The sequence below is a fragment of the Roseibium sp. Sym1 genome (assembly GCF_027359675.1).
Lineage (GTDB): Bacteria > Pseudomonadota > Alphaproteobacteria > Rhizobiales > Stappiaceae > Roseibium.
The window spans coordinates 5,422,026-5,883,398 of the sequence record NZ_CP114786.1 but is presented as its reverse complement, the minus strand read 5'-3'; the positions used below and the strand labels follow the sequence as shown (position 1 = coordinate 5,883,398).

419 protein-coding genes, 2 tRNA genes, 1 pseudogene and 1 riboswitch (1 of these 423 cut by a window edge) are annotated in these 461,373 nt (G+C 61.0%); of the genes and pseudogenes, 205 read left to right on the top strand and 217 right to left on the bottom strand.

What is annotated here, in order from left to right; genetic code table 11:
* Positions 1-339: 339 nt before the first annotated feature.
* Positions 340-1,260, bottom strand: coding sequence for an alpha/beta fold hydrolase (locus O6760_RS27270; RefSeq protein ID WP_269582797.1), 921 nt, complete (start codon positions 1,258-1,260; stop codon positions 340-342).
* Positions 1,261-1,534: 274 nt separating this feature from the next.
* Here O6760_RS27270 and dapA point away from each other — a divergent pair, with 274 nt between their 5' ends.
* Complete coding sequence (gene dapA / locus O6760_RS27265; protein ID WP_269582796.1) at positions 1,535-2,413, top strand: 4-hydroxy-tetrahydrodipicolinate synthase; 879 nt, start codon at positions 1,535-1,537, stop codon at positions 2,411-2,413.
* 49 nt (positions 2,414-2,462) lie between these two features.
* Complete coding sequence (gene smpB, locus O6760_RS27260) at positions 2,463-2,942, top strand: SsrA-binding protein SmpB (protein ID WP_269582795.1); 480 nt, start codon at positions 2,463-2,465, stop codon at positions 2,940-2,942.
* Between the two features lie 188 nt (positions 2,943-3,130).
* Here the strand turns inward: smpB and O6760_RS27255 are convergent, their stop codons facing one another.
* Both O6760_RS27255 and O6760_RS27250 read right to left on the bottom strand, forming a co-directional pair.
* A complete protein-coding gene (locus O6760_RS27255) occupies positions 3,131-3,499 on the bottom strand; it encodes an acyl-CoA thioesterase (protein WP_269582794.1) in 369 nt (122 codons plus the stop codon).
* 217 nt (positions 3,500-3,716) lie between these two features.
* Positions 3,717-4,124: a DUF2000 family protein gene (locus O6760_RS27250; protein WP_269582793.1), complete on the bottom strand. Its 408-nt coding sequence runs from the start codon at positions 4,122-4,124 to the stop codon at positions 3,717-3,719.
* A 109-nt stretch (positions 4,125-4,233) separates the two neighbouring features.
* On the opposite strand from O6760_RS27250, the gene O6760_RS27245 reads away from it, so the two are divergent.
* Positions 4,234-5,034: an AraC family transcriptional regulator gene (locus tag O6760_RS27245; protein WP_269582792.1), complete on the top strand. Its 801-nt coding sequence runs from the start codon at positions 4,234-4,236 to the stop codon at positions 5,032-5,034.
* 1 nt (position 5,035) lies between these two features.
* Here the strand turns inward: O6760_RS27245 and parC are convergent, their stop codons facing one another.
* The gene (parC, locus tag O6760_RS27240; protein ID WP_269582791.1) at positions 5,036-7,288 is read right to left on the bottom strand and encodes a DNA topoisomerase IV subunit A; all 2,253 of its coding nucleotides are present in this window, start codon (positions 7,286-7,288) and stop codon (positions 5,036-5,038) included.
* A gap of 225 nt (positions 7,289-7,513) precedes the next feature.
* Between parC and lepB (O6760_RS27235) the strand changes: the two genes are divergently transcribed.
* Positions 7,514-8,206, top strand: a complete 693-nt coding sequence (gene lepB, locus O6760_RS27235; protein ID WP_269582790.1) for a signal peptidase I — start codon at positions 7,514-7,516, stop codon at positions 8,204-8,206.
* Between the two features lie 27 nt (positions 8,207-8,233).
* On the opposite strand, the gene O6760_RS27230 is transcribed toward lepB (O6760_RS27235), so the two are convergent.
* The 15 genes from O6760_RS27230 to rpoZ form a co-directional block, all read right to left on the bottom strand.
* A complete protein-coding gene (locus O6760_RS27230; RefSeq protein WP_269582789.1) occupies positions 8,234-10,144 on the bottom strand; it encodes a tetratricopeptide repeat protein in 1,911 nt (636 codons plus the stop codon).
* A 56-nt stretch (positions 10,145-10,200) separates the two neighbouring features.
* Entirely contained in the window at positions 10,201-10,854 is a 654-nt protein-coding gene (locus O6760_RS27225; protein WP_269582788.1) for a DUF3540 domain-containing protein, read from the bottom strand.
* Positions 10,855-10,874: 20 nt separating this feature from the next.
* Complete coding sequence (locus tag O6760_RS27220) at positions 10,875-12,005, bottom strand: hypothetical protein (protein ID WP_269582787.1); 1,131 nt, start codon at positions 12,003-12,005, stop codon at positions 10,875-10,877.
* 106 nt (positions 12,006-12,111) lie between these two features.
* Positions 12,112-12,516: a PAAR-like domain-containing protein gene (locus O6760_RS27215; protein WP_269582786.1), complete on the bottom strand. Its 405-nt coding sequence runs from the start codon at positions 12,514-12,516 to the stop codon at positions 12,112-12,114.
* Positions 12,517-12,598: 82 nt separating this feature from the next.
* The gene (locus O6760_RS27210; protein WP_269582785.1) at positions 12,599-13,738 is read right to left on the bottom strand and encodes a pentapeptide repeat-containing protein; all 1,140 of its coding nucleotides are present in this window, start codon (positions 13,736-13,738) and stop codon (positions 12,599-12,601) included.
* A 29-nt stretch (positions 13,739-13,767) separates the two neighbouring features.
* A complete protein-coding gene (locus O6760_RS27205; RefSeq protein WP_269582784.1) occupies positions 13,768-17,016 on the bottom strand; it encodes a DUF2169 family type VI secretion system accessory protein in 3,249 nt (1,082 codons plus the stop codon).
* 493 nt (positions 17,017-17,509) lie between these two features.
* Positions 17,510-18,277, bottom strand: a complete 768-nt coding sequence (gene recO / locus O6760_RS27200) for a DNA repair protein RecO (protein WP_269582783.1) — start codon at positions 18,275-18,277, stop codon at positions 17,510-17,512.
* 59 nt (positions 18,278-18,336) lie between these two features.
* Positions 18,337-19,263: a GTPase Era gene (gene era, locus O6760_RS27195; RefSeq protein WP_269586364.1), complete on the bottom strand. Its 927-nt coding sequence runs from the start codon at positions 19,261-19,263 to the stop codon at positions 18,337-18,339.
* Positions 19,264-19,345: 82 nt separating this feature from the next.
* Entirely contained in the window at positions 19,346-20,053 is a 708-nt protein-coding gene (gene rnc / locus O6760_RS27190) for a ribonuclease III (RefSeq protein ID WP_269582782.1), read from the bottom strand.
* 42 nt (positions 20,054-20,095) lie between these two features.
* On the bottom strand, positions 20,096-20,854 hold the full coding sequence (gene lepB, locus O6760_RS27185; protein ID WP_269582781.1) for a signal peptidase I: 759 nt from the start codon (positions 20,852-20,854) through the stop codon (positions 20,096-20,098).
* A 99-nt stretch (positions 20,855-20,953) separates the two neighbouring features.
* A complete protein-coding gene (acpS, locus tag O6760_RS27180) occupies positions 20,954-21,394 on the bottom strand; it encodes a holo-ACP synthase (RefSeq protein WP_269582780.1) in 441 nt (146 codons plus the stop codon).
* Positions 21,395-21,451: 57 nt separating this feature from the next.
* Positions 21,452-22,054, bottom strand: a complete 603-nt coding sequence (locus O6760_RS27175; RefSeq protein ID WP_269582779.1) for a DUF2062 domain-containing protein — start codon at positions 22,052-22,054, stop codon at positions 21,452-21,454.
* Between the two features lie 30 nt (positions 22,055-22,084).
* Complete coding sequence (gene pyrE, locus O6760_RS27170) at positions 22,085-22,666, bottom strand: orotate phosphoribosyltransferase (protein WP_269582778.1); 582 nt, start codon at positions 22,664-22,666, stop codon at positions 22,085-22,087.
* A 32-nt stretch (positions 22,667-22,698) separates the two neighbouring features.
* Complete coding sequence (locus tag O6760_RS27165; RefSeq protein WP_269582777.1) at positions 22,699-24,936, bottom strand: RelA/SpoT family protein; 2,238 nt, start codon at positions 24,934-24,936, stop codon at positions 22,699-22,701.
* Between the two features lie 108 nt (positions 24,937-25,044).
* A complete protein-coding gene (gene rpoZ, locus O6760_RS27160) occupies positions 25,045-25,446 on the bottom strand; it encodes a DNA-directed RNA polymerase subunit omega (protein WP_269582776.1) in 402 nt (133 codons plus the stop codon).
* Between the two features lie 398 nt (positions 25,447-25,844).
* On the opposite strand from rpoZ, the gene O6760_RS27155 reads away from it, so the two are divergent.
* Both O6760_RS27155 and O6760_RS27150 read left to right on the top strand, forming a co-directional pair.
* The gene (locus O6760_RS27155) at positions 25,845-26,438 is read left to right on the top strand and encodes a LabA-like NYN domain-containing protein (protein WP_269582775.1); all 594 of its coding nucleotides are present in this window, start codon (positions 25,845-25,847) and stop codon (positions 26,436-26,438) included.
* Between the two features lie 11 nt (positions 26,439-26,449).
* Positions 26,450-27,109 (top strand): uracil-DNA glycosylase, encoded by a 660-nt coding sequence (locus O6760_RS27150; RefSeq protein WP_269582774.1) that lies wholly within the window; start codon positions 26,450-26,452, stop codon positions 27,107-27,109.
* 324 nt (positions 27,110-27,433) lie between these two features.
* Here O6760_RS27150 and O6760_RS27145 read toward each other — a convergent pair whose 3' ends face one another.
* The 3 genes from O6760_RS27145 to O6760_RS27135 all read right to left on the bottom strand — a co-directional run bounded on the left by O6760_RS27145 (position 27,434) and on the right by O6760_RS27135 (position 32,426).
* Positions 27,434-29,020: an SPOR domain-containing protein gene (locus O6760_RS27145; RefSeq protein ID WP_269582773.1), complete on the bottom strand. Its 1,587-nt coding sequence runs from the start codon at positions 29,018-29,020 to the stop codon at positions 27,434-27,436.
* A 578-nt stretch (positions 29,021-29,598) separates the two neighbouring features.
* A complete protein-coding gene (locus tag O6760_RS27140; protein ID WP_269582772.1) occupies positions 29,599-30,381 on the bottom strand; it encodes an arginyltransferase in 783 nt (260 codons plus the stop codon).
* A gap of 209 nt (positions 30,382-30,590) precedes the next feature.
* Positions 30,591-32,426, bottom strand: a complete 1,836-nt coding sequence (locus tag O6760_RS27135; protein ID WP_269582771.1) for an SLC13 family permease — start codon at positions 32,424-32,426, stop codon at positions 30,591-30,593.
* 173 nt (positions 32,427-32,599) lie between these two features.
* Here O6760_RS27135 and O6760_RS27130 point away from each other — a divergent pair, with 173 nt between their 5' ends.
* Complete coding sequence (locus O6760_RS27130; protein ID WP_269582770.1) at positions 32,600-33,130, top strand: hypothetical protein; 531 nt, start codon at positions 32,600-32,602, stop codon at positions 33,128-33,130.
* Between the two features lie 39 nt (positions 33,131-33,169).
* Here O6760_RS27130 and O6760_RS27125 read toward each other — a convergent pair whose 3' ends face one another.
* The gene (locus O6760_RS27125; protein ID WP_269582769.1) at positions 33,170-33,676 is read right to left on the bottom strand and encodes an RDD family protein; all 507 of its coding nucleotides are present in this window, start codon (positions 33,674-33,676) and stop codon (positions 33,170-33,172) included.
* 283 nt (positions 33,677-33,959) lie between these two features.
* Between O6760_RS27125 and O6760_RS27120 the strand changes: the two genes are divergently transcribed.
* Genes O6760_RS27120 through O6760_RS27110 form a run of 3 tightly spaced genes read left to right on the top strand, consistent with a single transcriptional unit; the run spans position 33,960 to position 35,954 of the window.
* The gene (locus O6760_RS27120; RefSeq protein WP_269582768.1) at positions 33,960-34,907 is read left to right on the top strand and encodes an ABC transporter substrate-binding protein; all 948 of its coding nucleotides are present in this window, start codon (positions 33,960-33,962) and stop codon (positions 34,905-34,907) included.
* Between the two features lie 17 nt (positions 34,908-34,924).
* Positions 34,925-35,596, top strand: a complete 672-nt coding sequence (locus O6760_RS27115) for a L,D-transpeptidase (protein WP_269582767.1) — start codon at positions 34,925-34,927, stop codon at positions 35,594-35,596.
* Positions 35,597-35,618: 22 nt separating this feature from the next.
* A complete protein-coding gene (locus tag O6760_RS27110; RefSeq protein ID WP_269582766.1) occupies positions 35,619-35,954 on the top strand; it encodes a hypothetical protein in 336 nt (111 codons plus the stop codon).
* Between the two features lie 30 nt (positions 35,955-35,984).
* Here the strand turns inward: O6760_RS27110 and O6760_RS27105 are convergent, their stop codons facing one another.
* Together O6760_RS27105 and hemB are read right to left on the bottom strand one after the other, a co-directional pair.
* A complete protein-coding gene (locus tag O6760_RS27105) occupies positions 35,985-37,235 on the bottom strand; it encodes a threonine ammonia-lyase (protein WP_269582765.1) in 1,251 nt (416 codons plus the stop codon).
* Complete coding sequence (gene hemB, locus O6760_RS27100; RefSeq protein ID WP_269586363.1) at positions 37,232-38,227, bottom strand: porphobilinogen synthase; 996 nt, start codon at positions 38,225-38,227, stop codon at positions 37,232-37,234. The genes O6760_RS27105 and hemB overlap by 4 nt, the downstream gene beginning before the upstream one ends.
* Positions 38,228-38,499: 272 nt before the next feature.
* On the opposite strand from hemB, the gene O6760_RS27095 reads away from it, so the two are divergent.
* The 16 genes from O6760_RS27095 (at position 38,500) to O6760_RS27020 (ending at position 54,436) form a co-directional block, all read left to right on the top strand.
* Positions 38,500-39,639, top strand: a complete 1,140-nt coding sequence (locus O6760_RS27095; RefSeq protein ID WP_269582764.1) for an isobutyryl-CoA dehydrogenase — start codon at positions 38,500-38,502, stop codon at positions 39,637-39,639.
* A gap of 56 nt (positions 39,640-39,695) precedes the next feature.
* Positions 39,696-40,733 (top strand): enoyl-CoA hydratase/isomerase family protein, encoded by a 1,038-nt coding sequence (locus O6760_RS27090; RefSeq protein WP_269582763.1) that lies wholly within the window; start codon positions 39,696-39,698, stop codon positions 40,731-40,733.
* A 24-nt stretch (positions 40,734-40,757) separates the two neighbouring features.
* Positions 40,758-41,177, top strand: a complete 420-nt coding sequence (locus O6760_RS27085; protein WP_269582762.1) for a DUF6163 family protein — start codon at positions 40,758-40,760, stop codon at positions 41,175-41,177.
* Between the two features lie 95 nt (positions 41,178-41,272).
* Positions 41,273-42,166: a 3-hydroxyisobutyrate dehydrogenase gene (gene mmsB, locus O6760_RS27080; protein ID WP_269582761.1), complete on the top strand. Its 894-nt coding sequence runs from the start codon at positions 41,273-41,275 to the stop codon at positions 42,164-42,166.
* A gap of 155 nt (positions 42,167-42,321) precedes the next feature.
* A complete protein-coding gene (gene ldtR, locus O6760_RS27075; protein ID WP_269582760.1) occupies positions 42,322-42,837 on the top strand; it encodes a transcriptional regulator LdtR in 516 nt (171 codons plus the stop codon).
* Between the two features lie 347 nt (positions 42,838-43,184).
* Positions 43,185-44,465, top strand: coding sequence for a L,D-transpeptidase family protein (locus tag O6760_RS27070; RefSeq protein WP_269582759.1), 1,281 nt, complete (start codon positions 43,185-43,187; stop codon positions 44,463-44,465).
* A gap of 114 nt (positions 44,466-44,579) precedes the next feature.
* Positions 44,580-44,807, top strand: coding sequence for a DUF6898 family protein (locus O6760_RS27065; protein WP_269582758.1), 228 nt, complete (start codon positions 44,580-44,582; stop codon positions 44,805-44,807).
* A 244-nt stretch (positions 44,808-45,051) separates the two neighbouring features.
* Positions 45,052-46,353, top strand: coding sequence for a serine hydroxymethyltransferase (gene glyA / locus O6760_RS27060; RefSeq protein WP_269586362.1), 1,302 nt, complete (start codon positions 45,052-45,054; stop codon positions 46,351-46,353).
* Positions 46,354-46,381: 28 nt separating this feature from the next.
* Positions 46,382-46,858 carry a transcriptional regulator NrdR gene (nrdR, locus tag O6760_RS27055; protein WP_269582757.1) on the top strand — a complete coding sequence of 159 codons (477 nt, stop codon included), beginning with the start codon at positions 46,382-46,384 and terminating at the stop codon, positions 46,856-46,858.
* A 14-nt stretch (positions 46,859-46,872) separates the two neighbouring features.
* Positions 46,873-47,997: a bifunctional diaminohydroxyphosphoribosylaminopyrimidine deaminase/5-amino-6-(5-phosphoribosylamino)uracil reductase RibD gene (gene ribD / locus O6760_RS27050; protein ID WP_269582756.1), complete on the top strand. Its 1,125-nt coding sequence runs from the start codon at positions 46,873-46,875 to the stop codon at positions 47,995-47,997.
* A gap of 1 nt (position 47,998) precedes the next feature.
* A complete protein-coding gene (locus tag O6760_RS27045) occupies positions 47,999-48,610 on the top strand; it encodes a riboflavin synthase (protein ID WP_269582755.1) in 612 nt (203 codons plus the stop codon).
* A gap of 153 nt (positions 48,611-48,763) precedes the next feature.
* Positions 48,764-49,213 carry a 6,7-dimethyl-8-ribityllumazine synthase gene (gene ribH, locus O6760_RS27040; RefSeq protein ID WP_269582754.1) on the top strand — a complete coding sequence of 150 codons (450 nt, stop codon included), beginning with the start codon at positions 48,764-48,766 and terminating at the stop codon, positions 49,211-49,213.
* A gap of 5 nt (positions 49,214-49,218) precedes the next feature.
* On the top strand, positions 49,219-49,740 hold the full coding sequence (gene nusB, locus O6760_RS27035) for a transcription antitermination factor NusB (protein ID WP_269582753.1): 522 nt from the start codon (positions 49,219-49,221) through the stop codon (positions 49,738-49,740).
* A 2-nt stretch (positions 49,741-49,742) separates the two neighbouring features.
* Positions 49,743-50,741 carry a thiamine-phosphate kinase gene (thiL, locus tag O6760_RS27030; protein ID WP_269582752.1) on the top strand — a complete coding sequence of 333 codons (999 nt, stop codon included), beginning with the start codon at positions 49,743-49,745 and terminating at the stop codon, positions 50,739-50,741.
* A gap of 117 nt (positions 50,742-50,858) precedes the next feature.
* The gene (locus tag O6760_RS27025) at positions 50,859-52,082 is read left to right on the top strand and encodes an MFS transporter (protein WP_269582751.1); all 1,224 of its coding nucleotides are present in this window, start codon (positions 50,859-50,861) and stop codon (positions 52,080-52,082) included.
* A 218-nt stretch (positions 52,083-52,300) separates the two neighbouring features.
* The gene (locus O6760_RS27020) at positions 52,301-54,436 is read left to right on the top strand and encodes a sodium-translocating pyrophosphatase (protein ID WP_269582750.1); all 2,136 of its coding nucleotides are present in this window, start codon (positions 52,301-52,303) and stop codon (positions 54,434-54,436) included.
* An 89-nt stretch (positions 54,437-54,525) separates the two neighbouring features.
* On the opposite strand, the gene O6760_RS27015 is transcribed toward O6760_RS27020, so the two are convergent.
* Complete coding sequence (locus O6760_RS27015) at positions 54,526-54,963, bottom strand: outer membrane protein assembly factor BamE (protein ID WP_269582749.1); 438 nt, start codon at positions 54,961-54,963, stop codon at positions 54,526-54,528.
* A 113-nt stretch (positions 54,964-55,076) separates the two neighbouring features.
* Here O6760_RS27015 and O6760_RS27010 point away from each other — a divergent pair, with 113 nt between their 5' ends.
* From O6760_RS27010 to O6760_RS26985, 6 genes are all read left to right on the top strand, one after another.
* Positions 55,077-55,625 (top strand): ubiquinol-cytochrome C chaperone family protein, encoded by a 549-nt coding sequence (locus O6760_RS27010; protein WP_269582748.1) that lies wholly within the window; start codon positions 55,077-55,079, stop codon positions 55,623-55,625.
* A 39-nt stretch (positions 55,626-55,664) separates the two neighbouring features.
* Entirely contained in the window at positions 55,665-56,240 is a 576-nt protein-coding gene (locus O6760_RS27005) for a YceD family protein (protein WP_269582747.1), read from the top strand.
* Positions 56,241-56,461: 221 nt separating this feature from the next.
* Entirely contained in the window at positions 56,462-57,526 is a 1,065-nt protein-coding gene (gene plsX / locus O6760_RS27000) for a phosphate acyltransferase PlsX (protein WP_269582746.1), read from the top strand.
* The gene (locus O6760_RS26995) at positions 57,523-58,500 is read left to right on the top strand and encodes a beta-ketoacyl-ACP synthase III (protein WP_269582745.1); all 978 of its coding nucleotides are present in this window, start codon (positions 57,523-57,525) and stop codon (positions 58,498-58,500) included. The genes plsX and O6760_RS26995 overlap by 4 nt, the downstream gene beginning before the upstream one ends.
* 144 nt (positions 58,501-58,644) lie before the next feature.
* On the top strand, positions 58,645-58,959 hold the full coding sequence (locus O6760_RS26990) for an integration host factor subunit alpha (protein WP_023003819.1): 315 nt from the start codon (positions 58,645-58,647) through the stop codon (positions 58,957-58,959).
* 9 nt (positions 58,960-58,968) lie between these two features.
* Complete coding sequence (locus O6760_RS26985; protein WP_269582744.1) at positions 58,969-59,571, top strand: MerR family transcriptional regulator; 603 nt, start codon at positions 58,969-58,971, stop codon at positions 59,569-59,571.
* Positions 59,572-59,783: 212 nt separating this feature from the next.
* Here the strand turns inward: O6760_RS26985 and O6760_RS26980 are convergent, their stop codons facing one another.
* Together O6760_RS26980 and O6760_RS26975 are read right to left on the bottom strand one after the other, a co-directional pair.
* Positions 59,784-60,983, bottom strand: a complete 1,200-nt coding sequence (locus O6760_RS26980) for a glycerophosphodiester phosphodiesterase family protein (RefSeq protein ID WP_269582743.1) — start codon at positions 60,981-60,983, stop codon at positions 59,784-59,786.
* 78 nt (positions 60,984-61,061) lie between these two features.
* On the bottom strand, positions 61,062-62,297 hold the full coding sequence (locus O6760_RS26975) for a cytochrome P450 (protein WP_269582742.1): 1,236 nt from the start codon (positions 62,295-62,297) through the stop codon (positions 61,062-61,064).
* 277 nt (positions 62,298-62,574) lie between these two features.
* Here O6760_RS26975 and O6760_RS26970 point away from each other — a divergent pair, with 277 nt between their 5' ends.
* Entirely contained in the window at positions 62,575-62,763 is a 189-nt protein-coding gene (locus tag O6760_RS26970) for a hypothetical protein (RefSeq protein ID WP_269582741.1), read from the top strand.
* 97 nt (positions 62,764-62,860) lie between these two features.
* On the opposite strand, the gene O6760_RS26965 is transcribed toward O6760_RS26970, so the two are convergent.
* A complete protein-coding gene (locus O6760_RS26965) occupies positions 62,861-64,720 on the bottom strand; it encodes an adenylate/guanylate cyclase domain-containing protein (RefSeq protein WP_269582740.1) in 1,860 nt (619 codons plus the stop codon).
* Between the two features lie 463 nt (positions 64,721-65,183).
* Between O6760_RS26965 and O6760_RS26960 the strand changes: the two genes are divergently transcribed.
* Entirely contained in the window at positions 65,184-65,762 is a 579-nt protein-coding gene (locus O6760_RS26960; RefSeq protein WP_269582739.1) for a hypothetical protein, read from the top strand.
* A gap of 90 nt (positions 65,763-65,852) precedes the next feature.
* Positions 65,853-67,031 (top strand): IS481 family transposase, encoded by a 1,179-nt coding sequence (locus O6760_RS26955; RefSeq protein ID WP_269582738.1) that lies wholly within the window; start codon positions 65,853-65,855, stop codon positions 67,029-67,031.
* Between the two features lie 56 nt (positions 67,032-67,087).
* Here O6760_RS26955 and O6760_RS26950 read toward each other — a convergent pair.
* The 5 genes from O6760_RS26950 to O6760_RS26930 form a co-directional block, all read right to left on the bottom strand.
* Positions 67,088-67,164 (bottom strand) — tRNA-Pro (locus O6760_RS26950).
* Between the two features lie 79 nt (positions 67,165-67,243).
* Positions 67,244-68,512 (bottom strand): O-antigen ligase family protein, encoded by a 1,269-nt coding sequence (locus O6760_RS26945; protein WP_269582737.1) that lies wholly within the window; start codon positions 68,510-68,512, stop codon positions 67,244-67,246.
* Positions 68,509-70,113 carry an undecaprenyl-phosphate glucose phosphotransferase gene (locus tag O6760_RS26940; protein ID WP_269582736.1) on the bottom strand — a complete coding sequence of 535 codons (1,605 nt, stop codon included), beginning with the start codon at positions 70,111-70,113 and terminating at the stop codon, positions 68,509-68,511. The genes O6760_RS26945 and O6760_RS26940 overlap by 4 nt, the downstream gene beginning before the upstream one ends.
* Positions 70,113-71,342, bottom strand: a complete 1,230-nt coding sequence (locus O6760_RS26935; RefSeq protein WP_269582735.1) for a glycosyltransferase family 4 protein — start codon at positions 71,340-71,342, stop codon at positions 70,113-70,115. The genes O6760_RS26940 and O6760_RS26935 overlap by 1 nt, the downstream gene beginning before the upstream one ends.
* Before the next feature lie 106 nt (positions 71,343-71,448).
* Positions 71,449-72,006: a polysaccharide biosynthesis/export family protein gene (locus O6760_RS26930; RefSeq protein ID WP_269582734.1), complete on the bottom strand. Its 558-nt coding sequence runs from the start codon at positions 72,004-72,006 to the stop codon at positions 71,449-71,451.
* 197 nt (positions 72,007-72,203) lie between these two features.
* On the opposite strand from O6760_RS26930, the gene O6760_RS26925 reads away from it, so the two are divergent.
* Positions 72,204-74,594: an exopolysaccharide transport family protein gene (locus O6760_RS26925; RefSeq protein ID WP_269582733.1), complete on the top strand. Its 2,391-nt coding sequence runs from the start codon at positions 72,204-72,206 to the stop codon at positions 74,592-74,594.
* A gap of 255 nt (positions 74,595-74,849) precedes the next feature.
* Here the strand turns inward: O6760_RS26925 and O6760_RS26920 are convergent, their stop codons facing one another.
* Positions 74,850-76,031, bottom strand: coding sequence for a GNAT family N-acetyltransferase (locus tag O6760_RS26920; RefSeq protein ID WP_269582732.1), 1,182 nt, complete (start codon positions 76,029-76,031; stop codon positions 74,850-74,852).
* 297 nt (positions 76,032-76,328) lie between these two features.
* On the opposite strand from O6760_RS26920, the gene O6760_RS26915 reads away from it, so the two are divergent.
* Complete coding sequence (locus O6760_RS26915; protein ID WP_269582731.1) at positions 76,329-77,324, top strand: polysaccharide deacetylase family protein; 996 nt, start codon at positions 76,329-76,331, stop codon at positions 77,322-77,324.
* On the opposite strand, the gene O6760_RS26910 is transcribed toward O6760_RS26915, so the two are convergent.
* The gene (locus tag O6760_RS26910; protein WP_269582730.1) at positions 77,284-77,499 is read right to left on the bottom strand and encodes a DUF2842 domain-containing protein; all 216 of its coding nucleotides are present in this window, start codon (positions 77,497-77,499) and stop codon (positions 77,284-77,286) included. The genes O6760_RS26915 and O6760_RS26910 overlap by 41 nt on opposite strands.
* Before the next feature lie 151 nt (positions 77,500-77,650).
* Between O6760_RS26910 and O6760_RS26905 the strand changes: the two are divergent.
* A pseudogene (locus tag O6760_RS26905) lies at positions 77,651-78,643 on the top strand (COX15/CtaA family protein); the annotation flags it as partial.
* 159 nt (positions 78,644-78,802) lie between these two features.
* Here the strand turns inward: O6760_RS26905 and O6760_RS26900 are convergent.
* The 4 genes from O6760_RS26900 to O6760_RS26885 all read right to left on the bottom strand — a co-directional run bounded on the left by O6760_RS26900 (position 78,803) and on the right by O6760_RS26885 (position 81,578).
* Entirely contained in the window at positions 78,803-80,083 is a 1,281-nt protein-coding gene (locus O6760_RS26900) for an O-acetylhomoserine aminocarboxypropyltransferase (protein WP_269582728.1), read from the bottom strand.
* A gap of 146 nt (positions 80,084-80,229) precedes the next feature.
* Positions 80,230-80,355 carry a hypothetical protein gene (locus O6760_RS26895; protein WP_269582727.1) on the bottom strand — a complete coding sequence of 42 codons (126 nt, stop codon included), beginning with the start codon at positions 80,353-80,355 and terminating at the stop codon, positions 80,230-80,232.
* A gap of 398 nt (positions 80,356-80,753) precedes the next feature.
* Positions 80,754-80,939 (bottom strand): hypothetical protein, encoded by a 186-nt coding sequence (locus O6760_RS26890; RefSeq protein ID WP_269582726.1) that lies wholly within the window; start codon positions 80,937-80,939, stop codon positions 80,754-80,756.
* Between the two features lie 108 nt (positions 80,940-81,047).
* A complete protein-coding gene (locus O6760_RS26885; protein WP_269582725.1) occupies positions 81,048-81,578 on the bottom strand; it encodes a CoA-binding protein in 531 nt (176 codons plus the stop codon).
* A 181-nt stretch (positions 81,579-81,759) separates the two neighbouring features.
* On the opposite strand from O6760_RS26885, the gene O6760_RS26880 reads away from it, so the two are divergent.
* Positions 81,760-82,632 carry an AraC family transcriptional regulator gene (locus O6760_RS26880; RefSeq protein ID WP_269582724.1) on the top strand — a complete coding sequence of 291 codons (873 nt, stop codon included), beginning with the start codon at positions 81,760-81,762 and terminating at the stop codon, positions 82,630-82,632.
* Positions 82,633-82,926: 294 nt separating this feature from the next.
* Here the strand turns inward: O6760_RS26880 and O6760_RS26875 are convergent, their stop codons facing one another.
* From O6760_RS26875 to O6760_RS26865, 3 genes are read right to left on the bottom strand one after another with little or no spacing between them, the layout of a single operon-like run.
* Entirely contained in the window at positions 82,927-83,370 is a 444-nt protein-coding gene (locus tag O6760_RS26875; protein WP_269582723.1) for a DUF3052 family protein, read from the bottom strand.
* 9 nt (positions 83,371-83,379) lie between these two features.
* A complete protein-coding gene (locus tag O6760_RS26870) occupies positions 83,380-83,685 on the bottom strand; it encodes a hypothetical protein (protein ID WP_269582722.1) in 306 nt (101 codons plus the stop codon).
* Positions 83,670-84,491 (bottom strand): enoyl-CoA hydratase, encoded by an 822-nt coding sequence (locus O6760_RS26865; protein ID WP_269582721.1) that lies wholly within the window; start codon positions 84,489-84,491, stop codon positions 83,670-83,672. Before O6760_RS26865 ends, O6760_RS26870 begins: the two co-directional genes overlap by 16 nt.
* Positions 84,492-84,715: 224 nt before the next feature.
* On the opposite strand from O6760_RS26865, the gene O6760_RS26860 reads away from it, so the two are divergent.
* Positions 84,716-85,480, top strand: a complete 765-nt coding sequence (locus O6760_RS26860; RefSeq protein WP_332306207.1) for a DUF1194 domain-containing protein — start codon at positions 84,716-84,718, stop codon at positions 85,478-85,480.
* A gap of 24 nt (positions 85,481-85,504) precedes the next feature.
* Here O6760_RS26860 and O6760_RS26855 read toward each other — a convergent pair whose 3' ends face one another.
* From O6760_RS26855 to O6760_RS26830, 6 genes are all read right to left on the bottom strand, one after another.
* Positions 85,505-87,538 (bottom strand): ASKHA domain-containing protein, encoded by a 2,034-nt coding sequence (locus O6760_RS26855; protein ID WP_269582719.1) that lies wholly within the window; start codon positions 87,536-87,538, stop codon positions 85,505-85,507.
* Positions 87,539-87,816: 278 nt separating this feature from the next.
* Positions 87,817-88,773: a methyltetrahydrofolate cobalamin methyltransferase gene (locus O6760_RS26850; protein ID WP_269582718.1), complete on the bottom strand. Its 957-nt coding sequence runs from the start codon at positions 88,771-88,773 to the stop codon at positions 87,817-87,819.
* Complete coding sequence (locus O6760_RS26845) at positions 88,774-89,667, bottom strand: methylenetetrahydrofolate reductase (RefSeq protein WP_269582717.1); 894 nt, start codon at positions 89,665-89,667, stop codon at positions 88,774-88,776.
* Positions 89,660-89,962 (bottom strand): virulence factor, encoded by a 303-nt coding sequence (locus O6760_RS26840; protein ID WP_269582716.1) that lies wholly within the window; start codon positions 89,960-89,962, stop codon positions 89,660-89,662. The genes O6760_RS26845 and O6760_RS26840 overlap by 8 nt, the downstream gene beginning before the upstream one ends.
* Positions 89,963-90,073: 111 nt before the next feature.
* Positions 90,074-90,721 carry a DUF1638 domain-containing protein gene (locus tag O6760_RS26835; protein ID WP_269582715.1) on the bottom strand — a complete coding sequence of 216 codons (648 nt, stop codon included), beginning with the start codon at positions 90,719-90,721 and terminating at the stop codon, positions 90,074-90,076.
* A gap of 27 nt (positions 90,722-90,748) precedes the next feature.
* Positions 90,749-91,453, bottom strand: a complete 705-nt coding sequence (locus O6760_RS26830; protein ID WP_269582714.1) for a corrinoid protein — start codon at positions 91,451-91,453, stop codon at positions 90,749-90,751.
* Positions 91,454-91,898: 445 nt separating this feature from the next.
* Between O6760_RS26830 and O6760_RS26825 the strand changes: the two genes are divergently transcribed.
* Both O6760_RS26825 and O6760_RS26820 read left to right on the top strand, forming a co-directional pair.
* Positions 91,899-93,989, top strand: coding sequence for a hypothetical protein (locus O6760_RS26825; protein ID WP_269582713.1), 2,091 nt, complete (start codon positions 91,899-91,901; stop codon positions 93,987-93,989).
* Positions 93,990-94,216: 227 nt separating this feature from the next.
* Positions 94,217-96,094, top strand: a complete 1,878-nt coding sequence (locus tag O6760_RS26820; RefSeq protein ID WP_269582712.1) for a hypothetical protein — start codon at positions 94,217-94,219, stop codon at positions 96,092-96,094.
* Positions 96,095-96,170: 76 nt separating this feature from the next.
* Here O6760_RS26820 and O6760_RS26815 read toward each other — a convergent pair whose 3' ends face one another.
* Positions 96,171-97,841 carry a formate--tetrahydrofolate ligase gene (locus O6760_RS26815; protein ID WP_269582711.1) on the bottom strand — a complete coding sequence of 557 codons (1,671 nt, stop codon included), beginning with the start codon at positions 97,839-97,841 and terminating at the stop codon, positions 96,171-96,173.
* A 145-nt stretch (positions 97,842-97,986) separates the two neighbouring features.
* Positions 97,987-98,355, bottom strand: a complete 369-nt coding sequence (locus O6760_RS26810) for a hypothetical protein (protein WP_269582710.1) — start codon at positions 98,353-98,355, stop codon at positions 97,987-97,989.
* Between the two features lie 127 nt (positions 98,356-98,482).
* On the opposite strand from O6760_RS26810, the gene O6760_RS26805 reads away from it, so the two are divergent.
* Complete coding sequence (locus O6760_RS26805) at positions 98,483-99,043, top strand: helix-turn-helix domain-containing protein (RefSeq protein WP_269582709.1); 561 nt, start codon at positions 98,483-98,485, stop codon at positions 99,041-99,043.
* Positions 99,044-99,091: 48 nt separating this feature from the next.
* Here the strand turns inward: O6760_RS26805 and O6760_RS26800 are convergent, their stop codons facing one another.
* Positions 99,092-99,499, bottom strand: a complete 408-nt coding sequence (locus tag O6760_RS26800; protein WP_269582708.1) for an Lrp/AsnC family transcriptional regulator — start codon at positions 99,497-99,499, stop codon at positions 99,092-99,094.
* 188 nt (positions 99,500-99,687) lie between these two features.
* Here O6760_RS26800 and O6760_RS26795 point away from each other — a divergent pair, with 188 nt between their 5' ends.
* The 4 genes from O6760_RS26795 (at position 99,688) to tdh (ending at position 103,687) form a co-directional block, all read left to right on the top strand.
* A complete protein-coding gene (locus O6760_RS26795) occupies positions 99,688-100,626 on the top strand; it encodes an aminotransferase class IV (RefSeq protein WP_269582707.1) in 939 nt (312 codons plus the stop codon).
* A gap of 21 nt (positions 100,627-100,647) precedes the next feature.
* Positions 100,648-101,172: a peptide deformylase gene (locus tag O6760_RS26790; RefSeq protein WP_269582706.1), complete on the top strand. Its 525-nt coding sequence runs from the start codon at positions 100,648-100,650 to the stop codon at positions 101,170-101,172.
* 290 nt (positions 101,173-101,462) lie between these two features.
* Complete coding sequence (locus tag O6760_RS26785; protein ID WP_269582705.1) at positions 101,463-102,650, top strand: glycine C-acetyltransferase; 1,188 nt, start codon at positions 101,463-101,465, stop codon at positions 102,648-102,650.
* A complete protein-coding gene (gene tdh, locus O6760_RS26780) occupies positions 102,647-103,687 on the top strand; it encodes an L-threonine 3-dehydrogenase (RefSeq protein ID WP_269582704.1) in 1,041 nt (346 codons plus the stop codon). Before O6760_RS26785 ends, tdh begins: the two co-directional genes overlap by 4 nt.
* 236 nt (positions 103,688-103,923) lie before the next feature.
* On the opposite strand, the gene O6760_RS26775 is transcribed toward tdh, so the two are convergent.
* Positions 103,924-104,127 carry a YgaP family membrane protein gene (locus O6760_RS26775; protein WP_269582703.1) on the bottom strand — a complete coding sequence of 68 codons (204 nt, stop codon included), beginning with the start codon at positions 104,125-104,127 and terminating at the stop codon, positions 103,924-103,926.
* Between the two features lie 288 nt (positions 104,128-104,415).
* Between O6760_RS26775 and O6760_RS26770 the strand changes: the two genes are divergently transcribed.
* The 3 genes from O6760_RS26770 (at position 104,416) to O6760_RS26760 (ending at position 107,859) form a co-directional block, all read left to right on the top strand.
* Positions 104,416-105,141, top strand: a complete 726-nt coding sequence (locus O6760_RS26770; RefSeq protein WP_269582702.1) for a hypothetical protein — start codon at positions 104,416-104,418, stop codon at positions 105,139-105,141.
* 196 nt (positions 105,142-105,337) lie between these two features.
* Positions 105,338-106,402 carry an NUDIX domain-containing protein gene (locus O6760_RS26765; RefSeq protein ID WP_269582701.1) on the top strand — a complete coding sequence of 355 codons (1,065 nt, stop codon included), beginning with the start codon at positions 105,338-105,340 and terminating at the stop codon, positions 106,400-106,402.
* Positions 106,403-106,452: 50 nt separating this feature from the next.
* Positions 106,453-107,859: a nicotinate phosphoribosyltransferase gene (locus O6760_RS26760; protein WP_269582700.1), complete on the top strand. Its 1,407-nt coding sequence runs from the start codon at positions 106,453-106,455 to the stop codon at positions 107,857-107,859.
* A gap of 30 nt (positions 107,860-107,889) precedes the next feature.
* On the opposite strand, the gene O6760_RS26755 is transcribed toward O6760_RS26760, so the two are convergent.
* Entirely contained in the window at positions 107,890-109,104 is a 1,215-nt protein-coding gene (locus O6760_RS26755) for a winged helix-turn-helix domain-containing protein (protein ID WP_269582699.1), read from the bottom strand.
* A gap of 226 nt (positions 109,105-109,330) precedes the next feature.
* Between O6760_RS26755 and O6760_RS26750 the strand changes: the two genes are divergently transcribed.
* Both O6760_RS26750 and O6760_RS26745 read left to right on the top strand, forming a co-directional pair.
* Positions 109,331-110,113 carry a substrate-binding periplasmic protein gene (locus tag O6760_RS26750; RefSeq protein WP_269582698.1) on the top strand — a complete coding sequence of 261 codons (783 nt, stop codon included), beginning with the start codon at positions 109,331-109,333 and terminating at the stop codon, positions 110,111-110,113.
* 30 nt (positions 110,114-110,143) lie between these two features.
* Positions 110,144-110,914, top strand: a complete 771-nt coding sequence (locus O6760_RS26745) for a sulfite exporter TauE/SafE family protein (protein WP_269582697.1) — start codon at positions 110,144-110,146, stop codon at positions 110,912-110,914.
* Positions 110,915-111,002: 88 nt separating this feature from the next.
* On the opposite strand, the gene O6760_RS26740 is transcribed toward O6760_RS26745, so the two are convergent.
* Both O6760_RS26740 and O6760_RS26735 read right to left on the bottom strand, forming a co-directional pair.
* Complete coding sequence (locus O6760_RS26740) at positions 111,003-112,037, bottom strand: GlxA family transcriptional regulator (RefSeq protein ID WP_269582696.1); 1,035 nt, start codon at positions 112,035-112,037, stop codon at positions 111,003-111,005.
* A gap of 117 nt (positions 112,038-112,154) precedes the next feature.
* Positions 112,155-112,574: a hypothetical protein gene (locus tag O6760_RS26735; protein ID WP_269582695.1), complete on the bottom strand. Its 420-nt coding sequence runs from the start codon at positions 112,572-112,574 to the stop codon at positions 112,155-112,157.
* Between the two features lie 140 nt (positions 112,575-112,714).
* Between O6760_RS26735 and O6760_RS26730 the strand changes: the two genes are divergently transcribed.
* The 5 genes from O6760_RS26730 (at position 112,715) to O6760_RS26710 (ending at position 118,318) form a co-directional block, all read left to right on the top strand.
* A complete protein-coding gene (locus O6760_RS26730) occupies positions 112,715-113,527 on the top strand; it encodes a ferredoxin--NADP reductase (RefSeq protein WP_269582694.1) in 813 nt (270 codons plus the stop codon).
* 254 nt (positions 113,528-113,781) lie between these two features.
* Positions 113,782-115,605: an N-acetylneuraminate synthase family protein gene (locus O6760_RS26725; protein ID WP_269582693.1), complete on the top strand. Its 1,824-nt coding sequence runs from the start codon at positions 113,782-113,784 to the stop codon at positions 115,603-115,605.
* Between the two features lie 50 nt (positions 115,606-115,655).
* Positions 115,656-116,693 carry a GDP-mannose 4,6-dehydratase gene (locus tag O6760_RS26720; protein ID WP_269582692.1) on the top strand — a complete coding sequence of 346 codons (1,038 nt, stop codon included), beginning with the start codon at positions 115,656-115,658 and terminating at the stop codon, positions 116,691-116,693.
* A 14-nt stretch (positions 116,694-116,707) separates the two neighbouring features.
* Positions 116,708-117,400: an acylneuraminate cytidylyltransferase family protein gene (locus O6760_RS26715; protein WP_269582691.1), complete on the top strand. Its 693-nt coding sequence runs from the start codon at positions 116,708-116,710 to the stop codon at positions 117,398-117,400.
* A 39-nt stretch (positions 117,401-117,439) separates the two neighbouring features.
* Complete coding sequence (locus O6760_RS26710; RefSeq protein WP_269582690.1) at positions 117,440-118,318, top strand: class I SAM-dependent methyltransferase; 879 nt, start codon at positions 117,440-117,442, stop codon at positions 118,316-118,318.
* Positions 118,319-118,323: 5 nt separating this feature from the next.
* Here the strand turns inward: O6760_RS26710 and O6760_RS26705 are convergent, their stop codons facing one another.
* The 3 genes from O6760_RS26705 to O6760_RS26695 all read right to left on the bottom strand — a co-directional run bounded on the left by O6760_RS26705 (position 118,324) and on the right by O6760_RS26695 (position 124,074).
* Positions 118,324-120,192 carry a tetratricopeptide repeat protein gene (locus tag O6760_RS26705; RefSeq protein ID WP_269582689.1) on the bottom strand — a complete coding sequence of 623 codons (1,869 nt, stop codon included), beginning with the start codon at positions 120,190-120,192 and terminating at the stop codon, positions 118,324-118,326.
* Between the two features lie 229 nt (positions 120,193-120,421).
* The gene (locus O6760_RS26700; RefSeq protein ID WP_269582688.1) at positions 120,422-123,409 is read right to left on the bottom strand and encodes a hypothetical protein; all 2,988 of its coding nucleotides are present in this window, start codon (positions 123,407-123,409) and stop codon (positions 120,422-120,424) included.
* Between the two features lie 590 nt (positions 123,410-123,999).
* Positions 124,000-124,074, bottom strand: a tRNA-Val gene (locus tag O6760_RS26695).
* A 144-nt stretch (positions 124,075-124,218) separates the two neighbouring features.
* On the opposite strand from O6760_RS26695, the gene O6760_RS26690 reads away from it, so the two are divergent.
* Entirely contained in the window at positions 124,219-126,180 is a 1,962-nt protein-coding gene (locus tag O6760_RS26690) for a DUF4139 domain-containing protein (RefSeq protein WP_269582687.1), read from the top strand.
* On the opposite strand, the gene gph is transcribed toward O6760_RS26690, so the two are convergent.
* The gene (gph, locus tag O6760_RS26685) at positions 126,167-126,832 is read right to left on the bottom strand and encodes a phosphoglycolate phosphatase (RefSeq protein WP_269582686.1); all 666 of its coding nucleotides are present in this window, start codon (positions 126,830-126,832) and stop codon (positions 126,167-126,169) included. The two genes, O6760_RS26690 and gph, sit on opposite strands and share 14 nt — an antisense overlap.
* A 341-nt stretch (positions 126,833-127,173) precedes the next feature.
* The gene (locus tag O6760_RS26680; RefSeq protein ID WP_269582685.1) at positions 127,174-128,946 is read right to left on the bottom strand and encodes a methyl-accepting chemotaxis protein; all 1,773 of its coding nucleotides are present in this window, start codon (positions 128,944-128,946) and stop codon (positions 127,174-127,176) included.
* A 223-nt stretch (positions 128,947-129,169) separates the two neighbouring features.
* Between O6760_RS26680 and rpiA the strand changes: the two genes are divergently transcribed.
* The 3 genes from rpiA (at position 129,170) to gor (ending at position 132,063) form a co-directional block, all read left to right on the top strand.
* Positions 129,170-129,862: a ribose-5-phosphate isomerase RpiA gene (rpiA, locus tag O6760_RS26675; protein ID WP_269582684.1), complete on the top strand. Its 693-nt coding sequence runs from the start codon at positions 129,170-129,172 to the stop codon at positions 129,860-129,862.
* A 52-nt stretch (positions 129,863-129,914) separates the two neighbouring features.
* A complete protein-coding gene (locus O6760_RS26670) occupies positions 129,915-130,430 on the top strand; it encodes a DUF2059 domain-containing protein (RefSeq protein ID WP_269582683.1) in 516 nt (171 codons plus the stop codon).
* A gap of 256 nt (positions 130,431-130,686) precedes the next feature.
* A complete protein-coding gene (gene gor / locus O6760_RS26665; RefSeq protein ID WP_269582682.1) occupies positions 130,687-132,063 on the top strand; it encodes a glutathione-disulfide reductase in 1,377 nt (458 codons plus the stop codon).
* Between the two features lie 2 nt (positions 132,064-132,065).
* Here gor and O6760_RS26660 read toward each other — a convergent pair whose 3' ends face one another.
* The 3 genes from O6760_RS26660 to O6760_RS26650 form a co-directional block, all read right to left on the bottom strand.
* Positions 132,066-133,580: a sensor domain-containing diguanylate cyclase gene (locus tag O6760_RS26660; protein ID WP_269582681.1), complete on the bottom strand. Its 1,515-nt coding sequence runs from the start codon at positions 133,578-133,580 to the stop codon at positions 132,066-132,068.
* Between the two features lie 198 nt (positions 133,581-133,778).
* A complete protein-coding gene (locus O6760_RS26655; RefSeq protein WP_269582680.1) occupies positions 133,779-135,308 on the bottom strand; it encodes a diguanylate cyclase domain-containing protein in 1,530 nt (509 codons plus the stop codon).
* Positions 135,309-135,419: 111 nt separating this feature from the next.
* Positions 135,420-136,607, bottom strand: coding sequence for an aminotransferase class V-fold PLP-dependent enzyme (locus O6760_RS26650; RefSeq protein WP_269582679.1), 1,188 nt, complete (start codon positions 136,605-136,607; stop codon positions 135,420-135,422).
* 54 nt (positions 136,608-136,661) lie between these two features.
* On the opposite strand from O6760_RS26650, the gene O6760_RS26645 reads away from it, so the two are divergent.
* The gene (locus O6760_RS26645) at positions 136,662-137,258 is read left to right on the top strand and encodes a gamma-glutamylcyclotransferase (protein WP_269582678.1); all 597 of its coding nucleotides are present in this window, start codon (positions 136,662-136,664) and stop codon (positions 137,256-137,258) included.
* Between the two features lie 91 nt (positions 137,259-137,349).
* Here O6760_RS26645 and O6760_RS26640 read toward each other — a convergent pair whose 3' ends face one another.
* Together O6760_RS26640 and O6760_RS26635 are read right to left on the bottom strand one after the other, a co-directional pair.
* Complete coding sequence (locus tag O6760_RS26640; RefSeq protein WP_269582677.1) at positions 137,350-137,703, bottom strand: hypothetical protein; 354 nt, start codon at positions 137,701-137,703, stop codon at positions 137,350-137,352.
* Positions 137,704-137,799: 96 nt separating this feature from the next.
* A complete protein-coding gene (locus O6760_RS26635) occupies positions 137,800-138,531 on the bottom strand; it encodes a VIT1/CCC1 transporter family protein (RefSeq protein ID WP_269582676.1) in 732 nt (243 codons plus the stop codon).
* Positions 138,532-138,823: 292 nt separating this feature from the next.
* On the opposite strand from O6760_RS26635, the gene O6760_RS26630 reads away from it, so the two are divergent.
* The 5 genes from O6760_RS26630 (at position 138,824) to gltX (ending at position 145,479) form a co-directional block, all read left to right on the top strand.
* The gene (locus tag O6760_RS26630) at positions 138,824-140,206 is read left to right on the top strand and encodes a class II 3-deoxy-7-phosphoheptulonate synthase (RefSeq protein ID WP_269582675.1); all 1,383 of its coding nucleotides are present in this window, start codon (positions 138,824-138,826) and stop codon (positions 140,204-140,206) included.
* A 166-nt stretch (positions 140,207-140,372) separates the two neighbouring features.
* Positions 140,373-140,906 carry a response regulator gene (locus tag O6760_RS26625; RefSeq protein WP_269582674.1) on the top strand — a complete coding sequence of 178 codons (534 nt, stop codon included), beginning with the start codon at positions 140,373-140,375 and terminating at the stop codon, positions 140,904-140,906.
* Positions 140,907-141,003: 97 nt separating this feature from the next.
* Complete coding sequence (locus O6760_RS26620; RefSeq protein WP_269582673.1) at positions 141,004-142,671, top strand: NAD+ synthase; 1,668 nt, start codon at positions 141,004-141,006, stop codon at positions 142,669-142,671.
* A 175-nt stretch (positions 142,672-142,846) separates the two neighbouring features.
* On the top strand, positions 142,847-144,061 hold the full coding sequence (locus tag O6760_RS26615) for an MFS transporter (protein WP_269582672.1): 1,215 nt from the start codon (positions 142,847-142,849) through the stop codon (positions 144,059-144,061).
* 56 nt (positions 144,062-144,117) lie between these two features.
* Positions 144,118-145,479, top strand: a complete 1,362-nt coding sequence (gene gltX / locus O6760_RS26610; protein ID WP_269582671.1) for a glutamate--tRNA ligase — start codon at positions 144,118-144,120, stop codon at positions 145,477-145,479.
* On the opposite strand, the gene O6760_RS26605 is transcribed toward gltX, so the two are convergent.
* Positions 145,442-146,788 carry a DUF2865 domain-containing protein gene (locus O6760_RS26605; RefSeq protein ID WP_269582670.1) on the bottom strand — a complete coding sequence of 449 codons (1,347 nt, stop codon included), beginning with the start codon at positions 146,786-146,788 and terminating at the stop codon, positions 145,442-145,444. The genes gltX and O6760_RS26605 overlap by 38 nt on opposite strands.
* A 137-nt stretch (positions 146,789-146,925) precedes the next feature.
* Positions 146,926-147,426: a MarR family winged helix-turn-helix transcriptional regulator gene (locus tag O6760_RS26600; RefSeq protein WP_269582669.1), complete on the bottom strand. Its 501-nt coding sequence runs from the start codon at positions 147,424-147,426 to the stop codon at positions 146,926-146,928.
* 368 nt (positions 147,427-147,794) lie between these two features.
* Between O6760_RS26600 and O6760_RS26595 the strand changes: the two genes are divergently transcribed.
* Together O6760_RS26595 and O6760_RS26590 are read left to right on the top strand one after the other, a co-directional pair.
* Positions 147,795-149,042, top strand: coding sequence for an MBL fold metallo-hydrolase (locus tag O6760_RS26595; protein ID WP_269582668.1), 1,248 nt, complete (start codon positions 147,795-147,797; stop codon positions 149,040-149,042).
* 159 nt (positions 149,043-149,201) lie between these two features.
* Positions 149,202-149,717 (top strand): CreA family protein, encoded by a 516-nt coding sequence (locus tag O6760_RS26590; RefSeq protein ID WP_269582667.1) that lies wholly within the window; start codon positions 149,202-149,204, stop codon positions 149,715-149,717.
* A 63-nt stretch (positions 149,718-149,780) separates the two neighbouring features.
* Here the strand turns inward: O6760_RS26590 and O6760_RS26585 are convergent, their stop codons facing one another.
* Positions 149,781-150,431: a glutathione S-transferase family protein gene (locus tag O6760_RS26585; protein ID WP_269582666.1), complete on the bottom strand. Its 651-nt coding sequence runs from the start codon at positions 150,429-150,431 to the stop codon at positions 149,781-149,783.
* Positions 150,428-150,712 carry a DUF4242 domain-containing protein gene (locus O6760_RS26580; RefSeq protein WP_269582665.1) on the bottom strand — a complete coding sequence of 95 codons (285 nt, stop codon included), beginning with the start codon at positions 150,710-150,712 and terminating at the stop codon, positions 150,428-150,430. The genes O6760_RS26585 and O6760_RS26580 overlap by 4 nt, the downstream gene beginning before the upstream one ends.
* Before the next feature lie 152 nt (positions 150,713-150,864).
* Between O6760_RS26580 and O6760_RS26575 the strand changes: the two genes are divergently transcribed.
* Positions 150,865-151,809: a LysR substrate-binding domain-containing protein gene (locus O6760_RS26575; RefSeq protein WP_269582664.1), complete on the top strand. Its 945-nt coding sequence runs from the start codon at positions 150,865-150,867 to the stop codon at positions 151,807-151,809.
* 13 nt (positions 151,810-151,822) lie between these two features.
* On the opposite strand, the gene O6760_RS26570 is transcribed toward O6760_RS26575, so the two are convergent.
* The 3 genes from O6760_RS26570 to O6760_RS26560 all read right to left on the bottom strand — a co-directional run bounded on the left by O6760_RS26570 (position 151,823) and on the right by O6760_RS26560 (position 154,232).
* Positions 151,823-152,113: an ArsR/SmtB family transcription factor gene (locus O6760_RS26570; RefSeq protein WP_269582663.1), complete on the bottom strand. Its 291-nt coding sequence runs from the start codon at positions 152,111-152,113 to the stop codon at positions 151,823-151,825.
* 121 nt (positions 152,114-152,234) lie between these two features.
* A complete protein-coding gene (locus O6760_RS26565) occupies positions 152,235-152,423 on the bottom strand; it encodes a sugar transporter (protein ID WP_269582662.1) in 189 nt (62 codons plus the stop codon).
* Between the two features lie 141 nt (positions 152,424-152,564).
* Entirely contained in the window at positions 152,565-154,232 is a 1,668-nt protein-coding gene (locus O6760_RS26560) for a L,D-transpeptidase family protein (protein WP_269582661.1), read from the bottom strand.
* A gap of 277 nt (positions 154,233-154,509) precedes the next feature.
* Between O6760_RS26560 and cysS the strand changes: the two genes are divergently transcribed.
* The 6 genes from cysS (at position 154,510) to rarD (ending at position 160,158) form a co-directional block, all read left to right on the top strand.
* A complete protein-coding gene (cysS, locus tag O6760_RS26555) occupies positions 154,510-155,925 on the top strand; it encodes a cysteine--tRNA ligase (RefSeq protein ID WP_269582660.1) in 1,416 nt (471 codons plus the stop codon).
* 80 nt (positions 155,926-156,005) lie between these two features.
* A complete protein-coding gene (locus tag O6760_RS33395; protein ID WP_332306206.1) occupies positions 156,006-156,590 on the top strand; it encodes an endonuclease domain-containing protein in 585 nt (194 codons plus the stop codon).
* Positions 156,590-157,090, top strand: coding sequence for a GFA family protein (locus tag O6760_RS26545; protein ID WP_269582659.1), 501 nt, complete (start codon positions 156,590-156,592; stop codon positions 157,088-157,090). The genes O6760_RS33395 and O6760_RS26545 overlap by 1 nt, the downstream gene beginning before the upstream one ends.
* On the top strand, positions 157,083-157,583 hold the full coding sequence (locus O6760_RS26540; protein WP_269582658.1) for a GFA family protein: 501 nt from the start codon (positions 157,083-157,085) through the stop codon (positions 157,581-157,583). Before O6760_RS26545 ends, O6760_RS26540 begins: the two co-directional genes overlap by 8 nt.
* A 29-nt stretch (positions 157,584-157,612) precedes the next feature.
* Positions 157,613-159,208, top strand: a complete 1,596-nt coding sequence (gene cimA, locus O6760_RS26535; protein ID WP_269582657.1) for a citramalate synthase — start codon at positions 157,613-157,615, stop codon at positions 159,206-159,208.
* 38 nt (positions 159,209-159,246) lie between these two features.
* Positions 159,247-160,158, top strand: a complete 912-nt coding sequence (rarD, locus tag O6760_RS26530; protein ID WP_269582656.1) for an EamA family transporter RarD — start codon at positions 159,247-159,249, stop codon at positions 160,156-160,158.
* 10 nt (positions 160,159-160,168) lie between these two features.
* Here the strand turns inward: rarD and O6760_RS26525 are convergent, their stop codons facing one another.
* Together O6760_RS26525 and O6760_RS26520 are read right to left on the bottom strand one after the other, a co-directional pair.
* Positions 160,169-161,422: a GGDEF domain-containing response regulator gene (locus tag O6760_RS26525; protein WP_269582655.1), complete on the bottom strand. Its 1,254-nt coding sequence runs from the start codon at positions 161,420-161,422 to the stop codon at positions 160,169-160,171.
* A gap of 126 nt (positions 161,423-161,548) precedes the next feature.
* Positions 161,549-162,187, bottom strand: coding sequence for a TIGR00730 family Rossman fold protein (locus tag O6760_RS26520; RefSeq protein ID WP_269582654.1), 639 nt, complete (start codon positions 162,185-162,187; stop codon positions 161,549-161,551).
* A gap of 262 nt (positions 162,188-162,449) precedes the next feature.
* On the opposite strand from O6760_RS26520, the gene O6760_RS26515 reads away from it, so the two are divergent.
* From O6760_RS26515 to O6760_RS26505, 3 genes are all read left to right on the top strand, one after another.
* On the top strand, positions 162,450-164,144 hold the full coding sequence (locus O6760_RS26515; protein WP_269582653.1) for a LysM peptidoglycan-binding domain-containing protein: 1,695 nt from the start codon (positions 162,450-162,452) through the stop codon (positions 164,142-164,144).
* 164 nt (positions 164,145-164,308) lie between these two features.
* Positions 164,309-164,701 (top strand): ArsR/SmtB family transcription factor, encoded by a 393-nt coding sequence (locus tag O6760_RS26510; protein WP_269582652.1) that lies wholly within the window; start codon positions 164,309-164,311, stop codon positions 164,699-164,701.
* A gap of 149 nt (positions 164,702-164,850) precedes the next feature.
* Entirely contained in the window at positions 164,851-166,698 is a 1,848-nt protein-coding gene (locus O6760_RS26505) for an ABCB family ABC transporter ATP-binding protein/permease (RefSeq protein ID WP_269586360.1), read from the top strand.
* A 23-nt stretch (positions 166,699-166,721) separates the two neighbouring features.
* On the opposite strand, the gene O6760_RS26500 is transcribed toward O6760_RS26505, so the two are convergent.
* Positions 166,722-166,913: a hypothetical protein gene (locus tag O6760_RS26500; RefSeq protein ID WP_269582651.1), complete on the bottom strand. Its 192-nt coding sequence runs from the start codon at positions 166,911-166,913 to the stop codon at positions 166,722-166,724.
* A gap of 97 nt (positions 166,914-167,010) precedes the next feature.
* Here O6760_RS26500 and O6760_RS26495 point away from each other — a divergent pair, with 97 nt between their 5' ends.
* From O6760_RS26495 to O6760_RS26475, 5 genes are all read left to right on the top strand, one after another.
* Positions 167,011-167,922: a LysR family transcriptional regulator gene (locus tag O6760_RS26495; protein WP_269582650.1), complete on the top strand. Its 912-nt coding sequence runs from the start codon at positions 167,011-167,013 to the stop codon at positions 167,920-167,922.
* 38 nt (positions 167,923-167,960) lie between these two features.
* A complete protein-coding gene (locus O6760_RS26490; RefSeq protein ID WP_269582649.1) occupies positions 167,961-168,881 on the top strand; it encodes a peptidoglycan-binding protein in 921 nt (306 codons plus the stop codon).
* A 312-nt stretch (positions 168,882-169,193) separates the two neighbouring features.
* Complete coding sequence (locus tag O6760_RS26485; RefSeq protein ID WP_269582648.1) at positions 169,194-169,898, top strand: phosphatidylserine decarboxylase; 705 nt, start codon at positions 169,194-169,196, stop codon at positions 169,896-169,898.
* A 67-nt stretch (positions 169,899-169,965) separates the two neighbouring features.
* Positions 169,966-170,778: a CDP-alcohol phosphatidyltransferase family protein gene (locus O6760_RS26480; RefSeq protein ID WP_442969940.1), complete on the top strand. Its 813-nt coding sequence runs from the start codon at positions 169,966-169,968 to the stop codon at positions 170,776-170,778.
* An 87-nt stretch (positions 170,779-170,865) separates the two neighbouring features.
* Complete coding sequence (locus tag O6760_RS26475) at positions 170,866-171,615, top strand: SDR family oxidoreductase (RefSeq protein ID WP_269582646.1); 750 nt, start codon at positions 170,866-170,868, stop codon at positions 171,613-171,615.
* Between the two features lie 174 nt (positions 171,616-171,789).
* Here the strand turns inward: O6760_RS26475 and O6760_RS26470 are convergent, their stop codons facing one another.
* The 4 genes from O6760_RS26470 to O6760_RS26455 form a co-directional block, all read right to left on the bottom strand.
* Positions 171,790-172,755: a helix-turn-helix domain-containing GNAT family N-acetyltransferase gene (locus tag O6760_RS26470; protein WP_269582645.1), complete on the bottom strand. Its 966-nt coding sequence runs from the start codon at positions 172,753-172,755 to the stop codon at positions 171,790-171,792.
* A 400-nt stretch (positions 172,756-173,155) separates the two neighbouring features.
* Entirely contained in the window at positions 173,156-176,725 is a 3,570-nt protein-coding gene (locus O6760_RS26465) for an efflux RND transporter permease subunit (RefSeq protein WP_269582644.1), read from the bottom strand.
* A complete protein-coding gene (locus O6760_RS26460; protein WP_269582643.1) occupies positions 176,722-177,825 on the bottom strand; it encodes an efflux RND transporter periplasmic adaptor subunit in 1,104 nt (367 codons plus the stop codon). Before O6760_RS26460 ends, O6760_RS26465 begins: the two co-directional genes overlap by 4 nt.
* Before the next feature lie 27 nt (positions 177,826-177,852).
* Positions 177,853-178,410: a PadR family transcriptional regulator gene (locus O6760_RS26455; RefSeq protein ID WP_269582642.1), complete on the bottom strand. Its 558-nt coding sequence runs from the start codon at positions 178,408-178,410 to the stop codon at positions 177,853-177,855.
* A gap of 298 nt (positions 178,411-178,708) precedes the next feature.
* Between O6760_RS26455 and O6760_RS26450 the strand changes: the two genes are divergently transcribed.
* Positions 178,709-179,083: a hypothetical protein gene (locus O6760_RS26450; protein ID WP_269582641.1), complete on the top strand. Its 375-nt coding sequence runs from the start codon at positions 178,709-178,711 to the stop codon at positions 179,081-179,083.
* Between the two features lie 34 nt (positions 179,084-179,117).
* Here the strand turns inward: O6760_RS26450 and O6760_RS26445 are convergent, their stop codons facing one another.
* Positions 179,118-179,267: a hypothetical protein gene (locus O6760_RS26445; RefSeq protein WP_269582640.1), complete on the bottom strand. Its 150-nt coding sequence runs from the start codon at positions 179,265-179,267 to the stop codon at positions 179,118-179,120.
* A gap of 389 nt (positions 179,268-179,656) precedes the next feature.
* Between O6760_RS26445 and O6760_RS26440 the strand changes: the two genes are divergently transcribed.
* Positions 179,657-179,983, top strand: a complete 327-nt coding sequence (locus tag O6760_RS26440; RefSeq protein ID WP_269582639.1) for a hypothetical protein — start codon at positions 179,657-179,659, stop codon at positions 179,981-179,983.
* A 9-nt stretch (positions 179,984-179,992) separates the two neighbouring features.
* Here O6760_RS26440 and pcaF read toward each other — a convergent pair whose 3' ends face one another.
* Together pcaF and O6760_RS26430 are read right to left on the bottom strand one after the other, a co-directional pair.
* The gene (gene pcaF / locus O6760_RS26435) at positions 179,993-181,198 is read right to left on the bottom strand and encodes a 3-oxoadipyl-CoA thiolase (protein ID WP_269582638.1); all 1,206 of its coding nucleotides are present in this window, start codon (positions 181,196-181,198) and stop codon (positions 179,993-179,995) included.
* Positions 181,199-181,335: 137 nt separating this feature from the next.
* On the bottom strand, positions 181,336-182,739 hold the full coding sequence (locus O6760_RS26430) for a mannose-1-phosphate guanylyltransferase/mannose-6-phosphate isomerase (protein WP_269582637.1): 1,404 nt from the start codon (positions 182,737-182,739) through the stop codon (positions 181,336-181,338).
* A 168-nt stretch (positions 182,740-182,907) separates the two neighbouring features.
* Between O6760_RS26430 and O6760_RS26425 the strand changes: the two genes are divergently transcribed.
* The 9 genes from O6760_RS26425 (at position 182,908) to O6760_RS26385 (ending at position 191,548) form a co-directional block, all read left to right on the top strand.
* Positions 182,908-183,762, top strand: coding sequence for an ATP-binding cassette domain-containing protein (locus tag O6760_RS26425; protein WP_269582636.1), 855 nt, complete (start codon positions 182,908-182,910; stop codon positions 183,760-183,762).
* Positions 183,752-184,579, top strand: coding sequence for a metal ABC transporter permease (locus tag O6760_RS26420; protein ID WP_269582635.1), 828 nt, complete (start codon positions 183,752-183,754; stop codon positions 184,577-184,579). Before O6760_RS26425 ends, O6760_RS26420 begins: the two co-directional genes overlap by 11 nt.
* Positions 184,576-184,980 (top strand): Fur family transcriptional regulator, encoded by a 405-nt coding sequence (locus O6760_RS26415; protein ID WP_269582634.1) that lies wholly within the window; start codon positions 184,576-184,578, stop codon positions 184,978-184,980. Before O6760_RS26420 ends, O6760_RS26415 begins: the two co-directional genes overlap by 4 nt.
* Before the next feature lie 132 nt (positions 184,981-185,112).
* Entirely contained in the window at positions 185,113-186,246 is a 1,134-nt protein-coding gene (locus O6760_RS26410; protein WP_269582633.1) for a Gfo/Idh/MocA family protein, read from the top strand.
* Between the two features lie 98 nt (positions 186,247-186,344).
* On the top strand, positions 186,345-186,926 hold the full coding sequence (locus O6760_RS26405; protein ID WP_269582632.1) for an NnrU family protein: 582 nt from the start codon (positions 186,345-186,347) through the stop codon (positions 186,924-186,926).
* A gap of 200 nt (positions 186,927-187,126) precedes the next feature.
* Positions 187,127-187,834 (top strand): tetratricopeptide repeat protein, encoded by a 708-nt coding sequence (locus O6760_RS26400; protein WP_269582631.1) that lies wholly within the window; start codon positions 187,127-187,129, stop codon positions 187,832-187,834.
* The gene (locus tag O6760_RS26395; RefSeq protein ID WP_269582630.1) at positions 187,831-189,183 is read left to right on the top strand and encodes an outer membrane protein assembly factor BamB family protein; all 1,353 of its coding nucleotides are present in this window, start codon (positions 187,831-187,833) and stop codon (positions 189,181-189,183) included. Before O6760_RS26400 ends, O6760_RS26395 begins: the two co-directional genes overlap by 4 nt.
* Before the next feature lie 48 nt (positions 189,184-189,231).
* Complete coding sequence (der, locus tag O6760_RS26390; protein WP_269582629.1) at positions 189,232-190,659, top strand: ribosome biogenesis GTPase Der; 1,428 nt, start codon at positions 189,232-189,234, stop codon at positions 190,657-190,659.
* 91 nt (positions 190,660-190,750) lie between these two features.
* Positions 190,751-191,548 (top strand): inositol monophosphatase family protein, encoded by a 798-nt coding sequence (locus O6760_RS26385; protein WP_269582628.1) that lies wholly within the window; start codon positions 190,751-190,753, stop codon positions 191,546-191,548.
* A 19-nt stretch (positions 191,549-191,567) separates the two neighbouring features.
* Here the strand turns inward: O6760_RS26385 and O6760_RS26380 are convergent, their stop codons facing one another.
* The 12 genes from O6760_RS26380 to rpsF all read right to left on the bottom strand — a co-directional run bounded on the left by O6760_RS26380 (position 191,568) and on the right by rpsF (position 202,153).
* Positions 191,568-191,939, bottom strand: a complete 372-nt coding sequence (locus tag O6760_RS26380) for a VOC family protein (protein WP_269586359.1) — start codon at positions 191,937-191,939, stop codon at positions 191,568-191,570.
* 41 nt (positions 191,940-191,980) lie between these two features.
* Positions 191,981-192,595, bottom strand: a complete 615-nt coding sequence (locus O6760_RS26375) for an HAD family hydrolase (RefSeq protein WP_269582627.1) — start codon at positions 192,593-192,595, stop codon at positions 191,981-191,983.
* Between the two features lie 63 nt (positions 192,596-192,658).
* Entirely contained in the window at positions 192,659-193,387 is a 729-nt protein-coding gene (locus O6760_RS26370) for an SDR family NAD(P)-dependent oxidoreductase (protein ID WP_269582626.1), read from the bottom strand.
* A gap of 77 nt (positions 193,388-193,464) precedes the next feature.
* Positions 193,465-194,937, bottom strand: a complete 1,473-nt coding sequence (purF, locus tag O6760_RS26365; protein WP_269582625.1) for an amidophosphoribosyltransferase — start codon at positions 194,935-194,937, stop codon at positions 193,465-193,467.
* 165 nt (positions 194,938-195,102) lie between these two features.
* Positions 195,103-195,714 (bottom strand): CvpA family protein, encoded by a 612-nt coding sequence (locus tag O6760_RS26360; RefSeq protein WP_269582624.1) that lies wholly within the window; start codon positions 195,712-195,714, stop codon positions 195,103-195,105.
* A 74-nt stretch (positions 195,715-195,788) separates the two neighbouring features.
* Entirely contained in the window at positions 195,789-197,183 is a 1,395-nt protein-coding gene (gene radA / locus O6760_RS26355; protein ID WP_269582623.1) for a DNA repair protein RadA, read from the bottom strand.
* Positions 197,184-197,208: 25 nt separating this feature from the next.
* Complete coding sequence (gene alr / locus O6760_RS26350; RefSeq protein WP_269582622.1) at positions 197,209-198,351, bottom strand: alanine racemase; 1,143 nt, start codon at positions 198,349-198,351, stop codon at positions 197,209-197,211.
* A gap of 155 nt (positions 198,352-198,506) precedes the next feature.
* A complete protein-coding gene (locus O6760_RS26345; RefSeq protein WP_269582621.1) occupies positions 198,507-198,758 on the bottom strand; it encodes a PilZ domain-containing protein in 252 nt (83 codons plus the stop codon).
* A gap of 169 nt (positions 198,759-198,927) precedes the next feature.
* Complete coding sequence (locus O6760_RS26340) at positions 198,928-200,412, bottom strand: replicative DNA helicase (protein ID WP_269582620.1); 1,485 nt, start codon at positions 200,410-200,412, stop codon at positions 198,928-198,930.
* A 365-nt stretch (positions 200,413-200,777) separates the two neighbouring features.
* Positions 200,778-201,377 carry a 50S ribosomal protein L9 gene (rplI, locus tag O6760_RS26335; RefSeq protein WP_269582619.1) on the bottom strand — a complete coding sequence of 200 codons (600 nt, stop codon included), beginning with the start codon at positions 201,375-201,377 and terminating at the stop codon, positions 200,778-200,780.
* A 110-nt stretch (positions 201,378-201,487) separates the two neighbouring features.
* Positions 201,488-201,736: a 30S ribosomal protein S18 gene (gene rpsR / locus O6760_RS26330; protein WP_094070278.1), complete on the bottom strand. Its 249-nt coding sequence runs from the start codon at positions 201,734-201,736 to the stop codon at positions 201,488-201,490.
* A 6-nt stretch (positions 201,737-201,742) separates the two neighbouring features.
* The gene (gene rpsF, locus O6760_RS26325) at positions 201,743-202,153 is read right to left on the bottom strand and encodes a 30S ribosomal protein S6 (protein ID WP_269582618.1); all 411 of its coding nucleotides are present in this window, start codon (positions 202,151-202,153) and stop codon (positions 201,743-201,745) included.
* A 534-nt stretch (positions 202,154-202,687) separates the two neighbouring features.
* Between rpsF and fabD the strand changes: the two genes are divergently transcribed.
* The 8 genes from fabD to O6760_RS26285 all read left to right on the top strand — a co-directional run bounded on the left by fabD (position 202,688) and on the right by O6760_RS26285 (position 210,084).
* A complete protein-coding gene (fabD, locus tag O6760_RS26320; protein WP_269582617.1) occupies positions 202,688-203,632 on the top strand; it encodes an ACP S-malonyltransferase in 945 nt (314 codons plus the stop codon).
* A 66-nt stretch (positions 203,633-203,698) separates the two neighbouring features.
* A complete protein-coding gene (gene fabG / locus O6760_RS26315) occupies positions 203,699-204,436 on the top strand; it encodes a 3-oxoacyl-[acyl-carrier-protein] reductase (RefSeq protein WP_269582616.1) in 738 nt (245 codons plus the stop codon).
* 241 nt (positions 204,437-204,677) lie between these two features.
* Positions 204,678-204,911 carry an acyl carrier protein gene (locus O6760_RS26310; protein ID WP_008194310.1) on the top strand — a complete coding sequence of 78 codons (234 nt, stop codon included), beginning with the start codon at positions 204,678-204,680 and terminating at the stop codon, positions 204,909-204,911.
* Between the two features lie 86 nt (positions 204,912-204,997).
* Entirely contained in the window at positions 204,998-206,263 is a 1,266-nt protein-coding gene (fabF, locus tag O6760_RS26305) for a beta-ketoacyl-ACP synthase II (RefSeq protein ID WP_269582615.1), read from the top strand.
* A 122-nt stretch (positions 206,264-206,385) separates the two neighbouring features.
* Entirely contained in the window at positions 206,386-207,516 is a 1,131-nt protein-coding gene (gene mltG, locus O6760_RS26300; protein WP_269582614.1) for an endolytic transglycosylase MltG, read from the top strand.
* A gap of 44 nt (positions 207,517-207,560) precedes the next feature.
* Positions 207,561-208,454, top strand: coding sequence for a YicC/YloC family endoribonuclease (locus tag O6760_RS26295; RefSeq protein WP_269582613.1), 894 nt, complete (start codon positions 207,561-207,563; stop codon positions 208,452-208,454).
* Between the two features lie 5 nt (positions 208,455-208,459).
* Positions 208,460-209,158, top strand: coding sequence for a guanylate kinase (gene gmk / locus O6760_RS26290; protein WP_269582612.1), 699 nt, complete (start codon positions 208,460-208,462; stop codon positions 209,156-209,158).
* A 476-nt stretch (positions 209,159-209,634) separates the two neighbouring features.
* On the top strand, positions 209,635-210,084 hold the full coding sequence (locus tag O6760_RS26285) for a hypothetical protein (protein WP_269582611.1): 450 nt from the start codon (positions 209,635-209,637) through the stop codon (positions 210,082-210,084).
* Positions 210,085-210,294: 210 nt separating this feature from the next.
* On the opposite strand, the gene O6760_RS26280 is transcribed toward O6760_RS26285, so the two are convergent.
* Positions 210,295-211,194 carry a LysR family transcriptional regulator gene (locus O6760_RS26280; protein WP_269582610.1) on the bottom strand — a complete coding sequence of 300 codons (900 nt, stop codon included), beginning with the start codon at positions 211,192-211,194 and terminating at the stop codon, positions 210,295-210,297.
* An 83-nt stretch (positions 211,195-211,277) separates the two neighbouring features.
* Here O6760_RS26280 and O6760_RS26275 point away from each other — a divergent pair, with 83 nt between their 5' ends.
* Positions 211,278-211,496, top strand: a complete 219-nt coding sequence (locus O6760_RS26275) for a hypothetical protein (protein WP_269582609.1) — start codon at positions 211,278-211,280, stop codon at positions 211,494-211,496.
* On the opposite strand, the gene rsmA is transcribed toward O6760_RS26275, so the two are convergent.
* From rsmA to lptF, 6 genes are all read right to left on the bottom strand, one after another.
* A complete protein-coding gene (gene rsmA / locus O6760_RS26270; RefSeq protein WP_269582608.1) occupies positions 211,474-212,325 on the bottom strand; it encodes a 16S rRNA (adenine(1518)-N(6)/adenine(1519)-N(6))-dimethyltransferase RsmA in 852 nt (283 codons plus the stop codon). The genes O6760_RS26275 and rsmA overlap by 23 nt on opposite strands.
* A gap of 9 nt (positions 212,326-212,334) precedes the next feature.
* Positions 212,335-213,354, bottom strand: a complete 1,020-nt coding sequence (gene pdxA / locus O6760_RS26265) for a 4-hydroxythreonine-4-phosphate dehydrogenase PdxA (RefSeq protein WP_269582607.1) — start codon at positions 213,352-213,354, stop codon at positions 212,335-212,337.
* Positions 213,355-213,359: 5 nt separating this feature from the next.
* The gene (locus O6760_RS26260) at positions 213,360-214,280 is read right to left on the bottom strand and encodes a SurA N-terminal domain-containing protein (protein ID WP_269582606.1); all 921 of its coding nucleotides are present in this window, start codon (positions 214,278-214,280) and stop codon (positions 213,360-213,362) included.
* Positions 214,281-214,426: 146 nt separating this feature from the next.
* Entirely contained in the window at positions 214,427-216,802 is a 2,376-nt protein-coding gene (locus O6760_RS26255) for an LPS-assembly protein LptD (RefSeq protein WP_269582605.1), read from the bottom strand.
* Positions 216,803-216,806: 4 nt separating this feature from the next.
* Positions 216,807-217,901: an LPS export ABC transporter permease LptG gene (gene lptG, locus O6760_RS26250; protein WP_269582604.1), complete on the bottom strand. Its 1,095-nt coding sequence runs from the start codon at positions 217,899-217,901 to the stop codon at positions 216,807-216,809.
* A complete protein-coding gene (gene lptF / locus O6760_RS26245; RefSeq protein WP_269582603.1) occupies positions 217,898-219,085 on the bottom strand; it encodes an LPS export ABC transporter permease LptF in 1,188 nt (395 codons plus the stop codon). Before lptF ends, lptG begins: the two co-directional genes overlap by 4 nt.
* A 248-nt stretch (positions 219,086-219,333) precedes the next feature.
* On the opposite strand from lptF, the gene O6760_RS26240 reads away from it, so the two are divergent.
* From O6760_RS26240 to O6760_RS26230, 3 genes are all read left to right on the top strand, one after another.
* Positions 219,334-220,830: a leucyl aminopeptidase gene (locus tag O6760_RS26240; RefSeq protein ID WP_269582602.1), complete on the top strand. Its 1,497-nt coding sequence runs from the start codon at positions 219,334-219,336 to the stop codon at positions 220,828-220,830.
* Between the two features lie 490 nt (positions 220,831-221,320).
* Positions 221,321-221,773, top strand: a complete 453-nt coding sequence (locus tag O6760_RS26235) for a DNA polymerase III subunit chi (protein WP_269582601.1) — start codon at positions 221,321-221,323, stop codon at positions 221,771-221,773.
* 27 nt (positions 221,774-221,800) lie between these two features.
* Positions 221,801-222,193 carry a rhodanese-like domain-containing protein gene (locus tag O6760_RS26230; RefSeq protein ID WP_269582600.1) on the top strand — a complete coding sequence of 131 codons (393 nt, stop codon included), beginning with the start codon at positions 221,801-221,803 and terminating at the stop codon, positions 222,191-222,193.
* Positions 222,194-222,218: 25 nt separating this feature from the next.
* On the opposite strand, the gene O6760_RS26225 is transcribed toward O6760_RS26230, so the two are convergent.
* The 4 genes from O6760_RS26225 to O6760_RS26210 all read right to left on the bottom strand — a co-directional run bounded on the left by O6760_RS26225 (position 222,219) and on the right by O6760_RS26210 (position 227,276).
* Positions 222,219-223,337, bottom strand: a complete 1,119-nt coding sequence (locus O6760_RS26225) for a hypothetical protein (RefSeq protein WP_269582599.1) — start codon at positions 223,335-223,337, stop codon at positions 222,219-222,221.
* 169 nt (positions 223,338-223,506) lie between these two features.
* Positions 223,507-224,205 carry an HAD family hydrolase gene (locus tag O6760_RS26220; protein ID WP_269582598.1) on the bottom strand — a complete coding sequence of 233 codons (699 nt, stop codon included), beginning with the start codon at positions 224,203-224,205 and terminating at the stop codon, positions 223,507-223,509.
* The gene (locus O6760_RS26215) at positions 224,205-226,091 is read right to left on the bottom strand and encodes an ABC-F family ATP-binding cassette domain-containing protein (protein ID WP_269582597.1); all 1,887 of its coding nucleotides are present in this window, start codon (positions 226,089-226,091) and stop codon (positions 224,205-224,207) included. The genes O6760_RS26220 and O6760_RS26215 overlap by 1 nt, the downstream gene beginning before the upstream one ends.
* Before the next feature lie 114 nt (positions 226,092-226,205).
* Positions 226,206-227,276, bottom strand: coding sequence for an alpha/beta hydrolase family protein (locus tag O6760_RS26210; RefSeq protein ID WP_269582596.1), 1,071 nt, complete (start codon positions 227,274-227,276; stop codon positions 226,206-226,208).
* A gap of 138 nt (positions 227,277-227,414) precedes the next feature.
* On the opposite strand from O6760_RS26210, the gene O6760_RS26205 reads away from it, so the two are divergent.
* Complete coding sequence (locus O6760_RS26205) at positions 227,415-228,437, top strand: helix-turn-helix transcriptional regulator (RefSeq protein WP_269582595.1); 1,023 nt, start codon at positions 227,415-227,417, stop codon at positions 228,435-228,437.
* Here O6760_RS26205 and O6760_RS26200 read toward each other — a convergent pair.
* The gene (locus tag O6760_RS26200; protein WP_269582594.1) at positions 228,422-229,303 is read right to left on the bottom strand and encodes a DUF4344 domain-containing metallopeptidase; all 882 of its coding nucleotides are present in this window, start codon (positions 229,301-229,303) and stop codon (positions 228,422-228,424) included. The genes O6760_RS26205 and O6760_RS26200 overlap by 16 nt on opposite strands.
* 235 nt (positions 229,304-229,538) lie before the next feature.
* On the opposite strand from O6760_RS26200, the gene ndk reads away from it, so the two are divergent.
* The 5 genes from ndk (at position 229,539) to O6760_RS26175 (ending at position 234,855) form a co-directional block, all read left to right on the top strand.
* Entirely contained in the window at positions 229,539-229,961 is a 423-nt protein-coding gene (gene ndk, locus O6760_RS26195) for a nucleoside-diphosphate kinase (RefSeq protein WP_248156624.1), read from the top strand.
* A gap of 174 nt (positions 229,962-230,135) precedes the next feature.
* The gene (locus O6760_RS26190; protein ID WP_269582593.1) at positions 230,136-231,263 is read left to right on the top strand and encodes a YHYH protein; all 1,128 of its coding nucleotides are present in this window, start codon (positions 230,136-230,138) and stop codon (positions 231,261-231,263) included.
* Positions 231,264-231,352: 89 nt separating this feature from the next.
* Entirely contained in the window at positions 231,353-231,802 is a 450-nt protein-coding gene (locus O6760_RS26185) for an EF-hand domain-containing protein (protein WP_269582592.1), read from the top strand.
* Between the two features lie 134 nt (positions 231,803-231,936).
* Entirely contained in the window at positions 231,937-234,033 is a 2,097-nt protein-coding gene (locus tag O6760_RS26180) for a molybdopterin-containing oxidoreductase family protein (RefSeq protein ID WP_269582591.1), read from the top strand.
* Between the two features lie 165 nt (positions 234,034-234,198).
* The gene (locus O6760_RS26175; protein ID WP_269582590.1) at positions 234,199-234,855 is read left to right on the top strand and encodes a hypothetical protein; all 657 of its coding nucleotides are present in this window, start codon (positions 234,199-234,201) and stop codon (positions 234,853-234,855) included.
* Between the two features lie 262 nt (positions 234,856-235,117).
* Here the strand turns inward: O6760_RS26175 and O6760_RS26170 are convergent, their stop codons facing one another.
* From O6760_RS26170 to O6760_RS26160, 3 genes are all read right to left on the bottom strand, one after another.
* Complete coding sequence (locus tag O6760_RS26170) at positions 235,118-235,528, bottom strand: DUF983 domain-containing protein (protein WP_269582589.1); 411 nt, start codon at positions 235,526-235,528, stop codon at positions 235,118-235,120.
* A 159-nt stretch (positions 235,529-235,687) separates the two neighbouring features.
* Positions 235,688-237,082, bottom strand: a complete 1,395-nt coding sequence (locus O6760_RS26165; protein ID WP_269582588.1) for an aminotransferase-like domain-containing protein — start codon at positions 237,080-237,082, stop codon at positions 235,688-235,690.
* Positions 237,083-237,362: 280 nt separating this feature from the next.
* Entirely contained in the window at positions 237,363-238,520 is a 1,158-nt protein-coding gene (locus O6760_RS26160; protein ID WP_269582587.1) for a WD40/YVTN/BNR-like repeat-containing protein, read from the bottom strand.
* 209 nt (positions 238,521-238,729) lie between these two features.
* Between O6760_RS26160 and O6760_RS26155 the strand changes: the two genes are divergently transcribed.
* Complete coding sequence (locus O6760_RS26155) at positions 238,730-239,422, top strand: GNAT family N-acetyltransferase (RefSeq protein WP_269582586.1); 693 nt, start codon at positions 238,730-238,732, stop codon at positions 239,420-239,422.
* Between the two features lie 162 nt (positions 239,423-239,584).
* Complete coding sequence (gene hdcA, locus O6760_RS26150) at positions 239,585-240,460, top strand: histidine decarboxylase, pyruvoyl type (RefSeq protein ID WP_269582585.1); 876 nt, start codon at positions 239,585-239,587, stop codon at positions 240,458-240,460.
* A gap of 150 nt (positions 240,461-240,610) precedes the next feature.
* Here hdcA and O6760_RS26145 read toward each other — a convergent pair whose 3' ends face one another.
* From O6760_RS26145 to O6760_RS26120, 6 genes are all read right to left on the bottom strand, one after another.
* Positions 240,611-241,021 (bottom strand): EF-hand domain-containing protein, encoded by a 411-nt coding sequence (locus O6760_RS26145; RefSeq protein ID WP_269582584.1) that lies wholly within the window; start codon positions 241,019-241,021, stop codon positions 240,611-240,613.
* 165 nt (positions 241,022-241,186) lie between these two features.
* Complete coding sequence (locus O6760_RS26140; RefSeq protein WP_269582583.1) at positions 241,187-241,849, bottom strand: aspartate/glutamate racemase family protein; 663 nt, start codon at positions 241,847-241,849, stop codon at positions 241,187-241,189.
* A gap of 7 nt (positions 241,850-241,856) precedes the next feature.
* The gene (locus O6760_RS26135) at positions 241,857-242,696 is read right to left on the bottom strand and encodes an ABC transporter permease (RefSeq protein WP_269582582.1); all 840 of its coding nucleotides are present in this window, start codon (positions 242,694-242,696) and stop codon (positions 241,857-241,859) included.
* A gap of 3 nt (positions 242,697-242,699) precedes the next feature.
* Complete coding sequence (locus O6760_RS26130) at positions 242,700-243,632, bottom strand: ABC transporter permease (protein WP_269582581.1); 933 nt, start codon at positions 243,630-243,632, stop codon at positions 242,700-242,702.
* A gap of 71 nt (positions 243,633-243,703) precedes the next feature.
* Positions 243,704-244,996 (bottom strand): ABC transporter substrate-binding protein, encoded by a 1,293-nt coding sequence (locus O6760_RS26125; protein ID WP_269582580.1) that lies wholly within the window; start codon positions 244,994-244,996, stop codon positions 243,704-243,706.
* A gap of 65 nt (positions 244,997-245,061) precedes the next feature.
* Entirely contained in the window at positions 245,062-246,054 is a 993-nt protein-coding gene (locus O6760_RS26120) for an ABC transporter ATP-binding protein (protein WP_269582579.1), read from the bottom strand.
* A gap of 256 nt (positions 246,055-246,310) precedes the next feature.
* Between O6760_RS26120 and O6760_RS26115 the strand changes: the two genes are divergently transcribed.
* Positions 246,311-247,045 carry a GntR family transcriptional regulator gene (locus O6760_RS26115; protein ID WP_269582578.1) on the top strand — a complete coding sequence of 245 codons (735 nt, stop codon included), beginning with the start codon at positions 246,311-246,313 and terminating at the stop codon, positions 247,043-247,045.
* Between the two features lie 34 nt (positions 247,046-247,079).
* Here the strand turns inward: O6760_RS26115 and O6760_RS26110 are convergent, their stop codons facing one another.
* Positions 247,080-247,607, bottom strand: a complete 528-nt coding sequence (locus tag O6760_RS26110; protein ID WP_269582577.1) for a helix-turn-helix transcriptional regulator — start codon at positions 247,605-247,607, stop codon at positions 247,080-247,082.
* 380 nt (positions 247,608-247,987) lie between these two features.
* Here O6760_RS26110 and O6760_RS26105 point away from each other — a divergent pair, with 380 nt between their 5' ends.
* On the top strand, positions 247,988-248,353 hold the full coding sequence (locus tag O6760_RS26105) for a hypothetical protein (RefSeq protein WP_269582576.1): 366 nt from the start codon (positions 247,988-247,990) through the stop codon (positions 248,351-248,353).
* A 152-nt stretch (positions 248,354-248,505) separates the two neighbouring features.
* On the opposite strand, the gene O6760_RS26100 is transcribed toward O6760_RS26105, so the two are convergent.
* The 5 genes from O6760_RS26100 to O6760_RS26080 form a co-directional block, all read right to left on the bottom strand.
* Positions 248,506-249,483 carry a DUF808 domain-containing protein gene (locus tag O6760_RS26100; RefSeq protein WP_269582575.1) on the bottom strand — a complete coding sequence of 326 codons (978 nt, stop codon included), beginning with the start codon at positions 249,481-249,483 and terminating at the stop codon, positions 248,506-248,508.
* A gap of 218 nt (positions 249,484-249,701) precedes the next feature.
* Positions 249,702-251,354 carry a Na/Pi cotransporter family protein gene (locus O6760_RS26095; protein WP_269582574.1) on the bottom strand — a complete coding sequence of 551 codons (1,653 nt, stop codon included), beginning with the start codon at positions 251,352-251,354 and terminating at the stop codon, positions 249,702-249,704.
* A gap of 71 nt (positions 251,355-251,425) precedes the next feature.
* A complete protein-coding gene (gene purN / locus O6760_RS26090; protein WP_269582573.1) occupies positions 251,426-252,073 on the bottom strand; it encodes a phosphoribosylglycinamide formyltransferase in 648 nt (215 codons plus the stop codon).
* Entirely contained in the window at positions 252,070-253,146 is a 1,077-nt protein-coding gene (gene purM, locus O6760_RS26085; RefSeq protein WP_269582572.1) for a phosphoribosylformylglycinamidine cyclo-ligase, read from the bottom strand. The genes purN and purM overlap by 4 nt, the downstream gene beginning before the upstream one ends.
* Before the next feature lie 191 nt (positions 253,147-253,337).
* Positions 253,338-253,751, bottom strand: coding sequence for an MAPEG family protein (locus O6760_RS26080; RefSeq protein WP_269582571.1), 414 nt, complete (start codon positions 253,749-253,751; stop codon positions 253,338-253,340).
* A 131-nt stretch (positions 253,752-253,882) separates the two neighbouring features.
* Here O6760_RS26080 and O6760_RS26075 point away from each other — a divergent pair, with 131 nt between their 5' ends.
* From O6760_RS26075 to O6760_RS26050, 6 genes are all read left to right on the top strand, one after another.
* Positions 253,883-254,761, top strand: a complete 879-nt coding sequence (locus O6760_RS26075) for a LysR family transcriptional regulator (protein WP_269582570.1) — start codon at positions 253,883-253,885, stop codon at positions 254,759-254,761.
* A gap of 52 nt (positions 254,762-254,813) precedes the next feature.
* Positions 254,814-255,911, top strand: a complete 1,098-nt coding sequence (locus tag O6760_RS26070; RefSeq protein WP_269582569.1) for an AI-2E family transporter — start codon at positions 254,814-254,816, stop codon at positions 255,909-255,911.
* Between the two features lie 4 nt (positions 255,912-255,915).
* Positions 255,916-256,596, top strand: a complete 681-nt coding sequence (locus tag O6760_RS26065) for a DnaA ATPase domain-containing protein (RefSeq protein ID WP_269582568.1) — start codon at positions 255,916-255,918, stop codon at positions 256,594-256,596.
* A gap of 131 nt (positions 256,597-256,727) precedes the next feature.
* Positions 256,728-258,953 (top strand): RNA degradosome polyphosphate kinase, encoded by a 2,226-nt coding sequence (locus O6760_RS26060; protein WP_442969833.1) that lies wholly within the window; start codon positions 256,728-256,730, stop codon positions 258,951-258,953.
* Between the two features lies 1 nt (position 258,954).
* The gene (locus O6760_RS26055) at positions 258,955-260,475 is read left to right on the top strand and encodes a Ppx/GppA phosphatase family protein (protein WP_269582567.1); all 1,521 of its coding nucleotides are present in this window, start codon (positions 258,955-258,957) and stop codon (positions 260,473-260,475) included.
* Between the two features lie 250 nt (positions 260,476-260,725).
* Complete coding sequence (locus O6760_RS26050; protein WP_269582566.1) at positions 260,726-261,907, top strand: IS4 family transposase; 1,182 nt, start codon at positions 260,726-260,728, stop codon at positions 261,905-261,907.
* A 256-nt stretch (positions 261,908-262,163) separates the two neighbouring features.
* On the opposite strand, the gene rnd is transcribed toward O6760_RS26050, so the two are convergent.
* Positions 262,164-263,351, bottom strand: a complete 1,188-nt coding sequence (gene rnd, locus O6760_RS26045; RefSeq protein ID WP_269582565.1) for a ribonuclease D — start codon at positions 263,349-263,351, stop codon at positions 262,164-262,166.
* A 143-nt stretch (positions 263,352-263,494) separates the two neighbouring features.
* On the opposite strand from rnd, the gene O6760_RS26040 reads away from it, so the two are divergent.
* The 3 genes from O6760_RS26040 (at position 263,495) to O6760_RS26030 (ending at position 267,971) form a co-directional block, all read left to right on the top strand.
* Positions 263,495-264,121 carry a ParA family protein gene (locus O6760_RS26040; protein ID WP_269582564.1) on the top strand — a complete coding sequence of 209 codons (627 nt, stop codon included), beginning with the start codon at positions 263,495-263,497 and terminating at the stop codon, positions 264,119-264,121.
* A 161-nt stretch (positions 264,122-264,282) separates the two neighbouring features.
* Positions 264,283-266,064, top strand: coding sequence for an aspartate--tRNA ligase (gene aspS, locus O6760_RS26035; protein ID WP_269582563.1), 1,782 nt, complete (start codon positions 264,283-264,285; stop codon positions 266,062-266,064).
* A 119-nt stretch (positions 266,065-266,183) separates the two neighbouring features.
* Entirely contained in the window at positions 266,184-267,971 is a 1,788-nt protein-coding gene (locus tag O6760_RS26030) for an ABC transporter ATP-binding protein (protein ID WP_269582562.1), read from the top strand.
* A 161-nt stretch (positions 267,972-268,132) separates the two neighbouring features.
* Here the strand turns inward: O6760_RS26030 and O6760_RS26025 are convergent, their stop codons facing one another.
* Both O6760_RS26025 and O6760_RS26020 read right to left on the bottom strand, forming a co-directional pair.
* Positions 268,133-269,308, bottom strand: a complete 1,176-nt coding sequence (locus O6760_RS26025; RefSeq protein WP_269582561.1) for a hypothetical protein — start codon at positions 269,306-269,308, stop codon at positions 268,133-268,135.
* Positions 269,309-269,480: 172 nt separating this feature from the next.
* A complete protein-coding gene (locus O6760_RS26020) occupies positions 269,481-270,380 on the bottom strand; it encodes a sugar kinase (RefSeq protein ID WP_269582560.1) in 900 nt (299 codons plus the stop codon).
* Between the two features lie 419 nt (positions 270,381-270,799).
* Here O6760_RS26020 and O6760_RS26015 point away from each other — a divergent pair, with 419 nt between their 5' ends.
* From O6760_RS26015 to O6760_RS26000, 4 genes are all read left to right on the top strand, one after another.
* Positions 270,800-272,443 (top strand): EAL domain-containing protein, encoded by a 1,644-nt coding sequence (locus tag O6760_RS26015; RefSeq protein ID WP_269582559.1) that lies wholly within the window; start codon positions 270,800-270,802, stop codon positions 272,441-272,443.
* A 156-nt stretch (positions 272,444-272,599) separates the two neighbouring features.
* Entirely contained in the window at positions 272,600-273,166 is a 567-nt protein-coding gene (locus O6760_RS26010) for a TetR/AcrR family transcriptional regulator (RefSeq protein ID WP_269582558.1), read from the top strand.
* Positions 273,167-273,179: 13 nt separating this feature from the next.
* A complete protein-coding gene (locus O6760_RS26005) occupies positions 273,180-274,274 on the top strand; it encodes an efflux RND transporter periplasmic adaptor subunit (protein ID WP_269582557.1) in 1,095 nt (364 codons plus the stop codon).
* A 32-nt stretch (positions 274,275-274,306) separates the two neighbouring features.
* Entirely contained in the window at positions 274,307-277,411 is a 3,105-nt protein-coding gene (locus O6760_RS26000; RefSeq protein WP_269582556.1) for an efflux RND transporter permease subunit, read from the top strand.
* A 178-nt stretch (positions 277,412-277,589) separates the two neighbouring features.
* On the opposite strand, the gene O6760_RS25995 is transcribed toward O6760_RS26000, so the two are convergent.
* Positions 277,590-277,793, bottom strand: coding sequence for a hypothetical protein (locus tag O6760_RS25995; RefSeq protein WP_269582555.1), 204 nt, complete (start codon positions 277,791-277,793; stop codon positions 277,590-277,592).
* Between the two features lie 32 nt (positions 277,794-277,825).
* Positions 277,826-278,011 carry a YdcH family protein gene (locus O6760_RS25990; protein WP_269582554.1) on the bottom strand — a complete coding sequence of 62 codons (186 nt, stop codon included), beginning with the start codon at positions 278,009-278,011 and terminating at the stop codon, positions 277,826-277,828.
* Positions 278,012-278,135: 124 nt separating this feature from the next.
* On the opposite strand from O6760_RS25990, the gene O6760_RS25985 reads away from it, so the two are divergent.
* From O6760_RS25985 to O6760_RS25975, 3 genes are all read left to right on the top strand, one after another.
* Complete coding sequence (locus O6760_RS25985) at positions 278,136-279,074, top strand: LysR substrate-binding domain-containing protein (RefSeq protein WP_269582553.1); 939 nt, start codon at positions 278,136-278,138, stop codon at positions 279,072-279,074.
* 114 nt (positions 279,075-279,188) lie between these two features.
* On the top strand, positions 279,189-279,509 hold the full coding sequence (locus O6760_RS25980) for an antibiotic biosynthesis monooxygenase family protein (RefSeq protein ID WP_269582552.1): 321 nt from the start codon (positions 279,189-279,191) through the stop codon (positions 279,507-279,509).
* 159 nt (positions 279,510-279,668) lie between these two features.
* The gene (locus O6760_RS25975; protein ID WP_269582551.1) at positions 279,669-280,520 is read left to right on the top strand and encodes a GNAT family N-acetyltransferase; all 852 of its coding nucleotides are present in this window, start codon (positions 279,669-279,671) and stop codon (positions 280,518-280,520) included.
* A gap of 26 nt (positions 280,521-280,546) precedes the next feature.
* Here the strand turns inward: O6760_RS25975 and O6760_RS25970 are convergent, their stop codons facing one another.
* From O6760_RS25970 to O6760_RS25960, 3 genes are all read right to left on the bottom strand, one after another.
* Positions 280,547-281,863 carry a GNAT family N-acetyltransferase gene (locus O6760_RS25970; RefSeq protein ID WP_269582550.1) on the bottom strand — a complete coding sequence of 439 codons (1,317 nt, stop codon included), beginning with the start codon at positions 281,861-281,863 and terminating at the stop codon, positions 280,547-280,549.
* 100 nt (positions 281,864-281,963) lie between these two features.
* Entirely contained in the window at positions 281,964-282,734 is a 771-nt protein-coding gene (locus O6760_RS25965) for a glycerophosphodiester phosphodiesterase family protein (protein ID WP_269582549.1), read from the bottom strand.
* Between the two features lie 59 nt (positions 282,735-282,793).
* Positions 282,794-283,261 carry a RidA family protein gene (locus O6760_RS25960; protein ID WP_269582548.1) on the bottom strand — a complete coding sequence of 156 codons (468 nt, stop codon included), beginning with the start codon at positions 283,259-283,261 and terminating at the stop codon, positions 282,794-282,796.
* A gap of 239 nt (positions 283,262-283,500) precedes the next feature.
* Here O6760_RS25960 and O6760_RS25955 point away from each other — a divergent pair, with 239 nt between their 5' ends.
* Complete coding sequence (locus O6760_RS25955; protein WP_269582547.1) at positions 283,501-284,379, top strand: cell envelope integrity EipB family protein; 879 nt, start codon at positions 283,501-283,503, stop codon at positions 284,377-284,379.
* Between the two features lie 46 nt (positions 284,380-284,425).
* Here O6760_RS25955 and O6760_RS25950 read toward each other — a convergent pair whose 3' ends face one another.
* Genes O6760_RS25950 through O6760_RS25940 form a run of 3 tightly spaced genes read right to left on the bottom strand, consistent with a single transcriptional unit; the run spans position 284,426 to position 286,711 of the window.
* Positions 284,426-285,739: a DNA polymerase IV gene (locus O6760_RS25950; protein WP_269582546.1), complete on the bottom strand. Its 1,314-nt coding sequence runs from the start codon at positions 285,737-285,739 to the stop codon at positions 284,426-284,428.
* 38 nt (positions 285,740-285,777) lie between these two features.
* Positions 285,778-286,443 (bottom strand): hypothetical protein, encoded by a 666-nt coding sequence (locus O6760_RS25945; protein ID WP_269582545.1) that lies wholly within the window; start codon positions 286,441-286,443, stop codon positions 285,778-285,780.
* A complete protein-coding gene (locus O6760_RS25940) occupies positions 286,436-286,711 on the bottom strand; it encodes a DUF3572 domain-containing protein (RefSeq protein WP_269582544.1) in 276 nt (91 codons plus the stop codon). Before O6760_RS25940 ends, O6760_RS25945 begins: the two co-directional genes overlap by 8 nt.
* 162 nt (positions 286,712-286,873) lie before the next feature.
* On the opposite strand from O6760_RS25940, the gene O6760_RS25935 reads away from it, so the two are divergent.
* Complete coding sequence (locus tag O6760_RS25935) at positions 286,874-287,245, top strand: response regulator (protein ID WP_248157606.1); 372 nt, start codon at positions 286,874-286,876, stop codon at positions 287,243-287,245.
* A gap of 557 nt (positions 287,246-287,802) precedes the next feature.
* On the opposite strand, the gene rpmG is transcribed toward O6760_RS25935, so the two are convergent.
* From rpmG to ruvX, 11 genes are all read right to left on the bottom strand, one after another.
* Positions 287,803-287,970, bottom strand: coding sequence for a 50S ribosomal protein L33 (gene rpmG / locus O6760_RS25930; RefSeq protein WP_269582543.1), 168 nt, complete (start codon positions 287,968-287,970; stop codon positions 287,803-287,805).
* Between the two features lie 190 nt (positions 287,971-288,160).
* The gene (locus tag O6760_RS25925) at positions 288,161-288,907 is read right to left on the bottom strand and encodes an NUDIX hydrolase (protein WP_269582542.1); all 747 of its coding nucleotides are present in this window, start codon (positions 288,905-288,907) and stop codon (positions 288,161-288,163) included.
* Complete coding sequence (locus tag O6760_RS25920; protein ID WP_269582541.1) at positions 288,904-289,368, bottom strand: DUF983 domain-containing protein; 465 nt, start codon at positions 289,366-289,368, stop codon at positions 288,904-288,906. The genes O6760_RS25925 and O6760_RS25920 overlap by 4 nt, the downstream gene beginning before the upstream one ends.
* Positions 289,365-291,617 carry a ribonuclease R gene (gene rnr, locus O6760_RS25915; RefSeq protein ID WP_269586357.1) on the bottom strand — a complete coding sequence of 751 codons (2,253 nt, stop codon included), beginning with the start codon at positions 291,615-291,617 and terminating at the stop codon, positions 289,365-289,367. Before rnr ends, O6760_RS25920 begins: the two co-directional genes overlap by 4 nt.
* 62 nt (positions 291,618-291,679) lie before the next feature.
* A complete protein-coding gene (gene topA, locus O6760_RS25910; protein WP_269582540.1) occupies positions 291,680-294,391 on the bottom strand; it encodes a type I DNA topoisomerase in 2,712 nt (903 codons plus the stop codon).
* A gap of 188 nt (positions 294,392-294,579) precedes the next feature.
* Positions 294,580-295,719: a DNA-processing protein DprA gene (dprA, locus tag O6760_RS25905; RefSeq protein WP_269582539.1), complete on the bottom strand. Its 1,140-nt coding sequence runs from the start codon at positions 295,717-295,719 to the stop codon at positions 294,580-294,582.
* Positions 295,716-296,378 carry a glycerol-3-phosphate 1-O-acyltransferase PlsY gene (gene plsY, locus O6760_RS25900; protein WP_269582538.1) on the bottom strand — a complete coding sequence of 221 codons (663 nt, stop codon included), beginning with the start codon at positions 296,376-296,378 and terminating at the stop codon, positions 295,716-295,718. Before plsY ends, dprA begins: the two co-directional genes overlap by 4 nt.
* A 139-nt stretch (positions 296,379-296,517) precedes the next feature.
* Entirely contained in the window at positions 296,518-297,819 is a 1,302-nt protein-coding gene (locus O6760_RS25895; protein WP_269582537.1) for a dihydroorotase, read from the bottom strand.
* 19 nt (positions 297,820-297,838) lie between these two features.
* Positions 297,839-298,795, bottom strand: a complete 957-nt coding sequence (locus tag O6760_RS25890) for an aspartate carbamoyltransferase catalytic subunit (protein WP_442969832.1) — start codon at positions 298,793-298,795, stop codon at positions 297,839-297,841.
* Positions 298,796-298,937: 142 nt separating this feature from the next.
* Entirely contained in the window at positions 298,938-299,864 is a 927-nt protein-coding gene (locus tag O6760_RS25885) for an AEC family transporter (RefSeq protein ID WP_269582535.1), read from the bottom strand.
* 75 nt (positions 299,865-299,939) lie between these two features.
* Positions 299,940-300,422 carry a Holliday junction resolvase RuvX gene (ruvX, locus tag O6760_RS25880; RefSeq protein ID WP_269582534.1) on the bottom strand — a complete coding sequence of 161 codons (483 nt, stop codon included), beginning with the start codon at positions 300,420-300,422 and terminating at the stop codon, positions 299,940-299,942.
* Positions 300,423-300,604: 182 nt separating this feature from the next.
* Here ruvX and O6760_RS25875 point away from each other — a divergent pair, with 182 nt between their 5' ends.
* The 3 genes from O6760_RS25875 (at position 300,605) to O6760_RS25865 (ending at position 303,736) form a co-directional block, all read left to right on the top strand.
* A complete protein-coding gene (locus O6760_RS25875; protein WP_269582533.1) occupies positions 300,605-301,309 on the top strand; it encodes a metal-dependent hydrolase in 705 nt (234 codons plus the stop codon).
* Between the two features lie 144 nt (positions 301,310-301,453).
* A complete protein-coding gene (gene mdlC / locus O6760_RS25870) occupies positions 301,454-303,058 on the top strand; it encodes a benzoylformate decarboxylase (protein ID WP_269582532.1) in 1,605 nt (534 codons plus the stop codon).
* A gap of 129 nt (positions 303,059-303,187) precedes the next feature.
* A complete protein-coding gene (locus O6760_RS25865; RefSeq protein ID WP_269582531.1) occupies positions 303,188-303,736 on the top strand; it encodes a cupin domain-containing protein in 549 nt (182 codons plus the stop codon).
* 91 nt (positions 303,737-303,827) lie between these two features.
* Here O6760_RS25865 and O6760_RS25860 read toward each other — a convergent pair whose 3' ends face one another.
* A complete protein-coding gene (locus O6760_RS25860; protein WP_269582530.1) occupies positions 303,828-304,592 on the bottom strand; it encodes a YdhR family protein in 765 nt (254 codons plus the stop codon).
* Positions 304,593-304,681: 89 nt separating this feature from the next.
* Between O6760_RS25860 and O6760_RS25855 the strand changes: the two genes are divergently transcribed.
* Positions 304,682-305,095, top strand: a complete 414-nt coding sequence (locus O6760_RS25855) for a winged helix-turn-helix transcriptional regulator (RefSeq protein WP_269582529.1) — start codon at positions 304,682-304,684, stop codon at positions 305,093-305,095.
* 186 nt (positions 305,096-305,281) lie between these two features.
* Here the strand turns inward: O6760_RS25855 and O6760_RS25850 are convergent, their stop codons facing one another.
* From O6760_RS25850 to O6760_RS25840, 3 genes are all read right to left on the bottom strand, one after another.
* The gene (locus tag O6760_RS25850) at positions 305,282-306,475 is read right to left on the bottom strand and encodes a lytic murein transglycosylase (protein ID WP_269582528.1); all 1,194 of its coding nucleotides are present in this window, start codon (positions 306,473-306,475) and stop codon (positions 305,282-305,284) included.
* Positions 306,476-306,622: 147 nt separating this feature from the next.
* Positions 306,623-307,099 carry a hypothetical protein gene (locus tag O6760_RS25845; protein WP_269582527.1) on the bottom strand — a complete coding sequence of 159 codons (477 nt, stop codon included), beginning with the start codon at positions 307,097-307,099 and terminating at the stop codon, positions 306,623-306,625.
* A gap of 110 nt (positions 307,100-307,209) precedes the next feature.
* Positions 307,210-308,382, bottom strand: a complete 1,173-nt coding sequence (locus O6760_RS25840) for an SH3 domain-containing protein (RefSeq protein ID WP_269582526.1) — start codon at positions 308,380-308,382, stop codon at positions 307,210-307,212.
* 296 nt (positions 308,383-308,678) lie between these two features.
* Here O6760_RS25840 and O6760_RS25835 point away from each other — a divergent pair, with 296 nt between their 5' ends.
* The 3 genes from O6760_RS25835 (at position 308,679) to O6760_RS25825 (ending at position 311,801) form a co-directional block, all read left to right on the top strand.
* The gene (locus O6760_RS25835; protein ID WP_269582525.1) at positions 308,679-309,890 is read left to right on the top strand and encodes an ABC transporter substrate-binding protein; all 1,212 of its coding nucleotides are present in this window, start codon (positions 308,679-308,681) and stop codon (positions 309,888-309,890) included.
* 94 nt (positions 309,891-309,984) lie between these two features.
* Positions 309,985-310,584, top strand: a complete 600-nt coding sequence (locus O6760_RS25830) for a TetR/AcrR family transcriptional regulator (protein WP_269582524.1) — start codon at positions 309,985-309,987, stop codon at positions 310,582-310,584.
* Between the two features lie 110 nt (positions 310,585-310,694).
* Entirely contained in the window at positions 310,695-311,801 is a 1,107-nt protein-coding gene (locus O6760_RS25825; RefSeq protein WP_269582523.1) for an alkene reductase, read from the top strand.
* Positions 311,802-311,894: 93 nt separating this feature from the next.
* On the opposite strand, the gene O6760_RS25820 is transcribed toward O6760_RS25825, so the two are convergent.
* On the bottom strand, positions 311,895-312,299 hold the full coding sequence (locus tag O6760_RS25820) for a DUF4345 domain-containing protein (protein ID WP_269582522.1): 405 nt from the start codon (positions 312,297-312,299) through the stop codon (positions 311,895-311,897).
* Positions 312,300-312,423: 124 nt separating this feature from the next.
* Here O6760_RS25820 and O6760_RS25815 point away from each other — a divergent pair, with 124 nt between their 5' ends.
* Positions 312,424-313,407: an AraC family transcriptional regulator gene (locus tag O6760_RS25815; RefSeq protein ID WP_269582521.1), complete on the top strand. Its 984-nt coding sequence runs from the start codon at positions 312,424-312,426 to the stop codon at positions 313,405-313,407.
* Between the two features lie 44 nt (positions 313,408-313,451).
* Here the strand turns inward: O6760_RS25815 and O6760_RS25810 are convergent, their stop codons facing one another.
* The gene (locus O6760_RS25810; protein ID WP_269582520.1) at positions 313,452-315,983 is read right to left on the bottom strand and encodes a hypothetical protein; all 2,532 of its coding nucleotides are present in this window, start codon (positions 315,981-315,983) and stop codon (positions 313,452-313,454) included.
* Positions 315,984-316,168: 185 nt separating this feature from the next.
* On the opposite strand from O6760_RS25810, the gene ilvD reads away from it, so the two are divergent.
* The 4 genes from ilvD to amt all read left to right on the top strand — a co-directional run bounded on the left by ilvD (position 316,169) and on the right by amt (position 323,162).
* Entirely contained in the window at positions 316,169-318,013 is a 1,845-nt protein-coding gene (gene ilvD / locus O6760_RS25805; protein WP_269582519.1) for a dihydroxy-acid dehydratase, read from the top strand.
* Between the two features lie 104 nt (positions 318,014-318,117).
* Positions 318,118-318,474, top strand: a complete 357-nt coding sequence (locus O6760_RS25800; protein ID WP_269582518.1) for a hypothetical protein — start codon at positions 318,118-318,120, stop codon at positions 318,472-318,474.
* A 76-nt stretch (positions 318,475-318,550) separates the two neighbouring features.
* Positions 318,551-319,642 (top strand): metal-dependent hydrolase, encoded by a 1,092-nt coding sequence (locus O6760_RS25795; protein WP_269582517.1) that lies wholly within the window; start codon positions 318,551-318,553, stop codon positions 319,640-319,642.
* Positions 319,643-319,964: 322 nt separating this feature from the next.
* Positions 319,965-323,162: an ammonium transporter gene (gene amt / locus O6760_RS25790; RefSeq protein ID WP_269582516.1), complete on the top strand. Its 3,198-nt coding sequence runs from the start codon at positions 319,965-319,967 to the stop codon at positions 323,160-323,162.
* A gap of 82 nt (positions 323,163-323,244) precedes the next feature.
* On the opposite strand, the gene O6760_RS25785 is transcribed toward amt, so the two are convergent.
* From O6760_RS25785 to O6760_RS25775, 3 genes are all read right to left on the bottom strand, one after another.
* The gene (locus O6760_RS25785; RefSeq protein WP_269582515.1) at positions 323,245-324,174 is read right to left on the bottom strand and encodes a hypothetical protein; all 930 of its coding nucleotides are present in this window, start codon (positions 324,172-324,174) and stop codon (positions 323,245-323,247) included.
* Positions 324,175-324,390: 216 nt separating this feature from the next.
* Positions 324,391-324,915: a TerB family tellurite resistance protein gene (locus O6760_RS25780; protein ID WP_269582514.1), complete on the bottom strand. Its 525-nt coding sequence runs from the start codon at positions 324,913-324,915 to the stop codon at positions 324,391-324,393.
* A gap of 66 nt (positions 324,916-324,981) precedes the next feature.
* Positions 324,982-327,168, bottom strand: a complete 2,187-nt coding sequence (locus tag O6760_RS25775) for an anthranilate synthase component I (RefSeq protein ID WP_269582513.1) — start codon at positions 327,166-327,168, stop codon at positions 324,982-324,984.
* Positions 327,169-327,513: 345 nt separating this feature from the next.
* Between O6760_RS25775 and O6760_RS25770 the strand changes: the two genes are divergently transcribed.
* The 3 genes from O6760_RS25770 (at position 327,514) to O6760_RS25760 (ending at position 331,139) form a co-directional block, all read left to right on the top strand.
* A complete protein-coding gene (locus O6760_RS25770) occupies positions 327,514-328,674 on the top strand; it encodes a hypothetical protein (protein WP_269582512.1) in 1,161 nt (386 codons plus the stop codon).
* A 59-nt stretch (positions 328,675-328,733) separates the two neighbouring features.
* On the top strand, positions 328,734-329,723 hold the full coding sequence (locus O6760_RS25765) for a phosphoribosyltransferase family protein (protein ID WP_269582511.1): 990 nt from the start codon (positions 328,734-328,736) through the stop codon (positions 329,721-329,723).
* A 313-nt stretch (positions 329,724-330,036) separates the two neighbouring features.
* Positions 330,037-331,139, top strand: a protein-coding gene (locus tag O6760_RS25760) for an IS3 family transposase (protein WP_269581172.1) whose coding sequence is annotated in 2 segments (ribosomal slippage) — positions 330,037-330,298 and positions 330,298-331,139 — 1,104 coding nt in all. Because the reading frame shifts where the segments join, the coding sequence is not laid out codon by codon here.
* Positions 331,140-331,458: 319 nt separating this feature from the next.
* Here O6760_RS25760 and O6760_RS25755 read toward each other — a convergent pair.
* Positions 331,459-332,253, bottom strand: a complete 795-nt coding sequence (locus tag O6760_RS25755; RefSeq protein ID WP_269582510.1) for a transporter substrate-binding domain-containing protein — start codon at positions 332,251-332,253, stop codon at positions 331,459-331,461.
* A gap of 291 nt (positions 332,254-332,544) precedes the next feature.
* Between O6760_RS25755 and sthA the strand changes: the two genes are divergently transcribed.
* Positions 332,545-333,945 carry a Si-specific NAD(P)(+) transhydrogenase gene (sthA, locus tag O6760_RS25750; RefSeq protein WP_269582509.1) on the top strand — a complete coding sequence of 467 codons (1,401 nt, stop codon included), beginning with the start codon at positions 332,545-332,547 and terminating at the stop codon, positions 333,943-333,945.
* 311 nt (positions 333,946-334,256) lie between these two features.
* On the top strand, positions 334,257-335,678 hold the full coding sequence (locus O6760_RS25745) for an 8-oxoguanine deaminase (RefSeq protein WP_269582508.1): 1,422 nt from the start codon (positions 334,257-334,259) through the stop codon (positions 335,676-335,678).
* A gap of 6 nt (positions 335,679-335,684) precedes the next feature.
* Here O6760_RS25745 and O6760_RS25740 read toward each other — a convergent pair whose 3' ends face one another.
* Together O6760_RS25740 and O6760_RS25735 are read right to left on the bottom strand one after the other, a co-directional pair.
* On the bottom strand, positions 335,685-336,875 hold the full coding sequence (locus O6760_RS25740) for a cytochrome P450 (protein WP_269582507.1): 1,191 nt from the start codon (positions 336,873-336,875) through the stop codon (positions 335,685-335,687).
* A 104-nt stretch (positions 336,876-336,979) separates the two neighbouring features.
* A complete protein-coding gene (locus O6760_RS25735; RefSeq protein ID WP_269582506.1) occupies positions 336,980-337,747 on the bottom strand; it encodes an FKBP-type peptidyl-prolyl cis-trans isomerase in 768 nt (255 codons plus the stop codon).
* 110 nt (positions 337,748-337,857) lie between these two features.
* Between O6760_RS25735 and O6760_RS25730 the strand changes: the two genes are divergently transcribed.
* Positions 337,858-338,868: a M23 family metallopeptidase gene (locus tag O6760_RS25730; protein ID WP_269582505.1), complete on the top strand. Its 1,011-nt coding sequence runs from the start codon at positions 337,858-337,860 to the stop codon at positions 338,866-338,868.
* Positions 338,869-338,950: 82 nt separating this feature from the next.
* Here the strand turns inward: O6760_RS25730 and tmpB are convergent, their stop codons facing one another.
* Together tmpB and tmpA are read right to left on the bottom strand one after the other, a co-directional pair.
* A complete protein-coding gene (gene tmpB / locus O6760_RS25725) occupies positions 338,951-339,547 on the bottom strand; it encodes a (R)-1-hydroxy-2-trimethylaminoethylphosphonate oxygenase (protein WP_269582504.1) in 597 nt (198 codons plus the stop codon).
* A complete protein-coding gene (gene tmpA / locus O6760_RS25720) occupies positions 339,544-340,686 on the bottom strand; it encodes a 2-trimethylaminoethylphosphonate dioxygenase (RefSeq protein WP_269582503.1) in 1,143 nt (380 codons plus the stop codon). The genes tmpB and tmpA overlap by 4 nt, the downstream gene beginning before the upstream one ends.
* Positions 340,687-340,782: 96 nt before the next feature.
* Between tmpA and O6760_RS25715 the strand changes: the two genes are divergently transcribed.
* A complete protein-coding gene (locus tag O6760_RS25715) occupies positions 340,783-341,661 on the top strand; it encodes a LysR family transcriptional regulator (RefSeq protein ID WP_269582502.1) in 879 nt (292 codons plus the stop codon).
* 32 nt (positions 341,662-341,693) lie between these two features.
* Here the strand turns inward: O6760_RS25715 and O6760_RS25710 are convergent, their stop codons facing one another.
* Positions 341,694-342,272 carry a MarR family winged helix-turn-helix transcriptional regulator gene (locus O6760_RS25710; RefSeq protein ID WP_269582501.1) on the bottom strand — a complete coding sequence of 193 codons (579 nt, stop codon included), beginning with the start codon at positions 342,270-342,272 and terminating at the stop codon, positions 341,694-341,696.
* Positions 342,273-342,606: 334 nt separating this feature from the next.
* Between O6760_RS25710 and O6760_RS25705 the strand changes: the two genes are divergently transcribed.
* Both O6760_RS25705 and O6760_RS25700 read left to right on the top strand, forming a co-directional pair.
* On the top strand, positions 342,607-343,509 hold the full coding sequence (locus tag O6760_RS25705) for a DMT family transporter (RefSeq protein ID WP_269582500.1): 903 nt from the start codon (positions 342,607-342,609) through the stop codon (positions 343,507-343,509).
* Positions 343,510-343,649: 140 nt separating this feature from the next.
* Positions 343,650-344,594 (top strand): class I SAM-dependent methyltransferase, encoded by a 945-nt coding sequence (locus O6760_RS25700; RefSeq protein ID WP_269582499.1) that lies wholly within the window; start codon positions 343,650-343,652, stop codon positions 344,592-344,594.
* Here O6760_RS25700 and O6760_RS25695 read toward each other — a convergent pair.
* Together O6760_RS25695 and O6760_RS25690 are read right to left on the bottom strand one after the other, a co-directional pair.
* Entirely contained in the window at positions 344,546-345,439 is an 894-nt protein-coding gene (locus tag O6760_RS25695) for an ROK family protein (protein ID WP_269582498.1), read from the bottom strand. The two genes, O6760_RS25700 and O6760_RS25695, sit on opposite strands and share 49 nt — an antisense overlap.
* Position 345,440: 1 nt before the next feature.
* Positions 345,441-346,148, bottom strand: a complete 708-nt coding sequence (locus O6760_RS25690; RefSeq protein WP_269582497.1) for a class II aldolase/adducin family protein — start codon at positions 346,146-346,148, stop codon at positions 345,441-345,443.
* Between the two features lie 160 nt (positions 346,149-346,308).
* Between O6760_RS25690 and O6760_RS25685 the strand changes: the two genes are divergently transcribed.
* Positions 346,309-347,280 carry a DUF6030 family protein gene (locus O6760_RS25685; protein ID WP_269582496.1) on the top strand — a complete coding sequence of 324 codons (972 nt, stop codon included), beginning with the start codon at positions 346,309-346,311 and terminating at the stop codon, positions 347,278-347,280.
* Here O6760_RS25685 and O6760_RS25680 read toward each other — a convergent pair.
* Complete coding sequence (locus O6760_RS25680; RefSeq protein ID WP_269582495.1) at positions 347,249-348,184, bottom strand: pirin family protein; 936 nt, start codon at positions 348,182-348,184, stop codon at positions 347,249-347,251. The genes O6760_RS25685 and O6760_RS25680 overlap by 32 nt on opposite strands.
* A gap of 152 nt (positions 348,185-348,336) precedes the next feature.
* On the opposite strand from O6760_RS25680, the gene O6760_RS25675 reads away from it, so the two are divergent.
* From O6760_RS25675 to O6760_RS25655, 5 genes are all read left to right on the top strand, one after another.
* Positions 348,337-348,867 (top strand): DNA topology modulation protein FlaR, encoded by a 531-nt coding sequence (locus tag O6760_RS25675; RefSeq protein WP_269582494.1) that lies wholly within the window; start codon positions 348,337-348,339, stop codon positions 348,865-348,867.
* Positions 348,868-348,894: 27 nt separating this feature from the next.
* A riboswitch (TPP riboswitch) is annotated at positions 348,895-349,015 on the top strand.
* 159 nt (positions 349,016-349,174) lie between these two features.
* Entirely contained in the window at positions 349,175-350,152 is a 978-nt protein-coding gene (gene thiO / locus O6760_RS25670; RefSeq protein ID WP_269582493.1) for a glycine oxidase ThiO, read from the top strand.
* Positions 350,136-350,333, top strand: a complete 198-nt coding sequence (gene thiS / locus O6760_RS25665; RefSeq protein ID WP_269582492.1) for a sulfur carrier protein ThiS — start codon at positions 350,136-350,138, stop codon at positions 350,331-350,333. Before thiO ends, thiS begins: the two co-directional genes overlap by 17 nt.
* 3 nt (positions 350,334-350,336) lie before the next feature.
* Positions 350,337-351,110, top strand: coding sequence for a thiazole synthase (locus O6760_RS25660; RefSeq protein WP_269582491.1), 774 nt, complete (start codon positions 350,337-350,339; stop codon positions 351,108-351,110).
* Positions 351,107-351,712, top strand: a complete 606-nt coding sequence (locus O6760_RS25655; RefSeq protein WP_269582490.1) for a thiamine phosphate synthase — start codon at positions 351,107-351,109, stop codon at positions 351,710-351,712. The genes O6760_RS25660 and O6760_RS25655 overlap by 4 nt, the downstream gene beginning before the upstream one ends.
* Before the next feature lie 481 nt (positions 351,713-352,193).
* Here O6760_RS25655 and O6760_RS25650 read toward each other — a convergent pair whose 3' ends face one another.
* Positions 352,194-353,075 carry a LysR family transcriptional regulator gene (locus O6760_RS25650; RefSeq protein WP_269582489.1) on the bottom strand — a complete coding sequence of 294 codons (882 nt, stop codon included), beginning with the start codon at positions 353,073-353,075 and terminating at the stop codon, positions 352,194-352,196.
* A gap of 311 nt (positions 353,076-353,386) precedes the next feature.
* Here O6760_RS25650 and O6760_RS25645 point away from each other — a divergent pair, with 311 nt between their 5' ends.
* Positions 353,387-354,886, top strand: a complete 1,500-nt coding sequence (locus O6760_RS25645) for a CoA-acylating methylmalonate-semialdehyde dehydrogenase (RefSeq protein WP_269582488.1) — start codon at positions 353,387-353,389, stop codon at positions 354,884-354,886.
* A gap of 89 nt (positions 354,887-354,975) precedes the next feature.
* Here O6760_RS25645 and O6760_RS25640 read toward each other — a convergent pair whose 3' ends face one another.
* Together O6760_RS25640 and O6760_RS25635 are read right to left on the bottom strand one after the other, a co-directional pair.
* Positions 354,976-355,311, bottom strand: a complete 336-nt coding sequence (locus tag O6760_RS25640) for a hypothetical protein (protein WP_269582487.1) — start codon at positions 355,309-355,311, stop codon at positions 354,976-354,978.
* A 120-nt stretch (positions 355,312-355,431) separates the two neighbouring features.
* Positions 355,432-355,749, bottom strand: coding sequence for a hypothetical protein (locus O6760_RS25635; RefSeq protein WP_269582486.1), 318 nt, complete (start codon positions 355,747-355,749; stop codon positions 355,432-355,434).
* 227 nt (positions 355,750-355,976) lie between these two features.
* On the opposite strand from O6760_RS25635, the gene cydD reads away from it, so the two are divergent.
* From cydD to cydX, 5 genes are all read left to right on the top strand, one after another.
* On the top strand, positions 355,977-357,764 hold the full coding sequence (gene cydD, locus O6760_RS25630; protein WP_269582485.1) for a thiol reductant ABC exporter subunit CydD: 1,788 nt from the start codon (positions 355,977-355,979) through the stop codon (positions 357,762-357,764).
* Complete coding sequence (cydC, locus tag O6760_RS25625) at positions 357,761-359,413, top strand: thiol reductant ABC exporter subunit CydC (protein WP_269582484.1); 1,653 nt, start codon at positions 357,761-357,763, stop codon at positions 359,411-359,413. Before cydD ends, cydC begins: the two co-directional genes overlap by 4 nt.
* Positions 359,414-359,823: 410 nt before the next feature.
* Positions 359,824-361,431 carry a cytochrome ubiquinol oxidase subunit I gene (locus tag O6760_RS25620; protein WP_269582483.1) on the top strand — a complete coding sequence of 536 codons (1,608 nt, stop codon included), beginning with the start codon at positions 359,824-359,826 and terminating at the stop codon, positions 361,429-361,431.
* A gap of 6 nt (positions 361,432-361,437) precedes the next feature.
* Positions 361,438-362,595 (top strand): cytochrome d ubiquinol oxidase subunit II, encoded by a 1,158-nt coding sequence (gene cydB / locus O6760_RS25615; protein ID WP_269582482.1) that lies wholly within the window; start codon positions 361,438-361,440, stop codon positions 362,593-362,595.
* Between the two features lie 12 nt (positions 362,596-362,607).
* Positions 362,608-362,727, top strand: a complete 120-nt coding sequence (cydX, locus tag O6760_RS25610) for a cytochrome bd-I oxidase subunit CydX (protein ID WP_269582481.1) — start codon at positions 362,608-362,610, stop codon at positions 362,725-362,727.
* A gap of 19 nt (positions 362,728-362,746) precedes the next feature.
* Here the strand turns inward: cydX and O6760_RS25605 are convergent, their stop codons facing one another.
* Complete coding sequence (locus O6760_RS25605; RefSeq protein WP_269582480.1) at positions 362,747-363,511, bottom strand: Vgb family protein; 765 nt, start codon at positions 363,509-363,511, stop codon at positions 362,747-362,749.
* A 208-nt stretch (positions 363,512-363,719) separates the two neighbouring features.
* Positions 363,720-364,193 (bottom strand): winged helix-turn-helix transcriptional regulator, encoded by a 474-nt coding sequence (locus O6760_RS25600; RefSeq protein WP_269582479.1) that lies wholly within the window; start codon positions 364,191-364,193, stop codon positions 363,720-363,722.
* Between the two features lie 103 nt (positions 364,194-364,296).
* Between O6760_RS25600 and O6760_RS25595 the strand changes: the two genes are divergently transcribed.
* Entirely contained in the window at positions 364,297-364,668 is a 372-nt protein-coding gene (locus O6760_RS25595; protein ID WP_269582478.1) for a VOC family protein, read from the top strand.
* A gap of 177 nt (positions 364,669-364,845) precedes the next feature.
* On the opposite strand, the gene O6760_RS25590 is transcribed toward O6760_RS25595, so the two are convergent.
* A complete protein-coding gene (locus O6760_RS25590) occupies positions 364,846-365,388 on the bottom strand; it encodes a peroxiredoxin (RefSeq protein ID WP_269582477.1) in 543 nt (180 codons plus the stop codon).
* Positions 365,389-365,657: 269 nt separating this feature from the next.
* On the opposite strand from O6760_RS25590, the gene O6760_RS25585 reads away from it, so the two are divergent.
* Genes O6760_RS25585 through O6760_RS25570 form a run of 4 tightly spaced genes read left to right on the top strand, consistent with a single transcriptional unit; the run spans position 365,658 to position 368,894 of the window.
* The gene (locus O6760_RS25585) at positions 365,658-365,783 is read left to right on the top strand and encodes a hypothetical protein (RefSeq protein WP_269582476.1); all 126 of its coding nucleotides are present in this window, start codon (positions 365,658-365,660) and stop codon (positions 365,781-365,783) included.
* Positions 365,783-366,256, top strand: a complete 474-nt coding sequence (locus O6760_RS25580) for a TRAP transporter small permease subunit (RefSeq protein ID WP_269582475.1) — start codon at positions 365,783-365,785, stop codon at positions 366,254-366,256. Before O6760_RS25585 ends, O6760_RS25580 begins: the two co-directional genes overlap by 1 nt.
* The gene (locus O6760_RS25575) at positions 366,253-367,809 is read left to right on the top strand and encodes a TRAP transporter large permease (RefSeq protein WP_269582474.1); all 1,557 of its coding nucleotides are present in this window, start codon (positions 366,253-366,255) and stop codon (positions 367,807-367,809) included. The genes O6760_RS25580 and O6760_RS25575 overlap by 4 nt, the downstream gene beginning before the upstream one ends.
* A 20-nt stretch (positions 367,810-367,829) precedes the next feature.
* On the top strand, positions 367,830-368,894 hold the full coding sequence (locus tag O6760_RS25570; RefSeq protein ID WP_269582473.1) for a TRAP transporter substrate-binding protein: 1,065 nt from the start codon (positions 367,830-367,832) through the stop codon (positions 368,892-368,894).
* 103 nt (positions 368,895-368,997) lie between these two features.
* On the opposite strand, the gene O6760_RS25565 is transcribed toward O6760_RS25570, so the two are convergent.
* Entirely contained in the window at positions 368,998-369,585 is a 588-nt protein-coding gene (locus O6760_RS25565) for a LuxR C-terminal-related transcriptional regulator (RefSeq protein WP_269582472.1), read from the bottom strand.
* 365 nt (positions 369,586-369,950) lie between these two features.
* Between O6760_RS25565 and O6760_RS25560 the strand changes: the two genes are divergently transcribed.
* The 4 genes from O6760_RS25560 to O6760_RS25545 all read left to right on the top strand — a co-directional run bounded on the left by O6760_RS25560 (position 369,951) and on the right by O6760_RS25545 (position 376,833).
* Positions 369,951-371,969, top strand: coding sequence for a sensor histidine kinase (locus O6760_RS25560; RefSeq protein ID WP_269582471.1), 2,019 nt, complete (start codon positions 369,951-369,953; stop codon positions 371,967-371,969).
* A gap of 157 nt (positions 371,970-372,126) precedes the next feature.
* Complete coding sequence (locus O6760_RS25555; protein ID WP_269582470.1) at positions 372,127-372,597, top strand: toxin-activating lysine-acyltransferase; 471 nt, start codon at positions 372,127-372,129, stop codon at positions 372,595-372,597.
* Between the two features lie 36 nt (positions 372,598-372,633).
* Positions 372,634-375,819, top strand: coding sequence for a calcium-binding protein (locus O6760_RS25550; RefSeq protein WP_269582469.1), 3,186 nt, complete (start codon positions 372,634-372,636; stop codon positions 375,817-375,819).
* A gap of 201 nt (positions 375,820-376,020) precedes the next feature.
* Complete coding sequence (locus O6760_RS25545) at positions 376,021-376,833, top strand: hypothetical protein (RefSeq protein WP_269582468.1); 813 nt, start codon at positions 376,021-376,023, stop codon at positions 376,831-376,833.
* Positions 376,834-377,454: 621 nt separating this feature from the next.
* Here the strand turns inward: O6760_RS25545 and O6760_RS25540 are convergent.
* The 5 genes from O6760_RS25540 to O6760_RS25520 all read right to left on the bottom strand — a co-directional run bounded on the left by O6760_RS25540 (position 377,455) and on the right by O6760_RS25520 (position 382,002).
* Positions 377,455-378,336, bottom strand: coding sequence for a DMT family transporter (locus O6760_RS25540; protein ID WP_269582467.1), 882 nt, complete (start codon positions 378,334-378,336; stop codon positions 377,455-377,457).
* A 136-nt stretch (positions 378,337-378,472) separates the two neighbouring features.
* Positions 378,473-379,201 (bottom strand): GntR family transcriptional regulator, encoded by a 729-nt coding sequence (locus O6760_RS25535; RefSeq protein ID WP_269582466.1) that lies wholly within the window; start codon positions 379,199-379,201, stop codon positions 378,473-378,475.
* A 35-nt stretch (positions 379,202-379,236) separates the two neighbouring features.
* On the bottom strand, positions 379,237-380,520 hold the full coding sequence (locus O6760_RS25530; protein WP_269582465.1) for a TRAP transporter large permease: 1,284 nt from the start codon (positions 380,518-380,520) through the stop codon (positions 379,237-379,239).
* Entirely contained in the window at positions 380,520-380,972 is a 453-nt protein-coding gene (locus O6760_RS25525) for a TRAP transporter small permease (RefSeq protein ID WP_269582464.1), read from the bottom strand. The genes O6760_RS25530 and O6760_RS25525 overlap by 1 nt, the downstream gene beginning before the upstream one ends.
* Positions 380,973-381,021: 49 nt before the next feature.
* Positions 381,022-382,002 carry a C4-dicarboxylate TRAP transporter substrate-binding protein gene (locus O6760_RS25520; protein ID WP_269582463.1) on the bottom strand — a complete coding sequence of 327 codons (981 nt, stop codon included), beginning with the start codon at positions 382,000-382,002 and terminating at the stop codon, positions 381,022-381,024.
* Positions 382,003-382,149: 147 nt separating this feature from the next.
* On the opposite strand from O6760_RS25520, the gene O6760_RS25515 reads away from it, so the two are divergent.
* Complete coding sequence (locus O6760_RS25515) at positions 382,150-383,028, top strand: SMP-30/gluconolactonase/LRE family protein (protein ID WP_269582462.1); 879 nt, start codon at positions 382,150-382,152, stop codon at positions 383,026-383,028.
* Positions 383,029-383,099: 71 nt separating this feature from the next.
* Here O6760_RS25515 and O6760_RS25510 read toward each other — a convergent pair whose 3' ends face one another.
* From O6760_RS25510 to O6760_RS25470, 9 genes are all read right to left on the bottom strand, one after another.
* Positions 383,100-383,924, bottom strand: a complete 825-nt coding sequence (locus tag O6760_RS25510) for a carbohydrate ABC transporter permease (protein ID WP_269582461.1) — start codon at positions 383,922-383,924, stop codon at positions 383,100-383,102.
* On the bottom strand, positions 383,921-384,805 hold the full coding sequence (locus O6760_RS25505; RefSeq protein WP_269582460.1) for a carbohydrate ABC transporter permease: 885 nt from the start codon (positions 384,803-384,805) through the stop codon (positions 383,921-383,923). Before O6760_RS25505 ends, O6760_RS25510 begins: the two co-directional genes overlap by 4 nt.
* Before the next feature lie 39 nt (positions 384,806-384,844).
* Entirely contained in the window at positions 384,845-386,122 is a 1,278-nt protein-coding gene (locus O6760_RS25500; RefSeq protein WP_269582459.1) for an extracellular solute-binding protein, read from the bottom strand.
* Between the two features lie 27 nt (positions 386,123-386,149).
* On the bottom strand, positions 386,150-387,235 hold the full coding sequence (locus O6760_RS25495; protein ID WP_269582458.1) for an ABC transporter ATP-binding protein: 1,086 nt from the start codon (positions 387,233-387,235) through the stop codon (positions 386,150-386,152).
* 42 nt (positions 387,236-387,277) lie between these two features.
* Complete coding sequence (arfA, locus tag O6760_RS25490; RefSeq protein WP_269582457.1) at positions 387,278-388,795, bottom strand: arabinosylfuranosidase ArfA; 1,518 nt, start codon at positions 388,793-388,795, stop codon at positions 387,278-387,280.
* 111 nt (positions 388,796-388,906) lie between these two features.
* Entirely contained in the window at positions 388,907-389,845 is a 939-nt protein-coding gene (locus O6760_RS25485; RefSeq protein WP_269582456.1) for a LysR family transcriptional regulator, read from the bottom strand.
* A gap of 286 nt (positions 389,846-390,131) precedes the next feature.
* Positions 390,132-392,222, bottom strand: a complete 2,091-nt coding sequence (locus O6760_RS25480) for a calcium-binding protein (RefSeq protein ID WP_269582455.1) — start codon at positions 392,220-392,222, stop codon at positions 390,132-390,134.
* A gap of 293 nt (positions 392,223-392,515) precedes the next feature.
* Positions 392,516-393,241 (bottom strand): response regulator, encoded by a 726-nt coding sequence (locus O6760_RS25475; RefSeq protein WP_269582454.1) that lies wholly within the window; start codon positions 393,239-393,241, stop codon positions 392,516-392,518.
* Positions 393,238-395,847, bottom strand: a complete 2,610-nt coding sequence (locus O6760_RS25470; RefSeq protein ID WP_269582453.1) for a PAS-domain containing protein — start codon at positions 395,845-395,847, stop codon at positions 393,238-393,240. The genes O6760_RS25475 and O6760_RS25470 overlap by 4 nt, the downstream gene beginning before the upstream one ends.
* A 312-nt stretch (positions 395,848-396,159) precedes the next feature.
* Between O6760_RS25470 and O6760_RS25465 the strand changes: the two genes are divergently transcribed.
* Both O6760_RS25465 and dusA read left to right on the top strand, forming a co-directional pair.
* The gene (locus O6760_RS25465) at positions 396,160-396,570 is read left to right on the top strand and encodes a globin domain-containing protein (protein WP_269582452.1); all 411 of its coding nucleotides are present in this window, start codon (positions 396,160-396,162) and stop codon (positions 396,568-396,570) included.
* Positions 396,571-396,827: 257 nt separating this feature from the next.
* The gene (dusA, locus tag O6760_RS25460; RefSeq protein ID WP_269586356.1) at positions 396,828-397,790 is read left to right on the top strand and encodes a tRNA dihydrouridine(20/20a) synthase DusA; all 963 of its coding nucleotides are present in this window, start codon (positions 396,828-396,830) and stop codon (positions 397,788-397,790) included.
* Between the two features lie 25 nt (positions 397,791-397,815).
* Here the strand turns inward: dusA and O6760_RS25455 are convergent, their stop codons facing one another.
* From O6760_RS25455 to cobS, 4 genes are all read right to left on the bottom strand, one after another.
* Positions 397,816-398,529 (bottom strand): retropepsin-like aspartic protease family protein, encoded by a 714-nt coding sequence (locus tag O6760_RS25455; RefSeq protein ID WP_269582451.1) that lies wholly within the window; start codon positions 398,527-398,529, stop codon positions 397,816-397,818.
* On the bottom strand, positions 398,526-398,708 hold the full coding sequence (locus O6760_RS25450) for a DUF1289 domain-containing protein (RefSeq protein ID WP_269582450.1): 183 nt from the start codon (positions 398,706-398,708) through the stop codon (positions 398,526-398,528). Before O6760_RS25450 ends, O6760_RS25455 begins: the two co-directional genes overlap by 4 nt.
* A 61-nt stretch (positions 398,709-398,769) precedes the next feature.
* Positions 398,770-399,906: an alpha/beta hydrolase gene (locus O6760_RS25445; RefSeq protein ID WP_269582449.1), complete on the bottom strand. Its 1,137-nt coding sequence runs from the start codon at positions 399,904-399,906 to the stop codon at positions 398,770-398,772.
* A gap of 94 nt (positions 399,907-400,000) precedes the next feature.
* On the bottom strand, positions 400,001-400,873 hold the full coding sequence (cobS, locus tag O6760_RS25440; RefSeq protein WP_269582448.1) for an adenosylcobinamide-GDP ribazoletransferase: 873 nt from the start codon (positions 400,871-400,873) through the stop codon (positions 400,001-400,003).
* Between the two features lie 106 nt (positions 400,874-400,979).
* Here cobS and cobT point away from each other — a divergent pair, with 106 nt between their 5' ends.
* Positions 400,980-402,005, top strand: a complete 1,026-nt coding sequence (gene cobT / locus O6760_RS25435) for a nicotinate-nucleotide--dimethylbenzimidazole phosphoribosyltransferase (RefSeq protein ID WP_269582447.1) — start codon at positions 400,980-400,982, stop codon at positions 402,003-402,005.
* Between the two features lie 29 nt (positions 402,006-402,034).
* Here the strand turns inward: cobT and O6760_RS25430 are convergent, their stop codons facing one another.
* Positions 402,035-403,591, bottom strand: a complete 1,557-nt coding sequence (locus O6760_RS25430) for a sensor histidine kinase (protein ID WP_269582446.1) — start codon at positions 403,589-403,591, stop codon at positions 402,035-402,037.
* A 140-nt stretch (positions 403,592-403,731) separates the two neighbouring features.
* Here O6760_RS25430 and O6760_RS25425 point away from each other — a divergent pair, with 140 nt between their 5' ends.
* Positions 403,732-404,358, top strand: a complete 627-nt coding sequence (locus O6760_RS25425; protein WP_269582445.1) for a uracil-DNA glycosylase family protein — start codon at positions 403,732-403,734, stop codon at positions 404,356-404,358.
* A gap of 168 nt (positions 404,359-404,526) precedes the next feature.
* Positions 404,527-405,015, top strand: a complete 489-nt coding sequence (locus O6760_RS25420; RefSeq protein ID WP_269586355.1) for an Lrp/AsnC family transcriptional regulator — start codon at positions 404,527-404,529, stop codon at positions 405,013-405,015.
* Positions 405,016-405,033: 18 nt separating this feature from the next.
* Here the strand turns inward: O6760_RS25420 and O6760_RS25415 are convergent, their stop codons facing one another.
* The gene (locus O6760_RS25415) at positions 405,034-405,660 is read right to left on the bottom strand and encodes a TetR/AcrR family transcriptional regulator (RefSeq protein ID WP_442969939.1); all 627 of its coding nucleotides are present in this window, start codon (positions 405,658-405,660) and stop codon (positions 405,034-405,036) included.
* 183 nt (positions 405,661-405,843) lie between these two features.
* Between O6760_RS25415 and O6760_RS25410 the strand changes: the two genes are divergently transcribed.
* From O6760_RS25410 to O6760_RS25395, 4 genes are all read left to right on the top strand, one after another.
* Positions 405,844-407,880, top strand: coding sequence for an NADH:flavin oxidoreductase (locus tag O6760_RS25410; protein WP_269582443.1), 2,037 nt, complete (start codon positions 405,844-405,846; stop codon positions 407,878-407,880).
* Between the two features lie 148 nt (positions 407,881-408,028).
* Positions 408,029-409,264, top strand: coding sequence for an aromatic ring-hydroxylating oxygenase subunit alpha (locus tag O6760_RS25405; protein WP_269582442.1), 1,236 nt, complete (start codon positions 408,029-408,031; stop codon positions 409,262-409,264).
* A gap of 4 nt (positions 409,265-409,268) precedes the next feature.
* Positions 409,269-410,342: a hybrid-cluster NAD(P)-dependent oxidoreductase gene (locus O6760_RS25400; protein ID WP_269582441.1), complete on the top strand. Its 1,074-nt coding sequence runs from the start codon at positions 409,269-409,271 to the stop codon at positions 410,340-410,342.
* 96 nt (positions 410,343-410,438) lie between these two features.
* A complete protein-coding gene (locus tag O6760_RS25395) occupies positions 410,439-410,939 on the top strand; it encodes a DUF302 domain-containing protein (protein WP_269582440.1) in 501 nt (166 codons plus the stop codon).
* A 14-nt stretch (positions 410,940-410,953) separates the two neighbouring features.
* Here the strand turns inward: O6760_RS25395 and O6760_RS25390 are convergent, their stop codons facing one another.
* From O6760_RS25390 to O6760_RS25380, 3 genes are all read right to left on the bottom strand, one after another.
* Positions 410,954-411,664, bottom strand: coding sequence for a DNA alkylation repair protein (locus O6760_RS25390; RefSeq protein WP_269582439.1), 711 nt, complete (start codon positions 411,662-411,664; stop codon positions 410,954-410,956).
* Between the two features lie 19 nt (positions 411,665-411,683).
* Positions 411,684-412,562, bottom strand: a complete 879-nt coding sequence (locus tag O6760_RS25385) for an NAD(P)-dependent oxidoreductase (RefSeq protein ID WP_269582438.1) — start codon at positions 412,560-412,562, stop codon at positions 411,684-411,686.
* 125 nt (positions 412,563-412,687) lie between these two features.
* Positions 412,688-412,840 (bottom strand): hypothetical protein, encoded by a 153-nt coding sequence (locus O6760_RS25380; protein WP_269582437.1) that lies wholly within the window; start codon positions 412,838-412,840, stop codon positions 412,688-412,690.
* 100 nt (positions 412,841-412,940) lie between these two features.
* Here O6760_RS25380 and O6760_RS25375 point away from each other — a divergent pair, with 100 nt between their 5' ends.
* A complete protein-coding gene (locus O6760_RS25375) occupies positions 412,941-413,846 on the top strand; it encodes a LysR substrate-binding domain-containing protein (protein WP_269582436.1) in 906 nt (301 codons plus the stop codon).
* Positions 413,847-413,849: 3 nt separating this feature from the next.
* On the opposite strand, the gene O6760_RS25370 is transcribed toward O6760_RS25375, so the two are convergent.
* From O6760_RS25370 to O6760_RS25350, 5 genes are all read right to left on the bottom strand, one after another.
* The gene (locus O6760_RS25370; RefSeq protein ID WP_269582435.1) at positions 413,850-415,016 is read right to left on the bottom strand and encodes a trans-sulfuration enzyme family protein; all 1,167 of its coding nucleotides are present in this window, start codon (positions 415,014-415,016) and stop codon (positions 413,850-413,852) included.
* A 51-nt stretch (positions 415,017-415,067) separates the two neighbouring features.
* Entirely contained in the window at positions 415,068-415,979 is a 912-nt protein-coding gene (locus tag O6760_RS25365) for an ABC transporter permease (RefSeq protein ID WP_269582434.1), read from the bottom strand.
* Positions 415,976-416,689 carry an ABC transporter permease gene (locus O6760_RS25360; protein WP_269582433.1) on the bottom strand — a complete coding sequence of 238 codons (714 nt, stop codon included), beginning with the start codon at positions 416,687-416,689 and terminating at the stop codon, positions 415,976-415,978. Before O6760_RS25360 ends, O6760_RS25365 begins: the two co-directional genes overlap by 4 nt.
* Before the next feature lie 133 nt (positions 416,690-416,822).
* Positions 416,823-417,599, bottom strand: coding sequence for an ABC transporter substrate-binding protein (locus O6760_RS25355; RefSeq protein ID WP_269582432.1), 777 nt, complete (start codon positions 417,597-417,599; stop codon positions 416,823-416,825).
* Positions 417,600-417,826: 227 nt separating this feature from the next.
* The gene (locus tag O6760_RS25350) at positions 417,827-418,234 is read right to left on the bottom strand and encodes a hypothetical protein (RefSeq protein WP_269582431.1); all 408 of its coding nucleotides are present in this window, start codon (positions 418,232-418,234) and stop codon (positions 417,827-417,829) included.
* 183 nt (positions 418,235-418,417) lie between these two features.
* Here O6760_RS25350 and O6760_RS25345 point away from each other — a divergent pair, with 183 nt between their 5' ends.
* The 3 genes from O6760_RS25345 to O6760_RS25335 all read left to right on the top strand — a co-directional run bounded on the left by O6760_RS25345 (position 418,418) and on the right by O6760_RS25335 (position 420,895).
* Complete coding sequence (locus O6760_RS25345; protein ID WP_269582430.1) at positions 418,418-419,065, top strand: glutathione S-transferase family protein; 648 nt, start codon at positions 418,418-418,420, stop codon at positions 419,063-419,065.
* Positions 419,066-419,363: 298 nt separating this feature from the next.
* The gene (locus tag O6760_RS25340) at positions 419,364-420,335 is read left to right on the top strand and encodes a calcium-binding protein (protein WP_269582429.1); all 972 of its coding nucleotides are present in this window, start codon (positions 419,364-419,366) and stop codon (positions 420,333-420,335) included.
* 86 nt (positions 420,336-420,421) lie between these two features.
* Positions 420,422-420,895 carry a glutathione S-transferase gene (locus tag O6760_RS25335; RefSeq protein ID WP_269582428.1) on the top strand — a complete coding sequence of 158 codons (474 nt, stop codon included), beginning with the start codon at positions 420,422-420,424 and terminating at the stop codon, positions 420,893-420,895.
* 25 nt (positions 420,896-420,920) lie between these two features.
* Here the strand turns inward: O6760_RS25335 and O6760_RS25330 are convergent, their stop codons facing one another.
* Positions 420,921-421,829, bottom strand: a complete 909-nt coding sequence (locus O6760_RS25330) for a LysR family transcriptional regulator (RefSeq protein WP_269582427.1) — start codon at positions 421,827-421,829, stop codon at positions 420,921-420,923.
* 178 nt (positions 421,830-422,007) lie between these two features.
* On the opposite strand from O6760_RS25330, the gene O6760_RS25325 reads away from it, so the two are divergent.
* Positions 422,008-423,003, top strand: a complete 996-nt coding sequence (locus O6760_RS25325) for an MBL fold metallo-hydrolase (RefSeq protein ID WP_269582426.1) — start codon at positions 422,008-422,010, stop codon at positions 423,001-423,003.
* Positions 423,004-423,042: 39 nt separating this feature from the next.
* Here O6760_RS25325 and O6760_RS25320 read toward each other — a convergent pair whose 3' ends face one another.
* From O6760_RS25320 to O6760_RS25295, 6 genes are all read right to left on the bottom strand, one after another.
* Entirely contained in the window at positions 423,043-424,320 is a 1,278-nt protein-coding gene (locus O6760_RS25320; protein ID WP_269582425.1) for a molybdopterin molybdotransferase MoeA, read from the bottom strand.
* Positions 424,317-424,838 carry a molybdopterin-guanine dinucleotide biosynthesis protein B gene (gene mobB / locus O6760_RS25315; protein ID WP_269582424.1) on the bottom strand — a complete coding sequence of 174 codons (522 nt, stop codon included), beginning with the start codon at positions 424,836-424,838 and terminating at the stop codon, positions 424,317-424,319. Before mobB ends, O6760_RS25320 begins: the two co-directional genes overlap by 4 nt.
* Entirely contained in the window at positions 424,835-425,488 is a 654-nt protein-coding gene (gene mobA / locus O6760_RS25310) for a molybdenum cofactor guanylyltransferase MobA (protein ID WP_269582423.1), read from the bottom strand. Before mobA ends, mobB begins: the two co-directional genes overlap by 4 nt.
* Positions 425,485-426,369, bottom strand: a complete 885-nt coding sequence (gene fdhD, locus O6760_RS25305) for a formate dehydrogenase accessory sulfurtransferase FdhD (protein ID WP_269582422.1) — start codon at positions 426,367-426,369, stop codon at positions 425,485-425,487. The genes mobA and fdhD overlap by 4 nt, the downstream gene beginning before the upstream one ends.
* 558 nt (positions 426,370-426,927) lie before the next feature.
* Positions 426,928-427,386, bottom strand: coding sequence for a BLUF domain-containing protein (locus O6760_RS25300; RefSeq protein ID WP_269582421.1), 459 nt, complete (start codon positions 427,384-427,386; stop codon positions 426,928-426,930).
* A gap of 284 nt (positions 427,387-427,670) precedes the next feature.
* A complete protein-coding gene (locus tag O6760_RS25295) occupies positions 427,671-428,351 on the bottom strand; it encodes an SDR family NAD(P)-dependent oxidoreductase (RefSeq protein ID WP_269582420.1) in 681 nt (226 codons plus the stop codon).
* Positions 428,352-428,733: 382 nt separating this feature from the next.
* On the opposite strand from O6760_RS25295, the gene O6760_RS25290 reads away from it, so the two are divergent.
* Both O6760_RS25290 and O6760_RS25285 read left to right on the top strand, forming a co-directional pair.
* Positions 428,734-429,876 carry an Mrp/NBP35 family ATP-binding protein gene (locus O6760_RS25290; RefSeq protein ID WP_269582419.1) on the top strand — a complete coding sequence of 381 codons (1,143 nt, stop codon included), beginning with the start codon at positions 428,734-428,736 and terminating at the stop codon, positions 429,874-429,876.
* 490 nt (positions 429,877-430,366) lie between these two features.
* On the top strand, positions 430,367-431,605 hold the full coding sequence (locus O6760_RS25285) for a multidrug effflux MFS transporter (RefSeq protein ID WP_269582418.1): 1,239 nt from the start codon (positions 430,367-430,369) through the stop codon (positions 431,603-431,605).
* 51 nt (positions 431,606-431,656) lie between these two features.
* Here O6760_RS25285 and moaA read toward each other — a convergent pair whose 3' ends face one another.
* From moaA to O6760_RS25270, 3 genes are all read right to left on the bottom strand, one after another.
* Complete coding sequence (gene moaA / locus O6760_RS25280) at positions 431,657-432,646, bottom strand: GTP 3',8-cyclase MoaA (protein WP_269586354.1); 990 nt, start codon at positions 432,644-432,646, stop codon at positions 431,657-431,659.
* Positions 432,647-432,868: 222 nt separating this feature from the next.
* A complete protein-coding gene (locus tag O6760_RS25275) occupies positions 432,869-433,324 on the bottom strand; it encodes a MarR family winged helix-turn-helix transcriptional regulator (RefSeq protein WP_269582417.1) in 456 nt (151 codons plus the stop codon).
* Positions 433,317-434,423: an Acg family FMN-binding oxidoreductase gene (locus O6760_RS25270; RefSeq protein WP_269582416.1), complete on the bottom strand. Its 1,107-nt coding sequence runs from the start codon at positions 434,421-434,423 to the stop codon at positions 433,317-433,319. Before O6760_RS25270 ends, O6760_RS25275 begins: the two co-directional genes overlap by 8 nt.
* Positions 434,424-434,592: 169 nt before the next feature.
* On the opposite strand from O6760_RS25270, the gene O6760_RS25265 reads away from it, so the two are divergent.
* From O6760_RS25265 to O6760_RS25240, 6 genes are all read left to right on the top strand, one after another.
* The gene (locus O6760_RS25265; protein ID WP_269582415.1) at positions 434,593-435,033 is read left to right on the top strand and encodes a cupin domain-containing protein; all 441 of its coding nucleotides are present in this window, start codon (positions 434,593-434,595) and stop codon (positions 435,031-435,033) included.
* Entirely contained in the window at positions 435,030-435,371 is a 342-nt protein-coding gene (locus O6760_RS25260; protein WP_269582414.1) for an ArsR/SmtB family transcription factor, read from the top strand. Before O6760_RS25265 ends, O6760_RS25260 begins: the two co-directional genes overlap by 4 nt.
* Positions 435,368-435,802, top strand: a complete 435-nt coding sequence (locus O6760_RS25255) for an SRPBCC family protein (RefSeq protein ID WP_269582413.1) — start codon at positions 435,368-435,370, stop codon at positions 435,800-435,802. The genes O6760_RS25260 and O6760_RS25255 overlap by 4 nt, the downstream gene beginning before the upstream one ends.
* Before the next feature lie 107 nt (positions 435,803-435,909).
* Positions 435,910-437,346, top strand: coding sequence for a cryptochrome/photolyase family protein (locus O6760_RS25250; RefSeq protein WP_269582412.1), 1,437 nt, complete (start codon positions 435,910-435,912; stop codon positions 437,344-437,346).
* A 75-nt stretch (positions 437,347-437,421) separates the two neighbouring features.
* Complete coding sequence (locus O6760_RS25245) at positions 437,422-437,790, top strand: DUF971 domain-containing protein (RefSeq protein WP_269582411.1); 369 nt, start codon at positions 437,422-437,424, stop codon at positions 437,788-437,790.
* Positions 437,791-437,992: 202 nt separating this feature from the next.
* A complete protein-coding gene (locus O6760_RS25240; RefSeq protein WP_269582410.1) occupies positions 437,993-438,715 on the top strand; it encodes a DNA helicase in 723 nt (240 codons plus the stop codon).
* A gap of 52 nt (positions 438,716-438,767) precedes the next feature.
* On the opposite strand, the gene O6760_RS25235 is transcribed toward O6760_RS25240, so the two are convergent.
* From O6760_RS25235 to O6760_RS25215, 5 genes are all read right to left on the bottom strand, one after another.
* Positions 438,768-439,361 (bottom strand): L,D-transpeptidase, encoded by a 594-nt coding sequence (locus O6760_RS25235; RefSeq protein ID WP_269582409.1) that lies wholly within the window; start codon positions 439,359-439,361, stop codon positions 438,768-438,770.
* A gap of 397 nt (positions 439,362-439,758) precedes the next feature.
* The gene (locus O6760_RS25230; RefSeq protein WP_269582408.1) at positions 439,759-441,396 is read right to left on the bottom strand and encodes a fumarate hydratase; all 1,638 of its coding nucleotides are present in this window, start codon (positions 441,394-441,396) and stop codon (positions 439,759-439,761) included.
* A 143-nt stretch (positions 441,397-441,539) separates the two neighbouring features.
* A complete protein-coding gene (locus tag O6760_RS25225; protein WP_269582407.1) occupies positions 441,540-442,097 on the bottom strand; it encodes a YceI family protein in 558 nt (185 codons plus the stop codon).
* A 24-nt stretch (positions 442,098-442,121) separates the two neighbouring features.
* On the bottom strand, positions 442,122-442,706 hold the full coding sequence (locus tag O6760_RS25220; protein WP_269582406.1) for a cytochrome b: 585 nt from the start codon (positions 442,704-442,706) through the stop codon (positions 442,122-442,124).
* Between the two features lie 51 nt (positions 442,707-442,757).
* Complete coding sequence (locus O6760_RS25215; RefSeq protein ID WP_269582405.1) at positions 442,758-443,342, bottom strand: YceI family protein; 585 nt, start codon at positions 443,340-443,342, stop codon at positions 442,758-442,760.
* Positions 443,343-443,765: 423 nt separating this feature from the next.
* Between O6760_RS25215 and O6760_RS25210 the strand changes: the two genes are divergently transcribed.
* The 4 genes from O6760_RS25210 (at position 443,766) to O6760_RS25195 (ending at position 450,224) form a co-directional block, all read left to right on the top strand.
* Entirely contained in the window at positions 443,766-444,485 is a 720-nt protein-coding gene (locus O6760_RS25210; protein ID WP_269582404.1) for a glycerophosphodiester phosphodiesterase, read from the top strand.
* Positions 444,486-445,162: 677 nt separating this feature from the next.
* Complete coding sequence (locus O6760_RS25205; RefSeq protein ID WP_269582403.1) at positions 445,163-445,939, top strand: FecR domain-containing protein; 777 nt, start codon at positions 445,163-445,165, stop codon at positions 445,937-445,939.
* Between the two features lie 357 nt (positions 445,940-446,296).
* Positions 446,297-447,358 (top strand): FecR family protein, encoded by a 1,062-nt coding sequence (locus tag O6760_RS25200; RefSeq protein WP_269582402.1) that lies wholly within the window; start codon positions 446,297-446,299, stop codon positions 447,356-447,358.
* A 223-nt stretch (positions 447,359-447,581) separates the two neighbouring features.
* Positions 447,582-450,224 carry an EAL domain-containing protein gene (locus tag O6760_RS25195; RefSeq protein WP_269582401.1) on the top strand — a complete coding sequence of 881 codons (2,643 nt, stop codon included), beginning with the start codon at positions 447,582-447,584 and terminating at the stop codon, positions 450,222-450,224.
* Positions 450,225-450,444: 220 nt separating this feature from the next.
* On the opposite strand, the gene O6760_RS25190 is transcribed toward O6760_RS25195, so the two are convergent.
* From O6760_RS25190 to O6760_RS25170, 5 genes are all read right to left on the bottom strand, one after another.
* Positions 450,445-450,798 (bottom strand): helix-turn-helix domain-containing protein, encoded by a 354-nt coding sequence (locus tag O6760_RS25190; RefSeq protein WP_269582400.1) that lies wholly within the window; start codon positions 450,796-450,798, stop codon positions 450,445-450,447.
* 484 nt (positions 450,799-451,282) lie between these two features.
* Positions 451,283-455,629 carry a translocation/assembly module TamB domain-containing protein gene (locus tag O6760_RS25185; protein ID WP_269582399.1) on the bottom strand — a complete coding sequence of 1,449 codons (4,347 nt, stop codon included), beginning with the start codon at positions 455,627-455,629 and terminating at the stop codon, positions 451,283-451,285.
* Between the two features lie 5 nt (positions 455,630-455,634).
* Positions 455,635-457,617: an autotransporter assembly complex protein TamA gene (locus O6760_RS25180; protein WP_332306205.1), complete on the bottom strand. Its 1,983-nt coding sequence runs from the start codon at positions 457,615-457,617 to the stop codon at positions 455,635-455,637.
* Between the two features lie 233 nt (positions 457,618-457,850).
* On the bottom strand, positions 457,851-458,762 hold the full coding sequence (gene folD, locus O6760_RS25175; protein ID WP_269582398.1) for a bifunctional methylenetetrahydrofolate dehydrogenase/methenyltetrahydrofolate cyclohydrolase FolD: 912 nt from the start codon (positions 458,760-458,762) through the stop codon (positions 457,851-457,853).
* A 126-nt stretch (positions 458,763-458,888) separates the two neighbouring features.
* Complete coding sequence (locus tag O6760_RS25170; protein ID WP_269582397.1) at positions 458,889-459,956, bottom strand: AGE family epimerase/isomerase; 1,068 nt, start codon at positions 459,954-459,956, stop codon at positions 458,889-458,891.
* Between the two features lie 353 nt (positions 459,957-460,309).
* Between O6760_RS25170 and O6760_RS25165 the strand changes: the two genes are divergently transcribed.
* On the top strand, positions 460,310-461,373 hold the 5' portion of the coding sequence (locus O6760_RS25165) for a polysaccharide biosynthesis/export family protein (RefSeq protein WP_269582396.1). Its footprint extends 67 nt past the window's final position; 1,064 of the gene's 1,131 nt are visible here — the first part of the coding sequence; its start codon is at positions 460,310-460,312; its stop codon lies beyond the right edge, outside the window.

Sequence of the window (461,373 nt, the reverse complement as noted above, 5' to 3'; positions counted from 1 at the left end):
CCTCACCTCGAGGTTTGATGGAAAACCCGGCGGAAACGCCGGGTTTTCTTTTGTCTGCAAGAACCGCAGGCCTAGGCCGTAGTGACCAATTAGCGATTGGCAGCGCCGCCCGAAAATCGGGTCCTTTCAAGGAGCATGGAGGACGGACATGCGGGGCATATTCGACGACATGCGACGCAGAAATGATCCGATTTTCGGACGGCCCCTTCGGGGTTGGTCCAGGATCGTTCCTGAAGGCGTTGGAAATGCTCGAAAGTGCACTGCACTTCCTTGCGCTTACCGCCTGTTCAGCAACGATCCCGACCCCAACGATGCCAGTCGTTAATGTGTCACTACGGCCTAGATCTTCTTCAGAAAACCGGCGATCGCCTCATGGGTTTCCGTGTCCCATAGAACAGGCGCATGCCCCTGACCGGGAATGGTTCTGACTGCCGCATTGGGATGTCCGTCGAGCATGCGCTTGCACGTATCCGGGCTGAGCAGGTCCGAATGCTCTCCGTGAAGTATCAGGACAGGACGGTCCGTGAGCTTGTCGTAAAGCGGCCAGAGGTCCGGTGCTGGTGCGGCGTCGTCGAGGCTGGCAAGCTGATGCGCCAGGGCCGGATCGTAATCCATGACAAACTGGCCATCGTGTTCCGAGGCAAGTTGGCCTGCCAGCTTCAGCCAGTCCCGGGCGCCGAATGCCGGAAACTGGCTGCCGATCGTGCGTTTCAGGTTGCCGGCGACGGCTTCCAGTGAAGCAGCCTTCATGTTGTGACCGAGCGTCGCGGCGATCCGGTGAATGGCGCGCATCTCGATATGTGGACCGACATCGTTGAAAATCACGGCTGCCATCCGGTCCGCCGGATACCGAAGACCCAGCACAAGCGCATGCAGCCCGCCCCGGGACGTGCCCAGAACGGCGAAACGGTCCAGTCCCAGCGTTTCGATGGCAGCGTCGATGTCCTTTTCCTCGACGGGCAGGGCGTAATTCCGCCAGTCGCTGTCCCAGTCGCTGTTGCCGCGACCGCGGTAATCCAGCGCAATGACACGATGTCCACTGGATTGAAGAAACCGTGCAACGTCATTGAAATCACGCGTGTTTCTCGATAGTCCAGGCAGGCACAAGACGGGGATTGGGTGTTCGGGTCGATCATTTGGTACGGGCCATTCGCGTCCGGCGAGCGTCAATCCATCTGGGCTTTTCCAGGTGAAATCGACTGCATTCGGCGCCGAACGCTGATTGGGCCGGTCCGGCGCTTCCTGGGGCGCAGATGTCATGGGGAACTCCTGAAACGATTTCATTGAATCATTGCTTCAAGGAAGATAGGGGTGTTCGCAACGCACTGACAACAGCAAGTTCCCTGCCGGTGCCGCTGGTTTGCAGCCCCGGATGTGGCAACCGGGTTGCGTCTCAAAGAAAAGTCGAAAAGCGCTGCTGTAAAGTCGTTGGAAGCATTGCCCAGCGTCCGGCAGATGAGTATGTTGCGCCTCCGTAAATCATCATCACGCTTTCGCTTTCTGAAAGCACCTGATCCACCAAGAGGAAACCGAGATGTTCAAAGGATCCATTCCAGCGCTGATCACCCCGTTCAAGGACGGTGCGCTCGATGAGAAACGGTTCCGGGACTTCGTGGATTGGCAGATCGCGGAAGGCTCTTCCGGACTGGTTCCGGTTGGCACGACGGGTGAGAGCCCGACACTGACCCACGCGGAACACAAGCGGGTGATCGAATTGTGCATCGAGGCGGCTTCGGGCCGCGTGCCGGTGATCGCCGGTGCCGGATCGAACAACACGATCGAGGCAATTGATTTCGCCCAGCACGCCGAAAAAGCGGGTGCGGATGCTCTGCTTGTTGTCACGCCCTATTACAACAAGCCGAACCAGGCGGGTTTGAAGGCCCATTTCAAGGCGGTCAACGACGCGGTCGGCATTCCGATCCTGATCTACAATATTCCGGGCCGGTCTATCATCGACATGACCCCGGAAACCATGGCGGAGCTTTTTGAGACCTGCGAGAACATCAAGGGTGTCAAGGATGCGACAGCCGACATGGCGAAGGCCAGCCGGCAGCGCCATTTGTGCGGTCCGGATTTCATTCAGCTTTCCGGCGAGGATATTTCCGCATTGGCCTTCAATGCCCATGGTGGCGTCGGCTGCATCTCCGTTACCGCGAATGTGGCACCGAGGCTGTGCGCGGAATTCCAGAGCGCAACCCAGGCAGGCGATTTCAGGAAGGCGCTCGATCTTCAGGACCGGTTGGCACCGCTTCATCGTGCGCTTTTCCTGGAACCCAGCCCGGGTGGAGCCAAGTATGCCCTGTCGCTGCTCGGCAAGATCGGCGAGGAGCTTCGCCTGCCGCTGGTGCCGATTTCCGAAGGGGCCCGCAGCGAAATTCGTTCAGCCATGGCCCATGCCGGACTGATCAACTGACAAGAACGTCTGGTGCGGGGCTGATGCCCCGGCATCAGAAAGGATGAAAATGGCGCCGAAAAAAGGGCATGTTCCAGGACGGACCATCATATCCGACAACCGGAAGGCCCGGTTCAATTACGAGATTGAGGATACGCTGGAGGCGGGGATCGAGCTGAAGGGCACGGAAGTGAAATCCCTGCGAAACGGCAAGGCGAATATTGCCGAATCCTATGCGGCCGAACACGGCGGCGAAATCTGGATCTACAACGTCTATATCCCGGAATACCTTCAGGCGAACCGGTTCAACCACGAACCGCGCCGGCCGCGCAAACTCCTTCTGCACAAACGCGAAATCGGCAAGCTTGCCGGTGCGGTGCAAAAGGAAGGCAAGACCATTGTTCCGCTCAAACTGTATTTCAATGACAAGGGGCGTGCGAAACTGGAACTTGCACTGGCACGCGGCAAGAAACTGCATGACAAGCGCGAGACCGAAAAGAAGCGTGACTGGCAACGCGAAAAGTCGCGGCTGATGAAGAACCTGGGTTAGGGCGACTGCCCGGGAAAGGTGTTCCGTGACATTTTCATGACTGTGGGGAACCTGTGCGCAACTTGCGCAAAGGTTGTGGAAACTCTGTGTGCAGTTTGTGGAAGAGGATGTCGGCCTTCAACCGCTTATCCTGTTCATGACCTGTTGGTGGAACGGGATAAGCCGATCGCCGGAACGGCTATGGGACGCTACGCCGTCAAGGTTTCCAACACCAGGCGTTTTGCTTCCGGTATCGGCAGGGGGCGCCGGTTGTTGCGGTCGACATACACATGCACGAAGCGCCCGTGAGCTGCTGTTTCGGACGCTTCGCCGGAAAACAGTCCGACACGGAAAACCACCGAGCTGGAGCCGAGTTTCTCGATCTTCAACCCGGCGGAAACAACGCCCGGGAACGTCAGTTCCGAAAAATAGTGACAGCCTGTTTCGACCACCAGGAATATTTCCCGGCTATGAACCGGATCGAGCAAGTTGTTGTCGACGTACCAGCTGTTGACGGCCGTGTCGAAGAAGCTCAGATATTGCACGTTGTTGACATGACCATAGATATCCACATCCATCCACCTGGTGGGGATTTGGATAAACGTCTTGAACTGGGACCGGTTTAAGGGAACCGGCCGCGTTGACTGTGGATTGTCTGTGAGATTCATGCAAAAGCCCTGAACACCCTTCACCCGATTGACTTGCTGACAGTGCCCGCGAATCCCCCCGTCAGTCGAGAGGAAATTCGTCAGACTTTTGCAGCAATGACAGAGGCAGTCATGTGGCTCCGGGAATTCATCGGTGCATTTTCGCGCCTTTGGAAATCTTGTCCGCGATCTTCTTGTCCGTGTGAACGGCGAGGCCGACGACTTTGGCGTTTTCCAGTGTGAACTTGGCAAAAACCTCCCTGTTGGCGCTGTCGTGGCCGGTGGTGAACATCTCCTCGATGTAAACGCTTGCCGGGACGCCACGCTGCAGGGTCCGCTGGTGGATCTTGGCAATCGTGTCGGCATCCGCGCTCAAGATGATGATCGGCTGCACGCTCATGGGGTGATAGACATGTCCGGCAGCATCGCGGTAATGCTCACCGATAAGGGCCGGTTTTGCAGCGGCGATGCCGGTGGCAAGAAAGGCGGTCACGTTCAGCTTTTGCCAGGCGGCAAGGTCTTCGCGGACAATTATGACGAATTTGGTTTCAAACATGAATGTCAACTCCACACGGGGATACCAGAAGGATTGGTGTGAGGAAGAAGTACCGTTGCCGGGGAGCCGTGGTCTTGAACGTTTGTGCAGTTCGCGGGAGGACGGCATCGTGATCTCGCCGGCCGAGGACGGCGTTGAACGTATCGAGGCGCGGTTTCAGGGCAATGGCTTCAGCCCGCACAGGCACGACACCTATGCCATCGGCCTGACGATGAATGGCGTGCAGACCTTCAGCTATCGTGGGGAGCAGCGCGCTTCCCTGCCCGGGCAGGTGATCGTGATCCATCCGGACGAAGTGCATGATGGCGGCGCGGGCACGGAGGAGGGATTGCGTTACCGCATGCTCTACGTGGCCCCGGAACAGATTTCAGATGTCCTGTCCGGCGTAGGCAGACCCGGATTGCCGTTTGTGCCGTCACCGGTCATCTCGGACAACCGCTTCCGGACCGAGCTGGCGGAGGCCCTGACGGACATTGATCGTGAATTGGGCACGCTCAAGCGGGACTGCCTGATTGCCGATCTGGCGGATTGTCTATGGGGGCATTCCGACCATCAAGGGCCTTCCGGGACCGCCTTGAGCTGGCCGGACCTGAAACGCTGCGCGGAATTCCTGAAGGAAAATTGCACCGACAGTGTGCGCATGGAACAACTGGAAGGTCTGGCGCAGATGGACAGGTTCACCCTGTCGCGGCAATTCCGGGCCGTGTTCGGAACCAGTCCGCACCGTTACCTCGTGATGCGCCGGCTGGGCCGGGCGAAGGCGGAGCTCGGGGCCGGCGCCCCGCTGGTGGAGGCGGCCGTGGCCAGCGGGTTCGCCGACCAGAGCCACATGACCCGACACTTCAAAAGGGCCTTCGGCATGACACCGGGACAGTGGCGGCACCTGAGCGCCGCCAGTGCAACTCAATGATTTAGAGTTTGTTCGGTCCGAACTTGTTCGAGCGCGGGAAACCGGTGGGCGGCAGGCGGCCCGCGTTACCACGTTCGCCGCGCCAGTCTGCCAGCTCCTCGAGCGATCGCGTGTAGCTGCGCCCGGAACTGTCGGTCCAGGTGAGGCCGTCCTCGCCCTTGAAGACGCGGATGTCGGAAATGAGGCCGTCGCGGTAGCGTTGCAGCCGGACACCCCGGCCACGCCCCATTTGCGGGATCTGCGACAGCGGGAACACCAGCAGCTTGCGGTTTTCCCCGATGATGGCGACCTGGTCCCCCGTGGCCTCGACACAGATCGAAGCTTCGGCAGGCATGGTCAGGTTGAGCACCTGCTTGCCCTTGCGCGTATTGGCAATGACGTCGTCTTCGTTGACGACGAAACCGCGCGCCTCTGTGCTGGCCAGAAGCAGGTTCCGGCCCGGTTTGTAGACGAAGGCGTTGACGACATCCTGGGCCTCGTCCATTTCCACCATCAGGCGGATCGGCTCGCCATGGCCACGGCCGCCCGGCAGACGGTCCGCACCCAGCGTGAAGAATTTGCCACCGGAAGAAAACAGCAGGATCTTGTCCGTCGTTTCCGCGTGGAAGAACAGCTTCAGCTTGTCGCCCTGTTTGAACGACACATTCGACAGGTCGGCCTGATGCCCCTTGAGCGCCCGGATCCAGCCTTTTTCGGAAATGATGACGGTGATCGGTTCCTTTTCGATCATCGCCTGCTGAATGTCGACCAGGTCGGCTTCGGGCGCCTCGGACTTGTCGGTGCGGCGGCGGCCGATTTCGGTTTCCGGGCCGTAGACCTTTGAGATGTCGCCCAGTTCCTTGGAAATCTTGGTCCACTGGCGGGCATCGGATCCAAGCAGCTTGGTCAGGTCGTCCTTTTCCTCGGTGAGCTTGTCGTGCTCCTTGCGGATCTCCATCTCTTCCAGCTTGCGCAAGGAACGCAGACGCATGTTGAGGATGGCTTCCGCCTGGACGTCGGTCAGCTCGAAGGTCCGGATCAGCTCTGCCTTGGCATCGTCTTCCTCGCGGATGATGCGGATCACCTCATCGAGGTTCAGATAGGCGATCAGGTAGCCTTCCAGAACCTCCAGGCGGTGGTTGATCTGGCCTAGGCGGTATTCCGACCGGCGGACCAGGACAACCTTGCGGTGATCGAGCCACTCGCGCAGAACCTGCTTCAGTCCCATGACCATGGGCACCTTGCCCATGGACAGGACATTCATGTTCAGGGAGAACCGGTTTTCCAGGTCCGTCAGCTTGAACAGGGATTCCATCAGCAGGTTGGCATCGACGTTGCGCGAACGCGGCACCAGAACGATGCGGATGTCCTCGGCGGATTCATCGCGGATGTCGTCCAGAAGCGGCAGCTTGCGTGCAGTCAGCAACTCGGCGATCTTTTCGATCAGCCGGGATTTCTGCACCTGGTAGGGAATTTCGGTGATGACGATGGACCATTGCCCCCGCCCAAGATCCTCGACCTCCCAGCGTGCGCGCACGCGGAAGCTGCCCCGGCCCGTTGCATAGGCTTCGCGGATCGATCCCTGATCGGACACCAGCAGGCCGCCGGTCGGGAAGTCCGGGCCCTTGATGAACTCCAGCAGGTCATCGACTTCGGCATTCGGGTTCTTGATCAGATGCTGGCAGGCCTGGCACAGCTCAAAGGCATTGTGTGGCGGAATGGACGTGGCCATGCCGACGGCAATGCCCGAGGAGCCGTTCCCCAGAAGGTTCGGGAACCCGCCCGGAAGGACAATCGGTTCCTTGTCCTCGCCGTCATAGGTCTCGCGGAAGTCGACCGCGTTTTCATCCAGTCCGTCCAGCAGCCGCTTGGCCGTGTCGGTCATGCGCGCTTCGGTGTAACGCATGGCCGCGGCATTGTCGCCGTCGACATTGCCGAAGTTACCCTGCCCGTCGATCAGCGGATAGCGTTGCGCGAAGTCCTGGGCCAGGCGCACCAGCGCGTCGTAGACGGCCTGGTCGCCATGGGGATGGTATTTACCGATCACGTCACCGACGACGCGCGCACATTTCTTGAAGCCGGCGCCGGGGTCCAGCTTCAGCAGGCGCATGGCATAGAGGAGGCGCCTGTGAACCGGTTTCAGACCGTCGCGCACATCGGGCAGGGCCCGGTGCATGATGGTCGACAATGCGTAGGCCAGGTAGCGCTCTTCAAGCGCGTCCTTGAGGTTGATGCCTTCAATGCCACTTGGCGGCGGAGTCGTCTCTTTTCCCATGATTGCTTGCTAGCCGTTTCCGGCATCCGGTGCAATTGCCTGGCGCGTCCGGGAGCCGAGATCGGCAGATTTTCAACGGAAATCGAAGCTCCTGTGGGCAAATCGTGTGGTCGGGGCCAAATACCTTCGGGCTCAACGGCACGGCCGGCGTTTGTAAATCCCCGGGGGAGGGCGTAAACCTGATTTCACCCGCCGGACATGCCGGCCTAATGCAGAGGATACGCCGTGGCACGCAGGTTAAGGTCGCTGGTGATACCGGGGCTGGTTCTGTTGGCCGTCATCCTGGTCGGGGTGGCCGTTTCGTGGAACCATTTTTACCTGCTGCGCCTGAAAGCCTACAACACTCCGGCGGGAAGCATGGAACCGGCGCTCCAGGTCGGAGACATGTTTCTGGCAGAGCGGATCGTCCCGGATTTTGGGGCGACCTATGAACCTGTTCGCGGCGACATCATTGTCTTCGACCTGCCGACAAATCCCGAAATCCCCTATGTGAAGCGCCTGATCGGATTGCCGGGTGACCGGATCCAGATGCGCGACGGCAAGGTTTACCTGAACGGCGAGCCGCTGCGATACGAAAAGTCTGACGATTATGTCCGGAGAGGCCCGGACGGAGCGATCCGCAGCGTTCCCTGTTTCAAGGAGATTTTGCCTGGCGGCAGGGCCTATCAATTGCTCGATCTCACACCGGAGGGCGTATCCGACAACACCCGTGAATTCGAGATACCGGAGGGGCACGTTTTTGTGCTGGGTGACAACCGCGACAATTCCGTCGACAGCCGCTACATCAGCCGTGTCGGTTATGTGCCGATCGAAAATATCACCGGAATCGCGCGACGCGTTTACTTCTCCGGACCGGAAGAAAGCTTGCGGTGGCGCTCGCTCAGGCCTGACATGACGGAAGCATCGGCTTCAAGGTGACGGCGCCAGACATTTTGTCTTGCGGGGTCAGCCGGACGCCAGGATCTTCTCTTCCGAGGGCAGGCCAGAAATCAGGTCGCGAAGCGGATCGGAGAGGTCTTCCATCAGGCTGGTCCAGTGTCCGAAGCGTTTGCTTCTGAAAACCCGGACCGATGGATACCAGGTCGCCTTTCCCCGGTTCGCGTGCCAGTACCAGGGATGCGCCGGCCGGGTCAGCACGGCTGCGGGGCGGCCCATGGCTCCCGCCACATGGACCGGCAGACCGTCCGGTCCGATGAGCAGATCGACTTCCGCCAAAAGGGCGCTCAGGTCGGAGAGATCCGCAAAGTGCTTTCCGGCATCGATGATGCCTGGCCAGGAAGACAACTGGTGGCGCGCCTTGTCCCACATCACGCTGATGAAGGTGCCGCCGAAACCTTCGCAGGCGCTCAGTATCGGCCGGTAGTCTTCAAGCACCAGTCCGGGAGGGCTGCCGTCCCAGGCCAGCGCAACGATCGGCCGGGGGAATTCGTGGAGCGCGTCCCGCCATTTCCGGCGCCTGGTCTCGTCCGGCCGGACATAGGGCCCCGCTTGCCGCCTCTTCATCAGTTGCTCGTGCGGCAGTCCCACGATTGCTGTCAAAGGCACCGGATCATCCGATTCCGCCAGAACCTGCCGGCCTTGCGGACTGTCGAACGCCACGAAGGATCCCGCGTCGACCAGGTCGGCGACCGGTGCCAGATGGGCCGCGCCGAAGATCCGTCTCCTGGGGGGGACGGAAGGCGAACCGGACGCAAAGCGCAACAGGACAAGCGCATCGAGGCTGGACAGCGTCGGGTCGATCAGCAGATCGTTGTGGCTGATCGCTCTTTCGAGGGCCTCGGCGGCATCTTCGGGTTCCTGCGCTTCCGCACCGGACATCCGGCAGGGAAGGGCGGTCCCGGGAACGGTCGCTGCCAGGTTCTCCAGGCTGTCTGAGGCCAGCATGCAGTCGCGCAACACGGTCAGCGCCTGCGGACGGTGTTGCGAATTGGCATTGGCGTCGTTTTCCAGAAACGGCTGCAGCAGACGGATAGGTTTGGAGAGGTACCCAAGACTGCGATAGGCCATGGCGAGGGAGACAAGCGCGGCAGCCTTGTCGGGGTGTTTCTTGACCTGTTGCAGGAAATCCGAAAACACCTTTCGTGTGTCCCCGCGCAACGCTTCGACGCGGATCAGGAGGAGCCACCCGGCGAGGAGACCGGGATACCGGAGGGTCAGCCGCTTGGCGAGCGCCCGGGCTTCGCGGGTCTGCCCGGTTGCTGCCTGACTTTCGGCCAGAAACAGCATGATGACAGGGTCGGTCGGCAGTTTCAGGTGCGCCGTCGCCAGATGGGTTGCGGCCTTCTGATGATCTCCCAGCTCCGCGAGTACGCAACCCAGCCGGGCCAGGTGCCGCGGATTGCCGGGATCGCGCGCCAGGGCTTCCTGAGCCAGGTGCAGGGCGGCACGGTTCTGCCTGACCGCGGCATAAAGCGATGCCAGGGCGGAAAGGAGAGTGGCATCCTCGGGCTGTTCGGACAACGCGCCGCGCAGCAAGTGTTCCGCCTGTTCGAATTCGCTGTCGGCGACATGAATGTCGGCTCTCAACGCGCAGGCACGGCTGTTCAGGGGCGACAGCTCGAGCGTTTCGTCGACCAGTTCCCTGGCGTCGTCCCTCTTGTTTCTGGCCAGAAGCAGGGTGGTGAGCAGATTGCGGGCATCGCAATGGGTTCGGTCACGTGACAGCACTTCGTTCAGCAGCTGCATCGCCTGGTCGGCATCGCCTTCCTCCAGCCGGATTTCGGCCAGGGCGCTGAGCGCACCGCAATGTCCCGGTGTCACGTCGAGAACACTTTCCAGAAGCGCCGCGGCGCTTCCCCGGTCCCCTGACATTATGTGCTGTGCAGCCGCCTTCAGGCGGTCTTCGACAGACGTCATCAATTGTTTCTCCCGTTGCGGCCGGTGTTCCGGCTGCTGTCCTGTTGGGCACCGGATTAACCGATGCTGACCCGCTCGCCGTCCAGCCGGATATCCTGCTTGGCATTGATCAGGGAGATTTCGCTGTTTTGGACCGAAACGCCGTCTGTCTTGTGAACGAGCGTGCCGGCAGTGACGGATTCGGTTTTTTCAATCCTCGCGGAGCGTGTCTCCGCCTTCAGGGACACGCTGCGAACGGAACTGAACTTGTCGACGATCGCTTCGACCACACGCCGCGCATGAAGGCTCACGGTGCCCGCACTTTGCGCAATGGTCTCCGCCAGGACGCCGAAGCGGATGCTCCTTACATTTACGTCTTTCGCGGTCAGTTCCAGACCTTCGGTGGCCGAAAGCCGCAAGGAGGCCGCGTCCGGCACCGAAAGCTCCGGGACACGTGCCTCGTCACCGCGCATCAGAACGGACAGGACAAAGGCGTCGGGGCCGCCGTCGAAAACCAGCACGCGGTCTCCAACGGCCGGAGCCAGAAGGCAACTGCTGGCCTGGCGCGCAAAGATGTCCGTGCCGTCGTCTGTCTTGAGGGCAAGGTCCTTCTTCGGCAGCGTCAGCACCACGGTCGCGGTCACGAGGCGCCCGTCTGGGGTGGTATCTTGGGCAACCGTCGCCGGTTCCCGCGAGGCGTTTTCAGGTTGGGTCATCTGGTCTAGGTCCATGACAGGTCAACTCCCCGGGGTCAGGTGAAAACGGCAAGATTGCCGAAATTGACCAGAGTGTTGTTCTGGCGGATGTCGATTTTGGCCTGGATCAGCGTGAAGTTGTTGTTGACCGTCTGCAGGGACTGGCGTTCCAGGTCGGCGACCGACTGCTTGATGTCATACTGCTTGCTGGCCACGTCAAAGACGATTTTCTTGAGAACAGCCACGGAATCTTCCAGCGTCGTGTCCTTCGACGACAGGTCGGTAATGGTTTTCGACAGGCTCCACTTGGTAAGGCTGGCGGAAAACAGCGTGAACGAAAAGGCCGCGGTCAGGTCGGCGCTGAAGGACAGTCCCACATTGAGCGAGACCGAGCCGGACAGGTTGCCTGTAAAACTCCCTCCAACGGTAACCGATTGGCCACTGCCTAGCGTGATGAAGGTCTTGGTGCCGTAGGTGATGCTGACCGTGTCGCCGTGATTGATCGTGAAACTGTCGGCCGTGGTTTCCGTGAACTCGTTTCCGAGGATCTTCCGGGTTGTCGACTTGGACGTCTCGACGATCTTGCCGTTGCCTTCGGCGGCATTGATATTGATGTCCTTGCTGTTGCCCGACTTGATCGTTACCTCGTCTCCGCTTTCGACATGAAGTGTGTCGCCGCAGTTGATGTACATCTTCTCGCCGGCCTTGATCAGTGCCTGGCCATCGCATGCCAGAAGAATGCCGCCAAGCACATCGTTGCCGTCCTTGCCGGAGGCAAGCGTGTAGATCGTGGCAAGGCCGCTTTCCTCGTCGGCGACAAACTGGTCCGGGTAGAACAGCTTGGCGTTGGTCTCGTCGGTGGCGGCTTCTTCCTTTTCACAATAGGTGCCGAGACGGAGCAGTGCGCCGGGCGTTGTGTCCGAACCGTTTGCTGTCGGGACAAAAAGGAACGCGCTGTTGTCCGAGGGATCGATGTCGACATCGTCGTCGTCGGTGATGGCCGCCGGGGACATGGAGATTGTCTGCTGGCCCGATCCGCCGCATGTCGCGCAGGTCGCGTTGTTGGTCTGGCCGCTGCCGTCACAGGTCGGACAGGTCTGGCAGATGCCCATGCCGTTGCATGTGGGGCAGGTCAGGGTGTTGACTTCGCCTGTTCCGCTGCAGGTTGCGCATTGTTGTGTTGCCATTGCTAAGTCCCTCTATTGTCGTGTTGCCTTGTTTCCAAGGGGAGGTGCTCTTGCCGGAGGACCTGCGTACCTGCATTGACAGGCCCTGGCCGGCTGGGTCCGTGACCTAGGGGCTCGGATTGACCATCCGGATCTGCGCCGGAGATATCGTGTTGCCGACAGAATTGGGCACACTGCCATTCTGGCCGGTGGGGTCCATCAGGGCGCGTGTCGCCGGCACATTCTGGAGAATGAGCTTGGTCGAGCATTTCATGCTTTTCGAAGCCGAGCAGACCTGGCTCGAGACGGCACCGCGGCCGGGGCCGCTGATGGTCACGGGTGCCTGGTCCATCACGGTGTGCGGCGGCATGCACTGGGTCAGCACTTTCGTGCATTTGGGAATTTCGGTTGCCCGCATGCCCGTGCTGATGAAGGGAATGGGCACTTCCCCGGCGGGGGTCACCTGCATGTACACATCCGGTGAGGCAAAATCGATGCCCGGCAAGGGGCCTTGCGCGTTGACGAAGCTCATGGTGTCCTTCCTGAAACTGCGTGCGCGGACCTGCTCTGGCCGGTCCTGGTTGCTGTCGTCCGTAGGGTTTTTTCGTGGTTTTTCACTGGGCCGCCTCCGTGTGGCGGGCGCCGTGTTCTCCGGCTTCATGGTCAAGCCTCACCTTGCGCGGCGAGTAGGCCTCCGCCACGAGCAGATCCTCGTCTGTGCCGAGTGTGGTCCCCCTGGAGCCGCTGAAGAGGGCGCTGTCGGTCTTGGCCGCGTGCAGCTTGGTATTGGCGAACTCGGCCGCCGTCAGACTGGCGGCGGTCAGATTGGCATGGCACAGATCTGCCTGGCGCAGATCCGTGCGGTCAAAGCGCGCGGCACGGCAATCGGTGTCCTGGAGGACCGAAGACCACATCCGGGCACCCGTGAAATCGGCTCCGCTCAGGCTGGATCCGGTAAAGCCGGCCATTGTCAGCGCGCTGTCCTGGAATTTCGCTCCGTCAAGCGTGCACTTGTTGAAGGCGGCGAATGTAGCGCCCGCGCCCGACAGGTCCGAACTTCTCATGTCGCAGCCGATGAACAGGGATTGCTGAAGGTCGGCACCGGACAGGTTGGTTTCAGCGAACCGGCCACCGTTGAACATGCACCGCCTGAGCACCTGCCTGCTCAGGTCCTTCCCGGAAAGATCGGCATCCGCCAGGACGGCGGTATCGATCGTTGCATCCGCGAGGTCGACCTGGCGCAGGTCCGCCTTGGTCATGATGAAATTGCTGAAACGTGCGCCCTCGACGGCAATGCCGTCAATGCGGCAGTCCAGAAGCGCGCTGCGGTCCGCTGCAACCAGGGCAAGGTCGGCACCGGAAAGACGGGTCTGCGCCATGCAGGTTTGCTGGAGCTGGCTGTCCTGCAGGCTCAGATCGTCCGCGGCACACTCGATGAACTGGGTCTGCTCGAGCTTGGAGGTATTGAACTGTGCGGAGGCCAGCAAGCAGCGAATGAACTGTGTGGAGGTCAGCTGTGCGCCCGAGAAAACACAGCTGGACAGGTTGCAGGCGACAAACTGCGCGTTTTCAAGATCGGCACTTGAGAAATCGCAGCCTTCGAAATCGCATTCGAGGAAAATGGCACCGGAAAGGTCCTGCGCATGCAGGGAAACGTTCTGCATGTGTCTCAGGGTTACCGGTTGGGCGTGGGCGACATAGTCGCGCAACTCTTCCGGGGACGTGGGGACCGTATCCAGTTGTTCCGTGCCCAAGGTCCTGGCTCCTGGTGGTTGGCTGCCCGCTATTGCGCCGGCACGCTGACTGCATGGTTCATGGCCGTGTTGCCGAGATTCGCGTTCGACAGGTCGCAACTGGCCAGCTTGGCGTCCATCAGGTCGGCGCCGTAAAGATTGGCATGCCGCATCGACACCCGCCGCAGATCCGTCTGGCTGAGCGAGGCTGAAAAGAAATCGGCCGCGCAGAAATCGCTGTACTTGAGGTCCGACTGCAGGAACCGTGCGTTCTTGAAGGAGGCCGCGCGCCCGTCCACCCACTGCATGTCGCACTGATTGAAAAGGCAGGACTTGCAGCTCGCCCGCATGTAAAGGCTTTCTTCCAGAAAGGCCCCGTTCCAGGTTGTCTCTGTCGCCCGGATGCCTTCAAACCGCGCCGCGGCAAGGTCGCAGCCGCCGTGAAAGCCGGTCTCGCGCATTTCCGCGGCCGTAAAGTCAGCCCCCTTGGCGGCAACCTGCGTAAAGACTGCCTGTGTCAGTGTGCTGCCGGCAAAGCAGGCCTGGTGCAGTGGCAGGTCGATGAACAGGACGCTGTCGAGGTCTGCCTGCCGCATTCCGAGGCGCGCCGCGGATCCGCGTGTCACCCTGACCTGTTCGATCCGGCTGCCCTGAAAATCGCTGTCATCCAGTGTGCATTCAAGAAACGTCACTGTATCGATCTCGGCGCCGGCCGCCTGCGCTCCGGTAAGATCGGCGCAGATGACCGTGGACCGGGCCAGTTTTGCGCCCTTCAGGTTCGTGTCCCTGAGGCTGGCACCGCTGAAATTGACACCGGCGAGACTGGCCCCTTCGAAGACCGCATTGTCCAGCCGCGCGGATGTGAATACGGCCCCATCCAGGCAGCAATTCCTGAAACAGGCACCGGTCAGATCCGACTGTTCGAAAAAGGTGCCGGACAGATCCCTGTCGGAGAAGTCGAGGCCGCCAAGTCTCAGGCCGGCAAGGTCGGCGCCCTTGAAGTCGTGCCCCTGAGCGAGTTTCTTTTCAACCACGGTCCCGACCGCAACGGCGACACCGGGCAAAAGCGGTTCTTGCGGAAACAGGGCCTGGGGAGACAACTGCCGTCCGGTGGCAAGCGTTTCGGCGAAACGGGGCTCCAGACTGTCCAGGGATGCCTTCAGGTCCTCGTTGATTTGTTCGAGCCTGTCCAGGAGCGGCATGTCGGCGTTTTCGTCTTCGGGCAACGCGACCTTTTTCAGTTTTTCCTGAACCGCGGCCAAAGGCTGGTCCTCCATTCCCTCCTCGATCAGGTGAGAGCAGTGTTCGGCAAGGGCCTGTTCCGCCGGGTCGAGAGCCGCTTTCAAGCTTGTGTCCGCGGCCTGCGTCCCGAAATCCGAGATCTCGCCGGCCTTTCCGAGCGCTCCGAAGAGGTCCACTTCGTCCTGTGCGCCCGTCTCCCCGGATGGCGGTTCCAGAGGGTGCTCGAGCTGTGCGGCTGTCCTGTCCGACAGGAGCGACGCGGGGTCGTCCAGCGAGGCCGGCAGGCTGCTTGTGTCGAGCTGCATCTCGGCCAGCTGCCGTTTGATCGGATAGAGCGGTGATCCTTCCGGCAGACGCAGCGCGCGGGCGCAGGCGAGACGGTATTGCTCGGATGACGTCTCCTCGGGGCTCTGTTTGAGATCAGCCAGCCGGTCGAACATCTCGGAGATTTTTGCTCCCGCCTCGTCTGAACTCGACGAAAGTTTCTCAAGATCGATGTTTTCCCGCATCGTCTGCTCGAGGGAGTCGGGCAGGTCGGCCAGCGAGTCGGCGCTCTCCCCGGCGACGTCTCCTGGTGGGAGCGAGGCTGTCAGTTGCTTTTCGCCGGCAAGCGGCCGGGACGGAAACAGTGAGCTGATATCGGAGGGTGTCGCCGCGTCGACTTTGCGCTGCAGCCCTTCGGCACGCGCAAACTCCTGGTCGGCCAGGGTGTTCATCTGCTTCTCGAACTGCTCCACGTCCTCGATCAGTTCGGCGATGTCGAAGTCTCCGCTCGCGATCTCCTCCGCTGTTGGCAAGCCCAGGAGGGGGATATCCTTGGCCCGGTCCGGATCGACCGGTGGCAGCAGGTCCGCCGGAAGGCCGGCATCGTCCATTGTCTTGCGGAAATGCCAGTCGGAATCTTCCAGGAATTTCTGCCGTTCGGCCTCTGCGCGCTCCAGCCGCTCCCTGCGTTTGGCCAGTCGGATCCCAGGATCCGTTTCCGGCATCAGCTGATGGTCCGCGAGCGCGTATTTGTAGGCCTCTTCCGGATCGGTGCGCAGGCGGAAAACGCCTTCGTAATATTCCCGTGGGCGGGGAGCTTCCCCGGCAAGTTCCACCGCCAGCATCACGCTGCCGATGTCCTCGGCAAATCGCTCGCTGCACCTGGCGACACCGCGAAAGGCCATCGTCGCCTTGCGAACGTTTGGAAACAGCGTCGCCGTGTCGCAGACCATGTCCGTTTCCGTCAGACTGTCCTGTTCCAGACGGTGGATGAAGGCGCGCACCCGAAATCCCGGCAAGGTTCCCGCCACCGGTTGCCCGGACCGGCACATGCCGGTCACCGAAAAGGTTTCACCTCCGGCAAGATAGGTGCTGAAGCGCTGATCCTCGGGGGCGTCGCAGTGAAACAGTGGATTGAAATCGGCGGGTTTGAGAGGCGACACATGCTTTACCCAATGCGTGTCATAGGTCCCGGCCAGCTTGAGCCTGTCCGGATTGTCTGGTCCGATCGGGCCGAAATGGGCCGGCTTCGGCATGTCTCCCGGTGACAGGATCAGCGCGTCGGCGTTCTCGACATTCGGCAAAGGGGCATCGTAGCCGGCGTCGATCAGCCTGGAGGCGCCGAAACCCTTTCCCTTGAGGTTCGGCGGGTAGCCTTCACCGCCAAATGCGCTCGTCTCGCAGATCGGCACCTTGTCGAAGGGCACGGGGCTGGTCATCTCGGCGCCCCGGTCTGTCAGGCGCCAGAAACGGTCGCCGAAAACCGCCAGCCGTTTCGTCTTGCCGCCCAGACGGGCCGTCACTTTCAGTGCGGTCACCGGGAGGTGCCCGGGGGCGAGAGCGTGGCCGGCGACAATCATTTCCGCCCGCGGCTTCAGCTGACCCTTGTCGAAGATGCCGCCGTCCGGCATCTGTTCGGCGACCATCGGCCAGAGCGCCTGCTCGGTGTAGAGGGTGTAGGGATCGTCTATGTCAAAAAGCAGAAATGCCGACACCGTCAGAAGACTACCTCCCTCAACCGCCTGGGGTTGAAGTGCTGCGGAAAGTTTCGACGGCTTAACGATTGCGGGCATTCATGCTCCCAGTTTCGTTCCCGGAGAAATCACGGAAAACGGCTCTGCTCCCCAGAGGCGCATGTTCCGGCGGCTTAAATCCCGGACGAGGGATCCAGTCCCGAATGCGTCGGATTGCTCCGACGGAAAATGTCTTAATGACTTGTTAGTATCTATATTTAGAGTTGTACGTCTCCCGATGCAATAGGGGGCGAGATGCGTACGACCCACGATATGACAAATGCGACGCCTAACAATCAGATTTTTCAAGACACTCGAATTTTGGGCGCGAATCGGGAAGGAAATCACGTTTTGAAGCTGATTTTGGAGCAGTTGTCGAAACAGGCACAGAAACCCTGATTGCCGGCACCACTGTTTCATGCGACGGCACGCCTATTCGGGGCAAGTGCCCGTCGTTCCAGGGTGACGTTAGGTAGCAATTACAGGTTGCGACCATGGTGGTTGAAATGAGACTGCCGGAGGGCACGGCGTCGCCCCGTGCCCCGGAGCTCTCCTAGATGAAGTCCTGGAAGTTCCAGGGAAACTCCGTCCGGTAGCGTTTTTCCAGCGCATTCAGCAGCAGGTCCCTGGTGCCGCTCTGGCGCAGATCGTTTTCGCTCAGATGCCGATCCAGGAAAAAGCTCGTCAATTCAAAGCCCTGGGTAATATCCGTCCAGGTCAATTCACTGCCTGCCTGGCGTTGACCATCGAGAAGGAAGGATGGCAACGGGAGCAGCTTGTCGTGATAGGGCAGGCCGGCTTCCCGGCTGACTGCGCGCGCCGATTTCGGGGAGACATAGGTCAGCTCGTCCCGGCTTCCTGTTGCCGCGCAGGCGCTCAGGTCCAGGCCGGCGCCGAGTTCCTTAAGCAGTTCCAGTTCGAAGCGGATCACCAGGGCCGCTGCAGCGTCGGCGCTGTCAAGGTGCTCCAGCAGGACGCAAAGGGCTTCGAAAAGCCGGGGATAGGGATGTCTTTCAGGCAGGAGCCTCAGCAGAAAGGCAAGATGCTGCACGCCGGTCAGGCCGAGACCGCTGGTCATGAGCTCCCCGGCTCGCAGGGTCTCGGGCTCGACCTGGAACTGTCCGAGATGATCGGCAAGCCTTGCCTTCCAGGTGAGATGAAGCTCGTTGCCCGGCTGCAGCGCCGGGCGATGGCGTTTTGACCGCCCGCCGCGAACAAGTCCGAGGTGGCGGCCGCGCTCCCGCGTCATGACCTCCAGGATGGTGTCGCTCTCGCCATGCCTGCGGGTGGTCAGCACCACCCCGCGTCCGCTCCATTCCAAGTGCCGGGTCCCGTCTCAGATTTTTCGGGAAGTTTGGCGGATTCGCCGGTCCGCGCCAGCTATTTCGGAAATTCCAGGCCCATTTCCCGATAGCGCTCCGGATCGTCAGCCCAGTTTTCCCGGACCTTGACGAACAGGAACAGGTGCACGGGAGTTTCGATGATTTCCGAGATTTCCGCACGTGCCGCCTGGGAAATCGCCTTGATCGTGGCGCCTCGTTTGCCGAGCACGATGCTTTTCTGGCTGTCCCGTTCCACGTAGATGGTCTGTTCGATGCGGACCGAACCGTCCTTGCGGGTCTGCCACTGTTCCGTTTCGACGGTCGAGATGTAGGGCAGCTCCTGGTGCAGGCGCTCGAACAGCTTCTCGCGGGTGATTTCGGCCGCCAGGATGCGCAAGGAAAGGTCGGACGGCTGGTCTTCCGGATAAAGCCAGGGGCCGTCCGGCACTTTTGACGCAAAATGGTCGAGAATGGCGTCGGTGCCGTCGCCGGTCAGCGCCGAGATCATGAACGTCTCTTCGAACCGGACATATTCATTGGCCTTCTGGGCCAGTTGCAGCAGCTTCTCGCGTTTGGCGACATCCGTCTTGTTCAGGATCAGAACCTTGGGCGCGGACTGGTTCTGCAGGCGCTTGAGAATGTTCTCCACTTCCTCGTCGATGCCCTTGCGCGCATCGATCAGTAGCGCGATCAGGTCCGCGTCGCGCGCGCCTCCCCAGGCCGTGTCGACCATGGCCCGGTCGAGCCGGCGTTTCGGCTTGAAGATGCCGGGCGTGTCGATGAAGACCAGCTGGGCCGCACCGTGCATGGCCACGCCGCGCACGATGGTGCGTGTGGTCTGCACCTTGTGGGTGACGATCGATACCTTGGTGCCGACGAGCTGGTTGATCAGAGTCGACTTGCCGGCGTTCGGTGCGCCGATCAGCGCAATGAAGCCCGCCTTGGTTCCTTCCGGCATGGCCGGGATCGGTTCTGGCAGCGGCATGTCGAACCGGGGAGGGGGCGCCTGAAAGCCGTCGTCCTCGTCCGTCGGGTCGCCGCTGTTGTTGTCGTCGCTCAAGGGTATCCTATTCCTTCCAGACGCCTTCCCGGCGCAAGACGGCTTCCGCCGCGCTTTGTTCAGCAATCCTTTTGGACCCGCCCGTGCCTTCGCCCGGCTTCAGCCCCTGCACTGTCACCGCCACAGTGAAGCTGGGGGCGTGATCCGGCCCCGCGCGTCCGGTGACATCGTAGCGCGGTGTCGGCAGGCTCTTGGACTGGGCCCATTCTTGCAAGGTGGTCTTGGCGTCGCGCAGCGGACCCGACCACGATAGCATACGCGGCTCCCAAAGGCGTCTCACGAACTCTTCCGCCGCGTCGTAGCCACCGTCGAGATAGATGGCCGCGATCACGGATTCACAGATATCGGCCAGGAGGGCCGTCTTTTTCCGCCCGCCGGTCTGCGCCTCGGCGAGACCGATACGCATGGCCTCGCCAATCCCCAGTTCCTGGGCAATCTCCGCGCAGGTTTCCCGCTTGACCATGTGGTTGAACCGGCGCGCCAGTTCGCCTTCGTCGGCTTTCGGAAAATGCCGGTGCAACATCGAGGCGATAACAAGGCCGAGCACCCGGTCACCGAGGAATTCAAGACGCTGATAGCTCCCCGAGACGGTCTCGGACGGCGCCAGCGCGCTGGCATGCGTCAGCGCGACCCGCAACAGTTCCAGGTCCTGGAACTCGTATTGCAGGGCGTTCTTCAAGACCGAGACCGGACTCTTCTGAGGTTGTTTGCTCATGCAGCTGTTTCGCGTTTTTCGCGGGCGTCAGAAAACCGGCCGTTACAATGTCCGGCCGATCCGCTCCCAACGCACACTCCACGGCCAGGTCCAGATCTGCCAGGCCGGTGTTTTGTCCTTGATGGAAAAGAACAGGATCTCGGCCCGCCCCATGAAATTTTCGAACGGCACATAACCGACCCGGCTCTGGTAACGGCTGTCGACGGAATTGTCCCGGTTGTCGCCCATCATGAAGTAATGGCCCTCGGGAACCTTGTATTCCCGCGTATTGTCCATCACGCCGGCCGGATCGCTGTCCAGTGTCTCGTAGGAAACGCCGTTCGGCAGCGTTTCCCGGTATCTGGGCACGCGCTTGGTGACGCCGACGGAGCTCTCCACGATATAGTCGTCGATGCGCTCGCGCTTGACGGGTTCGCCGTTGATATGAACGACGCCGTCGAGCACCTGGATGGTGTCCCCGGGCAAACCGATGACCCGTTTGATGTAGTCCGTGTAGTTGTCGGTCGGCAGCTTGAACACGGCAATGTCCCCGCGTTCCGGTTGATCGGCCCAGACCCGGCCGGAAATGGGCACCAGGCTGGAGGGGATCGGAAGCGAATAGCGTGAATAGCCGTAACTGTATTTGGAGACGAACAGGTAGTCGCCGATCAGCAGCGTGTCCATCATCGAGCCGGAGGGAATATTGAACGGCTGAAACAGGAAGGTGCGCACGATCAGTGCAAGTGCCAGCGCCTGGACAATGACCTTGATGGTCTCGACGAGGCTGCTGTCCTTTTCCTTTTTGTTTTCTGTCACGCTCATATTGTCCCTTAACATGTTGCCCGCGGATCCGCTTGCCGCCGCACAGCGGAACTCTTAGCCGTTCCACCGGCTGGAAGCAATGCGGCCGAGGGTGCTGATCTACGGCTTTCCGGAGGAAATCGCCTGAGGCGGCTCTGGCCAGTCCGACGGCCACGCCGAGATCACCACAAAGGCCTGCGCCAGCGGGAAATCGTCGGTGATTGTCAGATCGATCATTGTCTTGAAACCGTCCGGTGTGATTGCGGTCAGCCGGTCGGCCGCGCCGCCGGACAGGGCGATGGTGGGTTTGCCGGAGGGCAGGTTGACGACGCCCATTTCCCGCCAGGCGACGCCCATGCGGATGCCGCTGCCCAGGGCCTTGGAACAGGCCTCCTTGGCGGCGAACCGCTTGGCATAGGAAGCCGCGCGTTCGGCACGCTTGTCGGATTTGGCCCGTTCGATCTCCGTGAACACCCTGTTGGTGAACCGGTCGCCGAACCGTTCCAGCGTCTTTTCGACTCGGCGTATGTCGATCAGATCGCTGCCAATCCCTAGGATCATGATGAAACTTTCGTATTTGGAGCTGTGCCGACTAAGTGGGCAGGTCGGTACGCGAAATCAAGCGCTGCGGTCTTCTTCCATGTTCACGCCGGGGGCCGGGAACAGCCGGTCGCCCTTGCTGGCGAGCTTGCTTCGCCGGCGGCGCTGATAAACCTCGACGCTCTTGTAGACGATGACGTAGGAAATGAACGCGACGGTCAGGCCGATCGGCACGGCACCGATAAACATCGGCTTGAGCATCGGCCACAGGGCATCCAGGGAGTTCTCGAAAAGCCCTCTCTGGAATTGTTCATGGACCTGTTGGGGGTCGGCCTTTGGTGCCCGGCCGTGCAGGATCCACTTCCCGACCTTGAAAGTGAAGGCCCAGATGAACGGAAAGGTCAGCGGGTTGCCGACCGAGGTCCCGAGTGCCGCGGCGATCAGGTTGCCGCGGATCACGTAGGCGATGGCAAAGGCCGTCAGGAAGTGGAAGCCGACCAGCGGGGTGAAGGAGGCAAAGGCGCCCGCGGCGAAACCGAGGGCGATGGCATTGGGCGTCGCGGTCAGCCGCAGCACGCGCTTGCTGAAATAGCGGGTCGAACGGACCCAGCTGTGCCGGGGCCAGACGGCGACGCGCAGTCGCTCGATCCTTGATGGCCTATGTCTCCGGCGAAACAGCATGTTTTATGGTCGTTCCTGTCGTGTCGTTATTCAGCTCAGTCCACGGCTGCCGGGCTTGACGGCCGGGAGGGCCGCAAGTTCCGGCGGAAGCTTGTCCGGTTCGTAGGCCGGGACCTTGTACTCCGTCAATGCGACTAACGGCACGGAGACATCGGCCTCGCCGCCGGAGCGGTCGATCAGGCAGGCCACACCCAGAACTTCAGCACCAAGAGCTTTCAACGAGGTTACCGTTTCCCGGCTCGACAGGCCCGTTGTCACGATATCCTCGACAACAATGACCTTGGATCCTTCCGGCAGCTCGAACCGGCGCAGGCGGAACTCACCGTCCTCCCGCTCCACCCACATGGCCGGAACGCCGAGATGGCGCGCGGTTTCGTATCCCGGAATGAGGCCGCCGAGTGCCGGCGAGACGATGTAGTCGATCTCGCCCAGATTCGCCGCGCGGATCTTTTCCGCAAGCGCCTTGCAAAGGGTCTCGGTCTTGTCCGGATACATGAAGACCCGCGCCTTTTGCAGGAAGATTGGGCTGCGCAGTCCGGATGTCAGGATGAAATGTCCTTCCAGAATGGCTCCGGCCTCACGGAAGAGGGACAACACTTCTTCACGAGTCATTTCCAATTTCCCCTGTCTGGCTGTCTGACGTCTTATCCGTTGACCCGGCTGACGCTCGAAACATTCGGCTTGGTCCGCAATTGATTGATAATCCGGTTCAGGTGCTTCAGGTCCCAGACCTCCAGGTCGATGACCATCTGGTGGAAGTCCGGGGCCCGTTGAACCATTTTCACATTGTCGATATTGCCGCTGTGCTCACCGATCACCTGGGCGATGGTCGCAAGCGACCCCGGCTCGTTGGCCGCGGAAATGTCGAGCCTTGCGGGAAAACGTTCTGGGTTGTTGACATCGATATCCCAGCGCACGTCCACCCAACGCTCCGTTTGATCGTCGAACTCCTTGAGTGACGGCGACTGTATCGGATAGATGGTCAGCCCCTCGGACGGGGTCAAGATGCCGACGATACGGTCTCCGGGGACCGCGCCGCCATCGGGAGCGAAACTGACGGGAATGTCGCCGGACAGGCCCCGGATCGGCAGCGCCGGGCCTTCGCCCGCGTCCTCTTCCTGTCCCTTTTGCGAGTCGATCTCGCCGGGTGGAATGCGGAACTTCAGTCCGTGCCCCTGTTTCAGTCCGAACCAGCCTTCCTCGACAGGAGGTCCGGAAATGGCGACCCGCTCGTCCTGGTAGTCGGGATGTGCCGTCTTCAGCACTGTCTGGGCGCTGAGATCGCCGCGTCCGACCGCGGCCAGAAGATCGGCGACACTGGACTGGTGATGGGTGTCGAGAACGGCTTCCAGAAGGTCTTCCGAATAGATCTTGTCGGCCCTGGCGAAGGCGCGCTTGAGGATATGCTCGCCGAGCGCGCCATATTGCTTGCGCACGGATTCCCGCGTGGCCCTGCGGATCGCCGCCCGGGCCTTGCCGGTCACCGCGATTGCCTCCCAGGCGGGGGGCGGCGTCTGTGCGGGAGAGCGGATGATCTCGACTTCGTCGCCGTTGTGCAGCTCCGTGACCAGCGGCATGATCTTGCCGTTGATCTTGCAGCCGACACAGGTATTGCCGATGCCGGTGTGTACCGCATAGGCGAAGTCGATCGGGGTGGCGCCGCGGGGCAGGGCGATCAGGCGGCCCTTGGGTGTGAAACAGAACACCTGGTCGTGGAACAGTTCCAGCTTGGTGTTTTCCAGAAACTCTTCCGGCGTGTCGCCCTGCGCAAGGAGTTCGGTCGTCCGGCGCAGCCACTCGAAGGCACGGCAGTCTTCGGTATGCCGGGCAATGTTGCGGCCGCCCAGCTCGCCGTCCTTGTAAAGCGCGTGGGCGGCGATGCCGTATTCCGCGACCCTGTCCATGGAGATGGTCCGGATCTGCAGCTCCACGCGCTGGCGGGACGGCCCGACAATGGTGGTGTGGATCGACTTGTAGTCGTTCTGCTTCGGCGTCGAGATATAGTCCTTGAACCGTCCGGGCACGGTCGGCCAGGTCGTGTGGATGACACCGAGGACCCGGTAGCAGGCCTCCAGCGTGCCGACGGTGACTCGGAAGCCGTAAATATCCGAAAGCTGCTCGAAACCGATCGCCTTGCGCTGCATCTTGCGAAAGATCGAGTACGGGCGTTTTTCACGCCCCTTGACCAGCGCGGCCATGCCCCGTTCGCTCAGGCGTTCGGTCAGCGTGGTCTCGATGTCCAGGATGAGGTCCCTGTTGCGTTCGCGCAAGTCGACCAGACGGTCCGTGATTGTCTCGTAGGCTTCCGGGTTGAGCGTGTGGAACGAGATGTCCTCCAGCTCCTCGCGCATGTCGTGCATGCCCATGCGTCCCGCGAGAGGCGCATAGATTTCCATGGTTTCTTCGGCGATCCGGCCGCGCTTGTGCTCCGGCATGTGGTGGAGCGTGCGCATATTGTGCAGACGGTCCGCCAGCTTGACCAGAAGAACGCGGACATCGTCGGCAATCGCCAGCAGGAGCTTGCGGAAATTCTCCGCCTGCTTGGCCTTCCGGGACACCAGGTCGAGCCGGCTGATCTTGGTGAGGCCATCGACCAGCTTGCCGATTTCCTCGCCGAAGAGACTGTCGATCTCCGCCCGGGTGGCGTCGGTGTCCTCGATCGTGTCATGCAGGAGCGCGACGGCGATGGTCGCGTCGTCCAGGCGCAGATCCGTGAGGATCGCGGCGACTTCAAGCGGGTGGGAAAAATAGGGGTCGCCGGATGCACGCATCTGGGAGCCATGCTTTTGCATGGCATAGACATAGGCCTTGTTGAGCAAGGCTTCGTCAGCTTCCGGATTGTAACGCGTTACCCGTTCAACGAGTTCGTATTGACGCATCATGGCCGCAACCGACCCTGGCAACCGGCTGACCGGTCAGCGGTAGAGACAAAAAAAGTCTGAAGCGCAAAGCCTGGCCGGCCGCGCTTCAGACGAACTTGTGACGAAAGATCAGACGTCGTCGGTTCGCTCCGGCGGCACGAGACCTTCCAGTCCGCGCAGCAGGTCTTCTTCGGACATCCGGTCGAACTCGACGGCACCGTCGTCGACCTGATTGACCTGTGTGGCCTGATGCTGGCCCGGAGCGGGCACCAGCGGCACGGCTTCGGTTTCCGGCTCGTCCACTTCCACAAATTTCTGCAGCGAGTGGATCAGGTCTTCCTTCATGTCTTCCGGGCTGACGGTCTGCTCGGCGATCTCCCGCAGCGCAACGACGGGGTTCTTGTCGTTGTCACGGTCAATGGTCAGCGGCGAGCCGCTAGAGATCATGCGAGCGCGATGCGCAGCAAGCAGCACCAGCTCAAACCGGTTTTCGACCTTGTCGATGCAGTCCTCGACGGTCACGCGCGCCATTCGACGTCTCCATAGGTTTTGGAACTTGAAGAACCAGCGTATAGTGTTCGCGTTTCGAAAAAGCAACCCCTTGTCAGTTTTGTGAGGCAGGCTGCAATCTCCGAACGCGCGAAGGCGAAATGGGCAGTTTTTTTGTCCCAAATTAATATGGTCGCTCGCTTTTGCATTGCGAGCCTCCAATATTATAGTGTAGGGCACTGTGAACGGCACCATTCGGAATCAGAAGGCCGTTGCGAACCAAAACAATAAGCTGTCCGAAGCTGTGGTGCACACAGCTCACTTCAGCACTATATGCGTTGACGGAAGAGTCAGGCCAATCGGACCAGGTCGCGGGAAACCAGGTCCAAACAGGCCTTTTTCAAGCGTGGCGCGTATAACTCGGAAAGGTTTCAAATAAGATGTTTGACGCTCGAGAAAAGGTTGCTTTGTTCATTGATGGAGCGAACTTGTACTCTACTGCCAAAGCTATCGGTTTTGACATTGACTACAAGCGGTTGCTTAAGGAGTTTCAGGGTCAGGCTTACCTCTTGCGCGCGTATTACTACACCGCGTTGATCGAAGACCAGGAATATTCCTCCATCCGGCCGCTGATCGACTGGCTGGACTACAATGGCTACAAAGTCATCACGAAGCCGGTGAAGGAATTTGTGGACAGCGCCGGTCGCCGCAAGGTGAAGGGCAACATGGACATCGAGCTGGCGGTCGACGCCATGGAACTCGTCGAGACCGTCGATCACATCGTCCTGTTCTCCGGAGACGGCGACTTCAGATCACTGGTCGAGGCCCTGCAGCGCAAGGGACGCAAGGTGAGTGTCGTTTCGACGCTGAAAACCCAGCCGCCGATGATCGCCGACGACCTGCGCCGCCAGGCCGACCATTTCATCGATCTTGCCAGCCTTGCGAACAAGATCGGACGCGACCCGTCCGAACGGCCTGCGCGCCCGCAGGCCCCCGTTCAGATGGATGACGACGACGAGGACGACGACTACTGAGGGGCGCCGCGATGCCGACGCCGACCGAAGCAGCCGGGCCCGTCGACCCGCCCCTGGATTGCAAGGCGTGCCCACGGCTCGTTGCGCTGCGCGAGGAACTGACCGAGGCGCATCCGGACTGGCACAATGCGCCGGTTGCCTCCTTCGGTGATACGGCGCCGCGTCTGCTGGTCATCGGCCTTGCGCCCGGCATGAAGGGAGCCAACTGTACCGGTCGGCCCTTCACGGGCGACTATGCCGGCGACCTTCTCTACAAGACCATGCTCGACTACGGCTTTGCGTCCGGGACCTATCAGGCTCGGCCCGATGACGGCCTGCAGCTTGTCGACGCCATCATCACCAATGCCGTGCGTTGCCTGCCGCCGCAGAACAAACCGACCGGCGCGGAAATCAAGACCTGCAGGCCTTATCTTCTGTCGACATTGGCGGCGAATTCCTCAATTCGCGCGGTGCTTGCGCTGGGGCGGATAGCGCATGAAACCTTCCTGACGGCGCTGGATCAGCGCCGTGCCGCATTTCCCTTTGCCCACGGCGCGACCCATGCGCTGCCCGGAACGGACCTGACCCTGTTCGACAGCTATCATTGCTCCCGATACAACACCAATACGGGCCGCTTGACGGAAGACATGTTCAGGTCGGTGTTCGACAAGATCCGGACGCATATCCCTTAGAACGGTGTGTTCTCAAAGCAGCTTATCGAACATTGCAGTCGGCGAAGCAGACCAGCTCAAAAAGTTGCAAATGCGGAGACGAACAGCCGTTGTTCCCGCAGTCTCTGAGCAGAAACGGCGCAAGCTGGCTCCTGCAGCCGAAAGCGCAAATTCCCTCTTTCTCAACTGGATCGGGATCCTTTTTGGCAGCAATGCTAGATCGCAACCGCTACGGTGAGCGCAAATCAAACCGACCAGTCGATCCCGCAAGTCACGTCGGTTGAATGTGCTCTCGCCGAAGAAACTTAATTTGCTCGGCGAAGCGAATTTGAATTGTTGTCCATCTTATTGGGACACGTAACCATCATAGGTGGATAAGTAAGCATCAGATATCGCATCGAATGTCAGTGCTTTCTCCATAGTCGCATTGGCACCATCCAGCTCCTGTCGCCCGCCAAAAATCACTGGATAGTACGGGTTTCCAGGACGCTGTGCGCCAACCCTTGCAATATCGTTGCCGCTTTCAGCATTGATCACCTCTGCGGCAGCTTTCGCACTTGCCTCATCGGAGTACGACCCGACGACAACTCGATATGTTACCTTTTTACCATCCGAGCCCGAGTCGTCTATTGTCCGGATCCATGATTCCGCCTCGGGTTTCAGTGCTGAATCGACAGTGCGTAGCCAATTGACCGCTTGAGCTCGTTGTTCGTCGGTTGCAGAAATCGACGCAGATCCAACCGCTTCAAGCAAGTTTTTTTGCCCCAAAAGAGTTGCGTTTGAATACTGGGTTTCTGCGGCACTTATAATTCTGGGATCGGCAAGGTACTTAACAAACTGCGTTGTGACATTGCTCAGAGTAGGGTCTTTCGCCGCCACTGCGCCAGCAAGATCATCAATTTGACGATCTTGAACCAGAGACCTGATAGAAGCAGCGTCAACCGATTCCTGCTGCGCGATTTCTGCGAGTGCTACAGCGATGCCCAGACGTGTTCGATAGGTCGAATCGTGAGAACTGAACTTTGACAAAAGGTCATCTATTCGGTCCGTCCCCATCTTTGCGAGTTGCTTGCGCGCGTTTCGACGAGTGTATGCGGAAGGCGAGTTCAGGTCTGTCAACGTCTGTTCATAAGTCGGAGCGTCCTGTGCCAATGCTCGTGAGACAAAATTGAAAAGACTTGAACTGGTCGTCGTTGACGGGTTGTTGCAGACGACCACCCCACTTTCGTAGGTTCTTTTTGAATCGTCTTCATCTTCCAGGACCGCAGCGGCCGTCCCGTTGGGCGGGCGAAATTTAAGTCTTCCTGGCCTTTCCCCTTTGTTTGTGTCGACCAAAATAGCTTTGCTGATGCAATAGAACTCATGATCGATCGAACAATCATCAGATTCACAACCTGCTGGTCGTGTCGTTATTGTCGCGTTCAGGTGGTCAAATTCAATCATCTCGGGCGTGGCTAGGAATTCATGGATTGTTTCCCTCAATTTTCGTCCAAAGATTTCATCACTTCCCGAGACTTCCACAACAGAAGCTGTCGGGACGTCCTTTACTAGAGCTCTTGAATAGGTCTTGTTGGGATCAAGAAGTCCCATTTGAAACATTACAATGGTCAAAATTATAGCCATCGCCCCAGCACCACCGACAACCACGCCCTTGCGTTGAAAACCCGCGACCGCACCGGCTGCCATCAATATGATCGCGAGGCCAACCGTGAAGGTAAGGATCGAAAAACCTGGTAGTGGCATAGGGAAAACAACAGAAAAAACGAGTAATAATCCGCCAATGGCGAGCATAACTAAAGTGAAAATATCCAGCTTGCGTTGTTGTTGATTGGCGTTGGCGATCCTTGCGGCGATTAAGGCTTCTGAATCTTCTGAAGTTTGAGCTTTTCCCTCTTTAGGCAGAACATCAGAATGTTGGGACTGGTCACTCATTTGCCTCTCCAATCTCCAAGAAATAAAGAATAAATCGATAGAACATTCCTTTTGGGGTAGATTGAAAATTGTATCACAATTATTGCGCGTAGTGTATCTGAATATTTCTACCCGTTCGACTTGATCCTTCAGGCAAGCCAATCGCACTCTGGTATTCCGTCACCAAACAAAATCGGCCGGAAGCAATACACCTGCCACGCCGCAATGAGGTTTGGTCTACGACTTCAATATTCGCGGATACCAAGCAAGGCCAGCCGTTTATTCATAACAACCTCAGGTGCCTGCTCAGAGAATGAGCTTGACGGTACACCGTGTGATACAGTCGTCTAGCGGAACCCGGATTGCCACTGACTGTCATCAATGAATTTGTAAAGCAGACGATTTAGCCAAATCGCGGCAGTGGACGACGTAGGGACCAGGCGAACACCAAAACCGCAAAGAGTGGGATAGGCGGTACGTAGCGCCAAAAGAAAGAACAACTGCACTCCTATTTCAGGTCGCAAGGTCTCAACAAGCAGAGCAATCAGTTGCGAACTTGATGAAGCAAAAGCCGGGGGGGGGCAATCGCAAGAACCAAATCACTCTTCGGAATGCGGTTCCTTCTGGTAGTCCTGCGCATCGACGACGACCCAGCCGTTGGGGCCGAGATGCTCCTGGGGCTTGAAACGGGCCTTGTAGGCCATTTTCTGCGACCCATCGACCCAATAGCCGAGATAGACATAGGGCAGGTGCATTTTCCTGGCACGCTCGATGTGGTCCAGGATCATGTAGGTGCCAAGCGCGGTGTGCGTGTAGGCCGGATCGTAGAAGGAATAGACCATCGACAGGCCGTCGGAGAGTTGGTCGCTCAGGGCAACGCCCAGCAGCGGACCTTCACCGGCGCCGGTGATGAAGCTGTTGGGGCCGCGCTTGCGATACTCCAGGACCAGCGTTTCCACATGGGTGTCCTCGACCATCATGGCGTAGTCGAGCACGCTCATTTCGGTCATGCCGCCGTTTTCGTGGCGGGCTTCCAGGTAGTCCCGGAAGAGGTCGTACTGCTCCGCGGACGGGCTGGGCGGCAGGCGCGCGCCAACAATGTCGGAGGCGGACTTCCAGACGCGCTTGAAGGATTTGGTCCAGATGAAGTCATCCACCCGCACGCGTACCGAAATGCAGGCCTGGCAGCGTTCACAGGCGGGCCGGTAGGCGATGTTCTGGCTCCGGCGGAAACCACCCTGCGTGAGCACTTCATTGAGCGCAGGCGCGCCATGTCCGACAAGGTGGGTAAAGACCTTGCGCTCCTGTTTTCCCTCAAGATAAGGGCAGGGCGCCGGGGCCGTGAGATAGAACTGCGGATGATCTGTGGGGTGCCTTGTCACCGTCGTGTCCCGCGATTCCTCAAATCCTGTATCCGGTCATTCCCAAGACCATTGATGAAGCTCCTCCGATGCTCCCTGACTGCCTTCGCGGTGAGCGTCGCGCGTCTCACCGGTGAGCGGAACCGGGGACCTTTCGGCATCCACCCAGCTGAACCGCCACTGGCGCCAGCCGGAAGTACCATAACCAGGTCTCTTTGATATTACCTGTATCATAACCCGTAATACCATGGCGCGACTAAAGAGAAGGTCAACCATAGAATAAGCGCCAGGGGCGTGCCGGCCCTGACGAAGTCGTTGAACTTGTAGTGACCAGGTCCCATTACGATCAGGTTGGTCTGGTAGCCGATCGGCGTTGCGAATGACGAATTCGCAGCAATGATCAGGCAGACCACGAAAGCTTCCGGTTTGACACCGATCTGCTGCGCAAGGTTGATCGCGATCGGCGTGAACAGGACGGCCGCGGCGTTGTTGGACAGGAAGTTCGTCAGGATCATCACGATGAAGAACAGCGCGGACAGCACCACGGGGGTCGACGCGCCGTCCATGACATGAACCATGGCCGTCGCGATTGCATTGGCGCCGCCGGTTCCTTCAAGAGCGACCGCGCCGGCCAGGGACGCTCCGACCAGCATGAAAATACGGCTGTCGATGGCACGCATCGCCTGCCGGATGTTCAGGCATCCGGACGCGATCATGGCGAAGGTTCCGGCCACGGCCGTGGTCACGATGGGAACCAGGCCGCTGGCGGCAAGGGCGACCACGCAGGCGAAGATGACCAGCGCACGCGGGGCAAAGCGGCGCCGCGGGACTTCCGCCATGGACCAGTCGAGCAGGAGCACGTCGCGATTGCCGCGCAGGCGGGCGATTTCCTCCTCGCTGCCGGACACCAGCAGCACGTCTCCGGCTTCCAGGCGGATGTCGTTCATGGCCATGCGCGGCATGCGGCTGCGCCGCTGGATGCCCATGACGAGGCAGCCGGTGTCCGAATAGAAACCCGATTGCGGCAAGGTCCGTCCCATGAGCCTGGACGCGGGCGCCACCACCACCTCGGCAAGGCTGATCGAGCCGGGCGGCGCGGCCTGGGATTCCCGGCCGGAATTTCCCGTGTCGGCGTCGGCCTCCATCAGGGGCTGGCGCCGGGAAAGTGCATTGGCAAGAGCCGCGCGCGTGGCCGCGACGATCACTGTATCGCCCGGCTGCAGCACCACGTTTTCAAACGGTGGCAGGATCGGTTTCTGGCCGCGCTGTACCAGTCGCACGGTCATGTCCTTCAGCTTCGGGAACATGCCGGAGACCGACTCCACGCCGACCAGCGGATGGCCGTAGGTGATCTGGATCTGGGCAATGAACTGCTTGCCGGAGGTCGCCTGAAACTCTTCCGCCATCGTTTTGCGGACCCTGAGAAGGCGCGGCATCACGAACAGCACATAGACGGCGCCGACGCTGGCGACGATCAGGCCGATCGGCGTGAAGCTGAAAAACGTCAGCCTGAGATCCGATGACTGGGCGGCATAATTGGCCACCAGCAGGTTGGTTGACGACCCGATAAGCGTTGTCATGCCGCCAAGAATGGCCAGGAAGGACAGCGGCATCAGCACCCGGGCAGGGGACTGGCCGACGGTGGCCGCGACCGCTGTCAGGATCGGCAGGAACATCACCACGACGGGCGTATTGTTCAGGAACGCGCTCAGGACCGCCACCGTGATCAGAACCGGGGCAGCCGCATAGAGCGAGCGGCCGCGCGTCATCCTGACGATCGCCTTTGCCGGGGCTTCCAGTGCGTCCGTCTGGAACAGACCCTGGCCGATGATCAGCAGGCAGATCACGGTGATGAGTGCGGGATTGGCGAAACCGGCGAGAAAGTCTGCCGTGGTGATCGCGTTCCCCTCCGGTGTCACCACGGGGAAAACAGAGAAGATGACAATGAAGGCGGATACGGAGCCGAGAGCGACTGTTTCGATCGGATAACGCTCAAGGGCGTACAGAACGACAGTTGACGCGATCACCACGAAGGTCAGCGCCATTGCGATATCAACTGAATCCATTCACCTGCCCAAAGCCACCATGGCCAATACACCGGTGGGCACTCTAAATCAGGCGGTCAGGGGATTGGAAGGGGCAAGCGAACAGAATGACGTTGAAACTTTTCCGCAAATGACGGGTGAAAAGGGAAACGGTCTCGTCATGCGCGAAGGGTGTCAGGAGTGTTGCCTTTTTGATGCTGCAATTCCTGGTAGAATTTCCCATTTCTACGGGAGTGCGCATTATGAGAGTTGTCCTGGCCGTATTGATGTGCTGCCTAGGAATGCAGCCCGTCGTCGCCGAGAACCGGTTTTTCGTTCAGCAGGGAAACTGGTCTATCGCCAATTTTGAGGGACTCTGTATCGCCAGCAGCCGGTCCTTCGCGGAAACAAACATGTCACCGGTTGCCACGGTCCGTTTCATCATGCTGCCCGAAACGAGAGAGGTCTTTCTGGAAACCTATTACTGGCCGGGCGCAATTGAAAAAGGGCAGGCGACAACACTCAGATTCGGCAAGGATGTCGAGGTCCCGGCAACCGCCACATCAGATTATTCCGTGAAGACAGACCGGCCGTTTTCACGCGAAGAGCTGAAATTCCTGGAAAACGAGCATCTTTTAGGCGTGAAGGCGGCCGATGTTTCCTGGCCGATTGGCGTGGAGGCCACTGGATTAGGCTGGGCTTTTTATTATCTTCGGGATTGTGCCCATATCGTTCGGGCGGACTGACCGTCGAGGAGCCGGGTTGCTTCCGGCAATCCCCTGAACCTAGCCGTGATCATGCATGTAGCTGCGGTGATAGGCCGAGTTGATCACGACCGTTCCCAGCACGAGGTCGTGCAGCAGGCGCTTGCGGTCTGAGAACAGCGACACCAGCAGGACGAGCGGTGTCAGCAGCGAGACCGAGAACCAGAACAGCAGGGCATGCACAGCGGCGAGCAGCGGGTAGGGTTTGGCGCCGTACCAGAGCCGCATCTCCAGGCCCATGGCGCGCATGCCGAGGGTCGAGGCCTGCGGCCCGCCGAGCGTGAACGCCACATAGATCAGGGCGACGGCGGTCGGCAGGATGCCGTAGAGCAGAAAGCCCAGCCCGAGGGTGAAGACACCGAGGAAGAAAACCAGAATACCGGCTCCGAACGTCAGCAACGCGATCACGACGACATCGATCACAAACGCAAAGATCCGCCGGCTGCGCACGCCCGAAAACAGCTCCGGATTGCTGACAGGGTCAAAGACGTCCTGGCGGGCATGGTCGGAGGTGGTTTCAGCTGACATTGTGAGTGCTCCCATGGCTCTTCATGCCGTTCATGTGGGGATCGGGTCGGGTTTTCGCAAATCGCCCCGCGCCGCGCTTCAACTGGATGGATGTATCAGCCCGCAATGGCGTTGCCGATGCCCTCTGTTTCACGCTTTGCCCGATAGTGGAGTTTGTTGCGGCGCCGGGGAGCCTGGAGCGCCGAAAGCAGATGCTGTCACGAACGGCCGGGGATTTTTGCCGTTGCGTCAGTTTCCATTGGCTGACTATAGTTTCTGCGGGGCGGTTGAGTTGAGGGAAAAGATGGTTCGCGTTTTTGGTGTTTTACTCGCTTGCGCCTTCCTGAATGTGGTCCCCGCGCGGGCGGCGGACGTGGTGATCGGTCTGCCGGCCTGGCCCTCCGCTCAGGTAACGGCGCATATCATCGCCGACACGCTTTCCGAGCGGTACGGGCTGGAGACGGAGCTGCAGGAAAGCGGCACCATGACGATCCTCTCCAAAGTCGGCAAGGGTGAGTTTCAGGTTCACCCGGAAGTCTGGCTGCCGAACCTGTCGCGCCAGGTCGACAAGCTCAGCAATCAGGACAAGGTCGTTGAACTCAGTGCTAACGGGGTTGCCGCGACGCAGAATATCTGCGCAACGCGTCAGACACTCGAACTGACCGGCGTGAAGGCTGTCGCGGATCTTGCCAAGCCTGAATACGCGGTGAAATTCGACACCGACGGCGACGGCAAGGGCGAGATCTGGATCGGGGCACCCACCTGGTCTTCCACTGAAATCGAGAAGATACGGGCGCATTCCTACGGCTACGACCAGACGATGTCGCTCCTGGAAATGCCGGAAGACGTTGCCATGGCAGCTGTCGATGCGGCAGCGTCCCTGGGGCGGCCGATCGTGTTTTATTGCTATGGTCCGCATCATGTCTTCCAGCTCCATGACATCGTCGTGCTGGAGGAACCGGAATACGATCCGGCCCGCTGGACCATCGTCAACCGCGCCGACAGCAATGACTGGCTGGAGCAGTCCAACGCCGACACGGCCTGGGACGCGTCCTCGTTTCATGTCGCCTACCAGGCGTCATTGAACGAGAGCAGGCCCGAGGTGGCGGCATTCCTTGCCGCCATTTCCCTGAGTGCGGAGGATGTTACCGCGATGAGCTACGCGGTCGAGGTTGAGGACAAGCCCGTGGAAGAGGTCGCCAGCGAATGGATTGCCAGCAACAAGGACCGGATCGGGGAGTGGACCAAATGAGCGGCTGGATGAGCAAAATGGCTGCATGCCTGCGCGCTGCGCTCAAATGGGCACCGGTCGCGCTGGCGCTGACGCTTGCCGGTGCGGCGTTCGCCCAGAACATCGCAACCCAGATCTACGATGCGACCAACCGCAAATGGGTCGACTATACGCCCCAGGTTGCCGCCAGATACTACCGGATCCACGGTCAGGCACCGGAAGAGTTCCAGAGACAGGTGGTCCAGTTCCGGACCGCGGAAAAGCCCGGAACCATCATCATCGACGGTGACCGGCACTTCCTCTATCTGGTCCTGCCCGACTTCCAGGCCATTCGCTACGGCATCGGTGTCGGCCGCGAAGGCTTCGGCTGGGCCGGCATCGTCAAGGTGGGCCGCAAGCAGGAATGGCCGACCTGGACCCCGCCCAAGGAAATGATCGAGCGCGACCCGGAATCGGCCAAATGGGCGAACGGGATGCCCGGTGGGCCGGACAACCCGCTGGGCGCGCGGGCCATGTATCTTTACGAGGGCAACCGCGATTCCATCTACCGCATCCACGGCACCAACCAGCCCTGGTCGATCGGGTTGAACATCTCGTCAGGCTGCATCCGCATGAACAACGACGATGTGACGGATCTCTACAGCCGGGTGGAAGTCGGAGCCAAGGTGATCGTCCTGATGCAGGGCGCCGCCCTCTACAAGGGCGTCTGACACGGCAATGAAAGGGCAGAGCATGAACGGGACGCACAGCAACGGATATCGGAAGCTCCTGATCGGGTGCGCGGCGGGTGCCGGCCTGGCATTGCTCGGTGGCTGCAACACCAGCGGGTCCAATGCGTCCGGGTCCCAGACCGTACGCACCTCGGCGGAAACCGCGCCGACGGACCTGCAATTGCTGTGCGCGTCCAAGGCGGCCGAGGAACTCCAGATCGCTGGCGGCAACGTGCTGCCGGTCAGTTCCGCCCGTTCGGGGGAAGCCGCGTATCAGGTCAATCTGACCTATGAAGGCGGCCAGGCGACCTGCGTCATCGACGAGAGCGGTGTCGTTCAGACCATCACCCCGGTCTAGCACCGGTCCCGTCCGTCCGCCGGTCAGGTTTCAATCCATCCGCTCGCCGATTTCCAGGTAGCGCACCACGAAGCCGCGTTCGCGCAGGGCCGCGACGATGCGCTCGCCATGCGGCCGGTCGAAGGCCTCGAAGGTGACGTCGAGGGTCGCGCCCTTGGCGGGCACGTTCAGGAACAGGCGGTGGTGTTCGACATCGACCACGTTGCCCTGCATGTCGCCGATCACCGTGGCGATTTCGCCGAGCGTGCCCGGACGGTCCGGTGTGTCGATCCGAATGGAGACGAGGCGGCCGTCGCGGGCCAGCTCCCGGACCACGATCTTGGACAGGAGCCGGGGATCGATGTTGCCGCCGCACAGAACGAGGCCGACGCGCTTGCCGGTGAACCGGTCTCCATCGCTCAGGAGTGCGGCAAGCCCGGCCGCTCCCGCGCCCTCGGCGATCGTGCGCTGCAAGGTGAGATAGGCGTTGATCGCCCGTTCGATGCTGCTTTCCGACACCAGCAGGAGGTCGTCGACGCGCTCCTTGACCACTTCGGTGGTGAGCAGGCCGATGTCGCGCACGGCAATGCCCTCGGCGATGGTCGCGCCTTCGCACATGACTTCCTTGCCGTAGAAGGCGCCCCACATGCCGGGATAGAGTGTGGTTTCGACGCCGATCACCTCTATGGACGGTTTGATGGCCTTGGCCGCCGTGGCGATGCCGGCGATCAGGCCGCCGCCGCCCACCGGCACGACAAGAACATCGAGATCCGGCTGCTGCGCCAGCATCTCGATACCGATGGTGCCCTGGCCGTGGATCACATGCGCGTCGTCATAGGGGTGCACCCAGACGAAGTTGTTTTCCGCCGCCAGCCGGTCGGCTTCCGCCTTGGCTTCGGCAAGCGTGTTGCCGGCCAGCACGACTTCCGCGCCATAGCCGCGCGTCGCCGCGATTTTCACGAAGGGGGTCAGCACGGGCATGACGATGGTGGCGGGAATGCCCAGCCGGCCGGCATGGTAGGCGACGCCCTGGGCATGGTTTCCCGCCGACACCGCGATCACGCCGCGCGCTCTTTCCTCTTCGGACAGACTGGAGAGCTTCACCAGCGCACCGCGTTCCTTGAAGGCGCCGGTGACCTGCATGTTCTCGTATTTGACGAAGATGTCGGCGCCGGTGAGCTGCGACAGGCGCGGTGCGGGCAGGCAGGGAGTTTCCAGAACGGCGCCCTTCAGCAGCCTCGCGGCCTCAAGCACCTTTTCATACGTGACCTGGGCCGGGTCGCTGAATGCATCCGCGGTCATGTCCTGTTTGCCAGCATTCCGGCGACCTTGGGAGCGAAATAGGTCAGGATGCCGTCGGCACCGGCGCGCTTGAAGGCAAGCAGGCTTTCCACCATGGCCTTGTCGCCGTCGAGCCAGCCGTTTGCGGCGGCCGCCTTGATCATCGCGTATTCGCCGGACACCTGGTAGGCATAGGTCGGCACCTGGAATTCGTCCTTGATCCTGCGGACGATGTCGAGATAGGGCATGCCCGGTTTCACCATGACCATGTCGGCGCCCTCGGCAATATCGAGTTCGGCCTCACGCAAGGCCTCGTCCGTATTGGCCGGGTCCATCTGGTAGGTGCGCTTGTCGCCCTTCAGCGTGCCGGACGAACCGACCGCGTCGCGGAACGGACCGTAGAAGGCCGAGGCGTATTTCGCCGAATAGGCCATGATCTGGGTGCCCCGGAAATCCTGGCTGTCCAGTGCCTGGCGGATCGCACCGATGCGCCCGTCCATCATGTCGGACGGTGCGATCACGTCCGAGCCGGCCTCTGCCTGCACCAGGGCCTGGCGGCAGAGCTGGTCGACGGTCTCGTCGTTGAGGATCGTGTCGCCGTCCATGAGCCCGTCATGGCCGTGGCTGGTATAGGGATCGAGCGCCACATCGGTCATGAGTCCCAGATTGAGCCCTTCCGCCTTGATGGCGCGCAGCGCCCGGCAGGTGAGATTGTCCGGATTGAGCGCTTCCGAGCCGGTCTCGTCACGCAGGGACGGATCGGTATAGGGAAACAGCGCCAGGGCGGGAATACCGAGCTGAGCTGCCTTTTCCGCGTCCCGCACCGCTTCATCCACGGACAGGCGCACGACCTCGGGCATGGAAGGAACGGGCTGGCGGACATTCTCGCCGTCAACGATGAAGATCGGCCAGATCAAATCGTCGACCGTCAACGTGTTCTCGCGCACCAGGCGGCGCGACCAGTCGCTCTGGCGGTTGCGGCGCATGCGCGTGCCGGCCAGCAGCGTGTCCATGTGGTCGGAGGTGATCGGCGGGAGAGGGGATTTGGACGGCATGGACCCTGACTGTTCGCTATGCTTGTGTGAAAACGGCATTCTCGCGGAAGTGTGCCGCCAATCTATCACGCAGATTGACGCAGTCCAACATTATGTAAAATAACTGAAATTAATAACAAAAAAGAGATTGTTTGACGTTCGCGTCAAATATGCTTTAGTGCGCCCAACAGACATCAGAACCTGTGCGGCAGCGAGTCTCCGGCTCCCCGCCGCTTGAGGGAGGACAAGCCGTGGACTTTTCACTCAACGAAGATCAGCGTGCCTTTCAGGACATGGCCGCCAGTTTCTCGCGCGACGAACTGGCGCCCCATGCCAAGGACTGGGACGAGAACAGCCATTTCCCGATCCCGACCCTGCGCAAGGCCGCCGAACTGGGTTTCGGCGGCATCTATGTCAACGAGAATGTCGGCGGTTCGGCGCTGACGCGTCTGGATGCGGCGCTGATCTTTGAGGAACTCTCCCAGGGCTGCACCTCGACCGCGGCTTATCTCTCCATTCACAACATGGTGGCCTGGATCATCGACACCTATGGCTCGGAGGAGCTGCGCCAGAAGTTCCTGGCCAGGCTCTGCACCATGGAACTCCTGACCAGCTACTGCCTGACCGAGCCGGGTTCCGGTTCGGATGCCGCCAGCCTCAGGACCAGCGCCCGGGATGACGGCGACCATTACGTCCTGAACGGGTCCAAGGCGTTCATCTCCGGTGGCGGCGTCAGCGACCTTTACGCGGTCATGGTCCGGACCGGAGGCGAGGGGGCCGGCGGGGTCTCCTGCCTGCTGGTGGAAAAGGGCACGCCCGGTCTGAGCTTCGGTGCCAACGAGGTCAAGCTCGGCTGGAAGAGCCAGCCGACCGCGCAGGTCAATTTCCAGGACTGCCGCGTGCCGAAATCCAACCTGGTCGGCGCCGAGGGCCAGGGTTTCAAGATCGCCATGGCGGCGCTGGACGGCGGCCGGCTCAACATTGGCGCCTGTTCGCTGGGTGCCGCGCAGGCCTGTCTCGACCATGCGCTCGCCTATGTGAAGGAGCGCAAGCAGTTCGGCCGGCCGATCGCCGATTTCCAGGCGCTGCAGTTCCGGCTTGCCGACATGGCGACCGAGCTGGAGGCCGCCCGCCTCCTGCTGCACAAGGCGGCTGCGGCGGTCGACGCCAAGTCCCATGACGCTACCAGGCTTGCCGCGATGGCCAAGCGCCTTGCAACCGACACCGGCTTCAAGGTGGTCAACGAGGCCCTGCAGCTCCATGGTGGCTACGGCTACCTGCGCGACTATCCGATCGAGCGCTATTTCCGCGATGTCCGCGTGCACCAGATCCTGGAAGGCACCAACGAGATCATGCGGCTGATCATTGCGCGGCAGCTTTTGAAAGACTGATCGAGGTCTGCTTGCTTAATCCTTGAAACGACTCTTTCTTTTTGTGGGGCGCCCCAGTGAGCGACGACATCCTTTTTGAAAAACGCGGCCACGCCGGTTTCATCATTCTCAACCGGCCGAGGGCGCTGAACGCGCTCAATCACGGCATGGTCAGGGCCATGGCCGATCAGCTGACGCGCTGGGCCGGTGATCCGGGCGTTGCCCATGTGGCGGTGACCGGGGCCGGGGACAAGGCGTTTTGCGCCGGCGGCGACATCCGCAGCATCTATGATGCGCGTCAGGCTGGGGAAACCGAGGGACTCAGCAGCTTCTTCCGCGACGAGTATCTGCTCAATGCACAGATCAAGGCCTATCCCAAACCCTATGTCGCACTGGTCAACGGCATCGTCATGGGCGGCGGTGTCGGTGTCTCCGTCCATGGCAGCCACCGGGTCGGCACGGAAAAGACGATGTTCGCCATGCCCGAAACCGGGATCGGGTTTTTCCCCGATGTCGGCGGAACCTATTTCCTGCCGCGCATGCCGAAAAAGAGCGGCGTCTATTGTGCCCTGAGCGCGGGCCGTCTGAAGCTGGGCGATGCGCTGGCCACCGGTGTCCTGACCCATGCGATCGATGAAACAAGCCTGGCCGACCTGGAACTGGCGCTTGAAACCGCGACGGATATCGGCGCAGCGCTGGCTCCGTACCTGATTGAACCGGAACGGGGTCCGGTTGCGGAAAGCCTCGATGAGATCGAGGAGATTTTCTCCGCTTCGTCGGTGGCGGACATTCTCGATCGGCTGAGGGCCTCGGGGAGCGACTTCGCCCAAAAGGCGCTTGCCGCCATAAACAGCAAGTCCCCCACGAGCGTGTTGATCGCCTTTGAGCAGATGTCGCGCGGCGCCGACCTTTCCTTCAATGATTGCATGAAGCTGGAATACCGGATTGTCTCGCGGATCGTGCAGGGCACGGAGTTCTACGAGGGCATCCGGGCGGTGCTGGTCGACAAGGACCAGAACCCGAAATGGTCACCTTCTCAGTTTAGCCAAGTGGACAGCGCCGATCTGGCGTCGTATTTCGTGGAACCGACAGACGGAGACCTGCCGCTCCGATAAAGACAGACCGGACCAGAACCACCCATGATCACCAGCTTCCAGGATCTCATTGAATCGCGCCCGTCGTGGAGCAGCATTCTGACCTGGTACCTGCGTGGCATTGCCGTGATCCTGATCGGCGGCGGGGTGATCTACTGGGCACGCATCATCGGTATCGTCGAATGGCGTGGCCTCTGGTTCTGGGACATGCCGGTTGCCATGCAGGGGGCGATCGTCTTTTTCGCGGTCCTGGACCTGGTGGCGGCGACGGGGCTCTGGTTGACGGTGTCCTGGGGAACCGTCATGTGGATCTTCCGCTGTTTCTGCCAGATCGTCATGCACACGGCGTTTTCCGATCTGTATGGCCGGCGGCCCTACGAAATCACCTTCTATCTGCTGACGATCGCGATCTTCGGCCTGCTTTTCTATCTGATGGAAAAGGAAAACAGGGCCGATAGCGGCTGAGCCGGCCTGAATCACTTTCTGAAGTGTCTGGACCCGCGGTTCAAGACCGCCGGGTAACAGATTCAAAATCAACGTGAAATTCCTGGGAGGAAACCATGGCGAGCACAATCGGATTTATCGGCCTCGGCAATATGGGCGGGCCGATGGCCATCAATCTTGTGAAGGCGGGGCACCGTGTTCTCGGGTTCGACCTGTCCGAGACCGCGCTGAACACGCTGGCTGAAGCGGGCGGAGAAAAGGCGGCGGGCGTCGCCGAACTGGCGGCCGAAGCCGACGTGGTCGTCACCATGCTGCCGGCCGGAAAACATGTTCGCCAGATCTACACGGGCGAGGGCGGCATCCTGGAACATGCCAGGGCGGGAACGCTTCTGATCGATTCCTCCACCATTGACGTCGACAGCGCGCGCGCGGTCAGCGAGGCAGCTTCCGGCAAGGGCATGAAAATGGTCGATGCACCGGTTTCCGGTGGTGTCGCCGGCGCGGCCGGCGGAACGCTGACCTTCATGGTCGGTGGTGAGGACGACGCCTTCGAGGCCGCCAAACCCTTTCTGGACATCATGGGCAAGACCATCGTCCATGCGGGCGGGGCAGGCACCGGCCAGGCCGCCAAGATCTGCAACAACATGCTCCTCGGCATTTCCATGATCGGGGTTTCCGAGGCTTTTGTTCTGGCGGAGCGTCTCGGTCTGGACAAGCAGAAGTTGTTCGACATTTCCTCGACCGCGTCCGGCCAGTGCTGGTCGCTGACCTCCTACTGTCCGGTGCCGGGGCCGCTGCCGACGTCGCCGGCCAACCGCGATTACCAGCCGGGATTTGCCGCGGAAATGATGCTCAAGGATTTGAAGCTTGCCCAGGAAGCGGCGCAGTCTTCCGGGGCTGCGACGCCCCTTGGCGCCGAAGCGGCCGCGCTCTATGCGCTGTTCTGCAACACGGGCGGGGAAGGACAGGACTTTTCCGGCATCGTGAAGTTCCTGCGCGGATCATCATGAACAAAATCTGAATCAACCCGTTCAAACACCGGACAAAAGTTAACGGATGATTCAGCGTGTCTCTTAAGCGGATTTTAGAATCGCTCGGTTAGATTGCGTAACAAGGCGGGAAAAAATATCCGTCGAACGACAGGTACTATAAGAGGCGCAATCACATGATCACCGCAAGTAGGGCAGTCGACGCTGTTGGACAGAGTGAAGGGGAAGAGCTGGAAATCAAGCCGCTCTATCTCGAGGCTCTCACACTCGTTGAGCGGCTGCATCGGCGTCTTCTCGACGTCATCAAGGACGAATTCGACCGCATGGGCCGGTCCGATGTCAACAGCGTGCAGGCGCTGTTGCTGTTCAACATCGGGGATGCCGAGCTTACTGCCGGAGAGCTGCGCACGCGTGGTTACTATCTGGGGTCGAATGTCTCCTACAATCTGAAGAAACTGGTCGAGACAGGTTACATCCATCATCAGCGCTCGCGCATGGACCGCCGGTCTGTCCGCGTCAGCCTCACGGAAAAGGGCCAGGAGGTGGCGACGATCGTCAACGACCTCTATGAGCGCCACATTCTTTCCGTGGAACAGGTTGGTGAAATCGGTCCGCAGGATTTTGTTGCACTCAACAAGTCCCTGCGTCGGCTGGAGCGGTTCTGGACCGACCAGATCCTCTATCGCCTTTAAGCGTTTCGCGGCAAATCCAGATGACAAGGCACCGCCCACAGGGCGGTGCTTTTTTTTTTTTAAGTGTTCACGCAAAATTGCATGTCCGCTTTTGCGGTCGTCGGTCAAATACCGCTATAACAACTGAAGAACCGGGCTTTCCGGCGCTGCTGACATCTTGTGGTCACAAAGGAATGGCTTTTTGCGGTGTTTCCGGCGCCGAGATGGTTAAAAAATCAAGCGATTTGTTAACACCCGTTCGTTAGGACTTGGAGCTGGAACAGGCGAGGCAGGCATGTTGAATGTTGGCTGCGCCGCGCGCACCAAATGAGAACTTGCGTTATGGACGCTGCAACGAGAGGGCTGCAATGAACCTTTTATCCGGACCGGACGGGTTTAAGCTTCAACGGAAATCAAAGACAAGACGCGATTTTCTGCGTCTTTGCGCGATCGGTTGCGGATTGCCTTTCCTGACCAGTGCTGCAGCCCATGCCCAGAACCAGCAGGTCGAGTGGGTCGACAATTTCGACATCGCCACGGAAAACATCACGGAAGTGAAGTCCTCGGCGCCGACATTGTCGCCGGAAACAGCAGACTATATCGCCGCCGCCATGAACCGCTACCAGATGATCGTTCAGTCCGGCGGCTGGGGAACCGTGTCGCCCGGTGGCAAGCCGCTGCGCATCGGCATGAAGGATCCGCGGGTCGTTGAACTGCGCCGCCGCCTGATCGTTTCCGGCGATCTCGAGCAGCAGGCTGGTCTTTCCGATACGTTCGATTCCTATGTTGATGCGGCATTGCGCCGGTTCCAGCTTCGTCATGGCCTTATTCCCGACGGCGTCATGGGCGAGGGCACGGTCGCCTCGCTCAATATCCCGGCGCATGTCCGTCTCCGCCAGCTTGAAACCAACATGATCCGCCTCCGGTCCATGTCCGGATTCAAGGGGGACCGGTATGTGATGGTCAACATCCCGGCTGCCGAGATCGAGGCGGTGGAGAACGGATATATACGTTCGCGCCATACCGCCGTTGTCGGCAAGATCGACCGTCAGACGCCGATCCTGAACAGCAAGATCTACGAGCTGAACTTCAATCCCTACTGGACGGTGCCGAAGTCGATCATCCGCAAGGACCTGATCCCGAAAATGAAGGAAGATCCGGAGTATCTGGCCAAGAACAACATTCGTATCTTCGACTGGAGCAACAACGAGCTCAACTGGCAGCAGATCGATTGGAACACCGATGAGGCGACCGAATACCGCTTCACCCAGGATCCTGGTTCGGAGAACTCGCTCGGCTCGGTGCGCATCAATTTCCACAACAAGCACCAGGTCTATCTGCACGACACGCCGTCCAAGACCCTGTTCGGCGAAGCCAACCGGTTCCATTCGTCCGGTTGCGTGCGCGTACAGAATGTCCGTGAACTGGTAACATGGCTTCTGCAATCGACCACGCCCGATTGGGACCGTGGCCGTGTGGACGGCGTCATCCGCACGGGCGAACGCGAAGATGTGAAGCTGAAAAAGTCGATCCCGCTTTACCTGACCTACGTCACGGCATGGGCCAACGCGGATGGCGTGGTGCATTTCCGCGAAGACATCTACGGTCGTGACGATCTCAACGGCACCGGCGAGCAGGCCCGGCTGTAGAGCGTATACGACGCACACGCCCCTGCCGGGGCGCGAAAGAACAGGAAGCGCCAGTCTTGATCGGGCTGGCGTTTCGTGCGTTTTAAGCGGGGATTGTCATTTGGGAGAACCGGAATGAGTCGCGAGCCGCGGCCCGGCGAGATCTATCTTGAATTCCGGCAAGTCGGACAGCAGGTCCAGGTGGTCGCGATCGACGCGGCGACCGGGATCGAAGTGTCGATGTTCGGCCCCAAATCGGTTTCCCAGGAAGAGTTGAAGCGATTGGCCGTGCGCAAGCTCAAGCGGCGGATTGAAATGGAACGGTCCCGCGCGGAAGGCTCGTCCGATCCCACGCTGTATTAGGCCGTGGGGGCCGCCCCGTATCGCCGCTCGCGACCATGCGCTCGCAAGGCACAGCCAACGAGGGACGGTGATCCTTCGTGTCGTTTTCCCAACTTGACGCGTCGGTATGTCCCTTGGTTTGCGCAAAGGGACGTGTTAATCCCTCGCTCACATTGGCACGACGGCAAACCTTGTCGCTGAAATCCGACAGCCGCCGGTGCCGCCCAAATCCTGCAATGAACACAAGGATGGTGCGATGTCTTTGATGGAAAGCTCCGGTCAGCCCCTTCAGTCCGGTTTCTTCACACGCGGTCTTGCCGAGGCTGATCCGGACATTTTCGGCACCATCGAGAACGAACTTGGCCGTCAGCAGCACGAGATCGAGCTGATTGCTTCCGAAAACATCGTGTCCCGCGCGGTGCTGGAAGCACAGGGGTCGATCTTCACCAACAAATACGCCGAAGGTTATCCGGGCAAGCGCTATTACGGCGGCTGCGAATTCGCCGATGTGGCGGAGACGCTGGCGATCGAGCGCGCCAAGGAACTGTTCGGCTGCAACTTCGCCAACGTCCAGCCGAATTCCGGCAGCCAGATGAACCAGGCCGTGTTCCTGGCGCTGCTGCAGCCGGGCGACACCTTCATGGGCCTGGACCTGAATTCCGGCGGACACCTGACCCACGGCTCCCCGGTCAACATGTCCGGCAAGTGGTTCAACGTGGTCTCCTACGGCGTGCGCCAGGAAGACCATCTGCTCGACATGGATGAAGTCGAACGCCTGGCCAACGAACACAAGCCGAAGCTGATCCTGGCCGGCGGCACCGCCTATTCCCGCGTCTGGGACTGGAAGCGTTTCCGCGAGATCGCCGACAGCATCGGTGCCTACCTGATGGTCGACATGGCCCATATCGCCGGTCTGGTCGCCGGCGGCGTGCACCCGTCTCCGGTGCCCCATGCCCATGTCTGCACCACCACCACCCACAAGTCCCTGCGCGGTCCGCGCGGCGGCATGATCCTGTCCAATGACGAGGCCATTGCCAAGAAGATCAACTCCGCGGTGTTCCCGGGTCTGCAGGGCGGTCCGCTGATGCATGTGATCGCCGCCAAGGCGGTCGCCTTCAAGGAAGCGCTGCAGCCGGAATTCAAGGCCTATGCCCGCGCCGTCACCGAAAATGCCAAGGCTCTGGCGGAGACCCTCAAGGAACAGGGCCTCGACATCGTCTCGGGCGGAACGGACAACCACCTGATGCTGGTCGATCTGCGTCCGAAGAATGCCACCGGCAAGGTTGCCGAAAAGGCGCTCGGCCGGGCCAACATCACCTGCAACAAGAACGGCATTCCGTTCGACCCGGAAAAGCCCTTTGTCACCTCCGGCATCCGCCTGGGCACGCCGGCGGCCACCACGCGCGGCTTCGGTGTTGCCGAATTCCGCGAAGTCGGACTTCTGATCACGGAAGTGTTGGACGGTTTGAAGGCAGCAAACAGTGAAGAGGGCAACGCGGCAGTTGAAGCCGCGGTCAAAGCCAAGGTAGAAGCACTGACGGCCCGGTTCCCGATCTACGGGGGCTGAACGAGGGCTCGGTCAGGAGCTTTGAAAGATGAGATGTCCTTTTTGCGGCGGCGAGGAAACCCAGGTTAAGGATTCCCGCCCGACCGAGGACAACACCGCCATTCGCCGCCGCAGGATCTGCAACACCTGCGGCGGCCGTTTCACGACCTTCGAGCGGGTCCAGCTGCGCGAGCTGATGGTGCTGAAACGCTCCGGACGCAGGGTTCCCTTCGACAGGGAGAAACTGATGCGGTCCGTTCAGATCGCGGTGCGCAAGCGGCCGGTCGATCCGGACAAGATCGAACGCATGGTCAGCGGCATCGTGCGTCAGCTGGAAAGTTCCGGTGAAAGTGAAATCACCGCGGAAACCATCGGCAATCACGTGATGGAAGGCCTGAAGGGCATCGACGACGTGGCCTATGTCCGCTTCGCCTCGGTCTACAAGAATTTCCGGGAGGCCAAGGATTTCGAAGCGCTGCTCGACGAGCTGAGCGATCCGGACAGCCAAGCGCTCAAAGAAAACTGATCAGCCCCGGTTCCATGACAGCTCATACTGATTTCGACCTGCGTTTCATGGCAGCTGCCAAACGCCTTGCCCGCCGCGGGCTTGGCCGCGTTTGGCCGAACCCCTCGGTTGCCGCCCTGATCGTCCGCGAGGACGGCGGCAAGCCTGTTGTTGTCGGACGCGGCGTCACGTCCCGTCCGGGCATGGCCCATGCGGAGGTCAACGCTCTCCGGCAGGCCGGGGACAAGGCCGATGGCGCGACCTGCTATGTCACCCTGGAGCCCTGTTCACACTACGGCCGCACGCCTCCCTGCGCCATGGCCCTGATCGAGGCCGGCATCAGGCGCGTGGTGATCGGCATGGCGGATCCCAACCCGCGTGTGTCCGGCCGGGGCATCGAGATGCTGCGGGACGCCGGTGTCGAGGTCGTCGTAGGGCTGCTGGAACAGGAGATGCAGGCGCTCTATCGCGGGTTCACCCTGCGGCAGTTGAAGCAGCGGCCTCAGGTGTTCCTGAAGCTGGCTGTCTCCCAGGACGGCTGTATCGGCCGGAAGGGCGAGGGGCAGGTCAAGATCTCCGGCCCGCTGTCCATGAGAAAGGTGCATGGATTCCGCGCCGCCTGCGACGCCATTCTTGTGGGGTCCGGCACGGCGCTTGCGGACGATCCGCAATTGACCTGCCGCCTGCCGGGCCTTGCCGAACGCTCGCCGGTCCGGGTGATCGTCGACCGCTGTGCGCGCCTGCCGCTGGAGTCAAAGCTGGTGCGCACCTGTGTCGACGTGCCTGTCTGGCTGGTTTGCGGCAATGACGCCGACCCGGACAAGATCGAACAGCTGGCAGCGGCCGGGGTCAACATCATCCGGGTGCCGGCAGCGGAGGACGGCATCAAGCCGTCCGTCATCCTCAGTGCCCTGGCAACCCGCGGCATCACGCGAGTGATGGTCGAGGGCGGGGCCCGGCTGGCATCGTCCTTCCTGCAGGCGGATCTGGTTGACGACCTTTGCGTTGTGACCGGCAATATCGAGATCGGCGAGGGCGGCATACCGGCCCTGCACGGACTGGTCCTTGCGGATGTTCTGAAAGACCCCAGATTCGAACGGGTTGATGCCGGCAGGTTCGGTCTCGACCGCTTTATCTATCTCAGACGGTGCGGAGCCTGACATGTTCACCGGTATTGTGACCGACCTCGGCGAAATCCTCGCCATCGATGCCATTCCCGCGGGAAAGCGGACGCGCATCCGGACCGCCTATGATACCGACAGTTTCGACATCGGCGCGTCGATTTCCTGTGCCGGCGTCTGCCATACCGTGACGGCCAAGGCCAACGGGCCTGACGGCAACTGGTTCGAGGTGGAATCGGCGGCGGAAACGCTCGCGCTGACCAACGTTTCCGACTGGAAGGTCGGCCAGAAACTCAATCTGGAACGCTCCTTGACCATGGGCGCGGAGCTGGGCGGTCACCTCGTCCTTGGCCATGTCGACGGGCTGGCGACCGTGACGAAGCGCGAAGACCATCCGGGGTCTGTCTACTTCCAGTTCGAGGCGCCCGGGGACGCAGCGCCCTTCATCGCGAAAAAGGGCTCCGTTGCGCTCGACGGTACGTCCCTGACGGTGAATGAAGTGGACGGGAGGCTCTTTTCCGTGTTCCTTATTCCACACACGCTCGACGTCACCACCTGGTCCGGCCGGCAGGTGGGCGACCGGATCAATCTGGAGGTGGATATGATGGCCCGCTACGCGGCGCGTCTTGCGGAATTCTCCAAGACCGGGTAGGGACCGGCCCAACACCTTCGCAAATGAGCAATTCCCCTTCGCGTTTACCAGGCAGCGAGATTGTTGCCCGGAATCGCGGTTCCGCACGAATGACACTGGACAAACCGGGGCAGACGTGGTTCCTGTCGCGGCCTTATCAAGGATTTGACACCCATGAGCGCTGCACCGAAACTTCTGATCATCGAAGCCCGGTTCTATGAGGATCTGGCGGATTCCCTCGCCGAGGGGGCGATCAAGACCATCGAGGCGGCTGGTGCGAGCTATGACCGGATTGCCGTTCCCGGCGTTCTGGAAATTCCGGCGGCCCTGTCTATGGCGCTGACCGCCATGGAAGGCGAGGGCACGTTCTATGACGGCTTCGTTCTGCTTGGTGTGGTGATCCGCGGCGAGACCACCCATTACGACATTGTCGCCAATGAATCGAACCGGGTGATCATGGACCTGATCGTCGATGCGGACCTGGCGGTCGGAAATGGTATCCTGACCGTCGAGAACGACGAGCAGGCATGGGCCCGCGCGAAGGTGGACGACAAGGACAAAGGCGGCGCGGCAGCCCGCGCGGCTCTCGACATGATCGCTCTGCGCGAGCGGCTTGGAGTATAAGAACAATGACCGGAAAGGCCGACCCGGAAAAACCGGCTGGCAAGACTGTGCGCCCTGCCAACAAGCGCGGCGTGGCCCGTCTTGCTGCCGTTCAGGCTCTTTATCAGATGGAGCTGGGCGGTGCGCCGCTCACCAGCGTCGTCAGCGAATTCACCGCCTTCCGTCTTGGCAAGGAGATTGACGGCGAGCAATACCGCGATGCCGACGAACAGTGGTTCAAGCAGATCGTCGCCGGCGTGGTCGAGGACCAGAAATTCCTCGATCCCTACATTCATACGGCCTTGACCGAAGGCTGGCCGCTGAAGCGGATCGACAGTCTTTTGCGCGCGATCCTGCGCTGCGGTTCCTATGAGCTGCTGCGCCGCAAGGACGTCCCGGCCAAGGTGATCATTTCCGAATATATCGACGTTGCCAAGGCGTTCTTCGAGGACGACGAGCCAGGTCTCGTCAACGGTGTGCTCGATCGCCTGGCCCACGAACTGCGCGACACGGAACTGGACGCCAAGAAGGCGGATGGCGCTTCCTGACCATGGCTGACGAACGGCCCGGTGAATTCGAGCTGATCCGGCGGTTTTTCGCCCCCCTTGCAAACGATCCGGGCAGTTTAGGTCTCACCGACGATGCCGCCGTCCTTGCACCGGAACCCGGCACCGACCTGGTTTTGACCAAGGACATGCTTGCCGCCGACGTGCATTTCTTTGCCGGTGACGCGCCGGAGGCTATTGCCGCGAAAGCGCTCAGGGTCAATCTTTCAGATCTCGCGGCCAAGGGCGCGCGCCCGCGCGGTTACCTGATGGGACTGGCCTTGCCCGAGCAATGGACAGCCGGCTGGCTGGCGCGGTTCTGCCGGGGGCTGGCGGCTGACCAGGCGGTCTACGACATCCAGCTCCTCGGCGGCGATACCATTCGCTCCGGCAACGGCCTGCAGGTTTCCATCACCGCGATCGGGGCGGTGGAGAAGGGACGGGCGGTCCGCCGCTCCGGTGCCCAGCCTGGAGACCTTGTGTTTGTGACCGGCACGATCGGGGATGCCGCGGCCGGATTGCAGGCACGTCTCGATCCCGAGTTCTGCCGGATCCATGAACTGGCCGGAGAACAGGAAATACACATCCTGGACCGCTATCTGTTGCCGCGCCCGCGCACGCGGCTTGCCGGACTGCTGACCCGTGATGCCAGCGCCGCGATGGATGTGTCGGACGGTCTCGTGGCCGACTGCACCCACCTGGCGTCGGCCTCAGACGTCGACGTGATCCTCGATCTGGCCTCCGTGCCGCTTTCGCCAGCCCTGCAACACCTGAAAGCGAAATCCCCAAACGTGTTCCGGCGCTGCCTGAACGGCGGTGACGACTATGAAATCCTGGCCGCGGTGCCGGAGGCAAAAGCGGCAGACTTCACCCGGGATGCCGGAGATCTCGGTTGCCGGGTGACGCAAGTCGGCACCATCGGGAACGGCGACGGCAAGGTTCGGCTGCACCATGCCGGCCAGGCCGTCACGCTGGAAGGGGATGCCGGGTTCCGGCATTTCTGATTGCTTTCAAGTTTGGCCTTGAGCTTCCAGTGGCGGGCAGGTTTAACATGTTGCTTCCTCACCAGCTTGCCGGACATCCTCCGGCTGCCTACATGCCAGTAAAATCGGACCCTTTGCATGACCGCCCAGTCAACGGATATCCTTGTCGACGACCATCTCGCCAAGCGCAACGCCCTGTTGCTGGCACTGGCCCAGGCAATCGGGGGGGCTTCGGCCTCCATCGTCATCGCCACGGGCCCGCTGGTCGGCTACATGATGCTGGACGAGGACAAGGCCCTGGCGACACTGCCGGTGTCCACCATGGTCCTGGGAACCGCCTTCGGCACTCTTCCGGCGGGCATGATCATGCGCCGCTATGGCCGCCGTGTGGGATTTGCCGGTGCCGCGCTTCTTGGCGTTTTGTCCGGACTGCTCGCGTCCTTCGCTGTCTTCCGCGACAATTTCCTCCTGTTCGCCTTGGCCTGTAGCCTGGGCGGTCTGGCCGGTGCCTTCGTCCAGCAATACCGGTTTGCAGCGGCCGACACCGCCAGCGACGCGTTCAAGCCCAAGGCCATTTCCTGGGTGCTGGCGGGCGGTGTGCTGGCGGGCGTGGTCGGGCCGCAGACGGTGATCTGGACCAAGGACCTGTTTTCGCCGATCCTGTTTGCTGGCACCTACCTGGCGCAGGCGGGCCTTGCCCTGGTCGCCTTCTGCCTGTTGCTCTTCATCAGGATCCCGAGACCGCCGCGCATCAGTCATGCACAGGCGGGCGGGCGGCCGCTCGGCGAGATCATGATGCAGCGGCGGTTCATCGTCGCGGCCGCCTGCGGCATCTGTTCCTACGCGCTCATGAGCCTTGTCATGACCGCAACACCACTGGCCATGATCGGCTGCGGCCTGACGGAGACCGACGCCGCCCTGGGAATCCAGTGGCACGTGCTGGCCATGTTCGGACCGAGCTTCTTCACAGGTCATCTCATCAGCAGGTTCGGCAAGGAGCGCATTGTCTCCATCGGACTGGCACTGCTGGCAGGGTGCTCGATCATCGCCCTGATGGGCATAGAACTGGCGCATTTCTGGAGCGCGCTCATCCTGCTGGGCCTTGGCTGGAACTTCGGCTTTATCGGTGCGACCGCGATGTTGACGGATACCTACCGGCCCGAGGAGCGCAACATGGTGCAGGCGGTGAATGATTTTCTGGTGTTCGGATTCGTGGCAACCGCGTCGTTTTCTTCCGGAGCCTTGCTCAACGCGTTCGGCTGGCAGACGGTCAACTATCTGGTTTTCCCGTTCGTGGTCCTGTGTCTTGGTCTCCTCGTCTGGCTCGTCTGGGGAGAAAAGAAAGCAGTTACAACCAGTTAAAGAGTATGAAAATTTTCGCTTCGTCGGTGCAGCATATTTACTGCGCCGCACCAAAGGCTGCCGCAACGGAAGTGTCAAATTAAACAATGTGAGAGCTTGACGAAGCGCTCCGATTTGCTGCTATCGTGTCTTTCCTTCGCGCTGGGGAATCTGCGTGAAGGACAGTCAGGCGGGAAAAACGACAAGAAAATCAGTCCGCCGCAGCCTTGGGAGGAAGCATGATCGAGCTTGTCGTCATAATTTGTGGTCTTTTGTCCATTGCCTATGGCGCGTGGGCCATCCAGTCCGTCATGGCGGCGGATGCGGGTAACGCGCGCATGCAGGAGATCGCCCAGGCGATCCAGGAAGGGGCCAGCGCCTATCTCAACCGTCAATACACGACCATTGCCATCGTTGGCGCGGTTGTCTTCGTTCTGGCCTGGGTGCTGCTGTCCGGACCCGCGGCAATCGGCTTTGCCATCGGGGCCGTCCTCTCCGGAGCGGCGGGTTATGTCGGCATGCTTGTGTCCGTCCGTGCCAATGTACGCACGGCCCAGGCTGCCAGCCAAAGCCTCGGGGCCGGGCTGGAGATTGCGTTCAAGGCCGGTGCCGTCACCGGCCTTTTGGTTGCCGGCCTCGCGCTTCTGGGTGTCGCCGTCTACTATACGCTCCTGACCGGCATGATGGGGTATGAACCCACCGACCGGACCGTGATCGACGCCCTTGTGGCCCTCGGTTTTGGCGCATCTCTGATTTCGATCTTTGCGCGTCTCGGCGGCGGCATCTTCACCAAGGGGGCGGATGTCGGCGGCGATCTCGTCGGCAAGGTCGAGGCCGGTATTCCGGAAGACGACCCGCGCAACCCCGCCACCATTGCCGACAACGTCGGCGACAATGTCGGTGACTGCGCCGGCATGGCGGCCGACCTGTTCGAAACCTATGCGGTGACCGTGGTCGCCACCATGGTTCTGGCCTCGATCTTCTTCACGGGGGGGCAGGCGACCGAACTCATGATGCTTCCGCTTCTGATCGGCGCAAGCTGCGTGGTCACCTCGATCATCGGCACGTTCTTCGTCAAGCTGGGCAGCAACAATTCGATTATGGGGGCGCTCTACAAGGGCTTCATCGCAACGGCGGTTTTGTCGGCTGTTGCGCTGGCTGTCATCGTCTTCGGCTGGCTTGGTGCGGGCACGGAATACACGGTGCCGAACGGAACCACCTTTACCGGGTTTGACCTGTTCGTCTGTGGCATTGTCGGCCTGATCGTGACCGGCCTGATCATCTGGGTGACCGAATACTACACCGGAACGGAATACCGTCCGGTGCGCTCGATCGCGCAGGCCTCGGTCACCGGCCACGGCACCAACGTGATCCAGGGCCTGGCTGTCTCCCTCGAGGCAACCGCGCTGCCGGCGCTCATCATCATTGCCGGCATCCTGGTCACCCATGCCTTTGCCGGTCTGTTCGGCATTGCCATCGCGGTTACGACGATGCTGGCTCTTGCGGGCATGGTGGTTGCGCTCGACGCCTTCGGGCCGGTCACGGACAACGCCGGCGGCATCGCGGAAATGGCGGAACTGCCGGACGAAGTGCGCTCCACGACAGATGCGCTCGACGCGGTCGGCAACACCACCAAGGCGGTGACCAAGGGCTATGCCATCGGCTCCGCGGGGCTCGGCGCGCTTGTTCTGTTCGCGGCCTATACCGAGGATCTGCGCTTCTTCTCGGCAAATGCCGCGGAAGGGTCGATCTTCTACGGCATCGATGTCGGTACCCTGTTCTCGCTTTCCAACCCCTATGTGGTGGCCGGTCTGCTGTTCGGGGGCCTTCTTCCCTATCTCTTCGGCGGCATCTCGATGACCGCCGTCGGCCGGGCCGCGGGCGCGGTGGTGGAGGAAGTCCGCCGCCAGTTCAAGGAAAAGCCCGGGATCATGGAAGGTACCGAGCGGCCGGATTACGGCCGTGCGGTGGACATGCTCACCAAGGCTGCGATCCGCGAGATGATCATTCCGTCGCTGCTGCCGGTGCTGTCACCGATCGTGGTGTTCTTCGTGGTCCGCGCCGTCGCGACGCCGGCGGACGCCTTTGCCGCACTCGGCGCCATGCTGCTCGGCGTGATTGTCACGGGTCTCTTCGTGGCCATCTCGATGACCGCCGGGGGCGGGGCCTGGGACAACGCCAAGAAGTCCTTCGAGGACGGCTTCACCGACAAGGACGGTGTCAGCCACCAGAAGGGCGGCGAGGCCCACAAGGCCTCCGTCACCGGTGACACGGTTGGTGATCCCTACAAGGACACGGCCGGTCCGGCTGTGAACCCGATGATCAAGATCACCAACATCGTGGCACTGTTGCTGCTGGCGATCCTCGCGCACTGAGGCGGGGACCCGATCCGAAAAAAGAAAGCCCCGGCCGGATGGCCGGGGCTTTTGTCTGTCTGTCGAGGTTGGTAAGACCGCGGCTGCGTCTACAATCCGAGGCTCGGATTGCTCGCGCCTCTCAGGATCTGGGTCAGGAAGCCGTAGTCGGCACCGCCCGTGCGGGTCTTGCGGGTGACGATGTCGACGATCTTGCCATCTTCGAGCGAATAGTTGCCAAGATCCTGAACGTAGCCGTCCTTGTCGAAATAGACCGCCACAACGGTCTGCTCGATGATGTCCGGGGACATGAACGCGGTCGTCGCCGTCTTCTGGGAAATATAGTAGTAGGCGTCGCCGGCGAGGCTCGATGTGGTCGAAGGCGATCCGAGGACCAGTTCGACCTGTTCACGGCTGGATCCCACCTGAACCTGGTTGAGCATGTCCGTGGTGACGACATGGCCATGGGTATAGGTGGATGTGAAGCAGCCGCCGAGCGGCAGCGTGGCCAGAAGCGGAAGGATCAGGGCGCTCGCCTTGAAGTTCATCTAGGAATTCCCGTTTCGCCAGACCCGTCTGGCAGCTTTTGAATTTCGTTGCTTGGCAAAGTCACTATCGTGGGATAGGGCACAAGGCAACACCTGACTTCAAAGGAGACGTCATGATATTCGGCCTGTTCCGCCGCCGGTCCCGCGATGCCGAACACAAGGTCTATTGTGAAATCGTGGCTCAAGCGCGGCAACCGGTCTTTTATACCGACTTTGTTGTGCCCGACACAATAGATGGCCGGTTCGACCTGATTGTTGCCCACGCGGTGCTGTTTTTCAGGCGCCTGCGCAGCGAGGGCAAGGAGGTTTCCGAGTTTTCGCAGACCGTCTTTGACCTGTTTTTCGAGGACATGGATGCATCCTTGCGCGAAATGGGGGTCAGTGACACACGGGTCCCGAAGAAGGTAAAGGTCATGGGAGAGGCCTTTTATGGCCGGGCGGATGCCTATATTCCGGCTATCGACGAAGGCGATGTCGCTCAACTCGCGGAGGCACTGGGCCGCAACATCTATACGGAAACCAGCGAGCCGCTCGCGCAGACCCGCCTCGCGCACTATATGCTGCAAGCTGCAGCAGACCTGAAAGAACAATCGGCGGAGGAACTCATGAAAGGTGAGATCCGGTGGCCGGATGCGGACCGCTTCAAGTCCCTGACCGTTTGACGGGGACGGCACAGGTTGCTCGAGGAAAGAAGAAGAACAATGGCAAAAGAGACTTTTCCCTATTCCAGCAAGGTGAACGCCGGCAAGGTGATCGACAGGGACCAGCATGTCACCGTTTCGCCGGACGCCGCCGCGCTCACGGCCATTGCGGAGGCCTACGATCTGGACGGGATCCGGGAGCTGACGGCTGAGTTCACGCTGAAACCTTATAGAAAGGCAGGCGTGCGCGTTGTCGGCCCGATCGCCGCAACCGTCAGCCAGACCTGCGTGGTGACCCTGGAACCGTTCGACAGCCAGCTGAAACTCGACGTCGACCGGACGTTTGAACCGCAATCCAGCCGCCCACGCAAGATACGCGACCTCAACGAGGACGGAGAGATCGAGATTGATCTGGAAACGCTCGATCCGCCTGACGTCATCCTGGACGGCGTGCTCGATCTGGGGGCGGTGATCTGCGAGGAACTGGCGCTGTCGCTCGATCCCTTTCCGCGCAAGCCCGGGGCCGAGTTCGACGGTGGCGACGGCGAGGACCTTGAAGCGGAGGAGGAGGAAGAAAAGCCGTCCGCCTTTGCCGCCTTGCAGGCTCTCAAGGGCAAGCCTGAACAGGGGGCGTGAAACGATTGGTGCGCTGCTTGGACCGGGCAATCGCTGTTTTGCCGACGGTTTTCAACGCCTCAGCACGGCTGGGTCAGGAAAACGGTTGTCAGTCCTGCCAAAAGCGCTATGTTCGCGCCGTTCTTGGCACTCCGGCCTGGGCGTCTGCCGCTTGGGCAGGACTTTTTGGAGAGCGCCATATGGCGCCGTTCTTGGTAGTCAAACGTCAAAAGACCTTCTAGATGACGAAAACCATTCCGATTTCTCTGGATGCCATGGGCGGCGACAACGGGGCTGAAGTCGTTATCCCCGGGGCTGAGATCGCGCTTGTCCGCCACCCGGATATCCGCTTTCTCCTCTATGGCAACGAGAAAGTCGTCCTGCCGCTTCTGGAACAGTATCCCCGGGTTCGGGACGCTTCCACGTTCCATCACTGCGACATTTCCATCGCCATGGACACCAAACCCAGCCAGGCCTTGCGCCAGGGACGCTGGCGGTCGTCAATGTGGCGGTCGATCGAGGCGGTGAAAACGGGAGAGGCCTCGGTTGCTGTCTCGGCCGGCAACACCGGTGCTCTGATGGCCATGTCGAAGTTCTGCCTGCGCACGATGGCGAATATCGAACGTCCGGCAATCGCCGCGATCTGGCCGACCATGCGCGGCGAATCTGTCGTGCTCGATGTGGGCGCGACGATCGGTGCCGACGCACAGCAGCTGATCGACTTCGCCATTCTCGGCGGTGCCATGGCGCGCGCCCTGTTCGGGGTGCAGCGACCGAGCGTCGGTCTGCTCAATATCGGCGTCGAGGAAGTGAAAGGGCTCGAAGAAGTGCGCACGGCCGGCAGGCTGCTGCGGGAGACGCCGTTGCGCTCGCTTCAATATGCCGGCTTCGTCGAAGGCGACGATCTCGGCAAGGGCACGGTTGATGTCGTGGTGACGGAAGGCTTTGCCGGCAATATTGCGCTGAAGACGGCCGAAGGCACGGCCAAGCAGATCGGCAGCTACTTGCGTTCGGCCATGAATCGCACCTTTATGTCCCGTATCGGATATATCTTCGCCAAGGGCGCCTTTGATCTGCTGCGTGAGAAAATGGACCCGCGCAAGGTCAATGGCGGCGTGTTCCTGGGACTGAACGGCATTGTGATCAAGAGCCACGGCGGAACGGATGCCGAAGGTTATGCCTCGGCAATCGATCTGGCCTATGACATGGTCAAAAACGAACTGACCCACAAGATCGCCCAGGATCTTGTGCATTACCATCGCGGCCGCTTCGCTGAAGCCGCGCCGACATCGGAAGGTGATTTGTGAGCGTAATCCGTTCAACAGTGACCGGCTGCGGAAGCTATCTGCCGGAAAAAATCCTGACCAACGACGACCTTGCCAAGATGGTCGAAACGTCCGACGAGTGGGTTGTTCAGCGCACCGGCATCAAGCAGCGTCACGTGGCCGCCGAAGGGCAGGTGACTTCGGACCTGGCCCTGGAAGCGGCCAAGAGAGCTCTGGTCTCCGCCGGTCGCGATGCGCAGGACATCGACACGATCATTCTCGCAACGGCCACGCCCGACAACACCTTCCCGGCAACGGCGGTCACGGTGCAGGCCAATCTGGGCATACATCACGGTGCCGCCTTCGACGTTCACGCTGTCTGTTCCGGCTTCGTGTTCGCGCTCAGCACCGCCGACGCCTATATCCGTTCGGGCATGTCCAAACGGTGTCTGGTCATTGGAGCGGAGACGTTCAGCCGCATTCTCGACTGGACCGACAGGACCACCTGCGTCCTGTTCGGCGACGGCGCCGGTGCCGTCGTCGTGGAGGCGGGCGAAGGCACCGGCAGCACGGACGACAGGGGCGTGCTGACCACGCATTTGCGGTCCGACGGCCGCCACAAGGAAAAGCTCTACGTGGACGGTGGACCGTCCGCGACCCAGACGGTCGGTCATCTGCGCATGGAGGGCCGGGAGGTCTTCAAACACGCTGTCGGCATGATCACGGATGTCATCGAAGACGCCTATGCGGCCACCGGCCTCAATTCGGATGATCTCGACTGGTTCATTCCGCACCAGGCCAACAAGCGCATCATCGACGCCAGCGCCAAGAAGCTGCACATCGCGCCGGAAAAGGTCGTGACGACTGTCCAGTGGCACGGCAACACTTCGGCCGCGTCCATTCCGCTGGCCCTCGATACGGCAGTGAAAGACGGACGTGTCAAAAAGAACGATCTTTTGATGCTGGAAGCGATGGGCGGCGGATTCACCTGGGGATCGGTGCTGCTGCGCTGGTAACGAACGCCGGATGCGGTCTGCCACAAATAGTATCATCACACCGAGTTCCGGTTGACCCACCTGCCTCAAGGCCGTACCGTATGGTCTTGCATTGGAGTTCTCTTGCAAAATCAGCCAGATCGCTGGCGTCGTTGAGGAGGGGTTATGGGCAATCGGACTATTACCCGAGCAGATCTGTGTGAGGCTGTTTATCAGAAAGTCGGTCTGTCTCGGACCGAGTCTTCTGAATTGGTCGAACGTGTTCTTTCTGAAATTTCCGACTGTCTCGTGACCGGAGAATCGGTAAAATTGTCAAGCTTCGGGTCGTTTGTCGTTCGCTCCAAGGGAGAGCGTATCGGCCGCAATCCGAAGACGGGCGAGGAAGTGCCAATTTCGCCGCGTCGTGTGATGGTGTTCAAGCCATCGAACGTATTGAAACAGCGGATCAACGATGCGCTGACAGGACAGGCAAGCAAATAAAAAGACCGGATGAGCTCGCAGGACAAAAGCCCCGACGCCTTTCGAACCATCAGCGAAGTCGCTGAAGATCTGGATTTGCCGCAGCACGTGTTGCGATTTTGGGAGACGCGTTTCTCCCAGATCAAGCCGCTCAAACGAGGCGGGGGACGGCGTTACTATCGCCCTGACGACATCGAGCTCCTGAAGGGCATCCGCTACCTGCTTTACGGTGAGGGCTACACGATCAAGGGCGTGCAGCGCATCCTGAAAGAGCAGGGGCCCCGGTTTGTGATGCAGGTCCGGCACGAAGTCGGCCATCCGCTGCCGACCACGTCTCCCGAGGCGACGCTTTCCGCGCAGGTTGCTTCCGAAGACGAGGCCGCTTCTGTTCCGCACGGCCAGAACGGCCAGCGCGAAGCGTTGCCAAGTGGTGTTCTGGCAGACGACGCTCCAGACCCGGCAGAGACGCAGCATGCCGGCAGTTTCAACATTCTCGGCCGCCTGCGCGGCGAGAAAAATGCCCAGGGCGGCGCAGTGAACGCGGCATCCGTGACGAAGGAAGATATCCGCCGCCTCCAGGCCACCCTTTTCGAGCTTCTGGAATGCAAGCGCACCCTGGATCAGGCCCGCTGATCGCGCGTTTGAAGGTTTAACCGGACTTCCTGCCGAACAGTTTTCCGAGCAAGCCACCTTTGGAGGGCAGCCCCTTCCTGCCTTCGGCCGACGCTTGCGCTCTCAGTGCAATGCTTCTGAGTTCTTCCATGGACGCCCGCTTGACCGGTGGTGCGGAAACCGTCTGGGAAAAATCCTTTAATGGGTAATTTAAAGTTGCAATGGGTGAAAACTCACTCAAGTCCCATGCAGGAGGCATAGAAGCTGGTGGTCGCCGGCCAGTCGGAGAAGATGCCCTTGACGCCGACCTCCTGCGCCAGAACGTCGACCACTTCCAGCATCCGGCCGTCGCCGTCAACGGCCTCGTTGATGCTTTGGTAGTACCAGCCGCCGCCGGACCCGAGCGGCCCGGAGCGCTCCAGTGTCCATGTGATGATATCCAGGCCGGCTGCCTTTGCCGCTCGCGCGTAAGGCGAGGGAACGATCTTGCCATTTTCCAGTGTCAGCAATACGAAGAGCGGCGGAGCGATGTAGTTGACGCCCATCGCCTTGAGCTCCTCCATCGACGGTGTGAAGGTCGCCGGATCCATCGGTTCGAGGTCCCGGCGGCCATCCAGGAAAACGGCCTGTTTGCCGAAGTCCGGTTCGTTGGCGATCCAGTAGCGCACATCGTCGAGATTGAAGGACTGCGGATAAACATCTTCGGGCGGGATGCCGGCGGCCTTGTAGTCGTCGACAAGCTTCTGGGCGTAGTCCCGCTGGGAAAACCCGTCATATGGCATGGCCACCTTCGGCGCTTTCAGCTCCGGCGTGAATTTCACGCCGAGGTCCTTGAACAGCCTGATGCTTTCGCCGTGGGTCATCAAGGTGCCCGCCGCACCGTAAAGCTCCGTGCGCCAGGGAGCCGTGCCGTTCAGGAAGGCTTCCGGCGTTTGCGCGGTCTTGTCGGCGCTGTCCATCTTGCCGCGCAGGGACCTGAACTCCGCGAGCGTGAGGTCGGAGGTTCTGCACTCGGCGGAAGCCGGCTCGTCGCCCTGCGCCGGCGTGAAACCGCTGGTGCATTTGTCCGCCAGGTCCGTTGCCAGGATGTTGGTGGTGGTGTGCAGGTCGTTCTGGGAATGGCGGCAGACCAGTTCCTTGTCCCTGGTGAAGGTCACGTCGCACTCCAGGATGCCCGCGCCCATCAGGGCCGCGGCCCGGTAGCCTTCTTCCGTGTGCTCGGGAAACTGCAGCGGCGCGCCGCGGTGGCTGATGGAAAACAGACTGCGCTTCACCGGCTGTCCGATGCAGCTCTCAAGCTTCGCCTTCAAGGGGCTGTCGTCCATCTGGTTCACCAGCCAGGCGGGCCGGGGGCCAAGCTCGATGTCGGCCGCATGGGCAGACCAGGCACTTGTCAGGACGGTCAGGGAAAGAGCGGCAAGGAAGAAACGCATTTTGGGGATCCGGAATGAATAGGAGAGGAGGGGGTAAGTAGAGGCTTCGCCGGGTTGTGCAAGGGCCGGAGGAGGTAATCAGGCTGGTGTCCAGGCAATCCGCAGCGCTTCCGGTCCCCTGACCGAAAGCCCACGCTTGTAGCGTACGTCCGGTTCGGCCAGCTCGATGGTCTTGAACCGTTTCAGCAGCGTGGAGAAGATGATGTCCATGTCGAGCCGTGCCAGGTGATTGCCGAGGCAGAAATGCGCCCCCCGGCCGAAGGCGATGTGCCAGTTGGGCGCGCGCCCGACATCGAAGCGGTCGGCGTCGGGAAACTGGTCGGGGTCGCGGTTGGCGGAACCGTAAAGCACGCCGAACTTGGTGCCGCGCGGATAGGTCTGGCCGCAGACTTCTACGTCTTCGGTGCAATACCGATGGAAAAAGGGCAAGGGCGCCTCGTAGCGGAACATTTCCTGCACCGCTGTCTTCATCAGCCCGGGATCGTCGCGCAGGCGCTGCATTTCGCCCGGAAATTTCAGGAGGGCATGGAGGCCGCTGCCGAGCACGTCGATGGTCGAGCCGTGACCCGCCATCAGGATCAGCATGGCAGTGGAGATGAATTCATCGTGGCTCATCTGGCCGGCGCGTTCCGACTCGATCATCAGCGACAGCAGGTCGTCTCCGGGATCCGCTGCGCGGGCAGCCTTGAGGTCCAGCAGGTAGTGATAGAATTCGGTCGTGTTGCGTTCGGCCAGCTCCTTGCGCGCGTCGGAACGGTCGATATCGAAATACTGCACGATGTTCTCCGACCAGACCCGTAATTGCGGGCAATCCTCGTCCGGCACTCCAAGCACGCGGCCAATGATATGCCCCGGCACGTGGGCTGCGAGACCCTCGACGAAATCGATCTCCTTCCGGTCGGCCAGACCTTCGACCAGTCGATCGACATAGGCCTGGATGTCATCGCGCAGCTTGCCGACCATCACCGGCGTGAACAGCTTGAACACCTGCTTGCGCAACCGGTCGTGAACCGGGCCGTCGCTGTCGAGCAGCGAAAATTGTACGAAGCGGGAATGATGCGGCATGTCATGCCAGTTCTGGGACCGCTTCAGCGCGGCAATCTCATCCTCACCGGCAATGTGGTCCAGGGAGCGGACCATGCTGTCATGCTGAACGATCTCGGAGACGTCCTCGAAACGGGCCGCCAGCCAGACATCGAATTCCTCGAACCTGGTCAGACCGTCCCGCGCGCGCAAGGCTTCATAAAACGGATAGGGGTTTTGAGCGAATGCATCGGACAACGGTTCGAAGGAAAGGTCTGTGGACGGGCGCATGAAGGGCTCTTGGGGCGGGGTGTCATCGGTTAGAATTGTGATTCTTGGCAGGGTCGAGGATTTGGCTGGCCGAGTGCAAGCGGAAAGCGGGAGCTTTAGGACATTTTCTGCAAGGTGTGGGGACTTATCCAAAGCACGGCTTTCGGCTCTTGGGGATAGTGAGGAAATGACAGTTCTGACGATATCGGTCGGGGCTCTGAAATCTTAACAATTCCTAAACGCAGGGCGGTGGCCTTGCTTGCACGAGATCAGCAGTAGTTAGGTGCGTGAGGCCGACATGCGAGTTCCCAAGGCTTTTTCGGAAGAATATCAGACCTTTCTGCGGGATTCCGGATTCGACAACGAAGACCCGCAGGCCTTGCTGATGGACCTGGCATCGCTGAGCATGGAAGTCTACCTGAAGGACATCGCCTGGCTGTCCGACTTTATAGGTCGCGTCCAGCGGGCGAAACGGGAAGCGGCCTGAGGGGCAAAAGGCAGGGAGCAGGGCAGCCTTCGATCCGGTTTCATTCGCCCAGCCGATCCCTCCCGTGAAGTGATATTGCGCCACAACGACAGCCAAATCACTCTTCAGGCAACAGCTCGAACACCTTCACCGGCGCCTCGTATCCCTTCACCGCCGTTTCGCCCACGGACCGCATCTGGAAACGGCCTTCGACGCGCGCGGCGAGGTTCTCGCTGACAAGGATGCTCGTCTTCAGCTCCCGGTTTACCCCTTCCAGCCGCGAGGCCAGGTTGACCGTGTCGCCAAGGGCCGTGTAGTTCAGCCGGTCCGAACTGCCGACATTGCCGACAATGGCTTCGCCAGTGTGGAGGCCGATGCGGGTCCGGACCGGGGGAATGTCGCCGTCCTGCCAGGAATCCGTTTCGGCCTTGCTGGCGGCGATCACGGCAAGTGCGGCCTCGCAGGCCTTGGCCGCATGATCCTCCACCCGGTTTGGCGCGTTCCAGAAGGCCATCACCGCATCGCCGATATACTTGTCGATGGTGGCGTCATGATCCAGAAGCGTCTGGGTGACGATCTCGAAATAACGTGACATGCGCCGCATGACCTCTTCCGGTTCCAGATGAGAGGACATGGCGGTGAAATTTTCCAGATCCATGAAGAGCACCGTGATGTCGCGTTTGACACCGCCCGGCTCCGGCACTTCCTGGCGCTCGATCATCCGCCGCACCAGAGCCTTCGGCACGTAGCGTCCGAAGGTCTGCAACGATGTGCGCATCTGGTCGAGGGCGCCCTCCAGCTTGTAGATCTCGTCCACGACGGATTCATGCGGAAAGGGCTGGTCCAGGTCGAATTCCCGGATGCGCCTCGTGCCGTCGGCAAGCACCTGCAGCGGACGGGAAAGCGAGCGCGACACCAGCCAGATCAGCGGGACGCTGCCAAGGGCAATCAGCATCGAAACGCCGATCGTCCGCCGCGAGGCCTGGGTCAGCTCACCGACAACGGCGGATAGCGGCAATGCGATGGCCAGGTTTTCCTGCGTGTTCGCCCCCAGTTCGATCTTGGACAAATGCGTGATCCACATCCGGCCGTTGACGTCGATCGTATCGACGGTGTCCTGGCCCGGATCGAGCACCCGGGTCTGCAGCGCTTCGAGCGCCGCCCGCCACCCGCTCCTGTCGACCGTTTCGTTTTCCGAGGAATTGGCAAGCAGCGCACCGTCCCGGCCGATGATGGCCAGAACACCCTCCTTGGCCTGCGGCTCGGAATTCAGAAAATTGTCGAGATCCTCAAGGGTCAAATCGACCCCGACGACACCCTTTGCATAGCGCTTGCTGACGGTCAGCCCGGGTTCGCCGGTGCCGGCGAAGAGGTAGACATCCGTGCGGGTGACATGGGCGACCTCGTCCGCCGCCTTGAACCATGGCCGCTCGCGCGGGTCATAGTCGATCTCGTAGGTGCTGGTTGTCGCAAGCGTATCGCCGTTTTCATCGAGAAAGCGGTCATAGCGGATCGGCTTCGACCTGTCGCCGCGCAAGATAATCTGCTCCAGAAGGTGTGTTCCCTCCGGTGCACCGAGCGCTTCAAGGTCTTTTTTGGAGCGTGTGCGGGCGGCGCCGATCAGATAGCTGCTGCCATCGTGATAGCCGATATAGATGTTTGCGATCTGCGGCATGACATTGACAAAGGAAATCATGCGCTTGCGGGCAGGGTGACCGCTGGCTTTCGGGACGGCGTCCACATCCAGCCAGTCGCCGGAATAGTCCGCGATGGAGTCGATCGGCGCGATCAGCGACGCAGTCTGCAGCCGGACAACCTCGGCCGAGCGTTCCATCAGTGCGCGGCCGGCGGTCAGAGCCGAGGCCCGGTTGGAATAATGGGTGTAGGAGATGATCGTTGCCGCGAGCGCCAGCGCCACGCCAAGCGTCACCACGAACAGGCTGACGGTGATCGGAAATCTGGTCCGGCCTGGTCTCACCTCCAGTCTGCTCCCCAAAAATGTTTTTAAGTCCTTGTTGTGCCGGGAAAACTATTGACCCAGCCTGTCTTTGGCAACCGGATAATATGGTCACACATGCTGCAGGGTTTTTGGGACGACCGACAGAGGTTTTGGCTGTTTCCAGCGCCTGTCGCATCACGATGGTCAAACGAAGCGCCAGCGGGGGAAATACCGGACGTTCAAGGTCCCGGCTCCCCCATCGCAGTTCCCCCGTCACGGTTACCCTGGCCGGGTTGCCACGGCAGCGCAATTGCGCCGGCACCTGTTGTCTGGAATGCCGGGGCCGGGGGGACAACCAGGGCGGATACGCAAAGACGGGCCGCATCCGCGTGATTGAAATCACAGATTGTCATGCGAAACAAATGCACTCTTTGCGTCAAGACCTGTCCCGGGTGATCCTGCAGGACCTGCCCGAGCACCTTGAAACCAAAGCCGGTGTGCCATGTCCGAGACCGAGCCCTACCTGCCCAGCAATCTGAGTGCGATCCATGTGATCGGCGTGACCCCGGCCGACCACCACCTGCTGTCCCGCCAGACGATTCCGGGGTTCCTGGACGCGGACCTCGTCGGACACCCCAATCACAGCTTCACGCGGCACGGCAAGATCCGGCCGACCGTCTATTTTGCCAACGGGTCACGGTTCACCCAGTCCCATGTGAAAGAGCACAATATCGGGTATCACCCGCCGAGCGGGCAGCACCTTTTCTTCGGCAATGTGGACCAGGACGAGTTCTGGCGCAGACGCGCCGATCTCAGGACATTCCGCGCGTATCTGGACGGTTTCACCGATCCGTCGGGCCGGCCGAGTGGCACACCGCCGCCGCGCCTCGGAGAAAGTTTCGAGGGACGCATGCTCCTGGAAATCAAGGAAGGCAGCATCCATCCGTCGAGATCGGCGCTGGTGTCCGTCTCCTACCAGCAGGCCGTTCAACTCGTCAGAGCCATCCGCGCCCGCACCGGCGAAAAACGGAAATTCAGCCCGACGCAGGAGTGGTATTTCGGCGAGGCGCCTTTTGGATGAATTTGAAAAACTGTCCTGCCCGACCTGAGACATAGGTGACAAAACGTTCCGGACACATAGGTAACACTTTCCGTTTTTCGGGAGGTGTCGATGCCGTGGCAAGAGGTGTCCAAAGTGGAGGAACGTCTTCGTTTCATCGCCCGTCTGTTGGATGGCGAGGGCATGAGTGCGGTTTGCCGTGAGTTCGGCATCTCGCGCAAGACTGGTTACAAGATCTGGAACCGTTATCGACGCGATGGGATGGAAGCGTTGTGCGACCGGTCGCGCCGGCCGGTTCGCTACGCCAACCAGCTTCCCGAGCAGGTTGAGCGCCTGATTGTCTCGACACGGCAGGAGAAGCCGCACTGGGGCGCGCGCAAGATCCGGGAGGTGCTGGTCAGGAAGCTGGCCGGCGATGTGCGTATCCCGGCACAAAGCACGGTGCATGCGGTTCTTGACCGGCACGGCCTTGTCAGCAGAGCCCGCAAGAGGCGGCGCGCCAACAAGGCCGCAGGCACGCCTCTTTCGGCTGGTCTTGCCCCCAACGATCTCTGGGCAGCGGATTTCAAGGGAGAGTTCAAGCTGGGCAACCGGCACTACTGTTACCCTTTGACGGTCACCGACCACGCGTCCCGTTTTCTGCTGAGCTGCGAGGCCTTTGACTCAACGAAGGAAACGCCGGTCATAGACGCCTTCCTCGCCCTGTTCAAAGAGCGCGGCTTGCCGTCGGCGATCCGCACGGACAACGGCTTGCCGTTCGCATCGCCAAACGGGCTCTACAACTTGTCAAAGCTGTCGGTGTGGTGGCTGCGTCTGGGGATCGGCATCGAGCGTATCAAGCCAGGCCACCCGCAGCAAAACGGCCGGCACGAACGCATGCATCTGACCTTGAAGAAGGAGGCCACCCGACCGCCAGGCATGAACAGCCTTCAGCAGCAGGCCAAGTTCGATGCCTTCATGAAGGAATTCAACGAGGAACGACCTCATGAAGCGCTCAGAATGAAGACACCGGCGGAAGTCTACACAGCCTCATCAAGGCAATATCAGGGCCTGCCGGACCTGGACTACCCCTTCCATGACAGGGACGCCCTGGTCACCGCATGCGGACGAATCTGCATGCATCGCAAGAAGATCAACGTCTCGACCGTTCTGGCCGGTCAGAAACTCGGGATCAAGGAAGTGGAAGAGGGAATTTGGCTGATCAGCTTCATGAGCTATGATCTGGGATACATCGACCTGGAGCAGAGAACACTACAGACAATCGACAACCCGTTCGGCGCGAGGTTGTAACCCATGTCTCCGGTACAAACTGTTACCTATGTCTCCGGATCGGACATCCGGTAAAATGGTCGGGCAGGCCGGATTTGAACCGACGACCCCTTCACCCCCAGTGAAGTGCGCTACCAGGCTGCGCTACTGCCCGAACGGACCCTACCTAGCTTGTTCGAATGCCAAGCGCAAGCGGCTTGTTGCGGCAGGTGGACCGGTTTTCCAGTGGTCTGTCACCGCGGCGCGGAGAGGGAGGACATCTGCCCCCGGCTTCGCCCCTTGCCGAGTTTCTCCGCGGCAATCAGGCCCCATGCGAGACCGTAGAGCATGTACATGTGCCGCCAGTGGTCGGTGTCGATGATCACCGACAGGATCAGGTGGGCGGCGAAGACGACAAAGACGCATTGCGTGAACGCTGTCCAGGGTCGGGACTTGAACACAAGCGGAACGAGGGCGCACAGTGTCCACAGGGCCATGACGATATAGACCGTACCGCCCAGCCAGCCATAGGTGGTGAAGCCCTTCAGGTAGACATTGTGCTCGTCTTCCGGGAAATACTTGTTGAATTCCAGCGGGCCGAGGCCGAGCGGATGTTCCATCACCAGCTGGAAGCCGAGCGCGTAGCGGGCGAAGCGGCCGAGCCGGGCGCCGTCATATTCCTGGACCAGCCGGGCGCGCTGCTCGAACATCTGCGAGACGGTGTCGATGGACAGCGCCGCGGCAATCAGGCCGGCAAAGGCGACGACGCCGAGAACGCCCAGGAACACCAGCCGTGTCCGGCGTGGCCCCTTGCGTTCCGTCACCAGGGCCAGGAAATAGAGCAGCAGCACGGAGGCAAACAGCACCCCCCAGGCGCCACGGGAGAAACTCAGGAAAATGCCGAGCAGAAGGATTGCCAGCGGCACCAGCAGAAACAGATTGCGCAGGACAGACTCGCGCAGCAGCTTCTGGATCAGGAGCATGGCGGGCAGAACCAGGAACGGTCCGAACACGTTCGGGTCCTGGAATGTGCCGCGGGCACGCTCATAGAGCGTGAAATACTCCGCGCCGGGAAACAGCTTGAAATAACCGGCAATGCCGATCGATGCGACAAGGACCGCGCTGATGGTGTAGCCGTTCTGGATGACCCGGCACCGCCCCGGATCATCCGCCAGGATGGCGGCGTAGAAGATCGCGGTGACGGCCAGGAAGCCGGAGACGGCGATATACATGATCGCGTCGCCCATCTCCTTGGCCAGCGGAATGGAGGCGACGCCACCGGCGATATAGAGCATCAGGCAGATGATCAGCGGTCCGAACTCGCGCCGCAGCTTCAGGCCGCAGGCAAGCCAGACCACGGACAGAAGCGCCATGTAGAGTTCGTAGGGGGCCGGTTCCTCGATCACGAAACCGGACAGGAACGCGGCAAGCCACAGGGCGCCGTTTCCCAGGCTCCTGGCTGAAAGACCGGCGGGCGTGCGCACCAGCTGTACGCCGCCGTAGGGTTCGGCCGCGACGCTCAATAGGCATTCTCCGTATTGAGCAGGCGGAACGGTGTCAGGAACAGGATCTTCAGGTCGAACAGGACCGACCAGTTCTCGATGTAGTAGACGTCGCATTCGACGCGCTTCTGGATCTTTTCCGGCGTATCGACTTCACCGCGCCAGCCGTTGATCTGGGCCCAGCCCGTGACGCCGGGCTTGACCTTGTGACGGGCAAAATAGCCGTCGACCACATCGTCCCAGGTCTTGTTGTCCGTATGGGCGTTGACGGCATGCGGGCGCGGGCCGACAAGCGACAGGCTGCCGCCGAGCACGTTGAAGAGCTGCGGCAACTCGTCGATCGAGGTCTTGCGGATGAACCTGCCCACGCGGGTCACGCGCGGGTCGCCCTTGGTCACAACCCTTTTCGCATCCGGGTCGGCCATGTTCGTATACATGGAGCGGAACTTCAGGATCTCGATGATTTCGTTGTTGAAGCCATAGCGCTTCTGCTTGAACAGGATGGGGCCCTTGCTGTCGAGCCTGACGGCAATCGCCGCGGCGATCATCACCGGAAACAAGGCGATAATTGCAGCCGTTGCGAAGACCAGGTCGAAGATCCGCTTGGCGACCATGTCCCAGTCGGCGATGGGTTTCGCGGCCACGTCGAGAAACGGGACGGTGCCGATGAAGCTGGCGCCGCGGTTGCGGAACCTGACCTTGTCGGTATGGGCGGACAGGCGGATGTCCACCGGCAGGATCCAGAGCTTCTTCAAAAGTTCCAGCACACGTTTCTCGGCGCGCAGCGGAATGCAGACGATCAGCATGTCGATGCGGGCAAGGCGGGCGAATTCCACCAGGGCGCTGATGTTGCCGAGCTTGGGGTACCCGGCGACCACGGGAGGCGACCGCTCGTTGGAGCGGTCGTCGAAGATACCGCAGATACGGATGTCGTTGTCCGACTGGGCTTCCAGGTCGTGGATCAGCTCCTGGGCAGCGGTGCCGCCGCCGACAATGATCGCACGCCGTTCCAGCCGGCCGGATGACATCCAGTGACGGACCATCCGGTAGACGACGACGCGCGACAGGCAGAGCCCGGTCAGGCTGAGCGCGTACCAGGCGCCGATCCAGGCCTCGGAAAGGGTCGCCCCGACGCCTGTGGTGGTGCGCAGGACGGCAAACATGGCGAAGACCAGGGTCCAGCCGGCGGCCACGCGGCCCAGCTGGGACAGGCCCTGGCGCATCACCGGGACCTGGTAGACATCCGCCGCCTGGAAGAAGGCAAGGGTGAACAGCATGGCCGCTGCCGTGACGAAGAGATTGGCCAGTCCCAGGCCGGCCGCTTCCGGGCTGGTGAAGGCGGCGGCAACGGCCGTTCCGGCGATCAGCAGGATATCCGTCAGGCGCACAAGGCCGGTCAAGACCGGAACGGAGACGCCTTTGCCCCCAAGCCCCTGGGCGATTTCAATGGCATCGCTCGTCAGGCTCGAATTGGCGGTAGGCAGTATCTCGACATTTCCGGGCGGAACCGTGCCGCGGACCGTGTGCCTGAAATGTTTTTCCAACCTGTGGCCCAGGGGAGAGCCGCCGGCAATCGGCTGCGGTTCGACCGGGTCTGTCGGTTTGAAAGCGGGATTGTTCATTATCGGTTGCTCGACCTGGCATAGACTGTCTGGGCGGGAGATGCCGCGGAAGCACTTAACGGTGCGACCGGCATCGGGTCGTCAACCGGCGAGATGCCCTTGAGTTCCTGGTAGAGATTGGTGATCCGGTCGGTCATCAGGTCGACGGAGAACGTCTCTGCAAGACAGCCACGCAATTCCTTTGCCTGAGCAGACATCTTCTGCGGATCGGCCAGCGCATCTTCCATCGCCATGGTCAGCTTGCCGATATGCCCCGGTTCGACCAGCCGGTGCGCATAGCGGCCGAAAATCTCGGGAATGCCGCCGACACGGGTGGCAATCAGCGGCCGTTCGGCTGCGACGGCCTCCAGAATGATGTAGGGCATGGCTTCCGCCCGCGACGGGATGACAACGTTCCGCGCCATCTTGAACGCGTCGCGTGCGGGCAGGGCGCCATGGAATGTCACGGAACGCTCCAGCCCGAGTTTTTCGACCATGTTGCGGTAGCGCTCCTCGTCCGGCCCCTCGCCGACGATATGCGCACGCGGGGCTTCTCCTGTCTTCAGGCGGATGTTGTAGAGCGCCTCGATGAACAGGTCCGGTCCCTTGAGATCGCGCAGCATGCCGATATAGAGAAAGTCGGCGGCATCGTCCGCGGCCGAAACGGGACTGAATTCCTCCGGCGTGAGACCGTTATAGACAATGCGCGATTTTGCCTTCGGATGGCCGACCTTGCTCTCGTAGGCGGCCGCCTCGTAGTCGGAGACAAAGATCAGCCCGTCCGTGAGCCGTCCCAGAAGCCGCTCGATCGAATGGTAGACCCGCCCCTCGAACCTGTTGGGATCGTAGTGCAGGCTGCCGCCATGCGGACAATAGACGCGCTTGACGCCCTGGCCGCGCAGGTTCAGGACGCTGCCGATCAGGCGGACATAGGCTCCGCCCTTGGCGCCGTGCCCGTGCAGGATATCCGCCTTCAGGTCGCGGAGATGCTTGTAGAGGGAAAGGGTTGCCGTGAGGTCCTGGACCGTCAGTTGACGCTGCATGGGAAAGCGCGCCAGACCGAGCGCGAGTTTCGGCCTCAGTTCTTCCAGCTGGCTGTTGTCGAATGCGCTGCCCGTGCTGCTGTCGCAAATGAGACCGACATCGTGGCCCGCTTCCGCCTGGCATGTCGCCAGGTCGCGAATGTGGCGGAAAATTCCGCCAATCGGCGAGCGAACACAATGCACGATCCGCAGGGGAGTCGTTGTCATGGTGCAGTATCCCTGTTACCGCCCCCAGGTTTCTTGTCGAACCTGTGGGGTCCTGTAACTGCACCCTAACAAAGGGAGGTGAGTCCACGGTTAACTTCGCGGAGCCCTAAAAATATCGTTCCCGGACGTAAATCGTGTCTCCTGGACGGACCGGGTCCGAAATGGGCACACGTCCGTTTAGAATTTCCCCATTTATCTGACGGGTGATATCGACATCCGATTGCAGCGCCCGCGAGCTGAATCCGCCGGCCGTGGCGATTGCGTTCTGGACGGTCATGCCGGCAACATAATTGTACTGGCCCGCGTTTTGCACTTCACCCATCACGAAGATCGGCCGGTAGGTATCGACCTCGACGGAGACGTCCGGATCGCGGATGTAGCCCTGGCGAAGCTTGGTGGCGATTTCGGCGGCCAGTCCCTGCTGTGTCTTGCCGCGCGCGGCGACGCTTCCAACCAGCGGGAAGGAAATAAACCCAGCCTGGTCAATGACATACGTGTTGGACAGGTCGTCCTGACCAAACACGATGATGCGCAGCTTGTCGCTTGAGTCCAAGCGATAAGGCTGTGTCAGGGTCTCATGAAAGGCTGTCGGCGGCTGCCGGTACCCACTGCAAGCAGCAAGGACCAGGCAAAGGGCCAGGACAACGAGCGCTCTCGTTCGCATCAACGACTCTCCTACAATTCGGAGACAGCATCGCGCGGTATGGTTAATCGAGGGTGAAGAGGGAAAAGGGCACGGAGAAGGCCTCGTCAAATTTGCGCATGCATTAATTAACAGGTGGCCTGACGGAATTGAATCCCCCTTAACTGATCGCTTACCATAATTCGACATAGTTTGCCGGACTTTTGGAGTTTCAAACAATGAACGCTGAGCGGCAGACACATTCAGATGACGATATGGCGCTGGACCTGGGCGGTCTGCTGCGGACTATCGCCCGTTCGCTCGGCTGGCTGCTGCCGCTGACCCTGTTTGTTGCAATTGCGGTCTTCATGGGGCTGCAGCTTGTCGCGCCGAAATACCGGGGCGAGGCCCGCATCCTGATCGAAAGCACCGACAATCTGCCTGGCGCGTCCCGCGGCCAGGAGGAGGAGCGGGCGCTGCTCGACAGTGAGGGCGTTGCCAGCCAGGTGCAACTGCTGATGTCGGCGGATCTTGCGCGGCGCGTGGCCGCCAAGCTGAACCTTGCCGCGATTCCCGAATTTGACGCCAGGGGCGGGGGCAACCCGCTTGATGCCCTGTTCTCCTTGATCGGGCTGCGTTCGCAGACGGCCGGGAACAGTGAAGAGGAGCGTGTCCTCAAGCATTTTTACGAGAACCTGGAGATTTTCCGCCTGGAAGGCTCCCGGGTGATCGGCGTGGACTATACGGCGGAGAGCCCGGTTCTGGCTGCGAAGGTCGCCAACACGATCGTCGACGAATATCTCGCTGTCCAGTCGAGTGCGAAACGGGAGACCACCGAGCTTGCCTCGGCCGCCTTGCAGCCGCAGATCCTCGAATTGCGCAAGGAAGTCCAGGCGGCCCGCAAGGCCGTTTCCGACTTTCGCGCCCGGGCGGATCTCCTGATCGGTGCCGACAACATTCCGCTGAACCAGCAGCAGCTCGCCGAGATCAGCACCGCCTATTCGGAAGCCCAGGCCGCGAAGGCCGAGGCGCAGGCCAAGGCCGACCTGATCCGGGAATTGCTGAATTCCGGCGGCTCGCTTGAAACCGCGAGCGACGTGCTCAATTCCCAGCTGATCCAGCGTCTCAGGGAGCGGCAGGTCGAGATCCAGTCCAACATCGCCGAGCTCTCCATAACGCTCCTGCCGGGTCACCCGCAATTGAAGGCCCTCCAGTCGCAGCTCGGCGATTATGACCGCCAGATCCGGACAGAGGCGCGCAAGGTTCTTCAGGGCCTTGAAAACGACGCCAAGGTCGCCGACCAGCGGGCAAAGGCCCTCTCGGTGCAACTGGACGACCTCAAGACAGCCGCGGCCAAATCGAACGCGGACCAGGCCCGTCTTGCCGAACTGGAGCGGGAAGCGAACGCGAAAGCCGCCCAGCTTGACCAGCTTCTGCTCAGCTACCAGGAAGCCGACTCCCGTTTGCGCGCACAGGTGTTGCCGGCCGATGCCCGGATCATCTCGCGGGCAAGCGTTCCGGTTGAGCCGGCGTCGCCCAAGATCATCGCCAGCACCATCATCGCGGCGCTGGTGACGTTCATTCTCGGCTGCGCCTTCGTTCTCATGCGCGAATTCCTGAGCGGCAACGCCCTTTACCGCATGCAGGAAGCTCCGGCGACCGGTTCCCGGGCCGCGCCTCAGATGCATGAAGCGTCCCGGGACGAGGGGACGAACGAGTCTTTCGGCTGGGGGCGCGGCTACGGGCAGACAGTGGCGAGTTACCGGATGGAGCCCGGACAATGGGACGACGGCCGATCCGAACGCGCACCGGCGGGACAGGATCCGCAAGCCGCTGCTCTTGCCGAGGACGACCGTCCGGATGCGGATGACGCCTCTGGTGAGCCGGAGGTTGCGACCGGGCGGCGCGCGCCGCGGCGGCGGCGGCCGGCGAAATCGAGTTACGATCATGATGTCGCCCCAGATTGGGTCGGAGACCTGGGGCGCACGCAGGGCAGGGAGGCCGACGGGAAGCCTGTGACGCAGGCGCCACGCCAGCCGTCTGCGTCTGACGCGCGCCTTCAGCATGCACATGCGGACGACATCGAGGCCAGTGGACGGATCGTGGTGTTGAGCGTTGACGATGACACGCTTTCCCACGACCTGGCCTTTGACCTGGTGCGCAGGGCGGCGCATGCGGGCAGATCGGCGCTCATCATGGAAGTGTTTCCGGACCAGGCCAACGCCAAGGCGGCCGAAGGTTTTGCCGACATCGTTGCCGGCACCGCCCCCTTTGCCAAGGTGGTTTACCGCGATGCCGGGTCGAAGGCCCATATCATCGAGGCAGGCCGGGTGGCGATCACGGACGACATGGTCGAGTCCGACCGTTTCAAGCTGGCCATGGAGGCGATCAAGTCGACATATGAAACGGTGGTGGTCGATCTGGGGGCCATCGACGGGTCGCTGGCGAGCGCGCGCATGTTGAGCTTCGCAGATCGTGTCCTGATTGCCGCGAGTGCCCCGGACCACGGTCATGAACTTCAAAGCGCGGCCAATCTGCTCGCGCACAATACCGGGGCGAAGGTGGAAGTCGTGATTGCCGGAAGCGGTGGTCCGGACCCGCGCCGAAACGACGACGGCCACGCGGCCTGATCCTAGGGTCAGGACCCATTAATTTGGTTGAAATGGCGCAGCAAACAGCGATGAGCTGCAAGGAAAAGCGCGACAAACGGGCTTTCCGCCCGGTTGAGCGGTTTGACGCAGCAGGTCGAAGCTGTTTTTGCGTCCTTCCGGGATAGCGTGAATTTGCCCGGCAACGTCGTTGCAAATCTTTGAAAACCGGACTGGCCGTTCAAGCGGCGCAACGCCGTCCGGCGGGCCGGAACAACGACATCAGATCGGTTCCTATTAATTGCGGTTGGTATAACCCTTGCGCAGCCCTGCTTTTAATTTGCGCAGACGGCGGACCAGCGGCCACAGCACCGCAGAATTCCGGATGGCGGATTTCGCCTTGAGGCGCAGTCCGGAAACTTCCTGAAACAACATGCCCTTGAAACTGACTGCCAGAAGGCTGTCGCTCAGGGGCACGGGCTCGGCCCAGCCTGTCTTGTAGCGTTCCTCGCCGAGGCCCAGATCGAGGACTTCCAGGTCAGGCTGTGCGCAGGCACGGGCAATGATTTCCTTGATCAGGACCAGGCCCGGGCTGTTTGCAAGCATCTCGTCATGGGAAATGCTGTTGCTGTAGGCGTAAAGCGTGCCGTTCTTTTCCAGACACAGATAGGTTGACCGGATGACCCCGCCGGCTTCGAGATACCACAGGTCCATGGGCGGCTTTCGATTCGTCCCGTCATGGGCGCCGAGGCCAAGCAGGCGGCCGAGAAAGTCCTCGGCGGCGGGCGTGTCAAAGACATTGGGAATGCCGGCTTCCACCGAGCGTGCGGCACGTTGCACGAGGAACGCGTCCAGCCCGCGGCGTATTTCCGTCTCGGTTTCGGCTCTGGCGACCCGAAAATTGCCGGCGGCCTGGAGATGACGCTCCTTGCGCAACAGGTTCTTGCGGGACGATTTACTGTGCGTGTCCCTGAAAAGCTGGTCGAAATCGTTGCCGAGCATGCGCCCGAAGACAGGACTGGGACTGGGCTTTGCGTTTTCAAGGATGAGCGGATGCGTGCGCCCATGCCAGGTTCGCGGCACATTCTCGAGTTTCAGGACATCGGCCCCCGCCTTGCTGCAGATGACCTTCAACAGGCTGGCGATATCGGTTGCCGGGACAGCCTCGTAATAGTCCCGGTCCCAGATGCCCGTGTTCTGGTTGCCATGCTGATTCCCGAGAAACGACAACGTCCTGACGCCTGCAGAGCGCTCCATGCCGAGCGGCAGCCAGAAGACCGGCTTGCCCGCCGCGTGTCCGACGACAATCCTGGGGGAGACTTTCCTGGTGCGGCCGAGCGTCTCGAGCCATGCCTCCAGCCAGTCGAGGGTCTGGTAAGGATTGCTGCACCATGCATCTTTTAGTTGTTGCCAGTCTGCGCGTGCTTCGGTAAGCCTCGTGAATATGGACAAGTGAACATCAGTTGCGGGAAGGTTCATTTCCTGCTCTCCGATCAGCTCAGGCGCGGGCGGAAACTGGTTTTGAAAACGGATAAACCATTTTGAACGAACATTGGCGGCAGACTGGAAGACGCGCTGGCAGATCAGGCTAAGTCTCGATAGATTTAGCAATAATTATTAAAGAAACCGTGCCTTACTGGCACCTTCTTTCAAGGTGGGCATCTCGGCCAAATGGCAATGCGGCAAAAGGCAGTCACACGTGCATTCTCCGTTCTGAGAGGGACGGGGCTGGCGCGCGTGTTGGCACCGTTTACACAAGGCTGCGGTGCCGTGTTCATGATGCATCACGTCCGTCCGTCGGGCGCGGAACCGTTTCAGCCCAACCGGCACCTGGAAATCTCGCCGGAGTTCCTCAGAAGCGCGATCGAGCGTATCCGTGCGAACGGATATGAAATCATCTCGATCGACGAGGCCGTCGACTTGCTGAAGTCGGGATACGGGCATCGCCGCTATGCTGTCCTGACATTCGATGACGGTTACAAGGACAATCTTGAGATTGCCTATCCGATCCTGAAGGAACTGAATGCTCCCTTCACCGTGTTCGTGGCCTCCGGACTGGTCGACCGGACCAGCGAATTGTGGTGGGTGGCGCTGGAGCGGATCATCGCGGAGAACGAGGAGGTGGTGATCACCCAGGGGAGCGGGGTCGACGGTCTGTCATGCCGGACAACGGCGGAGAAGAATGCCTGTTTCGAAAAACTGCTCGATCACCTGACGCTCGAGGTTGGCGAGAAGGACCAGCGGCTGGTCGTGCGTGCCCTGGCGGAACGATACGGGGTCGATATGGAGGCTCTTGCCGACGAGCTGGTCATGACATGGGACCAGGTCAGGACGCTTTCAGCCGACCCGCTTGTGACAATCGGTGCCCATACCCACGACCATTTTGCAATGGCCCGGCTGGATGCTGAAGACGCGCGAACCGACGTCCTGACGGGACTGCGGCGGCTGGAAGAGGAGACCGGACGCCGGCCGAAGCATTTTGCCTATCCCTATGGAAAACCCTATGCGGTCGAACGCCGGGATGCGGATATCGTCCGGGAAATCGGCTTTGCGTCTTCGGTGACCACGCTTCCCGGCGTGCTGCAATCGGTCAACGCACGCGATCCGATGATGTTGCCGCGCGTTTCCTTGAACGGCAGGTTCCAGGATCCTGCGGTGATCGACCAGTATCTGACCGGCGCGCCGTTTGCGCTTTATCGCGTCGCGCGATGGGCAGCGACCGGATTTGGCGTCAGGTCCGGGGTTTCCCGCTTTTTTCCATCCACCAGATGATCGCACCGGCGGGGATGACCCAGGCCAGGCCCGCGATGCCGAAATAGATGAAGCGGACCAGGTTTGAGGACTGCTGCAGGGTAAGGTCGCCAATCACCATGGCGACGAGGGCATAGACCACCACGAATACGACCAGCAGAACCATGCCGATGAACTTGCGAAACGATGGGACCATGTCAGGGCCTGTCCGTTGACTGAGCTGATTTGCGCATGCGCAAGGGACCTTTTGACGCAAAGTGCCCGTGACCGCTTGCCGACTTGCCCCTGCACCTATATCTCCGCTCGCAAAAGGTCAAATCCATCGACACACAAACCGGGACCGGTCCATGACTGCGAATGCTGACAGTGCAACATCCGGACAGGGCCATGTTTCGCCGGCCAGGCTGCAAAAGGTTCGGCGCGACCGGGCGCTGATCCGCTGGTGGCTCTATTTCGTGTGCGCGCTCATTCTGGCGATGGTTGTCGTCGGCGGGGCGACGCGCCTGACCGAATCGGGTCTTTCGATCACGGAATGGAAACCGATCCATGGTGTCATCCCGCCGCTGAGTGAGGCGGAGTGGGAAGAGGAACTTGAGAAATACCGCCAGATCCCGGAATACCAGCTTATCAACAAGGGCATGAGCCTGGACGAATTCAAGTTCATCTTCTGGTGGGAATGGGCGCATCGCCTGCTTGGACGTTTCATCGGTGTCGCGTTTTTTGTGCCGATGGTTGCCTTCTGGGCCGCGGGCCGCATCGAGCCCTGGCTGAAGCCACGGTTGGTCATCGGCCTTGCACTTGGCGGATTGCAGGGATTTGTCGGCTGGTGGATGGTTGCGTCCGGTCTGGTCGACCGGGTGGATGTCAGCCAGTACCGCCTTGCCACCCATCTGACGCTGGCGTTGCTCATCTTTGCCTATCTGTTCTGGATCGCGCGCAGGCTTGCGCCGCTGCCCGAACCGGATCCCTTTGAGAGCGACCGCCTGGGCGGTCTTGGCAAACTGGTGCTGGCGCTGGTCTTCGTGCAGATCTTCCTCGGTGGACTGGTGGCGGGGCTCAATGCCGGCCTCACCTTCAACACCTGGCCGCTCATGGACGGGCAGATCATACCCAAGGGCCTGCTGGCCATGCAGCCCGCCTGGCTCAATGTCTTCGAGAACGTGATGACGGTGCAATTCCAGCACCGCATGACCGCGTATCTTTTGATTGTGATGGGGGTGGCCCTGACTGTCGGAACCTTGCGTGTCAGCCAGCGCAAGGCGCTGCGCCGTGCCGGAGCGCATATCGGCGGGTTCATTCTTCTGCAGGCGGTTTTCGGCATCCTCACCCTGATCTGGCACGTGCCACTGTCGATCGCCCTGGTGCACCAGGGCTTCGCGGTCATCGTCCTGGCGGCCAGCGTCGATTACCTGGCGGTCTTGCGCGGGGCGTTTCCCGTCCGCAAGTGAGATAAAAAAGCCCGCCACGAGGCGGGCTTTTTCTCAACGGGTGTTTGAACCTCAGCCAGACAGGGCCTGGTCCAGGTCGGCAATGATATCGTCGACATCTTCCAGACCGACCGAGATGCGCACTACGTCCGGACCGGCGCCGGCCGCCGTCTTCTGCTCGTCGGACAGCTGACGGTGTGTTGTGGAAGCCGGATGGATGATGAGGCTGCGGGTGTCGCCGATATTGGCAAGGTGCGAGAACAGTTCGACCTTGCTGACAAGTCCCACGCCCGTGTCATAACCGCCTTCGACACCGAAGGTGAAGACCGCACTGGCACCCTTCGGCATGTATTTCTGCTGCAGCGAATGGTGGGGATCGTCGGGAAGGGCGGCATAGGACACCCACTTGACCTTGTCATGACCGCTCAGATGCAGGGCGACCTTCTTGGCATTGTCGGAATGGCGCTGCATGCGCAGCGGCAGCGTTTCGATTCCGGTCAGGATCATGAAGGCGTTGAAGGGCGAGATCGCGGGGCCGAGATCGCGCAGGCCGAGGACCCGGCAGGCGATCGCAAAGGCGAAATTGCCGAAGGTCTCGTGCAGGACGATGCCCTGATATTCCGGCCGTGGCTGGGAGAGCAGCGGATAGTTGCCGCTCGCCGACCAGTCGAAGCTGCCGCCGTCGACAATGATGCCGCCCATGGAATTGCCGTGGCCGCCCATGAACTTGGTCAGGGAATGCAGCACGATATCGGCGCCGTGCTCGATCGGCCGGCACAGGTAGGGCGTTGCCATTGTGTTGTCGACGACAAGCGGAATGCCCTTGGCCTTGGCAACGGCCGCAATGGCTTCGATATCGACGATGATGCCGCCCGGGTTGGCGAGGCTTTCGATGAAGATGGCGCGGGTCTTGTCGTCAATCGCGGCTTCGAAGCTGCCGATATCGGCCGGATCCGCCCATTTCACACCCCAGCCGAAGCTCTTGAAGGAATGGTTGAGCTGGTTGATCGACCCGCCGTAGAGCTTGTTCGCCGCGACTATGTTGTCGCCCGGCTGCATCATTGTATGAAAGCACAGAAGCTGCGCGGAATGCCCGGACGCGGTGGCCAGGGCCGCGGTGCCGCCTTCCAGTGCGGCGACGCGCTCTTCCAGAACCGCGGTCGTCGGGTTGGTGATGCGCGTATAGATGTTGCCGAAGGCCTGCAGACCGAACAGGGAGGCGGCGTGGTCAACATCGTCGAAAACGAAGGATGTCGTCTGGTAAATCGGCGTCGCCCGCGCACCTGTCGCCGGATCAGGCGCCGCGCCGGCGTGAATGGCAAGAGTTGAAAACCCCGGAATATTTTCGCTCATAAATGGATCTCCCTGTTGGAATGGCGGCCAGTTTGACCGAACGGACAGGGGAGGTCAAAGAACGTTTTTCCGTTTTGTGTCCAGCGACGAATATTGTGTGCGGGCCGCGGACTGCAGCCCGTCAAACACCCGCCAGGGCAATCGATTCAGTGGTCCGAAAAGTCCTTGGGCGTGTCGGACTTGATCCGGAAATAGACACCGAACAACAAGGCTGTTGCCAGCAGTGGCAGGCCCCAGGCCAGAAATGTGGTGTCGCCAAGTGCTGCAAGCATAACGGCCTCCTTCCGTTTTCGAGCAGTCGACGCTGGAAAAAAGTTAACGGAAGCTTGTGGACGAAGCGGAAACAATTCCCGTCGCATTCGTCACGAAATCAACTCAAGGTCGCTTAAAGAATATCTAAAACTGTCAGGAAGCTTGCGAGGTTGGTCGAACTTCGCTGCTCATCTAGTCCTGTCTTTGCAGGCGAATGAGCAGGATGAGGCAGACTATGAAGGCCAGGGTGGCTGCACCAAAGATCATTTCCAATCTCCCCCCGAGATCCGGACCGAACTGGCGCCAGCGAAATACTGCCGGGCCACGAATCGGATGCCGATTGGTAAGCCAGATAAAGGGAGCACGCAAGGGTTGAATTGGCGCGGGAAAGCGCCCGCCCGCAAATTATGACTTTGGTTTATCCCCGCTCGGCCTTGCCTTTGCGACAAGGTGCCGGATCGCGCGACCAGTGTTCGTCCCGCTCGGCAAACGGTGAGCCGCGTTCGGCCCTGTGAAACAGGGCAAAAAGCAAGAGCGATACCAGACCGGCCAGGGCCAGCAAAACCCATTCTAAGCTGGTGAAAAGGGTCGGGTCCGAGGTCATGTCCTTCACTTCGTGCAATCGGCAACCAGGCAGCGGGCGGTCGGGGCGCCGCACCGGAAAACTGGCGGGACAGGATTGCGCGAAGCTTGTGCGCGTAATCTCGAACGGTCAGCCGGACTTGTCGCCGGAAAGGCCGCGATGCTGAAAGCCCGCCTTGAGTGTCGGGCGCTTTGACGAAAGCGTCCTTGAATTGACGCCCGCCCAGCCGATTTCACCTGAAAGCCGGCCGTATTCTATCTTCGGGCAGCGGTTCATCACCACCTTGATGCCGGCCGCTTCGGCGCGTTTGGCGGCTTCGTCGTGGCGTACGGTAAGCTGCATCCAGATCACTTTCGGCAATCTGCCGCTTTCAAGCACCTTGTCGACGATCTGGCCGGCGGCGTCCGAATTGCGGAAGATGTCGATCATGTCCGGCACATCCGGAAGCTCATCCAGCGAGGCATGCACCGTCTGGCCCAGGATCTCCTTGCCCGCCTGGCCCGGATTGATCGGCCAGACCTCGTAGCCCTTGGCGAGGAGATATTTCAGAACAAAATAGGACGGGCGCACATTGTTGGCACTCGCGCCAATCATCGCCACTGTTTTGACCTCGTCCAGAATGCCGCTGATATAGGCGTCGGAATAGCTGTCGTGATTCATGAACGGAGGGTCCCTTGCGTTGCCGCGCTATCCAAGTCCAATTCGCAGCCATCCGCAAGAGGCAGCATGCGACGCCGACAGGCGACAATTGCGCACGCACGGTCAGGTGCGCCTGGCAGCGGACGGGTAGAAAAATACGGCCAGGCGGTCATGCAGGGCACGCCGTGACAGGAGACTGAGAATGCCCGGTTGGAGTTGCCGGATTGCCCGTGTAATTGCCGAGATCGACCGCACCCTGGACGGTCCGCTCGATCTGGCGGGGCTTGCCGGAACCGCCGCGTGTTCAAGGTTTCACTTCCAGCGGCTGTTCTCAGCGATCATGGGGGTCAGCGTCGGCGAATACCGGCGGTTGATGCTCCTCAGGCGGGCAGGGCAGCGGCTTGCCTTCCGCGACAAGGTTTCCGTGACGGAGATCGGCTTCGACGCCGGTTACGAAAACGCCGAAAGCTTTTCCCGGGCGTTCAGGAGAGCTTTCGGCCAGAGCCCGTCAGGTTTCCGCTCAAATCCCGACTGGGCCGTCTGGCATCGGACCTATGACCCGCTTCTGGAACTGAAAGGAACGCTCATGCCGGACACAGACCTCGATTTCGCCACCATCCGCCTTGTCGAATTTCCCGAAACCGCGGTTGCGGTGCTGGAACATGTGGGGCCGCCTGCCCACGTGCCGGCCTCCGTGCAGCGCTTCATCGCCTGGCGCAAGACCCACGGCATGCCGCCGTCCAGAAGCGCCACCTACAACATCCTCCATGACGACCCGAAATCCAAGCCGCCTGAGGATTACCGTCTCGACATCTGCTGCGCGTTCAGCGGTGTGGTTGCCGAAAACGGCGAGGGCGTTGCGGCAGGGACCATTCCCGCAGGGCGCTGCGCGGTTTTCCGGCACAAGGGGCCACTGGAATTCGCGGAGAAGACAATCAGGTCCCTTTACCGCGACTGGTTGCCGCAAAGCGGCGAGGAACCGCGCGACTTTCCGTTGTTCATCCAGCGCCTGAGCTTCTTTCCCGATGTTGCCGAACACGAGGCGGAAACGGATATCTTTCTGCCGTTGAAGTGAAAGGGACTTAGCTCGAGCAGTGTTGGGGGCGAGTGTTTTCTGCGACGCGTGTCCAATGTTGGTCATCCTGGCCGTGTGCCGGGATCCAGTCCACTCATCCACGCGTTCGAGCCAGGGAAATGGCCCGTACCCGTCAGCGCGCAAAGTGGCCAATCAGAGGGTTCGGGAGCCAATGGGTCCCCGATCAAGCTTCGCTTGTCGGGGATGACCACAGGCTGTGACGGCCGGGTTCGAGCCTGATCAAGGCCTTTTGCCGCGCTTTTGCCCTGTTGGGAGCGGGAGCAGACACAAAACTCAAGTTCGCGACGCCAGCTTGTCAGCCTGCTCCTTCCGAAGCTCCTTGCGGATCACCAGTTTCAGCCCCGACCAGACCGCGTCGACGGCGCAGACCTTGACGTCGACCAGCCCCATGGGCAGGCAGATCTCGCGGACAGTGTCCTCGGTGACGGTCGTCGGCACCTTGCTGGCCTTTTTCGGCCAGGACACCCAGATCATGCCGTCGGGCGCCAGCAGTTGCCGAAGGTGGGAGAGCTGCGCGGCGAGGTCTTCGTGCTCCGTTACGAAGACATGAGCACAGTCGAGACCGGGCGCGGCGGTCGCGACGACACTTGCCGCGGGTTCCTGCGCATCGAGCAGCTCCCCAATCTCTTCCGGCATGTTGTGCCGCCAGCAGGTCATGCCGGGTTTCAGGCCCAGCTTCGCCGACAGGGGGCGGCCGGAATAGCCTGCTTGTGCCATCAAAAATACCTATTCCGGGATCTCCAGCCCGGCATTTTGCAATTGCCTGAGCGCGTCCCAGTCTTTCGGTCTGGCTTTCAATTGAAACCAATTGCCGTTTCGTTCAACTAGCCATTTTCGGCGCAGCTGGAAAAACCGGTTTTCAGTTGTGTTCGATTGATATTCATAACCGCTTTCGCAACCACAACAATTGCAAATGGCAAAAGTCTCTTGACCTGACTCGTCTAAGGATTCGGTGCCGGCCAGGCCGCAAACCGGACAAAACTCAAGCGGCTTCCCCATCATTCGGACCGTCAAAATCAGCTGTCCGTCCAATCCGGCTTGCGCTTCTGCAGGAAGGCGGAGATGCCTTCTTCCGCGTCGCGGGCCATCATGTTGTCGACCATGGTTGCGGCGGCGAAGTCATAGGCCTCCGACAGCGGCATTTCCAGCTGGCGGTAGAAGGCCTCCTTGCCGATCTTCAGCGTCTTGGACGACTTTGACGCGATCACCTCCGCGTATTTCTGGACGACCTGCTCGAGGTAGTCGCCGGGGACAATGCGGTTGATCAGGCCGAAATCCTTGGCAGTCGAGGCGTCGATGCTTTCGCCGGTCAGCAGCATTTCCATTGCCTGTTTCCGTGCGACGTTGCGCGACAGGGCCACCATCGGCGTAGAACAGAACAGGCCGATATTGACGCCCGGGGTGCAGAAGGTCGCCGTGTCGGTGGCGATCGCCAGGTCGCAGGATGCGACCAGCTGGCAGCCGGCGGCAGTGGCAACACCGGTCACGACGGCAATGACAGGCTTGGGCAGGCGCACGACCTGCTGCATCAGATCGGAGCATTGCCGCATGATCCGCTCATAGGTGGCCTTGCCGCCATCCGGCTCGGCGCGGGCAGAGGTCAGTTCCTTGAGGTCGTGGCCGGCACAGAACACCTTGCCTTCGGCCCCCAGGAGAATGACGCGCACCGCCGGGTCGTCAGCGGCCTTCTGCAGTTCCGCCGACAGCGCCGTCATCATCTCCGTGGACAGCGCGTTCATGCGCTCCGGACGCTGCATCACGATCCGGTAGACGCCCTGGTGAAGAAGCGTCGCCAGCATCGGTTTTTCGGTCTGGTCGTTGACGGCGGTGTCGGACATGAAAAGCTCCCTGACGTCTGTCATTTTGCGGCCTTTATAGCGGAATCGCTCGGCGACGCGAAAGAGAAAGCGCACCCGGCGCGCCGAACGATCACAGATCGTTTATCAGGCGGCCAAATCAAGCCGCTGGAGCTTCGCGGCTTTTGAGCTATCCTTGCGGCATGTGGAGGCCATCCCGGTTCCGGTTTCTTGTCGGCGCAGTCTCTCTGCTACTGGCGCCCGTCTTGCCCGCCGCAGCGCAGGAACAGGTCGATGTTGCCCTCGTGCTGGCCGTCGATGTCTCCCGGTCCATGTCGCCCGAGGAACTCCAGATCCAGCGCCGGGGCTATGCCGCCGCGATTGCAAGTCCGGAGGTCGTGCGGGCGATCGAAATGGGTGTGCACGGCCGGATCGGCCTGATGATGTTCGAATGGGCCAATGAGAGCCACGCCCGGGAGATCGTGCCCTGGTCCGTCGTCGAGACGGCGGCGGACGCAAGGGACTTCGCGGACAAGGTTCTGGCGGACACCACCTACGGACAGCGGCGCACCTCGATCTCCGGCGCCATACGGCACGCTTCGGCACTGTTGGCAGATGTGCCTTTCGAGGCCGACCGTCTCGTGATCGATATTTCCGGCGACGGTCCCAACAACCAGGGAACGCCTGTCACGCTGGCTCGCGATGCGGCCGTGGAACGCGGCTATATCATCAACGGGTTGCCGCTCATGACCAGGGGCGGCATCGGTTTCCAGTTCAACATTCCCGATCTCGACGAATACTACCGCCGCTGTGTCATCGGTGGGCCGACAAGTTTCGTGATCCCGGTGATCGAGTGGGCCCAGTTTCCCGATGCGGTCCGGCGCAAGCTGATCCTGGAGATCGGCGGACGGACGCCGGAAAAGCCGGCCAGGATCATCAAGGCGCAGATCACCTTCGATGAACCCTATGACTGCATGGTCGGCGAAAAGATCTGGCGGCGGCTTCGCGAACAGTATTTCTGGGATCCGTAAAGGCAGGCAGCGCCCAAAACCTCCTCAACCGCGCCGGCGCCTGCGCCGGCGGTCGCCACCGGCCGCTTCGCTGTCCGCGCTCTCCTTCTTCGCCGGCAACGCGATTGCAGCGCGCAGGTTCGGGAACGGATCGACCTTGTTGGGCAGGGCCATGGCATTGACGAAATGTTCCTGGAACTTCGGTTCCAGGGCGGTTTCGATCTTCTCGATGTCGCGGACCGTCTGCTCGATTTCACGACGGTAGCCGCGATTGAGCAACGCCATGCGGGCGCCAGTGCCGGCGGCGTTGCCGACGCCCGAGACACCCTCCAGCGGACAGTCGGGGATCAGTCCCAGCACCATCGCATATTGGGGATCGATGTAGCTGCCGAAGGCTCCGGCGAGGCGGATCCGGTCGAGCCGGTAGGTGCCGAGCTTGTCCTGCAGCAGCTTGACGCCGGCATAGAGCGCACCCTTGGCCAGCTGGATGGCGCGGATATCCGTTTGCAGGATCGAAATTTCGACTCCCTCGTCGGCAATCCGGTAGGAGAAGGTCCTGCCTCGGGCTTCTACACGGGGGGTGCGGGCGGCCATCGCGCCGTCAATGACACCATCCTCGGTGATCAGGCCCGCAAGATACATCTCGGCAACGGCCTCGATGATGCCGGAACCGCAGATTCCGGTGACGCCGACACTCTCGGCCTTTTCGGCAAAGCCTTCCTCGTCCGACCATTCGTCGACACCGATGACCTTGAAACGCGGCTCGAGGGTTTCCTTGTCGATACGGATGCGTTCGATGGCGCCCGGTGCCGCTCGCTGGCCGGAAGAGATTTCCGCACCCTCGAAGGCCGGTCCGGTGGGCGAAGATGCTGCCAGCAGCCTTTCCTTGCTGCCGAGAACGATTTCAGCATTGGTGCCGACATCCACCAGAAGCGTGATCTCGTCGAGTTTGTAGGGGCTTTCGGCCAGTGTGGCCGCCGCCGCATCGGCGCCGACATGACCCGCGATGCAGGGCAGCATGTAGACCCGGGCGCCCGGGTTGAGCTCCAGGTCGAGATCGCGGGCATTGAGCACCATCGCGTCGGATGCCGCCAGCGCGAAGGGCGCGCCGCCCAGTTCCACGGGGTCGATGCCGAGGAAGAGGTGGTGCATCACAGGGTTGCCGACAAAGGTGGCGTCAAGCACGTCGGACCGTTCCGCGCCGACATCGCCGACCAGCTTGCCGACCAGAGCGTTGATCGCATCGCGCACGGCCTTTGTCAGGTCCGGCAGTTTGGACGGGTTCATCTGCACGTAGGAGACCCGGGACATGAGGTCCTCGCCGAAGCGGATCTGCGGGTTGGACGTTCCGGCGGAAGATACCGTGCGCCCGTTCTGGAGGTTGCACAGATGGGCCGCGATCGTGGTCGAACCGATATCCACGGCCAGGCCGTAGACGGCCGGCTTCTCTCCCGGCCACAGCGCCACCAGCGTGGGCAGCACGTTCCGGTCCTGGTAAATGGCGGCCGTGACCTCCCAGTTGCCCTTGCGCAGAAGCGCCTGGACCCTTGGCAGAAGGATCGGATCGAAGACAAGATCGGCTAGGCCCGTTTCCTCGATCAGGGCTTCCCGGAGGCGGTCGATGTCGCCACGCGGGGTTTCCATGTCCGGTTCGGCGATCGAGATCGTCACCAGGGAAACGGCACTGTCCGCATCGATCTGGCGGGCCTCGGCGCGCTTGCGCACGACCTGCCGGTTGGTCTGGGCGTCGGTCGGCACATCGACCACGAGATCGCCGAGAATCTTCGCCTGGCAGGACAGGCGCCGGTCGGCGGGCAGGTTGCGCAAACTGGCGTAACGGGTCTCCGCCTCGGTCGCCGTTTCCAGGTTCTCGGCGGTGCTGGTCAGGTTTTCCTTGGCGAAGGTGCCTTCGGAGACGGAAATCTGGCAGCGACCGCAGATGCCGCGTCCGCCGCAGACCGATTCCACGTAGACACCAAGGGACCTGGCGGCGTCAAGCAGGGGCGTTCCCACGGGAAAATGACCCCGGCGGCCGCTCGGCTGGAAGACGACTTTGGCGTGTTTGACTGGCTCGGTCATGGCTGCGATCTGTCACTACGGTTTTATGCTTTGCGGGGGGCTGCCCCCACCCCAATCCCCTCCCTACAAGGGGGAGGGGGATTTTCGTCTGTACCCGCAGGCACGAATTCATCCGATCGATACTTTCGGCGCATGCGGATTTGAAACGTGCCTCTCGACATGCAAAACCCCTCCCCCTTGTGGGGAGGGGATTGGGGTGGGGGTCCCATCCGTAATCTGGTGGAATGCCACCCCGTTTGCGGAAGGGGAGAAAACCGCAAACTGCTATGTCGTTGCGCTCAGCCCGCGGTTCGCCGGGCAGCGCGTCCACCACGGCGGCGACCACCGGAGGCTCCGCCGCCCTCGGCCGGTGCCGCGGTTGCCCCTGCTGCAGCCGGCTGGTGATCGCGATAGGTCATGATCCATTCCTGGCAGTTCGGATCGTTGCCGTTCAGGACGTTGGCTGCGCGAACGGCTTCCATTTCCTGCGGACGGCAAGGGTTCATGATCGCAGAGGTCATGCCGGCGCCGATGACCATCGGAATGAAACCCGCATTGATGCCATGGCGGTGCGGCAGGCCGAAGGAAATGTTGGACAGGCCGCAGGTGGTGTTGACCTTCAGTTCCTCGCGCAGGCGGCGCAGCAGCCGGAAGACCTGCTGGCCGGCCGTGCCCATCGCGCCGATCGGCATGACCAGAGGGTCGACGACAATGTCATGGGCCGGAATTCCGTAGTCGGCAGCCCGCTCGACGATTTTCTTGGCGACCTCGAAACGCACGTCCGGGTCTTCGGAGATGCCGGTCTCGTCATTGGAGATGGCCACCACCGGAACGTCATATTTCTTGACGAGCGGCAGGATGGCTTCCAGCTTTTCCTCTTCACCGGTGACCGAATTGACCAGCGGACGGCCCTTGGCGACTTCCAGACCTGCCTGGATGGCAGCGGTCACGGATGAATCGATGGACAAGGGAACGTCAACAAGTCCTTGAACAATCTCGAGAGTCTTGACCATGAGCGGCGGCTCGGTCTCGTTCGGGTTGACCGCCGTCACGCCGGCATTGACGTCCAGCATGGTGGCACCGGCCGCGACCTGGGCGAGGGCGTCGGCCTTGACGGTCTCGAAATTGCCCTCGGCCATTTCGGCTGCCAGCTTCTTGCGGCCGGTCGGGTTGATCCGCTCGCCGATGACACAGAACGGCTGGTCGAAACCGATGATGATTTCCTTGGTGGCGGAGGCGACGACGGTGCGGGTCATTTATGCGCTCTCGTTGGCTGTCAGGGTTGATGTCGAGGGTTGAAACGACCAGCTACCGCGGCCATGCAGCCAGTTCGCGGTTTTTTCGATGCCGCCGAACGGGTAGACATGGATCTGGGCAAGCTGGGTGCCGGGCTGGCTGACAACGCGGTTTTCCAGCGGATCGACCATGGTGTCGGGATCGTATCCCGCCAGCATGGAAACCACGGCACCGCCGCGTTTCTTGAGGAAGTTGAGCGAGTTCTCCACGCCGGCGAAGGCGGCATATTTCAAAAGGGTCGTCATCTTGGCCGGGCCGGCAACGCCGACATGAACCGGGAATTGGTTGCCCCATTCGCGCAGCTCGTCCAGCCACAGGCTGACACGGTGCGGGTCGAAGCCGAACTGGGTGACGATCCGGAATTCGGCATCGCTTTGTGCGGCAAGCTCATGCTTGTGCATCAGGAAGGACTTGATGACGTCCGGCTTGATGTCGGGTGCGCCTTCCGGGTGGCCGGCGACGGCGATCTTCTTGATGCCGAGCTTGTCGAAGAGACCGGTTTCCAGCAGGGCGACGGAGGAGGTGAGCGGCCCGGACTTGTCGGCTTCTCCCGCAATGACCAGCACTTCGGTGACACCGGCTTCCTGGGTGAGGCGGGTGATCCGGCGCTCGAACGCGGCCATGGACGGATAACGGCGCGCCGCCATGTGCGGCACGGCGGTCAACCTGTTGTCGCGCAGAAGGCGGGCCGCGTCGACGATCATGTCCTCGGAGCAATTGCCCAGATCGGTGACATAGACCTGTGTACCTGCCGGAATGTGCTGAAGCAGTTCGGTCTTTTCGACCACCTGCTTGGGCGACATCTCGGTGGAGGCGGGAAGCCGCCCAGTATCCAGCAGGCGCTGTTCAGTCATGTTCCGTTCCTCCACTTGAGAGCAGGGTCTTCAATCGCTCTTTCGGATAGGCGCTGACCAATTCGTTCAGGGCCGTATCCGCTTCGGTTTCCAAATCATCGGACACATCGACCGGGTCGGTTCGGCGCCACTCCGCCATATAGGCGTCACTGTCCTTTGCCCCGATCCGCATGGCACAGGCATCGATCGCTTCCATGAACATGGCCGGCAGTTCCCGGCGAGCGGACTTGCGTCCCTTCTTCACCAGGATCTGCGCCGGGATGTCCCGCCAGTAAACGATGATCTTCTGCGCCATTGTCTCTTGTCCTCTTGAGACTCATGTTTGCCGGAAGCATGGAATTCCGTTGCGCCTGATAGCGGCATCATCACGTGAAAAACCGACTCTCCCGAGACGAATTCGTGGCGCCTAATCCGTTGAGCCGGTTTCCAAAAACGGGGTCAGCAGGCCGAAGCCGGTTCGCTTCATTTCAAAGGCCAGGCCGAGCCGGTCGGCGGCCCGGCGCGCGGCGTCCTCAAGGGCCGGGTCGTCGGTCTGGGCAATGTAGAGAACGCGCGTGTAGTGACCGAAATACATGTCCCGGAGATGCGGGTGCCAGTCGAGGCCGAGCGGCTCTATCACCATGGTCTGAAAATGGCGTGCCAGGAAATCCGTCAGGTAGAAGGTGCCGAGCTGGTCCTCCTCCATCCGGTCGAATTCCTCCAGCCCGGAGAAGAAGGCGTAACAATGTGCGCCTTCGATGCGGCGCGCGCCGGTTTCCTCCAGAACCCGGTCGAGCAACCCGCCGGTGCCGCAATCGCCATAGGCGACCAGGATGTCGGAATAGACATCGCTGTTCATCAGGATGGTGCGGCGGACCTCGTCCGGGATCTTGTCGGGCGTGTTGTGCAGCTGGGCGGGCAGGCAGGTCAGGTCGACATGGTCGAGCTTGTTCGCCTTGCGGATCGCGATGATCTCGCGTGCCAGGGCGCCGCAGGCAATGACGAGGACGCGGCCGATCTTGTCGTTCGCGTCCCCTTCGGTCTCGATCGGAAAAAGAGGCTCGCCCGCCTGCATGTCGGCAGCCTCCCTGAACACCGGATCCTAGCCCCGATTTGCGAGTTGGTTGTGGCGGCGGGCGATCAGGTCCTTCGCCATTTCCACGGCCACGGCGGCGTCGCGGCAATAGCCGTCCGCCCCGACCGCCTCGCCGAATTCCTCGTTGAGCGGCGCGCCGCCGACGAGCACGATGTAGTCGTCGCGCAGGCCCTTGGCCTTCATCTCGTCGATCACGACCTTCATGTAGGGCATGGTGGTGGTCAGAAGGGCGGACATGCCGAGAATGTCGGGCTGGTGCTCCTCCAGGGCGGCAATGTAGTTCTCGACCGGGTTGTTGATGCCGATGTCGATCACCTCGAAGCCGGCGCCTTCCATCATCATGGAAACCAGGTTCTTGCCGATGTCGTGAATGTCGCCCTTCACGGTGCCGATCACCATCTTGCCGACTTTCGGCGCGCCTGTTTCGGCGAGCAGCGGACGCAGGATGGTCATGCCGGCCTTCATGGCGTTGGCGGACAGCAGGACTTCCGGCACGAACAGGATTCCATCGCGGAAGTCGACACCGACGATGCGCATGCCTTCGACCAGGGCCTTGGTCAGGATGTCGTAAGGCGCCCAGCCGCGTTCCAGCAGGATGTTGACCGATTCCTCGATTTCCTCCTGCAAGCCGTCATAAAGGTCGTCATGCATCTGTTCGACAAGTTCGTCGTCGGACAGGGAGGCGAGATCGATATCATCTTCGTCAGACATGGGCAGCTCCAACCAGGCGCAACAAGGCCATCAACTTAGTGAAAAACCTTATGCCTCAAGCCGGATTCGCCGATATCTTCAAAGCGACACGCCAAGTCGTTTACGCGACAGGGAAGCGAACCCGACCAGCTTCGCAAAAGTCTGCAGCGAGTCGGGAAACTTTTGTAGCTGTCTAAACTTACGGGGTTTATCGGGAACATCGCGATCGCCGAAAACAAAAAGGGAGTGTCTTGCGATCCGCCCGAGTTGGCAGTTCCGGTCCGGACGAGATCAGCACAGCCCGTCGATTTGACCCTTGTCGTCCGGCCTTATGTGGTTGGCGGGCGGTCGTTCTTGAGTGGACGTGGTGTTTTCGGGGACGTTCAGGCAGATCGTTTACGCGCGGTGGTATGCTTGTTAAAAATTACAGGATGCTGATTTCAAAGCTCTTCGGGGACGCATTTTGATGAGAAACCTATTTCGAACGGCATGGATTGGAATGGTGTGCGCCGCGTCGGTTTCGTGGCCGGTCCCGGATGCTGTTGCAGAGGAGCCGCGTATTCCCCGGCTTGGATGCGAGGCGAAGCGTGAGGTTTACAGGGGGCTTTATGCCCTGGGCTTCGTTTCGAGACGGACGGCGTTTCCGGATTTTCAATCGGATGAAGCGGTGATTGCAGGTGTTTCAAATTACCAGCGTTCCATCGGTGCCAAAGCGACCGGGCAGCTGACGCAACTCCAGATATCGTCGCTCAGGCGGGATGCCGGCAAGTCCTACCTCTGGGAACAGAAGGGCTGCGATCCGGAAAGACTGCTGTTTCCGCTCCACGAATGGTATGCCGCCGGATATACGCAGGCTGACCGGCAGGACGTCTTTGACATTCTCGAAGCGCAAGGGTTCCTGAAGAGCGACCGGCTGTCGAACAGTTTTTCAAATAGCAAAAACAAGGCGGCCGTGAAGCGTTTCCAGGCCAGTCTCGGAGCCGAGCAAACCGGGTATCTGACCAACAGGCAAGCTGACGCGGTTCTGCATGGGTGGCAACCGTTGGACCCGAAGCAGCAGTGGGTTGCGCTCGCGATTTCCGAACGGAAAAAAAGGGATCTGTTCCGGGTCCTGTTTGCCATGGGATACGTGAAAAACGCCGTGCCGGTGACCGACTTCGCGGTCAACGGGGACTTGATACAGGCCGTCAGCAGCTTCCAATCCCTGGCCGGATATCCTTCAACGGGTTTTCTCACGCAAAAGCAGGTCAACCTGCTGCTGGCGCGCCCCATCAGGCCAACACCGGTCGAAGCGGCGCAAACGGCGGACCTAAGCTGGTCGAACCCCGTGATCTCCTGGGTTTACGAGGACTATGCCGCGAATGACCTTAAGCTGGCCTATCGGGCGCTCTACAACAGGGGCTTCTTTTTCAGCGATGCGGTGACCGCCGATCTGACCCGCCCGGACCTGGTTGATCATATCAGGCGGTATCAGGCCTATGTCGCCGCGGACCCCACGGGCTATCTGAGCCATCGTCAGCTGGAGGACCTGCTTGCCGATCCCGGCAAGCCGACACCCCGGGAAGCGCGGCAGAAACAGCGACAGCAAGCCCGGGCTGGAAAGCAATCCGACACCCTGGCCCACGGACGTGAAGACTGGCAGAAACTCGGTTTTTCGACGGACCAGAAAAAGCAGCTCTACAGGGCGCTTTACAATGCCGGGCTGGCGCAATCAGCCGAAATGATCACGGATTTCTCCTTGCGGCTCGACCTGATCAAGGTCGTCCGTGCCTACCAGGAGCAGAACGGCTTTGAACCGACGGGCTTTCTGACGTCTGAACAGGCCGAAACGTTGCTGGGTCTCAAGGCGCCGCTGCTGCCAAGCGAAAAACAGGCGGGCCTTTTCGGAAAGTACGGAAGCTCGCCTGTGCTTGGCTATTTCCGGGATCTCGGACGCCAGGAATTCGGGATCAGCAAACCGGTTTCGACTGTCGTCAAGCGGTTGCAGGGGCGTTTTGGATTGCGCGTCGATGGATATGTTTCTGATGAGCTGTTCAAGCTTGCCAGGACCATACCGCTGAAGGTGGTGCGAGAGCCCCGTCCCGCGCCTATGTTCTCCGGAGATGTCGAGATGTTGTCGGTGTCGAAGGACTGGGTGCTCTGGAAAGAGCATGAAGTGAGCTTGTGCGAGACCCTTACGAGTTCAATTCACGAGGACGGGTTCACCGCGAGTGCCGCGCCTTCGAGCGTCTCGCTCTATCGCGGTTCGGATTGGCAGTACAATGCGGTCAACACAAGCGTGCAGCTCGAGAACTGGAAGCCTGAAACACTCGCAGAAATCCGGGTCGGTGCACGAAGCTTCTACGCCAGGTCACTCAGGGGGCAGACACGCCTCGTAACCAAGGATGGTTCGAAGCCCGATTTTCCCGGGAAAAACTATTCGAATTTCATCAATGCGCTGCTGCGCGCAAACGGCTTTGAGATCATCTATGAAACGGTTTTCGGAACCAGGGTCGTTGCAAGCTTTTCGGCACTGGGCCTGACACGACAGTTGCGCGCGATGAAGAAGGCTTGCTGACCAGTTGACTGGGCCGGAAAGAAACAAAAGGAATAGGGCACGCCCGTCCTGACGACTACGGCAAGGAGGGAGCCGGTGAAGTCCAGCGTCCGGGACTGTCGTCAAACACGATGCCCAAAATTTGTTGGTTCAAGGCATGAGGGAGAAAGTTTTTGGTGAAATGCAATTGGCGCCCGGTGGTATTTGGATTGCTCGTTTTGACGGCAAGCGTCTGGATATCCTCGGACATGGCGGTCAAAGCGGAAACTGTTCCCTCTTCCCTTGGTGCGGGGAATGCAAAACAGGCCCTCCCATCCGCGTCGGCAGAAGACGTGGCAAGGGCGCGCGAGACTTTCTCGCGGTTAGACCTTGGTGCCCAGGAAAGACAAGAAGTTTTTGATGGATTGATTCGCCTGGGTTTTGCCCAAGAGGAGAGCAAAGAGCCGGACTTTCTGACACAATTTAAGACCATTAAAGCCGTGTCCGATTTCCAGAAGGCTATTGACGCCCGGGTGACCGGTTTCTTGAACAAGACCCAAATCAAAATCTTGCGCCTTGTTGCAGGAGCGCCGTTGCCTTTGACGGAAAAAACGGCCGAGAGTGCCGGGGCGGAGCCGGCCAAAAAAGCCTTTGAGAATCTTGACCTTAGCTTTGGGGAGCAACAAGAAGCCTACCGGGGGTTGTTCGAGCTTGGGTTTGCGACGGAAAAAACCGCAAATCCTGACTTTCAGAACAACACCGAGACGCAAGGTGCGGTCTCCAGATATCAGGCATCAAAAGGTGCGATGGATACCGGGTTTCTGACTCGAAGCCAGGTGCTGGAGCTGAGGGAACAGGCGGGCCTGCCGTTTGCCTGGGAGAAATCGACCAGAAGGACCTATGCACTTCAGAACTACGAAGTGCTCAGCATGAACAGCTGGATGAAATCAAAATTCTCAGAGAAGGAGTTGAACAGTATCTATCGGGCTCTTTTCAACAAGGGCTTCCTGACGGATGACAGGATTTCGACGGATTTTGGAAGTTTGCGTACCCGGTCTGCTGTGAGGCAGTACCAGAGGAGTATTTCCGAGCCGCCAACGGGCATTCTCACTGAAAAGCAAGCCTTGACGCTGCTCGCGGCTCCAGGAGAGCCCACGCCTTGGGAAGTCACCCAGAGCGAACTGGAATCCGGCGTTGACAGCCGGGCACAGCGTGAGCTCATGGCCAGACGCAATTGGCGGCAGTTGGGTGTATCCGAGGACGATCGGAAGAGAATTTTTCGGGCACTCTTTCATCAGGGCCATGCGCGTAGCCCGGAAATGGTGCTGGACGACACCAAGCTGTGGTACGTCGTGAGGGGCTTTCAGCGGGATAACGGATTTGCGGTGACCGGTTTCCTGACAAGAGAACAGGTCGACCTGCTTCTGGAGGCCGACGCCCCAAAACTGCCGTCTGAGCTTCAGGAAGACGTGTTCGCCAAATACGGACGCGAACCTGTCGTGGGATATTTCAAGCAATTGGGGGCGCAGGAATTCAGCGGTAAATACAGCCTGAAAGTGGTGGTGAGCAGGATGCAACAAAAACTGTCACTTCCAGTCACGGGCTTTGTCACAGACGAACTGATCGAAGCTTCGAAGTCGATCAGCATCAAAATGAACTATGGAGAAATGACTCCCTTGTTCAAAAGCCAGCAGTCGAGGGAACAGGCCAGACACAAGGATTGGCGGCGGTGGAAAACCGAGGAAGGCGAATATTGCGAAATTGGATCAACGGCCGTGCACGTCGAAGGTTTTTCCGGAAGCGGAAAAGTTGCCGCGATTTCGTTCTACCGGAGAAGTGATTGGCACAAGAGCACGATCAACATGGAACTGCGCCTTGAAAACTGGGACAAGGAAACGCTCGCCAAGGTCAAGATTGGAAAGTCGGAGTTTTTTCTTGCTTGGGATGGAACCGTAAATGTTCTGGTCAGCAGGCACGGCATGAAGCTCAAGTCGGAGCGGCGCGTCTATGGCGAATTGATCAAGACGATGCTTCGCGCCAACGGGTTCGAGATCACCTATAAATCGGTCTTCGGGAACAACGTTGTTGCAAGTTTTTCCGCGCTCGGACTGACCAGACAGCTACGCGCCATTCAGAAGAATTGCTGAGCTGGCGCGATCACGGCAAAAGAAAAAGGGCGGATCTTGCGATCCGCCCGAGTTAGCTGTTCCGGTCCGGACGAGATCAGAACAGCCCTTCGATTTGACCCTTGTCGTCCAGCCTGATGTGGTTGGCCGACGGCACCCGGGGCAGGCCGGGCATGGTCATGATTTCCCCGCAGATGACGACGATGAAGCCGGCGCCGGCCGACAGGCGCACTTCGCGCACGGGCAGGCTGTGGCCGGTCGGCGCGCCGCGGCGCTGCGGATCGGTGGTGAAGGAATACTGGGTCTTGGCCATGCAGACCGGCAGGTTGCCGAAACCGTCCTCTTCCCAGCGCTTGAGCTGGTCGCGGACCGACTTGTCGGCGAGCACCTCGTCGGCGCGGTAGATGCGCTTGGCGATGGTCTCGATCTTCTCGAACAGCGACAGGCTGTCGTCATAGAGCGGTGCGAACTGGGCGGCGCCGCTCTCGGCCAGTTCGGCAATCCGGGTTGCGAGTTCTTCCGTGCCTGCCGAGCCGTTGGCCCAGTGGGTGGCTAGGATCGCGTCGACGCCGTATTCGGCGCAGTAGTCCTTGACCGCCTGGATTTCCGCTTCGGTGTCCGCGGTGAAGTGGTTGATGGCGACCACGGCCGGAACACCGAACTGCTTGACGTTCTCGATATGGCGGCCGAGATTGGCGCATCCCTTCTTCACGGCGTCGACATTTTCCGTGCCGAGATCTTCCTTGGCGATGCCGCCGTTCATCTTCAGCGCCTTGATGGTGGCGACGATGACCACGGCATCCGGGCTGAGGCCCGCCTTGCGGCACTTGATGTCGAAGAATTTCTCGGCACCGAGATCCGCGCCGAAGCCGGCTTCGGTGACCACGTAGTCGGCCAGCTTCAGGGCCGTCTGGGTGGCGACGACCGAGTTGCAGCCATGGGCGATGTTGGCGAACGGACCGCCATGGATGAAGGCCGGGTTGTTTTCAAGCGTTTGCACCAGGTTCGGCTGCATGGCTTCCTTCAGCAGCACGGTCATCGCGCCGTCGGCTTCCAGTTCGCGCGCCGTGATCGCGGTGCGGTCGCGGCGGTAGGCGACGATGATGTCGCCGAGACGCTTCTGCAGGTCGTCGAGGTCGGTCGCCAGGCACAGGATCGCCATGATCTCGGAGGCGACCGTGATGTCGAATCCGCCTTCACGCGGGAAGCCGTTGGCGACGCCGCCGAGCGAGCAGACGATTTCGCGCAGGGCGCGGTCGTTCATGTCGAGCACGCGGCGCCAGACGACACGGCGCTGGTCGATGCCGAGTTCGTTGCCCCAGTAGATGTGGTTTTCGATCAACGCGGAGAGCAGGTTGTGCGCGGAGGTGATGGCGTGGAAATCACCGGTGAAATGCAGGTTGATGTCTTCCATCGGCACGACCTGGGCATAGCCGCCGCCGGCAGCGCCGCCCTTCATGCCGAAGCACGGACCGAGCGACGGTTCGCGCAGGCAGATCATTGCGTTCTTGCCGATCCGGTTGAGCCCGTCGCCGAGGCCGACGGTGGTGGTGGTCTTGCCTTCGCCGGCCGGGGTCGGGTTGATGGCGGTCACCAGGATCAGCTTGCCGCTGTCACGGCCGTTGAGACCTTCGATATAGTCCCCGGAGATCTTGGCCTTGGTGCGGCCATAGGGCAGGAGGGCTTCGTCGGGAATGTTGAGCCGCGCACCGATTTCCTGAATCGGTTTCATGCTGGCTGCACGGGCAATTTCGATATCGCTGGCCATGGGTTTTCTCCGGGGCGTTTCCAAATTTCAGCTGCCGGAACGCGCGTCCATTCGGCGCCCCGGCAATTGACCGAACGCTATGGGAGAGGGCGGTATCTCAGGTGTTCCGAATGCGACAGGATGCGCCCCGGAAGCGACTGTAGGATCAGTCGGCGCGATTTCTCAGGATGGTGACGAGAAAGACCAGCATGGTGAGGACCGCCAGAACCGAGCCGAGCTTGGCGAGAATCTCGCTGCTGCCGGTAATCGCCAGCACGATGCCCGGGACGAGAACAACGACGGTGAGGACGCTCATTCCGTAATGGATCTTTGCCAGTCCGGAGCCGGCGGCGCCGGGTACGAGGGCGTAATAGGTGCCGAACACCGACATCATCACGAAGCCGATGAGATTGAGGTGCCCGTGGGCGGGCGCAAGCGTGTGGTCCGTGCTGGCCGACATGTGAATGCCCCAGGCCATCCCGATCAGCGCGAAAACGGCAGCGGTAATAAAAAACAGGCGCGGCAGTGCAGTCATGTGATTTCCCCCCAACTCCGGCTGGTGTGATTCTTTTCAGGCTCACGGAGCCCCGGAAGATTGCCATGGCTCCGCTGAAGTCAAAAGAAGAATTGCAATTTCCGGCGGACCGGATTTTAGTTCCGTCATGACAGATTCCGACATTCTTTCCCGGCTTCCCGAGCGCCTGAAGAAGGCACGGCGGGCACAGGGCCTTTCCCTTGAGGCCGTCGAGAAGCTCTCTGGTGTGTCCCGGTCCATGGTCAGCCAGATCGAGCGCGGCGAATCCAATCCGACCGTCGCAACCCTGCTCAACCTCACACGCGCCCTGGATGTCGACTTCGCCGGACTGCTGGGAGAGGAGGCCTCGGAGGACCGGGTCGAAATCCTGCACGAGCACCAGACGCCCGCGCTCGACCGGGCCGGCGACGGCTGCAAGATCCGCATCCTGTCGCCGCCCCAGGACACCGGCCGGTTCGAGGTGTATGAGCTGGTTTTTGCCGAAGGTGGCCGTCTGGAGAGCAAGCCGCATGAACGCGGCACAAGGGAACAGCTCATCGCCGAAGACGGCCGGCTGGAGGTCACTTCCGGTGTGGCCACCGGCGTCATCGGCAAGGGAGATACGGCCCGCTATGCTGCCGATGTGCCCCACTGCATTAGCGCCCTTGATGGCCCGGCGCGGGCGATCCTGATCGTGGTGAAGTTCTGACCGTGCTGCCGCTCGGCCTGCTTCTGGTGTCTTTTTCAGAAGGGGAACTTAATCGTCGAACGGGACCCGGAGACTGACTTTCACACGGTCTACGACGACTGACGTGGCAAATCTTCGGATATTGGGGTTTTCGACAAAGACCTGACGCGAAAAGCGATCATAGTCTTTCATGTCCCTGGCCAGCACGATCAGGATGAAATCGGCATGGCCGGTGATGTAGTAGCATTGCTGAACTTCCTCCAGTGCCATCACGGACCGCTTGAACTCGTCCAGCAAGTCCACGCGCTCTCGCTCCAGTTCGACCTCGACGACAAAAGTCATCCGCGCATCGACATAATCCGGACGAAGTTGCACGACCTCGCGCTCAATGACACCGGTTTCATTCAGGCGCTTCAGTCGCCTTTGAACCGACGAACGCGAAGCACCGATTCGATCCGCAAGTTTGTCCGCGGACACGCGTGCATCCTGTTGCAGAACGGTCAAGATGTCTCGATCTGTTCGGTCCAGTGGCGTGGGCAAAATGCATCTCCAAATTCGCAAATTTGATGCAAAATAGCCGAATGGACGTAAATTTTCGAGCGAAAAGCGTCAGGAAATTGAGATAGCGTGGGCTCAGGTCGAACAAGATTGGGAACCAGGGTCCGATGAAAAACTTACCAGATCTGTGCCTCCGATATGCTGACCCACACGCGTATCCTGCCGGTGTCGCCTGGCAGGATGGGCAATATATCCCGGTGTCAGAGGCAAAGGTGTCCGTACTCGACTACGGCTTCTTGCACTCCGATGCGACCTACGACACGGTTCACGTTTGGGATGGTGCTTTCTTTCGTCTGGATGCTCATATTGAACGCTTTTTGGCAGGCGTGGAACGGCTGCGTATGAAGCTGCCCATTCCGGCCGCGGAAATTCGTGAGATCCTGCACAACTGTGTCTCGCTTTCAGGTCACCGGAAGGCCTATGTGGAAATGATTTGCACGCGAGGCGCAGCGCGCGACTTCAGCCGGGATCCAAGAGACGCCGAGAACAGGTTCCTTGCCTTCGCCGTTCCCTACGGTTCGGTTGCCAATGACGAGCAGATGCGGCGCGGGCTACATGTGACAATCACGAACACAACGCGAATTCCGCCAGACAGCGTTGACCCGCGCATCAAAAACTATCACTGGCTCGACCTGGTCGGAGGGCTTTTTGATGCTTTCGACCGGGGCGGCGAAACCGCCTTGCTGCTGGATGGCGGGGGCAACATCGCGGAAGGTCCGGGGTTCAATGTCTTTTCCGTCCGCGATGGCGTCCTGAGGACGCCGGACCATGGAGTCTTGCAGGGTATCACGCGCCGCACGGTCATCGAGATATGTCATGAGCAGGGGATGAGCGTCCACAAGGGTGATCTGTCCCAGGACGCCTTGCGCGGTTCCGATGAAGTCTTCATCACCTCCACGGCAGGGGGCGTGATGCCGGTTACACGAATTGACGGACAGCCGGTGAAAGAGGACAAAGTCGGTCCGGTCACCGAGAGCATAAAAAAGAGCTATTGGCTCCGGCACAAGGACGCACGGTTCATCGAAGAAGTGGTTTACCCGGCCTGACACGAAAAGGAGCACGGAAGAATGGCTGTTCGCGATGTCCTTTTGTTCGGTGATCCGCGCCTGACAGCGGTGGCTGATGTGGTGGACCCCAATCGGGCTGACTGGGTAACGGATGCAAACGATCTGCAGGAGACATTGACGCATCTCAGGAAGACCCTGGGCTTCGGGCGGGCTCTGGCCGCACCGCAAATCGGTTCCTCGTTTCGAATGGTTGCGTTCGAATGCGACTTGGGAAGTTTTGTTGCGCTCAATCCCCGGATTGTTTGGGCTTCGCAAGAATGCAGGCCCGTCTGGGATGACTGCTTCAGCCTCCCTGGAACGAGTGTGGCCGTGACGCGAAGCGTTTCGGTCACGATGGAATACTCCGATCGGGAGGGGCGCCTTCAAAGACTGGAGAGGCTTTCTCCCGGACACTCCGAACTCGTGCAACACGAAATTGATCATCTTGATGGAATTCTGATGACACAGCGAATGGTCGCACCTGGCGCTATTGTGGCGAGTGCTATGGCCGGCCGTACGGTTCACCCGGCGACGACGAGGCGTTGAGCTTCCGTTTTGAAAGCGCCTGTCCACGGATATACTATGACGGTTAACATGGCGATCGGGGCGCGCAGTCTGTTCCTGTCTCGATCGTCTGCATGGTTCGCGTTGCCGAGCAGGCGGTTCATTGGCGACGTCGGAGGATGTGCCCGAAGCGGTCACTCCCGGTCGATCGTTTGTGGGAACACGCCGACAAAACGTTGTAGGCATTTCCGTTATTCTGGAGAATTTGTCGTTTAATTCACGCGAAAATCCGATATAGTGGAGAAATAATCCAATTTGTCGGAGGATGCTTCATGTCAGATGCCTTCCTGTCCCATATTTCCGAGACGCTCAAAGAGATCGAGGCCGAGGGACTTTACAAGCGGGAGCGGCTGATCACCTCTCCCCAGGGCGGCAGGATCACGGTCGGCGGCCGCGAGGTGATCAATCTTTGTGCCAACAACTATCTGGGCCTCGCCGACCATCCGGCCCTGGAAGAGGCTGCCCGCAAGGCGCTGGGCCCCAAGGGCTACGGCATGGCCTCCGTGCGCTTCATCTGCGGAACCCAGGACATCCACCGCGAACTGGAACAGCGGTTGGCGCGGTTTCTCGGCAAGGACGACAGCATCCTGTTCGCGGCCTGTTTCGATGCCAATGGCGGTCTGTTCGAGCCGCTGCTCGGGCCTGAGGACGCGATCATATCGGACGCGCTCAATCATGCCTCGATCATCGACGGCATCCGCCTGTGCAAGGCAAGACGCTACCGTTACGCCAATTCCGACATGGCGGATCTTGAGGCAAAGCTGAAGGAGGCCAGGGAGGCCGGCGCCCGCCATATCATGATTGCCAGCGACGGCGTTTTCTCGATGGACGGCTACCTGGCCAACCTGCCGGAGGTCACGGCGCTGGCAAAAAAATACGACGCCGTGGTGATGGTCGACGATTGCCATGCCACCGGCTTCATGGGGCCGAAGGGTGAAGGCACGCCCGCCCATTTCGGCGTGGATGTCGACATCCTCACCGGCACGCTCGGCAAGGCGCTGGGCGGAGGCATCGGCGGGTACGTCGCCGGTCCGCAGCCGGTCATCGATCTCCTGCGCCAGCGGGCACGGCCCTATCTCTTTTCCAACTCCCTGCCACCGGCTGTCGTCATGAGCGGGCTGGAAGCCATCCGCCTGGTGGAGGAGGGCGACGGCCTGCGCAAGAACCTTTTCGACAACGCCCGCTACTGGCGCGAAGGCCTTGAAGGTCTCGGCTTCACGCTGCTGCCGGGCGAACATCCGATCATCCCGGTGATGCTGGGCGAGGCGAAACTGGCCCAGGCCATGGCGGCTGAACTGTTCGAGCAGGGCGTCTATGTTTCCGGCTTCTTTTTCCCGGTGGTGCCGCGCGGCCAGGCGCGCATCCGCACCCAGATGAACGCGGCTCTGACACGCGCGGACCTGGACCGGGCGCTGGAAGCCTTCGAAAAGGCCGGCAGGGCGACGGGAGTCCTGTCATGAGCAGCAACCAGATGAAGGCGCTGTGCAAGGCCGAGCCGAGGGAAGGCCTCTGGATGACCCGGGCACCGGTGCCGGAAATCGGGCCGGACGACGTGCTGATCCGGATCAACAAGACCGGCATATGCGGCACCGACATTCACATCTGGAACTGGGACGACTGGGCGGCGAAGACCGTGCCCGTGCCGCTGATCACCGGGCATGAATTCGCCGGCGAGATCGTCGAGCTTGGCAGGAATGTCACCGATCTGGAGATCGGTCAGCGCTGTTCGGGCGAGGGGCACCTGATCGGCCATCACTCGCGACAGTCCAGGTCCGGAAAATTTCACCTGGATCCGGAAACCCGCGGCATCGGCGTCAACGAGCAGGGCGCCTTCGCCGAATATCTGCGCCTGCCGGCCTTCAACGTGGTGCCGTTGCCGGACGAGATCGATGACGAGATCGGCGCCATTCTCGACCCGCTCGGCAACGCGGTTCACACCGCGCTCAGTTTCGATCTGGTCGGGGAAGATGTACTGATCACCGGTGCCGGCCCGATCGGCATCATGGCGGCTGCGGTTGCCCGCCATGTCGGCGCGCGCAACGTCGTCATCACCGACATCAACCAGGCCCGGCTGGATCTGGCGACCAGGGTTGCCGATGTCCTGCCGGTAAACGTCGCCGAGCAGGACCTCAAGGGCATCGAAAAGAAACTCGGCATGAAGGAAGGCTTCGATGTCGGCCTGGAAATGTCCGGCAACCAGGTGGCGCTCGACCAGATGGTGGAGAACCTGGTGATGGGCGGCCGGATCGCGCTGCTCGGCATCCCGCCGGGCAAGTCACCGGTCGACTGGTCGCGCATCGTCTTCAAGGCGATCACCATCAAGGGGGTCTATGGCCGCGAGATCTTCGAGACCTGGTACAAGATGATCGCCATGCTGCAGAACGGCCTCGACGTGCGCAATGTCATCACTCACCGCTTCGGGGTCGATGATTTCGAGAAAGGCTTTGCCGCGATGAAATCCGGCGAGGCTGGCAAGGTGGTACTGAGCTGGCGTTGAGGGAAGGGCGGCGTGATCGGGACGCTTTTTTAGAGTCAGCCCATGAACTCCCTGTCATCCCGCGAAAGCGGCGACCCAGGAAACTGCATATTTAGCTCAAGCCCAGGCCTGTTGGGGCGCCCGGGAATCCCGGGTCCCGGCGCGCGCAGCGCTTGGCCGGGATGACAATCTTGGAAAATTTGACCACGCATGATCGCCACGCGGAAGGCTGTGGCGTAAAGTCTGTCAGCGTCTTGTTATGCAAAACCCGACTTTTGCGGCAAGCCCATCTTCTTCAGGATCATAACCACCGGGCAGAGGCCGGTGAACGAGGCCTGGATCAGGTGGGCACCGAGAATGCCGGTCAGCCACAGCCAGTTGAGATTGACATAGACAGCCAGAAGCACGGAGGCGAGGACCAGCGCGCCGACGACAAGAAGAATGGCCCGTTCCACGGTCATGGTTATCTCCTTTGATTGACTGGTTGCGAAACAAGGCAACTATGCGGCCATTAGGTCGGTGACGCCAGTGGCTTCAGCTTCACAATCGCTTGACGGGTTGCGGCATTTCGGCAGGTCTTCCGTGTTATGCCGGAGCAAGGACGCCTCGAGCGAAGTGTTGCAAATCGAGCGACAAGTTTGAGAGGAAGCCTGCACGCCCTGCAGGTTTCACGCTCCCGGCTCGCGCTCCGGTTACCATTTCAAAACCAATTCGGCGCATCGTGAATTATCCGGAATTTGAGGCAGGCGATGCGTCCCTCGGACAAGAAGAACGCGATTACCTATCCCAAGCTCAGCGGCCCGCACATTTGCGTCGGCGCCGGGCAGCAGGCGCTTGACCTTGCGCGCCGCAGCCTGGAGTCCGCGGCGGACCTCAAAGGCGGCAAGCTCAGCAAGACCGACATAGCAGCCGTCTTCAACTTTATCGCCGAGTCGCCCGGCCTCTTCGACATCTACCGCTCGAACTACGAAGCCTGCGGTCGCATCCACAAGCGTCAGCCCTTTGTCGGCGCGAACAAGGACTTCTTCGCCATGTCGGTTCTGAGGTTCCTGTGCTTCGACATCCTTCGAAAGGTGTTCGAACCGCAGATCAAGAGGAGCGACGCGTCCTGGGAAATCGAGTTTCTCCATGCCTTCAGTGCCTATATCGCGCGCACTGCGGATGCCGGGTTCACAGACAGTCTTTCGGAGGCCTACCGGAAGCTGGCAAAGGCACATGGCAACGAAATCACCGCGGTGACCATTGCCAATGATCCTGCCATTCAGGACATTGTCCGCAATGCCGCAAGGCTGTTTCCCAAGGAACACATCGACTACGTAAACTTCTCCAATGCGGTCAACAAGGCGCTTTCGGACAAGTTCGAAGACTATGGCCCGTCACCGATCAAGGTGTCGGAACCGGTCATCGAACGGTTTTTCGACGCCTTGCGGGACATGAGCAGGGCAAACTACTTCCGAAAGATGGTCCTTGGATAACGGCGTCACCCGGTTGCTGGTCTCTGACGCCAATACACCCCTACAGCGGCATCGCTGTGTTGCCATTCGGTAACCATGATGCGATAAATGCTCAGAATGAGTATTTCTCGAATTGAAAATGCTCAATATGAGCATTAGATTGTATCGGAGCCGAGGAGTTCGGCTCTGACATCACATCAATTCGAGGGAGACTCGAATGTCCAAGTTTCACTACGGCGTTTTTGTCGGCCGGTTCCAGCCGCTGCATATCGGCCACGAGGCCGTCATCCGGGCGGCGCTCAAGGAAGTCGACACGCTGATCGTTCTGATCGGCTCGTGCGCCCAGGCACGCACACCGCGCAACCCCTTCACTTACGACGAACGCGCCGAGATGTTCGCCAAGGTGTTCAAGCACGAGCTGGCGACTGACCGCCTGATCCTGAAGCCGGTGCCAGATCATCCCTATTCGGACGCGGCCTGGTGCGCGGAAGTCCAGCGTGCCGTCAACGAGACGGTGCTCGCCCATTACAACAGGGGCGGGGTCGTGCTGCACGGTCTCGACGATATCCGGATCGCGCTGGCCGGCTACGGCAAGGACCGCACCAGCTACTATCTGAAACTGTTTCCGGAATGGGGCAATGTCCAGCTCACCAGCCAATATGGCACCTTTTCGTCGACCGACATACGCCGGCAGCTGTTCCAGCGCATTCCGGTGATCTCCCGGTCGGTCCTTTCGGACGGGGTTGCCGGCTGGCTCGAAGATTTCGCCTTGAGCGAGACCTTCCGGAACCTCCTGGAAGAGGCCGAATATCACGAGGCCTATCCGAAGGAATGGGGCCGTGGTCCGTTCGTGACGGTCGATGCCGTGGTAATCCAGTCCGGCAACATCCTGCTGGTCGAGCGTGGCCAGGTTCCCGGCAGGGGCTTGCTGGCTCTGCCGGGCGGATTTCTCGATCCGCGCGAAAGCATTCGTGATGCAGTGATCCGGGAACTGAAGGAAGAAACGGCGATCAGCGATCACAAGGGTGAAATCCCGCCGGCCATGCTGGCATCGTTCATCGACGGCACCAGGACCCGCGTGTTTGACCACCCCGACCGGTCGCTCAGAGGCCGCATCATCACCCACGCCTTCCTGTTCCGGCTGCCGGAACGACGGGAGCTGTTCTCGGTCACCGGCGGGGACGACGCCCGCGCGGCCAACTGGTACCGGCTCGGCGATCTGAGGCCGGAGCAATTTTTCGAGGATCACTGGTCCATCATCGATCTGATGGCCGATCTCTAATCCGCCCGCAGGGGAGACCTGTGGAGCACCTGTCACGTGAGGAGTTCACAATGACAAATCCGCTTCTGGCAACTGACAGCTACAAGCAATCCCACTTCCGCCAATACCCGCCTGAGGCAAGACGGATTTCCGCCTATGTCGAGGCACGTCCCAACACCTTCTCCGAGGGCGTTCTGTTCTTCGGACTGCAGGCCTATCTGAAGAAGGTCCTGCTGACGCCGATCACGGCAGCGCATATCGCGCAGGCTGGCAAGATCTGCGCGGCCCATGGCGTGCCGTTCAACAAGGAGGGCTGGCAGCAGATCCTGGAAGATCACGGCGGCCTGTTTCCGCTCGAGATCAAGGCGTTGCCAGAAGGCACGCTGGCGCCGAGCGGCGTGCCGCTGGTCCAGGTGGAAAACACCGACGAGCGCATGCCATGGCTGACCACCTGGGTGGAAACGGCCTTGCTGCGCGCGGTCTGGTACCCGTCAACGGTCGCGACCCTGTCCCTCAAATGCAAGGAGATCATCTATCGCGGTCTTCTGGCCACTTCGGACGATCCGGACGCCCAGGTGCCGTTCAAGTTGCATGATTTCGGCGCAAGGGGCGTGTCCTCGTCCGAGAGCGCAGCGCTTGGCGGCATGGCGCACCTGGTCAATTTCGCCGGCACCGACACCATGGAGGCGCTTGAAGCGGCCAGCACCTGGTATGGCGCGGATATGGCCGGTTTCTCCATACCGGCGGCCGAACACTCGACCATGACCAGCTGGGGGCCGCAGCGTGAAGAGGAAGCTTATGCCAACATGCTGACCCAGTTCGCTGCACCGGGCAAACTCGTGGCGGTGGTCTCCGACAGCTATGACATCGACAACGCGGTTGATGCGATCTGGTGCGGAAGCCTGAAGGAGAGGGTGCTGCAATCGGGAGCAACGGTGGTCATCCGCCCGGACAGCGGTGATCCGGTGGCCACACCGCTGAAGGTGCTGGAGACCCTCTGGTCCTCTTTTGGCGGCGCGGAAAACAGCAAGGGCGCCCGGGTGCTCAATCCAGCCATCCGGGTCATCCAGGGAGACGGCATGACGCTCGACAGCATCGGCAAGCTGGTGGACGAACTGGTGCGCCGAAAGTGGTCCGTCGACAACATTGCCTTCGGCATGGGCGGCGGGCTGCTGCAGCAGCTCAACCGGGACACCATGCGATTCGCCATGAAGGCCAACGCCATGAAGACCGCGGACGGTGCCTGGGTGGATGTCTCAAAGGACCCTGCTTCCGACCCTGGCAAGGCCTCCAAAGCCGGCCGTCAGGCGGTCATCGAAAGGGACGGCAACCTGAAAGCGGCCCGGCTGGAAAGCGTCGACCCGGCCGATGACCGGCTCAAGGTGGTCTACCGCGATGGCCGGCTCATCACCGACTGGAGCTTCGATGAGGTGAGGGGGCGGGCCAACCGGCATTTGGCTGAAAAGGCTGCAGCCTGAAGGACCGGCACGCACTGGCGGACGGCCGCGTCAGGCCGTCCGCAGCCAGTCCTTTTCGAACGAGACATCACCGCAGCCGGAGAACCGCGCCCAGCGTTCCAGTTCCGCCTGGAGCCTGGCAAGCCGCCCTTTCGACTCCCGGACGCCCGGTTCCGGCCAGAAGGCTCGGACATGCAGGCGGTCTTCGCCGCGCAGGGCCTTCATGTCGACCCGCCCGATCAGCCGGCTGCCTTCCATGACCGGAAACACGTAGTAGCCATATTGGCGTTTGGCTTCGGGCACGAAGATTTCAATGCGATAGGAAAACCCGAACAGGCGCTCCGCGCGCTTGCGGTCCCGCAAGGCCGGGTCGAATGGGGACAGGATCCTGACGCGCGAGGGCGGTTCGGGCAGTGTCGCCAGGGTGTCCAGCGTTTCCGGGAAGGCAAAGGCCTTGCGCGCGGTGCCGTCGATGTTGTCGACCAGGATTTCAATGAGGGTGCCCTCGGCCAGGGCCGTCTGGCACCAGGCCTTGGCTTCCGCAGGAGTGATCAGGTCCCAAAAGGCGGCAATCTCACCTGAGGTCGCGAAACCGAGCCGGTCAAGGGCGGAGCGTGCCGCCCAGTCCAGGGTTTCACCAGTGTCGTGGGGCATGTGCAGATGCCGGTCCGGAATGACCCGCTCGGTGAGGTCGTAGACCTTCTGGAAGTTGTCCCGCGCGCAGACGGAGACCTCGCCGGTCCGCCACAGGAATTCGAGGGCGGCCTTGGACGGATGCCAGTTCCACCAGCCGCCATTGCTGCGTTGCTCGTCCTCGCCGACGGTTGCGGACGTCACCGGCCCCTGGTCGTCGATTTGCTTGAGAACGGCGTCGATCTTGCCTTCGAATCCGTTCTTGTGCCAGTTGCGCCACCTTGCGGCGAGATTTGACTTGTCCCGCTGGAAACGCAGGCGCCAGTGGCGGAAGAACTCCGTCGGGATCACGGAGGCGTCGTGGGTCCAATGCTCGAACAGATGTCGGTCCCGCTCCATGAGCAGCTTGAGGTTCTTCTCCTTGTAGGCCGGTCTTCGCGCGGCCAGAATCATGTGGTGGGCCCGGGCAACCGTATTGATGCTGTCCAGCTGGACAAATCCGATGCCGTCGATCACGTCGCGCAGGTCGTCACCCTTGCCGCTTCCCTTTGGGGGCGCGGCAAGACCATGTTTGTCCAGGAAAAGGCGTCGGGCGAGGTCGTTCTGCACCCGTGGCAGGGAAGGGGCATTCATGGCGGGACAGTAGCATCCCCTGATCCCGGGGAAAATGGATCATGCCTGATCCTGTCATTTTTTCCGAGAGGACGAGGCACAGGCCAGAACCAGCGACACGAAGTGGGCCGGCGGAGGCTGGTCGATTGCGATTGACCGGGCGGGGAAATGGGAGTTCACTTGGGCCGGTGTATCTCGATCGCCTTTGTCAGATCACGATTAGATGATGTTTTCCAATAGATTGATCTTGTTTTCTACAGCGGTTGGCGTGGTCCTGTTCGGTTTGTTCACGGCCTCGGGAGCGCATGCCGGGACCGGACCCTGTTCCGCCGTGAAGCTCAATGGATCCGGCGTCTGGTTCCCCGTTTCCATGCGAAAGGACGCTACGGGCAGCCTCAACGGTGTGTTTCCGGATCTCGCGCGGGATATCCTGTCCACTCTGGATGTGCCGGTCGAGGAAGGCCCGGACCTGCCTTGGAAAAGGGTCCTGACACTGTTGGAAAACGGTCAGATCGATGTGCTTGCCGGAGCCTACAAAACCGGCGAACGCCTTGAAAAATTCGGCTACAGCCATCCCGTCATGCAGGAAGAAGTCGGCGTCTTCGTTCGAAACAGTCTCCCCGGCAGGCCGGGGTCGCTCGACGACCTGAAAGGCTTGCGCGGCATTGCGCCGTTCGGGGCTTCCTTCGGCGAGGAGTTCGATACCTTTGCGGCGGACAATCTTGCGATCGATCGTCAGCCTTACGATGATTTCAGGACCTACATGCACCTTCTCATGGAAAACAAGGCGGACTATCTGGTGATGGCCCGCCGGGACGGATTGATGCTGATCCGGGAGGCTGGTGCGGAGGACCTGGTCGAGGCGCTGCCGTGGTCCGCTACGGTCAATACGCTGCACTTCCTGTTTTCCAGGGCAACGCCCTGCATAGACCTGCTGCATTCCTTTAACGAGGAACTGCAGCGGCGGATCAACGACGGTGAACTCGACAGCTTGATCAAGACCTACGATCTGTCCGAAGGTGACGGCTGAAACATCGGATGCTTGGAGAACGGGGGAAGCGTGTCGGAGCTTTTCGTTGCCGGCCCGGACCTGCTTGTCGTGTCCGTGGTCGTTTTTTTGTGCGCGGGCTTTGTCAAGGGACTGGTCGGATTCGGTTTGCCGACGATCGGGCTTGGACTGATGACGGTGTTTGTCGGGGTCGAGAAATCCATGGTCCTGATTCTCTGGCCGGCGTTATTGACCAATTTCTGGCAGGGAATGATGGGGGGCCATCTGAAGGCGCTTGTTCCCCGCTTGTGGCCCTTCCTGCTGAGCGCCGTGCTGATGCTCGGCGTGGGGACCTTCATCCTGACGCGATTGCCGGCAGGGGCCGCCGACCTCCTGCTCGGGGTGCTGATGATCGCCTATGCGGTGCCGATGCTTGCGGGCGCCGTCCTGACAGTGCCTGAAAACGCGGTCGTCGTCGTTGGTGTGGGTGTCGGTCTGGTCAACGGCGTGCTTGCGGGGCTGACCGGGTCCTACACCGTACCCGGCGTCATGTATCTGCAGGCCATGGGTCTTTCGCGCGATCAGCTCATCCAGGCCATGGGATTGCTGTTTCTTCTGTCGACGCTCGCCCTCGGGGCGTCACTTGGAAGTTTCGGCCTGCTTGGCGGCCGTGAAGCGCTGGCGTCGCTTGCGCTTGTTGTGCCTGCGCTCAGTGGAGTGTGGACCGGCCAGAGGCTGCGGCGGCAGGTGTCTGAAGCGGTCTTCCGGAAACTCGTTCTGACGGCGATCCTGGCACTGGGCCTCTATCTGGTGCCGCTGGGCCTCTGGCGTCTATTTTCCTGAAAAAAGTTCCGGACCGGCCCTGTGGTTCATCAACGAAAAACGCCGCGGAGACCGCGGCGCTTTCATGAGGCGGTGTTCGGGGACAGGTCTATTTCGCGACGAGGCGCATCGGAGTGGCGGTGCCGACGCCCGAGGTCGTCTTGGTATTGGCCCACTGGTAGGATTGGCGTTCCTCTGTCGGTGTGCACAGGAAACGTTCGCGATAGCATTTGGTGAAATGCGAGGTCGACGCGAAACCGCAGGCAAGCGCCACATCCAGGACCGGACGGCTGGTCCGGCGCAGAAGGTCGCGGGCCGTTTCCAGGCGCAGACGCAGGTAGTACTGGCCGGGCGTGCAGTTGAAGTGGCGGCGGAACAGGCGTTCCAGCTGGCGTGGCGACAGGTTGACCGTCATTGCCAGCTGCTGGCAGCTGAGCGGATCCTCGATATGCAGATCCATGATGCGGATCGCGTCGAGGATCTTGGCGTTGGAGATGCCGGTGCGGGCCTCGATATCGTGCCGTTGCGCGGATTCGCCGGACCGCATGTTCTGGTAAAGCGCGACTTCCGCCACTTCATGGGCCAGATAGGCACCGTGCTGAATGGCAATGAGACGCAGCATCATGTCGAGGGAGGCCATGCCGCCAGCGCAAGTGATGCAGTTGCGGTCGATCGCGAAGATGTCCGAGGTCACTTCCACGTCCGGGAATTCCTCGCGCAGCGACCGCAGGTTTTCCCAGTGAATGGTGCAGCGGCGGCCGTCCAGAAGGTGGTAGCGCGCCAGCAGGTAGGCCCCCGTGCAGATGGCGCCGAAGGTCCGGCCCATGGCATTCAGGCGGCGCAGCTTGTTGCCCAGATCGGGGTCAAGCGGGAGGCGCTCGACATCAATACCAGAGCACAAAAGTGTAACATCAGCGTCATGAAGTTCGCGAATAGACTTTTTTACTGCAACTTCGCATCCGTTGCTTGCCACGACTGAATTCCCGTCGAGGGAATAAGTCGTCCATACGTAGTATTCCCTGCCAAGCAGGCGATTTGCTATTCGCAGGGGTTCGATCACGCTCGCGAAAGCGTTCATGGAGAAGCGGTCCATGAGCACGAATGCTATGGACTGGCCTGTTTCTTCGTGTGCGCGTCCGGACATTTACTTTGCCTCATTGGAAGGTATTATTGAAGCTTGTCTTTGATTTGTAGTAAGTTTTGCATTTTTTATTTATGTGTCAAATAAAAAAGTTCCGACGAGCAATCTTTCTTTGGAGTGTCACATCGAAGGTGAACGGCCTGTAAACCCGGACAACCAAATACGGAACATCCCTTCGGCGGCTGCTGTCTCTCGCGCGAAAAGATCCTTGATACACGCACCGAGGGAGTGACGTATTACTGGAATGGCGAAGATCGCCTCGTCACGGGTGGCATGACCGGCCGGCAGCAGCGCGCTCTCGGCGAGGGCCGGTAATGCACCCGGTTCCGGCAGATCGTCCAGAATGAAGTGCGGCACTTTGAGCGCGAGAGCGTCACTTTCATTTTGAGTCACGAATCCGACGGCAAACGCGACCGTTTCCGCGAGACGGTAAACAGTGTTGTCGAGACGAGTGGGCGCCAGACGGCGGCCTGGCGCCGCGACCGGATGCGGCCGTCGGCTGGCCGGAGGCCGGATTTGAGGGAAATTTTGCTGAAACACCCTGAAACCTGACCAAAATTAGAATGATTTTTTTGCCCAATGTCGGTTTAGTGGATCCGAGTTGCTTCAAGTCAACGCGCAAGTGATGCTACATGGGGCACACTTCGAAAATGTGCGACGATCAACGGACCTCGATTGAAATGAATGTATTAGCCAAACCAGCCGATCTCGAGGCTGCGGCTCCGGCCGGCGCCTTCGTGGAAGAAGTAAAATCCGTCCAGCATTACACGGACCGGCTTTTCCGCTTCCGCATGACCCGCCCGGCGAGCTTTCGTTTCCGCTCGGGCGAATTCGTCATGATCGGTCTGATGATCGACGGCAAGCCGCTTTACCGCGCCTATTCGATCGCCAGCCCGGCCTGGGATGAGGAGCTCGAGTTCTTCTCGATCAAGGTGCCGGATGGCCCATTGACCTCCCATCTGCAGAAGATACAGCCGGGTGATGCCGTGCTGATGAAGAAAAAGCCGACCGGCACGCTGGTCAACGACGCGCTCGTTCCCGGCAAGCGCGTGTACATGTTCTCCACCGGTACCGGTATCGCGCCGTTCGCCAGCCTGATCCGCGACCCGGACACCTATGAAAAGTTCGACCAGGTCATCCTGACCCATACCTGCCGTGAGGTCGCCGAGCTGAAATACGGCGAGGACCTTGTGCAGGAAACCATCAACGATCCCCTTATCGGCGAATTCGCCAAGGACAAGCTGGTGCACTACACCTCCGTCACGCGCGAAGACTTTCCGCGTCAGGGCCGGATTACCGACCTGATCAAGTCGGGAAAGCTGTTCGAGGATCTCGGCGTGCCGCCGCTCGATCCGGCCGTTGACCGTGGCATGATCTGCGGGTCAATGGACATGTTGCGCGACACCAAGGCGCTTCTCGAGGAAGCCGGTCTGAACGAAGGGGCCAACAACAAGCCGGCCGAATTCGTTGTCGAGCGGGCTTTCGTCGGCTAGGCAGACGCCTTTCCTTGGAAGAATCAGAAAAGGGCCGGATCTCTCCGGCCCTTTTCTTTTTGCCCTGTCGAGGTGCGGTTGGGCGAATGCAGGCGCTTCCGGCGCCCGAAATCCGCAAATGGCCGTTGCTTATCTGTGGAAGGCGCGCTCGATGGAGGGGGTATCAATATCAACTGCTTAGGGCTTGCAATAGTCTTTGTGCCATGACTGCATGGACCCCTGTTTGAAGGTCCTGAGACCTCGGGTTGCTCTAGATGAAGATTATTGCCGAGCTTGGCATCAACCACCGCGGATCGTCCGGCGTCGCCGAACAGCTGATCGATATTGCTGCGGAGGCCGGTGCCTGGGCAGCCAAGTTCCAGTACCGCGCCAAGGAAGGCTTCTATCAGGCCACGCACGAGATCGGCGACGAGATCCTCAGCCGGGAGATCGACGACTGCTATATCCCGCCGGAGACTGTCCTTCAGCTTGCCGAACGGATCCGCGACAAGGGCATGGCCGCGGGCATAAGCTTCTTCAAGTTCGAGGACGCCGCCGATTTCGGCGATCGCATCCGGGAATTCGACTTCTTCAAGGTGCCGTCCGCAGAGCTCCTGAACGAAGACCTGATCTTCGCAATGGCGGGTCTCGGAAAGCCGCTGATCCTGAGCACGGGCGGCCACGGTGAAGAGGACATTTTCCGGGCGATCGAGGCGACCCGATCCATCCCCGACATCACCTATCTGCACTGCATTTCCAACTACCCGGTGCTGCTCGGGAACCAGCAGATGCGGTTCATCCGGACGCTGCGCGAGAAGACCGATGCGCCGATCGGTTATTCCACCCACGACCAGGACTGGGAGGTCTGCCTGATCGCGGCCGCAAACGGAGCGGAAGTGTTCGAACGGCACCTGACCATGGACAAGCACGGCCGGGGGATCGACGACAGTTCCAGTTCCGACCCTGAGGAGTTCCGGCGCCTGTGCAAGTTGCTCAATGCCTACGAGGCGGTGCAGGGCACGGGCCGGCGCGAGATCAACCAGGGCGAACGCATCAACATGCAGAACCTCGGCTCGTCGCTCTATGCCAGCCGGGAAATCGCCCCGGGCGACGTGCTTTCACCCGACAACACCGTCGTCAAGGCACCGCGCAAGGGCCTGACCTGGGCCGAGGTGAGGCGGCGCGGAGATGCCAGGGTCAAACGGCCTGTTGCAGCGGGAACGGCCATATCGGACCTTCATTTCACCGAGGCCAAGGCGCCGCTTGAGCAGAGCCTGATTGATTTCTGCGACCAAAAGCAATTGTCGATTCCCCTGCGCCTGCACGACGCGGAAGTGCTGCAGACACGGTTTCCGATCCGCAACAACGAATTGCATCTCTCCTACGAGGAAGTCGGAGCCTTCGGACGGAACATGGCCGAGAACCTTGCCCGGCTCGATCTGACCCGGCACTATTCCATTCACATTCCCGATTACATCGACAGCAAGACACTCATCGACCCGCTGGCGGAGGACGAGCGGATCCGCGACGGCAGCCGGCGCGTTGTCGCGACCTGCGTCGACCTTGCCGTCGAACTGGAACAGCGGACCGGCGCATCGGTTCCGATTGTCGGCAGTTTTTCGCGCCTGCGGCCGGAAGGCAAAAGGGAGACCTATCTGCGTCTTCAGGAGTGCCTCGACACGACGGGCCGGCAAAAAGGCGCACCGATCTACCCGCAATGGCTGCCGCGCATCGCCTGGTATTTCGGCGGCGCGGACGTGCTCGACATGTTCTGCGGCGAAGACGATATCGATATTGTTGTCGAAATCGGCATGGAGCTCTGCCTGGACCTGTCCCACCTGATCCTGTCCGCGAACTATTCCAAGGCGGACTGGCGCGGCTGGTGCGACCGCCTGATGCCGCTGGCGCGCCACCTGCACATCGCCGACGCGGTCGGCATCGACGGCGAGGGGATCGAGTTCGGCCAGGGCGATCTGGGAGACCCCTCGGTCTATCTTGACGGTCCGCAGCGCAAGGTTCTGGAAGTCTGGCAGGGGCACCTGTCTGAAGGCGACGGCTTCGACAATGCCATCAGACAGTTAGGGTCTTTGAACAATTAGGGTATGGTCACGGTGCGAGTCGGATATCGGCGTCCGAACAGGAGGAATAAATGGCTAAGGTGCTGATCACCGGGATCACCGGACAGGACGGAGCTTTTCTGGCCCGTTCGCTGCTTGCGCGCGGCGACGAGGTCTGGGGTGCGATGCGCCGGGGGTCGACGTCCAAAACCGGGCGGCTGAAGGAACTCGGCATTCGCGAAGATGTGAAATTCTGCACGCTCGAGGTGACCGAATTCGCCAATGTTCAAAGCGTGCTCAATGAAATCCGGCCGGATTACATCTTCAATCTCGCGGCCCAGAGTTTTGTCGCCGACAGCTTCCAGTTTCCGCACTACACCTCGGATGTGAACTACATGGGGGTTCTGAACATCCTGGAGGCCATGCGTATTTTGAAACTGGACGCGAAGCTCTACCAGGCCTCCACTTCGGAAATGTACGGCGATGTCCTTGAAAAGCCGCAGTCGGAGAAGACGCCGTTCAACCCGCTCAGCCCCTATGCGGTCTCCAAGCTGGCGGCGCATTCGCTGGTGGTGAACTACCGGCAGGCCTACAACATGTTCGCCACGTCCGGCATCCTGTTCAACCACGAATCCGAGCTGCGCGGCTACGAGTTCGTCACCCGCAAGATCACCAGTTGGCTGGCGCGCACCAAGCTGCAGAACGCCGAGGCCATGCCGCTCGGCAACCTGAGCAGCGTGCGCGACTGGGGCTATGCTCCGGAATATACCGACATGATGATCAAGATGCTGGATCACGACAAGCCGGACGACTTCGTCATCTCGACCAACACCGAATACACGGTCCGGGACTTCCTGTTCATGGCTGCGCAGGAAGTCGGCTTCGATCCGGTTTCGGAAGGCGAGGGGCTTGAGGAAAAGGTCCATGACCGCAAGACCGGCCGGCTGATTGCCTATGTCGATCCCCGCTATTTCCGGGCGTCCGACGTCGTCTACCTGCGCGGTGACAACACCAAGGCGCAGGAGATCCTTGGCTGGAAACCCGAAGTGCTTGCGCCGGAAATTGCCCGGCGCATGGCCATCTACGACCTGAAGAAGGCGGCCGTCGACATGCCTGGCCTGCAAGCTTAGAGGCGCGGGCGCTGATGAGCGGGAAAACGGTTGCGGTCATTCCGGCCCGGGGCGGATCCAAGGGCATTCCGGGCAAGAATATCAAGCCGTTTCTCGGCGTGCCGCTGGTCGCCCATTCCATAAAAGCGGCCCTGGCCGCCGCCACGGTGACCGAAGTTGTCGTGTCCAGTGACGACGACGCCATCCTGCAAGTCGCCGAAACCTACGGCGCAATCCGGCTGAAGCGGCCCGCGGAGATTTCAGGCGACGAGGCTTCCTCGGAATCCGCGCTGCTGCATGCCGTCGAAAACCATCCGGGCTGCGCGGATGCCGACACGCTGGTGATGCTGCAATGCACCTCGCCGCTGACGACCGCCGAGGAGATCGATCTGGTGGTGTCCGAGCGCATTCGGCTTGGCGCGGACACGGCCTTTTCCGTGGTGGAGGTTCATGCCTTTCTCTGGGAAATCGCGGCGGACGGCACCGGCATCGGCGTCAATCACGACGCCTCCAAGCCGCGCCAGCGCCGTCAGGACCGTCCGAAGGAATACCGCGAGACCGGCGCCATCTACGCGTTTGACCGGGAGGGGGTCTGCAGGGCCGGCCAGCGTTTCTTCGGCAAAAGCGTGCCCGTTGTCCTTGCCGATGCGACCGAGATCGACCTGGACACGCCACGGGACTGGATTGCGCTGGAGGCGTTTGCAAAGGCCGCGGGCAGGACATCCTGACCCGAAGCGCCGGTGTCTGATTTCAGCGAGGCAAGGAACATGACGAGTATCTTTGACACCCTCTCCCGGATCGGCGTGGCGGCGCAGGACAGCCGCGAGGTCTATGCGACCGGAACGCGGGACCGGGACGACGTCACGGTCTACCGGGACAGGCGGTCCGGCGTGATCTATATCGACGGCTTCTACGGTGGCGATGAGGTCTATGAAGACGGCGGCTATCGCGACATCAACCTCGCCAGGACCGGCTCCCGCGATTACGAGATCTCCAGGGACGCGGATCGGCGCGCCGCCGCCTATATGCCGTTTGTCTGCGGCCGGTCCATCGTCGACTTCGGCTGTGGCGACGGCGCCTATCTCAGGGCCGTTCAGCACAGGACAGCCTCCTGCTGTGGTGTGGAACTGCAGCGCGACTATGTCGATGCCCTGAACGCGGAAGGCCTTTCGTGCCACATGTCCCTGGATGCACTCGCCGACGGCAGCATTGATACGGCGGTCAGTTTTCACGTTCTGGAGCATTTGCCGGACCCGTTCGCCGTGCTCAAAGAGCTGCGCCGTGTCCTGAAGCCGGGCGGAACGGCGGTCCTGGAAGTCCCCCACGCCAATGATTTTCTGCTGAAGGATCTTAATTGCGCGGCGTTCCGGAACTTCACCCTGTGGAGCCAGCACCTTGTGCTGCACACGCGCGACAGCCTGAGGCGGTTGCTGGAGGCGGCCGGTTTCGAGCAGGTCGTGGTCGAAGGGGTTCAGCGCTATCCGCTGTCAAACCACCTGACCTGGCTTGCCGACGGCAGGCCGGGCGGCCACAAGTCCGCCCTGGCGGCACTTGACACGCCCGAGCTGCGCGGTGCCTACGAGGCGGCTCTCAACCGGATCGATGCCACGGACACACTGGTGGCGATTGCCCGCAATCCTGGTTGATCCGGTCAGGACCCGCCTGAAAGCTCCAGCCGCTTGTTGCGGCGCTCCGGCGTCCAGTCTTCCAGCTGCCGGTCCATCTCCTTGATGATCTCCGGAACGAATTCCGCGCAAGGGCGATCCGTATAGGGGTGCATGTAGGTCATGGACGGATACCAGGGCGGATTGTCCTGACCGAGATTGAGGGCGGCTTCCTGTTGCCCGAAGCGGATGCTCGGAACGTTCAGCAGGCCGGCCATGTCGGCAACGCTGGTATTGGCCGACACGACAAAATCGCAGCAGGCCGTCAGGGCTGCGGCTCCAAGAAGGTCGTCGAACAGGTCCACGTCTTCGAAGACATTGAACTTGCCGTCGAATTTCTCCTGAAAGAACGCGATCTCCTTGTCCACCGCCTTGTATTGCAGGTTGACGAAGATGGCGTCCCGGGACGCGATCACGGGCGCGATGCCCGGCGCTGACAGGTAATAGCGTGCGCGGTTCGGGGCGAGGTTTTTAGAGCGCCATGAAATGCCGATGACCGGCTTGTTTTCGTGGCCTTCCAGGCGCTGCAGGTAGCCCTGCGCGCGCTCCTTCTCGAAGGAATAGACCGGGCAGGGCGCTCGCTTGAAGGCGTCCAGGTCCGGCCGGAAGAATTCGACCAGGTCGGTGATGTTGGTATGCAGGTCGTAATCCGATTTCGTCGACCGCAGGTCCTTGTCCATTTCCGAACGCCGGCAGAGGGTCTGCGGAAAGGAATACTGGAAGAATTTGGCGCCTTTTTCAGACAGCTCCACAATCACCTTGCCGGCCCGTTCGATCAGTTCCGGCAGCATCGTTCCGGCGCGAAGGGCATCGCCGAGACCCTGGTCGCTCCAGACCAGCACGGTCTTGTCGGAAATGTCTTCGCCCCGCCATTCCGGCACGTCGAATTTCCGGTCATGGACCTTGGTCCCCTTGTCCTCGAACCGGGCCTTGTGCAGGGCCCAGCCGTTTTTGAGATCGCCATTGGCCAGATAGGCAAGCGAGAGGTTCCAGTCGACCGTCTTGTTGTCCTCCGGCGCGTATTTCTTCGCCAGTTTGAGGGTTTCCAGGGATTCCCTGGCTTGCCGGTTCATCAGGTAGGAGACCCCGAGCGTGATTGCCTTGTGGTGGTTTGTCGGATCGGACTTCAGCGACTTTTCGGCGTATTCGACACTCTTGCGGGCCTCGTTCATGCTGAACAGGAGCCGTGCGGCTTCATGTTCGACATCACTGTTGCCGGGAAACCGTTCCAGCGCTTCCGTCAGCTCGTATTGCGACGGCTCGTATTGCTTCAGTTTCAGCCGCGCCCGCGCCCGCTGTATGTAGTTGTTCGGGTTGTTGGGCGCCATCATCACGGCCTTGGTGAAGAAGTTGACCGCGTGTTCGGCCTGTCCGGCATCCATCAGAAGCATGCCGAAATTCTGGTAGGCGTCGACGTGTTCGGGAAATTCGACGATCAGCCCCTGAAACAGGTACTCAGCCTCCTTGAAATCGCCCTTCTTGGTCAGCGCGATGCCCTTGATGTTGCGCGCTTCACGTTCGTTCGGATTGAGCGAGAGCGCCTTGTTGCTCAGCGCGAGCAGGGTATCCGGCTCCGCTCCCGTGTCCATCATGGCCCGCGCGAGGTTGGTGTAGAACGAGGCCTCCTTCGGATTGGCGGCAATCGCCCTCTGGATCAGCTCGGTGGCGCGTTTGGGATACCCGAGTTGCCGGTAGGACACCCCGAGCAGGTTCAGCGCATCGGGATGGTTCGGCACCTTTTTGAGAACCTGCTGATAGCAGCGTTGCGCTTTCTCGAGTTCACCGGCCTTTTGATAGTTCACGCCCTTGATGAGTTTCTCGAGAAGCTTTTTCTGGGGTGCGGTCTGCGTGGCCATGCTGTCTCTGCTTTCAGGGGAATCACCGCCCGAGAATAACAGGATGGCACGGGTTTGGCAGGTCAAGCGGGCCGAATGCCCCAATCGTCTGGGGATTGGGGGGATCTGAAGTGCACATCAGGGACTGCGGGCGATCGAGTGGTTTCGTCACGATCACGGGCCAGCCCCCTGAAACGTGCCCCGCTGCAGGCCATGTTTCCCGGTTTCCTTTCTTTTACGCCTTCAGTACCTACTGCAGCGCCGCCGAAGCGGAGGCGGTCTTGAGTTTCCAGTCCTCTATCAGCGTGCCCTCGGTCTTGAGCCGGCTGGCGAGATAGTAGAGCCGCTGCGTGGCCGGACCGTCGGGGGCGAGCTCGAAACGCTGTTTCAGGTAATAGGGCGGGATTGCCTGCGAATAGAGCGTTGCGGTCACCGTGACCTTGGCAGGGTCGGTGCCTTCCGGCAGCGCGATCCGGTATTCCAGCCGGTCGGAGCCGGCGACGAAGTCCGGATCCTTCGCGGCGCCCCCCTCCGGCACCGTCGCCTTCATGAAGGCCTCGGTGACTTCGCTGTTGCCGAACCTTTTCCGGAATTCCGGCGTGCCCGGTTTCAGGAACCCCTGCGGGGTAAGCCGGTTGTCCTTCGGATGGGAGTCCCGGTGCACGAAACTTGTCGTGAAGTCTCCTGCCGCGTTGAGGGTCAGTTCCTCGTAGATCTGCACCTGCGACTGGTCCGTGATGACGCTGTAATGCGGCTGGTACAACGCGATCTTCGCACCATCCGGAACGACGTCGAGGAACTCGGTCCTCAGCGGTGTTCCCGTGGCGTCAACGATGACACCGGCGCCGTTGGTGCAGCCCGAACACCACAGCGTCCTGCCGTCGTCGCCGGTCGCGCGGACCTCCAGGAACGCCCGGCGGAAGCCGACACCCGAGGGCAGGCGGTGGCCGGTCTTGTTGGTCACATGAAGCCTGGCGACAAGCCCGTCATAGCCCTTGGCGAGATCCAGCGTGATGTCCGCCGTTTCCTCCGCCGCCTGCAGCGCCATCGTGTCGATCGAAAGCTGCGCGCCGTTGGTGGCAAAGGTCATCGGATCCGTCGTGCTCATGCCCATCTCGGCGCTAAACTGGCGCAGCATTTCGACCATGAAGACGTTCAGGCCGACGTAATTGTGCCGCCGGTAGCCTTCGCGGAACGGCACGTTCAGGTCTTTTGAAGGCAACCGGTTGGCGACGTCCGGCAGCGTGTCGTCCTGGATGGAGGCGATCTGCGTGGTGATCGAGGGCACGGTGAGGCTGCCGTCGGCGCTCCTGAAATCCGACTTCATGTGGCAGCTCTGGCAGGTCCTGCCCGTGGCCTCGTTGCTGAACCGGCTGTTCTGCCACTCAAGATAGGTGGCCTGCTCGACCGAGTGCTGGAACTTCGTCAGCGGCTCGGAATAGGTCACGCCGTATTCGGACTTCAGATAGGCGGCACCGTTGCGGGCGGCCTGGTTGAAGACTTCCTGGTCCGCGGCCGTATAGCCGTCGAGCGGGTCCTTCGTATCGGCATCGACATTGGGCAGGTTGATCGTGTGGCAGGTGCCGCACATCTCGCTGTCCTTGATGTAGCCGTCATGGACGGGCGTGATGCCCATCGCGTTTTGCATCGGCACCTGGCGCACGTCCTTGTAGGGGCCGACCAGCTTGTCGGCGTCGTTCAGGCGGAAGACGCCGGTGGTTCCGTTCATCAGGAAGGTGTCGAGCGTGTTGTAGTCCGGCTGGCCTTCGGCGCGCTGCGGCGGCGCGACGTGATGGCAGACGGCGCAGGAAATGCCTTCGCGGGCGAGGTTGCCGTAGATATGGTAGGGATAGGTGCCGTCAGCCTTCTGCTTGTCCTCCTCCGCTTTCGTCAGCGGGGTGTGGAGCAGGGTGTAGTCCACCTTGAAATCGTTGGCATTCAGCCCCGCGTCCGGGTTGGCATGGGCATCGATCTGCAGCTGACGCTGTCCCATGGCGCCGTGGCACGAGAGACACGTGGTGCCGAGGTTGGCTGTCAGGTCGCCGGAACCGGCCTTTTCCAGAAGCGCGAATTCGCTTTCCAGCTGGGCAAAGAAGATCGGATCGCGCCCGGCAAGCCCCATCGGCGACCAGCGCCATTCGCCATATTCGGAAATGTTGAAGCCGTCGCCGTAGTTCGGCCCGGTCTGGAGGAACATGGTGTTGCCGTAAGGCGGGCCGCCAAGGCCGCCATGGCAGCCAAGGCAATTGTCGGAGGTCAGGAAATGCTGCGGGTCGTCGGGCCGGGACGGCACGTGGTCCAGCCACTGGCTGGGCAGCGTCTGGAGCTTGTCGGCCGGTACCGCGATGCCGCCCACTGGCGGAAAGGTCTTTGTGAAGGCCGGATTGGGGGCCGTCGGCGAACTGGCGGCCATCGCGTTGGACCGGTCCAGCGCATCGTCATTGTGAAACAGATCCTCGATCAGGGCCGCTTCGCTTGCGCCCGCTGCCGGGCGTTGCACGGCCGGCAGGTTGAACGGACCGGGCGGGAAGTCGGTCATGTCGCGCCAGCTTTCGTCGACACGAAAGATGAGCGGCTCGCCGTCATAACCTTCGATGTTGTCGAGGGCGGAGAAGGTCAGCTCGTTCTCGGCGGACGCGTGGCAGCGCATGCAGGTGCCGATGCCGGCCTGACCCGACGGGGGCGAGAACGGCGGATTGAAGGAATCGACCTCCGCCGACGGCTCGACCGACGCAAAGAACCAGCCGCCATGGGAGACGGAGCTGTCCTTGACCATCACCGTCCAGTTGAGCCCGCCGGTCTTGAAGAGAAAGGCCAGCAGTTCGCTTTCGACCTTGTCGGGATCGTCCGGATGCAGCACTTCCAGCATGCTGCGGTATTCCACGTAGCGGGCGGCCGGAGGGCTGACCATTTCCTTGACGATCATCGCACCGTCGGGAACCGTGCCCTTGCGCCCACCCTCGAGCCAGTCGATCAGCCCCGGCGAATAGTAGATCCGCACGGCCGGGTGCGTGCCGTAATTGGTGTCGAGCAGAAAGGGACCGGTGTCGCGCCAGCGCTTGTCATGCTTCCAGCCGTCCTTGGCGAAGCTGCGCGCGGCGACGAACGGGTACAGCTCGGCCTCATAGTCGAGCAAAGGCAGCTCGGAGGGAAGCGGGAGACCGGAGGTTCCGGATTGCGCGCCGGCGGCGCCCACCGAACAAAGCATCAGGAACGCGGCGGCGCAGGAACGGAACATCGGCAAGCCTCCCAGGATGTGCAATCCGGGAAGTCTGCCTGCTTGGGTTGTGCCTGACAAGGCGCGCGGTGTGCCGTCCGGGGGCGAATTGAAGGCTGGTTAACCCTGGGTTAGGGAAAAGCGCGGCATTGCCCCGGGCGGCGGCCTTTCAAGGGTCTAAGACCCTTGTCGTTTGTGCTGATGCATAGCGAAGGTCGGGGAATTCGTAGCTTGAGCCGTCTTATATTGACAAGCGCGAGTAGTTACTGTGACAAGTGAGAAATATTTCTTTCTTGTGTTCTTAAAAATCATGCCTATATCTATAGAATGAGATGCTTTTTGAGTAAATCTGCTGCCGGATGTGCGACATTAATTGCCGTTGGATTCTTGCATGGTCACGACATTCGCAATTCTTTGATCGACGCCGACAGCTTGATCTATGCTGATCCAGATGAGTTGATGGCCTACATTTCACCGAGCAGCTCATCAGATCACTCGTCGAAATATCAAACTATTCAAACGCTAAGCGACACCGGCGACGGTCTTTAAAAGGCTGCCGTTAATCTGCGAGCGTTTATGAGCACGCAAACAAATTCAGTAAAAATTGTGAATGGTGGGCGATACTGGGATTGAACCAGTGACCTTTCCGGTGTGAACGGAACGCTCTCCCGCTGAGCTAATCGCCCTCTAGGATCCTTGAGGATGGCGGGTGTCTAAGCGATGGAACCCGTCTTGGCAAGTCCTTTTTGCCGCCGGCCTCCGGCTGTTTCCACAAAAGGCCGCAATTTGGGCGGACGATCTCCAAACCGGTTTGTATTGGAGTGATTTGAATGCTTTTCCGTTCGTCTTCAACCCTTTTCCTTTGCCTGATGACCACCACCGCCGCCTTCGGCGCGGACAATGGTCCGATCACCTCGATCACGCTGTCCTCCGGCGGTCTCGCCGAGGTGATCCGCAAGGCCGATATCGACAGCGCCGGCCTGATCAACATGACCGTGCCGCTCGACCAGGTGAACGACGTCCTGAAGAGCATCGTCGTCTTCGACGAGGCCGGGGCGGTGGAGGGGATCACCCTGCCGGGGCCGAACCCGCTCGCCGAAACCTTCAAAAACCTGCCGTTCTCCGTTGACGACCTGCAGTCGCCGGCGCGGCTGCTGGCAGCCCTGCAGGGCACGGAAATCCGCCTGGAAAAGGCCGGGTCGACCGTCGAGGGCATGGTGCTCGGCGTCTCGGCGAGAGACCAGGGCGACAGAGGGCAGGCCTTCATCGTCTCGGTTCTGAGCGACGGCCGCATCACCGGTGTCGAACTCAGCGCCGACACGGAAGTGACCTTTCTGGACGAGGACATTCGCCAGAAGGTGGCCAGGGCACTCGGAGCGGTCGGCAGCGGCAAGGCGGACGGTGCCCGGACGGTGGCCCTGAAGGTGGGCGGCGAGGGTGCGCGCGAGGTCGCGGTGTCCTATGTGGTGCCGGCACCGATCTGGAAGACGGCCTACCGGGTCGTGACGATGGCGGACGACAAGGCGCGCCTGCAGGCCTGGGCGGTGCTGGAAAACGCCAGCGGCGAGGACTGGGAGAATGTCGAGGTGACGCTGTCCTCCGGTGCGCCGGTCACGCTGAAACAGCGGTTGCACGACCTTTACTGGAAACAGCGCCGAGAAGTGCCGATCGATGTCTCGGCGGGATACGTGCCGCCGGCCGACAGCGGCGCGGAGCCGGTGTTTGACGTTGCCGAGAGCGAGGCCATGTTCGAAAGCCGGTCCCAGCTGGCCGGACTTGCGGCGCCTGCGGCAGCGCCGTCGCCCCGGCTGCGCAAGATGGCCGATGCCACTGTCGGTGAGGCCGTCGAGGGCGCGGTGACCGCATCCTTCACCTTGCCCTGGCGGGTGACCCTTGAAAGCGGCCAGACCCTGTCTGCGCCGATCGTCGACAAGGTCGTCTCCGCCGAGACGGTGTCGGTCTTCAGGCCGGAAAGCGGACTGGCCCATCCCGTTGCCGCGATCCTGATCGAGAACGAGACGGACACCAGCCTGCCCAAGGGCATCCTGACGGTCTATGACGAAAAGGAAGGCTATGTCGGCGATGCCCAGATCAACGGCATGCCGTCCGGGGAAAGCCGCATGGCGAGTTTCGCGACCGACAAGAAGGTGCGGATCGCGCAGGACACCAGCGGCGACAGCCAGATCGTCTCGATCAAGGTCAATGACGGTGTCCTGACCGCAACCGTGCGCGAGCGGTCCTCGACACGCTATGCCATCAAGGGAGCTCCGGACGGCGAACGGACGGTCATCATCGAACATGCCAAGCGGCCCGGCTGGGAGTTTTCCTCCGGCAGCGAGATGGACAGCACCGTCAGCCATCACCGCCTCAAGGTGGAGGTGGCCGCGGGCGCGACCGAAACCGTGTCGGCGCTCCATGAACGCACGCTTTCCGAAACCTATGCCCTGATTTCCACCGACGCCAACAAGCTGCTCTACCTGTCCCTGCGCTCGCCGGACAAGGCGGTCGCGGCGAAGCTGAAGGACCTGTCCGAGCTGCAGAACGAGATCACCCAGATCGAGCGCCAGATCCAGCAGCTCAGGCAGAAGAAGGACGAGGAAACGGACGACCAGCAGCGCCACCGGGCCAACCTGGCCGCCATCGAGCCGGGCGCGGACCTGTACAAGCGTGCCGCGCGCAAGCTGGAAGAGTCCGAAACCCGCATCGAGGACATCGAGACCCAGACCGCCGCGCTGTTCGAACGGCGCGAAGAGATCCGCGAAACGCTCGGGGATGCGATCAGGACGTTCTGAGCGCTTCGACCGCGCCGGCCAGTTCGTCGAAATGCGAGATCACCCTGTCCGGGCCGAGATCCCGGACGGGAACCGGGGTGTAACCGAAATCGACCGCGATGACGGGAATGCCGGCATTGCGGGCCGCATCGATGTCGGTACCGCTGTCGCCGATCATGATCGAACCGGCGACCTGGCCGCCGGCACGGTCGATGGCACCCAGGAGCGGTTCGGCATGCGGTTTGGCCCTGGCAAAGGTGTCCCCGCCGACAACGGCATCGAAGTGCCGGTCCAGATCCAGCGCGGCCAGCAGCGGCAGCGTCAGCCGTTCCGCCTTGTTGGTGCAGACCGCCAGTTTCCAGCCGTCCCCGCGGAGTTTTTGCAAGGCCGGCACGACGCCTTCAAAGGGACGGGTATGCACGGCGATGTTGGCGGCGTAATGCTCCAGGAAATGTTGGAACAGCGGCTCGATGGTTTCGTCCGTCCACGGGATCTTGTTGAACTCGAGCCCGCGCTGAAGCAGCACCTTTGCCCCGAGCCCGACCATGTGCGCGACATGGTCCTGCGGGATGGCGCGATGGCCGGCATCTGTCATGACCACGTTGAGCGTGGCAACGAGATCCTCCATGGACGACACCAGCGTGCCGTCCAGATCGAACACCAATACGGACATGAAACCCTCTGCGGACGTGAAACCGGTTCCTGCCTAGCGGGAACGCGGAGTGTCCGCAAGCATTGCGTCACCTAGGCTGTAGTGACAAGTTAACGATTGGCAGCGCCGCCCGAAAATCGGGTCATTTCAAGGAGCATGGAGGACGAACATGCGGGACATATTCGACGACATGCGACGCGGAAATGACCCGATTTTCGGACGGCCCCTTCGGGGTTGCTCCAGGATCGTCCCTGAAGGCGTTGGAAATGCTCGAAAGTGCGCTGCACTTCCTTGCGCTTTCCGCCTGTTCAGGAAAACGATCCTGACCCCAACGATGCCAGTCGTGAATTTGTCACTACAGCCTACAGTTTGTAGGCAGTCCTGAACCCGCCCCAGTGCCGGCCCTGGACGATGATCGGAGCATCGATCTCCTTCATCCAGACAATGTTTCCGCCGCCCATGTCGCGGGCATAGGACTGGATCACGAAGGGCCGGGTGTTGCGGGCCGCGCTCAGCCCGGCACGGTCGTCGAAGATGCGCTTGTTGCGGCAGTTTGCGGTGTTCCAGGCAGGATCGTCCGGTTTTTGCGGCTTGGAATAGATCAGGTTGTGCACCGGCAGGTAGCCGTTCCGGTCCACGGCGGCGCAGAAGGCCATGCCGTTGCCCTTGCCAAGAATGTCTTCCTGGATGTCCGGCAGGATCTTTTCGAGATGGACAAGCGCGCGGGTGGACACCTGCTGCGGATTGGTGCCGGAAATCGGCTGGTAATCCGTGTCGAACAGATCGTCGATGGTGAGCTGGCGCCGGGCGATCAGGTCCTCCATGGCGGCGGCGATACGGGCGGCGCCGGACTGGACGCGCTCCACTTCCACGGAATGGCTGGCATGAATGGCGGCAATCTTGCGGTCCAGGGCCTCACGGAAATCCTGGTCCGGATTGACGAAACAGCCATGACAGCCGTGTTCGGTCACCGCCACGATCCGGACGTCGACCCGGCCGATTCCGCTCAGTTCGATCTGCGCGGTGCTGCCTTGCCGCAACTGCGTGTCCGTCTCCGGATTGAACAGCGTGCCGCCCTTGGAAATGTCATGGGTTTCGATTTTCGACGAAACCGATCCGTTGGTGACGGTGCCCGGCAGCTTGACGGGAAGCCGGTCATGCTGCCGCCGGTCGCCGATTTCGGTTTGCCGGATCATCATCGTGAAGCGTGATTGCAGCGCGCCCGAGGCGGCGCTCATTTCGGCGCCGGTCTCGCGTGCCATCCGACCGCCTTCCTCGGCGGCCTCGGCGGAGGCGGTGATGGTTTTTGCGGTGCGCACCACTTCCTGCACGAATTCGGCTGTCTGCTGCGCCTGTTCACCGATCAGGTTGGTCGTCTCCACCTGGGTCTGAACCGCGTCTTCCACGGCCGCGAAACTCGGACGGATCTTGCCGATGACCTCGATGATCTGGTTGACCGAGCCGAGGCTGAGCTCGGCGGACTGGTTGAGCCGGTCGATATTGGCGACGATCTGCTCGGTGGCCGACTGGGTTTCGACCGACAGGGCCTTGACCTCGCTGGCCACGACGGAGAAGCCCTTGCCCGCTTCACCGGCGCGGGCGGCCTCGATGGTGGCGTTCAGGGCAAGCAGGTTGGTCTGCTTGGCGATGTCGGAGATGAGGCTGACCACATTGGCAATGTCGTCAATCGCGTGTTTCAGTTCCAGGACGCCGTCATTGACCTGATTGGCCACATCCCGGGCTTCCTGGGCAAGCTGGTTGGACACGCTGACCTGTGAGCCGATTTCGGAACTGGAAGCACTCAATTCCGTGATGGAGGAGGCCAGGCCCGTCGCGTTTTCATTCGCGACCGACGACTGGTCCGCCAGCGACCGGCTGTCGCTGCGGATCGTTTCCAGCTTGTCCATCTGGCTGACAAGCCGGTCCTGAACCTTTTCCGCCGCGGCGTTGATGGTCTTTGCGGCAACCTGGAGGTCGTCTTCAAGACTGTCGAGCACAAATCCCATCTGGTCCTTGGCAAGATGAGCGTCTACGCCGTTTTCCTCACCCTCATTAGTTTCCTCAGGGTTAGGTAGTATATTGGCGACGTTGTCGCTTTTGTCTTCCCGCCTGGATCTCAGTCGAAGAATGTTCATTTTCACGAGTACTTTCTTGCCGCCGGTCAAGTTGATGCATTATCGGGGCGGTGTCTAAAACGATGGTTAACAAAGCGCATTTGTCCTACATAGCTTCGGCTTTCCCCGGCGAAGTGGGGAATCTCACTGGACCGGCAGATACCGGCCATGTTAAGCACCCGGCGGCCTGAAGAAGATCGCGGGCTTTCGTACGCCATGGCGTCGGGAGCTGAAGGGACAAGAGATGAGCGACCAGTTCAAGAAGGAAGCTGCGGAACGCGCAGCGGAAGATGTTACGTCCGGCATGAGACTGGGCATCGGGACTGGCTCGACCGCCGAGTTCTTCGTGCACGCGCTGGCCAGGCGTGTGGCGGCCGGGCTCGATGTAATCGGCGTGCCGACATCCGAGCGCACGCGGGACCTTGCTTTGGAACTCGGTATCCGCCTGACCACCCTGGACGAACTTCCCGAACTCGATCTCACCATCGATGGTGCCGACGAGCTGGATGCGCATCTCAGCCTGATCAAGGGCGGCGGAGGTGCGCTGCTGCGCGAGAAGATCGTGGCGTCCGCGTCCGCCGAAATGATCGTCATCGCCGACGCCAGCAAGGTGGTCGAGACGCTTGGCCGCTTTCCCTTGCCGATCGAGGTTGTGCCTTTCGGTCTTGAATCGACCCGGCGGTCGATCCTGAACGTCCTGGCGGATCTCGGTCTTCCGCGGAAACTGGAATTGAGGGGCGGCGCGGCGGCCCCGTTCGAAACGGATGGCGGCCATTATATCCTGGACGCTCATCTTGAGGCGATCGCGGACGCCGCGACCCTGGCCGACCGGCTGGTTGCGATTCCCGGCGTTGTCGAGCACGGCCTCTTTCTCAAACTTGCAACAAAGGCTTACGTGGCCGGCACAGATGGGGTAAAGACCGTTTTGCCCATGTAATGTGGTGAATTTGGCTTTACGACGAATTTGAAAGCCGCCTAGGAGTAGACAAATGAAGCTTATTAAATCTTTCCCGCGGGCAGCTGTATTGGGCGCAGCCATGATGGCCGCCGGGTTCCTGACAGCGTCAGCAACCGCGCAAGACGCGATTTCCGAAAGCCATCTCGAGGCTGCCAAGCGGGTTGCCGCAGCGACCAAGCTCCTGGAGCCGTTTGACGACATTCTTCCGATCCTTGCCGAACAGACCCGTACGGCCTTCATCCAGTCGGATCCGACCCGCGCGGAAGAAATCATCGAGGTCACGCAGGACATTGCCTTGAGGCTGGCATCGCGGCGTGGTGAGCTGAACAACCTGGTCTACAAGGCATGGGCGGACAGTTTCACCGAGGAAGAACTCAACCAGCTTGCCGAATTCTACAGCACGGACCTGGGCCAGAAGCTGACCAAGTCCATTCCTGTCATCACACAGTATTCTGTCGGTGCCGCGCGTGAGTGGCAGGACAAGATCTCCACCGAAATGGTGACGATGGTGCAGGAAGAACTCGCCAAGCGTAACGAAGCGCAGTGAGTTGAGTGCGTTTCCGGGCCGCCGGCGAGGCCGCCCGGAACACGACCACCGCACGAACATGTGAAGCCGGTCACGGTGCCGGCTTCAGGGGCCGCGAAAGCGGCCCATATTATTTGAATAACGGGGCCATTCCCGAAGACACCGGTGCCTGTGCGTGCCGGCGGGGCTTGCAAGTCTGCCGCGACTGCCTATCTCGGGCGAACGATCGGCTGCTTATCATGGCCGTAAATTTGCTGATAAGACGAATGAGGCGTCCATGACCGACTTTGATTACGATCTTTTTGTCATCGGAGGCGGCTCCGGCGGCGTCCGTGCCGCTCGGATCGCCGCGACCCATGGCGCCCGGGTCGGGATTGCCGAGGAATACCGTTACGGCGGCACCTGCGTGATCCGCGGCTGTGTGCCCAAGAAGCTTTTTGTCTACGCCTCCAAGTTTTCCGAGGAGTTCGAGGATGCGGAAGGGTTCGGCTGGACCGTCGGCGAACGCGGCTTTTCCTGGGACAAGCTGATTGCGGCAAAGGACCAGGAAATCACCCGTCTGGAAGGCATCTACCGGCGCAACCTAGAAAAGACCGATGTGGAGATCCATGACAGCCGGGCAGTCATCGAGGACGCCCACACGGTGCGTCTGCTGTCGACCGGCCAGACGATCTCCGCAAAATTCATTCTGGTCGCGGTCGGCGCCTCGCCGAATGTGGACACGGACCTTCCCGGTGTCGAGCATGTCATCACATCGAATGAGGCGTTTCATCTGGCCGAGCTGCCACGCCGTGTGGTGGTTGCCGGAGGCGGCTACATCGCGGTCGAGTTCGCCGGGATCTTCAACGGTCTTGGCGTCGACACGACCCTGATCTACCGCGGTGAGGAAATCCTGCGCGGCTTCGACCGGGACCTCAGGACCATGGTTCGTCAGGAGATGGAGAAGAAGGGAATCCGGGTCATTCGCGAGGACACGTTCACCCGTATCGAAAAGCGGCAGGATGGAACGCTTGCCGGCCACACCAAGGCGGGCCTGACCCTTGAAGCCGACCAGATCATGTTCGCGATCGGACGCAAGCCGCACACAAGCGACCTGGGTCTCGAAAAGGCCGGTGTCGAAATGGACGCCGCGGGCGCCATCAAGGTCAGCGCGGATTCCGCGACGAACGTGGACTCGATTTACGCCGTCGGGGATGTCACCAACCGGGCCAATCTGACCCCGGTTGCGATCCGCGAGGGACACGCCTTCGCCGATACCGTCTTCGGCAACTCGCCCTGGACGGTGGATCACAGCCTGATCGCAACAGCGGTGTTCTCGCAGCCGGAAATGGGCACTGTCGGTCTGACCCAGGAGGAAGCGCTGGCACGTACGCCGAACCTGGACATCTACAAGTCCAGCTTCCGTCCGATGAAACACACTCTGTCCGGCCGCGACGAAAAAATGCTGATGAAGATGATCGTGGACGCGGACAGCCAGAAGGTTCTCGGCGTGCACGTGGTCGGCCCGGATGCGGGAGAGCTGGCCCAGATCCTCGGCGTTACACTGCAGATGGGGGCCACGAAGGCGGATTTCGACAGGACCATCGCCGTACACCCGACGGCTGCCGAGGAGCTGGTCACGATGCGTGAGCCGACGGAGCGCCTGCGCGGCTAGAGCTAGGCGCTGGCCTGCCGCTGCAACAGGTCTTCCGGGCCGTCCCTGGCCTCTGAAATATCGGCGTAAGTGGTGAACTGGCCGCGGCCCATTTTCTTGGAATGGTAAAGGGCCGCGTCCGACCGGGTGACGAGTTGCTCCGCCGTGTCGCCGTCCTGCGGTGCGATGGCGATGCCCACGCTCAGACCGATATTTGCGCTGACATCCTCCGACAGCGGAATAGGCTGCCGGCCGGCGGCAATCAGCGCCTTGCTGAGACTTTCAAGATTGCCGCTGTCGACCGGTCCCCGGTAAATCACCATGAATTCGTCGCCGCCGATGCGGCAGACCAGGCCCGGTTTTCCGATGACCTTGGTGAGCCGTTCCGCCATGGTCTTGATGACCGTGTCACCGGCCGCATGGCCATAGGTGTCGTTCACCGCCTTGAACTTGTCGAGGTCGCAGTGGATGACCGCGAAGGGTTTGTCCGGCAGGTTCTTGACCGAAGTCTCCAGGACACGGTTGAACTGCAGCCGGTTTGCCAGTCCGGACAGGCTGTCATGCAGCGCAAGATACCGGTTCTGACTCTCGCTTGCCTGGAGGAACGAGGTCAGTTGGCCGATCCGCCAGGCGATGCCGAAAGCCAGCGCGCCAAGCGCAAGGCTGAGCAGAACGATCACGGGAATGATCGTCGGCCAGATCGAATCGCCGACGGTCTGGCTGTTCCATGTGAAGGTTCCGATCGGTTCGCCCCGCTGGTTGGCGACCGCATGGTGAGGACCGTCGGTTTCCTCAACGGCGCCGCCGGTGAACAGGAAATTTTCGAAACCCAGTTGCCCGTTCAGCTGCGCAAGCATGAAGTCGTCAATGTAATGCGCGGACAGCAACACCGTCGGAGGGCCGTCGGGAAGGGTAGTCTCATATTCGTCCGGCATGATCGGCATCGCGCCGAACAGGGCCGGCCGGCCGTCGATCTTGACGAAACCCATGATCGCATACTCGCTCGGATCGATCCCCTGAAGGGTTCTGTGGCCGAAGCCGCCGGGCACGCGGACGCGGTTGCGCAGGTAGACGCCCTTCAGTTTGTCATGGATCTGCGCGAGGTCCGGCATTTCCGAGATCGGGCGCGAGATGATGTGGGTGTAGTCCTCGAAGGATTCCGCAATCACGTCGCCATTTCCCGAAATCAGCATGACCTTGCTGTGCCGGTAGGTTGACCAGAGCGTGTCGAAGCTTAGCCGCGCATAGGCGGCGTCGAAGGACCGGACCAGCTTCCTGACGGACTCGTCGGAAGAGGCCACGGTGATCTGTTCACGAACGATGGACCGCATTCGGTCGTCAACAGTGTTTTGAAACAGACGCTCCTCGTTGGCGATGGCCTGTTGCCTGGACGCGTGCGATGCGACAAAGCCGACAAAGAGCAGGGAGACCGACGTAACGGCAATCAGCAACCCGGCAAGCACAAATGCCAGCTTGGAAATCTGTTGCCGTGAATATTTCACGGATTGGTCGCTGTATCTGCGCCGTAACTCGGTCAAGTTGCGATCTCTATAGGTTGTTTTATCAGCGTTTGAGCTTAGTAGGTGTGGTCCTGTAATGATTGTAAGGGCGAATACATTAACAAGTGATGGGAATATTGTAATAGTGGATCCACGTATGTCGGGAATGTTTGTCGAATTCACAAACCGGTTGCACGTGTTTTTACTGATGAAAGTCCGGCAAGCGGTACGCAGCAGTCAGTTTTGCGCCGTCTGTGTTTTCAGTTCCGGCTGCCGACGGGCCTGAGCGACCTCAAGACTGTGGGGGCCGGCGAATTCAAAGCAGTTCCGGCCCGTTTCCTTTGCCCGGTAAAGAGCCATGTCCGCCATGCGTATCAGGTCCTTTTCGGTGGACCCGCAATCCGGAGCTCTCGCAATGCCGATGCTGACGCCGATCTCGACAGTCTGGCCGTCGCCGATACCGATCGGGCGCGCGATCTCGTTCAGGATCCGGTCCGCATGGGCTACCAGCATGTCTCTGTTCATGGGCTGTGTCAGGAGGAGTATGAACTCGTCGCCACCGATGCGGCTGACAACCCCTTCGTTGCCGACAAGTTGGCTCAGACGGTCCGCCACCGTACAGATGACGGTGTCACCGGCTTCGTGGCCGTAGGTGTCGTTGACGGGTTTGAACCGGTCGAGGTCGCAGGCAAAAACCGCGAAGCCGCGATCCGGCAGGCCGTCGAGCGCGAAGGACAGGCAATCGGAAAAATGATGCCGGTTGGGCAGGCCGGTCAGGGCATCGTGGCGGGCAAAATGACGGTTTTTGCGTTCGCTTTCCTCAAGTGAGGCGGACAGGCGGCTGATCCGGTTTGCGGCGGCAAAGGCGACTACGGCAATGATCGAGGCCAGCAGCAGGATAAGCGGCATTGCCATGAACCAGATTTCGCGGCCCGGTTTGGAATTGTTCCAGCGGAAATAGCCGAAAACGGTGCCGTCGGCCGCGTGAACAAGATGATTGGTCGGATGCCTGCGTTCCGGAGCGCCGGGGAAGAACTCCAGATCCCGGTAGGCCAGGCGCTCGTAGAGATCCGCGATCCATTCGTCGTCTGCATAGACCGCGTTGACCAGGATGACCGGGTAGTCGCTGTCGAAACGGACATGGCCGTCATCGGGCAGAACGGGAATCGCGCTCAAAAGGGCCGGGGAGCCGTCAATCATTGCAAAGGTCGTGTTGACCATGCCCATGAGCGCCGACTGCGGCACGTACCATTCGGAAAATACGGAACTCGAGGTGCCTTGCCGGCGTTCGAACTCTTCCCTGGTCTTGTCCGCGAGCTGGCGGACGACGTTGTCCGCTGGCAGAACCAGGCGGTCGAAGCGGGTCTGGTTTTCTATCGCCTGGGCAAGAAGACTTCCGTCCGGTCTGACCAGGAACGTCCGGCTGAGGCCGAAATCCTCCCAAAGGTCCTCGATGAATTCGGACCTGATGAAGTCTCTGTCGATCGGTTCCTGTAACGCATTGAAGGACTTGTCCCACTGGGCCAGCGCGATCTGGTCGCGGGCAATTTCCCGATAGAAGGTCTGCAGCGTGTTGTTGAAACGAAATTGCTCGCTTTCCAGGGCCCGCCTGTCGGCCTCGCGCCAGGCCATATGCGCAACAAAGGTCAGCGATGCCGTGGACAGGAAGATGAGAAGAGCGGCCAGGCCGTAGATCCAGAATCTGATGCTGCGTCCGGCACGCGGGTTCAGATAACCCGGTTGCTCTTTCCCATCCGATTTGTCCATCCTGTTCTTCAAGAAACCGTCATCCATTCCCGGCGTTTCGTATGGGAGCACCCTAGAGGAACACGCTTAACGCGAAGTGCGCAATCGGGCATTCGCGAAAACTACCTAGCCTTAACTGCCGAGAGCCTTAACAAAGCGTTCAATTTCCTCTTCGCAATTGAATGCATGCAGGGAAGCGCGGACCACGGCGTCCAGGCCCCGGTGGGGAAGGTCGATCCGCGCGGAACTGGCAGAGCTGACCGAGACGTTGATACTTTCGCGTGCGAGGCGCGCCTTCGTTTGTTCGGGCGTCTCGCCGTCGAGCGAGAAGGTTACGATGCCACCCTTGCGTTTGCCCTTGTCATGGAGCGTGACCGCGCCAAGGCCGGAGAGCTCGGAGCGCAGTTGAGCGCCGAGTGCACAGGTCCGGTTGCCGAGACGCTCCATGCCGAAGCCGATCGCGTAGCTGACAGCCACCCCCAGTCCAATCTGCCCGGCGACATAGCGCTCCCAGGTCTCGAAGCGGCGCGCATGGGGAACAAGTTCATAGGTGTTGTCGTCAACCCAGTCGGCCGACTGCAGATCGACAAAGGGCGGCTCCACCTGGTCCAGAACAGCATCGCTGACATACAGGAAACCGGTGCCGCGCGGACCGCGCAGGTATTTGCGCCCCGTGCCAGACAGCATGTGACACCCGATCTCGTTGATGTCGAGCGGGATCTGTCCCGCGGACTGGCAGGCGTCGAGAAGATAAAGCACGCCGGCGGCCCGGGCGATCTCGCCGACCTCTTCGGCCGGATTGATCAGGCCGGAAAAGGTCGGTACATGGGTGAGGGCGACGAGCCGCGTCCTCGGCGTGATCGCCGCCTTCAGGCCGGCCAGGTCGATCTGCCCGCATGCGTCGTCCTCGACGACATCGATCTCGATGCCCTTGTGCCGTTTCATCTGCAGGAAGGCGACGTAATTGGAGACGTATTCCGCGCGGCCGGTCGCGATCCGGTCGCCTTCGCGGAAGTCGATGCCGTAGAAGGCCATGTCCCAGGCACGCGTGGCATTTTCGACATAGGCGATCTCATGCGGTTTGCTGCCGATCAGGGCCGCAAGTGCCGTATAAAAGGTGTCCAGCGCGGGTTTCGCGGCAGCCGCGGCTTCGTAGCCGCCGATCTGCGCTTCCAGGTCGAGATGCTCTTTCACCGCGGTCAGAACCGGGGCGGGTGCCAACCCGGTGCCGGCATTGTTAAAATGGATGCGCTGGCTTACACCGGGCGTGTCTTGCCGCAAAAGGTCGACATCCTGCTGGGACAGGGAAGGAACAATCATGACAACTCCCGGCTATGCGTTGAGGCAACCATACAGAATCCAGGCAAGTCCCAGATGACGATCACATATTTCGGTTACGGATCACTCGTCAATATTGACACCATTCCCGCGGAGGCCGAGGTCACGCCGGGAAAGTTGTCCGGCTGGCTGCGTGAATGGCGTGTCTGTGGACAGGGAGCGGATGGCCAGGGCCGTTGCGCGCTGACGGTCCGCCAGGAGGACGGCAGCGAAATCTGGGGTGTGATGGCGCGTGAACCGCGCACCAGGTTGCCCGATCTGGAACACCGGGAAAAACGGTATGTAAAAGTGGAAGCCGTCGGGGCCGCGTTTCGTTGCGAGGCCCGGCAAGAGCCGGGGCCGGAGGAACTCTTCCTGTTCCGGGCGGCACCTGAACATTTGCGCTGGGGCTGCGACCGGCACCCGATCCTGCAGAGCTATCTCGATTGTGTTCTCGCTGGTTTTTTCCGCACCTGGGGCGAGGCGGGTATCGATCATTTCCTGGAAACGACCGACGGCTGGCATGTGCCCGTCTTACAGGACCGCGACCGGCCGCATTATCCGAGAAAAGTCTCTGTTGATCCGGACCTGGCGGATCTGATCGATCAGAAGCTGGACGCCCATGGCATCGCTTACATGAAGCCGGAAAACTGATCCGGTGCCTGCCGGCACGTGCTCGAGAAGGTCTGATAGACAGTCCTTGGTGCCGTGCCGGCAGGTCGCGCAATCGGTTGTCGATGCCGGATCAGGATTGTTTTCCATACGTGAACTTGAACTTTTCACCGCCGATATTCGCAACGCCATGTCCACTTTGATAGTTTCTTTCGATGGTGAACCAAAAGGTTCCCGCGTTGCCGTCCGTGCATTTGAAGTTCCCTTTGCCGTATCCCTCGGCCAGGTCGTTCACTGAGTCAAAGCGACCGTTGCACTTCCTGCCTTTGTTGCTCTTGATGTTGAATTTTCCAGCTTGAAACCCGAGTGCATTGCCTTTGAACGTTTCGGTGCCGCTGGCATTGGTTCCCGTGACTTCAAATTTGCTGTTGCAACCGGCAAGGGCAAGGGCAAAGGCAGCGGCGGCAAGTACTGCAAGATATTTCATTGTCTATTATCCCGATGAATTGATCCTGGCGGCCACCTTCTACAGCGTTTTCCCGGCATGTCGAACCTGCCGCAAAAAAAAAGTCCAGACGGGCGCTCAACCCAGCAACGTCTGCAGGCCATGCCCAGCGATATACGCAATCCCGGCTGCGACCGTTCCAATCGCCGTGGTTTCCAGGCCACAGGCGATCCAGTGCCGCTGGGACCAGCGGGCGCGCAGCGAGCCGATTGCGAAAAACGCCAGCATGGTCAGGACGGTTGCCGTGCTGGCGCTAGCGGGCACGGGCAGAACGAAGGGAAGCAAGGGAATGGCGCCGAACAGGACAAAGGCGGCAAACGTGTAGAGTGCTGCCTTCAGAGGATTGCGCGTTGTGTCGGACAATCCGTATTCGCCCTGCATCATGATCTCGATCCAGGTGGACTTGTTGGAGGTTACCAGCGACACCAGTGCCTCGAGGCTGCTGCCCTCGAAGCCCTTTTGCAGAAAGATCTGCCGGATCTCCTCGCGCTCGCCTTCCGGCTCCAGATCGATGTGCTTTTCCTCGATCGCCCGCAGGCGTGCGTAATCCTCGTTCTCCGATTTCGAGCCGGTGTAGTTGGCGGCAGCCATGGAGAAGCCGTCGGCCAGCAGGTTCGCCACCCCGAGAATGAGGATCACGTTGCTGGACAGGCTTGCTCCGACCGAACCGGCAACGATCGCGAAGGTCGTGACGGCTCCGTCGATCCCGCCATAGACCCAGTCTCTCAGGTAGCTGGCGTCCGGACCCGAAGCGAGCCGGTTGGCAATGTCATTGGGTCTGTGGCTGTGCTCCAGGCGTGAAGAGGGCATGTCGGCTTCCTTCCGTTGCGTACAAAGCATGTTGTCGGCAGGGCATACCCGCAATGATCCTCCTCAAATGCATAAGCGTGGCCGGGACAATTGAATGCCGGGGCTGGGAGCCCAAATTCCCTGCAGAATCCGGCGCGTATTTTTGGGGATTTGCCCTGTGGCCTTGGAGGCGCATGGAGTGTATAAGGCCGCACGTTTGCCTTGTAGAGGCAGGCAAATACGAACGATAATGTCGCGGATGCCGCGTGTCGGGACTAAAATGAACCCGCGGGTCCACTGAGGAGTAGGAAGTATGGCGGAGAAATGGAGCCCGGACAGCTGGAGATCGAAACCGATCCTGCAGGTTCCGGAATACCAGGATCAAGAGGCTTTGGCGGATGTTGAACAGCGCCTGTCGACTTATCCGCCGCTGGTTTTTGCAGGTGAAGCGCGCGCGCTGAAAGCGCAGCTCGCCGATGTTGCGAACGGCAAGGGATTCCTGCTTCAGGGCGGCGACTGCGCCGAGAGCTTTGCCGAACACCATCCGGATCATATCCGCGATTTCTTCCGCGTCTTCCTGCAGATGTCGGTCGTTCTGACCTATGCGGCCAGCCAGCCGGTGGTCAAGGTCGGCCGGATCGCGGGCCAGTTCGCGAAGCCGCGCTCGTCCAACGTCGAGAAAAAGGGCGATGTCGAGCTGCCGAGCTACCGCGGCGACATCATCAACGACATCAATTTCACCCCGGAAAGCCGTATTCCGGATCCGGGCCGCATGGCGATGGCCTACCGCCAGTCCGCTGCGACCCTGAACCTGCTGCGCGCCTTCGCCCAGGGCGGTTTTGCCAATCTTGACCAGGTGCACCAGTGGATGCTCGGTTTCATCACCGACAGCCCGCAAGGGCACCGGTACAAGGAACTGGCCGACCGGATCACCGAGGCGCTGAACTTCATGCGCGCCTGCGGCGTCAATGCCGACAGCGTGCCGCAACTGCGCTCGACGGATTTCTTCACCAGCCACGAGGCGCTGCTGCTTGGTTATGAAGAAGCCCTGACCCGCGTCGACAGCACTTCCGGCGACTGGTACGCGACCTCCGGCCACATGATCTGGATCGGCGACCGGACCCGCCAGCCGGACCACGCCCATGTGGAATTCTTCCGCGGCATCAAGAATCCGATCGGCCTGAAATGCGGTCCCTCCCTGACACCGGACGGGCTTCTGGAGCTTGTCGACATTCTCAACCCCGAGAACGAACCGGGCCGGTTGACCCTGATCGCGCGTTTTGGTGCCGACAAGGTGTTCGATCACCTGCCGCAACTCGTGCGCGCTGTCGAGCGTGAAGGCAAGTCCGTCGTCTGGTCCTGCGATCCGATGCATGGCAACACCATCACGGCGGGCGGCTACAAGACACGTCCGTTCGACCGGATCCTGAAAGAGGTCGAGGCCTTCTTTGCCGTGCACCGTGCCGAGGGCACCCATGCCGGCGGCGTGCATGTCGAAATGACCGGCCGCAACGTGACAGAGTGCACCGGTGGCGCGCATGCCCTGACGGCGGAGCAGCTTGGCGACCGTTACCACACCCATTGCGATCCGCGTTTGAATGCGGATCAGGCTCTGGAACTTGCCTTCCTGATCGCGGAAAATCTCAAGAAGGAACGGGATGACCGCCGGGCGGAGCCGCTGGCTGCCAGCGCGTAGATACAGCGCATCCTTACGCGACGTTAACCTGAGGGGCGGCTTTTGCCGCCCTTTTTGATTGTTGCGTGCCATTTTTCTTGCCCGAACCCTCCCGGGGTAAGCCTCGCTTAACGCTCAAGGCGCATATCTGGACGCATGGGGATTTGGTCGAGAGGGGAGAAGGGTTGTGCGTGAGCAGTGGGATCTGACGAGGGTGTCCTGCCTGATTGCGGAAGACAATGCTCATATGCGCTCTATCCTGCGCTCGGTTCTCTCCGGCTTCGGCATCCGCTCGATCTACGAGGCAAGTGACGGTTCGGAGGCGCTCGAACTGGTCGTCGACCGCAAGCCGGACATCGTTCTGTGCGACTGGGCCATGAATCCGTTCGGCGGCAACGAGTTCCTTCGAATCCTGCGCAGCGACCGCGACCTGGTCATCAGTACGACGCCTGTCCTTGTCGTCACCGCGCACGCCAAGCGCGCGACCATTCTCGAGGCTATCGAGATCGGTATCCATGGATTTGTCGCCAAGCCGATTGCACCGGCGATCCTGTATCGGCACATCGGTGAAATTCTGGAACGTCAGGACATGCATGGCCGGTCCAGGGGCATTCACGGTCCCGGCCAGCAGCCTGCCTTGCGCAGGCTTGAGGTGACCGACCTGTCCGGTTTGAAGTCACCGGCCCCCGAACCGGAGCACGACGCTCTGGCGCTTCTGTAATCGCGCCCAACTGGTCTTTCGAAGCCGACGGGACGATTGCAAGCCGGGTGGCTTCCCGCTACACCGGAAAGCCATGTCACTTCCTGGTACTTTTCCGATGATTGCAGACCGTTTTCGACTGGCTGTCGCGCAGCTCAATCCCACCGTTGGCGATGTTGCCGGCAATGCCGACCTGGTGCGCAAGGCGCGCGAAGAAGCCGCCGCGCAGGGGGCCGACCTTGTGCTGACCTCCGAACTGGTTCTGGCCGGATACCTGCCGGAGGATCTGGTTTTGAAACCGGCCTTTGTCCGGCGCTGCATGGATGCAGCCGAAGCACTGGCGAAGGAAACCGCCGACGGTGGGCCGGGACTGATCGTCGGTTCTCCATGGTACGGGGAGGACGGCAGGGTCTACAACGCGGCCCTCCTGCTTGACCAGGGCGAGGTTCGGGCCGTCCGCTCCAAATATGACCTTCCAAACTACAGCGTCTTTGATGAAAAGCGCGTATTTGCAGCCGGGCCGCTGCCGGGACCAGTCGATTTCCGGGGAGTTCGCATCGGCCTGCCGATCTGCGAGGACATCTGGAACGACGAGGTCTGCGAATGCCTGGAGGAGACCGGCGCGGAACTGCTGCTGGTGCCAAACGGCTCGCCCTACTGGGAGAACCGTGCCGAGGAACGGTTGCAGGTGGTGGTCTCGCGGGTGGTCCAGACCAGCCTGCCGCTGATCTACTGCAACCAGCTGGGCGGCCAGGACGAACTTGTCTTTGACGGCGGCTCATTCGCGCTGCATGCCGACCGGTCGCTGGCCTTCCAGCTGCCGCAATTCGAAACGGCACTCGGCATCAGCGACTGGCGCCGGGACGGCGACACATGGATTTGTGAAAACGGCGAGGTGGCCAGGCTGCCGGACCTGGACGAGGCCAACTGGCGCGCCTGCGTGATGGGGCTGGGCGACTATGTCAACAAGAACGGCTTCCCCGGTGTGGTGCTCGGCCTCTCCGGCGGCATCGATTCCGCCATTTGTGCGGCGATGGCCGTCGATGCGCTCGGAGCGGACCGGGTCCACGCGATCATGCTGCCCTACCGCTACACCTCCGAGGAAAGCATCAAGGATGCCGCCGGCTGTGCGAAGGCACTCGGCATCCGCTACGACACGGTGCCGATCGCAGAACCGGTCGAGGGGTTCACCAGAGCCCTCGGCGACCTCTTCGCCGGCACCAATGAAGACACGACGGAAGAAAACCTGCAGTCCCGTGCCCGCGGCGTGATCCTGATGGCGGTGTCCAACAAGTTCGGCAAGATGGTCATGACCACGGGCAACAAGTCGGAAATGTCTGTCGGTTACGCAACTCTCTACGGCGACATGAATGGCGGCTACAATCCGATCAAGGATCTCTACAAGACCCAGGTCTACCACCTGTCGGCCTGGCGCAATGCCAACAGGCCGGACGGCCTGCTCGGGCCAGGCGGCGAGGTGATCCCGGCCAACATCATCACCAAGGTGCCGACGGCGGAACTGCGCGAGAACCAGACCGACCAGGATTCCCTGCCGCCCTATGACGTGCTCGACGATATTCTGGAATGTCTGGTCGAAGACGAGATGTCCGTGAACGACATTGAAAAACGGGGCCATGACAGGGCGCTGATCCACCGGATCGAACATCTTCTCTACATTGCCGAATACAAGCGGCGGCAGGCTCCACCCGGCGTGAAGATCACCGAACGGAACTTCGGCAAGGACCGCCGCTACCCGATTACCAACCGGTTCCGTGACCGGTCCTGAAGGGATTATCCGCATACCCGACCTCATCCTGAGGAGGACCGTCAGGTCCGTCTCGAAGGATCCGCTGCAAATTCTTGAACAAGTGGCCATCCTTCGAGACAGCGCTGACGCGCTTCCTCAGGATGACGAAAGTGTATGTGGTCGTTCAGGCCGGGTTTGAGAAAGCATTGCCCTGATGACCTATTTCACCTTCCTGCGCGACAACGCGCGCTGGCTCTCGGCCAGCTATCTGCTTGCCGTCTTTTCCGGCTTTGGGCAGACCTTTTTCATTTCGCTGTCCGGCGGTGACATTCGCGCCGAATTCGGCCTCAGCCATGGCGACCTGGGGCTGCTCTACATGCTGGCGACGCTCGGCAGTGCCCTGACGCTGCCCTATGTCGGCAAGAGCCTGGATCATTTTCCGGTCCGCTGGATCGCGGCCGTGGTCATGACCGGCCTGGCGCTGTTCTGCCTGGCCATGGCGAGCGCCTTTTCGGTCTGGATGGTCGCGATCGCCTTTTACGGCCTGCGCCTGTGCGGCCAGGGCATGATGACACACACCTCGGTCACCGCGGCGGGACGGTGGTTTTCCGTACAGCGCGGACGTGCCGTTTCAATTGCGATCCTGGGGTTCCCGACCGCCGAGGCGCTGTTCCCGATCTGCTTCGTTGTGCTCAACAACGCGTTCGGCTGGCGGGGCGCCTGGTCGGTATCGGCCCTGGCACTTGTGCTTCTGGCCATGCCGGTGATCCTGACCCTGCTGGCCCGGGATCGTGTGCCGAGCGCGACGGAAGTTTCTTCGGCGAAGCCGGAGGGCCGGCAATGGACCCGCAAGGAAGTGCTGCGCGATCCGCGTTTCTGGTTGGCCTCCCTCGGCGTGAATGCGCCGGCCTTCATCGGCACGTCCATCTTCTTTCACCAAGTCTACCTTGTGGAACTGCGCGGCTGGACACTCGAATTGTTCGCAAGCTCGTTCCTGTTCATGGCGTCGGGCGTCGTCTGCGCGTCCCTGGTCATCGGACCGTTGATCGACCGGTTTTCCGCACGTCACCTGTTGCCGTTCACGCTGGTGCCGCTGACATTGGCCTGCTTCGTGCTCGCGAACTATCACGCGCCGCCGGCCGCCTTCATTTTCATGTCCCTGGTGGGCATTTCCAACGGCTTCAACAGCACGCTTGTCGGCGCGCTGTGGCCGGAAGTCTACGGCACCAGGCACATGGGCGCGATCCGCTCGGTTGCGTTCTCGCTGATGGTCTTCGCCTCCGCCGCGGGACCGGGGCTGATCGGCTGGCTGATCGATGCCGGAATCGCCTTCGACCAACAGGTCACCGCCATGGGGCTCTACTGCCTCGGGTTCTGCCTCGTGCTTGCCGTGACCGCGCGCTCATACCGGAGTGTTCAACAATCTTGATGGCAGGAGCCGATTTTCGGTTGCTGCGCACATCATCACGGGCTAACTCAACCGCCATGACTGTCACTGTTCGTTTCGCGCCGTCTCCGACCGGCCACATCCATATCGGCAACAGCCGTCCCGCCCTCTACAACTGGCTGTTTGCCAGAAAGATGGGCGGCACGTTCATCCTGCGTTTCGACGACACCGACACGGTGCGTTCGAAGCAGGAATATGCCGTTTCCATCGAGAAGGACCTGCGCTGGCTCGGCATCGATCCGGACCGGATCGAGCGTCAGTCCGACCGGCTGGAGAGCTACGATGCCGCGGCCGGGAAGCTGAAGGACGCGGGTCTGCTTTATCCGTGTTACGAGACGCCGGAGGAGCTGGAACGGCGCCGCTCACGCCAGCGCGCGCTCGGCCGGCCGCCGGTGTATGACCGTGCGGGGCTGAAACAGACGGCAGAGGAGCGCGCCGCGTTCGCGGCGGAAGGCCGCAAGCCGCATTGGCGCTTCCTGCTGCCGAACCATGACGGCGATCCGTTCGAGACGAAACGCACGGATGTGGCCTGGTCGGATCTTTGCAGGGGCGATCAGGCGGTGGACCTGGCCTCCATGTCCGACCCGGTGCTGATCCGCGCGGACGGGTCCTATCTCTACACGTTCACCTCGATCGTCGACGATATCGAGATGGGCATCAGCCACATCATCCGCGGCGAGGACCACATCTCAAATACCGGTGTCCAGATTGCCATCTTCAAGGCAATGGACGCCGTGCCGCCGGTCTTCGGTCATCACAACCTGTTGACGACGCCGGACGGGGAGGGGCTTTCCAAGCGCAAGGGCGCGCTGTCGATCGGCTCGCTGCGTGACGAGGGCCTGGAGCCGATGGCCGTGGCCTCGCTTGCCGTGCTGACCGGTACCAGTCAGGCCGTCGAGCCACTTCCGACGATGGACGCGCTGGTGGAAAAGTTCGACCTGACCAGCGTGTCGCGGTCGGCCGCGAAATTCGACCTTGAAGAGCTGAAGAACCTCAATGCCCGGCTGGTGCACGAGATGCCCTTCGAAGCGGTCGAGGCCCGGCTGACGGATCTAGGCATCCGGCCAAGCAAGGCGTTCTGGGACACGGTGCGCGGCAATTGCGAAACCGTCGCCGATGCGCGCAGCTATTGGCAAGTCGTCAACGGACCGGTGACAGGCCGGGTCGAGGACGAGGACCGCGACTTTGTCTCAAGTGCCAGGGCATTTCTGCCGGAAGGCGAAATAACCGAAGACAGCTGGGGAGCCTGGACGTCGGCACTGAAGGCCGAGACCGGGCGCAAGGGGCGGGCCCTTTTCATGCCGTTGCGCCGCGCGCTGACGGGTATGGATCACGGTCCCGACATGAAGGCGCTGCTGCCGCTCATTGGGCGACAAAATATTCTGGACCGACTACCCTGACCGGCACTTCGCGGTCGGGCGCCTCACGCAGGCCGTCGTCATCAACCTGAAACACCGGCGCGAAGGCGGCGATTTCCTCGTCATCCGTTGCTGTCCGGGAGTGGACAGAAAGCACGGGGAGGCCGTCCCGAAGATCCGTGCCGGAGACGGCCTTGTCCCGCCCGGAGTTCAGCCGCGCCTTTGCCAGGCCAAGTCGGGCGGTCACGTCGTAGCCTTTTTCAAGATTGAAGCGCGTGTCCGGGTCCTCGTGGCGCGGCAGCTGGCTACGCTGCAAGGGGGGGCGGGCAAGCGGGGAAGCGGTGTTGCCCGGGTCGGCGTATGTGCTGCCGCGGCTGGGTTGCAGGCTCCGCCTTGGCAGGCCTGCGCTGATGTCGGAGAAGGACACCCTTGCACCGGTCCCCGTGCTCAGGTCGGTCCAGGCGGAGCGAAGTTTCGACTGGCGGCTCAGCCGGCAGCTGCAACCTTCCACGAATTCGGATTTGTAACGGTCGGCAAAGGGCTGTTCCGAATAGAGTTCACCGGCAAGCGACATCATCTCTGACTTGTCCCCGCCCGGATTGCGGTAGACATAGAGTTCTGTCCGGGACGCGGGACAAAGTTCGGAACAGCGTGCCTCGTCATTGGCGAATTGTCTTTTGCCTGTCGAATAGCTCACCGGGAAGAAATAGCCGTCGCAGGTGCGCACACACAGGGTCCGGAAGGTGCCGCCGGACGGCAGCCGGTGCTGTCCAGTACCGTTGCGAGTCTGTCTGCGGACCGCCGCGATTTCCCGGTCACCGGGCCTGGCTGCGACCGGCTCCGCCTGTGTCTCAGGATTGAACAGGCGGGCGAACAGGGAGCGGGGCTTGTCGCCGGTCCGCTGCCTGCGATTATCCGCGTTTCTGGCGGCCGGCTGCGTATTGCAGTTCTGCCGCGCGATAGCGGCGCGCACCTTGCGCAGGCGTTTTGCGTTGCCCGAACCGCCCCCTCCGGCCTTGGCGAGTTGACGTTCGATGGCTTTCAGGTTCGCGCGCATGCGCTTGATCTTGCCGTTGAGGCCGGTGCAGTTGGGTGAGGCGGATGACGCGCAGCCGAAATATCCCGCGTCGCGTTCTGCCGCGGCAAGGGCCTTTTGCTGCTGCCGTTTGGCGGTGCTCCATTTCCTGGCTGCGGCCGACTGGGGCGCGGAGCCGGATTCAAGCCGGCTCAGTTCGGACTTCAGGCTGGCGCAGCTTGCCGCCTCGGCCATTTCCACGCACAACACCAGCACCGCGCCGGCCGCAACGGCGCGCGCCAAAGTGACTGGCCTGGCAGTCCCGTGAAGTCCCATTTCCTGTCCCCTGCAGCGCTCTTCCCCACGCCGAGCCGGTTACGAACCGAGGTCAGCAGTATCGCTGCCGACCCTATCAATAGCAACGAAAGCTCTCACGTTAGGTTAATGCCGCCAGGGGGATACAGGCATCGGATTCAGTTGTGCCCGGGAGCGCCTGCTGCCCGGTGAAGGCGATCAAAAAGATCATCCAGGAGCGCCTTTTGTTCCTCCGTCAGGGCATCCTCCAGCTCCTGGGTATAGGCCAGGGCCCGGGGCACGATGTCCTCATAGACGGCAATGCCCTCTGCGCTCAGTTTCAGGGTCTGCTCACGCTGGTCCAGCGGGTTGGTGTCGCGCAGGATGAAGTTGCGCTTCTCGAGAGTGGCGACCGCGCGGCTGACCTTGGTCTTGTGCATCGAGGTCGCCTGGCTGACATCGCGCGCCGTCATGACCTCGCGTTCGCCGAGCATTGCCAGCACGCGCCATTCCGGAATGCCGATGCCGTACTTGTCGGCGTAGATCTTGGAGAACGACCGGCTGACCGTTTCTGCAAGCTGGTTGAGCCGATAAGGCAGAAAACCGCTCAGAACGAGGACGGGTTTCCGGCCCGGGGAGGGGCCGTTTCGAGCCGGTTTGGTGCCTTTTGGGTCGGACATTGTGCGCTGCCCCTTGGAGCTTTGTTAAGCCTGTTTGATACGATAGAAGAACATTGCCGCGTTCCGGCCATCTTCTGTCACTAGCAAGTATATCCACTTGAAAATCGCGGCAAAGACAACCCGCCCTGCTACGAAAAAGTGCGAGGCTGGCAAGCAAGATCGGCAGAGAGCTTTGGTTGGCGCAGTCTAATGGGGGCTGAATGCAGGACCTATCTGTTGATAAAGAAGGAATAGTTAAGGATTTCACCGGTGGAAAATTGCGAATCAGGCGTGGAAGCTGAGACGCTACAGTCAACAGAAAAAGGCATGGCGAATGCCGTGTGGAGAATGGCAGGCAGTCAGGCAGCTGGCAGGAAAGCGAGACCGCGATGGTAGTGATGACAAACGGGTCGGAAGCAGCCCCGGGCGCAAACGAGCAGTTCGAGTCTCTCGGACGCGGCTGCTACGCCTTCAGTGCGGATGGCTGCTCGAACACGGGCGTGGTCATCGGCGAACGCGGCGTTCTCGTCATCGACGGCCAGGCGACGCCGGCCATGGCGGAAAGGGCTCTTGCACGGATCCGCGAGCTGACGGACAAGCCTGTGAAATCGCTTGTTCTGACCCATTTTCACGCGGACAACACGCTCGGGGCCGCAGCGTGTGAAGCAGGCGAAGTGATTGCGTCCGACCTGACACGCCGGATGATGGAAACGCGCGGCGCGGAAGATATTCGCGTATCCCGGGAGCGGGACCCGCGCCTGTTTTCGGATCTGCCGGCCGATGCCGAAACAAGCATGCCGTCGATGACGATCGCCTCGTCCATGACAATCGATCTTGGTGGACTGGATGTTCGCCTGATGCACCTGGGACGTGCTCACACGATGGGAGACCTCGTGGTCTGGGTTCCCGAAGCCGGCGTGATCTATGCCGGTGATCTGGTTCAGAAATCCGCGATCCCCTATTGCGGCGACGCCCATCTTGCGGACTGGCCGCGTGCGCTTGACCGCATCACGGCCTTCCGGCCGACGACCCTGGTGCCCGGCCGCGGCCGGATTGCAGAGGGTGCCCAGGCGGTGGCAACGGCTGTCGAGACCACCCGGGACTACGTCACGACCTTGCGCGATGCCGCAGCGGCCTGCGTGGAACAGAGCCTGGGCCTGAAGGACACTTACCTGGCGGTCAAGGATGCACTGTCTTCGCGCTTTGCCGCGAAGGACGATTTCGAGTTTCATTTGCCGCTGAATGTCGCCCGCGCCTATGACGAGGCGCTCGGTCTCGATCAACCCCAGGTCTGGACGCGGGAACGGCTTGCCGATCTGCGGGACGCGCTTGAAGGCGCGGCCTCCGCGGCGGAGACCGTCTCCGAAGAGACGATCGAGGCGCCAGCCGAAACGGTTGAGGCGGTGGAAGACACGCCGGCCGAGGCAACCGCCGAGGCACCGGGAGCCGAAGCACCCGATCTGGTATCCGACAGTGATTTCGCGGCCTCCCTGGCCCTGGAACCGGAAGAGGGGCAGGGAGAGGACGAGGTGTCCCTGGACCTGTCCGAAGAAGATATCGTCGAAGACGACGAGAGCTCCGAGCCTTCCCCTGAAAGTGCCGAGGAGGACCGCAAGGTCCTGGAAGACGCGCGTTAGGCTGTCGTGACACATTAACGACAACCTGGAGCAACCGCTCCGGATCAGATTTCAAGATACGCTGCACGCGCCACCTGGCGCGTGTTTGTTTTTGAAGCTGTGCTTGACCCGGTCCGCATTCCCCCCACATGTGGGATGTCCAAGCACTGGAGGATATTCATGCGATTTCTCACCGCCGCCGTTCTCGGTCTCTCGTTGCTCCTGCATGGGGCAGGGTCTGCTTTTGCGGCGGATGAACCGGATCTGATTTTCAAGAAATCGACCGTCTGGAAATTCCTGACCCCGGATCACAAGCTGGCCACATACGCGATCGACGATCCGATCGTGGACGGTGTTGCCTGCCATTTCACCGTTCCGGAAAAGGGTGGGGTTTCCGGGTGGCTGGGCGTCGCCGAAGAGGTCTCCGACGTGTCGCTTGCCTGCCGTCAGGTCGGTCCGGTGACGATCAAGGAGAATTTCGAGCAGGGCGAGGAAATGTTCCGGCAGCGCCGTTCGTTCATGTTCAAGAAGATGCGCATCGTGCGGGGCTGCGATGCCAAGCGCAACGTGCTTGTCTATCTGGTCTATTCCGACAAGCTCATAGAAGGCAGTCCGAAGAACTCCACCTCGACAGTACCGCTGATGCCCTGGGGAGACCAGACGCCGCCGCGCTGCGGGGACTTCGTCAAGGACTGAACCGGGCCGTGAAGTTCGCGCCAGACAGAGGCGAAACGGCGTTCCGCCTCTGCCCGCGGTGCGTCAGGCGGCAACCGGAGCGGCGTGCATGCCGATGACCTTCCTGTAGGCAGGGCGTTTCATCACCGCGCCGCAAAGGGCGGCAATGCGCGGATTTGCTGCGAACAGTGCCTGGCGGTCGGCCGACCATTCGGTCAGCATGGTCAGGTAGATGTCGAGCGCCGTGTATCCGCTCGGCAGGAAGTAGGGATTGCCTTCAATGGCCCCGTTGATGACCGAGAAAAACTCCGCCAGATGGCTTTCCGCGCGCTGTCGCACGCTTTCATTGGCCTGGTCGTCCGTCGTGAACTGTTCCGGATGCCAGGCGCGGGAGAAGATCGGGTACCCGTTCGCGGCCATCGATGTCAGCCAGAACAGAAAGGCCGGCCGGTCGGGATCGTCGAGGCCTGGAACAAGGCCCGATCCGGCGTGGGCTTCGCTGAGCACGAGCATGATCGCCGAGGTTTCGCCGATGACCGTTCCGTCCGGCAGCCGGAGCGCCGGGATGCGCATGACCGGGTTGATAGAACGGTAGGTCTCCCGGCGATGATCCCCGGCGGCCATGTCCACGTGAACAAGCCGATGATCGACACCCAGTTCCTCAAGCATGACATGCGGCGCGATGGCTCCGGACAGGCGTTCCCAGAACAGTGTGTAGGGGGCATTCATGTTCATGACACACCGCCGTTTTCGGTGGTCGGGTCGATTTCGCAGGCCACTTCGGTAATGCAATTGGCCGGAAAACCGCTGCGGCGGGCATGTTCGAGGATCGTGCTTTCGTCCTTTGCAAGATAGATGCAGAAGGTCTTGTCTCCGGCGACATAGGAATGCTGCCACTGAATGGCAGGTGCCAGTTCCGCAAGCGTTTCGTTGGACTTGCGAGAGGCTGCGGCCAGGTCCTGGCTGCTCATGCCGCCGGCGCCGGGAATGTCGCGTTCGATGACATATTTCTTCATCCTGCTGTTCCTTTCCTGCGAGCGCCCGGAAGAAAATTTTCTTTAATCCGTGCGAGGTCAATCATTGTGCAGTGACAGGATTACGCGATCTTTTCGAAAGATCAGCTCATTTTGTCTCGCCGATTGAAAAGAAAATCTTTAGTATGAGATGCATGAAAGTATCGCATCTGAACGCGCTTCGGGCTTTCGAGGCGGTCATGAGGACAGGTTCGTTCCGCTTTGCCGGGGAGGAACTGGGCGTGACAACCGCGGCAGTCGGCCAGCAGATCAGGGGGCTTGAGGCCTATCTTGGCAGGACCTTGTTCCGGCGCGGCCCGACGGGGGCGAAGCCGACGGACGAGGCATTGCGTGTCAAGGACCGGCTGACCGGCGGGTTTTCCATTCTGGATGACGTGCTGATGGAGCTGAGGCAGGTGCGCACGGCCAACCAGGTTTCCGTTACGCTGCCCGAATCCTTCGCGGAAAACTGGTTCACCCGGCGCGTTTCGGAGTTTCACCGGCAAAATCCGGCGGTCGATCTCAGGCTCAACGCGTCGAACAGACGGATCGATCTCGCCACGGACGGCTTTGATTTCGCCATTCGCTACAGCCCGCCTCCCGATTCCGGCCTGGATGTGGTCGATTTGTTTGGCGACTGCGTGGTTCCGGTCTGCACACCGGAGTTTTCGGAGCGCAACGGCCTTGCCCTGGATCTGAAGAGCCTTGCCGGTGTGCCTCTCGTGCATCTGGACAACAGGACACCCGACCCGAAATGGGCAACCTGGCAGGACTGGTTCGCAACATTCGGCATGGAGCCCGGCACGGACAAGTCGGGGCTTCGTTTTTCAAGGATCAGCTCGGGATTGCAGGCGGCCCTGTCCGGACAGGGACTGGTGCTGTGCGGTATCACGGAGGCTTACGATTCCCTTGAAGCCGGTCGGTTGATCCTGCCTTTCGGCCCCGCGAGACATGTGCGCACGGCCTATCGCTACCGGCTCCTGTCGATCAGCGGGCGTGTGATGAGTTCCCAGCAACGGCGGTTCTGCGACTGGACGATCGAACAAGCTGCAAGGTTCCGGGACGCCGTTGGCGACATGCTCGATCTGAAAAATACTTAAGGGGGAGAGGGGCCTAGTCGGCGGCGTCCAGCGTTTCCAGGTGCTTGGCGACGGGTAGTTCCGTGCCGGCACAGAAATGCTTGTAGAGCATTGCCATGATGTCTTTGACCGGTTCGCTCGCCAGCCGGTAGTAGATGGTGGTGCCCTCGCGGCGGGTCGTCACCAGGCCTTGTGCGCGCAACAGGGCCAGCTGCTGGGACACTGTCGGCATGCGCATGCCGGTCTTTTCAGCAAGCTCACTGACGCAGCGTTCGTCCTCCAGCACGAGACACATCAGCAACAGCCGCGGCGCGGACGCCATCATCTTCAAGAATTCCGCTGCGGATTCTGCTTTGTTCTCAAGTGCTTCGTAGTCCATAGGGCAACCTTGCCAAACATCCCGTCAAACATCAAGCTAACACGGATCGTGCCGCTTGCGCGCAGTATTATATCCGGCCTGCGACCGTGACAATAATGTTTCCGTTGCCGCAGCCCGTGCCGGTCGTCAGGCACATGCCTTTTTGCTGGGCTTCCTGGCCGAAGGCCTTGGTGCCGTCGGTGATGGCAATGATGGCGAAGAAGGGGCCGCCCAGTACCAGGGCCAGAAAGATCAGGACGAAAATGCGGTTCAACATGGTGTTCTCCAGATGGCAATCCGTATCGATTGACTGGAGAATAGAAGCGGGCGCTTGAACCCGTGCTGAGTGCGGTGTTCAGGCGTTGTTCAGATATCTAAACAACTCTGAAACATATTTAAAATCAACGTGGTAAGAGCGCTATAGGTTCTGCGTCATGGCCGTTCTGAGGGCCTCGAGAAGCACCTTGTCGCGTCCGTAGATGTCTTTTCTGAAATGTGTCGACCCGTCCTTGTTCATCCAGGCCGTCAGATAGGTCAGGTGAACCTCGATCGGAACCTTGGGTTTGACGACCGTGCGTTCACCGTCGTCGCGAACCTGTTGCCAGTAACCTGGCGCTTTGTTGTTGTCCACCAGGAGGATGTCGGCCAGCTTGAACGGGTTCGAGACCCGGATGCAGCCATGGCTGAAGGCCCGTTCGGCCTGGGAGAACAGCGATTTGGACGGTGTGTCGTGGATATAGATGTTGAAGCGGTTGGGAAACATGAACTTGATTCGCCCAAGCGCATTGCCGTCGCCCGGGTCCTGGCGCAGGCGGAAAGGAAAGTTTCCTCCGGAGTAACTGTTCCAGGCCACCTGCGTCGGGGTGACCTCGTTGCCGTCCTGGAACACGCGGATCTGCTTGCTGCTCAGCGCCGTCGGGTTCCGCTTCAGTTTCGGAAGATATTCCTTCGTGGCGATGGAGTAGGGCACATTCCAATAGGGGTTGATCTCGACATATTCCAGCTGGTCGGAAAAGACGGGCGTTGCGTGATAGGGCTTGCCGACGACGACCCTTGCAGTGTGAATGGTCTTGCCGTTTCGCACCACCTTGAGGTTCTGGTCCGCCAGGTTGGAGAAAATGTAGAAGTCGCCGAGATCGTCTCGCATCCAGCGCCGGCGTTCCATGTTGAGTTCCATCTGGATCAACTTGTCCTGCAGCGGGATGTTGAGCCGGGCCAGGGTGTTCTTGCCGATGACACCGTCCCTGGCCAGCCCGTGATATTCCTGAAAGGTCATGACGGCCTCGACGAGCGCGCCGTCATAGATGTCACCCGTATGGTCGGCGGCGCCCGGAATGTCCTCCTGGACCAACCGTTCCCGGAGCGTGGCAACACGTGGATCGGTCATTCCCGGTTTGAGCACTTCTCCGTCGGGGATCTGCGTGAACCCGCCTTCGGCGGCTTTTTCACGGAATTGCGCCAGGCGCCGCTTCAGCCGGGCATAATTGTCCGACTGCGGCGCGAGGCTGTCCAGGAAGGCACTGAAGTCGACGGCCTTGTCGGCGTTTTCGAACAGTGATTTCGCGTCGGGACGGTCCGGGAACAGGTTCAGGGCCTTGTTGACCGCGTTGGGCTGGACACGCCCCGAGGACAGGTGGGTCGCGTAGCGCAGGAACTGGACCGACAGATCAAGATCAAACCGTGCCCAATCCTGTTCGCTCACAGTGGTTTCCGAGCGTTTGATGAAGCCCAGCGGATCATAATTGTTGGGGTTGAGGGCGTGTTCGTTGGCTGCTGCCATGGCGGCGATTGCCAGATGGGCGTTTTCCGTGAGCCCGTCCTGCGTAAACCAGACCGGCGCGAAGGCGCGCTCGCCATAATACAGCACAAGGCCTTCCGGCAGGTCGGGGGACATTGCCGCCTGGATCGCTGCCGCGATCGGGGTTTCGGGCTCAAGGAAGCGGGGTTGGGGGACGTCCTGGGTCTCGGGCGTGGCAGCGTCCGTCTGGGCGCCGGCCGGCAATGGCAGGAGCGCCGCAGGCAGATGCAGGCCAAGCGCCAATACCAGACCCGCACATATATTCCGGCCGAACCGATAATTTCCCATCGGAAATTCCCCCTCTGATTCCCAATCAGCGAAGTCTAGAGTGTTTCCGGCGGCGCGCCAACGCCACAGGCCGCGGGTTTTGGCGTCGAGCGTCATTTGCAGCCTTGACCGGCTTCCGTGTTCCGGTCCATAAAGCCGCCATGATGACGGCCACACGGAACATCATTTCGATCACCATTATTTGCAGCTAGCGACACCGCTGGCTGTGGCCGTTCCCTCTTGGCAAAAATTCCTCTGAGACGGATCGCCCGGCCAGCCGGCCAGGAGACCGTTTGACATGAGCGCCGCTGAGACTGAGAAATCCGGCTCTTTCAAGGGCCTGAAGCTCACCAACACGTTGACCCGCGCGAAGGAGGACTTTCGCGCGATCGATGACGGCAATGTGCGCCTCTATGTCTGTGGCCCGACGGTGTATGACTTCGCCCATATCGGCAACGCCCGCCCGGTGATTGTCTTCGACGTGCTGTTTCGCCTGCTGCGCCATCTCTACGGTGCTGAAAGCGTCACCTATGTGCGCAACATCACCGACGTCGACGACAAGATCAATGCGCGGGCCTTGCGCGATTTTCCGGAACTTCCGCTCAACGACGCCATCGCCAGGGTGACGCAAAAGACGGCCGACCAGTTTCACAAGGACATCAGGTCCCTGGGTGTGCTGGAGCCGACCTTCGAGCCGCGGGCAACCCAGCATATCGGCGGCATGATCGAGATGATCGCCGACCTGATCGAGAAGGGCCACGCCTATCAGGCGGACGGCGAGGTGCTGTTCGACACGGCTTCCATGCCGGACTATGGCGGTCTGTCCAAACGCAAGCTCGACGAGCAGCTCGCCGGTGCGCGCATCGCGGTCGAGGCGCACAAGAAGAACCCGGGCGATTTCGTGCTCTGGAAACTCTCGTCCGACGAGGAACCTGGCTGGGACAGCCCCTGGGGCCGGGGCCGGCCGGGCTGGCACATTGAGTGCTCGGTCATGAGCGCACATCACCTTGGCAAGGTGTTCGACATCCATGGCGGCGGGCTCGACCTGATCTTCCCGCACCACGAGAACGAGATCGCCCAGTCGCGCTGCGCGCACGGCACCAGTGTCATGGCGAACTACTGGCTTCACAACGGCTTCCTGCAGGTCGAAGGCCGCAAGATGTCCAAGTCCGAGGGCAATTTCTTCACCATCCAGGAGCTCCTGGAAACGGAGAATTTCGGCGGGCGGAAATGGCCGGGCGAGGTCCTGCGGCTGGCCATGCTGATGACCAACTACCGCGAGCCGATCGACTTCTCCCAGCGCAAGCTGGAAGAGGCGGAAAACCTGCTGGCGCGCTGGCCCGAGCCGGTAGAGACGGATGCCGCGCCCGCCAGTGAAGTGCTTGAACCGCTGCTGGACGACCTCGGGACCGCCGCTGCCGTCCAGGCCCTGCACGCGCTCGCGGTCGAGGCCGCCAAGGACCCGGCGAAACTTCCCGTCTTTTCCGCGTCGGCGGCCCTGCTCGGCGTGCACCCGGTCGAGGTTGACCTATCGGGCATCGACGAGACCGCAATCCTGGCAGCGATCGACCGGCGCCTTGAGGCGCTGAAAGCGAAGAACTGGTCCGAAGCCGACGAAATCCGCGATGACCTGACGTCTCAGGGAATTCTGCTAAAGGATTCAAAAGACTCGGCAACCGGCGAACGCGTGACCACCTGGGAGGTCAAGCGGTGAGGCATTGCCGGGCGGACAGGCTGAATACCCACCTCTGGCCCTTGCCGGGACATCTCCCCCGCAAGGGGGGAGAGGGGCGCATGCGGCACCGCCGTGCCTTTGATACCTGCCTTGTACAGGAAGCAGTTTTTGTTTCGGAGACTTTCATCGCGAGAGACCTTCGAAATGAAGTAAGAGAAGCCCCGCTTGTTCCCGTCTCCCCCCTTGCGGGGGAGATGTCCGCGTCTACGGACAGAGGGGGGTATACAGCCTCTGTTGAGCGTGCAGAATTCGAGCGTCTCAACCGGGTTCGCCAAATGCCTCACCGCGAAATATCAAAACGCCTCAGAGCAAATGCCAGAACGCTGCGCTCGGGCATGATGGACGCCGAAAAGGTTCTTTGGCGGGCGCTGCGGGCTCACAGGCTTGAAGGCATTTTATTCCGCAGACAAATGCCGATATGTGGCTACATCGTCGATTTCGCAGCGCCTGCGCATCGGCTGATCATCGAGCTGGATGGATCTCAACACGGGGACAGGCGTGGACTTCAGCAAGACAGGGAACGCGACCGGGTTCTGCGTTCCCATGACTGGACCGTGCTGCGCTTCTGGAACAGCGACGTTATGACCAATCTCGACGGGGTCTGCCGGAAGATCCTGGAGACGGGCGGCAAGGAGCAGTTCTGATGTCGGAAAACTCAAGGCCGCTGACCGGCGGTTGCCAGTGCGGCGCGGTGCGGTACCGGGTGAGCGGTGAGATCGGTTACCCGCATCTGTGCCACTGCCGCATGTGCCAGAAGGCGTCGGGCAATTTCTTTCTGCCCCTGATCGGAGCGGAGCAGGCCGATTTCGAGTGGACCCGTGGCGAACCGGCCTGGTTCCATTCGTCGAAACCGGTGCGCCGGGGATTTTGCCGTGACTGCGGCACTCCGCTCGCGTTTGAAACCGTCGGCGACACCTTTATCGCCTTCACCCATGGCAGCCTGGACGATGTCGCGGCGGTGACACCGGTTGAGCAGTCAGGGGTGGAAGGGCGCGTGTCATTCTACGCGGACTTGTTCACATTGACGGAGACCAACTCCAACCGGGACGATCTGCCCGGTGGCATCAGTGACGTGGCATCGACCAACTGCCAGCATCCGGACCATGATACGGAGACCTGGCCCACAGGAGCGCGGCATGAGTGAAAGTCATACAGGCGGCTGCCAGTGCGGTGCTGTCCGGTTTCGGGTGGATGGGGCGCTCGGCAAGGCGTCGATCTGCCATTGCCGCATGTGCCAGAAGGCCTTTGGCGGTTTCTACGCGCCGCTGGTCAGCGTGGAAACGGACACGGATCTGACCTGGACCCGCGGAACGCCGAGCCATTTTCAGAGTTCCAACACGGTCAGGCGCGGCTTTTGCAGTGACTGCGGCACGCCTTTGACCTACGAGGCGCCCGATGGCATTGCCCTTGCCATAGGCGCCTTCGACGATCCGGCGGAGATTGCGCCCGTGATCCAGTATGGCATCGAGGGCAAGCTGCCTTACACGGACCACATGGCCGGGATCCCGGCACGCTCGACGGAAGACGATTTCCAGGCTCTGGAGTTCCTGGCCTCGATCGTCTCCTACCAGCACCCCGACCACGACACCAAGACCTGGCCGCCGGTTCACTCCGGCACGAATGACAACGAAAAATAGACAGCCCGGACGCTGCGCAGGAAACGCTCATGACCAAGGAACGTCTCTACCTTTTCGACACGACCCTGCGCGACGGCGCGCAGACCAGCGGCGTCGACTTTTCGGTGAACGAAAAGATCGTCATTGCCGAGCTGCTCGAACGCCTCGGGGTCGACTATATCGAGGGCGGCTACCCGGGGGCCAATCCGACCGACACGGAATTCTTCAGCGAGAAACGGACCCGGGCCGCGACATTCACCGCCTTTGGCATGACCAAGCGGGCGGGACGGTCAGCGGCCAACGACCCCGGTCTTCAAGAGGTCCTGGCGTCCAGTTCGGATGCCTGCTGCTTTGTCGCCAAGGCCTGGGACTATCACGTCAGGGTCGCGCTCGGCTGCACCAACGAGGAAAACCTCGATTCGATCTACGAGACCGTCATAGCCGCGGTGAATGCCGGCAAGGAGGCAATGATCGATTGCGAGCATTTCTTCGACGGCTTCAAGGCCAATCCGGACTACGCGCTGGATTGCGCCCGCACCGCCTATCACGCAGGCGCACGCTGGATCGTGCTCTGCGACACCAATGGCGGCACCTTGCCGGACGAGATTTTCGACATTGTCACCAAGGTGCAGGAGGTCGTTCCCGGAACGCATCTCGGAATTCACACCCATGACGACACCGGTCAGGCCGTGGCCAACTCCCTGGCGGCCGTCGACGCGGGCGTGCGCCAGATCCAGGGAACGCTGAACGGGCTCGGCGAGCGGTGCGGCAATGCCAACCTGATCACCCTGATCCCTACCCTGAAGCTGAAAGCCGCTTTTTCCGACCGGTTCGAAGTTGGTGTCACGGAGGCGCAGCTGAAGGACATCACGGCGATTTCGCATGCGTTCGACGAGATCCTGAACCGGTCACCGGATCGCCAGGCTCCCTATGTCGGCGAGACCGCGTTCGCGACCAAGGCCGGCATCCATGCCTCGGCGATCCTCAAGGACCCGCAGACCTATGAACATGTCACACCGGAAAGCATCGGCAACCGGCGCCGCGTGCTGGTGTCCGACCAGGCCGGAAAAAGCAACCTCCTGGAGGAACTGAGCCGGGTTGGCATCGATGTCGACAAATCCGATCCGCGTCTCGACACCCTTCTTGCGAAGGTGAAGGAGCGTGAGTCGGAAGGCTATGCCTATGAAGCGGCCGATGCGTCCTTCGAATTGCTTGCGCGGCGGGAACTGGGAGAGGTTCCGCGCTATTTCGACGTGAATTCCTTCCGGGTGATGGTCGAGCGCCGCTTCAACGCCATCGGCGACCTGGTCACCATCTCCGAGGCGGTGGTCAAGGTGGACATAGACGGCGAGACCCGGATGTCGGTTGCCGAAGGCAACGGCCCGGTGAACGCGCTCGACATGGCGCTCAGAAAGGATCTCGGCAGGTACCAGTCGGCGATCGAGGGGCTCGAGCTGATTGACTACAAGGTGCGAATCCTGAACGGTGGCACCGGCGCCGTCACGCGCGTGCTGATCGAAAGCCACGACACCATAAGCCACCGCCGCTGGTTCACGATCGGTGTCTCCTCCAACATCGTCGACGCCTCGTTCCAGGCCCTTGTCGATTCCATCACATTCGCGCTTTTGAAAGCCGACGCGGCCTGAGCCCGCCTCCGTCTTGAAACGCGCCAGAAAGGCAGCCCATGTCGCAGACGGTGAGCCAGGCCGAGGCGAGTGCCGAGTTTCGCCAGGGACTGATGTTCGGCCTGGTCGCCTACGGCTTGTGGGGCTTTTTTCCCGCCTATTACAAGCTGACGGACACGGTGGCGCCCGATATCGTCGTTTCGCACCGTGTGCTTTGGTCGGTCCTGTTCGTCGGGCTTTTCCTATATGTGCGCGGCCGCTGGGCGGAAGTGCGTGAAGTCTTCCGGCAGCCCAAGGTGCTGATGGGGCTGTCGGCCTCTGCCAGCTTCATCGCGGTCAATTGGCTGGTCTTCGTCTGGGCGATCTCCAACAGCCAGGTCCTCGACGTTTCGCTCGGCTATTTCATCAATCCGCTGGTGAGCATCATGGTCGGCCTCGTGGTGCTGAACGAGCGGCTCTCGCCGGGCCAGGCAGGTGCCGTGATCCTGGCTGCGCTTGCGGTGATCCTCCAGGCCGTGCTTGCCGGCGGATTGCCTTGGGTCTCCCTGGTGCTTGCCTTCTCCTTTGCCGGATATGGTTACGTGCGCAAGGTCACCCCGGTGAAGGCGACGCCGGGCCTCTTTGTCGAGACATTGCTGCTGTTTCCGATCGCCGTCGTCTATTTGCTGCTCAATCTGAGTTGGGGCGTCGATGCGCTGGTGCTGAACGACCTGCCGGTTCTGGCGGCGCTGGCGGGCACCGGGATCGTTACCGCGCTGCCGCTGATCTGTTTTTCTGCGGCGGCACGACGGCTGCCGCTCTTCATGATCGGACTGATGCAGTATATAGCGCCATCCCTGCACTTCCTGATGGCCGTGTATGTCTGGGGGGAACCGCTTGACCAGACCAAGCTGATGACATTCGCGATCATCTGGGGGGCGCTGGCGCTTTTCACCTATGACAGCTGGCGCCGGTACAGGCGCCGGCCCTGAGACCTGAGTGTCAGCCGGTCGCGACCAGTTGGCCGCGGCCCGTGCGCTTGGCGGCATAAAGCCGGTGATCTGCGGTCTTGAGGGCATCGCCGAAACGGCCGGGCTCCAGCTCGGCCAGCCCGATGCTGGTCTTCATCAGATGCTCCTCGCCATCATGGCGGACCGGAGAGGACTGGATGGAATCCAGGAGGTTCTGCAGACACTCGACGACATCCTGCTCCGTCCGGTTGCAGAAGACGACACAAAACTCGTCTCCGCCCAGGCGCGAGACCAGATCATTGCCTTTGGCCATCTTTTTCAGATGCTGGGCAAAACTGGTCAGCACCGCGTCGCCGAAATCGTGGCCAAGCGTGTCGTTGATGCCCTTGAAGGAATCCAGATCCATCAGCGCGAGCCAATGTTTGCATCCCTCCGACGCCTGCCATTTCTTGACGGACTTGGAAGTCTCGTTAAGCAGGAAGCGGCGATTGTAGAGGCCGGTGAGGGCATCTTGCATCGCCATGACATTCAGTTCCTCGATGCGGTAGATGTAGTCGAGGTTCTGCGACACGCGCAGGAGTAGTTCCTCGGGCGAGCAGTTCTTGTCGACAAAGTCGCCGGCACCGTATTTCAGGAAGCGAACCCTGTTGTCCGAGTTGGCGAAGGAAGACATGCCAATGACGCCGACCTTCTCCGGGTCGTGCACGCGCCGCACGGCCTTCAGGAAGGCGAAGCCGTCCTTGTCAGGCATGAAATAGTCCGCCAGGACAAGCTTGATGTCCTGATTGTCCTTGAGGGTCTGCAAGGCCTCGTCGGTGGAGCCTGCCTGATAGACCTTGTAGAGGTGCTTGGAGACGATATTGGAAATGGCTTCGCGCTCGACGGCGGAATCGTCCAGAACGAGTATGCCGATCTTCGGATTCTGGGCCAGCTTGCGAATGAGGTCGGCCACGTAGTTGAGGCTGCCCGGCGAATCCTTGAGAACGTAGTCGATAACCCCTTTTGCCAGCATCTTGCTGCGGGTCTTGGGATCGAACCGGCTGGTGAAGACGATGGTCGGTATCTTGAATTTTTCGCACAGATCTACGATTTCGCCGTCCGGCGCATCGGGCAGCGTCAGGTCGACCAGGGCCAGATCCGGTTCGCCGATCGGCAGGTTCAGGCAGTTCTCCGCTTCCTCGTAGCTGCGGGCGACCATGATCTGGTGACGGCCGACTTCATGCAATTTCTTGACGATCGCTTTTTCAAAAAACGCCGCGTCCTCAACCAGAAGGGTAGTTTGCATGGAGCATGCCTGTTCTTGCGGAATTTGAGCAGACCGTACTATCCAACTCGGACAACTTCAATTTGGTTAAAGTGAAAATTTCCAGGATCCGAATTTTCACCTGGAAACGTCTTCGGGAGGAGCGAATTAGAGCTCGTTTAGCGAGGCTTTTTCCTCTTGGGCAGGGTGCGGCTTACCGGAGGTTGCTTCCTGCCGGAGCATGGGCAGGATGTCGTCAATGTTGCGGGCAACCATGTAGGGCACTTCCGTGTCGGGGCGGATATAGCCTTGGGCACGCATGTGATCGAGAAGTTCCAGCAGCGGCGACCAGAAACCGTTGATGTTCGCCAGGACAACGGGCTTGCGGTGCTGGCCGAGCTGTGCCCAGGTCATCATCTCGACGGCCTCTTCAAGAGTGCCGATACCACCGGGCAGGGCGATGAACGCATCCGAACGCTGAAACATGAGATGTTTGCGTTCATGCATGTCGCTGGTGATGACCAGGTCTTCGAGCGACTCGAGCATCACCTCGCGTTTTTCAAGAAAATGAGGAATGATTCCGGTCACCTTGCCGCCCGCCTCGAGGGCCGCATTGGCAACCGTGCCCATGAGTCCGACCGAACCGCCGCCATAAACAAGGCGAAGGCCCGCCTCGGCGATAAGCTGGCCAAGCCGGGTTGCGGCGGCCTCGTGGCTGCTGTCCGATCCGAAGCTCGAACCGCAGTAGACGCAGACGCTTGCAAGCTGTTTTTGAGATACCGTATCCATAACGCAAAGATGTGGCATTCGGATCCCTGCAAGGTCAAGCATTCTGTTTGAAAGGCCTTGGTTCTGAAGCGGGTTTTCTTGCCGCGCCCTGAAAAGAGGGCTATGCAGGGGGCACGACAGAATAGTGCGTCAGCGGCGATTGAACCGGCTGCGGATCTCCGAGGTCCTGGTTCGGCGGTCTCCCGGGACCGTGAGGTGCAGCTGACTCTACGGGGCGACGACAGGGGAACAGGTAGGGAAGAGCGCCGGCACACCCGGCCGCTCCCTGACAGGAAAAACAATGAACAAGAAAACACTCGTCTGGACTTTGGTGGTGGCTGTGCCGGTCGGCATCGCCGCCCTGGTAACGGCCTATATCTACCGCGATACCGGCAAGTTGCCGTTTCAGGAGACCACCGCCACCACGGCGGCGCCCGACACCGCAGGCAGTGACGCGGCGCCTGAAGCAACCGCTCAAGCCCCGGCAGGGACTGGGACGGAAGAGACCGCCCAGGCAGACACCCCTGCCGCCGAAGGCGAGGCGGGCCAGAGCGGCGCAAAGGGATTGAGCTTCGACGTCGTCGGCGTGGAAACGACAGGAGAAACCGTGGTCGCGGGGCGCTCGGATGCCGGCGCAATCGTCGCGTTGACCGCGAACGGCAAGGTGGTCGGCACCAGCATTGCCAACGAGGTTGGCGAATGGACAATCATTCTCGACGAACCGCTCAAGCCGGGTGACTACGATGTCGGCCTCGAAGTGCATGACGAGGCCGGGGAACCGATCGCAAAATCGGAGCAGCGCGTGGTGGTGTCCCTGCCGGAAGGCGGCAAGGAACAGCCGCTGGTGGTCTTGAACACGCCGGATGGCCCGTCCGACATTCTGCAGAAACCGGCCGCCGAACAGCAGGTTGCCGAAGCCGCTCCGGCACCTGAAGCACAGAGCCAGGAGACCGCCGGGACACAGGCGGCCGATACCGGTGCCGGTGAAGCGGAGACGACGGCAGCCGCCCTGCAGGAAACGGAAGAGACCCCGGCCGGGGCCGAAGGTTCGCAGCAGGTTCAGGCCCAGTCGGCCACGTCTGCGGATGCGGCAGGCGATGCGGAGACCGCCGCGGCCGAAGCCGCAGCCCCGGCTGTCGACGAAACTGCGTCGGGCACCACGGTCGCGGACACGGCTGAAGATGCCGTTGCCACGCAAGAGACGCAGACCGCTTCCGTTGAACCTGCAGCGGAAACCGGATCAGCGTCCGGCAATATAGCCCCGGACGGCGGGGCCGTTGACACCGAGGCGACCGAAGTTCGGGAAGACGGCGCGCAATCCGCAACAAAAGCCCCGGCTGCCGGATCGGCCGCAAAGACCGTGGCTGCGGCACCGGAACCGCAGGCCGAGCCGTCTGAGACGGTTCCTGCCGTATCCGCCGAAGCGGCGCCTGCGCGGGACGCTCCGGCTGAGCCGACCGTCACCGTCGAGGCCGTGGAATCGGAACAGGACAAGGTCTTTGTCGCCGGCACGGGCGAGCCGGGCTCTTCCGTCCGGGTCTATGTCGGCGATGACTTCCAGGGCGAGGCCAGGGTCAATTCCGGCGGCAAGTGGCTCGTGCAGGGCACCAAGAACATTGCAGAAGGCAATGTCGAGGTCCGTGCGGACCTGATCGCGGAAGACGGAAGCTCCGTCGACGCGCGCGCGGCGGTCACTTTCGAGAAGGAACAGGACAAACAGATCGTGCTCTCCAAGGTGGTCGCGAGCGGTGCCAGCGGCGAAGCGGACGGCCAGGGCGCCGAAGTCAAGAAGGCGCTCCCGGTCGTGATCATCCGCAAGGGCGACAATCTCTGGCGTATTTCCCGCCGTCTCTATGGTCATGGTGTCCGCTACACCACCATCTATCAGGCCAACCAGGACCAGATCCGCAACCCGGATCTGATCTACCCCGGTCAGGTCTTCCTGACGCCCGAAGGGGACCTGAACTGGAAACAGCTGCCGGAAAACAACGGCTGAGCTTTCAGGGATAGGATTTGAAGAGGGCAGGCAGCCGTGTCCGGTTGCCTGCCCTTGCATGTTAGGCTGTCGTGACACATGAACGACTGTCTGGCCCTTGTTTTTTTGTTCATTCATCGCATATTGACGATGAAACAAGTTGTTGTGAACGGAGAAGCCGCCCGATGAGCGGGACGGACGCGTCGAAGAAGACCACCTTCGAGGGAAGTGCTGAATGCCTTGCAGCCTGTGAGGAACTCGCAGCCGTTTTTCGTGCGCTCGGTCATCCCGCGCGTCTTGCGATCGTCAAGCAGCTTGCAGCAAGAAGCGAGGCCTGCTGCGGGGAGATCGTCAATCATCTCCCTTTGGCCCAGTCGACCGTTTCCCAGCATTTGCAGGTGCTCAAGGACGCAGGCCTGCTGATCTGCGACACACGTGGCCGAAACTGCCATTACCTGCTCAACCGGGAAAAACTGGCGCAGGCGGAAAAGTGGTCACAGAACTTCTGGGATGTCCTGAAGTCGACGCATCAAGACTGCCCCAACAATGAGACGGTCCGGGCGGACGACCACGAATAAGACCTAACTGGCCGTGACCTGCGGCCCGGAGATTGTGTGTGACAGATCGAACAGCCACCTCGCCGCGTAAGCCTACGGCCGCGGCCAAGGGAAGCCATTCCAAAACGCCCGAAGACCGGAAGGCCGTCAGCGCAGATGAAGGCAGCACGCTGACAACGCTTGCCAATCTGTGGCCCTATATCTGGCCGTCGAACCGTCCGGATCTGAAAAAACGCGTTCTGCTGGCAATCGTCGCGCTGGTCATTGCCAAATTCGTCACGGTGCTGTCGCCGTATTTCTTTGCCTGGGCGACGGATGCACTGACCGGGGAAGTCGCGGACCTGCCAGCCTTTCTTGTTGCGCCGATCATGCTGGTATTGGCCTACAATGCGGCCCGTATCCTTGCCGTTGCCTTCAACCAGTTGAGAGACGCCCTGTTTGCGCGGGTCGGCCAGCATGCCGTCCGGCAATTGGCAAACCTGACATTCCGCCATCTGCATCAACTGTCCCTGCGCTATCACCTGGCCCGGCGCACCGGCGGCCTGAGCAGGGTGATCGAACGCGGCGTGAAAGGCATTGAATCGATTGTCCGCTTCACCATCCTGAACGGCTTCCCGACCGTACTCGAATTCGCCATCATGGCGGCCGTGATCTGGTACCAGTTCGGCTTCTTCTATGTCGTTGTCGTCGCGGTGATGATCGTTGCCTATGTCTGGTTCACCATCAAATGCTCCAACTGGCGCATCGGCATCCGCCGGGAGATGAACGACAGCGACACCGATGCCAACTCCAAGGCCATCGACAGTCTCCTCAACTTTGAAACGGTCAAGTATTTCGGCAACGAGAAAATGGAAGCCGACCGCTTCGACGTTTCCATGGCCAAATACGAGAAGGCCGCGACCAAGACCTGGACCTCCCTGGCGTGGCTCAATTTCGGCCAGGCCGTGATCCTGGGCGTCGGCATGGCCATCTGCATGGCACTGTCGGCCCGGGCGGTGCTTGCGGGTGAGCAGAATATCGGCGATTTCGTGCTGATAAACGCACTTCTGATGCAGATCTCCATTCCGCTGAATTTCATCGGCTTCCTGTACCGCGAGATCCGGCAGGGACTGGCGGATATCGAATCCATGTTCGACCTCCTGCTGGTGCCGGCCGAGATCAAGGACAAGCCGGGCGCCGGGCCCCTGCAGGCGGTGGAAGGGCGGATTGCCTTCAAGAACGTCCGCTTTCACTACGATGCCGACCGGCCGATCCTGAAGGGGATCGACTTTGACGTGCCGGCGGGCCGGACCGTTGCCATTGTCGGACCGTCCGGCGCGGGCAAGTCGACCATCTCGCGTCTGCTGTTCCGCTTTTACGATGTCACGGACGGTGCTGTTGAGATCGACGGTCAGGATGTGCGCGATGTCACCCAGGAAAGCGTGCGCCACGCCATCGGCATGGTGCCGCAGGACACGGTGCTCTTCAACGACACCATTGCCTACAACATCCGTTACGGCCGCCCCGACGCTACAGACGAGGAAGTGCGTGAAGCCGCCCGCATGGCGCAGATCCACGATTTCATCGAAAAGCTGCCCCAGGGCTACCAGTCGGAGGTCGGCGAGCGCGGGCTGAAACTGTCGGGTGGGGAAAAGCAGCGGGTCGCGATTGCCCGCACCATCCTGAAGTCGCCGCCGATCCTGATCCTTGACGAGGCGACGTCGGCGCTCGATACGCATACCGAACGGGAAATCCAGTCGGCACTGGACGAAGTCTCGCAGAACCGCACGACGCTCGTGATCGCCCACCGTCTGTCGACGGTCGTCAATGCCGACCAGATTATCGTGCTGGAAGCAGGTGAGATCGCCGAGCGCGGCACCCATCTGGAACTGCTCGACAAGGATGGTCTCTATGCGTCGATGTGGGCGCGTCAGCGCGAGGCCGACGAGGCGGAAGAACGGTTGCGGGCGGCCATGGAAAACGACGATCTGGGCATCGTCACACGCGGGCATACCGCGGATTACGTACCGGCGAAATGAACCTGGAAACGGTCGCGCGGCCGTTAGGCCGCGCGACGTGCCGTCAGCGCCGGGTCGTTGGCGCAATCGGTTTGCCCGAAAGACCGGGTTTCCGGACCGGAGTGCAGGGGGGCGGCCCGATGAAACAAGCCGGTGATGGCCCTGGCCAGACGGCGCAACTCCTGGTGACGGGAAGCGCGGGCACGGATTTCGTAGATATCTCCTGAATGGAACATGGTGGTCTCCTTCTCGGTTGGTGAGAGGAATATGGCATGTTGCCATCTTTCGAAGAATATGGGTAAAATCGAAATCATTCTTCGAAAGAGTAGAATAATGAGGCTGGAAGATCTTCAGTTCTTCGTCCGCATAGCCGAACTCGGCAGCATGGCTGGCGCGGGCCGGGAAATCGGCCTCTCGCCATCCGCGGCAAGTACACGCCTGAGCAGCCTGGAAAAGACCTTCGGTGCCCAGCTGTTCGCCCGCACAACTCGGCGGACGGCGTTGACCGAAGCAGGCCGTGTCCTGCTGCAGCATGCCAGGGCGGCAATCGGCGAGATCGATCAGGCAAGGTCCATCCTCGAGGCTTCGAACGAGGCCCCGCGCGGATCCCTGCGGATTTCCTGCAACACCTTCTTCGGCCGCAAGCATGTCCTGCCGCATCTGGTCGAATTCCGGTCGCTCTATCCGGACATCCGGATCGAGATCGAAGTGTCGGACACCATCGTCAACGTCATCGAGGACGGCTATGACATGGCGATCCGCGGCGCGCCACTGGCCGATTCCTCCTTGCTGTCGCGGCGGCTTGGCGGCAATCCCCGAGCCCTTTGCGCATCGCCCGACTATATCGCCCGCAAGGGCGAACCGAAGACGCCGGAAGACCTGGCCAATCACGACTGCATTGCCATGGCCTCCGTCCCGGTATGGTATTTCACCGGTCCCGAGGGCGAGATTGCCTACGAGATCCAGAATCCCGTCATCAAGGGGGACAGCGGCGACCTGACCTATGATGCCGCGATCTATGGATTGGGGCTTAGTCTCAAGTCGCTGGCACATGTATGGGAGGACCTGCGCGACGGTCGGCTGGTGGCTGTCATGGAGGACTACAAGATTGCCAGGACGGGCGCGATCTGGGCGGTCTATCCGCCCAGTCAGTTTGTTCCTCCGAAAGTGACAGCCTTTGTCGATTTCCTGATTTCGAAATACGGCCGGCCACCTTACTGGGACACGGATTACAGGACCGCATAGAAGCCGAATTGCCGTGGCACCCGGAGACCTTGAAAGGCATGCGTATTTTTTGCGATAGTGTTCGCGCTTCAGTTGTCAAAGCCAAATGTCAAATGATGAAAATACTGACTGCCGTTTCAATTCTCGTTGTCTTCACCAATACCGTTGTTGCTCAAACCACCCTCTCACCGGAAGAGATCCGCGCAGTCCAGCAGAACCTGGACGACCTGGGCTATGATGTGGGCTCGACCAACGGCAATCTCGGCTGGAAGACATTCGTTGCCATCGGCCAGTATCAGCAAGACTGGCAACTACCGATCACCAGCATGCTTGACGCAGAACTCGTCGAGAGACTTGCGGGAAAGCATCCGGACACCATGGCAAGGTGGCAGGACCTTGAAAACCGGGACTGCGTTGTCTGGAACGAGTCTCCTCGTCCGAGGGAAACAATGACCTGGACAGGGACGTGCGAAAACGGCAAGGCGTCGGGAGAGGGGAGGTTGGAAACGGACTACATCACCTTGGGAAAAACGGAAGGGGACAGTTACGAAGGAGCAATCAAAGCGGGACATTTGCACGGAAAGGGCATCTACACGTGGTTCGACGGCACGACCCTGGAAGCCACATTCGTAGACGGTCTTGCAAGCGGGAGCGGTGTCTACTCGTCAGGAGACGGGGTTCGCTACGAGGGTGAATTCGAAAACGATCGTTTTGACGGCAAAGGCGTTCTTACCTTCGCAAACGGGAACCGGTATACCGGCCATTTTGAGGACGGGGACTTCAGTGGACACGGCTATTTCCGATGGGTCGATGGAAACAGCTACGAAGGGGAGTACAGCAAGGGCGAACCGCACGGGTTTGGAGTGTACTTTTCCCAGGATGTCGAGGTCTTGCGCGGGACATGGGAGAACGGCTGCCTTCGCGTGGACAATCATTACAGCGCTATTGGAACAACACGTAAGGCCTGTGGTTTCAAATAGGGTCGTCTCCCCGGGAGGGCGTGTTTAGGAAACCGCTTCCGATTTGCGCGATCCGTATCGGGACCTGTCCCGTCGACAACGGCATTTGCAATCGCTGACAGCCCTGCTGGCGCAACCGCATTGCGCCGGGTTCACTGGGGACAAAAGCCATGAATGTCGGTACTTTCCGGTTCTCAATGAAGGAAAAAGCTTCTAGAAGCGGACACAACAACAAGCGCATCGGGTGCATTTCGGGCAAGTGCGTCGCCTGGATGAAAGAGCCGATGTCCGGGCCGTTGTCCCGAGCCACCTGTTCTGAAAGCGGATAGAAGAATGTCGATAGTCGATTCAGTCACCAAGGCCATGGTCCCGATCCATCGGGAAGGCTGGCCTTTCATTGCGATCGCACTCGTGGCGACGGTGGTGATCGGTTATTTCATCAGCCCCCTGTTCTGGATCGGTCTGCTGCTGACAGGGTGGGTCTGCTATTTCTTTCGCGATCCGCAGCGGGTCACGCCTGTCGGCGACGGTCTGGTGATCTCACCGGCGGACGGTATCGTCAGCCATGTCGGCCTGGCGCGCCCGCCAGTGGAACTGGAGCTGGGAAGCGAGCCGCTGATGCGCGTTTCGATCTTCATGAACGTGTTCAACTGCCACGTGAACCGCGCCCCTTTCGGTGGCAAGGTTCTCAGGGTCGCCTACAGGGCCGGCAAGTTCCTGAACGCGGAACTCGACAAGGCAAGCGAGGACAACGAACGCAACGGCCTCGTGATCGAGGCGGGAGACACGCGGATCGGTGTGGTCCAGATTGCCGGCCTGGTTGCCCGCCGTATCGTCTGTTTCGTACGTGAGGGGGAAAACCTCTCCACGGGTGAGCGCTTCGGCCTGATCCGTTTCGGCTCGCGGCTCGACGTCTATTTTCCCGCCGGCACGCAGGCGAAAGTGGCGCTCGGCCAGACCATGATCGCGGGCGAGACGGTGCTGGCCGACCTGACTGAGCCCCAGGGCGCGGCGCAAACGCTGACCCGTGTGAGCTGAGGACGCCGTGACCCAGACCCCCGATCCCGTCAAGGACAGGAAAGACCGGCCTCCGCGTTTCCGCAGGGTGCCGCTCCGGCTGATCGTTCCCAACATGGTGACATTGCTGGCGCTGTGCTCCGGCTTGACCGCTGTCCGCATGGCCTTCGAGGAACGCTGGGAATTCGCGGTCGGCGCCGTTCTGGTCGCGGCTGTTCTCGACGGACTGGACGGCCGGGTCGCGCGGATGATGAAGGGCACCTCGCGCTTTGGCGCGGAACTCGACTCCCTGTCGGATTTCGTCAATTTCGGTGTGACGCCCGCCCTGATGCTTTACCTCTGGATCCTGAAGGATGCAGGCAATCTGGGGTGGATCGCGGGCCTGATCTTTGCCATTTCCGCGGCGTTGCGCCTGGCGCGCTTCAACGTGGCGCTGGATGATCCGGACAAGCCGGCCTGGGCATCCCGTTTCTTCACGGGCGTTCCGGCACCGGCCGGTGCGCTCACGGTGCTGTTGCCGCTCTATCTTGATTTCCTTGGCCTGTTCCCGCACTGGTTTGCCGACGAGGCCTTCGTCGCCGCCTATACGATTGCCATTGCCTTCCTGCTGATCAGCCGCCTGCCGACCTTTTCGGGCAAGACCCTCGGCACAAGGGTGCGCCGCGACTACGTGCTGCCGCTGTTCGTCTTTGCGGTGCTGATCGTCGCGCTGACCGTCAGTTATCCGTTCCGCATGCTTGCCGGCGGCGCCGTGCTCTACCTGTTGTCGATCCCGTTTTCCTGGCGTGCGCATCGCAAGCTGGTCCTTGCCGACACGAACATGGGCCTCGATGACGACGGTGACGAATGCGACACCGATCTTGACGATCTTGCCGACCGGGACAAGGACCACGGCGGGTAGACGCCAACTGGCGGCCTCGCAAATCGGGTTTCTGCAGCCGTTTTTCTGGTTCACTTAGATCTCCTCAACAATTCGAGGAGACAGACCATGTTGCATGGAAAGACCATACTGATCACCGGTGCCAGCAGCGGCATCGGCGCCGCGGCTGCGCGCATTCTGGCAGAAGCCGGGGCCAATCTCATGCTGGCAGCCCGGCGTGAAGACAGGCTGAAGGCTGTCCGGGACTCTTTGCCCAATGCCTCCAACAGGATCGCGCTGTTTGTCGGGGACGTCACCGACACGGGTTTTTCGGAAAATTCCGTCAAGGCCACGCTTGATGCCTTCGGCGGACTGGACGGCGCCTTCAACAACGCAGGCACGATTGGCGAGATGGGGCAGGTTCCGGACATGAGCCTGGAAACCTGGAACCAGGTGGTTGCCACCAATCTCGACAGCGCATTCCTGGCCGCGAAATACCAGATCCCGGCAATGCGGGCCCGCGGCGGCGGCTCGATCGTGTTCACGTCGTCCTTTGTCGGGCACACGATAGGATTTCCCGGCATGGCGGCCTATGCCGCCGCGAAGGCAGGCCTGATCGGATTGACCCAGGTATTGGCCGTGGAGCACGGCCCGGAAAACATCCGGGTGAATGCCTTGCTGCCGGGCGGGACCAGGACCGCAATGGCGGGCGATGATCCGGCCTTTCACGAATATATTTCCGGTCTGCATGCCCTCAAGCGCATGGCCGAACCGGAAGAAATCGCCCGGGCTGCCGAGTTCTTGCTGTCCGATGCCGCTTCGTTCGTCACCGGATCAGCCATGCTGTGCGACGGCGGCAACTCGATCTCGAAAGGGTAAAGAGCGGTTTCCGGCCTGTTGTCATCTCCGCGAAAGCGGAGACCCGGGATCCCGCATAACGGATTGTCTGCATTGCTGCCGGTGCCCGGGAGTCCCGGGTCCCGGCTCTCCGCTACGCCTTGGCCGGATTGACAACAGAGGGGAGACACGTGCGGACGAAACGCAACCCCCGTATCAAACCGGCCTCTTGCGAATGAACATCTGCTCCGTGACCGCCTTGCCCCATTGGTCGCCGACATACTCGTCTGCCAGCACGAAGCCGTTTTTCTCGTAGAGAGCGCGTGCGGCGTCCAGGCCTTTCAGGGTCCACAGGTGGATCTCGTCAAAGCCGTGCCGGTCGCAATGGTCCAGCGCCTTGCCCAGAAGGATCTTGCCGAGCCCCTTGCCGCGCAGGCTTTCCGACAGGATGAACCAGCGCAGATGGGCAATCTTGCCGCCGAGATCCTCGCCGTCGATGGTGAGCGAGCCGATGACCTCGCCGCTGTCGACGACACTCCAGCTGTTGTTTACCTGATTGCCGACCCTCGGCATGAACTCGGCCATCGCCTTCCCAACGACGCTCTCGAAGGTCGGCCCCATGCCAACGATATGGCCATGGGTGCGGCCATGCATGGCGGCAATGTCGCCAATCATGCCGGTCTGGTACCCTTCGACGATCTCGAACGCCGGGGCCTGAGGCGGTACGGGCGCGGTGTATCCGCCTGCAGGCTCAGCGAGGGCTTCGGCATAGGCGGTCATGGAGTTGGCGATCGTTTCGGCGCGGTCGCCCTCGATCCGGGAAAGCGCCCCGCGGGCCTGGTCGTCACCGAACCTGTCGATCTTGGCGAAGGTCTCCCTGCCGGCCTCCGTCAGGCTCAGGCCGAAACTGCGTCCGTCGGTCTCGGAGCGTGTCTGGACGATGTCGCCGCGGGTTTCGAGCGACTTGAGCAGGCGGCTGACAGTCGATTTCTCCAGCTTCAGTTTGGCCGACAGGTCCTTGGCGGTCATGCCGGGATGAAGGCCGATCTCCATGATGGCGTGAACGCCCGAACCGGAGAGATCCGTACCGGCGACAGCCTTGTCAAGGAAACCGAACTCCCGGACCATCTGGCGGGACGCGGCTCGAATCTCGTTTACGAGGGCGGATGAGGGTGTGGTCATGTCAAAACTCATATAGTTGTATAATGCAACTATATGAGTTTCGGTGTGGAGTGCCAAGGGGGATGCAAAACAAAATGTCTTCCCGGTAGGGCAGGGCGGATGACGTAATCCTGTTCGGAGTGGTGATAAGGCGCGTCAAACACCTCGTGTCATCCCCGACAAGCGAAGCGCGATCGGGGACCCACTCGTTTCCAGAGCAGATGATGGAGGCAGGGTGGTGTGGAAACCTTCGGCCCAATCCGGCAGATCAAGCCAGCTGAGACGTGGATTGGGTCCCGGCTCAAGGCCGGGATGACCTCAGTGGGTAGCCGAACTCTTTTTGAAAAGGTGGACTTTTGGATGCTGCACCCAAACAAAAAGGCCGCCGAAAACGGCGGCCTCTTGTTGGAGGAATGGAAACTCATTCCGCGGCGTGCGGCAGTTCCTCCTGCGGGGGGGCTTTGGGCACCGACGGCTTTGGCATCGAAACCACCTTGGCCGCCGGGCGCTCCTGTTCCTGTTGCGGGTCGGTCCATTGGGCGTCCTGGTCTCCCGCAGTTCCCATGGCAACGGCCGGTGTGTGCCGGAAGTATCCGACCACGCTCCAGAAGGACTTTGACCAGACGCTCGGCAGCGCGATCATGACCGGGATCATCAACAGCGTCAGCAAGGTCGAGAAGGCAAGACCCGAAATCACGGCTGTGGCAAGCTGTACCCACCAGACGGCCGTGATGCCGCCATAGGTGACCACCTGATTGAAGAAATCGAAATTGATCATGGTGGCCATCGGAACCAGACCGGCAATGGTCGTGATCGTGGTCAGCAGGATCGGCCGGATACGCTGGGCGGAGGTTTTCAGGATCGCGTCCAGCGGTTCAAGGCCGTCATGCAGGAACCGGTTGTAGGTGTCGATCAGGACGATCGCGTTGTTCACCACGATCCCGGCCAGCGCCACCACCCCGGTCCCGGTCATGATGATCGAGAACGGCTGGTTGGTCAGCAGCATGCCGAGCAGCACGCCGAACGCCGACAGGACCACCGTCGAGAGCGTCAGGAAGGTCTGGTAGAACGAGTTGAACTGCGTCAGCAGGATCAGGAACATCAGGAACAGCGAGGCGACCATGGCCTTCATCAGGAATTCGAACGATTCCTGCTGATCCTCGTCCGCGCCGCGGAACTTCAGGAAGACGTTGGACGGCCATTCCTGGCTGTCGAGCCATTTCTGGACCTCGGCAACCTGTTCCGTCGGGTTGGACCCGCTTTCCGGATTGACGCCCGCCTTGACATACATGGAGTAGAAACCGTCACGGCGAACGATTTCCGAGACCTTCTGGGACGGTTCGCGGCTGACGAAATTCGCCATCGGCACCAGGCCCAGGTCCGTCTGCAAGCGCAGTTGGTCGAAACGGTCGATGGTGCGCTCGTTCTCAGGAAGGCGGACACGGATATCTACCTCGTCCTCGCTGTCGCCGGGCCGGTAGGTGCCGATCAGGACACCGTTGGTGACCAGCTGGACCATGTTGCCGACGGAGGCGATATGCGCCTTGTAGCGGCCTGCCTGTTCCCGGTCGATGGAGATCTGCCATTCGATGCCGGGCAGGGGACGGTCGTCTTCCTGGTCGACCAGCGTTTCCATGCCGTCGATATGGGCACGGACGCGGGCAACCGCGGCGACCATGTCGTCATAGTCGGTCGACTTGATTTCCAGCTGCACATCCTTGCCGGTGGGCGGACCGCCTTCGATCTTGCGGGTTTCCACCTTGATGCCCGGGATGTCGGACGTCGCGGCGCGGATATCGGCGAAGATTTCCTTGGCCACGCGCCGGCAGCAGAAATCCGCGAGCTCGATATTGATCTCGCCCATGACATCGGCCGGCTTGTCCTGAACGTCGCCAACGGACGGACCTCCGGACGACCCGCCGGGCGTGAACGCGTTGGTGATGACGTTGTCGACACCCGGGATCGTCATGAGCTTGTCTTCGACCTGGACCACCAGGTCGCGCGCCTCGGCGGCGGACATGTTGCCCCGCCCGGAGACCAGCACGACCGCCTGCTCGGGTTCTTCCTCGATGAAGAATTCGACACCGGTCGGATTGGACGCGAAACTGACAAAGATCGCACCGCAGGTTCCGACCAGCAGCAGGATGGCGGCGACATTGCCCACCGGATTGCCGGCGAACAGCTTCAGGACCCGGACATAAATTCCGGTGAAGCCGCTGACCTTTTTGACGTCGAAGGCTTCCGTTCCGGAGAGTGCGGCTGCTTCGGCGCGTTCCTTTTCGGCCCGTATCGCGGCGCGGGCCTGCGACCAGCGCACGAACGGGCGCAGGACGCGATAGGCACTGTAGCCGGTCACCAGGAATATGGTGATTGCCACGAGCACCGTGGCCGGAATGATTGCGGCCGCCGGAACGATGCCGGCAAGCGCTGCGGGAACGAACGGACCGGCCCCGACGACCACGGCGAAGGTCAGGGCAACCACAAGCGCCATTAACAGTGCCGCGTGCCGGCTCATCCAGTGCGACATCTGCGCGAAGATGCCGCCGGTCACCGGCAGGAACACCATCGCCGTGAACAGCGAGGCGCTCAGGACGATGATCACCATGATCGGCAGATAGCTCATGAACTCGCCGGCGACACCCGGCCACAGCAGCATCGGCAGGAACGCGACCAGCGTCGTCGCCGTGGACGAGACGATCGGCCAGAACATCAGCCGCGCGGCTCGGATATAGGCCTCGCGGTCCTTCATGCCCTCGTGGATTTTGCGGTCGGCATATTCGGTCATCACGATGGCGCCGTCGACGAGCAGGCCGACGGTGAGCACGAGGCCGAACATGACCATGTTGTTGACCGTCTGGCCGATGCCGCCGAGGATCAGGAAGCCGACCATGAAGGAGGTCGGGATCGCCAGGCCGACCAGCAGGGCCGAGCGCAGGCCGAGCGCGGCCAGCACAAGGATCATCACCAGGAAGATCGCGGTCAGGATCGAGGACTGCAGCGAGCCCAGAACCTCGTAGATGTTGTTGGACTGGTCCAGCATCATGTCGACGCGGATCGTCTCCGGCCAGTCCTTCGAGGCATTCTCGACGACCGCGCGCACTGCGGCGTTGTTCTCGATGATGTTGGTGCCGATGCGCTTGACCACCTGGAGCGCAATCGCCGGATTGCCATTGACGCGCGTATAGGCGTTGGCGTCCTTGAATGTGCGGCGGATCTCCGACACGTCAGCCAGTGTGACAACGCCTTCGCCGCTCTGCTTTAGCGGCAGGGAGTAGACATCCTCGACGGTCTCGACGAGGCCGGGAACCTTGACGTTGAACCGTCCCTTGCCGCCATCGATGAAACCGGCCGGCACCAGCTGGTTGTTGAGCTGGAGCGTGTTGAGCAGCTCCTGCTGGGTGATGGCATAGGACTCCAGCCGTTCCGTGTCGATCAGCACCTCGAGCAGCTCTTCGCGGTGACCGGTCAGATCGGCCGAGCGCACGCTATCAATCGCCTCGATTTCGTCCTTCAGGCGTCGTGCATGCTGGTAGAGTGTGCGTTCCGGCACGTTGCCGGACAGGGCGACGATCATCGTCGGCGCGAGCGCGAAGTTCATCTCCGTGATCGTCGGCTCCTCGGCCTCGTCCGGAAGCTTGCTCTTCGCCTGGTCGACCTTGTCGCGCACATCCGCCAGCGCCTCGTCCTTGTCGAACGAGATGTCGAATTCCAGAACGATACCGGCGTGGCTTTCCGAGGCGATCGCGGTGATCTCCTTCAGGCCGTCCAGGCCGCGCAGCTCCGTTTCCATCGGCCGCACCAGCAGGCGCTCGGAATCTTCCGGAGAAATGCCCTGCTGCGTCACCGAAATGTAGAAGATCGGCAGGTCGATGTCGGGGCTGGCTTCCTTGGGAATGGAAATATATGTCGCGACACCGGCGACGATCAGCGCCAGCATCAGCACAAAAATCGTTTTCGGGCGCCGCAGGACGCCTTCGAGCATATCAATCATTGGCTCACCTCTGCCGTCTCGTAGACCGGTTCAACCAGTTCCCCATCCGAGACGTATTCCTGCCCAACGGTGATGGCGACCACTTCTTCCGGCAGCCCGCCGATCCACATTCCGTCCTGTTCGCCGCCCAGCACCTTGACCGGGTAGAAAACGGTCTTGTTGTTCTTGTCCACGGCGCGGATGCCGACCTGACCGGCATCGTTCAGCGTCAGGATCGCGGGCGAGATCTTGTGGGCTTTCTCCGACGGCAGCGGCAGCATGGTGACCGCCGTGACGCCATCGCGTGCCTTGCCGTCCGGGTTCGGCAGCTCGATCTCGATGCGGAAGGTGCGTGTGTCCGGATTTGCGGACGGCGAGATGTAGCGCACCTTGCCCTCGAGGGTTTCACCCGTGATCAGCTTCACCTTGGCCGGCATCTCGAGCGAAATCTGGCCGATGCTCAGTTCCGAAACCTGCCCGATGGCGATCATCGGATCTGAATTGACCACGGTGGCGCAAATGCCGCCGTTGTTGAGCTGAGCACCGACATCGGCCATCGGGCTTTCGATGACCCCGTCGATCGGCGACCGGATGATGGTCCGTTGCAGTTCGGCCTCGGCTTCCTTCAGGCGGGCCTTGGCGGCATCAAGCTGTGCCTGCAGGGCGGCCACACGGGTCTGGGCCGTGAAGCCCTTGCTGTTCAGCTTGGTCGCCGCTTCATGATCGAGTTCGGCCTGCGCCAGCGCGGCCTTGGCTTCCAGGATGCTCGCCTCGCGCGTGCCTTTATCCAGCACGCACAAAACGTCTCCGGCCGCGACCTTCGCGCCTTCGCGCGCCGGGCGTTCGATGACATCGTCGGTGGTCTGGGAGCGCACGGCGACCTTGGCTTCGGCCTCTGTCCGGCCCCGGACCTCGAGAACAGCCTGGCGATCCTGCGCCACAAGACGCCTTACCTGGACCCGGAAGGCTTCCTTGGCGGCCTCGCTGACACGCAAGGCCGGCGGCGGAGTGGCATGTTCACTGTCGCCGACACCGCCGATCACGGTGGTGCCGCTGTACATCCAGAAGCCGATGCCGGCTGCGAGGCCGGCGGCCAGGATGTAGGAAAATTTCACGCGCATTCTGTCAAACTCCAAGAAACGTCAGGCCTACTCGGCGGCCGCCGGGAGGGGGCGGGCCGCGTCTTCGGCGATCTTGATCAGGGCCTCGCCGTGCTCTTCCAGATGGGCGAGGGTAAATTTCATGCAGGCTATGCCGTATTCCCGGGTCCAGCTGGACCCGGGATGCGAACATTGCTGTTGCTGTTCGCAATCCGTGAGCAGGCGCAGCTCTTCCTGCACCTGGGCCTTGCGGCGTTCCAGCGCCCGGCGAATGACGTCGGGGGGCAGCTGTGCCGCATTGAGCGCAATCAGGAGGAAAGGGGATTTGAAGGTGTCGGGTGCCTGAGGTTCGCACAGGGAACTGATGAACTCGGTCCGGCCGGCTTCCGTGATCGAATAGACCTTGCGCGCGGGTTTACCCGCCTGGGGTTCTTCGCGCACGGTGACCATGCCTTCGGCTTCCAGCCGCGCAAGCGCGGGGTAGATCGATCCGAAACTGGCGTCTTCGAAATAGCTGAAGCGCCCCTCGGTGGATTCCTTACGGATCTCGTATCCGGTGGCATCCCCGAAGGACAGGATCGCTAGGCAAAGGCTTCGTACGCTCATCGGTGTCTCCGGCCGGAAGCGTCCTTCCGGCGTGACCGGCTTCTCCAACGCCCGCGCGAGCATATTTGCGCAAGGGGGCATTGTCAGAAGTGTCATATGCTGGGTCGATATATCGAACAAATATATATAGTGTCGGTATAGATCAAGAGTGCGTTGCACAAAATTTTTCAATTGATGAACAGAATCTCATCTTTCAATTCGCAATGGATTACCCGTTTAATTGACAGGTTGTTGGGTTGGCGGAAACAGGTCTAGGCTGGTCCGGCTATTGTCGCACTTATCGTCAGGGGAGGGCCGGATGGCCAAACCGAAAAACCGTTTGTATCGCATGGCTCTGCCGAAGGATCCTCTGTTCAGGCTCCTGGTGATCAACGGCCTTGCTGGCATTGGCATCGCCGGTCTCGTGATGGGCGGTATTTTCGCGGCCAATATCGGAAATCTCAGGGTGCTCGTGCTGTCCTCGGAGAATCCCGTCCTGCCGGTCGTCATGCTCGCCTTTGCATTGGTAATCACGCTCGGATCTGTCGTGATCGGCTCTGCGATCATGTTGCTGGGGGAAAGCGGCCGGGGCGGCGGAAGGTCAGGCGGACGGCGGCGAAAGGTGTTCGCAGGCGAGTTGAAACCAATTCCGGTGATCGTCCCGGCACAGCAGAGGCGTGGACTATACCGCTAAGGGCCGGAAACAGCGCGCATTGAGCGCGCAGGGGTCATCGCAGGCTGTTCTGAATATGAACGTTGGTGCGGGCAAAACTGTCCTGTTTTGGCCCCAGCGCCGCGAAAAGCGTCATGGCGACAGCGGTCAATAGAAGCAGCAATCCGGCGGACGAGAGTTTCATCTCCTCGGTCCTTTTCATCATGGCGGCCTCCGTTTGCGATGAGGGCTTGTACACTCACAGGCTCTAAGGCCCCGGTAACACGTCTTGTAAAATTTTACGGACCCGCATTTGTGACAATCACGCAAGCGGAAACGCGAGGGATGAATGCCGTAGCGTCACGGTTGTGATCGGGCAGATCAGGGGACGATTTCCGCAGCGAATTAACCAACTTGCTAAAAATTGGCCTTCAGAACCAGCTGTATCGGTTGCGGTAGCAGGAATGATCTTATACGACCAAGGATAGGTTAAATAATTGTTAACCAAATCTTGGGGTTGTAATGCGTTTTTTCAATAGAAGTTTCCACATATATGTTTTTTCTCTGGTTTCCCTTCTGTCGGCGGTCTGGGTCGCCAACAATCCGGAACGAACAGTGCAACTGGTGCGGCAGTTGGTTGAAGACGCGGTCGAGCTGAAGCAGCTCGCGGAAGGTGTCTATCGGGAAGTTGGTCAGGTGAACTGGCAAACGGCCTCCGAGGAGGCGGTAACCATCTTTGTCGCGGCCTTGCGCATGCCGACAATGCTGTTTGAACGGTTGGCGGAGAAGATCGAGAACGTCGAAACGGACATCAAGCAGCGCCAGAGGGTCGATGCCTCCGGCGCCGGGGCGGACCGGCGCGCGAAAGACGTGGTTCTGTCCGCGAACGGTTTCGACCATGTGCGGAGACGGGACACGGAATCCCGGTCTCCACTGACCTGATCCAGTCGGTCAGACCGCGGCGAGGGCGATCGCAATGCCCTGGCCGACACCGATGCACATGGTCGCCAGCGCCAGCTTGCCGCCGCGTTTCTTCAATTCCAGTGCTGCCGACCCGGTTATCCGGGCTCCCGACATGCCCAGCGGATGGCCCAGGGCAATCGCGCCGCCATTGGGGTTGACGAAATCTGCCTCCTCGGGCAGGCCGAGATCGCGCATGACCGCAATCGCCTGAGCGGCGAAGGCCTCGTTGAGTTCGATGACATCGAACTCGGACAGCACGAGACCGTATTGGGCACACAGCTTTCGTGTTGCCGGAGCCGGTCCGATCCCCATGATCCGGGGTGGCACACCGGCGGTCGCCCCGCCTATGATGCGGGCAATCGGGTTGAGATTGTGCTTCTCGACCGCGGCTTCGGACGCGACAAGCAGCGCCGCGGCGCCATCGTTGACACCCGAGGCATTTCCGGCGGTCACCGAGCCGTTTTCGCGGAAGGGGGCCTTGAGACCGTTAAGCTGCTCGAGCGTGGTGCCCGCACGGGGATGTTCGTCCTTGTCGACAAGGACCGGGTCGCCCCTGCGCTGCGGAATCATGACCGGAACGATTTCCTCGGCAAGACGTCCGTTTTCCTGTGCAGCGACCGCGCGTTGCTGGCTGCGCAGCGCGAAGGCATCCTGGTCCGCCCGGGAAATCGAGAAGTCCGCGGCAACATTTTCCGCGGTTTCCGGCATGGAATCGATACCGTACTGGTCTTTCAGAAGCGGGTTGACGAACCGCCAGCCGATGGTCGTGTCATAAATCTCCGCATTGCGCGAAAAGCCTGTGTCCGCCTTCGGCATCACGAACGGGGCCCGTGACATGCTTTCCACACCCCCGGCAATCGCTAGGTCGATCTCGCCGCTCTTGATTGCCCGTGCCGCCGTGATCAGGGCATCCATGCCCGAGCCGCAGAGCCTGTTCAAAGTCAAGCCCGGCACTGTTTCCGGCAGGCCTGCAAGCAGTGAAGACATGCGGGCGACATTGCGGTTGTCTTCACCTGCCTGGTTGGCGCAACCGTAGAAGACATCGTCAACAGCGGTCCAGTCGGTATCCTGATTGCGCTCCATCAGGGCGCCGATCGGAATTGCGCCGAGGTCGTCCGTGCGCACCGCCGACAACTTGCCGCCATAGCGGCCAATCGGCGTGCGGACATAGTCGCAGATATAAACGTGGTGCATGGTTCCTCCCAGACCGTCGCGCGTTGCCAGACCGTCGCGCGTTGACAGACCCTTGCGGGCGCCTCGCCCGGGATCGCGGCAAGTCTTGCCGGATTTCGATGGATAAGGCAAGACGTGTCACAGAAATGGCGTGTTGGTCAGTTTTTTTGTGACGGATCCGGGTGGCGGACGATATCGTCCTCGGCCAGATAGGTGCCGGACTGGATTTCGATCATCCTGACCGGGATCTTGCCCGGATTGTGCAGGGTGTGCAGGGCGCCGAGAGGCACGTAGGCGGACTGGTTTTCGCTGAGCAGCGATGTCTTGCCGTCGATCGTGATTTCCACGGTGCCGGAGACAACGACCCAGTGTTCGGCCCTGTGCAAATGATTCTGCAGGCTGAGGCGTTTGCCGGGTTTGATCAACATCGACTGTACCGCGAACCGGTCACCGGCATTGATCCGCTCGGTGTAGCCCCAGGGCTTGTAGGCGCGCGGGTGCCGGTCAACCTCGTGGCGTCCCTCCGATTTCAGTTGTTCCACCACGGTCTTGACCTCCTGCGAGGCGTCCTTGTGCGCAACCAGAACGCTGTCGGTGGTCGCGATCACCATGACGTTCTCAAGTCCGATCACCGAAACAAGACCGCGTTCGGCGAAGGCAAGGCAGTTGCTGCTGTCCAGGAACCGGGCGTCCCCGAGCGCGCAATTGCCGCTGTCGTCCTTGTCGAGCACCGCCCAGATGGCAGACCAGGATCCGAGATCATCCCAATCCGGGGCAACCGGTGCGCAGGCGACATTCGCAGCCTTCTCCATGATCGCGTAGTCGATCGAGATATTGTCCAGGTTTGCAAAGGCCGCCTCGTCCAGGCGTGTAAAATCCAGGTCGCCATGACGGGTTTCCATGACCGCGACAATGTCCTCGTAGAGCGCCGGCTGCAGCTGCCTGAATGCGTCGATCATCGTTTTTGCAGAGAAAAGGAAAATGCCGGCGTTCCAGAAATATCCGCCGTCTTCAAGGAAGCTTTCGGCAGTGGCCAGATCCGGTTTTTCGACAAAGGCCTCCACGGGGCGAACCGCTTCGCTGCCGGCGGCGACCCGGATATAGCCGTAGCCCGTGTTGGGCTCGGTCGGCTGGATGCCAAACGTGACGATCTGTCCGTTCCGGGCGGCCGGTTCTGCGGCCCTGACCGTCTCGAGAAAGACCTCTTCCCTGCCGATGAGATGGTCTGAGGGCAGCAGCAGGACCAGGGCCTCGGGGTCGGTCTCTTGCGCGATCATCGCGGCCATCAGGGCAGGGGGAGCGGTGTTGCGGCCGACGGGTTCCAGGAGAATCAGCTGCGCCGCCTTGCCGAGTTCCGACATCTGCTCGCCGATCAGGAACCTGTGCGCATTGCTTCCGATCACGATCGGGGCAGCAAAATCCGGATGATCGATCCGGCGGCATGTTTTCTGGAAAAGGCTTTCCCCGCCGAACAGGGGCAGAAACTGCTTCGGCCTGTCGGTGCGCGACAGTGGCCAGAGGCGGGATCCGACCCCGCCGGACAAAATGCAAGGAAAAATCATGGTTTGGTACCTGTGCTGCCGCTTTGGCGCCGATTCCGTTCATCTCGAGGGTCCGGTCAGTGTGGAGGACCATTGGGACGGTTGCAAGCAGGGCACCGGACGGCTACATATGTAATAATGTAACGTACTTGATCTTGCGCTGTTGGCGCTAAGCAGGCTTTCAAAACCATGACAAATCCGGGATCCGGGCTGGTCCGGCTGGACCGAGCAGGCATACGCAAAGGCGATCAGTGGCTGGTGCGAGGTGTCGACCTGACGGTCTCTCCGGGCGAGATCGTGACCCTTATCGGCCCGAACGGATCGGGTAAATCGACAACGGCCAAGCTCGCTCTCGGCATCTTGAAGCCGACGGAAGGGCGCGCGGACCGCCGGCCCGGCCTCAAGGTCGGTTATGTCCCGCAGAAACTTGCGATCGACTGGACCCTTCCGCTGACCGTCGCGCGGTTTCTGCGCCTGACCAATCCTCTGAGCGACGCCGACTGCAAGGCAGCGCTTTCCCGTACAGGTGCCGAACGTCTTTTCGGTTCCGAGGTCCGCGCATTGTCGGGTGGCGAGCTGCAACGGGTCATGCTGGCGCGCGCCATCGCGCGCAATCCGGACCTGCTGGTGCTCGACGAACCCGTTCAGGGTGTCGATTACTCCGGTGAAATCGCGATCTACGATCTCATCAGCGACATCCGCGGCACGCTTGGCTGCGGCATCCTGATGATCTCCCACGATCTGCATGTTGTCATGGCACAGGCCGATCAGGTGATCTGCCTCAACGGTCACGTCTGCTGCCGCGGAACCCCCTCGGACGTCAGCCAGGACGACAGTTACCATGCGCTGTTCGGGACCCGCCGAAACTCCGCGCTTGCCGTCTACGAGCATCATCACGACCATGTGCATCTGACGGACGGCAAGGTGAGGCACACGGACGGGTCCGTGTGTTCCTCCTGCGCCGGCGAGCATCATGACCACGGCGGAGACGGCCACATTCACGAGGGGCGTTCAAACCAGGATGGACTGCGCGATGCTGGATGATTTCTTTGTCCGCGCCCTGGTTGCCGGGATTGGTGTTGCCCTTGTTGCCGGCCCGCTGGGCTGCTTCATCGTCTGGCGGCGGATGGCCTATTTCGGCGACACGCTGTCCCATGCCGCCTTGCTGGGCGTCGCCCTGTCCCTGCTGCTGAACATCAACACCATGGTCGCGGTCGGGGGCGTGTGTCTCATCCTTGCGGCGCTGCTGATCATGCTTCGGCGGCGCGACACGCTGTCTTCCGATGCCATACTCGGGCTCCTGTCCCATTCGGCGCTCGCTCTCGGGCTCGTCAGCCTGGCGTTCATGACCTGGGTCAGGATCGATCTGCTCGGGCTGCTGTTCGGCGATATTCTTGCCGTGACGCGCCTGGATATCGTCCTGATCTACTGCGGCGGCGCCGTGGTTCTGGGCCTGCTGGCGCTGATCTGGCGGCGCCTGTTCGCAGCCACGGTCAGCCCGGACCTGGCAGCCAGTGAGGGGCTGCGCCCGGAGCGCACGGAACTGGTGTTCATCCTGCTGACCGCCATCGTCATCGCCATATCGCTGAAGGTCATCGGGGCACTGCTGATCACCGCACTGCTGATCATTCCGGCCGCGGCCGCGCGCCGCGTGTCAGGCTCACCGGAACAGATGGCGGTCATTGCCGCCTTGACCGGAGCTGCCGCGGTGGCTGGCGGCCTCTACACGTCCCTGCACTATGACACGCCCTCGGGCCCGTCGATCGTGGTTGCGGCAATGGTGCTGTTCATCATCAGCCTTGTTCCCGGGGGGCAAATCGTGAGAAGGCTGAGTCAGTCGTCGAAAGGAGACCGTCCGTGAATGCTCAGGCCCATCCCGACCTGACGAAAAACCAGTCCCTGGTCTTCGGGTCACTTTCCGATGCGGACGGTCCGCTGACCGCCTACGCGATTCTCGACCTGCTGCGCGACAGCGGCTTCCGGGCGCCGCTGCAAGTCTACCGGGCTCTGGACAAGCTCGTGGAATATGGCCTGGTTCACCGCCTGGAAAGCCTCAATGCCTTCGTCGCCTGCTCTCACAAGGGGTGCGCCGGTCACGGTGCGGCGGCCTTTGCGATCTGTGAGAAATGCGGACTGGTCAGCGAATTCACGCCGGACAAGGCCATTGCCTGCCTGGAGGAATGGACCAGGGAGGAGGGCTTCCACCTCTCCAGAACCACGATCGAGCTGCGCGGCACCTGCCAGGCCTGCGCCGCGGCCTAGGGGCAGGCCCCTGGACCGGGACAAAACCGCTCCAATCGCTGTCGACGGTTGAGACCGCTCCAGCCCGAAGGCTTTTCACGCCATGCGAACCGGAATGGTCTAAACTGGTCCGTGAGCGAACAGGAGACGCCAATGGCAGATGTTCTCGGTATCGGCATCATCGGATGCGGCAGCATTTCGAAAACCTATCTGGACCTGGCCCCCGGTTTTGCCGGTCTCGACATCCGTGCCTGTGCGGACCTGAATGCAAATGCCGCGAAAACGCGGGCGCGGGAATATGGCATTCGCGCCGAAACAGTGCATGATCTCCTCCTTGCCGAGGACATCGATCTCATCGTCAACCTGACTGTGCCGGACGCCCACTACCTGGTGTCTCACGAAATTCTCGTGCACGGCAAACATGTCTATTCCGAAAAGCCGCTGGCGCTGTCCTTGCGCGACGGGCAGGCGCTGAGCGATCTGGCCCACAGGAAAAACCTGCTGGTCGGCTGTGCGCCGGACACTTTCCTGGGAGGTGCGCAGCAGGCGGCCAGGCAGGCCATCGACACCGGCATGATCGGTGACGTTGTCGGCGGAACCTGTCATGTCATGAACCATGGCATGGAGCATTGGCATCCCAATCCGGACTTCTTCTACAAACCGGGGGGCGGGCCGGTACTCGATCTCGGGCCCTATTACATCGCCAGCCTCGTCAACCTCATCGGGCCGGTCAAACGGGTCGGCGCGTTGTCGTCCGCCGCGTTCAAGTCCCGCACGATCGGAAATGGCACGCGTCACGGCGAACGCATCAGTGTCGAGACACCCACCACCATCCACGCCCTTCTGGAATTCGAGAGCGGTGCGACGGTGACACTGACCGCAAGCTGGGATGTCTGGGCACACGGGCATGCGCCGATGGAGCTTTACGGCACCAAGGGCACGCTTTTCCTGCCCGATCCCAACTTTTTCGGAGGGGAAGTGACCCTGGCGGAGCCTTCGGGCGAACGCCGGCACCTGAACGGCTCGGATCACCCGTTCGGCGTCGGCAATGTCGACGACCAGGGCGTGAAAAAGGCCAATTACCGGGCGGCGGGACTTGCGGACATGGCCCGGGCGATCCATGCCGGGGGAGACTACCGGTGTTCGCTCGACCGGGCGCTTCACGCCGTCGATGTCATGGTGTCCATTCTCAAGTCCGGTGAAACGGGAACGTTCGTGGACATCGAACACCCGGCGACCCGTCCGGAAACACTAGGACCCGCTGAGGCAGAACGGCTGTTGCGCTGAGGGCTGTTGCAGGGGCTGCTCGCGCCCCGTATGGTCCGCACGGTTGCAGGCGGTACAACCTGCGCCATGCCGCACGCGGGCATCCAGGGAGAGCGGAAATGGTTTTATTGATTGCCGGGCTGATCTTGTTTTTTGGCTCGCATGCCGTGCCGATGGCTCCGTCGGTGCGGGCCGGGTTGGTCTCGAAGCTTGGCGAGAATGGATACAAGGGACTGTTCACGCTGGTCTCCCTCGCGGGGCTTGGACTGACGATCTACGGATATGGCGTCGCGCGGTTCGACGGTTCGCCGCTCATCTACGATCCGCCCTTCTGGTTGCGTCATGTGACCATGTTGCTGATGGTCCCGGTGTTCATTTTCCTTGTGGCGGCCTACGTTCCCAGCCGGATCAGGAACACGCTGAAGCACCCGATGCTGGTGGCGGTCAAGCTGTGGGCGCTTGCGCATCTTCTTGCCAATGGGGATCTGGCATCCGTGCTTCTGTTCGGCGGTTTTCTTGCCTGGGCGGTGGTTGACCGGATCTCGGTGAAACGCCGCGGCCCGGGCGCCGGCCAGGTGGCCGCAGTGACGGGCGCGCCCGGCAAATATGCCGATATCGTCGTGATTCTGGTTGGGCTTGCCCTTTACGGCGTGTTTGTCTGGAAGCTGCATGTATGGCTGATCGGGGTCCCGGTGAGCTGAGCCGTTCAAAAGGCTCGAAAAAACCGCCGGAAATCGGTATTTCGCCAAAGATTGCCCCACTTGCGCCACGATGGACCGTTTTAAGCCCGATCAGGGAATTGCCCGAGGCGGATCAAATGGATAATGTGCGCCACTCGATAAGGGGCACTGCCCGGACAATTGAGCCGGGCCGAAGAAGTGAATGCAGGAAATAGACACGCATGTCTGACATTTTTCGTGAAGTCGATGAAGATATCCGCCAGGAAAAATACCGTCGGCTTTGGGACCGTTTCGGCCCCTGGGTGATCGGCGTTGCGGTCCTGATTGTCATCGGCACCGGTGGATACCGGGGCTGGCTCTATTGGCAGGAGCAGCAGTCCCAGAGCGCCGGGGACACTTTCTTCGATGCCATTCAGCTGTCGGAAGAAGGCAACTACCAGGAAGCCGCCGCGCTTTATGGCGAGCTGGAATCGGCGGTTGGCGGATACCCGGCGCTGGCCCAGTTGCGCCGCGCGACGGACCTCGCCAATGCGGGAGAAACCGGGGACGCGCTGGCGGAATTCGATGCCCTGTCGCGCGACAGTGGCCAGTTGGAAGCCGTCCGTGACATGGCTGCGCTGCGGGCCGCCTATCTTGCCGTCGATACGGAAGGATATGCCGCGATCGCGGATCGCGTCGAGCGTCTGACCGGGGAAACCAGCCCGTTTCGTTCGGCTGCACGTGAACTTCTCGCCCTCAGTGCCTGGAAAGACGGCAATGTCGACATGTTGCGCCAGTGGCTGACCGCTCTGGAGGAAGATGCCGAGACGCCGGTCGACGTGACCCGGCGTGTCGCCATCTTGCGGGACCTGATCCGGTCCAGGGAAGGCGAGGCCGTGCAGGACAGCTCCGCAGCAAGCCAGGCGGACAGCGAAGGAAGCAACCAGTGAGCTTTGTCACCGTTTCTCGCCGCAAGGGCGGATTGCTGGGCGTTGTTGCCTTGTCGCTCGCGTTGACCGGGTGTGGCTCCGTCAGTGACTTTGCCGGCAACTTGAACCCGTTCAGCCGGGAAAAGATCCTGCCTGGCGAGCGCCAGCCGGTCTTCGACAGCACGGATCCGGTAGCCTCTGCCCTGGGGCAGGCCGCAAAGGTGGGACCCGCGACCGGTGGCCAGACATGGACCACGGCGGGCGGCGGCTTGACCAATGACCCCGGCAATGTGGCGATCTCCGTTTCCGGCAACCGCGCCTGGCAGGCACGGGTCGGCGCGTCGGGCCGCGGACTTACGTCCGCCGCGCTCCGGCTGTCGTCCCGCCCGGTAAGCGATGGCAGCCGCATCTACGTTTACAAGCCCAATGGTGAAGTGGTTGCCCTGTCCACCGGTGGCGGCCGGCAATGGACACAGAACCTGCGGCCGGAAGGCGAACGCGACATCGGCCCGGGCGGTGGGGTCACCGTCGAAGGCGGTGTTGTCTATGCCGCGACCAGCTATCGACAGGTCGCAGCGCTCGAAGCCGGTTCCGGCCGGGAGATCTGGAAAGTCGATATCGATACGCCGGCTCGCGGCGCTCCCGTTGCAGGAGCGGGACACGTATTCGTCGTCTCGCAGTCCAACGAGGTCTATGCCCTGAACCAGTCCGATGGGTCGGTGGCCTGGTCCTATGCCGGCATCGAGGAGACCGCTGGTCTTCTGTCGGCGGCCAATCCGGCAATTTCCGGCAACCGGGTCATTGTGCCGTTCTCCTCTGGCGAGATCATGGCAATCAATATCAAGGATGGCGAGCCCGCCTGGATCGACGGCGTTACGCGCGGCGTCAGAACGCTGGCGCTGTCAGGCCTGGCAGATGTTTCCGCGAGCCCGGTGGTGGCCGGAAATACGGTCTATGCGACGGGGGTATCCGGGCGGACCGTTGCCGTCGACGCACGCACGGGCCAGCGCCGCTGGGAGCAGGATCTGGGCAGCGTGCACACGCCTGTCGTCTCCGGCAGCGCGCTGTTCATGGTTGACCTGGATGATCGCATGGTTGCGCTCAACCTGAAGAATGGCGAGACCCTTTGGGCTACGGCCTTGCCACGGCCCGAGAAAAAGAAGAAAAGGCGCAACTGGGCCGGGCCGATCCTGGCCAACGGTTCGCTGGTTGCCTTTTCAAGCGACGGACAGGTCGCCATCGTGGATGCGTCGTCCGGCAACACCATGTTGACCCAGCGCACCAATACCGATGTCTATGTCACGCCGATCGTGGCCGGTGGACGCGTGGTCGTCCTCACCGGGAATGACGGCGTCGCTGCCTTCAATTAGCATTCAGAGGCGGGCTCCAATCAGGCCCGCCTGTCAGGAGTTATCGCTGTGGGCGCCACTGTCGCCATTATCGGACGGCCGAATGTCGGCAAGTCCACGCTGTTCAATCGTCTGGTCGGCAAGCGTCTGGCCCTGGTCGACGACACGCCCGGCGTGACGCGCGACCGGAGACCGGGCGAAGCCCGTCTGGGCGACCTGCGCTTTACCATTATCGACACGGCCGGCCTGGAAGACGCGGAGCGCAGCACGCTGGAAGGGCGCATGCGCCGGCAGACCGAAGAGGCTATCCAGACGGCTGACGCGGTGCTGTTCGTCATCGATGCGCGCGCAGGGGTTACGCCGCTGGACGCACATTTCGCCGAAGTGGCCCGCAAGACCACCCGCCCGGTGATCCTGCTGGCCAACAAGGCGGAGGGGCGGGCAGGTCAAAGCGGCCTTTATGAATCCTATTCGCTGGGTCTTGGTGAGCCGATTGCAATCTCCGCCGAGCACGGCGAGGGACTTGCCGACCTCTATGACGCCCTGAAGCCGCATGTCGACCGTGTCACCGAAGAGGAAGAGGCGCGCCGGGACGAGGCCGTGACCAATGTCGATGTCGACGAGGACGGCGAGATCATCGACGAGGAGGATCCGGTTGGCACGAAGGAGCGCCCTCTCAGGGTCGCAATCGTCGGCCGGCCGAATGCGGGCAAGTCCACGCTGATCAACCGGATGCTGGGCGAGGACCGCATGCTGACCGGTCCCGAGGCCGGCATCACGCGCGATTCCATTTCCGTCGACTGGTCCTGGCGGGACCGGCACATCAAGCTGTTCGACACGGCGGGCATTCGCAAGAAGGCACGCGTGCAGGAGAAGCTGGAAAAGCTCTCCGTTGCCGATGCGTTGCGGGCGATCAAGTTTGCCGAGGTCGTCGTGATCACGCTGGACGCGACCATGTCCTTCGAGAAACAGGACCTGCAGATCATCGATCTGGTGGCGCGCGAAGGCCGGGCACTGGTCATCGCCATCAACAAGTGGGACCTGATCGAGGACCGTGAAGCTGCCTGGAAAAAGATCCGGGATGCCAACGAACGCTATTTCAACCAGATACGCGGCGTTCGTATCGCGACGCTGTCCGGGCTTCAGGGGCAGGGCATCGACCGGCTGGTCGAGAGCGTCTTTGACGCCTACGAGGCCTGGAACGCGCGCGTGTCCACCGCGAAGCTGAACCGCTGGCTGGACAAGGTCACGGCGAACCATCCGCCCCCGGCGGTCGCCGGCCGCAGGGTGAGGTTGCGCTACATGACCCAGCCGAAAACGCGCCCGCCGCATTTCGTGGCCTTCTGTTCGCGTCCGGAACAGTTGCCGGAGAGCTACACGCGCTACCTGGTCAATTCCCTGCGGGAGACGTTCAACATTCAGGGAACGCCCATCCGGCTGTCCTACCGCAAGGGCGAGAACCCCTATGCGCCCAGGAAAAAGAGAAAGATTCAGTAGCCGGAGCGTTGCCGTTCCGGAGTTTTGGGATGCGCGTGCTTCCGTCCAGGGAAGCTCGGCGCCCTGCACAGCCTTTGAAGGAGACGTGTTGATGTCGATGGAACGGCTTGATTTCGCCGTGGCCCTTGCCGAAAAAGCCGGGGAGCTGGGGCTCGATTATTTTCGCAAGCTGGACACCCTGACGGTCACGCGGAAGGGGCACCAGGATCTCGTCTCCGAAGCGGACCGCAATGTCGAAACGCTGATCCGCGAGGAACTTGCCAAGGCCTATCCGGAAGACGGGATTCTCGGTGAGGAACACGGCATGGAGGAAGGCGCGTCCGGCTATACCTGGGTCACGGATCCCATCGACGGCACCGCCAATTTTGTCGCCGGCATCCCGCAATGGTGCGTCATCATTGCCTGCGTGCACCAGGGACAGGTCATTGTCGGCGTCATCCATGACCCGGTGGCCGGGGAAACCTTCAAGGCGGCGGCCGGTCACGGCGCCTTCCTGAACGGCAAGCCGATCCGGATCTCCGACAGCCAGAGCCTTTCCAACGGGTCGGTCGGCGTCGGCTTCAATGGCCGGACCGCGATCACGGACGCGGTCAACGTGGTCGGCGCGGTGGTGTCCAAGGGGGGCGTGTTTTTCCGTAACGCTTCCGGCGGATTGATGCTCGCCTATGCGGCCTCCGGCCGCCTGATCGGTTACGTGGAATCGCACATGAACGCCTGGGACTGCCTCGCCGGCATGCTGCTGACGGCAGAGGCGGGCGGTATTGTCATGGAGCAGGACGTCAACCATGCCCTCTACCACGGCGCCCGCGTCGTGGTCGGCGCACCGGGTGTCTACGAAGACCTCAGGGAAATTGCCGAAAGCTCGTTTGCACCGCTGGAAGCGGCATAGCCTTGCCGTCTGACGGGGATCATACGTGCTGATCGACCAGGACCGGGTTGCCGTCCGGGTCGACCAGCACGAAGCTGGCGGGGCCTGACGTGGTTTCGTCGGCCTCCGAGGCGAACTGATAGCCTTTGGCTTTCAGTTCCTTCTGGATCTCACGGATATCCTGAAAACCGTCCAGTTTTTCCGCGGCCTGGGTCCAGCCCGGGTTGAAGGTCAGCATGTTCTTCTCGAACATGCCCTGGAACAGGCCGATGACGGTATCGCCGTTCTTCAGGATCACCCAGCCGTCGTCGCCGGACCCGCCCGTTTCCGAAAATCCGAGGCCTTCGTAGAAGGCCTTCGATTTTTGAAGATCCTTGACCGTCAGGCTGATGGAAAACGCGCCGAGCTGCATCACGTGAGGCCTTCTGCCGATTTCGTTCTGCCGCGATGCTGTCAAAGGCCAAGGAAGGGCGCAAGGTCGAAACGTGTCTTCCCGGTAAAGTGAAAGCCCTTCCAGCCGAGCGCCTCGGCGGCCCTGACATTGGCCGCACTGTCGTCGATCAGCAGGATGTCGCCCGGCGGCAGGCCGAGCGTGTCGCTGACATGATTGAAAAACCCGGTGTCGGGTTTTGCATGCCCGATACGGCCGGAGGAGAAGATGCGGCTGACGAGGCACAGAAACCCGGTCGTGTCCTCGATGTAGCTGGCGCGCCGGTCTTCATTGTTGGTCGCGATGATTTGCTCCACGCCCAGGCTCCGGATCTCGTCGACCAGACCGCAGGTGTAAGGGTCCTTCAGGTCATCCTTCTCAAACCAGTAGTCGATGAGCACGGAGGCGTTGAACGCGTGTCCGGCCTGGTCGAGCCAGTTCTGCACATGGTCCTTGAGGTCGGCCTTGCCGCTGATGACATGGGTAAAGGTGCTGTTGAAGATACCGCTCTGGAATTCCTCCGGAGAAATGCCGAAATCTTCCTCGAGCGCGTCCGCCCAGACAAAGCGCCCGTCGACGACGTTTCGGTTGAGAACGCCGTCAAAATCCCAGGCAATCGCTTTGATGTCGGTACGCATGTTCGCTCACTCCCGGACCGTATGGTGACCCGAAAGCGATGGAATTTCAAAATTGAGGAGCCTTTATGGCGAGACCCAGTCCTTGCTGACCCGGTCGAACAGCTTGCCGTTTTCCAGAATGTCGGGTTTCAGGAGAGGCAGGAGCTCCGCGGCGACCTCGGTCGGCTGAGGCAGGTTGTCCGCGACTTCCCCCGGCATCGCCTTGGCGCGCAAACCGGTTCTTGTGGGACCGGGATCGGCCAGGTTGATCCTCATCGCGGTTTTCTGGCTTTCCTGGGCCCAGGTCCGGGCCATGGCTTCCACCGCGGCCTTGCTGATCGACTGCAGCCCCCAGAAGGCCGTGCAGGTCTGGGCCTGGACCGAGGTGAGGAGGAGGGCCCGTCCGGCCTCGGACTGGCGCAGCAGCGGGTCGAGCGAGCGGATCAGGCGCCAGTTGGCGGTGACATTGACCGCCATGACCTTGTCGAAATCCTTCGGCGAGATATGACCGATCGGCGACAACACTCCGAGCATGCCCGCGTTGCCGACGAAGATGTCGAGCTTCTTCCAGCGTTCATAGATCGCGGCGCCAAGGCGGTCGAGCGCGTCAAAATCGGTGAGGTCCAGCGGCACCAGCGTGGTTTCGCCGCCGGCAGACCGGATCTCGTCGTCCAGGTCTTCCAGGGCGCCCACGGTGCGCGCGAGCGCGATCACATGCGCGCCGCGCGCGCCAAGCTGTTTCGCGATCTGGTAGCCAATGCCGCGGGAGGCTCCGGTCACGAGTGCGATCCGGCCTTCGAAGTCTTTGTTCATGCGTGATCTCTTCGATCAACCCGCCTCCCGGACGATGCCGGGGGCGGTAATCTGTTCGTTCTGAAGGGTGGGCTGCCTCAGCCGACTTCCACCAGGCGCGGGGCACTGACGAAGTCCTGATCCTCGGACAGGTCCGTCAGCGGCGTTGGATAGTCGCCGGTAAAGCAATGGTCGGTGAATTGCGGATTGGCATCGTCGCGGCCTTCAAAGCCCATGGCCCTGTAGATCCCGTCCACGGACAGGAAGGCGAGGCTGTCGGCCCCGATATAGGCGCGCATTTCCTCCAGGCCGTATTTGGCGGCCAGAAGTTTCTCGCGCACGGGCGTGTCGATGCCGTAATAGTCGGAATACTTGATCGGCGGGCTGGCCAGGCGGAAATGGACTTCCTTGGCGCCGGCGTCGCGCATCATCTGCACGATCTTGACCGAGGTGGTGCCACGCACCAGGCTGTCATCGACCAGCACGACGCGTTTGCCTTCGATCCGGGCCCGGTTGGCGGAGTGTTTCATCTTCACGCCGAGTGCGCGGATCTGCTGCGTCGGTTCGATGAAGGTCCGGCCGACATAGTGGTTGCGGATGATGCCGAGTTCGAACGGCACGCCGCTTTCCTGGCTGTAGCCGATGGCGGCAGGGACGCCGCTGTCCGGCACCGGAACAATCACATCCGCTTCCGTGTGGGTTTCACGGGCGAGCTGCTTGCCCATCTCCCGGCGCACGTCGTAGACGCTGCGGCCGCCGACGACGGAATCGGGCCGCGAGAAATAGATGTATTCGAAGATGCAGGGACGGGCCTGCTGCTTGCCGAAGGGAAAGTGGGATTCGATCCCGGTCGAGGTGCACACGATGACCTCACCGTTTTCGACTTCCCGGATGAACTTCGCACCGATGATGTCCAGCGCGCAGGTCTCGGAGGCCAGGATCGGAGCGCCGTTGAGGTCGCCGAGGACCAGCGGGCGGATGCCGAGCGGATCGCGGGCACCGATCAGTTTCTTCGACGTCAGCGCCACAAGCGAGTAGGCGCCTTCCATCTGCGTGATCGCCTCGATGAAGCGATCGACGATCTTGCCCTTGCGCGAACGCGCAACGAGCTGGAGGACCACCTCGGAATCGGAAGTCGACTGGCAGATCGCGCCGTCACGGATCAGCTGGCGGCGGAGGGTGAGTGCGTTGGTGAAGTTGCCGTTATGACAGACCGCGATCCCGCCGCCATCCAGTTCTGCGAATAGCGGCTGCACGTTTCGCAGGATCGTCTCGCCGGTGGTGGAGTAGCGTACATGGCCGACGGCGGCCTTGCCGCTCAGCCGTTCGATCGTATCCGCATCGGAAAAATGGTCGCCGACGAGGCCGAGATGCCGCTCCGCGCGGAACTGCTCATTGTCGACGGTCACGATGCCGGCGGCCTCCTGGCCGCGATGCTGGAGCGCATGCAGACCGAGCGCCGTCAGCGCGCTGGCGTCCTCATGGCCCAGAATTCCGAAGACACCGCATTCTTCACGCAGCGTATCGTCGTTGATATCGAACGGGTCGTGCACCTCGGTTCCGCCAGTCATGGCGAACACTCCTTCATTCTGGCCGGTTGGGAGGTCCGGCCTGGGGCGTCAGATCAACGTCTCCCGTGATCGCCTGAAGCGCGTTGACCTATTTTGAACGGTTCAAGCATCCAACGCCCGTTGAGGGCTGGATGCGGAGTATTTTGCGGGCGTCTGGACCCTGCGTCAGTTGCTGTCAGTCGTCAGTTGTTCGAGGCCCTGACGTTCCGTGTCACTATAGGCCGGTTCCTCGGCCGGGGCACTTGCGCTGTCGCTTGTCAGTTCGTTCTGACGGATCTTGTCCAGGATCGCCTTTTCCGGGTCTTCCGGAAGGACGGCCACCAGCCGCTCCCCGATCGACAGCAGGATCGGCCGTGACTTCGCGGTCTTGACCCATTGCGGCTGCTGGTCCGGCTGTACGAACCAGTTGAAGAACATCATCGCGACGACCACCAGGAGCAGGCCGCGAACCGCGCCGAAGACAAAGCCCAGGGTCCGGTCAAGCGCGCCGATCCGGCTGTCGAGCACGAAGTCCGAGATCCGCATGGTGATATAGCTCACGACCAGCAGGGTGACCAGGAAAACCGCCGCCGCGGACACGCCCATGGCGACGAGATCGTGTGAGATATATTGCTTGGTGTAAGGAAGCACCCGTTCGTAGAGCAGGAACGCCGCAGCTGCCGCAGCCACCCAGGAAACGATCGAGAGGACTTCCCGGACAAACCCGCGGATCATCGCAAGGACCGCCGAAATGAACATGATGACCAAGAGCAGTCCGTCCAGCAGCGTTATCGGCATGGTCCTGAAATTTCCTCTGTCTGGCGCTCAGTACTGCGCATATGCCTTCAGTTCGAACCCGCGACCATCATGCGTCAATTGTCCCCCGAGGCACTAGCCTCGGCCGAGAGTTTGGCAACAAAGTCCCCAAGTTCCGGCAGTCCGGTCGCCTTGAAGGACGTAGCCGCATTGTCCTTGAGGTTGCCCTCGGGGCAATACGCCTGGTCGAAGCCGAGTTTCTCCGCTTCCTTCAGCCTGGATTGCGCCTGGGCCACCGGTCGGATGGCCCCGGACAGGCTGACTTCGCCGAAATAGACGCTATTGGCCGGAAGGGCAAGCCCGCTGAGTGAAGAGATCAAGGCCGCGGCCACCGCGAGGTCGGCGCCGGGCTCGTTGATTTTCAGGCCGCCGGCCACATTCAGATAGACATCGTGCTGTGAAAACCGTACGCCGCAACGCGCTTCAAGAACCGCCAGGATCATCGACAGGCGGGCGCTGTCCCAACCGATCACCGCGCGCCGGGGCGTGCCGAGAGAGGACTGTGCCACCAGTGCCTGGATTTCGATGAGAAGCGGGCGGGAGCCTTCCAGCCCGGCAAAGACCGCGGCGCCGGGTGCGGACGTGTTGCGGTCGCCCAGGAACAGGGCCGACGGATTGGGAACTTCCACGAGACCCTTGCCGGTCATTTCGAAGACACCGATCTCGTCGGTTGCGCCGAAACGGTTCTTCACCGAGCGCAGGATCCGGTACTGGTGTGCCCCGTCACCCTCGAAATAGAGCACGGCATCGACCATGTGCTCGACCACCCGGGGACCGGCGATCTGTCCGTCCTTGGTGACGTGTCCGACCAGCACAAGCGTCGTGCCGTTTTTCTTGGCGTAGCGCACCATGGCCTGTGCCGAGGCCCGGACCTGCGTGACGGTTCCCGGTGGGGATTCGACCTGGTCGGTCCACAGGGTCTGAACGGAATCGAGGATCAGCAGGGCAGGGGCCTTGTCCGCCTCCAGCGTCGCAAGGATGTCTTCCACGCTGGTCTCGGCGGCCAGCGCGACAGGTGCACCGGACAGGTCGAGCCGCTCCGCCCTGAGGCGGACCTGGCCGATCGCCTCCTCGCCGGAGATGTAGACGGTCTTGTGCCCGAGCGTGGCGAGCTGGGCTGCGGCCTGAATCAGAAGCGTCGACTTGCCGATGCCCGGGTCTCCGCCGACAAGAAGTGCGGAACCGCGGACAAAGCCGCCGCCGGTGACCCGGTCGAGCTCGGCCACCTTGGTCTGGATGCGCGGGGCTTCCTTCGAGTCGCCCGACAACCCTACCAGCTGCACCACGCGGCCCTTGCTGCGCGCGGCCCGTCCGGGGCCGCCGCCAATGCCGCCGCCGGTCTGCTCCTCGACGATTGTGTTCCATTCGCCGCAGTTTTCACAGCGGCCAACCCACTTGGAGGTCACTGTCCCGCAGGACTGGCAGACAAATGATGTGGACCGCCGCGCCATCCGCTTTCCTTCGCACTTTGCCTGATCAGGTCAGAGGGCCATAGACGCGCTCAAAGCGCCGCCCGAGGCTTGTCAGATATTCGTAGTCGATGGTCTCGGCATAGGCGGCGAGGTCGGAAGCCGCAACATGGGGACCCAGCATTTCCACAAACGCGCCGCGTTTCAGAAGATGTTCCGGCACGTCCGTGACGTCGAGCGTGATCATGTCCATGGAAATCCGGCCAAGGATCGGCGCCCTGTATCCGCCGATCATTCCGAAGCCGCCCGGCCGGTCGTCGGTGGAACTGGCCCGTCGCAGCATGCCGTCGGCATATCCGGCTGCCACGACCGCGTTCCTGAGGGGCCGCCTGGCGATCTGCGTCGCACCGTAGCCGATTGTGTCGCCCTCGGGGACGTCGCGCACGATCATGATGCGCGCCTCAACCCTGGCGACCGGCGCCATCGGGTTCGGTTCGGTCTCGATGGCCTGGCCGCCGTAAACCGATATTCCCGGACGGACCAGATCGAAATGGTAGTCCGGCCCCATCAGCACACCGGCGGAGTTGGCCAGCGAGCGTGGAACGTCCGCGAACGGTGCGGTGATTTCCCGGAACTGATCGAGCTGGCGGCGGTTCATCGGATTGTCGGGCGCCGATCCGCAGGCCAGGTGGCTCATGATCAGAGAAGGCCGGAACGGCCCGAGCAGGTCCTTGTCCGTCATGGCCGAGGTGAATTCCGCTGCCGACAGGCCAAGACGGTGAATGCCCGTATCGACATGGACCGCGGCATCGAAGGACCGTCCCGCCGCCTTGCAGACCACTGTCCATTCCTCGAGTTCCTCAAGGCAACCAAGCACCGGACGGATGTCATGCGCGAGATAATGCTCATGGGTCCCCGGGAAGAGGCCATCGAGGGCATAGATCACCGCGCCGGGAAGGATTTTGCGCAGTTGGATGGCTTCCGTTGGAACGGCGGCAAAAAACGTGCGGCATCCGGCTTCAAACAGCGCGGGCGCCACCTTTTCCTGGCCGGTGCCGTAGGCGTCTCCCTTGATGGCAACAGCGCATTCGGTTTCGGCGCGGGTCTTGCCGTTTAAAAAGCGCCAGTTCGAGGCAATGGCCTGAAGATCGACCGTCAGGCGGCCGCCATAGAGGGGGGACGGGAAGGACAATGTTTGCGAGGTCGACACGTTCCGCCTGTTTCTCCGCTCAGAATCAGTTGCTTTGGGCTGATGGGAGCGTAGCAAATCCGGATGCCGTTGGGCCAATGAAGATGACCGGAAAAATGCGGTAGTACCGCGCGTAAGCAGGCAAGGATCCGTTTTCCGTGCCGGACCGATCCGCATCAATCCATGTAGAGAAATTCGATACCGGTCTCGCCGTCTCGGACCCAGCGGACCTCTCCATAAAAGCGCAGCTTCCGGCTTTCGATTTCGATCGTGACGCGCTGATCGGGTTCCAGGTCTTTGGTGTTGGTGGCAAGGCGGCAGCCGCCGACACTGATATCCTCAACCACACAGGGGCGATGGGTCGCCTCCTGCTTGAGCAGGCCGGGCCACTTGCATCGTCTGCGAGGAAAGACGCGCGCTTCTTCCAACAGTTTTTGCATCGGAGTCAAAATGGGCGCCCGCTTGAAAAGGAAATTCGTTCAATAGTGCAACCTATAGTGAAGATAGGGATTTAACATCAATTTAATTTTGGGCTTCGCGAGCAACAGCGGGTTTGTCATGTCGCAACCGTCGGGATAATCCCGCCGGTTTCTTCGGCTACTCGTAGCGTTCCGGCAGATGGTCGTCTTCAGCCAGATCCGAGAAGCGGGTGTATTGCCCTTCGAAGTGCAGGTTGGCGGTTCCGGTCGGACCGTGACGCTGCTTGGCGATAATGACCTCGGCCTTGCCCTTCAGCCGCTCCATGTCCCGTTGCCAGTTCTCGTATTCGACCGTGTCGGGCTCCGGCTCCGTCTTGGACAGGTAATATTCCTCGCGGAACACGAACAGGATCACGTCGGCGTCCTGCTCGATGGAGCCGGATTCACGAAGGTCCGACATCATCGGACGCTTGTCGTCACGCGCTTCCACCTGGCGCGACAGCTGCGACAGGGCGATGATCGGCACCTGGAGTTCCTTTGCCAGTGCCTTCAGGCCGGTGGTGATTTCGGTGATTTCCTGGACGCGGTTTCCGGAATTCTTGGCGGAACCGGACAGGAGCTGGATATAGTCGACCACCAGCAGGTCAAGACCGCGCTGACGCTTCAGCCGCCGGGCCTTGGCCACCAGTGAGGCGATGGAAATGCCACCGGTCTGGTCCACGTGCAGCGGCACGGTCTGCATGGTCTGGGCGCAGGCAGCCAGTTTTTCGAACTCGGCCTCGGTGATGTCGCCGCGCCGGATTTTCGAGGATGAGATCTCTGCCTGCTCGGAAATGATACGCGTTGCCAGCTGCTCTGCCGACATTTCCAGCGAGAAGAAGCCGACGACGCCGCCATTGACGGTTTTCAGGGACCCGTCCGGCTGTTCCTCGGCCTTGTAGGACTGGGCGATGTTGTAGGCGATATTGGTCGCCAGCGAGGTTTTGCCCATGGCGGGACGTCCGGCGAGCACGATCAGGTCCGAATGCTGCAGGCCGCCCATCAGCCGGTCGAGTTCCCTGAGGCCGGTGGAAATGCCGGACAGGGCACCCTCGCGGTTATAGGCCGCATGGGCCATTTCGATGGTTTCGGAAAGAGCGTCTCCAAACGACACGAATCCGCCTTCGCTCCGTCCGGTTTCCGCCAGCTCGAACAGGCGGCGTTCGGCATCGTCGATTTGCTGTTCCGGCGGCACGTCGATCGGTGCGTCAAAGGCGATGTTGACCATGTCCTCGCCGATGCGGATCAGGTTCCGCCGGATGGCCAGGTCATAGATCGAGCGGCCATAGTCTTCGGCGTTGATGATGGAGGCGGCATCACCGGCCAGACGGACAAGAAACTGAGTTGCGGACAGGTCGGCAATCTTGGCGTCGGCCGGATAGAATGTCTTCAGCGTGACCGGGGAGGCGGTCTTGCCCGCACGGATCAGATGGCTCGCCTTCTCGTAGATGTCCTGGTGGGAGGGCACGAAAAAGTGATGCGGCTCGAGAAAGTCGGACACCCGGTAGAATGTCTCGTTGTTGACGAGAATGGCACCCAGCAACTGTCGTTCGGCTTCTGCGTTATGCGGTGCAAGGCGCTGGATGTCCTCTTCCGTCTCGACCTTCTGCAATGTGCCCTTCATATCGTCCCCCGATGACCCAAGTTCATTGGGAATACTCTCTGGCGATGAGTGTCTCAAGGAACAAAAACAGCCGTTTTTGATTCCCACTGACTTTCACAGATCAGCGGGGAAAGAGTCGAAACATGCTTGACTCTGAACCTGATTGAAGACTCAAGGCTGTAGAGCTTAGCCTTTGAAAATAATAGGATATTTTGAGAGGTTAATGACCAGTTAATTTTTTCCAAGGGGATTCAATGTCTTGTGCCGAGAAGTGAGAGCGCCGGATGAGCCCCTGGCCGTAACCTGGAATTAGGATTGCCGGCAAACAAAAAACGGCGCTGAAGTTCAGCGCCGTTTTCGTCAACTGTGAAAGCAGGTGGAAGCGATCAGGCTTCTTCTTCGGCCGGAGTTTCCTCGGAGGCTTCTTCGCCTTCTTCGGAACCTTCGGCTTCAGCGTCGCCTTCTTCTTCTTCTTCAAATTCGAAGACGTCCTGTTCCGGCGTGGTCAGGTCTTCACCGGCTGCCTGGCGGACGGCTTCGTCTTCCGAACGGGCAACGTTGACGGAGACGGAGACTTCCACTTCCGGATGCAGCTGGATCAGGACATTGTGCAGACCGATCGTCTTGATCGGGGTACGCAGTTCGACCTGGCTGCGGCCAACGGTGAAGCCGGCGGCGGTGAGGCCTTCGGCGACGTCACGCGTCGACACGGAACCGTAGAGCTGGCCGGTTTCACCGGCGGAGCGGATCATCACCAGGGATTCGCCGTCGAGCTTGGAAGCAACGGCTTCGGCTTCGCTCTTGCGTTCCAGGTTACGGGCCTCGAGCTGAGCACGCTCGCGCTCGAACCGCTCGAGATTGGATTTGTTGGCACGCAGCGCCTTGCCCTGCGGCAGCAGGAAGTTACGGGCATAACCGTCGCGAACGCGAACGGTATCGCCCATCTGGCCGAGCTTTGCGATACGCTCAAGAAGGATGACTTGCATGGTATTCTCCTACTGTCCCATCTCATCGATGGTTAGAGACCGTTTGCCCGCGGTCCCAATTCGAGTCTCCCGGGCGTGCCCGGGAGAAAAGTCCCTCGTTGAAGGAGGGATCAGCTGATCACGAAGGGCAGCAGGCCGAGCAGGCGGGCGCGCTTGATGGCACGGGCCAGTTCACGCTGCTTCTTCGCGGACACCGCGGTGATGCGGCTCGGCACGATCTTGCCGCGCTCAGAGATGTAGCGCTGCAGCAGACGGATGTCCTTGTAGTCGATCTTCGGAGCGTTGGAGCCGGAGAACGGGCAGGTCTTCCGGCGACGGAAGAACGGGCGGCGGCTCGGCATCTGTGCAATATCAACCATAATCTCTTACTCCCCTTCTGCCCGGCGCGGAGGACGGCTGCCACCCGGACGGTCGCCACGGTCACCACGGCCACCGCCGCGGCGGTCGTCGCGGTCACGCTTCTGCATCATTGCAGACGGCTCTTCTTCGAGCTCGTTGACGCGGAAGGTCATGTAACGAAGGACATCTTCGCTGAGGCCCATCTGACGTTCCATTTCGGCAACGGCAGCATGCGGTGCTTCGATGTTCATCAGGGTGTAGTGAGCCTTGCGGTTCTTCTTGATGCGGTAAGCGAGGGTCCGCAGACCCCAGTTTTCCACCTTGCCGACAGTGCCGCCAGCGCCTTCGATGAGGCCCTTGTACTGTTCGACGAGTTGTTCGACCTGCTGGGCCGAAACGTCCTGGCGTGCCAGGAAGACGTGCTCGTAAAGAGGCATGGAAACAAGCCTTTCTCATGTTGACAACGCGGGATCGGCGCAGAGCCTCCTCGCAACTTCGGAAAGGCACGAGAAATCCAACGAGAGCGGGAACACGGGAAGTCGGATCCCTTACGATCCTGGCTTGCGCCCTTCCGTTCAGCCCCCGGCCAAATCCCGGATGAAGCGCGGTCTATACTCTGTTCTGGCGAAAATGCAAGTGGGGCCCGGAGATTTTGCTGCGAAAGACAGGGAAAGCTGTCTTTGCCCGGCCTTTTACGGTAAACCTGCTGGAAAGCCCGGAGCCTTGTTCCTTCCCTGTCCCATTGCGCAGGGGCGAGCCTCAAGCAAGGGGAAATCTCGGAAAAGCGCGCGATTTTGGGAAATGATTGGCCGCAAGGCCTTGACAGTCCGCCCAAGAGCGTATCATAGCCTCGCGCCAACGTTTCAATTCAGCTCCTGCCGGGCTGTCTTAAGTTCCGCTTTCAAAAAAAGCCGTCGGCCTGCTGCCAGGATCTGCAAGGCCCGCGCACGAGTCTACGGAGGCGCTCCCAGATGACCATCGCTTTCACATTCCCAGGACAGGGCAGCCAGAGTGTCGGTATGGGCAAGGCCCTTGCCGATGCGTTTCCGGAAGCCAGGGCCGTCTTCGACGAAGTGGATGAGGCGCTTGGGCAGAAGCTCTCCGACGTCATGTGGAGCGGACCCGACGATGCGCTGACGCTGACCGCCAATGCGCAGCCGGCGCTCATGGCCGTCAGTCTCGCAACCATGCGTGTTCTGGAAGCCCGCGGACTCGACCTTGCCGCACGCGTCTCTTTCGTGGCCGGGCATTCCCTCGGCGAATATTCCGCGTTGGCGGCAGCCGGCAGTCTCGACATTGCCACGGCCGCCCGTTTGCTGCGGGTGCGCGGCGATGCCATGCAGAACGCTGTGCCGGTCGGGCAGGGGGCCATGGCCGCATTGCTCGGACTGGAGTTTGACGTTGCCGCCGAAGTCGCCGCTGCGGCGGCCCAGGGGGAAGTCTGCCAGACCGCGAACGACAACGCGCCCGGTCAAGTGGTCGTGTCCGGCCATCTTGCCGCCGTGGAACGTGCCGTGGAGATCGCCAAGGCCAAGGGTGCGCGCCGGGCGGTGATGCTGCCGGTCAGTGCCCCGTTCCATTGCTCGCTGATGGCACCGGCGGCCGACAAGATGGCCGAAGCTCTCGCCAATGCCGAGATCCGGTCTCCGAAGGTGCCGCTTGTTGCGAATGTGCTCGCCCGACCGATCACCGATGCGGACGAGATCCGCGACCGCCTGGTGGAACAGGTGACCGGAACGGTGCGCTGGCGCGAGAGCGTGACCTGGCTGGCCGAGAACGGCGTTGACACTTTTGTGGAAGTTGGCACCGGCAAGGTCCTGACCGGAATGGTCAAGCGGATTGCCCGGGAAACTTCCGGCATCGCCGTGAACACGCCGGAAGATATCGACAGCCTTATGGAAAAGATCTCCCAATAAGGCTTATACCTGCCTGGACCCCGACGTGGCCCGGCCGGGCCGGAAAGAACAACGGAAGGACCCCATATGTTCAGCTTGGAAGGGAAGAACGCCCTCGTCACCGGAGCCACCGGCGGAATCGGCGAAGCCATTGCGCGGGTGCTTCATGCGCAGGGCGCTACGGTGTCGTTGTCCGGCACGCGGGCGGAAAAGCTGGAGGCACTTGCCGCCGATCTTGGCGAGCGCGCCTTCGTTACCCCTGCCAACCTGTCCGACCGTGCCGCCGTTGACGCGCTGTTGCCGGCCGCGGAGGAGAAAATGGGTTCCGTCGACATTCTGGTCAACAATGCCGGCATCACCCGTGACAACATCTTCATGCGCATGAAGGACGAGGAGTGGGACCAGGTGCTGGAAGTCAACCTGACTTCCGGGTTCCGCCTGTGCCGTGCCGCGATCAAGGGGATGATGAAACGTCGTTCCGGGCGGATTGTCGGGATCACGTCCGTGGTCGGTGTTACCGGCAATCCGGGGCAGGTCAACTACGCAGCTGCCAAGGCGGGCATGATCGGCATGTACAAGTCCCTCGCGCGGGAAGTGGCCAGCCGCAACATCACTGTCAACACGATTGCACCGGGTTTCATCGAAACGGCGATGACCGACGCGCTCAATGACAAGCAAAAAGAATCGATTTTGACGAGCGTCCCGGCAGGCCGTTTGGGGACTTCTGCCGAGATCGCCTCGGCCGCCCTCTACCTTGCCAGTGACGAAGCCGCCTACGTGACGGGGCAGACCCTGCACGTCAATGGCGGCATGGCTATGATTTAAAAGGAAGTTTCGCCGAGCAGGCAAAAAGAATCCGGGCCGCTCCGAAGCGGTCTGGACCGGCTGGTAAAGGTCAACAAAGTGTGTTACCAACCCGCCGATTGTTACGAATTGCGCCGATCAACCGGGAATCCGGTTCCAAGGCGCGAGGACGTCCTAGGCCGCGATCACGCACCGCCGCTGGCAACACAACGGTCCGGGGCAGTTTCGCGAGTGATGAATAGAAAAACTAAGGAAGTGAAAAATGAGCGATATCGCGGATCGGGTAAAGAAAATCGTCGTTGAGCACCTGGGTGTCGACGCTGAAAAGGTTGTCGAAGGCGCAAGCTTCATCGACGATCTGGGTGCAGACAGCCTTGACACCGTTGAGCTGGTCATGGCCTTCGAAGAAGAATTCGGCGTGGAAATCCCGGACACCGCGGCAGAAACCATTCTGACCGTTGGCGACGCTGTAAAGTTTCTCGAAGCCAACAAGTAAGGGCCCGGCCCTTCTTGACGAATGTTTGAAGATTGGGCCGGCGGGGCAAGTTCCCCGCCAGGCCCTTACAACGTAAGTGCGGGTGTATGAGGCGAGTTGTCGTAACTGGGTTGGGCATGGTGACGCCACTGGGTTGTGGTGTCGATGTCACTTGGAAAAAAATCCTTGAGGGAAAGAGCGGGGCCAACAAGGTCACGAATTTCAAGGTCGACGATCTGGCTTGCCAAATCGCTTGCCAGATTCCACGCGACTCCTCGGTTGAAGGTGCGTTCAATCCGGACGACTGGATGGACGTCAAGGAACAGCGCAAGGTCGATGACTTCATCGTCTATGCAATGGCTGCCGCCGACCAGGCGATGGCCGATTCAGGTTTCAAGGCAGAGACCTACGAACAGCAGGCGCGGTCAGGTGTTCTTATCGGGTCCGGCATCGGCGGGCTGCAGGGCATCGAACAGGGTGCGCATCTGCTGGCCGAAAAGGGGCCGCGCCGGGTTTCTCCGTTTTTCATTCCGGGCCGCCTGATCAATCTTGCCGGTGGCTACGTGTCCATCCGGCATGGCCTCAAGGGTCCGAACCACGCTGTCGTCACCGCGTGTTCGACCGGGGCGCATGCCATTGGCGACGCCTCCCGGCTTATTGCCTTTGGCGATGCGGACGTCATGGTTGCGGGTGGAACGGAATCTCCGGTCTGCCGGCTGGCCCTGGCCGGGTTTGCAGCCTGCAGGGCCTTGTCCACGGCCTTTAACGACGAGCCGGAAAAAGGGTCTCGCCCCTACGACGTCGCCCGCGACGGTTTCGTGATGGGCGAGGGGGCCGGTGTCGTGGTGCTCGAGGAATACGAGCACGCCGTCCGCCGTGGCGCCAATATCTACGCCGAGGTCATCGGCTACGGGCTGTCCGGCGATGCCTATCACATCACGGCGCCGTCATCCGACGGCGACGGTGCGTACCGGTGCATGGAAGCCGCGCTCAAGCGCGCCCAGGTCACGCCGGCCGATATCGACTATGTCAACGCCCACGGAACCTCGACCCCGCTCGGCGACGAGATCGAGCTCGGAGCGGTCACACGCCTTGCCGGCGAGCATGCGTCCGACTTGACCATGTCCTCGACCAAGTCTTCGATCGGACACCTGCTCGGTGCCGCCGGTGCCGTTGAATCGATCTTCTCGGTTCTGGCGATCCGCGACAGCATGGCACCTCCGACGATCAATCTTGACAATCCCTCAGTGGAAACGGAAATCGATCTGGTGCCGCACAAGCCGAAGAAGCTTAACATTGATGTTGCGCTGTCGAATTCCTTCGGATTTGGCGGCACAAATGCTTCGCTCGTCTTCCGTAAAGTTGCCGCATAACCCCTTCAAATTCGTCGGACCGGACCGATTCTGTCGGTCCGGCCCGAGTTTTTTTGTGACAACTGGTCCGTTTGAGCCTGAGCCGGGAGCTCGGGGGCTCGATCCTGGAGGTGCGATCCGACATGCGCATTAAGCCGAAAAGCCCGCGAGAAGCCTTGCAGCCGGAACCTGCGCCGGGCCCGCCGCAACGTTCCCGTCATGTGCGCAATCCGCTTGTGATCCTGATCAATCTCTTAATCACGCTGGCGGTGTTCGGTCTGGCCGCCGTCGGTGGCGCGCTTTATTTCGGCAAGCAGAAATTCGAACAGGCCGGACCTCTCGAGGAAAATGCGACGGTCGTCATTTCCTCCGGTGCCGGCTTGTCCGGCATCACCGACAGGTTGTCCGGCCAGGGTGTCATCGACGACAGTCTCCTTGACGAATGGATCTTCAATCTGGGTATCCGTTTCTACAAGAATGCGACCAAGCTGAAAGCCGGTGAATATGCCTTCGCGCCTGGTGTTTCCATGCAGGAGATCATGACCGATCTCGTGGAAGGCAATGCCGTTACGCATTCCGTGACCATCCCGGAAGGCTGGACAACTGCCCAGATCATCGAGCGGGTCCGCGAACATCCGGTTCTGGTTGGAGAAATCACGGAGGTTCCCGAGGAGGGCTCGCTGCTGCCGGAAACCTATACATTTGCGCGCGGCATGACCCGCAAGGGCGTTCTCGACCAGATGAAGGCGGCGCAGGAGAAGCTTCTGGCCGAGGTGTGGGAGCGCCGCTCCGACGAATTGCCGGTATCCACGCCCGAAGAGCTGGTGATTCTGGCCTCGATCGTTGAGAAGGAAACGGCGCTGGCAGATGAGCGCTCACGGGTCGCCGGCGTGTTCGTCAACCGTCTCAACAAGAACATGCGCCTGCAGTCCGATCCGACCATCCTTTACGGTCTCTACGGTGGAGAAGCCTGGCTCAAGGACCGGTCTGCGATCACGCAGTCCGACCTGAAAAAGGAAAACAAGTACAACACCTACCAGATCGACGGATTGCCGCCGGGGCCGATCGGCAATCCGGGCCGCGCCGCCATGGAGGCGGTCGCCAGCCCGTCGCGGACGCTCGACCTCTATTTTGTCGCGGACGGCACCGGTGGGCATGTGTTTGCCGAGACCTACGAACAGCACCAGGCGAACGTCCGCAAATGGCGCAAGATCGAGCGGGAGCGCCGCCAGGCAGAACAGAACCAGGACACGCAGCCGGCGACATCCAATTGACCGCCTGAGCGGCAGGCGCCGGACGGCATATACCGGAGGGGCAGATGGCACTTGCCAGCATGACAGGATTCGCGCGGGCTCTTGGGGAATCCGGAGCCGTCCGCTGGACCTGGGAACTCAGATCAGTCAATGGCAAGTCCCTGGATCTGCGCATCCGTATCCCGACTGGCCTGGAAACGCTGGAACCCAGGATTCGCGAGCGCTGCAGCCGCGTGCTCAGGCGCGGCAATGTCTCGGTCGGACTGGCGATGCAGAGGGACCAGTCCGAACAGCAGCTGCAGGTCAATGAATCCGCGCTGGACGCGGTTCTGGCGACCATCGAACTCCTCAAGAACCGCGTTCCCGATCTGACGCCGCCCTCTCTGGACGGTATCCTGTCCCAGAAGGGCGTGTTCGAGCTCAAGGAGCCGGAGGAAGACGAAGAGGTTCAGGCCGCGCTTCACAAGGCTTTGCTGACATCTCTCGACGGCGCCCTGATCGATCTGGTCGACATGCGCCACACGGAAGGCCAGGCCATTGGCGGTGTCGTGCGCAACCAGATCGACCGGATCGCCGAGCTGACCCAGGCGGCGGAAATTCTTCCGGCACGCAAGCCCGAGGCGATCAAGGCACGTTTGAAAAAGCAGGTGGCGGAGCTGATGGAAGCGTCCGACGGTCAGCTGGAGCCCCAGCGTCTGCATCAGGAAGCGGTGTTCCTGGCGACCAAGGCGGACATTCGCGAAGAGCTTGACCGTCTTCACGCGCATGTCAGCGCGGTCCGGGAACTGATGGACAGCGGCGGCGCCATTGGTCGGCGGCTGGATTTCCTGGCCCAGGAGTTCAACCGCGAAGCCAACACGTTGTGCTCCAAGTCGAATGACGTCGACCTGACAGCCATCGGGCTGGACTTGAAGGCCGTTATCGATCAAATGCGTGAGCAGATACAGAACCTGGAGTAGACCCTATGACCGACGCGCCCGCAAAAGGGACCACCGTCAGCGCGGACGAGGCCGAGCAGCAGCGACGCGGCCTGATGCTGGTGCTGTCGTCGCCGTCCGGTGCCGGAAAGTCGACCATCGCCCGCCTGCTTCTACAGAACGAAGACAATCTGGCCTTGTCGATTTCCGTCACGACACGGCCGCGCCGGTCCAGCGAAGTCGATGGCGTGCATTACCATTTCCTGGATGGCGCGCGTTTCGAGCAGATGCGAGAGCACGACGAACTGCTGGAATGGGCGGAAGTGCACGGCAACTACTACGCGACGCCGCGTGGCCCCGTCGAAAACGCCATTGAGAGCGGCCGGGACATCCTGTTCGATATCGACATCCAGGGCACCTTCCAGCTCTATGAGAAGATGCGCTCCGATGTCGTCTCCGTCTTTATTCTGCCGCCGTCGATCGCAGAGATGAAATCCCGCCTGAAACGGCGGGCCGAAGACACGGACGATGTCATCGCAAAGCGCATGAAAACCGCTGTCGGTGAAATGCGGCACTGGTCGAAATACGACTACGTGGTCGTCAATGACGATCTGGAACGGGCCTATGAAAATGTCCGCGCCATCCTGCGGGCGGAACGACTGAAGCAATTTCGTTCGCCCAAGATCGGCCCGCTGATCCAGGGCATGGTCGACGACCTGGAAGCGGAGCTCGGCGGCGAGGGGTGAAGGTAGGTCGGCTCGGTACGATCAAGGACTGAACGAGGCAGGGCTGGCCCGTAGCAGTGCATTGCGGTGTTCGAGGCATCAGCGGTCCGCGTTCAGCGCCTGATGCAAGGCATCTAGGATCTCATGCCCTTCAGGCGTGCCGGTGAGCAGACATGGTTCGTCCCATTAGTTCTAAAACGCAAACGCTCATCCACCGAAGCGAAGACGTGCGCAGACGCCATATGCTTTACATCAGTGTACCGAACATACCACCGTCCGCGAGTGACCTTTAAGACCGCTTTTGCGCTGAAGGATCCGAAGTCAAGGGATCTCGTGCCTTCCGGGACAGGAGCGTGCCAATAAACTGAGACGGCAGATGTAGAACATGAAGGTTGACATGCCAAATCCGTCGCCTCAATAGTTCAGTTTGAAACTATGGGGTAAGGTTTTAAATTCTCGATACGCAATGAAAATCTCAGAAGTAGGAAGAGCTGTTCATGTTCAGAATAATATTGCTAATGATTTACTTAGTATCAACTTATGCGTCAACTGCGGTTCAAGCAAAGGAATACTCTCCTGAAGCAGATATTTGCAAACTTGTATCTGCTTATGCAAATAAAGGTGGACTTGCTGGAACCTCAGAACTCGTGAATATGTTTTCTTATAGTGAAGAAGCACGCAGTAGAGCCGAAAATTCTTTTGGCCTTCTGAAAGAATTTGAATATGTTGCAGGCTCAGCTTTTCTGGTTGTAGATCTAGATAACCTGTATAAACAATATTTCGCTGTCATGAATTTAAAAGGGAAAGGGAATTTGTACTTTTTAATGGAGTTCGAAAACGTGGATGGGAAACTACTTTTGCTTCGATTTACATTCGCAGATAGGATTGAGGATGTAGCTAATGACTATGGCGGCTTTACTCAGAAGCCAGAAAAAATTGATTGTTGATCTAATCTGCTCTGAACATCATTAATTGGGCGAGATGTTGCCAAGTTACCAATTTTCCATCTCGCAAAAGTCTGAGCACTATCGCAAGCGACCGATTTGGTGGATGACCTTCGCCAACTAAGCGGAAAAATCGATACGCCTTCTCCGGTCTCATTCGAATTTTGCGCGTTAGATCAACAACGGTCGAGTCGTTGCGCTTAGGGGAGGACCTCACATCCCCGCAGCCTCCGCATACCTCTGCCGATACAGCCCCACAATCCGGTCCTTCACCGTGACCAGCACCGGGTGCAGGCGCAGCCGTTCGTGGAAACTCATCCAGGAATCTCCCACGGCGAGCGGGGTTCCGGAGAGCCGCACCAGACCTTCTGTCTCTGCGATCCAGTCAGGCAAGACCCCCATCGCATCGCCGGCTTGCAGGACGTTGAACAGGGCAACGGAACTGTTGACCGCGTAGCGGCTGGAACGACCTTTCAGGATCTCGTTGAGAAGCTGGGACGACTTCAGCCGGGCACGGCTGCCGCAATAGCCGGCCCAGACCTGGTTCTGCCAGGTGGAAGGATCCTCCGCGTCCGGATGACGTTCCAGGTAGCCCGGCGCTGCATAGACGTGAAACGAGATGACACCCAGCTTCTGGGCGATCAGGTGAGGGTGCTTCGGTGGCCGGTTGCCGATGGCGATATCGGCGGAATTCCGGCTCAGGTCCCAGAAGGCATCGTCGGCGAAAAACTCGAGACGGATGTTGTCTAGACCGCGGGTGATATTGTCGGCCCGCTGGGTCAGATAATGCAGGCCCCATTCCCCGAGCGTGACCCGGCAGACCTGCTCCGGTGAACTTGACTTTTCCAGGTCGACCGCGCGTCCGAAATCCGCGGCGCCGCGCGCCATGGTCCGGGCCACCTTGACCAGCCTTCGCCCCGCGCCGGTGAGCTCGTAACCGGTCTGCCGCCGGTCGAACAGCTGGACCTCAAGCTGTTCCTCGAGACGGCCAACATGTCGCCCGACCGTGGGTTGGGACAGGTTCAGGGTCTCGGCGGCCCGGCTGAGGCTCTGATGTTCGGCGACCGCGAGAAACACCCGCACCGCATCCCAATCAAAATCGTCATTATTCATAAATGAATGATATCATGCATTATTATTCAATTACATTGGAAATATGGTCTGCCATTTTCCGTCCATCACGCATGAGGCTGAAAATGATTATGACCATGTTCCGAAACTGTTTCCGAAAGAAACGCATCGTCCTGTTTGCCGCGCCCCGAACGGCGCTTGATCCGGAGGACCTGCCCGCCTGGATGGCACGGGACCTCGGTCTGGACGACCCTGACAATCGGGCAGCGGTGCAGCGTGGCCGGTGCCGGAAACGGGAGCAGGCCCCGTCCGAAGTTGCGCCTAGACGGCCCCGGCAGACCTGAAGGTGTTGGCGAGAGCGACAAACCCGGGGATGTCGATTTCTTCCGCACGCGCGGTCGGCTTGAGCGCGGCCGCCTCGATCAGGGTTTCCGCGTCCGCTGACAGCGCCTTGAGGCTGGCGCGCAGCATCTTGCGTCTCTGGCCGAAGGCAGCCGCGGTCACCTTTTCAAGGGCCTTCAGATCGCAGGCGAGGGGCGAGGGATTGGGGGTCAGGTGCACCACGGCGGATGTGACCTTGGGTGGCGGCGTGAAGGCTTTCGGGCTGATGTCGAAGAGGATGCCGCCCTTGCAGCGCCAGCCCGCGAGGACTCCCAGCCGGCCATAGGCTTTCGAACCCGGTTCCGCGCTGATGCGCTCGCCGACTTCCTTCTGGAACATCAGCGTGAGCGATTGCCAGAAGGGCGGCCAGTCAGGGGTGGTAATCCAGTTGATCAAAAGCTGGGTGCCGACATTGTAGGGCAGGTTGGCGGCGATACGGACCTTGTCTCCGCCGGTTACGGCAACCGGGTCGATCTCGAGCGCATCGCCTTCGATGACCATCAGCCGGCCGGGGTAATGTGCGGCGATTTCGGCAAGGGCCGGCAGGCACCGGCTGTCCTTTTCGATGGCAACAACCCTCTTGGCGCCGGCAGCCAGCAAGGCCCGTGTCAGGCCGCCGGGCCCCGGACCGATTTCCAGAACCGTGCAATCGTCCAGCCTCCCGGCCGAACGGGCGATGCGGGACGTGAGATTGAGATCGAGCAGGAAGTTCTGGCCGAGCGATTTCTTCGCATTGAGCCCGTGTGCGGCAATCACGTCCCGCAGGGGAGGCAGGTCGTCGATCTGGGCCATATCCTGCCCTTAGTACTTTTCAGGAAGTGCGAGCGCGGCGGCCATTCTCAACGCCGCGGCAAAACTGTCGATGCGTATTTTGCCGGTCCCGGCCAGCGCATAGGCCGTACCGTGATCGGGCGATGTCCGCACGAACGGCAGGCCGAGAGTCACGTTGACGCTGTCGTCGAAACCGATTGTCTTCGCCGGTATCAGCACCTGGTCGTGATACATGCCGAGGACACAGTCATAGTGTGCCCGCGCCTCAGGATGAAAAAGAGTGTCCGCAGGGAGCGGGCCGCTTACGGAAAGCCCGCGTGCGCGCAGCGTCTCGACGGCTGGTGCGATCACATCCCGGTCTTCCGTTCCCATGGCGCCGTTTTCGCCCGCATGCGGGTTGAGACCGCAAATCGCCAGACGCGGATCCTCGTAGCCGAACCGTGCTTTAAGGTCCTCTGCGGCAATCGTTGCCGTTTCGACAATCAGGTCACTGGTCAACCTGGAGGGAACATCCTTCAGGGCAATGTGAATGGTAACCGGCACCACCATGAGTTCCGGACCCGCGATCATCATGACGGGCCGCACGCGTGCATCGGGCCAGTATCTTTTGGCCAGGTCCCCCAGATATTCGGTATGGCCGGGAAAGGAGAAGCCGGTTTCGTACAGCGCTGCCTTGTTGATCGGACAGGTGACGAGACCGCAGGCGTGCCCGGCGTGAATGTCCTCAACACAGGATTCGATGGAGGACAGGACCGATGGTGCCGTGTCCGCCTGTTCTTCACCGGGCCGGTCGGCGAGTGCCGGTCCCGTCTGGACGATGGGGAGGGCCTTGGCAAACAGGGACGACGCCTGGTCAGGCGTGGTCGACACGATCGGGAGATTGAGTTCCAGCCTGGCTGCCCTGTCGAGGAACAGCGCCTCGTCACCGCGCACATAGAACGGCGGCAACTTGAGCGCCTTGCGGTTGCACCAGGCCAGCAGGGCAAGGTCGATCCCGATACCGGCCGGTTCGCCCATGCTGACGGCAAGTGGCTGTTGACGCGAGCCCATGCCGATCAGCGGTAGATGATCGTGGCGCGGCGGCGAATTTCCATCAGGTAGCGGCGGGACTGGCTCTCGCCTTCCTTGGCGCGCAGCTCGTTTTCCAGTTCGGTACGCACCGCAATGTCGGACGCGATCTCGCGCTTGCCGCAAACGGCAATCATCTCGTAGCCGACCGGTGTGGTGTTCGGCTTGGTCAGGCCGACCGGATCCATCGACTGGATCTCGTCCCGCACGCTTTCCGGCAGCTCGGTCTCCAGCCGGCGTCCAATCGGCTGAACCACCACTTCGCTGTATTTGCCGAGCACGCTTCCAGGATTTTCACAATCCTTGAAGGCGGCCCGGATCTGATTGCTTTCGCGCTTGCGCTTGGACTTGAATCCGCCGGAGGAATTCTTCGGAACCACGACAATGATCCGCTTGAGATCGTATTCGACGGATTTCAGGCGCTCTTCCTCGTCCGTTTTCTTGAGCGCTGCGATGATATCGGACTCGTTGACGTCGATCTTGCCGCGGAACCTGGCCTGGACGATCTGGTTCCACGCGAGCTGGGCCTTCAGGCGGGCCTTGAGCGTGTCGGGGTTGACACCCCCCTGACGCAGGGCCTTGGACAACTGGCCGGGAGACATCTTCACGTTCCGGGCAATGTTGTTGAAGGCGTTGTCGACCTGGCCACTGCTGATGTCGATGCCCATGCGTTCGGCCTCACCAAGCTTGACCTGATCGTCAACGAGCTCTTCCTTTGCCTGGCGCTTGGCGATGGACGCCGATTTACGCTGTGTCAGCGTGATCAGCCGGGCTCGCTGACTGATGTCATAATCCGTGATTGGCACATCGTTGACGATGACCCTGATCGCGGCCTGTACGGGCGCGGAGAAGGGTGTTGTCAGGACAAGCGCGAGGCCAAGGAGTACGGGGACGAGACGAAGTCGCATTGAATAACCATCCGTGCTGGCGAAGAGCCAAACCGAAGTTCATGTTTAACGCATGATGTTTCGCATATCATGGCCGAAATATCAAAGTTCGCACGCATGTTGCCTCAATTCGTGGCGGCATCATGACTTGCCGTGCGCGATCACACCTAGTTGAGTGCACCACTGGAGACCTGGGTGTTTCCGATCGTCCTCAGGCCGATACGGAAATACAGCGTACGGTCGACCTCTTCGCCGTCGTTCCGGCTGCGGTCTTCAGCATAGGTGACCGAGAAAGAAAAACCTTCGTCGTCGTAACCGATGCCGAACCCGTCCTGCACGAAATCGCTGTTCTGAAGGTCGTAGCGCAAGGAGCCGAACACCCGCCAGTTTTCCTCCAGCCGCAAGCTCGCCGAGCCGAGCAGTTCTTCGCGCGGAGAGTCGATGCCGACATCGGGCTGGGCATTCAGGAAGGCATAGGCGAGGGAGGAGACCACCGGGCCATAGATGGCGCTCGCCTGGGCCTGGACCCGGTTGAAGGTAAGGTCATCCTTGTCGAGCCGGGCCTGGGCGCCGACCTTGACGCCGTATTGGGTGTCCAGGTAGAGGCTGCCGACATAATCGGACAGGTTGGTCTCTAGACCCGAATCCTGTGTTGCGCCGAGAATGTCCGGAATGGCGTAGGAATTGTCCCCTGCAAGCAGATAGGATCGACCGAACAGGCCGCTGACATAGTAGCCGCTGTCGAGTTGCAGCTTGTAGTTCACGCCGACATTCAGACGGGTGCCGCCCTCGGCGCGGTCGAAACCGGAAAACTTGTCGGCATCGAACAGCGTCGTCGTGTCGAAGACGATGCTCTGGGCGTCGTCATTGGGCAGCTCGCCGATCCGCTGTTCGTTCGGACGGGCAACGATCTGGGCGACCGGCTCCAGGATCTGGTTGCCGCCATCGAATGTGGCTATGAACGGATACCGGTATTCCATGCCGATTGCCGGCATGGCCCTGCCGACGAAGCTTTCTCCGGTCAGGGCCGTCACGTCGGCATCCGGCGACGCAAGGAAGAACAGGTCGCCGCGCACATAGGCAAAGGGCGTGAACGACTGGCCGAGCGGGTCAATGAAGGTTCGGCGCCAGTTGCCTTTCACGGAAAGGCGGGAGAACGTGCCGTCCACGCCACGGAATTTCGGTGTTGTCCCGCCGTCGATCGAAAAGGCATCGGTTTCATCCCGGGTCAGGGACGTGAAGTTCGCGGTCAGTGCGAGCTCGCCGGCCAGGATCGGATCCGCAAACACGTAGTCATAGTCGATCACCGGCAGGACGAGAGGCTGCTTGTCCTGCAGGGAGCTGCCGACGGGGGAAAAACCGTTCGCATCGAAGGCGCTGTCGACATAATCCTCTTGCGAGATCTGGAACGCGTAAGCCTTCACGGACAGGGCATTCCGGTCCGTCCGGCCGTTCAGGTAGACTTCCGAAGTCTCGCCATTGTCGCCGAAGCTGGTGAACGAGTAGTCCTTGAAGAAGGCTCGGTCGCTCTTGTAGGTCACGTTCCAGCCGAGCGTCCAGTCCCGGGCTATTTTGAAATTGGCGGTGGAGTTGACCGCGCCGCGCCAGCGTTCATCGGCTCGTCTGGTGAAAAACTGGCTTGGCTGGGCCTGGAACAGGCCGGCAGCCGAAAAACTGACCTGTCCGGCGGAGAAGCGGTGCCGGTATTCCACATCGCCAAAGAGCCCCTGCTTGGTCAGAGGCGTCAGTGTGGTTGTCACATCGAAGTAGGGGCTGAGCGCCCAGTAATAGGGAACCGTGACGCCGTAGCCGAGCTTTTCGTTGACAATGCCGCTCGGCATCAGGAAACCGGATTTCCGCTTGATCGACGGGTCCGGCATGGTCAGATAGGGCAGGTAGGCGATCGGCTGTCCATAAACCTCGAAGGCGGCGTTTTCGAACCGGATGATCTTTTCCTGCTGATTGTGGATGATCTTTTCGGCCCGCACGCGCCAGAGCGGCGGTTTGTTCGGCGGATTGGTCGGCTTGGTATAGACAGTATAGACGCCGTTCTCGATCGACGTGATGTTGTTGCCTTCGCGCTGTGCCCGTTCGGCCAGGAAACGCGTCCGCTTGGTCGTGTCGATCTGAAGCGCGCGCGCAAACCCTTCGGAGAAGTCCTCGGACAGGACCATTTCCTGGGTGCGCACGACATTGCCGTTCTTTTCAATAAAGATCACGTTGCCGGCCGCCTTGAGCTGCTGGCTCTTGCGATCGAAAATGATCTGATGTGCCTGAACGGTGTTGCCGTCGTAGTAGACCTGCACATTGCCGGTGGCGATGATCAGGTCCCGGTCGAAATCATAGGTGATTTCGCTGGATTCAAGCAGAAGGTCCGCGTCGGGATTGATCTGGTCTGTAAGACTCTCGCTGATGTCCTGAGCCGCGGCGGGCGACGCCTGGGCAACGCAAAGCGTCGCCGCGATCGCGCAAACGCTCGCAGCGGCCAGCAACCTGCCTTTACCGGCCCAAATCTCTGTGTTCAGGAAAGCTGGAAAAGACATCGCCTTAGCCATCTTCCTGATGCAAGAGAATTGTCAAACCCATAAGTACTCCAAATATTCCAGGTGCCCAGGCAGCCACGAGGGGCGGCACGATACCCGCGCCCCCGAAGTCCTTGGCAAGCTCGGTTAGAACGTAAAGCACGAACCCGGACAGGATTCCACCCAGAATCATACTTCCCAATCCGCCAAACCTCGAAACTTTAAGGGAAACTGCCGCCGCGATCAAAATCATTGCGACTAAAAGCAGGGGTCTGGCGAGCAGCGTGTGATATTGCAAATTGTAGCGATAGGCGGGTAACCCTGCGTTTCTCGCCAACTCGATGAAGCGCGGCAGGTTCCAGAAAGAAATTGATTCGGGTGAGCCGATACTCTCGCGTACCTCGGTGGCTGTCAGGAATGTGCTGACCTGATAGTGTCCGTAGGGCTGGGGATCCCGCTCCGTCGTGTAGACGATGGCGTCGTCCAGCGTCCACAATTCGTCTCCCAGATGGGCTTCGGCTGCCTCGATGCGCTCGCGGAACGTTCCGTCCTTGTCGAAGGTGAAGATCGTCACGCCGAGAAGCCGGACGCCGCCGTCGAGCAATTGCTTGGCGAGCAATACGGATTCCCCGTCGAGGCCGTCCTGGCGGACCCAGACGTCCGTAGACGACGACATCAGGAAACTCTGTTCGGTTCCGAAAAGGCCGGAGGCCACTTCATCGGATTTCTGCTGAAACCAGACTGCGGCCGGATTGTAGAGCGTGACGGACAGGATGCCGAGGATGAGTCCGACCGCGATTGCCGGCAGGGAGAACTGCCAGACGGAAATGCCGGACGCCCGCGCAACGACCAGCTCCAGCGCACGGCTGAGCGTGACAAAGGCGGCGATGGCACCGAAAAGGACGGTAAACGGAATGACCTGTTCCAGAAGGAGCGGCACCCGAAGGAGGGAGATCAGGGCGACACGAAGGACGGAAAAGCCCTCGCGGTCCCCACCGCGGCGCACCAGCTCCAGTACATCAAACAGGAAGATCAGCGCAGCCGCGAAGAGGAACAGGCCGAGGATCGCCTTGAGGAACCGCCCCGAGAAATACAGCGAGAGGGTAGGGCCGAGGATCATGCGGCTCCCCCTGTCTTGCGCCCGCTGAGACGGTCGATCAGGGCGTCGATCCTGTCCTGGACATGATGCTGCAGGGCGCTCAGCCACTTGTGCTCGGCACCGCGCTGTTCCCGGAAAATCGAAATGATCGCCAACACACCGCCAATGACAGGCACCAGGTATAGAAGGCTCAGCAGAGCGGTGGCTCCACCGGAGACGGCCGTCACGCCAAATCCTGTCGTCCGGAGCAGGATGCAGGCACAAATGGCGCCGAGGACCGCCAGCCCGCGCCCCTGGCGCGTGGTGCGGGCCTTGCCGAGAAACGCGAACACGATCAGCCCGAAGGACAGGCAATAAAGCGGCTGGCTGATGCGCTCATGCAGTTCCTGGGTGAGCTTTTCGGGATTCTTCAGGGCGTAGGCATCGTTGCGGGCCGGTGCCATGAGATTTGCGGTGGTGCGCTCGCTGGCCTTGAAGACGGGTTCTCCCGCTTCCGGAATCAGATTGGACAGGTCGAACGCATAGGACTGGAACCGGACGATCGAGATGTCGCCCTCCTGCTTCGGACGCCGCTGTATGGTGCCGTTTTGCATGATCAGGAGTGTCCGGTCGGCCGCCTCGACAATTTGCCCGGTGTCTGCCTGGTAAGTGAACGCCGTTTCCTCGTCCCGCGTGTCGTGGAGGAGCAATCCGTCGAGCGTGCCCTTGCCCGTGCGGTTGCGGATATGAAAGGTCAGGCCGCTTTCCACGGTGATGAACCGGCCGGGTTTGACGATGTTGGCCACAAGGTCCGCGCGCACCCGGGTGATCTCCGTGCGCAGCTGGGCCAGGCCCATGGGCGCAAAATAGAGCGACATGCTTGCGGTCAACAGCATGGCCAGGAAGGAGAAGATCAGGACGGGCTTCAGCACAAGAAACCTCGACCCGCCGCTGGCGTCGATCACGATAAGCTCGCTGTCGCCGGACAGCGCGTTCAGCACAAGGATCAGTGCGATCATCAAGGCAAAGGGAGCGACGATCACGATCAGGAACGGCAGGGCCAGCATGGTGATGCCGATGAACTGGACAATGGTCTGGCCCTTGGACGTCACCAGATCAAGCTGGCGCAGGGCCTGGGTCGCCCAGACCACGCCTGTCATCGCCGCAATCGTGAGGGTGAATGCATAGACCGTTCGGCGGATGATGTAACGTTCAATCGTATTCATAAGCGCGCCGGGAAGGGTCCTTGCAAAAATGACGATAAACGGCCTGGCACCGAATAACACGGAATGTGGTGAATGGCCCATGAATAAGAATGGTAAATATACATTAATTTTTGCCGCCCTTGCCCAAAAGCTGTTGAAACCCCATGATTTGTCGGAGCACCCGCAATCCATGGGATATGGGGCACACGTTCTCTACCGTCCCAAGGGTCAGGACCCTGGGCTCCTCACGAAAACAACGAGATCGACGAATGACAAAACTTTCAAAAATGTCCTTTTCCAAGGCTGCGGCCCCGAAGGCGGGTGTGGCGGTGATCCTGACCGGCGAGGGGCTTTCCCTCGGGCCGCTCGCGGAAGAGGTTGTTGCCGGTCTGGAGGGCGGGCTGAAACGGAGTGCCGGTATTGCCGGATTTTCCGGAAAGAAAAAGACCAGCATGGATCTGGTCGCGCCTGCGGGCCTCGGACTGGACCGCCTGATCGTCTTTGGCCTGGGCAAGCTTGAAGACATGACGAGCGATGACTGGCGGGCTCTGGGCGGAGCCGTTCTGGCGGAGCTGCAGAAGGCCAAGGCGGATACCGCCACCGTGCTTCTGGATGCGCCGGAAACCACGATTGCAGCGGCGACGGCTGCGGAGTTTGCCATGGGAGCCAAGCTGCGGGCCTACGCATTCGATGCCTACAAGACGAAGAAAAAGGACGAGGAAAAGACCAAGGACCTGAAACTCACGCTGTCTGTCGCGGATCCAAAGGCCGCGAAGAAGGCCTGGGGAAGCGCCGAGGCCATCGCCGATGGTGTCCTGCTCGCACGCGATCTGGTCAATGAACCGCCCAACGTGCTTGGCCCGGTGGAATTCGCCGGGAAAGCCAAGGAACTGGAATCTCTCGGTGTCGAGGTGGAAATCCTCGGCGAAAAGGAAATGAAGAAGCTCAAGATGGCCGCCCTGCTGGGCGTCGCCCAGGGCTCTACGCGGCCGCCGCAATTGGCGGTGATGCGCTGGAACGGCGGCAAGAAGGGCACCGCACCCGTAGCACTGGTCGGCAAGGGCGTGGTCTTTGACACAGGCGGCATCTCGATCAAGCCGGCCGCGGGCATGGAGGACATGAAGGGAGACATGGGGGGCGCCGCCGCCGTCGTCGGTGCCATGCATGCCATCGCGGGCCGAAAGGCCAAGGCCAATGTCATCGGTGTCATCGGGCTCGTGGAAAACATGCCCGACGGCAATGCACAGCGCCCGGGAGACATCGTGACCGCAATGTCCGGCACCACCATTGAAATCCTCAACACCGACGCCGAGGGGCGCCTGGTGCTGGCCGATGCCCTCTGGTACACGCAGCAGAAATACAAGCCCGCGATCATGATCGACCTGGCGACGCTGACCGGCGCGGTTCTGGTCGCCCTCGGGAACCTGAACGCCGGACTGTTTTCCAACAATGACGAACTGGCCGACAAGCTGCTGGCCTCGTCCAAGGCCAGCGGAGAACCGCTTTGGCGGCTGCCGCTGTCGAAGGACTACGACAAGATCATCGATACGCCGAATGCCGATGTGAAGAACACCGGCGGTCGCTGGGCCGGGTCCATCACGGCGGCACAATTCCTGCAGCGTTTCGCCAATGACGTGCCCTGGGCGCATCTGGACATTGCGGGAACCGCTTTCGGCGCCCCCAAGGACGACATCTGCCAGAGCTGGGCGTCCGGCTATGGCGTGCGTCTGCTCAACCAGTTGGTCGCCGATCACTACGAAGGCTGACTGCTTGTGAGAAACCCGCCCCGGGCGAAGCTTCGGGGCGGGCGACATGCCAAACAAAAAAGCCCGCCGGAAGGCGGGCTTTGGCAGTGTATTGTCCGGCTGTTCAGCAGGTCTTGTAGGTCTGGCAGGCTGTCGCCGGTTCGACCAGAAGCCCCATTCCGAACGTGGCACCCGCAACAACCGCCACCAACGCAACAAACACAACAACACGTGTAAGCATACACAAAGTCCCCTTTAGAGCTGGGTCGGGAATACCGGTCACCAGCCGCTTCAAATGATCCTTGGATCGTCCCCGGGAATGAACCCTAGTCAATCGACATTTTCGAAGGGTTAATGATACGAGTCTTGTGGTGAGTCCATGATCAGATTGCCGGCAGGGCCATTTGGAGCCATCGGTGTTGCATGGCTGCATCACATGCCGCGCGGCCTCTGGACGGCAGGGACCCGGCAGGGGATGTGACCTTGAGGAAACGTGGGGCTGGAGCCTGGAATGAGCGTCGAAGTTGTTTTCTATCACCTCCTGCACAAACCTCTGGAAGCGGGCTTGCCCCAGCTCCTGCAGAAATGTCTCGAGAGAGACTGGTCAGTCGTCGTGCAGACGGGCTCACAGGAACGCTGCAATGCGCTCGATGCGCACCTGTGGACATTTGCCGATGACAGCTTCCTGCCGCACGGCACCAAAGCCGACGGCCATGCGGAGCATCAGCCCATCTACCTCACCGCGGAGCAGGACAACCCCAATGAGGCAGACGTCCGTTTTCTTGTGGACCGTGCGCAGCCCCCGCCGCTAGGCTCCTACAAGCGTGCGATCTACATGTTCGACGGCAATGACGACAGCGCCGTCCAGGAAGCGCGTCAGAGATGGAAGGACGCCAAGGCGGAAGGCTTTGAGATTGCGTATTGGCAGCAGACCCAGGCAGGTGGCTGGGAACGCAAGGCGTAGGAAATCCAGCATCAAGGCAAGGGTAAGATGGCCAAACTGAAAATATCCTCTGCGGACATGGTTGCCAGGGCTCGGGAGCGGATCGAGGAAGTCGAGACGGCCGATGCCATCGGTCTTGTGGCAGATCCGGGCGTTGTCTTCATAGATCTGCGCGATATCCGTGAACGGCAAAAACTTGGTTTCATTCCGGGCAGCGTGCATTGCCCGCGCGGCATGATCGAATTCTGGGTGGACCCGGAAAGTCCCTATTTCAAGGACGTCTTTGCACAGGACAAACGCTTCGTTTTCCATTGTGCCGCAGGTTGGCGGTCGGCCCTGACCGTGGCAATGCTGAAGGACATGGGGTTCGAAGCCGCCCATCTGAAGGACGGCTTCAACGACTGGATCGACAAGGGCGGGCCGGTCGAGAAAAACGACTGACCGGCCGCGCGCCTGCCGGAGGCGTTTAGTTGTCCGTGCTCGTCAGGGGCAGATCGTCATCCGACGTCTCCGTTTCCTCGATCACGGTCGCTTCGCGGATTTCGTCGATCTTGCCGTAACTGTCCCCGACGCCGAGCACGTCTTTCGCCCAGTCAAGCAGCTCTTCGTCGACATACTCATCGCCATATTCCCGGACCCGGTTCTCGTTCGCCATGGCAAGCAGAGCCTCTGTCAGGGCGTCGTCCGAGACATCGCCGGCAAGCGTCTCCAAACTGTCCTTCTCGGTCTCGAAGGTCGTTTCCGCGTCCTTGAACGTGGTGAACTCGTCACTTTCCAGCGCGTTGCTCAGCGCCTCGCGCTCGGCAGCGAAGGCTTCAAGCTCCTCGTCCGTGAAGTCTGTCGTATCGACTTCGTCGAAGGCGGCAAGGCGCTCTTCGAGCTCTTCGCTCGTCAGGTCTTCATAGGAGAAGTCGTCATAGGGCTCGATGGATGCCAGCAGCTCATCAAAGTTGTCGCGGGTGGTGGTCAGCTGTTCCTCCAGCTCCTTCAGGGAGTCGGAGAACTGCTCGTACGACAGAGTGTTGTTGATGTAGTCCTGGATCGCCGCCAGATGCGGTGCGTTGGAATTGATCAGGGCGTGATAATTCCGGTTCAGCGAATTGAGCCGTGCCAGCTTGGCATTGAAGTTCTTCGGCTTGCCGCCGGGATGCGACTGGGGCGTCACGGCCACGCTGGCGAGCGTCGCGCGTTCGGCTTTCGGCAGGCGATGGCTTTGCGATTTCACACCTCCGCCGCGAGACGCACTCTTCTGCCGGGTCTTGTTCTTGGGAGTGCCGAAGACCGAGTTCAGAAAACCGCCAAGACCATTGCCGGACACAGTCTTGCCGTTGCCACGGTTGCCGTTTCCCGCGGACTTGTTCCCGTTCCCGTTCCCGTTCCCGTTGCCGTTTCCATTTCCTCCGCCGTTCCCGTTGCCTCCGCCGTTTCCGTTTCCGTTTCCGTTGCCATTCCCATTGCTGTTGCCGTTCTTGGCGAATGCCTTGTCAGAGGGCAGGAGGGATCCGGGCAGGTCGGGCGCGAGGGCCGGTACGAGAACCAGTGCCGCGGCACCAACCAGCAATGTGACGGATTTTGCGAGGGACATTCCATTTCCTTTTGCATGTCGTGTCAGGGCATTATCATTCAGACAGCCATCGCCGTGGCGCGACTACCCGCGCAAGCGGGTAAAGCGTGGCGCGAAAGTCGGAACGTTCTGTGACCACAACACGTAGGATTTTAGATAGTTCCGGAAAAACCGGGAAACAGACAGAACGTCAGCGCAATCGCGCCAGCAGGTGGGGCACCTTGCCGATATGGTCCAGCCGGAAGAACCGATCGTGCCCCTGCGGCGCGTCGGCCTCTTCCAGTGCCCAGGTCACGTCATAGGGCACATGCGCGCCAAAGGCGCCGGCATTGAGGGCCGGTACGATGTCCGACTTCAGGGAGTTGCCGATCATCAACGCTTCGTCCGGACCGGTGCCATGCCGGGAAAACAGGGTGCGATAGGTGTCTTCCGACTTTTCGGAGACGATCTCGATGGCGTCGAAATGGACGTCAAGGCCGGATGCGGTAACCTTTCGCTCCTGGTCGAACAGGTCGCCCTTGGTGATCAGCACAAGATGGTAGTCGGCCTTGACCGCTTTCAGCGTGTCCTCGACATGGGGCAGGGGCTCGACCGGGTGACGCATCATCTCGCGTCCGGCCTCGAGGATCTCGGCGATGACATCCGCGGACACCTTGCGGTCGGTCACTTCGATGGCGGTCTCGATCATGGACAGGGTGAAGCCCTTCACGCCATAGCCGTAGTGCAGCACGTTGCGCCGCTCTGCCGCCAGGAGCCGTTCGGAGAGATGGTTTTTCTCCGTGTAGTCCGCCAGCAGTTCCGCGAAGCGTTCCTCGGTCAGACGGAAGACGCGCTCATTGTGCCAGAGCGTGTCGTCGGCATCGAAACCCAGCGTGGTGATCTTGGCCATCAGGACGCCTCTTCATATTCGGCGGAAAGCTCGAGCCAGTCCTCTTCGGTCTTGACCAGCTTCTTTTCGCAGAAGGCCCGTTCCTTGGCGAACTTGGTCGCCCGGTCAGGCTCCTTTGCAAAAAATTCCGGATCGGCGAGCGCCTCGTCGAGCCTGCCGATCTTCTCCTGGAGGCGGGCCATTTCCTTCTCGGCCGCGTCAATCTTCTGTTTCAGCGGCTTGAGCTGACTGCGTTTCTGGGCGGCATCGCGGCGCTTTTCCTGCGCCGACGCTTTCTCCGCCTCATCCGCGGCAGCCTTGTCCCGCGCCTTTTGCGCCGCTTCGGGGCCTTGCAGGATCAGGCGCCGGTAATCTTCCATGTCGCCATCATAGGCCGCGACCCGGCCATCCGCGACCAGCCACAGCCGGTCCGCGCAGGCCTCGACCAGATGGCGGTCGTGGCTGATCAGCACGACAGCGCCCTGGAACTCGTTCAGCGCCATCACCAGGGCTTCCCGGCTGTCGATGTCGAGGTGGTTGGTCGGTTCGTCGAGGATCAGGAGATGCGGACCGTCGAAGGTGGCAAGTCCCAGGAGAAGGCGTGCCTTTTCACCGCCCGAGAGATCTTTCGCGGGTGTGTCCATGCGGTCCGTCGGCAGGCCCATCCGGGCCACACGTGCACGCACCCTGGCTTCCGGCGCGTCGAGCATGAGGGCGCGGACATGGGCGACCGCGCTTTCGGCGGGCTTCAGTTCGTCCAGCTGGTGCTGGGCGAAAAAGGCGATCTTCAGCTTCGAGGCCTTTGTGATCTCCCCGTCCATCGCGTCGAGGCGACCGGAGATCAGCTTGGCGAAGGTCGACTTGCCGTTGCCGTTGGCTCCGAGCAGGGCGATCCGGTCGTCCGTGTCGATGTTGAGCGTCAGCCTCGACAGGATCTTCGTCTCGCCATAGCCGGTCGAGACATCCTCAAGCTTCAGGATCGGCGGTGCCAGCTGGGTCTCGGGATCGGGAAAATGGATCGGCTTGCTGCTCTCGTCGGTGAGGGCCGCGATCGGCTGCATCTTTTCCAGCATCTTCAGCCGCGACTGTGCCTGCCGCGCCTTGCTGGCCTTGTAGCGAAAGCGGTCGACAAAGGCCTGCATGTGCTTGCGCTGGGCGTCCTGTTTTTCCTTGGCCTTCTCGGCAAGGATCATCGCCTCGCGCCGCTGCCGGTCGAAACTGTCATAACCGCCCGAATAATAGGTCAGCTTGCCGCGCTCCAGATGGACGATGCTGTCGACCGCCTTGTTCAGCAGGTCCCGATCATGGGAGATCAGCAGCACCTGGTGCGGATAGCGGGCGACGTAGTTTTCCAGCCAGAGCGTGCCTTCCAGATCCAGGTAGTTGGTCGGCTCGTCGAGCAGCAGCAGGTCCGGCTCGGAGAACAGGACAGCCGCCAGGGCGACGCGCATGCGCCAGCCGCCGGAAAAGGACGAGCAGGGCCGCTGCTGGGCCGCCGCGTCGAAACCGAGGCCGGACAGGATCGATCCCGCGCGTGCCTCCGCCGTGTGGGCACCGATATCCGCGAGGCGGGTGTGGATCTCGGCAATCCGCTCCGGGTCGGTTTCCGTCTCTGCTTCTTCAAGCAGCCGGCTGCGCTCGGTGTCGGCCGCCAGCACAACTTCCATCAGCGTGTCTTCCGTGCCGGGCGCTTCCTGGGCAACCTGGCCGATACGGGCGCGTTTGGGGATCTGCACGCCGCCGGTCTCCGTCGACAGGTCACCGGTGATGATCTTGAACAGCGTCGATTTGCCCGCGCCATTGCGGCCCACGAGCCCGGTCTTGGCCTTGCCGGGCAGGGTTACGCTGGCTTTGTCGATCAGGAGACGATCCCCGATCCGGTATGTAAGGTCCGAAATCTGCAACATGGGCCGGATGTTTGGCGAAGCCGCCTCAAGGATGCAAGCGGAAACCGGAAGGAACATGCGTTCGAGCGGCGGGCTGTGGCATCGCTGCACGCCTGCAAGCCGCCGCTGCAAACATCAGGGGTGCAGGAAGGCGAGAACCTCGGAAAGGATAAGCCGGTGCTGCTCGATCCGTTCCGCATGGCCCTTGATACAGACGATCTCGTCTCCGGGTTCATGCTCTTCCAGAATGGCAAAGCCCTCCGGCTTGCACACGCCCATGAAGTCGAAATGGCCGGTATCGGCGAGTTCCACATGACGGACCTTGTCGTCCGGCAGGGCGGCGGCCAGCGCCCGCGACTCGGCTTCCTGGTCGAGCATGTCGGCACGTCCCGAGCCGAGTACCAGCACGGGAATGTCGATGGCGCCGAGGCTCTCGCGAGACAGGACCGGCGTTCCGCCGAGATCCAGGCTGATGACCTTGGTTAGCCGTGGGTCCTTGCGGGAAGTCGCCATCTCGATCCGGTCGCCATCCGTTTTCGCGATGGACCACCCGGTTAGCACTTGGCAGGCAACAGGTAGATTCTCGCCCGAGCACACACGCTCATACCGGTCAGGTTCGAATTCGGCGCCGGCTAGAAGCATCACGGTGAAGCCGCCGAGGGAATGCCCGGCCGCATAGATCCTTTCGCGATCGATCCTGTCTTTGTAGACGCTCTCCTCGGTCAAAAAACTGATCAGGCGGGAAAGATCTATCGGCCGGTCCCAGAGCTGGCGGGTCTGATCGGGATCGCGAAGAAACGTGCTGGTGCCCGGGTGATTCACCATGGCGACGACAAAGCCGCGCCGGGCAAGCGCCGAGCCAAGCCAGGCCTGATTGAGCGTGTTGCCGTACATCCCGTGCGAGACGACAACGAGCGGAAAGACACCTTCTGCGGGCGCTCCGTCCGGATCGGCCGGCGCCATCTGCCAGACCTTGCTCTTGTCCGCTATGGCATATTGGTCAGGCGTCGCGGTCGGATACCAGATGTCGCCTTCAAGCGGCCGGTCTGCGCGTGCATCCTCGATCGTTATCTTGGCGGCGCCGGGGCCGAAGGGCAGGGCGTCGCCGGCCCCTGCTGGGAGTACAAGGAGGGCGGTAACGGCGAGAAAGGCCGCCGTCCGGCACAGTCTTGTGGTCAGGGCGCGTGAGGGTGTCTGCGCGATCATGGGATCTCCAATGCGGTTGCGGGGAGCCATTCAGATGCGCGCTGCCTGACCTGTTGACAATTGCCGGAGAGGCGCTGTCCTGTCCTCAAACGTGATAAAGGACAGATGCATCAAGTCCTTTGACCGAATGAGCCCGCGATGATCAGCATTCCGGTGTCCTTCCTGCTCGCTGCCCTCTTTCTTGGACTGGCATTGGCGGCGTTCGCGTGGCGGTCGCTGCCGTTTCCGGCGCGCGGCATGTTTGCCGGGCTGTTCTGCCTGATGGCACTTGAGGCCAGCCTGGTCGGGATGCGCTTTGCCTATGGGCATATCGAATTTCTCGCGGTCCAGCAGGTGCTGCCCGTCTGGGTGGCGCCGAGTGTTTATCTGGCCTTCTGTGCGTTGACGGGTCCGGTGGCGGATTTCCGGCGCCGGATCCTGTTTCATGGCGTGATTGCCCTGGTTGTGACAGCGGCAATGGCCCTGCCGGTTCGGATTGCCGGCTATGTCGATGCCCTGATTGCCGCCAGCTACATGGTCTACACACTGGCGCTGATCCGGTTGTGGCTGGAAGGCGCCGACCGGTTTTCAGAAGCGCCGACCGCGCTGGGCGGCATTTTGCACCGGTTGCTTCTGGTCGCCATTTTCGCGATGGCTGCGACGCTGTTTGTCGACGTCTGGATCGCGTTGCTGTTTGCCCAGGCGCGTCAGGATGCCGCCGCCCGCGCCGTCTCGGTGGCCAGCCTTTTGTTTCTCGCCGCTGCCATAATTCTCGTGCTGCTCTCGTTGCGGTCACGCCGGACGAAACGCTCCCGAAGCGTTTCCGCCGAGGCGGCCGGCGAAGACGGGACGCTGGTCGAGACCGCCAGACGCCTTCTGGTCGATCAGGGCTTGTTCAGGGACCCGGGCCTGACGCTAACGCGGCTCGCGCGCCGGGCCGGGGTGCCGGACAGGGACCTTTCCCGCGCGGTCAACGCGGTGACCGGGATGAATGTCAGCCAATTCGTCAATCAGGTGCGGCTGGAAGAGGCTGCCCGGCTGCTCAAGACCACGGACGCTCCGGTGTCGCGTATCCAGGAACAGGTCGGCTTTCTGACACGGTCGAATTTCTATCGCGAATTCCAGAAAAGTTACGGCTCTGCGCCGGGTACGTTCCGCAAGATCGCTCACTCGTCGTCCTGATCTCCGTCGGGAAGGCTCAGAAAAATCTCGGCGAAGCCGCCGAGCAGTTCGTGACAGAGGATCAATTCCCGTGTGTCCGGGTCCCAGAAGGCATTTTCCTCGTTGCAGGTTGTTGCGCGGAACGTCACCTCTTCCGGCAGGTCGTAAAAGGTGTCCAGTTCTTCCGCGACCAGTTCCATCAGTTCGCTTTCTTTCAGGAACACGGCCATGGAGTCCAGGCCCGCCGGTGCCGGTTCATGGACGACCCTGATTTTTCCACCCGGGTCGTCCGCGTCCCTCAAATGTGGGGAGGTGACGATGTCCCAGGAATCCGCTGCCTGTTCATAGTCGTAGCCACAGGATTCGATCCGGTCCGCCGGGAGTTCCAGATCCCGGGCCAATCCGCGGAAAGCCGACGGGTCGGCGCCGACCATAAGGCACAGAATGGCATAACCGCGCTGCTGGTCGAGATCGTGCTCGTCGTAAAAGACAAGGTCTTCATAGGCCTCTTCGGCAATCAGGAACCATCCGATCATTGCCTGGGCGAGGTAGAGGTCCATGTCATCGTTGTCGGCCGCCAGCATGGTCACCGTTGCAAGATTGTCGACAGCATCCTCTTCCTGGGCGAGCACCGGCAGGCCCAGTTCCGAAATCAGCATGTGGCCGCCCTCGTGATAGAGCGTGAACAGCACATTGCCCGCCACGAAGACGAACAGGTCCTCCAGGTCGTCCTGGGGCAGGCCGGTGATGACCTGGTCGAGTGCAACCGGAGGCGCTGGGTCCTGACCGCTCGTGGTGGTCGCCGACAGGGCCGGTGAAACCGTTCCTGCCCATATAAATGTGCAAAGGGCAAATATCAGCGATGGCTGCGCGAAAACCTTGAGCATTGTCCCGTTCCTGAAAGGCATTTTTTACAGAGCGCGCACGGACGATCTGCACTGTTTCGCAGGAGACTATTCACAGTGGAAGCGGTTTGCCAGCATGGAAGATCCTTGCCGACATGAAACTGTCATGAGCGCGCCCCCTTGCGAGCCAGACGGCGCACCGTTATTAAGGCCGCGAAAATCGAATTTCCGGGCCCGGCAATCCGCCGGTCCAACCTGTAACAAGAAAGACGAAACCATGGCGATTGAACGCACGTTTTCCATGATCAAGCCGGATGCCACCAAGCGCAATCTGACCGGCGCCATCACCGCAAAGCTGGAAGAAGCCGGCCTGCGCGTGGTTGCTTCCCGTCGCGTTTGGATGTCCCTGCGTGAAGCGGAAGCTTTCTACGCTGTTCACAAGGAGCGTCCGTTCTTTGGTGAACTGACCGAATTCATGTCCTCCGGCCCGACCGTCGTTCAGGTTCTCGAAGGTGAAGACGCCATCGCCAAGAACCGTGAAGTCATGGGCGCCACCAACCCGGCCGAAGCAGCCGAGGGCACCATCCGCAAGGAATTCGCGCTGTCGATCGGTGAAAACTCCGTGCACGGTTCCGATGCGCCGGAAACCGCTGCCCAGGAAATCGCTTTCTGGTTCTCCGGAACCGAAATCGTCGGCTGATCCGTCCACCGGATTTGCTTTCGGGAAGCCGGTCCTTCGGGGCCGGCTTTTCTTTTTGTTTCCGGAAGTCGGTTCTGACACATTCGGATACAAATTCCGAAGATTGCGCGACAGCATTCTGAACCGACAACCTCCATAATAGATCCGTGGGCGAGAGGAATTTGGAGGAAACGGATGCGTTTATGCCTTGCATTGGCCGGTGCGCTGATCGCGCTGCCTGCGGCGGCCCATGACAGCAAGGGCCCGTTGAACGGCGAGGAGCCGCTCGGGCACTCACATGTCGGCGTGGACATCTGGAACCTGTTGCTGCCCGGGGCGGAAGCCTCAGCGGACATCACCGTTGACGGTAACAACCGCCGGATCCGGGCGAATGGCTATCCTGTCAAACCTCCGGGGCGTTTTCCCAACCGCAACAATCCGCACAGCATTTCCAAAAAGAACTACAATCTGAAAGTGCCGCTATTGCCACGCAGGAACGGCCGGGCGACGGATGCGCAGGGAGCGGTCTTCGGTATTGCGATCAACGGCGTGGTGATGGACCCGGGGACGGCGGAGTACTGGCAGAACGACCGGCGGTCCGGTTGGAACTACGAGGCGCTGGGCGGCGCCTGCAAGCTCGGCCTCGACAAGTACAATGCCCATGTCCAGCCTAACGGCACCTATCATTACCACGGCATTCCGACCGGTGTGCTGGCCGCCGAGGGTGGCGCGTCCGTCCCTGCGCTGATCGGGTTTGCCGCCGACGGTTTTCCGGTTTACGGACCCTATGGCTACTCCGATCCGCAGCGGAAATCACCGGTGCGCAAACTGAAAAGCAGCTACAGGGTCAAGCAGGGAACCCGTCCGGGTGGGCCCGGTGGACGCTATAATGGCAAGTTCACCCAGGACTGGGCTTATGTGGCCGGCGCGGGAGACCTTGACCAGTGCAACGGCCGTATTGCCGTGACACCGGAATTTCCCAAAGGCACCTACCATTACGTCCTGACCGACACGTTTCCTTTCATTCCGCGGTGCTGGATGGGCAGCCCCGACAGCAGTTTCAGGCGCCTGAAAGGGCCGGGCCGGCGTGGTGACACCGGCACGCAGGACGAACAGCCAACGATCGGCTTTGCCGCTCTGACGAACAACAGCGAGGCAAGCGTGACACTGATCCAGGCCCAGGGCGGACGGCCGCCCCGGTTCCTGCCCGGCGGCCGGCCTCCGCCACCGGGGGCGGGACGCGGGCCGCGTCACGGGCCGCCTCCAGGTGGCATGCCTCCGGGAGGCGGTCGCGGCGGACGGGGCCCGTGCAGCGGGAGCTGAGCCGAAAGGGACAGAAGTGCGTGTTCTCACGCACTTTTTTCGAAGCAAAATGTTCATATGTTCGAAACAACAAATAGAGGAGTTGTGAAATGAAAGCGTCGATCATGGCACCGGCTGTCGCCCTCGCACTGGGCGTTGCCACGGCAACGGCGATGGCGTTCGAGGGCCCAGGGGCCCATTTCATCGAAAGCTGGGATCTGAATGGGGACGGCGTGGTGACGGTTGCAGAAGCACGTGACCGCCGTTCCGACGTGTTTGCAAGCTTCGATGCGAATGAAGACGGTTTTCTGGATGAAAAGGAATACGTGCTCTTCGACGAGGCCAGGGAACTGGACCAGGCGGAAAACGAACCTCAGGGGCGCGGGCGTGGCAACCAGAACCCGGCAAACGGAATGCGGCTCGAGGTCAACGATACCAATGGCGACGGCAAGGTCTCGGAAACGGAGTTCCTGGACAATGCGGCGCCCTGGATCGAAATGATCGACCGGAACGGGGACGGTGTGGTGACCCGCGCCGACTTCGGGCCGGGCCGCAAATAGCGGCGCTTACGGCAAAAGAAAGCGGTCCGTCGGGATTGTACCGGTGACAGGGAGGCGCTTGACGGCGCCTCTTTTTGTTTTTCATAAGGCTGGGCCGTACACTGTTCCGAAGCTTTCAGGATGATTGGTTCCGCATGACCCAGCAGCCGCCCAAGAGCACGTTCTCCGCCTGTCCGCATGATTGTCCGTCGACATGTGCGCTGGAAGTGCATTTCTATCCGCATGGCGATGTCCGCCGGCTCAACGGCGCCCGCGACAATGCCTATACGGCCGGGGTCATCTGCGCCAAGGTCGCGCGCTATCCGGAACGGCTCTATCACCCGGAACGGGTGATGACACCCCTGCGCCGGGTTGGCCCAAAGGGCGAGGGCCGCTTCGAGGAGATTTCCTGGGACGCGGCACTGGATCTAATCGCGGAGAAATTCCTGGCGGCTGAAGCAGAGTTCGGCGCCGAGAGTGTCTGGCCCTATCACTATGCCGGTACGATGGGGCTGGTGCAGCGTGACAGCATTCACCGGCTGCGCCACGCCAAGGGTTATTCACGCCAGTTCGACAGTTTCTGCACCAACATGGCCTGGACCGGCTATGTCGCGGGCACCGGCAGGCTCGCCGGTCCGGACCCGCGCGAGATGGCGCTGTCGGACCAGATCGTCATCTGGGGCACCAATCCGGTCGCGACCCAGGTCAACGTCATGACCCACGCGATCGCGGCCCGCAAGAAGCGTGGTGCGCGCATCATCGTCGTCGACGTCTACCAGACCGAAACCATGAAACAGGCCGATATCGGACTTGTGCTCAAGCCGGGCACCGACGCCGCGCTGGCCTGCGCGATCATGCATGTCCTCTTCCGCGACGGTTTTGCCGACCGGGATTACCTGGAAAAATACACCGACTGCCCGGCGGAGCTGGAAGCGCACCTGAAGGACAAGACACCGGACTGGGCCGCGGCGATCACGGGACTGGAGGCCACGCAGATCGAGGAGGTCGCCCGGCTGATCGGCGAGGTGAAGAAGACCTATTTCCGGCTCGGCTACGGTTTCACCCGGTCGCGCAACGGTGCCGTCGGCATGCATGCGGCGAGTTCCATCGCGGCGGTCACCGGTTGCTGGAAGGAAGAGGGCGGCGGTGCCTTTCACAACAACGGCGCCATCTACGAACTCAACAAGGACATGATCGAGGCCGGCTCCTTGAGGGATCCGTCGGTCCGGGCGCTCGACCAGAGCCTGGTCGGCCGCATCCTGACCGGCGACGAGGCCGCGCTGCTCGGCGGCCCGCCGGTGAAGGCCATGCTGATCCAGAACACCAACCCGGTCTCCGTGGCACCGGAACAGGAGCTGGTCAAGCAGGGGTTCGCCCGCGAGGACCTGTTCACGGTCGTGCACGAACATTTCCTGACCGAGACCGCGCAAATGGCGGATATCGTGCTGCCGGCCACCCAGTTCCTGGAGCATGACGACATCTACAAGGGCGGCGGTCACCAGTACCTGATGCTCGGCCCGAAGGCGGTTGAGCCGCCGGAAGGGCCGAAGGAAAACATCTTTGTCATCAAGGAGATCGCCCGGCGTGTTGATTCAAAACCTCATCCCGGCTTCGACATGAGCGCGCGCGATCATATCGACTGGATGCTGCGGAGTTCCGGTTATGGCACGTTGGAAGAGCTTGAGACGAAAAAGTGGATCGACCTGCAGCCGGATTTCGAAATGGCCCACTATCTGAGCGGCTTCGGCCACGCGGACGGCAAGTTTCATTTTCGGCCGGACTGGGGCCGCACGGCGGCGCCCAACAAGCCGGACGGCGATCCTTTCGGTCCCTGGCAGGCGATGCCGGAACTGCCCGATCAATGGGACAGTATCGAGCTCGCCGACGATGAGCATCCGTTCCGGCTGGTGACAGCCCCGGCGCGCTCGTTCCTGAATTCCAGTTTCAACGAAACCGACAGTTCGAAGAAAAAGGAAGGCCGTCCGGAGGTCTGGCTGCGGCCGGACGAAGCGGCGCGTTTCGGCATCGACGACGGCGCGAAGGTGAAGATGGGCAACAGCCGCGGCGCCGTGACCCTGCATGCCCGTCTGGTCGACACTGTCGCCCCGGGCACCGTCATCTCGGAAGGCATCTGGCCGAATGACGCCTTCGAGGACGGCAAGGGCATCAACACGCTGACCGGCGCCGATCCGGTGGCGCCTTACGGCGGCGCTGCGTTTCACGACAGCGCGGTGTGGGTGAGGGCAGTTTAGGTTGTTTTTGGCAAGCTACGCCTCTGCACATTAAACAACCCGGCGTCATCCTGAGGAGCCGCGTCAGCGGCATCTCGAAGGGTGGGCCACATATTACAAAGCTTGCGGCGGAACCTTCGAGACGGGCCTGACGGCCCTCCTCAGGATGACGGTGAGAGTGTAGAGATGTTTGTATTTTTCCGTTCGAAGACAGCGATTTGCGCTATAGGCGTGGCGGCAATTCTGGTTGGAATAGCGATCCAGCCAACATATGCCCAGGAAATGCCGAGCGCCAACCTTCCGGAAATGGGCCACACTGAGTTTCGGCAGATATTCCGTGACAACCCGAGCTTGTCGTCGAGCGATTTCAAGGTCTTCCCGGCAGACTTGCGGCGCTATCTCGCGGCGTCGGAAGACATCTCTAGTGCCTTTTCGCGTATGATCGACAATCGTACATTTTTGTTTGTCGTAACGCGTGAGCGCGGACCTGTAATGGTATCGAAAGCGGCGCTTGTGACTGGTAGTGGTCGCACGTTGTCACCGAAAAAAGGCATTTTTTGGCAGCCTCTTCATTTGCCGTCGTTTAAAAAAACAATTCTTGGCTGGTCCGTCATTGTCAGCGATGAGCACTTCCACCTTCAATGGAACGATGAATTGAACGCGCTCCAGTCGACCTATTGCGGCGATGTCACGCCTGTTTCTTGCATGCGCCAGACGACAAGGATCCATCGTAGGCTGCAGGAACTTGTTCTGGTTGAGGTTACTTCGGAACGCTTGGAGGCCTGGAAAGAAATTTGGAAAGGCGGCGAATGGCTCGCCGATCCGCACAAAACTGATTTCTAAGAGCATGATACAAACTCAGCGTCATCCTGAGGAGCCGCGTCAGCGGCATCTCGAAGGATGGGCCACTTGCCCTGGATTTCGTGGCCGATCCTTCGAGACGGGCCTGGCGGCCCTCCTCAGGATGACGTTGAATGTTTGGCGTTGTCAGTTGTTCATGCGTCATCGAACATAAAAACACCAAAAAGGCGGCGCACCGCCCGTCCGGTGCTAGCCGCCTTCCCAGGTCAAGCCAGTCAGACTTCCGGTTTGGGGCTCCCGGATGTCAGGGCTGGCTTTCTGAGCTCTTGGGTTCGTTCGGCGTGACCAGACGGCCTTCCTCGGCCTTGTAGAAATACTGGCTCGCGACCAGCCAGCCTTTCAGCGGCCGCAGGATCGGGATGCAGGTCAGGAGGATCAGCGGCAGGGTCGTGACCAGGTGCACCCAGTAAGGCGCGGTGTAGGCGATCTCCAGCCAGATGGCGAAGGCCACCGCCGGCACGCAGCCGAAACAGATCACGAAAAAGGCGGGGCCGTCGGCCGGATCCGCGAAACCATAGTCAAGGCCGCAGTGGGGGCAGGAGGGTTTCAGCTTGAGGAACCCGTCGAAGATGCTGCCTTCGCCGCAGCGCGGGCAGCGGCCCTTGATGCCGGTCTGGATCGGCGGCAGTTCGGGCCAGCTTTGGGGAGTGCTCATGGGACGCTCTTTCCTGCTCTGCAGCCGTCTTGTTCCCGACCGGTCTGCGCAAACTGTGCAGTCAATGTGATAATGATTGCAATTGACTGCATGCAAAGATAAGTGAAAATCCGTTCAAAGCAACCTGTTTGACTGCGGCAGATTGCCTGGGGCAGCGTGTCAGAAATAGGTCGAAACGTTCTGCGGTGTGCTGGCCAGCGTCGCTGCTATCGCACCGAGTGCGCTGTCGATCTGGACACGTGTGTGTGGTCCGCCGAGGCAGAGGCGCACGGCATTGGGCGCAGGGCCCGCCGCGACGAAGGCGTCGCCTTCCACAAGCCCGACCGGTTGCGTGCGGATCTGGCTGACGAATGCGGACGGCGTCCAGCCGTTGTCCAGGCTGAGCCAGAGGTGGAAGCCGTCCGGATCTGCGAGGAACCGGCTGCGGGAAAGATGTCCGGCTGCGAGCTTCTGCCGGGCCATGCTTTCCGCCCGGATATGCAGGAGCAGTGCCGCCGCGGTGCCGTCTTCGATCCAGCGCGCGGCAAGCGCCGCCGTCAGCGGCGAGATCATCACGTTTGATGTCCGCAGCGCACGTGCGAATTGCCAGGACGCGCTTTGGCCGGGAGCAAGAACGTGGGCAAGCCGCAGACCGGCGCCAAGGCTCTTGGAGAGAGAGCCGACATACCAGGTCAGGTCCGGGCCCATCGCGGCGAACGGCGAGGGCTTGGCCCGGCTGAGCTGGCCGTAGGCGTCGTCCTCGAGAATCTGGATGCCCTGCTGCCGGGCAATTGTCACAAGTTCCTTCCGGCGATGAACGGGAAGGGTGCGGGTCGTCGGGTTTTGCAGCGTGGGGTTCAGGTAGAGCGCCTTGAGGCCGCCATTGCGGCAAGCCGCCTCAAGGGCGTCCGGATCGATGCCGTGAGCGTCGGCGGGCAGGCCGATCAGGTCGAGCCGGAGCTGTGCGCAGAGCGAGCGAATTCCGGGATACGTGACCGCCTCGCAGGCAATCCGGTCTCCGGGCCTGGCGATTGTTGCCAGAATGCAGGCCATGGCCGCCTGGGCGCCGGGAGCGAACTGGATGCCGTCCGGCTGCGGCGACAGTCCGACGCCCTGCAGCCAGTGCGCGGCCATCTGCCGGTCGGGATCGGAGGCGGCAAAGGTCTGGTAGCGCAGCAATGGCACGAGGTCCGCTGCCAGGGCTTCGTAGCCTTCCCGCATCCGTCTCGCCAGGTCAGCCGTGTCGGGTTCCGGAGGCAGGTTCATGGAAAAGTCGGCAGACGACTGCCGCGGTTTCTGACTGGTTGGGGACGCTTGCCCGTCAGTTTTGTCCCGCGACGTGACAAAGGTGCCGCTGCCGACCTGCGAGGCCAGGATGCCGCGGCGCCGCGCTTCCGAATACCCGCGCGCGACAGTGGTGAAATCGAGCCCAAGCAGTCCGGCGAGTTGCCGCTGCGCCGGCAGCCTGTCACCGGGAGACAATCGCCCGGCCTTGAGGTCTGCTTCGATGGCGTCGGCAATGGCCAGGTACCGCGGTGCGTTGCTCCCGGCGAGATCCGGGGTCCAGTTTTTCATCGTGGCGAGACTTTCCAAAATTGACTGGATATTGACTGTATATTTGATTGGGAAAGATGTGTCATCAATTAAGAGGTCAAGTGTGCATTCAGGCAGACATCCGGTTGGCTCCGCGTCCGGTCATGGATGCTAAAGTCCCTTGCCGCCAGCCGGAAGCCTGACCGAAGGTCACGAGACAGGTGTCTGGTGTGAAATTGTCGCCAAAACAAGGCGATGCCGGAAAGAGCCGGGGACAGGAGCGCCTTGTCCGACCCGGGAGAGACTGTCGTGATCGGGCCGGCTAGCTGCGGTCCATCACTTCAACCGACAGCACCGTCGGCAGGTGGCGGGCGATTTCCTGCCAGGTCTCGCCTTCATCCAGGCTGGCGAAAATCGAGCCGGAATTGGTGCCGAAATAGAGCCCGGCCGGATCGCGGGCGTCGCCGGCCATGGCCTGGCGCAGCACGGTGAAGAAACAGGCCTCCTGGGGCAGGCCGGCGCGCTTGTCCCGCCAGGTCCGGCCACCATCCTCCGATTTCCAGACCGCGGCGGCCGCACCGGGCGGAAAACGGCCGGCCGTATCGCTGTTCAGCGGCAGCGTCCAGATGGTTTGCGGGTCGCGCGGGTGCACCCGGATCGGAAATCCGAAGGTGGAGGGCAGACCGTCATTGATGCTGTCCCAGCTTCGACCGCCATCGGGAGACCGCCAGACACCATGATGGTTCTGCTGGTAGAGCACGTCGCCATGTCCGGGCGCGCGCATCATGTTGTGCACGCAGTGACCGGTCTCGCCGCCGCGCGGGGCGGCGGGATGGTCATGGCCTTCGCAGGCAGCCGCGTTGGAGAGACGGTTGCGCCGTTCCCAGGTGGCACCACCGTCCTCGCTGGCAAAGACGCCGGCGGCCGAGATCGCGATCCACAGTTTCTCCGGGCCTGCCGGATCCGTGACAATGGTATGAAGCACGAGACCGGCCGCGCCCGGGTTCCAGCTGTCCGCGGACGGGTGGTTGGCAAGGCCGTCCAGATGCTCGAAGGTCACGCCGCCGTCCCTGCTGGCCAGCAGGCGCGCCGGCTTGGTGCCAGCGTAAAGGGTGCCGTGCGCGTAGCCAAGCGACCAGACCTGCGAGAAGGCGTCCTCGAAGGGCGCGTCCTGGGGTTCCCAGTTCAGGAACCTGGCCGTTTCGGGGTCATTGGCCGCCCAATCGTCGATCGTGCCCCTGGTCAGCTTGGCGAGGCTCCAGGTCTCGCCGCCGTTCTCGGAACGCCAGACACCGGCGCCGGACCAGTCACCGCCGCCGCCGGCCCAGATCGTGCCGCTTGCCGCATCTCCGATCACGTGATTGATCGGCCAGCCGTCACAATGGGGACCGCTGACGGCCCAGCCGTCCCGGCTGTCGCCGCCCGACAGCAGAAAGGCTCCCTTTGTGGTTCCCACAAGCACCGTCATTCCCGCGGACATGGCACGCCTCCTCGGACAATCGGGAAAGAAGCATAGCACCAAGAGCCCAGGTTGTGACGGGGTGTTTTTCGCGCGTCCCTGGGCCACCATGAATTTGCGCCCCGCCACTCTGGTGGCGGGGCCTGGTCCCAAGGGAGTTGAGAAACTGGATCTTTCAGCACCGCCGCCCGCTTGCTAGATAGCACCGAAACACCATTCCGGAGGACCCGATGACAGAAGACCTCAGCACATGGACGGCGCGCGCCCGGCCGGAGCGCGCGCCCCTGGACGGCCGATATGTCTTGCTCGAACCGCTGGATCCGGTGCGCCACGGCAAGGAGCTTTATGCCGCCTCCAGCGTGGCGGACGCGGATGAGCGTTTCCGGTGGCTGCCCGAATATCCGCCGGCCTCGGAGGCCGAGTTTCAGGGTTGGCTCACGGAAAAGGCCTTGAGCGAGGATCCGCTGTTCTTTGCCGTCGTCGACAAGGCGAGCGGGCGTGTTGCGGGACGGCAGACCCTGATGCGCATCGATGCGGCAAACGGCGTCATCGAGATCGGCAACATCTACTGGGGGCCATTGATCTCCAGAAAGCGGGCGGCGACGGAAGCGCTGTATCTCTTCATGAAACATGTCTTCGACGACCTGGGTTATCGGCGGTTCGAATGGAAGTGCAACAACGCCAACACACCGTCGAAACGCGCGGCCCTGCGCTTCGGTTTTCGCGAAGAGGGCGTCTTCCGCCAACATCTGGTGGTCAAGGGCCGGAACCGGGACACCGCCTGGTTTTCCGTCATCGACAAGGAATGGCCGGCACTGAAACACGGCTACGAGGCCTGGTTGTCTCCGGAGAATTTCGCGGATAACGGCCGGCAAAAACGGCGGCTGGCCGAATGTCTCGGCAATGCGGACGGAGCGGTGTGAGGCCCTCCGGGCAGCACTTGCCGGCGTCGGGACAGTGCACCGGTTGTGGAAACCCGAGATGGATGACGCATTGAATTGAAATGCCCCGGGTGCAGGTGTTTAATGACGTGGCGGGGAAATTTTCACGCTTTCGTTGCAGACACAAGCGGAAATGAGGGGCCAATGCGCAAGACAATCTCGACCATCGACAGAACCGCCGTCAGCGGGTATCCGACCTATTGCGACGGCTATGCGCGTCCGGGCAACATCGGCAACGGCTATGTGTCGGTCGTCAAGGTTGCCACCGGAACCGTTGAAAAGACGGACGATTTTCTGCTCGACGGCATTGTTGCCTATGACCGCGCCGAGGCGAATGACGCCTATATCGGCCAGATCAACATGGAAACGGCGTCTTCCTTCTGCGGCATTGCCGGCAATGTCTGGGGCTACGATCTGGCCTATAACAGCGCGTTGAACACGCTGAAACCGATGTTCACCGCAAAGCAGTATGACGGTTCCGACCTGCCGGTCTATGACGCCGGGCCTCTGATCGACGCAGGCATTGCACTGTTCGGCACCGAGCCGCATCGCCGCTTCCCGCCGGCACCCGGCGCCCATGTCATCTGCGCCAACAAGAGCACGACCAACTTGCGGCCGCGCATAGGTGAGCCGAACCCGGACAAGGGCGAGGCTTACGGCGTCTGGTGTTACATCGCCCTGTCCATCACCCGGGACCGGTACAATTCGGCCGACCTTTTCATCGAGGACGCCGGGACCTGGACGAAGAACGACAACGAGGCCGACCTGAAAGCCTTCCTCGAAGAGCACCAGAAGGCGGTCGCCTGGAGCATCGTCGCGTGCGGCAAGGACCAGTCGGTGCTCTATGACCGCACCTTCATGTCCTATGCCTACGTGATCATGAAGCCGGGTTTCGTCGGCACAGCGCTGACGGTCGCGCCCTATATCACGCTGGCCCAGCGGGCGGTCCCGGCCTCCGGCTTCAACACGCTTTACGACCTGACCCTGAGCGACTGGGAGCAGACGGTCGGGTTCCGGTAAGAGGCGCGGGTGCGCAAGCCGCAGGAGGGCGTCGGCAACCTGACGCAACGAAGCGAAACCGGTCTTCGGCCCATCGAGCGCTCTGCGGCAACTGGCTGAAGCCGCTTGTTGCGAAGGTTTCGACGCCGGTTTTCGGAGCGTGCAGTCTGATCAGTCGTCGTCATCGTCCTGCTGCCACCGGTTGCGGAGTTCTTCGCCGGTGAGCTGGCCATCGCCGTTCTTGTCCAGGTAGTTGAACATCCTGGTATGGACCGCCTGGAATTCCTCCAGGGACAGGTTGCCGTCATTGTCGGTGTCCATCATCAACACCATCATTTCCGGTCCCATCATGCCGCCCATCATCATGCCGGGTCCCATCATTCCGGATCCCATCATGCCAGGGCCCATCATCCGATATCGGCCGCCGCGGCCAAACATGGGATGGTTCTGGTAGTCCGAGGGCATCTGCATCATTCCGGGTCCGCCCCGGTTCATCATGTAGCCGTTTTGCTGTGCCTGCACGCTTCCGATTGTGGCGGCAAGGACAAGGCCGGCAGCCGTGATTGCGATTGGTTTTTTCATCACAGGTCTCCTGCTTTCGCCGGAGCCGGCGCCTACGCTGCAGCGGTCTCCGGTAGACCTGTGCATTCTACCAGTTTCGTTTCGCGGGGATGTTGATGAGGATCAAGCCGGAATTGATCGATATGGTAGAGCGACCGGAACGCGGAGGCCGCCTCTCCGTCCGGGTCAGTCAAGCACAGCTTTCACCAGCCTCACCGCGGACGCCACTCCGTCGATCACCGGCACCCGGAACTTGGCTGTCAGATCGGCGGCAAGGTCCGCCATGCCGGCGCATCCGAGTGCAATGGCGCCGGAGCCGTCTTCCTCCAGGGCCTTCTCGATTTCCTGCTCGATCCGGTGGCGGGCGTCGCTTTCCGGGTTTTCCAGTTCCAGAACCGGCACGTCCGAGGCGCGCACCCGCGCGCAACGGGCGGCAAGGCCGAGGAGGCGGAGGTTTTCCTCCAGCACCGGCACCGAGACGGGCAGGGTGGTGACGACCGAGAACTTCAGCGCGGCGACGGAGGCGACATGATAAGCGGCTTCGCCGATGCCGATCACCGGGACGGGCGAACGGGCCTTCAGCTCGAACAGGCCGGTGTCGTCGAAACAGGCGATGACAACGGCGCTGATGCTGTTGTCATTCTCCAGTGTATGGTCGAACAAGGCGTAAAGACCGGGCAGGGCGGCGGCCCCGTCGTCAGGGCCCTGAATGGCTGCCGGTCCATGCCTGGGATTGATGGCCGTAATCCGGCAGGCAGGACCGGCTGCGGTGCGAGCAGCCACCGCGATCTTGTCCGTCATCGAGGCCGTCGTGTTCGGGTTGATGACGAGGATGTGGGTCTCTTTCATGGGGGCCTCAGACAAGCCCTTTGCCGGCATCCGAGCCGAGCCGCGACCGGCGCCGGTTGAGCGTCACGACGATGGCCAGGAACAGGCCGATCACGAGAAACGAGAACAATGTGGTGAGCGTGCCGAGGGCGAAGATCACCGGCGTGGTCACGTTGGTGGTCATGCCGTAGATTTCCAGCGGCAGCGTGTTGTAGCTGCCGGCCGTCAGCAGCGTGCGGGCGAACTCGTCATAGGAGAGGGTGAAGCCGAACAGGGCGACCCCGATCAGCATCGGCGCGATGATCGGCAGCACGACATGACGGACCGTCTGCCAGGCGGTGGCGCCCTGGTCGCGCGCGGCTTCCTCGTAGGACTTGTCGAACCGATTGAACACCGCGAACATGATCAGGAGGCCGAAAGGCAGGGTCCAGGTGAGCTGGGAGCCGAAGCCGGAGGTCGACCAGTGCACGGAAAGGCCTGATTGAGAGAAGATCAGGCCGACGCCGAGCGAGACAAGGATCGACGGGATCACCAGGGAGGTGATGATCAGGTAGAAGATCACGCCCGAGCCCGGGAAACGCTTGCGGAAGGCGAGACCGCCCATGACCGAGACGACGACGGTCGTCACCATCACCATCAGCCCCAGGGTCAGCGAGCGGGCGAAACTCCCCCAGATATCTCCCACCGCCTGCTGCTGGAAGAGGTCATGAAACCAGTGCAGGGACACGCCGCGCATCGGGAAGGTCAGGCCGCCCTGCGGCCCCTGGAACGACAGGATCGCGATGGTGATCGTCGGGCCGTAGAGGAACACCAGGAACAGCGTGAAAAAGGCGGCAAGGACATAGAAGGAGCGGGAACGTTTATCCATGGCTCAGAGCTCCTTCCGGATGTCGACGAAGCGCAGCAGGATCGAGATCACCAGAAGCACGGTGACAAGCAGGATCACGGCCGTCGCCGCGGCGGACGGGTATTGCAGCAGGGCGATGTCGTTGGAGATCAGCCGGCCGACATTGGCCGACTGGCTGCCGGACATGAACCGGACGGTGATGAAATCGCCCATCACCAGGGTCACCACGAAGATCGAGCCGATCATGATCCCCGGCTTGGTCAGCGGAATGATCACGTTGGTCAGGGTCTGCAGGCCGGACGCGCCATTGTCATAGGCCGCCTCGATCAGGGATTTGTCGATGCGCATCATGGTGTTGAAGATCGGCACCACCATGAACAGCGTGTAGAGATGGACGAAGGCCAGGATCACGGAGAAGTCGGAGAACAACAGCCAGTCCAGCGGTTCGTCGATCACGCCCATGGAGATCAGCGTCGAGTTGGCGATGCCGTTGCGGCCCAGGAACGGGATCCAGGAGATCATCCGGATGATGTTGGACGTCCAGAACGGGATCGTGCACAGCAGGAACAGCACGATCTGCCAGGTCAGCGTCCTGACGTGGAAGGCCAGGAAATAGGCGACCGTGAAGCCGATCACCAGCGTGAAGGCCCAGGTGATCAGCGCGTATTTGATGGTGTTGAAGAACACCTGGTAGGTGACTGGTGAGGTCAGCAGGAATTCGTAATTGTCGAACTGGAATGCCGGATAGATGGAAAACTCGGTCGCGCCCCAGAAGCTGACCACAACGATCATGACGATCGGCAGCACAAGAAAGAAGAACAGCACCAGCGCGAGCGGCAGCGACAAAAGCCATCCGGTAACGGCATCGGGCAACCGGCTCAGGCTGAAGGGTGTCCGTGACTTTGCCGGCGCGGCTCCGGTGTCCTTGTGAATGAAGAGATGCGTCTGGTCCGTCATGTGGTTCCGGTCCGGTTGGAAAGGGAGCGCCCGGGGCCGTGGTCCCGGGCGAAGGTTGCAAAAGATCAGCCTCAGGCGGCGATGAACTCGTTCCACTTGCGAACCATGTACTGGTTCTCGTCCATGACGGCGTTCCAGCAGGCAACGGCGCCCATGCGGTCGTAGAAGGAGCCGCCGTCGCGGGTTTCACCGGCCTTGGCAAGCACGTCGCCGAACGGGCTGGTGATGTCGCCGGTGGCTTCCTTGCCCTCGAACCAGTAGCCCCACTCGTTTTCGTCCATGTGGTTCTTGGAGGTTTCCGGCACGGCGGAGTAATAGCCCTGGCGCATCAGGAAGCCGCCGACCCAGCCGTCGAGATACCAGTTGATGTATTCGTAGGCCGCTTCCAGCTCGAGGCCGGAGAGGCTCTTCGAGAGGCCGATGCCGCCGCCCCAGGAGCGGTAGCCTTCCTTCAGCGGCTGGTAGACGCACGGGATGCCGCGCGACTTGACGGCCGTGATCGCAGGCGACCACATCGACTGGATCACCACTTCGCCCGAAGCCATCAGGTTGACGCTCTCGTCGAAGGTCTTCCAGAAGGCGCGGAACTGGCCGTTCTTCTTGGCCTCGGTGAAGATCGCCATGGTCTTGTCGATCTCTTCGCGGGTCATGTTGCCCTTGTCGCCATACTGGATCTCGCCCATGGCTTCGCAGACCATGGCCGCATCCATGATGCCGATGGAGGAGATGTCGAGGATCGAGGCCTTGCCCTTGAATTCCGGGTTGAGCAGCTCGGTCCAGCTCTCGATCGGCCGGCCGATCAGGTCCGGGCGGATGCCGAGCGTGTCGGCGTTGTAGATCGTCGGGATCAGTGTCATCCAGCCGGTTTCCTCACCGGCAAAGCTCTTGCCGTCCGGCCCGTCGACAAAGCCGACCGTGTGCGGCGCGGTGCCCTGGGCAATCACCGATTCCGGGGTCAGCTTGCCGCTTTTGAAGATGCCGACGATCTTGTCGTAGTTCTTGATCTTCGACGTATCCATGGCCTGCAGGTTGCCGGTCGGCCAGACCTTCTTGCAGATCCAGTATTCGATGTCGGCAATGTCGAAGCTGTCCGGCTGGGTGGCGGCACGCTGGGTGACGGCGTCGCTGTCGAGCGCGGTCATTTCCAGGGTGAAGCCGAGATCTTCCTTCACCTTCTGCGCCACCTCGTTGAGGTTGGAGACGCCGGTGCCGAACTGGCGCAGGGTCACGTCCTTGATGTTCTGCGCCCAGATGGTCGGAAAGCCGGTGATCGCGCCGGAACCGAGCGCGGCACCGGTAACGGCGGCGCCGCCCTTCAGGATGCTGCGGCGGCTGACGCCCTTGGTGTCGAGTTTCTTTGTCATTTTCCTACTCCTGTTCCCCTCTGGAGTTTTGTTTGGCCGTGGGAGACGGCCGTGAACGGCCGCCCTCAGGCCGCCAGTTGGTGTGCGTCTTCCGGCTTCCAGGTCAGGAAGACGGTCGCGCCGATCTCGATCGGATCCTGGAAAAACGCCTCGTCGGTAAGTGCGGCAGTCAGGTCCCCCGCGCCGCCGGCATCCAGCGCCAGGTTGACGGTGGAACCCAGATATTCGACGTCCCGGACGTTCGCTGTGAGCAAGGCTCCATCTTCTCCGGCCGTTTTCTTCACCAGCAGCCGGTCGGCCCTGAGCGCAACGCTCGCGCCGTGCTGTTGCAGCACGTTGTGGCCGCCGATGAAGCGGGCAACGAACTCCGTCGCCGGCGCGTTGAAGACGTCGCGCGGGCTGCCGGCCTGTTCGATCCGGCCGCCATTCATGACGATGATGTCGTCGGCGAGCGCCAGCGCCTCGTCCTGGCTGTGGGTCACGTGAATGAAGGAGATGCCGAGTTCGCGCTGAAGTTTCTTCAGCTCCAGGCGCATCTTGATGCGCAGGAACGGGTCGAGCGCCGACAGCGGCTCGTCGAGCAGAAGGACAGACGGTTCGGTGATCAGGGCGCGGGCGAGCGCAACGCGCTGCTGCTGGCCACCGGAGAGCTGCGCCGGCAGGCGCTCGGCGTAGGCATCCATGTCGACCAGCTCCAGGAGCTGATGCGCTTTCTTCAGGCGCACCGGCTTTTCGATCCCCTTCATCTTCTGGGAGAAGGCGACATTGTCGATGACGGAAAGATGCGGGAACAGCGCATAGTTCTGGAACATCATCGCGGTTCCACGCCGGGCCGGGGGCAGGTCGGTCACGTTCGCGCCGCCCAGGAGAATGTCGCCGGTGGAAACACTCTCGTGGCCGGCAATCATCCGCAGTGTCGAAGACTTGCCACAGCCGGACGGGCCCAGCAGGCAGGAATAGGATCCGGCGACAAACCTGTGATCGATCGCGTCGACGGCGACCGTGTCGCCATACATCTTGGTGGTTGCCGCCAATTCCAGATCGAGGGACTTCGCCATCTCCGGACGTCTCCTTGAGAAAACAGTTTGGGTCCTGCAACAGCAAGCACCGTGCCAATGTCAAAAATCGGCTGATTTTCGAGAGTCCGGCTGGTGAGCTGTCACTCCGTTCATAATCGTGTTCAAAAAAAGTGCACAATAAATCGGCAAATGCAATACGAAGTGATTAAAAATTGTATACGATCTTGGATTGCCGGTGAGCGGACCGCGGAGTAGGATCAGTTCACCATTCGACCCGTCGGGTACTCCAAATACAATGACAAGACTTGTGACAACCGCCGCATTAACCCGCAGCAGCAGATTGCATGAGGTCTTCGCCCTTCCGGAGGGCAGGGCACTCGACATCTGCCTGAAGCTGCAGGCCGCCATACTGGAGCACCGTTTGGCACCAGGGTTGAAGCTGTCCGAGGACGAGGTCGGGGAAATCTACGGCGCCAGCCGCACGGTGGTGCGCGCGGCTTTGCAGGCGCTGGCCCATTCCGGCCTTGTCGCGATCGAAAAGAACCGGGGGGCTTTCGTCGCCAAGCCGACGATCCGAGAGGCCCACGAAGTCTTCCAGGCACGGGCCCTGATCGAACCCGCGGTTGCTCGGATGGCAGCCGAGGTCATCACGGAAGGGCAGCTCAGCCACCTTTACGATCACCTGGAGGCCGAGCATGCGGCGCTTCATGCCGGCGACATGGGCAGGGCCCTGTTTCTCTCGGGCAGCTTCCATACCGAAATTGCGGACATTGCCGATCACCGCATCTATGCAGGCATGGTGCGTTCGCTGATCTCCCGTTCGTCGCTGATCATCGCGCTCTACTGGAAGCGGTCCGACACGGCCTGTGAAAGCCATTCCCACCATGCCCTGATGGACGCTTTTGAAAAACGCGACGGCGCAGCCGCCGACAGCATTCAGAAAAGCCACATCATCGACCTGCACTCCGGTCTTGACCTGAAGGAGAAGCTGGCGGGGGGAACTTCCTTGAGCGAGGCGCTGCGGGTCTGAGGATTACCCCGATTTATGCTGTTCCCGGCCGTGCTCAGCCGGTTTGACGTGCGACCAGCGGCGTTTCGACCAGAGCGTCGATGAAGGAGGACACGAATTGTCCCCTGTTGTGGGTGCAGGATTTGGCGTAAATGCTTGCCTGCTGCGCCCTCACCGTGCTGGTGGCGGTCTTGCGGAACCGCGCGATCTCATTCACGTCGAAGCCCTTCAGGGTCAACAACGCGACTTCCCGTTCCGAACTCGACAAGGCCCAGGTCTCGAACCGGTCCCTGATCAGGTCGCCAAAGGCATCAGCCGCGATTTTGAGCGAGTTCTCGGCCATGTCGGCAGAACGTTGAATGCGCGCCATTTCAAAAATGCCGAACAGGACACCTAAAACGAGTCCGAGCGTTGCCAGGCCCTCAAATCCGGTGTGGCCGATGAAGCCGGACTTGCGGAACTCCCAGAAAACGTCACCGATGAAAAAGACCGCACTCGCTGCTTGCAGGAGGACGATGGCCAGGAGCGTTGAGAAACGCAGTGAGGCCTTCAGGTGTCCCAGCGATGACCAGCTCCATTGCATCGTCTGTCTCCAGTTATACCCAAAAAAGGATGCGTCTTGGACGGGATAAGCATCTGCTTATGGACATTTTCATCAGAAAATCAATTGTGAATTACCGTATTCATCAATCTCAATTCTTGAATTGAATGTGTGGAGAATGTCGGTGGTAAGCAAAGTGAAATATAAGTGAAAATACGTATCGAACAACTGTGACAGTTTGAAGGTTTAATTTCATGCTTGTTTGTTGGGTTCGGGTTTTTTCTTGGGTGAGCGGACATGAAGAGGCAACGCTGCCCGTTCTGGAGAAGAAGGGTCGTTTTTTGAAACGACCAGCACGTTTTGCCGTGTGCGGTGCCGTGCAATTGGGGATGTGAAACGTACCTTAAACGAGGAGACTGAAAATGAAACTGGTGCACGTGGTGTTGGCAAGCGCGTTGCTGTTCACCGGATCATCGGGAGCGATGGCGGAAGGCAAGAACGGCTTGTTGCAAAAACTGATTTCCGGCGACTTCTCACGTTCCGATGATGACCGTGGGACGGAGAGCAAAAGCTGGAACGACGACAACGGCCGAGACGATGACAACGGCCGAAGCGACGATAACGGCCGTGACGACGACAATGGCCGTGGCGACGACAATGGCCGTGACGACGATAACGGCCGAGATGACGACAACGGCCGAGATGACGACAATAGTCGTGACGACCACAGCAGCGACGACAGCAACGACGATGGTGGCGACGACAGCGACGGTCGTGACGATGACTGAGGACCGCCGAAGGCAGGTTTTCCTTACGGCACCTGCTTGACCGCCTCATGACCGGGAGGAGGTCCTTCCAAGGGACCGAATGTGCTGAAAGCAGTCCGAGATCCGGTGACCGTCAGACAAAACTTTCCGCGATCAGTTGATCGCGGAAAGTGTCACTGCCCTTCGGCGCCAACCTTCTTCCGCTTGAACAGTCCGAAGACCGGAGCAATCACCTTCTCTGCCACCGGGATCAGCACCAGGCCGAGCGCAAGGCCGAAGACGCCGTCGAGGGCCGCGGTTACGGCCCAGGTGACAAAACCTTCGGCGAAATGGACGGCGAGGGCAGCGCCGTGGGCGATGTCGTGGATGACCTGGTAGAGTTGCCCGTAACCGAGAACATCCGCGCCGTGCAGCACGATAGATCCGCCGACCCACAACATGGCGGCCGTGCCGACCGTCATCAGGATCTTCATGAAGCCGGGCATCGCCTTGACGATGCCGAGCCCGATGGCGCGGGTGGCGGCAAACTGACCTTCCTGCGACAGGTGCAGGCCAAAATCGTCCGCCTTGACGATCAGCGCAACGGATCCGTAGACCATCACGGTGATGCCGATGGCGACCACGGCCAGCGTTGCCGCTTCCATCCAGATCGAGCCGTCGGGAATCTCGGCCAGCGCGATGGTCATGATTTCCGCCGACAGGATGAAGTCTGTCTTGATCGCCCCGGCAACCTTCTGTTTTTCCAGATGCAACGGATCGGGAACAAAGCCTTCGGGCTCGTCGGCATCATGATGATGCGGCTTGAAAATGTGATAGATCTTCTCCGCGCCCTCGAAACACAGATAGGCTCCGCCCAGCATCAGGAGCGGGGTGATGATCCCTGGAATGAAGGCGTTGAGCAGCAAGCCCACAGGCAGCAGGAACAGGAGCTTGTTCTTGAGTGACCCTTTCGCGATCTGCCAGACAATCGGAATTTCACGGGCAGGAGAAAAACCCGCGACATATTTCGGCGTCACCGCGGCGTCGTCGATGACGGCGCCTGCCGCCTTGGCGCCGGCCTTTGCGGCCTGGCCGACAACATCGTCCACGGACGCGGCTGCAACCTTGGCAATGGCGGCAACGTCATCCAGCAGGGCTAGCAATCCGCTCATGTCAGCTCCAAATCAGGTCTCTTCCGTGAGGGACCATACCCTGTTTTCACAGTTTTGCCGCAGGTCTGTGAATTTTCCACAACACCGGTCACTCGGCGCATGGTTTTCGAGGTTGCCGCGGGAGGTGGCGAAAAATCATCGCCTGCCGGAACGCCGAAAGGCTGTCTGGCGAAAGATCTCGACGCAGCAGGCCGGCACGAGGTCGCAATCGGTTCCGGTCATTCGTGATCAACGTCGAGCCTTGCCTCTTCTTCTGTCGAAACAACGGGGATTTCGGCCGATGCGAGGGCATTTCGGTGCACTTGCAGCCGCCAGAGATGATACGCGACGCGGTGTAGCCAGCGCAGGGCATCCAGCTTCAGCCAGATTGCTTTTTCAGGCAGGGTCCTGGCCGCCGCACGGGCAATCAGGCTGTCGCGCATCTGGCGGCGCTGGCGGCGCATCAGCGTGCGAAGCCGGTTCAGGCGATGTTCGCAGTCAAGGGGATCGACAGGAGGCAGAGACGGGTCCCGGTAAGCTGCGGGACGTATTGTCCGGTTGAGCAGATTCCGGAGCCGGTTGAGGCGATGGTCCCTGAACAGCTCCGCGATGCGTTCCGTCTGGCTGCAGCGGTAGAGCAGCCGCCCGAGATGATCCAGGCTGTGGTAGAGCCCCCTGATCTGCTGCTCATGTTCGGTGTCATTGGCAATTAGCGGGATCCTGTCCAGATAGGCGCGCGTTTCGGTGATCGCCTGGGCTACGTCGCGCGTGTCGGGATCCGCCTGCCGGGCCGAAGGCGGCGTCAGCCGCGCCCGCAGGATCGTAACCACTTCTTCCGTGAGGTCCTCGACGGTCTGCCGCGCCAGCGTGGTCGCCGTGCGTGGTTCGCTCAAGAGCAGCGGATCGAGCGCGCGGGTCAAAGGTGTGCCTTTTTCCGGAATGATCAGCTCGATCAGCCGTGCAAACGGCCGGGTGAAGGGCAGGACCAGCAGGACACCGGCGATATTGAAGAGGCTGTGAAAGGCAACCAGTGCGATCTGGCCGTCACCGCCACCGCTCCTGCTGCCGCCATTGACCAGGGTTTCCACCAGATTGCTGAACGGCGTGAGCAGGAGAACCGCGATCAGCCCGGTCATGAGGTTGTAGACAACATGCGCCGCGCCTGTGCGCCGTGCCATCGTGCCGCCGCCGAATGTGGCAAGCACCGCCGTGAAGGTGGTGCCGACATTCATGCCGATCACGAGCGCCGCGGCCTGCGGGAAGTTGATTGCACCGGCACCGAGCGCGGCCAGGGCCGTGGCCACGCCCGCGCTGGAAGATTGGGTGACCAGCGTGATCACGATGCCGAAGAAGACCAGCTGCAGCCGGCCGAACAGCGTATCGGGCGGGAAGTCGGCGGGGGTCACAAGGCCGCTGAAGGCATCGAGACCGTCCTTCATGTGCTCGATGCCGATGAAGATCAGGCAGAATCCGGCCAGGGCCTGGCCGGCCAGGGCCGTCTTGCCCCTGAAGGCCAGCCGCATGACCGCGCCCAGGAACACGAAGGGCATTGCGATCTGCCCGAGGTCCATCTTGAAGCCGAGAATGGCAACCAGCCAACCGGTGAGAGTCGTGCCGATATTCGCTCCGAGAATGATGCCCAGCGACTGCGGAAACGTGAGCAGCCCGGAGGCAACGAACCCCACGGCGGCCACGGTGATCGCGCTGGAGGACTGGACGACGGCCGTCGCCACCGTGCCGGTGGCGACCCCGGAAACGGGCGTCGATGTAAAGCGTGCCAGCACGTCGCGCATGCGCTTGCCCGCCAGGGCCTTGAGGCCGTCGGTCAGAAGCAGCATGCCAACCAGAAAAAGCCCGACACCGCCGAGCGCGGACAGGACGTTGAGTATCATGTCGGGAGCTTAGGCGATTTGGCGTTGGTCGCAAAGATGGCTAATCACTCGCCGACTCCGCATTGGCCGGATTACGGCCAGACCAGGTCGCCGACGTTCGCCCCGTCGCCACCCGTGCTGACGCGCGCGCCGGTGACCTTGGCCTTGCCGCTGGCAACCAGGGCCAGCGCCTTGGGGTAGATCTTGTGTTCCACCTCAAGGACGCGGGCGGCAAGCGTGTCCGGCGTGTCCCGATCGAGCACGGGAACGGCGCCCTGGATGATGATCGGGCCGTCGTCCATTTCGGCGGAGACGAAATGCACGGTGGCGCCGTGCAGCTTGACGCCTTCCTCCAGCGCACGTTCATGGGTCGCCAGACCCTTGAAAGAGGGCAGGAGGGCCGGGTGGATGTTGATCATCCGGTTCGCCCAGGCATTGACCAGGAACGGGGTCAGGATGCGCATGAAACCTGCGAGCGCCACGACCTCGATCTGGTGGTCCTTGAGGACGGCATCAACCTTCCGTTCGAAGGCCTCCCGGTCACCGGAATACTCCGTGTGATCGACCACTGCTGTCGGTATGCCGAATTCGGCCGCGCGTTCCAGGCCCTTGGCGTCCGGGCGATTGGACAGGACCAGGGCGATCTCGGCGGGGTAGTCGGGTGACATGGCGGCCGAGATCAGCGCGCTCATGTTGCTGCCGCGGCCGGAAATCAGGATGGCTGTCTTTCTTCGGCTCATGCGCCGAAGCCCAGGCTGCCGTCGAAGATCACCGGCGTTGCGCCCGCGTCCTCGATACGGCCGATGCCGGTGACCGTCTCTCCCTGGTCCTGGAGCACGCGGATAACATCTTCGGCTTCGTTTTCGGCAACGACCACGACCATGCCGATGCCGCAATTGAAGGTGCGCAGCATTTCCGGTTCGGCGACGCCGCCGGTGCTTGCAAGCCAGCCGAATACGTCCGGTGCGGAAATCCGCGAGAGATCGATCCGGGCCGAACAGTCCTTGGGAAGCACGCGCGGCAGATTTTCGGGAAGACCGCCGCCGGTGATATGAGCAAGTGCCTTGATGCCGGATGTCGCCTTCAGGGCCGCCAGAAGCGGCTTGACGTAGATCCGGGTCGGCTCCATCAGGACTTCGCCGAGGGTCTTGCCGTCTGCAAAGGGCGCCGTGTCGGACCAGGTCAGGCCGGAAAGCTCGATGATCTTGCGCACCATGCTGTAGCCGTTGGAGTGAACGCCTGAGGAAGCGAGGCCGAGCAGCACGTCACCGGTGGAAACATCCTTGCGCGGCAGGATCCGGCCGCGTTCCACGGCCCCGACCGAAAACCCGGCAAGGTCATAGTCGCCTTCCACATACATGCCCGGCATCTCGGCGGTTTCACCGCCGATCAGGGCAGCGCCCGCCAGCTTGCAGCCGTCGGCAATGCCGGCGACCACGTCGGTCGCGGTCGCGACGTCCAGGGCGCCGGTGGCGAAATAGTCGAGAAAGAACAGCGGTTCGGCGCCCTGGACCACAAGGTCGTTGACGCACATGGCAACAAGGTCAATGCCGACCGTGCGATGTTGCCCGGTTTCGATGGCGATCTTGAGCTTGGTGCCGACGCCGTCATTGGCCGCCACCAGGATCGGATCGTCGAAACCTGCACCTTTCAGGTCGAACAGGCCGCCGAAACCGCCGATGTCGCTGTCGGCGCCCGGGCGCGACGTGGCCTTGACCAGCGGTTTGATGCGGTTCACCAGTTCGTTTCCGGCGTCGATATCGACCCCGGCATCGGCGTAGGTCAGACCGTTGGATCCAGAGGATTCGCTCATGGGGCACTCCAGGACTGCGTGCGTGTGGCTGTGCCAACGCGGCTTACAGTCTGGCGCGGCGGAAAACAAGAGCTTGGCCAGCATAACCCCCGCTTTGCGCTCCGGTAGCCTCACCTATCGGGGCTGGCCGGGTGAGACGGGACACCGGAATGACTGCCGTCCGCCGCACCCGTGAGGGGATCATCTTCTTCTCAGCTTCCGCCACCGGCTGCGGAAAGCAATTGCACCGTCAGGACGGTGAACGTCACCGCGATGGCAGCCATGCCGGCGGCCCAGCTCAGCGAACGCACCAGGCTGATGCCGAGCCAGTAGGCCAGGCAGAAGGTCAGACGCGCCGCCAGGTAGACCGCGCCGGCGGCCTGCGTGACGGGTGTCGCTGCTCCCGTGACGAGAGCCACCACGGCGAGAGGTGCCATCATCGCGGAAGATTCCAGGGTGTTCTGCAGGGTCCGGCGTGCACGGCCGGTGAAGCCGGTTTCCGGCAACGGCTCCGACCGGTCGCTCATGACAAAGCCGACACCGCGGGCAAGGGCCGTGCTGGCGTGCTGCACGGCCGCGGACAAGAAGACCAGCACAGCGATGCCGATCAGGACGATGATTTCCATGAAACTGTCTTTCTGCTGCGAGGAGACCGAAATGGCCCGGCAGAAGGACAAGTAGATCTGCAACGATGTTCGGGCAATCGAAGAATATGTGCTAGTGATGTGCAAAATTGTTCAACTGCAAAGGAGACATCATGCAGGCCGGCGACCTGACCTTTCTGGTGGCTCTTGCGGAGGCAAGGACCTTTTCGGCCGCTGCCCGGCGCCTGGACACCTCGCACACGACCGTGGCGCGCAAATTACGTCTGCTTGAGCGCTACTTCGGAACCCGGTTGGCGGAACGGGTTGGAGATGGTGTGGTTCTGACGCAAGCGGGCGAGGAGGCGCTCAAGAGCGCTGACCGGATCGCGGAGGAACTGGCGAGCCTTGAACGGCGTGTCGCCGGGAGAGACAGCAGCCTGTCCGGGCGGATATCGCTGACCAGCGTCGACATTCTGGTGTGGCGGTACATGCCGCTCCTGTCGCAGTTTCGGTCGCGTTTTCCGGATATCGAACTGGCCGTTTCCACCGAAACGGAAGTTCTCAGCCTGTCCCGGCGCGATGCCGAAGTGGCCCTCCGGCTGACCAATTCGCCGGAAGGATACCTGTTCGGTCATGAAATCGGCCGTTTCAACTTCGCGGTCTTTGGCCACCGGGAGCTGACCTCCGACGGAAGACCGCTCGATGCGTTGCCCTGGCTGGAATACAGTTCTCGCGACTGCCGCGAACGCTCGGCGGAGTGGAAAAAACGGCATGTGCCGAAGGCGGTTTCAAGCTGCTACCTTCCGACACCTCTGATGATGCTGGCGGCTGTTCGATCCGGCATGGGGGTCGGTGCACTTCCCGTGGAGATCGCGGCGCAAGAGCCGGATCTGGCGTGTCTCGTGCCCGAACCCTGTTTCTCGCTCGGTGTCTGGCTTTTGGCGCCCGAGGAACTCCGGCAGACCGCCCGGGTTCGCGCCCTTTTCGATTTTCTGAGGTCCGGTGACAGCGAACATGTTCCGTCTCTGGACTTGACCGCTACCGGGGTTTAAGCCCATCTGCAGCATATGCTTGTGGTTTAGAGAGATCCGAGGAGCGCCATCAATGACACTTCGCCGTCAGGTCCAGTTCTGGTTGGTCTCCCTGGCTGTCCTCTGCCTGTTTCTGTATGTCTTTTCCGGCGTGCTGCTGCCCTTCGTTGCCGGCATGGCGGTGGCCTATCTGCTCGACCCGGTCTGCGACAGGCTTGAAAAACTGGGCATGGCGCGGATGTGGGCGACACTCACCATCCTTGCCAGCTTCGTGCTGGTCCTGGTGCTGTTCTTCATTCTGCTGTTGCCGCTGCTCGGCAACCAGCTGGCCTTGTTCCTGGACCGGTTTCCGGATCTGGTGCGCAAGCTGCAATCCCTCCTGTCGCAGTATTTTCCCGCGGATCTGGCGAGCGTTGCGGGCATCAGCGCGGAAGACCTGCAATCCTCCATGTCCAACCTGATCGGCCAGGGCGCGTCCTTTGTCGGCAAGCTGGCGCAATCGCTGTGGAGTGGTGGCCAGGCGCTCCTGTCGATCCTGTCCCTTTTCGTGATCACACCGGTCGTCGCCTTCTACCTGCTTCTGGACTGGGACCACATGGTGGCCCGCATCGACGGCTGGCTGCCGCGCGACCACCTGGAGGAAATCCGCGGCCTGGCACGGGAAATGGATCAGGCGGTTGCCGGTTTCGTGCGCGGCCAGGTATCCGTCTGCGTGATCCTCGGGTCTTTCTATGCCGTCTCGCTCGCGCTGGTCGGCCTGAATTTCGGCCTTCTGATCGGCATGGCCGCCGGTCTTGTCAGTTTCATTCCCTTTGTCGGGGCAGGGCTCGGCATGATCCTGTCTATCGGTGTGGCGCTGGTGCAATTCTGGCCGGACTGGCCCTGGATCATCGCGGTCGCCGCGATTTTCGGCGTCGGCCAGTTTCTGGAAGGCAACATCCTGCAGCCCAAGCTGGTTGGCGAAAGCACCGGCCTGCATCCGGTCTCCCTGATGTTCGCCCTCTTTGCCTTTGGATATCTCTTTGGATTTGTGGGGATGTTGGTGGCGGTTCCCGCGGCGGCCATGATCGGCGTGCTTGCGCGATTTGCCCTGAAGCAGTATCTCGCAAGCCCGGTCTATAAGGGAACGGGCCGCCCGGTGGCGGTTCCAGACGAAGAAGTATCCGAGTAACAACATGGCGGAACCTCCGCGCCAGCTGCCGTTAGATCTGCCACATGAAGAGGCGCTCAGCCGCGACGATTTCCTGGTTGGCGGCTCCAACCGGGCTGCCTTCGAACTGTTGGAGCGCTGGCCGGACTGGCCCTCGCCGGTGGTTGTGCTGGCGGGACCGGTCGGATCCGGCAAGACCCATCTGGTCAAGGCGTTTCAGGACGAAACCGGCGCCGCCGTAAAGGACGCCCCGAACCTGCGTGAGGCCGATGTCGAGGCCCTCGTGGCGGCGCCCGCCGCTGTGGTGGAGAACGCCCATCTTGGCATCGACGACACCGCGCTGTTTCATCTTCTCAATGCGGCCCGGCAAGCGGGCAAGACCGTTCTGATCACCAGCCGGACCTGGCCTGCAAGCTGGAAAATCACGCTGCCCGACCTGATATCACGCCTGCGGGCGGCAACGCCCGTGGAAATTCTCGAACCGGACGACGACCTCTTGCGCCGCGTCCTCGTGAAGCTGTTCGCCGACCGGCAGATCGCGATTGATCTCAGCGTGGTCGACTACCTGGTCGTGCGCATGGAGCGGTCCCTGGAGGTCGCGCTCAGGGCGGTGGAGGCCATCGACCAGGAAGCGCTCGCAGGCCGTGTCAAGATCACAAAACCTCTGGCTGGCAGGGTTTTGGAAAATGTGCATAAAGGCCAATAATCTGCGGGACTGCCACAGGACTGTCATTTGTGGCGGCGGCAGTCCATGCTAGTGACGGCGGCACGCGGCAGTGACAGGGTGGGCCTGTCTGCGGTCACGGTTGCGCTACGGCCGGGAAAAGGGACGACGCCATGAACGAAACGCCTGCTCTTTCGGACATCTTGCCTGCCTCCGCGGTCACTTCCGAAAACCCGGTCCAGAACGGCGACCTGGTGGTTCCGGAAGGTGAGCTGGCGACGTCTCCTGCTCGATTCATGAACCGCGAACTCTCCTGGCTGCAGTTCAACCTGCGTGTCCTGGAAGAGGCCATGAACGCCAATCACCCGCTGCTGGAGCGGGTCAGGTTCCTGTCGATTTCCGCCAACAATCTCGACGAATTCTTCATGGTCCGGGTCGCGGGTCTGCGTGGCCAGCAGCGCGCCGAAGTGACCAATCTGTCCGATGACGGCCTGACGCCCACGGAACAGTTGCAGAAGATCAGTGACGCCGTGCGCGATCTTCAGGCCTCGCAGCAGAAGATCTGGGTCGAACTGCGCCGCGAGATTGCCGAGAAGGGCATCGAGATCCTGCACGGCGACACGCTGGAGGGATCGGACAAGACCTGGCTGCAGGACTATTTCCTCAGCTACGTCTTCCCGGTCCTGACGCCGCTGGCCATCGATCCGGCCCACCCGTTCCCGTTCATTCCGAACCTGGGCTTCTCGATCGTCTTCGAACTGGTGCCGACCTCGGGCGGCCGTGGCATGATCGCGCTTCTGCGCATTCCGAACCAGGTCGACCGTTTCGTGCAGCTGCCGGACGGCGAGGACGGCGCGGCGCGTTTCATCGCCATTGAAAAGGTTGTCAGCCTCTTCATTGGCCGCCTGTTTCCCGGCTACGAGATCCGCGGCAAGGGGGCCTTCAGGGTGATCCGCGACAGCGACCTGGAAATCGAGGAAGAGGCGGAAGATCTGGTCCGTCTGTTCGAAAGCGCGCTGAAGCGCCGCCGTCGCGGATCGGTCATCCGCCTTGAGATCCAGGAGACGACCCCGCCGGCGCTGCGTGAATTTGTTGCCGACGCGCTTGGCGTGAGCGAAAGCGAAATTTTCCTGGCCAACGGCCTCCTGGCTCTCAACAACCTGTCGCAGATTGTCGACCTGGAGCGGCCGGATCTGAAATTCGAACCCTATTCTGCCCGTTTTCCCGAGCGCATCCGCGAGCATGGCGGCGACTGCCTGGCGGCGATCCACCAGAAGGACATCGTCGTCCACCACCCTTACGAATCCTTTGACGTGGTGGTGCAGTACCTGCGCCAGGCGGCGCGCGATCCGGACGTGGTCGCCATCAAGCAGACGCTCTACCGGACGTCCAACAACTCGCCGATCGTCAAGGCGCTTGCCGAGGCCGCCGAGGCCGGAAAATCCGTCACCGCGCTGGTTGAGCTCAAGGCCCGCTTCGACGAGGAAGCCAACATCAAGTGGGCGCGCGACCTGGAGCGGGCAGGGGTCCAGGTCGTCTTCGGCTTCATCGAACTGAAGACCCATTCCAAGCTGTCCATGGTGATCAAGCGCGAGCATGGCCAGTTGAAAACCTATTGCCATATCGGCACGGGCAATTATCACCCGATCACCGCGCGCATCTACGAGGACCTTTCGTTCTTCACCGACGATCCCGGCATCGCCGAGGATGCCGCCCGGGTGTTCAACTTCATCACCGGTTACGCCCGTCCGGCGGAACTCAACAACCTGATGGTCTCGCCGGTCAATCTGCGCGAGCGGATGCTGGAGATGACCGAGGCGGAAATCGAGCATGCGCGCGCAGGCCGTCCGGCGCAGATCTGGATGAAGATGAATTCGCTGGTCGATCCGGAGATCATCGACGGGCTCTACAGGGCCAGCCAGGCCGGGGTGCAGATCGATCTTGTCATCCGCGGCATCTGCTGCCTGCGTCCGGGCATCGCAGGCCTGTCGGACAATATCCGGGTGAAGTCCATCGTCGGCCGGTTCCTCGAGCATTCCCGGATATTCTGTTTCGGCAACGGGCAGGGCCTGCCGTCGCCCGAGGCCCACGTCTATATCGGTTCCGCCGACCTCATGCCGCGCAACATCGACCGGCGCGTGGAAGTGCTGACCCCGTTGCTGACCGCAACCGTGCATGAGCAGGTGCTGGACCAGATCATGGTTGCCAACCTCAAGGACAACCAGCAGAGCTGGCGTATCCTGTCGGACGGAAGCCACGAAAGGATCGTTCCGGAGGCGAACGAGGAACCTTTCAACGCCCACCAGTATTTCATGACCAATCCCTCACTGTCCGGGCGGGGCAAGTCATTGAAGAGTGACCGTCCGAAGCCGTTCCTGGAACGGCAAAAACGAGGTTAGAATGCCAGGCAAATTCAAGCCCTCCAGAGGCCGTCTCAACGGGACCGGACCTGTCGCGGTCGTGGACATCGGTTCAAACTCCGTCCGCCTGGTGATTTACGAGCGCAAGGCGCGCACGCCGACCATGCTGTTCAATGAGAAACTGCTCGCCGGGCTTGGCCGGGGTGTCGCCGCCACCGGCCGCCTGGCGGACGAGTCGGTCGGCTTGGCACTAGGCGAGCTGGCCAGGTTCAAGGCGCTGATCGACCATACCGGCTGCCAGGAGCTCTACATCGTCGCGACGGCAGCTGCGCGTGATGCCGCCAACGGCGCCGAATTCGTGCACGAGGTCGAGCGGTCCCTGGACGCGCCGGTCCGCATTCTGGATGGCAGCGAGGAAGCCTATTATTCCGCCCTTGGCGTGATTGCCGGGTTCTGGCAGCCGCGCGGCATTGTCGGCGACATGGGCGGCGGCAGTCTGGAACTGGTCGAGATCGCCGACAAGGCGCCGAAACAGGGCGCGACCTTTCCGCTCGGCGGCTTGCGCCTTTCCGAAGAGGCGGACGGCAAGATCGCCAAGGCGCAGAAGCTGACCGAAGCGGCCCTGAAGGGGTTCGACTGGCCGGACCTGGTGCCGGGAGAGCGCACTTTCTACGCGGTCGGCGGCACCTGGCGCTCCCTCGGCCGGCTGCATCTGTTCCAGAACAATTATCCGCTACACGTCATGCACAATTACGAGATTGCCGCCGACGAGGCGATCGAGTTCTGCCGCAAGATCGCGGTTCCGAACCTGGAAGGCATCGAGATGGCCGAGGTCGTCTCCAAGCAGCGGCGGTCGCTGGTGCCGATCGGGGCGGTCGTCCTGGAACAGGTGCTGACATCGATGAAGGCGGAACGCCTTGTGTTTTCGGCGACCGGTGTGCGGGAAGGCCTGCTGCATGAGAAGCTGTCCGCGGCCATGCAGGCGCATGATCCGGTGATCGAGGCGGCCCGGGAATTGTGCACTTTGCGTGCCCGTTCGCCGGAGCATGCCGAGGAACTGATCGGCTGGACCGACAAGCTGTTCAGGGAACTCGGCATCGAGGAAACCGCGAACGAGACGCGGCTGCGGCATGCGGCCTGTCTCTTGTCCGACATCGGCTGGCGCGCACATCCGGATTATCGCGGCGAACAGAGCCTCAACATCATCTCCAACGCGTCCTTTGTGGGCCTGGACCATGCCAGCCGGGCCTACCTGGCCGCGGCCGTGTTCTACCGGCACCAGGGTCTGCGGGAAGGCGACCTGTCTCCGGTGATCCGGGAACTGTTCACCGACCGCCTGCGTATCCGCGCCAAGGTGCTGGGAGCAACGCTGCGGGTCGCCTCGCTGCTGAGCGCATCCATTGCCGGGCTTCTGCCCAAGGTCGGGATCGACAAGGCCGGTGAGACGCTGTCGCTGAAGCTGGGCACGGAGCTGGCCAGTCTTGACGGCGACCGTCTGCGCAAGCGGGCGAACCAGCTCGGCAAGGTGATCAAGGTCGATGTCGAGGTGACGGCTGGTTAGGGGCGGCGGCCTGCAGCATTCAAAGCATAAGCCATACCAAACAGCCTCATCCTGAGGAGGACCGTTTTGCGCGCTCCTCAGTGTCTGGCCCGAAAGTGACGGCCGGGGCGAATGCTTCTCTCACCTTTGTCATTCCCGCGAAAGCGCACAGCTGTCCGGGATTTTAGGGGTGAGTCAAAGTGCACGGCAGACATTTCCTGCGGTTGAGGTCAAAAATCTTGTCGCCAAACTTGATTTTTGGAGGCCTGCCGTGCCGTTTATTCGTACCGCCTTTCACCGCGTTTTGGAACCGCTCGACCGTCGTGTGGTCAACCGTGTGGTGAGCGAGCACAAGGGCAACCACGGTGTTGGCGAGGGAGACGGGGCCTGGACCTGCCAGCGCCATCTCAAGGCCCTGCTGTTCGCCCAACTGGCCGGCCTTTCCAGCCTGCGCGAGATCGAGCAGGCCCTGGCGGCCCGGCCGGAGGCGCTCTACCACCTGGGGCTGAGAGTTCCCGGCAAGTCGACGCTGTCGGACGCCAACGCCGCCCGCCCGGCGGCGGTCTTCCGCGATCTGGCCGGCCACCTGATGAGCGACGTGACCCGCAGGCTGCGCCAGGAAGGCAAGGGCCTGATCGAGCTGATAGACGCCTCGCCGATCCCACTGCGCGATGCCCGCTTCGCTTGGCCGGAGGCCGACAGCCGGGTGCGCGGCCTCAAGCTCTACGTTCACTATGACCCCGAGACGAAGCATCCGACCTGCTTCGACCTGACCTCGCCCAAGGTCAGTGACACGACCTTTGCCCGCGCCATCACCATCACGCCGGGGGCGACTTATGTGTTCGACAAAGGGTTTGCCGACTATTCCTGGTGGTTTGGCCTCCATCAGGCCGGTGCCATCTTCGTCACCCGCCTGAAGAAGAACGCCCGCCGGCGCGAGGTCAGCGCGAACACGGACCAGCTCGAAGCCCCCATCCTCGCCGACAACAGTCTCAAGGTCGGTCACAAGAAGCCCCGTGGCGGGGCGGACAACCCGCTCTTCGGCACAACTTTGCGCGAGATCCTGGTCGAGCGCGAGAACAAGGAGCCTCTGCGGCTGGTCACCAACGACATGGAGCGCTCGGCCGAGGACATCGCCCAACTCTACAAGAAGCGCTGGCAGATCGAGCTGTTCTTCAAGTGGATCAAGCAGAACCTCAAGATCAAGACCTTCCTCGGACGCTCCGAAAATGCCGTCAGGATCCAGCTCTATGTCGCCCTCATCGCCTTCCTCCTGCTCAGGCTGCTGAAGGACACCTGTGCCAAGGCACACAAAGGCACCCTCAAGGATCTCATGGCACGATTGAAAGTCGCCCTCTTCAACCCCCTTGACCTCTCCGCGCGTCATAAACCCAAACCAAGACCACCGCGCCTCAGACCACCAAAACCCCAGCTGGAGTTGCAACTCGCATGAAAACCGACTGCACGACAAAAATCCCGGACAGCTGTGCGCGAAAGCGGGAAGCCAGGACACCGTGAGGCTGGATCTAAATTTATTTAGCGGATTCATGAGGTTGCTGGGTCCCCGCTTTCGCGGGGATGACAACCGAGAGGGGGCGAGTTTGTGCCAGGAACGATGAAAACTGCGTCCTGGATCACTTTCAGGCCAGACACTCAGGATGACGCTTTGGTCTGTGGGGAAGCTTGCATACCGTCGGCAGTTCCGAAGCCTATTCCGCCGCCTGCGTTTCCACTTCCGCCTGTGACGCCTTCTGGTCCAGCGCGACGATCTGCCGGTTCTGGAAGGCGAGGGCGACTTCGCCGCGTTTCAGCTTCAGGGCGGTCTCGCCGAAGAGCTCCCGCCGCCAGCCTTTCAGTGCCGCGACATCCGCGTCGTCATCCGCGGCGATCTTCTCGAGATCGTCGACCGTGGCAATGACCTTTGCGGCGACGCCGTTGGCTTCGCTGACCAGCTTCAACAAGACCTTCAGGAGATCGACCGCGGCGGCGGAACCGTCCGGCGCCTGGCGTCCCTTGGGAAGTTTCGGCAACTTGGCCTTGGGCAGGTCGAGGGCCCGTTTCACCGCCTTGAGGATATCGTCGGCCGACCTGGAGCGCTCGAAACCGCGCGGAATTGTCCTGAGCCGGCCGAGGGCCTCGCTGTCCTGCGGCTGCTGCGCGGCGAGTTCGTAGATGGCGTCGTCCTTCACCACCCGGCTGCGCGGAACATCGCGCGACTGGGCTTCCCGTTCGCGCCAGGCGGCGACCTCCATCATCACGGCCAGTTCGATCGGCTTGCGCACACGCAGCTTCAGCCGCTTCCAGGCCTGTTCCGGGTCGGTGCGGTAAGTGTTGACGGATGTCAGCACCTGCATCTCGTCCTGGACCCAGTGGCTGCGGTTCTGTTCGGCGAGATTCGCCTTCAGGAACTGATAGGCATCACGCAAATGGGTCACGTCGGCCAGCGCGTAGTCGAGCTGCTTGGCCGTCAACGGGCGCCGGGCCCAGTCGGTGAAGCGCGATGACTTGTCGATGCGCGCGCCGGTCACCTTGTAGACCAGCTGGTCGTAGGAAATGCTGTCGCCGAAACCGCACACCATGGCGGCGACCTGGGTGTCGAACAGGGGCGCGGGAATCAGTTCGCCCAGATGGTAGATGATTTCGATATCCTGGCGCGCCGCGTGAAACACCTTTGTCACGCCATCGTCACGCATCAGGTCGAAAAAGGGTTGAAGGTCAAGCCCTTCGGCCAGAGCGTCGACGATGAAGGCCATGTCCGGGCCAGCCATCTGGATGACGCAGAGCTTCGGCCAGAAGGTGGTCTCACGGAGAAATTCCGTGTCCACGGTCACATAGTCATGGGCGGCAAGGCGCTGGCACGCAGCGGCGAGATCTTTTGTTTTTGTAATCACATGCATGGTGACCGAAACCTATACCCGAGTTCTGCCCCTTTGTCGCCACGAAATGGTAATTTTTCAGCTCGGATACTCTTGTGAAGGCGCAATATGTGCACCTATGTTGGAGAGGCGGTCAGCAAAGACCAAGACGAACGGGAGAGAACATGCGCAAGATACTGGTGGTGAACTCCAAGGGCGGTTGCGGCAAGACCACGCTGGCCACGAATCTCGCCGTCGCCCTTGCCGCGCGGGGGGAGGATGTCGCCCTTGCCGATGCCGACCGCCAGAAATCCTCGCTCTCCTGGATCAAGCGCCGCCCGAAGACCATGACCCCCATCGAAGGGCTCAACTGGACCAAGGAAGACAGGATCGGCGGCAAGGACAAGTCTCTGGATGCAATCGTGATCGACGGGCCGGGTGGCCTGCGTTCGGAACTTGCCAAAAACCTGATCGCCGAAGCCTCCGACATCATCGTGCCCGTGCTAGCCTCCGCTTTCGACTGGGACGCGACGCTGAAATTCCTGGACGGCATTTCCGACATCAAGCGGGTGCGCAAGGGCAAGGCGGACATCTTCGTGGTCGCCAACCGCATCAACAAGCGCTCGACCCAGGTGGCCGACCTGGAACGGACCTTCGCCGAAAAAGGCTATCCGCTGCTGGCCCGGATTTCCGACCGGGTCCTCTATGCCCGTCATGCGGCGGCGGGGTCGGGCATTTTCGATTATTCGGATTCGAAGTCCCACGAGATCCGGGGGCAATGGCATCCGCTGCTGCAGGCGGTGGACAGCTGACCGAAGAGGGCCGAAAGCGCGGTGTTGAAGAGGTTCGCACGGCCCCGTACGGGCCTCTCCCTTGACTTTCGCCGCGCAACATGGCTTGTGCAGCCCGACACGGCCTGCCTCCGGCGGGCCGTAATGATTTTCCATGCCAAGAAGAATGCCGAGGAACAAGAATGCACCCCTACCGTAGTCACACGTGCGGTGATCTCCGTCTGTCCGACGAAGGCCAGACCATCCGTCTTTCCGGCTGGGTTCACCGGGTCCGAGATCATGGCGGGGTGCTGTTCATCGACCTGCGTGACCATTACGGCGTCACGCAATGTGTGGTCGATCCGGATTCGGCTGCCTTCAACCTGGCGGAAACCGTGCGCTCGGAATGGTGCATCCGCATCGACGGCAATGTGAAGCAGCGCACCGAGGAAACCGTCAACAAGGACCTGCCGACCGGCGAGATCGAGGTCTTCATCCGCGAGATGGAAGTGCTCGGCTCGGCCAAGGAACTGCCGCTTCCGGTCTTCGGCGAGCTGGACTATCCGGAAGAAGTGCGTTTGAAATACCGCTTCCTCGACCTGCGCCGCGAGAAGCTGCACAACAACATGATCCTGCGCGCCAACGTCGTCCGCGACCTGCGCGACCGCATGTGGGACATCGGCTTCAACGAGTTCCAGACCCCGATCATCACCGCGTCCTCGCCGGAAGGTGCGCGCGACTTCCTGGTGCCATCCCGTCTGCATCCGGGCAGGTTCTACGCGCTGCCCCAGGCGCCGCAGCAGTTCAAGCAGCTCTTGATGGTCTCCGGCTTCGACAAGTATTTCCAGATCGCGCCGTGTTTTCGCGACGAGGACCCGCGTGCGGACCGCTCGCCGACCGATTTCTACCAGCTCGACATGGAAATGTCCTTTGTCACCCAGCAGGAGATCTTCGACACGATCGAGCCGGTGATCGCGGGCTGCTTCGAGCGCTTTGGCAACGGCCGTCCGGTCAACCGCAACTGGCCGCAGATCTCCTACAAGGATTCGGCGCTCTGGTACGGTACCGACAAGCCGGACCTGCGTAACCCGATCAAGATGCAGGTCGTCTCCGAGCATTTCGCCGGTTCCGGCTTTGCCATCTTCGCCAACCTTCTGGAGCAGCCGGGTACGGAAATCCGTGCCATTCCGGCGCCCAAGGGCGGCAGCCGCAAGTTCTGCGACCGCATGAACAAGTTCGCGCAGGGCGAAGGCCTGCCGGGCATGGGCTACATCTTCTGGCGCAAGGCCGAGGACGGCTCCACGGAAGCCGCCGGTCCGCTCGCCAAGAACATCGGTCCGGAGCGCACGGAAGCCATCCGCGTCCAGCTGGGCCTCGAAGAAGGCGACGCGGCGTTCTTCCTGGGCGGCAAGCCGAAGCAGTTCACGGCCGTGGCCGCCAAGGCGCGTGTCATCATCGGCGAGGAGCTCGGCCACAGCGACAAGGACCGGTTCGAATTCGCCTGGATCGTGGACTTCCCGATCTACGAGAAGGACGAGGAAACCGGCGAGATCGATTTCGAACACAATCCGTTCTCGATGCCGCAGGGTGGCATGGAAGCACTGGAAGGCGATCCGCTCGAAGTGCTCGGCTACCAGTACGACCTGTCCTGCAACGGCCATGAGCTGGTCTCCGGCGCGATCCGGAACCACAAGCCGGAAATCATGTACAAGGCCTTCGAGATCGCGGGCTATCCGAACGAGGAAGTCGACAAGCGTTTCGGCGGCATGGTCAACGCGTTCCAGTACGGCGCCCCGCCGCATGGCGGCTGCGCGGCCGGCATCGACCGCATGGTGATGCTGCTGGCGGACGAGGCCAACATCCGCGAGGTCATGCTGTTCCCGATGAACCAGAAGGCCGAAGACCTGATGATGGGCGCGCCCAACGAACCGACCTCGGCCCAGCTGCGCGAGCTGCACCTGCGTTTGAACTTGCCGGAAGCGTAAGCTTTCGCTCTTGCAGCAGACGACAGAAAAAGAGTACCCCTTTGCGAAGGGGCAGAGGAGGCCGGCTTTGCTGGCCTCTTTCGTGCCGGGAACGGCAACCTGAAGAAAGGCTTTGCCTCGTGCTAAATCCTGCAAAATGGCAGGTCTGGGAAGATCCGGACGGCACCGTCCAAACCGTCAGGCGGTTGTTGAGCGAGAACATCCGCGCCTATGTCCCGCGTTATGCGCTCGCCTTCGTCTTCATGGGGATTGTCGCGGCGACCACCGCCGCCAGTGCCTGGATCATGAAGGACATCATCAACGAGGTCTTCATCAACCGCGACAAGGCGATGATCTATGTCATCGCCGGCGCAGTCCTGGCGATCTTTACGCTGAAGGGCGCATCGACCTACGGCCAGATGGTTGTCCTGTCGCGGGTCGGCAATGCGATCGTCGCGGATTTGCAGAAAAAGCTGTTCAAGCGGCTAACCGAACAGGACCAGGCCTATTTTGACCGCATGTCACTGCCAGAACTGGCCATCCGCGTGAACACCGGCGCTGCGAGCGCCCGCAACGTGATCGACATGCTGGTTCTAAGTCTTGGCAGGGACATCCTCACGCTGATCGGACTTGTTGTCGTGTTGATCAGCATGGACCCGGTCATGAGCTTGCTTGCACTGGTGATCATGCCGCCGATCGTGATCGGCGTCAGTTTCCTGGTCAAACGGGTCAAGACCTATGCCAAGCGCCAGGTGGTCTCCAATGCCAAGATCGGTGCGACCCTGCAGGAAACGGTCCTGGGCATTCGCATCGTCAAGGCCTTCGGCATGGAGCCTGCGATGCAGAAGCGCATGGCCGGCTCTGTCGCGGAAGTTCAAAGCCAGTCCAACAAGATTGCGTCGCTGACCGCGCGCACGTCTCCGCTGATGGAGTCCCTTGGCGGATTCGCCATCGCGCTGGTGATTTTCTACGGCGGCTATTCCGTTGTCGAAATGGGGCAGGACCCCGGCGCCTTTTTCGCCTTCATAACGGCGTTGCTGCTTGCCTATGATCCGGCGCGTCGGCTGGCGCGGCTGAACGTCAATCTGAGCAAGGCCATCGTCGGCGTGCGGCTGATGTATGAGCTGATCGACGAGGAACCGGACCTGGTGAAACGCGATGACGCGCCCGAGCTGGAAATCTCGAATGGCGAGGTATCGTTTGAGGACGTCCGGTTCTCCTACGGCGAAGGGGCTGCGCTGACCGGCCTGACACTGACGGCGGCCGGCGGCAGGACAACCGCGCTGGTCGGGGCATCGGGGGCCGGGAAATCGACGGTCTTTGCGCTGATCGAGCGGTTCTATGATCCGCAGGCCGGCCAGATTGTCATCGACGGCCAGCCGGTCAAATCGGTTTCGATGCAGTCGCTGCGCCGGAACATCGCCTATGTCGGTCAGGAATCCTACCTGTTCAACATTTCCGTGCGCGACAACATCGCGGTAGGAAAACCGGAGGCGTCACAGGCCGACATCGAGGCCGCTGCCCGGGCCGCCAACGCCCATGACTTCATTCTGGAACTGCCCGACGGCTATGAGACGCCGGCCGGTGAGGGCGGCGGACGTCTTTCCGGCGGTCAGCGCCAGAGAATCGCGATTGCGCGGGCCATGCTGCGCGACGCCCCGATCCTGCTGCTCGACGAGGCGACCTCGGCGCTCGACGCGGAATCGGAATCCAAGATCCAGTCGGCACTTGAAACGCTGATGGCTGGGCGGACCACGCTGGTGATCGCGCACCGCCTGAGCACCGTGCGCCATGCGCAACGGATCCATGTTCTGGACAGGGGGCAGGTTGTCGAGAGCGGTTCCCATGACGAACTGTTCGAACATGACGGCATCTACCGCCGCCTGTGCGAATTGCAGTTCCAGAACCGCAACGAAGCGGCGGAATAACCGGGGGCTCAGGAACTGTTGACAAACCTTCAGCGCGTCTTTCCGGACAAGTGCAGCGGCGCTGCAGACCGTCCGGAATGACGGCGTGAGTTGATTGAATAACGAAAAAGCCCGGACAGGTCTGCCCGGGCTTTTCTGAGTTGCAGAAGAGCCTTGCCGGCTTACTGGTTGGCTGTAATGCCCACCGAGAGGATCTGCGGGATCATCTGGGGGGCGAGCATCGCGGTGCCCATGATCTGGGACAGCGGCACCGGTGCCGACGGTGCGGCCTTCAGTTCCAGGGATCCGGGTGTGGTCAGGTACTGCGTGACCGCCTGTGCCACCTGGCCCTCGAGCTCCTTGTTCTGCAGCATGCCGAGCATCAGGGGCAGGCTGCCGGTGAGACCGGCGACATATTGCGGTGTCTCAACACCGGCCTTTTTCGCTTCCTGGTCGAGGACCCGGCCGGTCAGGGACGCGTCATCCAGGCGGATCTTGGCGTTTTCTATGGTCACGTTCTGCAGAAGCGCCATGGCTTCTTCCGGCTTGTCGGATTTCGCGTTCAGCTCGGTGATCACCTCGCGGGTTACGCCGCCGAGGGAGAGCGACAGGGACAGGCTCGCCGCGTCCTTGGCGTCGATCTTCATTTCAGAAATCACCAGGGTCGCCGCGTCCGGATCCCACTTGCCCGATCCGGCCAGATCGACGGTCAGCGTCTCGTAGCCGAGGTCGGTGAGGGTCTTTGTTTCTTCGGATTGCAGCTGTTTGACATCGACGGTGGCGCCGGTCACCGAGAACTGGCCGCCGGTCGGCAGGTCGCCGTCCATTGCATCGATCGACGAGGAGATCCTGGCGACATTGGCGAGCTTGCCGTCTTCGTTGAGGATTTCGATGCTGGTGGCTTCAAGGGTCTTGTAGCCGGGGCCAACGGGCGGGGTATCAGCCCCCATTTCCTTCGCTGACGGCAGCAAGAGATCGGTGACACTCAGTCTGGCCAGCGACATGCCGCCGTCGTCCGCGGTCAGTTGCAGGTTTTCCAATGCCAGGCTGCCCAGCTTGAGCCGGCCGTCATCCTGAACGGCTCCGTCGGTCAGCGTGGTCGTGGCGATGGTGACCCGGCCGTCATCGTCTCCGTCCTTGGTGACGACGATGTCGCTGATGGTCACCGTGCCGCCCGATCCGTCGACACTGCCATAGCTTTCAACGGTGCCGTCCTCTGCATCGAGCAGGTTCAGAAACGCATCCGCGACGTCGCTTCCCGTGGGATCGAAGGCGAGCGCTGGGGACGCATGAAGGGCGATCAGGCTGACGGCCGCCGTCAGGCCGGCTGCAATCCGGGGCGAACGGGCAAAATTCATTGAAACTCTCCACGAAATAGAGGTGGTCCCACTCTGCTTGATGTTCCAGAGCGTGGCAAGATGAAAGCCGGTGCAAGCTTTAGCCGCTCATTCCGGCCGGGATGTGTCCTGCGTCACATTTTGGTAGAACGCGGACAAAAGGCTCGGGCTGGGGGCAGGCCTGTCCTTGGGGTCAGGCGGCAAGCTTTTCCGGGAAATCGGCGATTGCGCGGTCGATGTCCGCCATGGTCGGCAGGCTGGCTTCGTTGCCCAGGTGCTGGATGGCGTGGGTGGAGGCTCCGCGCGCAAAATGGAAATGCTGGTCCCAGCTGTGTTCCGGCCAATGGAGATAGGAGGCGATATAGGCGCCGTGAAAGACATCGCCGGCGCCATTGGAATCCACCACCTTCTCAAGCGGGACGGCCAGCGCCGGCAACACCTTGTCGGGGCCGCCGGCTTCATACCAGACGGTGCCGTGTTCACCGAGCGTGACTGCCCCGACCGGACAGTTTTTCGAGCGCAGATAATTCAGCGTCTCGCCGGTCGATTTGCCGAGTTGCTCGCAGAAGCGCTCGGAAACGACCGCAATATCGATATGGTCCAGCAGCTCATCCGTGTTTTCGCGCACGGCCCCGCCGTCGAGCGAGGTGAGAATGCCCAGGTTCTTGCAGGTGACGGCATAGTGAAGCGCGGCATCCGGCATGTGGCCGTCCAGGTGCAGGGCCTTCATGCCGGTCAGCGTCAGCGGGGGAAAAGGGTGCAGGAAATCATTGTCCCGGCAGCGGACGATGGCGCGTTTGCCGCCTTTCGGCATGATGAAGGACAGGGAACTTTCGCGTACTTTCCGGCCATGGACCGAAATGCCGTAGGCGGCGGCCATGTCGAGAAACATGCGCGCCAGCCAGTCGTCGGCCTGCGAACACAACAACTCGGGCTTGCCGCCCAGCTTTGCGCAGCAAAACGCCGCGGTAACGGCATTGCCGCCGAAACTGATTGCGTAATCTTCGGCAATGGCTTTTTCGTCGCCCGTCGGCAGGCAATCGGTCAGAAACGTCACGTCGATATAGGCTTGTCCAATAAACAATGCCTGCATGAAGACCTCCACAATGCTGATGTCGTACCCGTAACGCAGCTAAGCACAGCTGTGCGGCGTGCGGCTTTGATCTCGATGAAACGGCCGGGTCGGAACTTGTCCGCATGATTGAATTGGCTGGTCTTTATGAAAGGCGGTGCAAGGCCCGGAACCGAAGGAACCCGACTGGTCCAGCTGGTTTCCAGCAACGTTGCGGGGCAAGGACATCCGGTCCATGAGACACGCGAGAACATTTCGATCTGCTGCGCCAAACCGCCGGCCCAGGCTGGACGCCCGTCCATTGTGTTTCACCCTGCAGCTCATTGCCGTTTGCTGCGCCATTTCAATCGTGTGAGCAGGTTCTGATCTCCAATCTTCAGTCCTTGTTTACCCAGTTCGGCCATGGTCGGGAAGAGTTTACACACGAACAGGCTTGTGTCTTGTCTTTCCGCTATCTTGGTTTTGCGAAAACGGTCCTGATCGCCCTTGTGCTGGCGACGGCGCCCCTGTTCGCGATCAATATCATTCTGAACCAGTACGCGGAACGCCGTGCCGTGACCGAAATGGAAGCCATGGGCGGCGTGGCAGTTCACCGTGCCGAAGAGGCCATCAGCACGACGGTGTCCCTGCTGCAGCGGCTGGACAGGGACGATGTTCAGACCTGCAACGCGTCGGACCGGGTCATCTATGAAAAGCAGATTGTCGCGCACGGCATGATCGACGCGATCGGTCTTGCGGATGCGCTGGGGCGGCGCATGTGCATCATTCCGGACCGGGATCTCGCCGGCAAGATTATCCTGCCGCCGATACGCGATGACGGGCCGCTTGTCGGCATCGGCATGCTGGAAAGATCCTATCTCGGCGCGCGCGCCGCCGTGATCAGCTGGGACCTGAAGAACGAGACCCGTCTTTTCGCCGAGGTCACTCCCGCCGTGATCGCCATGGACCCGGGTCCGGAATATCTTAGGTCCTACCGGCGGGCGGAGCTTCGCCTGGGAGACAATCTGCTCTGGTACTCCGTTGGCGGTTATAACTCCGAGTCCAGCGATCCCTCAGACCTCCTTTCGGTGGAAGTGGCGTCCGAACTCTATCCGCTTGTCGCTACCGTGACGGCACCGGTCTCCGCGGCCGGGCAAGTGGTGCAGGACCTGAAGGTCGTGGCGGTGGCCGCCTGCGCAGGTATTGCAATCCTTTTTGTGGCCATCGGCGTCTGGCTCTCTTGGCGGCCGGAACGCGAGGCAGACGACGAGTTCATCGCGGCGATCCGCAACGGTGAATTCATCCCCTACTACCAGCCGGTCATGGACATCGAGAGCGGGCGCCTGCGCGGCTGCGAGATCCTGATGCGCTGGCGCCGCCCGAACGGCATGATCGTGTCTCCCGGCCAGTTCATGGCCTATGCGGAAAACAACGGTCATATCTTCGACATGACCCGGCACATGATGCGTGTGTCGTCGGAAGAGATCGGCGAACTCTACGGCGAAAATCCGGACCTCAAACTGTCGATCAACCTGTTCGCCGGCCACTTCCTGGATCGCGAAATCATTTCCGACATCAAGTCGATCTTCGAGAAATCGGCCATTTCGTTCCAGCAGATCGTGGTCGAGGTCACCGAACGCCATCCGCTGGAAGACATGGAACTGGCGCGCAAGATCATCGCCGAGCTGCAGGCACTCGGTGTGAGGGTCGCCCTGGACGATGTCGGAACGGGTCACGGCGGCATGGCCTACCTTCAGAAGCTCGGGGTCGACATCATCAAGATCGACAAGATGTTCATCGACACAATCGGCTCGGACGACAACTCCACGACGATCGTGGATTCCATGGTCGAGTTGGCAGACAACCTCGGCATGGGCATCATTGCCGAGGGCGTGGAGCTGGAAGAACAGATAGATCGCCTGCTCGAACTCGGTGTGACCGCCGCGCAGGGCTATATTTTCGCGGCACCCATGCCCGCCGACGAATTCATCGAATTCGCGGAACGCTCAGAAGAGGAAGCCCGCGAGCGCGCCCGGATTGCCGCCGAAGCGGCTGCGGCGGAACGGGCCGCCAACGAGGCAGCCATGGCCAACGCGGCAGCCTGAGGCCGCAGGCGCCGGCTTCAAGACGGCACGTTCCGGCACAACATGAAACAACCGGCGGCTCATTTGATGGGCCGCCTTTTTTGATTTCCCATCTTGTCTGTACCGGCTGGACGGTATACATAGCAAAAAACTGTACTGACCAGACGGTAAAGCTTCATGAACCCGCGCCCGACACGCAAGGCGCAGGATTCGAAATCCGAAATCCTGCAGGCCGCACTCGACCTTATCCGGCGCTCCGGCGCGCCAAGCCTGACAATCGACGCAGTTGCGGAAGAGTCCGGCTTTTCCAAGGGCGGTGTCCTTTACAATTTTCCGACCAAGGACGCACTCATTACCGGAATGGTCGAACATCTCGCCGGCCAGTACGAAGCCGAAGTGGCCACGGCCCGGGAGCGGCATCTTGCGTCGCGTTGTCCGACGCTCAGCGCCATGATCGACGTGACCGAAGGCTGGCTGAGCCAGAACCGCGACGTCGCCCGGGCGATGCTGGCCACCAAGGCCGACCGCCCGGAACTCAGCCAGCCTTTCATGCATGTCAGGTCTCGCCTGAAGGCGGCCATCGAGGCGGAAACCGATGCGACCGGTCAGGCCTGGGCCATCTGGTCCTGCCTGGAAGGCTTGCACTTTTCGGAGGCCCACTGTGTCGCCATTTTCTCCGAAGACGAGCGGAAAGCGGTGTTTCAGGAACTCCGCGGTTACCTCGCTGACAATTACCAGAACTAGGACGGAACACCGGATGTTCTCACTTGGGAAAGCCCCGATCGGCCGTTGGGCAGGCCTGTTGCTGGCTGGCGTGCTGCTGGCCGCCTGCCAGGAAGAAGCTGTCGACCCCGTCGCTCAGGCCGAGGCGGAGCTGAATGCTGCGCCTCGTCCGGCAAAAACATTCACCGTGACCGACCAGATAGGCCTTCTGGAGCGCCGTTTCGCCGGTCGTGTGGCCGCTGTGCAGACCGTGGACCTGTCATTTCAGGTCCCCGGAAAACTCGTCAAGCTTCCGGTTCTCGAAAGTCAGCAGGTCAAGGAGGGCGATCTCATCGCCCGCATCGACACCACCGACTATGACCGCGCCGTTCGCGAGGCAACGATCAATGCCGAACAGGCCAAGCGGGAACTGGATCGCCTGGAAACCCTTCGAGACCGCTCCGTGATCTCGCAATCCGCCTATGACGAGCAGAAGAACAAATACGATCTGGCCCTGGAGGAACAGAAGGAAGCCCGGCAGAACCTTGAATACACCTCGCTCAAGGCCCCGTTCGACGGGATCGTCTCCAACCGTCTTGTCGACAATTTCACGACGGTCAGTGTCGGAACACCCGTCGTGCGCATGCACGATGTCTCCGAAGTGCAGGTGGACATCAACGTGGCCGAGGCCCTGTTCGGCCGGGTCACGGAATCGGAAGTCGCCTCGATCGAGGCGAAATTCCCCGCCTATGGCGAAAAACTGTTTCCACTGACCTATCGCGAACACTCCAGCCAGGTTGACGAGGTCACTCAGACCTATCGCGTCTCGCTGGCCATGCCGCGGGAAGGGGCCGACCAGTTGTTCCCGGGCATGACCGCTTCGGTGATCGTCAAGTTTTTGCCCGAGGGGCTGGAACTCGGAGAGCAGTACCTCGTGCCGACCGGTGCCGTGGCCATCGACGGCGATGGAAAGGCTTATGTCTGGACTTATGCCGATGACAGTGGCGCGGTCTCCAAGCGGCCGGTGGAAATCGGAACCGTGATGGGAGACTACATTCCCGTGCGGTCAGGTCTCGAGACGGGGGACGAAATCGTTTCGGCCGGTGTCGCCTACCTGAGCGAAGGCCAGATTGTGCGCCGGCTGCGCTGATCCGGGCAAAGTCAGAGAAAGGACCAGACGCCGTGGACATCGCACGCTACTCCATTCAAAAGCCGGTCAATACCTGGATGATCGTCCTCATGGCGCTTCTGGGCGGCCTTTGGGGATTGACCACAGTGGGCCGGCTTGAAGACCCTGCCTTCACCATCAAACAGGCACAGGTGATCACCAGCTATCCGGGCGCAACCGCCGCCGAGGTGGAAAACGAGGTCACGGAAAGGCTGGAGACCGCGATCCAGCAGATGCCGCAACTCGACCTGATAACCTCGGTTTCCGAGCCGGGCCTTTCCCGCATCAGTGTCGAGATCAAGCCGACCTATGACGGCACCGAACTGCCGCAGGTCTGGGACGAATTGCGCCGCAAGGTCACCGACGAGGTCCGGGATCTGCCAACAGGCGCGGGCGTCCCGCTCGTCTATGACGACTTCGGCGATGTCTATGGTCTCTTTTACGCCTTCACGGCCGACGGTTATTCCAATCGCGACATTCGCAACACGGTCAAGCGGATCCGCCGCGAATTGCTGACGGTTACCGGGGTCGGCAAGGTCGAGGTGGCCGGCGAACCCGAGGATGTCATCTACCTGAATGTCGACCAGGACAAGATGGCTGGGCTCGGAATATCCTTTTCGGATGTCATCGGGGTCCTGGACGCGGAGAACCGCATCCAGACCAATGGCTCGGCGGTCTCGGGCGAGAAGCGCATTCGGCTGATGACCGCCTCCGCGTTTGACGACTATCGCGGTATTCAGGACCTTGTCATCGGGCGGCCGGGGTCCACGGCCATGATCCGCCTCTCGGACATCGCGACCCTGGAACTCGGGGAACCGGAAAAACCGGGCCGGCTCATCCGGCATGACGGGCACGAGGCGGTGACGATCGGTGTCTCCCAGGTGGACGGCACCAACATCGTCGATGTCGGGGCCCGGGTGATTGAAAAGCTGGCGGAAGTCGAGGCGCAACTGCCCGTCGGCATGCAGATCCATCCGATCTACGAACAGAATGTCGTGGTCGATGAAAGCGTCAACGGCTTTATCCTGAACCTTGCCGCCTCGGTGGTCATCGTCATCGGTGTGCTGGCCCTGTTCATGGGGTGGCGGGCTGCACTGGTCGTCGGCACCGTGCTGCTTCTGACCGTGATGGCGACCGTCCTGTTCATGCGGATCTTCGCCATCGAAATGGAACGCATTTCGCTCGGCGCCCTGATCATTGCCATGGGCATGCTGGTCGACAACGCCATCGTGGTGGCAGAAGGCATGATGATCAACATGCAGCGCGGCATGAAGGCGATCGAGGCGGCGAGCAGGGTGGTCCGGCAGACCATGTGGCCGCTGCTCGGCGCGACCGTGATCGGCATCATGGCCTTTTCCGGCATCGGCCTGTCGCCGGATGCGACCGGCGAATTCCTGTTCTCCCTGTTTGCGGTGATCGGAATTTCCCTGCTTTTGTCCTGGGTCTTCGCGGTGACGGTGACGCCACTTTTCGGCAAGTACTTTTTCAGGACCGCAACCGGAAACCTCGACGACCACGACCCCTACAAGGGCATTCTTTACCGCCTGTATCGGGGGTTCCTGATCGGCTCTCTCCATGTGCGTCTGCTGACCGTGGTTGTCCTGATCGGCATCACCGCCGCCTGTGTGATGGCGTTCGGGAACGTCAAGCAGGCTTTCTTTCCGGACAGCAACACGCCGATCTTCTATGTCCATTACTGGTCGCCCCAGGGCACCGATCTGCGCGCAACCGAAGCCGACCTGAAGGAAATGGAAGCGATCGTGCTGGCCAATGACCGCGTCGAGACGGTGACCAGTTTCGCCGGGGGCGGTGCCACGCGTTTCATGCTGACCTATGCTCCGGAAGACGCCAATCCTGCCTATGGCCACATGATCATCCGCACCGGGAGCCGGGATGAGATCGACATGCTTGCGCTCGACCTGCGCCGTGCATTTGCCGACCGGTTCCCGTCGGCCCAGGTGATCACCAAGCGGCTGGTGTTCGGCCCCGGCGGCGGAGCCAAGATCGAGGCCCGTTTCTCCGGTCCCGACGCCGATGTGCTGAAGCGCCTCGGCAACGAGGCCCAGGCCATCTTCGCGATGCCCGACAACAGGCTGGCCGACGTCAACACGGACTGGCGCCAGCGGGAACTGGTTGTGCGTCCGGTGTTTGACGAGGACCGGGCGCGCATTTCCGGCGTCACCCGCGAGGAGCTTTCCGTTGCCTTGCAGTTTGCGACGGAAGGTGTTCGCGTCGGCTCCTACCGGGACATCGACGAAGGCATTCCGATCGTTGCCCGCAAGGCGGGACAGAACGGGCTGTCCGTCAATGAAAGCGTCGCCGATTCCCTCGTCTGGAGCGCCAATCAGCGCCGCTACGTGCCGATGGACCAGGTCGTCAGGGAATTCAACATGGAGCCGCAGGACACGCTGATCCACCGGCGCGACCGCGTCCGTACGCTCACGGTGAAGGCCGAGACAACCGCGGGTGAAACCGCTACGGCGGCGCTGGCCCGGGTCAGGCCGCAAATCGAAGCCATTGAATTGCCGCCCGGTTACGCGCTCGAATGGGGCGGCGAATTTGAAAGCACGAAGGATGCCCAGGCGTCACTCGGCGCCCAGTTGCCGCTCGGTTTCCTGGTGATGCTGATCATCTCGATCCTGCTGTTCGGCTCGGTGCGTCAGCCGCTGATCATCTGGCTGATGGTGCCCATGTCGATCAATGGTGTCGCCATCGCGCTTCTGGCCACCGACACCGCGTTCGGGTTCATGTCGTTGCTGGGCTTCCTGTCCCTGTCGGGCATGCTGATCAAGAATGCCATCGTGCTGCTGGAAGAAATCGATCTTCTGATCAGCGAAGGCAGGGAAAAATACGAGGCGATCGTCGAGGCGAGCGTGTCGCGTATGCGCCCGGTGATGCTCGCGGCGATCACGACGATTCTCGGCATGGCACCCTTGCTGTCCGACGCGTTCTTCCGCGGCATGGCGGTCACGATCATGGGCGGACTTGCGTTCGCCACAGTTCTGACGCTGATCGCCGCACCCGTGCTCTATGCGCTGTTCTTCCGGGTGCGCCCGCCGAAGAAAAACAAGGCAAAAGCGGAACCGGCGCCTTCAGCGAATGCGGTGCCTGCCCAATAGGCTCGGGAGCTGTACTGATTGAAAAAGGCGGCCATCTGGCCGCCTTTTTCCGGTTTGGTGCTCGAAAAGGTCTTTCGACCGGGTGGGTGGAAAAAGGGCCCGCCCGCGAGGCCTATTGCGGGCGGGCTGGTCCAGCGGGATGGCGCTGCCTGGCCCGGACGGCGGAAGTCCGGATGGCCTAGCGCGCGGAATTCATCTCGCGCTGGATCTTGTTGCGGGCGGCTTTGACATTGTCGAGCACCTGCGGGCAGGAGGTGCCCGAAGCGTTCTTTTCGGACAGGAACGAGCTCATTCGGGCTTCCAGGTCCTGCAGCCTGGTGCGTCTTGTCAGTTGCATGGATTTCACCGGGAACACCGGAATAAAGGGCCAGAACATCGGCATTTCAAACTCCTTGGCCGCAGGGGCTCTTTCGGTCAGTAGGCCAGGCGGTTGGCGTTCAGGCCGTTTTCGATACGGCTGATTTCGTCGCGCAGACGCAGTTTGAATTTCTTCAGCGAACGGATGTGCTGCCTGTCCGGATAGGAATGCATTTCTTCACGGCGGATCAGGCTGTCCAGCGTGCTGTGCTGGCTGCGCAGGGATTTCAGACGGTTGTACATGGAGCCTGTCTCCTGTTCGGGGTGGTGCGTTGTTGACACTCCGGATATGGGGAAGGTACAGAAATAGATGAAATACATTGTTTGAATTAAGTTGATAGAAATTCTCTATCATTGGGGAGGCTTGATGCGCTTTCGGCCGTCACCGCGCCAACTTGAGTATTTCGTCGCGCTCGCCGACACCTGCCATTTCGGCCGAGCAGCCGCGGCCTGTAATGTCTCTCAGCCGACCTTGTCCTCCCAATTCAAGCTTCTGGAGGATCAGCTCGGCTGCACCCTTCTGGAGCGCGGGGCCGGGGGGATCAGCCTGACCGCGTCGGGCGAACGCCTGCTGCCGCTTGCCCGCAGGGCCCTGGAGGAACTCGACGAAATCGTGACGGCCGCGCAGGCCGGGCGGGCCAACCTCGGTGGTCTGATCCGACTGGGAGTGTCGCCCACATTCGGGCCCTATTTCATGCCCTATCTCCTTCCGATCCTGAAACAGTCCTTTCCGGAACTGGAGCTCTATATCCGGGAGGACCGTCCCAATCTCCTCGAGGAGGGACTGGCTGCGGGAAGCCTGGATTGCATTCTCACCCCGGACATCATGCCGTCCGATTTCCTGACGGCGAAAATCTTGTGCCATGAGAGTGTTGCTTTGGCTGTCCCGAGATCCCATCCGCTCGCGGGACTGGAGAGCGTTCCGCTTGCCTTGCTCCGGGGAGAGAAATTGCTGGCGCTCAGTCAGGGGTTCCGCCTTCACGACGATGTTCAGGCGCTGGCCCGGGCGGCGGGGGCGGATTTCCGACAGGACTACGAGGGCACCAGCCTGGACGCTCTGCGCCAGATGGCCTCGATCGGCATGGGACTGGCCCTGTTTCCGGCGGCATATGTTGCCTCCGAATTCCGCAAGGAACCGGACTTGCTTTTGAAGAAGGTCGACGGCCTGCCCATGCGCCGCCTGATGTATCTGGTCTGGCGGCGGGGCAGCTCCAGGAATGCCCATTTCGAGAAGCTGCTGGTGCTTGCAAGGCAGGCCGTCCGGGACATGGCGGTCGAGGGTGTCGCCCTGGACGAACCCGGCTGACACTCCTCGGGACCGCTTCTCGGAAAGGTCAGGCTGAAGACCCGTATTCCTCCTGATGTTGTCGGTCCCAGAAAAACATGCCAGCCTCGTTGTCCAAGGCAACGGAGGAGAGCCATGCCTGAAATTTCAAGCGACCGCGATTGTCAGACCGTCATCACCACGTTCGAAATGACACCGGGCACATGCTTCGATCTACTGGACGAGTTGAAAGACGCCTATGAGAATTTCATCCGGCACCAGCCGGGGTTCATCGGGGCGGGGTTGCACGTGAACGACGCCCAGACCCGCATTGCCAACTATTCGCAATGGCGCCGCCGCGAGGATTTTCTGGCAATGCTCAGGACGCCCGAGATGCGCGAACGCAACCGGCGCATCGGTTCGCTCTGCAAGAGCTTCGAGCCGGTGATGTATGACGTCGCCGAAAGCTTTGACTGAGACCCGGTGCCTGCCCTCTGGGCTGGGCAGGGCGTTTCTTGAGAGAAACAGCTGCCTCGGTGAAGCGCCCGTGTGCCCAACACAAGCTTGTCCTCACCCAGGTCACCTGAAGTCCTGAATGGAAGCGTGGGAACTCGGGCACGCGACGGAAGCCCCTGCATGACCTACCGGATCACTGATTGCCGACCCTTCGAACCGCAAGCGCTGTGCGCTGCAATGAACGCGGCTTTCTCGGACTATGTGATCCCTTTGAACTTGTCTGTCGGCCAGTTCGAGGAATTCCAGCAGCAGCGCGGGTTCTCGGCAGAACAGTCCTTTGTCGCACTGGCGGATGACGGGATCGCCGCCTTCTGGTTTTCCGGCGTGCCGATGGCGGCCTACGGCAATCGCGCCTACACCTTGTCCGTCGGGACACACCCCGGACACCGGCGCAACGGACTGTCGCGGCGTCTGCTGGGCGCGGTGCTGGAGACACAGCGTGACCTGGGTGCGGCCGGGCTTCAGTTGGAGGTGATCACCGACAACCGGCAAGCGATCACGGCTTACGAGGCGTTCGGTTTCCGCCGTCAACGACGCCTGGGAGTGCTCAAGCTGGATGCGTTGCCCGCTCCTGGTGTCGTAACCCACGCCGCCCGTCCCATTGGCCTTGATGACCTGCCTGATCTTGAGGACGATTATTTCGACACGATGCCAAGCCCGCAGAACGGCAGAGCGGCACTTAAAGCACTGAACTCTGCCGTTCATCTGGTCGCTGTCGTCCGCGACGGGGAGCTGTCGGGGTGGGGCGCTGCGTACCCGGACGGTGCGATCGCCCAGATCGGGGTGCGCAAGCCCGACCGGCGCCAGGGGGTCGGAAGCGCGATCCTTCATGCCCTGTGGCAAGCTGTCGGCCGGAAGGAACTGACATTTGTGAATGTCGACACCGACGCAACAGGCGTTCACGCGTTCCTGAGGAAGGCGGGAGCCCGGGAAGTGTTGCAACAGGACGAGATGTGGCTGGACCTTGATTGACCGGGGAGGCAGTTCCCCGGATCAGCTCAATCTCCCTTGCGGAACGGAGCGTGTTCGGCAAGCGCCTCGTTTTCGCGTTCCACCGCCATGCGTTCATGTTCGAGAAAATCGGCGACCGCCTCATGCAGGCCTTCATGGGCAATCCAGTGGGCGGAATAGGTCGTCTTGGGCAGGTAGCCTCTGGCGAGCTTGTGAGCCCCTTGCGCACCTGCCTCCACCCGTTTCAGGCCGTGTTGAATGGCGAAGTCGATGGCCTGGTAGTAACAGAGTTCGAAATGCAGGAACGGATGATGTTCCGTGCAGCCCCAGTGGCGTCCGAACAGGATTTGCGAACCGATGAAATTGAGTGCGCCGGCGATGTATCGGCCATGGCGCTTGGCCAGGACCAGCAGGGTGCGTTCGGCCAGCCGCTCGTTGATGAGCGAGAAGAATGTGCGGTTCAGATAGGGACGGCCCCATTTGCGCGAGCCGGTGTCCATGTAGAACGCGTAGAAGGCGTCCCAGTGCGCTTCGGTCAGGTCCGATCCGGTCACCCATTCGACCTCTATGCCGTCCGCGCTCAAGGCCTCGCGCCGTTCCTTTTTGATCGCCTTGCGCTTGCGTGAGGCAAGGTCCGCCAGAAAGGCGTCGAAACTGTCATAGTCCTGGTTCTCCCAATGGAACTGCTGATCTGTCCGTTGCAGATAACCCAGCGCACCGAGACTGTCCCATTCGGGTTTGGTCAGGAACGTTGCGTGGACGGAGGAGGCACCCGTACGCTGGCACACCTGGACCAGACCCGCGGCCAGAGCCTGCAGGCCGGCTTCCCGGTTGATGCCGGCGCCGGTCAGGAACCGCCGTCCCGTTGCCGGTGTGAACGGCACCGATATCTGCAATTTCGGATAATACTCGCCTCCAGCCCTGTAAAAGGCGTCCGCCCAGCCATGGTCGAACACGTATTCGCCCTGGGAATGGCTTTTCAGGTAGGCAGGCACGGCGCCGCTGATTTTGCCTGAACTTTCCTCGAGCACCATGTGCCGCGGCAACCAGCCGGTGTCGGCGGTGGCACAGCCGGAAGCCTCGAGAGCCTCCAGAAAAGCGTGAGAAAGGAAGGGGTTGAAGTCTGTTTCTTCAGAAACAGGATCAACGTCGCCGCCGAGTGCTCTGGCAAGATCCGAGACCGAACTGCAGGCGGGATCCCGCGTCAGGTGGCCCCGTCCGGACAGCGTCCAGCCCGGATTGGCAACCTGGTCCCAGGCGGATGCCGGAACATCCCCCAGGGAAGATAGAATGCGCAGGGTCACGGCTTCCCGGGCACCTGAACCTTCCGGATTACTGCCGTCCTCGGACTGGGAAGAGGTCATGCTTTAGAAGAAACTCGATTTGGGAACCATCGCCCTAAATGTAGCGCGGTCATATTGCGGTGCAAGAGGCCGGGCCGGATCCGGCGCGTTTCCACCCGGCTCAAACCGTGTCCTTGTCCGGATCGAACCCTTCGAAGACCATCTGGTCGGCATATCTTGCAGCGCGCTCGCGCTGCTCACGCGTGCGCACGGTCCAGCACATCAAAGGCACCTTGAAGAGGGATCGCATCAGGCTGGGGCCGGCCTTGGGCAGGTCCTTGACGCCGTAGGAGATGAAATGCGGACGGGTACGCGGCGCATGCAGGATGTGGCGCAGGATGAAGCGGTCGACCCGTCCGTACCGGGCGTAGTCGGGGCCGGTTTCGGCGCCGTCGGCGACAATGCCCCGCAAGACGGAAGGCCGGTGTGCCCTGGCCAGTGACAGCATGTCCGGATCGAAGGACTTTATGCAGGCGGGACCACGATAGGCCGCAACCTGTTCGGTGACATGGCGGACGAAATCTCCCTGGGCGTCCCGGCGCATCAGCGACTTGATTTCTATGACGAGCGGAACCTTCCCGGCGACCAGCTCGAACAGGTCTGCAAGGAGCCAAAGCTTGTCCGTGCCGGTCTTCATGTGAATTTGCACGAGATCGGACGCAGTCTGCTCGATGATCCGGCCGCTGCCCTCGGCAAGCCGGTCGAGACCATAGTCGTGGAAAACCAGCGCCTGGCCGTCGGCCGTTTCCTGAATGTCGACTTCGATCGCAAAATTGCGGTCGATGGCGCGCTGGACGGCGCTCGGCGTGTTTTCGATGATGCCGTTATCGGCATCGTGAAAGCCGCGATGCGCAATCGGCCGCGCGAAAATGGCTTCAAGTTCCGGGGTCATGGCAATGCAGGTTCTCGGCGAAAGGGCAGGTGCTCCCTTGCCGGAGCACCATGACAGGATCAGGAGTCGATTTCGAAAATCGCCTCGATCTCGACCGCCGCGCCAAACGGCAGGGAAGCGGCACTCACGGCGGATCGGGCGTGGCGTCCCGCGTCCCCCATGGCTTCCACCAGGAAGTCGGAGGCTCCGTTGATGACTTGCGGTTGCTCGGTGAACTCGGCCGTGGAATTCACGAAACCGACAATCTTCACCAGGCGGACCACCTTGTCGAGGTCTCCGGTCGCGGCCTTTGCCTGGGCAAGCAGATTGATGGCGCAAAGTCTTGCGGCCTGCTTTCCGTCTTCGATGCTGACATTGTCACCCAGTTTGCCGGTCACCTGGATCTTGCCGCTCGCCATGGGCAGTTGCCCGGAAACAAACAGCTGGTTGCCGGTTGCCACGAAGGGAACATAGTTCGCCGCCGGGGCTGCGGCCTCCGGCAGTGTAATCCCCAGATCATTCAAACGGGCTTCAATTGCGCTGCTCATCGACCGACTCCCGGTGTTAGGACTTTCGTCGTGTCTTGGCGCAATTCGGCAAAGGTGACAAGGCCAAAATCGGTCGGACATGCTGCCTTGAAGGGCACGGCGTCCGGGCTTGTGCCGTCTACCCGCGCCGGTAACATTCAGCCGGCCTGCACTTCAGTGTAGCGAAAAGCATGGTTTGCCGCATAATGTGTATCGGCGGTCCCGCTATGTGGATTGTTCGGACCAACGAGAGGTTTTTTATGCAAGTCGTAGCTAAGTCGATGTTCCTGTCTCTGGGGGCCTTCCTGCTGCTCTCCGCCGGGATTGTGGTACCGGAGGCCGGTGCGCTTGCAGCCGGCCCCGCGGCAACTGCCGGGCCGAAACTGGTGCCCCACCGCGCCGTCTACGACATGAAGCTTGGTGAATCGGAAGAGCAGGCAGGCATCGCCGGGCTGACGGGTCGCATGGTCTATGATTTTTCCGGCAATGCCTGTGATGGATACAGCGTCAACTTCCGTTTCGTGACAAAGTTTCAGGACACCAACGGCGGGTCCCAGATCACCGATCTGCAGACCACTTCCTTCGAGGAACCGCATGCCGGAAGCTATCAGTTTCTGTCAAAGACCTTCGTTGATCGCAAACTTGTCGAAGAAACGCGCGGGACAGCGCATGCCGGACCCGATGCGAAAACAGTTGAGCTGAAAGAACCGTCCGAGAAGTCCCTCCGGATTGGCAGCGACGTGCTGTTTCCGACCGAGCATCTTGTCGCCATCCTGAAAGCGGCGGATGACAATGTGCATTTTGTCGCCGCCGATATCTATGACGGCGCGGAGACGGGTGAGAAAGTCTATGCGACCACGACGGTCATCGGTGCGGAGACGGTCAACGAGTTGAAGGCAGGAGCGGGCAAGGCAACAGCCCCGTTGGCCGGCCTGAGCTACTGGCCGGTTACGGTGGCCTATTTCGATCCCAGCAAGGAAGACGCATCCGGGGAACTGCTTCCGGTCTACCAGCTGGCCTTCCGGCTCTATCAGAACGGTATCAGCAGTCACCTGAAACTGGACTATGGCGATTTCACCATCCTTGGTCAGATGGCGTCGCTCGAGCTCTATGAGGAGGGAGACTGTCCGCCGAACTGAGCCTGGCCCCTTCAGGCCCGTGCGGGTCGAAAGGGGTGGGGCATTCTCAGCCGTCCCCCCGTTTCTTGGCGTCTTTTTCGATCCGCGACGTGTGGGTCAGGCCGAGTTCGACGGCAGACTTGCCGAATTTGTCCCGGAGACGGTCGACAGCAAGTTCCGCGTTCTTGCGCCGCTCTGCCAGCGGATCGACGAGGTCCTGCGGATCCGCCCGGTCCGCCGATTCCAGGTCGCTCACTCCGATGCCGATGAGCCGGAACCGCCGGCCGTCGCATTCGTTTGCAAGCAGATCTGCGCCGGCCGCATAAATCCTGTCGGCAAGCTGCGTCGGGTCCTGCAGGTGGCGGGCACGGGTGATTGTCCGGAAGTCCGCCGTCTTCAGTTTCAGCGTGACACCGCGCCCGGACAGGCCGGATTTCTTCAGCCTGGCCGAAACCTTCTCCGACAGGTTCCTGAGAATCGGCCGCAGCGTTTCGAAACTGGAAATGTCCGTGCGGAAGGTCGTCTCCGACGAGACGCTCTTGGCGCCCCGTTCCGGTTTGACCTCCCGGCTGTCGTCGCCGTGCGACAGCCTGGCCAGGCGCAGGCCGATCGAGCCGTAGCGGCGCGCGAGGTCGGCGGCATCCATTTCCTGCAGCTGCCCGATCATGCGGATTCCATCCCTCTCAAGCTTCTGCTGGAAGACCTTGCCGACGCCCCAGATGCGTCCGACCGGCATGGCAGCCAGCACCGCCCTGGCCTCGCTCGCGCCGATCACGGAAAATCCGCGCGGTTTTTCAAGGTCGGAGGCCAGCTTGGCCAGGAACTTGTTCGGCGCCAGGCCCACCGATGCGCTGATGCCGATGTCGGATTCAAGGTCACGCACGAATCCGGCGAGGGTCTCCGCCGGCGTCGCCCTGTGCAGGCGTTCGGTGCCGGTCAGATCGAGAAAGGCCTCGTCGATGGAAATCGGCTCGACCAGCGGCGTCAGGGCGCGCATCCGCTCGCGGATCTCCTTGCCGACCGCAGCGTATTTCTCCATGTTCGGCCTGATCACCACGGCCTGGGGGCATGCCTCCAGCGCCTTGAACATGGGCATGGCCGAGCGGACGCCGTAGATCCGGGCGATGTAGCAACATGTGGAGACAACGCCGCGCTGGCCGCCGCCGACAATGACGGGCACGTCCTGAAGATCCGGGTTGTCCCGTTTCTCGATGGACGCATAAAAGGCGTCGCAATCGATGTGAGCGATCGACAACTGGTCGAGCTCGGCGTGACGGACCAGCCGCGGACTGCCGCAGCGCGGGCAGCGCGTGGTTCGATCCTGCGGTCGGGCGCCGCAATCCCTGCAAAGGGCGCGTATCGGCGAAGGAGTCTGGGTCACGGGATCCGGCTTCGATGGCTCTGCGCTGCGCGAGCGCGTCAGGGCAGAATATCGCCGATGAAGGAAGCCGTCTCCTGCCAATCGCCCGTGAGCAGATCGATATGATCAGCCTGTTGCATGCTGGAGCGGAACCGCGGATCGGCAATGAACTGGACCTGGCGGGCCGAGGGCAGGGAGGCGTTGACCGACACGTGATTGGTCGGGCTGTCGTCGATGAAGACGACCGGTGCCGGCCTGCCAGCGGCGAGGGCCGCGACGGCACCGCCCTTCGGGCCGGAATTGGTCAGGACGGGATACGGTATGCCCATGCCGCCGAGCAGCTTTTCCCGCGCCGGCTTGTTGTGGCCGCCGGGCAGGTTGGTCAGGAGAACAATGTCCCAGGTTTCCGCCAAAGAATTCAGCGCTGCATCGGCGCCGGGCACCATGTCCTGCCGGTGGCTGACTTCGTCGAAGAACGCCAGCAGGTGGCGCTTGACGTCGTCGGCGCCCAGCGGCCGACGGTCGCTCCGCCTGCCGATGTTGCCAGTCAGCCTGTATTCATGTTTCAGGAACAGGAGGTCCCGCGCGTGCAGGAAATCTTCAAGATGGGTGGTCAGATGCAGGATCACCTCGTCGACATCGCAGATGATCAGCGGTCGCGACGAGGTGGGCAGCGCCTGGATCTGTACCAGCACTTCCGGCAGCACGGGGGTGGGCTCAGGCATGGTTCTCGTCTCCACCGGCCAGGGCATACCGTGCGGCCGCGATCATTGTCGGCCGGATACCCGCATTCTCGCAAAAGGCAAGCAGAAGTGTCTCGTCCATCATGTAGAACTCAAGAACTCCTGCAAGAAAACCTGGTTCTCCGGCCGCCTCCCGAATCATTTCAGGGCCAATTCCGGAAACGGCCAGAAACCGGCCGATCTGCTCCGGCTCTTTGCTGAGCTGGAGCAGGGCTTCAGTGGCAATTCCTTGTGCTTCTTCAACGGACAATGACTTCCCCTGTAGATTTTTCATTGTGTTTTTTTGCCTTTCTGAAACGATTCCGGGTTAGAAGACATCTGATGTGGACCGGGGAAGGGTTCTACCGCGGACGGGAATGCGTCGCGACAAGATAAATGGGACCGGCGCAAGGCCGGGTAAAGGGCCGGACTTATGGCAAAATCGGTGTTGATCGTAGAAGACAACGAGCTGAACATGAAGTTGTTTCATGATCTGCTCGAAGCCCACGGCTACAACACCCTGCAGACCCGGACCGGCATCGAGGCCCTGCGCCTCGCGCGCGAGCATCACCCCGACCTGATCCTGATGGACATTCAACTGCCGGAAGTGTCCGGCCTGGAAGTCACCAAGTGGATCAAGGAAGACGAGGATATCGCTTCCATTCCGGTGATCGCGGTGACGGCCTTCGCCATGAAGGGCGACGAGGAACGCATCCGCCAGGGCGGTTGCGAGGCCTATATCTCCAAACCGATCTCGGTTGCGAAGTTCCTGGAAACGGTACGCGCCTATCTCGGCGAGGCCTGATTGAAACAGGCGTGATGGCCTTTTGCAGGCAAGTTCTGGTCAAGGTTTCACGACGGGTCAGGCTGTGCCGACGGCTGTGCTACGGGAAAACACCTGCTCCGCAGGCGCTTTTCAGTTCACATTAAGGTTACGGATTTACTAAAACGGCATTGTTTCTGTGCATATTTTATGGAAAATATTGCATTCGGGTTACAATAGGGTAGTGTGGCCGAAGATTAGGAGTTTTCCTGATCGGGTCATTGACGTGGTCATGTGTGACCGGACGTCAGTTGGCAAAACAGTTTCCCCTCGGAGTGCTCAGGTCCGCCGCATCTCCTGGGTCCGTGGGGCAGGTCGGCAGGGAACCGGCCGATGAGTGGCCTCCTCGAATGCCGTGTTCCCGCCGACCACTAATTCTTTCACCGAAATCGTGACGTGAATTTGTCCGCCCCCGGGCGGTAGGCACCGTTTGTTTGCCGTATGTCCGCAAGCCATGCGTGCCGCGGCACAAGCGCCTTTCCTGAAACAAAAAACCCGCCGTCGCCGGCGGGTTCTTGATACAGGCTCGGAAGCGAAGATTACTTGATCTTGGCTTCCTTGAACTCGACATGCTTCTTCGCAATCGGGTCGTATTTGTTCTTGACCATCTTCTCGGTCATCGTGCGGGAGTTCTTCTTGGTGACATAGAAGAAACCGGTGTCCGCCGTGGAGAGCAGCTTGATCTTGATTGTTGTCGCCTTGGCCATGGCCGTGGTTCCTGTTCTTTGTTGTCGGGCAAAGAGTTCTTGTGGCCAGATGGGCTGGCGAGGAATCTGCCCCAATGTCTGAAATCAGCGCGCAACCTACTCATCATGGCGTGAAAGTCAAGCGCTTGCTTTGGTTCCGCGGCGCTTTTTGACCGTCGCGGCTACCGTCGTTCACCGAATTCGCGAATGTTCAGATCTCGTCCTTCACAAAACCGCCCTTGCGGAAGAAATAATATGGCACCGGTGTTGTCGGCGTCAGGTCCGGATCGGCCGCCAGCCGGTCCTCCAGATCGCCAAGGATCTTGTTGGTGATCATCGGCAGTTCCTTCTCGCGGGCTTCATCGAAGGTCAGCCAGGCGCAGTCCTCAAGCTCGCCGGACGGGCCGTGGCCCTCCGGCAACCGGTCGGCAACGGCATCGGCCCACACGGCCAGGAAACGGGTGTCGAAGCGCCTCGGGCGCTGCGGTGGTGTGATCGCCCTTGCAATCAGGCGCAGGCCGCCGAGGTCCGGCTGGATGCCGCGTTCCGCAAATGCCTCAAAACCGGCTCCGAGGCGCAGGGAGGTGTCTGAGGCCTTCCGCCCGACGAAGACGCCGGCTTCCTCGTAGGTCTCGCGGATTGCCGCCAGCGCAAGCGCACGCACGCGGGCAGCCGTTCTGGCGTTCTTCAGGTCCTTGAACAGCTTGGCTTCCACATCGGGATGATAGGGCAGGACATTGGCGACGCGCGAATCCGACGGATCGACCCGGCCACCGGGAAAGACGAATTTTCCCGGCATGAACGTGTGGCGCATATGCCGCCGGCCCATCAGAAGGCGCACCTTTCCCGACGTATCCCGGTCCAGAATGAGAAGCGTCGCCGCATCCTTCGGCCGGATATACGGGAAGTCGCCCGCCTTTTCGTCCTTGGCCAACCGTTTTTCAAATGAGCCGGTCATGAAGTCCTTTCGGCAGGCATCGGCGGCAGGTCGTCTTCCGCGTCCGGATCGAACCCGTGCATATAGAGCGCCCATTGCAAACCGATCAGGGCGCCCTTGATGGGCCGCATGAGGCCGAAGCACAGGAGGAGCGTCAGCGGCACCCAGAGCGACATGTGGATCCACAGGGCGGGACGCCAGAGCACCTCGACCAGCAGCAGAGCGGGAATGACAATGTGGCCGACAATGGTGATTGTGAAATAGGGCGGGGCGTCGTCCGCGCGGTGATGATGGATTTCTTCGCCGCATACGGAACAGGCATGACAGCTTGTCAGGAAACCGTCAAAGATATGGCCCTTGCCGCAATTCATGCAGCGGTTCTGTGCGCCACGAAGCATGGCGGCCAGCACCTTGCGGCGTGGCCGTTCGGCCGGCGCTTCGGGCGCCTCCAGTTTCTCGTGCATTTCGTAACGGACCGTCACGAAGATCTCCTTCGACCCTTGTTTTTCGAGGAGGCCGGGCCGCGTTTGCCCTTGGGCGGACCACGCCGGGCCTTGGGAGCTCCCTTTCGAATGCGCTTTCCGGCATTGCGTCCGTGACTGAGCATTTCGAAAGTCAGCGCTCCGGCAAAGGGTGCCGCTTCCACGAGCCTGACCTCGACCTGATCGCCAAGTTGGTAGGTCTCGCCGGTTTTGTCACCTATCAGGGCATGCGACCCTTCGTCGTATCGGTAATAATCCAGGCCGATGGTGGAGGCCGGCACAAAGCCGTCTGCACCGGTCTCTTCCAGACGCACGAACAGGCCGGATTTCACGACACCGGCGATGCGTCCCTGGAAGGTTGCCCCGATCTGGTCACTCATCCACAGGGCGATCAGCCGGTCGATCGTGTCGCGTTCCGCCAGCATCGCGCGGCGTTCCGCTCCGGAGATTTCCGCGCCGATGGCTTCCAGCTTGCCTTCGATGCCCTCCGGAAGTCCGTCCTTGCCAAGCCCGAGCGCCGAGATCAGACCCCGGTGCACGATCAGGTCGGCATAACGGCGGATGGGCGAGGTGAAGTGGGCGTAGCGACGCAGGTTGAGGCCGAAATGACCGATATTCTGCGGCGCGTATTCTGCCTGGGCCTGGCTGCGCAGCACCACCTCGTTGACGAGATGTGCCTGGGGCGTGTTCTTGACCTTCGCCAGAATGCCATTGAACACCGAGGGCCTGAGGCCGCCGGAGGAGGGCAGCTTCATGTTGAGCGTGGACAGGAAATCCTTGAGGCTTTCCAGCTTCTCCGGCGTCGAGGCGTCGTGGATCCGGTAGAGCAGGGGAGACTTTTTCTTCTCCAGGGTTTCTGCCGCCGCGACATTCGCCTGGATCATGAACTCCTCGATCAGCTTGTGCGCATCGAGCCGCTCGGGCACGTAAACATGGTCGACCGTGCCGTCTTCCTTCAGCTTGATCTTGCGTTCCGGCAGGTCCAGGTCCAGCGGTTCGCGCGCGTCACGTCCCTTCTGCAGCACCGCGTAAGCCGCCCAGAGCGGCTTCAGGATGCCGTCGAGGATCGTTTCCGTCTTCTCGTCCGTGACACCGTCGATCGCCTTCTGCGCCTGGATGTAGGACAGTTTGGCGGCCGAGCGCATCAGCACCCGGTGGAACGTGTGGCCGGTCTTGCGGCCGGTCTTGTCGAAGACCATGCGCACGGCGAGTGCCGGCTTGTCTTCCTTTTCCCGGAGCGAACAGAGCTGGTTGGAGATCCGCTCCGGCAACATCGGAATGACCCGGTCCGGGAAATAGACCGAGTTGCCGCGCAGGTTCGCCTCCCTGTCCATCGGCGAGCCCGGGGTCACGTAATGGGCGACATCTGCGATGGCGACGTAGACGATGTGACCGCCTTCGTTCTGCGGGTCCTCGTCGGCCTCCGCGAAGACCGCGTCGTCATGGTCCTTGGCGTCGGGCGGATCGATGGTGATCAGCGGGATCTGGCGCCAGTCCTCGCGCTTGCCGAGCGTTTCGACCGGCTTGGCGCTCTCGGCCTGGGCCTCGACGGCCGCCGGAAAGACATGCGGTATGCCATGGGACTGCAGGGCGATTTCCGAGACCGCCTTTTCCGACTTCAGTGAGCCGAAGCGCTCGACAATCGACGCGCGCGGGTGTCCGTATCGACCTGAGCGGGATACCTGTACGCTGACGAGGTCGCCGTCGTCGGCGTCCTTGAGGTCGGTCGGGTCGACGTCCAGCTCGCGTTGCTTCCTGTCGATCGGTTCCAGATAGGGCGGCCTGTCGCCGTCGCGCTTGCGCAGGATGCCGAGGACGGCCCCCTGTTTCTTTTCCAGCACCCTGATGACCCGGGCGGCGTATGCCGCCTCCGGACCTGCCTCCGCCTCCGTCAGGCGGATCAATACGCGGTCGCCAAGACCCGGCTGGGTCGCCTTGGTCTTGCCTGTCAGGATCAGGATCTTGGGCGGCTCGCCGGCTTCGTCGTCCCAGTCGACCGGTGTTCCAAGAAGTTCACCGTCGCGGTCGCGCGCTCCCAGACTGGCGACAAACACGGGCGGCAGGTCTCCTGGCCGGATCATGCGCTTGTTGCGCTTTTCGACCAGGCCGTCATCGGCCAGGTCCTTGAGCATCTTTTTCAGCTGGACCCGGGCACCGCCGACGATACCGAAATGGCGGGCAATCTCGCGCTTGCCCGCCCGTCCCGGATTGTCGGCCACAAAGGCGAGAATGTCCTCGCGCGAGGGCATTTCACCGGGCACCTTGGCGTGTTTGCGTTTGGTATGTTTGCGCGTGTTAATGCGTTTTGCGCTCAAGTGGCATCATCCCAGGGAACCTCTTCGGACGACGTGTCGACCTCGGCCTTTTCGGCCTTTTTTGCGGTCGTCTTCTTGGAGGCCGTTTTCTTCGTCGCCGGCTTGTCTTCGCCGTTGGCCTTTTTGGCAGCGGTCTTCTTGGCGGCGGGTTTCTTCGCGGCGGCCTTCTTCTTGGTGCCGCCCTTGGCGGCCTTGGCAGCGATCAGCTCCAGCGCCTGTTCCAGCGTGACCGCCGTCGGATCGCTGTCCTTGGGCAGGGTCGCATTGATCTTGCCGTGCTTGACATATGGCCCGTAGCGTCCGTCATAGACGTTGACCGGCCCGCCTTCATCCGGATGCTCGCCCAGTTCCTTCAGCGGCGTCGCCGCGGCACCGCGGCGGCCTCCACCCTTGGCGCGTTTCTCGGCCAGGGCATCGACGGCACGGTTGATGCCGACGGAGAAGACCTCGTCCGGCGTGGACAGGTTGGCGTAGGTTCCCTCGTGCAGCACGAACGGACCGTAGCGGCCGATGCCGGCGGTGATCATCTTGCCGTCTTCGGGATGCGGTCCGACCTCGCGTGGCAGTGACAGCAGTTGCAGCGCCTTTTCCAGGTCCATGTCGGCCGCGGACCAGCCCTTGGGAAGCGAGGACCGCTTCGGCTTGGCCTCGTTGCCGAGTTGCACATAGGGACCGAACCGGCCGGTGCGCAGGGATACTTCCAGACCGCTTTCCGGGTCGGTGCCGAACACCTTCGGACCCTCGTCGGCATCGCCGTTCTCGCCGTTCGGCTTGCCCAGCTGGCGGGTGTAGCCGCATTCGGGGTAGTTGGAGCAGCCGATGAAGGCGCCCCAGCGGCTGACCTTCAGGGACAGCTGGCCGCTGTCGCAGGTCGGGCACTTGCGCGGATCGGAGCCGTCTTCCTTGGCCGGGAAGATATGCGGACCGAGCAGCTCGTTGAGGGCATCGATGACCTGGGCGACGCGCAAGTCCTTGATCTCGTCGACAGCGCCGGAAAAGCCGGTCCAGAAGTCGCGCAGCACATCCTGCCAGGACAGCTCGCCCGCGGAGATCTTGTCGAGCTGCTCTTCCAGGCTCGCGGTGAAATCGAACTCGATATAGCGCTGGAAGAAGCTCTCCAGGAAGGCTGTGACGATGCGGCCCTTGTCCATCGGCACCAGCTGCTTCTTGTCAAGCTCGACATAGTCGCGGTCACGCAGCGTCTGCAGCGTGGAGGCATAGGTGGACGGCCGTCCGATGCCGAGCTCCTCCATCTTCTTCACCAGGCTCGCCTCGGTGTAACGCGGCGGCGGTGTGGTGAAATGCTGCGAGGCTTCGATCGCGTCCGACTTGCCGTCGACCGAGGCGGCCGTTAGCGCGGCGCCTTCGTCGACGGCGGGCAGGCGCTTGGAATTCTCGTCCTCGTCGTCATCGCGGCTTTCCTGGTAGAGCGCCAGGAAACCGTCGAAACGCACGACGGAGCCGGTGGCACGCAGGTTGGCACGCTTGCCCGAGCCATCGGCCAGGATCTCGATGGTGGTGCGTTCCAGAACGGCCGATTCCATCTGCGAGGCCATCGTCCGTTTCCAGATCAGCTCGTAAAGCTTGGCCTGGTCCTGGTCGAGGAATGGGGCAACGTCCTTGGGGCGGCGGGACAGATCGGTCGGCCGGATGGCCTCGTGGGCTTCCTGTGCGTTTTTCGCCTTGGAGGAATAGGCCCGCGGCTTTTCGGGGACATACTTGTCACCGAAATCCTTGCCGATCACCGAGCGGGCGGCGGCAATGGCTTCACCGGCAATCTGCACGCCGTCGGTACGCATGTAGGTGATGAGGCCGGAGGTTTCCCCGCCAATGGAAATGCCTTCGTAGAGCTTCTGCGCAACCTGCATGGTGCGTGATGCGGCAAAACCGAGTTTGCGGGAGGCTTCCTGCTGCAGCGTCGAGGTGGTGAAGGGCGCGGCCGGATTGCGCTTCGCCGGTTTGGAGGCGACGCTGTCGACCTTGAAGCTGGCGCTTTCCAGCATGGTGCGGATGGTGGTGGCATCCGCCTCGTTGGTAATGTCGAGGCGGCCGATCTTCCTGCCGTCGAAGCCGGTCAGCCCCGCCTGGAACATGTCGCCGGCAGGTGTCTTCATGTTGGCGAAGATCGACCAGTATTCCTGCGGGTTGAAGACCTCGATCTCCATTTCCCGGTCGCAGATGAGCCGAAGGGCCACGGATTGCACACGGCCGGCGGAGCGGGCGCCGGGCAGCTTGCGCCACAGGACCGGCGACAGCGTGAAGCCGACCAGGTAGTCGAGCGCGCGTCGCGCAAGGTAGGCGTCGACCAGCGGCGTGTCGAGCTGGCGCGGATTGTCCATCGCCTCCAGGATCGCCTTCTTGGTGATGGCGTTGAACACGACCCGCTCGACATGCTTGTCCTTAAGGACGCGCTTCTTCTGCAAAACTTCCAGAACGTGCCAGGAAATCGCTTCGCCTTCGCGGTCGGGGTCGGTCGCGAGAATGAGGCGGTCGGCTTCCTTGACCGCGTTCGCGATCTCCGTGAGGCGTTTCTGGGATTTCGAATCCACCTGCCAGCTCATGGCGAAGTTGTCGTCCGGCTGCACCGAGCCGTCCTTGGGCGGCAGGTCGCGCACGTGACCGTAGGAGGCCAGGACCGTGTAGTCGGAGCCTAGATATTTGTTGATCGTCTTGGCTTTCGCCGGCGATTCCACAATGACGACGTTCATTCTTACCCAAAATATTTTTGCCGGAAACGGAGTCCCCGTCCGGTGGAGAAGGTGATCTTGCAACTGATCTGATGGCGCAGACGATCAAGGATCACGCGCCGCGTGTCAAATGGACCTTTGAGGCAGCGGGGTCAAGCCATCCGCTCCAGATACGGGTTATCCACTGAGATTCAAGATAATTCGAAGCCTCACATCAATGCGGAGATTTTGTTGCCGCGATGCCGTTCCACACGCCCCGCCAGCTCGAGCTCCAGGAGGATTATGTGGATGGAGCGGGCGTCGCCGTCGGCAAATCGGATCAGTTCGTCAAGGTCCACCGGCGCCGGTCCGAGGGCGCCGAGAACACGTTCCCGCAGCCTTGTGTCCGGATCCGTCGGTCCCCGGGGCGTGTTGATCTCAGGCTCGCGGAACAATTTCGGAGCGAAGGGCAGCGCGGGTTCGAGGCGGCCGGACAGGCTTTCCAGAATATCCGCCGTCGACGTGACCAGCGTTGCGCCCTGGCGGATCAGCCTGTTGGCGCCCTCGGACCGCGGGTCGAGCGGAGACCCCGGCACGGCGAAGATTTCCCGGTTCTGCTCCAGCGCATAACGCGCGGTGTGCAAGGAGCCGGAGGCTTTTGCGGCCTCTATCACGACAACGCCGACAGACAATCCTGAAATCAGGCGGTTGCGGCGTGGAAAGTCGCGACCGCGCGGCTTCCAGCCGAAGGGCATTTCGCTGATTGCGGCCCCGCCCGCATCGAGAAGGGCGGCGAGCAGCCGATCGTTCTCGGGTGGATAGAGAACATTGATGCCGCCGGCAAAAACGGCAACCGTGCCTGTGTTCAGTGCTGCCTCATGGGCGGCGGTATCGATGCCGCGGGCGAGGCCGGACACCACCGCGAAACCTTCCCCACCCAGTCCGTGCGCAAACTGTCCCGCGAGCTTGCGGCCCGACAGGGAGGCGTTGCGGGCACCGACAACGGCAATCATGCGCTCCCGGGTGATGGCATCGCCGCCCACAACCGACAGGAGAGGCGGTGGACCGTCTATGTGCCTGAGGTGCGGTGGATAGTCGTCGTCACCGAGCGCCACCAGCCGAGCCCCGACGCGCTCATGGGCGCTCAGTTCGGCTTCGGCGTCTTCGAGCGGGCAGAGCCTGTAGCTCCTGCGTCCGCCGCGGCGCGAAAGTTCAGGCAAACGCTCAAGCGCCTCCTGCGCGGTGCCGCAATGGTCCAGCAGGTCTGTGAAGGTGACGGGTCCAATGTTTTCGGAGCGTATTAGCCGGAGCCAAGCAATCCGGTCTGCCTCGGAGAGGCGTCTGGTTTTATCGTCCGCGGGGCCGCTCACGCGCCTCCGTCACCGGACACGGAGGCGTCCGGTGCGGGTTTTGACTTTGAACCGATCCTGCTTTCCTGTCCGCGCAGCAGGCGGCTGATATTCTCGTGATGCTTGGCCCATGCCAGAACGGTCAGGAGCACGAACATCTCGGCCATCTGGACCTGATGAAAAACAAGCCACAGCAGCACCGGTGTCAGCAGCGTCATTGTCAGGGCGGACAGGGAGGAATAGCGAAACACGACGGCCATGGCGATCCAGATCGCGGCCGCCAGCAGGAACATCGGCCAGAAGATCCCGAGCAGGATGCCGAGATAGGTTGCAACTCCCTTGCCGCCCCTGAATTTCAGCCAGACCGGAAAGAGATGACCGAGAAATGCGCCCAGGCCCGCGATCAACGCCATTTCCTGACCATAGAAATGGTTGATGGCGAGTACGGCGGCCGTGCCCTTCAAGCCGTCCCCGAGCAGGGTTGCCAGGGCGACGGCCTTGTTGCCCGTGCGCAGCACGTTGGTAGTGCCGATGTTGCCGGAGCCGATCTTGCGGATATCGCCGAGACCGGCCATGCGGGTGAAGATCAGCCCGAACGGAATCGAGCCGAGCAGGTAGCCGAAGGCGAGGGCGGCGACATAATAGGGCCAGGCGAATTCCCAGCTGATCGGATCAGGCACGCAGGTTTCCCCCAGTGGCGCGTTTCTTGTTGGCGCGCGCGGTGCGCACGGCCTTTGTTTCATCGCACTGTAACGGCATGGATTGCCGGATCAAGTCCGGCATTGGGCACCAAACGAGTTTGTTCCAGGCGACGGCGGGTCAGGCGTGAGAGTAGACCGTTTTTCCGGCCACCACGGTGCGCAGTACACGGCCCGAGAAACGGGCATCTTCGAAGGGCGAGTTCTTGGACCGCGAGCGGATCGCGCTTTTCTCCAGGACCCAGGGGCGGTCGGGGTCGAACACCGTGACATCCGCCGGGGCGCCCTTGGCGAGCCGTCCGGTTTCGAGGCCGAGCCGGTCCGCCGGACGGCTGGTCATCGTGGCCAACAGGGTGACGAGGTCGACCTGTTCGGAGTGATACAGACGAAGCGCGGCGGCGAGCAGGGTTTCCAGGCCGATGGCGCCGTCCTCGGCCTCGGCCCAGGGATGGCGCTTGGTCTCGACATCCTGCGGGTCGTGGTTGGAGCAGATGATGTCGATGGTGCCGTCCGCAACGGCGGCGATCATCGCCTGGCGGTCGTCTTCGTCGCGTAAGGGAGGCGACATCTTGAAGAAGGTTCGGTAGGCACCGATGTCGTTTTCGTTGTGGGTCAGGTGGTTGATCGAGATGCCCGCGGTGATGTCGAGGCCACGGGCCTTGCCGGTGCGGATGACGTCGGCACTGTCGGCGGTCGTGATCAGGTTCGCGTGATACTTTGCCCTGGACATGCCGACCAGGCGCAGATCCCGTTCCAGCATGATGATTTCCGCTTCGCGCGGCACGCCGGACAGGCCCTTCCAGCTCGCGTTCAAGCCGGAATTCATGACACCGCCCGCCAGATCCGGATCTTCCGTGTGGTGGATCACGAGCGCGCCGAAGTCGCGGGCATAGGTCATCATGCGCCGCATCACCTGGGCGTTCTTGACCGACTTGTGCCCGTTGGTGAAGGCAACGGCGCCGGCCTCCTGAAGCAGACCGATTTCGGTCATCTCGTTACCCTGGAGACCTTTCGTCAGGGCCGCCAGCGGCAACACGTTGACGCTGGCCGTGTCGCGGGCGCGGCGCAGGATGAAGTCGACCAGGGCCGGATCGTCGATTATGGGATCGGTGTCCGGCATGGTGCAGATCGTGGTGACGCCGCCGGCGGCTGCGGCGTTGGACGCGCTGGCCAGGGTCTCACGGTGCTCCGCGCCCGGTTCACCCACCGAAACACAGAAGTCAACCAGGCCAGGGCAGGCAATCGCCCCCTTGCAATCTACGATTTCCGCGCCGTAGGGCGTACCCTGGTTGGCGGCTTCCGGACCGGCCGCGAGGATCGTGCCGTCGGCGATGATGACCGAGCCGGGCGCGTCGAGTTCCCGTGCCGGGTCGATCACCCTGGCATTGGAAAGAACCAGAGGTTTGGGTGTGTCGAGAGCCACTTTGTCGTTCCTCTGGTCGTCAGTTGTTCGGCAGGTTGGCAGCCAGCGCCTCGAGCACGGCCATGCGCACGGCGACGCCCATCTCTACCTGTTCGCGGATCAGGCTCTGGGCTCCATCGGCGATCGAGGCGTCGATCTCGACGCCGCGGTTCATCGGTCCGGGGTGCATCACCAGGGCATCTTCGCTGGCATAGGAGAGCTTCTCCGCGTCGAGGCCGAAATAGCGGTAATACTCGCGCACGGACGGCACGAAGGCACCGTTCATGCGTTCGCGCTGCAGGCGCAGCATCATGACGATGTCAGCTCCGGCGAGCCCCTCTTTCATACTGGTGAAAACCTCGGCGCCCATCTGGGCGATGCCGGAAGGCAGCAGGGTGGAGGGCGCGATCACGCGCACCCGGGCACCAAGCGCGTTCAGCAGGATGATGTTAGAGCGCGCAACCCGGGAATGGGCGATGTCGCCGCAGATCGCTACGGTCAGACGGGCGATCTTGCCTTTGTGGCGGCGGATGGTCAGGGCATCAAGCAGGGCCTGGGTCGGGTGCTCATGCGGCCCGTCACCGGCATTGACCACCGAGCAGCTGACCTTGCGGGCGAGAAGATGGACCGCGCCGGCGGCGTGATGGCGAACCACGAGCAGGTCGGGATGCATGGCGTTCAGCGTCGCGGCCGTGTCGATCAGGGTTTCGCCCTTTTTGACCGACGACTGGGACACGGCCATGTTCATGACGTCCGCGCCGAGCCGTTTGCCGGCCAGCTCGAACGAACTTTGCGTCCGGGTCGAGTTCTCGAAGAACAGGTTGATCTGGGTGCGCCCGGCAAGAACATGCTTGCGCTTGTGGATCTGGCGGGAAACCTCGACGGCTTCCTCGGCACGGTCCAGCAGGCCCAGAATTTCGTGGGGGTGAAGGCCCTCAATGCCCAAAAGGTGACGATGGGGATAGGGGCTGTCTCGATGGGTATCTGTCACGGTCATCGAGATCATCCCTATAAGGGGCTTTTGGGAACTGCACAAGCGGTGAAATCGGCTCATGCCCGCTGTCCACATGTCGGCTAAATATTTGAACGGCTGGACAAAATATGCGCGGGCAAGCCGGTAATGCAGGCAGGCCGGAAAGTCAGGTGAACAGGAGCAGGGCAAGCGGGATGGTCACGGTCGCCGCCAGCGTCTGCAACGTGATGATTTCCGCCATGAGTTTGGCATCGCCGCCCATTTGCCGCGCCAGGATGAAGGAGTTGCTGGCACAGGGCACCGAACTCGCAATGATGACCACGGCGAGCGCCGGTCCGCTGACGCCGAAGGCACTGGCGAAGGCAAAGGCGAAGAGCGGCATGCACAGGGGCCGCAGGAACGTGCCTATGGTCAAGGCCGGGCCGGGACGGCGCAGCGAGCCGAGATCAAGCCCGGCGCCGACGCAGATAATGCCGATGGGCAGGGCCGCGCGGGCAAATATTTCCAGCGTCTCGTCGATCATCGACGGCAGGGCGAGGCCGCCGACATTCATGATGACACCCGCGCCAATCGAGAGAATGAAGGGGTTTGTGTAGAGATCGCGGGCGATCCTGGCGGCGCTCGGCGTGGTGCCACTGGCATAGCGCGACAGCACCACGATACTGGCAACATTCAGCACCGGGATCATGAACACCATGGCGACGGCGAGCATGGCCAGGCCGATGTCTCCGGCCACATTGTCGGCTATCGCCAGGGCGATCATGGCGTTCCAGCGCAGGGTGCCCTGGAAGATGGACGTGAACCTGGCCGGTCCAATGCCCCAGATCCGCTCGATGGCGGTTCTCGCAAGCAGCAGGAGAAGCGCCATGGCAAAGATCGAGGCCAGCAGGCTGCCGCCCATGTTGAGGGTCGGGAAACTGTTGAAATCCGCTTGTGAGATCGTCCGGAACAGCACGGCGGGGAAGAGGGCGTAATAGGCCAGCCGTTCGACACCGCGCCATTGTTCTCCCGTGATCAGGCCGGTGCGCGCGATCAGATAGCCGGAGGCAATCACCAGGATCACCGGCACGAGGGCGGACAGCGTGGTTAGCATTGTTCAGGACTTTCAACTGCGAACCGAAGGTCGCGGCCCGGTGTCATTGCCGAAGCCGGACGGTGAGGCGGGAGCTTACTCTAATCCCATGAACCCGAGTCGGTCCAGAAAGCCCTGCAGGATGAAGGCGGCGGCCATCTTGTCGACGGCTTCGGCGCGTTTGGCCCGGCTGGAATCGGCTTCCAGCAGCGTGCGCGTGACGGCGGCCGTCGAGAGCCGCTCGTCCCAATAGGTGATCGGCAGCTCCGTCTTCTGGGAAAGGTTGCGGACAAAGGCGCGGGTCGCCTGGACCCGCGGGCCTTCGCTGCCATCCATGTTGAGCGGCAGACCGAGCACGATGCCGCCGACCTGTTGCCTCGCGCAGATTTCCAGCAGCTTTTCCGCGTCCAGCGTGAATTTCTTGCGCTTGATCGTTTCCATGGGAGAAGCGATGCCCCTGCCGAGATCGGAGAGCGCGAGGCCGATGGTCTTGGTGCCGAGATCGAGCCCGATCAGCCGGGTGTTGGCCGGCACGGTGGCCATGAAGTCTTCAAGGGGGAGCGCGGGGTCGTTTGCCATGGCGTGGCTTTATCAGGCCCTTGGCAATTGTTCCAGAAGATTGCGCCGGACCGGCAGACAGAAGTCTATCAGACACCAATTGCGAGTTGGAGCGCGTGTAAGTTGATTGACGCAATCACTTGTTGAGCCTGGGAAGAGGCTGCTAAGTTCGGCATCAATCCAACGAAGTCCTGGAGACATCGATGAAACTGACCTGGTACGGACATTCCGCCTTCAAGATCGAAATCGATGGCGCGTCGATCCTGATCGATCCGTTTCTCACCGGCAATCCTTCTTTTCCGGACGATCTGACGGTGGATCGGGTCGCCGACGGCGTGACGCATGTCGTTCTTACCCATGGACATGACGATCACATCGGGGATGCCGTCGAGATCCTGAAAAAGACCGGCGCGCAGCTGACCTCCAATTTCGAGATCTGCATGTGGGCCACCCGGCAGGGGATTGAAAACATCAATCCGATGAATTCGGGCGGCATGGTCAATACCGGGCCGTTCAAGGTCGCCTTCACGATGGCGGTCCATTCGTCCTCCAAGCAGACCGACGGCGAAGCGATTTATCTCGGCAATCCCCATGGCGTCATCATCGAGGTGCCGGGTCAGAAGGTGCTCTATCACATGGGCGACACGGATATTTTCTCCGACATGGCCCTGATCAACGAGATCTATCGGCCGCAGGTCGGCATCGTGCCGATCGGCGATCGTTTCACCATGGGCGGCAAGGTGGCCGCCCTGGCTTGCCGGAAGTTTTTCCATTTCCACACGATCGTGCCGTGCCATTATGGCTCTTTCCCGATCATCGACCCGACCTCGGACGCATTTCTGGAGGCGCTCGGGCCCGATAGCGGCAAGGTGCCGGCATTGAAGCCCGGTGGGACTGTCACGGTCTGACAAGTCTGGCTCTGTCGGGGGCAGATGCTGGAAGGCGATAAAAGTTGGAGTTTCGGATTGGTTTTGCAAAGCCGCAGCCCGGGGGCATTTCAATTGAGCTGATTGAGCCTCGCGTTGGCCGGCCTCATTTTCAGGAGGGTTGAAATGCCGACGGTAAAAGACGTTACGTTTGACTTGCTGCGGGACCTGGGCCTGACGACCATCGTCGGCAATCCCGGATCCACCGAAGAAACCTTTCTGAAGAATTTCCCGGACGATTTTCGCTATGTGCTTTCCTTGCAGGAAGCAAGTGTGGTCGGCATTGCAGATGGCATGGCCCAGGGGTTGCGCAAGCCGGTCATCGTCAACGTGCATACCGGTGCCGGTCTCGGCAATGCGATGGGCTGTATCCTGACGGCCTATCAGAACAAGACACCGCTCATCCTGACCGCCGGCCAGCAGACCCGGAACATGTTGCTGCTCGAGCCGCTTCTGACCAACATCAACGCGACGCTGATGCCGCAGCCCTGGGTGAAGTGGAGCTATGAACCGTCCCGGGCCCAGGATGTGCCTGCGGCTTTCATGCGGGCCTATGCTGCAGCCGTTCAGCAGCCCTGTGGCCCGGTGTTCCTGTCCCTGCCTCTGGATGACTGGGATCAGGAAATGGAAGGGCCTGCCGTGGCAAGGACAGTGGCCTTGCGCTCCGCCGCGGACCCGGCCCGGATCAGGGAATTCGCCGAGCGAATTTCCGCATCCACCAATCCCGTTCTTGTTTACGGCTCCGACATCGCGCGGGCGCAGGCCTGGGAGGAGGGCATCGCGTTTGCGGAAGCCCTGTCGGCACCGGTCCTGACCGCTCCGTTTGCGGAGCGGACACCCTTCCCGGAAAGTCACAGGCTGCATGCCGGAACGCTGCCCTCGGCCATCGGTCCGATCTGCAAGCGCCTGGAGGGGCACGATCTCGTCGTGACCGTGGGAGCCCCGGTCTTCCGCTATTATCCCTACGTACCCGGGGATTACCTGCCGGCGGGAACAGGGCTGCTACAGGTGACGGATGATCCGGACATGGCGGCGAAGGCTCCGGTCGGAGACAGTCTCGTCTCCGATGCCAGGCTGTTCTTCGAGGCGATCCTGCCGTTGTTGGACAAACGGCCGCACAAGGCCAATCCCTACACCAAGGAGCCGGCGCCGGTACCGGACCTCTCGGTGCTGCCGCTTACACCGGATGCGGTCTACAGCCTTGTCAGGGACGCGCTTCCGCAAGACTTCGTGCTGGTCGAGGAATCGCCGTCCAACGTGATCGAGCTGGAACGCCAGATCCCGATCAACACGCCCGATACGTTCTACACCTTTGCGTCCGGAGGGCTTGGCTGGGACATGCCGGCAGCGGTCGGTCTCGCCCTTGCCGAGGCGGATAGCGGCCGAAACCGTCCGGTTGTCGCCGTGATCGGCGACGGGTCTTTCCAATATTCGGTCCAGAGCATCTACACCGGTGTTCAGGAAGAGGCACATGTTGTCTTCGTCGCCATGCGCAACAGCGAATATGCGATCCTGAAGGAGTTCGCGATCCTCGAGGAAACGCCGAATGTGCCCGGGCTGGATCTGCCCGGTCTTGATATCGAGGCCCTCGGGCGTGGTTATGGGGCCAAAACGGCGAAGGCGAAGACAGCCGAGGAGCTGACCGGAGCGCTCAAGGAGGCTCTTGCCCACAAGGGAACCTCCGTGATCGAGGTCGAAATATCCCCGAAACTGCGTTCTCTTCTTGGATAAGGCTTTCAAGTCATTGTGAAAATGTTGTTGCGATCCGAAGGGTCGTGCACAATGCCGGCACAATTTGATGTCACGACAACGCCGGAGCACTTGGTGCCATCGGTTCAAACAGCCTATCGGGAACATAATATGACGCGGGCCAAATTTGCATTCATGCTGGTTGTTGGCGGGGTCTTGCTGGCGCCCCCCGTCTTCTCGGCGGATAAATCCATCACCCCCGACGGCAAGCCGGCACCGTCCCAGCCTCATGCCAAGCCGGGCTCCAAGGCGGCTCAGGAAGAGGCAGCCGCGGCAAAGACGCCCTACGAGAAAGTGCGTGAAGTGTTTGCCGGCGACCTCACGGTTGCCGATGAAAAGGTGTCTTTCCCGCAGAACAATGCTTCGGTACATGCCATCGAGATCACCATGGAGCCGGGTGAGGTGACCGGTTGGCATCAACACCATGCGCCGCTCTTTGCCTATATCCTGGAAGGTGAAATCACGGTCACCTACGAGGAGATCGGCAAGAAGGTGTACAGCGCGGGCGACGGACTTCTGGAAGCCATGGACGTGACCCATCGCGGCGAAAATACCGGTGATGCGCCGGCGAAAATCCTGGCAGTTTTCCTCCTTGGCGACGACGGCAAGGCGACGGTCGCCGAGGATGCGCCCGGAACCGACAAGAAGAAGGTCGAATAGCGGCAGGCTGCCGCCGGCAAATCGGGTCTGCCGGCGGAGCCACAGCGGGCCGGGTGTCTGGGTCAGCCGGCCACGCCACAGTCCAGGACGATCAGACGGTGTAATAGGGCGATGCCATTTGCCGGCTCGCTTCTTCGGTTATCGAGGCATCGAAGACACGCGTATAGAGTGCCGTGTTGAATTTGGCGGCAACGGCCGGAAAGGCGTTGACGGCAAAATCCAGGGCGTTTTCGACGGTGTCGAAAGCGTCGAAACCACCGAGCGTGTTGGTTTCGACACCGCTCAGCCAGATCTTGTTCAGCAGCCCCTTTGTCTGTTTCAGGGCTGCGTTTCGCTGCTCCCATGCAAAATCGCCGAACGGGACCGAAACCTGGAGCTCGGTATAGACGAATGCACCGGGTTTCTTCCGGGATGCGGTTCCGTAGTGCACCGAGCCGAGGTCCTCGCTGGCCGCTCTGACAATCCCGGCATCGAAGACCCGGGTGTTGTGCGCGACACCGAATGCACGCGGCTCCGTCGGAAAATATCCGGTCACGAACCGGCGGGCATTTTCCAGGCTGTCAAAGGAATAGAACCCGCCGACCGACTGTGTCGAATGTCCCTGAAGCCAGGTTTTGTTCAGGAAGCCGGGTTGTTCCTTGATGGCCTCGTTGATCTTGGCCCAGGGGGCCTGATCGAACGGAACCGATATTGCAACTTCCGTATAGACGAATGCTCCTGGTGTCATCTGGATTGTCTCCTTTGCGTTCAAGACGGTTGGCGCCGACAGGACGCCGGCCGCGCTCACGGCCAGAAAGCGGCGCCTGTCCAGCCCTTCCTTTTCGCCGTTTGCTGTCGGGTTGACTTCATCCTTCATTGCTTTCTCCTTTTAACTTGCAAAATGCAAGCTGACTCGATATGCGGTATCAACTTGCAAAAAGCAAGTCAATTAATTAGATTTGTGCCATGACCACGAAAAAACAGAAATACGATTCAGGCTGTCCCGTTGCCTTCGCCCTTGATGCGTTCGGAGACCAGTGGTCCCTGCTGATCATCAGGGACATGGCGGTCAGGGGAGCACGCACCTATGGCGAATTGCTGAAGGGATGGGAGGGAATTTCAACCAACATTCTTGCACAGCGCCTGAAGCACCTTGAAGAAAAGGGCCTGGTCACGAAACGGAAGGACCCTGAGAATTGGCGCAGTTTCGTCTATGAGCTGACGCAGAAGGGCAGGGACCTCGGTCCGGTTCTGGCTGAAATCATGCTGTGGAGCGGCAAGTACAACACTGCCCCGCACGCCATGACCGGAACCGTGGAGAAAGTCCGTTCCGACAGGACCGGGTTCGAAGCAAGAATCCGGTCCGGCGAATTGCCATAGGGCACATGCCTTGGGCGGGTGTCCCTTCGGTTCGCGGAGCGATATTTACACCAGGAATGGACGGGTTCCTCTTGGGGATGGAGTTTTCCCGGGATCGGGCCCGACGCTGGAAGAGCATGTTGTCGTCGTCTCAGCAACTGACTGAGCTGACGACCCTTTTGCTGCCCGGAACCGCGTTCAAACCGTTCAGAGCCTGCTGAGCAGCGCCGGCGTCGGCCAGGCATCCGCCGGCATGCCGAGTTTCTGCTGGACCTGCTGAACCGCATTGCGGGTTCCCGACCCGAGAATGCCGTCGATCTTGCCGACGTCGTAGCCCATGTTGGCGAGCTTCGACTGCAACTGTTTCATCTGGGCGTCGCTCAGACCCGGCTCCGGATTGCCCTGGGTGTAGACGGGGGCGCCTGCCAGCCGCGTAGCGAAATAGGCGGCCGTTGTCGTGTAGACGAAGGACTGGTTCCATTCCAGGTAGATGTTGTAGTTGGGATAGGCCAGGAAAGCGGGGCCCTTGCGGCCCTGCGGCAACAGCAGCGAAGCGGGCAGACTGGAGGAGATCTGGCCCCAGCGTGGCTGGACACCAAGCGCGGCCCATTGGCTTCCGGTCTTGGTCTTGCCGAGGCCTGTTTCCGCCCAATCGAGGTTCTGAGGGACGGCAACCTCCTGCAGCCAGGGTTCGCCGCGTCGCCAGCCCAGATGCTGGATGAACGCGCCAGCGGTCATGATCGCGTCTTCCGCGCTCTTTTTCAGCGTGACATGCCCGTCGCCATTGCCGTCCTTGCCGAACTTGATGATGTCTTCGGGCAGCATCTGCACCATGCCGATTTCGCCTGCCCAGGCGCCCGTGGTGTTGCGCGGATCCAGGTCACCGTGCTGAACCATCTCGATCGCCGCGATCAGCTGCGGCCGGAACAGGTGCGGCCGGCGGCAGTCATGCGCCAGTGTTGCCAGCGCGTTGACCGTGTTGAAGTCTCCCTGGACAGCCCCGAAATCGGTCTCCAGCGCCCAGAATGCGGTGATGACCGGGGCCGGTACCCCGTACTCGGCTTCTTCACGTTGAAACACGCCGGCATATTTCTTCATGTTCGCCGCGCCGTTTTTTATCCGGTAGCCGGAGATGACACGTTTGGAAAAATCCAGGAACGTCATCTTGAAGACGCCCTGGGCCCGGTCGCGCGAAAGCACCTTGCGGTCGATCTGTGCGCCGGCCAGCGTCCTGTCCGCGGCCTGCGCCGAAAGCCCCTTGCTGACGGCTTCCTGTTTGACACCCGCCAGAAATTGCCGGAAATCGCCACCGCATTGCTGGGCCAGGGCCGGAACCGCCGATATCAGGAAACCGGTCAGGGCAGCTGCTGCAAATGTCTTTGTGGAGCGATGGCGCGTCATGAAAAATCCCGTCGTTCTAGGTGCCGAAGGCAGGTCGGAGCGTTCAAAAAAAATCGGGCATAGTTGACTGTGCTTCGCGCGCAAGGTCAACCGCTCGCAGGGACCATCTCCGGGTCTTCCACGGCCGCATTACGTCGGGACAGGCTGTTAGCGACAGCCGTTGAACCCCGATCCGGCAATGATGCCGCCATCGGGAGTGCGCTTGAGCGGGGCGTTGACACTGGCCGAGGAACGGCAGTCCGGATCGGAGGGAGCCAGGGTCGGAGCGGTGTAGTAGGGGGCGTTCACACCTGAAGTCTGCTGCTGGCACATCTGATAGGCGGTGTCGTAAAGCGCCTGCCAGCCGCCGGGCATCGACCCGAGATTGTCCAGCACACCGAGGGCGCCGCCGACGCGTGCACCGCGGTAGGCGCCGGAAGGGCCTTCCCAGGCGCCGCCGGCAACCGCGCCCGCCATGCCACCGGACACCGCGTCGCCGACCGGGTCGCCGCTGCCCATGTGTGCATTGGCGTAGTCGGTCGCATAGACCACGCAATCGGTACCGTCGGCCTGCGCTGACGGCGGCATCATGCAGGTCGCGAGGGCGAGGGCGGTAAAGGCGCTGGCTGAAGTCATGCGGGTCATGATCCGTCTCCTTGAGGCCGGAACTTGAAAAGCGATGGGTCACCTGCCGTGTGTTGAACGGCAGGTGACACGGACTTTCCGCAGTCTAGCGCAGCGCGCTTAACAAGGATCTACCGGGAACGTTCAAGATATTTCTGTCCCACGAACCCCTTCCGGCCCTCGTGAACAACGCCGCACCACCACGTGCCGCAGCTGTCAAAGCTGACTTCGGTGCCGGCCGGAATGGTTCCGAGCACTTCCGCGTTCTTGTCCTCGGTTCTGCGGAAGTTGACGGCAGCTGTTGTCCGTCCCGTGTTCGGATAGGCCTCCGATGAAGCAGGGGTGCCGGGGAGACCGGCTGCTTCCGACGCGTTGTGAAGAGGGGGCACAGGCTGCTCTTCCGCGGTCTGCAGGGTCGTGGTCGCCACCGCGGCGGACCCGGGCCGGTTCGAGGCGGCGGCCGCGCTGGCCGCAATGGCGAGGGCTGCGCGGTCGCTCGTGACGCGCTGGCTGCCCCGGGGCGTGTGCGGCGAGGCCGTGCGCGATGGATCGGCTGCCGGCGTTGTCAGCCGGGCCTGCACCTTGCCATCCTGGTCCCGCGCCGGAGGGGTGCTCAAGGGCAGGGTTGGATCGGTGTTGAGGTCCGCAGAGCGGCCGCTCTCTTGAAACGCATTGCGGATGCGGTCCTTCGCCCTGGCGATCTGTTCCGCTGTCGGGGTGCCGGAATCCAAGGTTCCTGCCGCTTTCTGCCCGGAGGGTGTACTCCCGGCGATCAGGCTTTCAATGGTCGGTTCCGCCGCAATCCGTTCCGTCGGGACCGTCCGTTCACCGTCACCGATTGGAGCGCCGGGGCTGTAAAACGCCGCAAGACCGCCTGCCGACAGGACCAGGAGGGTGCCGACCAGCAGGATCTTGAATCCCGGGTGTTTTCGCAGGCCGCCGAACACGGGTCGCCCTGTCACGGGTTGCGGCACTGGATCGGGACGAAGGCTCGAAGCGGTGATCTTCTTTTCAGGTCGTTTGAGCACACCTGGCATCTCGAAAGCAGGATCATCGCTCACGCCTTTCAGTTTTGGCGGGCGGCAGGCAGCTTGTTCGGGCGAACTCGACGCCGCGTGCATTTCCAGAATTTTGGCCGCCAGCGTATCTGAGGTGGCCACAGGTCCGTCCACCTTGGCGGCTTGGGAGCCCTGGATGTTCGGGACGAGCTTCAGATCGGTCTTTTTGATTTTCTTGGGTGCATTGTCCGAATGGATGCCTGCAAAATCTTCGCAAGCAGCGGCAGGCGCAGAGACGAAATACATGTGGCCCTCCTGAGTTTTGCGGATCGGGTATGCGCGGAGCGATTGCCGGTTCGGGACGGAAGGTATTAACCTTTGTCAATGCGTCGCCACACGGGCAGGATTGCGGCGGCTCTGGGGAATTTTTCGATAAATGTGACGAGGCTGTGTTTTCGGGGGCGCAAACAGTCCGCTGTTTGCAAATGCCTAACCAGTCTTTGCCAAACTTGACATGAAGCAGCCCGCAATCCGGTCATGGATCGGGCATGCCGCGTCGTCCGGCGGCTCCTTAGGACCCAGAAGCAGACAGGCAAATGATCATGAAACGCTGGCTTTCGCATCTCGTCATACAGGCAGGAAGACGGGTGGCAAAACAGGCGGCAGGCCTCTTGGCCGGTCTTGCAATGGTGTGTCAGGCGGCCAGCGCGCAGGACATTCCGGAACTGAAGATCGGGCTGATGGCAACCCTGTCCGGCCCTGCCGCGATCTATGGCAAACACATGCGTGACGGGTTCATGCTTGCGGTGAAGCAGTCCAACGGAGCGCTCGGCGGCTTGCCGACCAATGTCCTGGAAGTCGACGACAAGCTTGATCCGGACTACGCGCTCCAGCAGGCGACAAAGCTGATCGAGGAAAACGGTGTCGACATCATCGTCGGCGTGAATTTTTCCAAAATCATGCTCGCGGTGCACGACCCGATCGTCCGTTCAAAGACGCTGTTCATCGGAACCCATTCCGGTCCGGCACCGATCGCGGGGCGCAACTGCAGCCGGTATTTCTTTTCCACCGCCCAGCAGGACGATCAGGTCCACGAGACCATGGGACGCTACGCCAGCCTCAAGGGGTACCGGCAGGTCGTGACCATTGCGCCGGACTACGAAGCGGCCCGAGACGCGGTTGCCGCCTTCCGGCGGCATTTCAAGGGACAGATCGCGCGCGAACTGTTTCCCAAACTCGGCCAGACCGAATTTTCGGACGAATTCGCACAGATCGAGGAAATCGAACCGGATGCCATCTATGCCTTCATGCCCGGTGGGATGGGCGTCGAACTGGTCAAGCAGTTCCACACGTCGGGCCTCAAGGGCCTTGTCCCGTTTCTATCATCCAACACGGTGAATGCCTTGTCGCTGCCGTACACATCCGAGATGGCGGAAGGTCTTTTTTCAGCGGCCCACTGGGCGCCCAATCTGGACAATCCGGCGAACAAGCGGTTCGTGAGGGAATTCGGGCGCGCCTACAATTACGAACCATCGACCTATGCCGCCCAGGGCTACGACGCAGCCAGGCTGATCCATTTCGCGCTGGAGCTGACCGGCGGCGTCAAGGACCAGGAGGCCATGCTGTCGGCGATAAGCGCGGCACCCTTTGAGAGCGTGCGCGGAGATTTCCGGTTCAATTCCAACCAGTTTCCCATTCAGGACTTCTACCTCGTCGAGGCGGTGCGACGCACCAGCCGGCTTTACGAGATGGAGGCCGTTGCCCGCGTGTTCGACGATGTCGGCGATGCCTATTCGGGGTCCTGCCGGATGTAGTCCCGCGACCCGGTCACAGGGTTTTTGAAACGTCCGGTCCAAAAACTGTTCCAGGTGCTCTTGCATTCTGGACTGCGTGGTCCATATCAGGAGCATGACCGCAACAGGCAACCATATTGCAGGCGTGGACAAACGCAGTGCCGGCCCGGGCCGGCCGCGCAGCTTCGATGAAGGGGCGGCGCTGGACGCGGCCATGCGGGTGTTCTGGGAGCAGGGCTTCGAAGCCACGTCCCTGGAGGACCTGACCAAGGCGATGGGCCTGAGCAAATCGAGCTTCTATGCCGCTTTCGGGTGCAAGCAGACCCTGTTTCTGCGGGCGGTGGATCACTATTCGCGCCGGGCCATCCGTACCTTGAAGGAGGTGGCGGAGACCGCGGAAGGCGATGCGATGGATGCCATGATGCAGGCCCTGGCCAATCCCGATGGCGGGTCCAAGGGCTGCCTGCTGATCAACTGCATCACCGAACTTGCGCCGCACGACGAGAAGGTCGCCGAAATCGGCCGCCGCCATATAGAGAACATCGAGGAGATCTTCGCCAAAACCCTGGATCCCGGCAGCCCGGACGCGGCACGGGACAAGGCGAGCGCCTATTATTCGCTCGCCATCGGTACCCTGGCGCTCCGCAAGGCCGGTATTCCGCCGGAACGGATTGCCAGAACGCTTCAACAAGCCAGATCGGTGCTCTCAACCTAGGAACAACCATCGGGCCAACTGCTCCTGCCTGCGCCAGCAGTCACGCGCATAATTATGGACTAAACAGTCCAGAAATACCGTTTGTGAAGACAGTCTATAGGAGACCAAGCATGTCGAGTGAAAAGCTGTTTACCCCTGCCAAGGCCGGTGCCATCGAACTGTCGAACCGGATCGTCATGGCGCCTTTGACCCGGAACCGGGCGCGCGCCGAAGACGACGCACCCCATGAGCTCACCGTGAAATACTATGACCAGCGCGCCGGGGCGGGTCTCATCATCACGGAAGCCTCGCAGGTGTCGCCTCAGGGCAAGGGGTATGCCTGGACGCCGGGCATCTATTCGGATGCACAAGTGGAGGGCTGGAAGAAGGTGACCGACGCCGTGCATGCCAAGGGCGGCAAGATCGTCATTCAGCTCTGGCATGTCGGGCGGATTTCCCACCCGGTGTTGCAGCCGGGTGGCGCGGACCCGGTCGCCCCGTCCGCCATCGCGGCCCGATCCAAGACATTCGACGGCACGCAGTTCGTGGACACGCCGCTGCCGCGCGCACTCGACGCAGCTGAAATACCGGGCATTGTCGAGGATTATCGCAAGGCCGCCGAAAACGCCGAGAAGGCCGGCTTCGACGGCGTCGAGATCCATGCCGCCAACGGGTATCTGATCGATCAGTTCCTGCGTGACGGGTCCAACAAGCGCGACGATGCCTATGGCGGTTCGCTCGAGAACCGGAGCCGGTTCCTGAAGGAGGTGCTCGACGCCGTGGTCGGTGTCCTGGGGGGCGACCGGGTCGGCATTCGCCTCAGCCCGTTCTCGAACGCAAACGACATTGCCGACAGCAATCCGCAGGCGACCTTCTCGCACGCGATCAAGCTGATCAACGGCTATGGCCTTGCCTATCTGCATCTGGTCGAAGGCCAGACGGGCGGCCCGCGCGACATTCCCGATGGCAGTGATCTCGCGGCGCTCTATGCGCTGTTCGACGGAGCCCGTATGGGCAATAACGGGTACGACCGCGCGTCCGCAATCGAAGCGGTGGACAGTGGTGCCGTTGACCTTGTCGCGTTCGGCCGGCCGTTCATTTCCAATCCGGATCTGGTCGAGCGATTGAAGCAGGACGCGCCGCTGAATGCGCTTGATCCCGACACGCTCTACGGCGGCGGCGAAAAAGGCTACACGGACTACCCGGCGCTGGCGGAGACAGCCGTCGCCGCCGAATAGCCGGCCCCGGTTTCGGGCTGCCCGACATCCACCCCCTTCCTGGGCAGTCCGAAGGACAGCCGGTGCGTGCCCCTGGCCCGCACCGGCTTTCTTTTACGCAGTTTGAAACGTCGGCAGGCCGGCGCGGCGGGCAAGCACCGCGCACCAGGCGCCAAGGCCGAGTTCGACGGCGGCGGCAGCCTGCAGGGATGCGGGCGGCAGTCCGTCGAGAGGCAGGCTGATCAGGCGCCCAATGCCATAAGCCAGCAGCAGGGCGGCCGAGGCCAGTAGGGCGGGGCGCTCAAGGGTTTTGTTCACAAGCCCCGCCGTCGCGACGAGCCCGCCGAGCAGGACAAGAATCCCGGGCGCACGAACTTCACTCATCATGGCGGGTGCCGGATCCAGCACCATTCCGTTCATGGCGAACAGGAAAGCGGGTGCAAAGACGATCAGGCTTCCAATGGCAAAAAAGGTGATGGCGGACAGCGTGAGGGCGGTCTTGGCGGCCAGGTTGCGCATAACGATACTCCACGGATTGATGTTGGGTGGCCGCAAGATGACGACGTCGATGTGGATTTTCCATGCCGGAAAGTGCTAATGCTTATGCAGATCGTCCAAGAAAGGCGTGGAAGTCGACGCAATCATGTCCCAGTCGCCGTCAAGCGCCACCACGCCAGTGTCGGGCCCTCCCGTGTCTCTGGATCCGCTGGGAGAGATCCTCCACCTTTTGCAGCTCACCGGCACCTTCTATTGTGTTCCCGAGCTGTCGGCGCCATGGGGCATTGCCGTTCCGGATCTGGACCGGCAATTGGTTTTGATCGCGGTGACCGAGGGAGGTTGCCGTGTTGATCTCGGCAACGCGGAGGAGCTTGTCCTGTCCGCTGGTCAGCTGCTGCTTCTGCCTCACGGGCGCCCTGTCGACCTGCGGGACGCACCCGGCAGCGCCTTGACGCCGCTTTTCGATATACCGGCCATCCGGCACAGCCCGCACTTCGAGACCATGGTCCATGGCGGAGGCGGCGCTGTGACCCGAATGACCTGCGGTGTTCTGAGGGTTGACCACGCGGCGGCGGACCGCCTGGTCAGCCTGCTGCCGAATGCCATTCTCCTGGACAGTTTCAAGCCGCGGGCAGGAGACTGGGTAAACCAGACCCTGACCTATCTGGCCGAGGAGGCTCGGGAACCGCGGCCCGGCGGCGAAACGGTTCTGACCCGCTTGACCGATATCCTGGTGGTGCAGGCCATCCGTGCCTGGCTCGACAGCACGGGTGACCAGGCAACCGGCTGGCTGGCGGCCATGCGGGACCCGAAGATCGGCAGGGCCCTGCAGGCGTTCCATCAGGCGCCGCGCTTCGGCTGGTCCGTCGGCGGACTTGCGACTGTTGCCGGCATGTCGCGATCCGCCTTCGCAGCCCGTTTCAAGCATCTGACCGGTGAGGGTGTGATGCAGTATGCCGGTCGCTGGCGCATGCGGCTTGCCCAGACCGAATTGCAGCGCACCAGCCGCCCGATCGCCGAAATTGCCGCGCAGGCCGGCTATGAATCCGAAGCGGCGTTTTCACGTGCGTTCAAGAAGGTGACCGGCCGAACGCCGGGGTCAATGCGGAAGGGGAATATCCGCGAGTAAGCATCGACCGGCCTACCTCCCTGTCAGCTTGGCCACCAGTGAAATCAGGTGTCCTTGGAAGTACCCTTGTTCACGCAGGACAGGTTCGCCGGCGTGGACGGTGACGCGATCAAGAGGAGTCTGGTTAGGGCGTCCGCGGCTTTCCCTTCGCAGAGCAACTCCTGCAGCGTCATGGAGGTGCCGCTGGACAGTCTCCAACCTAGCGGGATCTGCTTGCGCTCGTCATAGGGTTCCACCCGAATGAGCTCGCCGATTCCCTGGAGAGGCTTTTCTTGTCTCTTCAGTTTTTTGTTGAGAGCGAAATAGTCGTTTGCCACCTCAAGTGATGTCACGGATCGCCGTGACCAGGTCTTCAACAACCCGATGGGCGGTGTCAGGACCAGGCCGTAGGAGCTGTCGGCAAGAAGATCCGGCGTTCTCAAATTGACGGCGACAAGGTGCAGATCCACTCGGCACCAGAAATTTCCTGCGTCAGCGTTCCGGGCGGCTGAACAGTTTTGGCGGATCTGGTCCTGAAGCAATTTTACGAGTCTGAGGGCCTGTTCGGTTCCTGAGGCCTCCACGTAACCGCCATCGATATACTGGGTTTCCGCCTGGAAAAGCATCGTCCCGTGATCGTTCGTTCCAGCGCATTCAGCCGATGCGACGAGCCGTGTCAACGTGCCTCCGGGTGAAGCATACGGGAACCTTGCGCTCATGACGGCCGCCTGAACCAGCGACAGGTCCCGGTCTTCCTTGAAAGTCTGAAGCGCCTCCTCTCCAAGCTTGTTCTCGCTGCAATTCTCCATGGATTTGTAGACGTCGGTGTTGTTCGGACGCTTGGCGAGTATTTCTCGAAAGGTGACATCCTTCTGCGAAAACGGGGAGAGAATGTCGCCGTCAGACTCATGCCCCCTGATTTTGAAGGGGGCTGAACTCACCGTTCGGCCGGTCTGCAATTCGGTCACGTTCAAAACGAGGGCCGGTAGACCGCTTTCGGGTGACCACAGCGCACTGGCGGGTGCTTCAAGAAACGCAACGGCCTTTGGGTCATATTTGGATACAGAGGACACAACCACGTCTTCCAGCGCCTTGGCCCGGTCGGGAAATGAGACCGGATACGCCGGCAAGAAGCGCTGCGGATAGTCGAGCGTCACGAAGTTTGCGATGACAGGAGACAACAGATCCTCGTTCAGGATCTTGAACATCGTCTCTTCCAGTGTGCCGTCAGGCGTCCGGCAACCGCCGTCTTGCGTATTTGCCGCAAGTTGTCCCTTCAGAACTGCACCGTGGATGGCCGCTCCGACGGAACCGCCCGAGACACCGCTGACGGCAAAAACATGTTTGGAAAAGGCACCACATCCCTCTGCGGCCAGGCTGTCATCGAGTTTTGCCAGGGTGAAGGCCGCATTCTGCGCGGCGTAAATGCCACCCCCGGCTGCGGCAACAATGAAGACCGGGATCTTTCCGTCAGGGTCTGAAACGGATTGACGCTCGGCCTTGCGTGTGAGCCAGGTCTCGAAGGCGGTTTGCAACCCGACCTGTTCTGGAAGAAGGATCTGTCTGGTATCCGTCTCGGAAGGGGCGCCACCCACAAGCGTGTCGACATCGTGGTTGTTGGTGGCGTCGAAATACGCCAGCACTCCGGCCCACATCCCCAATATGACCATAAAGGGCACCTTGGTGCGCATCTGTGCCCGGGTCAGGAAAGTCGTGAACACGAGGATGACGATAAAAAAGCCGACGCCATAGGTCAGGGTGCCGAGCAGTTGCGGCATGAATACGGGAGAAACCCAGGTGGACAGGAGGCTCAACACCAGGAAAACAAGGAAGAACAGCCACAAGTCCCGGAAATCCGTCTCGAGCATGTTCGAAACGAATTTGAAGAGATTGTTTCTTGTTCTTGTGATGAATATCGCCAGCCAGACGATAATTGCCAAACTGCACACCGCGGCAGCCCAATAGAGCGCGGTTCCATCGGATTGGCGTCCCTGTTGGTAGGCCGAGACCGCAACCGTAAGCAGGGGCAGGATTGCCAGCAGCCTCGGCAGTATAAGACGCGCAGCGTTGGCGGCATCCGCCGCGCTCCGGTAATCCGGCTTCATTTCGGTTCCGGACGGCCGGCTGCCGTCATCGTTGAGTTCGGTCAGCCAGCGGGAGGTGAACCAGATTGTGAAGGGAAAACAGACCAGGAGGGTAACAAGACTGGCCACCAACGCGACATATGGCAGCCACGAGAACTCCGCGCGCACCGGACTGAGCAGTGCCCTGTATTCGTCGACTGTCTGGCCGTAACCGAGAAGAAAAACAGCCAGGGCGACGACGATAATCTGCGATCTCAGAAGGTGGCAGGCGCGCGCGACCCCCGCAACGCAACGAACCGGATGCGCGATGCACGTGTGAAAAATGGCAATCGTCAACTTCAAGGAATCAATAAACCAATTCAAGAAGTTGCTGAAAAGGGTTGGCCGCGATGGCGGCGTGGTGCTTGGCGTGTTCATGAAAAATCCAAAAAAATATAATTTGAAGATTTGAATAGAATACAACTTAACAATGTGTTTGTTAATAAAATTATCTTGAGGGTTGCGGTGCGGCAAGGCAATTGGACGCGCATTCCCGCAACCGTACCGGAGCGTACACTTTTTCGCCAATCCGGCCTTTCGCTTCGGCTGAAAACCTGTCAAACCCGGTGTCAGTTACATATTTGGGCGCGGTAGAACCCCGGTTCCGGCACAGCTGAAAGGGCCGTTACCGGAGACGCGCCCCTGCAGGGAGAGAAACAATGCCCCCGTATCGTTCCAGAACGTCGACCCATGGCCGCAACATGGCCGGTGCCCGCGGCCTGTGGCGCGCGACCGGAATGAAGGACAATGACTTCGGCAAGCCGATCATTGCGATCGCCAATTCCTTCACCCAGTTTGTTCCGGGTCATGTGCATCTGAAGGATCTTGGCCAGCTTGTGGCCCGCGAAGTGGAAAAGGCCGGCGGCGTAGCCAAGGAATTCAACACCATCGCGGTCGATGACGGCATCGCCATGGGCCATGACGGCATGCTCTATTCGCTGCCCTCTCGCGAGGTCATTTCCGACGCGGTCGAATACATGGTCAACGGCCATTGCGCCGACGCCATCGTCTGCATTTCCAATTGCGATAAGATCACCCCGGGCATGCTCAATGCCGCCATGCGGCTGAACATTCCGGTCGTCTTCGTCTCGGGCGGGCCGATGGAGGCCGGCAAGGTGGTCCTGGAAAACGGCGTCGAGAAATCCGTCGACCTGATCGATGCCATGGTGGCTGCCGCGGACGACCGGATATCCGAGGCCGACGTGCTGACGATGGAACAGAATGCCTGCCCGACCTGCGGATCCTGCTCGGGCATGTTCACGGCAAACTCCATGAACTGCCTGACCGAAGCACTTGGCCTGTCGCTGCCCGGCAACGGTTCGACCCTGGCAACCCATGCCGACCGCGAACGGCTGTTCGTCGAGGCGGGGCACCTGATTGTCGACCTGGCCAAACGCTATTACGAGCAGGACGATGAAAGCGTGCTGCCGCGCAACATCGCCAGCTTCAAGGCATTCGAGAATGCCATGAGCCTCGACATTTCCATGGGCGGCTCGACCAACACCATCCTGCACCTGCTGGCGGCCTCCCATGAAGGCGAGGTCGGCTTCACCATCGACGACATCGACCGCCTGTCAAAGAGCGTGCCGGTTCTGTGCAAGGTCGCGCCCGCGGTGGAAAACATCCATATGGAAGACGTCCACCGTGCGGGCGGCATCATGGGCATCCTGGGTGAACTCGACCGGGCCGGCCTGCTGCATTCGCAGGTCCCCACCGTTCATTCCGCCACCATGAAGGAAGCGCTGGCGCGCTGGGACATCCGCCAGACCAATTCCGAAAGCGTGCACCAGTTCTTCAAGGCCGCCCCGGGCGGCGTGCCGACCCAGGTCGCCTTCAGCCAGGAACGCCGCTGGGACGATCTCGATCTCGACCGCAAGGGTGGCGTCATCCGCGAGCTGGATCATGCCTACAGCAAGGATGGCGGTCTCGCGGTGCTCTACGGCAACATTGCCGAGGATGGCTGCGTGGTGAAGACCGCCGGTGTCGACGAGAGCATCCTGACCTTTTCCGGTCCGGCCCGGATCTTCGAGAGCCAGGACAGCGCGGTTTCCGCGATCCTGACCGGCAAGGTCAAGGAAGGCGACGTGGTGCTGATCCGCTACGAGGGGCCGCGCGGAGGTCCCGGCATGCAGGAAATGCTCTATCCGACCAGCTACCTGAAGTCGAAGGGGCTCGGCAAGGCCTGTGCGCTGGTCACCGACGGCCGTTTCTCGGGTGGCTCCTCGGGCCTGTCCATCGGCCATATCTCGCCGGAAGCGGCCGAGGGCGGCGCCGTCGGCCTGGTCGAGGAGGGCGATACCATCGTCATCGACATTCCGAACCGGGTGCTCAAGGTGGATCTCTCCGACGAGGAGCTGGCAACGCGCCGGGCGGCCATGGAAGCCAAGGGCGAGGGCGCCTGGAAACCGCTCGAACAGCGCAAGCGCAAGGTCTCCAAGGCCCTGCGTGCCTACGCCAAGATGACGACCAGCGCGTCCAAGGGCGCGGTTCGCGAAGTCGACTGATCGACTTGTATCTCGTGATTTGACAAGCGGGCCAAGCGCCCGCTTGTTCGTTTTCGGGCCTGGCTGGCAGCCAGCATCTACTGGGATCAGAGGGAACGCATTTCGTGATCAGGGGACTGGGGCGTGAAAAGGGGTTTCAGACGGCCGTTGCAATCCTCATTCTGATCGTCAATTTCATGATCGTTTTTTACGCGGTCTCGACGCTCGGAGAACAGGATTCAAGTGGAACGTTCCGGTTTACGGCGAAAGTCATTCCCCTGAAATACTATCTTTATCTGGGCCTGAGCCTGGTGTTTGGCGGCATCTCGACGTTGTTCATAAGATATCCGGAGCACCATTCCCGCTGGGGTGCCCGCGCGCTGGCTTCTCTTCTTCTGCCGGCGTTCCTGCTCTTTTTCACGCTCAACATGAAAATTTTCTCCTGGGATTCCTTCTGGTCAACCGTGTTCCCTGGTGGATAGCGCTTGCCATATCGTGAGCAGCAACCACATACCCGGCTAATTGTTCGCCCGCACATCCCCCGATCCGGACACCTTTATGGATTCTCTGACGCAATTCGTTCTCGGCGCAGCCGTCTCCACAGCACTTCTCGGCAGGAAAGTCGGACCTCGCAAGGCCGCGCTCATTGGCGGCGCCCTTGGCACGCTGCCGGACCTGGATGTGTTCCTGCCCTTCGACGATCCGGTCGACAGCTTTGTCTATCACCGCGGCTGGACCCATTCCGTGTTTGTACATGCGCTGGCTGCACCCTTCCTGGGCGAAGGTGTGCTGCGCCTGTTCAAGGGGCTGCGCGAGCACCGCTGGCTGGTCTGGGCAACGGTGTTCCTGTGCCTCGCCACGCATGCTGCCATTGATGCGATGACGGTCTATGGCACCAGGATCTTCTGGCCGCTCTATCCGGACCCTGTTGGCGTGGGATCCGTTTTCATCATCGATCCGCTCTACACGCTGCCATTGCTGGCGGTTGTGATCTGGGCACTCTGCAAGAAAACCTGGACGTCGAGCCTGCGGAACGGCGTTGCCGCCGCTCTTGTCGTATCGACGGGATATCTGGGCCTCAGCGCTGCAATCCAGCATCATGTGGAAGGGCGGGCGAAACAGGTGTTTCTGGACAACGGCGCGCTCCCGGATCGCGTCTACGCAATAGCGACGCCGTTCAATATCCTGTTCTGGAAGGTGATCGGTCTGCGCGAGGACAGCTACGACAATCTCTATATCTCGCTTCTGGACGGGCCCGGTCCGGCAGAAATCTACTCTCATCCGCGCCACCCGAACCTCGGGACGTGCCTGGAGGAGACCACCGCCTATCGCAAGCTGGACTGGTTCAGCCATGGTTACTTCCGCACGGACCTGATCGGGACCAGTGTCGTCATGTCGGACCTGCGCATGGGCCTGACACCTGGCTACGCCTTCCGTTTTGTGATCGGCGAGCTCGACGGCGCACAGATCCGCCCGGCCGGACCGGAAAGGTTCGCGGATCTTGTGCGGGTAGAAGACGGTGACCTCGACTGGTTGCTGACACGCCTTCAGGGCATGCCCGGCGTTCGCCGGGCGGAAGTCACCTCTGTGCCGCGCCAGGAGATCGCGGCTCTCTCCAGCTGTTTTTCGGGCGAGGAAGCGACAGGTTAGGCCACCCTGGGCGGTGGCAGGTAACGGTGTTGCCCGGAAACGTGAACATATTGCCGTAACGTCGGAACGCTTTCGGATGCATGAATTATGAGCACGCTTTCGGTGCGGCCTTGAGCAGGTGCGGCAGCGGGGACATCTCGCGGTTGAAATAAGTCCAACAAATTCAGGTTATTGCGGAGACGCCGCGCTGGAGCGGAAATCTGAAGCGGATGCTGAGGAAATGAGCAGCCTGTTTTTGCCAAGGGCATTGGCAAAAATGGCAAGCAAGAATTAACGTATTGGGCGGGATCATGCCCCCGATTTCTTTATATGGGGCAGAGACATGATCAAGCGGACAGCCGGAGCCGCAACCGTTTTGTGTTTCGCGGGATTGACCGCGTCGGAACCCGCAAATGCGTCCGGGGCAATGGAAGTCGCTGCCTTTCAGAAGAGCCTGGACATGGTCTGGGTTCTGTTCGCGGCGGGACTGGTTCTGCTGATGCAGGCCGGGTTCATGTTGCTTGAAGCAGGCCTTGTCCGCTCCAAGAATTCCATCAACGTCGCCCAGAAGAACCTGCTCGACTTCGCGGTGTCGGTGCTGTTCTTCGCGCTTTTCGGCTTCTCTCTGGCTTTCGGTGCGGGCGGCGGCTGGTTTGCCGGTTTCGACACGCGGTTGTTCGGCCTGTCCGGGCTTGATGCCTGGGGACTGACCGTCTTTGCCTTCCAGGTGATGTTTTGCGGCACTGCCGCGACCATCATTTCCGGCGCCGTCGCCGAGCGGATGCGCTTGTCTTCCTATATCTGGTGCTCGGTTCTGACAGCCGGTTTCATCTACCCCGTGTTTGCCCATTGGGCCTGGGGCGGAGCGCTGTTCGCCGATGCCACGGCCTTCCTGGCCGATGTGGGGTTCGTGGATTTCGCAGGCTCGACCGTGGTCCATGGGACGGGAGCCTGGATTGCGCTTGCAGCCTGCACGATCCTCGGGCCGCGGGCCGGACGCTTCGGTGCGGACGGGCAGGTCTTCCGCATTCAGGGACACAGCTCTGTTCTGGCAACTTCGGGTGCCCTGATATTGTTTGTCGGCTGGCTCGGTTTCAACGGCGGGTCGACGCTGGCGGCCTCCCGGGACGTGCCGATGATTCTGGCAAACACCGTTCTGGCCGCAGCCGCCGGAACGGGAATGGGGTACCTGCTGGGGCGGTGGAAAGACAGGGTGATCCTGCCGGAAAACTCGATTTCAGGGCTCCTGGGCGGCCTCGTCGCCGTGACGGCAGGATGCCACGTGCTTTCTCCCATGGGCGCTCTTGCCATTGGCGGCATCGGCGGGGCCGCCGCGATAGGCGGCGCGGTGTTCCTGGAACGGAAACTGAAAATCGACGATCCGGTGGGCGCAATTGGCGTGCACGGGTTTGCGGGTGCGGCCGGAACGATCGGCCTGTCGCTGCTGGCTCCCGTCGACTTGCTGCCTCTGGGAGCGCGCCTGCCACAGTTTCTCGTCCAGATTTCAGGCGTGCTGGCCTGTTTTGTCTGGTGTTTCGGCACCGGGTGGCTGCTGCTTTCGCTCTTGAACCGGGTGCAGCCGCTGCGACTGGATGCTGCCAGCGAGGATCTTGGTCTCAACGAGGCCGAACACGGGACCCGTCTCGGCATCGGTCACGTCGAGGACGCGCTCGACCGTTTGATTGCAGGCAAGGCGGACCTGTCCATGCGGCTGGATGTGGCAAAGGGCGACGATTCGGAACGTCTGACGCGTCTGTTCAACGCCCTGATGGACACGGTCCAGAGCGAGGAACTGGCGCATAACCGGGCGGCCGATGCCAAACGGACCCGTGAGGAGGCCGAGCGCCTGTCCGCGCTCGCAAATGCCACGTTCGATGCCATCGTGATATCGGTTGATGGCCGGATCCTGGACGGCAACAGGACCTTCGAGGAACTGATCGGATACGGTATCGACGAACTTGAGATGCGCGGGCTTTACGAGTTTGTCGACAACGAGCTTGCCGGAACACTCGAGGAACATCTGGTCAAGGCGGAAAAGGAACCGCGGGAAGTCACTCTGGTCAGCCGCTCGGGCGAAAGGGTGCCGGTGGAAATCCGGACCCGCGTGATTTCATACCGCGGCATCCCGACCCGGGTTTCCGCTCTGGTCGATCTCAGGGAACGGAAAAAGGCCGAGGCGCAGATCCTGCACCTTGCGCAACACGATCCGCTCACGGATCTGCCAAACCGCGCGGTCTTCAATGCCGAACTCAAACAGGCGATCGGCCGGTGCCAGCAGGACGGCCGGTTCGCGGCCCTGCTGCTGATCGATCTCGACCGCTTCAAGGATATCAACGACCTTCACGGACATCCGGTCGGGGATACCGTGATCCGCATGACGGCGGAACGGCTGCGGCAGGCCAGCCGCAGCGGCGACACGGTCTCGCGGTTGGGAGGGGACGAATTCGCCATTGTCCAAAGCGGCATCCAGTTTGCCAATCAGGCCGAGGACATGGCCATGCGACTCGTTCAGATCCTGTCCGAGCCGATTGATTGCGGCAACGGACTGGTTCTGAAACCGGGGGCGAGCATCGGTATTGCCCTGGTGACTGGGCCTGACGACGAGGATCAGGTGATATCCAATGCCGACATAGCCCTTTACAACGCGAAAAACCGGGGCCGTCACACCTATTGCCTGTTCCAGGCGGGCATGGGCGACGAGGTCCGCCAGCGCCGGGCGCTGGAGAAGGATCTCAATTCGGCCCTGTCGGACGGTCAGTTCGAACTGTTCTTCCAGCCACGCATGAGCCTGGCAGCTGCCGAAATCGTCGGCTATGAGGCGCTTATCCGTTGGAACCATCCCACTCGGGGCCTCGTGAGCCCCGCCGAGTTCATTCCCGTTGCAGAAACCTCCGGCCAGATCGTGGCAATCGGAAAATACGTGCTGGCGCAGGCTTTGAGAGTGGCCGCAACAACGATCCGGGACGCGAATATCAGCATCAATGTCAGTCCCGTTCAGTTCCGCGACAAGGACTTTGTCGATGACGTGAAACAGGCCATCGGCCTGTCGGGCATACCGGCCGGCCGGATCGAGCTGGAAATAACGGAAAATACCCTGATCGAGGATGATGCCAGGGCGCTTTCCGTCCTGACGCGGTTGAAGGACATCGGTGTCAAGATCGCCCTGGACGATTTCGGCGTCGGCTATTCCTCCCTGAGCTACCTGAGCCGGTTCCCGTTCGACTGCATCAAGATCGACCGGTCCTTTGTCTCCGAAGCCAGGCGGAACTATGGATCGCTTGCAATCATCGAAACCGTGGTCAGGCTCGGCAAGGCGCTCGACATGCGCATCGTTGCCGAAGGCGTCGAGGATACCGAAGAGCTGTGTCTTCTGGCGCAACGCGGCTGCCATGAGGCGCAGGGCTATCTGATCGGCATGCCACAGCCCGCCGAGCGTCTGGTGCAGTCCATTCCGGCGGACGTTTCCAGGGCACTCGAAAGCCTGAAGTTCGGCGGTCTGCAGGTGTTCGAGGCCGCCAACAGGAAAAACCTCGCCAGCTGAGCGGAGCCTTCCTCACATGAATCGGGACGACCTTGCGGATTCCGGGCGGTGCGGTGCGGGATTCATGCAGATCGGGGAGCTGTCAGTTCAGTCCGGACTCCACGAGCGGGAGCAGCATGGTCTTGTCCAGCAACGCGTCCGGGTCGTGAATCTCGGGAACCTGTGCGCAGTCGCTCCTCTGCGTGTCGCCCTCTGCCAGCGTGCCTTTGAGATCCGCGCAGATGGGAATGGCCGCCTGTCGGGTGCCGCCCACGGCCGCGGTCATGACGTCCAGCAGAGAGCCGTCTGTTCCTTCCAGAGCAATGGAAAGATGCTTGGCGAAAAGTGAGATGGTGCGGTCGGCGGAATAATTCGCCGCCTGACCCGGCCCCGACGATATGACCAGTGCTTCCGGGCGATCCTTGTGATCGACCTTGTGGTTCGCCAGGAGATCGATGCCGATTGCGTGCGGGTTGTTCGTGTCGAGGATTAGAATGACTTCACCGGCCGGAATTGTATGAATGAGAGCCGCAAGGGCCGAGGCGGACATGAAAGTGCCGTCGCTGATGGCCTGCGAGGTCGTTTCCGGTTTCTGTTCCGCCCACAATTCAAGCACATACCCGTTGGCGTCGTCGGCCTCGGCCGATTCCGACAGCCCAAGCGGCAGGTTGGCATAGATGATCAGCCGGTCTTGCGGCTCCAGCTTGTTGGCAAGTTCCGTCGCCTTGAGCTTCAAGGCCGCCGCGCTGGCGCCCTCGTTGACAAGAAAATGCTGGTTTCCCGGGCCGGAATCCAGACGGGGGGCAAGGGACTTCATCACCTTTTCTAGGCTGTTCTTGCACACTTCGACGGACTGGGCTTTCCACGGCGGGCAATTGCCGATTGCCAGCAGGTGGTTTTGACTGGGAAGTGTTTCCTGGGCGCTGGCAACAGAGGTCGATGAAGTCTGATGGAGCAGCACGAGAACGAGCGGCGCGATCAATCCCAGCGAACGAAACGTTCGCGACACCACCCGTTGGAGGCCTTCGGCCATGTCTACTCCCCAGAACTCGATCGGCAGGATCCAATAATTATACTGTCTGCCGGTGAAGGCCGACTAAATCCGGCTGCGTATTTCAATAGAACTCTGTTGCGTTCTGTTAATCAACTTTCTTTTGCCCGAATTGTTTTCTGCAACTGAATTGCATCGAAATTCAAGGCTGCAGCTGATGAATGCTGGTGGTGAACTTGCCCTAGGTAATACCAATATTCATCCGCTCAGCTGTTTCAGCCACTCGATCACCTGCTGGGTGTCATCTGTCAGGGTTCCGGTGTCGGCCATGCCGACGGCGCGTACCATGCTGATCATGTCCGGCAGCGTGTCCCGGCCGCCCAGCGTGATCGTGTGCTTGATCAGCCGGCGCATCATGTCATCCGGATTGCTGCTCTGGTTCGCCAGCCATTTGGAAAACAGATAAAGTTCTTCCGCGTCCCGTGCGGACAGCCCGAAGACGGAAGACAGCTGTTCCAGGATTTCGTCCTGTTCCGCCTTGGAAATACCGCCGTCCGTTTCCGCGACCACCACGAGGAGGGCGGCACCGGTTACACGAGGGTCATCGACACCTTCGGTCGGATGTTGGTTGGCGCGGGTTCTATAGCCGAAACGCCGCGCGGCGGCCTTGACGTCCTGGGCGGCGTCCAGGACCACGCGGGTGTTGTCTACCGCCGCGCGAGCGCGGTAAAGCCAGAAGGCCACGGCGGCCAGGATGCCGAGGGCTGCAAGCAGTATGTGCAAGAGAAAGCTCCTTATGAAAACTGCCTGCAGACTAACCTCAGATCGCAAAAAGATGCGTGACAAAAATCAAAGGCTCGCGGCGACCTTTTGTTCCTTCGCGGCCACCAGCCGGCTGATGACGTTTTCAATGATCTTGTGCCCTGCGTCCTGGTCCAGGGACATGATCGATTCAGGATGGAACTGGACCGCGGCGATAGCCTCTTTCTGGTGCTCGATCGCCATCACCACACCGTCTTCCGTTTCCGCCGTGACACGGATGTCGCCCGGCAGGGTGTCCCGTTTCGCATAGAGCGAGTGATACCGGCCGACAATCACCGGCGCGTTCAGTCCGTCGAACAGCAGCGAATTGCCCGAGACGGTCACGGGCGAGGGCTTGCCGTGCATGGGAATGTCCAGTTGGCCGAGTTCGGCACCGAAATATTCCGAAAGGGCCTGAAGGCCGAGACAAACGCCAAAGATCGGCAGGGCGCGGGAGCGCGCCCGTCCAATGGTCGCGGTGCAGTCGAAATCCTTCGGATTGCCCGGTCCGGGGGACAGCACCACAAGATCCGGATTGACGTCGTGAAAAACATGGTCGGCCACCGGTGTGCGGTAGGTGACGACGTCGGCCCCCGTCTGGCGGAAATAGTTGGCCAGCGTGTGCACGAAACTGTCTTCATGGTCGACCAGGAGAATTTTCAGCCCCTTGCCGGGCTTGACCGCTTCGGTCTTCTCGGCGTCCCTGGCGGCCAGTCCGGCTTCGCGAACGGCAGCGCGCATGGCCTCGGCTTTGAGTTCCGTCTCGGCTTCCTCGTCTTCCGGCACACTGTCATAGAGCAGGGTAGCACCCGCACGGATCTGGGCCGTCCCGTCCTTGATACGCACCGTCCGCAGTGTCAGGCCGGTGTTCATGTCGCCGTTGAAGAGCACCGCACCGATGGCGCCTCCATACCAGGCGCGGGGGGATTTCTCGTGATCCTCTATGAATTGCATCGCCCAGCGTTTGGGGGCGCCGGTCACGGTCACGGCCCATGTGTGTGACAGGAACGCGTCAAGCGCATCCATGTCCGGGCGCAAGATACCCTCGATATGATCCACGGTATGGATGAGGCGCGAATACATTTCGATCTGACGCCGGCCGATCACCTTGACCGAGCCCGGCACGCAGACCCGGCTCTTGTCGTTGCGGTCGACGTCGGAACACATGGTCAGTTCCGCTTCGTCCTTGGCCGAGTTCAGGAGCTTGCGGATCTGGGCCTCGTCCTCAATGGCGTTTTTTCCGCGCCGGATCGTCCCGGAAATCGGGCAGGTCTCGACGCGGCGGCCACCGGTGACACGCACATACATTTCCGGTGACGCGCCGACCAGGTATTCGTTGTTGCCGAGATTGAAGAAAAAGGAATAGGGGGAGGGGTTGATCTGGGCGAGGCGGCGCGACACGGCCGAGGGCGGGTTGGCGCAGGGCTCGTAGAACGTCTGGCCGGGCACGGTCTCGAACAGGTCGCCGCGGCGGAAGTAGTCCTTGGCCTTGTGCACCAGCTGCGCATATTCGCCGTGTTCATGGTCGCCGCGGCCCGGGTCGCGGTTCGCGGGCGAATATTGCTGCTTCTCCCCCGTTCGCTCCAGGCCCTTGGTCGTGCGCCCCCCGACGATGAAATCATATTCCAGCACATAGGCGCGCTTGCCATGGTGGTCGACGATCAGGATTTCGTCAGGCAGGAAAAGCACCACATCGCGCTGGTCGTCCGGGCGCTCCAGCTTCAGGTCGATCGGTTCGAACTGGAAGGCGACATCGTAGCCGAACGCCCCGTACAGCCCGAGCTGGTCGTCGTCGCAGGCAAACATGTCCTTGATTGCCCGGACAACGGAAAATGTCGACGGTTGGCGGGAACGTTCTTCCTCGTTGAAGAGCCTGTCCGGCGTTTTCACGGTCAGCCGGACCTGTTCGTCGCTCGCCTCGAAGGTCGCCACGTCGGGATGGGATTTCAGGGTGTCCGCGAGTGCGGGCAGGATAATCTTGCCGCGGTCGTTGAGGGCGCGGATCTCCACGCGCCGGTCCGCAGCTTCGAGGACCAGGGGCGGGTTGACCAGAGCCATGTCCCAGCGTGTGTAGCGGCCGGGATATTCATAGGAAGAGGACAGCACCGCACCCCGTTCCGAATCCAGCCGGTCGATCCAGTCCGACGTTCCCGTTTCATAGTCGGAAGGGCGGGAAGTGCGCAGGATCGTAATCCCGCTTGACGTTTCAAAGGTCTGGTCTGCCAGCGCCGGCATGGTGTGTCTGTCCCGTTCTGGTGGCTGCCTTGGAGGTGTGACGGCCTTATAATGCACCAAGGCCGCCAGCGGTATCCCGCGGCGGCCTTTGGTTTGATCTTTGTTCCCTTCAGAGCATAAGTGATCGCTGGCCGCCTATTTCGCGCCGCGCCACCACCATGCTGCCTTCAGGATCATGTTCATGGCCAAAGCCATAGCGGAAGGGAAGAAGTTTGGCAATGGGGTCCAGGTTCATAAGTCTTGAGGGACAAAATCTTGAGTCTTGAGGGACAAAATCTTGTTCGCATACGCTTTTTGCGATAAAAGCAAAAAATTGCAAGTTGAGCGATTTGAGTGTTTCTAACCATGAGCAACATTGAACTATATCGCGAGTTCTCTCTAAGAGCAGCATGCGAATGCCGACTAAGGGCAGAAGGAATTGAATTTGAAACCGCATGTCCTCAAGCTGAATTTGTCAAGTTGTGCCAAGAACATGCAGCGTTGTCAAAAGTTTCTCTTGAGCTATATGGATATGATAGCAGTGTTTCTGAGAAATTACCTGGGTATGCAGAAATAAATTACAGAGGGTACGTGGTTTTTGTCCCGTATACCGTTGCAATTCATTTCCCTACACCGAGCAAGTTCGAACGTATTTTTGAAATGGCTTTGCAAATAAGCGTAAATTTGCCTTGCCAAATACTAGTTTCTGGGAGTGGTGTTTTAGGGGGCGCAATTTATACGTTGGGAGATTTAGACTATTGTGAGTACTTTCAGCGATTTGACGGAGCCTACATCAACAATTTATCGAGGAAAGCATGTGTCGAAAAAATCGACGATGTATTGTTGCCTGTCTACGTGAAGTGGAATGGTCGACGCTTGAGTTGGCCATTCGATGAAATTGATGCTTTGTTGAATGAGGCGAGATCTAGCTTTGCAATGCAATCTACTGAAGCGTTAGAAAACTGGAAAGTCGATTACGTGGGACAGATTGCGGAAGACGTGATACTGCCTGTCACGAACATGTGTATTCCGGTGGAGTTTGATAATTGGAATGCAACGGCGGTAGGAAAGAGCTGGGCTTTTCAAGAGGTTCTAATTTCATCTAACGGCAACCCTCCACGAGATCTAACAACGTTCAATTCTCTCGGCTCTTACGTCAACTGGCTGCGTTCTGAGGTCGCGGCACACTTGGCGAAGAAAAATTTCCTAAAGGCTACCAAACGAGCGTTCAGCCTTGCAAATGTCACTTTTAGGTTCGATATCTCTCAGAGCTTGGCCGAGATTTTGTGCCGAAGTGCGATAACACAGCATACGCAGAAGAAGGCTTTGGAAGAGACGCAGCACTTGCTGGAACAAAGGGGAAATCCAGAATGCGCACTGTTGCGTAAAGTGCAGGACTCATTAAGCCTGATCAGTGAAACAAACCGCGCTGAACTAGACGATGGGTTCAAACGGTGTTTTGATCTAGTTAACGGATTTCTGTCAGAATTTGACAGCGAACTGGCCAGATACAAGGCTCAATACTAATGTCTAGTACGCCACAATCTTCAGATCTGACGCGGAGAGCGCGCCAAGCCATTTCAAAGGTGGCAGTCGACGACGCCACCAAAGCCAAGCTTCTTGAACTCTCCAACAAGATGTCGATCGACCAAATTGAAGAACTCGAAAACGGTGTTCAAAAAAGTCGGTCTGCATTGGTGCGAGCAAAGGCTCGGTGTGAACGCAATGCGACTTATGCTGAGTGGCAACGAATTGTGAGACGCCTCAAATCGATGCAACTCGATTCAGTTAAAACTGCAATTTCCGATGCTCTGCAAGTAAGTTTCGAAAAGAATGTTGCCGAGGCCTTTGCAGAGGAATTTGTTGGGAAGGTCCCACAGTACACTGTCCGGATCGCATCCGAACGTTTTTTTCCTGCGTATTCACATGAACGATTAAAGCAACTTCCCAACTTGTTTGCAGATGCCTTTAGAGCCTCAAAGATGGTTAAGCTAACAGATGGGGTAGCAAGTCCTTCAGATGTTCATCTCGCCTTCGGCGCATTGGAAGTGGCAACTAGGCAAGTCGCGCCAGATGCTATTGTTGCGCTCAACCGAGGAGGTAGGATTGTCGGTGAGTATTTGGGTCGTAGGCTGGGCAATGATTCTTGTATTCTACCCTTTAATATTACTGGAGACGATGAGAGCAGTGGTGGATTGAGTGAAAATTTCAAGGAAAAAGTTCCGGCCTCAGCTAGAAAGATTATGATTGTGGATGATATTTCTAGGTCCGGAAATACAATTACGGTTGCGGCGAAACATTTGCAGTCTGTGTTTCCTTACGTTGAGATTTCGACTGCAGCTTTAGTGTGCTCTTCTAATTCCTTGCAGAAGCTTTCTAGTACGGGGTTGTTTTGCCCTCTTCAGGTTCCCGTTTCTAACGTTAAGTTGCCATATGATTCACATGGTTTTTTTGTTGTGGAGAATGATGTTAACATTTTTGGAAGTCCTGGAAATAATATGTCGTTCACTGACCATGAAGCTGAATACTACTTCAATGAAGCAATTGGTGAAGTAATTTTTTCAGGTAGCTTCTAAATTAAGAAATTCAGCTTATCGAAGTAATTTTGATTTTGGGAAAGCACCTCCTTTTGAAACGAGGTCGATGCACCAAGGCCGCCAGCGGTATCCCGCGGCGGCCTTTGGTTTGATCTTTGTTCCCGTCAGAGCATAAGTGATCGCTGGCCGCCTATTTCGCGCCGCGCCACCACCATGCTGCCTTCAGGATCATGTTCATGGCCAAAGCCATAGCCGACGAGGCCGGGGAAGGTGATGTGCCCCCGCTAAATTCCCTCGATTTGGGTTAGAGTTTTCCGCGACGATTTTCCTGGCTGAGGAAGGAGCGGAATTGATGAAGGCATCGAAGTTTTCTGATGCGCAGAAGGCGTTCATCGTCAAGCGTGGGGAAGAAGGTGTTCCGGTTGCGGAGATCTGCCGTGAAGCTGGCATCAGCCAGGCGACCTATTTCAACTGGCGGAAGAAATACGCGGGTTTGATGCCGTCGGAGATGAAGCGTCTTCGGGAGCTTGAGCAGGAGAATGCCCGGCTGAAGAAGATCGTCGCGGACCTGTCGCTCGACAAGGAGATGCTTCAGGACATTGTCAAACGAAAGCTCTGAGGCCTGCCCGGAAGAGAACGCTGGTCGACGAGATGCGGTCGGACTGGTCGGTGTCCATTCGCCGTGCGTGCGCGGTGATCCGGCTTGACCCGACGACCTACCGTTACAGATCCCGTCGGCCCGGCCAGGCCGCTTTGGAACAGCGTATCAGGGAGATTTGCCAGACGCGCGTCCGGTTCGGTTACCGGCGGGTGCATGTATTGCTGCTTCGGGAAGGCTGGGTGATCAACATGAAGAAAACACGGCGGATCTACAACGAGTTGGGCCTGCAACTGAGGAACAAGCATCCCAAGCGCCGAGTGAAGGCGAAGCTTCGGGAAGATCGCCAGGAAGCCGTGGGTCCGAATGATGTCTGGGCCATGGATTTCGTGCATGATCAGCTCGCAACCGGTCGGAAGATCCGCGTTCTGACGGTGATCGACACGTTCTCCCGCTATGTGCCGGCGCTTGATCCGCGCTTCAGTTACCGTGGCGAGGATGTGGTGAGAACGCTGGAAACTGTCTGCACCCGGATTGGCTATCCGAAGACGATCCGGGTCGATCAGGGCTCCGAGTTCATCTCTCGGGATCTCGATCTGTGGGCCTATAGAAGGGGCGTCACGCTTGACTTCTCCAGGCCTGGGAAACCGACGGACAACGCCTTCATTGAGGCCTTCAACGGCCGTTTCAGGGCGGAGTGCCTGAATGCACACTGGTTCCTGAGCCTTGCGGATGCGACCGAAAAGTTGGAGGATTGGCGCAAGGACTACAATGAACACAGACCTCACGGTGCCATCGGCAACAAAGTGCCGGTGGATCTCATGAAATCAGAACACGCAGCCAGCCCGTGTTCCTGATTTGGTCCGGAAAACTCTAGCCCTTCCTGGGGGCACGTTGGGTAGCACTCCAATCAACCAAAGGACTCTGCGCTAAACCGGAAGAAACTCGGGTCTCAGGTCAAATGCAATGGGTTTGTTGGGCCATATGAACCGGGGCATCGCTTCTGCCCGGGCTGTCGTGACATATTCACGACTGGCATCGTTGAGGTCAGGGTCGTTCCTGAACCGGCGGATAGCGCAAGGAGGTGCAGCGCAGTTTCGAGCATTTCCAACGCCTTCAGGGACAATCCTGGACCAAACCCGAAGGTGCCGCCAGTCGCTAATTGGTTACGACAGCCTAGTTCCCGGGTGTCTGCTGATCGGGGGGCGCCAGCCAGTCATCGAGGCCATAGCGGGACATGATGCGCTGCAATTCGCCGGAGGTGCGCAGATCCGCCATGCCCGCGCTAAGCTGTTCGGCAAGCTGGCGGGATCTGGCTCCGTTCGGCGAGAATGCGGCGAAGATATCTTCCCTTGAAAAGGTCTTGGCCAGCTTGAAAGCGCCCGAGAGTCCCATTTCGCTGGCCGTGTGTCGGAAGATATTGACATCCTCCACGACAATATCGATCCGTTCTGCCTGAAGCTGCAGAATGTTGAGCTTGAGTGGGTGGTCGCCACCCGCATAGGACGGCCGGGCTGTTTCGGTGATCAGTTTTTCCAATTCTTCGCCATAGGCGTAGTCGCGGATCAGGCCGATCCTCTGGTTCGCAAGTGATGCTTCGGAGAGATATCGCCAGCTTGAGGAAGCCCGCACGAACAGACCCACCTCGGTTTCGCCCTGAGGCAGGTCCGGATAGATGAAGTCGGGCGCATCGCCTTTGAGTGCGCCCAGCACGGCGTCGAAACGGCCCGATCTCGTGTAGAGCAGGGCACGAGCCCAGTTCACCGTCACATAGCGGACGTCGTAGCCCTGCGGTTCCAGGATGGCCCTGATGATCTCCACCATGTAGCCCGGCCTGGCTGAACCCGGAACGCAGTTGACGGGACACCATTCATCTGCGGCAAAGGTAACGGTGGCCGCCTCCGTCCTTCCCGTTCCGACGACCATGAGTGCGCACAGGAGGCAAGCAAAATACGCGTGAAGTGGTTTCACAAATCAACGTTCCCCATAAGGATTCGACCTGGCGCAATAATAACGACGGATTCGCTCGGAACCATTGCCTGTTTTTTAGCATAAGGGGAGGTGGCCGGGATCCAGGCCGTCCTGGCACTCTTGAGGTCCATGGCTGCCGAAGGATTGGGTTCATCCCTTCGTTTCCGTTGGTCTTGACCCGTCGGCGGAGATGCTGTCTTTGCGCTGCAGCAACACAAAAGGACGCATTTCGGCGTGACCGTAAGGCGCGGCTATGGTCAGGTCGGGTGAACGGGCGAGAGTGAGGGGCGAATGGAACACTACGAACTGATCGTGATCGGCAGCGGACCCGCGGGTCGGAGGGCCGCGATCCAGGCGGCGAAGTTCGGCCGCAAGGTTCTGGTGGTGGAACGCGGACGCCGTGTCGGCGGTGTGTCGGTTCATACCGGCACGATCCCGTCCAAGACGCTGCGCGAAACGGTTTTGAACCTGACGGGATGGCGCGAACGCGGTTTCTATGGCCGGTCCTATCGTGTGAAGGACGACATAACCGCCTCGGATCTGCGCGCAAGGCTGCATATCACGCTCGATCACGAGGTCGAGGTGCTGGAACATCAGTTCGCGCGCAACCAGGTCGATACGATTTACGGTGAAGCCAAGTTCACCGACGCCCATAAGATCGAGGTCGAAGGAGAGGCAGGGGAAATCCATATCTTCTCGTCGGACAAGTTCGTGATTGCCGTCGGCACGAAACCCTTCCGCCCGGACTACGTGCCATTTGACGGCGAATATGTGCTCGACAGCGACGAGATCCTGGAACTGAAAACGTTGCCGCGCTCCATAGCCGTCATCGGTGCGGGCGTGATCGGCGTGGAATATGCCTCGATATTTTCCGCGCTTGATGTCCATGTCACACTGGTGGAACCGCGCGACACCATGCTGGATTTTCTCGACAAGGAACTGGTGGCCGATTTCACGCATCAGCTTCGCGACAGGGGCATTGCGCTGCGCTTCGGAGCAAAGGTCGAGAAGATCGAAAAGCACGGGGCTGCCGATTGCGAGGTCACCCTTGAAGGCGGGCGATGCGTGCGGACCAACGTGGTTCTCTTCGCCGCGGGCCGCATGGGAGCGACGCCGTCTTTGAACCTTGAAAGCTGTGGTCTGGAGGTGGACCATCGGGGGCGTCTCAAGGCCGATCCCATGACCTTTCAGACGGATGTGCCCCACATCTTCGCAGCCGGCGATGTGATCGGTTTCCCGAGCCTGGCGTCCACGTCGATGGAGCAGGGACGCATCGCTGCCTGCCACGCGCTGGGCGAAAAGGCCTACGACCCGCCGGAATATTTCCCCTATGGCATCTATGCCGTGCCGGAAATTTCCACTGTCGGCATGACGGAGGAAGAAATCCGCGACCGGGGGATCGCTTACGAATGCGGTGTTGCCAGGTTCCGGGAAACCTCCCGTGGCCACATCATGGGCCTCGACACCGGCATGCTGAAGATGATCTTTTCGCTCAAGACCCGCCGTCTGCTCGGCTGTCATATTGTCGGTGAGGGCGCGACCGAACTGATCCATATCGGGCAGGCCGTGCTCAACCTGCGCGGCACACTGGAATATTTCGTCGAGAACACCTTCAATTACCCGACGCTCGCCGAAGCCTACAAGATCGCTGCCCTGGACGCCTGGAACCGTATGCCGCCGCTGGTTAAGTGAAAAGTCGGACGGGTCGGAAACGGGATCGGTCTCACGATCCGCGTACCGCGAAACACGAGGCGGGGCGATGCCGGGGAACTGGTCGGGGACACAACCACTTCAGGCCGGGAGGACCTGTGTTCCGGTTTTGCCCAGGCCGGGGTGTCAGGCCGCGAACAGTGAAAGAAGCGCCGGGAGCAGAGGCGGTTCGCAGTCATTCTCAATTTCTTTTTAAGGCAGTTTCGGAAATTCGAAAATAGTTATGAAACCTGTAAACGGGTAGGTTGTACGCTTGTGTGTACATCTGATTTCAGTCCTCCCGTGGGTGCCCGATGGTTCAATCGCTGCTTTTGAAAAACGCCGACATGCTTGTCACCATGGACGGTGCGCGCCGGGAACTTGTGGGCGGGGGGCTCTATGCCGAAGACGGGGTGATCAAAAAGGTCGGCAGGACGAGCGAGCTGCCGGATACGGCGGACAGGGTCATCGATGCCAAAGGCCAGATCGTGCTGCCCGGCTTCGTCAACACGCACCACCATCTGAACCAGACCCTGACCCGGAACCTGCCGGCGGCCCAGAACAACAACCTGTTTCCCTGGCTTCAGGCCCATTACCGTATCTGGGCGAAAACAGATCCGGAGGCCTCCCGGGCAAGCACGCTGGTCGGGCTGGCTGAACTGGCGCTCTCGGGCTGTACCACCGTTTTCGACCACACCTATCTGTTCCAGAGCGGCAACAAGGTCGATTATCAGATCGAGGCCGCCCGGGACCTGGGCATGCGTTTCCATGCCAGCCGCGGTTCCATGTCGCTGGGGGAGAGCAAGGGAGGGCTGCCTCCCGACGACTGTGTCGAGGATGAAGAGGACATACTGAACGACACCGTCCGTGTCATCGACCGCTACCACGATGCCGGTCACGGCGCGATGACCCGGGTAGTGGTTGCGCCCTGTTCGCCCTTTTCGGTGTCCGAGGATCTCCTGCTCCAGAGTGCCGCGCTGGCTCGGGACAAGGGCGTCATGCTGCACACGCATCTGTGCGAGACGCTTGACGAGGAACGCTATACGCTGGAACGCTTCGGCAAGCGCCCGGTGGAATGGATGCAGGGCCTTGACTGGACCGGTCCGGATGTCTGGTTCGCCCATGCGATCCATGTGGATGACGACGAGATCCGGCTCTTTGCCGCGACGGGCTGCGGCGCCGCCCATTGTCCCTGCTCCAACATGCGCCTGGCCTCCGGCATCGCACCGGTGAAGAAATACATGGCCGCTGGTGTCAGGGTTGGTCTCGGGGTCGACGGCTCGGCCTCGAATGACGGCTCCAGCATGCTGGGCGAGGTGCGCCAGGCGATGCTGCTTGCCCGGTTGCAGCTGGGGCTGCAGCCGCCGGAGGGGCCGCGCAAACACGCGCTTCTGCCGCCGTCGCACCCGTTGCGGGCCGGCGAGTGGATGACAGCCCGCGAAGCGCTCGAACTCGCCACACTGGGTGGAGCCGCCGTCCTTGGCCGCAACGACATCGGCGCACTGGAACCCGGAAAATGCGCCGACTTCTTCACGCTCGACCTCAACACCCTGCAATTCGCCGGTGGTCTTCACGACCCGGTCGCGGCGGTCGTGTTCTGCGCGCCGCAGGCCGCAAGGACAACCGTGGTCAATGGCAAGGTCATCGTCGAGGAAGGGGAAATCGCGACGATGGACATGGGTCCCGTGATCCGCGATCACAATCGCATGAGCCTGGAACTGGCGGCAGGTACCTGACGGAATTCAACCGATCAACCTGCACGGCATTTCGCCGACCGTGCGGGTCGCGCCGAGGCCGCGCAATTTCGGAGGCGGCCCGGTCAGTTCCGTTCCGGGTGCGATGCGGCACAGCGCTGTCAGCGCTTCCTCCAGTTCCGCTCTTGCCAGGGCCTCTCCGAGACAACGATGTTCGCCGGCCCCGAAGACCGGGTGCCATCGCGGGTGGTCCGTTCGGGTGATGTCGAATGTCTCGGGAGTGGAATAGACTTCGGGATCCCTGAGCGCTGAGACGACCAGGGGGCCGATCAGGCTGCCTTCCGGTATGGCGACGCCTTCGAACAGGAGATCCTTGTCGGCCACCCGGATCAGGGCGCCAATGACCGGGTCATAGCGCAGCCCTTCCGAGACCGCGCCCTTGATATGGGTTTTCGGATCGGCACACAGCAGCTCCCATTGGGATCGCTTCTGCATCAGTTGGGACATCGTCGATGTCAGGGCGCTGCGCGTGGTGTCCGACCCGGCGAGCAGCAGGGTGACGATCTGCATACGAATTTCAAGCGCGCTCAGTCCGGTCTCGCCCGTGCGCTCCAGGTAGTCGGCCAGAAAGTCCTTCGGGCCCGCAGACCGGTGTTCTTGGAGAAGGTCGGCCACGTAGGCATTCAGTGCTTCGAGATCTTTCGCTGCTTCTGCAAGGACACTCGGAGACCGCACCGAAAGCGCACGGATCGCGGAATAGACCAGCGTCGTGATCAATGGCAGATCGGACCGGGGAACACCTAGGACCATGGCAATGGTGCGCGCCGCCAGCTGGCCGCCGATCCGGTCGCGAAATTCGATGTCACCGGTGCCCAGGTGGTCTTCGACCAGCTCGCAGGCCAGGGACTGCAATTCGCCTCGAAGCCGGTTGACCAGGGGCACCGCAAAACTCCTGGCCAGCGGAGCCCGGCGTTTTCCGTGGGCCGGCGCATTGGAAAACAGCATGGAATTGGCGAAAAGATCATAGACCGGGCCGCTTGAAAGGCCCTGAATCGCCATTGTTTCGGTTTCCATCTGCCGCGTCAGGAACGGATCGACCAGCCGCTGCATGTGAGCGAGGGAAAATGTGATGAAGATGCCGTGCCTGTCGCGGACCACCGGTCCCTGTGCCGCGGCACGGCGCACATAGTCATGGTCGGTCCAGGTCTCTTCCCTGGGCAATATGAGCGGAGCGGACATCTCTGCCTCCTGTTCTGTCCCTGCCATCCTAGTAGAGGCCCGTGACAGACGGGAAACACCGTATCTGCGATGAGAGGCAGATGCCGACGGGTTTCAGTGGCGGTTCAGCAAAGCCAGCAATTGTCCGGTGTTTCCGCCCCTGTCACCTCTTCGCCGGCCTGGAGCCAGCCGGCAATGCCCTTTTCGACATTGGCGACATTGGTGAACCCGGCCTGACCCGCCAGGTATTCGGACAGCATCTGGCTGCGCTGGCCGGTCTGGCAGATCAGAATGAGTTCGTCATTCGGTCCGGAAATCAGTTTCTGCAGTTCCGCGCCGAATTGCGGATTGACCTGACCCTTCTGGTCGAAAAACGTCAGCAGGTGACTGCCCGGCAGCACGCCTGTCGCCTTCCATTCATCAGGTCGGCGGATGTCGATGACGGTGGCACCGGCGGCAAGCCGGGCCTTCAGCGCGTCGTTGCCGAGATCTGAGAACTTCTTGGCCTTGACTTCCAGCAGTTCTATCTCGAACTTGAGCGTCGCGTTCGGCGGGATCACGCCGCCGGCCCCCTGTGCGCCATAGCCGAGTTGCGGCGGAATGATCAGTTCCCGCTTGCCGCCGACCTGCATGCCCTCGACGCCCTTTTCCCATCCCTGGATCACGCGGCGTTCGCCGAGCGTGAACGAGAAGGGCGTGCCGCGGTCGAGGCTCGAATCGAACTTGGTACCGTCCATCAGCCAGCCGGTGTAGTGGACCACCACGGTCTCGCCGACATTGGCTTCTTCACCAGTGCCTTTTTCGATGTCACGGATCTGAAGCTCTTCCTGGGCAGCCGCCGGGAGGGCGAGCAGCGCGAGGGCGGCCAGACCGGCCAGCCATGTCTTGAACATATTTGTTCCACCTGAATGCGTGTTGCGGTTTGCGCAAAAATCAATGATTGGCGCAAGGATTGCAACTCATTGCTGTTTGATAACGGGTCATTGAAGAGGACACGCTGACGATGAGGCATTTTCCGACTGGCTTTCTGACACTGGTCGCGATGCTGCTGCCTGGCGCGCCCGCGCTGGCGCTGGATCTGTCCCTACCGCTTGCCTGTACGCTTGGCAGCGACTGTTTCGTTCAGAACTATGTCGATCTGGACCCTGGTGATGGGGTCATAACGGCAGATTGTGGTCGGGCAAGTTACGACGGCCACAAGGGCACCGATGTCCGTGTTCTGAACACCAGTGTCATCGCCGACGTTCTCGCGGCTGCTCCTGGGGAGATAAAGGCTCTGCGAAACGACATCCCCGACAGGCTGGTCCGCTCAGGCGCTGACCGGGATGCTGTTCGCGACAAGGAATGCGGCAACGGTGTCGTGATCGCCCATGGCGAAGGCTGGGAAACCCAGTATTGCCATATGCGCCAGGGAACCGTGTCGGTATCCGTGGGCGAGACGGTGCAGCGCGGGCAGGTCATTGGCCGGGTGGGCTATTCCGGGTTTGCTGCCTTTCCCCATGTGCACCTGACCGTGCGCAAGGACGGGGAAACGGTGGATCCGTTTCTTGGGTCGGCGGAAAGCACGCGGGACCGGCTGGCCGCCTGTTCCAGGGATGTCGACTTGGCGGCCGGGAAGGGACTGTGGCTACAAGAGAGGGAAAGGCTCTTGCGGGACGCGGCCGGCGCGTTTGTCGAGCTCGGCTTTGCGGGAAAACCCGTCGGCACCCAGGAGCTCGAGACGGACCAGGTGCCCGGCCCGCGGAAGGGGGCACCCGCGCTCGTGTTCTTCGCCCGGCTGATCAACCTTCAGCAAGGCGACCGGATTTCGCTGAAACTGACCGGACCGGACGGCGTGCTGGCCGAAAGCGATGGTCAGCCGCTTGACCGGAACAAGGCGCAATGGGTGGCCTTTGCCGGTCGCAAGACACCTCAGGGCGGCTGGCCTTTGGGTGCCTATGCCGGTGAAGCGGTGTTGTGGCGGGCCGGGAAGGAGCTGATGCGCAAGACGGCGCGGATCGACCTCGCCGACTGATCAACGATTCCGCCAGAGGGCATATGCTTGCCGGGAACCCAGAGAAAACGTCCTCGACCCGGCCGCGTTTGTCCCCGGGCGTTCAGTCCGGGGTTCCCATGTGCCGGTCGACAATCCGTTGCACCATCGGGGCGAAATGCCAGAAATCCGGTGTCTCCATGTCGGGCTGTTTTCCCGCCTCGTCGAGATAGCGGACCTGGATGATCTTCTTCAGGTTCGGGTTCTTCTCGAATTCCCGAACCTCCTCCTCGGTCATCGGACCGCCTTGCAGGTTCAGCGAATGAACGGAAGCCTCGGAGAGACGTTTGAAATAGTCCGGCCGTGTCGCGCACAGATAGCGCTTGGCGGCAACGTGGTAGCGTACGCAATCGGTGATCGCCGTCGGGAAGAACCGGGCCAGAACCTCCGCTCCTGCATCCTCGTGATGCCGGTCCTCCGTGTCATCCATCGAGAATGTGCCGAATTCGGATGTGAAATGACCGATGTCATGCAGCAGCGCGCCGACAATGACCTCCTCGTCGAGCCCGCCCTGTTCGGCAAGCGTCGCGCCCTGAAGCATGTGCTGCGCCATGGTGACAGGCTCGCCGAGATATTCCGCGTCGCCGCAGCGCTCGAATATGTCACCGAGAAACGCAACAATCGTCTCGCGGGTCAGTGCGCTCGAAACGGGTGTGGTCATTCCGCCGCCTCCGGCAGGTCCGCCTGCAACGCCGCCAGCGTCGACAGCAGCCCGTCCTTGTCGGCATAACAGCCCTGGAACCAGCGGGTGCCGGTACCCGAATAGGCCTTGCGGGCATGAAGCACACGCGTGTTGTCGACGATGAAACACTCGCCCGGTTCCAGCCGGAAGGTCACCTCCATGTCCGGGTCATCGATGATTTCTCCGAACCGCCGATAGGCCTCGTAATAGGTTTCCATGTCCTTGAAAGGGACGTCGGTGATGGCGGCAGCCGAACGGTTGTTGAAGCGGACCGCGACCAGTTCGCCATCCGGGGCCAGTTCGATCATCGGTTTTCGCGATCTCAGGACAACGCCCTGTTCACCGGCATATTCGAACCGGGCGCAATAGCGGCTCAGCGCGCTGAACCAGTCCGGATTTTCCTGCTTGAGGCGCTGGGCGGCGGCAAAACCGTCGACAACCATGTTCTCGCCGCCCGCGGCAGAGCTTTCCAGGCAATACAACACCTGGATGGTTGGCACCGGATCCCTGTAGGGATTGTCCGTGTGCGCCTGCAGGCCAAGTCCGGTAAAGGCGAGGTTGGTCGGATTGACCTCCGTGCGAACCTCGAAATGGCGGCCGTAATTGGTTTCCCTGACAAAGCCGAAAAGCTCGACCACCTTCATCAATGCCAGGTCCTCGACAGGTCCGCCTGTCAGCTTGGCGAACCCGTAGCGGGCAAGAGACCCGAGCCAGCTTTGCCTGGCGCGCGGGTCCGCCCGGACCGTGCCGAAGTCGGCCGACGGCACATGGTCGTTCAACCGGGCATCCCAGGTCTCGATACCCGGCGCCGTCCAGCCGGACCGTTCCTCGGGCGCACGGTCGTAACAATTGTCGAACAGCCATGTCAGGTCATAATCGACGGTCTTGTTTTCCGGCATGAATGTTACCTGCAGCGATCCGGCGCTGATCGTCGCAGCCGAAATCCGGATATGCGGATCGATATCGCGCAGCGCGATCAGGCGTTGTCCGTTCCCCGGCGCGCGCGTCGCGGCGTCTGCCGCATTGTCCCGCAGCCAGATAGCGTGAAATCGGTGGCACATGTCATCCCGCGTCAGCGCAAGATATGTTCCGGCATCGTGGATGGAAACGTCCAGCATGGTCCAGGTCCTCTTGTCCTCGGTTGAATGCAAGGATCGAAGGATCTATTCATTAAATCAAATTAGGAATTTTGTGTCTGAGAGTGCGATTTACTAATGGAACGGGCCAGATTTGACAACTTGCCGCTGGAATGGATCCGCGCCTTCGAGGCCGCCGCGCGTACCGGCAGCTTTACCGCGGCTGCCCAGGAAACCGGCGTGACCCAGTCTGCGATCAGCCAGCGCATTGACAAGCTTGAGAAACAGCTCGGCACACATTTGTTCCTTCGGCAGGCCCGCAGCATCGCACTCACCGTGGAAGGCGAAACCTGGCTTCCTCACGTTCAGACGGCGTTCGAAAGTCTGAGGCAAAGCTCGGAGGGACTGTTCGGTGCAGCGCGGAGCCGGCTGACGATCTCGGCCAGTTCCTCGATAATAGACCTTTGGATCCTGCCTCGCCTGGCCAGACTGACGGAAGATATCGGCGCGCAGCTTTCCTTGCGGACGATGGTGCTGGCAGCGGGCGCGGCGCAGGAGGACGACACGATCCGGATCCGCTACGGGGCAGGGGACTGGCCCGTTGCCTACAAGGTGCCTCTCTACAACGAGATGATAGCGCCGGTCGCTGCGCCGGAACTGTTGGCATCCGCCTCTGACTGGAAGGAGTTGCCGCGCATCGCGCTTTCCGGGCCGCGCCCGGGATGGAACGAGTGGAGCGCGCGCCATGGCACTCCGACCACGCCATTGCCTGCCTTGCGTTTTGACACGTTCGTGTCTGCGCTTGCGGCGGCACGTGCCGGTCATGGTGTTCTTCTGGCGTCGCTGCCCCTGTGCGCCGGTGATTTGGCCGGCGGAAAGCTGCTGCGGGTTTGTGAGGAAAGTCTGTCCTGTCACCAGAGCTACTGGCTGCTGGCTTCGAATGAAGCCGTGTCACGTCGGCAGTGGAACCGGCTGGAAACGATTCTGAAGGATCCGGTCCCCCGGGAGGGAGCGTGAGGCGGGACGAGGATTTCCCTGTGCGGTCGGGTTCAGGTCCTTGCCAGTGGATCCGTGGCCGAGCGGATGAGTTTTTCCAGCAGATCCGACAATTGCTTCTGTTCTTCGAGGTTCAATCCGCCGACGGCTTCATGCTGCATTTCGACGTAGTCCGGGATCTTGGACTTGATCAGGTTGAGTCCCTTTTCGGTCAGGCAGACGGTGAGGGCACGGCGGTCGTCCGGGTGGGGGCAGCGCTCCACCAGTCCGGCCTTCTCCAGCTTGTCCACCCGGGCGGTCATGCCTCCCGAACTCATCATGGTGGACCGATAGAGTTCCGTGGGGGTCAGCTTGTAAGGCGGTCCGGAGCGGACCAGGGTCGCGAGAACGTCGAATTCGCCGGTTTTCAGGCCGATATCCGCGTAGGCGGGAGCCAGGTAATCCCGGCTCATGACCTGGGCTGCCTCATTCAACCGGCCAAGCAGCACCATCGGTGCCAGCCGGTCTTTCACCTCGGGCATTTCCTTTTGCCATTGCCGGCGGGCGCGTTCTGCCCTGTCGATCAGCAGGTCTTCCGGGTCGCCGAACAGATTGTCTTTCGGTCGCTCCTGTCCCGTTGGCGCCTTTGTCATTGCCTGCCGTCCAGATTTTTTCAAGGTTCAAGCCTCCCGGATCATTGCTCTCGATGGTGATGTGAGGCGTTAAGGCACTGAAAATTAGATCATTTTCACGCCGGTATCTTCGTTGGAAACGGCAGCAATGTCAACTGCGTTCAAGAATCTTGATATAAAGTATCTTGAAATAAAGATAAAAAATGCTATCTCGTTCAACAGTGGCGAAGCGGGGTGCTTTTGCCGAAGGATGCGAAAGGAAGGTCCCATGTCGGATGCACTCAGATCTGACCCACGCACGAGGACGGCAAACCTCGGATCTCCGGCGGCAACCGGTGCGAGACGAAGCCAGAATTTGCTTGAACAGCCCCTGGTCCTGTTGCTTGTGGTTGGCAGTTTCCTGGCGGTTTCAACCGTGATCGCAAAGGCGGCTCCCGTCGCGGGCTGGCATCCGCTCGCCCTGTTGCAGTGGGCCATTCTGGGGGGAGCCGTAGGGCTCTACCTGATCACCCGACTGGCAACGGGACGAAGGGAAAGCGGGTCGCTCGTACCGATTGTTCCGGTCGGAAAACAGCTGTTTTTCTATCTTGTGGTCAGCGGCCTGCTGTTCATCGCACCGAACATGATCGCAGTTGTCTCCGCACCGAAGGTTGGCGCCGGGTTCGTGTCCCTGAGTTTCGCCTTTCCACTGGTTCTGACCTATGCCTTTGCGGTTGTCCTGCGTCTTGAGAGACTGCATTGGCTGCGCGGCGCCGGTGTCCTGTTCGGCCTCGCCGGGGGTGTTCTGCTCGCGGTCTCGGGTGCCGACCTCGCCGTGGAAGCCTCCGGCTGGTCCATGATTGCTCTTGCGATCCCCGTCTTCCTTGCATCCGGAAACATCTATCGCACGCTGTTTTGGCCTGTCGGGGCGAGGCCCGTCGACCTTGCGCTTGGAATGATGGCGACCGGCTTCGTGGCTCTGTCGGTTTTCAACGTGTTGGCAGGCGTGTCCGTCACTCCGGAAACCTGGTCCGCCGCTGCTGCGGGGCTGCTTGCTGCCCAGATTGCGATCTTCGCGGTTCAATACGGGCTCTATTTCCGGCTTCAGCACACCGCCGGGCCCGTCTATCTGAGCCAGATCGGCTCGGTCGCCGCCGTCATCGGTCTCGGACTTGGCTATCTCGTGTTCGGAGAAGTGCCGAATGTGGCCAAATTTGCGGCCGTTGCCTCGGTAGGCGCCGGCATCGTATTGGTGACTCTCGGCCGCAGGGTGGCCTGAAAGACGAGAAGGGGAATTGGAAAAAGGCTTGCCGGACGGAAGGCGACGGGACCAGCCGACGCAGAGGGACGGATTCGGTTGACAGGTGCTTCGGCAGTCAGATACCAGCGGGGCACCTTCAATCGCTTCAGAGCCGGCGCATGCTTTTCGACATCAACAAGCCCATCTACAAGTTCAGGGAAGAATTCGACGAATTCCCCGACATCGAAAAGCACTCGTTTGAGTACACAAAGTGCACATGCGGCAGCACGGAAGCCACGGTGGTTTCAACGGTGTCCCGCCACAGGAATTTCCAGCCGATCGTTGCCTGCGAGACCTGTGGCACGTTGCGAGCCAATCCGTACTTCACCGAGGACACCGCGGATTTTTACTATCGCAATGTCTACGGCAATGTGAAGCGCACCGATCGTTCGCCACAGCAACTGTTTCGCGAACAGCAGGCGCTGTCCATTGTCCCGTTTTTCGCGGACACGATGGATGCGTTCGAAACGGTGCTCGATTACGGCGGCGGCGCGGGTGGCAAGACCGCGGACTTCATCGAAGCCGGCAAGGAACTGTCGCTGTATGAGGTGGAGCACAAATACAGCCAGTATGCCTTCGAGAACGGGATCAAACCGCACGACCCGTCCAGAAGATACGATCTTGTTGTTGTCTCGCACGTCATTGAGCACATGATCGACCCGGTACGTCAGATGCGCGAAATCATCGAGGAATGCTGCACACCGGAAGGACTGCTGCTGGTCGCGACACCGATCATTGACCGGCAGCGGGCGCGTCAGTGGCTGCAGCATTTCCACATCGCTCACAAATACTATTTCACCGAGGACGCGCTGGTCGGCATGATGGCATCCCTCGGCTGCAAGCTGGTCAAGCAGAACAAGTCCGACTCCTTCCTGTTCCGTCTCGGGGAAAAGCCCGACCCGGACGTAACCAGCCGCCACTACAGGGCCGGAGCGGACAAGACCCGCCAGGCAATTGAGCGCGAGCTGCGGCCGAGCTGGAAAAATCTCTTGAAATGTCTCAAGTTCTGGCGGCCTCAGCCCCACAACCAGGCAGCACCGCGGACGCCTGAACTGTCTCCGTGAACGGCCTTGCGGATTGGCGTCTCGAACGAATCCGAGAAAATGTAGGGTGCCATGGCCGGGGGCAGGTCTTCATAGAGCTCGTCGATATTCGACATGCCGCCGCCGAGCACGAAGACATCCGGGTCCAGCAGGTTGGCTGACATGGCCAGCGCACGGGCAAGCCGGCTGACGTAAGCCTCGTAGACGATGTTTGCCGTCTCATCCCCTGACCGTTTCAGGGCCATGATTTCGTGACCTTTCAGCAAGGTGCCGGTCCTGTCCTGGTAATCCAGCTGAAACCCGGTTCCCGAGCACCAGCGGTCGATGACACCCTTGTGTCCGATCCAACTATCCGGCCCCGGGTATTCTTCCGGTTTCAGCCAGGGAACGGTGATCGCCCCCCATTCGCCGCCTATGCCGTTTGCGCCCAGATGGGCCTTGGCATCGATCGCAATTCCCGAACCGCTTCCGGTGCCGATGATGATGGCATGCACGACGTGGGCGCCGGCGCCTGCGCCATCCGTCGCCTCGGACACCGCCAGGCAATTGGCATCGTTTTGGATGCGTACAGGCCGGCCGAGGACCCGTTGCAGGTCCTTGTCCAGAGGCTTGCCGTTCATCCAGGTGGAATTCGCGTTTTTGACCAGTCCCGTCCTCGGCGACAGGGACCCCGGAATGCCGAGGCCGAGCGTGCCGGTCTCGCCGGTCGCCTGTTCGGCCGCATCCACCAGGCTTTTGACCGCGAGCAGGCAGCCTTCATAGTCGTCCCGGGGGGTATCCACGCGCTTGCGGAAGATCTCCGCACCTGCGGCGGACAGCGCAATGATCTCGATTTTGGTTCCGCCCCAGTCAATTCCAAGTCGCATGTCAGCCTATCCGTTTCGGCAGCTCGAAAGCGGCTGCCTGGTCATCGCCCAGTTCCGTGGTCTGTTTGCCGTAGGTTTTGAATTTTCTCAGGATTTCGGTCATCTCGTCGCTGTCGAGTATAACCGGCTCCCCCAGCACCAGTGCGGACAGATACTGGTCGGCCAGGTCCTCGACACCCTCTGCAACCGAAAGCGCCCTGCGGAGGGTCGGGCCACCGGCAATCTGGCCATGGTTGGCCAGAAGGCACGCGCTTCGCTCGCCAAGAGCCGCGATCATGGCTTCCGACAGGGCCCGGGTGCCGAAGCTGGCATAGTCCGCACACTCGATCCTGTCGCCTCCCGCCAATGCGACCATATAGTGAAAGGCCGGTATGCCGCGTCGATGACAGGACAGCGCCGTGGCTCGTGGACTGTGGCAGTGAACGACGGCGCCGCAGCCCGGCTGCGCCAGGTAGAAGTCCATATGCATGCGCCACTCGGATGACGGCAGGATATCCCCCCGATAGCAGCCATCGAAGTCAAGCGCGACGATTGCGTCTTCCGCGAGTGCTTCGTAGGGAATGCCGGACGGTGTCACCAAAAAACCGGATTCGGTGCGTGCACTGACATTGCCCGATGTGCCCTTGGTCAGTCCGAGACGAGGCAACGAACGGGCCGTGTCAATGATTTCTCGGCGCAATTCGGCGGAGTCGCCTGGAAAGGAGGGCATCCTGAACCTCAAGGAACAGCGGTTGCAACAAGACGGCACGGTGCGGCCCGGCGGCCGCGCCGCATAGATGACAGGTATCCGGTTGCGTTTTCAAGAGATTGTATCGATAAATCCCGAACCCTTGACCATCCGGTCTGGAGCCTCGGCAGTTTAGGAAACCATGGCAGGACTTGCGGACAAGCTCAGGCGGCTGCTCAGAGCCGGGATGGCGGCCAAACCCGGCAACGGAAAAACCGCTCAGGGGGGCAGGAAAGCCGTGCAACGCACGACCGGACCTCGCTGGGCAGAGCCGGATGCCGGCCATTTTGCCGACCCGCCGGCAGCAGCGGCGCCAAAGGCTTCCCGTGCCAACCGGACCGGATCGTCATTTGTGACGTCCTACTATGTCTGGGGCACGCTCGCGCTTCTGGCGGCCGGGGGCTCGATCGGTGTCCTCGTCTTCCAGGCTGCGCAGGACGACGGCATGCCGCAAGCGGCATCCGGAACGGGGCTGGCGGATCCGCTTCAGGATCTGGAACCGGCATCACGCGAAAACCTGTTGCGGCAATCGCCCGAATTGTCGGCGGAGTTGAAGCGAAGCTTTCTCGGCAAACCGGATGCGCTTTGTGCAGAGCTCAGGGAGCTCGGCCTCGGAAATCCCGGGTGGCGGAAGGCGCCGTTCAAGACGGATCGCTGGCAATGCGCATCCGACCTTGTGCTGCTGACGACGCCGAGTGTCGATTTCGGGCCGACGACGCTGTTTTTTCTGCTGCGCGGCTCCTCCGAAGACAGGGTGGATTATCTGAGGCTCAAGCTGGTCGTTGAGGACCCGCGTCAGAAAACGATCGGCCTGGAGGCCGTTTGGCTGGTCATCGACGCGCTCGCCGGGCGCTACGGCTGGACCGTCCCGGCCGCCTTTCGCAAGGCGGTGTCCGACTTCGACCAACTCGAGACGGTTCATCACGGGGTCCGGTTGTCCGTGGCCCCCGAAAATCCCGACCTGACTGGAGATCCGCTCGCCAGCGGGCGCCTCAACATCATCATGAATTTCGGCGAGCCGGATCTGATCCGGCCTGCCGACAGGTTCGAGAAGGCTCCGCCGCTGGAAAGCGGCTGGAGTGTCAGGGGCCCTGACGCTCGGGAAGGGGAATGAATTCCTCTGCATCGCCCGGCACCGTGTCGAAACGGCCCTGGCGCCAGTCTTCCTTGGCCTGTTCGATTCGTTCCTTCGACGAAGACACGAAGTTCCACCAGATGTAACGGCGGCCGTCCATCGGCTCTCCACCAAGCACCACGAAACGCGCCGGCACCAGGCCGTTGTTTTCGACCACAAGGTGATCGCCGGCCTTGAACACCAGGAGTTGCGCCGGATCGAAGCTCTGGCCCGCGATGCTGATTTGGCCTGATACCGTGTAGAGGCCACGCTCTTCCCAGCCCGCGTCCAGGGGAATTCTTGCGCCGGGTTCCAGGGTAATGTCGGCATAGAACATGTCCGATGCGGTCGAGACCGGCGCCTTGTGCCCATAGAGATCTCCGGCGATCAGTTTCACCGAAGCCCCCTTGTCGGCGAATTCCGGCTGCTCTTCCGTGCCAAAGTGCTGAAAGCTCGGGTCACTTTCTTCCAGATGCTTTGGCAGGGCGACCCAGCTCTGCAGGCCGAACAGTGGCCGTTTTGCCTGAAGGCGTTCCGGACGTTCGCGTTCCGAGTGCACAATGCCCTTGCCGGCGTTCATCCAGTTGAGCGCTCCCGGAGCGATCGCGATTTCGGTTCCCAGGCTGTCCCGGTGATACATCTCGCCTTCAAAGAGATAGGTCACGGTGGCAAGACCGATATGAGGATGAGGCCGAACGTCGATGCCTCCGCCGACCAGAAGTTCCGCGGGACCCATCTGGTCGAAAAAGATGAACGGGCCGATCATGCGCCGCTTGGCCGAGGGCAGGGCGCGGCGCACGGAAAACCCGCCAAGATCCGACGTGCGCGGAACGATGACCGTATCGATCGGGTCGCAACTCGATGCGTTTCCCGGCACGGGGTCGGGGCAGTTCAACCAGCTCATCGGCCTCTCCATCAATTCGTATCGTCCATGTGCCAATTAGATAGGGTTGCGGCCACGAATGTGTCCATTGAACAGTCTGTTTCCGGCTTTCCTTCCTGACCGGACCGTGTATAACCGCCAACCCTTTCCCTCGCTTTCCTCGAAGGTGTCCCATGAAACGCGTCATGATCGTCGGCGGTCCCGGGTCCGGCAAGAGCATGCTCGCCACGGCATTGGGAGAAAAAACCGGTCTGCCGGTCTTCCATATGGACAAAATCCACTGGTGCTCCGGCTGGGTGGAGCGCCCGAGAGCGGAGAAAGACCGGCTGACCCACGAGGTGCACATCCAGGACCACTGGATCTTCGAGGGGGGACACTCCGGCACGTATGCGGAGCGGGTCGCCCGGGCGGACACCTTTGTCTGGCTGGACGTGCCTGTCGGCCTGCGTCTGTTCCGTGTCCTCAGGCGGTCGATGAAACACTACGGACGCACGCGGCCGGATCTGCCCGACGGTTGTCCCGAGCGCTTCAATCTGCAGACCGTCGATTTTCTCCATTTCATCTGGCGCACGCGGAACTCCGCACGCGACAAGCTGGAGGCTGTCTACCGGACACCACCCGCACATCTCGCGGTGTATCGGCTGACCACGCTCGCCGAGGTCCGCTCATTCCTTGCAAGTCTCGATCAGGAGGCACTCCCTTGACAGGACCGGTCTGGCGACGGCACAAGGAAACTTCACCCGGGGTGTCCCGACAAGGGGCTGAGATACTGCTGGCGCAATTGCGCGGCGCAGGGACCCGACGAACCTGATCCAGGTCATGCTGGCGAAGGGAGGGTGCCTCAGGGACTGTTCAGGGTCGATCCGCCCCGTGTCCCTTTCAGCCGTCCCGTTCCGGTTTGACCACCTGAGAAGCAAGGTGGTGCCTGCCTTGCCGGAGTGCGGACTTGGCGCAGATCATTGTCTCCCTGACGATGCCCCCCGGGCGGCTGTCCACACGAGTGGGGCTGCCATGAAGGTGGAAATTCGCGGTTCCGGTGTCGCCGGACTGGCGCTTGCACTGGAGCTGATTGGACGCGGAGCAGAGGTGAGCCTGCTTGAGCGCGGTCGCGACATGCGCCGGAGCGCTTCCTGGCTCGCTGGCGGTATGCTCGCACCCTGGTGCGAACGGGAAAATGCCGAAGAGGCAGTGCTTGTCCTGGGACGTGGATCGATTGACTGGTGGGACAGGGCGGTGCCTGGCCTTGTCAGGCGAAACGGCACACTGGTGGTGGCTTCGCCAAGGGACACCGGGGAACTTGACCGGTTCGCGGCGCGCACCGATGGTTTCAGCCATGTTGACCGCGACGCGATCGGCGCCCTTGAACCGGATCTCGCAGGCCGTTTTGCCAGGGCATTGTTCTTCGAGAGGGAAGCACATCTTGACCCGCGCAAGGCCCTGACCGGCCTGCTCGACAAGCTGGTCGGCCAAGGCGTCCAGTATTGCTGCTGTGGAAAGCATGCCGGATCCGATGCAGACCTTGCCGTGGATTGTACCGGGATAGCGGCGGAGGATCCGGACCTCAGGCCGGTGCGCGGCGAGATGCTGTTGCTGCACGCACCCGAGGTGACCCTGTCCCGGCCGGTCAGGTTCCTGCATCCGCGGATCCCCGTCTATGTGGTCCCCAGGGACAATCATCACTTCATGGTGGGGGCGACGATGATCGAGAGCGCCGATAGCGGCCCGATCACCGTGCGGTCCACAATGGAGCTGCTCAATGCTGCCTACAGCCTCCATCCGGGGTTCGCGGAAGCAAGGATCATCGAGACCGGGGCGGGGCTGCGTCCCGCCTATCCGGACAATCTGCCGCGTATCCGGCGCAAGGGGAGGACGGTCTCGCTCAACGGCTTCTACAGGCATGGTTTCCTGCTGGCTCCCCATTTCGCCGCCGAAGCGGCAGAGCTCATTTTTTCGCAAGACCTGGAGACGGCGCATGAACCTCATCATTAACGGCGAGGACCGGCAGGTTGCGAGTGCGACGCTGGCCCTGCTTCTGGAAGAGCTGGCCTATGACCACGATTTCCTGGCAACGGCGCACAACGGTGACCTTGTCCCGGCAGAGGATCGGGCTGCCTGTGTTCTACAGACCGGTGACAGGATCGAGATCCTGTCACCCATGCAGGGAGGCTGACCAGTGGTGACCTTCTATGGCGAAACCGTCTCCTCTCGACTGCTTCTGGGGACGGCACAATACCCGTCCCCCAAGGTGCTCGGCGAGGCGGTGAAGGCCTCCGGTACGGAAATCGTGACGGTATCGCTCCGACGGGAGACAGCGAACGGTGGTTCGGGAGGCCGGTTCTGGGAACTGATCCGTGAACTCGGCGTGCGCGTCCTGCCCAACACCGCTGGCTGCCATTCGTTCAAGGAAGCGGTCACGACGGCAAAGATAGCGCGGGAACTTTTTGGCACCGACTGGATCAAGCTGGAAGTGATCGGTCACCACGACAGCCTGCAACCGGATGTCTTCGGACTTGTCGAGGCCGCACGGATCCTGAGCGCCGACGGCTTCAAGGTGTTCCCGTATACAACCGAGGATGTGGTCGTCGGTGAGAAGCTTCTCCAGGCGGGCTGCCAAGTGCTGATGCCCTGGTGTGCGCCCATCGGCTCGGCGAGGGGGCCGGTCAATCCGGAGGCGCTGAAAAGCTATCGTGCGCATTTCAGGGAAATTCCGCTGGTGGTAGATGCCGGGCTTGGCCGGCCTTCCCATGCGGCGCATGTGCTCGAACTCGGCTTTGACGCGGTTCTCCTGAACACGGCCGTCGCCAAGGCGGGCGATTCGGTGGCCATGGCCGGGGCCTTTGCCCGGGCTGTCGAAGCCGGCCGGCTGGCTTATGAGGCAATTCCCCTGGAACCGCGCGACATGGCGGTTCCGTCCACCCCGGTCATCGGAATGGCGGTGTTTGAATGAAGCTCGATCCGTTTTACCTCATCCTCGACAGTTCCGACTGGGTCAGGCGGCTGGTGCCGCTCGGCGTGAAGCTGGTGCAATTGCGCATCAAGGACCAGCCGGAGGAGGTGCTGCGCCGGGAGATCGCGGACGCGAAGGCAATCTGCGCGGAAAATGCCTGTCAGCTGGTTGTCAATGACTATTGGCAACTCGCCATCGACGCGGGCTGCGACTTTGTTCATCTCGGCCAGGAGGATCTGGCCGAGGCCGACGTGGGTGCCATTCGAAAGGCTGGTCTGAAACTCGGTGTCTCCACCCATGACGGTGAGGAGTTGGAGACAGCGCTTGCCGTTGATCCGGATTATGTGGCGCTGGGCCCGGTCTATCCCACCATCCTGAAAAAGATGAAATGGGCGCCCCAGGGCGTGGAGAAGATCGCCAGGTGGAAGCGCCAGGCCGGTGATCTGCCGTTGGTCGCGATTGGCGGCCTCAATCCGGAGCGTCTGCCGGCGGTCTTTGAAAACGGCGCGGACTGCGCGGCGGTTGTCACGGACATCACCCGCAATGCGGACCCGGAAGCGCGCACGCGGGAATGGATCGCGGCGACGGAGAAGTGGCGGTAGACACACAAAAATGACCTTTACCGACGTCATGCCATGGCTTGACCCACTGCTGTCCGGTTAAGCAGGAACCTCTGACCACAATCAGGCTATGCCGCTTGTTCCAGTCTCCCCCCTGGAGGGGGAGATGTCTCCGATAGGAGAGGGGGGGCTCAACCTCTCGGCAAACAAGGCCTTTTTCGAATTCGCGGAACCGCTGCGCCCCCTCCTCTGTCCGGTTCCCGGACATCTCCCCCTCCAGGGGGGAGAGGGGCGCAAGCGGCAAGACGCTACGTGTCCCGGATCGGAAAAAGCGTAAATATCGACAATGAATCAATGACCTGTTGTAACTGAGCCGCGTTTAACCGGACAGCAGTGGGCTTGACCATGGCATCCGCGCCGTTTCTTCTCCCATGAAGAGGGCGGCCTTTGATTGGCAAGTCACGGCATGGATTGCCGGATCAAGTCCGGCAACGACGTCAGCGAGGGCAAGGGCAATGGGGCCTCATCCAAACATTGCCTTGTCGCGTGCGACCTGATCGCGCAGGAAGTCCTGAACGGCGGCGACATGGCGCAGCGGCCGGGAGCTTTCGTGCGTGACCATCCAATAGGCCCGGTTCAGCTTGATGTCCGGAAGCACAGGCACAAGCTTGTTGTCCTCGCGCGCGATGAAATCGTGCAGGATGCCGATGCCGTTGCCGCTCCGGACGGCTTCGGTCTGCCCAAGCGCCGAGGCGATTTCAAAGCGTGACGTCCAGTCCTTGACGATCTCCGTACCGTAATTGAGGGAAGGCGAGTAGAGCAGGTCTTCGACATACCCAATCAGATCGTGCGCGCTTAGATCGCTTGCGGCCCTGGGTGTGCCGTGGGTTCTCAGATACGCTTTCGATGCGTAAAGGCCGAGTGTGTAATCAACCAGTTTGCCGGCCACGAGGCGGCCGGTTTCCGGCCTGTCGATGGTAACAGCGATGTCGGCTTCTCGCCGCGACAGGGAAAAGGACCTGGACACCGGCACGAGTTGCACTGTCAGGCCGGGGTGTTTTTCGGTCAGCTTGCCGAGCCGGGGAGCGAGGTAGGCAACGCCGAACCCGTCCGGTGCACCAATGCGGACCGTGCCGGTGACACCGGGCGTGTCCCCACCGAGGTCGGCCTCGGCGGCAACGGCTTCCGCCTCGATCCGTTCGGCACGGTCCATGAAGCGGCTGCCTGCCTCGGTCAGGATGCAGCCTGACGTCGACCGGTCGAACAGTCTGGTACCGACACTGTCCTCCAATGCCGTCAGACGCCGGGCGACCGTGGCGTGGTTGAGGCCCAGCCGCCGGGCGGCGGCGAGGATCTGGCCGGTGCGGGCGATTGACAGAAATATCCGGATGTCATCCCAATTCATGCAAGGACCCTTGGTTCATTCCCCACCAATTGTCCTCCCGGGCGCAGCGAAGCGAAGATCCGGGGTCCGGTACGCCGCAGCGCTTTTGGGCTACAATCGCCGTCTCGGGTTACCGGGCCCCCGCTTGCGCGGGGATGACAATGGAGAAGATGTCTTCAACATCAGGCGCTTATTTGCCATAACTATAAAAAATGCACAACAGGTCCGGAATTCTGGATCTTGTTTATTGCAAAAAATAAAGTCAAAAAGACTGCGGATCCGGCGGGAACCTTGCTGCGCCGGCGCGTCAGACATTTTGGGAGAAACGCGACATGGAAAAGATCGGTCATTTCATTGGCGGCAAGCGTGTCGAAGGCACGTCCGGCCGTTATTCGGATGTGTTCAATCCGGCCACCGGCGAAGTCCAGGCGCAGGTTGCGCTGGCCAGCCAGGCCGAAATGGACGCGGCCATCGCCAACGCTGCCGCGGCGCAGCCGGCATGGGCGGCCACGAACCCGCAGCGCCGTGCCCGCGTGATGATGAAATTCGTCGACCTGCTCAACCGCGACATGGACAAGCTCGCGGAAGCCCTGTCGCGTGAACACGGCAAGACCTTTCCCGATGCCAAGGGCGACGTTATCCGCGGTCTCGAAGTGGCCGAGTTCTGCATCGGTGCACCGCACCTGCTGAAGGGCGAGTTCACCGAGGGCGCCGGTCCGGGCATCGACATGTATTCCATGCGCCAGCCGCTCGGCGTCGTTGCCGGCATCACGCCGTTCAACTTCCCGGCCATGATCCCGATGTGGAAATTCTGCCCGGCGATTGCCTGTGGCAATGCCTTCATCCTGAAGCCGTCCGAGCGCGATCCGTCCGTGCCCATCATGCTGGCCGAACTGATGATCGAGGCCGGCCTGCCGGCAGGTGTTCTGAACGTCGTCAACGGCGACAAGAGCGCGGTCGATGCGATCCTGGACGATGAAACCATCCAGGCGGTCGGCTTCGTCGGCTCCACGCCGATCGCACAATACGTCTATGCCCGCGCAACCGCATCCGGCAAACGCGCACAGTGCTTCGGCGGTGCCAAGAACCACATGATCATCATGCCGGATGCCGACATGGACCAGGCCGCCGATGCCCTGATCGGTGCCGGTTACGGTGCCGCCGGTGAGCGCTGCATGGCTGTGTCCGTGGCCGTTCCGGTTGGCGAAAGCACAGCGGATGCGCTGATCGAGAAGCTGGCGCCGAAGGTCGAGGCCCTGAAGATTGGTCCCTATACCGCCGGCAACGATGTCGACTTCGGTCCGCTGGTCACCAAGGAAGCTCTGGCCCGCGTCAAGGGCCTGGTCGACCAAGGTATCAAGGAAGGCGCCAAGCTGGTGGTCGACGGCCGCGACTTCTCCATGCAGGGCTATGAAAACGGCTTCTTCATGGGTGGTTGCCTGTTCGACAACGTCACGAAGGACATGGAAATCTACAAGACCGAGATCTTCGGACCGGTCCTCTCCGTTGTCCGCGCGCAGAACTACGAGGAAGCTCTCGACCTGCCGCTCAGCCACGAATACGGCAACGGCACCGCGATCTTTACCCGTGACGGCGACACGGCCCGCGACTTTGCCTCCCGCATCAATATCGGCATGGTCGGCATCAATGTGCCGATCCCGGTGCCGCTCGCCTACCATACCTTCGGCGGCTGGAAGAAATCCGGCTTCGGTGACCTCAACCAGCACGGTCCGGACGGGTTCAAGTTCTACACCCGCACCAAGACCGTCACCTCCCGTTGGCCGTCCGGCCTGAAGGATGGCGCCGAGTTCGTTATCCCGACGATGAAGTAAGCCTCCAAAGGCTGACCTGAAGCGCGCTCCCGGTTCCGATCGGGAGCGTTTTTTTCAGCTGATGGCAATGCCTGTTGAACGGGTCAGGCTCAAAATCCGAGGAGATATCCCGCGGTGCCGATGGCCAGAAGCGGGATCAGGACGCAATAAAGGCAAAACAAGATCCAGAAAGCCGAAGGCTGTTTAGAACGGTATACGTAGCCGAACGGCAACAGGACCTTGCCGTGTTCCAGGTCCCTGACCAGGCAATAGGCCCAGAAGGCTGCAAAGAGGAAAACCGCGAGGCCGAGTACCGCCTGACCATAGTAACCGGAAATCAGAAGCAGCGCCGCCAGGGTGACGCCAAGTGCCACCAGCAAAGAGGCGACAGCGCGGGCAGCGATGATATAGCCAAAGTCGCCGAGGCCAGGTCTGCGATCGCTCATGACGTCCTCCGGTCAGGTGTCCCGATTAAAACCCGTTCCGGTCATAGGCCGTCATTTCCGTGCCGATGGCAAGGGACCGGCTCCACGGACGGAGTTGTCGCGGAGCCTTGCGTAGGGTCGTCAGGCCGCCTTCGCGGCGGCCGTCACGGTACGGTCGGCGTGATAGTGGGACATGGATACTAGTCCGTCGATTTCGGCCATGACCGCGGCAAAACCGGGATCCTTCATCACCTTTTCCGCCGCTTTTCTGGCCGTTTCCAGATCCTTCCACAGCACGACGTCTGCAAACAGATTGTTGTCCTCGTCCGATTCATAGGCAGTCCAGGACAGGAAGCCCTCATAGGCCTTGACCGTGTCCTGTGCGGCGCGGCGGGCAAGTCGGGCCTTGTCCGCGTCCTTCACCTTGAAAATGACGAGTTCGAGGCAGGGGTCTGACATTGTTATCTCCATGTACTAGAAGGGGTGATCCCTGGATGAAGATGACACAGGGGTCCTGACAGCTTGCTGTCAGGAGTGTTTTCAGGCGCCGAGGTTGCACCGGTTGAGAAAATGGTCTTGTTCGGTGGAAGCTGAGCACAAAAAAGGGGACATCAAGCCGTACACGTGGCAATACGCCGCTTGAATTCGCGAGGGGAGCGCGACATCACAGGCCGATGCAAAAGAGTGTGAGTGAACAAGATCCGGGCACCGGAAATGCCGGGCAGACGCAAATGGACCGCGCCATCGGTCACCCGGGCGAGCGGGAACGAAAGACGCTGCGGCGCAGCGGGCTCCTTCTGGCTGCATCCGATCTCCTTTGGATACCTCAGGCCGGTCTCGTCGCCTTTGCGCTCGGCACCCTGTTGACCGCATTGCATGCCGCGCCGGTTGTGCCTTCGGATGCCACTGTTGCCAGCATTTTGGCGTGTTTCGCGGGTCTCGTCGTTCTTGCGGCGGTCAGGGTCGTGCTCCAAAGCCTGGGCTCTGATCTTGCCCGCAGCGCAGCGCAAACATTGCAGAACCGTGCCCGCACGCAGTTGCTCGCCGCGGCTGCACGGACCTCGCCCGCAGCCGACTTTCCGTCCTCCGGTGCCTTCGCGGCCCATGTCACGGAGCAGGTCGATCACCTGGGCCCCTATTACAGGAACTTTGTGCCGCAGGTCCTGCGTTTGAAAATCGTTCCCCTGGCGATCGTCCTGGCAACGGCCTGGTTCAGCTGGATGGCTGCCCTGATCCTTCTCGTGTGCGGGCCGCTCATTCCCGTTTTCATGGCGTTGATCGGCATGAAGGCGAAAGCCGCCAGCGCGGATCAGCAGGAGGAACTGACGCGGCTCAGCGGGATCCTGCTGGACCGGATCAGGGGATTGGAGACACTTGAACTCTTCGGCGCCCTGCAACGCACCCGCGACGACATTGCCGCGGCGGGGGAGCGGTTCCGTATCGGCACGATGCGTGTCCTGCGGATCGCGTTCCTGTCCTCCACGGTTCTGGAACTGTTTTCCGCGCTCGGCATTGCGTTTTGCGCCGTTTATGTCGGTTTTTCGCTTCTGGGCGAGATTTCCATCGGGACATGGGCCGATCCGCTTGGATATGCGTCCGGTCTTTTCGTTCTGTTGCTTGCACCGGAATTCTTTGCGCCGCTCAGGGCCTATGCCGCCGCCTATCACGACCGGGCGGGCGGATTGGCCGCGCAGGAAAAACTCTCGCGGATCCTGGAGGAGTGCGGCAGCGTAGAGCCGCTTGCGGCCGGTGGGGGGACAAGGCATGCGGGCGTGAAGCCGGGATGCCAGAGCCCGCCAGCTGTTCGCGTCGGGTCGGCTACACTTGTCCTCGGCACACAAACCGTCTTCCGGAACCTGAACCTCGAGATACGATCCGGCGAGACCGTCCTCCTGACGGGGCCTAGCGGCAGCGGCAAGACAAGCCTGCTGGACTGCCTTCTCGGCTTCCATCAGCTCAGCTCGGGCGAGATCGGCATTGACGGAGCGTCGCCACGGCAACTTGGGCCGGGGTTTTTGCAATCGGTGTGCTGGCTCGGCCAGTCCCCGCGCCTGTTTCACGGCAGCCTCAAGGCGAATCTGCTGAAAGGCGCTTGCCGGCCCGAGGCCGTTTCCGATGCCGATCTCTGGGAGGCGCTTCAACTCGCCGGTGCAGCCGGCCTGGTGGAGCGTTTGCCGCGTGGTCTGGCGACGCCCCTCGGCGAAGACGGGTTCGGCCTGTCTGTCGGCGAAATCAGGCGGATCGCGCTGGCACGGGCGGCCCTTCGCACAGAAGCAACGCTCCTCATCGCGGATGAGCCGACGGCGGCACTCGACGAAGAAACGGCAACCGATGTCATCGCTGGACTGGCGCGCCTGGCGGCCGGGAGGACGACGGTAATCGCGACCCACGACCCGGCGGTGCTCGAACTTCGCGGGAGGGTGGTCGACCTCGGCGAAATCGTTCCTGCGCAAACGGAGGCTCTGGTCGAATGAGCGCCATCCGTCAGATCATCCTTGCCCAGTACAGGCATGACCGGCGGTTTTTCCTGCTGGGACTTCTCATGTCGCTGGTGCCTGCCGCCGCGGGCATTCTTCTGCTCGGCGTGTCCGGCTGGTTCATCACCGCCGCTGCGATCGCCGGAATGTCCGGCGTCTTCCTCAACATCTTCGCGCCGAGTGCGATAATCAGGGCACTGGCCATCTTGCGAACCGGCGGACGCTATGGCGAGCGCATCCTGACCCACGACGCGACGTTCCGGTTTCTGGCGCATCTGCGCAACCGCATCTTTTCCGGCTTTTCCGCGAGCCGGAAACGCGGCGTCCGTTCCGGCAAGCTGCTCAACCGGCTGACCCTCGACATTGCCGCCCTGGATACGGTCTATCTGAGACTGGTCGTTCCCGGGGTGGTCGCCGCCGTTTTGCTTGTGGCGCTTGTCATCTGGTGGGCGCACGTCCCTGGTCCTGCGCTTGCCGTCGGGTTGGTCTTTGCCGGCGCCTGGCTTGCCCTGATGCTTCTGTCGGTCCGGCGCGCGGATCGAAAAACGGCCCGCAGGGCGGATGCCGCCCTGGAAGCAATGCGCCTGCGCGCAGCCGATCTCGTTGCCGGGCGCCGGGATCTTGCCATTTACGGAGGTCTCGAAGCGGCAACGCAGAGCGTCCTGTCGGCACAGGAGCGCCTCATGGCTGCGGAAACAAGCGAGGAAAGGCGGGTTCTGAGGCTGTCCGCGGCCTCGAGCCTGATCGGACAAATCTTCCTCGCAGCCACGTTGGGCGTGGCGGTCTGGAGCGCTTCTCAGGGCCATTTCAGCGCGGCCTTTGCCGCAGGTCTCGTTCTGGTGGTGATGGCGCTTCCCGAAAGCATCGGCCAGCTTCTTCCGGGTCTCGCCCGTTTGCCCCGGATTGCACTGGCAGCCGGTCGCTCGGGCGCGCTTCTGCCTGGGGCGGCTGAGACGGAAACTCGGGAACCGGTTTCGGAAGTCCGGCCGCCGGCCGGGGCCGCGGCAAGTGTACTCGCCTTCGAAAAGGTATGCTTCCGTTATCCGGGAGCGGAGCGGAACGTACTGGACAGTCTGGAATTCCGGATCGCCGCCGGCGAGGTTCTCGGCGTGGCCGGCCGCAGCGGCTGCGGCAAAAGCACCATCGCGGCACTGGCCGCCCGCATGATCGTGCCGGTGAGCGGGCACATTCTTCTGAGCGGTGGGAGACTGGACCGGGTGCCGGAAGAGACACTGCGCAAGACGGTGTCGGTGCTTGGGCAGCGTCCCTACCTTTTCAACGATACGGTGGCGGCCAACCTGCGCATCGCCAGACCCGGCGCGGATGAAGGTGCTCTCTGGACCGCCCTGGACCACGCGGCGCTGGCGGATCGGATCCGCAACAGTCCGCAGGGACTGGACACCGTGTTGGGCGAGGGCGGGCTCGGGCTATCGGGCGGCGAGCAGCGCCGGCTCGCGCTTGCGCGCGCGTTTTTGACGCGGCCGGCCCTGTTCATTCTCGACGAGATGACGGAAGGCCTGGATGCCGAAACGGCGTCGGCGGTGCTGGATCGGTTCTTTGCCTTCAGGGGCGACGCAGCGGTGCTGATGATCACGCACAAACGGGTTGAACTCGGACGTGCCGACAGGGTCCTGCATCTGCCCTGAGAGACGGTCCTTTCGGGGGTGGTCCAGGATCGTCCCCGAAGGCGTTGGAAATGCTCGAAAGTGCGCTGCACGTCCTTGCGCTTTCCGCCTGTTCAGGAACGGTCCTGACCACAACGAGCCCAGTCGTTTAATGTGTCACAACAGCCTAGAGCGTTCTTTTTGCATATATTTCGTGGCCGGTTTTTCTCGCTTTCCGGTTGTTCAAACTGAAGTGTCGCATTGACCTTGCCCGGGGGCTGGGCCACCATCGCGACATCCGAAGACTCATTTTCCTGGCTGGCTTTTCGACGGGATTGGCAAGCGCAGCAGTTTTCATATCGAACACACCGCGATTGCCGGGCCTGCGGGAAATCCGAGAATTCGACCAGGTTTTTGCTCAGGCCTGAACGGGCCTGAAAAGGGGGAATACGATGGAACTGAACGTCGTTGACCTGTCCCGGCTGCAATTTGCCATGACAGCGCTCTACCACTTCCTGTTTGTACCCTTGACCATCGGGCTGTCCATTCTGCTCGCCACGATGGAAACGGTCTATGTGATGACCGGCCGAGAGGTTTGGAAACGCATGGTCAAGTTCTGGGGCACGCTGTTTGGGATCAACTTCGTGCTCGGGGTGGCAACGGGCCTGACGATGGAGTTCCAGTTCGGCATGAACTGGGCCTATTTCAGCCAGTATGTCGGCGACGTCTTCGGCGCTCCCCTGGCCATCGAGGGCCTGATGGCCTTCTTCCTGGAAGCGACCTTTGTCGGCCTGTTCTTCTTTGGCTGGGACAAGCTGTCGAAACGTCAGCATCTGGCCGCGACCTGGGCGGTCGCGATCGGCACGAACTTTTCCGCGCTCTGGATCCTGATCGCCAATGGCTGGATGCAGCATCCGATCGGGGCGGCGTTCAATCCCGATACGATGCGCATGGAAGTCACCAGTTTTTTCGACGTTCTCTTCAACCCGGTGGCCCAGGCCAAATTCGTCCACACAGTGTCGGCCGGCTATGTCACCGCGGCGATGTTCATGCTCGGAATTTCGGCCTGGTACATGCTGAAAGGCCGCCATATCGCGATTGCCAAGCGCTCCATGGCGATCGCGTCCGCCTTCGGTTTCGCCTCGGCGCTTTCCGTTGTCGTGCTCGGGGACGAAAGCGGCTATGAGGCCAACCTGAACCAGAAGATGAAACTGGCGACGATCGAGGCCATGTGGGAGACGGAGGAGGCGCCCGCCTCGTTCAACGTCGTCGCCTGGCCGGACATGGTAAAGCATGAAAACGTCTTCGCGATCGAGGTTCCCTATGTCATGGGACTGATCGCGACCCGGTCCCTCGATACGGTCATTCCCGGAATCAAGGATCTTGTCGACCGCACCAAGGACCGCATCCGCCAGGGCGCTATCGCCTGGGACGCGCTTCAGAAGATCCGGCAGGACCCGGCAGGTGTGAGCCCGGATGTGCGCGAGACCTTCCTGCAGAACGAGAACTCGCTCGGCTACGCCTATCTGCTGCTGCCGTTCACGGACAATCCGATGGAGGCTACCAGGGAACAGGTGAACGCGGCGGCCTGGTCGACCGTTCCGGAAGTCTGGCCGATGTTCTACGCCTTCCGGATCATGGTCGCCTGCGGCTTCTTCTTCATCCTGATCACCGCGGTGTTCTTCTACTATTCCTCGTCGGGACAGCTTGACGCACTGCGCGAGAAACGCCGCTGGCTGCTGCACGTGGCGGTCTGGGCGATCCCGCTGCCCTGGATTGCCTGTGAAATGGGCTGGTTCGTTGCCGAATACGGCCGGCAGCCCTGGATCATCGAGAGCATGCTGCCGACATCGGCCGCCGTGTCGAGCCTGTCGATCATCGAGGTGCTGCTGACGCTGGCCGGTTTCATCGCCCTGTACAGCACATTGCTGGTGATCGAGATCACGCTGATGATCAAGTACATCAAGATAGGTCCGGATGACGGCGAGGCCGAACAGAAACAGCCTCCCGCCGCCGCTCAACCGATCATCCCCAATGCAGCCTCTGTTCCTGCGGAGTAATCAGACATGGTTCTTTACGAATTGATCGACTACTCGGTGCTGAAGATGATCTGGTGGCTGCTGCTCGGCGTGCTGCTGATCGGGTTTGCCGTGATGGACGGCTTCGACATGGGCGTCGGCGCGATGCTGCCCTTTGTCGCGGAGACCGACATCGAACGGCGTGTCGTGATCAACACCATCGGGCCGACCTGGGAAGGCAACCAGGTCTGGTTCATTCTCGGCGGTGGCGCGATTTTCGCGGCATGGCCGCCGCTCTACGCCATCAGTTTCTCGGGCTTTTACCTGGCCATGTTCGTGGTGCTTGCCGCCATGATCCTGCGGCCGGTGGCCTTCAAATACCGGTCCAAGCGACCGGACCCTTCGTGGCGCAACGCCTGGGACTGGGCGCTGTTTACCGGTTCCTTCGTGCCGGCACTGGTGTTCGGGGTGGCGGTCGGCAACGTGCTGCTTGGCATTCCCTTCACGCTCGACATCGATCTGCGCATGACCTACGAGGGCTCGTTCTTCGGTCTGTTCTCTCCTTTTTCGCTGCTGTGCGGGCTGTTGTCGGTCGCCATGCTCGTCATGCACGGATCCGTCTGGCTGGTGATGCGTGCCACCGGCGACATCGCACAGCGCGCCCGAAAGTTCGGCACTTTGGCCGCCGGACTGGGACTGGTGCTGTTTGCGCTCGGCGGCTACCTGGTCTCTTCCGGCTATGTTGAAGGTTTCCGCATCACGTCGGAGATCGATCCGAACATGGCTGCCAATCCGCTCGCCAAGCAGGCGATAACCGAGGGCGGCGCCTGGCTCTACAATTACTCGGTCCATCCGGTGCTTTGGCTGGCGCCGGCCCTTGGCTTCCTGGGCCTGTTCGGCACGCTGGTCCTGTTGCAGACGCGGCTTGAAATGCTGATTTTTCCTGTTTCGAAAACGGCGATTTTCGGGATCATCTCGACCGTCGGCGTGTCCATGTTCCCGTTTATCCTGCCGTCTTCCATTCAGCCGGAAGCAAGCCTGACGGTCTGGGACGCGTCGTCCAGCCACAGGACGCTGTTCAACATGCTGGTGGCCACAGCGATCTTCCTGCCGATCATCCTTGCCTACACCGCCTGGGTCTACAAGGTTCTGTGGGGCAAGGTGGACGAGGAAACGATCGAACGCGACAATCACACGGCGTACTGAGGAGATGGACTGATGTGGTACTTTGCCTGGATCCTCGGAATGCCGCTGGCGTGCTGCCTCGCCATCCTGAACGCCATGTGGCTGGAATTGCGCTCCGAGGACGAGCGCCGCCGTCTGGAGGAGAACCGGTAGAGGTTCAGCGGCGCGCGCATCAATTGATGGCAACCGTGTATTTGACCACGCGGTTGTTGTCGCTGTCGGAAATGAAATAGTCGTTTCCGCGGATGGCGATGCCTTCCGGGTCATCGAATTCGTTTGGTCCCTTTCCGGGCCAGCCGGTGCCGAGGACTCCGACAAGAACGGCACCGTCTTCGCCCTCCGGGTCGATCATCAGGATCCGGTGCGCATCCTGGTCGGCCACCACCAGGCGTCCGAAACTGTCGACATCCAGATAGCGCGGTCCGGCAAAACCGAATTGGGGCCCATCGACAACCTGCAACAGGGCGAGGTCCGGGGAGTAGCGGACAAGGCGACGGTTGAAATTGTCGGCGACCCAGATTGACCCGTCGGGTGCCTCGGCAACGTCATGCGCCCCCGGATGACTGCCGGCGCTTCCGACGGCCTCGCCGTTTTCATAGGCGATCAGCTCGGCAGTGCCGCCCGACATGGCATAGATCCGGCCGTTGCTGTGGGCGAGGGCGCCTTCGGTGCGCGCCGCCGGTAGCATCGCCATTGGTGCCGTGCCGAGCGTTTCCACACCGGAATAGACATAAACGCTGCTGAGACCGGTGACCGCGACGGCGACCTTGCCGTCGGCGCCGAAGGAGATGTCATGGACCCCTGGAAGCTTGCCCTCCGAGAGTGTCTCGATAAGTTCAAGCGTATCGGGATCAAGAACGGCAATGCGATGACCGAACTTGTCCGCAACGTAAAGCAGCCCGTCCGGCCCGAAGGCGAGGTCGTGGGGATCTCTCAAAACTTCCGGACCGGCTCTGTCAAAGGCGGCAAAGGGGGCCGGGGTATCTTGGGCGAATGCGGGCGGTGACCCCGTCAGGGATAGAAGCAAGACCGCAAAAACCGACCGCATGGTGTCATCTCCGCTAACTCGGGGTTCAAGGTCCCTGAACCCATGTTCCCCATTCCACAGGCAAAGGCGAAGTCTAGCGGCATTACATGGTTGCCGCCTAGATGGACAAACCGATCGTCTTGCTGATTTTTTCGCCTGCATTCACCGCATGGTAGGTCGGAAAGGGCGCGCGCGAGGAAAGGTCGATTTCCCGCCTGATCCACTCCTGCTCTTCCAGTGCGTGGAGCGATTTCGACAGGGCGCGATCCGAAATAGTGTTCAGTCCGGCCTTTATGGTCATGAAGCGCTTCGGTGTCGACGTGACTGCCAGAACAGGGACGGCCCAACTCCGCCTGACAAGCGCGAAGTCCTTGTCTTCGGGAGCCAATTCCAGGATACGGCTGGCCAATGCGGCGACGGGAATACCCGCTTGCGTGAGTCTGAACTCCGGCCGCAGCGGATGGCCGTAACCTGGATTTTTTTCAAGCATCCCGATTCTGATCAGATGATCCAGGCTCGAAGCAAATGCCGAACGGCTTGCTTGGGCCGCCGCGATCAGCGGAGCCTGCCGGCCGGGAACGCCGGAATGCATCAGCGCCAGGATTTTCAGGCTCCAGGCCTTCGAAGTGAGGTTGACAAGCAGCGGCATGTTCATAAAGTATAGCTACTATACTTTTGATACATAGGAAAGCGTCATGCCGGTAGTTTCTTTGGACAATACGATCACTTTGGCCATTTCTGTTCGTGACAGGCATGCAAGTGCCGACTGGTACGAACGCCATCTCGGTTTCAAGCTGCTGTATCATTTCGACGAGGCAGGCTGGAGCGAATTGCAGACCAGGACCGAGGGTGTCACCCTGGGACTGGGCGAACAGGCAGAACCGACGCCGGGCAACACCGTTCCCGTATTCGGCGTTGCCGACATTGCGGCGGCGCGTACGGCGCTGGAAGAAGTTGATGTAAAATTCGACGGTGACACCGAAACCATAGAAGGGATGGTCAGCACGGCAACCTTCTATGATCCGGACGGAAACGCCCTCATGCTGGCGCAAGACCTGTCCAGGTAACCGGGAAACCGTGAGGCTGAGACCGGCGGGAACCAGCAGAATATCCGCGGCAGCATTGGCTCCGGCAATAACCTCGCACCGGATGTGCAGATGTGATGCCCCGCTGGATCGGTGAACCGGTCAAAAAAAGACCCCGGCCGGAGCCGGGGTCATCAACCATCCTGAGCTGGGCTGAGCTTAAGCAGCCTGGACCTTGGACGCGCGCAGCTTTTCCAGGATGTTCTGCGGCGCGGAAACACCATATGGATCGCTCTCGCAATTGTCGGAAAAGCCTTCTTCCTCGAACCACTGTTCGACCAGTCCGTCATTCACGACGGCGCCGTAGCGCCAGGAACGCATGCCGAAACCGAGATTGTCCTTGGCAACCAGCATGCCCATCTTGCGCGTGAATTCCCCGGACCCGTCCGGGATCACCTTGACCTTGTCGATACCCTGGGCCTTGGCCCACGCATTCATCACGAAAGCGTCGTTGACGGAGATGCAGTAGATCTCGTCGATGCCTTCCGCCTTGAATTCATCAAAGAGCTTCTCGAAATCGGGCAACTGGTAGGTGGAGCAAGTCGGGGTGAAGGCACCCGGCAGCGAAAACAGGACAACCTTCTTGCCCTTGAAATAGTCGTCGCTGGTCTTGTCTTCCCAGCGGAACGGATTCGGACCATCGATGGTCTCGTCGCGGACGCGGGTGCGGAAGGTTACGGACGGAACTTTCTTGCCGAGCATTTTTCACTCCGGAATTGGCTTGGTGCAAAAGGGGCAGTGCCCGGAGGCGGTGACCGTACCGCGGGAGGAGAGCGGCGTCGGTACCAGGGCGCTGTTGATGGAAGCGGTTCTCGCCTAGCGCATTTGCTGCAGTGCCGCAATCCATTTTGCCGGTGATTTCGAAGAAGCTTGTGTGCAGTCTCCCGGCCCGGGGGGGCGGCAAATGTGACAGGCCGCCCGGTTCGCCGGTTTTCTCGAATTCGCAGGAGGCATGCCCGTCGGATTTCACATTGGTAGCTATTTTGGTTGGAGCAAACGGTGCACAGGTTTCCGCGCAAGAATTCTGGCAAATCCTTGTTGGAGCGGATAAATTTGCCGAAGAACAGTTTTCGGTCATTGGAGCCACAAACATTTGATGGGCGGTATTTTCAAGGTGGTGCGCTGGGTATGCATGAGTTTCGCCGCCATTGTCTTTCTGGGCCAGTTGGCAATGGTGCTCATGCGGTATCTTCTGGGCATCGGCTTCCTGGAAATCCAGGATGCGGTGAACTACGCCTTCGCCGCTCTGGTTGCCTTGTCCGTCGCCGTAGCCTTTGACGCCGACAAGCATGTGCGCGTGGACGTGTTTCGTCAGAATTGGGGCGAACGTACCAATCGCCGGATCGACAGGGCAGGGGATCTCCTACTCGCGCTTCCTGTGTTCGCACTGATGATGTGGACCGCGTATCCGCTTGTGCGCAGCTCCTGGAGTATCCTGGAAGGATCCCCTGAAACCGGTGGCCTGCCCGGGCTGTTTCTCGTCAAGACATGCCTTCTGGTCCTGCCGGCGCTCGTGGTTCTCTTTGTTCTGCAACAGCTTTTCAGTGCGGTCCGGCGGTCCCGTTCATGAGTGCGGATATCGTCTGGCTCTTTGTCATGGCCCTGGCGGTCTTTACCTGCATCCTCAGCGGAGTGCCCGTGCTTCTGGCTGTTGCCGGCGCCCCAACCTTGATTGCGCTTCTGGCTGCCATGGCAGGGGACTTCGACCTTCTGTATTTTCAGGCGGTTCCCCAGCGGGTCTTCGGCATCATGAGCAACCCCTTGCTGCTGGCGGTGCCGCTGTTTGTGTTCATGGGGCTGATCCTGGAAAAGTCCCGGCAGGCGGAACGCATGCTCAAGAGCCTGACCACGGCGCTCGGCGGCCACAAGGCGGCACTCGCGCTGTCGGTTGTCCTGGTCAGCGCCCTGATCGCCGCCTCGACCGGCATCATCGGGGCGACAATCGTCATGCTGGGGACGATCACGCTGCCCGCGCTGCTGTCTGCGGGCGTCAACAAGCACATGAGCAGCGGCCTGATCTGTGCCAGCGGCACGCTCGGCCAGATCATTCCACCCTCGATCGTGCTGATTCTCCTGGGAGACCAGGTCTCGAATGCCTATTTCGAAGCCCAGCAGGAAGCCGGCAATTTCGCGCCCGACCCGGTTACCGTCGGAGACCTGTTTGCCGGCGCCCTGATACCCGGCCTTCTGCTGGTTGCGCTTTACGGTGCCTATGTGTTGCTGCGGTTGCGCGGAAGCGCGGCGGAGAATGACCGGGAAAACGACCGGGCGGACGTGTCCGCTCTGGAACTGGTCACCAACATCGCGCCGACGCTCGGGCTGATCGTTGCGGTGCTCGGCAGCATTCTCGTGGGCATTGCAACGCCGACCGAAGCCGCCAGTGTCGGCGTGGCCGGGGCGATCCTGATCGCCGCATCCGGCCGTGGCGGGATGCCTGCGCGCCTGGCGACGGCCTGCGCGGGGCTGGCTGTGCTTCTGTTGCTGTTGCGCCGGGCAGACCTCTTCGGACTGGATTTCGATGCCGGCCATATCAGCTGGTCCGCCGTGACCTTGTTCTCCCTGATGCTGACAGGAGCCGCCTTTGGACTGCTGCTGGCGTCATCCGCCTCCTTGCTGCGCGGCGGCGTCCTGCTGCAGGCGCTGAAGGAGACCGTGACCATCACCGGCATGATTTTCGGCATCGTCATGGCCGCCAGCATTCTCTCGCTCGTGTTCCGCGGTTTCGATGGCGACGAACACGTGGCGGAATTGCTCAATGCGCTGCCGGGCGGAGCCTGGGGCATGCTGGTGCTGACCATGCTGGTCATCTTCCTGCTTGGCTTCATTCTGGAATTCGTTGAAATTATCTTCATCGTCGTGCCGATTGTCGGCCCGATCATCCTGCAATCGGATATCAGCCCGGTCTGGTTCGCGGTGCTGATTGCAATGAATCTGCAAACATCCTTCTTGACGCCGCCCTTCGGGTTTGCGCTCTTCTATTTCCGTTCGGTTGCCCCGGCGGAGATACGCACCACGGATGTGTATCTCGCGGTGATACCGTTCGTCGCAATTCAGCTGCTGGCCCTTGGGCTGGTCGCAGCCTTTCCGGCACTGGCAACCTTTTTGCCCGAGGTCCTGTTTTGAATACCTGAGGAGGTTTTAAGATGAAAAGACGTGATTTCCTGAAGGCGGGCGCGGTCGCCGCACCGGCCAGCCTCCTGGCTGCACCCGCGATTGCCCAGGGCAAGATCGAATGGAAACTGCCCACCTCCTTCCCGGCAAAGGCGCCGGGTGTCGGCACCAACGTGACCACGTTTGCCGAGCGTGTCGCAGCCATGTCCGACGGACAGCTGACCTTCAAGGTCTTTTCCGGCGGCGAGCTGGTGCCTCCCTTCGGCGTCGAGGACGCCGTCGAACAGGGGACCGCGGAGATCGGCCATTCAACACCCTATTACGCAGCCTCCAAGAACTCGGCCCTGCACTTCTTCTCTGCCGTGCCGTTCGGCATGACGGCGGTCGAGACAACCGCATGGCTGCGCTACGGCGGCGGTCAGGAACTCTGGGACGGCATTTATGCCGAACGCGGTCTGAAGCCGTTCTATTCTGGCAGTTCAGGTGTCCAGGCCGCCGGCTGGTTCAAGAACCCGGTGCAAAGCCTGAACGATCTCGCCGGCCTCAACATGCGCATTGCCGGCCTGGGGGGCGAAGCGATGCGCAAGCTCGGCGTCAATGCGGTGCTGTTGCCGCCTCCGGAAATCTTCCCGGCCTTCCAGTCCGGCGCCATTGATGCCGCCGAATGGGTCGGTCCGATGCTGGACCAGGCCTTCGGTCTGCAGAAAGTTGCCAAATACTGCTACGTGCCGGCCTTCCACGAACCTTCCGCCGCGCTGGAGATCGTGGTCAACAAGGAGGCCTATGACAGCCTGCCGGCCAACCTGCAGGCCATCATCGCAAATGCGGCCGAAGCCGCTTCGGTGGAGACCACTGCGCAGTTCGACTACTACAACGCCGTGGCGATGAAGAAGCTCAAGGACGAAGGTGTCACCTTCGCCGCCTTCCCGGACGATGTCATTGAGGCGCTCAAACCGGCCGTTGCCGAGGTCATGTCGGAAAATGCGGCCGCGAATCCGAAATTCGAGGAAGTCCAGAAGAGCTATGACGCCTTCCTGGATCTTGCCAAGGATTATGCGATCCAGGTGAAGGCCGCGACCTTTACCCAGAGGCTCTGACATCGGACCCGATAGGAAGGCCGGACGGATGAACCGGTCAGGAATTGAAAGGGCGGTCGCGGGTTCCTGCGGCCGCCGTCATCATGGGACCATCAGGCTGGAATCAGAGCTCTGTTGAAGGGTCGATCAACCCTTCGCGCAGCGCATAGGCAATCAGCTGCGCGACCGAATGCACGTCGAGCTTTTTCATCAGGCTTGTACGATGCCGGTCGACGGTCTTGGCACTGATGCCGAGCGTTTCGCCGATCTCCCGGTTCGAGCGGCCGGAGACAATCAGGTTGAGGGTCTGGCGTTCGCGATCCGACAGGGCCGGCACCTCCGGCGCGTCCCGCAGCAGTGCCTGGAACCTTCCGGCAATGTGCCGCTGTCCCCGCAGGATATTGGGCAGCCTCGAGATGAGCTCGTCATGATCCTCACTCTTGGAAAAAAGTCCGTCGACGCCGCTTGAGACCAGTTCGCCGATCTTGCCGACCGAAGAAACGCCGGTGAGAATCACAACCTTTGTGTCCGGCGACCAGCGCCGCGCTTCAATGAGGACTTCCAGTCCGCCGGCAAGCGGCATCTGGACATCGAGAAGAAGGAGGGAAGGCCTGTGCTGGCGGAGGGCGGAAATCGCCTGAAGGCCGTCGCTTGCTTCCGCGACCACTTCGATGCCGTCCGGCTCAACGGTTCCGGGTGTTTCCAAAGCCACTCGCAAACCGGAGCGAACAATTGCATGATCGTCGGCGATAACGGCATGAAAGCGGGGCTGTTGCACTCTAGGTGACGGACCCATAAATGAAGATGAAATGGTTTGAGGCGAATTGGTCTTCATCAAGGAGCGAAAGTGCAGGAAATGTGGTTCATTTTCAAGCCTTTCGCGACGCTGAGGCTGCCCAAATCAGTCAAATCCGAAGGACATGGAAATGGCTTCACTCCGCGTCGTCAGCGCGCTTGACCGGGCAAAAAACCCGCTCCACGCACCCTTCCTGGCGGTGTTTCGCCATTTTCCATGCCATTTCGCCTTCATTTATGGGTCCGTCACCTAGGCTCGGCCAGTCAGTTGAAGGGATCGGCGTGAAAGCAGTCATAGCATATATCCTTGTCTGCTTGAGCGTTCTTTTCCTCGCTCCCTCCGCATCCGCGCAAGCGCCGGCCGCGCTGCAACTCGATCCGGATGTTCCGGTTGCCAATGCCGACCGGGCCATGTGGTTCGCCGCCGACAGCGGACAGACGCTGCAAAGCCTGAAACGCCGGTTTCAGGACGGCGAGCTGTCGCAGGATTTTGCCGCGGTCGGAGCGCAGGTCGTGCCTTACCAGGCGATCTGGGGGCTGGTCTCCATTCTGGCGCCCGGGTCAGGTGGCGACGGAAAGGAAACAAGCCGGGTGCTGGTCTCCCGTATCCATGGCCTGATCGTCCTGGATGTCTTCCTGTTGCGCTCGGATGGCCGCGTCGAACAGCTCCTTGCCCACGATATTCGCATGCCGTTTTCGCCAAAGGACTACAGTATCAACCTGTTGCGCAGTGCGCCCGCGGATCTTGAACCGGGCGAAGCTGCGGTTCTTGCGGTGCGCATGGTCCACGGGGCGATCGAAGAGGTCGATTTCAGCCTTGAGAGCCCGAGCGAGCACGCTTCGATTGCCTTCTCGGAAGGTCTGAAACTCGTCGCCTTTTACGCGTTCCTCGGCGCATGCCTTGTGTTTTTCATTGTTTTCAGCCTGGCGCTCGGCAGCGATGTTGAATTTTCCTATGCGTTGTTGTTGCTGCTTGGTCTCGCCTTTGTCGCTTATCTGGACAATTTCCCGTTTCGTTGGCTCTATCCCGAGTCTCCCGGCCTGCACCTGCCTTTTGGCCTTGTCCTGTTGCTGGTGCTCGTCGCACAGGGGTTTTTCACCGCGGGCCTGTCGCTCAAGCGCTACGCCAGCGGTCCCAGCCATCAACGGCTGTTCTTCGTGGCCTGCGCCATCACGCTTGCCTGCATCAGCCTGGTGTTTCTGTTGCCCGCCGAGATTGTCGCGCCCGTGACCTATCTCATGATGGTCGCGATGTTGGCAGCCCAGGTGTATTGCGTCTTCCGGTGGGATGCCTTCGAGGGCGCGCGCAGGCGGGTCGTTCGCTGGGTCATGTTTGTAACGATCGTTGGTTTCTCGCTGTCGGTTCTGCTGGCGATAGCCAGAACGGGCGTCGGCGAGATTTCGATACCCTGGCTGATCAAGGGCGTTTACACAACGCTTGCCTTCGGGATCATGGCCGGCCTTTCCACCGGTCTGATCGAACTGCGCCGCGAGCATGCCGAAGCGCTGGCGCGCGAGATCGAGGCGGTTCGCAAGGAAGCAGCGATTGCGCGCGATCTTCTGAAGGCGGAACAGGACTATTCCCGGGCACGGGATCTTGCCGACAGGCGCCGGCTTCAGCTTGCTTCGATGTCGCACGATATCAAGCAGCCGCTGAGCGCCTTGCGCCTGACGGTGGAGGCCATGACCCGAGACGATCCGACAGCCACGCGGGCACGCCTTGAAGAGGCATTCGACTACATAGAGGACCTGACGCTTGGCCATCTTGAAGAAACACGTGCGGAAGCGGAGCAGGGAAGCCTGCAAGATGCAGAAGCAGTAGGGGAACCGGACACTGATCCATATGAGGTGTCGTTGATCCTCGACACGGTCGACCAGATGTTCAGCGCCGAAGCGCGCTCGAAAGGACTGGACCTGAGGATTGTCAATTCTAGTGCTCAGGTCCTCATCCAGCCCCTGGTGCTGATGCGAATTGTCTCAAACCTGGTTTCCAACGCGATCAAATACACAGGCTCGGGCAGGGTTCTGACCGGCGTGAGGCGGCGCGGCGACTGTATTGTTCTGCAGGTCATCGATACGGGGCCTGGCATGAGCGCGGCGGAATTGACCCGCTATCGGCAGGCCTGGCAATCAGGCACGGACAGTGAAGGCCACGGACTGGGGCTGGCGATTTGCGCAGAGCTCGCCGCGAAGCACGGTCTGGTCCTCGATGCCTGGTCGGAGCCGGGGCGCGGAACCGTCTTTTCCCTTTCCATTCCAGTTTCGCCCGGTGCCAGGGACCTGGTGATGTCGCAGGGCTGATCCCGTACGAAACCACGGACATCTGCTGAAGCCTCCGGACCTGCGCTTGCACTCGCGCGTCCAGGTTCATCAGAGCGATTGGGGGATCCACCCCATACCGGGCGGGATTGGCCGTTCTTAGCTTTCTGACAACGCAATCGCAGTCAGGAGCAGCATCATGGCCCCCCTTGAAACACCCCCGCAGGTAACCTTCGCCATGCTTGGCGAAGCGACCGCCCTCATGGCGGAGAGCGACCTTCACAAGGAACGAAGCATTGCCGAAGTCGGCGGTCTTATCCTGCCGCCGCTGATGCTCGGTCAGTTGAGGATCTGGCGGCGCGGCGCGATGCCAGTGGCTCTTGCCACCTGGGCCTGGCTCGACGAGACGACCGAAGAGGCGGTTCTGCACCGCGACCATGTGCCGGCGCCCGACGAATGGAACAACGGGTCCAATCCCGTGGTGATCGATTTCATCGCGCCGTTCGGCGACGGCTTCCATGTCGCGCGCGATCTCAAACGCACTGTCTTTCCCGAACGGGCCCTGCGGTCGGTCCGGCGGGACGCGCAAGGTCATGCGCTCCGGATTGTACAACATCCGGGCCTCGACCAATCCGGCCGCCCCGTCAAGGCCCGCGCCTACGCGGCGTGAGCTCCATAACCTCCCCCGACACAAGGATTTTTCGACATGGGCTCTACAAGCATTCACCAGACCTACAAGATCTACGGGCTTTACGGCACGAAGGATGCCGGTAGCGGCAACGACACGATCTACGGCTATTCGGCGATCCGCAACAAGCTCTATGGCGGCTCCGGCAACGACTATATCGAAGGCTGGGCACCGCTGAACTACCTCTATGGCGGCTCCGGCAGCGACAAGATCAAGGCCTTCGGTGCCACCAACTACCTGTATGGCGGCAGCGGCACGGACAAGCTCTACGGCTACGGCGGCTACAACAAGCTCTCCGGCGGCACGGGCAACGACTATATCTATGGTTACGGCGCCAAGAACGTCCTGCGCGGCGACAGCGGCTACGACAAGCTCTATGGCTACGGCGTCTATAACGACATGGACGGCGGCAGCTACAGCGACAAGCTCTACGGCTATGGCGCCACCAACATCATGAAGGGCGGTTCAGGCCATGATGGTGTCTACGGCTATGGCGCCTACAACAAGATGTATGGCGGTACCGGCAACGACACCATGAAGGGGTACGGCGCCTCCAATGTCATGTACGGCCAGGACGGCTACGACCATATGGAAGGTCGTGGTGCTTCCAACGTCATGTCTGGCGGCAACCACGACGACAGGATGTATGGCTACGGCGCCTCGAACGTAATGCACGGTGATGCCGGCAATGACCGCATGGAGGGCCATGGTGCGTCAAACGTCATGCATGGCGGCACCGGCAACGACGCCATGTACGGTTACGGTGCCTCCAACGTGATGCATGGCGACAGCGGTGACGACACCATGGAAGGCCACGGCATCTCGAATGTCATGCATGGCGGTACCGGTAACGATACCATGAACGGCTACGGCGCGTCGAACGTCATGAACGGCAATGACGGCGAGGACCACATGGAAGGCTGGGGCGCGTCGAATGTCATGCGCGGCGGCGATGATGACGATGCCATGTTCGGCTACGGCGTCTCCAACGTTATTCATGGCGAAAACGGCGATGATCATATCGAAGCTGCCGCGGGTTCAACATGGGCCTATGGCGGCGCCGGCGACGACACCATCAAGGCTGTTGGCGGCGTCAACGTGCTGCACGGCAATGATGGCAATGACACGATCGAGGCCGTCGGCGGCGTGAACCTCGTTTACGGCGAGGCCGGCAATGACGACATGTTCGCGCTCGGCGGTGTCAACACGATGTGGGGCGGGACGGGTGACGACCGGATGAAGGCGCTCGGTGTCGCCAACATCCAGTTCGGCGGCGAGGGCAATGACCTCCTGGCCGCTGCCGGAACCGGCAACCTGCAATTCGGCGAGACAGGCAATGACAGCATGTTCGGTCTTGGCACCAATGTCGGCCAGTTCGGCGGCGACGGGGCGGACGTGCTGGTCGGTGTTGCCGGACTCAACCTGCAGCATGGTGGTGCAGGCGACGATGCGCTCTTTGCGGTCGGCGGCGCGAACATCCAGATCGGCGGTTCCGGGAACGACTTCCTGATGGCCGGCGGTGCCAACAATATCCAGTTCGGCGACCACCTGTGGAGCGCGGTTCCGTCCGATCTCGGCTTCGATGACGGCAAGTTTGCCGAAGTCATCGACAATTTCGACGAGCACTTCGAGACCACCGGCGGCGGCACCAACATTCTGATCGGTGGCGGTGTCAACAACTTCCAGTTCGGCGGTTCGGGCAAGGACTTTGCCTTCGGTGCCGGGGCCACAACGACGCAGGTCATGGGCCAGGGCGACGACGTCATGGTCGGCGGCGGTGTCGGCGTGCTGCAATATGCCGACGCCGGCAATGACATCATCGTCGGTGGCGGCCAGGGTGTCGCCCAGTTTGGCGGAGACGGCTCCGACGTCATGGTCGCCGCGGCCAAAGTCGTGGCGCCACAATTCAAGGGTGCCGTTTCGTTCCAGTATGGCGGTGCGGACACCGACGTGATGCTCGGCCTTTCCTTCGGCGATGAAGCGGCCGTCACTCTCTCCCCGAACACGGAAACAGATGACGACGGCAAGCGTGACGGCGCGCTCGTCAATGGCGCCCTGCCGGAGGAACTCGTCCTGACGGCGCAGCTCGGAGGCGAGGGCGCCGACCTGCTGGTTGCCGGTGGCCCCGGCACCATCGTTCACGGCGGTGCGGACAACGATGTCGCGCTCAGCCTGGCCGATACCAACTCGCTTGTCATGGGCGGCGACGGCGATGACCTGATCATGACGAGCAAGGGGCTCGACAAGCTGGTCGATGCGCTGGAGATGCAGCAGGAGATCGACAACGGCGAAGCACCTGAGGTCCTGGCCGTCAGCGCCGGCAATCTCTATGCCGGCGGGGCCGGATCGGACGTGATCCTGGATGTGATGGATTTCACGAAGATCATGATTCACGATGCCCTGACCGACGTTCCGCTGGTTCAGGACTTCCGCGCCGCGCTGACCGCCACCGTCAACGCCATCAAGGGCATCACGGAGCCGATTGCCAACGTGATCGAAGCTGCGGCCGATTTCAGTCCTGATCTCGGGATTGCCGGCTTCGGTGCCTATGAGGTCAAGGCGAATGTCACCTTGGGTGGCATCGGCAACGATGTCCTCGGCGGCGCCGGGTTCCTCTCGGGCGAGGCCGGAGATGACACCTATACGATCTGGGCGGACGGCGAAGCCAGCATCGGTGAACGGGCAACGGACGGTATCCAGTCCTTTCTGGAAAGCTTTGGTGTCGAGTTGCCCGACCTGGACGAGCTGTCCCAGAGCCCTGACGGCAACGACGTCATCGAACTGCGCAGCTTCTCGGCCCTGGCCATGGAAGAAGACAGTTTCAGCTTCATCAAGGCAGCAGACACGCTGCAGATCCAGCTCGAGGACAAGACCGTGGCAACTGTCTACGGCATGGACGACACCACCACCGCCGTCGAGTGGCTGGAAGTCATTCAGGGGGCCGACAGCTTCAAGTTCGACCTGAAGGCGATCTATGACCAGCCGGACTGGGACGACGGAGTTGCCTTTGGTGCCGACAGTGTCGCAATCGGTTCTGAAACCTTCGCTTCGGCCGACATTCTCGAGCTGCTCGACGGAGCTGCGGACACGTTTGGTGCGTTCGGTACCAGCGAGGGAGATGCCGTTCAGTCCGATCTTGTGGCCGCTCTCGGTCACGGCAGCAGTGCCCTGGACGTCAGCGTGCCTGGCACGGATTTCATCTGATAACCGATACAATTTTCCAAGCGTGCAAGGGGGCCGTCCTGGGCGGCCCCTTTTGCCTGTTCACGCGGCGACAGTCAGTTCGCAAGCAGCTGCACATGGCGGAATTCATTGTTTCATTCCGGTTGGAGAAATTTGCAACCAATGATAGAATTCTGGAAAAATAAAATCAGAAAGACATGCCGCAGCTAGGGGAGATCAATCATGAAAACCATACTCGCCGCCGTAACGCTCGCGTTGAGCTTGTGTCTCTTGCCGGCCTCGCCGGCAGCCGCCAATGACCTGCCGCCGCCGCGGTCGGACAGTTGGACCGTGCCGACGCAATTTCTTGCCTGTACCGGCAACGCCTATGCGCTTTGTTATTATTCCGGTCCCGAGATCGCGACGCCCAGCCACCGGTATTCAGATCCGCCAGTGATGCCCTGTGAGCTGGATCCGGACAATCTCGGGGCAGCCAAATGTACCTGCTATGCCGTCGACGGGGAGAGCGAGGTTCCGGATGGGCAACAGCTTGGTCTGGAATTTCGGTTCAACTACGTGCTGTTGACCAGCATTTTGAACGAAGATGTGCGTAAAGAGACGCAAGAGACATGTGGTCCGTTGGGAAAGAAGTGTCTCAACATGATCAACCTGAACAAGTGTTCGGAGGCAAAATTCAAGCCTGACGAATGCAAGCAGGCCGACGTCTGTTCCATGCTTGGCAGCGCCCGCGACAACAGGAAGCAGACGCTTTATCCCGATCTTGCGGAAGTGGATCTGATCTCAACGTTCAGCTTCGCGCATATCTCTGAACACAGTTTCGGTTCGACCTCCTGCGACAGCGGGCTCTATGCGGGCTGCATGACCGCGCCGTGCAAGACCGATGAAGACGGCCTGACCACCTGCCAGTGTCCGACGTTTACCGGCCCCTATCAGGTTGGACAGCGTTCCCCGCGCCTCAAGGAGTTGGGTCTTGGTTGCGATATTTCGCCAAATGTCTGGTCCGCCGCCAACCACATCAAACCGCCATCGGAGTGATGGTCTAGGGCCAGTGGGGAATTAGGATTTGGCCTTGGTTTGGAAGCAAATCGCTCCTGTTCAAGAAGCGAAGGTGCAGGAAGGGTTGATCCCACTGCTTTCCGGTTAAGCAGGAACCTCTGACCACAATCAGGCTATGCCGCTTGTTCCAGTCTCCCCCCTGGTGGGGGAGATGTCTCCGATAGGAGGCAGAGGGGGCTCAACCTCTTGGCAAACAAGGCCTTTTTCGAATTCGCGGAACCACTGCGCCCCCCCTCTGTCCGGTTCCCGGACATCTCCCCCTCCAGGGGGGAGAGGGGCGCAAGCGGTAAGGCGCTACGTGTCCCGGATCGGAAAAAGCGGAAATATCGACAATGAATCAATGACCTGTTGAACATGGACCGAGTTAAACCGGACAACAGTGGGTTGACCCTTTCAAACCTTCGCGACGCCGAACAGAGCGATTTGTGCCAAATCCTTGTCGGACGCGGCGGATTTCGGCCCCGGGGTCGTCGGAAAGTCCTTGTGGTTGTGCACACCACCGCGGACTTCCCTTCTACCCGGAGACCGAAATTCGACACGCGCCAAGGCCGAAACCTCAATCCCCACAGGCCCTAGGTGACGGACGCATCAAGGTCCGCCTCAGTGTTCCAGCTGCCTTTCGCGCCAGACAATATAGATGCCGCTGGCGATGATGATTGCTGCGCCGAGATAGGTGGCGAAGTCGGGGATTTCTCCCCAGAGCAGGTAGCCGAGCAGGGTCGCCCAGATCAGCGCCGTGTAATCGAAGGGAGCGATAACAACAGCCGGAGCGAAGCGGAATGCCTGGGTCATCAAGGTGATTCCGACGGTGCCGAAAAACGCAATGGCGGCAAACAGCCAGAGATCGCCCAGCTTCGGTTGAACCCAGACAAAGGGCGCGACCAGGGCGCTCAGCAATGCGCCCGCGCCGACCAGATAGAGCATCAGCGTCCAGACGCTCTCGCGCGGATCGACCCAGCGGGCGCTGAGCATCAACAGCGCATAGACGAAAGCGGTCGCCACCGGAAGCAGGGACGCTGCCTGAAACGCACCGAACCCAGGACGCACCACCACCAGCACGCCCACGAACCCGGAGAGCACTGCTGACCAGCGCCGCCAGCCGACCCGCTCGCGCAGCACAACCGCGGAGATCGCGGTGACAAACACCGGCATGGCGAAGATCAGCGTGGTCGCTTCTGCGAGGCCGAGATAGATGAAGGACGTGAAGAACATCGTCGCTGCCAGCAGCCACAGCATACCACGCAGAAGATGTGCCGCCGGTCGGTGCGAGCGCAGCGCCGATGGTCCGCCGAGGTGAAAGGCGATCAGGGCGGCAATCGGCAGGGCGATGGCATTGCGCAGGAACAGGATCTGAAGCGGATTGTAACCGGCCGTCAGTGTCTTGCCGATGGCATCGTTGACACACAGGCACGCCACGCCGGCGCACATCATCATGATGCCTGTTGTCGCCTTGACCCCTGGGGCGGCCGTGGCCGTTTGCATGACGCGGTCTCCTCCACAGCCTGGGAGGAAAGCAGCAGACGGCCGGGGCGGCAAGGCTGATTTACCGCAAACCGGACAAGGCCGGTTGTTTTTCAGTCATGTTCCTGGCGGGCCGCGACGCTGCCGATGGGCGATGTCACGCGGTTTCGCCGAAATACTCCGGATGCGCCTTCATGATGTGCGGAACCGAAGTCAATGTCCCGGTCAGGTGTGATCTGACATGGGTCTCCACCTGCTGCAGGTCACCGTCGCTGATCACCTTGAGAATGAGCTCATGCGATTTGAGCACTTCCGTCATCTTGCCCGGGTCCGGCAGGTTGAGACGTCTCAACCGGTCGATGTGACCGGAACGGCCGGCAATGAGATGCCAGAGCGAAGGAACGCCGGCGGCCTGGAACAGCGACAGGTGAAACAACCGGTCAAGGGAATTGAATTCGGCGATGTCCCGGTCTTCGCCCGCCATTTTCTGCATCCTGAGAATGCGTGTCGTGGGCAGAAGTAGGTCCGGATCGTTCGCGCCGGCCAGCGTCTTGGCAACTTCCAGTTCCACGCTCAGGCGCAGGAACTGGGTTTCGCGGGCATGGGCGATGTCGATCCGGGTGACCTGGGTCTTGGACTGCGGATAGGAGACCACAAGACCTTCTTTTTCGAGCTGGTGTATGGCCTCGCGCACCGGCGACTGGCTGACATCGTTTTCCTTCGCGATGTCGGCGCGCGACAGGATCGTGTCAGGCAGCATATCCATCGACACTATGAGGTATCTCAGCCGCGTGTAGACACGGCTGGCCGCCGAATTGACCTGGAACGGTCCCGTGAGACCGTCGGACGCCTTGACCAGTGCTTCGGACAAAGAGCTGACATTCATGAACAAACAACCTCACAAAGCGGCACGCCGGGTCCCTACATCAATTTGCCTGGAACAAACAGCGACAGCGCAGGGAATACGACCAGCAGGGCCAGAAACGCAAGCATCGCGATGAAATAAGGCGATGACGCCTTGGCGTATGCCCCGGTCTTGACGTCGAGAATGCCGCAAACCGTGAACATGATCACGCCCACGGGCGGCGTAAGACCGCCGATATTGATCAGCGTTACCATGAGAATGCCCATGTGGATCGGGTCGAAACCGGCCTGTGTCAGGACCGGCAGGACGATTGGGGTCACGAGCAGAATGTTGGCGGCCCCTTCGAGAAACATGCCGCTCACCAGAAGAAGCAGCAGCACCAGTATCAGGATCAGATACGGATTCTCCGTCAGCGTGGTCATGAAGGCTGCGATTTGCTGGGGGCCCTGTTCGATCGTTACGGCGTAGCCGAGGACCGCCGCCATCATGATCAGCAGCATCACCATGCCGAGATCGAGGACGGAACCGGTGATGGCATCGTAGAGCTTGGCAAAAGACAGTTCCCGGTAGACGAACACACCCACAAACAATGCGTAAAACACCAGGAAGGCACCTGCTTCGGTGGCGGTGAAGAAGCCGAACCTGAAGCCGACGATCAGGATCACCGGAAACGCCAGAGCCCAGACGCTCTCCCGGAAGCTGGCTCCGAGTTCGGAGAGGCTGGGGGGCTGTGAAAGGTCGGGCTTGTATCCATTTTTGCTGGCAACGATCCAGGCAGTGACCATGAGTGTCGCTGTGAGCAGGACACCGGGGACAATTCCCGCCAGAAACAGGCGCCCGATGGAAACCTCGTTGATGAAGCCGAACAGGATCAGCCCGATGCTCGGCGGGATGGTCGCGGTGATGATGGAGCCGAAGGCCAGGACCGCGGATGTTGCCGCTTTCGAATAGCCGCCCTTTGAGATCATGCTTGGGCCGAGAAGCCGGGCTTCCATGGAGGCATCCGCGACGGCGGAACCCGAGATGCCGCCCATCATCAGGCTGAGCAGGATCGAAACCTGGCCCAGGCCGCCGGCCAGCCATCCGGTCAGCAATCGCGCGAACTTGATCAGGCGCTCCGTAATGCCGGTGGAGTTCATCAGGTTGCCGGCGAAAATGAAGAACGGCACCGCGAGGAGCGGAAAGCTCTGGGTGGCCGTCACCATCTTCTGGATTGCGACGGTCGGCGGCATGGTGCCCGTTGCCAGAAAAACCGGGAACGCGGCCAGCGCCAGGGCGAAGGCAACCGGCATGCCGATAACCAGGAAAAGGACAAAGAGTCCTGCAATGACAAGAAGCATCAGGCGTCAGCCCTTTTTCGTACGGTCTCGACGAGCTTCACGATCAATGTGCGGATCATGAGCGCGAAACCGACGACCATACTGGCGTGAAAGTAGGAGCCCGGGGTCTGCAGGGCCCCATCCAGGCGGGGGTGCATGAGAATCATGTTCTTCCAGGCAAATTGCATCAGGTAGCCGAGGAGCCCGATCAGAACGACAAGATTGAAGATCTCGACGGCCCTGCGGCCGGTGGGCGGCAGATTGTCGAGCAGCAGCCCGATTCCGAAATGCCGCCCGTGCTGCATGGCAAGGTCGATCGCAAAGATGCACAGCCAAAGAAAGAGCAGCTGTGCCACCTCGATCGACCAGATCAGCGGCGAGCCGATTGCCCTTGCGACCGAGGCAACTGCGATCAAGAGAACCACTGCAACCAGCAACAGGGCGGCGCAGGCAAATTCAACGCGTCTCAACATGAAGGTTCAGCCTATGATAAATTTGTCCGCGCCACCTTGCGAGCAAGGATCAGCGTCCAAGCACCTCGTTGACGATCGCCGCTTCCTGTTCCAGTTCAAGCAGCTCGTACACGCCTGATACTGCTTCCTTGAAGGGGGCGAGATCAACTTCCGACACGGTCACGCCGCTGTCCGCGACAAAGGCGAGGGCCTCTTCGCCGAGGTCGATGGTCAGCTGCGACGCGTAGCGGCCGTTCTCAACGGCGAGATCGCGGACGATCTTCTGGTGCTCGGGGGAAATTTGGTCCCAGGCCTCGGCAGACACGACCAGGGCCGTCACCAGCTGGATGTGGCCGGTCTTGGTCACGTTCTTGATGACTTCGTAAAGCTTGGCACCCTTGATGGCGGTCGGCTGGGCTTCCGCGGCATCGATGGCGCCCAGCTGCAGCGCCGAGTAGACCTCGCCCCAGGCAATCGGAGTGGGTTCCGCGCCCATCGCGCGGATGGTCTCGATCCAGATCGGTGCACCGATGGTCCGCATGCGGACGCCTGCAAGATCTTCAGGGGACGAAATCGGCTTCTGGGTGAGGGCGTGGCGGGGGCCCTGGTACCAGTTCGATGCCAGCATGACGAGACCGGACTTTTCCTTCAGTTCCTCACCCCAGGCCAGATAGGCGTCGGAGAGCGCAAAGGTGTCTGCCTGTTCATAGGTGTCGAACAGGAACGGGGCCGACATGATCGCCAGCGAGGGGACGAAGCTCGACAGGCGTGCAACGTCGGTGACCGTGCCCACATTTGCGCCGGCGCGCGCCTGGTCGATCATTTCCGTCGTGTCGCCAAGCTGTGAATTGTGGAAGACCTGGACTTCCACTTCGCCGTTGGTCGCCGCTTCCACCTCGGCTTTGAATTTGTCCAGCCCCTGACCCATTGGGTCGTTGGGCGCAAGGACGGTGCCGATGCGCAGGGTCGTTTCGGCGCTGGCCGGCGCGCTCAGGCCGATGCCGACGGCCATGGCCACACCAAGGCCAAGTGCTTTGAGTGTTCGATTCATGTTTTCCTCCCGAAATCTGCAACAAATCCAAATTGAAATATTAGTTGCATTGAAATATTAGTGTGATTATTGACGATATGTCAACAGCGTCCGAAATTTGCCCGGTCCGTGCCGGGTTTCGTCCCGGGGAAGAGTGAGCAAACAGCGATGACTGGCTTGGATTTTCGGCTGATCGGCGGTTCCGTGAGGCGAGCGCAATTGGGAGAAAGTCCGGTCTGGAATCCGGAAACCGGCGACATCTGGTGGGTCGACATCGATGGCAGGGCCATTTTGCGATGGCAGGCGGAAACGGAGCAGGTTCACCGTTGGTCAACGCCCGAAGTCCCGGGGTTCGCGGTTCTGGCGGACGGGGGGCTGCCGGCTGTCGGCATGCAGACCGGCATTTTTCTGTTCGATCCAGGCCGGGCGGAATTCGAGCGCATTGTGCCGTTTGCGAGCCCGGGACGGCGGTTCAACGATGCGGCCGTCGACCGGAGCGGCCGGCTCTGGGTGTCCACGATGGCGATGGACGTGCGGAAAGAGGCTGCGAAGATCTTCCTGGTAACGGATGGTCTGGAACTCAAGCCTGTTGTCAGCGGACTGACGATCCCGAATGGTCTGGCGATCGACCTTCAGCGTGGCCGCCTGTATTTTTCAGATTCTCATCCCGGCATACAGATGATCTGGACGCTGCGCCTGAAGGACGGCCTTCCGGAAACCGGCCGGCCGGAGGCGTTCGCGACGACCAGGACCTTGAAGGGGCGTCCCGACGGAGCGGCCCTGGATGAGGACGGGCGCTACTGGATCGCTGGCGTGGACGACGCTGCGCTCTATGTCTTCGATCCGGATGGCAGGATGGAAAGAACGATAGCGGTTCCCTTTCCGGCGCCGACGAAACTCACGTTCTTCGGTCAGGCCTGCCGCTCGATCGCCGTAACCTCGAAAATCGTCGGTGAAAACGGTGGCCTGCTGGGAGTCGCGGACCTCCCGGATACCTTTGCACCCGGTCTGTCGCAGCCCTTCTGGGTCATGGGCCGGGAGGCGTAGGCAGCCGCGAGCCGGGACAGGAGGCGACTTTCCGCTGCACACGGAAGGTCATCGGTTGCCGGCGCCACGGGTCACCCCTTGACCCCGGCGGAAATCATGACCGCTTCTGTGACGCGTTTCTGAAACACCAGATAGCCGATGATCACGGGCGCTGCCGCCAGCAGGGCGAGTGCCATCATGCGGGCATAGGCAACGCCGAATGCGTCGTTGACCTGGGTGATGCCCACCGGAATTGTCATCATGTCCTCGCTGGTGACGATCAGGAACGGCCAGAAGAAATTGTTCCAGGCGCTGATGAAGGTGATGATCGCCAGCGCTGCCGTGATCCCCCAGTTCAGGGGCAGGTAAAGCTTGAACAGCAGAACGAACTCACCGCCGCCATCCAGAAGGACCGCCTCGCGCATTTCCTTGGGAATGGCGTCGAAGAACTGCTTGTAGACGATGACCACGACCGGAACGATCAGTTGCGGCAGGATGATGCCCCACCACGTATTCACCATGTTCAGGTCGCTCATCAGAATGAACTGAGCCACATAAAGTGCAGGGACCGGCACCATGAAGCTTGCCACCACCAGCAGGTACAAGGCCTTGCGGCCCGGGAAACGCAACTGAGACAGGGCATAGGCACACATCATGCCGGTCAGCAGAACGATTGCGGTGATGATCACGGACGTCCCGACGGAGTTCAGGTACCACAACGGCAGTTTCGAATTGGACAGCACATTGGCATAAGCCGAGAAATTGAGCTCGTCGATGATGACACCGGCATCGGACACAATGCGGTTTTCACTGCGCAGGGAGGTGGTCAGGGCCCAGTAGAGCGGGAAGATCCAGATCGCGGCCGCGATCAGCACGATGCACGAAAAGGCAATGTTGCGTGCGGATTTCACCGTCATTTGCGGCCTCCGATGCGAAGCAACTGGAATTGAAGGACCGACAGGATGACGATGATCAGGAAGAGAACCATCGCGATGGCCGACGCGTACCCTCCATTGTTCAACTGAAAGGCCTCGCGGTACATTTGCATGAGCACGACGTAGGACTGGTTGAAGGGGCCGCCGTTGGACAGAAGATAGACCTGGTCGAACAGCTTCAGTTGCAGGATCAGCTGGAGCGTCAGGACCAGCGCGGTGACCGGCCAGAGCAGGGGCCAGGTAACGCGCCAGAAGCGTTGCCAGGGCGTCGCACCGTCCAGGGCCGCGGCCTCATAGAGATCCGGCGGGATGTTGCGCAGTCCGGCAATCATCAGGAGCACGTTGAAGCCGTTGGTCCACCATATCGTCACGACGGCGATCATCGGCATCACCCAGTAAGGGTTCTTGAAGACGGGTACGGCTTTCCCTGTCACGGCCGCGATCACGGGTTGCAGGATGCCGAACTGGAAGTCCAGCATCCAGGCCCAGATCATGGTGACGACCGAGACCGGCAACACGTAGGGCAGGAAGAACAGTGTCAGCACGAGCGCCTGGAACCGTCCCCGGAGCTTGCTGACCGCCAGTGCGATCAGCAAGGCGATCACGGTTGTCGGGGCGACCGTCAGGAGCACGAAATAGAGGTTGTTCCACAGCGAGGTATAAAACAGCCTGTCGCCCAGAAGCTTGGCATAGTTGGCAAGGCCCACCCATTGGCCGTCCCCGATCAGCGGCGCGTCCGTGAAGCTGAGCAGGACGACCTTGAGGGTAGGGTACAGAAAGAAGATCGTGAAAACCGCGAGGAAGGGAGTGATCATCAGGATCGCTGTCCAAGCTTCGCGATGGCGCCGCCGAACGTTCGACATGACGACCTCCCTTCCTGTGCGGTTTCGTTTGTTTCAGATTCAATCAAGCAGCGAGGTGAGCTGCTCTTTCATCTGCTGTGCAGCATCTTCAGGGCTGAGGAAGCCGTGAACCGCCGGTGCGATCAGGTTGTCCACCGCGTCATAGATGGGAGACGCGACGCCTGCAATCCTGGATCGCGGGTCGAATGCGGCATTCTGCGCCAGCGACGCGTAGGTCGCGTTGGGTTCGAGTGCGGCATATTCGGCACTTTCCACCGTGGACTTGTAGGCGGGAATATGACCGGCGCCGGCCCAGTCAAGGGAGTGCTTTTCCATCCAGCCGATGACCGTCAGAACGGCGTCGCGCGTCTCGGCGCTCATGTCCGGATTGTTGGGGATGGCGAAGGCGTGGGAATCGGCCCATGTCGCCGGCTGGTCCAGAAGCTGCGGAACCTCGTTGGCGAACCACTCGAAACCCAGGGTGTCGGCTTCGGTCTGGTCCTTGAAGGTCGGAACCTCCCAGACGCCGTTCACATGGAGCACCGACTTGCCGCCGGAAAACAGGGCTACGGAAGCTTCGTACGACGCCTGCTCGGGGATCAGTCCTGCTGCGCGCCAGTCTGCCATGATCCTGATGGCGTTCACCGCCTTGTCCATGTTGTCGCCGGCAAGCACTTCTCCGTCGGTGAGCATTTCGCCGCCCTGTTGCCGCAGCAGCGTGTAGAACACCCGCCAGGTGCCACCGCCGCCTTCCGACTGGAAGCTGAGTGGGTCGGAGAAACCATTGTCCTTGGCCCAGGTCAGCAGCGCGGTCATGTCCTCGACCGAGTTGAGGTTGGTCAGGTTGCCGTCTGCGTCCAGCCAGTCGGTGCCTTCAAGTGCACTGCGGTTGTAGTAGGCAACGATGGCGTGGATGTCGAACGGCACGGCCATCAGCTGGCCGTCGGGTGTTGACGCGGCCTCGATCGCCGCCGGGAAGAAATCGGATGTCGTCAGCCCGGCCGTTTCCAGATCCGTGGAACTGATGGGCGACAGGACATCTTCCTCAAGCGCCAGCGGCAGGCGGGACAGGTGATAGGTCATGATATCCGGACCCTCACCAACGGCGACCGACGTGCGGACCTTGGTATAGAAGGGCAGACCCCACTCCAGGGTCGTGCCGTTGATCTGGATGTCGGGGTGTTCCTCGTTGAACTGGTTGATCAGGGCTTTCATGCGAACTCCGTCGCCACCGGCAAGGAAATCCCACCATTCGACCTCGACCTGGGCCCATGCCGGACCGGAGAGCATCGTCGTCAATGCCGCTGCTGCGGCCAGTTTTGAGATTATGCTTTTCATTTCAGTTTCCTCCTCGTTTTCACTTGCTTATCGAATGCGGTCGCCTTCAGGTCTGAAGACGAAGATCCGCCCGGTCTCGGGAGCGACGGTCTGCACCGTTCCGTGCATGCCGTGCCGTGCACCTGTCTGTTGGAAGATCACCGCCTCGCCGCCCTCGAGCGTTCCGTGCTGATAGGAGACACCGCCGAGTTCCTCGGCGACGTCGACCGTCACACGCAGGCCGGCCGCCTCGGTCACCATCAGGTGCTCGGGACGTATCCCCAACACGATCCTGCTGCCGGATTCGGGTGGATCGGTGAGGGGAATATCAAAGGCCATGTCACGCTGCCCTTCGAGCCGCGCACTGACATGACCGTCGGAGCGGGATTCCACGATCGCCTTGAGGAAATTCATCGAGGGCGAACCGATGAAGCCGGCGACGAAGCGGTTCGCAGGATCGTCATACAGGTCGAGCGGGGCACCCGATTGCTGCACGTGGCCGCCCTGAAGCACGAAAATCTTGTCGGCAAGCGTCATGGCCTCGACCTGGTCATGGGTGACGTAGATCATCGTTGCCCCCAGTGCCTGGTGAAGCCGTGCCAGTTCCAGGCGCATCTGCACGCGAAGCTCCGCATCGAGGTTCGACAGGGGTTCGTCGAACAGGAAGACCTCCGGTGCGCGCACGATGGCACGGCCGATGGCGACACGCTGGCGCTGTCCGCCGGAAAGCTGGGCAGGCTTCTTGTCCAGATGCCCGGACAGCTGCAGGATTTCGGCGACCTCCTGTACCTTCTTGTCGACCTCTGTCCTTGGACGCTTGGCCAGACGCAGGCTGAACGCCATGTTCTCGAAGACCGACAGGTGCGGATAAAGCGCATAGGACTGGAACACCATGGCAACGCCACGTTTTGCCGGTTCCTCGTGGGTCACGTCGCGGACGCCAATGGAGATTGTGCCGTCGCTGGTATCCTCCAGCCCGGCGATCATGCGCAGCAAAGTGGATTTGCCGCAGCCTGACGGACCAACAAAAACAGCGAACTCGCCCCTGCGGATGTCCATGTCCACGCCACGGATCACATCGATGGCGCCGAAGCTCTTCTTGACCGCTCTCAGATGAACGCCCGTGTCCTCCATGGCGGCTCCTCCCTTTTCAAATCCGTGACAGACGCTCCTGCCTCAATCGACTGACAATCGGATCATGTTGTAGGAAAAGGCGGGCAACACGCCTTTCACGGCTCCATCGACAACCGCGATGCCGGTGCCCTCGCGCGGCCTGATCCGGTCCGGCTGCTCACAGGTGTTGGCAACACGTGCCTCGGTGCTGTCGCCACCCATTGCCTGGTGGTCGATGAGCCGGACATTCTCGAATCCGTGAAGCGCAAGGTCGAACTCGAGGCTTTCGTCCAGTCCCCGGTTGATGGCGAAGACGGTGATGGACCGGCCATCGGGCGCGAGAACGGCCGCTACGTCCAGATAATTGACATCCTGGGCTGCCTCCGCATCGTAGCGCGGACCGTCCACCGCCACGTTCAATGCCGTTCCCCTGCCGTAAAGGCTGGCAAACCTGTAGGGGTGGTAGATCGAGGTGACCCAGGCTTTGCCGTTCCGTTCCGCGCGGATCGGTGCAATCACGTTCACGAGCTGGGCGATGCAGGCGATCTTGACACGGTCGGAACGGCGGATGAACTCGTTCAGCAGCCCGCCGACGAAGATGGCGTCTTCGAGGTTGTAGTCTTCCTCCAGGAGGGCAGGGGCTTCCGGCCAGTCCCACGCGTGCCAGTTTTTGCTGTCCTGTTCCCGATTGTGGTACCAGACGTTCCACTCGTCGAAACAGATGTAGATGTCGTTCCTGGCGCGTTTCTTTGCTTTCACGTAATCGATGACACCGCCGATGGCCTGGATGTAGCGGCCGGTTTCCTCGATCTTGGCGAAGTAGTTCAGGGTGTTGCGGCTGTTGTTGCCGAAATACTTGTGAAGCGAGATGTAGTCGACATTCTCATAGCATTCCTCAAGAACCTGCCTTTCCCATTCGGGATAGGTCGGCATCTGGTCGTTTGAAGAGCCGCAGACAACGGTTTCAATTCCTTTTCCAAAGGCTTTCACGGCTTTCGAGGTCTCGTCGGCGAGGCGGCCGTATTCCTTGGCTTCCATGTGACCGATCTGCCAGGGGCCGTCCATTTCGTTGCCCAGGCACCACATGTTCACGCCATAGGGTTGCTCGACGCCGTGGCCGCGTCGAAGATCGCTCCAGTAGGTTCCCGAGGGGTGATTGCAATATTCCACGAAATTGCGCGCATCCTCGATGCCGCGCGTGCCCAGATTGACGGCCAGCATCATTTCAATGCCGGCATCCTCCGCCCATTGCGCGAATTCGTTGATGCCGACCTGGTTGGTTTCCTTGGACCGCCAGGCCAGGTCCAGCCGCACCGGCCGGTCTTCCCTGGGGCCGATACCGTCTTCCCATTTGTACGCCGACACGAAGTTTCCACCCGGATAACGGATCGCAGGGATGTTCAATGCGCGCACCAGCTCCAGTACATCCTTGCGGAAGCCCATTTCATTCGCGGTCGGATGCCCGGGTTCGTAGATACCGCTGTAGATTGCCCGCCCCATATGCTCGATGAAGGCCGAGTACAGGCGGTCGTCGATTGTCGCGACGGTAAAATCCCGATGAATTGAAGCGCGGCCTTTCATGTACCCTCCGGATGCGAGCCCTGACATGATGAGCAGGCTAGTCCGGCTGGGTGTTATCAGACAATTTACGTTTCTGGGTATTTCGTTACCAGAATTGGTAACGGGTGAGCCTCAGTCGCCCTGATCCGCGATCAGCCGTGCCTTGACCAGGTCCAGCAATCGCTCCGCGGCCGCCGACATCAGCCGATCACGCGGCCGCAGCACGTGATAGGGTTCAATGTCGATCGGCCGTTCGGTGTTCAGCAACACCAGGTCGGCACTGTAGGGCGGGGACAGCAACAGTTCGGCAACTTCATGGGTCACGACCGCGATCACGTCGGAATCGCGCAGCAGCGCCATGATCGCAACGACCGACGCGGTCTTGATCATGTTGGCCGGCAGTTCCGTTCCCTCCTCGTGAAACGCGATTTCAAGCGCGTGCCGTATCGGGGCCCCGCGTTCCTGCATCGTCCAGAGGTAATCCCGCAGATCTGCCAGCGCGACCGGGCCGGCGTCCGCCAGCGGGTGGCTGCTGCGAACCATGAGCAGGACCGCTTCATCACGTGCCGGGTAGATGTCGAAATCGCGGGAATAGTCCTGTGACCCGACACGGCTGAGCGTGAAATCGTACTCGCCGCGTTCCACACCCCACATGAGGCGCGACGATGACGAGACATCGAGCGAGACATCGACCATTGGCGCGTCTTGCTTCAGTTGAAGGATCGCGGGAATGATGATTGCGAGCGCACCGCCGGTCACGGCTCCGACCCGGACCGATCCGCCCTTGCCGCCGAGATGTGCCGCGAATTCCTCTGCCATCTGGTCGACATCGTGGACGAGCTTGCGCGCATGTTTGGCAAGAACGTCGCCGGCCGGTGTTGGCAACATGCCTTTTGGCGTCCGCTCGAACAGGTCCGATCCGATTTGTGCTTCGATATCTGCAAGCATCCGCGACGCGGCGGGAGCCGTCATGCTGCAGGCATCCGCCGCCAGCCTGAGTTTGCCGTGTCGCGCGATTGCCGCAATCAGGCGCAGCTGGACCGGTCGAAGCGAACGGAGATAGAGATTCACGGCCAAAGCGTCCCAAAAATGCGGCCCATCCAACTTGGCGGGCAAGTGGCAGCAGAGTTACGCTGGGCGGGCAAGTTATCAAGCCCGTATATGACGGCTTACCCGCAGGCTTGAATATGGTGAACGGCACTCACGTCCGCTTGCAGACGGGTACGGTCTTGTTTCGCTGTACCGGCCACATCTCGAAAAGCTCTGGTTGGAAGGTGTGCATTTGGGAGGAGGAAGGTCGTTCAAAGTCGACGATCTGCTCCCCGCAAGGGGAGCAGATCGTGCGATCAGGCCGACGTCAGATTATGAAATCAAAGCCGAAGTCGATCTGACCGAGGGAGGCGGTGTCGAACCCGCCGGGCCCGCCCTGTCCGACATCCGACACCTCCACATTGAGGATGGTGCCGTTTTCGATGCGCTGACTGAACTCTGCCGCATCGGTGCCGTGGAACACGGCCAGGGCCTGCCAGCCATTGGCGGCCGTGTTCGCCACCAGCGCGGTATCGTTGCCGAGATTCCAGGCCCACAGCACGTCGGGAAGATCCACGGAGCCATCGGGCTGGGTCTGGAAGAAACCTTCCCCGAATGCCAGCATGTCCTCGCCGAGGTCGAAGCCGAAGACTTCATCATAGCCCGTGTCACCGGTTTCCCAGAGAAAGGTATCGGCGTCGCCGTTCCCGAGCATGATGTCGTCGCCGGTACCGCCGCGGATCGTATCGTTGCCGTCGCCGCCCATGAGCACGTCGACACCATCACCGCCAAAGATGAAGTCGTCGCCGGCGTCGCCGAACACGTCATCGCTACCGGTGCCGCCGACCACATAGTCATCACCGTCTCCGGCTTCGACATGATCGTCTCCGGCGGCTGAATAGATGGTATCGGATCCGCCACCGGTCTTGATGTGATTGACACCCGAGTTGCCGAACACCGTGTCAACGCCCGATCCCGTCGTGACATTTTCGATACCGGTGAGCCTGTCCGTACCATCGGAACGCCAGGCGGTGCCGAAGATCAGATTGACTTCGGTGGACGCGTTGTCGAACACGACCGTGTCCGAACCGGCGCCACCATCGACAGTGTTGTCGCCAAAGCCGCTGATATGGATTTCGTCCTTTCCGAAACCACCGGTTACCGTATCGTTGCCACCGCCGACATGGATTATGTCATCGCCGCCACCGCCGTCGATGGTGTCGTTTCCATCTCCGCCGTAGATCGTATCGATGCCGTTGCCGATGCCGCCGTCGATCGTGTCGTTGCCGGTACCGCCTTCGATCGTGTCGTTGCCCATGCCGCCGTCGATCGTGTCGCTGCCGGACCCGCCATCGATTTGGTCATGGCCGGTACCGCCGTTGATCGTGTCGTCCTGGTCGCCGCCGAACAGCTTGTCCGAGCCGCTGCCACCATCGAGGAAGTCGTTCCCGTTACCGCCATGGAGTTCATCTGAACCGCCAAGTCCGAACAGGTCGTCGTTGCCATTAAGGCCCCAGAACTTGTTGTCGGCACCGTCGCCCTCGACGACGTCGTGGCTCTTGGTCGCGATGATGTTCTCGATGCCGGTTGTACGGTCAAAGGCATAGGGTTGCTGCCAGGGGGCGACTTTCTGCTGGATGCTGCCAAATCCGCCCCATCCGGTCAGGTCCGCTTCGATGCGGCTGGTCAGCATCGAATAGTCGATGGTGTCTTCGCCGCTTCCTCCCCAGATCATGTTGTTGTGAGGAAGGCCGTCATGGTAGCCGTAGTTGCCAGTCCGGTCCCGGATCAACAGGTCGTCACCGCCTTTGAGGTAGACGTCGGTACCGTTTGTGTGAGGGCCTAGATCACCGTGGTTGGCGTCGAAGAGGATGACATCGTCGTCTTCTGTGCCGTTAATAATGGAAATTTCGGGCTGCTCGGGTTCCCAAATCCCACCAACCGGATCGGGGTTGGACGTCAGGCCGGCCGTATTCGACGTGGCTGGCTCGGATTCGATGCCGCCGACGGTCCAGCCGAGAGGGACAGCGCCCGCGGTGCCGGTTGCTCCCGGCTTTTGCGGTTCGAAATTCACGTCATCCTTGGCCGTGTAGAGTGGCACGCCATCCGAGGAACCGGTAGCATCGGTTGCCCGGAAATCGTCGGGTTCATCAGAGTCGTCGAGCACGATCTGGATACTGGGGCTCCAACCTGTCGGCATGGGGCGCGCAGCTTCGACGGGTTCGAAGTCGAGGTGAGACAGCGTTGGAAAACCGTCGGGTTCCGACGTATCTGCAACGGACGTCGCAACGGTCGCCCCGGTGTTGTCTCCCTCGAAATTCAGCGTTTCAAGGCTTGTCTTGTTGAGTGGTGCTCTCGGAGCCTCGGTGTCGTCATCGGTTCTGAGGACGATCAGATCCGCGATAGGATCATTGCTCATTTTTCTCTCCTTCACTTGATCACGGCGTCATTGCCGCCAGCTGAAACTGGGGTTGCCTGGTATCCGAGCCGTGTGAAGGACGTTGTTGTTGTGTATCTGTCAGGGTGGGAAATGTATCTGTTTCGTGTCGCCGCCGATTTCGACTGGGGAGATTGAAGACGTTGAACCCCGTTTTTTCAACAAGGACTCTGCGCTTTCACAAAGGTACGAGTTGCGAAACGTCGAGACGGGAAGTCCGCTGCAATTGCTTGCCGAGGTAAGGCAAGGCGTGGCGGCGGGACCGATAGAAGGGGTTATCCGTCAGCGCCGGTCGTCGAGAAAATGTAGCCGATTCCCCGTACAGTCCGGATGAACCGCGGCTGATCCGGGTCCGGTTCGATTTTTCGGCGCAGGCGCGAGATGCGCAGGTCTATGGACCGGTCAAACGGCTCCCAGCCCCGGTGATGGGCAAGGTCGAGCAACTGATCGCGGGAAAGCACCCGGTTCGGGTGCATCACGAACACTTTCAGCAGTGCAAATTCCATCGCGGTGATCGGAACGTCGCTTCCGTCGGCATGCGTCAGGGCTGCGGCGGCGACATCAAGAGTAAAGTCGCCGAAATGCGCGGTCTCCGGCTCTTGGGGGGCGGCACCTGATGGCGATCGTTCACTGCGCCGGAGCACCGCCTTTATCCGTGCGTCGAGTTCACGAAGATCGACCGGCTTGCCGACATAGTCATCGGCGCCGAGTTCCAGTCCGACCACCCTGTCTATCGTGTCTGCTGCCGCCGTCAGCATGATGACCGGCGCCGAGTCCGGATCGGCACGCAATGAGCGAAGCACGCTCAGTCCGTCTTCACCGGGCATCCGGACATCGAGAACGATCAGGTCCGGCCGGCGCCGCGCGATCCGCTCCCGCAAGGACTGGGCATCCATGGCTTCCGTGCAATCGTAGCCGCGTTCACTCAGGTATTCCGAAACCATGCGGCGCAAGGACGCCTCGTCGTCACAAACAACGATATGCGGTCGGGGGGCGTTCATCGCCGGTCCTCCGTCAGTTGCGCCACCAATGCGAGCAGGTCGGCGGGTGTCGCCGGCTTGTCGAGGCAAGGCCGGTTTGCGTGTTTGAGTGCTTCCGCCACACTGCCTGAAAGGGTGTCGCCGGAAAGAAAGGCCAGCCGCCGGGCCTGATCCGGTGCCCGTTCGGCGAGTGCCTGGTGAAAGGCTAGGCCATCCATTTCGGGCATCCGGATGTCGGACAGTATTGCGTCGAAGGCGCGTTTTTCACAAAGAGCGAGCGCCTGGGCGCCCTGCGACGCCATAGTCACGACGTAACCGGCGTCGCGCAGCATGGCACTGATCATTGCCAGAACGCCGGGGTCGTCATCGACGACGAGAACCGATCCCGCCCCTTCGCGGGGAATGTCTTTTTCCTCCCTTGCGCCGGCGTCCATGCCGCCAACTGCAGGCAGCGAGATCATGAATGTCGCGCCCGAACCGGGCTGCGACCGCACGCCGATACGGCCGCCATGCGCAGTGATTGTCCTGTGACAGAAGGCAAGTCCGACACCTGTTCCTGCACCGACATCCTTTGTCGTGAAGAAGGGTTCGAAAATCCGGGTTTGCAGATTGCGGGCAATGCCTTCGCCGTTGTCGGAAAAAGCGACGGTCACCGCGTTGAAGGCCGGGCGATAACGGCTGCGGACGAGCAATCGGCCTTCGGGGCCGCGTTTCTGGAGTGCGTGTTCGGCATTGACAATGAGATTGGTGAAGACCTGAACGAGTTGATCGGCATCGGCGGGGATCGGAGGAAGGTCGGACGCGAGGTCCAGCTTGATCTCGGCGCCGTTTGCACGCAGTCCGTGACCGGCAACCTCCACGGCGACCTTGACGATTTCGTTGACATCTACGGGCGCGATTTCGGTTGGGCGTTGGCGGGCCATTGCCAGGAAGGTCTTGACGATCCGCGAGCATCGTTCCGCTGCGACGGAGACTTCGTGGATCTGGCGCGAATGAACGGGATCCTCGATTTTTTCCTCCAGCATCATCGAATAGCCGACGACGACGGAGAGGGGATTGTTCAATTCATGTGCGACGCCGGCAAGCAGGGCGCCAAGAGCGGACAGCTTTTCATTCTGGTGCGCGGCTTCCTTCTGCCTTTCCAGTTCGGCCTGCATGGCAAGTTGCTCGGTGATATCGCGCGTGGAGGAGACGATCACCTGCTCCCCCTTGTAGTTCACCACGCGCGCCGAGGTCAGACCATGCATGATGCTGCCGTCGCGGCGGCGAAAACGAACCGGATAATCCTGAACATGGCCTGTCGGCAGCAAAGCCGACAGGTAATCCTCGCGATCGGCAGGGTTGAGAAAGAAATCCATGGTCGTTTCGATGTGGCCGAACCGGTCCCGGGACGCGGGTGGAATGTAGATGACCTTTCCGTCCTTGACCCGGCTGACAAGAAAGGTCGTCGGGCTTGCTTCCACGATCGTGCGTACCAGATCGTCGGCCTCGCGGGTTGCCCGTTCGGCTTCCTTGCGCGCAGTGATATCGCGCATGGATATGAGATAGCTCCCCAGCGGTGTTTCGAAGTTTGAGGCCTCGACGACACTACCGTCTGCCAACGGCATTTCGACATTCCTGGCGCTTGACCTGACGGACTCGTGGATCCAGTTCCGCACGGATTCGACCGTCTGGTCTTCGGGCACCAGGATCCGACCGGCCTTGAGAACATTGTCCACTTCGTCCTCGAGCGTCATTCCCGGGGTGCTGAGAGGCAGGTTGCCGAAGACGATTTCACGAAAGGCCCCGTTGTTCATCACCAACCGAAGATCCCTGTCATAGAGCGCCACGCCCTCGCCAAGTCCCTCTATGGCATCTTCAAGTATTTCGCGTGCGCGCGATTCCGCCGAATGCCGCTCAGTCACGTCAATTGCGGTCGCAAGCACGCCGCGGGACTGGGTCGGAAAGGTCGCCACATGCAATCGGCGTCCTTCCTGTGTGACCAGTACGGACTGGGTGGGCCGTCGATGCAGCTGTGCAATGAACCGTTCGATTGTCCCCATTGAGTCCGATGCGTCCTGATCTGCATCGTTCTGGCGGGCCACGACGGCAATTCCCCGCTCAAGGATGGAATCGCCGTCCTTGACGGTTTCAATCATCCGGCTCCATGCGTTATTGACCCGTTGTACAACGAGGGAGGCATCCCAGAGGATGACGCCCATTTCCGCACCATCGAACGCGTCGCTCAACATTTGCAGGGCGTGGTTTTCACCAAGCCGGTCGCGGCCGGTGTCGCGAAACGTCACCAGATATCCGCCGGACCTTGTCGGATTCGACGAAGCGGCCAGGATCCCGCCATCGCTCAACGTCACTTCCTGGTCTCGCGCAAATCCGCGAATTGCGGTCACTATGCTGGTCGCAATGCTTTCCGCCGTGGTGCCGGCCGTTCTAGCTAACCGCCCACACGTCACCAGCCGCGTGAACAAGGCATCCATGCTTTCGCCGGGGTGCGGTGGCGGGTCCCCGAACAGGAAGATGTTTTCGAAACGGGAATTTGAGACAACGCAGCATCCGTCGCCGTCGAAAAGGACGGCGGCCAAATCGAGCGCACCAAGAATTTCCTCGTAAGCGTCGGTCTCTTCGCCCATGCCTGCCGGTACTTTCTTCCTGCAAGTTGCAGCCACCTGTTACAATCTTGCATGTTTCAGGCACTGGTGTGCATCAGTGCGGTAGCCGAAATGTATCAGAACGGTATCAGTGCACCACGTCAGCCCTAAATCGTGACCTGCATCACGTCATTTGGTGACGAGCTCATGTGAAACCCGTGGTCCGCATCGCTTTTGACAAGGGTGCGAAGTATGTGTTTTGCGCCCGGAGCGATCACGTCGGTGCGTATACTCTTGCCTTTGGATCACACTTTCACAGACGGTGGATCCGGTGTTTATTGAAAGAGGTCAGACATGATTTTTGCGGAAGCCGATATCGAGCAGGTCCGCGCGACCCGTCAGGTCCTGATCAGGGACGCACAGCAAACCGGTGCCCTTTTTTATGAAACACTGTTTGCTCTCAGGCCCGAGCTTCGGGCGTTGTTTCCGGACGATCTCTCCGATCAGAACCGGAAATTCGCGACGACACTTGCGGTCATCAGCGACAGCGCGCGCGACATGGACAGTCTCAAGCCGGTCCTTGAAAGCCTTGCGCGGCGACATTTGGCGTATTCGGTCAAACCACAGGACTATGAGTTGGTTGGCACCGCGCTCCAGCAAGCATTTGTCCGAATGGGGCTAACCGACGAACAGGTTGCGAGCTGGACATCGATCTACAAGGTCGTCAGCGAGTACATGATCGCGACCGCCTATCGCGGTCATTGACGGAAAGGACACAGCACCGGGGGCTATTCAGGGAAACTTGTGACTTAACAACGTGGGTTTGACCTTGGTATATGCGTGCCGGCGCAACCGAAGACAAAGCCGGTAAACGCCATTTCTGGTACACTTTTGACGTACCGAAATGCCTGATGTCCCTTATGCACGGCAAACTCATGAACTTCGCACTTTACAAGCTTCCGGACACCAACGCGCAGGCAGATCCCGCACAATGTCCCGGTGCGCGCTTTTCCGTGGCGCCCATGATGGAGTGGACGGATCGTCATTGCAGGGCGTTTCACCGGCAGCTGTCGAAGAACGCGCTGCTCTATACAGAGATGGTGACGACCGGGGCGGTGATCCATGGCGACCGGGACCACCTGATCGGCTTTTCCGATTGCGAGCATCCGATTGCCTGTCAGCTCGGCGGTTCGGACCCGGGAGACATGGCGGAAGCCGCGAGGATCGTCGAGGGCTTCGGCTACGACGAGGTCAACATCAATGTCGGCTGTCCGTCCGACCGGGTCCAGTCCGGCCGGTTCGGGGCCTGCCTGATGCAGGAGCCGGAACTGGTTGCGGCCTGTGTCGAGGCCATGAAGGCAGCCGTCGATATTCCGGTCACCGTCAAGTGCCGGATCGGTGTCGACGAGCAGGACACGGAAGAGGCGCTGGACCGCATGGCGGACGCGGTGTTCGCCGCCGGTAGCGATGCGCTGTGGGTTCATGCCCGCAAGGCCTGGCTCAAGGGCCTGAGCCCCAAGGAAAACCGGGACATCCCGCCGCTCGACTACGACCGCGTGCTGCGCTTGAAACAGCGACTGCCGGACCGCTTCATCGGACTGAATGGCGGCCTGCAGAGCCTTGACCAGGGCGCGCCCTACCTGGCAACGCTCGACGGGCTGATGTTCGGCCGGGCGGCCTATCACACGCCGGAACTTCTGGGGCAGGTCGACCGCAGGGTTTATGGTGAGGACGGCCCGGACGTGTCACCCTGGGACGCGGTCAGGGCGCACATGCCCTATCTCGACGAACAACTCGGGAAAGGGGTCAAGCTGGCGCATATGACCCGGCACATGCTTGGCCTGTTTCATGGCCGCCCGGGGGCCCGGTCGTGGCGGCGCATCCTGACCGTCGAGGCGATCAAGCCCGGTGCGGGCCTTCAGGTGGTCGAACAGGCCCTGGCCGCCGTCAGTCCGGCGGGGGCGGACCTGGCTGCCGCGGAATAGGTTCCGGGCCGGTGGCCGACTGCTGTCAGGGGGTCATGATCAGCTTGTCGCCCTCGATCCGCCAACTCCTGAGCTGGTCGAGAGCACTCATGCCGAACAGGCTGGCTTCCAGGGATCCCTCGCGGGCGACAAAGCCCCGGACGTTGTGCAGGGTATGGTCGCCCATGGTGATCGTCTCGATCCGCACTGGCGCCACGAGCGTGCGGCCGTTGGCGGTCGACACCGGAACGGTGAAGGAGAGGTCCCGGGGCCGGTAACCGGCCTTGAGGGCATCCTCGTAGGTCAGGACAACCGCGCTGGCGCCGGTGTCGAGCAGGAAATGCGTCCTGGCTCCGTTGGTCCGGCCGTCGAGCACGAAGTGCCCGCCTGCATCGCGCACGATCAGGATCGTGCCATCCGGCTGGGTCACCGCAAGACCCGGCGCGATCGCGCCGAGCACCCGGTAGCCGGCCTGCACCAGATCGGTCCGATAGGTGTAGCCGACGATCAGGAGCGCACACAGGCCACCCCAGAAGAATGTCCCCTGCACGATCTCCCGTACCTTGGGCTGGCCGAAGATGAAACTGGCCAGAAACACGAAGGCGAGGGCGGACAGCGCGACGATCCGGGGACCGGTGTCGTCGAAATTGGCATTGGCCGGATCGGTCGGGTCTCCGAAAAAGGCATAGAAGGCCGCAGCCGCCATCACGATCACCAGGATCGCAAGCATCAGGCCGCGCATCTGCCTTGGGCCGTTCATCCACGGCCTCCCGCATTTCCGTCCGGCAACCTGCGGTCGGGGAGAGCGGCGAGGATATCCGCGCGCTGGCCGTCGCTGTAGCTGGCCCAGGACGCGATTTCATCCAGTGTGCGGCGGCAGCCGAGGCAAAGGCCGCTCCGCCGGTCGATCTGGCAGGTCTTGATACAGGGTGACTTCATGAAACGGATATGGCGGCGGATTGTGGTTTTGCCAAGACAAAAACGCGCGAGAGGACGGAGGTCACGGACCTCCGGCATAGGAGAAGGGGGCAGTGATGATCCTGATCGGCAGGGTGACGGCAGCCTGGGTGGCGCTGCCCACGAAACTGCCGAGGTCCTCGCCGAGATTGGCCCCGCGGTACTGGTCCGACGTGGAAGCGGCAACCGAGCGGCCGAAGGTTTCCCGGAATTCCGGTCGGAGCTGTGCGAGCTGCGCGAACTTTGAATGGTTGGTACTGTCGAGAGAATCAAGATCCGTCACATCGATCACGACGGCGCCGAGTTCGGCCAGTTCCTGGTCGTCGGAATAAGCGCCGACCCGTTCCTTGCCACCGGCAATCGTTCGGGAAATGCGCAGCGCCTTGTCGTCCCTGGAGACGATCACCGTGAAGGGGCGTGGCGGCTTGCCGAGTTTCTTCAACTGTGCCTTGAAAAGGTCGATATCGATATCGGGGGCGGCCAGCACGATGTCGTCGATACGGGTGCTCAGCAGGCGCCGATTTTCCGGACGGGCCTGGACGGCGGTCTCCATCAGCAGCCAGTTGCCCATGGAATGGGCCAGAACCGTGATGTGTTCCGCGCGAGATCCCGACAGTTCGACGAGTGTTTCCTCCAAAGCGCTGCGGGCGACCGCCGCGCTGTTGAGGTCATAGACATAGTCCTTGAGCTTGCCGCGCGAGGCCCAGGTGAACATCACCGGTACACCTTTGAACCGGCTGTCGTGGACGATCTGGGTGAAACGGTAAAGGGCCTCGGGAAAGCGTGTGTTGTACCCGTGAATGAACACCAGGACATTTCGCTCTCCGCGTGGCAACGCCGCAAGGCGGGCATTCACCTTTGCCTTGAAGGCCGCCTTGTCGGCAAGATAGCCGGCGCTGCGGGCGACAAATGCCTTCTCCGGGTCTCCCGGCAGGCTGTCGGGCCATTCGATCGCACCGGCTTCATGCGTCGGCGGCACGGAGATCGACGCCTGCGCATAGCTGATGGCGGTGGAGCGTTCACCGTTGAAATAGGTGTCGGGACGGCTGTCGCGTTTGCGGGTCGTTGCGATCAGGATGTCGCTCACCCGTGCATCCGCGGCCGGGGCGGTGTTCAGCGCCAGTGCGCCGGCATCCGGGCGACCGCCGCAGGCCGTGAGCAGGGCGAACGACGCCAACACGATAGCGCTCAACAGACTGCGCGGTGCAAATGTGCGCAAAGGCCCATGTCCTGAAAAAGTGATCATTTACGCGATCTGTCCCATACACCGTTCCTCAGGGCACCATAAGCATCCCGGCCAGAAAACCAAGCCCGCTCAGTTGCTGAATTGCGCCCAAAACATCGCCGGTAACACCGCCGATTTTCAAATGCGACAGGCGACCGGTCAGATAGGCCGCCGCAGAACCTGCCAGCAGTGCCAGCGCCAGCGCGGGCAGAGACAGCAGCAGCAGAGCCGGAAGCAACAAAGGCAGGGTGGCAATCAGGGCCTGCTGTTGCGTTTCCCGCGAGGGTTTGCCGAACCTGGCGGCGAGGCCGTCCGGTCGGGCCAGGGGCCGGGCCTGCCATTGCCAGACAAGCAGGGCCCGTGAGAAGGCTTCGCTGGCAAGAAACAGGAGCGCGGCATCGGCTGGCGAGAACCGTTGCCAGAGCGCGGCCAGGAGCGCGATCCGCAGGAAAACCGTAACGATCAGGGCGAGGGCACCAAACGCGCCGATGCGGCTGTCCTTCATGATGTCCAGGCGCCTGGCACGGGTGGCCCCGCCGAAAAAGCCGTCCGCGACGTCACTGAGGCCGTCCTCGTGTAGTGCGCCAGTCGTTGCCGCAAGCAGGCCGACAACGAGGATTGCCGACGCCAATGCGGGCAACATCGTGTAACCGAGCAGCATGCCAAGCGCGGCCGCCGGCAGCGCGATCACGGCACCGGCGAGCGGAGCCGCGCGTGCGATGCGTGAAAAGTCCGGCGCGGCGGCCGGATCGTCGCAGGCATTGACCCGCGGCAGCGGCACGCGGGAGAAGAATCGCACGCAAGCCGCGGTGTCGGCGGCCAGAGACACCAGCCCCGATCCACGCCGTACGGATCCTTCCCCGGTTTTGTCGGATCCCAATTCTGCTCCGGAAACAGGAGATTGGTCGGATTCAGAGCTCATCAGGCCGGTCCAGTGCTTGAGTTTTTCAATGGCGGGTTATAGATCAGCCCCTTGGCGAGACCAAGAGCCGGATGTCTCCGGCCGAACAAACCGGAACCTGATGTCAATGTCCCTCTCCGAGACCGCGCTTCCCTTCGACGATATCCGCAATCTGGTGAAGTCCATGCCCGGGCCGGACGAGGAAGCGCTTGGCAAGGTCAAGGCGCGCGATGCCGAACTGACCAAACCGGCCGGTTCGCTCGGCCGCCTGGAGGAAATCGCCGAGTGGCTGGCCGCCTGGTCCGGCAATGCACCCCCGAAAATCACCCGCCCGCTTGTCGCGATTTTTGCAACCGCTCACGGTGTTGCCGATGAGGGCGTGTCCGCGTTTCCAAGCTCGGTCAACCGGCAGATGGTGGAGAATTTTGCCGCTGGCGGCGCAGCCATCAACCAGCTTTGCAAGGTCAATGACATCGGCCTGAAGGTATTCGACCTTGCCGTCGACATGCCGACCCCCAGCATCACGCGTGAAGACGCCATGGACGAAGCCAATTGCGCGGCCACCATGGCCTATGGCATGGAGGCACTGGCCGGCGGCATCGACCTGATCTGCCTCGGTGAGATGGGCATCGGCAACACGACGGTTGCTGCCGCCGTCATCAACGGTCTCTTCGGCGGCAAGGCGGAGGACTGGATCGGTCGTGGCACCGGTGTCGACGACGAAGGTCTGGCCCGAAAGCGTGCGGCGGTCGAGGCCGCCGTCTCTCGCCTTGGGGGAGAAAAGGACCCGCTGGAGATCCTGCGCAAGATTGGTGGGCGTGAAATCGCCGCCATGGCCGGGCTCATCATTGCCGCGCGCCTGCAGCGCGTTCCGGTCATCGTTGACGGCTTCGTGACCACCGCCGCTGCCGCCGTGGTCTATGCCATGGACCCCGCCGGTCTCGATCACTGCCTGTTTGCCCACGTGTCCGCCGAACAGGCCCATGCCAAGGTGCTGGACCATATGGGCAAGGACGCCCTGTTTGATTTCGGCATGCGTTTGGGCGAAGGCTCCGGTGCGGCGCTCGCGGCGGGCGTGGCCAAGGCGGCAGCCGGGATGCATTCCGGCATGGCGACTTTCGCGGATGCGGGTGTTGCGGGAAAAACCGAATAGTCCCGCACGCTGAGAGGCGCAGCCGCCTCTCAGATGGATCCTGCCTTGCCGGCGCTGAAGCTTGCGTCCGTATCTTCCGGGTCCACCCAGACGACGTCCGGAGAGAAATTCATGATCCGGGCGCGCGGCAGGGTCACCGTGACTTCCGTGCCTTCTCCCAGTTTTGATTTCAGGGCGAATTTGCCGTCGTGCATGTTCACGAGGGCCTGCACGATCGAAAGGCCGAGCCCGGTGCCGGGTTCCGCGGTCTTGATCGCGTGAGACCCCTGGCCGAATGCTTCGAGCACCGTCGAGATTTCCTCCTCCGGAATGCCCGGACCGCTGTCCTTGATCGAGACATACTGGCCACCGTCGGAGGTCGGGCCGACGATGATCCGCACCTCACCGCCGATAGGCGTGAACTTGACGGCATTGGACAGGAGGTTCAGCACGACCTGCCGAAGCGCGCGTTCGTCCGCCCAGACCCGGGGCAGGTCCGGCTCGTGGGTGTGATGCAGCGAGATCGACTTTGCCTTGGCGCGTACCTTCATCATGGTGCCGCATTCCTCGACGACATCGTCCAGGAACAGGGGTTCCTCGTGCAGTTCGTGCCGTCCGGCCTCGATCCGCGACAGATCCAGGATTTCGTTGATCAGGTTCAGAAGGTGCTGGCCGGACCCGTGGATGTCTTCCGCGTAGGCGCGGTAGTTCTCGTTGCCCATCGCTCCGAGCACTTCATCCTTCATGATCTCCGAAAAACCCAGGATGGCGTTGAGCGGCGTACGCAGCTCGTGGCTCATGGTCGCCAGGAAACGGGACTTGGCAAGATTGGCTGCTTCCGCACGGCGGCGGGCTTCGTCCGACATCGCATTTGCCGTTTCGAGTTCCGCGATCAGGTGGTCCTTGTCGGCGCGGTACTCCAGCATGGTGTTTGCGTTCTTGAGCAGTTGGTTGCCCAGGATGAAGAAGAAACCCTGTGCGCCGATGGCCATGGCGGCGAGCGTGTAGTGGATCGGGTCGACTTCCCTCAGGAAACTGAAGGTGACGACCACGGTCATCGGCAGAGTGCTTGCAAGCAGGCATTTCGGCAAGGTGGCCGACTGCATCGTGTTCATCGCCACGACGATCAGCAGGGTCGCGAAATGGAAGATCACGAAGCCTTCGCCGGCATCGCTCGTCATGGGCATAAGGAAAAACAGTGCCCAGCTGCATCCGTAAATGAAGTCGCCGAGCGTGAACCGCCGGCGCCAGTAGATCCGTGCCTTCTGGTCTGACGGTGCTTTCTCGTAGGAATGGCTGGTCACGACCATCAGGAAATGCATGCACAAGGTCACCGTGAACCAGGCACCGATGAACAGCGGATCGATCCACAGTACCGAGATTGCGGCGACGATCAGGGCAAGCAACGGAACGGCATAGGCTGCATTGATGCGCGTGTCCGCAAACAGGTGCTGGCGTTCCAGATCGAAGGTGGTGTGGTGGTTTTCCGGCGTGCCGAGGCGGCTGCGGACGTCCTGCGCCGAACGCGCCATTTCGCGCCGGCGGATGGCCCGCTCTTCATTGATGGCGTCTTTGTCGGCGCCCGTTTCTGACGCGAGGGTTACCATGTGCCGCCCAGGAGTTTTGATTTTGTTTTTGTGACTATGCTTGTTTATGCAATCTGACTCACCATTCCTTAAGATCGTCCTCAGGATCGTGGTTAGGAAAGCGTTAAGGAGCTGTACCAAAGTGCAGTGTTTTGTCTGACATGACGAACTCCCGGGAACTCGACAGGCTTGTCGCGGAGGTTCGCGCTTGCCGGATCTGTGCCGACACGCCGGAGAAAGCTCCGTTGCCGCACAGGCCGCGTCCGGTGCTGCAGGTGTCGTCCGAGGCAAGGCTTTGCATTTGCGGCCAGGCACCCGGCACCCGTGTGCACCAGAGCGGCCGGCCGTTCACCGACCCGAGCGGCGACCGGCTGAGGGCCTGGATGGGGATCGGCGAGGATGTGTTCTACGACCCAGGAAAGCTGGCAATCGTTCCCATGGGGTTCTGTTTTCCGGGCCTGGACGCCAAGGGCGGTGACCTGCCGCCGAGGACCGAGTGCCGGAAGACCTGGCACGACAGGGTGTTTGCGGCCATGCCGCAGGTCGAATTGATCCTGGTGATCGGCCAGTATGCCCAAGCGTATCACCTGGGCAAGGAACGCCAGAAATCGCTGACCGAAACCGTTGCGAACTGGAAACGGCATTTCGAAGGCGGCGCGGAGGGCAGGCCCATGGTTCTGCCATTGCCCCATCCGTCCTGGCGCAACAATGCCTGGCTGAAAAGGAACCCGTGGTTCGAGATCGATCTCTTGCCTGTGCTCCGCCGGGAAGTCGCCCGGTTGACCTGATGTTGGCAAGGGAGGGGTATTCGAAACTTTTTTCTCAATTTCATTGGAATTGACAGGTGCATTGAAATTCAGTTACGGGTTTTCAGCCTCAGATAAAATGATTTCCCAATGCGGTGGTTTGCATCGGCGGCGGGAAAACAGCCGACCAAACCGGATTTCAAGCCCATGATTGACCGCATCGACCGCCGAATTCTGTCCATCCTTCAGGAAGACTGTACCGTTCCGGTCGCCGAAATCGGCCGCCGTGTCGGTCTGTCGACCACGCCGTGCTGGCGCCGTATCCAGAAAATGGAAGAAGACGGGGTGATCACGGGGCGGGTTGCGCTGCTGGATCCGGCCAAGGTCAATGCGAAGGTCACGGCATTTGTCGCGATCACGACCAGTCAGCATTCCGAGGACTGGCTGAAGAAATTTGCCGACGTGATCCAGGAGTTTCCGGAGGTGGTCGAATTCTACCGAATGGCGGGCCAGGTCGACTATCTCTTGCGGGTCGCGGTCCCGGATATCGAAGCCTACGACGCGTTCTACAAGAAACTGATCGCCAAGATCGACATCTCCGACGTTTCGACCACCTTTGCCATGGAGCAGATCAAGAGCACCACGGCGCTGCCGCTCAGCTATGTGGCTCCGGAAAAGCCGAAGCCCGAAAAAGTCTGAAGGCGGCCCGCCGCCCGGTCAGGACGCGACGGGATGGCGTGCTCGGAAACGGGCCCATTCGGCGTCGGAAACCGGCCGGCCTGAAAAGACCTCGACGTAGAACGGCATGCGCTGAAGACGCGGTCCCGGTGGTTCGCTGGGCCGGTCCTTGATCATCGAGATGTAACCGATCTGGGTCAGGTAGACCGTGTCCGCGCGCACGCGGGCATAGTCCGGGTCATAGCCGAACCGAAAGAACATGGCCTGCAATGCCTCGACCCGGACCTGGTCGGCATCCTCCAGCATCCGTGCGAGATCCTGATCGGTGTGCGCCCAGTTGCGAACGGCGAACTCCAGCCGTGAATCGAACAGGTCCGGCAACAGCCACAGGTCGAAGACGTTGAGGAGCGCCTCGGTGATCGTCTCCGCATAGGCCTCGGTCTGCCTGATCAGGTTTCCGGTGTTCTTCGACTGCCACAGGGTCACCAAAGCCTTCAGAAGGTCGTCCCGGTCTGAAAAATGTCCGTAGAAACTGGTCCGCGACAGGCCGAGACGCTCGGCCAGCGGCATCACCTTGACGGCATCTATGCCGCTTTCGATCAACGCCTGGTAGGCCGCCTCGATCCAGATCTCACGGGTGCCGCGCCAGCCGGATGTTTTTTCGATCAATGGCTCGTTCATGACACCTCGTTAGCAAGGCAATCCGGGGTTCGCAAACAAAATTGACACCTATGTCAGCAAAAGCGACATGAATGTCGCTTTTGTGGCTTTTCAACCTCGTTACCGGGCAACTAGTGTCATCCGGTCGAGGAGTTCCGCGACGCGGGAACGGATTGAAGAGGGAAGCGCATGTCGAAGGATCCGCTGCTGCAGCCGTATCAGCTCAAGCATCTGACGCTGAAGAACAGGATCATGATCACGTCCCATGAACCGGCCTATCCGGAAGACGGCATGCCCAAGAACCGCTACCGGGCCTATCACGAGGTGCGGGCGAAGGCTGGTGTCGCGCTGACGATGACTGCGGGGTCCGCGGCCGTTTCCCGCAATTCTCCGCCGGTTTTCAACAATATCCTCGCCTACAAGGACGAGGTCGTGCCGTGGATCAAGCGTCTGACCGATGCCTGCCATGACCATGGCTGCGCGGTGATGATCCAGCTCACCCATCTCGGCCGGCGGACCCACTGGAACAAGGGGGACTGGCTTCCGGCGGTGTCGTCCAGCCATGAGCGCGAGGCAGCGCACAGGGCTTTTCCCAAGCAGGTGGAAGACTGGGACATAGCCCGGATCATCGAGGATTATGCCGATGCCGCCGAACGGATGAAGGCCGGGGGCATGGACGGCATCGAATTGCAGGCCTATGGCCACCTGATGGATCAGTTCTGGTCACCGGTGACCAACACGCTGGACGGTCCTTATGGCGGCTCCCTGGAGAACCGCATGCGGTTCTCGCTGGAAGTCATCGAGGCGGTGCGCAAACGGGTCGGCGACGATTTCATTCTCGGTATCCGTTTTACAGCCGACGAGGATCTGGAAGGTGGGATCACGCCGCAGGAGGGGCTCCAGATCGCGCAGCGGCTGAAAGACACCGGGCAGATCGACTTCCTGAATGTCATTCGTGGCCATATCGACACGGACCCGGGGCTGACCGACGTCATTCCGGTCCAGGGCATGCGCAACGCACCGCATCTCGATTTTGCCGGACGCATCAGGAAGGAAATCGGTCTGCCGACCTTTCATGCCGCCAAGATCCCGGACGTGGCCACCGCCCGACACGCGATCGCCGAAGGTCTGCTCGACATGGTCGGCATGACCCGCGCCCACATGGCCGATCCGCTGCTGGTCAAGAAGATTGCCGAGAAGCGGGAGGAGGACATCCGGCCTTGCGTCGGCGCCACCTATTGTCTTGACCGCATCTACCAGGCGGGAGACGCGCTGTGCATTCACAATGCGGCGACCGGCCGGGAGCTGACCATGCCGCACGAGATCCCGCGGGCCGACACGAAGAAGAAGGTCGTGGTCGTCGGTGCGGGCCCGGCCGGCATGGAGGCGGCGCGCGTTGCCGCGGAGCGCGGCCATGACGTGACCGTGTTCGAGGCGGCGCCAGACGCGGGCGGGCAGGTGCGCCTGACGGCCCAGTCGGAACGCCGCCGCGAAATGATCTCGATCATTGAATGGCGCATGGACCAGTGTGTCGCGAAGGATGTGAAGTTCCGCTTTAATATCTTTGCAGAAGCAAATGATATTGTTTCTGAAAAGCCGGATACAGTTATCATTGCAACGGGCGGTCTTCCGCACACCGACGTGCTCGGTGAAGGCAACGATCTCGTGGTGTCTTCCTGGGACATCATCGCTGGAGACATCAAGCCGGGGAGACGGGTGCTGGTCTATGACGATGCCGGCGACCACGCCGCCCTGCAGGCAGCCGAGATCATCGCGAAGTCAGGAGCCCATGTGGAGATCATGACGCCGGACCGGTCCTTCGCGCCCGATGTCATGGCCATGAACCTGGTGCCCTACATGCGCTCCCTGCAAGACAAGGATGTCCGGTTCACCGTGACCTACCGGCTCAAGGCGGCAAGGCGTTCCGGCAACATGATCACAGCGGTCATCGGCACCGACTATTCCGCCCACAAGGAAGAGCGCGACTTCGATCAGATCGTTGTCAATCACGGCACGATCCCCATGGACGAACTCTATTTCGAGCTGAAGCCGGGGTCGAGGAACCTGGGGGCGGTCAGTCAGGAAGCCCTGATTTTCGGCCGGCCGCAGCCACTCGATGCCAATCCGGACGGCGCCTACGCGCTCTACCGGATCGGCGATGCGGTGTCCGCCCGCAACACCCATGCCGCGATCTATGACGCCCTGCGTCTGGTCAAGGACATCTGACTGATTTTTCACCATCGCTGCGGAATTTTCCGGCGCGTCTTACATGGATAACCGGATGCCGTTTTTGGGCTATGATACCGTGTTCGGGTGAGCCTAATTTCCGTCGCAGGGATCGGCCGCCAGACTCGGCCGGAAAGGACGTGTCATCATGCTCAGCGATGCAGATATTCTCTCACTTTTGATGGGCCGCCGCGAAGGGTATTCGCTGCCGCAGGCTTTCTATACCGACGCGGATGTCTATCAGGCGGACCTGAGAAACATCTGGCAGAAGGAGTGGATCTTCGCCATTCCATCGGCCGAATTGCCGAAGTCCGGCAATTTCGTCACGCTGCAGATCGGCGACTATTCGGTCATCATCGTACGCGGTGCCGATGGCGTTATCCGGGCCTTCCACAATTCCTGCCGTCACCGCGGCAGCCGCATCTGCGCCGCGTCCAAGGGCTCCGCGCCCAAGCTGGTTTGCCCCTACCACCAATGGACCTACGAACTCGACGGCAAGCTGCTGTGGGCACGCGAAATGGGACCGGAGTTCAATCCGGGCGACCATGGGCTGAAGACGGTTCATTGCGTGGACGTCTCGGGCATGGTGTTCATCTGCCTTGCCGCCCAGGCCCCGGATACGACCGATCTCGTCAAGCAGGCTGCGCGCTATCTTGGCCCGCACGACCTGTCGAACCTGAAAGTGGCGCACCAGTCGTCCATCGTGGAACAGGGCAACTGGAAGCTGGTGCTGGAAAACAACCGCGAATGCTATCATTGCTCCGGTTCGCACCCGTCCCTCTGCCGGACCTTCCCGGACGATCCGAACCTGGTGGGCGGTGACGATTCCACCAGTTCCAATGCCGGCAAGGCCCATGTGGAGCGCTGCGAGAATGCCGGTTTTCCGGCGAAGTACCACATTTCACCGAACGAACAGTGGCGGTTTGTGCGCATTCCTTTCCTGGGCGATGCCGTCAGCTATACGATGGATGGCAAGGCGGCCGTATCCAGGCGCATTGGCTCGGTGCCATTCGACAATGCCGGTTCCTGCCTGTTCTTCCATTACCCGAACACCTGGAACCACTTCCTGTCGGATTCGGTTCTGACCTTCCGCGTGCTGCCGATCGGGCCAACGGAAACGGAAGTGACCACCACATGGCTGGTGCACAAGGACGCCAAGGAAGGCGTCGACTACGACCTGAGCAGGCTCACGGAGGTCTGGATCCACACCAACGACGAAGACCGCCAGATCGTCGAGGAAAACCAGATCGGTATCAAGTCTCCGGCCTACGAGCCGGGGCCGTATTCCACGATGCAGGAAAGCGGTGTCATCCAGTTCGTCGACTGGTATGCGCGCACCCTGGAAAACGGCCTCATCGGCCGGTTCAGAGTAGCGGCGGAGTAAGCTCATGATCCCGATGCCTGGCCGCGACACGCCGGTTTGGAACGACAGTGAAGTCCTGGAATGCGTTGCCGTTCTGCCTGAAGCACCGGAGGTGAAGACCTTCACCTTCCGTCCGCCTTCCGGCGCGACCTTCGTCTACCGGGCCGGCCAGTTCATCACCCTGGACCTGCCGGTTCCCGGCGGCAACGTGCAGCGTACCTACACGATCTCGTCGTCGCCCGTGACCAGTGCCTATATCTCGGTCACGGTCAAGGCACACGGGGACAGCATAGGCACCCGCTGGATGCTCGACCACCTGAAGCCGGGCATGCAGATCAAGGCCTATGGTCCGGCCGGTCTGTTCCATCTGCCCCCCAGTCCGGACGGCAAGTACCTGTTCATCTCCGCTGGCTCCGGCGTCACGCCGATGATGTCGATGGCACAGACCCTGTTCGAGCGCGGCGAGGATCCCGACATCTGTTTCATCCAGTGCGCGAACCGGCCGGTTGAGCTGATCTTTCGCCAGAAGCTGGAATACATGGCCAGCCGGGTGACCGGTCTGCAGCTGCATTTTGTCGTGTCGAAGAGCGACCCCTACGAGGTCTGGACCGGCTATCGCGGCCATTTCAACCAGCTCATGCTGGGTCTGATGTGTAACGATTATCTTGAACGGGACGTCTTTTGCTGTGGTCCTGAAGGTTTCATGGAATCGGTGCGCGAGATCCTGAACTCGCTCGGCTACGACATGGACCGCTATTACCAGGAAAGCTTCCAGGCTCCGGCGGAAACCAAGGCGGAACTGACCGAATTCGACGATGTCGTGCCTCAGGATGACGTTCAGGCGCAGATCGTCTTCGCGAATTCGCAGGTCTCGGCCTGGTGCTCGGAAACCGACACGGTTCTGGCTGTCGCCAAGGATGCCGGGCTCAACATCCCGTCCGGCTGCACCTTCGGCGTCTGCGGCACCTGCAAGGTCAAGAAACTCTCCGGCGATGTGCACATGGTCCATTCCGGCGGCATCAGCGAAGAGGATGTCGACGCCGGCTATATCCTGGCCTGCTGCTCCAACCCAATCGGAACCGTGGAAGTCGAGGTCTGAGCCGGGTTTAAACGGAAATATTCAATTTTTGCGATGTATCAATGGCACGCGTCTGTGCAAGGCCTTAGTCTGTGGCGGTCACAGGGAGGACATCGCATGCTGAATTTACCTTGGAGCACCATGTTTGCCGGCGCGGTCTCGACCGCTCTGCTCGTCACGGCCGGCCTGCCGGCCGCCGCACAATCCGTTCCGGAAGGTGTGACGGCCTACCAGGTCGAGGCCAACTTCGAAGACGTGCGCTTCGATCTTGAAAATGCCATCGTCAATCGCGGTCTTGTCATCGACTACGTCTCTCATATCGGCGAGATGCTGAACCGGACGTCTGAAGATGTTGGCGGTGAGAAACAGGTCTATACGCAGGCGCAGTCGATGCTGTTCTGTTCCGCGAACCTGTCACGCAAGGCCATGGAGGCTGATGCAGCCAACATCGCCTATTGCCCGTATGCCGTGTTTGTCTACGAACAGCCTGATGCACCCGGCAAGGTCACCGTCGGATATCGGAAGCTGGGCGAAACCGGTTCGGATGCCTCCAAGACGGCGCTTGCAAACGTCAATGCGCTGCTGGAGGAAATCGCCCGGGAGGCCGCGGGCAAATAGGCAGGGGCGAACACTCAGCCTTCCGGCGGAGGCTTGTGCAGCCGGGCCAGAACTTTCTCGGAGGTGAGTTCCCTGGTGGCTGCACGGCCGACCTTGCGTGCGGTCTTGTCCGGAGACGCACTCAAGTCCTCTGCCAGTTTCAGGGCGGGGCCGTGCAGGTCAATCGAGCGTTTGCCGATCTGCCGCAAGGCCCAGTGAACAGCCTTCCAGACGAAGTTGCGCTCGTCGGTGGCAAAGCGCCTGATAAGGTCAAGATAGCCCAGGAATTCTGAATCCGGCGCTGTCTTGGCATGCACCGCGCGCCAGGCGATCAGGGCGAATGCGGAGCGGCGGACAAACTCTCGTTCGTCCACCGCGAGGACAGGAACCATTTCGTCCGATCCCGCCCGCCTCGCCAGTACGTTGGTCAACTGGTCGCACAGATCCCATGACCGGATGTCCTCCAGCCAGGAGAAGGCAAGGTCCGGCGTGAGCAACCGGGGCGGCGTCAGCAGGATCGCCATCAGGCGCGCCTCGTGACAGCCGCTGTCCCACAAGGGCTGGGCAAGTTCCGGCGAACGGCCGATCCTGCGGGCGAGCGGCCTGAGCACGGACAGGGGGACACCGAACGCTCTCGACGCATCGATGCCGAAGCGCGCCATGCCGGCACGGTTCCTTTCCGAGCCCGCCGCACGCAATGCTTCAAGCACGGTGTCCGCCGTCCAGGCCTGGTCAGATGCCGACACGGCGGCCGCCTTGCAGTGATTATTTGTCGGCGTTTTCAAGCCGGGCGATCAGGCTGGATGTGTCCCAGCGCTTGCCGCCCATGGCCTGGACCTCGGCATAGAACTGGTCCACCAGGGCTGTCACCGGCAGGCGGGCGCCGGTGTCGTTGGCGGTCTTCAGGCAAATGCCGAGATCCTTGCGCATCCAGTCGACGGCGAAGCCATAGTCGAACTTGCCGGCATTCATGGTCTCCCAGCGATTTTCCATCTGCCAGGACTGTGCCGCGCCGCCACGGATCGCGGAAATCACCTTCTCGACGTCGAGATCGGCCTTCTTGGCAAAGTGGATTGCTTCGGACAGGCCCTGGACCAGGCCGGCAATGCAGATCTGGTTGACCATCTTGGTCAGCTGGCCGGCGCCGCTTTCTCCCATCAGGCCGACGAATTTCGCAAAACACTCGATCGCCGGCTTTGCCTTGTCGAACATGTCCTGGTCACCGCCGCACATCACGGTAAGAACACCGTTCTCCGCGCCTGCCTGGCCGCCGGAAACCGGTGCATCGATGAAACCGCATCCCTTTTCCTTCGCCGCCGCATGCAGTTCGCGGGCGACTTCGGCGGAGGCGGTGGTGTTGTCGATGAAGATCGCTCCCTGTTTCAGACCGTGAAACGCGCCATCCGGGCCGGTCGTGACAGACCGAAGGTCGTCGTCATTGCCGACGCAGGCAAACACGAAGTCGCAGCCCTCGGCCGCTTCCTTCGGCGTTTTTGCGAAGGCGCCGCCGAATTCGTCCGCCCAACGCTCCGCCTTGGCCGTTGTGCGGTTGTAGACGGTCACGTCGTGGCCGCCCTTGGTTTTCAGGTAACCGGCCATCGGATACCCCATGACACCCAGACCGATAAATGCAACCTTTGCCATGACGCGGCTCCTTTCGCAGACAAAGGCCCGGTTTTGAACCGGGCCTTTTTGTAGAACATGTTCGTCATGGTTTTAGGGCATTTCCCGGAGGCTGTCAGCCTTCAGGCGAACCATTCCCCCGACCGTCAGGCCCAGTAGGGACGCCTTTGCCAAAGCAGCAGGTGCCGCTGCCGCTTCTGGGCGGTTACTTCCGGGCGCTCCTGCGCTTTGGAGCCAGGCCGGGTGTTGGGCGTGAAACGGGTTGCTTCCAGGAAGCTGCGGGCATAAATATCGAACATTGGCTTACATCCTCTTGCCGGTGTGTGTGAGCCTAAGATGGCCAAAAGGTGCGGAAATCGCCAGTCAAGAAGATTTCCAAAATGTAAGGTGAGATTACATATGGATTGGCGCTCTCTACCGTCGTTGAACAGCCTGAAAGCCTTTGCCGCGGTCGCGGAGACCAAAAGCCTGTCGGCGGCCGGACGCGAGTTGAACGTGACCCACGCGGCCATCAGCCAGCAGATCCGTTCGCTGGAAGCATTCCTCGGGCTGCAGCTCGTGGTGCGCGAGGGCAGGGGTGTTGCACTCACGCCCGAAGGCGATCGCCTGTTCGAAGGGGTAAGCAGCGGTTTCGATACCATCCGTGAAACGGTGGACGACCTTCTGCAGGATGATGTCGCGCGTCCGCTCAACATCACCATGACACCGTCTTTCGCAATCAGCTGGCTGATGCCGCGAATCAACGATTTCCGCCTCAAGCACCCGGATGTCGAACTGATGCTCAATCCGTCGGCGGAGGTCGTGGAGTTTCGCCCCGGCGGGATCGACCTGGCCATCCGCTTCGGGAAGGGCGACTGGCCCGGACTGGAGGCCGAACTGTTCCTGACGACGAACTTCGCCGTGGTCGGCGCAAGTTGCCTGATTGGCGACCGCAAAATCGAAAAGCCGGAGGATCTGCTCGACTATCCATGGCTCCAGGAATACGGCACGAACGAGCTGGCCGTCTGGATGGAGCGCCAGGGCGTGGTGCCCAGGGGCAAGCTGAACATCACCCATTTGCCCGGCTACATGGTGCTGGAAGGCGTGCGGCGCGGTGACGGCATCTCGGCCACGGCCAAGACGTTCCTGGAGCCGGACATTGCCGCCGGCAACATGAAGGTGCTTTTCGAGGAAGGCGTCTATCCCGGGACCGGCTATCACCTGGTGACGCGGCCGGGCCAGAAGCGTCCGCCCCTGAAGGCCTTTCTCAAATGGATGCGCTCGATGCGCGCCGAGCAGGAAAGCAGGTCCGGCGAAGACCTTTGACGGTCAAAGACAGGCCAGGGCCTGGTCCAGATCCGCAATCAGGTCGTCGCCATGTTCGATGCCGATTGACAGCCGAAGCAGGTTTTCCGGAATGCCCGATCCTTCCCCCTCGATGGTGAACCTGTGCTCGACCAGGCTTTCGGTGCCACCAAGCGAGGTTGCCCGCTGGAACAGGTCAAGGGCACCGGCGACCGTCAGGGCCTCCGCCTTTCCGCCCTTGATCAGCACCGACATCAGCGAGCCGAAGCCGCCCTGCATTTGCGATTTGGCAAGATCATGCTCAGGGTGGCCCGCCAGTCCGGGGTAGAGCACCGCCTCGACCTTTGGGTGGTTTTCAAGAAACGCCGCAACGGCCATCGCGTTGGCGTTCATGCGCTCCACGCGCAGGGCCAGCGTCCGGAGCCCGCGCAGCAGCAGCCAGGTCTCGAAAGACCCCAAAACGGCGCCGGCCAGCTTGCGTTCCTCTTTCACAAGGCCCCAGGCTTTGTTGCCGGCGTCTGCGGATGTCACCACGCCGCCAAGCAGGTCCGAATGGCCGTTGAGGGCCTTTGTTGCCGAGTGCATGACCAGGTCCGCGCCGAGCGCCAGTGGTTTCAGGATCAGGGGTGTTGCCGCCGTTGCGTCCACGGCGAGAAGGGTACCTGCCTGCCTGCAGCGCTCGGAAATGCTTTTGATATCGGCAACCTGCAGAAACGGATTGCTCGGCACCTCCAGCCAGACCAGGTCCGGCCGGGTCACGGAAATCTCGTCCAGAAACGCCTGCGGGTCGCCGGCGTCGGCCTCGATGAGGGCAACCTTGTTGCGGGCGCAGAGCTTGCGCAGAAACAGGGTGGTGCCCCAATAGATGCCCGACTGGACCAGCAGCGTACCGCCCGGAGCAACGCTGCGCGCGACCGCGGCTATGGCCGCCATGCCCGAGGCAAACAGCCGGCTTTCCGCGCCACCTTCAAGAGCCGCGATCAGGCCCTCTGTCTTCCTGTAGAGCGCGTTGTCGTCCCGGCTGTAGACATGGTCGGGGCTTACCGGTGCATAGGCTTCGTCCCGAACAAACGTGGTTGCTGTCGGGATCGGCGGTACAACGGCACCGGTCGCCGGATCATGGCCGCCCCCGCCATGGGCCAGCAGGCTGTCGGGATGGAGGCCGGGGGCAAGGGGCGGTGTCTTGGGCATGACGGGTCATCCGGTTGAACGGCGCAGGGTAAGGCAGGAAGCGGTGACGGATCACCGTTTCAGGTGGCGGGTGAGGCGGGCCTCGATCTTGTCCCACGTGCGACGAAGGGTTTCCACGATCAAGAGATAAATCACCGCTGCCCAGATATAGGCCTGGAAATCATAGGTTCGCGAATAGGCCCGCCGGGTTTCTCCCATCAGATCGTAGATCGTGACAATAGAGGCGATGGCCGAGCCCTTGATCATGAGAATGATCTCGTTGCCATAGGGGCGCAGCGCCACCATCAACGCCTGGGGCAGTATGATCTTGAAGAAGGTCACGGGTTTCGAGAGACCTAGCGCGGCAGCGCCCTCCCATTGACCTTTGGATATGTTTTGCACCGCACCGCGCAGGATCTCCGCCTGATAGGCGGATGTATTCAGCGAGAACGCGAAGACCACGCAGTAGAATGCATCGCGGAAAAACCACCAGAGACCCACGGATTGCAGTTCTTCGCGGAAAGATCCGAACCCATAATAAACCAGAAATGTCTGTGCAAGCAGCGGAGTGCCGCGGAAGAAATACACATAGGCGTAAGCGGGTGCGGATAACAGCCTCCACTTGGAGGAACGCGCCATGGCCAGCGGAATGGAGAGCGCCGCACCGAACAAGAGTGAAAGACCGACAATTTGCAGGGTCACGATGAACCCGTCGACGTATTTGTCCCCGTAGCGCCCCAGGTAACTGTCAAACTCATGGGTTGCCAGGCGTTGCTGGGCGTATTCCGCCCAACTTCCGCTGAGGTAGGGCAAGGCTGTGTCGAGAATGGGCTTCTCTAGATTGCCGAGCAGGTAGTATGCCAGGTAGACAAAGGCGATGGTCCAGAGCGCCATCAGCACATGGCCGGCAATCTTGGCATTGGTCCAGGGCGCTTTTGCCGCCAGCGGCGGTTTTCGGCCTGTAGTCGGGTTGGGGGAGATCATTTCAAAGTCTCCCCTTTTTTGGACCATGCTTCGATCCTGACAAGGCCGGTAGAGGAGATCATGGCCAGGACAAGATAGATCAGGCAGGCGAGACCGAAAAACAGGAAGGGTTCTTTGGTCACACGCGCGGCGATGCTTGTCATCCGCAACGTGTCTTCCAGACCGATCACCGATACCAACGCCGTTTCCTTCAACAGGATCAGCCACAGGTTGCCGAGCGCGGGCAAGGCAAGACGGATCAACTGGGGCAGGATTACCAGGAACATGGTCTGTCGGCGCGTGAGACCGAGCGCGAATCCGCCTTCATATTGCCCTTGCTGAATGCCGCGGAAGGCTGACAGGAACGCTTCCGATGCATAGGAGGAAAACACCAAAGAAAGGGCAACCATGCCAGCGACGAAGGAGTTTACTTCGACATAGGTTTCGCTTCCGAGCAGCTTCAAGGCTTCGCGTATCGCGATCTGCACGCCGTAATACACCATGAACAGCGTCAGCAGCTCCGGCAGGCCGCGAAAGATGGTTGTGTAGATATTGGCGGCTAGCTTGAGGCTTGGCTCGGACGTGTTTTTTGCAAGAGCAAGGAAAAACCCGAGGAGCAAGCCGAAAGGCAGGGAGGCAAGTGCAAGTGATATCGTTACGAGCACGCCTCTGGCGATCTCGTCGCCCCAGCCCTGTTCCCCGAAGGACAATAGCGTCAAAGCTTCATTCATAAGCCGGCGCTTCTTTCGTTTTTGTCGTTATTGTTCCGGCCGCCCCTCCGGCCGTACCGCGGGATGTTTCCCTGCGGCTGGACACGGCGCGCAGAACGCGCCGCGCCGGTTGCATTGTCAAGCAGCAGTCAGATCAGCCGCCGTAGACGTCGAACGTGAAGTACTTGTCGTTGATTTCCTTGTACTTTCCGTTCGCCAGAATGGCTTCGATGGCTGCGTTGAACTTTTCCTTCAGGTCGCCGTCTTCCTTGCGGATGGCGATGCCCGCGCCTTCACCGTTGATGACCGGATCCGGGGTCAGGGTGCCGAGCAGCTTGCAGCAGGCGCCGTCATCGGTCGCCAGCCAGTCGGACAGGACCACGACGTCGTCGATGACGGCGTCGATACGGCCGCTGGCAACATCAAGCTTGTACTCGTCCGGAGTCGGGTAGAGCTTCAGCTCAGCCGACGGCAGCTTCTCTTCAGCGTAGTTGGAGTGGGTCGTGGAAGACTGGGCTCCAAGCGCCACGCCCTTCAGGTCTTCGTCGGTCGTGCCGGAAAGAGCGGAGTCCTTCGGCACGGCGATTGCCGGCGGGGTGTTGTAGTACTTGTTGGTGAAGTCGACCTTCTGCTTGCGCTCCTCGGTGATCGACATGGAGGCGATCACGGCGTCGAACTTGCCGGCCTGCAGGGCCGGGATCATGCCGTCCCAGTCCTGGGTGACGAATTCGCACTCGACCTTCATTTCTTCGCAGAGCGCCTTGGCGATGTCGACGTCGAACCCGATCAGCTGACCGTCCGCGGTCAGGGAGTTGAACGGAGGATAGGCGCCTTCGGTGCCGATGCGCACCTTGGACCAGTCTTTCGCCTCGGCACCACCCACGGCAGCCAGAACTGCAACAGCGGCCGCAGCCATACGCAAAACACGCATTATTTGGTTCCCCTAATTATTGGTTCGCGGCGCAGACGGGTTCTTCCCGCCTTTTTGCCCGAAGGCCCTATTCCATACACTTCGCTTTAAATTTCAAGCATCACAGCGAAAAAAACACGGGGCGATTTGGCCAAATTCTCACTTTCTGAAGGGTGTCGTCAGGGAAGGGGCTTCGGGTCGTGAAGGGAAGAAGCTTTGGACATCGGGTTCGACGGCCCGGTTGATTTTCAGTCTTTGCCGGAGGAAGCGGTTCGGCTGACCGGAGCGGATGGGTCGGTTTCGAAAGTTTCGAGAACGGATTGAAGGGTTATGACGGCGCGTGTCAGGCTGTCGCCGGCCTTAGAGCCCGAAAACGGGAAGGTGGAAAGAACCGGGGTTTTTGAAAGGCTGGCGATTTTTTCCTCGTGCGCTGCCCGGTCCTGGTTGGACAGGTTGTCGAGCCCGATTTCCGTCAGGCCGTGCTTTTCAAGATAGGTGTGGCGGATCCGTTCTTCTTCCGGCAATTCGCGCCACTGTTCGTATTGCTCTGCCATAACGGACCGGAAATCGAGGAAACTCGAAGTGATTTCATTGCCAGTGGAGACCCCGGGCGCCTGAAAGGCTGCTCTGGAGAGCGGATTGGAAATCGATGTCATGAAACCCTCTTGGGCCTGGTGTGAATGCTCCCTGTCGAAGCAATAAGCGTGCCGACAGCAGGCATTCCAATTCATGATGAATTTCATGAACTTCTTGAATTGGAAGTTTCCGGATCGACGCCGTAGGTAATTTTTGCCCGGAAAAAACGACTGATGCGCGGATAACGCGGAAAGGACTTCCCAATGCCAGATTTCGAACTTTTCATCGGCAACAAGAACTATTCCTCCTGGTCTTTCCGGCCGTGGATCGCCCTTAAGCAGAAGCAAATTCCGTTTCGGGAGACGCTGGTCCCGTTCGACTTCAAGAACGGCAATCCGGATTTCGCTGCATTCTCGCCAAGTCACAAGGTGCCGGTGCTGAAGGACGGCGCACTGACGGTCTGGGACAGTCTCGCGATCCTGGAATATGTCGCGGAAGTTCACCCCGAAACCGGCCTGTGGCCGGAAGACCGCTCCGGGCGGGCACGGGCAAGGGCTATCTCGGCGGAAATGCATGCGGGCTTCGCGGCCTTGCGCGGCGCCTGCCCGATGAACATGCGCCGTCCGTCCGGCAAGCTCGAGGTGAGCGACGCGGTGAATTCGGATGTGGCTCGGATTGTCGGCATCTGGACGGAATGTCTCGACCTGTCGGGCGGGCCGTTCCTCTTCGGTGACTTCACGATTGCCGACGCCATGTATGCGCCCGTGGTCAGCCGGTTCGCCACCTACGGATTGTCCTCCGATCCTGTCGTGGAGCGCTATCACGGCGCCATGACCGGCACACAAGCCTGGCAGGCCTGGTATCGTGAAGCGGTCCAGGAAACCTGGGTCGTCGAAGAAGAAGAGGTGTAATGGCAGGCGCGATCTGGCGTTTCCGCGCCAAGACCGACCGCAAGCAAGTCAAGGGTCCCGTTCCACAGGGAATAGACACTTGCACGCATTCAGTGTGACGCGCGTCATAAGGAGGAAAAAAAATAGCTCGGTAAAGACAAGGCTGTAACCAACAAAAAACCATACGGAGAACGTTATGGCCTTTTCACTTCAAAATTACATGCAATCATTGCTGGAAAGACTTCAGGCAAATCTCGAGGCCGCCCAGGCAGCGGTATCGGCTTCAAACGGCAGCAACGGCTTAGCGACCAGAATCCAATTGTCCGATGACGAACAGAAGTATCAGGACGCCGTCGAGGCGGCCAATGCCAGCTTCAAGAGAAGCCGTTTCACCGACGTCATCAACAAGGGCAATGGCGACGATAGCTTCGGGGGCGGCCGCGGCAACGACAAGTTGAACGGCGGCGGCGGCGACGACAATGTGCGCGGCAACACCGGCAACGACCTGCTCTTCGGCGGCAACGGCAATGACAAGCTCTCCGGTGGCACGGGCAATGACACCTTGTTCGGCGACAACGGCAATGACAAGCTGAACGGCAACACCGGCAACGATAAATTGTTCGGCGGGGCGGGCAATGACAAGCTGGCCGGCGACACGGGCAATGACAAGCTGTATGGCGGGGCCGGCAATGACGATCTCGACGGTGGCACCGGCGACGACACGCTCTACGGTGACGGCGGCGATGACAATCTCGATGGCGACGGCGGCAACGACAAGCTGTTCGGCGGCGATGGCCGGGATACGCTGAACGGCAGCGGCGGCAATGATGAGCTGCATGGCCAGGACGGCAATGACACTCTCATCGGTGGCCGCGGCAACGACAAATTGTTCGGCGACGACGGCAACGATACGCTCAAGGGCGATGGCGGCAACGACCAACTGTCTGGCGGCGACGGGAATGACGCCCTGAACGGTGGCGGCAATGACGACATCCTGAAAGGCGGACGCGGCAACGACATCCTGACCGGCGGCAGCGGCGACGACATCTTCGTCTTCTCGCTGGACTCCGGCGACGACACCATCACCGATTGGGACCGGTACGACGATCAGATCGATCTGACGGCGTTCAGGGACGCGGGCATTGAAGTCCATGTGCTGCAGACGCTGACCGCCGAAGGACTGGAATTGAACTTCCAGGAACGCCTCGACGATGGCAGCTTCGTCACGCACAGCTCGGTGACGCTTGCCGGCTTCGACGATCCGTTCATTCCCGGCGACATCATCTTCTAAGCCTCGGCTGGGAACGAGCAATTGTAACCGAAGCGCTCGGCTGGAACAGCCGGGCGCATGCTCCGTTCCCGGGCATGGGACGGGTCGTGAAGGACGGCGAGTTGACCGTCTGGGACAGTCTCGCGATCCTGGAATGTGTCGCGGAATGTCACCCCGAAACCTGTCTGTGGCCGGAAGACCGCGCCGAGCGGGCAAAGGCAAGGGCGATCTCGGCGGAAATGCACGCGGGCTTCGCGGCCTTGCGCGGCGCCTTCCCGATGAACATGCGCAGTCCGTCCGGCAAGCTAGAGGTGAGCGACGCGGTGAAGGCGGATGTGGCTTGGATTGTCGGCATCTGGACGGAATGTCTCGACCTGTCGGGTGGCCCGTTCATTTTCGGAGACTTCACGATTGCCGACGCCATGTATGCGCCCGTGGTCAGCCGGTTCGCCGCCTACGGATTGTCCTCCGATCCTGTCGTGGAGCGCTATCACGCAGCCATGATCCAAACCCCGGCCTGGCAATCCTGGCTGGCGGACGCGGTGAACGAGCCCTGGGTCGTCGAGGAGGAAGAAGTTTGAGGCCGGTCCAGGAGCCGGTTGCGCCTCAGGCTGCATAGAAGGCGCCTTCATTGTCGAAGAATGCGTGCAGGCTGTCGACAAACCGCCGCACCTTCAGCGGGATGAAGCGGTTGGACGGGTAGACTGCATGCACCGGATGATGCGGGTACTGCCAGTCCGGCAGTACCTGTTCGAGCTCGCCGGACCTGAGAATTGGGTCGATCAGCCAACGGTTCGCCAGGGTGATGCCAAGGCCCGCCAGCGCGGCCTGTCGCAGGGTCGCGGAATTGTTGACGATCATGGTCGGCGTGACCCGCACCGACAGGCGTTCGCCGGCCGTGCCGAAAAAGGGGACGCAGTCGCCTGTCGAAATGTTCCTGTAGAGCAGATAGTCATGGTCGGCGAGCTCGGCGGGATGCTGCGGCCGGCCGCGCCGGTCCAGATAATCCGGCGAGGCGACGAGACATCGTCTGGCATGCCCGAGCAGCCGTACGATCAGCCTGTCGTCCTTGATTTCGCCCATGCGGATGGCAACGTCGAGACGTTCCTGGATGACATCGACAAACTGGTCGGAAAGCGAGACATCCAGCAGGATGTTCGGATGCTCCTTCTTGAAACGGATCAGAAAGTCGGACAGCACCGTCTCCGCAAAACCGAGCGGCAAGCCGACCGCAAGTGGGCCTGACATTTGCGTTTCTTCGGCCTGCACGGACCTGTCTGCCTCCGCCAGGCGTTCCAGAACTTCACGGGCGTAGGCGTAGTAGCGTTCCCCCGCTTCGGTCAGGTGCAGTTGCCGCGTGGTGCGGTTGAGAAGCCGGGTTCCCAGTTCCTCTTCAAGGCCGCGAACCTGCTGGCTGATCGCCGGTTGAGAGACACCAAGATGCTTTGCGGCGGCAGAGAAGCTGCCGAGATTGACCGACTGCACAAAACCGGAGAGCGCGCTGAGCTTGTCCATGAGCGACCTGTATTGGAAACGGGTAGAAACAGCATTTTTATAAGCATTGCTAATGAGTTTTATAAGGTGGCTGCCACTTCAAAAAATATTTTAATGAAACAATTTAGCAGCGACCGCCGGAGTCCTCCGGAGGGATCACAGCAAAAGCATCAAATCCGACAAAGCCGGGAGGCTTCCTATGAGCAAGTCCGAATTCACCATGTCCAGACGATCCATCCTCGGTGTTGCGGCCACGGCCGGGGCAGCGGCCGCCGCGGGCGGCCTTTCATTGGTCGCGGCGCCGGCGCGGGCCGCGGCACCCATGTCCGGTACCCCCATGGCAGGTGCGCTGCGCTACAAGGTCGGCGATTTCGAAGTCACCGCGTTGCTTGACGGCTATCTTGATATCACCCCGGAGGTGGTCATTGGCTACGAGGAGGCCGAGGGCCAGCGTTTGCGCGACAAGTCTCTCATCGAAGGCAATGCGCTGCGCATTCCGGTCAATGCCTATCTTGTGAACACCGGGGAGCGGCTGATCCTCGTGGATGCGGGTACTTCCGATGCGCTCGGCCCGACCATGGGGCGGCTGCCGTCGGCACTGGAAGCTGCCGGCGTGTCGCCGGACCAGGTTGACGCATTGCTGATCACCCACATGCATCCGGATCACCTGTTCGGGGCGGTTGATGGTGACGGCAAGCGTGTCTTTGCCAATGCGGAGCTGATCCTGCCGGAAGTCGACAACGCCTTCTGGTATGACGACGCTGCCATGAACGCGGCACCGGACCAGTTCAAGCCGTTCTTTCTCGGCGCGCGCCGCGCCGCAGATGCCTACAAGGGCAGCCAGACCCTGTTTTCGGGCGAAGAGGAAATCCTCTCCGGCATTCGGCCCATCGCTCTTCCGGGACATACGCCGGGGCACACCGGTTACCGGTTCGACAGCAACGGCGAAACCCTGGTGATTGCCGGCGACATTCTTCACATGGCCGCTTACCAGTTCGACAGACCTGACTGGGGCATCGGTTTCGATATCGACAGCGCCCAGGCGGTCGAGACCCGCAAGGCCTTCCTCGACGAGGCGGTCTCCGACAGGCTGTTCTTTGCCGGCGCACACATCCCGTTCCCGGGCATGGGGCGCGTCGTCAGGGACGGCGAGGGGTATCGCTTCGTTGCAGCCAGCTGGCCCTACGCCTATTGAGCGGTGAGAAGGTGGCCCGGCAGGTGAACTCCTGCCGGATCAGCGAATGCCGAAGCCGGAAAAGGGCAGGAACGTCACCAGGTCGCCCCGGCTGACCGACGTAACATCCTCCGGTATCTCGACAAGACCGTCGGCTTCCCGCAGGCCGGTGATCAGGCCCGAACCGTCGCGCAGGAACTTGTGCGCGGCGGGACGGCCGTCGCCGTCCGGTTTGAGGGACGCACGATAGAATTCACGCCGGTCGGGTTTCTTTCTTGGCACTTCGAAGGCGGCTGGAACCTGAAATGCCTGCGGTTCCAGGAACGGACCGCCGCCCAGGACGCTCATCACCGGGCGTGCGTAAAGCAGGAAACAGACCATCGCGGCAACCGGATTGCCCGGCAATCCCAGATAGACGCATTTATCGATGGTGCCGAACATCATCGGCCTGCCGGGCTTGATGGCCAGCTGCCACATGTGGCGTGACCCGAGACTGTCGAGTGCCGACAGCATGTGGTCCTCCTCGCCCCGGCTGGCTCCCCCGGTCGTCAGGATCACGTCGTGATCGCGGGCCGCGTCCTTCAGCGTCGTTTCGACGAGCGCGGCATCGTCTTTCAAAATCCCGAGATCCGTAACCTCGAGCGCAAGCGTGCCGCACAGTCCGCGCAACAGGTAGTGATTGGAATCGTAGACATCGCCGACGGTGACAAGGCTGCCGGGGCGGCGCAATTCGTCGCCCGTCGAGACAAGCGCCACCTTCAGCTTACGATAGACGGACACCTCCGCCCGGCCGGTCGAAGCAATTGCGGCGATGTCCTGGGGACGCAGACGCTGACCGGCACTCAGGATCGTGGTGCCTTCTGCAACGTCTTCCCCGGCGAGCCGGCAGTTGGCGCCCTTCTTCAGGCCCTGCGGGACAATGACGAAGTCCTGTCCGTCCTGCTGATGGGGTTCGCAGTCTTCCTGCATTGCAACTGTGTCGGCGCCCGGCGGCATGACGGCGCCGGTAAAGATCCTGGCCGCACCCCAGGGGGCCAGGCCCACGTCGGCGGCATGGCCGGCCGCAATACGCTGTTCCAGTCGAAAGAAACCGCCGGCCTCGTCGAAATCTGCATGACGAAATGCATAGCCGTCGACCGCCGAATTGTCGGCGAGCGGAACGTTGCGCGGAGCCGTGACCTCTTCGGCAAGCACCCGCTCCAGGCAGGTTTCGAGCGGTTGCACCTCGATATCGGCAACCCTGGAGACACGGTCCTTGAGGATCTCAAGCGCTTCCTGATGCCGGAGCCGCTCCTTGTCGTGCAGAAAACAGTCGTCGAGGAGGGGCCTGCCGGTCATGCCACGCGCCTTTGGATATCGAGGTGAAGCTGGATGAAATCCGCCATGGCCGCAACGTCGTCGAGATCGAACACCGGCAAGGCCTCCCCGACAAGGGCGTGATCCGACGCAATGGCGACGATGTTGGGATCGCCTGGTGCGAGGGGACCGCGGTCTTGCGTTTCGCTGCGCCTTGCTTCGATCTTCGGATGATTTTCCCGTTTGTAGCCTTCGATCAGGACAAGGTCGCATGGCGCCAGGCGGGCGAGGATATCTTCCAGCGGCGGTTCGCTCTCGTCTCTCAATTCATGCATCAAAGCCCAGCGGCGTCCGGACACGAGGGCGACCTCCATGGCACCAGCCTCCCTGTGCCGGTAGCTGTCGGCACCGGGTTTGTCGATGTCGAAATTGTGATGGGCGTGCTTGACGGTCGAGACCTTGAAACCGCGATGCGTGAATTCCGCCACCAGGCGGGTCACAAGCTGGGTCTTGCCGGAATTTTTCCAACCTGTAATGCCGAAAACGGGAGTGGGTTTCATCTTGTGTGTTGGCTCAGGGTGCTGCGGACCGTGCTCAGGTCCTCGGGCCGGTTGGCGTTGAAGAACGGATCCAGCCCCGTGGCCGGATCTGTGTCGAAGGCGACCTCCACGCTGTCGTGACGGTCGACAAATGCAAGCACTTTGCCGCTTTGTCCGGATTTCAGCCATGCATGAAGATCGGATTGAAGCTCAACCGGCCAAAGTCCGAAGACAGGCTGAAGCTTGTCCGAGGAGGATGCAAGAGCAATCACGGGCATGTCGGCCGGTACACTCGCGCAAAAACACCGCACCAGATCGGTGGGAAAGAACGGCGTATCGCCCGCGACGGAAATCACATGGCTTACATCAGGCCGGTGGTCCCGTGCGAATTGCAGACCTGCCAGAATTCCCGCGAGCGGGCCGGCGTAGTCTCCGACCGGATCGGCGACGACAGGCAGACCAAATCGTGAGAACCGCTCCGCGTCGCCGTTCGCATTCAGGACAATATCGGAGATTTGCGGTCTCAGTCTGGTCAGGATGAGGTCCAGCATTGTCTTGCCGCCCAGGTCCATGAGGGGCTTGTCGCCTCCACCCATGCGGCGGGACTGGCCGCCTGCCAGGACACAGCCCAGGAGTTTGTCCTGGGCAAGATGTGCGCGCGCGGACGTCATAGCGACGTGACACTCCCTTTCCGGCGGTTTCGTTCCGGTTCGTCTTCCATCTGTGCCGGATCAAGGTCGAAGTCTATGCGTTCCTGTCCGGCGAGCGCCACGAAGCGCTTGCCGCGAGCGCGGCCGATCAGTGTCAGGCCCGCCTGCCGTGCGAGTTCCACACCCCATGCCGTGAACCCGGAGCGGGACACGAGAATCGGAATGCCCATCATCACGGTCTTGATGACCATTTCGGAGGTCAGCCGTCCGGTGGTGTAGAAGATCTTGTCCGTGGCGGGGATGTTGTTGAGCACCATCCAGCCGGCGATCTTGTCGACGGCATTGTGCCGGCCGACATCCTCCATGTAGACAAGTGGCCGGTCTTCCTGACACAGCACGCAGCCATGAATGGCACCGGCCTCCAGATAGAGCGAGGGGGTGGTGTTGATGACCTTTGTCAGACCGTGGAGCCAGGATGTTTTCAGTCGCGCATCTGAAGACAGTGAAATCGATTCAAAGCCTTCCATGACGTCGCCGAAAACGGTGCCCTGTGCGCAGCCGGAGGTGCGCACCTTCTTCTTGAGCTTCTCCTCGAAATCGGTTTCCCGCTCCGTGCGCACGACGACGACCTCAAGATCGTCGTCGTAGTCGATCTCGGTGATGACATCGTCGTCGGCAAGCATGTTCTGGTTTTTCAGGTACCCGACCGCAAGCAGATCGGGGTGATCCCCGATCGTCATCATGGTCACGACTTCCTGCGCATTCAGATAAAGCGTCAAGGGCTTTTCGGTGACCACGCGGGTCTCGACGGTGTTTCCGTTCTGGTCGATTCCCGACACCGAGGTCGACAGTCTGGGATCGTGCGGGTCGGGTTGCAGCACATAGGGGCCTGTCACAGCCATGCGACTCCATTCTTCAACATGTTTTCGAACACTATGGGACGGCATTGCCGGGGGGCAAGGTGTTAGTTGGACGTTTTCGTTCGCGCCAGTGCCAGGAACACGCCGCCTGCCAGTAGTCCCCGGAGAGCACCGGACACACCGAAGAAGCCGGCACCGATATCCGTCACCATTAAGGAAATGATGGCTCTTTAGCGGTTTTCAGGTGCCTTAGTTGCCTCGCCGATGGAAAAGCGAATGCGCCCCGCAGCGCAAGGCCGGCGGCCGCCTCGATCAGGACTGCAAGCGTAACCGCAGGCCTTAGGAACGGCGACGCAGGAGTTCCGCGAGGCCTTGAGACAATGGCGAAGGCGCTTGTGAAACCGGCCACTGCGGCGAGAAGGCCCGCAGGAAGAGACCGAAGGCTCGAACGAACTGCTGACATGGCCAGGCTCCCTTGAACAAGGGCCAAGCCTGTCGGTGTCATCGGCAAAATGACTGGAACGTTGACGCGACAGCGCTTGCGATATACGCGACCGACCGGTCCGTGTCCCGGCAAACGGTTGCGTTTGAGCCCTGGGCTCAGATCATGAGCATGTCGTTTGTCAGACGGCCTTGCTGCAGTTCGTTGGCGTAATGGCAGAATGCCAGATAGGCTTCGTCGCGCGTGATGTCGCCGGGATGATCGAGCAACGGCCGCAGGACCTCGTTGCTGGAGGCCGCCAGACCGTCCGTCAGGTCCCTGAAGAACATCAGCGAGTTCGGAAACAGCCGGAAGTCGGCCGGTTCATGGATGATGCCTTCGATGTCGTGCAACCGCGGGTCATTCATGACGCAATAGACGGTATCGAGAACCTGACCGGTTTGACCTTCCAGTATCTGGAAAATGTGCTGGTCCACCAGGAACAGGGCGCCCGTAACGCCGGCCTTGCGGTTGATGCGGCGGATGCGCAGCAAAGTCTTGTCGATTTCGTCGGGCAAGGGCAAACGCATCTTGTCCCACTTGATTCTGCTTCTGTAGCAGGCGCGATAAAGTTCCATGGCGAGTTCCATCCTTTTGCCGATAGAACCAGCCTGCGCTTCAATTCCTCACATTTGCTTAAAATTTGGATCAAACCTCAAGGTAAGCCGGCAACGTTACGGATCTTCCACAAAGTCCTCGAACAAACAGTGCTTGCGGGCAGGGGGCGTGCGTCAAGAAAGCTGTGTAAAACAACATCGCCTTATCTTTGTGTGGAAAAGGAGCCGCGTCTGCATTCGATGTCTTGAAATGGCGTACGTCGAGGGATTCGGCGTCGAAACTGCTGCTGCCGGCGGATGTCGGATCAGAATGGACGTTCTTCACCCGACCATCTGAAGAACTTGCCTGTATCGGCAATTGAGAGCCCCTCTGACACTGCCAGGATTCCGGTCGCAACATCTTGAGGAGAGTTGTCTGCCATCGGTCCTCCCATGTCCGTGCGCACCCAGCCCGGATCAATCAGCGCGACGGGGATCCCTTCACCCTCCAAAGCCGTTGCCAGGCCCTGCATGACCTTGTTGACGGCCGCCTTGGAAGCCCTGTAGGCGAGCGTGTCGGCCTTGCGATAGCCCATCCAGGCCATTTGACTTGATATCGTCAGGATCCGCCCGCGACCGGACCGTCTCAGATGCGGCAGAAAGGCCTGTGAAACCGCGAGCGGCGCCAGCGTGTTGACGCTGAGGGTTTTCGCAAAGCCGTCAAAATCCATGTCCAGAGGGGTCTGCCGTTCCGGAGAAATGATGCCGGCATTGTTGATGAGCAGGTCAAGGGCACTGTCGAGCGCCGTGGCGGCGGCATGGACTGCCAAGTGGTCGGTAACGTCAAATATCAGGGGGCGAAAATCCCCCTGCAAACTGTCCCTGGTCTGTTGCGCAAGCTGCTCGCTACGGACCGATCCGAAGACGGTCCAGCCTTTGCCAAGGGCGGCACGCGTGATTTCAAGGCCAATCCCGCGATTGGCTGCGGTGACAAGGCAAGCCGGCATGGTCTGTTCCAGGGGGTTTGCAGGGTTGGGGGATGGTGACGGGTTGCCGAAGTTAGTCGAACATCCGCTGGAGGCAAGCCTCTTCCTGGAATGCCGCCCGGGAAAAGGGACAAGCGCCTTGTGGCGTGCATCCAGGGGCCCGGAAGCTGCCCGAAAATTGAACTCGGACCGCATGACGCGTCAACCGGACCGCTCTGTGCTGCAGAACGACCGGCAAGCGGCCTTGTTTCGGGAATCCATCGCTTTTAAGACTGCTTGGTAACAGGTGGCCATCACAACTGCTTCAGTTTGGCAGATTGCAGACGGACCGCCGCGATCTACATTTCTGCTAATGAAAGTGGCCGCACGGGGATGTTGTCACAAAGTACGACAGGACGGGGTAATGAACGACACCATCAAGAACGCGGTCATGGAGCGTCTCAGGCAGATCAAGGGGCCGGACCTTGAAGGGGACATCGTTTCCCTGGGGCTGGTCTCGGATGTGTTTGCATCCGATGGCCGCGTGGCGTTTTCCATAACGGTGCCGGCCGAGCGCGCCCAGGAACTGGAACCGCTGCGTCAGGCCGCCGAGAAAGTGGTGAAGGAAGTTCCGGGTGTCGAGACCGCGATGGTTGCACTGACGGCCGAACGGGCTGCCGGCGGCGCCCGCAACACCGCTCCGAAGGCCCCGCCACAGCCCCAGCGCAGGGCGCCCGAGGAACAGGCGCCTCAAAAGCCAGGGGTGCCGGGCATCAAGCACATCATCGCCGTTGCGTCCGGCAAGGGGGGCGTCGGCAAGTCGACGACAACCGCGAACCTGGCACTCGCAATGGCGGCGCTCGGCCGGAAGGTCGGCGTCCTGGACGCTGATATCTACGGCCCGTCCGTGCCGCGTCTCTTCAACGTTTCCGGGCGCCCGGAACAGCTTGAAGGCAGGCTCCTGAAGCCGCTCGAGGGCTACGGTATCAAGGTGATGTCGATGGGATTCATGGTGGAGGAAGAAACACCAATGATCTGGCGGGGGCCGATGGTGATCTCCGCGCTGACCCAAATGCTTCGGGAGGTCGCCTGGGGCGATCTCGATGTTCTGGTGGTCGACATGCCGCCCGGAACAGGCGACGCGCAATTGACCATGGCACAGCAGGTGCCGCTGGCGGGGGCCGTCATCGTTTCGACACCCCAGGATCTCGCATTGATCGATGCGCGCAAGGGGCTCAACATGTTCAAGCGTGTGGACGTGCCCGTGCTCGGCATTGTCGAGAACATGAGCTATTTCCTCTGCCCTGATTGCGGCGGGCGCCATGACATTTTCGGACATGGCGGCGCGCGGGCCGAAGCGACCAGGCTCGGGGTGCCGTTTCTAGGTGAAATTCCGCTGACGATGAAAATCAGGGAAACCTCGGATGCCGGCACGCCTGTTGTCGTGTCCGATCCGGAAGGCACGGTTTCTGGACTCTACAAGGAGATTGCCGCTGCCGTCCTGTCGGGTATTGAAGCGGCGGAAACGGCGCAGGAGAGGGCCGCGCCGAATATCGTGTTCGAATAATCCGTCCGCAGCCTCCGCTCGGAAACCCGGCTGTTTCGCAGGTATCGCAATGCGATCTCGCGCCGCCTCGGTAAAATGCAGCACTGGCTTGTGTGGCGGGGAGTGCCGGGTGTGGATTGCCTTCCCCTTGGTGATGCATCCGGGGGTTGCGTTTGTTCGGACCGGAGGACTGCATGCCCGGATTGGTGCCGCGCGCCGACACAATAGCGGGACGGCATTGTCCGGCCCCCGGTTGATCGGCAATGAAGAGTGGCTAATGCGGGACAAAGGCCATGAGGAACAAACCGATGGCCCGCGGCGTCGTTCGCCTCTTTGAGCGACGCCTGCGGTCCAAATGGCCTCTGCCATTTGGCAGGTAATTCAATCGATTCAATCATGAGCGACTGTAACAATTGGGTTTTTCACGTCCGGATCACGGGCGACTTGTATGGTGCATGCTCCCAAACCGCTCAGTCGGGCCGGTTGCAGCAACAAAGGTTTCTTCCCGGGCATGTCCGCTGGCGTCTCTCAGGAAAAAGGTGACGAAGCCAAACCCTCCCTGGGTGTGCTCATCGCGATCTCGACGGTCAGTCCGCTCGCAATGCAGATCTACCTGCCGTCGCTGGCCGGCATGATGATTGTATTTTCTGCAACCGCAGGTGAAATCCAGCTGACCATGTCGGCCTTTTTTATCGCGGTCGCCGTTTCGCAGCTTTTCTGGGGCCCGTTGTCCGACCAGTTCGGACGCAGACCGGTCATAATTGCCGGTATGGTGCTGTTTGCCGTTGGCAGCATCTTGTGTCTTCTTGCTCCAACCATCGAAACCCTGATTGCCGCGCGTGTGCTGCAGGCGGCCGGGGGCTGCACGGGGATGGTCCTGGGCCGTGCAATCATCCGTGACCTCCACAGCCCGAGACAGGCCGCCAGCATGATCGGGTATGTCACCATGGGCATGGCGGTGATGCCGACAATAGCTCCCGCAGTCGGCGGTCTGCTCGACGAATTCTACGGCTGGCAGGGCGGTTTCGTCCTGTTGTTGATCTTCGGGATCGGCGTATTGCTGGCAACGATCTATTATCTGCCGGAAACCCATCGGGATCGCAATTCGATCGGCGCGCGCCAAATCCTGCGGTCCTATGCGACCCTGTTTCGCGAACCGCTTTACTGGAGCTATGCACTGACAGCAGCCTTCAGCGCGCTCACCTACTTTGCCTATCTCGGCGGCGCGCCGTTTATTGCTTCCGGCCTGTTGTCCCTGAGCGCGGCAGAAATGGGCTTCTATTTCATGTTTGTAGCCCTTGGTTACATCGTCGGGAATTATCTTTCCGGCCGTTTCGCTGAGCGGGTCGGCATGTATCCGATGATCCTTGCCGGCACCGTGATCGGTATGGTCAGCGTGCTGGTGATCACGGGCTTCGCCCATTTCGACGCCCTGACGGCGCCAAGCCTGTTTCTGCCGATGTTCCTGCTGGGGCTCGGAAACGGCGTCTGCCTGCCGAGCGCCTTGTCCGGAGCGGTCAGCGTGCGGCCGGAACTGACCGGGGCTGCATCCGGCCTGACGGCTTCGTTGCAAGTGGCCACCGGCGCCGTGGCCGGTTCCCTCGTCGCCTGGCTCTACGCAGACAGCCTGTTCGCGGGAACGCCCTGGGGCATGATCATGGTCATGGGCGCCGGCATAAGCCTGAGCCTGGTTGCGGCACTCTCGATCGGCCGACTCGAGGCAGCGGAAAAATTTGTTCCGGCCGAGTAGGGCAAAACGACGATTGACTGCGTGGATGTCGAAAGGGCGGTTGTGACGTGCTCAACCGCCGGTGACGCTCATGTGACGGGCAACGGCTGGCTGCTTGCGCTTTCTGTCGATGACGAAATCATGGCCTTTCGGCTTGCGTCCAATGGCTTCGTCAATGGCGTCATTCAACAGGTCATTGCCTTCCGAAGCCCGCAACGGGGCGCGCAGATCGGCCATGTCATCCTGTCCGAGACACATGTAGAGCTGGCCGGTGCAAGTGACCCGGACACGGTTGCAGCTTTCGCAGAAATTATGGGTCATCGGCGTGATGAAGCCCAGTCGGCCGCCTGTTTCCTCGAGTGTCACGTAGCGGGCCGGGCCGCCGGTCTTGTAGGGAATATCCGTCAGGGTGAAGCGCTCCGACAGGCGCTGCCTCACCGTGGACAGCGGCAGGTACTGGTCGGTGCGGTCACCGTCGATCTCGCCAAGAGGCATGGTCTCGATCAGTGTCAGGTCGTGGCCGTGTTCGTGGCACCATTCCAGCATCGGAATGATCTCGTCCTCGTTGACACCTTTCAGAGCGACCATGTTGACCTTGATCTTCAATCCGGCTTCGGTCGCTGCCCTGATGCCATCCATGACCTTGCCCAGGTCTCCCCACCGGGTGACCGTCTTGAATTTCTGCGCATCCAGCGTGTCGATCGACACATTGATCCGGCGCACCCCGGCGTCATGGAGCTCGGTGGCATATCGCGCGAGCTGCGATCCGTTGGTGGTGATCGTCAGCTCTTCGAGAGCACCGCTGTCCAGGTGGCGGCCCAGGCTGCGGATCAGGCTCATGATGTTCTTGCGCACAAGCGGCTCGCCGCCGGTCAGGCGCAGCTTGCGAACGCCCTTTTCGACAAAGGCGGTACACAGGCGATCTAGCTCTTCGAGGCTCAGGACTTCACGCTTCGGCAGGAACGTCATGTCCTCGGCCATGCAATAGACACAGCGGAAGTCGCAGCGGTCGGTGACTGAAACACGCAGATAGGTGACGGCACGGCCGAAGGGATCGATCATTGGTGCGGACGCCGCCGCATTGTCGGTTGCCGTTGGTGCCGAAACCACAATCTTGCCGTCAGTCACGTGGCGCTCTCCCTGCGTCCCTGTTCTTTGTACCGATCATATGGCGCTGAACGACACAAGATCAATCAAAACCGGACTGCGAATGTCCGGTTAACGGCATCAGGTAAACTTGTCAGTGTAGTCTTGTCAATTCCGGTCGGACCGCTCTGGGCGTGTTCAGTCGGTTTCGTCCCGGTAGGCATCCATAAAGGCGCGGATCTCGGCGAGCGCCGGCAGGAGAGCGGCGATGCGCTCCGGCGGAACATGATCCTTCAGCGCGTCCATGTCGGGATCGATCAGGCGGATGGCCTCCTCACGGAAGCGGCGTCCGCGGTCCGTCAGCCAGACGGTCTTGCTGCGGCCGTCGTTCGGATTCGGGCGCATTTCGACAAACCCATGCTCGAGCAGCCCGGCGAGTGTATGCGTCATGGTGGTCTTGGGAACCTGGAAAGCCCTTGCCAGGGTGAGCGGCGTCTGGCCGTCACTGACCCGCACAAGGTGATTGATCACGGAGAAGTGGGGCAGGGTCAGTCCCTTCGGCAACCGGGCCTCCATCGCCGTGCGGCTGAGCTGCGCGATGATTCCGACCTCGTTGAAAAAGCGGAAGAGGGTCTGGCGTGTCTCGCTATCCATTCAAGATCCGTGTTTCAAGTGGCCAGCGCGGCGTTCGCGGTGTTTTCGGTCCGTACCCCAATCGTCCTAGCATCTGAACGGTTTCTCCGGGTTTGGCAAGCATCCGATGGGCCTCAGTGTAATGGGGTTTCATTTCCGCGTATTCCTGAAGGGCCTGGCTGACGGGGTGCAGGGCCAGACCAAGGCGCGTCGTGTCCAGGTTGAGCCGAAGCCAGCGCTGGCCCGCCGCGATCTGATCGGTCCGTGCGTTGCCCGGTGTGGTCAGAACCACATAAGCCGGCGTGGCGTAGAGCATCTCTTCATAGATGGCCACACCTTCCCGGAACCCGGCCGATTGCGGATCGAGCTGATTGTCACGTGTCAGGACGCCGGCCAGCATCAGGCTTTCCAGGAACGGACCGCCGAGGTCGATGCCGTCCGGGTTGGCGTTGATTTCAGCCTTGCCGAAGCGCATCAGGTCGACGCTTTCCTTCAGAGTCCGGTGCGTGTGCATTTCCGTCAACCAGGCGTCCCAGGTCAGTTTCCGGAGCCGGGCGACCGATTCCGGTGCAGTGATGACAGTGCCGTGGCCGGCAAGCTCCCCTGCTGCGGCCTGTGGCACGGGGGTGTCCGCGAAAGGCTCCTTGCAGGACCGCCTGTCGAGCATCTGGCCGGCGAGGGGATCCCTTGATGCTCCGTTCTTCAGCCGGACATGCGCAACCGGCCCGTCCGGGCCTTCAGGAAAGAGGCGGGTTTCCGCGTGTTTGCCGCGCAGTGTTGCGGCGACTGACAGAAGTTCCAGGAAGCAGCCGAGACCGACAAAGATCTGCCGGAGATGCGGGTCGGTTTGAGGAAGGTCCCTGGTTTCGTCACGATAGAGCGTCAGGGCGTCTTCGTCCGCCAGGTCTGCCAGCCAGGGTTGGCGATTGTGCGGGTTGGGAGCCAGCAAGGCATAGGACAGGGCAAAAAGACGGGGGTCTTCATAGCCGCCTGCGGCCCTCCAAGGGTCAAGGGCGCGGGTTGGTGTACGCGTCGCCAGGAAAGTGCCGGCGGACGCGGCTGCTGCGACAACCATCCCGCCACCGAGCAGGGTCAGCGTCTTGCGTCGGTTCAGTGTCATGACATCCTCGTTCATTTAGTGCGATATCGAACTATAATAGTACGAAATCGCACCAAAACAACTCCTGTTGTAGTTTTTGATCCGGTTAAAGGGAAAAGGCCTTGAAATGAAACCAAAAGGTGTTACTTAAAATGACACCAAATGGTGTCATGAGGAGATTTCAATGCACATGCGAACCACTCTTTGGGCGGCAGCGCTTTCAGTTGCGGCCTGTCTGCCGGTTGTAGCGGCCGAACCCGAAGCAATCCGTCTGACGGCACAACCGGATCTGTCCTGGGAAGTCACGCCTGAAGGTGTTGCCTTTGCACCCCTGAAGGGAGACCGGTTCGAGGAAAGCTACATGGCTATGGTCCGCCTTCCCGCCGGTCTTGTCAGTCCTGTTCATGTGAAAAGCGCGAGCATGTTCGGTCTCGTCGTTTCCGGTGAAATGGTCCACACGTCCGAGGCAGATGCCGCTGAAGCTGCGAAAGTGCTGAAGGCAGGCGACTATTACGAAATCCCGGCCGGGTTGCCGCACCAGAGCAAATGTGTGTCGAACGTCGAATGCGTCACGTTCCTTTATCAGGACGGACCGTTCGACTTTTTGCCCTTGGAGGAGAAACGACAATGAATACAGGACCTCAGGGTGTCTTTCGCGCCCTGGCAGATCCGACCAGGCGCGCAATTCTGATGCTCCTGGCACAGGAGAACCTTGCAATCACCGACATTGCCGCGCGGTTCGACATCACGCGGACCGCGATCAACAAGCATCTGGCCATTCTGGAGGAGGGCGGGCTCATAAGGAGCGAAGTCAGCGGTCGTGAGCGGCGCAACACACTTGTTCCTGAACGGTTGAGATCCGCCCTCGAATGGCTGGGGTATTTCGAACATTTCTGGGACGGCAAGCTTGCGGGTTTGCAGCGTGAAATCGACAAGGACATGCAAGACAGGCAGGAGCACGAAAAATGACTGCGACAACGATTACCAAGACCGTTTTCCTGAAGGCGCCGCGAGACGTGGTCTGGGCTTTCCTGACCGAGAAGGACAAGCTGGCCCGCTGGTTCCATCCGGCTGCCAACGACCTGAAAGAAGGCCGGGCCTATACGCTGCTGGACCAGAACGACGGCATGTCCAGGATCTGCTGGGGCGAGGTGCTCGAAATGAGGCCACATGACAGTCTGGTCTACACCTTCACGATCAAGCCGCTGAACGGAGCGATGACGACCGTGCGCTGGACCCTTGAGGACGCCGCCGGCGGGACGCGCCTGACCCTGTCGCATGAAGGCATTGAACAGGCTGCGGGAGAGGCGGCTCTCATGATGCTGAGCGCCCTTGACGCCGGTTGGGAGGCCCATTTCGGCAGGTTGCGCGAGGTTGCCCCGACCCCGGTGCCCGCATAAGGCGATCGCCAAACCGCAACGGCCAACTTGCCTAATGCCGGCTGCATGGTTGATCCATCCCCGACCTCGCGCGTATTGCACTGAAGGCGGCTGCAGGCGGGGGCAACATGACGACACTGGTTTGGTTCAGACAGGATCTCAGGATCGAGGACAACCCGGCGCTGTGCGAGGCTGCGAAAATGGGCAGTGTCCTGCCCGTTTTCATTTACGAAACACCCGAACAGTCCGGGGAAAGCCATCCGCTGGGCGGCGCCAGCCGCTGGTGGCTGCATCACAGTCTGGCAGCCCTGAAAGAAGTGCTGCCGGGCCTGGTCTTGTTGCGCGGCAGTGCACGTCACCTCATTCCACAATTGGCAAAACAGGTCGGTGCCGAAGCGGTCTATTGGAACCGCTGCTACGAACCGCATGCGATCGAACGTGATACCGACCTGAAGGCAACGCTCAAAGACGACGGCTTCGAGGTGAAGAGTTTCAAGGCATCGCTGCTGTTCGAACCCTGGGAACTGGAAACCAAGTCGGGCGGACACTTCAAGGTCTATTCGCCCTTCTGGAAAACGGCACAGCAGAAAGAGGTGCCGCCACCTCTGCCGGCGCCGGAAAAAGTCGATTTCGTTTCCTTGGAAGACGGGGACTGTCTCGACGACCTCGGACTGCGCCCGTCAAAGCCCGACTGGGCAGCCGGATGGGAGAAACTCTGGAAGCCGGGTGCCGAAGGGGCTCGGGAACGGTTGTCCGAATTCCTGAGAGAGGGGCTTGCGGGGTATGGCAGCCTGCGCAACAGGCCGGATCTTCCCAACGTTTCGCGATTGTCTCCTCATCTCCATTTCGGCGACATCTCCCCTCGCCAGGTCTGGCATGAGACACAGCGCGTCATGGATGCAGAAGAGGCGTTGACCAGGGACGGTATGAAATTCCTCTCCGAACTCGCCTGGCGAGAATTTTCCTATCACTTGCTCTATCATTTCCCGGGATTGCCGACGGACAATTGGCGGCCCGCCTTCGACGCTTATCCCTGGCGCGAGTCATCAAGGGATCTGGAGCGCTGGCAGCAGGGGCGCACGGGATATCCGATCGTCGACGCGGGCATGCGGGAGCTCTGGCAGACCGGCTACATGCACAACCGGGTCCGCATGATAGTTGCAAGCTTTCTCGTCAAGCATCTGCGCCTTCACTGGCATCACGGGGCGGCCTGGTTCCGTGACACGCTGCTCGATGCGGATCTGGCCAACAACGCTGCCAGCTGGCAGTGGGTCACAGGTTCGGGTGCCGACGCGGCACCCTATTTCCGGATCTTCAACCCGATCACCCAGGGTGAGAAGTTCGATCCCGAGGGACACTATATCCGCCGCTGGGTGCCTGAGCTCGCCGACCTGGAAACCAGATATCTGTTTGCGCCATTCGAGGCACCCATAGACGCCTTGAGATCCGCCGGTGTGACGCTCGGTGATACCTATCCGGAGCCGGTGGTCGACCACGCCAAGGCGCGAAAGGCAGCACTTGAGGGGTATGAAGACGTCAAGCAGGCGGGACAAAACGCGGCTTGACGGCAGGCAGGGCAGGGCTATCGTCCCGCCAAACGGTCGCGGACTTTCCCGCGCTCAACCGAAAAGGACCCGCCCATGACCGACCCGTCCGCGCCCTGGCCCACGGAGCTGCGTGTCTCAAAGGACAGGAAGACATTGACCATCGCCTTCAACTCGGGCGAGCGGCACGAGCTATCGGCCGAGTATCTGCGCGTTTGCTCTCCTTCCGCGGAGGTCAAGGGCCACGCGCCTTCCCAGAAAAAGACGGTGCCCGGGAAACGGCAGGTTGAAATCATCAAGGTGGAACCAGTGGGCAACTACGCCGTCAGGATCCATTTTGACGACATGCACAATTCCGGGATCTATTCCTGGACCTATTTTCATGAGCTGGGCAGCGACCGGGAGACCCATTGGGGCGGTTACATGCGTGAATTGGAGGAGAAAGGGCTCAGCCGGGACCGGTGACCTGAGCCCGGGGAGAGATCCGAGAAGCCAGGCGCTGGCGGCATCCTCCCGGAATCAGCTACCATGTGGCCGGCTCGACCCGCGCCTTCCCCCTCCGACCGGAGCAGCAGCCAACCTGCAGGGCCATCTTTCGACGGAACTTCCAAACCGTGCGTTTGCAAACGGAGGGATTGCGATTGCGCACGCGGTAAGGAGGTCACGCATGAAACTGTCAGCCCCGATCTATCGTCTGAAGGGCCTTGCCCGGCAAAGGTCCAGGAAAAACAGGATCCCGCTTTGGCAGGCTCTGGACGATGTTGCTTTGGCAGAAGGTTTCAGGAACTGGAGTCATCTCGCGCATGCCTGGAAATCACTTTGCCCTGCACAAGCCGTCCTGAAGCAAGCGGCGCCCGGCAGCCTTGTCCTTCTGGCCGCCAGGCCGGGGCAGGGAAAGACAATGCTTGGTCTGGAGATCGCCGCCACCGCGTCGCGTTCCGGACGAAGGGCGACTTTCTTTTCTTCCGAATGTTCGCAGTCCGATGTCCGGTACAAGCTGGTTGAAAGCGGTTTTGACGTTACAAGGCGAAACGGCGGTCCCACGATCGATCTGACCGATTGCGTCTGCGCGCGGCACATCATGTCACGGCTGGAACCGGACATGCAGCGAAGGGTCGCTGTGATCGACTACCTGCAGGTGATGGATCAGGACCGCCGGGAGCCGCCGCTTGGCGAGCAGATTGCCGTCCTGAGACAGTTTGCCCGTAACCGCGGCCACACGATCATATTCCTGTCCCAGGTGCACCGGTCGTTTGATCCCCGGAAAAAGCCGGTGCCGGATTATGCAGATCTCAGGACGATCAACCCGCTGGACCTGTCTCTCTTTGATGCCGGATGGTTCCTGCATGACGGCGAACTGGCGCTTCGCCCGCAGGTAAGCGCCTCGTAGACAAAAAAAAGCCGGGCTCGAAGGCCCGGCTTTTTCAACGGTTTTGGACGCCTTAGCGCTTGACGATAACCTTCGAGCCGACCTTCACGTTGTTGTAAAGGTGGATAACGTCCTCGTTCGCCAGACGGATACAGCCGGAGGAAACGGCGGAGCCGATGGTCCACGGCTCGGTCGTGCCGTGAATGCGATAGAGCGTCGAGCCGATATACATTGCACGTGCACCCATCGGGTTGTTCGGGCCACCCGGCATGTAGGCCGGCAGGATGCGGCCTTTCCGGCGCTCACGGGCACGCATCTGTGCCGGCGGAGTCCAGCTCGGCCATTCCGCCTTGCGGGAAATCCTGTGTGTCCCGGCCCACTGGAAGCCTTCCTTGCCGACGCCGACGCCGTATTTCATCGCCTTGCCGCCCGGCAAAACGTGATAGAGGCGCCGCTCGGAGGTGTCGATGATGATGGTGCCCGGAGAATACGGGCCATCATATCGCACACGCTTGCGCTTGACCGGGGACGGTCCGCCAGGGTGATATTTGGGTGTCACCCACTTGTTTGTACTGTGATCGAAAAAACCATAACGCGGTGCGGCTTGTGCCGTCAGCGCAAACGCGCTTGCAATCACCGCAACCACAATGAAATAAAACTTGTTCATTCTGATCCCCCATATGCACCGGGCCCACGCCACACAGGTGCTCGTCATCAGACGTTACGTTACGCAAATGTCCTTGCCGCACTGTTAATAATCATGTCCCAAAATGGGCGCAAACGGAATCTCACGTTAATGTGAGCTGTCCTCTGGTTGTCCAAATGTGCTGTAATTGCAACGCTTTTTTCGTTCAAAACGCGTTCCGCTGAAGGATTCGCGTTTTGGTTGCCGGTTCCGGCCCTTTTCGAAAAAACCAAGGTCCATTTTTGCCCTGAAGGCCTGGCAAAATTTCGCGAGAATCAGGTCCGGAAACACATGCCGATCCGGGAGGCCGGCTTTGCCTAGACACACGGGGCGCGCCGCGAGCCCGGCGAGCCCCGTGAGGATTGCGCAACAAGCGTGTTCAGCCGAGGTTGAGTTCCTTGAAGAAGTCGTTGCCCTTGTCGTCTACGACGATAAAGGCCGGGAAGTCTTCGACCTCGATTTTCCAGACGGCCTCCATGCCGAGTTCCTCGAACTCGACCACTTCCACCTTCTTGATGCAGTCCTGGGCGAGACGCGCGGCAGGGCCGCCGATGGAGCCGAGATAGAACCCGCCATGGGCCTGGCAGGCACGGCGTACCTGGGCCGAACGGTTGCCCTTGGCGAGCATGACCATGGAGCCCCCGGCTGCCTGAAACTGGTCGACATAGGCATCCATGCGCCCCGCCGTCGTCGGGCCGAACGAACCGGACGGCATGCCTTCCGGTGTCTTGGCAGGGCCCGCGTAATAGATCGGATGGTTCTTGAAATAGTCGGGCAGGGGCTCACCGCTCTCCAGCCGGTCGCGCAGCTTTGAGTGGGCCAGGTCCCGGGCGACGATCAGCGGCCCGGTCAGAGACAGACGGGTCTTGATCGGGTGACGGGAGAGTTCCCCGAGGATTTCCGGCATCGGCCGGGTCAGGTCGATCTTGACGACATTGTCGGACAGGTGGTCGTCGGTGACTTCCGGCAGATACTTCTCCGGATGCATTTCAAGCTGCTCCAGGAAGATGCCGTCCTTCGTGATCTTGCCCACCGCCTGCCGGTCGGCAGAGCAGGAGACCGCCAGCCCGATTGGCAGGGAAGCCCCATGGCGGGGCAGGCGGATGACGCGGACGTCGTGGCAGAAATACTTGCCGCCGAACTGGGCGCCGACGCCGGTCGCCTGGGTCAGCTTGTGGATCTCGGCTTCCATGTCGAGATCGCGGAAGGCGTGCCCGAGTTCCGAGCCTTGCGTCGGCAGACCGTCAAGGTAGCGGGCGGAGGCCAGCTTCGCGGTCTTCAGGTTCATCTCGGCGGACGTGCCACCGATGACAATCGCCAGGTGATAGGGCGGGCAGGCGGCCGTGCCGAGGGTCAGGATCTTTTCCTTGAGGAACTCGACCATGCGGTCATGTGTCAGAAGGGACGGTGTGCCCTGGAACAGGAAGGTCTTGTTGGCCGAGCCGCCGCCCTTGGCCATGAACAGGAACTTGTAGGCATCCTCGCCTTCGGCGTAGAGCTCGATCTGCGCCGGCATGTTGCTCTTGGTATTGGTCTCCTCGAACATGGAGAGCGGCGCAAGCTGGGAGTAGCGCAGGTTCTTCTTGTAATAGGCGTCCCGTGCACCTTCGCCGAGCGCGGCTTCGTCCGTTCCGTCGGTCCAGACGCGGCGGCCCTTCTTGCCCATGATGATCGCGGTACCGGTGTCCTGGCACATGGGCAGCACCCCGTGCGAGGCAATGTTGGCGTTCTTCAGCAAATCGAACGCGACGAACTTGTCGTTCTCGGTGGCCTCCGGATCGTCGAGGATCTTCTTCAGCTGCTCCAGGTGACCGGGGCGAAGGTAGTGGTTGATGTCCTTGAAGGCTTCCTCGGCCAGAAGGCGCAGTCCCTCAGGCTCGACCATCAGGACCTCTTCCCCGTTGAATTCGCTGGTCTTGACGAAGTCCGACGTCAGTTTCCGGTACGGCGTCGTGTCTTCGCCTTGCGGAAACAGGGCGCTGTGGTGATAGGCGGGAGGGGTGACGGGAGCATTCATGGAACAGTTTTCCTGATCTGGCTGCCTCCGGCGACGCGTCGCCCGGAAGCGCTGGAACCTTCTGGTGGGCGACTCATACGGCAAAAAGGCCGCGAACGCCAAGAGCCGCGGCCTGATCAAATGGTCTCACGCTTCCCGGATCTCTAGCGCGTGGCGGTCAGGTCCAGCGTGACGGTCACCGCGTCGCCAACCGTGTCCGTGCCGACCCCTGTTCCCAGCTTGTAGTCCAGTCGGCTGAGAGTGGCCGTTCCCTTTGCCGTCGCGGTGTCTCCGTCGATTTCGAGGGTGAAATCAAGATCAACCGGGTGAGACAGTCCCTTGATGGACAGGGTACCTTTCGTCCGGTAGCTGGATCCCTCGACCAGGGTCGCTCCATCCGCCTCGAAAACGGCGTCCGGAAAGGCGCTCACGTCAAACCAGTCCTTGCTGGTAAGCGTGCCGTCGAATTGCGGGTTTCCCGTGGACGCGCTCGCCGGGTTGACCGTGGCGGAGATGGCGGCCGAGCCTGGCGCATCCGGATCGAATTCGATATCGGCGGTCCAGGTTCCGAATACACCCTTGAGGATGCTGTCGCCCTGTTTGACCTCGAAGCCGAGCCGGCTCTGGTCGGCATCCACCGTCCAGGTGTCCGCGTATGCCGGCGCGGCGGAAACGGCGGTCAGCAGAAGCGTCAGCGCCGCAAAGCGTTGTTTCAATACCATATCGGTTGTTCCTGAATCGGTTTGTTAGCTGTCGGCCTTGGCGGGTCGCGTCGACACCATGCGTTTCAGCGTGTCGTCCCGGGCGATCAGATGGTGTTTGAAAGCCGCCGCGACATGAACCCCAATCAGCGCGATCAGAAGATAGGCGCCATATTCGTGCAGCAGCTTGAAAAAGGTTTCCGCCTGTTCCTGTGTTCCAAGCGCTGCGGGTACCGGAAGGTGCGGGACAGGCAGCACGTTGAACAGCACCGTGGGGATGCCCCAGGGCGACGCGGAAACCATGAGCCAGCCGGAAACGGGCAGCAGCAGGATCAGGGCGTAGAGCCCGACGTGGCCGAGATGTGCGCCGATCTTCTCGAGGGGGTGCATCCCCTCCGGAAGCCCCGGAGCCGGATTGGCAAGGCGCCAGACCAGGCGCAACACGCCGAGGCTGAGAACCACGAAGCCAATGGACTTGTGCAGCTGGTAGAGCTGGAACGTGGCCGGTTCTTCAAGCGGCTGTTGGTGCATGTAGAGCCCGAGCGCGATCATGCCCACTATCAGCGCGGCCATGACCCAGTGAAACAGAATTGCGACACTGCCGTAGCCCGTTCTTGTATTGCGCAGCATGGCGGCTCCTTCAGGCGGAGGCCGACAGGGCGGCCTCCGCGAAAATCATGATCAGTTGGTTACGTCGGCCTTCAGCGTTTCCGCATGGAACGTGACGGTTACTTCATCACCTACATAAGGCACATACATGTCCATGCCGTAATCGGAACGCTTGAGGACTGTGGAAACAGAAAAGCCGGCGGCTTCCTTTTTGGCCATCGGATGCTCGCCGATCGCGGTGACATCGACGGTCAGCGTGGCCGGCTTGGTGATGTCCTTGATGGTCAGGTCACCGGTGATTTCAAGCTGGTTTTCGCCAACCTGCTCAACCTTGGTGCTCTTGAAGTTGGCCTTCGGGAATTTTTCCGCATCGAAGAAATCCGCGCTCAGGAAATGGGCGTTGCGTTCATCCCAGAACGTGTCCAGGCTCGAAATGTCGATGGTGAACTCGATCGAGGAGTTCGCGGGGGTATCCTTGTCGATCATCAGCGTGCCGTCCCACTCGCCGAAGCGTCCTTCGGTGGTGGAATAGCCGAGATGATTGTAGGAGAAGGCCAGATTTGCGTGGGACTTGTCGAAAGTATAAGCGACGGGTTCGGCGAACGCGGTACCTGCAAGCAGGGAAAGTGCCAGTGCAGAAGCTGCAACACGGATCATGATCAAACCTCATTGATGTTTCCGGGAGCGTTCGCTCGTGAACGCTTCAGGCTGGAAAATAGGTAAGAAAAACGCAGGCGCAATTTGACTGACTGTTCGCTTCAGATGAACAATAACAGTGTGCAAAGCCACTGGTTAAACAATTTTCATTCGCAAAAATACCGCATTTCGATTCTTCGCTTTTCCGGTTCCTTCACGTGCTGTGAGAATCAGCGGCGTGTCAGCTAATCTCGGTGGCCGGATCCGGGTGTGCAATCTGGAGTAGCTGTCCAGGCCAAGTGCATGAAATTGTGCTGGAAGTTGAGATGTCATCAATTTATCAAGAATATCAGGCACCTGTTGGTCCAGCTTCCCTTATGTGCTGCCTGTCTTGAGGCCCGGCACGCTCCGGACCACCGGTCTGGAGATCCAGGAGATTTTGAAGTGAAACAAGCTCTTGTCGTATGCCACCGCGGCGCAAGCCTTCAGGCACCCGAGAATACATTGGCATCTCTCGAGAGGGCCATCGAACTCGGGGCCGGTGCAGTGGAACTGGATGTACGGCCTTCAAGGGACGGCGTCCTTTACGTCATGCATGACGCGACGGTGAACAGGACGACGAACGGAACGGGCCGGATCTCGGAGCTGGACTCCGACGACATAGACAAGCTTGATGCCGGCTCCTGGTTCGGACCGGAATTTGCCGGAGAACGCGTTCCCCGGTTGGACAGTTTTCTGGACGCCTGCAAGGGGCGGATTGCGACTTATGTCGAGATCAAGGAAGGCGACCCTGCTCAGATCCGGGATATGCTCGCCGTGCGGGGCATGCTCGGCGATGCATGGACCTTCTCATTCGATCAATCCATTCGCGCAGAAGCAAGGGCCAAGGTGCCGGACCTGCGGCGCATGGTTCTGTACAGTCATGTCGGCTCCGTCGACCGCGCTGTCGCACAGGATGCCCAATTGCTTGAATTTCACGAAGACAATCTGGAACCGGAAGCCGTGGCCGCGGCAAAACGTGCGGGTCTGATCACGCAGATGTTCTACGGCGGCCATGATCGCGAGGTTTTCGCAAAGGCGGTCGAGTGCGGTGTGGAGCAGATGAACATCGACGATGTCAGTCTCTTCCGGTCGGTCGAAAAAGAAATGGCGATGCCAGCTTGAGTGAAAATAACAGGCTGAAGGTATTCGCCGGAACCGTTCCCGGGTTGTCTGAATGGATTGTCTCCGGACAGGAGCATTTAATCCGCAGCGGAAACACCCACACAGTCCGAAATGGAGCCGCTTGCCATTCCGAACTGCGCGGAAACGGGGGCGGGAGCCTGCCTTGTCGGATTTTTTTCCTAAATGAAGAAAAGTTTTTTGAGAGCCGGATGGTGTTCACGGGTTCCGGAGAGAGCAATCTCTGATTGTTATTTTTCAGGAGGGAGCGATTTTTCTATTCTTGATGGTTTTTATATTGAATTTTATTTAGTTGAATTAACGCTCCCTTGACCATGGATATATTTACAATTTTACTTAAAAGAGCAGTTGAAAATATTTCGGCATTTCTTTCAATTCTTGTTAATTGACGGTGCGTAGCTTTTGCTCCGCTGGCAGACCAATGCCAAAGAAGGGCCGTCATGTTCAACGAAGTAACACTGCTGAAACGAAACGCGTGCGGTCAAGCTACCGTTTTCGAACGTGTTTTGGTTGACTGTCGTTGGGTGCGTGTTGCCTCGTCCATTTTTCTGGCAGCCCTACTTCTCACGTGGACTACCGTCGCAGGACTGTCTCAGGACAAGTCCGCCGAAGACTCCAATTGGCATTGGCAGGTCGAGCGCGTCAGCGGGCGGGTGCTCGTGGAGACAAAGGCTGGGGAAACGGTCGCCGTCAAGCGCGGCATGACCGTGCGCAAGGGCTGGAAGGTGAGGACCGGAAGCGGCCGGGTTGTTATCAGGCGCGGCGGTGAAAAATTCGTCGTCTCCAGCGGATCGGTTGTCACCCTGGAACCCAAGGGCTTCCTGGTGAAGCGAATGGTTGTCTACCAGGATCGCGGAACACTCGAAGTCGACGTCAAGCGTCGCTGGTACCGCCACTTCAAGGTGGAAACGCCGTTCCTGGCGGCTCTCGTCAAAGGCACCCGGTTCAAGGTCCGGGTCACCCAGAACACGGCTTCGGTCAACGTTGGCCGCGGTGTGGTCGGGGTGCACGACTTTGCCTCCGGGGATCGCGCAAATATCGGTGCGGGTCAGTCCGCGGCCACCCATCCGGGACGGAGCGCAGGACTGAAAGTGCGCGGCAAGACCAAGCCGGATGTGGTGCGTGGTCCCAAACGAGCGCCGGCCTTCAAGACGAGAATTGCCAAAAATGTGCCGGCGACTGCTGCACAGGCGCGCAGCGAAAATGCGAACGGAAACGGGAGCCGCGCTGCCAGCAATACGTCTCGCGGCGGTGGCAACGGCAATGGGAATTCAAACGGAAGTTCCAATGGGAATGGAAACGGCAACGGCGGTTCCAATGGCAACGGCAATGGCAGTTCGAACGGGAACGGCAACGGCAGCTCGAACGGGAACGGTAACGGCGGTTCCAATGGAAATGGCAATGGCAACTCCGGCGGGAACGGAAAGAACAACTGAATTCACGCCGCGACCTTGTCTCATGAGGCCGCGTGCGTCAGTGCCGCTGTCGGACTGTTCGATACATGGATCTCTAACCGATATATGAAGTTGACGTTGCTGACGCAGGGTTGCGTCGAGGAATTGTAAGAAAACACAGTCAGCTTTTCGAATGTAAGTCATTCAATAGCCAAAAATACTAAGGAAAGATGATATTATATTGTCATTTTCACCTTGGGTTAAGCGGTCAGTGCTAATTTCTGAAATCTAACAAACCTGAATGAGTGTGTAGTCATGACGGCGTCGAGAGCGATCTTGGGTGGGAAAGAGTTGAGGCAGACGGTGCGGTTTTCGATCGCGGAACCTGCGGTGAAAGGCATGTTCAGCTGCATTTGCGCGTTTCTGATCCTGCTTTCTCTTTCGGCGCCCAGCCTGGCCGCTGCCGACATGTGGGTCGTGAAACGGGTCTCGGGAATTGTGTACTTCGTTGCCCCTGGCGTTGAGGCGTTCCGGGTCAAACGGGGAATGGTGTTTGAAAAAGGGTATACGCTTGGGACGCGGGCGGGAGCGCGCGCATTGATCGCCCGTGGCAGCGAAACCATTTCCGTTGGACCGAATACCACTTTTGCAATTTCAAAAATGCGGAGCAAGGGCGGCAAGACAACGCTGCTTCAGCGCAAGGGTACTGTCGAAATTGATGTTCAAAAACGCCAGAGACCGCATTTTACGGTTGAAACGCCTTTCTTTGCCGCGGTGGTCAAGGGAACCCGCTTTACGGTGACTGTCGGAGGGAAGCGGGCCGAGGTGAACGTCGAGCGCGGCGTTGTCGGTGTGTCTGACTTTGCGTCCGGCGACAAGGTTGATCTTCGTGCGGGTCAGCGCGCCTCAAGCGCTCCGTCGCGTCAGGTGGGGCTGACTGTGGGCGGTCGTACCAAGCCGACGGTTCAGCCCGGCAGAAAACGGGCTCCTGTATTCCAGACGCCGGCCGTGGAAAATGTGCCCACCCGGAATTCCGGCGGGTTTGGCGGACTGTTTGGCAACAACGGCAATTCGAACGGCAACGGCAATGGCAATTCGAACGGGAATGGCAACGGAAGTTCGAACGGCAATAGCAACGGGAATTCCAACAGCAACGGAAGTTCCAACGGCAACGGTTACGGAAGTTCCAACGGCAACGGCAATGGAAGCTCCAACGGCAACGGTAACGGAAGTTCCAACGGCAACGGCAATGGAAGCTCCAACGGCAACGGCAATGGAAGCTCCAACGGCAATGGCAACGGGAATTCCAACGGCAACGGCAACGGGAATTCCAACGGCAACGGCAACGGGAATTCCAACGGCAACGGGAATTCCAACGGCAACGGCAACGGGAATTCCAACGGCAATGGCAGCGGGAATTCCAATGGCAATGGCAATGGAAATTCCAACGGAAATCGGTAAGGCTGGGAAACGAGAAAAGAAACAATTCCGAAAGACGTAGACCGTAGACTGACCGGGGGAAAAACAGTCGGCGGTACGACAAAATTTTTGGGCTGAGGGTGTGAAAATCTGGCGGGCTGGATCCAGAAGGCGTGTTTTCAACGCAATTCTGATCGCAATCGGTGTGGTTGCGGCTGTCGGGTTGCTGCATCTCTCCGGCATCAATGCCTCACTTGACAAATTCTTGTGGGAAGCCCGTTTCCTCACCGATGAACGACCTGTCTCCGGTGACATCGTTGTTGTCGATATTGACGCGAAATCACTCGACAAGTTGGGCGTTTGGCCCTTGCCGCGCAGATTGTTCGCGAACCTCACTGACAAGCTGGTTGAGGACGGTGCGAAAGACATCGTCTTTGATGTGGATTTCAGTTCGACTTCAAATCCGGAAGACGATGCCCTGCTTGCTGCCGCTTTCGAGCGGGCGGGGAATGTGAGTCTGGCGGTGTTTCGCCAATCGGCAACGGCGACACAAACCGATGGCGAAGTAACCAACCAGCCGATACCTCAGTTGCTCGATGCCGCCTGGCCGGTGGTCGTCATGGTTCCCATGGAGAAAGACAGCCGCATCTGGCGCAACCTCTATGGTTTCGAGATCAATGGAACTTCCGAAATGTCCGCCGCGGCCCTGCTTGGGGAGCATACGGGTGGCACCGTTGGGGCGTTCTGGCTCGATTACAGTATCGCGATCGACCGGATCGAGCGGATGTCCCTTGTTGATGTCCTGGAGGGGAAGGCGGCACATGGATATTTTCTGGACAAGAAGGTGGTCGTCGGCGCCAGCGCTCAGGAACTGCGCGATCTTTTCCCGGTACCGGTCTATGAGGTCCTGCCGGGCAGCGTGATCCAGGCACTTGGGGCCGAAACGCTGTTGCAGGGCCGAGCGCTGGAACCGAAGGGAGAATTTCTGGCAGTTTGCGCGGCGTTTCTGGTCTTTTTCATCCTGTTGATGACGAAGGTGGAAGGCTGGGCAATCAAGATAAGCATTCTGGCCTTGTCGGCACTAACGATCGAGCTCATCGCTTTCAGCCTGCAAAAGTCCACTCCGGTCATGGTGCCGACCGCGAGCGCGCATTTCCTCGTTTTCCTTGCGGCGGCAAGTGTCGTCTTGAGAGAACTCGGTTTTCACAAGCTCATTTCGCATCTGGCCACCATTCGCCGACGCAACAGCGAACGCATGCTCGGCCTGGTATTCGATGACAGCTTCGATGCCATCGTGGTGGTCCAGCGGAACGGAAAGATCTCCGCGGCCAGTCAAATGGCGCGAACCCTGTTCAAAAGCGATGCGCTGGTCGGCCGGCCGGCGCGCGAGGCTCTTCCGCCCGAACTCGTAGAGGAAGCTCTCGCCGTGTTGGCGACGCCCGCGGACAGGAAACCCGTCCCGAAAACCCTGTCCGCACCGGATGAGGATGGCCGGCGCCGCTACATTGAGTATGTTGTCACCCAATCTGAACAGGCGCAGGCAAAATCGAGCCATTCAAGGCAAGTGATTACAGAGGCCGTTGCCTGTTTGACTTGCCGGGACGTCACCGAGGAGCGTGAATCCGCCGAGCGCCTGTCCTTTCTTGCCCGATACGATGCAGTCACCGGCCTGTTGAACAGGAACGGGTTTGAGGGAGAACTGGACAAGGCCATACGGTCAGCGCGTGGGGCCGGACAGAATCTGTGCGTCATCCAGTTCTCGATCGTCAATCTCGACCAGATTGTCGCCTCTCTCGGGTTTACCTACGGCGACCAGGTCAGGCATGCCATTGCGACACGTCTCAAGAGCCACCTGGCTCAAATTGCGACATGGTCCGCTATCTCCGCAGACGTTTTCGCTGGTGTCTTTCAATGCGAGCCTGATCAGGAACTCACAATGACCGAAACACTGCAACAGGTCGTTGGTGAAGACTACAAGATCGAAGGTGCCCGCATTTCCGTCATGCTGAAATTCGGATACATCGTTTCCGACGGACAAATATCACCGGAAAACCTGCTCAAGAAATCCGGCAACGCCCTGGCGAAGGTCCGGCGCGACACCCAGATGCAGACACTCGCTTTCCGTCCGGAAATGGATGTGGCCTTGCAGCGGCGCAGAACGCTTGAAACGGAGCTCTTCAAGGCGATCGTCCGCGACGAACTCCACATGGTCTTCCAGCCACTGGTCAATCTGGCGGATGACACAGTTTTTGGTGTCGAGGCACTGCTGCGTTGGGATCATCGCGAACTCGGACCGATTTCTCCAGCAGAGTTCATTCCGATTGCGGAAGAGAACGGCTACATAGTCGAGCTGGGTGCCTGGGCCTTGAATCGAAGCATGAAGGAAGCGCTGGCCTGGTCCGCACCGCTTCGCCTGTCAATCAACCTTTCCGCCATTCAGTTCAGTCGTGGAAATCTGGTCAGAAACGTCCATGAGGCTCTGGAAAGAACTGGCTTTCCTGCTGAACGACTGGATCTTGAAATCACGGAATCCCTGTTCATAGACGACAGCCTCGATCTGGATTTCCGCATGCAGGAGCTCAAGGCGCTCGGTTGCAGTTTTTCACTCGATGACTTCGGAACGGGTTATTCGTCATTGAGTTACATTCCGAAATACCCGTTTTCGAAGATCAAGCTGGACAGGTCATTTGTGCGTCAATCGATCGCTTCCCAGCAGGATGTTGCCGTCATCGAGGCCGTGTTGCATCTGGCAAAGGGCTATGGAATGTCGGTAATCGTCGAGGGCATCGAGACTTCTGAACAGGCGGGCAAGCTGAGAGAACTTGGCTGCGAGTTTGGTCAGGGCTTCCTGTACGGACGGCCCATGAACTCCGTGCATCTGTCCGCAATGTTGCTAAACGCGGCCTAGGGCAGGACTTTCGAATTGGGCGTTCAGGCCGTTCATGCGCGATTTTCGTTACGCGCGGGACGACGCTGACGGCAGGCGAGGCCGAGCCGCAAACACATGCACGGAAATGGTCAATGCACCTGGAACGGCAGCAGCCCATCAAAGCCGATGGCAGCTGCCGTCAGGTGCGAAACAGTCCAATTCACCTGGTTGCATGCAATACGGAAGGTCAGGGAGGTGTTCAGACGCCTTCCAGGCGCTCCTGAAGTGCCGTGATTTCGTCCGCAAGCGCCTGGGCCTGACGTTGCACGCGGTCCAGCGCCGCACGCATGCTGTCAAGGTCCGAGACGGCGGGGACGTCGGACACAGGTGGCGTGCCGCGGCCGACCAGCAGCCATGTCGGGCTGACATTCAGGACGCCTGCCAGCAGCACAAGCTTGTTCGATCGCGGTTCCGAACGGTCGCTTTCCCAACTTTGCAGGGTGGAGGTCTTGATGCCCAGACGGCGAGCGAGCTGAGCTGTTGACAGACCGGAGGCATCCCGCGCCTTGCAGATCCGCTCACCCAGGGTGTAGTCGCTGCTGCTCGTGGACATTGGTGCACTCCCGTCAGTTCCGGCTGACTCCGCCGCCAGATAAACGGTCCTCTCCGTATGAGGCGAAGTGTTTCTTTTGAAGATTTGGGTCATGGCGCGCACACTTGCACGTCTCGTGTGCACGCCGCAACCGCCAAGGGCGATTTTGTCGCATTAACGGTTCGCGAGGGCGGCTACACGCACGGAGCCTGTCAAAATTGCCGTGGCGGTTTCATTCTTCCAGGGGCAGGACCCATTCATCTGGATGAAATGGCGGGATGAAATTGTCCGGATAGGGGGCGCAAATCTGCTGGAAACCGTCCGGCTTGAAAAGATGTGCAACGACGTTGCCGGGCAAATTCACCCTGTCCCGGAGGGACGCGAAGCGGCGTCTATCTGCTGCGTCAAAGCGCGTGGGCCGGGCAGGAAACCCGCTTGTCTCGCTTTTCCTTGCAGCTCATCGCCGTTTGTTGCGCCATTTCAATCAAAAGAACGAGCCTTGGCCCTAGTATTCACGTTCGAAGAATATGCCGGCCTTGGATTCCCCGTCCGCACCAACTTCGCCGCGAACCTTCAAGCCCCGATCCAGATCGATATCGACCTTGACGCGGCTCGAGCCGCTTCCCGTGCCTTGTTCGACACCGACATAGATATTGTCGTTTATGTATTTGCCGACAGCCACAGACGGTCCGTTTTCGCCGTCCGTATTGATGTCGATCGCGTCCAGGCCGAGAGACTTTCTGATCTGCGCGAGCGGGCCGTTGTCGCTGCCGCCCGTCAGTGTCGCGATGGCGGCGGCAAGCCGGGCGACCTGGGTCGGTGAAAGGTTGCCCACACTCTTGCCGAAGAGGAGCAGCGCCAGCACCTCGTCCTGCGGGAGTTCGGGAGACGAGCTGAACGCAATCTGGGGGTCGTCGGCCTCACCGCTGACTGTGACCGTGATGGTGGTATCGCTCACGGTCGTGGTGGCGGCAAAATCGAGCACCGGTGTGAGCGAGCCTTCAAACGAGGCATTTCCGCGGGAGAACACCAGGCGACGGGTCAGGATGTCCAGCTGCCCCCGTTTCAGGTTGAAGGCACCGACTGCCTGGGGGGAGGCCGTGGTGCCGACGATCTTGAGATCGCCCTGCAGTTCCGCGTCGAGGCCGCGCCCGCGGATGAATATCCGGCCCGGAGCCGAGAGTTGAATGTCCAGTCTCGGCGGAATTGTCTTTTGCTGGGTCTGCGCACGGCCGTTCTCGCCGCCCAGTTCCGCAACTTGTTGTCGGATGGCCTTGGAGGCATTGACGTGACGCACCTCCACTGGAGGGATTGCACCCGGCAGGTATTCGGGAATGGACACATCGGCCTTGTTGATCGTTACGGTTCCGCCGACCAGGGCCGACGCCGAAGTGGATGCCAAAGGACCGGTTACCTTCAGGTCGGCGTCGACCTCCGCGGTGACCAGCCCGGGATCGATATACCGTCCCTTGTTGAGTTTCAGCGAAAGGTCGGTGGGAAAGCCGTTTTTCGTGCCCACCGTGCCGCTCGCCGACAGCGAACCGCCCGTGGCGAGATCGCCGGCAATGCCGTTCAGCGACGCCTGGTCCTGGTTGACCGCGGCCGTTCCGCGGATGTTCTGAACCGTGAGCCCGGTCGACAGGCTCGTGACCTTCAACCCGGCCGGGGTCGCCGTGATCTGGTATTGCGGCGCCGTGGCGGAGCCACTGACGGATCCGGCGAGGGAAATGGCCCCTTCGGCACGAATGCCGGCTTCCAGCAACGGGCGTCTCAGGGCTGCCGTGGGGACGGTTCCATTCAGCGACAGCGCGAGCGGATTGGGCGACTGAATGCCGACGGTTCCGGAGGCGGTGAGGGCGAGGCCGTTCGGATCGCTGACCTTGGTGTTCTGCGAGATCTGATTGTCTTTCAGGTCCCCGGAGGTTGACAGGCTGAGGGCGGCCAGCCCATTGCTGCGGAGTTCGGCGGCTGTCAGCCCCGATCCCGTGATCGACCAGTTCGCCACCGGCGCCGAGGTGCTGCCGGAGGCTGCTGCAGTGCCGGACAGCGTTCCCCCAAGGCCGAGGGAGGGTACGAATGCATTGGCCAGGTTCAGCGGCACCTCTGTCAGGACAGCCTTCAGATCGAGCTGTTCGCCGGCCTGGCCGGACACTTCCAGCGATCCGTCGCCAAGCTGCAGTTCCAGCGGTTCGATCACCGCGGTCCCGTCGGCGTAGGAAATCGTGGTCGGTTGCTTCAACTTGCTGGACAGGCCCTGGTAGCGCATGGCGAGTTCAGAAAGGTCCAACCGGTAGCTCTGGCTCTCCGGCTCGCTGACACGCGCCTTGACGGTCAGGCCGTCCTTGCCGGCGCTGTCGAGATCAACGGTGGCTCCGATCGCGGTTCCGCCGTTGTCGGGCCTCGCCTGGAGCCGGACACTGTGCACCGGTGTGGCATCGGTCAGCAGGTCCGAAACCTCGATGTCGGCAGAAACCGTTTCAGGCGCATATGGGGCCGCAAGGTCGGCTTTCAGGGTGAGGCGACCGATGCTTGCGGAAGGAACGCTGATGTCGCCGCCGGTAATGTCGAGGGCGAGTTTCCTGGTCTGCGGGTCGGCCGTCACGGTTCCGGCAATGCGGCCGCTGATCTCTGTCAAGAGGAGAGGGGACAGGGAGGCGAGGTCGGGTGCATCGATCTCCAGATCGCCCTTCAGCGTCTCGATGGGCTTGTCGAGATCGGCTACTGCAAGCGCGCCGGTCACTGTGTTGCCCGCCAGTTTGATCGAAAGCGGCCTGATATCGGCGCCGCCATCCGTGCTGGTCAGTTCAACGTCAACGGCGACTGGCTGGCCATTGAGTTCGGCGGATGTCTTGATGGTGGCCTTCGGCGCCGATGGATCGGCGATCGCCTGCGCGGAGAATTGCAGGTCGTCGAGAGGCGTCCCTGCCAGAAGGATCTGTTTTGACGAGGCTTCCGCCTGCACCTCGAGTGCCGCAAGCGCACCGGACGTGCTTGCTTCCAGGTCGAGACTGCCGGAAAGCTGCGGATCCACCTGAGCGAGGTCGGCCAGGCTGGCCGTCAGCGTGGATGCCAGTTCGTCCTGGCTGTAGCGGGCCGACCCCTTGGCGCTCACCTGGTCATTGTCCAGCGTCAGGCTTTCGACATCGACATCCGCCGTACCGTTCAGAGCCAGTGTGAGATCGGTACGGGTCTCGCCCGCAAGCAGCGCATCGGCCTGGGAAATGCCCGTGATCAGATCGCGGCTGATCAGGGACGCGGTCGCCGAGCCGGTTATGGTTGCAGGATCCAGATCCGCCGTGAACCGCCCCTCGATGCTCCCGCCGAGATCCCGTCCGGCAAGCGCAGATAGCTTCGCCAGGTCGCGCAGGGACAGGCGGCCCTGGCCGGTGACACGGTCAGCTGACAGCGCAGTGTCTGTAACGGCAAGCGCCGCCACTGCGGACGACAGGGCGAATTCGGCGATCCGAGCGGATCCGGCCTTGCCATCCAATGACCCGGTTCCGTTGAGGGACAGTGGGCCGGTCAAGGGGGCCGTTTGAGCTGTCAGGCCTTCCAGCCCCGTCACATTGAGCGACACGGAATAGGGTGTGGTCAGGACATCGGGCGTCAGATCGGCGCCGTCACCGGAGGCTGTCAGCTGGATTGAGCCGGTGCGCGCCTCGCTTGTCTGGAAAGATGCAAGGCCCAACTTCACCGCCCAGTCCGCGTTGGCTTGTTGCCCGGATACGGAAACCTGACTGTCGAGCGGGCCGAACGCAATGCGCCGTTCGCCGATATCCAGCGCGATCAGCGCGCCATTGCCGGCACCGACCGAAAGGTTGGCGGACGCTTCCACCTTGTCGCCTGTTAGTTCAGCCCGTGCATCCAGGTCCACGGTTTGCGTCTTGAGGGCAATATCTGCGGCAAGGGGGGCAAAGTCGGGCGAGAATCGTGCGGTTCCTGCGGCATTGGTCGTTCCCAGCACAAAGGCCTGCGCCGCCGGCGGGGCCAACGGCGCGAGGTCACCGTCCAGATCGAAGGTCAGGTGGCGTTCGGAGGCAGTTTCCTTGAGGGTCGCCGATCCGGTCACCGTGGACCGGCCGTCGAGCGCTATGTCGAGCGTGGCGGCCCAGTCGGTCAAAGGGCCGTTCCCCTCCAGGGAGACATCGAGCGCGGGCAGGTCAGGGACTTCGAGCAGGCGTGCGGCCAGCCCGCCGCGCGGTTCGGAAACACTGATGTCGAAGAGGAGGGTTTCCGCCGCCGGTTCGAATTGCGCCTTGGCCACCAGGCCAGCCTCGATGCCGTCGATGCGGTGAACGTCGAGATCGGCGGTTACGAGGGCCGGATCCAGCGCAAATGAACCGGCACCGGACGCTGTCAGGGACACGGGCGCACCCAGCAATCCGTCGCCGAGATTGATTTCCCCGATCGAGAGGCTGTCCAGTGTGATGTTGAACGGCAGGGCCAATCCACCGGCCCCGGTGCTGTCTCCACCCGCTGCCGTCGTCTCCTCCGGTTGCGGCGCCGGCGGCCTCTGGAAGTCGACCTGGCTTGCCGTGAGCGAGGCAATGTCGATGTCTCCGGACAGCAGTTGAAGCGGATGCCAGGCGGCCGCGATCCCGGAGACGGTCAACCAGATCCCTTCCTGGTCGGCAATGCCGACCCTGTCTACGCCGGCATCCAGGGCAAAACTGACATAGAGACCTTCGACGGTGATTTGCCGGTCCGGTGTGGAGGCAAGCGAACTGACGATGCCGGAGACAAGATGACGTCCCGACGGCACCTGAAGCACTCCGATGACCAGCACCGGAACGGCGATCGCTACAAGGATCAGGAATCCGAGGATTCTCAGGGACAGATTGACAAAACGCATGTGCGTTAAAAAGCCTGGCTCAAACCGACATAGAGGGCAAAATCCGGATCATCCTGTTCCGGATCCAGCGGGATGGCCGCATCGACTCGAAGCGGTCCTATCGGGGTAAAGTAGCGCAGGCCGGCACCGACGCCCACCTTCAGGCTTTCGGAAAAATCGGGAATACTGTCTTCATACGCATTTCCGGCATCGACAAAACCGACAATGCCGATGGTGTCCGTCACCTTGACGCGCACTTCACCCGACAGCTCGAGCAGGGAGCGCCCGCCAACCACTTCGCCGTTCAGGCGAGGACCGACATTGCGGTATGCGTAGCCGCGGATGGAGCCTCCGCCGCCGGCAATGAAGCGCCGGCTTGCCGGAACGGATTCGACCGAGGGGGCGACAATGGACCCGGCGGAAACGCGGCCGGCCAGAATGAACCGTTTGGCTTCGTCCAGGGCGTAATAGCTCGAAACGGTGCCCTTGACGAAACCCATGGCATTGGAATTGAGCGCATCATAAGCCGGTTCGGCGAACAGCGCGGCGAAGACCCCCTTCGACGGATTGAGCTTGTCGTCCCGGTTGTCGAAGGTCAGCCCTGCCGGCAGTCCCACGAGCAGGTAATCGCCGGTGCCGAAGGCATCTTCCTCGTTGGCGTAGTAGATTTCCGCCCCGGCGCGGCCCTTGAGCTGTTCGGAAAACTCCCGGTTGAGAAAGGCGTCATAGGTGATCGACCGGCTCTTGTAGGCGTCCGGGTTTTCCTGCCGGGCTGCAAGGCTGGTGGAGAAACTTGTCAGTGGTCCGAAGACCCCGGGCTTTTCGAACGCGATCCGCGTGGAATATTCAAGGTTCTCAAGGTTTTCATTGCCGATACGGCCGACGGATCCTTCCACTGAAAGAAGTTCCCCGCGTCCGAAAAGATTGCGCCTGCGCCAATAGGCTTCGACTCCAAAACCCTCCGTGCTGGACCAGGAAGCTCCGGCCCCTATGACATGCCGTTTTCGTTCACTGACTTCGATGAGAATAGGCAGTGATCCGTCCGGCCCCGCGATGTCGCCTTCGACAAGGCGGATTGAGGAAAAAATGCCAAGTTCATTCAGCCGTTTGCGGGCTCTGGCCAAGTCTTCCGGCGAATAGATGCCACCTTGCGGCAACATCGCCTGCTGTATGACAAAGCCGGGATCGGTCACGTCCGTACCGCTGACCGACACCTGGCCGAAGCGGGCCTGTGGGCCGGTGTCCGCGACCAGCGTGACGTCGAGCCTGTTGGTGGCGTGATCCGCGGTGATGCGGCGTTCGGCAATCCTGGCCTTCGGATAGCCGCGGCCTCTCAGCACATTGACGATCTGTCGTTCGGCGGCAAGGACCTTGCCGGAGGCGGCAAGGTCACCGCTGGTAAGCCCCCAGAAGGCGGGGTCGCTCGACAGATCGTTGCCGCGGGTCTCGATCGCGATCTTTCCAAAGGTAAAGGCCGGGCCCGGCGAGACCAGTATCGCAACCTTCACAGGGCGGCCATCGGGAAGGTCGCTCCGCTCAAGAGCGGTTTCGAGTGGGATGCCGGCGAGGGATATATCGACCGTGCCGCCATAACGCCCGTCCGCATATAGCTGTGCGATTAGCCGTTCGCGATCGGATAGGGCTCGTGCAATAAGGCCGGCTTCGCCGGAAGGAGGCTGGTTCTGCTGCTGGACCAGAAGAGAAGCGGCTTCGAGGTCTTTTTGCGGTTCGTCCGACGTTCCGGAAACACTCAAGGTGGCTTCGTAGGGTGTCGGGTCCGGAACAGCCTCGGTTTCCGCCTCGCCGGATTCGAAGAACTTCCAGCCGAAAATCTCGAAAGCGTGGCCAGGCAATGCGGTTGACGCAAGCAACAGGCACGTGAGGCCGATTCCCGTCAGCCTGCGGGCATGCCAAAACGCGCCGGCGGCGCGCAGGACTGCCGGCGAAGGAAGCGTCGAATGACGCACGCCGACACATTGGCCGGACTTGCAGGACGGTAGACCCTTCACTTACTCCCGCCTGTCGGATTGGCAGGCCTGGACACACAGAGCATTCTGTCTCGATCCAGCCCACTGCGTTTGCAGCCCCTACGTTAATCAGCTTAGGGAACCATGGTTAAAACAATCCGAACACGATACACCATGTCACCTGAAGAAGCGCAAGGGAGAAGCTGCGCCGGCGCTTTGGCGCCGGCGGGCTCCACGGGTCGGCGTCCGGATTGCCCGCAGGCAACGCCCCTGGCTTAAAACAGGGCCTCTTCTTCGGGAAGACCCAGAAGACGCCGGGCCGCCGTAAGCGTGTTTACCATCAGCATCGCAATCGTCATCGGTCCGACGCCGCCTGGAACAGGCGTGATCGCACCGGCGTGGCCGACAGCTTCCTTGAAGGCGACATCGCCGACCAGGCGGTTCTTGCCTTCGCCGAGTTCCGGGGCCGGAATACGGTTGATACCGACGTCGATGACGGTGGCGCCGGGTTTGATCCAGTCACCCTTGATCATTTCAGGACGTCCGACAGCGGCAACCACGATGTCGGCCGCGCGAACGACAGCCGGCAGGTCTCGCGTACGGCTGTGTGCGATCGTGACCGTGCAGCTTTCCTGCAAAAGAAGGCTGGCCATTGGTTTGCCGACAATGTTGGAGCGGCCGACCACGACCGCGTTGAGACCGGCCAATGTGTCGCCGAGCGTGCGCTTCAAAAGCACCAGGCTACCGGCCGGTGTGCAAGGGACCAGTGCGCTGCCGCGTTCACCGGCCGTCAAAAGGCCGACATTGACGGGATGAAATCCGTCGACGTCCTTTTCCGGGCGGATCAGTCTGAGGACCTTGCTCTCATCGATATGGCCGGGCAGGGGCAGTTGAACCAGGATCCCGTGGATTTCAGGGTCGTTGTTGAGCTGCTCGACAAGGGCCAGAACGTCCGCCTCGCTGGTGTCGGCTGCCAGCGTGTGCTTGACGGAATGGAAGCCGCAGGCCTCGGCGGCCCGGTCCTTGTTGCGCACATATACCTGGCTGGCCGGGTCCTCGCCGACGAGAACGACTGCGAGACCGGGGCGTTTGCCGCTTGTGGACAGCAGATTGGCTGCGCTGTCGGTGATTTCCTGCCTGACGGATTCCGCGATGGCTTTGCCGTCTATGATTTGAGCCTGGGACATTCGGTCTCCCTGATTGTCGTGCATCGTCTCGATTGAACCGGGCCAAGCTATAATGTGCAGTCCGCAATCAAAAAAGGCCGTTTGCGTCGTTTCATGCTCTGGTTTCGTCATTCGCCGCCGGAACGGTCAAAGTGCGCGGGAAAAAGCATCCAGCTCCGAAACGGCGCAAACGATGTGATACAGCGAACTGGCAGGAGCCGGTTCGTCCTTGAATGCGCCGTCGGCAGCCATCTTGTCGCGCCAGAGGCCAGCCGGTGCGTTGTCCAGATAAAGCCGCAGCGCCTGAACGGCATCTGGTATGTCGGCCAGATAGGCGAGGCGCTCGGGGCCGTTCGAAACTTGTGCCAGGGCGATGGCGGCCTTGAGCCATTCAGTCTGCGCCCACAGGCGTGCGACAGGATCATGGACGGAAAAGTCGTCTTTCATGGCCATGAAAGCGACGCCGCGGCTTTCATCGATGCCATAGGTCCAGCCTATGTCGTAAAGGCGCCTTGCTGCCACCAGGGCGCCCGCATCTGCGCGCGAGCCCCCCCATCTCACAAGAAGCCACGCCCACTCGAACTGATGCCCGGGTTCCATGATCCGTCCGGGTGTTCCTTCGGCCGGTGTCCAGTCGAGTGCGAAAAACTCGCGAAGACCGCCTGAGACGGGGTCGATGAATCGCGTCAAGGCGAGTTCGGCGATTTCGTCGGCAAGGTCCCGCCATAATGGATCATCGGACACCTCCTCCCAGGCAAGGCAGGCTTCAAGCATGTGCATATGAGGGTTCGAGCACAGCGGGAGGCGATCGGGAACGGCTTCGTGAAAACCGGCTTCGGAATGATGATAGCCGTCCAAAAGGCGCCTGATCAGTTTGGCGGCCTGCGAGACGGCACGGTCCCTTCCTGCGGGAACTGCACGGGCCACCTGGGCGAGACCGAAAAGCGAAAATGCCTGGTTGTAGAGATCGAAGCCAGGATCGCTGAGGGTGTCGTCCCAGGCAACGGCGGCGGCGAAGGTGTCGTCTTCCAGAAGAAAGGACCCGAGATACCAGTCCTGCAGTGCTGTCGCGATATCCGCTGCGGGGCCGGTCCAGCCAAGCCTTGCACCTTCCAGGAAGGAATAGATCTGTCTCGGGACGACACGTGCCCGGCATGCCGACCGGGTGCCTTCCAGGGTGTCCAGGCTGATTGCCTCACTGCATCTGCCCCGCACCGGATCGAATCCTTCGCGAGCCCAGAGGGGCAGTCCGTCCTCGACAAGCCATCTCGTTAAATCTAACGATAAGATTTTAATAGTATCTGTAGTGTTTGGTGATGATCTTGCGGTCATGGAGTATCCCGGAGCCCATGAATTCAATGTCGAACAGACAGGGCACACTAATGCGGCTTCCCTGGAGGGCCAAAGGCCATAAATCGGAAATTAATCAATTCACTAGGAAAACAGGCCTACTGTTACAGCAAAGTCACAGCCGGGAGCTTTCTCCAGGGGATACCATCGATGCGTCTTGGACATCATGGCATGGGGGTGCTACCAGACTGGCAGCAAAATGGGTGGAACGGGTGCTGATGCGGAATTTGTTGGTTTTGGTGGCTGCGGGGAGCTTGTTCGGATGCGCTGCCCTGCCGGGTGACGGTCCGGCTGCCATCAATATAACGACGCAGGACGTTGAGACGAGTGCTCAGGCGGGCGACTACACGGTCGTAACCGTCAGTCCCGATAACATTGAGACCATCAGAGCCTATCGTCCGCTGGCTTTCGCCAACCAGTTTCGTGGTGTCGGTGGTGGCGGTTCTCCCACGCTTCTTGGGGTCGGCGATACGCTGACCGTGACCATCTGGGAAGCGTCGCCCGACGGCCTGTTTTCCAGCGGCAACAGCGGTTCAAGCCAGATTCCGTCCGTGGTTGACGAGAACGGCTACATTTTCGTTCCCTACGCCGGACGCGTCCGGGCCGCCGGCCTGAGCATCGAGGGCCTGCGCCAGTCGGTCCAGAAGAAGCTTGTCGGCAAGGCCGTCGAGCCTCAGGTGCTAATCTCCTTGCGCGACAAGTTGAGTTCGACCGCAGTGGTGGTCGGCGATGTCGCCAAGCCCGGTGTCTATCCGCTGCCATTGCGGAACACACGCCTGCTTGACCTTGTCGCCGAGGCCGGTGGGGCGCGTGAGGCAACCTACGAAACCGTCGTGACGCTCAAGCGCGGCAAGCGGGCGGGAACAACGCGCCTGGAAGATCTGTTCGACTATCCGGAGAACAATGTTCTGATTTCGCCCAACGACAACATCCTGTTGTCGCATAGGCCCAGGACTTTCTCGGCGTTTGGCGCCGTGAAGGACAATCAGCTCGTCCCGTTCAGAACCAAGACGGTGACGATGGCGGAAGCGCTCGCAACCGTTGGCGGTTTGCGCGACGAACGGGCAGATGCGAACGGTGTTTTCCTTTTCCGGTACGAAGACGGGGCGCTGGTCAAGCGTCTGAAACCCGAATTGGCTCAGAAGATCGGCTCCACGCAAAGCGTACCGCTTGTCTACAAGCTGAGCCTGCGGGATCCCAAGGGTTTCTTCATGTCCCAGCATTTCGAGATGCGGGACAAGGACATTCTGTACGTATCCAACCACCCGACCGCGGAACTCGG

Bases quoted from the DNA above. Each gene is read 5' to 3' on its own strand.
- O6760_RS27120 (WP_269582768.1), top strand. From the start codon at position 33,960: ATGGTTCGCGTTTTTGGTGTTTTACTCGCTTGCGCCTTCCTGAATGTG.
- O6760_RS26285 (WP_269582611.1), top strand. From the start codon at position 209,635: ATGTTCAGAATAATATTGCTAATGATTTACTTAGTATCAACTTATGCG.
- O6760_RS26655 (WP_269582680.1), bottom strand. From the start codon at position 135,308: ATGGACAAATCGGATGGGAAAGAGCAACCGGGTTATCTGAACCCGCGT.
- O6760_RS27175 (WP_269582779.1), bottom strand. From the start codon at position 22,054: ATGCTGTTTCGCCGGAGACATAGGCCATCAAGGATCGAGCGACTGCGC.
- dapA (WP_269582796.1), top strand. From the start codon at position 1,535: ATGTTCAAAGGATCCATTCCAGCGCTGATCACCCCGTTCAAGGACGGT.
- cydX (WP_269582481.1), top strand. From the start codon at position 362,608: ATGTGGTACTTTGCCTGGATCCTCGGAATGCCGCTGGCGTGCTGCCTC.
- O6760_RS26740 (WP_269582696.1), bottom strand. From the start codon at position 112,037: ATGTCCGGACGCGCACACGAAGAAACAGGCCAGTCCATAGCATTCGTG.
- gmk (WP_269582612.1), top strand. From the start codon at position 208,460: ATGACCGACGCGCCCGCAAAAGGGACCACCGTCAGCGCGGACGAGGCC.
- O6760_RS25345 (WP_269582430.1), top strand. From the start codon at position 418,418: ATGCCAGATTTCGAACTTTTCATCGGCAACAAGAACTATTCCTCCTGG.
- O6760_RS25455 (WP_269582451.1), bottom strand. From the start codon at position 398,529: ATGAACGGCCCAAGGCAGATGCGCGGCCTGATGCTTGCGATCCTGGTG.
- O6760_RS25680 (WP_269582495.1), bottom strand. From the start codon at position 348,184: ATGAGCTGGTTGAACTGCCCCGACCCCGTGCCGGGAAACGCATCGAGT.
- O6760_RS25225 (WP_269582407.1), bottom strand. From the start codon at position 442,097: ATGGTATTGAAACAACGCTTTGCGGCGCTGACGCTTCTGCTGACCGCC.
- O6760_RS25350 (WP_269582431.1), bottom strand. From the start codon at position 418,234: ATGACATCGATTTCCAATCCGCTCTCCAGAGCAGCCTTTCAGGCGCCC.
- O6760_RS25275 (WP_269582417.1), bottom strand. From the start codon at position 433,324: ATGGATAGCGAGACACGCCAGACCCTCTTCCGCTTTTTCAACGAGGTC.
- O6760_RS25525 (WP_269582464.1), bottom strand. From the start codon at position 380,972: ATGTTGAGACGCGTTGAATTTGCCTGCGCCGCCCTGTTGCTGGTTGCA.
- O6760_RS27020 (WP_269582750.1), top strand. From the start codon at position 52,301: ATGATCGAGCTTGTCGTCATAATTTGTGGTCTTTTGTCCATTGCCTAT.
- O6760_RS25960 (WP_269582548.1), bottom strand. From the start codon at position 283,261: ATGAGCAGCGCAATTGAAGCCCGTTTGAATGATCTGGGGATTACACTG.
- era (WP_269586364.1), bottom strand. From the start codon at position 19,263: ATGCCGCTGCCAGAACCGATCCCGGCCATGCCGGAAGGAACCAAGGCG.
- O6760_RS27165 (WP_269582777.1), bottom strand. From the start codon at position 24,936: ATGATGCGTCAATACGAACTCGTTGAACGGGTAACGCGTTACAATCCG.
- O6760_RS25835 (WP_269582525.1), top strand. From the start codon at position 308,679: ATGAAACGCTGGCTTTCGCATCTCGTCATACAGGCAGGAAGACGGGTG.
- O6760_RS26110 (WP_269582577.1), bottom strand. From the start codon at position 247,607: ATGCAATGGAGCTGGTCATCGCTGGGACACCTGAAGGCCTCACTGCGT.
- O6760_RS26720 (WP_269582692.1), top strand. From the start codon at position 115,656: ATGGCTAAGGTGCTGATCACCGGGATCACCGGACAGGACGGAGCTTTT.
- O6760_RS26500 (WP_269582651.1), bottom strand. From the start codon at position 166,913: ATGTTCCATTCAGGAGATATCTACGAAATCCGTGCCCGCGCTTCCCGT.
- O6760_RS25655 (WP_269582490.1), top strand. From the start codon at position 351,107: ATGAAGCTCGATCCGTTTTACCTCATCCTCGACAGTTCCGACTGGGTC.
- nrdR (WP_269582757.1), top strand. From the start codon at position 46,382: ATGAGATGTCCTTTTTGCGGCGGCGAGGAAACCCAGGTTAAGGATTCC.
- O6760_RS25635 (WP_269582486.1), bottom strand. From the start codon at position 355,749: ATGTCAGACCCCTGCCTCGAACTCGTCATTTTCAAGGTGAAGGACGCG.
- O6760_RS26580 (WP_269582665.1), bottom strand. From the start codon at position 150,712: ATGAAGAAATATGTCATCGAACGCGACATTCCCGGCGCCGGCGGCATG.
- O6760_RS26040 (WP_269582564.1), top strand. From the start codon at position 263,495: ATGCGCAAGATACTGGTGGTGAACTCCAAGGGCGGTTGCGGCAAGACC.
- O6760_RS26640 (WP_269582677.1), bottom strand. From the start codon at position 137,703: ATGAAATATCTTGCAGTACTTGCCGCCGCTGCCTTTGCCCTTGCCCTT.
- O6760_RS25290 (WP_269582419.1), top strand. From the start codon at position 428,734: ATGAACGACACCATCAAGAACGCGGTCATGGAGCGTCTCAGGCAGATC.
- O6760_RS26295 (WP_269582613.1), top strand. From the start codon at position 207,561: ATGGCACTTGCCAGCATGACAGGATTCGCGCGGGCTCTTGGGGAATCC.
- O6760_RS27015 (WP_269582749.1), bottom strand. From the start codon at position 54,963: ATGAACTTCAAGGCGAGCGCCCTGATCCTTCCGCTTCTGGCCACGCTG.
- O6760_RS25255 (WP_269582413.1), top strand. From the start codon at position 435,368: ATGACTGCGACAACGATTACCAAGACCGTTTTCCTGAAGGCGCCGCGA.
- O6760_RS25830 (WP_269582524.1), top strand. From the start codon at position 309,985: ATGACCGCAACAGGCAACCATATTGCAGGCGTGGACAAACGCAGTGCC.
- O6760_RS25230 (WP_269582408.1), bottom strand. From the start codon at position 441,396: ATGAATGCTCCCGTCACCCCTCCCGCCTATCACCACAGCGCCCTGTTT.
- O6760_RS25990 (WP_269582554.1), bottom strand. From the start codon at position 278,011: ATGTACAACCGTCTGAAATCCCTGCGCAGCCAGCACAGCACGCTGGAC.
- O6760_RS26935 (WP_269582735.1), bottom strand. From the start codon at position 71,342: ATGACAACGACTCCCCTGCGGATCGTGCATTGTGTTCGCTCGCCGATT.
- O6760_RS25235 (WP_269582409.1), bottom strand. From the start codon at position 439,361: ATGAACAAGTTTTATTTCATTGTGGTTGCGGTGATTGCAAGCGCGTTT.
- O6760_RS26470 (WP_269582645.1), bottom strand. From the start codon at position 172,755: ATGACCACACCCTCATCCGCCCTCGTAAACGAGATTCGAGCCGCGTCC.
- O6760_RS26185 (WP_269582592.1), top strand. From the start codon at position 231,353: ATGAAAGCGTCGATCATGGCACCGGCTGTCGCCCTCGCACTGGGCGTT.
- fdhD (WP_269582422.1), bottom strand. From the start codon at position 426,369: ATGGCTGTGACAGGCCCCTATGTGCTGCAACCCGACCCGCACGATCCC.
- O6760_RS26145 (WP_269582584.1), bottom strand. From the start codon at position 241,021: ATGAAAAAACCAATCGCAATCACGGCTGCCGGCCTTGTCCTTGCCGCC.
- O6760_RS26790 (WP_269582706.1), top strand. From the start codon at position 100,648: ATGGCTGTTCGCGATGTCCTTTTGTTCGGTGATCCGCGCCTGACAGCG.
- O6760_RS25995 (WP_269582555.1), bottom strand. From the start codon at position 277,793: ATGCCGATGTTCTGGCCCTTTATTCCGGTGTTCCCGGTGAAATCCATG.
- O6760_RS26835 (WP_269582715.1), bottom strand. From the start codon at position 90,721: ATGCAGGCGGGCGAGCCTCTTTTTCCGATCGAGACCGAAGGGGACGCG.
- purF (WP_269582625.1), bottom strand. From the start codon at position 194,937: ATGACTGGCGGAACCGAGGTGCACGACCCGTTCGATATCAACGACGAT.
- cydC (WP_269582484.1), top strand. From the start codon at position 357,761: ATGAGCGCCATCCGTCAGATCATCCTTGCCCAGTACAGGCATGACCGG.
- O6760_RS26690 (WP_269582687.1), top strand. From the start codon at position 124,219: ATGCTTTTCCGTTCGTCTTCAACCCTTTTCCTTTGCCTGATGACCACC.
- O6760_RS26125 (WP_269582580.1), bottom strand. From the start codon at position 244,996: ATGACAAAGAAACTCGACACCAAGGGCGTCAGCCGCCGCAGCATCCTG.
- lptF (WP_269582603.1), bottom strand. From the start codon at position 219,085: ATGAATACGATTGAACGTTACATCATCCGCCGAACGGTCTATGCATTC.
- O6760_RS25395 (WP_269582440.1), top strand. From the start codon at position 410,439: ATGCTGAATTTACCTTGGAGCACCATGTTTGCCGGCGCGGTCTCGACC.
- O6760_RS25540 (WP_269582467.1), bottom strand. From the start codon at position 378,336: ATGCAAACGGCCACGGCCGCCCCAGGGGTCAAGGCGACAACAGGCATC.
- O6760_RS25735 (WP_269582506.1), bottom strand. From the start codon at position 337,747: ATGTTCAAGACATGGCTGGCCGGTCTGGCCGCCCTCGCGCTGCTCGCC.
- O6760_RS25320 (WP_269582425.1), bottom strand. From the start codon at position 424,320: ATGACCGGCAGGCCCCTCCTCGACGACTGTTTTCTGCACGACAAGGAG.
- O6760_RS27145 (WP_269582773.1), bottom strand. From the start codon at position 29,020: ATGAGTGACCAGTCCCAACATTCTGATGTTCTGCCTAAAGAGGGAAAA.
- O6760_RS26710 (WP_269582690.1), top strand. From the start codon at position 117,440: ATGACGAGTATCTTTGACACCCTCTCCCGGATCGGCGTGGCGGCGCAG.
- O6760_RS26340 (WP_269582620.1), bottom strand. From the start codon at position 200,412: ATGAAGGGCACATTGCAGAAGGTCGAGACGGAAGAGGACATCCAGCGC.
- O6760_RS26970 (WP_269582741.1), top strand. From the start codon at position 62,575: ATGCGAGTTCCCAAGGCTTTTTCGGAAGAATATCAGACCTTTCTGCGG.
- O6760_RS26865 (WP_269582721.1), bottom strand. From the start codon at position 84,491: ATGTCCGACACCGCCGTCAACGACCAGACCGAAAAACCGATGCTGGCG.
- O6760_RS26650 (WP_269582679.1), bottom strand. From the start codon at position 136,607: ATGATTGTTCCTTCCCTGTCCCAGCAGGATGTCGACCTTTTGCGGCAA.
- fabD (WP_269582617.1), top strand. From the start codon at position 202,688: ATGACCATCGCTTTCACATTCCCAGGACAGGGCAGCCAGAGTGTCGGT.
- O6760_RS25260 (WP_269582414.1), top strand. From the start codon at position 435,030: ATGAATACAGGACCTCAGGGTGTCTTTCGCGCCCTGGCAGATCCGACC.
- O6760_RS26140 (WP_269582583.1), bottom strand. From the start codon at position 241,849: ATGAAAGAGACCCACATCCTCGTCATCAACCCGAACACGACGGCCTCG.
- O6760_RS26795 (WP_269582707.1), top strand. From the start codon at position 99,688: ATGAAAAACTTACCAGATCTGTGCCTCCGATATGCTGACCCACACGCG.
- O6760_RS27150 (WP_269582774.1), top strand. From the start codon at position 26,450: ATGCCGACGCCGACCGAAGCAGCCGGGCCCGTCGACCCGCCCCTGGAT.
- O6760_RS26055 (WP_269582567.1), top strand. From the start codon at position 258,955: ATGCCAGGCAAATTCAAGCCCTCCAGAGGCCGTCTCAACGGGACCGGA.
- O6760_RS26280 (WP_269582610.1), bottom strand. From the start codon at position 211,194: ATGAATAATGACGATTTTGATTGGGATGCGGTGCGGGTGTTTCTCGCG.
- O6760_RS25855 (WP_269582529.1), top strand. From the start codon at position 304,682: ATGACCACGAAAAAACAGAAATACGATTCAGGCTGTCCCGTTGCCTTC.
- O6760_RS25200 (WP_269582402.1), top strand. From the start codon at position 446,297: ATGTTCAGCTGCATTTGCGCGTTTCTGATCCTGCTTTCTCTTTCGGCG.
- O6760_RS25360 (WP_269582433.1), bottom strand. From the start codon at position 416,689: ATGAATGAAGCTTTGACGCTATTGTCCTTCGGGGAACAGGGCTGGGGC.
- O6760_RS25715 (WP_269582502.1), top strand. From the start codon at position 340,783: ATGGAACGGGCCAGATTTGACAACTTGCCGCTGGAATGGATCCGCGCC.
- rnr (WP_269586357.1), bottom strand. From the start codon at position 291,617: ATGCCCTCGCGCGAGGACATTCTCGCCTTTGTGGCCGACAATCCGGGA.
- O6760_RS26230 (WP_269582600.1), top strand. From the start codon at position 221,801: ATGGCCAAACTGAAAATATCCTCTGCGGACATGGTTGCCAGGGCTCGG.
- dusA (WP_269586356.1), top strand. From the start codon at position 396,828: ATGATGGAGTGGACGGATCGTCATTGCAGGGCGTTTCACCGGCAGCTG.
- O6760_RS25590 (WP_269582477.1), bottom strand. From the start codon at position 365,388: ATGCTCGGCAAGAAAGTTCCGTCCGTAACCTTCCGCACCCGCGTCCGC.
- mltG (WP_269582614.1), top strand. From the start codon at position 206,386: ATGCGCATTAAGCCGAAAAGCCCGCGAGAAGCCTTGCAGCCGGAACCT.
- O6760_RS26385 (WP_269582628.1), top strand. From the start codon at position 190,751: ATGTCGATGGAACGGCTTGATTTCGCCGTGGCCCTTGCCGAAAAAGCC.
- O6760_RS25285 (WP_269582418.1), top strand. From the start codon at position 430,367: ATGTCCGCTGGCGTCTCTCAGGAAAAAGGTGACGAAGCCAAACCCTCC.
- O6760_RS26855 (WP_269582719.1), bottom strand. From the start codon at position 87,538: ATGACCGAGCCAGTCAAACACGCCAAAGTCGTCTTCCAGCCGAGCGGC.
- O6760_RS27220 (WP_269582787.1), bottom strand. From the start codon at position 12,005: ATGGCAACACAACAATGCGCAACCTGCAGCGGAACAGGCGAAGTCAAC.
- O6760_RS26725 (WP_269582693.1), top strand. From the start codon at position 113,782: ATGAAGATTATTGCCGAGCTTGGCATCAACCACCGCGGATCGTCCGGC.
- O6760_RS26120 (WP_269582579.1), bottom strand. From the start codon at position 246,054: ATGGCGAAGTCCCTCGATCTGGAATTGGCGGCAACCACCAAGATGTAT.
- O6760_RS27205 (WP_269582784.1), bottom strand. From the start codon at position 17,016: ATGCCCGCAATCGTTAAGCCGTCGAAACTTTCCGCAGCACTTCAACCC.
- O6760_RS25385 (WP_269582438.1), bottom strand. From the start codon at position 412,562: ATGGCAAAGGTTGCATTTATCGGTCTGGGTGTCATGGGGTATCCGATG.
- O6760_RS25475 (WP_269582454.1), bottom strand. From the start codon at position 393,241: ATGAACGCCCCCCGACCGCATATCGTTGTTTGTGACGACGAGGCGTCC.
- O6760_RS25495 (WP_269582458.1), bottom strand. From the start codon at position 387,235: ATGGAGGACACGGGCGTTCATCTGAGAGCGGTCAAGAAGAGCTTCGGC.
- O6760_RS26930 (WP_269582734.1), bottom strand. From the start codon at position 72,006: ATGCGAACGAGAGCGCTCGTTGTCCTGGCCCTTTGCCTGGTCCTTGCT.
- O6760_RS26445 (WP_269582640.1), bottom strand. From the start codon at position 179,267: ATGATGAAAAGGACCGAGGAGATGAAACTCTCGTCCGCCGGATTGCTG.
- O6760_RS25535 (WP_269582466.1), bottom strand. From the start codon at position 379,201: ATGAATGTCAGCTCTTTGTCCGAAGCACTGGTCAAGGCGTCCGACGGT.
- O6760_RS26880 (WP_269582724.1), top strand. From the start codon at position 81,760: ATGCCCGGTTGGAGTTGCCGGATTGCCCGTGTAATTGCCGAGATCGAC.
- O6760_RS25240 (WP_269582410.1), top strand. From the start codon at position 437,993: ATGAAACTGTCAGCCCCGATCTATCGTCTGAAGGGCCTTGCCCGGCAA.
- O6760_RS26920 (WP_269582732.1), bottom strand. From the start codon at position 76,031: ATGAACCTTCCCGCAACTGATGTTCACTTGTCCATATTCACGAGGCTT.
- O6760_RS25500 (WP_269582459.1), bottom strand. From the start codon at position 386,122: ATGAAAAGCATAATCTCAAAACTGGCCGCAGCAGCGGCATTGACGACG.
- hdcA (WP_269582585.1), top strand. From the start codon at position 239,585: ATGCGCAAGACAATCTCGACCATCGACAGAACCGCCGTCAGCGGGTAT.
- radA (WP_269582623.1), bottom strand. From the start codon at position 197,183: ATGGCGCGGCGGTCCACATCATTTGTCTGCCAGTCCTGCGGGACAGTG.
- O6760_RS26605 (WP_269582670.1), bottom strand. From the start codon at position 146,788: ATGGGACTTCACGGGACTGCCAGGCCAGTCACTTTGGCGCGCGCCGTT.
- O6760_RS25410 (WP_269582443.1), top strand. From the start codon at position 405,844: ATGTCGAAGGATCCGCTGCTGCAGCCGTATCAGCTCAAGCATCTGACG.
- pdxA (WP_269582607.1), bottom strand. From the start codon at position 213,354: ATGGGCTCGCGTCAACAGCCACTTGCCGTCAGCATGGGCGAACCGGCC.
- O6760_RS25505 (WP_269582460.1), bottom strand. From the start codon at position 384,805: ATGTCGAACGTTCGGCGGCGCCATCGCGAAGCTTGGACAGCGATCCTG.
- O6760_RS25945 (WP_269582545.1), bottom strand. From the start codon at position 286,443: ATGCCTGAGCCCACCCCCGTGCTGCCGGAAGTGCTGGTACAGATCCAG.
- O6760_RS25885 (WP_269582535.1), bottom strand. From the start codon at position 299,864: ATGCTAACCACGCTGTCCGCCCTCGTGCCGGTGATCCTGGTGATTGCC.
- O6760_RS26670 (WP_269582683.1), top strand. From the start codon at position 129,915: ATGAAGCTTATTAAATCTTTCCCGCGGGCAGCTGTATTGGGCGCAGCC.
- O6760_RS25620 (WP_269582483.1), top strand. From the start codon at position 359,824: ATGGAACTGAACGTCGTTGACCTGTCCCGGCTGCAATTTGCCATGACA.
- lptG (WP_269582604.1), bottom strand. From the start codon at position 217,901: ATGATCCTCGGCCCTACCCTCTCGCTGTATTTCTCGGGGCGGTTCCTC.
- O6760_RS25730 (WP_269582505.1), top strand. From the start codon at position 337,858: ATGAGGCATTTTCCGACTGGCTTTCTGACACTGGTCGCGATGCTGCTG.
- O6760_RS26370 (WP_269582626.1), bottom strand. From the start codon at position 193,387: ATGAACAAAGACTTCGAAGGCCGGATCGCACTCGTGACCGGAGCCTCC.
- O6760_RS27005 (WP_269582747.1), top strand. From the start codon at position 55,665: ATGGCAAAAGAGACTTTTCCCTATTCCAGCAAGGTGAACGCCGGCAAG.
- O6760_RS26095 (WP_269582574.1), bottom strand. From the start codon at position 251,354: ATGATACTCAACGTCCTGTCCGCGCTCGGCGGTGTCGGGCTTTTTCTG.
- tmpA (WP_269582503.1), bottom strand. From the start codon at position 340,686: ATGCTGGACGTTTCCATCCACGATGCCGGAACATATCTTGCGCTGACG.
- O6760_RS26130 (WP_269582581.1), bottom strand. From the start codon at position 243,632: ATGACGGACCAGACGCATCTCTTCATTCACAAGGACACCGGAGCCGCG.
- O6760_RS25580 (WP_269582475.1), top strand. From the start codon at position 365,783: ATGGGCGGTATTTTCAAGGTGGTGCGCTGGGTATGCATGAGTTTCGCC.
- O6760_RS25355 (WP_269582432.1), bottom strand. From the start codon at position 417,599: ATGCGTGTTTTGCGTATGGCTGCGGCCGCTGTTGCAGTTCTGGCTGCC.
- O6760_RS26890 (WP_269582726.1), bottom strand. From the start codon at position 80,939: ATGACCTCGGACCCGACCCTTTTCACCAGCTTAGAATGGGTTTTGCTG.
- ilvD (WP_269582519.1), top strand. From the start codon at position 316,169: ATGCCCCCGTATCGTTCCAGAACGTCGACCCATGGCCGCAACATGGCC.
- O6760_RS25465 (WP_269582452.1), top strand. From the start codon at position 396,160: ATGATTTTTGCGGAAGCCGATATCGAGCAGGTCCGCGCGACCCGTCAG.
- O6760_RS26065 (WP_269582568.1), top strand. From the start codon at position 255,916: ATGGCGGAACCTCCGCGCCAGCTGCCGTTAGATCTGCCACATGAAGAG.
- O6760_RS26590 (WP_269582667.1), top strand. From the start codon at position 149,202: ATGCGATTTCTCACCGCCGCCGTTCTCGGTCTCTCGTTGCTCCTGCAT.
- O6760_RS26075 (WP_269582570.1), top strand. From the start codon at position 253,883: ATGCAGGCCGGCGACCTGACCTTTCTGGTGGCTCTTGCGGAGGCAAGG.
- O6760_RS26825 (WP_269582713.1), top strand. From the start codon at position 91,899: ATGAGAAACCTATTTCGAACGGCATGGATTGGAATGGTGTGCGCCGCG.
- O6760_RS25510 (WP_269582461.1), bottom strand. From the start codon at position 383,924: ATGACGGTGAAATCCGCACGCAACATTGCCTTTTCGTGCATCGTGCTG.
- plsX (WP_269582746.1), top strand. From the start codon at position 56,462: ATGACGAAAACCATTCCGATTTCTCTGGATGCCATGGGCGGCGACAAC.
- O6760_RS26215 (WP_269582597.1), bottom strand. From the start codon at position 226,091: ATGTTGCAGATTTCGGACCTTACATACCGGATCGGGGATCGTCTCCTG.
- mdlC (WP_269582532.1), top strand. From the start codon at position 301,454: ATGCCGACGGTAAAAGACGTTACGTTTGACTTGCTGCGGGACCTGGGC.
- O6760_RS25570 (WP_269582473.1), top strand. From the start codon at position 367,830: ATGAAAAGACGTGATTTCCTGAAGGCGGGCGCGGTCGCCGCACCGGCC.
- O6760_RS25400 (WP_269582441.1), top strand. From the start codon at position 409,269: ATGATCCCGATGCCTGGCCGCGACACGCCGGTTTGGAACGACAGTGAA.
- O6760_RS26915 (WP_269582731.1), top strand. From the start codon at position 76,329: ATGATGCATCACGTCCGTCCGTCGGGCGCGGAACCGTTTCAGCCCAAC.
- O6760_RS26955 (WP_269582738.1), top strand. From the start codon at position 65,853: ATGCCGTGGCAAGAGGTGTCCAAAGTGGAGGAACGTCTTCGTTTCATC.
- O6760_RS26135 (WP_269582582.1), bottom strand. From the start codon at position 242,696: ATGGATAAACGTTCCCGCTCCTTCTATGTCCTTGCCGCCTTTTTCACG.
- O6760_RS25845 (WP_269582527.1), bottom strand. From the start codon at position 307,099: ATGACCCGCATGACTTCAGCCAGCGCCTTTACCGCCCTCGCCCTCGCG.
- O6760_RS25975 (WP_269582551.1), top strand. From the start codon at position 279,669: ATGACCTACCGGATCACTGATTGCCGACCCTTCGAACCGCAAGCGCTG.
- O6760_RS27225 (WP_269582788.1), bottom strand. From the start codon at position 10,854: ATGGACCTAGACCAGATGACCCAACCTGAAAACGCCTCGCGGGAACCG.
- O6760_RS26545 (WP_269582659.1), top strand. From the start codon at position 156,590: ATGTCGGAAAACTCAAGGCCGCTGACCGGCGGTTGCCAGTGCGGCGCG.
- O6760_RS26220 (WP_269582598.1), bottom strand. From the start codon at position 224,205: ATGGCCAAGATCACCACGCTGGGTTTCGATGCCGACGACACGCTCTGG.
- O6760_RS25520 (WP_269582463.1), bottom strand. From the start codon at position 382,002: ATGAATCGAACACTCAAAGCACTTGGCCTTGGTGTGGCCATGGCCGTC.
- O6760_RS26360 (WP_269582624.1), bottom strand. From the start codon at position 195,714: ATGCCGATAACGCTGCTGGACGGACTGCTCTTGGTCATCATGTTCATT.
- rpoZ (WP_269582776.1), bottom strand. From the start codon at position 25,446: ATGGCGCGCGTGACCGTCGAGGACTGCATCGACAAGGTCGAAAACCGG.
- O6760_RS25575 (WP_269582474.1), top strand. From the start codon at position 366,253: ATGAGTGCGGATATCGTCTGGCTCTTTGTCATGGCCCTGGCGGTCTTT.
- O6760_RS26775 (WP_269582703.1), bottom strand. From the start codon at position 104,127: ATGACCGTGGAACGGGCCATTCTTCTTGTCGTCGGCGCGCTGGTCCTC.
- O6760_RS26875 (WP_269582723.1), bottom strand. From the start codon at position 83,370: ATGGCACAAGCAGGCTATTCCGGCCGCCCCCTGTCGGCGAAGCTGGGC.
- O6760_RS26485 (WP_269582648.1), top strand. From the start codon at position 169,194: ATGTCGATAGTCGATTCAGTCACCAAGGCCATGGTCCCGATCCATCGG.
- O6760_RS26210 (WP_269582596.1), bottom strand. From the start codon at position 227,276: ATGATCGCGCAGACACCCTCACGCGCCCTGACCACAAGACTGTGCCGG.
- O6760_RS25480 (WP_269582455.1), bottom strand. From the start codon at position 392,222: ATGAGCAATGATCCTATCGCGGATCTGATCGTCCTCAGAACCGATGAC.
- O6760_RS26405 (WP_269582632.1), top strand. From the start codon at position 186,345: ATGGTTTTATTGATTGCCGGGCTGATCTTGTTTTTTGGCTCGCATGCC.
- O6760_RS26180 (WP_269582591.1), top strand. From the start codon at position 231,937: ATGACCCAGCAGCCGCCCAAGAGCACGTTCTCCGCCTGTCCGCATGAT.
- sthA (WP_269582509.1), top strand. From the start codon at position 332,545: ATGGAACACTACGAACTGATCGTGATCGGCAGCGGACCCGCGGGTCGG.
- topA (WP_269582540.1), bottom strand. From the start codon at position 294,391: ATGAACGTCGTCATTGTGGAATCGCCGGCGAAAGCCAAGACGATCAAC.
- O6760_RS26495 (WP_269582650.1), top strand. From the start codon at position 167,011: ATGAGGCTGGAAGATCTTCAGTTCTTCGTCCGCATAGCCGAACTCGGC.
- O6760_RS26260 (WP_269582606.1), bottom strand. From the start codon at position 214,280: ATGCGACTTCGTCTCGTCCCCGTACTCCTTGGCCTCGCGCTTGTCCTG.
- O6760_RS25965 (WP_269582549.1), bottom strand. From the start codon at position 282,734: ATGACCCCGGAACTTGAAGCCATTTTCGCGCGGCCGATTGCGCATCGC.
- O6760_RS26560 (WP_269582661.1), bottom strand. From the start codon at position 154,232: ATGGGAAATTATCGGTTCGGCCGGAATATATGTGCGGGTCTGGTATTG.
- ldtR (WP_269582760.1), top strand. From the start codon at position 42,322: ATGATCACCGCAAGTAGGGCAGTCGACGCTGTTGGACAGAGTGAAGGG.
- O6760_RS26520 (WP_269582654.1), bottom strand. From the start codon at position 162,187: ATGCCACATCTTTGCGTTATGGATACGGTATCTCAAAAACAGCTTGCA.
- tdh (WP_269582704.1), top strand. From the start codon at position 102,647: ATGAGCAGCAACCAGATGAAGGCGCTGTGCAAGGCCGAGCCGAGGGAA.
- rarD (WP_269582656.1), top strand. From the start codon at position 159,247: ATGTCGCAGACGGTGAGCCAGGCCGAGGCGAGTGCCGAGTTTCGCCAG.
- O6760_RS25675 (WP_269582494.1), top strand. From the start codon at position 348,337: ATGAAACGCGTCATGATCGTCGGCGGTCCCGGGTCCGGCAAGAGCATG.
- O6760_RS25985 (WP_269582553.1), top strand. From the start codon at position 278,136: ATGCGCTTTCGGCCGTCACCGCGCCAACTTGAGTATTTCGTCGCGCTC.
- cysS (WP_269582660.1), top strand. From the start codon at position 154,510: ATGAGCGCCGCTGAGACTGAGAAATCCGGCTCTTTCAAGGGCCTGAAG.
- O6760_RS26715 (WP_269582691.1), top strand. From the start codon at position 116,708: ATGAGCGGGAAAACGGTTGCGGTCATTCCGGCCCGGGGCGGATCCAAG.
- O6760_RS26410 (WP_269582633.1), top strand. From the start codon at position 185,113: ATGGCAGATGTTCTCGGTATCGGCATCATCGGATGCGGCAGCATTTCG.
- O6760_RS26595 (WP_269582668.1), top strand. From the start codon at position 147,795: ATGGTAGTGATGACAAACGGGTCGGAAGCAGCCCCGGGCGCAAACGAG.
- O6760_RS26400 (WP_269582631.1), top strand. From the start codon at position 187,127: ATGTCTGACATTTTTCGTGAAGTCGATGAAGATATCCGCCAGGAAAAA.
- O6760_RS26940 (WP_269582736.1), bottom strand. From the start codon at position 70,113: ATGAACAATCCCGCTTTCAAACCGACAGACCCGGTCGAACCGCAGCCG.
- O6760_RS26990 (WP_023003819.1), top strand. From the start codon at position 58,645: ATGGGCAATCGGACTATTACCCGAGCAGATCTGTGTGAGGCTGTTTAT.
- tmpB (WP_269582504.1), bottom strand. From the start codon at position 339,547: ATGACCACACCCGTTTCGAGCGCACTGACCCGCGAGACGATTGTTGCG.
- O6760_RS26765 (WP_269582701.1), top strand. From the start codon at position 105,338: ATGTCCAAGTTTCACTACGGCGTTTTTGTCGGCCGGTTCCAGCCGCTG.
- fabF (WP_269582615.1), top strand. From the start codon at position 204,998: ATGAGGCGAGTTGTCGTAACTGGGTTGGGCATGGTGACGCCACTGGGT.
- O6760_RS25955 (WP_269582547.1), top strand. From the start codon at position 283,501: ATGCAAGTCGTAGCTAAGTCGATGTTCCTGTCTCTGGGGGCCTTCCTG.
- O6760_RS25245 (WP_269582411.1), top strand. From the start codon at position 437,422: ATGACCGACCCGTCCGCGCCCTGGCCCACGGAGCTGCGTGTCTCAAAG.
- O6760_RS26460 (WP_269582643.1), bottom strand. From the start codon at position 177,825: ATGCGCGTGAAATTTTCCTACATCCTGGCCGCCGGCCTCGCAGCCGGC.
- O6760_RS25745 (WP_269582508.1), top strand. From the start codon at position 334,257: ATGGTTCAATCGCTGCTTTTGAAAAACGCCGACATGCTTGTCACCATG.
- pcaF (WP_269582638.1), bottom strand. From the start codon at position 181,198: ATGCACCACGTTTATATCTGCGACTATGTCCGCACGCCGATTGGCCGC.
- O6760_RS25935 (WP_248157606.1), top strand. From the start codon at position 286,874: ATGGCAAAATCGGTGTTGATCGTAGAAGACAACGAGCTGAACATGAAG.
- O6760_RS26885 (WP_269582725.1), bottom strand. From the start codon at position 81,578: ATGAATCACGACAGCTATTCCGACGCCTATATCAGCGGCATTCTGGAC.
- O6760_RS26200 (WP_269582594.1), bottom strand. From the start codon at position 229,303: ATGCTCAAGGTTTTCGCGCAGCCATCGCTGATATTTGCCCTTTGCACA.
- O6760_RS26450 (WP_269582641.1), top strand. From the start codon at position 178,709: ATGGCCAAACCGAAAAACCGTTTGTATCGCATGGCTCTGCCGAAGGAT.
- O6760_RS25325 (WP_269582426.1), top strand. From the start codon at position 422,008: ATGAGCAAGTCCGAATTCACCATGTCCAGACGATCCATCCTCGGTGTT.
- O6760_RS27045 (WP_269582755.1), top strand. From the start codon at position 47,999: ATGTTCACCGGTATTGTGACCGACCTCGGCGAAATCCTCGCCATCGAT.
- O6760_RS26815 (WP_269582711.1), bottom strand. From the start codon at position 97,841: ATGGCCAGCGATATCGAAATTGCCCGTGCAGCCAGCATGAAACCGATT.
- O6760_RS27270 (WP_269582797.1), bottom strand. From the start codon at position 1,260: ATGACATCTGCGCCCCAGGAAGCGCCGGACCGGCCCAATCAGCGTTCG.
- folD (WP_269582398.1), bottom strand. From the start codon at position 458,762: ATGTCCCAGGCTCAAATCATAGACGGCAAAGCCATCGCGGAATCCGTC.
- ribD (WP_269582756.1), top strand. From the start codon at position 46,873: ATGACAGCTCATACTGATTTCGACCTGCGTTTCATGGCAGCTGCCAAA.
- O6760_RS26820 (WP_269582712.1), top strand. From the start codon at position 94,217: ATGGCGGTCAAAGCGGAAACTGTTCCCTCTTCCCTTGGTGCGGGGAAT.
- O6760_RS26380 (WP_269586359.1), bottom strand. From the start codon at position 191,939: ATGCAGCTCGGCGCGTTTTCCATCAGCCTGACGGTCAAGGATCTTCAA.
- O6760_RS25970 (WP_269582550.1), bottom strand. From the start codon at position 281,863: ATGACCTCTTCCCAGTCCGAGGACGGCAGTAATCCGGAAGGTTCAGGT.
- O6760_RS27065 (WP_269582758.1), top strand. From the start codon at position 44,580: ATGAGTCGCGAGCCGCGGCCCGGCGAGATCTATCTTGAATTCCGGCAA.
- O6760_RS25645 (WP_269582488.1), top strand. From the start codon at position 353,387: ATGGAAAAGATCGGTCATTTCATTGGCGGCAAGCGTGTCGAAGGCACG.
- O6760_RS25375 (WP_269582436.1), top strand. From the start codon at position 412,941: ATGGATTGGCGCTCTCTACCGTCGTTGAACAGCCTGAAAGCCTTTGCC.
- O6760_RS26235 (WP_269582601.1), top strand. From the start codon at position 221,321: ATGAGCGTCGAAGTTGTTTTCTATCACCTCCTGCACAAACCTCTGGAA.
- O6760_RS26585 (WP_269582666.1), bottom strand. From the start codon at position 150,431: ATGAACATGAATGCCCCCTACACACTGTTCTGGGAACGCCTGTCCGGA.
- O6760_RS25270 (WP_269582416.1), bottom strand. From the start codon at position 434,423: ATGACACTGAACCGACGCAAGACGCTGACCCTGCTCGGTGGCGGGATG.
- O6760_RS26100 (WP_269582575.1), bottom strand. From the start codon at position 249,483: ATGAGCGGATTGCTAGCCCTGCTGGATGACGTTGCCGCCATTGCCAAG.
- O6760_RS25190 (WP_269582400.1), bottom strand. From the start codon at position 450,798: ATGTCCACGAGCAGCAGCGACTACACCCTGGGTGAGCGGATCTGCAAG.
- hemB (WP_269586363.1), bottom strand. From the start codon at position 38,227: ATGGACACGCTGCTGGCCGGCACGCGCATGCGCCGCAACCGCCAGAGC.
- O6760_RS26080 (WP_269582571.1), bottom strand. From the start codon at position 253,751: ATGGAAATCATCGTCCTGATCGGCATCGCTGTGCTGGTCTTCTTGTCC.
- O6760_RS26455 (WP_269582642.1), bottom strand. From the start codon at position 178,410: ATGAGCGTACGAAGCCTTTGCCTAGCGATCCTGTCCTTCGGGGATGCC.
- O6760_RS25405 (WP_269582442.1), top strand. From the start codon at position 408,029: ATGCTCAGCGATGCAGATATTCTCTCACTTTTGATGGGCCGCCGCGAA.
- O6760_RS25330 (WP_269582427.1), bottom strand. From the start codon at position 421,829: ATGGACAAGCTCAGCGCGCTCTCCGGTTTTGTGCAGTCGGTCAATCTC.
- nusB (WP_269582753.1), top strand. From the start codon at position 49,219: ATGACCGGAAAGGCCGACCCGGAAAAACCGGCTGGCAAGACTGTGCGC.
- O6760_RS26850 (WP_269582718.1), bottom strand. From the start codon at position 88,773: ATGACCCGCACCGTCGTCGCCTCCGCCACCAAGGAAATCATCATCGGT.
- mobB (WP_269582424.1), bottom strand. From the start codon at position 424,838: ATGAAACCCACTCCCGTTTTCGGCATTACAGGTTGGAAAAATTCCGGC.
- O6760_RS25425 (WP_269582445.1), top strand. From the start codon at position 403,732: ATGACGAACTCCCGGGAACTCGACAGGCTTGTCGCGGAGGTTCGCGCT.
- O6760_RS25815 (WP_269582521.1), top strand. From the start codon at position 312,424: ATGTCCCAGTCGCCGTCAAGCGCCACCACGCCAGTGTCGGGCCCTCCC.
- rpsF (WP_269582618.1), bottom strand. From the start codon at position 202,153: ATGCCTCTTTACGAGCACGTCTTCCTGGCACGCCAGGACGTTTCGGCC.
- O6760_RS26465 (WP_269582644.1), bottom strand. From the start codon at position 176,725: ATGATTGATATGCTCGAAGGCGTCCTGCGGCGCCCGAAAACGATTTTT.
- O6760_RS26985 (WP_269582744.1), top strand. From the start codon at position 58,969: ATGAGCTCGCAGGACAAAAGCCCCGACGCCTTTCGAACCATCAGCGAA.
- thiO (WP_269582493.1), top strand. From the start codon at position 349,175: ATGAAGGTGGAAATTCGCGGTTCCGGTGTCGCCGGACTGGCGCTTGCA.
- O6760_RS26975 (WP_269582742.1), bottom strand. From the start codon at position 62,297: ATGCGCCCGTCCACAGACCTTTCCTTCGAACCGTTGTCCGATGCATTC.
- O6760_RS25550 (WP_269582469.1), top strand. From the start codon at position 372,634: ATGGGCTCTACAAGCATTCACCAGACCTACAAGATCTACGGGCTTTAC.
- arfA (WP_269582457.1), bottom strand. From the start codon at position 388,795: ATGAAAGGCCGCGCTTCAATTCATCGGGATTTTACCGTCGCGACAATC.
- O6760_RS25595 (WP_269582478.1), top strand. From the start codon at position 364,297: ATGCCGGTAGTTTCTTTGGACAATACGATCACTTTGGCCATTTCTGTT.
- glyA (WP_269586362.1), top strand. From the start codon at position 45,052: ATGGAAAGCTCCGGTCAGCCCCTTCAGTCCGGTTTCTTCACACGCGGT.
- O6760_RS27085 (WP_269582762.1), top strand. From the start codon at position 40,758: ATGATCACCAGCTTCCAGGATCTCATTGAATCGCGCCCGTCGTGGAGC.
- O6760_RS25980 (WP_269582552.1), top strand. From the start codon at position 279,189: ATGCCTGAAATTTCAAGCGACCGCGATTGTCAGACCGTCATCACCACG.
- O6760_RS25295 (WP_269582420.1), bottom strand. From the start codon at position 428,351: ATGCCGGCTTGCCTTGTCACCGCAGCCAATCGCGGGATTGGCCTTGAA.
- O6760_RS26805 (WP_269582709.1), top strand. From the start codon at position 98,483: ATGACAGATTCCGACATTCTTTCCCGGCTTCCCGAGCGCCTGAAGAAG.
- cydB (WP_269582482.1), top strand. From the start codon at position 361,438: ATGGTTCTTTACGAATTGATCGACTACTCGGTGCTGAAGATGATCTGG.
- O6760_RS26840 (WP_269582716.1), bottom strand. From the start codon at position 89,962: ATGGCGCAGAAGATCATCGTTTACTGGCGGGACATCCCGGCGCAGATC.
- O6760_RS26705 (WP_269582689.1), bottom strand. From the start codon at position 120,192: ATGGCCACGCAGACCGCACCCCAGAAAAAGCTTCTCGAGAAACTCATC.
- O6760_RS25695 (WP_269582498.1), bottom strand. From the start codon at position 345,439: ATGCGACTTGGAATTGACTGGGGCGGAACCAAAATCGAGATCATTGCG.
- aspS (WP_269582563.1), top strand. From the start codon at position 264,283: ATGCACCCCTACCGTAGTCACACGTGCGGTGATCTCCGTCTGTCCGAC.
- O6760_RS25890 (WP_442969832.1), bottom strand. From the start codon at position 298,795: ATGACCGTGACAGATACCCATCGAGACAGCCCCTATCCCCATCGTCAC.
- O6760_RS27010 (WP_269582748.1), top strand. From the start codon at position 55,077: ATGATATTCGGCCTGTTCCGCCGCCGGTCCCGCGATGCCGAACACAAG.
- O6760_RS26525 (WP_269582655.1), bottom strand. From the start codon at position 161,422: ATGCAAACTACCCTTCTGGTTGAGGACGCGGCGTTTTTTGAAAAAGCG.
- O6760_RS27070 (WP_269582759.1), top strand. From the start codon at position 43,185: ATGAACCTTTTATCCGGACCGGACGGGTTTAAGCTTCAACGGAAATCA.
- acpS (WP_269582780.1), bottom strand. From the start codon at position 21,394: ATGATCCTAGGGATTGGCAGCGATCTGATCGACATACGCCGAGTCGAA.
- O6760_RS27130 (WP_269582770.1), top strand. From the start codon at position 32,600: ATGCTGCAATTCCTGGTAGAATTTCCCATTTCTACGGGAGTGCGCATT.
- O6760_RS26510 (WP_269582652.1), top strand. From the start codon at position 164,309: ATGAGCGGGACGGACGCGTCGAAGAAGACCACCTTCGAGGGAAGTGCT.
- O6760_RS26785 (WP_269582705.1), top strand. From the start codon at position 101,463: ATGTCAGATGCCTTCCTGTCCCATATTTCCGAGACGCTCAAAGAGATC.
- O6760_RS25865 (WP_269582531.1), top strand. From the start codon at position 303,188: ATGACGCGGGCCAAATTTGCATTCATGCTGGTTGTTGGCGGGGTCTTG.
- O6760_RS26565 (WP_269582662.1), bottom strand. From the start codon at position 152,423: ATGTTGAACCGCATTTTCGTCCTGATCTTTCTGGCCCTGGTACTGGGC.
- O6760_RS27155 (WP_269582775.1), top strand. From the start codon at position 25,845: ATGTTTGACGCTCGAGAAAAGGTTGCTTTGTTCATTGATGGAGCGAAC.
- O6760_RS26575 (WP_269582664.1), top strand. From the start codon at position 150,865: ATGAAAGTATCGCATCTGAACGCGCTTCGGGCTTTCGAGGCGGTCATG.
- fabG (WP_269582616.1), top strand. From the start codon at position 203,699: ATGTTCAGCTTGGAAGGGAAGAACGCCCTCGTCACCGGAGCCACCGGC.
- O6760_RS26700 (WP_269582688.1), bottom strand. From the start codon at position 123,409: ATGTTCCGTTCCTGCGCCGCCGCGTTCCTGATGCTTTGTTCGGTGGGC.
- O6760_RS25860 (WP_269582530.1), bottom strand. From the start codon at position 304,592: ATGAAGGATGAAGTCAACCCGACAGCAAACGGCGAAAAGGAAGGGCTG.
- O6760_RS26425 (WP_269582636.1), top strand. From the start codon at position 182,908: ATGACAAATCCGGGATCCGGGCTGGTCCGGCTGGACCGAGCAGGCATA.
- mobA (WP_269582423.1), bottom strand. From the start codon at position 425,488: ATGACGTCCGCGCGCGCACATCTTGCCCAGGACAAACTCCTGGGCTGT.
- O6760_RS26845 (WP_269582717.1), bottom strand. From the start codon at position 89,667: ATGACTGAACAGCGCCTGCTGGATACTGGGCGGCTTCCCGCCTCCACC.
- rnc (WP_269582782.1), bottom strand. From the start codon at position 20,053: ATGAGCAAACAACCTCAGAAGAGTCCGGTCTCGGTCTTGAAGAACGCC.
- O6760_RS26755 (WP_269582699.1), bottom strand. From the start codon at position 109,104: ATGAATGCCCCTTCCCTGCCACGGGTGCAGAACGACCTCGCCCGACGC.
- moaA (WP_269586354.1), bottom strand. From the start codon at position 432,646: ATGATCGATCCCTTCGGCCGTGCCGTCACCTATCTGCGTGTTTCAGTC.
- O6760_RS27255 (WP_269582794.1), bottom strand. From the start codon at position 3,499: ATGGATGTGGATATCTATGGTCATGTCAACAACGTGCAATATCTGAGC.
- O6760_RS25470 (WP_269582453.1), bottom strand. From the start codon at position 395,847: ATGGGCGAAGAGACCGACGCTTACGAGGAAATTCTTGGTGCGCTCGAT.
- O6760_RS25215 (WP_269582405.1), bottom strand. From the start codon at position 443,342: ATGATCCGTGTTGCAGCTTCTGCACTGGCACTTTCCCTGCTTGCAGGT.
- O6760_RS26960 (WP_269582739.1), top strand. From the start codon at position 65,184: ATGTCCGAGACCGAGCCCTACCTGCCCAGCAATCTGAGTGCGATCCAT.
- O6760_RS25380 (WP_269582437.1), bottom strand. From the start codon at position 412,840: ATGTTCGATATTTATGCCCGCAGCTTCCTGGAAGCAACCCGTTTCACG.
- thiL (WP_269582752.1), top strand. From the start codon at position 49,743: ATGGCTGACGAACGGCCCGGTGAATTCGAGCTGATCCGGCGGTTTTTC.
- gph (WP_269582686.1), bottom strand. From the start codon at position 126,832: ATGTCCGTATTGGTGTTCGATCTGGACGGCACGCTGGTGTCGTCCATG.
- O6760_RS25850 (WP_269582528.1), bottom strand. From the start codon at position 306,475: ATGACGCGCCATCGCTCCACAAAGACATTTGCAGCAGCTGCCCTGACC.
- O6760_RS26155 (WP_269582586.1), top strand. From the start codon at position 238,730: ATGACAGAAGACCTCAGCACATGGACGGCGCGCGCCCGGCCGGAGCGC.
- O6760_RS25185 (WP_269582399.1), bottom strand. From the start codon at position 455,629: ATGCGTTTTGTCAATCTGTCCCTGAGAATCCTCGGATTCCTGATCCTT.
- O6760_RS25555 (WP_269582470.1), top strand. From the start codon at position 372,127: ATGGCCCCCCTTGAAACACCCCCGCAGGTAACCTTCGCCATGCTTGGC.
- O6760_RS26430 (WP_269582637.1), bottom strand. From the start codon at position 182,739: ATGATTTTTCCTTGCATTTTGTCCGGCGGGGTCGGATCCCGCCTCTGG.
- gltX (WP_269582671.1), top strand. From the start codon at position 144,118: ATGACTGTCACTGTTCGTTTCGCGCCGTCTCCGACCGGCCACATCCAT.
- O6760_RS26165 (WP_269582588.1), bottom strand. From the start codon at position 237,082: ATGAAAAACTGGACCCCGGATCTCGCCGGGAGCAACGCACCGCGGTAC.
- O6760_RS25600 (WP_269582479.1), bottom strand. From the start codon at position 364,193: ATGCATTCCGGCGTTCCCGGCCGGCAGGCTCCGCTGATCGCGGCGGCC.
- O6760_RS26475 (WP_269582646.1), top strand. From the start codon at position 170,866: ATGTTGCATGGAAAGACCATACTGATCACCGGTGCCAGCAGCGGCATC.
- O6760_RS26060 (WP_442969833.1), top strand. From the start codon at position 256,728: ATGAACGAAACGCCTGCTCTTTCGGACATCTTGCCTGCCTCCGCGGTC.
- O6760_RS26310 (WP_008194310.1), top strand. From the start codon at position 204,678: ATGAGCGATATCGCGGATCGGGTAAAGAAAATCGTCGTTGAGCACCTG.
- rsmA (WP_269582608.1), bottom strand. From the start codon at position 212,325: ATGGCCCAGATCGACGACCTGCCTCCCCTGCGGGACGTGATTGCCGCA.
- O6760_RS26980 (WP_269582743.1), bottom strand. From the start codon at position 60,983: ATGCGTTTCTTCCTTGCCGCTCTTTCCCTGACCGTCCTGACAAGTGCC.
- O6760_RS26645 (WP_269582678.1), top strand. From the start codon at position 136,662: ATGACGATCACATATTTCGGTTACGGATCACTCGTCAATATTGACACC.
- O6760_RS25795 (WP_269582517.1), top strand. From the start codon at position 318,551: ATGGATTCTCTGACGCAATTCGTTCTCGGCGCAGCCGTCTCCACAGCA.
- rpmG (WP_269582543.1), bottom strand. From the start codon at position 287,970: ATGGCCAAGGCGACAACAATCAAGATCAAGCTGCTCTCCACGGCGGAC.
- O6760_RS26420 (WP_269582635.1), top strand. From the start codon at position 183,752: ATGCTGGATGATTTCTTTGTCCGCGCCCTGGTTGCCGGGATTGGTGTT.
- O6760_RS26205 (WP_269582595.1), top strand. From the start codon at position 227,415: ATGATCAGCATTCCGGTGTCCTTCCTGCTCGCTGCCCTCTTTCTTGGA.
- O6760_RS25650 (WP_269582489.1), bottom strand. From the start codon at position 353,075: ATGAATTGGGATGACATCCGGATATTTCTGTCAATCGCCCGCACCGGC.
- O6760_RS26630 (WP_269582675.1), top strand. From the start codon at position 138,824: ATGGCGGAGAAATGGAGCCCGGACAGCTGGAGATCGAAACCGATCCTG.
- O6760_RS26005 (WP_269582557.1), top strand. From the start codon at position 273,180: ATGTTCTCACTTGGGAAAGCCCCGATCGGCCGTTGGGCAGGCCTGTTG.
- smpB (WP_269582795.1), top strand. From the start codon at position 2,463: ATGGCGCCGAAAAAAGGGCATGTTCCAGGACGGACCATCATATCCGAC.
- O6760_RS27115 (WP_269582767.1), top strand. From the start codon at position 34,925: ATGGCTGCATGCCTGCGCGCTGCGCTCAAATGGGCACCGGTCGCGCTG.
- O6760_RS26175 (WP_269582590.1), top strand. From the start codon at position 234,199: ATGTTTGTATTTTTCCGTTCGAAGACAGCGATTTGCGCTATAGGCGTG.
- O6760_RS26730 (WP_269582694.1), top strand. From the start codon at position 112,715: ATGAATGTATTAGCCAAACCAGCCGATCTCGAGGCTGCGGCTCCGGCC.
- O6760_RS27215 (WP_269582786.1), bottom strand. From the start codon at position 12,516: ATGAGCTTCGTCAACGCGCAAGGCCCCTTGCCGGGCATCGATTTTGCC.
- O6760_RS26105 (WP_269582576.1), top strand. From the start codon at position 247,988: ATGAAACTGGTGCACGTGGTGTTGGCAAGCGCGTTGCTGTTCACCGGA.
- O6760_RS26770 (WP_269582702.1), top strand. From the start codon at position 104,416: ATGCGTCCCTCGGACAAGAAGAACGCGATTACCTATCCCAAGCTCAGC.
- O6760_RS25640 (WP_269582487.1), bottom strand. From the start codon at position 355,311: ATGAGCGATCGCAGACCTGGCCTCGGCGACTTTGGCTATATCATCGCT.
- O6760_RS26275 (WP_269582609.1), top strand. From the start codon at position 211,278: ATGATTATGACCATGTTCCGAAACTGTTTCCGAAAGAAACGCATCGTC.
- O6760_RS26170 (WP_269582589.1), bottom strand. From the start codon at position 235,528: ATGAGCACTCCCCAAAGCTGGCCCGAACTGCCGCCGATCCAGACCGGC.
- O6760_RS26070 (WP_269582569.1), top strand. From the start codon at position 254,814: ATGACACTTCGCCGTCAGGTCCAGTTCTGGTTGGTCTCCCTGGCTGTC.
- amt (WP_269582516.1), top strand. From the start codon at position 319,965: ATGATCAAGCGGACAGCCGGAGCCGCAACCGTTTTGTGTTTCGCGGGA.
- O6760_RS25370 (WP_269582435.1), bottom strand. From the start codon at position 415,016: ATGCCCAAGACACCGCCCCTTGCCCCCGGCCTCCATCCCGACAGCCTG.
- O6760_RS25925 (WP_269582542.1), bottom strand. From the start codon at position 288,907: ATGACCGGCTCATTTGAAAAACGGTTGGCCAAGGACGAAAAGGCGGGC.
- O6760_RS25530 (WP_269582465.1), bottom strand. From the start codon at position 380,520: ATGCTTCTTGTCATTGCAGGACTCTTTGTCCTTTTCCTGGTTATCGGC.
- O6760_RS26600 (WP_269582669.1), bottom strand. From the start codon at position 147,426: ATGTCCGACCCAAAAGGCACCAAACCGGCTCGAAACGGCCCCTCCCCG.
- O6760_RS25690 (WP_269582497.1), bottom strand. From the start codon at position 346,148: ATGCCCTCCTTTCCAGGCGACTCCGCCGAATTGCGCCGAGAAATCATT.
- O6760_RS26830 (WP_269582714.1), bottom strand. From the start codon at position 91,453: ATGTCTGACGAAGATGATATCGATCTCGCCTCCCTGTCCGACGACGAA.
- O6760_RS26115 (WP_269582578.1), top strand. From the start codon at position 246,311: ATGACAAGACTTGTGACAACCGCCGCATTAACCCGCAGCAGCAGATTG.
- pyrE (WP_269582778.1), bottom strand. From the start codon at position 22,666: ATGACTCGTGAAGAAGTGTTGTCCCTCTTCCGTGAGGCCGGAGCCATT.
- O6760_RS25825 (WP_269582523.1), top strand. From the start codon at position 310,695: ATGTCGAGTGAAAAGCTGTTTACCCCTGCCAAGGCCGGTGCCATCGAA.
- rpiA (WP_269582684.1), top strand. From the start codon at position 129,170: ATGAGCGACCAGTTCAAGAAGGAAGCTGCGGAACGCGCAGCGGAAGAT.
- O6760_RS26760 (WP_269582700.1), top strand. From the start codon at position 106,453: ATGACAAATCCGCTTCTGGCAACTGACAGCTACAAGCAATCCCACTTC.
- O6760_RS25820 (WP_269582522.1), bottom strand. From the start codon at position 312,299: ATGCGCAACCTGGCCGCCAAGACCGCCCTCACGCTGTCCGCCATCACC.
- O6760_RS26615 (WP_269582672.1), top strand. From the start codon at position 142,847: ATGACCTATTTCACCTTCCTGCGCGACAACGCGCGCTGGCTCTCGGCC.
- O6760_RS25700 (WP_269582499.1), top strand. From the start codon at position 343,650: ATGCTTTTCGACATCAACAAGCCCATCTACAAGTTCAGGGAAGAATTC.
- O6760_RS27230 (WP_269582789.1), bottom strand. From the start codon at position 10,144: ATGACGTCTGTCGAAGACCGCCTGAAGGCGGCTGCACAGCACATAATG.
- O6760_RS26635 (WP_269582676.1), bottom strand. From the start codon at position 138,531: ATGCCCTCTTCACGCCTGGAGCACAGCCACAGACCCAATGACATTGCC.
- O6760_RS25875 (WP_269582533.1), top strand. From the start codon at position 300,605: ATGAAACTGACCTGGTACGGACATTCCGCCTTCAAGATCGAAATCGAT.
- O6760_RS25770 (WP_269582512.1), top strand. From the start codon at position 327,514: ATGAGCAACATTGAACTATATCGCGAGTTCTCTCTAAGAGCAGCATGC.
- O6760_RS25775 (WP_269582513.1), bottom strand. From the start codon at position 327,168: ATGCCGGCGCTGGCAGACCAGACCTTTGAAACGTCAAGCGGGATTACG.
- O6760_RS26895 (WP_269582727.1), bottom strand. From the start codon at position 80,355: ATGCTTGCAGCACTTGGCGACACCACATTTCTGGCCTGGGGCCTGCCA.
- O6760_RS27125 (WP_269582769.1), bottom strand. From the start codon at position 33,676: ATGTCAGCTGAAACCACCTCCGACCATGCCCGCCAGGACGTCTTTGAC.
- O6760_RS26620 (WP_269582673.1), top strand. From the start codon at position 141,004: ATGATTGCAGACCGTTTTCGACTGGCTGTCGCGCAGCTCAATCCCACC.
- O6760_RS25430 (WP_269582446.1), bottom strand. From the start codon at position 403,591: ATGGTAACCCTCGCGTCAGAAACGGGCGCCGACAAAGACGCCATCAAT.
- purN (WP_269582573.1), bottom strand. From the start codon at position 252,073: ATGAGCCGAAGAAAGACAGCCATCCTGATTTCCGGCCGCGGCAGCAAC.
- ruvX (WP_269582534.1), bottom strand. From the start codon at position 300,422: ATGGCAAACGACCCCGCGCTCCCCCTTGAAGACTTCATGGCCACCGTG.
- O6760_RS26540 (WP_269582658.1), top strand. From the start codon at position 157,083: ATGAGTGAAAGTCATACAGGCGGCTGCCAGTGCGGTGCTGTCCGGTTT.
- purM (WP_269582572.1), bottom strand. From the start codon at position 253,146: ATGAGCGAATCCTCTGGATCCAACGGTCTGACCTACGCCGATGCCGGG.
- O6760_RS26515 (WP_269582653.1), top strand. From the start codon at position 162,450: ATGAACAAGAAAACACTCGTCTGGACTTTGGTGGTGGCTGTGCCGGTC.
- O6760_RS26810 (WP_269582710.1), bottom strand. From the start codon at position 98,355: ATGACTGCACTGCCGCGCCTGTTTTTTATTACCGCTGCCGTTTTCGCG.
- O6760_RS26025 (WP_269582561.1), bottom strand. From the start codon at position 269,308: ATGAATTTTGCCCGTTCGCCCCGGATTGCAGCCGGCCTGACGGCGGCC.
- O6760_RS25710 (WP_269582501.1), bottom strand. From the start codon at position 342,272: ATGACAAAGGCGCCAACGGGACAGGAGCGACCGAAAGACAATCTGTTC.
- O6760_RS25840 (WP_269582526.1), bottom strand. From the start codon at position 308,382: ATGTATTTCGTCTCTGCGCCTGCCGCTGCTTGCGAAGATTTTGCAGGC.
- O6760_RS26160 (WP_269582587.1), bottom strand. From the start codon at position 238,520: ATGTCCGCGGGAATGACGGTGCTTGTGGGAACCACAAAGGGAGCCTTT.
- O6760_RS25545 (WP_269582468.1), top strand. From the start codon at position 376,021: ATGAAAACCATACTCGCCGCCGTAACGCTCGCGTTGAGCTTGTGTCTC.
- cobS (WP_269582448.1), bottom strand. From the start codon at position 400,873: ATGAGCTCTGAATCCGACCAATCTCCTGTTTCCGGAGCAGAATTGGGA.
- O6760_RS26570 (WP_269582663.1), bottom strand. From the start codon at position 152,113: ATGATGGCGTCCGCGCCGCGGCTGTTGCTGATGTGTCTCGTGCTGGAG.
- O6760_RS26490 (WP_269582649.1), top strand. From the start codon at position 167,961: ATGCGTATTTTTTGCGATAGTGTTCGCGCTTCAGTTGTCAAAGCCAAA.
- O6760_RS25220 (WP_269582406.1), bottom strand. From the start codon at position 442,706: ATGCTGCGCAATACAAGAACGGGCTACGGCAGTGTCGCAATTCTGTTT.
- O6760_RS25300 (WP_269582421.1), bottom strand. From the start codon at position 427,386: ATGGAACTTTATCGCGCCTGCTACAGAAGCAGAATCAAGTGGGACAAG.
- cobT (WP_269582447.1), top strand. From the start codon at position 400,980: ATGTCCCTCTCCGAGACCGCGCTTCCCTTCGACGATATCCGCAATCTG.
- O6760_RS33395 (WP_332306206.1), top strand. From the start codon at position 156,006: ATGCGGCACCGCCGTGCCTTTGATACCTGCCTTGTACAGGAAGCAGTT.
- O6760_RS25365 (WP_269582434.1), bottom strand. From the start codon at position 415,979: ATGATCTCCCCCAACCCGACTACAGGCCGAAAACCGCCGCTGGCGGCA.
- O6760_RS25250 (WP_269582412.1), top strand. From the start codon at position 435,910: ATGACGACACTGGTTTGGTTCAGACAGGATCTCAGGATCGAGGACAAC.
- O6760_RS26680 (WP_269582685.1), bottom strand. From the start codon at position 128,946: ATGAACATTCTTCGACTGAGATCCAGGCGGGAAGACAAAAGCGACAAC.
- O6760_RS25685 (WP_269582496.1), top strand. From the start codon at position 346,309: ATGGCAGGACTTGCGGACAAGCTCAGGCGGCTGCTCAGAGCCGGGATG.
- rpsR (WP_094070278.1), bottom strand. From the start codon at position 201,736: ATGGTTGATATTGCACAGATGCCGAGCCGCCGCCCGTTCTTCCGTCGC.
- O6760_RS26375 (WP_269582627.1), bottom strand. From the start codon at position 192,595: ATGCGTACCGACATCAAAGCGATTGCCTGGGATTTTGACGGCGTTCTC.
- O6760_RS26925 (WP_269582733.1), top strand. From the start codon at position 72,204: ATGAACGCTGAGCGGCAGACACATTCAGATGACGATATGGCGCTGGAC.
- rplI (WP_269582619.1), bottom strand. From the start codon at position 201,377: ATGCAAGTCATCCTTCTTGAGCGTATCGCAAAGCTCGGCCAGATGGGC.
- ndk (WP_248156624.1), top strand. From the start codon at position 229,539: ATGGCGATTGAACGCACGTTTTCCATGATCAAGCCGGATGCCACCAAG.
- cimA (WP_269582657.1), top strand. From the start codon at position 157,613: ATGACCAAGGAACGTCTCTACCTTTTCGACACGACCCTGCGCGACGGC.
- O6760_RS25450 (WP_269582450.1), bottom strand. From the start codon at position 398,708: ATGAAGTCACCCTGTATCAAGACCTGCCAGATCGACCGGCGGAGCGGC.
- mmsB (WP_269582761.1), top strand. From the start codon at position 41,273: ATGGCGAGCACAATCGGATTTATCGGCCTCGGCAATATGGGCGGGCCG.
- O6760_RS25785 (WP_269582515.1), bottom strand. From the start codon at position 324,174: ATGGCCGAAGGCCTCCAACGGGTGGTGTCGCGAACGTTTCGTTCGCTG.
- O6760_RS26020 (WP_269582560.1), bottom strand. From the start codon at position 270,380: ATGCAGGCATTGTTTATTGGACAAGCCTATATCGACGTGACGTTTCTG.
- O6760_RS27105 (WP_269582765.1), bottom strand. From the start codon at position 37,235: ATGACCGCGGATGCATTCAGCGACCCGGCCCAGGTCACGTATGAAAAG.
- O6760_RS27250 (WP_269582793.1), bottom strand. From the start codon at position 4,124: ATGTTTGAAACCAAATTCGTCATAATTGTCCGCGAAGACCTTGCCGCC.
- O6760_RS26225 (WP_269582599.1), bottom strand. From the start codon at position 223,337: ATGTCCCTCGCAAAATCCGTCACATTGCTGGTTGGTGCCGCGGCACTG.
- O6760_RS26910 (WP_269582730.1), bottom strand. From the start codon at position 77,499: ATGGTCCCATCGTTTCGCAAGTTCATCGGCATGGTTCTGCTGGTCGTA.
- rnd (WP_269582565.1), bottom strand. From the start codon at position 263,351: ATGCATGTGATTACAAAAACAAAAGATCTCGCCGCTGCGTGCCAGCGC.
- O6760_RS25515 (WP_269582462.1), top strand. From the start codon at position 382,150: ATGACTGGCTTGGATTTTCGGCTGATCGGCGGTTCCGTGAGGCGAGCG.
- O6760_RS27025 (WP_269582751.1), top strand. From the start codon at position 50,859: ATGACCGCCCAGTCAACGGATATCCTTGTCGACGACCATCTCGCCAAG.
- O6760_RS26255 (WP_269582605.1), bottom strand. From the start codon at position 216,802: ATGTCTTTTCCAGCTTTCCTGAACACAGAGATTTGGGCCGGTAAAGGC.
- gor (WP_269582682.1), top strand. From the start codon at position 130,687: ATGACCGACTTTGATTACGATCTTTTTGTCATCGGAGGCGGCTCCGGC.
- lepB (WP_269582781.1), bottom strand. From the start codon at position 20,854: ATGAGCGTGACAGAAAACAAAAAGGAAAAGGACAGCAGCCTCGTCGAG.
- O6760_RS27135 (WP_269582771.1), bottom strand. From the start codon at position 32,426: ATGGATTCAGTTGATATCGCAATGGCGCTGACCTTCGTGGTGATCGCG.
- O6760_RS26900 (WP_269582728.1), bottom strand. From the start codon at position 80,083: ATGAGCGAAAATATTCCGGGGTTTTCAACTCTTGCCATTCACGCCGGC.
- O6760_RS26240 (WP_269582602.1), top strand. From the start codon at position 219,334: ATGACAAAACTTTCAAAAATGTCCTTTTCCAAGGCTGCGGCCCCGAAG.
- O6760_RS27110 (WP_269582766.1), top strand. From the start codon at position 35,619: ATGAACGGGACGCACAGCAACGGATATCGGAAGCTCCTGATCGGGTGC.
- parC (WP_269582791.1), bottom strand. From the start codon at position 7,288: ATGGGAAAAGAGACGACTCCGCCGCCAAGTGGCATTGAAGGCATCAAC.
- O6760_RS26010 (WP_269582558.1), top strand. From the start codon at position 272,600: ATGAACCCGCGCCCGACACGCAAGGCGCAGGATTCGAAATCCGAAATC.
- O6760_RS25740 (WP_269582507.1), bottom strand. From the start codon at position 336,875: ATGTCCGCTCCGCTCATATTGCCCAGGGAAGAGACCTGGACCGACCAT.
- O6760_RS25265 (WP_269582415.1), top strand. From the start codon at position 434,593: ATGCGAACCACTCTTTGGGCGGCAGCGCTTTCAGTTGCGGCCTGTCTG.
- ribH (WP_269582754.1), top strand. From the start codon at position 48,764: ATGAGCGCTGCACCGAAACTTCTGATCATCGAAGCCCGGTTCTATGAG.
- thiS (WP_269582492.1), top strand. From the start codon at position 350,136: ATGAACCTCATCATTAACGGCGAGGACCGGCAGGTTGCGAGTGCGACG.
- O6760_RS26190 (WP_269582593.1), top strand. From the start codon at position 230,136: ATGCGTTTATGCCTTGCATTGGCCGGTGCGCTGATCGCGCTGCCTGCG.